The following is a 369,620-nucleotide window of genomic DNA, read 5'->3' as shown; positions in this document are numbered from 1 at the left end:
CGTGAACACAGACCCGTCCGTGCAGGCTGTGAATAACAACAAACCGCACGGACTTATTCTGTCCCGAGAACATATACCAAGATCCTGTTTCAGGAAAGATTTACGACTTGATGACTTTTTGAGCGTTCTTTGCTGATGAACACGCCTCCTCCCGCGTCCAGTCCGGGCGGTCAGTCCAGCGAACTTGCCGCCGCGACGGCGATCACCGACGCCAACTCGGCCAAAGCGGCCGTTTTCAACGTCCACTGCTGCCAGTAGAGCGTGACGTCGACGCCGGTGCCCGGCGCGAGGTCGACGACGTCCACTCCTGTGCGCATTCTGTCGATCTGCTGTCGGGGCAGGACGGCCCAGCCCATTCCGAGCCTCACCGCTTCGGCGAAGTCGGCCGACGACGGCACGAAGTGCGTGGGACCTGCACGCCTCGTCACACCCCACTGTTCGAGATATCGGTGTTGTAGATCATCGGAGCGGTCGAACACGATCATCGGAGCACGGGACAATGCGTCGCCCGACGGTCCGTCGCGAAACCATGTGTCCCGGAACTCCGGCGAGCACATCGGCCGATACTTCATCACCCCGAGTCGGGTCACGGAGCACCCCTGGACGGCATCCGCCGACGTGGTGACCGCCGCCACGACAACTCCCTGACGTAGCAATTCCGCGGAGTGATCCTGGTCTTCTCTCTTGATGTCGAACTCCATGCGGTGCGACAGCTGTGCCACTGCAGGAAGAACCCAAGTGTTGAGCGAGTCACCGTTCACGGCAATCGGTACCGACGCGGGCGCGCCTGGAGTCAGCTCTGCGACGAGCGTTCCTATTTGCTGCGCCAGCCGCAGGTAGGGCATCCCCGCCTCGGTGATCCGGGCCGGCTTGGAGCGGTGAACCAGCACCGTCCCCACCGATGTCTCCAACGCTTTGATCCGTTGACTGACCGCCGAAGGAGTGATGTGCAATTGCGTGGCTGCGGAATCGAACGAGCCCTCGGAGACGACGGAGGCGAGAGCGTGAAGCTGCGACAGGTCGGGTTCGCGCATAAGTAATACTAATCATGGTGAAGATATATTCGCTGTACTTCAGATCTGACCGTTCTTAATCTTTCCTTCATGACGTGCGCACTCGGTCCTACCCTCGCGGGCCTGGCTTTCGGCCTGTCGCTCATCGTGGCCATCGGAGCTCAGAACGCGTTCGTTCTGAGGCAGGGGATCGCGCGGACGCACGTGCTTCCCGTCGTCGCGGTCTGCGCGGCGTCGGACATCGTCCTCATCGCGGCCGGCGTGGCCGGGGCAGGTTTCCTCGTCGACAACTCCCCCTCCTTGATGACGATCGCCTATTGGGGCGGCGCTGCGTTCCTTCTCGGATACGGCGCATTGTCGATGCGTCGCGCTCTGCGCCCGTCCGCCATGTCCGCGGATCGTGCGTCGCAACCGGCCAGGATCGGCACCGTCCTCGCTACAGCGGTGGCGCTGACCTGGCTGAATCCGCACGTGTACCTGGATACGGTGGTCCTCCTCGGATCAGTGGCGGCAACGTACGACACCGCGCGAATCTGGTTCGGAATCGGTGCGTGTACCGCCAGCGTCCTGTGGTTCACCGCGCTCGGATACGGTGCCCGCCTTCTGCAACCGGCATTTGCGAAACCGATGGCCTGGCGGGTCCTCGACGGCGCGATCGCAGCGTTCATGGTCGCTCTGGGCTCGACGTTGGCAGTACAAGCAGTAAATAGTTAGTGCACTAACCATTCGTGTACTATCAAAAGCGTGTCCGACGACGATCCACTCGCTCTCGACAGGCAGGTCTGTTTCGCACTGGCGGTTGCCAACCGAGCCGTTCTCGCCGTCTACCGGCCCCTCCTGGAGCCGATGGGGCTCACTCATCCTCAGTACTTGGTCATGCTGGCGCTCTGGGAGTCCTCGCCGCGGTCGGTGAAAGAAATCGCAGCGGCATTGCAACTGGACTCCCCCACCCTGTCCCCGTTGCTCAAACGGCTGGAGGCAGCCGGTCTCCTCGTTCGAACCCGCAGCCGTAGCGACGAGCGTCAGCTCGCCGTCGAGTTGACCGCAGACGGTGCCGAACTGAGGACGCAGGCGGAGAACATTCCCCCTGCCGTCGTCGAACGACTCGGAGTGGAGATCACCGAACTCGAAGAACTTCGCACGGTGCTCGGGCGCATCAACCGAGCCGCTATCGATGCAGGGGCGCTGCAATGAGCACGACACCACGAACACGACCGAACTTTCTGCAGTGGCTCGGCTACGTGGCCGGGCGCAGGCTTCCGATGTCCATGCAGGATTGGGTCCGCAACGACCTGATCGGGCGAGGGGCCGTTCCGAGACACCTTCTCCGATCCATGATTCCGTTCCTCCCGATCTTCATCGGGTTCTTCGTGCTGTTTCCCGGCGCACTGTGGTTGCGCGGAGCGATGGTGTTGCTGAGCGTGCTGCTCGCACTCTTCTACACCGTGGCGTTCATGGAGCTCAACCGCGCCCGCCGGCTCGAATTACACGGTCTCCCATCGAATCTCCAGAGCGATCGCAAGACGGCGGCACTCGAGGACGAGCGCGTTCGATACGAGCGCCTGCACCTCAGGAATCGTCAGCCGCCCCCGCGCCGACGATGATGCGTTGGCCGACCGTCACCACGGCACGGCTCAAACTCTTGGATGCGTGCTTGCTCAACGGACCTTCGTCCATGCGGAGGGCGTGCACGATCATCAGCAGTTCGATGAGCGTGCGAGTGGACAGGGTATGCGTGGCATGCTGACTCGCGGCAGCGCGCCGGCTCAGTGGTGTGGGGCTGGGCGGCAGGTACTCGAACGCGCGTTGCACGTGAGCTTCCTCGAACTCACGTCGTAGCACCGACGCCTCAGCCGTGGCACCGGGCAGATGGTAGTGCAGCAGGCGTGACTCGTCGGGATGCGACTCGACCCATTTCCACACGGCGAGGATCACGGCCTCGAGCGACGGATCGTCGTCGCCTTCCTGGGCACGAACCTGGGCTACGACAGCGTCGACCATGTCGAGCACCTGCCGCATGGCCAGCTCGAACAGCTCGTCCTTACCCGCGAAGTGGTAGTAGACGGCCGATGGAACGACGTCTGCTTCGAGCGCGACGTCCTGAATACTCGCGTCCGAGAAGCTCTTTGCTGCGAAGACTTTGATTGCCGCCGACACGATCTCGTGCCGCCTCGATGGTCTGTGCGGTGATTTCTTGCCCATGCCGACGCCCGCCCCCTTCTCGCTCACCTGGAAGTCTCACCTCTCGTTCGCCGAAGCACTAGTGTTGCATGACCCCGTTACAGAGGAGATCGAATGTCGGCAACAGTCAAGCGGCCCGCTCACCGTCCGTCGCGGCGGGGCGTCATAGTCTCCACCGCTTTCGAACTGTTCGCCGCTCGACCCGCTGATTCGATCACTGTCGCCGACATCGCGGCCGCCGCCGACATGACATCTGCGGCCATCTACTACCACTACCCCTCCCGTGAGGAGATTCTTCTCGAGGGTCTGCGGGAGTTCGCCGCCGACTACGTGAACGAAGTGGAACGCATTGCAACGGAGGTCGTTGTTCCCGAGCGGCAAATGGGAGCACTCGTCGCGCCGTTCGTGAAGTGGCTCGGCGACAACCGAACAGCCGCAACGGTGTATTTCGTCGCCTCCCGCGGCGCGAGCCAGCAAGTGGAGGCGATTCGGCGCGAGAACGCGCTCGTTCTGATTCCCGTCCTGGCGGCAGCCGCGAAGAAGGTCAGAGGGAAGGTGCCGGCTGCGGAAGCCGGAGTCATCGCGGTGGCGACGATCTCCGAGATCGAGATTTTCGCGTCGGCGTTCCTGTCCGACGACCGATCCTTCACGACCCTGGGGCGCCGCCGTTTCATCGAAGAGGGTGCGCGTCTGGCGGACCGCATTGCCGGAACAACGAAGCCGACGGACTGAGGTTCTGCACACAGCACTACTCAGGGCGGTAGGCCTGTAAAGCATTCTGCGGCAGCTCGATTGCCTGCCGACTTGCGCGAGACCGGTCGTCGAACCCAGACGATCGACGAAATGTGGTGGGCGCAGAGGGGTTCGAACCCCCGACCGCTGGTGTGTAAAACCAGAGCTCTACCGCTGAGCTATACGCCCGGATCCCGATGACCGAGGCCACCGGAACACGGAGAAAAACTTATCCTGTCCGCCGGGAATCTACAATTCCGCAGGTCAGCCCACGTGAGTGGAAATGTAGGCCATCGCCTAGTTTCCACTCACGTACGGACTGTGCTGAGAGCTGTTTCCCAAGCGGTCTGGTCACGCGCTTCGCCGGGCTCTTTCATCTCGGCGAAACGAATGATGCCGTCGGTGTCGATGACGAAGGTTCCGCGGTTGGCGAAGCCTGCTTTGTCGTTGAACACCCCGTAGGCCTGTGCGACCGAACCGTGTGGCCAGAAGTCGGACAGCAGGGGAAATGTGTACCCCTGTTCTGCTGCCCAGATCTTGTGCGTCGGCGGTGGACCGACCGAGATGGCAAGGATCGCGGTGTCGTCGTTCTCGAACTTGGGTAGTTCGTCGCGAACCTTGCACAGCTCGCCCTGGCACGTGCCGGTGAAGGCGAGTGGATAGAACACGAGCAGTACGTTCTTGTCGCCTCGGTACGAGGACAACGTCACGTCCTGATTGTTCTGATCCTTGAGGGTGAAGTCCGGCGCCTCCGCGCCCACCTCGAGTGGCATGGAATCAAACTTCCTTGTCGACGGATCGTTAGCGCTTGACCGCGCGAGTCTTCGGCTGCACCAACCTGCTGCCGATCCAGTCACCGAGGTTGGCGGCCGACGTCTGAGTCAGTCCCGCCGTGGGGGCGGACTCGGCGATCTCGCTGGGCTCGACGTGGCCGGGAAGGCCGGTCTTGGGGCTGAGGACCCAGACGAATCCGTCGTCCGACAACGGACCGATGGCGTCCATCAGTGCATCGACCAGATCACCGTCGCCGTCGCGCCACCACAGCAGCACCACGTCGATGACTTCGTCGGAGTCCTCGTCGAGGGTTTCACCGCCGATGGTGTCCTCTACGTCGGCCCGCAGATCGTCGTCTGTGTCCTCGTCCCAGCCCAGCTCCTGAACGACCAAGTCGCGGGTGATTCCAAGTTTCTGAGCGTAGTTCTGAGCGTCCGCCGCGGCGACCACGGTGGTGACCTCCTTGCATAGTGGGTGAAGTAGTGCAAGCGAACAGTGTTTCTCCCGTTCGCGCAAGCTGACCGCGCCGAAATTGCGTACATAAATTTCTACTGGTGGGTATTGGGACTCCGTACTACGTCGGTGAAACATATGTAGGAGGATTGAGCGGAGTCACCGAGAAACCGAGAAGTAGCTCGCCGTCACAGAGCGCGAGTTGCATGGACCGGCCGCCGCACCGAGCGACCGCCACATGGAGGAGTACACACGTTGTCCGAGTTGAACCAGGACGATCGGCAGAGCACACAATCTGCAGGCAAGACGAACGGGCCCATCGGCTCGGAGGGTCGGGTACGCGTCATCCGTGAGGGTGTCGCCTCGTATCTGCCCGACATCGACAACGACGAGACCAACGAATGGATCGAATCGTTCGACGGCCTCCTCGAGCGGTCGGGTCCGAACCGCGCGCGCTACCTGATGCTGCGTCTGCTCGAGCGCGCAGGAGAACGACGTGTTGCGCTGCCGTCCCTGACTTCGACCGATTACGTCAACACCATCCCGACCGAGAACGAGCCGTGGTTCCCCGGTGACGAAGAAGTCGAGCGCCGCTATCGCGCGTGGATCCGCTGGAACGCCGCGATCATGGTGCACCGCGCTCAGCGGCCAGGAGTCGGCGTCGGCGGACACATCTCGACCTACGCGTCCTCGGCCGCTCTGTACGAGGTCGGCTTCAACCACTTCTTCCGCGGCAAGGACCACCCGGGCGGCGGCGACCACATCTTCATCCAGGGCCACGCCTCCCCCGGCATCTACGCCCGCGCGTTCCTCGAGGGTCGTATCCCGGCCGAGCGGATGGACGGATTCCGTCAGGAAGCCAGCCACGAGACGCAGGGTGGCGGACTGCCGTCCTACCCGCATCCGCGTTTGATGCAGGATTTCTGGGAATTCCCGACGGTGTCGATGGGCCTCGGTCCGATGAACGCCATCTACCAGGCGCGTTTCAATCACTACCTGAACGACCGCGGCATCAAGGACACCTCGGACCAGCACGTCTGGGCGTTCCTGGGCGACGGCGAGATGGACGAGCCGGAATCGCGCGGCCTCGCACACGTCGCCGCGACCGAGGGCTTGGACAACCTCACGTTCGTGGTCAACTGCAACCTGCAGCGCCTCGACGGCCCGGTCCGCGGTAACGGCAAGATCATCCAGGAACTGGAGTCGTTCTTCCGCGGCGCAGGCTGGAACGTCATCAAGGTCGTCTGGGGCCGCGAGTGGGATGCGCTGTTGCACGCCGATCGCGACGGCGCCCTGGTCAACCTGATGAACACGACGCCGGACGGCGACTTCCAGACGTACAAGGCCAACGACGGCGGCTACGTGCGCGACCACTTCTTCGGCCGCGACCCGCGGACCAAGGAGCTCGTCAAGGATCTCTCCGACGGCGACATCTGGAACCTCAAGCGCGGCGGTCACGACTACCGCAAGGTCCACGCTGCGTACGCCGCTGCGATGGCACACAAGGGCCAGCCGACGGTCATCCTGGCGCACACCATCAAGGGCTACACGCTCGGCAAGCACTTCGAGGGTCGTAACGCCACGCACCAGATGAAGAAGCTGACGCTCGACGACCTCAAGACCTTCCGCGATCTGCAGCACATCCCGATCTCCGACGAGGAGCTCGAGAAGGATCCGTACATGCCGCCGTACTACCACCCCGGTGCGGATGCTCCCGAGATCCAGTACATGCTCGATCGTCGCAACAAGCTCGGCGGGTTCGTCCCGGAGCGTCGGGTCAGCCCCAAGCCGCTTCCGCAGCCGGGCGATGCCACCTACAAGACGCTGCTCAAGGGCTCCGGCAAGCAGGAAGTCGCCACCACGATGGCGCTCGTGCGCGTCATGAAGGAGCTGCTGCGCGACAAGGAGATCGGCCACCGGATCGTGCCGATCATCCCGGACGAGGCGCGCACGTTCGGTATGGACTCCTGGTTCCCGTCGCTGAAGATCTACAACCGCAACGGCCAGCTGTACACGTCGGTCGACTCGGAACTGATGCTCGCCTACAAGGAGAGCTCGGTCGGTCAGATCCTGCACGAGGGCATCAACGAGGCCGGCTCGACGTCGTCGTTCACGGCGGTCGGAACGTCCTACGCGACGCACGGCGAGGTCATGATCCCGCTGTACATCTTCTACTCGATGTTCGGCTTCCAGCGGACCGGTGACGGCCTGTGGGCAGCGGCGGACCAGATGGCCCGCGGCTTCGTCCTCGGCGCCACTGCGGGACGTACGACGCTCACCGGTGAGGGTCTGCAGCACGCGGACGGTCACTCGCTGCTGTTGGCGTCGACCAACCCGGCCGCGGTCGCCTACGATCCGGCGTTCTCCTTCGAGATCGCGCACATCGTCAAGGACGGTCTGCGACGGATGTACGGCGGCACCGAAGGTGTGGACGGCTTCGGCGGCGAGAACATCTTCTACTACATCACCCTGTACAACGAGCCGTACGTGCAGCCGGCCGAGCCGGAGAACCTCGACGTCGAGGGCCTCCTCAAGGGCATCTACCGGTTCGAGGCTCCGCAGGACGGCGACGGACCCGAGGCACAGCTCCTCGCGTCGGGCGTCGGTCTCGTGTCGGCCCGCAAGGCTCGTGAGCTTCTGCTCGACGAGTGGGGCGTCCGGTCGGCGGTCTGGTCGGTGACGTCGTGGGGCGAGCTCCGCCGCGACGGTGTCGAAGCCGAGCAGGAAGCACTTCGCAATCCCGGTGCGGACAAGCGCGTCCCGTTCGTGACGACGGCTCTGCAGAACGCTGCCGGACCGGTCGTCGCGGCGTCGGATTGGATGCGGGCCGTTCCGGATCAGATCCGCCAGTGGGTTCCGGGCGACTACGTCACCCTCGGAACCGACGGATTCGGATTCTCGGACACGCGTCCCGCGGCTCGACGGGTGTTCAACGTCGACGCCGAGTCGATCGTCGTCGCGACGTTGTCCGCTCTCGCGGCCTCGGGTGAGATCGACAAGTCCAAGGCTGTCGAGGCCGCGGAGAAGTACAAGATCGACGACGTGACGGCGGCTCCCACGTCGTTCGCGGACACCGGCTCGGCGTAACGACCGACCGGAGACCACCAGTGCGCCCGTCCATTCGTACCGCTTCCCCGCGGACGAGTGGACGGGCGTAGGTTTTTCCTGTGGTCGCAGACAGAACGCCGACCGGCGCCGGTGACACACCGCCCGGAGTCGGCGACAGAACGGCATCCGCCGCCGGGGAGGAATACATCACCGACAACGAGGTGCATCTGCCGGTGACGGCGTTGACGTCGGCCCGCCAGAAGCGCGACCCCCTTCCCGACGCATTGCTGCGGCGCGTCAAGCAGTTCTCGGGGCGGCTCTCCACCGAGGCCGTGACCGCGATGCAGGATCAGCTGCCGTTCTTCGGTGGTCTCGATGCCGCGCAGCGTGCGAGTGTGCAGTTGCTGATCCAGACGGCGGTGGACAACTTCCTGGAGTGGTTGAAGAACCCGCAGAGTGATATCCGCTTCAGCCTGGACGCGTTTCAGGTGATCCCGCAGGATCTGGCCCGACGGTTGACGCTTCGCCAGACGGTGGACATGGTGCGGGTCGCGATGGAGTTCTTCGAGCAGTGGCTTCCTGCGTTGGCTCGAAACGATCAGCAGCTCGTTGCACTGACCGAGGCTGTCCTGCGGTACGGACGCGAGCTCGGTTTCGCTGCGGCGTCGGTGTATGCGAGTGCCGCCGAGTCCCGAGGCGCATGGGACACCCGCCTGGAAGCTCTCGTCGTCGACGCTGTGGTGCGAGGTGACACGGGTTCGGACATGCTCTCGCGTGCCGCAACGCTCAACTGGGACGCGACAGCGCCGGCGACGGTTCTCGTCGGTACACCGCCGGACGATCAGGGGGTGTCGGTCGTCGGCACCGTTCACGCCGTCGCACAGAAGCACGGTCGAGCGGCGCTCGCGGTGGTTCAGGGCACTCGGTTGGTGATGGTGGTCAGTGGGCAGCTCGTGGACGATTCTGCGAGCGCGGCGTTTCTGGCGGACATGTTGGAGAATTTCTCCGACGGCCCGGTCGTCATCGGGCCCACGACGAGGACTCTGGGCGCCGCGCATTCCAGCGCGGTGGAGGCGTTCGCGGGTATGCAGGCCGTTGCGGGGTGGCGCGGTGCGCCCCGTCCGGTGCACGCGGGCGAGCTTCTGCCGGAGCGCGCACTGTTGGGTGACTCGGCTGCGATCAGCGCTCTGAACGACCTGATCGTGCACCCGCTGTCGAGCGCGGGCCCCGGCCTTGCCGACACGTTGGACGCATACCTCGACAGCGGGGGCGCTGTCGAGACTTGTGCACGTTTGCTGTTTGTTCATCCAAATACGGTGCGGTATCGCTTGAAGAAAATCACAGAGGTCACGGGCCGCGACCCCACGACTCCGAGGGATGCGTACGTGCTTCGAGTTGCGGCAACGGTGGGCAGACTGACTCAAACGCATCACGAACCGCACTATCCAGCCCCACAAATCCCACACGTCACATTCGGGGAAATCGTCACGTAACGCGAATGCGGACCGTGGCGATGTCGCGACTCCGGCCGAGCATTTGTTGGGACCCTACAAATTGGGCGGTAAGAGTTCATCGAGAGCGACATCTCCCAAACGGGTAGTCACGGTGTTCTCTTAACGATGTGATTGCGTTGCTTGCGCCCGGCCAGGGCTCCCAGACACCCGGCATGCTTCTGCCATGGCTCGAACTACCCGGAGCCGCCGACCGCGTGGCCCTGTGGTCCAAGGCGTCCGGACTCGACCTGGCACGGCTCGGTACCACCGCGACGGCCGAGGAAATCACCGACACGTCGGTGACCCAGCCCCTCGTCGTCGCGGCGGCTCTCCTCGCGTTCGAGGAGATCGCCGGCCAGGACCTGCTGCCGCAGGACGCGCTCATCGCCGGACACTCCGTGGGTGAGCTTGCCGCTGCCGCCGTCGCCGGCGTCATCTCCGCCGACGAAGCCGTCACCCTCGCTGCCGTGCGCGGGTCCGAGATGGCCAAGGCGTGCGCTCTGGAGCCGACGGGCATGTCCGCTGTGCTCGGCGGAGACGAGGCCGCTGTGCTCGCTCGGCTGGAGGAGCTGGGACTCGAACCCGCCAACATCAATGCTGCCGGGCAGATCGTTGCAGCCGGGTTGCACAGCGCGCTCGAGGAACTGGCCGCCAACCCGCCGGAGAAGGCACGGGTCCGCTCGCTCCCCGTGGCCGGTGCTTTCCACACTCGCTTCATGGCGCCCGCGCAGGAAGCAGTCGCCGCTGCTGCCGCCGCGATCACCCCGTCCGACCCTGTCCGCACCCTGCTGTCGAATTCCGACGGCAAGGCGGTCACCAACGGTGCGGACGCACTCACCAAACTCGCAGCACAGGTCACCAAGCCTGTGCGGTGGGACCTCTGCACCGCGACGATGCGTGACGCCGCCGTCACGGCTGTGGCAGAGTTGCCGCCGGCCGGAACGCTCGTCGGTATCGCCAAGCGCGAACTGAAGGGCACACCGAACCTGGGCCTCAAGACACCCGAGGACATCGCCAAGCTGGCGGACCTGATCTGACCGCACCCGCGGCCGCCGATGACAGGCAGCCTCGCCGCGCACTCGCTCGATGAACGTACGAGTGCGCACCCATGACTTCGGTATGCCGATTCACGGCGTGCCGACCCGAAAAAGATAGACACCAACAAGAAGGGAGCCACTCAAGTGGCCAGCCAGGAAGACCTCATCGCCGGACTTGCAGAGATCATCGAGGAGGTCACGGGTATCGAGCCGTCCGAGGTGACCATCGACAAGTCCTTCGTGGACGACCTCGACATCGACTCCCTGTCCATGGTCGAGATCGCAGTGCAGACCGAGGACAAGTACGGCGTGAAGATCCCCGACGAGGACCTCGCCGGTCTTCGCACCGTCGGTGACGCAGTGTCGTACATCCAGAAGCTCGAAGCGGAGAACCCGGAAGCCGCAGAGGCAATCAAGGCCAAGCTCGACGACTCCGCGAGCGAGTGAGTCGGACCGTGACCAACCCATCCACCAACAACGGACGCTTCCCGAGTGTCGTCGTCACCAGCCTCGCTGCGACCACGTCCATCGCCGGTGATGTGGACGCAACGTGGAAGGGTCTACTGAACGGCGAGAGCGGAATCGGAGTGCTCGAAGACGATTTCGTCGCCGAGTACGACCTTCCCGTTCGAATCGGCGGACACCTCGCGGTGAACCCGGCGACGCTTCTGAGCCGAGTCGAGTGCCGCAGGCTGAGCTACGTGGAGCAGTTGTCCACGGTTCTCGGTCGCGAGGTGTGGAAGAACGCCGGCAGCCCCGAGGTCGATCCGCTCCGTCTCGGAGTGTCGATCGGCACCGGTCTGGGCGGCGGTGACTCCCTCATCGACGCGAACGACAAGATGAAGTCGGGCGGCTACCGCAAGGTGTCTCCTCTCGCGGTTCAGATGGTCATGCCGAACGGACCCGCAGCGGTCGTCGGCCTGGAGCTGAAGGCACAGGCAGGCGTCATCACGCCTGTGTCGGCATGCTCCTCCGGATCGGAAGCCATCGCGCATGCGTGGCGGATGATCGTCATGGGTGACGCCGACATGGTGGTCACCGGTGGCGTCGAGGGATACATCGACGCGGTGCCGATCGCGAGTTTCTCCATGATGCGAGCGATGAGCACCAACAACGACAACCCCAAGGGCGCGTCGCGACCGTTCGACAAGGATCGCGACGGATTCGTCTTCGGCGAGGCAGGCGCACTCATGGTCATCGAGACCGAGGAGCACGCCAAGGCTCGTGGAGCGACGATTCACGCCCGGCTGCTCGGCGCAGGCATCACTTCGGACGGTTTCCACCTCGTGGCACCCGACCCGGAGGGCAAGGGTGCTGCTCGTGCCATGCAGCGGGCAATCGAGAACGCTGGTCTGCAGAAGTCCGACATCAAGCATGTGAACGCGCACGCAACGGCAACACCTATCGGTGACACCGCCGAAGCGCTCGCGATCAACAAGGCAGTCGGTACCCATGCAGCGGTGTACGCGCCGAAGTCCGCTCTCGGACACTCGATCGGCGCTGTCGGCGCCCTCGAATCGGTGCTGACCGTTCTCTCGGTCCGCGAGGGAATCATTCCTCCCACGCTGAACCTGGATAACCAGGATCCGGAAATCGATCTCGACGTGGTCAAGGGCGAAGCCCGCAGCCTCGAAATCGATTACGCGATCAACAACTCGTTCGGATTCGGTGGGCACAACGTCGCGCTCGCCTTCGGTCGGGCCTGAACCGGCTCGACACCGTCGTAGCACCCGGGCGGGAGCGCACTCTCGCTCCCGTCCGGGGATCGCCCCTTCGATCGTGCGAGGGGCATGTAGAAGGAGAACGCGATGACCATCCTGTCCCCCGCCACTCGCTCAGGTCAGTCCACCGACCCCCGCGATCCCGTTACCCGCCTCGAGAAGCTGTTCGACGCCGGGACGATGACTCCTCTGCACGATCGTGACAAGTCCGGCCTTCTCGCCGCTGCAGGCGACATCGACGGCGTCCACACGATCGCCTACTGCTCCGACGCCACGGTCATGGGTGGCGCCATGGGTGTCGACGGTTGCGCACACATCGTCGACGCCATCGACGTCGCCATCGAACGCCGCGCACCGATCGTCGGAATCTGGCATTCCGGCGGTGCCCGCCTTGCCGAGGGCGTCGAAGCGCTGCACGCCGTCGGCCTCGTATTCGAGGCCATGGTCCGCGCTTCCGGCCTCGTCCCACAGATTTCCGTCGTTCTCGGTTTCGCAGCCGGTGGCGCCGCGTACGGTCCAGCGTTGACCGACGTCGTCATCATGGCTCCCGAGGGACGCGTGTTCGTCACCGGTCCCGACGTGGTTCGCAGCGTCACCGGCGAGCAGGTCGACATGGCGTCGCTCGGCGGCCCGGACACCCACTTCAAGAAGTCGGGCGTGTGCCATATCGTCGCCGACGACGAACTGGATGCGCTGACCCGCGCACGCCGGCTGGTATCGATGTTCAGCGAGCAGGGCACCTTCGACATCGCGGCAGCCGAGCACGGTGACACCGATCTTCGCGCACTGCTGCCCGAGTCGAATCGTCGTGCCTACGACGTGCATCCGATCATCGACGAACTTCTGGACAACGTCGAGGGTGAGTCGACCTTTGAAGAATTTCAGGGCGGTTGGGCTCGCAGTATCGTCGTCGGTCTCGGTCGTCTCAGTGGACGTACCGTCGGCGTCATCGCCAACAACCCGATCCGGCTGGGTGGGTGCCTCAACTCCGAGAGCGCCGAGAAGGCAGCGCGTTTCGTTCGCCTGTGCGACGCCTTCGGCATCCCGCTCGTCGTCATCGTCGACGTTCCCGGCTATCTGCCGGGTGTGAGCATGGAATGGGAAGGCGTCGTACGCCGGGGAGCGAAGCTTCTCCACGCCTTCGCCGAAGCGAAGGTCGCTCGGGTGACGCTGGTGACCCGCAAGATCTACGGCGGGGCCTACATCGCCATGAACGCCCGAGCATTGGGTGCGACGGCGGTCTACGCGTGGCCCGGATCTGAGGTCGCGGTCATGGGCGCCAAGGCGGCCGTGGGCATTCTGCACAAGAAGGCGCTGGCCGCTGCACCCGACACCGAGCGTGATGCGCTGCACGACCGTTTGACGGTAGAACACGAGGCGATTGCCGGCGGTGTCGATCGAGCGGTGGCCATCGGTGTCGTGGACGAGGTCATCGATCCGGCGAAGACGCGCTCCATCGTCGCGAAGGCGTTGTCCTCGGCACCGGCACTTCGCGGAAATCACAAGAACATTCCGCTCTGATCAGGGGCGAACAGCACTGTGCCCCGGCGACTTCGGTCGCCGGGGCACAGACGTTCGTTCCACCGACTCGTTCAGCCCTCGAGCCACTTGTGCGACTGCGCGATTCGCATGACGACCTGCCGGACGTCGAGGATCTGTTCGGCAGTCAGTCCGCGGTTCGCACGCAACAGACCTTCGGTCAGTTCGGCCGAGAACTCCTGCAGCGACAGAACGTCGCACACGACGTCGTCGTACTCCGTCGTTTCCGCATTGGGGACGACCGCAGGAACCGCTGCACGAGTTACCGGCTTCGGCGAATCGATGATCTGAACCTGGGCGGCCTTGAGACCGCGGTCGCCTTCCTCGACGACGTACTCGACGCGCACGCCGGGCGCCAGCAGCCGCTTGTCGAAATCCAGATCGTTGACGTGGATGAACACATCCTCGCCGCCCTCGTCCGGAGCAACGAATCCGTAACCCTTGAATTCGTCGAATCGGATGACCTTACCGGTCGACAACATCCCAACCACCCTGTCTCACTACTCAGCCACACATACCAACCCACATGCCCACCTCGGACACGGTCGTCACGTTACCGGACGTGCGACGGCCGGTGCGGTGAGTCGGTCAGCCGGCGTTACGGCTCAGCCAGGTCACTTCGGCGCCTGCGCCGCCCGTTCGATAGGGCTCGAGGGCCTCGTCCCAGCTGCTGCCGAGGGCGTGTTCGATTTCGGCAGCGAGGTTGCCGGAATTGCCGTCGATCATCGACTTGAGCCTCATCTCGCCGAGGATGACGTCGCCGTTGGCGCTCGTCGTCCCACGCCACAGACCCAGGCCGGGAACGTGGGCGAATCGCTCACCGTCGACGCCGTCGCTCGGGTCCTCGGTCACCTCGAAGCGCAGCATCTGCCACGCACGGAGAATCCCTGCGAGTGAGGCGGCGGTACCGACCGGGCCGACCCAGTTGCTCGTCGCGCGCAGTTGTCCGTCCGAGGACGGCTGCGCGGACCACTTCAGGTTGGCCCTGCAGTTCAGGGCGTCGGACAGTGCCCATTCCACGTGCGGGCACAACGCGGCAGGCGACGAGTGGATGTACACAACACCCGACGTCGCATCCGCGAATTGGTTGGACTCGCGCATTAGAAACACCTCCAGCTTCGACGAGGGACGTCTTCCCCAACGACCTCGATCTGCTGCGATGTGTCTCGTACACGCGTGTGCATGTACCAGTGTGCCCCGAGTTACCCCTGTTGCGCCAGTGCACCGGCGTGTCGCGATGGACTAGCGGGGGTTGTTGTGCAGAATCTCGTCGGACAACTCCGGCCAGAGCGGCTTGGCCCACTCCCCGAACGCAAGGTCGGTGAGTACCACCGTTGCCAGACCTGCATCCGGGTCCACCCACAGGAACGTTCCGGACTGACCGAAGTGTCCGAACGTTCGCGGCGAGTTCGCAGCCCCGGTCCAGTGTGGAGTTTTGCCGCCCCGAAGCTCGAATCCGAGCCCCCAGTCGTTGGGCTTCTGGTTGCCGTATCCGGGCAGGATTCCCGGCAGCCCGTCGAACTGGATGGACGTTGCAGCCTGGAGAGTCTCCGCGGACACCAGCGTCGGCGTGAGGAGTTCGGAGGCGAAGACCTCCAGGTCCTGCACCGTTGACCGTGCGCCGTGTCCGGCCGATCCCGGGAGCGTCGAGTCGGTCATCCCGAGCGGTTGAAAGACGGCCTCGTCGAGGTAGTCCGTGAACGCGATCGACGTTTCAGCAGCAATGGTGTCCGCGAGGACCTCGAATCCCGCGCTGGAGTAGATCCGCTTCGTCCCCGGATCTGCCTGCACCTTCTGCTCGGCGAACGCCAGACCCGAGGTGTGCGCGAGCAGATGGCGAACCGTCGAGCCAGTGGGCCCGGCGGGCAGGTCGAGCGAAATGGCTTCTTCTTCGAGGGCGACCAACGCCGCGTACGCCACCAGGAGTTTCGTCACCGACGCCAACTCGTAGATCCGGTTCTGGTCGCCGTAGTGTTCTCGCGTCCCGGCCGTCGACACCACCGTCGCCGACGCATTGTCCACGGGCCATCCTGCGATCAAATCCAGACTGTGCACGTGGGCAACTCTAGTGTGCCCCCGGCTGGTCCCGAATTCGCTGTCAGTACTGCGTGCAGGTGTCGAACACAGTACGAACGAATCCGGAGCCCGGCCCGCCGAAGAAGGCGTTGACGCGATCGACCACGGCCGGCTGCGACGACAGGAAGATCTGACGCTGCCACGGCGGCGCGGCAAGGAACGCGGCGAAGGACGACGAGAGGGGCGACGATGCGAGGGCCGCGCCTTCCTCCGGGCTCACGGCGTACGTCGCGGCGACGATCTGCGAGAACGAGCACGGCGAGTTGACGATGGTGTCGGAGGGGGCAGCACTGGCCACCGAACCGAACACCAGCGATCCTGCGGCGACGGCGCCCAGGACTGCTGTACCTCTGATCGTTGCTGTGCGAAAGTCCATGAGGATCCCCAGACGTGTAGTGCATGTGGTGGTCGACAGATCCGCCGACAGGGCAAACGATACCGCCCGGCCGGGTATCGCGTTCGGGTTAAGCTCGGCCGGGCGAGAGTGGAGCCAGCAGAAACGACCCAAAAGGCGAGAGTGGAGCCTGCAGAAACGACCTGACAGAGGCGAGAGTGGAGCCTGCAGGCTGAGTGTTCTGGGCGTGACCGGGACGATGGGAGAACGAGATGACGGTCGAGTTCGGGACGTGCAATCTGTGCGAGGCGATGTGCGGTCTCGAGTTCACGGTCGAGGACAACGCCGTCACCTCGATTCGCGGTGACAAGAAGGACCCGTTGTCTCGGGGTCATATCTGCCCGAAGGCATTGTCGCTGATCGACCTGCATGCCGATCCCGACCGGTTGATCAAGCCGGTACGCCGCACCGATTCGGGGTGGCAGGAAATCGAATGGGACGAGGCCTACCGCATCGTCGTCGACGGTCTGGTGTCCACGCGCCGTGATCACGGCGCCAACGCGGTCGGGATCTACCAGGGCAATCCGAACGTGCACAGTCTCGGCGCGATGACCCACGGTATTCCGTTCACGTCGATGCTGCGGACCCGAAACAGGTACTCGGCGACGTCGCTGGATCAGCTCCCCCACCAGTTGGTCAATCACCTCATGTACGGGCATCAACTCGTACTCCCCATCCCGGACATCGACCGGACGGATTTCTTTCTGGTTCTCGGGGGCAATCCGATGGCGTCGAACGGTTCGATGATGACCGTTCCGGATTTTGCGCAGCGTGTTCGAGATCTGAAAGCCCGCGGGGGGACACTCGTCGTGGTCGATCCGCGTCGAACCGAAACTGCTGACGTCGCCGACGAGCATCATTTCGTACGTCCCGGCACCGACGCGTTGTTGCTGCTCGCACTTGTCAACGTCGTTCTCGAGACAGGCGCGACCCGCGTTGCCGACTATGTCGACGGGGTGTCCGAAATCGCTTCTCTCGTACGAGATTTCACACCGGAAGCCGTCGCTCCCGTCGTCGGCATGGCGGCCGAGGCCATCACCGATCTGGCAACCCGGTTCGCCGGCGCCGAGTCTGCCGTCGCATACGGGCGGATGGGCGTGTCCACGCAGAAGTTCGGGACCGTGTGTCAGTGGGCAATTCAGGTCCTCAACATTCTCACCGGCAATCTGGACCGCGTGGGCGGGGCGCTTCTGACGGACCCCGCGATCGATCTGGTGGAGCGAAAGATCGTGGGCCGCGGCCACTTCGACAAGTGGCGCTCACGGGTGCGTGACCTGCCCGAGTTCGCCGGTGAGTTCCCCAGTTCCACACTTGTCGACGAGATGACGACTCCCGGAGACGGCCGCATCCGTGCGATGGCGGTGTTCTCCGGCAACCCGGTGCTGTCGATGCCCGGTGGCGACACACTCGACCAGGCCTTCGCCGATTTGGACTTCATGGTGTCGTTCGATTTCTACATCAACGAGACCTCGCGTCACGCCGACGTGATCCTTCCTCCGACGATGTCGTTGGAACGCGATCACTACGATCTGATCTTCTCCACCTTCGCGGTACGCAATACCGCCAAGTTCATGCCCGCGGTGTTGCCGAAGAAACCGGGTGCGAAGGCGGACTGGGAAATCTTCCGCGACCTGGGCATCCGCTATCAAGCGGCGCTGGCACAGTCTCCGGTGGACCGCGTTCGACGACGCCTGTCACCGAAATCGGTTGTGGCCGAGGCACGTCTACGCCTCTCGCCGCGTCGAACGGTGGATGCACTGCTACGCAGCGGAAGGAAGGGACTGTCGGTCCGGGCTCTGTCCAAGTCCCCTCACGGCACCGATCTCGGCCCGTTGAGGCCCGGGCTTCCGGCCAAACTGCGTACCCGCGACAAGCGCATTCAGCTGGTTCAGGATGTCGTAGTGGGCGATCTGCCTGCCGTGCACGACATGCTGACGACGGCGTCCGTGCCCGCGGACGGTCAGTTGCTCATGATCGGGCGACGACACCTGCGCAGCAACAATTCCTGGATGCACAACACCGCTCGACTGACGAAGGGCAAGCCACGGCACCAGCTGCTCGCCCATCCCGACGACCTGCGCGCACGCGGGATCGGCGACGGGGCGCTGGTGACGGTCACGTCCGCAGCAGGCTCGGTCAGCATCGAAGTGCTCGCATCGGATCGTATGATGCCCGGAGTGGTCAGCATGCCCCACGGCTTCGGCCACCAACGCACAGGCGTCGAACTGTCCGTCGCATCGACCGTGAAGGGTCCGAGTGTCAACGACATCACCGACCCTCAACAGGTCGACGCGGTCTCGGCCAACGCAGTTCTGAACGGTATCCCGGTCACCATCGCAGCTGTGTGATTGTTGTAGCATTCGTAACCGCTCGCCTCGCGCGAGATGGGGCGGTAGCTCAGTCGGTTAGAGCCGTGGACTCATAATCCATTGGTCGCGGGTTCGAGCCCCGCCCGCCCCACGTCTGGTCCACCGCGCACCGACACGCCTCGGTAAACCATATGGTTTCGTGTCAAAATTCGCCGGTGAACTCAATACGCGTCCGAGTCCAGTCGGCGTCGGCGAAGCAGATATCCGCGGTCATCGATGTTCCCGGTGGCGGCAGTTTCGACGTCTCCACGCGGTCGAACTACACGTTGGATCACTCTGCGACACCGTGGCTTGCGCCGGCGCTGGCAGCGGGTATGCGTCGGCACCGAGATCTCGTCATCGCCGGGACGGTAGACCCGACGGCTCTCGATGGTGCGACGAAGGCCCAGAAAGTGTTGGCCGACTGGTACAGGACCTATCGTCGGATCGAAGTTTCTGCAGCGCAATCACCGCCCACCAGGACGCTTCCTGAGCGGGCGACCGGCGTCGGCTGTTTCTTCAGTGGTGGCGTCGACAGTTTCTATTCGGCGATCACGCAAGCGGATCGCATTACTCACCTGATTTTCGTTCACGGTTTCGATATCGCTGTCGGCGATTCCGAACTGGCCCGGAAAGCGTTGACCGGCGCCCGCGCTTCTGCTGCAGAATTCGGTAAGCCCCTCATCGAGGTCCAGACCACGGTCCGGTCGGCACTCGGGGACCCTTTGGCTCTCGATTGGGGGCACGTCTTTCACGGGCCGTCGCTCGCCCACGTCGGACTTGCACTGTCGAAACACTTGGGGACGGTTGTAATTCCCTCGTCCTACAGTCGCGATCAGTTGCACCCGTGGGGCTCGCACCCGTCCCTCGACCCGTTGTGGTCCAGCGACTCGGTGTCGTTCGAGCACCACGAACTCGACGTCGGCCGGTTCGGGAAGATCAGGAGAATCAGCAGTTCGGACACTGCGATGAACAACTTGCGTGTGTGCTGGCTCAACACCGACGGGGCTTTCAATTGCGGAGAATGCGGCAAGTGCGTTCGAACGAAGCTCGGTCTCAGGACAGCGGGAGTGGAGAGCCCCACGCTCCCCGGATCCATAAGTCCTGAAGCTGTCCGGACCATGTATGTCAGCGATGGTGAGCGCACGTTCTTGCGGGAAGGTCTCGCCGCAATGCAAGACGCTGGAATTCGAGACGAAGCGCTGACCAGAGCACTCCGGTATGCCATTCGCCGCAGCTACGTTCGACGCTTCATTCCGTTCTCTCGCTGATCGAGCTCGATATGTCCACCGTTGCCTGGATCAGCGGCAAGCTTCACGGCACCACGGTCACCGGCCATCGCCCGGCTTTGACCAATCGCACGGCGACAGATCCGAACATTCGATGGCCTGCGTGCTCGGAGGCGCCGACGACGATGGCGTCGGCGCGTAGTTCGTCGGCGACGGCGACGAGGCCGTTGAAGGGGTCACCGGTCGCGGTGCGGAATTCCCACCGGATCGCGTCGGTGTCGTGGGTCGACTTCTGAATGTAGGCGAGGAGTTCGTCGGCGATTTCCTTGCCGGTTTCGACGAGAGAGATTCCGGCTTGGCCCCAGGCGGCGGTTGCGATGGGTTGGACGTAGACCAGGACGAGCAGCGAGCCTTGCCGGCGAGACAGTCCGGCGGCATAGGCTGCGGCACGCCAGGCCGAATCGGAGCCGTCGATCCCGGCGAGGATGACCTTGGGCCCGTCCACTCCGTACTCGAAGACGGAGGAATCGGGGGCATGCGCTGGCTCGTCCACCCTTGCAGGTTACCCAGCCTCACGATCGCGTCGGTCACTCCTCCCGACTCCGCTCTCGGCCGCGGAAATTTCGATACCGACTCCGCGATTGACCTGCGTATCTACGCTGGGTGCGGGTCGGCCCTTCCACGAGAGGTGAACCACATGTCCGTGCTTTCTCGCTGTGCCGCGGTAGGCGTGTCCTGTGTCGCGTTGGCCGGCCTCTCCCCTGCTCTTGCCGGTGCGACGCCTCCGGACGGAGTGACAGCGGAAACTCTGGCTCATGTTTCGTTTCCGCTGATCGCCGGCAGCGCAGAGTTCGCCGGCACCGATTTCACTGCGCGCCGGATCACCATTGCACCCGGCGGAACCACGGGATGGCACTATCACGACGGTCCGGTGTACGCGTACGTCGAATCCGGTGTTCTGACAAGGACTTTGCACGACTGCACCAGGGTGTCGACGCCTGCGGGTCAGGTTGTTGCCGAGGAGGTCGACGCCAGCCACGTCCATCAGGGCGCCAACCTCGGCGACGTCCCCGTGGTTCTGTACGCTGCCTACATCGAGCCTCCGGGCAAACCGTTTGCCGAGGATGCGCCGGCGCCCCTGTGCGCCGGGTGATCGATCCACTGTGACCACTCGGTATCCTTGACGGTCGAATGCAGCTTCTCGAGTCCAGGGCAGCGACACCAGACCCTGTGCGATATCCGCACACCCCGATCGGAGTGTTCATGACCGGTGATTTACACGCCAACGGAATCGCGTCGACCGATCCGGCGACGGTGTTCGCGGCTCTTGCGGACATCGTGTATCGCGGTACCAGCGCCGACGAGGTGTACTCAGCCATCTGTGTTGCTGCGACGCTGCTGGTCGACGGGTGTGACCATGCGAGTTTGATGGTCGTTCAGCGGGGTCAGCCGGTCACTGTGGGTGCGTCCGATCAGGTGGCGCGGACGGTGGACGACATCGAGCGCGCCACCGGCGAGGGCCCGTGTCTGGACGCGATCGAGCAGGAATCTGCTCAGATCGAACCCGATTTCCTGTCGCCGACGCAGTGGCCGGCGCTTGCGCGAGGCGTGGTGACGCGGACTCCGGTCCGCGGAGCGATGGGTTTTCGGTTGTTGCTGGGCACCAAGAAGGTGGGCGCGCTCAACCTGTTCAGTGACACCCCTGGGGCGTTCGACGGTGCCGTCGCGGATCGCGCCATCGTGATCTCGGCGTTCGCCGCGGTGACGGTGTCGGCGATCGCGAGCGGCGAGGAAGCCAGCACCCTGCGTGCCGGGTTGGAGAGCAACCGTGAGATCGGCAAGGCGATCGGCCTTCTGATGGCGACGCACGACGTCGGCGACGATCAGGCATTCGAGATGCTGCGCAAGACGTCGCAGGACATGAACGTGAAGATCGCTGCGCTTGCGCGATCGGTGATCGAAGCGCACAAGCGCAGCCTCCCCTAGTAGGGGTCACTCACTCCGGACAGGTGGCCCTGGTGCGTCGACTCGCTTGGGCAGAGCGAAGACGAGCAGCAGTGCCGCGACACCGAATGCCGCACTGACGGCCATTGCGACGGACGCGGCGTGCATGAATCCGCTGGCCACGGTGTCGGGGCCGGTGATCGTCAGCGATCCGAAAAGGACACTGCCGATCACCGCGATGCCGACGGCGCTGCCGATGCGCTGCATCGTCGAGATCACGCCGCTGGCCGCTCCCGCATCCTGACGGTCGACCGTCGCGACGATGAACTGCGCGTTCGGTGCGATGAAGGCGCCGTTGCCGAGTCCGCCGATGAACAAGGGCAGCAGCAGTTTCCAGTTGGTGAGGTCTGCGGCCTCGGTGGTCGCGAGAACGATCCAGATCCAGATCAGACCGATGGCGACGAACGACGTCCCGAGCAGCAATACTGTGCGCCCGAGGCGTTGGGTGAGCTTGTTGCTCTGCGACGACGCGATGATGCTTCCGATTGCGAACGGCAGCATCACTGCTCCCGACGACAGCGCGGAGTTGCCCAGACCTGATTGCCACAGCAGCGACAGCGTGAAGAAGATACTGGTGAACGACGCGAAGTACACGAGCGCCAGGATGGTGCCACCGGTGAAGGCCGGGTGGGTGAAAAGCTTCGGCGGCACCAGCGGGTTGCGTCCGCGTCGTGTGTATCGGACTTCCCATACGGCGAACGCAGCGATCAACAGCACACCTGCGACGAGCGTCAGATACGTCCACAGTGGCCAGCCCTGGTCCTGGCCTTCGATCAGCGGTACGAGCAGCGCGACGAGACCTGCGGTGACGAGAACGAGGCCCACCCAGTCGATTCCGGATTGCGGCGTGGTCTCCGTCTCGGATCGCTTCGGCAGCAGAACCGCGGCGGCGATCAGTCCGACGATGCCGATGGGCAGGTTGACCCAGAACACTCCGCGCCAACCGTTCTCGTTTCCGAACGCCTCGATGATGAGACCGCCTGCTATGGGACCGAGCGCGGTGGAGACGCCGATGACTGCGCCCATGATCGCAAAGGCCTTGCCCCGCACCTGCCCTGGGAACAGCAGCTGGATGAACGCGGTCACGGCGGGGACGAAGATGCCACCGGCCAGTCCCTGGACGATACGGGCGACGACGAGTTGAATGTCGTTCTGAGCCAACCCACATGCGAAGCTGGCCACGGTGAACAGTGCCAATCCGGCGAAGAACACCCATTTGTGACCGATTCGGTCACCTACTTTTCCAGCTGGAATGAGCGCAAGCCCGAACGCGAGGGCGTACCCGGAGATGATCCAGGACAGCGTGGCCTCGGACGCGTCGAGACTGGTTTCGATGGTCGGGAGTGCGACGTTGACGATGGTGGTGTCGAGCAGCGCCATGAACATTCCGAGCAGCAGCACCACCAGCGCCTGCCATGAGCGGCGCGGCACCACCGCGGCCGGTGCCGAGGCTCGTGAGTTGATTTCGGTCATGGTGTGGAAGAGCCCTTCGATCGGTGTGATGGCGGTGAGTGACGTGGTGGCGGAAAGTGTGTGCGTGCACGTTCCTCGGCGACGAGGTCGGGTAAGGCGTCGACGAGGCTTTCGTGCCAGTCGATTTCTGCGTGCAGGCGTTTCTCGCGATGTTCCAGAGCGAACGTCTCGGCCCTCGACAAGTACGGCCGCGCCCGTGCATTTGCTTCTCGGGCGGTGTGCAGTAGTTCTTTCAGCATCGCGATGCGCCCGGTGACGATGCCGGGAAGCTCGTCGAGACGGTCGGGGTCGAGCCTGCTCAGGGCCAGGTCGAACGGATCGGGTCGTAGCACGTAGTCGGTCAGTCCGTCACGTCTGAGTTCGCTCAGCGCGACGCGACCGGCCTCGGTGATGCCGTACACCTGGCGAGCCGGGAAGTTGCCTTCCTGCTCGGTGCGTACATCGGAAATCAGACCTTCGGCATGCAACCGCTTCAGCGCGCCGTACAGCCCGCCGACGGAGATGTCGGTCCACATGTGGACGTGCTCTTCCTCGGCCAGCAATTTGAGGTGATGGCCGTGCATCTCACCACGCTGGGCAAGAGACCCCAGGATGAACAGGCGGATGGACGACATGGAACTACTCTCGCAGGAGTACTCGCGCAAGTCAACGCGCCTACCAGCGGAAATGTCCCATTCATCGGATTCGTCCGGATCCGATCCGGTCGACTTCACGTCGTGCACCGGGCAGCCGTGAGGACAACGTCACATCGGCCTAACCGACAGGTCATCGATGGGAATCCTCGGACGATGATCGTGGGTTCGTGGCAACAGAAACAGTCGACGTCAGTGTGGACACCGTCAAGACGGTGTGCGCGTACTGCGGCGTCGGATGCGGAATGACGTTGCAGATCACCCGGGGACCCGACGGCCCGGCGACGGTCGAGAAGTCCGTCGGAGACAAGTCTCATCCGTCGAACTTCGGCCGACTCTGCACGAAGGGTTCGACGACGTCGGACATGCTGCTGGCTCCCGGGCGCCTCACCACTGCGCTGACCAGAGCCAGGCGTGGGGACGACCCGATGCCTTCGGACACACGTCGGACGATCGAGGAGACGGCGCGGAGGCTGCGGGCGATCCTCGACGAACACGGACCCGACTCCGTTGCGATCTACGTGTCCGGGCAGATGTCCTTCGAGGCGCAGTATCTGTCGAACAAATTGGCCAAGGGTTTCATCGGCACCAACCAGATCGAATCCAACTCGCGACTCTGCATGGCCAGCGCAGGTACCGGCTACAAGCAATCGTTGGGAGCGGACGGCCCTCCCGGCTCGTACGAGGATTTCGATCACGCGGACGTGTTCTTCGTCACCGGGGCGAACATGGCCGACTGTCACCCCATCTTGTTCCTACGCATGATGGATCGGGTCAAGCAGGGCGCCAAGCTGATCGTGGTCGATCCTCGGCGCAACGCAACAGCGGACAAAGCTCACCTGCATCTGCAGATCACCCCCGGAACCGACCTGGACCTGTTGAACGGTCTCCTGCACCTTCTGGTCGCCGACGGTCACGTGGATCGCGAGTTCGTCGACGAGTTCACCGACGGCTGGGACGCCATGGAGAGCTTCCTCGCCGAGTACACGCCGGCCGAAGTGAGCAGGAGAACCGGCATCGACGAGCAGGCACTACGGACGGCCGCGACGTGGATCGGCGAGGCCGGCAACTGGATGAGCTGCTGGACAATGGGTTTGAACCAGTCGACGCACGGAACCTGGAACACGAACGCCGTGATCAATCTACATCTGGCGACCGGGGCGATCTGCCGTACCGGCAGTGGTCCGTTCTCTCTGACCGGTCAGCCGAACGCCATGGGCGGCCGCGAGATGGGGTACATGGGCCCCGGTCTACCGGGTCAGCGGTCCGTGCTGTCGGAGGAGGATCGGACGTTCGTGGAGAACCGGTGGGATCTTCCTCCGGGAACACTCCGCACCGAGGTCGGCGGCGGCACCATCGACATGTTCTCACGCATGGCCGACGGCGACATCAAGGCATGCTGGATCATCTGCACCAATCCTGTTGCCTCGGTGGCAAACAGGAAGACAGTCATTGCCGGACTCGAACGTGCCGAGTTGGTGATCACTCAGGATGTGTTCGTGGACAACGAGACCAACGGATACGCCGACGTCGTCCTTCCCGCCGCACTGTGGACGGAATCGGAGGGTGTCATGATCAACTCCGAACGCAACCTCACACTGTTCCAGAAGGCCGTCGACGCTCCGGGGCAGGCGTTGCCGGATTGGCAGATCATCGCAGCGATGGCGTGCGAGCTCGGATTCGCCGACGCTTTCACCTATTCGAGCGCCGAGGAGATCTTCGAGGAGATCAAACAGTTCTCCAATCCGCGAACCGGGTACGACCTGCGCGGAGCGACGTACGACCGTCTGCGCGCCACCTCGTTGCAGTGGCCGTGCCCGCCGCACGACGACGCCGACCGGCATCCCATTCGCTACGTCAACGACGGGATCAGCCAGACTCAGCGCGTGCTGAGCGACGGATCGGTTCCGCGCCTGTCATTTCCTACGCCGACCGGCCGAGCGCAATTCTTCGCTCGACCGTCCATGGCACCGGCGGAGATGCCCGACGACGACTACCCGTTCCTGCTCAACACCGGCCGACTTCAGCACCAGTGGCACACCATGACGAAAACCGGAAAGGTGGCCAAACTGAACAAGCTGAACCCTGGTCCCTTCGTCGAACTGCATCCCCTCGATGCCGAACGGCTCGGCGCTGCGAACGGCGACCGGATCGAAGTAGCATCCCGGCGTGGCCGAGCAGTGCTGCCTGCCGTGATCAGCGATCGCGTCCGACCGGGAGACTGCTTCGCGCCGTTCCACTGGAACGACTCCTTCGGTGAATACCTGTCCATCAACGCCGTGACCAACGACGCGATCGATCCGTTGTCCCAACAGCCCGAGTTCAAGGTGTGCGCCGTGACGTTGACCAAGGTTGCCGGGGCCGTCGAGAAAAGCGACTCCGTGCCCGCTTCGGCTTCGCCTTCGGCAATCGACGCGTTGGCCGGCCTGGTCGGCGATCACGCCGGACCGGCGCTACCACTTCCGGTGCACGAACAGCGTTACATCGCAGGCCTTCTCGCCGGTCTCCGCGCGGACGGTTCGTTGGCCGGCACTCCCATGTTGCCCGCCACTACTCCCCTCTCCCCCGAGACCCGAGCGTGGGTGGAAGGACTGCTCGCAGGCCTGTTCTCGCGCCAGGACGTAGCCGCACTGGACGCACGGGCGGGGAGCGACGCGCTCGGGCGGGATGCATCGGGCAAGGCAGCGGTGCTCGTCCTGTGGGCGTCGCAGACCGGCACGGCCGAGGAGTTCGCCTACTCCAGCGTGGATGCGTTGAGGAACGCCGGCATCGCGGTGACGGAGCACGTCATGGACGATTTTCCGGCCGCTCGTCTGTCGCAGTACACAGACGTGCTGCTGATCAGCAGCACGACCGGTGACGGTGACGCACCCGACAACGGCGCGACGTTCCTCGACGGACTCAGCGGGGACGACGCCCCGGATCTGACCGGACACCGCTTTTCGGTGCTCGCATTCGGAGACTCAAACTACGACGACTTCTGCGGCAACGGGCGTCGACTCGACAGCAGATTGGCCGATCTCGGCGGCGAACGCCTCGTGGGCCGAGTCGACTGCGAACCCGACCACGAGGAAGCGTCGGCGATGTGGCTCGAACGGGTGCTGGCCAAGCTGAACACGGCATCGCAGCCCGTCCCGCCGGCAGTGATCGCTCCGACGTCAGCATCGGCCGCCGGAGCGCCGTCGTACGGCAAGAAGGCGCCGCTGCCCACTGCACTGGTACGAAACACCCCACTGAGCGCGGCCGGCTCGAGCAAGGACGTCAGGCAGTTCGGATTCCACTTGCCGGAAGGCACGCTCACCTACTCGGCGGGTGACGCGCTCGGCGTCTGGCCGCGCAACAGTGACGTGTTGGTCGAGGAATGGCTGGGCGCAACGGGTCTGGACGGAGACACCGTCGTCGACCTTGCCGGGCACGAGTCGATGCCGCTTCGCATCGCTCTCCGCGACCGGCTCGAGATCGCGAAGGCCACACCGGACCTGCTGAAGTTCGTGCACTCCCGCACCAACGACGCCGACCTCGAACGAATGCTGATGCCGGAGAACAAGAGTGCGCTCGCGGACTGGATGTGGGGTCGGCAGTCCATCGACGTACTGGCTCACGCTCCGGTGACAGCGGACGTGGACCAGTGGCTGACGGTACTAAAGCCGCTGCAGCCGCGGCTGTACTCCATTTCGTCGAGCCCGAAGGAAAGCCCGAGCGAAGTGCAACTGACCGTGTCCACGGTGCGGTTCAACGTGCACGGCATACCGCGTCGCGGTGTGTGTTCGACGTATCTCGCCGACCACGCCGAGGGTGAGGAAGTGGGAATCTTCGTTCAGAAGTCGGCGCATTTCAAACCCCCGGAGGACCCGACAGTACCGATGATCATGGTCGGACCAGGGACGGGAATCGCCCCTTTCCGCGCCTTCCTGCACGAGAGGCGCGCTCTCGGCCACACCGGCCCGAACTGGCTGTTCTTCGGTGAGCAACATGCCGCAACGGACTTCTACTACCGCGACGAGCTGACGACGATGCTCGACGACGGTTCCCTCACGCGCCTCGACGTCGCGTTCTCTCGGGATCAGGCATCCAAGGTGTACGTGCAGGATCGGATGGTCGAGCACGGTCCTACGCTGTGGAAGTGGCTCCAGGAGGGCGCACACTTCTACGTCTGCGGCGACGCGTCACGCATGGCGAAGGACGTCGACAACGCACTCAAAGGAATTGTCGCTCAGCATGGTCGGCTCGCTCCAGCCAGCGCCGACGCCTACGTCAAGTCGTTGTCGGCCGAGAAGAGGTACGTCCGCGACGTGTACTGAGTATCGTCGTCGCATGACGATGTGGAAGGACCGCCCGCGTACCGCGCTGCTCGTCGTCGACGTTCAGGTCGACGTAATGGCGGCGTCGATCGATTCCGACACCGTGGTGGGTCGCATCGTCGACTTGGTGGAGAAGGCACGCTTCGCTGGTGCGCCGGTGGTGTGGGTTCAGCACTCGGCCGACGACCTCGTCGTGGGATCTCCGGGCTGGGAGTACGTGCCACAGTTGAGACGGGACGCGTCCGAACCCGTGATTCACAAAACGTACGGCGACTCGTTCGAGGACACCGATCTCGACGCCGTCCTCGCGACGTCGGCCGTCGGCAGGATCGTCGTCGCGGGCGCCCAGACGGACTTCTGCATCAGAAGCACACTGCACGGCGCGCTCACCCGCGGTTACGACACCGTTCTGGTCGGTGACGCGCACACCACGGAGGATTTGACCGAGTGGGGTGCGCCGAGCCCGGAACAGGTGATCGCACACACCAATCTGTACTGGGACAACCAGCGCGCCCCGGGAAGGAAAGCCGGAACGGTTTCGACCGACGAGATCGACTTCGGCCGGTAGAGCAGCGCTAGGCTCTGCCGAGGTGCCGGGCTCGAGGAGGACACATGGACATGAAGTTGGAACTGATCCCTATCGCGGTGAGCGACGTCGATCGAGCCAAAGCGTTCTACGTGGACAAGCTCGGGTTCGTCGCCGACGTGGATGTCACTCCCGCGGAGGGTGTTCGCGTGGTTCAGCTGACCCCTCCCGGGTCGGCATGTTCGATCAGCATGGGAACCGGGCTCGGTGCGTACTCGATGCCTCCCGGTTCGACCAAAGGGCTGCATCTGGTCGTCGCGGACATCGAGGCATCGCGGGCCGAGTTGGAACACCGCGGCGTTCGGGTCGACGACGTCCAGGATGCGGGGGGCGGGGTGAAGTACGCAGCATTCGCCGATCCCGACGACAACACGTGGACACTGCAGGAGATGGCGTGGCGCACCGGGGACGCGTTCTAGACGCCCGAGCCACGCCTGCGCTCCATCTCAGCCTGCGTAGTTGGAGATCTGAATCAGGTTGCCGCAGGTGTCGTCGAACGTCGCGACGGTGACCGGGCCCATGTCGGTGGGCTTCTGCGTGAACACGACGCCGAGGCCGACAAGACGCTCGTATTCGGCGCGGACGTCGTCGACGGCGAAAGACGTGGCAGGAATGCCGTCGGCCATCAGGGCGTCGCGGAATGGCTTCACCGCGGGGTGTTCCGCAGGTTCGAGGCCGAGTTCGGGGCCGTCTTCGTTGCCTGGACCGACCAACGTCAGCCACTTGTGTTCGCCCAGCGGAATGGCGTGCTTGACGACGAATCCCAATATGTCGGTGTAGAACGCAAGCGCTTTGTCCTGGTCGGACACCATGAGGCTGGTGATGTAGATCTTCATGATTTCTCCTGTTCTCCGGCGACCGGCCATCGGTCGCCTATCGAGCGAAGCGGTGACGTGTCGAGATAGTGAAACTTATAGCGGCCCTTGCGTTCCGAGCGAATCAATCCGGCGGCCTCCAACACGTCCAGATGCTGGGACACCGCCTGCCTGGACAACGAAAACCCGTGGATCGAGATGAGTCGGGTGCACAACTCGAACAGCGTCTGCTCGTCGCGGAGCACCAATTCGTCCAGAATCACTCGACGGGTGGCATCAGACAACGCCTTGAACAGTTCGGGAGTCCCCGAGTCCTCGGGCATGGGAAAACAATAGGCAAGTACGCGCTTGCATGTCAATGCGTACCGTCGACTTCATGCCCGATGGCCCCGAGCGCACCGAAGACGGTCGATACGTCGTGATCAACGGTCGCCGATGGAGGGCGACCGACCCGGCAATTCCGGAGGACCGAGCCGCGGAGCTACGGTCGATACTCATGGCGTGGCGTCGAGACGTGAAGGCAACGGGCGGCGCCCCGGAGTCACGGGCAGGAGTTCAGGCCTCCAAGGTTGCGCTCGGCGAACGCGGCACACCCTGGTGGGACCAAACCGACGACGAGCGTCGCCGACGCTGGGAGACCCCGGTCCCCCGCCCCGGCGACGACACCTGACCGCCGACTCCGCGGAGCCGATCACCACGATCGAGGAATGACTGCACGCGGTGCGGGGTATGCGGCCGGGCATGTCGAGAACCGAACTTCCCGAAACCACCCCCGCTCGCACGGTTGCCCGCTACTCGCTGGCGGGCATCCTCGTCTTCGCCGGCGTCAGCCACCTGTTCTGGGCCCGCGACACCTTCCGCGCGCAGGTGCCCAAATCGATCCCCCTCGACGAGGACGGCGTCGTGATGGCGTCGGGGGGTGTCGAGATCATGCTCGGCGCCGGTCTTGCCGTCGTGCAGAAGGATCGAGTCCTGCTGGGTCGCCTCGTCGCAGCGTTCTTCGTCGCGATCTTTCCCGGCAACATCGCCCAGTTCGTCAACAAGCGTGATGGTTTCGGCCTGGACTCGGACGGAAAGCGTTTCGTCCGGTTGCTGTTCCAACCGCTGCTCGTCCTGTGGGTGCTGTGGTCGACAGGCAAGCCGCGCTCGTGATCGAACCTGTCAACCGGTGATGTGTGACCTCATGCGATCGAATGCCTGTCCCAGTGACGCGACGTCTTCGGTTGTCAGGCGATCGAACATCAACTCCCGCACGGCAGCGACGTGTCCCGGGCTGGCGTCGGCGAGCTTTGCCATCCCCGCGTCGGTGAGTTCGGCCGACATCCCACGCTTGTCGTCGTCGCATTTGACTCGGTGCACCCAACCGGCGTCCACGAGCCTGGTGGTTGCGCGCGTGACGCCGCTGCGGGTGGTGGTCACGGCGTCGGCGAGTTCGCTCATGCGCAGCCTGCCACCGGGCGCCTCGGACAGCACGACCAGTAGTTCGTAGTCGGCGAACGAGATGCCCGAGTCACGAGTCAATTGCCCGTCGAGCGCGCGCACCAGCAGGCGGGTCGCGTCGAGATAGGCACGCCATGTGTGCTGCTCGGAGTTATCGAGCCACCGTGTGGACGTCATGCGGTGAGCTTACCTATTTGATTGATTCGGAAACTACTTACCGGCCCGTCGCAGCACTTCCCAGAAGTAGGACACATGCTGCGCCATGTCGAGCTCCGGGTCGAACATCCAGTGCGTCTGCAGTCCGTCGATCATGGCGAACATCATGATCGCGATGCGCTCGGCGTCGAGATCCGACGGTAGTTCACCGGACGCTTGCATGCGCTCGACCTCGGCAGCAAGCCCGGCGCGAGACAACCGGTAGCGCTCACGGAAGAACTCGTGGGACGGGTGATCCTTCTCGGCCGCCTCGGAGGCGAATCGCGAGTACAGCTGCACCAGGCCCGGCACCTCCGCATTGTGCTCGACCAATTCGACCAAGGAATCCTCGCCGGGGTCACCGAGCGCGCGGTCGACGTCCACCTCGTCGCGTCGCTGCAGAATCGCGGTGAACAGCACTTCCTTGGTACCGAAATAGTGGAGCAGACCGGCCTGACTCAGTCCGACGGCGTCCGCCAGTTCTCGCACGGTGGCCTTGCTGTAGCCATCGCGCGCGACGATCTCGAGGGCCGTCGTCAGGATTTCCTCCCGCTTGGCCACCCCTTTCGAGTACGCACCTCGTCGAGCCACGAGGAGAACTGTACGGCGGGTCCGTTGCAGACCAAAACCGAGCGACGTACTGTTTTGGTATCACTTCCTTTCGACGACGAGGCGAGCCATGGACCAGAACACCGAGATCACCGACATGTCGCTTGCCGACAAGATTGCGCTGGGAAGCGGAGCGGACTTCTGGACCACCCGCGCTGCCGGATCCGTGCCGTCGCTGATGCTGACCGACGGCCCACACGGCGTCCGAAAGCAGACCGGGGCGACGGATCACCTCGGACTTGCCGGCAGCGCCCCTGCAACATGTTTTCCGCCCGCTGTGGGACTGGGCCAGTCCTGGGACCCCGAACTGGTCGGTCGCGTCGGCGAGGCCCTCGGCGTCGAAGCCCGCGCCCTCGATGTCGACGTGCTTCTCGGCCCCGGCGTGAACATCAAGCGAGACCCCCGCTGCGGCAGGAACTTCGAGTACCTCTCCGAGGACCCTGTCGTGGCAGGTATCCTGGGTGCGGCGTGGGTGAGCGGTCTGCAGAGAACCGGCGTAGGGGCGTCGCTGAAGCACTTCGCGCTGAACAACACCGAGCACGATCGAATGCGGTCGAGCTCGGACGTCGATGCGCGGCCGCTCCGCGAGATCTACCTGAACGCTTTCTCCCACATCGTGCGCACCGCGAACCCGTGGACGGTGATGTGCTCGTACAACAAGATCAACGGCGTCTACGCCTCCGAGAACACGTGGCTGCTGACGGACGTGTTGCGCGGTGAGTGGGGTTTCGACGGCGTCGTCGTCAGCGACTGGGGTGCCGTCGCCGACCGTCCGACGTCGGTTGCGGCCGGTCTGGACCTCGAAATGCCCGGCCGCGGCGGCGCAACCGATGCACAGGTCGAGTCGGCCGTGAAGTCCGGCGCAGTTCCGATGGCTGCAGTCGACCGCGCAGCCGAGGCCGTCGCCCGACTCGCAGGACGCGTGCGCCGCAATGACGGAGCCACCGCGCCCGACCTCGATGCTCATCATGCCCTGGCACGCGAAGTAGCTGCTCGGAGCGTCGTTCTGCTGAAGAACGACCGCGACGTTCTCCCTCTGCGAACCGATCACCGGATAGCCGTGATCGGCGAGTTCGCACAGGAGCCGCGTTATCAAGGCGGTGGCAGCTCGCACGTCAATCCCACCCACCTCGACGTGCCAGTCGACGAAATCCGGCGGCACGCATCGTCCGTCACATACCACCAAGGCTTCACGACGACCGACAACCCACCGCATGCCGACGCTTCACTGCATGCCGACGCGGTCGCTGCTGCCGCCGACGCGGACGTGGCCGTGGTGTTCGTCGGACTCGGCGCACGTCAGGAGTCCGAGGGATTCGACCGCGAAGACATCGACATCCCCGACGATCAGCTGGACCTGATCACAGCCATCGCGCGGACGCAGCCGAGAACCGTCGTCGTACTGTCCCACGGCGGTGTTCTTCGCCTGCAGCCGATTTCGACGATCGTCCCTGCGATCCTCGACGGCGCCCTACTCGGCCAGGCAGCAGGCGGCGCTCTCGCGGATGTACTGTTCGGCGTCGTCAATCCGTCGGGCCGATTGACCGAGACGGTCCCGGAGAGAATCCAGGACGTGCCGGCCTATCTGAACTTCCCGGGCGAGAATTCACACGTCCGCTACGGGGAAGGCATCTTCGTCGGGTATCGCTGGTACGACGCCCGCGAGATCGAGGTGACTTATCCGTTCGGACACGGATTGTCCTACACCGAGTTTCGATACTCCGATCTCGACGTGTCCGTGACGGACTCCGGCGTTACCGTGTCGGTCACCGTCACGAACTCCGGTTCCCGGTCCGGCCGCGACGTCGTTCAGGTCTACGTGGGCAAGCCCGATTCGGTGCTCGTTCGAGCGCCCCGCGAGCTGAAAGGGTTCGCCGTCACCTCCGAGCTGGATGCAGGTGCCGACGAGCGCGTCGAGATTCACCTCGACAGATCCGCGCTCGCCTACTGGGAAACTCGAACGGACCGATGGGCCGTCGAGGACGGTGACTACACCGTCGACGTCGGCGCGTCGAGTCGCGATATCCGCGCGTCGGCAACGGTGGCAATTTCCGGCGATTCCGTCGAGATCCCGCTGACCATGAACTCGACTCTCGGCGAAGCACTCGCCGACCCGCGGACCGCTCCCGCCCTGGCCGACATGTTCCCGTCCGCACCATCGGGTTCCGACGACGCACTGGGCGTCGACATGGTGCGCATGATGGCGTCGATCCCATTGAACCGACTCGTCGGATTCGGAATGGCACCGGAGGTGTTGAACGGAATCGTCGAATCGGACCGATGAGACGGATGCCACCCCTGCTGGCAGGTAGGGCGAACCCCCACCAGCGCGCAGCGTATCTGGCGGCCAGCCGCGACGACATCGTCGGCCCGGGAGACGAGAGTTTCGTTAAGAACACACCGTTCTCTCGTCTTCCGGAAGGCACCATCATGGCCAGCACTCCCACGGTTGTACTGATTCACGGCGCTTTTGCAGATGCGTCAAGCTGGACACCGGTCACACGACGGTTGATCGACAAGGGCTACCGCGTTCTCGTGCCCGCGGTGCCGAACCGCAGCCTCCTCGGAGACTCCGCGTACATCCGATCCATCGTCGAGTCGATCGAGGGACCCGTCCTCCTGGCCGGGCACTCGTACGGCGGCGCTGTCATCACGGTGGCGGGCGCCGCAGACAACGTCGTCGGCCTGGTCTACGTGTCGGGTTACGCCCTCGAGGAGGGTGAATCTCTCGGTGAGCTGCAGGGGAGGTTCCCCGACTCCGACCTCGCTGCCAATCTCGTCTACACACCCTTCCCCGTCGCGGGCTCCGAGGACGGTACCGACGTCTCGGTGAAGATCGACTCGTTTCACGAGGTCTTCGCCGCCGGCATTCCGCCGGAGACTGCCGAAGTACTCGCAGTGTCTCAACGACCTTTGGCAGCAGCGGCATTCGGTGAAGCGGCGCCCGTCGCAGCGTGGAAGACCAAGCCGGGCTGGGGAATCGTGAGCAGCAACGACCGCACCATCAACCCCGATGTGGAGCGTTTCGGTTACGAACGTGCGGGGCTGCGCTCCGTCGTCGAGATCGGTGCACCTCACCTGGTCATGATTGCCGAGCCGGCCGCGGTCGTGTCCGTCATCGAGGAGGCACTGGCCGCCGTCACCGCGCCTGTGGTCTGACCCCGGCTCGGTCACGACTCGTCGAGGCGCCCCAGCAGGTCGACGGCGGCGCGGGTGTACTCCCCTATCCACCGGTCCGAGATTCGCTTGATCGGCAGCGGCGCCAAGGCGAGGTGGCGCTCGCGGCCGATCTTGCGACCGGTCACGAGTTCGGCGGATTCGAGGACTCGCAGGTGCTGCAGCGCTGTCGTCCGGTCGATGTCGGGAAACAGCGCACACAGTTCGCCCGTGCTGCGGGGAGCTTCTTTCAGGGCGTCCAGCATGCGTCGACGTAGCGGCGATGCAAGCGCTTTGAACACGCGGTCGTCGTCGTCACCCTTGTGCCCGGAAGCCATCATGTTGTAAAAATACAACATGTCTGAGAATCTGACCGAACTGTCCTTCACCGTGTCGGGACGAATTTCCCGACCCGTCGCCGATGTCTACGAGGCCGTCGCCGACCCCGAGCAGCTGTCGAGGTACTTCACCACCGGAGGTGCACGCGGGCGGCTCGACGCGGGCACCGAGGTGACCTGGGATTTCCACGACTTTCCCGGCGCGTTCCCCGTTCAGGTGATCGACGCCGATCCACCCAACCGGATCGTGATCAGGTGGGACGGCGAAGGTACGTCCTCCGACGACGGGAGCACCACGACGACCTTCGAGTTCGAGCCACTCGATGACGACACCAGGACACTCGTGACGATCACGGAGTCCTCGTGGAGGCCGACGCCTGCCGGTGCAAAGAGCGCGTTCGGCAACTGCCAGGGCTGGACGGGAATGCTCGCTGCCCTCAAGGTGTGGGTGGAGCACGGAATCAACCTGCGCGAGGGGTTCTACAAGTAGAGCAGCATAATTGGGCCCCATGAGCCAAAGACAGAACATCTCGTCCGGGTCCGAGTGGGAACCCAAGATCGGGTACAGCCGCGCAGTCCGGATCGGCAACCACATTGCGGTGTCCGGCACCACCGGTCAGGGAGCAACCGCGGCCGAGCAGGCCCGAGCCGCACTCGAAACCATCGAACGCGCGCTCGTGGAGGCGGGTGGTTCGCTGCAGGACGTCATCCGCACCCGCATCTACCTGACCGATGTGTCGCTGTGGCAGGAGGTCGCCGCAGTCCACGGCGAGATCTTCGCCTCGATTCGTCCGGCGTCGACGCTTCTCGGAGTCGGCGCACTCATCGACGAAGCACTGTTCGTGGAGATCGAAGCCGACGCGATCGTGTCCTGACACCACCCCGACTCCGAGCCCGCGCAAGGTGCCCCGGTAGAAGTCCGGGGCACCCTGACGTGCATCCAGGCCTTCCGAATCACTGCCGCTCGGCGGACATGTCGCCTGTCTGCGGCGTGCCGTCGAGTCGCCCGTACTGGAGGTAGGTGACGCCGTTGTCCGTGGCCTCCGGCGGAGCCAGCAACTCGAGGTTGGTGGGGACCGCACCACCGTCGAACACCTTCTTGCCCACTCCGAGAACTATGGGATACAGCCACAGATCGATGCGGTCGAAGAGCTTCTCGCGCACCAGCGTCTGCACGAAGTTCAGGCTCCCGACGACCTTGATGTCCTGGTGCCGATTCTTGATCTCCCCTATCGCCGACGCCAGGTCGGAGCCCAGGTGCGTGGCACCGTTCCACGACAGATCGGGCGTGCCGCGCGACGCCACGTACTTGGGGACGCGGTTGAACAATGTCGCGATCGAATCGTCCTGACCACCTTCCTGGTGCGGCCAGTACGCGGCGAAGATGTCGTACGTTCGACGCCCGAGCAGTAACGCTTCGGTTCCCTCGTACGCAGCCTGCACCTGAGCTCCGGTGAGTTCGTGCATGAGAGGCGCTTGCCATCCTCCGAAGGGAAACCCGGTGGGATCCTCTTCGGGGCCTCCCGGCGCTTGAGCCACGAGGTCGAGCGTTGCGAACAGTTCCAGCCGTATCGTGCCCATGTTCTTTCTCCTTCGAGGTCGTCTGCAGTACCGACCGTCGTGTCGCTCGAAATTCATCGCTGCCGTCTTGTTCGCGTCAGAACTCGGTTCGGTCCCGTAAAGGATCCGTAAGGATCCGTTCCGCGGCGCACACACGGCAGTAGACATGCAGTCGACCGGCAGGCACTGGGCCGCCGGAACGCTACGAAAAAGAGGGCGAAGAAATTCATGGCTGATCTCGGCTACCTCGTGGTCATGGCCGGCGGATTCGGTGTGTGCGCACTGATCCTGAAGGCCATCGCCTCGAACGGGGTGTCCAAATGACACTCGACGGCGCAATCAGCGTGATCCTGCTGGTGATCGCGGCCGCAACGATCGTGTACCTGTTCGTTGCACTCGTCGATCCCGAAAGGTTCTGACGGCGATGAACTCTGCTCTGGCTTCTGCCCTTCAGATCGGCGTCGTGGCAGTCGTACTCGCGGCCGCCTACGTCCCGCTGGGCGACTACATGGCGAAAGTGTTCGCGCACGACAGCGACCGAGCACCGGACGTCGCCTCCGCCTCGGGTGGGGCGGCGACCGTGGTGCGGTCACCGGCGATGGCGGACCTCCGCGTCGAGACCTGGATCTACCGGTTGTGTCGGATCGATTCACGGTCGCAGCAGACCTGGATCGGGTACTCGTTGTCCGTTCTGGGATTCTCGATTGCGAGTGCGTTCTTTCTTTATGTGCTGCAACGAGTTCAGGGCGTGCTCCCGCTGAACGGTGGCCTACCCGGCGTCAGTCCCTCGGTTGCGTTCAACACGGCGATATCGTTCGTGGCCAACACGAACTGGCAGTCCTACGTGCCGGAGACGACGATGTCGAACTTCACTCAGCCCGTAGGACTTGCCGTGCAGAACTTCGTGTCGGCGGCCGTCGGGCTTTCGGTGGCCATCGCAGTTGTCCGTGGATTCGTCCGCGTACGGACGGGCGGTGAACTCGGCAACTTCTGGGTCGACCTCGTACGCGGTTCACTTCGCATCCTGCTCCCTTTGTCCTTCGTAGTCGCCCTGATCCTGTTGACCCAGGGCGTTGTGCAGTCCTTCGCCAGCAGTTTCGCGTCCACCGGACTCGACGGGTCGACGGCCGGTAATGCGCTGGCTCCTGCCGCATCGCAGGAAGCCATCAAGGAGCTCGGTACCAACGGTGGCGGCATCTTCGCCGCCAACTCGGCGCATCCGTTCGAGAATCCGACGCCGTTGTCCAACGTCGTACAGATCATCTCCATCTTGCTCGTCCCGGTGGCATTGACCCGGACGTTCGGAACCATGGTCGGCGATCGAAAGCAAGGCCTGACACTGCTCGCCGTGGTGACAGTTCTCTTCGGCGCCCTGCTCGCGGTGACCGCTGCTGCAGAATCGGGCGCACGCGGTGTGGCTGCCCAAGCCGCCGGAGTGATGCTCGAAGGCAAGGAAGTTCGTTTCGGCATCCCTGGATCCACGTTGTTCGCCGTGGCGACCACCGGTACGTCCACCGGCGCGGTCAATTCCGCACACGACAGCATGTCCCCACTGGGCGGCGGTGCGGTGCTACTGAACATGCTGCTGGGTGAAATCGCCCCGGGCGGTGTGGGAACCGGCTTGTACGGCCTACTCGTCCTCGCCGTCATCGCAGTCTTCGTCGGCGGTCTGCTCGTCGGCCGAACACCCGAGTATCTCGGTAAGAAGATCGGCCAACGCCAGATAACCCTCGCCGCACTGTCGGTGCTCGTCATGCCCGCGTTGGTTCTCACCGGTACGGCGATCACCGTGATCCTGTCGTCCACCACCGGTTTTCAGGGCAACGCCGGTGAACCGGGCACTCCCGGTTCCATCCACGGTTTCACGGAGGTGCTCTACGCGTTCGCCTCCGCTGCCAACAACAACGGCAGCGCTTTCGGTGGGCTCACCGTCACGAGCGACTGGTTCCAGACATCGCTCGGCGTCGCGATGCTGCTCGGTCGCTTCCTCCCGATCATTTTCGTCCTGGCACTCGCCGGATCACTCGTCACCCAGCGGCGCAGCGCACCGAATCCTGGAACCCTGCCCACCACCGGTCCGTTGTTCTCGGTCCTGGTACTGGGAACCGTGGTTCTCGTTGCGGCACTGACATTCTTCCCGGCCCTCGCTCTGGGCCCGATAGCAGAGGCATTGCAATGACCATCACCACCTCCCCGCTCCTCGCAGACGAATCCGACGTCGACGAGTCACCGTCACCGGTCAGGTCGGGATATTTCAGTCCACGTCAGTTGTGGACTTCGCTGCCGAACGCCGCGGCCAAACTCGATCCCCGGCATCTCGCACGCAACCCCGTGATGTTCGTCGTCTTCGTCGGATCGGTGGTCTGCACGGTCCTCGCCGTGCTGTCCCCGTCGGTGTTCGCGTGGCTCGTCGCGGCATGGTTGTGGTTCACCCTCCTGTTCGCGAACCTCGCCGAGTCCGTCGCCGAGGGGCGCGGAAAAGCACAGGCCGCCAGCCTGAGAGCCGTCAAACGCGACACCGTCGCCAAGCGTCGGGCAACCGACGGAAGCATCGAGGAAGTTCCGGGTACGGACCTGCGCGTCGGGGATCACGTGGTCGTCTCCGCAGGAGAGGTCATCCCAGGCGACGGCGACGTCATCGAGGGAATCGCGACGGTCGACGAGTCCGCCATCACCGGCGAATCCGCACCCGTAGTACGTGAATCGGGCGGCGACCGGTCCGCGGTCACCGGTGGCACCACAGTTCTCTCGGATCGTATCGTCGTCGAGATCACGTCCGCGCAGGGCGAGACGTTCGTGGATCGGATGATCGCTCTCGTCGAGGGCGCCTCGAGGCAGAAGACCCCGAACGAGATCGCGCTCGACATCCTGCTGGCGTCCCTGACGATCATCTTCCTTCTCGCCGTCGTCGCGATCGGTCCCATGGGCGCGTACGCGGGTGAGGCGCAGGATCCCGTCAAACTGATCGCGCTGCTCGTCTGCCTGATCCCGACGACCATCGGCGCCCTGCTGTCGGCAATCGGGATTGCCGGGATGGACCGGTTGGTCCAGCGCAACGTGCTGGCCATGTCCGGGCGCGCCGTCGAGGCAGCAGGCGACATAGACACTCTGTTGATGGACAAGACCGGCACGATCACCTACGGAAACCGCCGCGCCACCGGGCTCCATCCGATTCCAGGCGTCACGGCCGACGAATTGGCTGCGGCCGCCCGGTTGTCCTCCCTCGCGGACGGAACGCCGGAGGGGCGCAGCATCGTGGATCTGTGCGCGCTCGATTTCGGATTGCCCCTGCACCCGACCGAATCGGAGAAGTCAGCGGAGTTCGTCCCGTTCACCGCACAGACGCGAATGAGCGGAATCGACCTGGACGGCACTCGAATCCGCAAGGGGGCAGCGGATTCCGTCCTCGCGTGGGTCGACTCCCACGTGCGTGGAAATGTAGGCCCTGGCCTACATTTCCACGCACAGGAGACCGTCACCTCGATCGCGGAGATGGGCGGCACTCCCCTGGTCGTCGCCTCCGCCGGACAGGACGACTCGGCGCGTGTCCTCGGCGTGATCGAGTTGTCGGATGTGGTCAAGCCTCGAATCGCGGAACGTTTCGCGCAACTACGCGCAATGGGAATCCGCACGGTCATGGTCACCGGCGACAATCCGAAGACCGCCAAAGCAATTGCCGCACAGGCCGGGGTGGACGACTTCCTGGCCGAGGCCACCCCCGAGGACAAGCTGGAACTGATTCGCCGAGAACAGCAGGGTGGTCGTCTCGTGGCCATGACGGGTGACGGGACCAACGACGCTCCTGCCTTGGCGCAGGCGGACGTCGGCGTCGCCATGAACACCGGCACATCGGCCGCGAAAGAAGCCGGCAACATGGTCGATCTCGACTCCGATCCCACGAAACTCATCGAGGTCGTCGAGATCGGAAAACAGCTGCTGATCACGCGGGGAGCGCTGACGACCTTCTCGCTCGCCAACGATCTCGCGAAGTACTTCGCCATCCTGCCGGCACTGTTCAGCGTGGTGTATCCGCAACTCGGCACGTTGAACATCATGGGGCTGGCAACGCCGGAATCGGCCATTCTGTCGGCGGTGATCTTCAATGCACTGGTCATCATCGGGTTGATCCCCCTGTCGCTGAAAGGCGTTCGTTACGTGCCGTCCAACGCGGGGACGTTGCTTCGGCGGAACCTTCTCGTCTACGGAGTCGGTGGTGTGATCACCCCGTTCATCGGTATCTGGCTCATCGATCTCGTTGTTCGTTTCATCCCAGGGATAGGCTGACATGCGCTTCGTTCAAAGGTTCTTCGGTCAGATCGTCGCCGGACTCGCCGTCCTGTTGACACTCACGGTGATTCTGGGCGTCGGGTACCCGGCCGCAGTGTGGGCGGTGAGCAGGCTCGGATCGGACTCCGCGGAAGGGTCGCCGTTGACCGACAGCGCCGGCTGCGTGGTCGGCAGCAGCTTGATCGGCGTGGACCCTCAGGTCGAGGACGGCATGCCGGATCCGTTCTTCCACACCCGGGTCACCGGATCGGTGGCCGACGAGGACGCGTTCGCACCGGGTGATCCTGCCGCCGCACTTCCCTCGAACCAGGGACCGAGCAGCGAGACGCTTGCCGATTTCGTCGAGCAGCGACGCGTGCAGGTCGCCGAACGTGAGAACGTCGACCCGGATCAGGTTCCGGCCGACGCAGTGACCGGATCCGGATCCGGCATCGATCCACACATCAGCCCCGCCTACGCGGCAATCCAGATCGCCCGAGTCGCGGAGGTGAACGGGCTGAGTCAGGACACGGTGAGGTCCCTCGTCGACGAGTACACCTCGGGACGCCAACTCGGTTTCCTCGGCAACGAGCGAGTCGACGTGCCGGAGCTCAACGTCGCGCTGGGTCTGACCGCCCCTGGCTGCAGCTGATGTCCCCCGACGCCCGCGGTGAACTGCGCATCTATCTGGGCGCCGCTCCTGGCGTCGGGAAGACCTTCGCGATGCTCGGCGAAGCGCATCGCAGGAAGGAACGCGGATGCGATGTCGTTGCGGCCGTGGTGGAAACCCACGGCCGCGCGCGCACCGCAGCCCTGCTCGAGGGAATCGAGAACCTCCCGATGCGCACCGTGGACTATCGCGGTAGCAAAGCGCTGGACATCGACGTCGACGCCGTCATCGCGCGTGGACCTGGTCTGGTCCTCGTCGACGAGCTCGCGCACACCAACACCCCCGGCAGCCGAAACGGCAAACGCTGGATGGATGTCGAGGACTTGCTTGCCGCCGGGATCGATGTGGTGTCGACTCTCAACGTCCAACATCTCGAGAGTCTCAACGACGTCGTCGAACACATCACCGGCGTCCCGCAGCGCGAGACCGTCCCTGATTCGGTGGTCCGAGCCGCGGATCAGATCGAACTGGTGGACGTCACTCCCGAAGCACTGCGACGTCGCCTGTCGCACGGGAACATCTACGCCGCCGACAAGATCGACGCAGCACTGAGCAACTACTTTCGGCAGGGCAACCTCACTGCGCTGCGGGAACTCGCCCTTCTGTGGATCGCCGATCAGGTCGATGCGGCCCTGGCCAAATACCGAACGGCACACCGGATAACCGAGACGTGGGAGGCGCGCGAGCGGGTCGTCGTGTCGGTCACCGGTGGACCCGAATCGGAGACGCTGGTGCGTCGGGCGCGGCGTATCGCATCGAAGTCGTCCGCGGATCTGATGGTGCTGCACGTCATTCGAGGAGATGGGCTCAGCGGAGTGTCGGCGCCGCAGATGGGTAAGGTCCGCGCATTGGCCGAGCGTCTCGGCGCCAGCATGCACAGTGTCGTCGGCGACGATGTTCCTGTCACCCTGCTGGAGTTCGCCCGCGGCGTGAACGCAACCCAGTTGGTGATCGGAACGTCGAGACGCTCTCGGTGGGCCCGCATTCTCGACGAGGGTATCGGTGCTGCCGTGATCCAGAAGTCGGGGAAGATCGACGTCCACATGGTCACGCACGACGAGGTCAGCCGCGGGTGGCGTCTGTCCCGACTGATCAGACCCGATCCGACGCACCGGCGGATTATCTCCTGGGCGGCAGCCGTCGTCGTCCCGTTCCTGTCGGCGCTGGCGATGCTGCTCGTGGACCCCTATCTCGACCTCGGCGGCGAGAGTGCCTTGTTCTTCATGGTGGTTCTTGCAGTCGCATTGCTCGGTGGAGTTGCCGCAGCGGCGCTGTCGGCACTGATAGCCGGGTTGCTTCTCAATTTTTTCTTCGCCGACCCCCGCTACAGTTTCACCATCGCCGAACCGGACAATTTCGTCACGACGGTGGTGCTGCTGATCATGGCCGTCGCCGTCGCCTTCCTTGTCGATGTCGCCGCTCGCCGTGCCGCGCGGGCGAAACGTGCATCTCAGGAGGCCGAGCTGTTGACACTGTTCGCAGGCACGGTTCTGCGCGGCGGTGACCTGCACGCCTTGCTGGAGCGAGTCCGTGAAACCTATTCGCAGCGTGCAGTATCGATCATTCGACGGTCGGGCGACGTCGTCGAATCCGTCGGTAGCGACGCGCCCACCGACGCCCCCTCGGCCGACACCGCGATCGAGACGCCGGACGCCGATTTCGCGTTGCTGTTGGCCGGATCGAAAACCGGTGCACACGATCGACGAGTACTCGCAGCGGTCGCGAACCAGGCGGCGGGACTCATCCGTCAAGCCGAACTGGCCGAGGAAGCGAGCACAGCATCGGTTGTGGCGGAGGGTGACCGCTTGCGACGGGCCCTCCTGTCGTCCGTCAGCCACGACCTCCGAACTCCCCTCGCCGCTGTCAAGGCGTCGGTCTCCAGCCTGCGCAGCACCGACGTCGAATTCTCCGCCGACGACACCGCTGAGTTGCTCGCGACGATCGACGAGTCCACCGACACGTTGACCGCTCTCGTCGGGAACCTGCTCGATTCGTCTCGCCTCGCCGCCGGTGTCGTTCGGCCCACGCTGTCGACCGTTCGGGTCGAGGACGCGGTGCGAGCAGCGTGCGACTCCACTACGCGAGGCACACCCGACCTCGTCGTCGACGTCGGTGACACCACCGTCGCGGCCGACCCGATTCTGCTCGAACGGGTACTGGCCAATCTCGTCGACAACGCAGCCAGGCACGCCGCCGACACCACGATCCGGATCGGCGCCGCTACCGTCGGCGACCGCACGATCATCACTGTCGCCGACTGTGGCCCGGGGATCACGCTCGGCTCGAAAGACGCTGTCTTCGAGCCATTTCAGCGCCTCGGCGACACCGACAACACCACCGGCGTCGGCCTCGGACTGTCCGTGGTCCGCGGTTTCGTCGACGCGATGGGCGGGTCGGTCTCTGTGTCGGACACCCCCGGCGGCGGTGTCACGATGACGGTGGAGCTGGCGTCGTCCATCTCACCGACATCCGACACCTGATCAGCCCGAGTTGGCGGTGCGGCTCAGTCGCTCAACGGCCGGAGCCATTCGGCCTCGAGGTCGCCCTCGACGAGTTCGGGGAGCGCACCGAAATAGGCTTGCATGAACGGTTGCTGGAGGTGGCGGGCGATATCTGCCCCGGTCGACCATCGCTCGTAGAACGCGAACGCACCCGGCTGCGCCGGCGTGGTGTGCACCGAGTACTGCTCGTATCCTTGTTCGGCGCGTACGGCGGGAACGATCGAACGGATGAGGCGTGCGAGTGCCTCTTCTTTTCCTGCCTTGGCGCGAGCGAAACCGTACACCGCGACAGGCGTGGTCGAATTCAGTACGTCGTTGGGAACGAGGCCATCGGGAACCGTGTTGTCGTGTGTGCTCATCAGACTTCTCTCATCCAGGTCGCGGGCTGTGTGCTCGCGGCTGTGATCCACGCTAGAACCGCAACGACGACGCATCCATGGCTGAAACTCCCCGAAAAATACCCGAATGAACCATTCGAACAATCGTTATGAGCATTTCGGTGGACCGTTGCTAGTCTCGACAGGTGGATGTTCTCTCCGAGATGTTGTCGGTCTCGTCGGTACGGGGCAGTGCAGGCGCTCGGATCACCGCCGCAGGCGAATGGGGTGTGGAGTGGGCGGGAGACCGTGATGCCGTCGTGTATGCAGTCACCGCCGGGATCGCTTACCTGATCGTCGACGGTGACACACCCCGCATGTTGATGCCTGGCGACGTCGTAGTGCTCGCCCAGGGCTCGGGTCACACGCTCGCCAGTGCACCGTCGGCTCCGGTGCACTCCTGCGACAATGCGGCCGCGGTCGATGCCAGGCTCCGCGGCGCGGCCCTCGCGCTCGGGGACGGCGGCGCTCGGACCCACATCCTCGGAGCCTCGTACAGTTACGATTTCGCGGCTCCCGTTCCCGTTTTCGCGGTTCTACCTCCCGTACTTCATCTCTCTGCGCCGCAACTCGACGCGAGTGCGTCCGATATCGTCACCATCCTCGGCAGGGAGCTTGCCGCACCTGGACCCGCCACGGATCTGTTGCTGGACCGTCTGGTCGACGTCCTCCTGGTGGAAGTCATGCGAGCCTGGCTCTCGACCGACACGGAACTGTCGGCGTCCTGGTGGGGCGTTCTTCGTGACCCGTTGCTCTACTCGGCAGTCAGCAAGATCCACGAGGAGCCCGGCCGTCCGTGGACCACGGAGTCGCTGGCGCGCGAAGTGTCGACGTCGAAACAGACTTTGATGCGGCGATTCGCCGTCTTCGCCGGAACCACTCCCGGCAAGTACATGACCGACTGGCGCATGAATCTTGCAGCCCGACGGCTACGCGATACCGACGACTCCCTCGACACGATCGCAACCGATCTCGGGTACGCCAGCGAATTCGCTTTCAGTCGTGCCTTTCGCCGCGAACGACAGATCCCGCCCGGACGATACCGCTCACGATCGCGGGACGTCGGGAGCCGTTCTCGGACGCGACCGTCGTCGACAGCGGAACCGGCGCCGTCCATTGCGCCGACATCCGACACCTGATCAATCCAGGACGGAACGCAGCGCTGCCGCGAATTCGACGGGCCTGCCGGTCTGGCCGAACTCGCCGCCACAGAACCCCTGGTGTCCGCCGGGGAACACGACGGCGTCGCGGCCCAGCAGCGCAGCAACGGCATATCCAGCGCGACCGGCTAATTCACCGTCGACCGGACCGCCGGATTCCTCACCGACGGCGACGACGATGCGGGTACCGGACGCCTTCAATGCGTCTACGTCGGGCGCGAAATCCACAACGCCACCGCGCATGTTGGACATCAACGGGTCGTTGCGCGATCCATCGTCGTCCGTCGGCAGGCCGAACTGCGATGGATCCGGCGCCGGTCGATCGAGGTAGTCATGGTCGACCTCACCGCGGTGCATCACCAGCATGATGAATGCAGCCATCGCGGGGCCGGAGCCCTGCGCGTCGTAGATGGAGACCATGTCCTCGCAGACGGCGCGGATGTGGTCGCGGTCCGGCAGCGTCGCACCGGCCGGTGGTTCGTGTGCGACGAGCGTTCGAACGAGTCCGGGGTGGGCAGCCACGAATGCCAGCGCATTCACTGCTCCCCCACTGGTCGCGAAGACATCGACCGTGTCCGAGCCCAGTTCGAACAGGAGCGCGCGGAGATCGTCCGCGTGCTGAGCGGCTGTCACTGCGGCGGTGTCGTCCTCGCATGTACTGCGACCGGTGTTGCGGGGATCGTAGGTGACCACCACCCTGTCGGTGAAGTGCGACGCCAGGGTTCCGAATCCGCTTGCGTCCATAGGTGAACCGATCAACAGAAGCGGTACCGCGTCTTCGCTCGACGGACCGACGACGTCGTACGTCAGAGTTGCACCGGGCACGGTGAAAGTGTGAGTTGTCATGCTCGTGTCGACCGCGCTGGGCATGAAAACTCATCGCGGCGCCTCACGAGTCGGCTCCGAGCCTGCTGCCGACCATCTCGACGATCTCCGACGCCGCCGACCCCGTGTCGAAGGTGGGGTCCTCCAGGAATTCGTCGACGACCGCGTCGATCATCCCTCCCGCGAGGATCGCCAGTGTGCGCTCGTCCCGTCCCGGTCCCCGGTCGTCACCCCTGGCCTCGGACAACAGTCCCGCAAGGGGACGCCAGCGCTCATGCCTCTCGTGTCGGGACGCGCCGTTGTTCGCAGCTGCCAGTCCGGCCTGCACCATGGTTCGTGCGTGATCCGGATGATCCGCCAGGTATCCGATCATCGCGCGCACGTATGCCTCGGGGCGTTCCGGTGGCGGCGACGCGTCGACGTGCTCGCCGACGTGTGTGACCAGCGCGGTCAGAACATGCTGATATGCGGCCGTGAGCACCGCATCCTTGGTGTTGAAGTGGTACACCACCGTGCCCTTGACGACCCCCGCGGCATCGGCGATCCGTGCCAACGACGCGGCGGCATATCCGTGTTCGGCGACCAGTGAGACAGCTGCGGCGATGATCTGCGCACGCCGTTCGCGCTCGATTCTGGTCGGTCCATCGGCCCCTGACATACGCGCAGACATGACGTAAGGTTACCGACATCGACCAATTTTTGACCATAAGGTCAGAGGTAGTCATGGACGATCCATCGCCAACCCGCCCCAGGAGAAGGCGTCGAGCATGGGTGATTGCGGCACTCGTCGTGGCGGTAACGGTGACCGCGGGCGCATTCGCCCTCCGCACCCCCAGCCCCGTCGGTCATTGGAACTCCAAGGACAAGCACGAGAAGTTCGTGGCCGATTACCAACGCGCCTGGGAGGACATGCCGACGCCTGACCGAACCCTGGACGTACGAACGGAATTCGGATTCGTTCGTGTCTACCGCTTCGACGGCACCGGACCGACCAGGACGGAGCACCCGTTCGTGCTGCTTCCCGGTAGATCGTCACCCAGCCCTATCTGGGCCACGAACATGCCCTCGCTGCTCGCACTCGGTGACGTGTACGCACTGGACCTGCTGGGCGAACCGGGAATGAGTGTGCAAGAGGTCCCGATCGAGAACGACGACGACAACGCGGCCTGGCTCGACCAGACTCTCGAACAACTCCCCGAGGACGAATTCAACCTACTGGGCCTGTCCATCGGCGGATGGGCCGCGACCAACCTGGCAACCCATTACCCCGACCGTGTTGCCTCCCTGATGCTGATCGACCCGGCGTACACGTTCGCCACCATCCCGCTCGGGACGGCGGTTCGAGCCATCCCGGCATCTGTCTCGTGGCTACCCAAGTCCTGGCGGGATTCGTTCGCCTCGTACACAGCCGGCGGCGCACCTGTCGAGGACAACGCCGTGGCTCGGATGATCGAAACCGCCATGAGCGCCTACTCGATCAAGCTGCCGCAACCGTCGCTGATCCCCGAGAGCGACCTGGAAGGCCTCCGAATGCCTGTCCTCGCGATACTCGCCGGACGATCGGTCATGCACGACGCCTCCGACGCCGAGGAGGTCGCGCGACGTGCACTCGGCAACGGCACCGTCGTCGTCTACCCGGAGGCGTCGCACGCCGTCGGCTCCGAGGAGGCCGACCGGATCGCCGACGAGATCAGCCGATTCCTCTCGTCCTGAACCTGTATCCGGCAGTGCCTCAACAGGAGTCGACGTGCAGCCGGTGTGCACCGCAGGTCAAGCACTGGAACAGGTAGCCCGACAGATCACCTTCGACTTCCAGATACTTCCTCACGACGACGGGCTCGAAACCGGTTCCACCGTCGACATCGGCGGCGAAGTCCTTCTCGTGCAGATACACGACGAGTTCGTCCGCGCCTACGTATCCGACGAATGCGCAGGGCCTGCCACAGTGGGACCGCCATTGCTCCTGCTGCCACGAGGGGTACGACGGCGTTCGGTCGGACACCTCACGGGCCTCGTCGACATCGACGCTGATCACACCATCCGGCGACGGCGGCACGCCGTCGATACCGATCCAGTCGTTGAACTCACCGTCGAACTTTCGGGCCGCCGTACCGTCGGCGATACACCATGGACAGAGAAACTCGACCTTCGCAACGGAGTAGAACGAACCCTGGTACTTCAGGTCACTCGGTCGACCGCACGCATCGCACTCCCCCTGCGTCTCCTCGAAGAACCCGAGTTCGTACGCGCGCGGATTGAACCGAAAGACGGGCGGGCGGTCGCGGTTCACGTCCTCGATGATGACATCCACAACCCGCGACGAAATTCACCCACCTGTTGTGCGTTGCGCAGGTCTGCGTACGCACAACAGGTGGGTGAATGTGCGCCCTCGACAGCAGAAAACCCCCACCCAGGAACTGGATGGGGGTCTCGAGCTCCCCCGGCTGGACTCGAACCAGCAACCGTCCGATTAACAGTCGGAAGCTCTGCCAATTGAGCTACAGGGGATTACTCAGTGGCTTCGCACTCTCGTGCGGGCCGAGAGAAACAATAGCGCACACCCCCATGGGAGTACCAAATCGCCCTGCTCGGGCCCCGTCAGGCAGGATGGTGGGACGCGTGCACAACACTGATCTAAGGACTTGTGATGATTCGTTTGGTTCTGGCTGCTGGGGCGGCGTACGTGCTCGGAGCCAAGGCTGGTCGTGGTCGCTACGAGCAGATTCGTAAGACGGCTTCCGCCGTGGCGGGTAGCCCGGCGACCAAGAAGGTCATCGAGGTCAGCAGGCAGAAGCTGTCGGATTCGCTGAACACGCAGCCGAAGCTCGAGCCGATGAAGCCCATCGACGACGAGACGCAGCTCTACATCCCCCAGGATCAGCTGCGTAAGCGTTAGCCGGCTGCGGAGTCGTCCTCGACGTTGCCGATGGCCTGTTCGAGCAGGCTTCGTCGGTACTGTTCGAGGGCAATGACGTCGCCGAGGAGCGCGTAGTACTCGTCCTGGTTGTCCTGCGGTGACATGCGCTGCATCTTGGATTTGAGCTCGGCGACCTGCTCCCCCACCCAGACTTCCTGTAGACGAGCCAGTACCCCGCCGATGTATCGCGTGAGCGCGATGTCCGCCACCGGGATGTGCTCGACCGCGAGCTCCATCACGAGCGATTTCACGACCGCAGTTTCGGTCCGCTTGGCGACGGCGTCGACCCATTCCCCTCCGCCGAGGCCTGCGGCGGTCCCCCCTGCGGCGGTCACCGCTGCGCTGACGGCGGCGTAGGCGGGGTGAGTGAAGGTCTCGGGAGGCAGTGAGTCGAAGACCGACCCGGCGATCGCCGGGTTCTGCAGCGCGGACTTCAACGCCTCACGCTGAGGCCACAGGGACGGATCCTTGGGGTGTGGACGCGTCGGGCCTGCCGGCACCTCCGCCGGGGGCGCCTGGCGCTTGTCGAACGGTGTGCGTTTCTTCGTGTCTCCGCGTGCGCCCTTCTTGGCTTCGTCTCGAACCCGTGCGAGAACCATCGCGGTGTCGTCCCAACCGGTCCAGCCGGCGAGTTGGCGCGCGTATTCGTCGCGCAGCGATGCGTCCTTGATCCGCGCCACGACGGGGACGGTTCTGCGCAGCGCTTCGACCCGACCTTCGGGCGTGTCCAGATCATGTTCACGCAGAAGCGATTTCACGACGAAGGCGAACATCGGGGTGCGGCGTGCAACGAGGTCACGTACGGCGGGGTCGCCGGATTTCTGCCTCAGCTCGCAGGGATCCATGCCCTCGGGCGCGATGGCGACGAAGGTCTGTCCGGCAATTTTCTGATCACCCTCGAAAGCCTTCATCGCGGCCGCCTGGCCTGCGTCGTCGCCGTCGAAGGTGTAGATGACCTCGCCGCGGAAGTAGCTGTCGTCCATCATGAGTCGACGCAGCATCGCCAGGTGGTCCTCACCGAAGGCGGTGCCGCACGAGGCGACGGCGGTCTTGACGCCTGCCAGGTGCATGGCCATGACGTCGGTGTATCCCTCGACGATGACGGCCTGATGCGATTTGGCGATGTCCTTGCGTGCCATGTCGAGCCCGAACAGCACCTGAGACTTCTTGTACAGCATGGTTTCCGGCGTGTTGATGTACTTGCCGGGCATGGTGTCGTCGTCGAACAGTTTCCTGGCGCCGAAGCCGATGGTGTCGCCGCTCTGACTGCGAATCGGCCACACCAACCGTCGCCGAAACCTGTCGATGGGTGTTCCGCGCTTACCGGGTGTCGCCAAGCCCGCGTCGATGATCTCCTTGGCTTCGAAGCCGCTGGACAGCAGGTGCTTGGTCAGGGTGTCCCAGCCGTCGGGCGCGTATCCGCAGCCGTACGCCAGCGCGGCTTGGCCGTCGAAGTTGCGCTCGGTCAGGTAGTCCCGAGCGGCCTGGGCGTCGGGTTCACGCAGACGCGCGGCGTAGAACTCCTGGGCCGCAGAGTTGGCTGCGATCAACCGCGCTCGGGTGCCCCGGTCACGTTGAACCGATGGCCCTCCGCCCTCGTAGGTGATCGAGTAGTTCAGCCGGTCGGCGAGTTGCTCGACGGCTTCGACGAAGGAGATGTGCTCGATCTTCTGGAGGAAGGAGTAGGCGTCACCTCCCTCACCGCAGCCGAAGCAGTGGAAATGCCCATGGTTGGGTCGGACGTGGAACGACGGAGATTTCTCGTCGTGGAAGGGGCACAGGCCCTTCATCGAGTCGCCGCCCGCGCGCTTGAGAGAGACGTAGTCACCGACGACGTCTTCGATCCGTGTGCGTTCGCGAATGGCGGCGATGTCACGTTCAGGAATTCGGCCGGCCACGAAGGGCAGTCTAGTCCTGTCCCACGACTCCGACGAAGCGGATCAGCCCCAGCTGGCCTGAGCTCCGAGACTGCGCTTGTCGATCAGTTCGAGGCGGCTTTCGGTGTACGACGCGATCTGGTCCACCACGACTCGGGTGCGCTCGGCATCGGACTGCGCGCCGTTCCAGGCGGGGACGAAAATAGGGTCCAGCTCACCCGGCCCGGATCGTTCGACCCATTCGGCGACGCGGTGAATGCGGTCGCGTTGGCGTGCCTGCCGCACTTTGTGGCTCGCGTCGGACATCACGTAGCGCAAGGCCATCGTCTTCAGCAGAGCGACCTCGGACGCAACGATCGGCGGGATGACCAAGTCCGCGTCGTACCGGGACAAGGGTTCGGTTCCCCATTTCTGACGGGTGGCGTCGATGGCTGCGGTGGCGAATCGCCCGACCAGCTCGCTGGTCAGATGCTTCAACGCGACCGACGCGGCGAGGGTGCCGTCGAATTCACCGACAGCGAGGACCACCGGCATGCGGGACAGGCGTTCGGCGGCTTCGACGAGCTCGTTCTGGTCGAGGCCGCGAAACTCGCGAACACCGAGTTCGGCGAGCTCTCGTTGCTCGGACCGGTCGCCGAGTGACCGGAGTGCGATGCGGCCGTCGATGACGCCGTCTTCGACGTCGTGAACCGAGTAGGCGACGTCGTCGGCCCAGTCCATGGATTGGGCTTCGAGGCATTTGCGACGGTCGGGTGCGCCGTCGCGTACCCAGTCCAAGATGGCGGAATCGTCATCGTAGGCACCGAATTTCGCGCCGGGCGACGGGCGCAACCAGGGATACTTGATGGCGGCGTCGAGCGATGCGCGGGTGAGATTGAGCCCGACGCTGGTGCCGTCGGAATCGAGGATCTTGGGCTCGATTCCGGTGAGGATGCGCAGGTTCTGCGCGTTGCCCTCGAACCCGCCGCAGTTCGCGGCGACCTCGTCGAGCGCTTTCTCGCCGTTGTGCCCGTAGGGCGGGTGCCCGATGTCGTGGGCGAGACCGGCGAGGTCGACGAGGTCGGGGTCTGCGCCGAGTCCTTCCCCGATGCTGCGACCGATCTGTGCGACCTCGAGTGAATGTGTGAGCCTGGTGCGCGGAGTGTCGCCGTCGCGCGGCCCGGTCACCTGTGTCTTGTCGGCGAGCCTGCGCAATGCCGCGCAGTGCAGCACACGTGCTCGGTCGCGCGCGAACTGACTGCGATGCGACGCGTTTTCCTGCCCGCTGTCCAGCCCGGCGGTCTTGGGTGCTTCGGTGACGAATCGTTCGATGTCGTGGTCGGTGTAGTCGCTCACTGTCATTGCCCTGCCGTGTAGGAGAAGTCCGCGGTGAAGTGCGTCAGCTGATACCACAGCAACGCACCGGTCTCACGCGCGATTCCGTGGGCCTGGGACTCGCGGGTGTACACGGCCGGGCCGGTGCGGGTGGGCGATGTCCACGCTTCGAGTCCAGCGTCGCGGGCCATGGTGCGCGTGCGCAACGAATGCCACGGATCGCTCACCAGCACGACGGACGACTTACCCTGTGCGCGAAGCGTTTCGCTGACCGCCTCGATGCTTTCCAGCGTGTCCGAGCCCTGTTCGACGGCAATGATCTTGTCCGCCGGCACTCCCTGATCGATGAGGTAGTTACGGCCGGACGCAGCCTCCGTGTAGAGGTCGCCTTCCTGCTTCCCGCCGACGGTCACTATTTCCGGTGCGACCCCTTCTTCGTACAACGCGGCTGCCTGTGACAATCGAGCCTCGAACACGCTCGACGGAGTGCCCGAGTACTGCGCTGCGCCGAGCACCACGATCGCCTGTGCAGGCGTGTGGTCGTCGATCCGGGCCACCTGCCAGACCCGCACCGCGGTGCCGCCGACGACGACGAGTCCCATCAGAACTACGCCGACGACGAGCCTCGTCGTCCAGCGACCGAGCGTGCCGAAGAACCCGAGCCGCGCGGGTTCGGGCTCGGTGTATTCGTACGTCTCCCCGTAGGGATCGCCGTACGGATCGCGGTCGACAGTCGAGTTCACTCCTCGAGTTTGCCAGCCCGACCCGCGAGAAGGCGCCTGGGCACGCGGGGCGGCCTACAACCATCCCCGTTCCCGCGCGACTCGGATTGCCTCGGCTCGCGTCGTCGTACCCGTTTTTCCGATTGCCGCGGACAGGTGATTCCGTACCGTCCCTTCCGACAGATGGAGCGCAGCGGCGACTCGACCTGCGGTTCCTCCCTCGGCAGCAGCACGGAGAACTTCCTGCTCACGTGCCGTCAGCGGGGACACTCCGTCGGTCAACGTCTCGGTTGCGAGAGTGGGATCGACCACCCGCAGGCCCATGTGAACGCGCCGGACGGCGTCGGCGAGTTGGCGCGCCGGGGTGTCCTTGACGACGAAGCCATCGGCACCCGCGTCGATGGCGCGTCGCAGATATCCGGGCCGGCCGAAAGTGGTGACGATCATCACTCGGCAACCGGGGTAGTGCTTTCTCAGTTCTGCAGTCGCTGCGATGCCGTCGAGGCCAGGCATCTCTACGTCCAGCAGTGCGACGTCCGGGCGATGCTCCACGGCCGCCGCAACCACCTCGTCGCCGCGCCCGACTTCCGCGACGACCTCCAGATCGGATTCCAAGTCCAGCAGCGCCGCCAAGGCGCCTCGGACGAGAGCCTGATCGTCTGCCAACAGCAACCGGATACTCATGCCGCCACCACTTCCACCCGGAATCCACCCGCAGCTGACTTCCCCACGCTCAACGAGCCGTTCGACGCCTTCACGCGCTCGGCGAGCCCTCGCAGGCCGTGTCCGTCGTCCGAGATCCTTCCGGACGTGCCGACGCCGTCGTCGGAGATCTCGATGCGACCGGGTTCGACGACCACCGTGCACTGCCGGGCCCCACTGTGCCGGATCACGTTGGTGACCGCTTCGCGCACAGTCCACCCGAACAGTTCACGGTTGCGGAGAGGGACCACGTCGGCATCGGTGGGAAACACGGCGTCGATCCCCGCCGCGTCGAGAGCCGACCGCGCCGACGCGAGTTCCGTTGCGACGTCGACCGTGCGCATGGCCCCGACGGTGGAACGGACATCGCCGAGTGCTTCCCGAGCGAGAGCTTCCACCTCGGCGATCTCGACGGCCGCCCGGGCAGGATCGATCTCGACGAGCCGCCCGGCGAGTTCTGCTTTCACCGTGATGACGGTCAGCGAGTGCCCGAGAATGTCGTGGACATCGCGGCTCACTCGTTCACGCTCGGCGACGACGGCGAGGTCGGCGAGCTGTTGCCGTGCCTCGGCGAGTTCATGGTTGCGCTTGAAGACCTGAGTGATTCCCCAGGCCGCAACTGCGCTGATCACGAGCTGAAATGCGAAGAAGGAACCGGGATCCCAGGACGAAACGATGCGGGGCAGAAGTTCGACGACGGCGACCAGTGCGATGACAACCGCCCACGCCTGACGGGTGGACAACGTCATCATGGCGAGAACCGCCATGTAGATGGTCGCGCCGAACGCCTGACTTCCGATGAGTACCGCGAGGAACAGCGTCAGTGCCGCCATGCCGGCCAGGCTCGCCCAAGCCCATCCACGGGCGAGCGCAGGTCCTTCCCGTCGCGCAGTGCGAAATGCCCAGAACGTGACGACGAACAGGGCACCGAACGCGACGACGGCGGTCACGCCCGCCACTTTCCCGGCCAGACTGGGCAGCGCCAGGGACTCCCCCAGCGGGTACGCGAGATAGAACAGCCAGATCATGCCGAAGACCCAGCCGAAACGGAACGTCCGTCCAAGTCCCTCGGAGTCGTCCGTGTCTGACCGGGTCATGGCGAACACGCTAGTACGTGCGTGGAAATGTGTCCCAGGGGACACATTTCCACGCACAGCGGATCGGTCAGACACGCTTGGTGTCTCGGCGGAACAACACGGCGGCACCGAGTACGAACAGACCGGCCCAGACGGCCAGGTTGGCCAGAGCGACCACGAGCGTCCCCGTCGTCGGATCGGTGAACGGCGCACGGGCAACCGTCGCGAGCCCGTAGAGCGGAGTGAACTTGGCAACGAAGGGGAACCATCCGCTGTCTGCCAGCGGTACGAACAGTCCGCCGGCGAACGCGAGGACGGCGAGGAGCGGACCGAGGACCTGCATCACGTTCTCGGACGGCAGCAGGTATCCCATGAACAGTCCGAAGGCTGCGAACACGCCGCTTCCGAGCCACGCGATGAGGCCGCTGGTGATCCAGATCCAGATCGGCATGTCCGCCCCGACGAACGCGGCGACCACGAAGACCGCCACCACCGACGCGAGGCCCATCGTCATCGCGACCAGGATCTTGGTGACGATGTACGCGACCGGACGCAGCGGTGTCAGCCGGAGCTGTCTGCTCCAGCCCTGCGCCCGCTCGACGGACACCATCGCTCCACCGCTGGTTGCGCCCAGCATCGCACCGTAGACCGCCATGCTGATGGCGATGTACGCGGTGACGTTGCCGTGCGCGAAGGAATAGTCGGACTTGAAATCCGACTGCGAACCGAAGATCACGAAGAACACCGGTGGCATGACGAGAGTGAAGGCAATGGTCCGCCGATTGCGGAACAACCTCTTGATCTCCAGTCCGAGAAACGTGGGGCTGAACCCTCCGAGAGCCAGGGTCGGGCGAGGAGCGGTTGCTGTGGTCATGTCGCACTTCCTACGAGATCGGTTGTCAGAGCGAGGAATGCATCCTCGAGGTTCTTGGAGACGATTTCTACGTCGACGGCGTCGGTGCACGTCAACAGATACCGCGCGACGGCATCGGAATCCTTGCCGTGGACTATCACTCGCTCGCCGCGCATCTCGACGTGGTCCACACCTGGAATACGCAGCAGCGCAGTCTGATCCACACCGCGGGCCGTTGCCGTGACAGTTCGACCGGAGGCGAGGTTCTTGACTTCCGCAGCGCTGCCGTCGGCGACGATCCTGCCGTGGCGCAGGAGCACGATTCGATCCGCGTACGCGTCGGCCTCGTCGAGATAGTGCGTCGCGAACATGACCGTGCGGCCGTCGCGAGCATCGTGACGAATCGCATTCCAGAAGTCGCGCCGCCCTTCGACATCCATTCCGGTCGTGGGCTCGTCGAGAAGAATCAGATCGGGTTCCGGCAGCAACGCGAGGGCGAAGCGAAGCCGCTGCTGCTCACCCCCGGAGCATTTCGCCACGCGCCGATCAGCGATCCCAGTGATCCCGGCACGCTCGAGAACGCTGTCGACCGGACTCGTGCGCGGAAACAGTGACGCGGTCAGCTGAATCGTCTCGCGGACCGACAGATCCCGGATGAGCCCTCCGCTCTGCATCACCGCCGATACCCTCCCGTCGGCGATCGCCTCGGCGGGTGAGCGGCCGAACACCCGCGCAGTACCCGTATCGGGCTTGGCCAGCCCGAGCATCATGTCGATCGTCGTCGTCTTGCCCGCTCCGTTCGGACCGAGAAACGCCACCACTTCACCGGGCTCCACGCGCAAACCCACATCCGCGACGGCCTGGACTTTCCCGAAAGCTTTGCTCAGGTGCTCGAGATGCACCGCAGGTGTTGTTGTCATGAGAACTACCCTGCTCGCGTTCGGCCTTTCATCCCTCGTCCGAGCGTCACGTTGTTGCCGTGACACCTGTCATGGGTGGTGCCGCGGTGTTACCACCGGACGGTAGATTCTCATCTCATGACGCAGTTCACGGTCCGACGCTTTTTCGCAGTCACTGTTCTCATGTCGATGCTCGGGTTGGCCACCCTGATCGGAGTGACGGCCCCGGCCTCTGCGGAAGCGCCGTCGAGGCTCGCCGGCCAGATATCGGATTCGGTCGGTGCACTCGACGAATCGGAACTCGTCGACGTTCAGGCCGCGATCGACGATCTGTACAACTCGGCACAACTGCGACTGTGGGTCACGTACGTCGCCGACTTCGACAACCTGTCGGCCGAGCAATGGGCCCAGCAGACCTATCAGGCGAGCGACTTCGGGCAGCGCGACGTGCTGTTGGCGGTCGCCACCGTCGACCGGTCGTACTACCTCGCCGTCGACACGTCGTTGGACCGAATCACCGCGAGCGAGCAGACGGACATTCGGACCGACGACGTCGAGCCCGCTCTGCGAGAACAGGATTGGTCCGGCGCAGCCATCGTTGCCGCTGGATCGCTCGGCGAAGCGTATGCGAGTTCCGGCAGCGGCGGCTCCAGTACACCGTGGCTGATCGGCGCAGGCGTCGTGGTCGTTGCCGGAGGCGGCGCCGTCGTCTACTCCTCGCGGCGCAACAAAGCACGCAGGCAAGCGGGAATCGACGCTGCACACAACATCGACCCCACCGACACCGCAGCACTGTCCGCTCTACCCCTGGAAATTCTCGACGCGAGAGCGCACACGATGCTCGTCGAAACCGACAACGCCGTCCGGTCGAGCGAGGAAGAACTGTCGATCGCGCGCTCGGAATTCGGCGACACCACCTCCGCCCCGTTCATCACCGCGTTCGAAGAGGCGAAGAAGGCGCTCGGAACCGCGTTCGAGATCCGTCAACGCCTCGACGACGCCATCCCGGAAACTCCGGAACAGCGACGCTCGATGCTCATCCAGATCATCTCCTCGTGTGGCCGCGCCGATCACGAACTGAATTCGCGGGTCGCCGAGTTCGAGTCGATGCGAGACCTGCTGATCAACGCAGATTCCAAGCTCGACTCGCTGACGCAGGCCGTCGTCGAACTCACCGTGCGCGTACCCGAGTCGGATGCCGTTCTGAAGGCACTGCACACCGAGTTCGCGGAGCCGGCGCTCGCCTCGATCTCGTCGAACATCACCATGGCCCAGGAGGACATCGAACTGGCCGAGCGCAACATCGAGGTCGGCCGCGAGGCTGCGACGAAACCCGCAGGCCAACAGGGCGAGCTCGTGTCCGCGATCCGGACCGCGGAAAAAGCCGTCGACCAGGCTCGGGCACTGCTCGACGGAGTAGACCACGCGCAGAACGACATTCGCAATGCAATTGCCACACTGCCCGCAGCGATCGACGACGTTCGTCGCGACATCCAGAATGCCGCCACGCTCGCCGAGCACGGCGGACAGGAGCTTCAGAACGCACGCGCCGCGGCCGAGCAGGCACTCCGCATCGCCGAAGAATCCAAAGCGACCGATCCGCTCGGCAGCTTCACGCAACTCGTCGCTGCCGATCAACACCTCGATGCCGTCATCGCCGACGCCACCGAGGCGAAGACCCAGGACGATCTGCTCCGTTCACGACTGGCCCGCGACCTCGGCGGCGCACAATCCCAGATCACCGCAGCGAATGACTACATCTCCACCCGACGCGGCGGCGTCGGCGCGGAAGCTCGTACGAGGCTCGCCGAAGCTGAACGGCACTTCGCTGCGGCTCGACAACTCGAATCCTCGGACCCGGCCAAGGCAATCCAGCACGCACAGGCAGCAGCCCAGCTGGCATCGAGGGCATCTCAGTCCGCGCAGGCCGACGTACGGGACTGGGAGAATCACAACCGCCCACGAGGCGGTAGCAGCGGGGGCAACGTCGCCGGCGCAGTCCTCGGCGGCATCCTCATCAACAGCGTCCTCCGCGGCGGCGGAGGCGGTGGCTTCGGCGGTGGTGGTTTCGGAGGCGGAGGCTTCGGCGGGGGCGGTGGTGGCGGCGGCTTCGGTGGCGGCGGCGGTCGGTTCTAGCTCCTCTCCGGTGGCCGAACCAGCGCCCCGTCCGGTGAGCGAACAGCGCCCCGTCCGGTGAGCGAATGAACCGTTCGGTCACTTGGAGTGACCGAACGGCTCATTCGGTGCTACGTGCGGGTCTCGACCGAGCCGAAGCTGCGGCGAGGGGTGGACTAGGCGCCCAGTAGCCGGGCCGCGAGGTAGGCCTCGACTTGATCGAGGGCGACGCGTTCCTGTGCCATGGTGTCGCGCTCGCGGATGGTGACCGCCTGGTCGTCGAGGGTGTCGAAGTCGACGGTGATGCAGAACGGCGTACCGATTTCGTCCTGACGACGGTAGCGGCGGCCGATGGCGCCGGCGTCGTCGAATTCGACGTTCCAGTAGGCGCGCAGCTGCTGTGCGAGGTCCTTGGCCTTCGGAGTCAGGTCGGCGTTGCGCGAGAGCGGCAGTACGGCGACCTTGACCGGTGCGAGGCGACGGTCGAGCTTGAGTACGACGCGCTTGTCGACGCCACCCTTGGCGTTGGGGGCTTCGTCCTCGGTGTAGGCGTCGACGAGGAATGCCATGAGTGAACGCGTCAGGCCGGCTGCGGGCTCGATGACGTACGGCGTGTAGCGGGTGTCCGTCGCCTGCTCGTAGTAGCTGAGGTCCTGACCGGACGCTTTGGAGTGGACCGACAGGTCGTAGTCGGTGCGGTTGGCGATGCCTTCGAGCTCGCCCCATTCGCTGCCCTGGAACTTGAAGCGGTATTCGATGTCGACGGTTCGCTTGGAGTAGTGCGAGAGCTTCTCCTGCGCGTGCTCGTAGAGGCGCAGGTTCTCGGGGTCGATACCCAGGTCGGTGTACCACTTCATGCGGTAGTCGATCCAGTACTGGTGCCACTCGTCGTCCTCGCCCGGCTTGACGAAGAACTCCATCTCCATCTGCTCGAACTCACGGGTGCGGAAGATGAAGTTGCCGGGGGTGATCTCGTTGCGGAAGCTCTTGCCGATCTGGCCGATGCCGAAGGGCGGCTTCTTGCGCGAGGTGGTGAGGACGTTGGCGAAGTTGACGAAGATTCCCTGCGCCGTCTCGGGACGCAGGTAGTGCAGGCCTTCTTCGTTGTCGACCGGTCCGAGGTAGGTCTTGAGCAGACCCGAGAACGCGCGGGGCTCGGTCCACTGGCCGGGGTCGCCGGTTTCGGGGTCACGGATGTCGGCGAGACCGTTCTCCGGCGGTCGTCCGTGCTTCTCTTCGTACGCTTCGAGGAGGTGGTCTGCGCGATAGCGCTTGTGCGTGATGAGCGACTCGACCAGCGGATCGGAGAACGTCTCGACGTGTCCCGACGCTTCCCACACCTCGCGCGGAAGGATCACCGAGGAATCGAGGCCGACCGTGTCTTCGCGGCTGGTGACCATGTTGCGCCACCACTGCTTCTTGATGTTGTCCTTGAGCTCGACGCCGAGCGGACCGTAGTCCCACGCCGACTTGGTACCGCCGTAGATCTCACCGCACTGGTAGACGAGTCCTCGACGCTTGGCGAGGTTGGCGACGGTTTCGACTTTGGACTTGGGTGCCACTGGCGGAGCTCTCCATCTTGTGTCTTGCGAGAGGGACTTGTACAGGCGTCAAGACTATCGGTCGAGGGCCGCTTTCTCCGAACGCTCCCGTTCGCGTTTGACATGCGCACTCGTGCATATCAAAATGGAAGTGATTTGCATTAACGATCGCTGGACTACTGTGAAGCAGGTACGCGAGCCCTGAACATGAAGGAGAATCTGTTGGCAATCCTGGAGACGGACCCTTCGCACCTCGGCAACGAACAGCCTGCACACAGCCCCTCCACCGAAGCCCACGTGCACGATCCGTTCGTGTCTGCGCCGCCCGCGCCGGTCCCGGCCAAGGAGACACTGACGGCCGCAGGCGACATCCTGCGCGCGCTGGCAGCGCCTGTTCGAATCGCGATCGTGCTGCAACTTCGTGAATCCGAGAGGTGCGTCCACGAACTGGTGGGCGCCCTCGGAGTGACCCAACCGTTGATCAGTCAGCACCTGCGCGTGCTCAAGGCCGCCGGTGTCGTACAGGGTGAACGCAATGGACGCGAAGTGCTGTACCGACTGGTCGACGATCACCTGGCTCACATCGTCGTCGACGCTGTCGCCCACGCAGAGGAAGGCTGATAGATGCCGGAGAGCACGAGAACCCGCAAGCCCGTCGCAGTCGGGATCCGAGCAACGAAGCAGCGCAGTGCCATCTCGGATCTGTTGGACAACATCGACGAGTTCCGGTCGGCGCAGGATCTGCACGACGAGCTGCGCAAGCGCGGTGAAGGCATCGGGCTGACGACGGTGTATCGCACTCTCCAGGCTCTGGCCGATGCCGGCACCGTCGACGTCCTCAGAATCGACACCGGGGAATCGGTCTACCGGCGGTGCTCGTCCGGCCACCACCACCATCTGGTCTGTCGTGATTGCGGCTACACGGTCGAGGTCGAGGGCCCCACAGTCGAGAAGTGGTCGCAGGGCGTCGCGGAGGACAACGGATTCTCCGACGTCAGCCACACCATCGAGATCTTCGGCACCTGCAACGAGTGCAGGGCCAAGTAGGTCACGGAAGCAGGCCCTCGCGCGCTTTCTCCACTCCCCCGAGGACCAGCACCAGCATGGTCATCAGGGCTTCGTCGTCGAGGCCACTCGCCGGAAACGTGTAGCGCAGCAGCACATCCGCCGATTTCTCGTGGACGTTCACCGAGATGGACCCGAACTGCGAGTCCGCATTACGGTCCGCCACCTTCTTGTGCAGAGCGGCCTTGAGGGGCCGGTCCCACGCCAGCACCGCCGTCAGCGACAGCACCTCGAGCCCTGGCGACAGTGCCACCGAGCGGAGGGAACACAGGGCCCCGGCATAGTCGAAGCCGAGCGAGCCTTCCTCTCCGACGACGACCGTCGCGTACTGCGACAGCGCCAGTTCGGCACGCGACTGCAGGGTCGTGGGCTCACTCATACTTCACTCCTCCGAATCGACGGTCCCTGGACGCGTACTCGATGCACGCTTCCCAGAGGTCCCGGCGATCGAAATCCGGAAACAGTTTCTTCTGAAAGACGAACTCCGCGTATGCGGACTGCCAGATGAGGAAGTTGGATGTGCGCTGCTCCCCCGACGGACGCAGGAACAGATCGACGTCCGGCATGTCTGCTTCGTCGAGGTACTTGGCGACGGTGGCTTCGGTGATCTTCTCGGGATCGAGTTTTCCCGCCGCCACCTGACGTGCGATTTCTCGTGTTGCGTCGGCGATCTCGGCACGCCCACCATAATTGACGCACATCGTCAGCGTCATGACGGTGTTCTTCTTCGTCAGTTCCTCGGCGACTTCCAGTTCCTTGATGACGCTGCGCCACAAGCGAGGCCGTCGTCCGGCCCACCGAACTCGGACACCCATCTCGTTCATCTCGTCACGGCGACGCCGGATCACGTCGCGGTTGAAGCCCATCAGGAACTTCACCTCGTCCGGGCTGCGCTTCCAGTTCTCGGTCGAGAACGCGTAGGCCGACAGCCACTTGACTCCGATGTCGATGCATCCGCAAACGGTGTCCATGAGCACAGCCTCGCCGCGCTCGTGACCTGCGGTTCGTGGCATTCCTCGGTCCTGTGCCCACCGGCCGTTGCCGTCCATGACGAGGGCGACGTGACGCGGAATCAGTTCGGGCTGAATGATCGGAGGCGTGGCTCCCGACGGGTGTGGATCAGGGGGCCGAATCGCCCTGTCACCGTCAGACTGACTGCGCGGTTCGCGTCGGAGAATCACGGTCTTCATCCTGCCCGACGCCGGTTGCTCGAACCGCACCAGGCCCGACCTGATGCGGCGCTGTGCGTTCGACGAGCGGCAACGTCCGGAGTTGACGTTCCAGGTGCCACTGAAGATGAGCGGCGACCAGTCCACTGGCTTGGGACCGAACGGCCGTCGACGTCGTTTCCGTGTAGTCCCATTCACCGCGTTCGAGGGCGACCATCAGGTCTACGACGCCGGTCATGGGCGTCGCCGAACCCGGAGGCCGGCAGTGCACGCACACGGACCCACCTGCCGCGACATGAAATGCTCGGTGCGGCCCCGGAGCTGCACACCGCGCGCATTCGGTCAACGACGGCGCCCAGCCGGAGAAGCCCATGGCTCGGAGCAGGAACGCGTCGAGAATCAATTCAGGAGGGTGAGATCGGTCGGCGAGCGCACGCAGCGCGCCCACGGTCAGCTGGTGCAGACGTTTCGCCGGTGCATGTTCTTCACCGGCCAGCCGCTCCGCGGTCTCGAGGATCGCGCAGCCGGTGGTGTAGCAGCCGTAGTCGCTGACGATGTCGCCGCCGAACGCGTTGACGGTGTGCACCTGGGTGACGATGTCCAGATTTCGACCCGGATGAAGAAGCAAGTCGACGTGGGCAAAGGGCTCGAGCCGAGCGCCGAACTTCGATTTCGTGCGGCGCACCCCCTTCGCGACGGCCCGAACGATGCCGTTGTCACGAGTCAGGAGCGTGACAATACGGTCGGCCTCGCCCAGCTTGTGCTGGCGCAGCACGACTGCGTTGTCCCGGTATAGCCTCACGTACTCCAGTGTCCCACGGAGCGGGGGTAGCGCATCTTCGCCACTCGGGCTTCTAGAAGCCCAGTTTGCCCATCTGCTTCGGGTTGGTCTGCCAGTCCTTGGCAATTTTGACGTGCAGGTCGAGGTAGATCCTCGTGCCGAGGAGTTTTTCGATCTGCAGCCTCGACGCGGTGCCGACCTCTTTCAGTCTCGATCCGCCTTTGCCGATGATGATGGCTTTCTGGCTCGGGCGTTCGACGTAGAGGATCGCGTGGACGTCGAGCATGTTGTCGTGGCCCTCGCGAGGGGTGACCTCGTCGATCACCACGGCGAGCGAGTGCGGGAGTTCGTCGCGCACGCCTTCCAGCGCTGCTTCGCGGATGAGCTCGGCCATCAGGACGTCTTCGGGCTCGTCGGTCAATTCGCCGTCCGGGTAGAAGGCAGGGCCCTCCGGGAGCTCCGACGCGAACAGGTCGACGAGCTTTTCCACCTGCTCACCCGACGCGGCGGAGACCGGAATGACGTGACTGTCCTCGCCGAGGAGCTTCGAGAGCGCCATCAACTGCTGTACGACGCGTTCCTTCTTGACTTTGTCGATCTTGGTGACGATGCCGATCAACGTGGTCCTGGGCGCGATGTGACGCACCTGTTCGAGGATCCACCGATCGCCGGGGCCGATCTTCTCGTCGGCCGGGATGCAGAGCCCGATGATGTCGACCTCGGAGTACGTTTCCTGAACCAGGTCGTTCAGGCGCTGCCCCAGAAGCGTTCTGGGCCGGTGGAGTCCGGGCGTGTCGACGAGGATCAGCTGCGCGTGCTCGCGGTGAACGATTCCGCGGATGGTGTGCCGCGTCGTCTGCGGCCGGGACGAGGTGATCGCGATCTTGGAGCCGACGAGCGCGTTGGTGAGCGTCGACTTGCCGGTGTTCGGCCGTCCGACGAAACAGATGAATCCTGATCGAAATTCGGTGCCTGCGTCGGTCATTCTTCGTCTCCCAGCTCTTCCCGCCGTGTGTGGCTGGGATCGTCGTCGTCTGCCGTGTCGTGCTCGTCGTCCTCTTCGGGAGCTGGCACTCGTTCCACCAGAACGGTCGTGATGCGTACTCGCCCACGTGGGTCCGCCCCACCTTCGCCGATCAGGATCAGGCCGTGTGTCTCGACGCGCGAACCGGGTAGCGGCACGCGGCCGAGCTCGTAGCCGAGCAGGCCACCGATGGTGTCCACGTCCTCGGACTCGATCTCGATGTCGAACAGTTCACCGACGTCCTCCAGTGTGACGCGGGCGGATACACGATAGGTGCCGTCCCCCAGGTCCTCGATGGGCGCCACCTCGGCGGAATCGTATTCGTCGGCGATCTCGCCGACGATCTCCTCCAGCACGTCCTCGATGGTCACCAGCCCTGCGATGCCACCGTATTCGTCGACCAGCAGGGCCATGTGGTTTCGATCGCGCTGCATCTCGGCCAGCAGGCTGTCCAGTGCCTTCGAATCCGGCACGAACACCGCAGGCCGCATCAGTTCGTCGACCTTGACGCCGCGGCCACCGTCGGTGGAGTAGTACGTCCGCTGGACGAGGTCCTTGAGATACACCACGCCCACGACGTCGTCGACGTTCTCGCCGATGACCGGGATACGGGAGTGTCCGCTGCGGACTGCAAGGGATGTGGCTTGGCCTGCCGACTTGTCGGATTCGATCCACACCATCTCCGGGCGGGGCACCATGATCTCGCGCGCGGAGGTGTCCCCGAGTTCGAACACCGACTGGATCATCCGACGCTCGTCGTCGGCGACGACGCCGCGTTCGCGGGCCATGTCCACCAGCTCGCGAAGCTCGATCTCCGACGCGAACGGACCGTTGCGAAAACCCCGACCGGGTGTGATGGCATTTCCGATGAGGATGAGAAGCCGGCTGATCGGGCCGAGTATCCAGCCGAGAGCTCGAAGCGGAAACGCGGCGGACAATGCAATCGAGTACGCGTGCTGCCTACCGAGCGTTCGCGGGCCGACACCTACCGCCACATAGCTGACCAGCACCATGACGACGGCGGTGACCGTCAGAGCGAGTGTTTCCGACAGCAGGTCCATCATGCCGCCGACGAGAAGTACGGTTGCCGCGATCTCGCACAGAATGCGCAGCAGAACCGTCAGGTTGACGTAGCGTGGCCGGTCCGCGACCACCTCGAGCAATCCGATTGCACCGGGCCGCTCGTCCTTGGCCATGTCCTCGATCCGTGCCCGCGACACGGTGTTGAGGGCCGAGTCGACGGCAGCGAAGACACCTGCGACGGGCACCAGCACCACTGCGGAAACGATGAGTGCGGGTGCACTGCTCACAGGTTCTCGTCCCTGGAGAACCCGGTTTTGCCCAGTAGCCGTGCGTCGCGAGCCGCTTGGATCTCGGCTTCCTCGGTCCGCCGGAGATCCTCGTACCATTCTTCGAGGATGCGATTCTGGAGACCGAACATCTCCTTCTCCTCGTCGGGCTCGGCGTGGTCGTAGCCGAGCAGATGCAGCACACCGTGCACCGTGAGAAGAGCGAGTTCGTGTTCCAGCGGGTGCCCGGCTGCGGCTGCCTGATCGGCAGCGAACGACGGACACAACACGATGTCGCCGAGCATCGACGGCCCCGGCTCGGGGGCGTCGGGACGGCCTCCGGGCTCCAGTTCGTCCATGGGAAACGACATCACGTCCGTCGGACCCGGGAGATCCATCCACCGCATGTGCAGGTCGGCCATGGTCGCCGAGTCCACCAGCACCATCGACAGTTCGGCGGCAGGGTGCACGTCCATACTCGCGATCGCGAACCTCGCCACGCTCACCAGTTCCGGCTCGGAGACATCCATCCCCGATTCGTTGGACACCTCGATACTCATCTACCGCTCATTCTCTGTCGATTCTCCGCTCGGGCAGCCATGAGTCTAACGGCGTGCGGCACGTGCCCCACCCGAGCGTCGCTGCGCACGGTTGCCGATCGAGTCGTTGCTCTCGCGCGAGGACTCGAAGCGCTCGTACGCGTCGACGATGTCGGACACCAGCCGATGCCGAACCACGTCACTGCTGGTCAGCTGCGCGAAGTGGATGTCGTCGACCTCGGTCAGGATTTCGCTCGCGGCGCGCAGACCCGATCGAGCTCCACCCGGCAGGTCGACCTGGGTGACGTCTCCGGTGACGACGATCTTGGATCCGAACCCCAACCGCGTCAGGAACATCTTCATCTGCTCGGCAGTGGTGTTCTGAGCCTCGTCGAGAATGATGAAGGCATCGTTGAGGGTTCGGCCACGCATGTACGCGAGTGGCGCCACCTCGATGACGCCCGCCTGCATCAGCTTCGGGATGGCTTCGACGTCCATCATGTCGTGCAACGCGTCGTGCAGCGGACGCAGATACGGATCGATCTTCTCGTGCAACGTGCCGGGCAGGAATCCGAGACGCTCGCCGGCCTCCACTGCCGGCCTGGTCAGGATGATTCGACTGACCTGCTTGGCCTGCAGAGCCTGCACGGCCTTCGCCATGGCGAGGTAGGTCTTGCCGGTTCCCGCAGGCCCGATGCCGAACACGATGGTGTTCGCGTCGATGGCGTCGACGTACCGCTTCTGGTTGAGGGTCTTCGGCCGAATGGTCTTGCCTCGGCGCGAGAGGATGTCCAAGCTGAGGACCTCGGCCGGCGACTCGGAGACGCCCTCGGTGAGCATCGCCACCGTGCGCCGGACGGCGTCGGGAGTCAGAGGTTGGGCACGCTTGACGACGGCCGCCAGCTCGGAGATCACGCGTTCCGCCAGCGCGACGTCCGCGACCTTGCCGCTGAGCGTCACCGCGTTACCGCGCACATGGATATCCGCGCTCAGCATCTGCTCGAGTGTGCGTAGGTTCTCGTCCGACGGTCCCAGCAGCGGCGGAACCGCTTCTGGTGCCAATTCCATACTCGACCGAACCTGGCGTTCGGCAGGAAGATCGCTGTGTTCACTCACGTGGTGGCTATGGCCTGCTTTCGGTTGTCTGGTCTCGAACTCGGCTGTTGGAAGTTTAACGCTCCTGGATGTGAGCGCATTCCAATTACTCCGCCCGCAGCGTCACTCCACCACCGCGGCGAGAGAGTGCTTCCAGCATCGGCTACCGGGCTGGAGAAATGCGAAATGATCCTCGCCGTCGACGACGACCGAGGTCACGTGGTCTCCCGCCGCACGTGCCGCCTTTGCGTACTCTTCGCTCTGCGACACCGAGACCTGCACGTCCTCGGCCCCGTGGATGCAGTGCACGGGAATACCGGTCGGCACGCGATGGAGCGGCGATGCCGCACGGTAGGTCTGCGGCGCGTCGTCGTAGTCGACGTCGAAGAGTGCCCGAATCGGCTCGTAGGAGGCGCGGGACACCAGATCGAGTACACCCGCCTGCGACACCACCCGCGACGGCCGAATTGCGACGTCCCGCTCCCCGGCAAGCCAGACCGCGAGGTGGCCACCGGCCGAATGACCCAGCAGACGCACGTCGGCGAGATTCAGCGTGCGCGGTGAATTGTCCTGCACCACAGTGGCGACCGCGGCGACGGCCGACGCCACGTCGCTGCTGATCTCGGGCCAGAGCCCTCCGGCACCCACACGTCGGTACTCGATGTTCCAGGCGGCGTACCCGGCCCGCGCGCATTCGACGGCGTACTGCGTTCCCAGGTTGAGCGCGTACTGCCCACTCCAGAAGCCGCCGTGGATGACCACGACGACCGAAAGTGGTTCCGTCGAATCACCTTCGGGCAGATACAGATGCCCGAACTGCTGCGGGTGGTCACCGTAGGCGATGGTGGTTCGCTTCATTCCGGCGATCCGAAGTCGAGGGGCGCGTGCCTCCATCTGTCGGTGAGTGCCCCGATCGCACCCAGCGCAACCGCTGCCGCCGTCGACGTCCGTAACACCGTGGGCCCCAGCATGACCGGGGTCGCCCCGGCATCCGTCAGCCGAGCGATCTCCTTGTCGTCGATGCCGCCCTCCGGCCCGACGATCAACAGGACCTCCGGGACGGTTCGGAACGGGAGCGAAGAGAACTCGGCGGTTGCCGCCTCGTGCAGCACCGCGACCACCCCGCCTCGTCCGACCACGTCGCGCACCAGGGAGACCACGCCTGCGGTGTCCTGCACGTCGCTCACCGACGGCACGAACGGTCGCCTGGACTGCTTCGACGCCGCGGCTGCGACTCCTTGCCATCGCGCGACGCCCTTGGCTGCCTTCGGTCCGTCCCAGCGCGCAACGCAGCGCGCGGACTGCCACGGGTGAATCGAATCGATACCCGCTTCGGTGGCCAGTTCGACGGCCAACTCCGAGCGCTCTGCTTTGGGTAGCGCCTGGACCAGGCCGACGGTCGGAGTCGGCGGCGTCGCTGCGGATCGAGCGTTCACCGACAGCTCGAGACGGTTTTTCTCCGCAGCCGTCACGACGGTGTCGGCGAGGCCGCCTCTACCGTCGGACAGCAGTATCCGTTCGCCGACGCGGATGCGCCGGACCGTGGCGGCGTGGTGACCTTCCTTGCCGTCCAGCACGGCGACGCCACCGACCGCGGGCAGCGGATCGAGATAGAAGACGGTAGCCGCCATCGTCAGCGACCGCTGAACGCTTCCCGCAACCGGGAGAACAACCCGCCGCTGTGCTGAGATCCGGTGGTGACGACCTCGGCGGCGTCGCGGTCACGCAACCGCTTCAGGTCCTCGAGCACCTGAGTCTGCTTGCTGTCCAGGCGAGAGGGCACGACGACTTCCAAGTGCGCGTGGAGGTCGCCGCGGACGCCCGAGCGGAGCTTCGGCATTCCGTGTCCGCGCAGCACCGCGACCGACCCCGGCTGGGTGCCCTGGTCGACCGTGATCTCGGTCGGTCCGTCGATGATGGCGTCCACGGACACCGATGTTCCGAGTGCTGCGTCCACCATGGGGACGCGGATGGTGCAGTGCAGGTCGTCGCCGTCGCGAACGAACACCTCGTGCGGCTGCTCGACGATCTCGACGTACAGGTCACCGGCAGGGCCACCACCCGGTCCGACCTCGCCCTGTGACGCGAGGCGGATACGCATTCCGTTGCTGACGCCGACGGGCACCTTCACCGAGATCTCACGACGCGACCGCACCCTGCCGTCACCCGCGCACTTACGGCACGGGTCGGGAATGGTCTCGCCGGCTCCGCGGCACGTGGGGCACGGGCGCGACGTCATGACCTGGCCGAGGAACGAGCGCTGCACCGACTGGACCTCACCGGCACCGCCACACGTCTCGCAGCGCACCGGCTTGGAGTCCCCGTTGGTGCCGGAACCGGTACACACGTCGCAGAGAATCGCCGTGTCGACGGTGATGTGCTTGGTGACACCGGTGGCGCATTCGTCGAGCGTCAGCTTGGTGCGCAGCAAGGAGTCGGCACCGGGCTGAACACGGCCACGGGGACCACGCCCGCCGCCTTGGCCTCCACCGCCGAAGAACGCTTCGAAGACGTCGCCGAGACCTCCGCCGAAGCCCGCGCCGCCGAAGCCACCGCCTCCGCCGCCGCCCTGCTGCAACGGATCGCCGCCGAGATCGACGATGCGGCGCTTCTCCGGGTCGGACAGCACCTCGTACGCCGTCGAGATGTCCTTGAACCGAGCCTGGGCAGCCTCGTCCGGGTTCACGTCGGGGTGGAGCTCACGCGCCAACTTGCGGTAGGCGCGCTTGATCTCCTGGTCGGTGGCCTTCTGACCGACCCCGAGTGTTCCGTAATAGTCCCGTGCCACGTGAGTCTCTTTCTTCGAATCTGTTCTTGGTTGATCGAGCCGATGCAGTCGAGCTGGAGGTGCTCAGCGTTCTGCGAGCACTTCTCCGATGTATCTCGCAACGGCCGCAACCGATGCGATTGTTCCTGGATAGTCCATCCGCGTGGGCCCCAGCACACCCATGCCACCGAGCACCATGCCAGCCGAACCGTATCCAGTGGAAATCACCGAGGTGCCGCGCATCTCCTCGACCTGCGTTTCCTCGCCGATCCGGACGGTGACCGTGCGCGTGTCCTGCGTCACGGCTAAAAGCTTGAGCACGACGACCTGTTCCTCGAGCGCTTCGAGGACACCGCGCAAGGACCCGGGGAAGCCCGCGTCGCCCGCGAAGTCCGCCGCGTTGCGCGTCAGATTCGCGGTTCCCCCGAGAACCAACCGTTCCTCGGGATGTTCGACGAGCGATTCGATCAGAACAGTTGCCGACCTGATGATGGCGTCACGCAGGGATGCGGGCGAGTTCTCCGCGAGCTCGGCGACGGCAGCCGACGCCGCAGCCAGTCGCTTGCCTTCCATCGCGCCACCGAGCAGTCGCCGCAGTTGCGCCAGCTCGTCGTCGTCGATGACGTCGCCGAGTTCCACGATCCGCTGATCGACGCGGCCCGAGTCCGTGATGAGCACCATCAGCAACCGTGCCGGGGTCAGCGCGACGATCTCGAGATGACGAACCGAGGACACCGACAGGGTCGGGTACTGCACGACCGCCACCTGACGAGTCAGCTGGGCCAGCAGCCGCACACCGCGTCGCAACACGTCGTCGAGATCGACGCCGTTCTCGAGAAACTCCAGAATTGCCCGGCGCTCGGCGGACGAGAGCGGTTTGACGTCCGCGATGCGGTCCACGAACTGCCGATACCCCTTGTCGGTGGGTACACGACCGGAACTGGTGTGCGGCTGCGCGATGTACCCCTCGGCCTCGAGCACCGCCATGTCGTTGCGGACGGTCGCGCTCGACACGCCCAGGTTGTGACGCTCCACCAACGCCCGGGAGCCGACCGGTTCCTGAGTGGAGACGTAATCCGCGACGATTGCACGCAGAACTTCGAATCGCCTGTCCTCGGTGCTCGACACGTTCCCCCCTTCGGTTCGTTCGGTCACGCGGTTGTCAACAGTCTGAGTCTAGTAGCCGCGACGAACACGAGCCGTCCAAGGCCTTACTGTGGTGCGGTGACCTACTCGACTTCGACGACGTTCACCGCATGATCTTCAAGGGCGTACGCGACGGGAAGCCGTATCCGGAGCACGGTCTCTCTCTGCGGGACTGGTCCAAGATCCCGCCGAGGCAGCTGCGACTCGACGAGATCGTCACCACGACGAAGGTGCTCGAACTCGACAGACTCCTGTCCGAGGACTCCACGTTCTACGGCGACCTGTTCCCCCACGCCGTTCACTACCGGGGCGTGATCTACCTCGAGGACGGACTGCATCGTGCAGTGCGCGCTGCGCTCCGGAACCGGACCGTGTTGCACGCCCGCGTGTTCGACTACGACGTCCTCGGCGCCTGACGGTCCACACCCGACCGGTCAGGCCGCAATCGCCCTGACGACGGCGTCGGCGAGCAGGCGCCCACGGTCGGTCAGCACATAGCGTCCGTCCCCGAACGTCATGAGGCCGTCGGCAACCACCTGCGCTGCTGCACTGCGTTCCGTCTCGCTCAGCACATCGGCGGGAAGGCCGGTTCTCAACCGGATCTTCAACATCAGCTCTTCGAGGTGGCGATCGTCCACCGTCAACCGTTCGCTGCCCGCGATCGGCAGAGCACCGGACGCCAGATCGTCCGCGTAGCGGGCCGGGTGCTTGACGTTCCAGAAGCGCGTGCCGCCGATGTGACTGTGTGCGCCTGGTCCGGCGCCCCACCAATCGCCGCCGTCCCAGTACCCGATGTTGTGCTTGCACTCCGCATCGGCGCCGGTCGCCCAGTTGGACACCTCGTACCAGTGCAGGCCGGCAGCGTCCAGCACCGCATCGATCCGCTCGTACCGGCCCGCGAGAACGTCGTCGTCGGGCATCGGGAGTTCTCCGCGCCGGACCTTGCGAGCCATCGCGGTTCCGTCCTCGACGATCAGCGCGTAGGCGGACACATGGTCGACGCCTGCGTCGAGCACCGCGGCCAACGACGCGTCGAGGTCCTCGTCCCTCTCCCCCGGCGTTCCGTAGATGAGGTCCAGATTCACATGCTCGAAGCCTGCCTCGCGCGCCTCCTTCGCAGCCGCCACCGCCCGGCCGGGCGTGTGCGTGCGATCGAGAACGGCCAGTACGTGCTGGGCGGCGGACTGCATGCCGAGCGAGACCCGGGTGAACCCAGCGGCACGAAGATGCTCGAAGAACTGCGGCGACGTCGATTCCGGATTCGATTCCGTGGTGACCTCGCCTCCCTCGGTCAGGCCGAAGCTCGAGCGAACGGCGGCAAGCACGTCGGAAAGACCGGCTCCCCCGAGAAGAGAAGGCGTGCCGCCACCGACGAACACGGTGTCGGCCGTCGGAACGTGCCCGGAACGCGCGTCCATCACGGCGGCCGCAGCGTCGAGCTCGCGCCGCAGGCCGTCCATCCAGGACTCCGGCGATGCGGAGGTCCCCAGCTCACCGGCGGTGTACGTGTTGAAATCGCAGTACCCGCAGCGCGTCGCACAGAACGGGACGTGGACGTAGATTCCGAACGTCCGCTGTCCGATTCCGTCGAACGCCTCGTCGGGCAGGTCGAGTGGGACGGGCGGGGCAGCGAGCAGGTTCACCGCTCCAGTGTCCCAGAAGTCGAGCGCACCGAATCACCTCGCGGGCTCGCAGCCTCGTGTCGGGAGCGCGCCGCGAGTTTCCGGCCCTCTGCCTGCCTATTTACCGAAAATCGTGGGTAAATAGCCCTGCTGCGGTCGGACCAGCAGGAATGACGTGGCACAATGGTCGGCGTGACTGACTCCGGGATCCCGCTCGTGGCGCGTCGCCACGTCGATCTCAAGCGTGTGTGCAGTTCCTCGTGTCCTTGTTGTCGAGTCTGCAGCTGAGCTCTGCGCCGGCCTGCTCGACCGAACACCCACACTCGAAGTCAGAACGATCCGTCCGGATGCGCGTGCACGCGGCGAGAACCAGCCCTCTCCCCGCGGCGGCCCGGAAGCCGATAGATCCAGGAGCACACCGATGTCGTCGACAACCGACGCGGCCACGTCCGCCGCTTCGTCCACGCCTGCGCGCGTCGCCCCCAGGGAGCGCACCGCCAGGCCGACCAAGCGCCGAGCCGAGGGCCAGTGGGCGCTCGGCTACCGCGAACCGCTCAACGCCAACGAGCAGTCCAAGAAGGACGACAACCCGCTGAACGTCCGCGCCCGCATCGAGAACATCTACTCGAAGCAGGGTTTCGACAGCATCGACAAGGGCGACCTGCGCGGTCGGTTCCGCTGGTGGGGTCTCTACACCCAGCGCGAGCAAGGCTACGACGGCACGTTCACCGGTGACGAGAACATCGACCTGCTCGAAGCCAAGTACTTCATGATGCGCATCCGCTGCGACGCGGGCGCACTGAACCTCGAACAGTTCCGCACCCTCGCCGGGATCTCCCAGGAATTCGCTCGCGACACCGCCGACCTGTCGGACCGCGAGAACGTCCAGTACCACTGGATCGAGGTCGAGAACGTCCCCGAGATCTGGCGTCGCATCGAGGCAGTCGGCCTGAAGACCACCGAGGCGTGCGGCGACTGCCCGCGTGTCGTCCTCGGATCCCCTCTCGCCGGCGAAGCCGTGGACGAGGTACTGGACCCGACGTCTGCCATCGACGAGATCGTCGAGCGCTACATCGGCAAGCCCGAGTACTCCAACCTCCCGCGCAAGTTCAAGACGGCCATCTCCGGCCTGCAGGACGTGGTGCACGAGATCAACGACTGCGCCTTCATCGGAGTCAACCACCCCGAGCACGGACCGGGACTGGACCTCTGGGTCGGCGGCGGACTGTCGACCAACCCCATGCTCGCCCAGCGCGTCGGCGTGTGGGTGCCGCTCGAGGACGTGCCGGACGTCTGGGAAGGCGTCGTCTCCATCTTCCGCGACTACGGATACCGCCGCCTGCGCACCAAAGCTCGCCTGAAGTTCCTGATCAAGGACTGGGGAATCGAGAAGTTCCGTCAGGTGCTCGAGGACGAATACCTGCACCGCAAGCTGATCGACGGCCCGGCGCCGGAAAAGCCTGCCCGCCCCCGCGACCACGTCGGCGTCCAGAAACTCAAGAACGGGCTCAACGCAGTCGGCGTCGCGCCGATCGCCGGCCGCATCTCCGGAACGATCATGGCCAAGGTCGCCGACGCAGCCGAGAAGGCCGGATCGGATCGTCTGCGGTTCACTCCCTACCAGAAGCTGATCGTCCTCGACGTCCCCGACGACAAGCTCGAGCAGCTCATCTCGGACCTCGACGCACTCGGACTGCCTGCCCGGCCGTCGCACTGGCGCAAGAACCTGATGGCCTGCAGTGGAATCGAGTTCTGCAAGCTGTCCTTCGCTGAAACTCGTAAGCGCTCACAGGTTCTCGTTCCGGACCTCGAGGCTCGCCTCGAGGACATCAATGCCCAGCTCGACGTACCGGTCACGATCAACATCAACGGCTGCCCCAACTCGTGCGCGCGCTCCCAGATCGCCGACATCGGATTCAAGGGAATGCTCGTCGACGACGGTGCCGGGAATCAGGTCGAGGGATTCCAGGTTCACCTAGGAGGCAGTCTCGGTCTGGACAGTGCGTTCGGCCGGAAGCTGCGCCAGCACAAGGTGAACAGCACCGAACTCGGTGACTACATCGAGCGAGTGGTGCGGAATTTCGTGAAGCACAGAGGCGAAGGCGAGCGGTTCGCTCAGTGGGCCGTGCGAGCAGACGAGGCGGATTTGCGATGACTACCAGACTGGACCTGTCGGTCGATCAGCTGAAATCGATCGCCGAGCGCGGCGCGAGGGAGTTGGACGGCGCCAATGCCGTCGAGCTGCTCGAGTGGACCGAACGAGAGTTCGGCAACGACTACATCGTGGCGTCCAACATGCAGGACGCCGTTCTCGTTCACCTCGCCGCGCAGATACACCCGAACGTCGACGTCTTGTTCCTCGACACCGGCTACCACTTCGCGGAAACCATCGGCACTCGTGACGCCGTCGAGGCCGTGTACGGCGTCAACGTCATCAATGCGCGTGCCGAACAGACCGTGGCGCAGCAGGATTCGACAGAAGGCAAAGACCTGTTCGCACGCGAACCCAACCGATGCTGCGCACTGCGCAAGGTGGCTCCGCTACGCAAGGAACTCGCCAACTACAGCGCCTGGGTCACCGGTATCCGACGCGTGGAGGCACCTACCCGCGCCAACGCGCCCCTCGTCTCGTTCGACGATGCATTCGGCCTGGTGAAGATCAATCCGATCGCCGCGTGGTCCGATGACGACATGCAGCGCTACATCGACGAACACTCCATCCTCGTCAATCCACTCGTCGACGAGGGATATCCATCGATCGGGTGCGCGCCGTGCACCGTCAAACCTGCCCCCGGCGCCGATCCGCGTAGCGGTCGGTGGGCCGGCAAGGCCAAGACCGAATGTGGGTTGCACGCCTCATGACCGTGAACACAGCAACGGATCGCCCCCGTGTCGACAGCGCGCGCTTCGACACTCTCGACGCACTCGAGTCCGAGGCAATCCACATCTTCCGCGAGGTCGCAGGGGAATTCGAACGCCCGGTGATTCTGTTCTCCGGCGGTAAGGACTCCACGGTCCTGCTGCACCTGGCGATCAAGGCCTTCTGGCCGGCGCCGCTGCCGTTCGCGCTTCTCCACGTGGACACCGGGCACAATCTGCAGGAGGTGCTGGACTTCCGCGACTACGTCGTCGCGAAGTACAACCTGCGCCTGCACGTCGCGAAGGTCGAGGACTACCTCGCCGACGGCCGCCTCACCGAGCGTCCCGACGGCATTCGCAACCCCTTGCAGACCGTTCCCCTGCTCGACGCCATCTCCGAGAACCGCTTCGACGCGGTCTTCGGCGGCGCACGTCGCGACGAAGAGCGCGCTCGCGCGAAGGAACGGATCTTCTCGCTGCGCAACGCATTCGGCCAGTGGGACCCGAAGAAGCAGCGCCCCGAGTTGTGGAACCTCTACAACGGCAAACACTCCCCCGGTGAGCAAGTGCGCGTCTTCCCCCTCAGCAACTTCACCGAACTCGACATCTGGCGCTACATAGCGCGGGACAACGTCGAACTGGCGAGCATCTACTACGCCCATCAGCGCCCGGTCTACCAGCGCGACGGCATGTGGATGACCCCGGGCGTGTGGGGCGGTCCGACGGAAGCCGAAGAGCTGCAGACACTGTCGGTGCGCTACCGCACCGTGGGCGACGGATCCACCACGGGCGCCGTCCTGTCCGACGCCGCGGACAACGAGGCCATCCTCGCGGAGGTGGCCGCATCCCGCCTCACCGAACGTGGCGCCACCCGAGGCGACGACCGCGTCTCCGAGGCAGCCATGGAAGACCGCAAGCGCGAAGGATACTTCTGAGCATGTCCACATCTGGTTCGCAGCTTCTTCGCCTCGCCACCGCCGGTAGCGTCGACGACGGTAAATCGACACTCGTCGGACGGTTGCTGTACGACACGAAATCGGTGCTGGCAGACCAGATCGACGCCGTCACTCGGGCGTCGGTCGACCGTGGCCTGAGCACACCCGACCTGTCGCTACTGGTGGACGGCCTCCGAGCCGAACGCGAGCAGGGCATCACGATCGACGTCGCGTACCGCTACTTCGCCACGCCTGCACGGTCTTTCGTGCTCGCCGACACTCCCGGCCATGTTCAGTACACGCGCAACACGGTGTCCGGTGCGTCGACGGCGCAGTTGGTGATTCTGCTGGTCGACGCCCGCAAAGGTGTCATCACACAAACTCGTCGTCACGCTGCTGTTCTGGCGCTCCTCGGTGTGCCGAAGCTGGTTCTCGCGGTCAACAAGATCGACCTCGTCGAGGATCCGGCTCAGGTGTTCGCGGACATCTCGGCCGAGTTCAACTCGCTCACATCGTCACTCGGATGGGCGTCGGAGGACGTCGTCGAGATTCCGGTGTCCGCGCTGCACGGTGACAACGTCGCGGTCCGGTCGACCAACACTCCGTACTACGACGGCCCCACGCTCATCGAGCACCTCGAATCCGTTCCCGTCGACGCTGAGCCCCATCGCGTCGGCCTGCGGTTCCCGGTGCAGTACGTCATCCGTCCACGGACGGCCGACTTCCCCGATTACCGCGGTTACGCGGGCCAGGTCGCGGCAGGAGCCGTCACCCCCGGGGACGAGGTGGTCGTGTTGCCCTCCGGAACCCGTACCACCGTCGAGCGAATCGACACGGCCGACGGAGAACTCGATTCCGCACACGCAGGGCGCAGCGTCACGCTGATCCTCGCCGACGACGTCGACGTCTCCCGAGGCGACACCATCGTCTCGCCGCAGGACGCTCCCGAGCCGATCGGCGACTTCGACGCCACCGTCTGCTGGCTCGCCGAGAAGCCCCTGCGTCCCGGTGCCCGCCTGCTGCTCAAGCACGGCACACGCACCACCCAGGCCATCGTCGGCACACTCGTCGAGAAGTTCGACGAGCAGAACCTCACGGCCGATCCTTCACCGGAATCGTTGGAGCTGAACGACATCGGACGCATCTCGGTGCGTGTCGCCGAGCCGATCGTCGCCGACGACTATGCTGTCAACCGGCACACGGGAAGCTTCCTGCTCATCGATCCCTCCGGCGGCAACACTCTTGCTGCCGGCCTCGTCGGCGACGCCCTGTCCGCGGTCGAGCTGGGGGAATCGGTACCGGCCTGACATGAGCGTCCTGATCGCCGTCGCCCACGGCAGTCGCGATCCGCGTTCGGCGGAAACCGTTGCTGCTGTGGTCGACGGCGTTCGACTTCGCCGTCCGGATCTGGACGTGCGGGTGGCGTATCTCGATCTGACCGAGCCTGCTGTCGGCACCGTCATCGGTGAGGTTGCGGCCGAGGGACATTCGTCCGCGGTCGTGGTTCCGCTCCTCCTCGGCAGCGCGTTCCATGCGCGCGTCGACCTTCCGGGCATACTCGACGCGGCGCGCGTCCGATACCCGTGGGTGACGTTCACTCAGGCCGATGTACTCGGTGACGATTCGCGGCTGGTCGACGTGCTCCGCGCACGCGTACTGGGCACCGGCGTCGACCGTGACGACCCCGACGTCGCCGTTGCCGTCGCTGCCGTCGGATCCTCGGATTCGCTTGCGAATCGTCGCACTCGCGCGTTGGCGTCACGTCTTCTGGTCGGAACCGAATGGTCGGGTGCGCAGGTGTGCTTCGCGACCGGGGTCGAATCTTCGCCTGCCGACGCCGTCGCGCGGCTGACAGCGGCGGGGCCCCGCCGAGTCGTCGTAGCCCCGTGGTTTCTCGCGCCGGGCTTGCTCATCGACAGAGTGCTCGGTGCGTTCGACAACTCGGCCCTACGTGCCGATGTGCTCGGCGACCACCCGCTCGTCGCGGACGTGGTGTCGTCCAGGTTCGACGAGGCACCGCGATATCAACCTAGAATCGACGAGTCCTCCACCGTCCGCCGGTAGGTGTAGAGCGTGGTGACCGCGCAGACGACGGTGGCGGCGATCAGCACCTGAGGGCCGGTGATGGCCAGGCTCATGATTCCGCCGACGAGAGCGCCGAGACTGAACGCTGCGTAGAGCAGGAAGTATTCGAGCCAGTCCTTGGCCGATCCGCCGCTGATGTGACGCTCGATCCCCTGCCCCATCTTCACCAACGTTCCTGTGACGTAACTCAGCGGGATCGACACTTCACCATTCTTCACGAACGACGTGTTGAGCGCGCCCATTGCGAAGGAGATGAACAGGATCGGCACGAACTGCACCTGCGGAGCGCTCCATCCGCTCATCACGACGTCGACCACGGATGCGATCGCCAACGCGATGGTGGTGAGTACGGTTGCGCCGTGTGGATGATCGCGCCAGACGTGGCGCCGACACAGCGACGCGATGACGACGCCTGCGACGAACGTCAGGATCAGCAGAATCGCTGCAGCGGCCATGGCGTTCTCACCTCGGAAGAATCCGACCGCGCCGCGCTCGGTGTTTCCCGTCATGAACGTCACGAAGTATCCACCGGTGTTGGTGAACGCTGCGGCACCGACCAACCCGGCGAGGCCGGCGAGCACCCAGGACAGTCGGGCGTGAGAGCTGAACATTTCTCGCATGTACCCCGACGGTAGCGGGGCCTATCCCGAGGTTCCCGGTGGAATTCGTCACGGTGGGCGTAGCGGTGCGACCACGTCACGTGGAGATGCGATTATCACGGACTGCCGTTACAGTCCCGGCGCGCGTGCGCCGGGACCGTGACGCCATGGAGCCGAAATCCGTTGCTGCTAGCTGGAAGTGGCACTCTCCAGCGGATCCGTCTGCACGGCATCACCCGTCGGCGCGATCTCCGGGATCCTCGTCGCTCTGGCGTACACGGTTTCGCCGGGGTTCAGCTGCAGCGCTTCACTGTCGCCGCGGGTGATCTGCGCCGCGAACAATTCTCCGGTGGCCGCGTTCTGGAGTTCGACCTTCACCTCGAACCCGAGATGCACGACACGCTGGACGACGGCGCGCGTGACGCCTGCGGATTCGGCGGTCCCGTTCTCCTGAGCGAGAGCCAGCGACGGGTCTCGGCCGACCCGGATGTCGTGCGGGCGAACCAATTGACCGTTGAGCTTGGCAACCTGCCCGAGGAACGACATGACGAAATCGTTGCCCGGACGGTCGTAGAGATCCTCGGGCGAACCGACCTGTTCTATGCGCCCCTTGTTGAGAACGGCGATCCGGTCGGCGACGTCGAGCGCCTCTTCCTGATCGTGCGTCACCAAAACGGTGGTGACGTGCACTTCGTCGTGCAGCCGCCGCAGCCACGTGCGCAGGTCCTCACGGACCTTCGCGTCGAGTGCACCGAAGGGCTCGTCGAGAAGCAGGACCTGAGGGTCGACGGCAAGGGCCCGTGCCAATGCCATGCGCTGGCGTTGACCACCGGACAGCTGTGCAGGGAACCGAGTCTGGAAACCCGCCAGTCCGACGATCTCGAGCAGGTCGTCGACCTTGCGTTTGATCTCGTCCTTGGGACGCTTCCTGATCTTCAGACCGAACGCGACGTTGTCCCGGACGCTGAGGTGCTTGAACGCGGCGTAGTGCTGGAAGACGAACCCGATCTCGCGCTTCTGGGGGCTGATCCACGTCACGTCCTGCCCACCGAGGATTACCTGGCCGGAGTCCAACTGTTCCAGACCGGCAATCGATCTCAGGAGCGTCGACTTGCCGGAACCGCTCGGCCCGAGCAGCGCGGTCAACGAACCCTTGGGGATGTCGATGCTGACGTTGTCGAGGGCCGCGAAGTCGCCGTAGTGCTTGTTGGCACCGATGACGGAGATCTCGATGTCGTCCGATTTCTGTACGGTCATTACTTCGTCCTCTTCTTGTCGAGGGTCGTCATCAGCAACAGCACGATGACGGCGATTGCCATGAGGAGAGTCGATGCCGCATAGGCGCCCTGCTGGTTGAAGTCCTCGTACCTCGAATGAACCAACAGCGTCAGGGTCTGAGAGATGCCGGGAAGGTTGGTGGACACCATGATCACAGCACCGAACTCACCGAGCGAACGTGCGACGGTCAACACGATCCCGTAGGTAAGACCCCAACGAATGGCGGGCAGGGTGATGCGCCAGAACGTCTGCAACGACGACGCACCCAACGTCGACGCGGCTTCTTCCTGCTCCTCGCCGATCTCGTACAGAACCGGCTCCACCTCGCGAACCACGAACGGCAGCGTCACGAAGATGGTCGCGATGACCATGCCTGGAAGCGCGAAGATGACCGTGAAACCCAGGGTTTCGAGTCCACCGAACCATCCGTTCGCACCCCACAACAGGATCAGTGCCACACCGATGACGACGGGTGACACCGCGAACGGAAGGTCGACTATCGCTTCGAGCACGCCTTTGCCGCGGAACCGACCGCGAACCAGAGCGAGCGCGGTGATGACACCGAAGACCACGTTCACCGGCACGACGATCGCCACGATCAGCAGCGACAGCTGCAAGGCGGATTGCGCTGCCGGAGTGGTGATCAACCCCCAGAACTCGAGGAAGCCGTTCTCGAACGTGCGGTACAGAATGGCACCGAGCGGGAATAGCACGAGGGCAGCGAGATACAGCAACGCAATCGACCGGAGCGACAGCTTGACCGGTAATCCGATCCTCATCGAATCTGCTCCTCACGACGTGCCAGGCGATTGCCGACGATGCGCAGGACGAACAGAACCACGAACGCGAAAGCAAGCAACACGACCGAGATCGCGGCGGCGTCGACGGTCTGGTCGTACTCGATCAACTCGCGAATGTACTGCGAGGCGATCTGCGTGTCGCCCGGAATGTTGCCACCGATCAGCACGACCGAGCCGAATTCACCGATGGCCCTAGCGAAGGCGAGTCCGGTTCCGGTCAGCACGGACGGGAGCAGAACCGGCAGAATGATCGACCTGAAGATCGTCCAGTTGTTCGCGCCCAACGACGCCGCAGCTTCCTCGACCTCTTGATCCAACTCGATCAACACGGGCTGCACGGCACGAACCACGAACGGCAGGGTGACGAACAGCAGTGCGACGACCACTGCGGGCTTGGTCGCGTTGAACACCAGGCCGATCGGGCTCGCCGGCCCGTACAGCGACAGCAGAACGAGACTCGCCACGATTGTCGGCAGCGCGAACGGGAGATCGATCAACGCGTTCACGAACCGCTTGCCGGGGAACTCGTCACGAACGAGGACCCACGCGATGAGAGTCCCGAGCACCATGTTCACCACCGCCGCAGCGACCGAGACGATCAGGGTCACCTCGAACGTCGCAATCGCGCGAGGTGCCGTGACCGCATCCCAGAAGCCGACGATGCCGTCGTCGAACGATTTCACGGTGAGCGCGGCGAGCGGCAGCAGCACGATGATGCTGAGCCACAACACCGCGACCCCGAGGCCGAGGGGTCCGACGGACCCCGGGCCACGAAATTTTCTGCCCCTACGTGGCGCGGGGTCGGTACGCGTCGTCGACATGGTGGTTATTTGGTGTTCTCTTTGTAGATCGTCGTGATTGCGCCGGTGTCACCGAAGAGTTCGGCGTCCACGACGTCCCAGCCACCGAGATCGTCGATGGTGCGCAGGTTCTGCGGGGTGAAGAACTTGTCCGAGAACTCGGCGGCGATCTCCGGGTTGGTCGGGCGGAAGCCGGACTCGGCCCAGATGCGCTGGCCCTCGTCGGTGTAGATGAAGTCGTTGAGGGCGTTGGCCTTCTCCAGCTGTGAGCTCGAGTTCACGACGGCGACCGGGTTGTCGATTCGGAAGGTGTCGGCCACATCGACGTGCTCGACGGGCTGGCCCTGCTCCTCGATCAGCAGCGCTTCGTTCTCGTAGCTCAGCAACACGTCACCCTGTCCCTGCAGGAACGCCTCCGTGGCGGCGCGGCCCGATTCCGGCTGCACCGGGAAGTGTCCGGACACGAGCTGCTGGACGTAGTCGAGACCTGCCTGCTTGTTCTGACCGCCGTTGCTCTTGGCTGCGTACGGCGCCAGAAGGTTCCACTTGGCCGAACCGGAGCTGAGCGGGCTCGGGCTGATCACCTGAACGTCCGGCTTCAGCAGATCGTCCCAGGTCTGAATGTTCTTGGGGTTGCCCTCGCGCACCACCAGGGTCACGACCGAGCCGAAAGGCACACCGCCGTAAGCGTTCTCGCTCCAGTTCTCGTCGACCTTGCCGGCCTTCACGAGGCGCGTGACATCCGGCTCGACGGAGAAGTTCACGATGTCCGCCGGAGCACCGTCGGCAACCTTGCGAGACTGGTTGCCCGACGCACCGTAATCGGCGTTGATGGCGGTGTCCGTGCCGCCCTCGGTGGCCTCGAACGCAGGCCCGATGGCGTCCCACCCGTTCTTCGGCACCGCGTATCCGACGAGCGTCAGTGTCGAACTGCTGCTCGACCCGCCTTCGGCTCCGACGGTATCGCTCGATCCTCCGCCGCATGCGGCGAGAACAAGCGTTCCCACGGCAGCGAAAGTGGTGAGCAGGTATCGAGAGTTGAGCCTCATCGAGAAGTGCCTTTCATCGAATGTGAATCTGATTGGTCGTTGACGAGATCCGTAGAACAATCGAAGACCGCGCCCACCTGCGTCGCTCTTACCCAGCCGATGGCACGGTGAAGCGTCCGGGGCGCACGCACAAGGAATCCGAGACCTCGTAGCGCACATTTGTCAGGCGCAGGAAGGTAAGGTCCGGTCAGGCGGGCGAATCAGGACGCGGATCGACAACAGTCGATATCCGCGACTGCAAGCATGCCGACCGCGATCAACGCCAGTTCATGGCGGACCCGGTACTCGGCAGCGGCAGACACGGACAGAAATCTAGCAGAGGAACCCGGCGGACTCTAATTGCGCGGGCACGCGTGCGATCACCTGGTCAGAAACCATGCCAGAACGACGAGTACGAGCAGTGCGATCAGGGCCAGCGTGACCCTCGACTTCGGCATCAATGACCTTCCGCAACGGGCGACTCGGACGCATCCTTCTCGGCACGCGCGTCACGTCCGAGGGCATGGAGCACAGCAGCCAGAACTCGATCGAACACCCGAGCCGATCCCAGCGCAGCCGGGACCAGAACGAGCAGGATGACGAGCGACTGCGGCACGAACGGCAGCCCGGTGATCCACAGCTCGATCCCGTCCCACCACGTTGCCACTGCATGCACGAACCTCAGCCTAGAGGGCACGTGCGCCACGCCGAAAATCGCCACCGGTGGACGCCGGGCACCGGTGGCGTCGATGATTGAGCGATGACGGCCTTCGACGAACGTTCCACCGTGGTGCCCGTGCCCGACGATTCGATTCCCCGACCAGGCTCTCCCGACGGCGACGGCCTTGACCCGCAGGGAGTGTTGTCGAGTACCGAAGCGCCGGTGTCGACCATCACCACCGGCCGAAGCGCATTTCCTCCGATCGACGATTACGCGTTTCTCTCCGACTGCGAGACAACGTGCCTGATCGCTCGCAACGGCTCCGTCGAGTGGATGTGCGTTCCTCGTCCCGACTCCCCCAGCATTTTCGGTGCCGTTCTCGATCGGAGCGCCGGACACTTCCGCGTCGGCCCCTACGGCCAATCGGTTCCCGCCGCGCGCCGCTACCTGCCCGGTGGACTGATCGTCGAGACCACGTGGCAGACCGAGACGGGCTGGCTCGTCGTCCGTGATGCATTGGTGATGGGGCCCTGGCACAACACCGATCAACGCTCACGAACACACAAGCGGGCCCCGTCGGACTGGGATGCGGAACACATTCTGCTGCGCACCGTCAAGTGTGTCAGCGGCACCGTCGAACTCGAGATGAGTTGCGAGCCGGCGTTCGACTACCACCGCGCGCCCGCCCGCTGGGAGTACACGGGAAAGGTGTACGAGGAGGCGACGGCGACGTGCGAGGCCAGCTCGGTCGGTGACCAACCGACGTTGAAGCTCACCACCAACCTCCGCATCGGCATCGAGGGTCGCGAGGCGCGCGCACGCACCCGAATGACCGAAGGCGACAACATTTTCGTAGCACTGTCCTGGTCGGATCTGCCCGCACCGCAGACGTTCGAGGAAGCGGCGGACAAGATGTGGCGCACGTCCGAGTGCTGGCGCCAGTGGATCACCATCGGCCGCTTCCCCGATCACCCGTGGCGCGGCTACCTGCAGCGCAGCGCGCTCGCCCTGAAGGGGTTGACGTACGCACCCACCGGCGCCCTGCTGGCGGCGTCGACGACGTCATTGCCGGAAACTCCTGGAGGAGAACGCAACTGGGACTATCGCTATGCGTGGGTACGCGATTCGACGTTCGCCCTGTGGGGGCTCTACACCCTCGGACTCGACCGTGAGGCGAACGACTTCTTCTCGTTCATGTCCGACGTGTCGATGACCGAGGACGGCAAAGCCAATCCGCTGCAGGTGATGTACGGCATCGGCGGCGAGAAGACGCTGGAGGAAAGCGAGCTGTCCCACCTGTCCGGGTACGACGGCGCGAAGCCGGTCCGAATCGGCAACGGTGCCTACAACCAGGAGCAGCACGACATCTGGGGCACCATGCTGGATTCGGTGTACCTGCACGTCAAGTCACGCGAGCACGTTCCGGAGTCCCTGTGGCCGCTGCTCAAGCGTCAGGTCGAGGAGGCCATCGCCAACTGGCGGAAACCGGACCGCGGCATCTGGGAGGTGCGCGGCGAGCCGCAGCACTTCACCTCGTCGAAGGTGATGTGTTGGGTGGCGCTCGATCGGGGCGCGAAGCTCGCGTCCATTCACGGCGAGACCGACTACGCGGACCAGTGGAACGAGATCGCCGACGAGATCAAGGCCGACATTCTCGAACACGGCGTCGACGACCGCGGTGTGCTGACGCAGCGGTACGGACACGAGTCGCTCGATGCCTCCCTGCTGCTGGTGCCGCTGCTTCGCTTCCTCCCCGCGGACGATCATCGCGTGCGGGCAACGGTCCTGGCGATCGCCGACGAACTGACCGTCGACGGCTTGGTCCTGCGGTACATGGTGGACACCACCGACGACGGTCTGGAGGGCGAGGAGGGAACGTTCACCATCTGCTCGTTCTGGCTCGTATCCGCGCTCGTCGAGATCGGTGAGCTCGCCCGCGCGAAGCACCTGTGCGAACGGTTGTTGGGGTACGCCAGCCCGCTCAAGCTCTACGCGGAGGAAATCGACGCGAGGTCGGGACGGCACCTGGGCAACTTCCCGCAGGCTTTCACTCACCTGGCGCTGATCAACGCGGTCGTCCACGTGATCCGCGCGGAGGAAGCCCAGGCCGCCGGCCACTTCCAGCCGGCACACACCAACTGACGTGGGTGGAAATGTAGGCCCTGGCCTACATTTCCACGCACAACGACAGTGGTCGACTCACTGCAACTGGGTCGCCCATTCCGCCATCAGGTCCGTCGCCGACGCCGCGCGTGCGCGTCGGTGACCGGTTCCGGCCCACATCGACAGCGCCGACGGGTCCCCGGCTGCACCGGACTTCGCGCGCATCGGAGCGGTCAGGTAGTGCAGGTCCGGGTACGCGAGCGGGGCGTCACCGGAGTGATCTCGCATGAACTCGTTGACGATTCCGCGGGCGGGTCGTCCCGAGAATGCGCGGGTCACCGCGGTCTCTTCGGTGGCGGTCAGCTGCTCGCGGTGGACCGGTCGCGTTCCCGCCTCGGCCGTGTTCAGAAACGCCGTGCCCAGCTGAGCAGCGTGCGCCGCTCCGGATTTCAACAGCGGTGCAACGTCGTTGCCGTCCATCAGGCCGCCCGCAGCGATACGAGGCAGAGCGGACGCCCGCCGCACCACCTCGAGCAGCTCCGCCAACGGTTCCTCCGGAGCCGAGCCGTCGAAGCTTCCGCGGTGTCCACCGGCCTCGGGACCTTGGACGATCAGCGCGTCGACGCCGTTGGCCTCGGCTTCCTCGGCTTCGCGTGCGGAGGTCACCGTGCACCACACTTCGGTGCCGACCTCGTGGAGAGCGGCAACTTCCGCCGCGCCGAACGTCCCGAACGTACTCGACACGAGTGGAACCGGATTCTGCACCAGCCAGCGGAACTTCTCCGGGTAGAAATCGTCACGCCTGGTCAGTTCACCGCGTGGAGCGTCGTACTTCTCCAGCCACGGTGCGATTCGATCGGCGTACGCGTCGACATCAGCACCGGAGGGGTCGTCGGGAAGGAACAGGTTGACGCCGAACAGGACCTCTCGCAGCGAATCCACCTTCGCCGCGAAAGCGTCCAGGTCGAGCAGTGCGCCGGCCAGCATGCCGAGGCCTCCGGCCCGCGAGACCGCGGCAGCCAGCTCAGGAGTGGACGGTCCGCCTGCCATCGGCGCACTGATGATCGGAATGGTCAGTTCGTTCAGGAGTCTCGTCGTCACACTCCGTAAAACTACTCCGTGACTATTTCTTGGGCTTGTCCGCCGACGACTCCGAGGACAGTGCAGCGACGAATGCTTCCTGCGGCACGTCCACGCGACCGATCGTCTTCATGCGCTTCTTGCCTTCCTTCTGCTTCTCGAGCAGTTTGCGCTTACGGCTGATGTCACCGCCGTAGCACTTGGCGAGAACGTCCTTACGGATCGCTCGAATGTTCTCGCGGGCAATGATTCTGGATCCGATCGCAGCCTGGATGGGCACCTCGAACTGCTGACGAGGAATCAGTTCCTTGAGTTTGGTCGTCATCTTGTTGCCGTACGCGGCTGCGGCGTCCTTGTGCACGATCGCCGAGAACGCGTCGACGGCCTCGCCCTGCAGCAGGATGTCGACCTTGACGAGCGCCGCACTCTGCTCGCCGACCTCCTCGTAGTCGAGGCTGGCGTAGCCGCGGGTGCGCGACTTCAGGATGTCGAAGAAGTCGAAGATGATCTCGGCCATGGGGATGGTGTAGCGGAGCTCGACACGCGTTTCGGACAGGTAGTCCATGCCGCCGAGCTCGCCACGCCTCCCCTGGCACAGTTCCATGATGGATCCGATGAACTCGCTCGGGGAGATGATGGTGCACTTGACCATCGGCTCGAACACGTCGCGTGTCTTGCCTTCCGGCCAGTACGACGGGTTGGTCACGATGTGCTCGGCGCCGTCCTCCATCTCCACTCGGTACACCACGTTGGGTGAGGTGGAGATCAGGTCCAGGTTGAACTCCCGCTCGAGACGCTCGCGGGTGATCTCCATGTGCAGCAGACCTAGGAAGCCGCAACGGAAACCGAAGCCGAGCGCCACGGACGTCTCGGGCTCGTAGGTCAGTGCTGCGTCGTTGAGCTGCAGCTTTTCGAGTGCATCGCGCAGGTCCGGATAGTCGGACCCGTCGAGGGGATAGAGCCCGGAGTACACCATCGGCCGCGGCTCGCGGTATCCGGTCAGAGGTTCCGTCGCGCCCTTGCGTGCCGTGGTGACGGTGTCACCGACCTTCGACTGACGCACATCCTTGACGCCCGTGATGAGGTACCCCACCTCGCCGACGCCCAGGCCCTTGGTCGCCTTCGGATCCGGCGACACGATGCCGACCTCGAGAAGCTCGTGTGTCGACCCCGTCGACATCATCGTGACCTTCTCACGAGGATTCAACGCACCATCGACGACACGAACATAGGTCACGACGCCGCGGTACGTGTCGTAGACGGAGTCGAAGATCATCGCGCGGGCCGGGCCGTCGGCGTCACCGACGGGAGCAGGCACCTGCTTGACGACCTCGTTCAGCAACTCCTCGACACCGACACCCGTTTTGCCCGACACGCGCAGGACGTCGTCCGGCTCGCATCCGATGATGTGAGCGATCTCCGCGGCATAGCGATCCGGATCGGCAGCAGGCAGGTCGATCTTGTTGAGCACAGGAATGATCGTCAGCTCTTTGTCGAGCGCCAGGTACAGGTTCGCGAGCGTCTGAGCCTCGATACCCTGCGCTGCGTCGACGAGCAGAACAGCACCCTCACACGCCTCGAGAGCACGAGAAACCTCGTACGTGAAGTCGACGTGACCAGGTGTGTCGATCAGGTGGAGAACGAACTCTTCACCATCGACGACCCACGGCAGGCGCACGTTCTGCGCCTTGATCGTGATGCCACGTTCACGCTCGATGTCCATGCGGTCGAGGTACTGAGCACGCATCGACCGATCGTCGACGACGCCCGTGAGCTGCAGCATCCGGTCAGCCAGCGTCGACTTGCCGTGGTCGATGTGGGCAATGATGCAGAAGTTCCTGATCCGTGCGGGGTCAGTGAACGTCGTGTCGGCGAAGCTGGGCACTCGTATCCTTTGCTGGCGCTTGCAAGAGAGAACCCGACTATCGTCCCACAGGCCCATTCCACAGGCTCCACTCCCGCCCGCCCATGTCCTGGCTCGACGGGTTCCGCGGGCCGGGTCGCTAAACTCGACGCTCATGGCGGGCAACTGGAGCAAATTGGGCAAGCAACTCGGGAAAATTGCGCTACGGGAGGGCCCGAGACTGTTTCGCCAATTGCAGAATTCCGGCGCCCTCCAGAAGGGCAAGGACGCGATTGCCGGGAACTCGTCGCCGGCACCCGGCCCCACGCCGGGTCGCCCGGTGGCGTCGAAGACCGTTCCGACGGCCCATCGAGCGCGTCGGGTCGAGTACTCCCCCGATCTCGACGGCAAGGCCGATCCCGGTGAGATCGTGTGGACGTGGGTCACGTACGAGGAGGATGCGAGTCAGGGCAAGGACCGCCCGGTGCTCGTCGTCGGCCGTGACGGACAGACCCTTCTCGGGTTGATGCTGTCCAGCCAGGACAAGCGCGACGGTGACCCGGATTGGGTGTCGATCGGGTCGGGGTCGTGGGATGCGGAAGGTCGGCCGAGTTGGATCAGGCTCGACCGTGTTCTCGACGTGCCGGAGAGCGGCATCCGGCGTGAGGGCGCCATCCTGGCCAAGGGAAAGTTCGACGCCGTCGCCGCCCGTCTGCGTAAGGATTACAGCTGGTCCTGACCGGCACGGTCAGGAGTCGAGCCTGTCGTACCGTCCGAACACTCCGCGGTACATCAGCGCGCCGAGCGCGCCGCCGATCAGAGGGAACACGATGAACACCCAGAGCTGACCGAGTGCGCCCGGTTGCCAGGGTGCGACGGCCAGGCTGCGAGCCGGGTTCACCGATGTGTTGTCGATCGGGATCGACACGAGGTGGATCACGACGAGAGTGAACCCGATCGACACTCCGGCGAGCGGGACATCGGAGATCTGATCGGTCGACGCGAGAACGACGAACACCAGCAGCGCCGTCAGAAGCACTTCGACGAGGATGGCCGCGCCGATGCCGTATCCGTTCTCGAGGATGCCTCCGAGGGGTCCCTCGATCGCCGACGGGCTGTGCGGGCCCCACCCGTTGGCGCCGAGACCGTTCACCGCACGGTCGTAGGAGGGCAGGCTGTTCGCGACAGCGAACAGCACGGCACCCGCGATCAGGGCGCCCACGATCTGCGCGACGATGTAGAGCGCCGCGGCCTTCGCAGTCAGCTTGCCCAGCAACGCCTGTCCGACGGTGACCGCCGGGTTGACGTGGCATCCCGATATCGGCCCGATCGCGTAGACCAGGAAGAGCAGCGTCAGGCCGAAGGCCAACGCCACACCGAGGTTGCCGACCTTGTCGCCGGCGAACACCGCCGTCCCGACGGCGGTGAACACGAGGACGAACGTGCCTATCGCTTCGGCCACGCATTTCTTCGTGTCCGAGATGACTTCCGGTTCGACGTACTCCTGTGCGGTCGACATTGCCCACCCCTGCTCGATAGGACTTCCCACCCTGCCGAGCAGTACGTTACGCCAGCCTTGTGATCTCCACCACAACATCAAGGGCAGTGGATCCGCCGCCCGAGAAGATGCCCTTCAGTGGTGGCACGTCGGCGTAGTCACGACCGAGACCGACCGAGACGTGTTGCTCGTTGACGGCGATGGCATTGGTGGGGTCGTATCCCCACCAGGCACCGGTCCACGCTTCGATCCAGGCGTGAGACTGCCCTTCCACCGACGCACCGATGACGGCGTCCTTCTTGGGGTGCAGGTAGCCGGAGACGTAGCGGCTGGGAATCCCGAGGCTACGCAACAGGAGCAGCGTCAGGTGCGCGTAATCCTGGCAGACGCCTTTCTTCTCCGACCAGGCCTCGACCGCCGAGGTGTGTACGCCCGTGGTTCCCGGAACGTAGGACATCTCCTGGTTCACCCAGTTCGCGATCTCCACGACCGACTCCTGAGGCGGCAGCCCCTTGGAGAGCTTTTTCGCGATCGCCGCGAGCTGCCGATTCTTGGGAACGTAGACGGTGTTGTCGAGCACTTCGTTGAAGCGGTCGATCACGGGCTCGCTCGCGAGTTCCTCCCACGACGCGTTCTCCTCCGGCGCCAGGAACGGATCGGTTTCGACGACGGACGACCCCGTCACTTCCAGTTCCGTGTGCGGTGCGTGCAGATCGAAGGCGGTCACCGCCGTACCCCAGTAGTCGGTGTACCGGTAACTTCTGGTCACCGGATTGGTCTCGACCCGATTCAGAATGACGTTCTGGCGGTTGTCACTTCGCGGTGTCAGGCGCGCCTCGTTGTAGGACGACGTCACCGGAGCGTCGTATTGATAGCCCGTGGTGTGGACAACGCGCATACGCCAGCTCACAGTTCACCTTCCAATTGATCCTCGTACGTTCCCGACCCCGCATCCGTCCACGCGACCCAGGGCGCCGCGTGGAAGTACTGCTTCGAAATGGCCTCGCCCAACTCTCGGCACGTCTCCTGCAACGCCAGCAACCTGTCCTGCAGATCGTCCAACAGCGCTCCGGGACGGAGGAATTCGAGCTCACTACGCGCGCGGCCCAGTAGACGCTGCGCTTCGGCGCGCGCACCGACGCGGCTGTTCGGCTGATGGTCGAGCTGATCCAACGAGCGTTCCGCTTCGCTCAGCGCATAGAACACCGAACGCGGGAAAAGCCGGTCCAACAACATGAATTCGAGGACTCGCTGCGCGTCGAGCGCGCCGCGGTACGTGCGGAGGTACGTGTCGTGCGCGCCGGCCGCACGGAGCACGGTCACCCACGCCGGCGACGACGGCCGATCACCGGCACGCGAGAGCAGCAGACGCACCACCATGTCGACGCGCTCCACCGACCGACCGAGGATGAGGAAGCGATATCCGTCGTCGTGGCTCAGCGTGGAATCGGCGAGCCCGGCGAACATCGCCGCTCGCTCCTCGATGTAACTGAAGAACTCGTGTGGTCCGGTGCGCTTCGACGCCCGGATGCGATCACCCAGTCCGTTGTAGGTGGTGTTGAGGCACTCCCACATCTCGGTGGACGTCACTTCCCGTGCGCCGCGGGCGTTTTCGCGAGCACCCGACAGGGAGTCGACGATCGAGCCGCGCCCTTCGCGGCTGAACGCGACCACCTCGGTCAACGACCATACGTCGAGCGACACGTCGGGTTCGTGCTGAAATCCTAGGACGCGCAGTAGAACACGCGAGATGTGATCGGGGTCGACCGTCGCGTCCTCGAGAAGCTGATGGACCGTGACGTCCAGGATTCGGGCCGTGTCGTCCGCCCGCTCGACGTACCGCCCGATCCAGTAGAGCGACTCTGCGTTACGCGCGAGCATCTAGCGTCCACCACCGTTCGAAAGCTGTTGTTGTTGCTGCTGTTGCTGTTGCTGGTCCATCGTCAACTCCGGGCCCTGTTCGGCCCGAGGAGCCTCGGGCGGTTCGCTGACGATCTCCTCGCCGGCGAGTTCCTGCTCTTCCTGCGATGTTCGAGTTGCCAGAACCCAGGTGTCCTTGCTGCCGCCGCCCTGGCTGGAGTTGACCACGAGCGAGCCTTCGGGGAGAGCGACCCGCGTGAGTCCTCCCGGCAGCACCCAGACGTCGTCTCCGTCGTTGACCGCGAACGGCCGCAGATCGACGTGGCGGGGAACCAACCTTCCGCCGATCTTCGTCGGGACCGTGGACAACTGGACGACGGGTTGCGCGATCCAGCCGCGAGGATCCGCTCGGATCTTCTTGCTGATGGTCGACAGTTCCTTGGGCGACGCGTCGGGACCGAAGACGATTCCGTACCCGCCTGATCCTTCGACTGGTTTGATGACCAGTTCGTCCACCCGGTCCAGCACTTCCTCGCACTCGTCGTCGAGCCAGCACCGGAACGTGTCGACGTTCGCGAGAAGCGGCTTCTCGCCCAGGTAGTAGTCGATGATGGTCGGGACGTACGTGTACACCAGCTTGTCGTCGCCGACGCCGTTGCCGACGGCACTCGAGATGACGACGTTGCCTGCGCGGGCGGCGTTGACCAGTCCGGCGACGCCCAGGACCGAGTCCGGACGGAACTGCATCGGATCCAGGTAGTCGTCGTCGATGCGGCGGTAGATGACGTCGACCTGGCGCTCACCCTCCGTCGTACGCATGTAGACGACGTTGTCGCGGCAGAACAAGTCGCGGCCCTCGACCAGTTCGACACCCATGAGACGGGCGAGCAGCGAGTGCTCGAAGTACGCGGAATTCGCGACACCCGGCGTGAGGACGACCACTGTCGGGTCGGCTTCGTTGAGCGCTGCGGAGGCGCGTAGCGCTCGGAGCAGATGCGAGGCGTAGTCACCGACGGCGCGCACGCGGTGCGTGGCGAAGAGATCGGGGAACACCCGCGCCATGGTGCGGCGATTCTCCATGACGTAGGACACACCGGAGGGCGACCTCAGGTTGTCCTCCAGTACGCGGAAGGTGCCCTGGGCGTCGCGAATCAAGTCGATACCGGCCACGTGAATGCGTACGCCGTTGGGCGGGACGATGCCCACTGCCTCACGGTGGAAGTGCTCACACGAGGTGACCAGACGCTTCGGTACGACGCCGTCGCGCAGGATCTCCTGGTCTCCGTAGATGTCGGCCAGGAACATCTCCAGCGCCCGGACGCGCTGCTTGATGCCACGTTCGAGGCGCGACCACTCGCCTGCGGCGATGACGCGCGGAACCTGGTCGAGGGGGAAGGGGCGTTCTTGTCCCGAGAGGGAGAACGTGATGCCCTGGTCGACGAACGCGCGACCGAGTGCATCGGAGCGCGCGTCGAGGTCCGCTGAGCTCGACGGTTCGAGTGCGGTGTGAATGCCCTTGTAGGGAGTTCGGGTCTTGCCGTCCGGGTCGAACATCTCGTCGAAGGCCAAACCGTATTTTCCTACGTCGGAGTAGCCACCGAAGACGCCGTCCACTTCCGGTTTCTCGCGAGCTGCCGACTTGGATTTGCTTGGCTTGGCCTTGTCTTGGGCAGTGGCTGCAGATCGCGGGCTCATCTCGGCAATGTTGCTACAGAGGCAGGAGATAAGCGCGCCGGACGCGTTAATTTCTGGAAACGCACAACACTTAGGCTGTCAACACGGAGGCCGAATTGGGTTCTGCCGTCGGTGCTGGTATTCTCGATCTTCGGCGCTGGGCTTCACAGCTCGGCAGCAGACTTCGGGCATTCCAGCATGGACCGCCCTGACCGGAATACCGACGAAGACAGAAGGATTTTACGCGTGGCCAACATCAAGTCCCAGAAGAAGCGGATTCTCACCAACGAGCGCAACCGTCTGCGCAACCAGTCGGTGAAGTCCTCGCTGCGGACGATCATTCGCTCCTTCCGCGCCGCTGAGGCCGAGGGCGACAAGGACAAGGCTTCCGCCATCCTCGTCAGCGCAGGTCGCCAGCTGGACAAGGCAGCCAGCAAGGGTGTCATCCACAAGAACCAGGCAGCCAACAAGAAGTCGGCTCTGGCTCTGGCAGTCAACAAGCTCTGATTCTCTCGTCGAAAGAACCCGCTCGGTCTTCACCGAGCGGGTTTTTCGCGTTCGCGTGACTCTTACCGCGCACTGAGTGTGGCTACCTCCGACACTGCGCTCTCCACTGCGTAATCCGCGTCGGCGGCCTGGCCTTTCACGTCGGCGTTGAGCTTCGACACCACCTGGAGTGCATGCCCGATGGACGCACCGGTCCAGCCGCGTGCTTGTGCTTGCGCCTTCTTGATCTTCCACGGCGGCATCCCCAGTTCCCCTGCCATCTTGAACGGGTCACCTCGACCTGCCGACCCGACGAGTGCAATGGTTCGAACGGCATCGGCCAGCGCGTCGGCCAACAGAACATGGGGCACGCCGCGATGCATGGCCCACCTCAACGCCTCGAGGGCGCCGGGAACGTCTCCGCCGACGGCTTTCTCTGCGACGTCGAACCCGGATACCTCGGCCTTGCCCGAGTAGTAGCGGCGGACCGCGTCGACGTCGACCTTGCCCGCGGTGTCCGCGATGAGCTGCGAGCACGCGGCCGCGAGTTCACGAAGGTCGGAACCGACGGCCTCCACGACCGCGTCCACGACATCCTGGTTCACCCGTACCTGGGCCGTGCCGAACTCGCGCTTCACGAAATCCGACCTCTCCGAGGCCTTGGTCAGCTTTGCGCATTCGTGGACGACGGCACCGGACTTCTGCAGCGACCCGACCATCGCCTTGGCCCTGCCGCCGCCGGAGTGCATGATCACCAGGACGGCGCCTTCGGGCGGATCGGCCGCCGCATCCAGGACCAGCGCCACGGCATCCTTGCCTGCCTCGGCGGCTGCTTCGAGCACGACCACGCGGTCCTCGGCGAACAGCGACGGGCTGAGAAGTTCGGCAAGTTCCGGTCCACTTGCGTCACCTGCCCGCAGCTTGGTGACGGGAACATCGTCCCCCTCGGGGGCGGACTTCTTGACCGACGAGACGATCGACGCCACTGCCCGGTCCATGAGCAGTTCCTCGTCACCGAGAACGAGATGCAGAGGTTCCACCGGGCTGTTCGCATTCACACCGACGATCGTGCCATGTGGGTCCGACGCAGTTCACCTCCACCTGCCGCGACGGGGGTTCCGTCTTCACACCGACCAGACGATCCACAGGATCGACGCCGCGGCCCCCACTCCCCCGATCACCCACCGCACGAATCGAATCCTCAGAGAGCAGACGATTGCGGCCGTCGCGGCCACGACGATCGCCACACCCCCTGCGCCGCTGGAAGTTCCGATGCTCGCGCCAGGGACGGATCCCGCGCGTTCGGCAACCACGACCAACCACGCCAGCGGCGCGTCGGTGAGTCTCAACACCAGGGACGCCGGTCCCGAGGCCCACGGCGCCAATGCGGCAGCGACGACGCCGACGACGGTGATCGGCGCCACGACGGGTGCGACGGCCATGTTCGCGGCGATTCCGACGACCGACAGGGTTCCGGACATGCCCGCGACGATCGGTGCGGTCACCGCATGTGCCGCCGACGCGACCGCGACGATCTCCGCGGCGCCGCGTCCCCAACCGTGGCGGCGCAGCCAATCCACCCACACCGGCGCCACCACGACCAGTCCTGCGGTTGCGGCCACCGACAGCGCGAATCCGACGTCGACCGCGAGTTGAGGGAGCCACACCAGCAATCCGAGGACGGCCGTACACAACGCGGGGACCGCTTGCCTACGTCGGCCGGTCACGAGGGCGAGCAAACCCACAGCGCCCATGACGGCTGCACGCAGCACGCTCGGCGACGGTCTCGCGACGACGACGAACGCGACGAGAACCACCGCGCAGATCAGCACCGTGGTCCTGGGACCGAGCGCCGCCGCACGGGTGAGCAACAGAACCGCACCGAGAAGAATCGCGAAGTTCGCACCCGACACCGCAGTCAGATGAGTCAGTCCGGCTGCGCGAAAGTCGGTTTCGACGTCCTCGGGCAGCGTGGAGACATCACCGACCACCAGCCCGGGAAGCACACCTGCGCGATCGGCAGGGAGAGCGTCCGCGGCGGCGGACGACAGCGAGGTCCGGACGGACGACGCCGCGCGGGCGACGGTTCCCGGCGGCTGGACGTGCAGGGGTGGTCCGTTCACACGGACGACCGCGAGTGTCAGGTTGCGCCTGGTCGGTTCCGCCAATCGACCTCTCACCAGCACCTGTTGGCCGGGCACCAGATGGGCCCATCCGTCCGAGGGCGCGAGCACCGTCAGCCGGCCACCCAATTCGATCGCTGTGCCCGCGAGGTCGATCCGTCGGAGCTCCACGGCGATCGTCACCATCGGCGGTCCGGGCGAACGTGACCGTCGGGGATCCTCCACGACGGACACTGCGGCGCTGATCCAGGCGCGGTCCTGTACCGCCGCGGTTACCGGACTGGACTCGAACACCGCGGCGTGTACGGCCGCTGCGCCTGCGTAGCAGCACGAGACGACGGACATCGCGATCAACCCGGACGCTGCCGCGCCGAGCCGCGCCCGGCAGCACAGCACAACGGCCACCACGACACCCGAGATCACCGCCATCACGGCGGCGAGAACCGACCCACCGAGAACGCCGACGAGGGTTGCACCCCATCCCGCTACTGCCGCAGGCACCAGTCGCACGTCGTGTGCTCGGATCTGCGGTTCGGTCATACCGTCACCTGGGTTCGGAGCTTCTCGAGTCGCACCGGGCCGATACCGTCGACCTCCGCCAATTGCCCGACGTCGCCGAATTTTCCATTGACCTCCCGCCACGCGACGATGTTGGCCGCAGTGACCGGGCCCACGCCGTCGAGGGCGTCGAGCTCGGCAAGGGTCGCGGTGTTGAGGTTCACCAGTGCCGTGGAACCGGCAGCTGGATTCTCCGCAGAACCCGGCTGGGCGGCGGTGTCTGGGTCGTTCGAGGAACCGGGTCCGGGCGGCGCAGCCGAATCTCGTACGGTGCCACTGACTACCGGTCTACCTTCCGGAGGAAGAACGCCGACGACGATCTGGTCACCGTCGGCCACCTTGGCGGCGAGGTTGAGCGCCAACATGTCCGCACCGTCCAGGACTCCACCGGCCGCAGCGATCGCGTCCGCCACACGGGCACCGGGCGGCAAGTCGACCAACCCGGACGACACGACGAGCCCGACGACGCTGACCACGATGCGCGTCGGGGGCTCGGGCACCGATGGCTCCGTCGCACTCGGTGGTGTGACGGACGATTCCGTCACCGACTGCACGACGGGAAGGGCCGGTACCGGTGCGACTGCCGGCGAGTCCCGCAGCATCGCGTATCCGGCGACGAGCAGCACGATGAAACCGACACCGCACAGTCCGAGGAGACCGGCGCGCCCGGGATCCACGCGAGCTCCACGCCACCGCTCCGGAAGATACGCGGACAGAGCGGAGTCGCGACCGTCGTCGACACCGAACCCGTCCGGTCCCTCCCGTACCGCGATGTCGGAGTCGTCGGTGTGCTCGGGGTCGCCGGCGTTGCGATCGGCTCGAACGGCCTCCCGAGAGATGGGCCGTGCCCGCGGCGATGACATGGGAGGTGACGGTAGCGAGGCCGGCGACCCCATCGAGCCGCGAAACCCAGGTCGTGAATTGCCCTGTGGACAACCCAGCGCCTGTGGACAGGCCCACACCCCGAGGCGGTCCGACGACGGCTACTGCGCGACGACTACCCCGACCGCGCCGGGCCCGACGTGCGCTCCGAGAACAGCACCGAAGGGCACCACATCGATGTCGATCGGGTGCGCGATGCGCTCGCGCAGCATGGACACCACCGTGTCGGCACGGTCCGGGCAGAGCATGTGGTGCACCGTCATGGCGAGGTCGTCGTCCCCCGAGCCGGCGGCGCCCTCTGCCACCCTCGAGGCAGCGTCGACGAGCTTGCCCAGCGCTTTCGTCGAGGTGCGTGCCTTCTCGCCTAATACCAGTTTTCCGTCGGTGAGGTGCAGCACCGGTTTCATCGCGAGTGCGGTACCGAGCAGTGCTGCGGCAGCACCGATTCTGCCGCCGCGACGAAGGTGGTCGAGACGATCGACGACGATGAAGCTGCTCGTTCTCGCCGACATCGACGCCGCGGTGTCGTACACATCGTCGAGACCGTCACCGTTCGCGGCCGAGCGCGCTGCGGCGAGCACCGCATAGCCGAGCCCCATGCCTGCGGAGGCCGAATCGACCACGCGAACTCGATCGCCGACGGCCGCTGCAGCCTGACGCGCAGCCTCCCACGTGCTCGACAGTCCGCGCGAGATGTGCACGGCCACAACCCCGTCACCGCCACTGCGATCGAGGGCGTCCGCGTAGAGGTCGGTCAGCTCGGACGGCGACGCTCCGGCTGTCGTCACCGGGCCCTGCGCGGCGAAGTCCTCGGGGATTGTGTCGACGCCCTCCCGCAGGTCGACGCCGTCGACGAACACATGAAGCGGTGCCACCGCGATTGCCGAACCACCGCGTTCGGGGCCGATGCAGGCCGACGAGTCGGTCACCACGACGACCGTCACGCCGGTGCGCTCCGATCGGGTGTGACCGTTCTCAGCACCGAAAGCATGGCGGCGGCGACCTGTACGTGGGCGTCCCAGCCCCAGTGAATTCCGTCCGGGTTCGCCTGTCCGGAGTCGATGTTCGCTCGTACGGCGGCGGCAAGATCCACGAGCGGGACACCGGTGCTCGAACTCCACTGCCGCAGAGCCTTTTCCGCCGCCGGACGCCCGGAGTGGACCCGGCCGTAGGCCTCGGAGCGGTGCACGGAAGGAAGCGTCCCGACAACCGGTAGATCCGGGCGGACGTAGGCCAGCGCGGCACGCGACTGTTCCAGATAGTCGACGCTGAGTTTGGGCGGCAGAGCGACCGGCCACCCGAGGTGCGCGAGTCGCGGCTGCGCCCACTGGTATCCGGTTCGAACGATCCTGCGAAGCGCGGGCGGGCGAATGTATCGAATCTGCTCACGGAACGCCGTCGGCATGGGCGACGGCAGCGAGTCCATTCCACCGACACCGAACACGACGGCGCCGGCCTTGGGGATCGCGGCCCACACCCGTGGATCCTGGGTCAGCGCCCACCACGCGTCCCGGCTCGTCCAGCCGATCCGAGCGACCAGCTCTACCGTCCAACCCAGCTCGGCGGCAACGATATTCGGCCAGATTCGAGGATCGTCGACGGGCAGTCCGCCTTCGGGCCCGTAGTAACTCAGCGAGTCCGCCAGCACCAACAGAACGGGGGCGGGAGCATCAGAGGACGTCACTGGCCACCCGTGCCGACGCATTCCACACGTCGAGGCGCCAGCCGAGATTCTCGCCCTCTCCGTGGCTGCTCAACTGCACCCAACTCGTGTTGGACAGTCCGCCGAGGACCGGCCACCGGTCCACCGGCAGGTCCAGCAACGCCGCGGTCAGGGCGGCGATCTGACCGCCGTGAGCGACGAGGACGACGGGTGCGTTCGCCCCGTCGGCTCCCCACACCGGTAGATCTGCGACGAGTTCCTGCACGACGGGCAAGCTGCGGCGCGCGACGTCGATGCGGCTTTCGCCTCCTGGAGGTGACATCGTCGCGTCGGCGCGCCATGCGGCCCGTGCCCCGGGCGCGACGGCGTCGACATCGAGGTGGGTCAGACCCTGCCATTCGCCGAGGTGCGTCTCCCGGAGTCGCTGATCGGTGTCGACGACTACGTCCGACGCGTCACCGAGCGCAACCGCGGTGTCGTAGGCGCGTCGCAGGTCGGAGGACACGATGCGGAGCGGTGAACGGGTCGCGAGTTCTGCGGCCGCGGTCTTGGCCTGGGATCGTCCGAGTTCGGTGAGGTCGGTGTCCAGCTGTCCCTGCATCCGGTCGCCTGCGTTGTACTCGGTCTGACCGTGGCGCAGCAGGATCAGCTGCCGTTTCGTCGGTTCGGTCACTGCTCAGGAATCCGAACCGTCGTCGCCTGCTGTCTCGGACGTCTCGGGACGCTCGCCGAGCCCGGGGACCTCGATGCTGGGGCAGTCCTTCCACAGTCGCTCGAGGGCGTAGAAGTTCCGCTCGTCGTTGTGCTGCACGTGCACGACGACGTCGACGTAGTCCAGCAGGGCCCAACGGCCTTCCCTGGTTCCTTCTTTGCGGACGGGCTTGAAGCCTTCTTCGCGGAGCTTGTCCTCGATGTTCTCGACGATCGCGTTGACCTGGCGCTCGTTGGGCGCCGAGGCGATGACGAAGCAGTCGGTGATGACCAACTGCTCCGAGACGTCGAGAACCACGACGTCGCTCGCCAGCTTGTCGTCGGCCGCGAGTGCCGCGATACGTGCGATCGAGGTGGCCTGGTCTGTAGCAGTCACTTAACTTGTCTCCCGTTGTGTGGAACTCGAGTGTGTCGAACCGGCTTGTGTCTTCTGGGGGGCAGGCTCCGACATGGTGACGGAGCCGTCGAGGCGCTGTTCGCCTCGTGGTCGGTAGAGGTTGCGCTTGGAGATGTACTGGACCACGCCGTCCGGAACCAGGTACCAGACCGGGCGATTCTCGCTGGCGCGTAGTCGGCATTCGGTGGAGCTGATCGCGAGGGCCGGGATCTCGATCAGCGTCAGGGCGTCCTTCGGCAGGTCTTGGAGATGATCCGCCAGGTGCTCGACACCCAGTTCGAAGCCCGGCCTCGATACTCCGACGAATTTGGCGAGCTCGAACAGTTCCTCCCAGTTCTGCCAGGTGAGGATGCTTTCCAGGGCGTCGGCGCCGGTGATGAAGTACAACTCGGCGCTGGGATGCTGCTCGCGCAGGTCACGAAGTGTGTCCACCGTGTAGGTGAGTTTCTCGCGGTCCACGTCGACGCGACTGACCGAGAACCGTGGATTCGACGCCGTCGCGATGACCGTCATGAGATAGCGATCCTCGGCCGGGCTGACGGCTTTGCCTTCCTTCTGCCACGGTGTACCCGTCGGGACGAAGATGACCTCGTCGAGGCCGAAGCTGTTGGCGACCTCGCTCGCTGCCACGAGGTGGCCGTGGTGGATGGGATCGAACGTTCCGCCCATCACTCCCAGCCTGCGAACTACGTCGGGTTGTCGGTGCACGATTGACGAGCTTACTTGCCGTGCTCAGACGGGAAGGAGTCGCGAGACGATGTCGCTCAGCTGCTGTGCCGATCGGCACTCGTACATTCCGATCACGTCGCTGTACACCTTCGCCGCGGAGTCGCCGGTCCCCCACTGACCCTTCGGTTCCGGATTGAGCCAGTACGCGTGTTTGGCCACCGCAACCGTTCGTGCCAGTGCGTCGAGCTTCGGATCCCGATAGTTCGTGCGGCCGTCGCCCAGGACGAGCACCGAGGTTCGAGAGGTGACGGTGTGCGCGTACTTGTCGTCGAACGTCTCGAACGCGTTGCCGTAGTCGGAGTGGCCGTCGTAGGTGATCAGCTCGGATTCCCGCATGATCCGGGACATGGCAGCTCCCAGGTCGCTTCCGGTGTCGAAGAATCGAGTCACCTCGTCCGTCGAGTCGATGAACGCGAACACGCGTACCCGCGAGAACTGCTCCCGCAGCGCGTGGACGAGCAACAACGTGAAGTGGCTGAAGCCTGCAACGGAACCGGAGACGTCGCACAGCACCACGAGCTCGGGACGCGCTCGCCTGGGCTTGCGCTGCACGAGATCGATGGGTACGCCTCCGGTGGACATCGATTTTCTGAGCGTCCGACGGAGATCGATCGAGCCGCGCGTGCTGCGCTGCCGTCTCGCGGCGAGGCGGCTCGCCAGCAGCCGCGCAAGTGGCGCGACGCTCCGCTTCAGGGCGACCATCTCGGTGTCCGACGCTCGGAGGAAGTCGACTTCCTCGGCGAGCTTGGGAACGCCGTAGCTCGCGACGCGTTCCTTGCCGAGGCGCTCGGCGGCGCGGCGGCGAGTCTCCTTGTCCACCATCTTCTTCAGGTCGGCGATGCGCTGAGCGGCCGTCCGCTTCGCGACCTCGTCCTCGTACGATCCCGCGGACCGGTTCGACCCTGTCTCGGCGTTGCCGAGCAATCCTTCGAGTATCCGGCTGAGCAATGTGTCCGGAGCGACGTCCCGGAGAGCCTGGTACGCCGAGAACGACGGTCCGTTCGCCGATTTGTACTGGCCGAGCTCCTCGACCATCTGCGCAGCGAGCATCTCGGTCAGGCCGATCGCCTCCTCGCTGCCGTCGACGAGCAGGTCGGTGATGAGTTCGCGAAGTGCGATGAAATCGACGTCTCCGTCGGGTGTGCGCGGAAGGGCGGTGTCTATCCGGCCGGAGTCGCGTTGCCCGGTAGCAGCAGGGAACCACAGGTCGAACAACGCGTCGTAGGTGTCGCGGTGCGTGGGCCGCCGCAACAGCGCGCAGGCCAGCCCTTCACGGAGCGCTTCGCGATCGAGCAGATCCAGAACCGCGAGCACGTGCCCCGCGTCCACGGTCTCCGACGGTCCGACGGATATGCCGCGCTTCCGCAGCGCCTCGACGAAGTCGACGAGGTGGCCGGGAAGCCCGTGCGGTGCAAGCATGTCAGTTCAACCGGAGCTCGGCCGCGGCCTTGTCCTGATCGGACCGGTGCTTGAGCACGACCCCGAGCGTGGCACGGACCGCGTCGTCGTCGAGTGTGTCCATGCCGAGCGCGAGCAGGGTACGTCCCCAGTCGATCGTCTCCGCTACCGACGGCAACTTCTTGAGTTGCATCGCCCGCATGACGCGCACGACGCGCACCAGCTGCTCGGCGATGGCCTCGGGGAGCTCGGGTACACGGCTCGCGAGGATCTTGCGTTCGAGGTCGGCATCCGGAAAATCGAGATGCAGGAACAGGCAGCGCCGCTTCAGGGCCTCGGACAGCTCACGGGTGGCGTTGGAGGTGAGGACCGTGAACGGTCGCCGCACCGCCGTGATGGTGCCGAGTTCGGGGATGGTGACGGCGAAGTCACTGAGCACCTCGAGAAGCAGGCCCTCGATCTCGACGTCGGCCTTGTCCGTCTCGTCGATCAACAGCACCGTCGGATCCTCGCGGCGGATGGCCTGGAGAAGTGGGCGGGCCAGCAGGAATTCCTCGGAGAACACATCCAGCTTGGTCTCGTCCCAGCCGGCGGACCCGGTGGTGCTGGATTGGATGCGGAGGATCTGCTTGGCGTGGTTCCACTCGTACAGCGCACGGGCCTCGTCGACGCCTTCGTAGCACTGCAGACGCACCAGTTCTGCGCCCGCTGTCTGCGCGACGGCCCGCGCGAGCTCTGTCTTGCCCACGCCCGCCGGTCCCTCGATGAGAAGCGGCTTACCGAGCCGGTCCGCGAGAAACACCGACGTCGCCGTCGCCTTGTTCGCGAGGTATCCCGTCTCGGCGAGCTTGGTCACGACGTCGTCGACGCTCGCGAACAAAGGTGGTGTCGTCGGTAATGCTCGATCCACGGTCAATCCTCTCGGGTTCTGCTTCGGGACCTCGGTCACTCCGGGCACGATCAGACCGGTCGGGTGTGCCCCTCGCCCCAGACGATCCACTTGGTCGACGTGAGCTCCGGAAGACCCATCGGGCCTCGGGCGTGCAACTTCTGGGTGGAGATGCCGATTTCGGCGCCGAAGCCGAACTGCTCTCCATCGGTGAAGGCAGTCGACGCATTCACCATGACGGCAGCGGCGTCGACTCGCGTCGTGAACTCGCGTGCGGCACCGAGGTCTGCGGTGACGATGGCCTCCGTGTGTCCGGTGCCGTAGGTGTCGATGTGCGAGATCGCGGCGTCGATTCCGTCGACGACCTTCAACGCGACGTCGAGAGACAGGTACTCCTCGGACCAGTCCTTCTCCGTCGCGGGCACCAATCCGGGCAGGTCACCGTGCACGACGACACTGTGCGCCTGGAATGCCTGCAGCAGACGCGGAACCGCGACGTCCGCAATCGATTGGTCGACCAGAATGGTTTCCGCCGCATTGCACACGCTGACGCGTCGAGTCTTGGAGTTCAGGGCGATCTTCTCCGCGGTATCGAGGTCCGCGGCCGAGTGCACGTAGATGTGGCAGTTGCCGACACCGGTCTCGATCGTCGGCACCGTCGCATCACGAACGACTGCCGAGATCAGTCCGGCTCCGCCGCGCGGAATGACGACGTCGACGAGGCCGCGGGCCTGGATCAGGTGGGTGACCGTGGAGCGATCGGAGCTACGCAGAAGCTGCACGGCGTCGACGGGTAGTCCGCCGGCTGCGAGCGAGCCCCCGATAGCGTCGACGAGAGCGGCGTTGGATCGTGCCGCGGAGGAGGATCCCCGCAGCAGCGCGGCGTTACCGGACTTGAAGGCAAGACCGAAGGCGTCGACCGTCACGTTCGGCCGCGCTTCGTAGACCATTCCGACGACGCCCAGCGGAACGCGCTGTTGACGAATCTCCAGACCGTTCGGCAGCGTCGAGCCCCGAACGACCTCCCCGACCGGGTCCGGTAGGCCGGCGACCTGGCGCAGACCGGCGGCGATTCCGTCGATGCGAGCGTCGGTCAACCTCAGGCGATCGAGCAGACCCTCGTCGGTGCCGGCGGCACGTGCGGCCTCGACGTCCGCAGTGTTGGCTTCGATGACCTGTGGAGCTGCGGCGAGCACTGCGTCCGCCGCTGCATGGAGCGCAGCATCCTTCTCGGCGGTGGTGAGGAGGGCCAGGGTGCGGGAGGCGATCCTCGCTCGCTTGGCCGCGGCATGAACGAGTTCACGCTCGTCCACCTGTTCGTGGGTGGGTGCTGCAGTCATGCACTACACACTAACCGTCCTGCACGGACGTTCCTGCAGTCGGTGAGTCGGCGCAACGGAGTCGGGAATGACGACGCCGTCGCGTCGGTTGCCACGCTTCGAGGGTCTGCACTTCGACCGGCAGCCCGTCTCGTGAACGACGAAGGAGAAACCTTTGAGCGCCTTGTTCGAGCCCCTGACCCTGCGGGGCGTCACGTTCCCGAACCGTGTGTGGATGGCGCCGATGTGTCAGTACTCCGCGGCAAAGGAGGGTGGCGACGTCGGAGTCCCTCACGATTGGCACCGCACGCACCTGGTCAGTCGTGCCATCGGCGGCGTCGGGCTCGTCCTCACCGAAGCCTCCGCCGTGAGCCCGGAAGGCCGTATCAGCCCGGCCGACCTCGGGATCTGGAACGACCGCCAGGCCGACGCATTCGCGGACATCGTGTCGCAGATCCACTCCTTCGGATCGGTAGCCGGCATCCAGCTCGCGCACGCCGGGCGCAAGGCGTCGACGACCGAGCCGTGGGCCGGTGGCGAGTCGATCCCAGCCGACGAACCGCTCGGCTGGACGACAGTCGGGCCGAGTGCACTCGCCTTCGGCGACTACTCGACGCCGGTGGAAGCAACCACCGAGGACATCGCCGGCATCGTCGCGGACTTCGCCGCCGCTGCCGGGCGGAGCCTTCGCGCCGGATTCGAGGTCGTCGAAATCCACGCAGCGCACGGATACCTCATCCACCAATTCCTGTCTGCCGCCAGCAACAAGCGCACCGACGAGTACGGCGGCGACTTCGCCGGACGTACGCGCCTGCTCCTCGAGGTCGTCGACGCGGTACGCGCGGTGTGGCCGGCGGATCTGCCCGTGTTCGTTCGTGTGTCCGCTACCGACTGGTTCGGCGACGACGAAGGGCTGGAGGCTCCGAGCTGGACTGCGGATCAGACCGTCGCGCTCGTTCAGCTGCTGCAGGATCACGGCGTCGATTTGATCGACGTATCGAGCGGCGGAAACGTACGCGCTCACATTCCCGTCGGTCCGGGGTATCAGGTGCCTTTCGCGAAGCGGGTCCAGAACGAGACGACCATCCCGGCTGCTGCGGTGGGGCTCATCACCGAGCCGAAGCAGGCCGAGGACATCGTGTCCACCGGTGAAGCAACAGCGGTTCTGTTGGGCCGTGAGCTTCTGCGTGATCCGTACTGGCCTCGCCGTGCCGCCCGCGAGTTGGGTGCGGAGATGAGCCCACCGGTCCCGAATCAGTACGCGCGAAGCTGACCGGCACCGCACAACTTCCAACAGTGACGGGTAGAGAAGACGAGAAGTGGTGATTCAGCCTACGAAGCCCAATTTCTTGTCGACCACGTTGACGAGGTCCGCGGACCGGGAGTAGTTGTCGAAGTTGGCGACGAACAACTCGGACAGTCTTTCTCGCCACCCGCGCGCGTCACCGCTCATGTGCGGTGTGACCACGAGGTTCTCGGTGGTCCAGATCGGGCTGTCGGCCGGCAGCGGTTCGATCTCGAACACGTCCAACGCGGCCCCTGCTATGTGCCCTGCCCGGAGTTGCACCAGCAGCGCTTCGGTGTCGAGCAGTTCTCCCCTACCTACGTTGATCACTCGCACACCGGGTTTCGTTGCAGCCAACACGTCGGCGCTGACCAGACCTCGCGTCGAGTCGGTCAGCGGAGCAACGAGCACGAGGTAGTCCACGTCGGACACGACCTGGCCCAGGTCCGAACTGGCGTGCACCACACCGAAGTCCGCGTCGCTCGATCTGGCCGTACGACCCACACCGGACACCTTCATTCCGACGGCTCTCAGCACACGGCCGATCTCGCGACCGATGGCACCGGTGCCGACGACCATGGCATGAGCGTCGTCGATGCGTTCGGTTTCCCTGTGCCTCCACTCCTTTCGCTGCTGGAGCGCAGCGGAACCAGCTGCATCCTTCGCGAAGGCGAGCACCTGCCCGAGAACGTACTCGGCGATCGGTCGGTCGAAGATTCCGCGTGAGTTCGTCACCACGACGTCGGAATCGGCCAGATCGTCGAACATGAGCGAGTCGACTCCGGCGGCTGCGATGTGAATCCATTTCAGCGAGTCGCACCTGCTCCACACCTGCTCGACCGCGGACGAGAAGAAGTCCCACAGCAGCAGCACGTCCGCCCCGGGGACGGCATCCGCGAGAGTGTCGGCGGTGGCGTATCGGACTTCCGCCGCCGCGGACACCGTCTCCATGCCGACAGGCAGATCGTCGGCATGGAGAACGACGACAACAGGGCTGTCCACCACTACTTCTTATACCCCACGAGTTCCACACCGGACGCCGCGACCTCGTCGTCGTTGTCACCCGGGCACTGACTGCCCCGCAGCGAACGTCCTGCTGTTTCCGGCATCAGCATGATCGGCACGAACGCAATGGCCGCGGCGAGCATCATGTACCAGCCGGGGATCAAGTTCGATCCGGTCCTGTCGATCAGGAACGTCAGGATCAGGGGTGCAGTACCACCGAACAGCGACGTCGAGACGTTGTAGCCGATGGCGAACGCGCCGTAACGCACCTGCGTCGGGAACAGTGCCGGCAGGGTCGAGGAGACGCACGAGCACATGATCACCAGCAGGATGCCGAGTCCGAGCAGTCCGATGGACTGACCGACGAGGCCGGTGTTGATGATGAGCAGGAACAGCGGAACGCTGAACACGAAATACCCGACGCATGCGGCCAGCAACAGCGGTTTCCGGCCGATTCGATCGGACAGAGATCCGATCGGGTTGATGATGGCCATCATGATCAACATGATGATCACGAGAGTGAAGTTGGACTGAGTTGTGCTGTGGCCCAGAGTGTCGCTGAGATAGGACGGCAGGAACGTCAGCACCGTGTAGTACGCGATGTTGAGCAGCAGCACGAATCCCATCAGGATGAGAATGCGCTGCCAGTACGTCATCGTCGTCTTCAGCGACGCGATGGCACCGCCGCCCGATGCACCCTCGGAGACCGTTTCGCCGTCTGCCTTCGCTTCGGAGAACACCGGAGAGTCCTCGAGCCGCGTCCGCAGCCACAGCGCGACGATGCCGAGCGGCAAGGTCAGAAGGAACGGAATGCGCCAGCCCCATGCCTCCATGGTGTCGTCGCCGAGACCGAGGTTGAGCAGGGTGCAGAGAGTAGCACCGGCGACAGTGCCTGCCAGAGTGCCGAATTCGAGGAACGAACCGAAGAATCCTCGGCGACGGTCCGGTGCGTACTCGGCCATGAACACGGCCGCGCCGCCGTACTCGCCACCGGTGGAGAAGCCCTGGACCAGTCGGCAGACGAGCAGCAGGATCGGGGCGAGGATTCCGATCGTGTCGAATGTGGGGAGAATGCCGATGGCCGCTGTGGCGATCGACATCATCGTCACCGTCAGGACCAGGACCTTCTGCCTGCCGATGCGGTCTCCCAGTGGGCCGAGCACGATGCCACCGATAGGCCGGATGATGAACGATGCCGCGAGCACTGCGAAAGTGGACAGCAGGCTCGCTCCCCCGTCCTCCGACGGGAAGAAGTTTGCCGCGATGTACACCGCGAGGTAGCCGTACACTGCGTAGTCGAACCATTCGACTGCGTTACCGAGTGCCGAACCGCCGATGGCACGGTGCAGGATTTTGGTCTCCTCCGGATTCAATTCGGAGGTGTCGGGCGGATAACCGGTAGGACTTCCGTGTCCCCCTGTTCTGGCTTTACTACTGTCGGACCCACTGCTGTCGGACCCACTGCTGGACGACTGTGTCACGGCCGGAATACCTCTCGCTTTGTGTACAAACGTGGAGCGTCGGGTTGGTACTTCGCAGCGTTTCACACTACGGAAGCTGATGTTCGCGTTTTCGCACTACCCCTTGGACCTGGACAAAACTGCAGGTAGCGCAACGATTCTGGACGCCATCAATGCGTACGCCCTTGCGCTGTCGCACAATTGCTGGACCGACACCGATTCGTCGGGTTGATGAGCCTGCGTTTCGATCTCACCCGGTCCCAACACGACGACCGGCGTACCCAGATCTCGGGCGACGAAACCTCCGTCGCACGATGCGGTCCACACGTCGGTCCCGCGAGAGCCGACGGCGTCGGTCACCGCAGCGACCGCCGCGACTGCTGTGTCACTGTTCTCGCTGGTCAGAAAGCCAGGCATCTCCATCGAAACGCCAACGGAGACTTCGATGCCGTCACCGGTGATACCGGCGTCGTCGATCGAGAGGCGCAGCTCGCGGGCGATCTCGTGTGCGTCTTCGCCGGGCAGAAGCCGCCGATCGACGGTGAGGACGCACCGATCGGCGACCATCGAGGTTCCGGTACCACCGTCGATCGTGCCGACGTTCCAGGTCGCGGGACCGAGGACAGGGTGCGGGTTCTGCCGCATCCGAACTGCGGACCTCTCGACGAGTCCGACGATCTTCGCCGCGGCCGCGATCGCGTTGCGACCGTTGCTCGGCCTCCCGGCGTGCGCGGATCTGCCCGTCACCACGATCTCCAGGTTCGCCGCACCCCGGCACCCGGTGATCGTCACGAGGTCTGTCGGCTCCGCGACAATGCAGTGCGAGTACCTCGGCGACGGTCGACTCGGTGCGTTGCCCCTCTGCACGAACGCTCTGATCCCGAGACCGGTGTCCTCCTCGTCGACGAGGCAAGCGAGCGAGATCGGTGCAGTGAGTTCGCTTGCACTGCGCTCGATCGCGGCCATCGCCACGACCACGGCGGCCAGACCACCCTTCATGTCGCACGCGCCGCGGCCGTACAGTCGACCGTCCCGTGTCGTTGCACGAAACGGGTCCGTCGACCAACCACCCCCGGCGGGAACGACGTCGGAGTGGCCGACGAACAGAACACCCGAATCCCCTGATTTCCCTGATTCTCCTGATTCCCCTATCGAGACAATCACATTCGGGCGACCTGGCGCTACCTCCACCATTTCCACTCGAAATCCCAGATCGCGGCACCGTGAGGCAAGAACATGCGCGACGCCGCCCTCGGTACCACCTGGGTTCTCACCACCGGCATCGATCAACGCCGAAGCCAGAGAGACGATCTCGTCGGTGTCGATGGATCGGAGCAGAGAGTTCTCGAAGTCGGTGACTTCCTTCGTGGTCATCGAGTGGGATCGCTGGACATGGTGTCCACCGCCCGGTCCACTGCTGCGGCCAGTCTTTTCACACCTTCGTCGATCCGCTCGGGAGTCGAGGACGCGAAACACAACCTCAGCGAGTCGTGAAACTTGCCGCCGACGGACAACGCGGGACCGGGAATGTAGGCGACACCTTCAGCCAGAGCTACCTCGAACAGGTCCTGCGTGGACACGGCGGAGGCTGTGCCGCGCAACGTGGCCCAGAGGAAGAAACCACCCTCGGGATCCGTCGTCTCGATCCTGTCGCCGAAGTACTTCTCCAGGCTTCGCTGCATCGCGATCTTCCGCGGCCGATAGACCGCGGCGAGCGATCGTAGGTGTTCGGTCAACTGTCCCCTGCGGATGAACTCGGCGATCATTCGTTGGTTGGGCAGATTGGTGCACGTGTCCATTGCCTGCTTCGCATTGATGAGCAACTGCCTGGCCTGCGGTGCGGCGTCGACCCATCCGACCCGCAGACCGGGTGCGATCATCTTGGAGAACGTACGTACCGAGAAAACCAGCGGGTCCCCGGGACTCAGCGCGGCGAAACTCGGGATGTTCTCGCCCTCGAACCGAAGCAGCCCGTACGGATCGTCGTCGAGAATCACCGATCCCCACTTGTGCGCGAGCTCGAGCAGCAGAGTGCGTCGTGCCAGCGACATGGTGGTGCCGGACGGGTTCTGGAAGTTCGGAATGACGTAGATCATCTTCGGCGGGCGTCCCGCTCGGGCCACGAGTTCGGGCAACGCTTCGACTATCAACCCGTCGGAATCCATCGGCGCTTCGAGCACTTCGCCGCCGTAGCTCAGTACCGTCGCGATTCCGTTCGTGTACGTCGGACTCTCGACGATGACGAGGTCACCGGGATCCACGAACAGCTTGCAGGCAAGATCGAGCCCCTGCATCCCGCCCGAGGTGATCACGATTCGGTCGGCCGACGTCGGCTCCCCTACCGAGTCGAGGTACTCCAGCAGGGCGTCGATCAGCCCGGGATCGCCTTCGGTGGCGGCGTAATCCATGGCGTCCGTCGTCATCACCTGCGCCGCGATCTCGGAGAACGCCGCCGCTGGAACCGTCTCTGCAGCAGGCGAACCCATCGCGAATCGAACGATGTCGTGCTTCTGCGCAGCGAGGAGGGAGGTGGACGAGTCGATGACCGATCCGACGAGTTTGTCGGTCCGCAGTGCCCACGGGATGGCAGGAGCGGAGCCTGGGGATTCAGGAGTGGAGCCTGCGGAATGACCCGGAGTAACAGGAGTGGAGCCTGCGGAATGGTTGAGCGAGGTGGCGTGCATGTTCACTCCTTCGTCAGTAGACGGCGGGGGTACGAGGTGAAGGTTTCCACTCCGCGGTCGGTGACTCTGACGGCTTCGGAGACTTCGTATCCGTAGTCGTCCATCCACATTCCGCCGATGATGTGGAAGGTCATGTTCTCGGCGAGGACGGTGTCGTCGTCGGTTCGGATGCTGACGGTGCGTTCGCCCCAGTCCGGTGCGTAGGCGATGCCGATGGAGTATCCGATGCGGGACGGTTTGTGCAGGCCGTGTTTCGCGAGGCCGACGTTCCAGATCTGCGCGAGTTCGGTTGTCGTCGTTCCCGGTCGAACTTCGGCGAGGACTCCGTCGAGCGCTTCTCCGGTGGATCGCGCGAGGTAGTCGAGTCGCTTGCTGGGCTTTCCGAGCACGATGGTGCGTGCCATGGGTACGTGGTATCGACGGAAGACGCCTGCGAGTTCGACGACCGTGGTCTCCCCTGCGATGAACCTCTGGTCGGACCACGTGAGGTGCGGTGTGTCCGCGCCGGCGCCGGTGGGAAGCATCGGGACGATCGCGGGGTGGTCGCCGCCGAAGTCGTCCGTTCCGCGTATTTGTGCGTTCATGATGGCCGCGGCTGCGTCGCACTGTCGTCCTCCGACGACCACTGCGTCGTAGGCTGCCGCCATCGCGGACTCGCAGACCTTGGCGGCACCGCGCATCAGGTCGATCTCGGCGGGTGACTTGATCACGCGCACCCAGTTGATCAATTCGTAGGAGTCGGTGAATCGGTACTCGGGAAGGGATTTGACCAACGCTTCGAACGCTTTGGGGCTGAAGTAGTACGAGTCCATCTCCAGACCGACTTGGCCGTGCGAGAAGTTGTTCACCACACCGAGTTCCCGGAGGCGCTGCGCGACCCACACGAACGGGTGGGTGTCCTTGCGCTGCACGAAGGTCTCGGGATAGCCGAACGTCTGCTCCTGTGGAAGCCACGACGTCCGGAACGCTCCGTTCGCGTCCATTTCTCGGGCGAAGAAGTACAGTTCGCCTTCCAGCGGCACGTAGAGCATCTGTGGGGTGTAGAACGACAGGGCGTTGTAGCCGAGCAGGTAGTACAGATTGGACGGATCGGTGACGATGAGCGCCGTGAGGTTCTGTGACGCCATCGATGCCCGTACCGCGGCGAGGCGGGCGGAGTACTCGTCGTCGGTGAACGTGATGGGCGTGCTGTTGGGCAGGTCCGCGTATTCGGCGAGGCCCTCGGAGTGGTTCGGTCCGACCGCACTGGTGAGTTCGGCTGCGAAGTAGTCGTTCACTGGTACCCCCTTTCGAGGCATTGTCAGGTGTGTCCGTTCAACCGATCTGCCGTTTGCAGATTGTTGACAATCAGGCTAAATGCCAGGTCCACTCCGCCGCAAGGAAATCCGTGTTACTTCTTCGTTTCGGCTCGTGCACGCGGGCGATTCATCACCGATTCACCCGCGCGCACGTGCCTCGACCAGCTATTGAGCGATACCAGTTGCCTCGTCGGCCATCGCACGCGTCAGATCGTGGATTGCGGTGTCCATGTGCTCGTGCACGCCGGCCTCCAACGCAGACCAGTCCCCGCCGACCAGCAGGTTCACCAGCAACTGGTGCTCCTCGACCAATGCCTCCGGCCGGTAGTACGCGGTTTCGAGGTTGGCCATGCAGATGCGCGCCTCCGCCGCCAGCGTCGCGTACATCCGCGACATGCGACTGTTCGACGTCGCGGACACGAGGGCGGTGTGGAACGCGAGGTCACGCTCGGCCAGTCCGAACCAGTCCGCGCGATCGATGTAGGGCTGCATCTGGTCCACGATCGCCGACAACCGAGCAGCAGTTGTCGTCAATGTCGATTCGTCGCCGTGCACGAGAGTCCACGCGGCGCCCACCTCGATCGCCGCGCGAGCCTCGTAGATCTCCGCGACGTCGTCGCTGCTGAGTTCGACGACGAACACTCCACGGTTGCGGTAGCTGACCAACAGCCCTTCCTGGTTGAGCCGTTGCAGCGCTTCTCGCACCGGTCCGCGGGAGATCTCCAACTCGGCAGCAACATTCGCCTCGTTGATCTGCTCACCGGGCGCGTAGGAGCCGTCGATGATGCGGTCGCGGATCTGATCGGCGATCACCATCGACGTGTTGCGCGCGTTGATCGGCGTCAGTCTTCTTGATCCTGGCACTGGTCTCTCCTCCGCTAGGACCTCGGGATAGCAAAATACTTGTACTCGAGGAACTCGTCGATACCGACCCTGCCGCCCTCGCGGCCCAACCCCGATTGCTTGACCCCGCCGAACGGCGCCGCCGGGTTGGACACGAGCCCCGTGTTCAACCCGACCATCCCTACTTCCAGCCGCTCCCCCATCCGGAGCGCTCGATCGATGTCCTGGGTGAACACGTATCCGACGAGTCCCCATTCGGTGTCGTTGGCCAACGCGATCACCTCGTCCTCGGTGTCGTACGGAACCACAGCGGCCACCGGCCCGAAGATCTCGGTCGACATCAGATCCGATGCGGGATCCACCGAATCGAGCACCGTCGGCGGGTAGAAGTACCCCGGGCCGTCGTCCGGCGCACCTCCGACGACTGCGCGGGCGCCTCGCTCCAGAGCGTCGTCGACGAGGCGCTGCACCTTGGCCCGGCCGTCCTCGTCGATGAGCGGCCCGACCTCCACTCCGTCACCGTCGCCGGGGCCGACGTTCAGTGCGTCCATTCGCGCGCCCAGCTTCTCGGCGAACTCGATTGCCACGGAACGATGTACGAAGAACCGGTTGGCCGCGGTGCATGCCTCGCCCATGTTGCGCATCTTCGCTACCATCGCGCCGTCCACGGCCCGATCGACGTCGGCTCCCTCGGCGACGACGAAGGGTGCATTGCCACCGAGTTCCATCGACGTACGCATCACCGTCGGTGCAGCCTGCGCCAGAAGAATCTTCCCTACTTCGGTCGAACCGGTGAAGCTGATCTTGCGCGCGTCTCCGCTCGCCATCCACGAACCGACGACGCTCGCAGCGTCGGTCGTCGGTACGACGTTGACGACTCCGTCCGGCACTCCCGCCTCGACCAGAATTGCGGCCAGGGCCAGAGCGGTCAGAGGTGTCTGTTCGGCCGGTTTGAACACCACGGTGCACCCGGCGGCCAATGCTGGGCCGATCTTTCGCGTACCCATGGCGAGCGGAAAGTTCCACGGGGTGACCAGGATGCACGGGCCGACGGGTTCGCGGGTGACGATGATGCGGTTCTTCCCGTCGCCGGTCAGGGTGTGATCACCTGAAATCCGCACCGCTTCTTCCGAGAACCAGCGAAAGAACTCGGCGCCGTAGGCGACCTCACCGCGCGCATCCGCCAGCGGCTTTCCCATCTCGGCGGTGATGATCGCGGCGAGTTCCTCGGTGCGCTCGACGATCAACTCGAAAGCCCGACGGAGGATGATGCTGCGTTCACGAGGAGCCGTCTGCGCCCACAACTTCTGGGCTTCCGATGCGGCTGCCATGGCCGCCTCCGCATCGGTGACGCCGCCGTCGGCGACGGTGGCGATGGTCTCACCTGTCGCAGGATCGACGACGTCGAACGTCTTTCCGCCGTGTGCGTCGCGCCAGTGGCCGCCGATGAACACCTGGGTCGGTGAATCGATCTCGGGTCGGGTCAGTGATGTGGTCATACGTCCCTCCTGGTGGTGCCTGGATCGAGAATGTGCGCGAGGTGCGTCGAGGCCCCGGCGCTGTGGTTGTCGGTGAGCTGGCGGACCTGCATGTGGCAGCTGAAACCGTCGGTGAGGATCGGTCGATCCCCCGCCCGACGCACGGCCGGAGCGAGGGCTTGTTCGGACACCTTCATGCTCATCTCGTAGTGATCGGGTTCGAAGCCGAAGTTTCCTGCCACGCCGCAGCATCCGGTTGCTTCGTCGATCGACTCGATTCCTGCAGCGGCCAACGCCTTCCGTTGGGTCGCTTCACCGAAGACGGCGTATTCGTGGCAGTGCGTCTGGACGGTCACGGCGTCCGGAACCGTCGCCGTCGGCGTCCACCCGCCTGCCGCCTGGTCGATCACTGCGCCCGCGAAGCTCTGCACGCGCGCTGCGACGCGTCGTGCGGCGTCGGTGTTCACCAGTTCCGGTAGGTCCTTCTTCAGTGCCGCCGCGCAACTCGGTTCGGTGACGACGATGGGACGGTCGGTGCCGTCGTCGAGCGCGTCCGCCGTCCGAGCAAGGTGCTTCCTGGCCGTCGCAAGCTGCCCGGTGGAGATCCAGGTGAGCCCGCAGCAGACGTCGCTGCGGCACTCGGCTGTTCGGCCGGCGTCGGCGAGGACTCGAACAGCAGCGCCGACGATCTCCGGCCGAAATCCCTTCGTGAACGAGTCGACGAACAGCACGACGTGACCGCCCTGGACCGAGTCGGTCGTCTGCGCCTTCAGTTCTGCACGTGATGCGAATCGCGGAAGCGCGCGCTCGGTCGTCAGTCCTCCGAGTTTCGCTGCCAGCACACCGATTCTGGGCGTCAGAACGGCATTGAGTGCCGGAGCGATCCGCGCGGTCACCTTCAGCCATCGCGGAAGCCATCCCAGCGAATAGTGCGCCATCGGACGCACCCGGCCAGCGTAGTGATGGTCGAGGAATTCCGCCTTGTAGGTCGCCATGTCCACGCCGACCGGACAGTCGGACGAGCACGCCTTGCAGGAGAGGCACAGATCGAGGGACTCCTTGACATCGGTGGATGCCCATCCCTCGGCGACGGTTCTCGAGCTGCGTACCATCTCCTGCAGCACTCGTGCCCGCCCGCGGGTGGAATCCTTCTCGTCACCGGTCGCCCGGAAACTGGGGCACATCACTCCGCCACTGCTCGATCGACAGCGGCCGACTCCGACACAGGACTGTGTGGCGTGGACGAACGGGTCGAGGTGCGGGACCGGTCGAGGATCCGGGCCCGATCCGATCTGGTGCAGATCGAAGGTCGTCTTCCACTCCCGCTTCGGGATGTTCGTCAGCGCAAGGTCGTTCATCATCGGCGCCGGGTCGGTGATACTGCCCGGGTTGAGCAGTCCGGCAGGGTCCCAGATGCCTTTGAAGCGCTCGAACGCCCTCACCATCGTGGTCGAGTACATCACCGGCAGCAGCTCCGAACGAGCGCGCCCGTCACCGTGTTCGCCGGACAGCGACCCGCCGTGACGGACCACGAGGGCTGCCGCATCCCGCAGGAACGCGTTCATGATCGCGCGGCCTTCGTCCGTCCGCTGGTCGAACGTTATGCGCACGTGCATGCATCCGGCACCGAAATGCCCGTACATCACTCCGGTCAAGCCGTGGTGTGCCAGCAGGTCGCGAAAGTCGGCCAGATACGCCGCGAGTTTCTCCGGGGCCACCGCCGAATCCTCCCAGCCGGGCCAGGATTCGGTGATCCCGCTCGCGCCGTCCGACAGTCGCGCCGACAGTCCAGCGCCGTCCTCACGCACTCGCCACAACGACTTCCGCTCGGACGGGTCGGCGACGACGCGACCGTCCTTCAACCGTCCCAGTTCTCGGAGTCGCTCGAGCAGACGCTCGGCCTTGTCCTCCACCTCGGTGGGGTCATCGCCGTCGAGGTCGACGTACAGCCAGGCGTTGCCGGACGGGAGGCCGCGCACCGAGTCCGCGCCGCGACGCATCCGCATGGTGTCGACGATCTTCTCGTCGATGCCTTCGATCGCGGCGGGAGAGAATTCGAGAATCGTCATGACGTCCTCGGCTGCTTCGACGACGTCCTCGTATCCCAGACTGAGCAACAGGGCAGCCGGAGGTACCTCCACGAGAGACACCGTCACGGCGACGACGATCGCGCAGGTGCCCTCGCTACCCACGAGCGCACGCGCCACGTCGAATCCGTTCTCGGGCAACAGGGTCGACAGGTGAAATCCCGACACCTGACGCGGAATGAGACCGAGCTCGAGACGGAGATCCGCCATGTGGTCCGAGACGAGCGACCGCAGGTCCGCAGTGATCCGAGTGGCGGCCTCGACCGACCGGGAATCGGAAGGATCCACGGCGGCGAGTCCGTCCCGTGTGGCCCGTAGAAGATGACCGTCCGAAGTGACGACATCGAGGGCGATCGTGTGATCGGCCGTCCGTCCGTAGCGCACCGAGTGGTTGCCGCAGGCATCGTTGCCCACCGCGCCGCCGACGGTGGCACGAGACTTGCTCGACGGATCGGGTGCGTACGTCAGCGCCCCTGCCGTCTCCGCCGACACGGCGGCGGCGAGTTCGGAGATGACGATTCCCGGCTCGACGACAGCGGATTTCCCCTGCTGATCGATCGACACGACCCGGTTCATGTGACGGGAGAAATCCAGAACGATCCCAGCGCCGATCGCGTTGCCCGCCATGGAGGTGCCGCCTCCCCGGCTGACTATGGGTACGCAGGCATTCGTGCACGCTCGGACCACCGTCCGGACCTCGTCCGCGGTTGCCGGAAACACGACAGCGAGAGGTGGCACGCGGTAGTTCGAGGCGTCGTAGGAGTACTCGGCACGCCGTCGAGGTGAGTCGTCCACCTCGATGTCCGTCCTCCGCAGAACATCGAGCACGCGCGCGGCGGCTTCGGGTTCGGGATCGAGAACGGTCACAATGCTCGCTTCAGGGTCCGGGCGATCGCGTCGAGTCCTTCGGCGACTTCGTCGTCGGTGACCACGAGCGCGGGAATGATGCGGACGACGTTTCCGAATCCCCCGCAGGTGAGGAGCAGCAGACCTTCGGAAATTGCGGTCTGCTGCACACGGGTTGCCGCCGCGGCGTCGGGAGCTCCGTTGTCGTCGACGAATTCGAGTGCTTGCATCAGACCGAGGCCGCGAGCATCGCCGATGGCCGAGTACTGCCCCTTCAGCTCGTTCAGTCCATCGAGAAGAACAGCGCCCTGCTCGGCTGCGTTGTCGACGAGGCCCTCGTCCCGCACCACGTCGAGTGTGGCCACTGCGGCGGCTGCGGCAACGGCGTTGCCGCCGTATGTCCCTCCCTGCGAACCCGGCCACGCCTTGGACATGAGTTCCTCGGACGCAGCGATTGCCGAGATCGGGAAGCCCGAGGCGAGTCCCTTCGCGGTGACGACGATGTCGGGGCGCGCAGCCGAGTGCTCGTGCCCCCAGAACTTGCCGGTGCGTCCGACACCTGCCTGAACTTCGTCGAAGACCAGGACGATGTCGTGTCGATCCGCGCGCTCGCGCAGTCCTTCGAGGAAGGCGGGCGGGGTCGGCAGGTAGCCACCGTCGCCGAGCACAGGTTCGATGATGAACGCGGCAGTGTCGGCGGGGCTGGACACCGTCGCCAGAAGGTAGTCGAGCTCCTTCAGAGCGAACGCGACGGCCGTCTCGGTGTCCCAGCCGTAGCGGAATGCGTACGGGAACGGCGCGATGTGCACGCCTCCCATGATGGGCGAGAAACCGGAACGGAACTTGGTGCCCGCCGTCGTCAGCGACGCCGCCGCGACCGTTCGGCCGTGGAACCCTCCGTGGAACGCGATGATGTTGGGACGCCCGGTGGCCATTCGTGCGAGGCGGATCGACGCCTCGACGGCTTCGGAGCCGGAGTTGGCGTAGAAGACGCTGTTCAGTCCGGCGGGCAGCACGTCACCCAGTTTCTCGGTCAATTCCAGGAGCGGCTTGTGCATCACGGTCGTGTACTGCGCGTGAATGATCTTGCCGACCTGTTCCCGCGCCGCCTCGACGACCTTCGGATGGCAGTGCCCGGTACTGGTGACGCCGATTCCGGTGGTGAAGTCCAGGTACTTGTTTCCGTCGGTTCCGTAGATCCAGCTGCCCGACGCGTAGTCGACGACAACCGGTGTGGCCTGCTTGAGTGCGGGGCTGAGGTGTGTGCGAGCTGGAGCTGTCATGCGAGCTATCGTGGTTCAGGATTTGCAGATTGTCAACAATCTGCAACCAATCGCCTCGTCGGGCTTCGGACGTCGCGGATATCGTCGGCTCATGCCAACGACCCGTGTTGCCGTCCTCGGCAGCATCAACATGGACCTCACGACGTTCACGCCGCGGCTGCCTCAGCCGGGTGAGACCCTGCTCGGCACCACCTTCGCAGCCTCGCAAGGAGGCAAGGGCGCAAACCAGGCGTTGGCGGCCGCACGCTCGGGTGCCGACACGACCTTCCTCGGGGCCGTCGGCTCCGACGCGTTCGGCCAGGATCTGATCGACACTCTGACCGAGGCCGGCATCGACATATCCCTGGTCCGCCACGTCGACGGACCGAGCGGCGTCGCCTCGATATCCGTGGACGGTGACGGCGAGAACACGATCGTCGTCGTCGCGGGCGCCAACTCGTCACTGCTCACCCTGTCCGACGCCGAGCGTGACGCCATCGCGGGGGCCGACATCCTCATGTGTCAACTCGAGATCCCGCTGGAGACCGTCGTCGAGGGTGCTACACACGCGCGCGACCACGGCACTCTCGTTCTACTCAATCCCTCCCCTGCGCAGGACCTGCCGGACGAGCTCGTCGAGGCCGTCGACGTTCTCGTCGTCAACGAAGCCGAGGCACGGGAGTTGGCCCACGTCGTCTCCCGAGTGCCGCACGTCGTCACCACGCTCGGCGCGCGAGGCGCCCACTACCGCGGCCCCGAGTCGGCATCGGACTTCCGCTCGCCCACGGTCGACGCGATCGACACCACGGGAGCAGGCGACGCGTTCACCGGGGCGCTCGCCGCCGAGTGGTCCGCAGGCCCCGACGACGCAATCCGGTGGGCCTGTGCGGCAGGCGCTTTCGCAGCCACGCGACGGGGCGCCGGTTCCTCGTCGGGAACACGCACGGACATTCGAGGCGTCGGACAGGAATGAGCCTGGCTACGGGCCGTCAGGCAAGCCCGGCGAGCCCGAATCCCGCGGCACACGCCGCAACCGACAGCACGAGCGTGCCGACGGCGTAGCCGATGGCCTTCGCGCGCTTCCCGGACCGGACGAGCCGGACGGTATCGACACTCGCGGTGCTGAACGTGGTGTATCCGCCGCAGAACCCGGTTCCGATCACAGCTTGAAGATCCGTCGAACCATTCTGCAACACAACGAGTCCCGCGAGAAGGCCGAGCACGAGAGAACCCGAGACGTTGATGGCCGCAATCGCCCACGGAATCCCCGATCGCGGAAATCGACTCCTGAACCACGAATCGACGGCGAACCGCGTCACCGCACCGAGTGCGCCCGCAAGAGCGACGAGGACGACGATCACCGAGCGCTCCTTCGGCGGTGACCGGCTGCTCCGACGACGATGCCCGCCCAGGCAGCGACGCCGCCGAGGACCACGGTCCCGGCCCCGTAAGCCGATGCGGTGGACCAGTGTCCGTCACGAGTCAGCAGCACCGCTTCCAGCGCGAACGTGCTGTAGGTGGTGAACGCCCCGCAGAACCCCGTCCCCGCGAGCAGACGTACTCGTTGCCGCACACCGATATCCGGTCCACGCCTCGCCAAGTTCTCCAGCACGAGGCCGAGGACGAACGCTCCGACGATGTTGATCACGAAGGTTGCCACCGGCCACCCGGAAGGCCGGTGCGGCAGCGCCTCCTCCACACCGACACGGGCGAGTGTTCCCACGACGCCGCCGACGAAGACCGACGCCAGCGCCGACATGCTCGAATGCAACGGACGCGTCGACGTCGTTTCGCGCTCTCCAGGATCCCCGCCGGAATCGCGGCCTCCGCCGTCGCCCATGTCGCCTCCTCGTACCACCTTCTGCAGAAGAGTATCGACCCTCGTCCGGTCGTTCCTTGTCACACCGGTGCGGCACGATGGTGCCATGACAACCGCATCGCACACGCCGACAGACCTGCGCGCCGACGCCGAGCGCCTGCTCCGCGAGCTCGCGGGGGACGGTGCGAGCCTGCGCGAGGATCAGTGGGTCGCCATCGAGGCACTCGTGGTCGGTCGACGCCGCGCACTGGTCGTCCAGCGAACCGGGTGGGGAAAGTCGGCGGTGTACTTCATCGCAGCGAAGTTGCTTCGGGAACAAGGCCTCGGCCCGACGGTCATCGTCTCGCCGTTGCTGGCACTGATGCGCAACCAGGTCGCCTCGGCGGAGCGTGCGGGAGTGAAGGCCGCGACCATCAACTCCGGAAACATGACCGAGTGGGAAGACATCCACGCCGACGTCGCAGCGGGCAGACTGGACGTTCTGCTGGTCAGCCCGGAGCGCCTGAACAACCCGGACTTCCGCGATCAGGTTCTACCGTCGCTGGCCGGCGACGCGGGCCTGGTCGTCGTCGACGAGGCCCACTGCGTGTCGGACTGGGGTCATGATTTCCGGCCGGACTACCGTCGCATCAGGACCTTGATCTCCGAACTGAGAGAAGGAATTCCGGTTCTGGCCACCACCGCGACCGCCAACGACAGAGTGGTGTCGGACGTCGCCGCACAGTTGGGAGTCGGCGGCGGTGACACCCTCGTGCTGCGCGGAGGCCTCGAACGGGAATCACTGCATCTGTCGGTCGTGCAGATCGAGAACTCGACCGAGCGAGCGGCGTGGCTCGCGTCGCATCTCGCGCAACTGCCCGGTTCCGGGATCATCTACACCCTGACGGTCTCCGCAGCCAAGGACCTCGCCGCGTTGCTGTCCGATCAGGGCCTCGCCGTTGCCGCGTACACCGGCCAGACCGACACGACGGAACGCGAGTCGCTCGAGACCGACCTGCTGAACAACGACGTCAAAGCTCTGATCGCGACCTCGGCCCTCGGGATGGGATTCGACAAACCGGACCTCGGTTTCGTCGTGCACATGGGCGCCCCTTCATCTCCTATCTCGTACTACCAGCAGGTCGGGCGTGCAGGCCGCGGCACCGATCGCGCCGAGGTGATCCTGCTTCCCGGTCACGAGGACAAGCAGATCTGGAGTTACTTCGCGTCGGTTGCGTTTCCGCGGGAACACGTCGTCAGGCAGGTGATCGAGACTCTCGATCCGGTGAAGCCTCAATCGACACCGGCCCTCGAACCGTTGGTCGACTTGAATCGCAGTCGATTGGAGATGGTCCTCAAGGTCCTCGACGTCGACGGCGCGGTGCAGCGTGTTCGTGGTGGATGGATCGCGACCGGCGAGCCGTGGACGTACGACGCCGAGCGCTACGAGCGGCTCGAACAGGCTCGCGACTCCGAACAGCAGGCCATGGTCGACTACCAACGCACCGACGGCTGTCGCATGGATTTCCTCCGGCGCCAACTCGACGACCCGGACCTGACGGACACTCCGTCCCGATGTGGCCGATGCGACAATTGCACAGGCCAGTCTTACTCTGCACAGGTCGAACAGGCTGCTGTCGATCAGGCTCGCAGCAGGTTGGACCGCCCGGGACTCGACCTTCCCCCGCGCAAGCAGTGGCCGAGCGGAATGAAGAAGCTCGGCGTCTCACTGTCGGGAAAGATCACCGACGGGCACGAACCCGGTCGCGTCCTGGGAAGGTTGACCGACCTCGTCTGGGGAAACCGCCTGCGTTCCGTCCTCGACGGTCCGGACGAGGCAGCGCCGTCGTCGTTGGTCGATGGATGCATCAAGGTCCTCGCATCGTGGGATTGGAAGGTCCGCCCGACGGCTGTCCTGGCCCTCGAATCCGCGTCGCACCCGGTACTCGTCAGGTCCGTGGCGAGCGAGCTCGCACGGATCGGCCGGCTCACCGACCTGGGAGTTCTCGGTCAACGGCCAGATCATCCGGTGGTGACGGCCTCCAACTCGGCCTTTCGGGTCGCGGGGCTCGTGGACTCCTGGGACATCCCGGACCTCGACAGCGTCGACGGGCCGATACTGCTGGTCGACCTCGTGACCGACACCGGATGGACGTTCACCTGCGCCGCCGACGCCCTGCGTAGGGCCGGAGCGGACGCCGTGCTCCCGTTCGCTCTTGCCACCCCCAAGTAGACGCCCCGAGGACATTAAGTCCAGACTGTGGATCGGCGGCAGGTTATCGGAGTCGAAACTGCTCGCCGTTACCCTGAATCACACATTTGTGACCAGCGTCACAATAACCCTCTAACCTGGGGAAGCAAGGTGGTTTAGAGGGTCAATTTCCCGGGGTACATGAAATGCCATGGCCACCTTGTTACGTTTGTATTTCCTATGAAGCCCGCACAGCTGAGAGCGACCTCAATCACTGCGCCGGACGCAGTGAAGTTTCGTAGTCCAAAGATTTCCGACGGAGTCCGGCTCTGGGAGATCGCAAGAGATTCGAGAGTGCTCGATCTCAACTCGAGCTACTCGTACATCCTGTGGTGCAGGGACTTTGCTGCAACATCCGTCGTGTCGGATGTCGGCGGCAGAGCAGTTGGTTTCGTCACCGGCTACATCCGGCAAGACTCCCCCACAACGTTTTTCGTGTGGCAGGTTGCGGTCGATGCCGATCAACGAGGCAAAGGTCTCGCCGGTCGTATGTTGAACGAACTGCTCGATCGCCTCACCCCCCAGGGCATCACACACCTGGAAACCACGATCAGCCCCGACAACGAGGCCTCGATCGCACTGTTCACGGCCCTCGCTCGAACACGAGGGACCGACATTGGAAAATCAGATCTGTTCGCGCCCAATGATTTCCCTGATAGCCACGAGGCCGAGGAGCTCTACACCGTAGGCCCCGCCGCCGTGCGCACAAACGAAAGGAACAAGCAGAACATGACCGAAAAGATTGTTACCACAGAGAAGCCCGACGTCTTCGAGACAGTCGAGTCCGCCGTCCGCAGCTACAGCCGTCAGTGGCCCGCTGTGTTCAAGACCGCGAAGAACTCGACCCTCGTGGACGAGAACGGCCGCGAGTACCTCGACTTCTTCGGTGGCGCAGGCGCACTGAACTACGGCCACAACAATCAGATCCTCAAGGACGCTCTGGTGGATTACATCCAGAGTGACGGCATCACGCACGGGCTGGACATGTCCACCGTCGCCAAGCGCGAGTTCCTCGAGTCGTTCAAGAAGAACATCCTTGACCCGCGCGGACTCGACTACAAGGTTCAGTTCCCCGGCCCAACAGGCGCCAACACCGTCGAGGCAGCTCTGAAGCTCGCCCGCAAGGTGACCGGACGTGAGTCGATCATCAACTTCACCAACGCTTTCCACGGCATGACACTCGGCGCGTTGTCGGTCACCGGCAACTCGATGAAGCGAGCCGGCGCCGGAATTCCGCTGGTGCACACCACCCCGATGCCGTACGACAACTACTTCGGCGGTGTCACCGAGGACTTCCAGTGGTTCGAGCGTGTCCTCGACGACTCCGGCAGCGGATTCAACCGTCCGGCAGCAGTCATCGTCGAAACCATCCAGGGTGAAGGCGGCATCAACGTCGCTCGTCCGGAATGGCTTCGTGCACTGGCCGAGCTGTGCTCGCGCCGCGAGATCCTGCTGATCGTCGACGACGTCCAGATGGGGTGCGGCCGCACCGGCCAGTTCTTCTCCTTCGAAGAGGCGGGCATCGTCCCGGACATCGTCACGCTGTCGAAGTCCATCGGCGGCTACGGAATGCCCATGGCACTCACCCTCTTCAAGCCTGAGCTCGACGTGTGGGCGCCGGGTGAGCACAACGGCACCTTCCGTGGTTTCAACCCGTCGTTCGTCACCTCGAAGACGGCCATCGACACCTACTGGTCCGACGACAAGTTCGAGAAGGAAGTTCTCGCCAAGGGCGAGCACATCCAGGACAACTTCATCAAGCTGTGCGCCAAGTACGACGGGGTGTCCACCCGCGGTCGCGGCATGGTCCAAGCGCTCGTGTTCGACGAGCCGGAGAAGGCAGGCAAGGTCGCTGCACTCTGCTACGACGAAGGACTGCTCGTCGAGACCGCAGGTCCGTCCGACGAGGTCGTCAAGCTGCTTCCGCCGCTGACCACGACCGTCGAAGAACTCGATCGCGGACTGGACATCATCGCAGGTGCTACTGCCAAGGTGTGCTCCTGATCCAGCAGGATCCGATCCTGCTGCACACCATCGAGCTGCACATTCGTCGAAGGGAGACAACACATGATCGTGCGTACCACCGAGGAAATCACCGGGACCGATCGCGACATCTCGAGCGAGGACGGCAACTGGCGCAGCAAGCGCATCGTCCTGGGCGGCGACAAGGTCGGTTTCTCTTTCCACGAGACCACCATTCAGGCCGGCACGGTGAACAACTTCCACTACGCCAACCACATCGAGGCCGTCTGGCTCATCGAGGGTGAAGGCACGTTGACCGATCGCGAGACCGGCGAGACGTACGAACTCGGTCCGGGATCGATGTACCTGCTGAACGGCAACGAGCGCCACACCGTCGAGCCGCGCACCCAGATGCGCATGTTGTGTGTGTTCAACCCGCCGGTGGTCGGCAACGAGACCCACGACGAGAACGGTGTCTACCCGCTCGTGGAAGTTCCCGCATAAAGTTTGTTCTCATGACTCCACCCCGCTCGAATGCTGTTGCCGTCGGACCTGAAGAGGACCGCATCACGGTTTCTGCGATCGAGCGGGGTGGAGCCGTTGTTGCGCCTCTGGCCGACGCGTCGGGCCTAGTCTGGACCGAGGGGCCGTCGAGGTTTCCGACCGCTCTGCCGTCGACCGTCGAGTGGGTGCAGCTGCCGTCCGCGGGTGTCGAAACGTGGTTCGAGGCTGGAGTGTTCGACGCCCATTCTTCGGTTCTGTTCACCTCCGCTGCGGGCGCCTACGCTGCCACCGTCGCCGAACACGCTCTTGCACTACTGCTCGCGGGCGTGCGTGCTCTGCCCGAGCACCTCGAAGCCCGCTCCTGGCAGCAGGAGCGATTTCTGAGCAAGGTCGGCACGCTGCGCGGGTCGACGGTCACGATCCTCGGAGCAGGCGGAATCGGCCGGGCGTTGATCCCGCCGCTCACCGCGCTCGGGGCGGAGGTCGTCGCGGTGAACCGCTCGGGCCGACCCGTGCCGGGTGCAGTGCGCACGTTGCCCGTCACCGCTCTGGCCGATGTGTGGCCCGGCACCGACCACGTCGTGATCGCTGCACCGGCGACACCGGCCACCCGCCACCTCGTCGGCGCGCAGGAACTGGCTCGGCTGCAGAAGCATTCCTGGCTGATCAACGTGGCACGTGGGTCACTCGTGGACACCGATGCTCTGGTCGACGCCCTCACTGCCCGGACCATCGGTGGCGCAGGCCTCGATGTCACCGACCCCGAGCCGCTGCCCGACGGCCATCCTCTGTGGACGTTGCCGAACGCGATCGTCACTCCGCACGACTCGAACCCGACCGCGCTACGTCACGCTGCCTACGCCGACCACGTCGCATCCAACGTCGCGCGCTTCGTCGCAGGTGAGACGCTTGCCGCGCGCATCGACTCGACGCAGGGATACTGAGCGCTAACCTGGAGAACGTGGCAACGACAGTCCGCGCAGCCCCCTCTGCCAGCCGGCTCGACGACATCGTCGAGCTGCTGACCGGCAAGCGGGTCGCCGTCGTGTCGGGCGCAGGTATGTCCACCGATTCCGGGATTCCCGATTACCGGGGCCCGGACTCTCCGCCGCGCAACCCGATGACCTTCCAGCAGTTCGTCGGCGACGACGAGTTTCGCCGTCACTACTGGGCACGCAACCACGTCGGCTGGCGACACATGGACGCTGCGCAACCCAACCGCGGCCACCGAGCTCTCGCGGCCCTGGAGCGTCGCGGAAACGTTTCCGGCGTCATCACCCAGAACGTGGACATGCTGCACACCAAGGCAGGCAGCCGACGGGTCATCGACCTACATGGTGTCTACGCCCGCGTGACGTGCCTCGACTGCGGACGGCTCGTGTCCAGGTACACACTGGCCCGTCGCCTCGAAACGCGAAACCCCGGCTTTCTCGCCAGCGTCGCGCCGGCCGACGGCGTGGAAATCGCCCCCGACGCCGATGCTGTCATCTCCAGCACCGCCCACTTCCGCATGGTGGACTGCGAGGCGTGCGGTGGTGTGCTGAAACCGGACATCGTGTACTTCGGGGAGAGTGTCCCCAAGCCTCGAGTCGCGGAAGCGTTCGACCTCGTCGACTCGGCGGACGCACTTCTCGTACTCGGGTCGTCTCTCACGGTGATGTCGGGCCTGCGGTTCGTCCGCCGCGCCGCGAAAGCAGGCATCCCCATCGTCGTGGTCAACCGTGGATCCACCCGCGGCGACGAATTCGCATCGATCGTCAGCGCTGCCGGGTGCTCGGAAACTCTCACCGGACTGCTCGACGCGCTGCCGCCAGTGCACTGACCACAACCGCAACCGGCCCCTGGCGCTCCTCACCGCTCGAATGAATCCCCGAGTCCGCTACAGCTCCACGGACACCAGGTCGTCGGCGTGAACCACTGGCCGCTGGAGTTCGGGAGCCAGGTCGGAGCTCGACTTTCCGAGCATGCCGGACAACTCGGACGCGTCGTACGCCACTACTCCCCTGGCGACGACGGCTCCAGCGGGATTGCGCAGTGCAACGACGTCGCCTCCGTGGAAGTTGCCGGTGATACCGACGATGCCGGCGGACAGCAGCGAGCGCCTGAGTTCGACGACGGCACGCACGGCGCCCGCGTCGAGGTGCAGGTCGCCGTCGACATCCGCGGCGTGCCGGACCCAGAACTTCCGTGACGACAGTCGGATCGGCCGGGCAGCGAAGGCCGTTCCGACTCCCGCATTGGTGAGTGCGTCGTTCGCGTCGGACGCAGCGGCAAGCAGGACCGGCACACCAGCATCGGCTGCGAGTCGCGCAGCGGACAATTTGGAGGCCATTCCGCCCGTGCCGAGTGCTCCTCCGGATCCTGCGACCACTCCGTCCAGGTCTTCCGGGCTGTCGACCTCGGGGATGAGCGTCGCGTCGCCCTTGCGCGGGTCGCCGTCGTACAGGCCGTCGACGTCGGACAGCAGAACCAGTGCGTCTGCTCCCGACAGGTGCGCGACGAGGGCTGCCAGCCGATCGTTGTCACCGAATCGGATCTCGGCGGTGGCGACCGTGTCGTTCTCGTTCACCACGGCGACCGCTCCGAGCGAGCGCAACCGGTCCAACGTACGTTGAGCGTTTCGGTGATTGGTGCGTCTGGCGATGTCCTCGGCCGTCAGCAGTACCTGCCCGACGGTACGACCGAAACGTCCGAACGACGTGCCCCACGCATGCGCCAGCGCGAGCTGGCCGACACTGGCCGCAGCCTGTTTGGTCGCGAGGTCTCGTGGCCGCTTGGTCAATCCGAGCGGCGCAATTCCGGCGCCGATGGCACCGGACGACACGACGATCACGTCGGTCCCGGCACGCATGCGAGTCTCGACGGCTTCCGCCAACGCATCGAGACGCGTGACGTCGAGGCCGCCGACCAGAGATGTCAGCGCCGAGGATCCGATCTTGACGACGATGCGCTTGGCGCCCGCGATGGTGCTTCTCGTCGCCGATACCCTTGACGCAGAATCGGATTCAGCGCTCACGTTCCCTCACTCTTCGGGGTCGAGCCCACGCCGGACTCGACGAGCGTGCTTACGTTCGTCCGCGCTGATGCGCTCGACCTGATCGAGCCGTGCGTCGGTGCCACGTCCGGTGCGGACGATGTCGACGCCGGCGGAAGTCTGCGGTTCCCAGTCGAACGTGACGTCACCGATGGTGACCGATGCGCCCGGCTCCGCTCCGAGTTTGATCAACGCGTCCTCGACGCCGAGACGTGCCAACCTGTCGGCGAGGTAGCCCACGGCCTCGTCGTTGCTGAACTGTGTCTGCGCGACCCACCGTTCGGGTCGTGTACCGAGCACCAGGAAACCGCCGGGCACGTCGGGATCCTTGACGACCTCGAAGCCGTCCTCGTTGCGTGCCACTGGACGGATTACTGCACGACGAGGCTCTGCAGGCGGGTGCGCCACCCGGTACTCCTCGACCATCTTCGCCAGAGCGAAGATCAAGGGCTTCAATCCTTCTCGGCTCACAGCCGAGATCGTGAACACCGGCCAACCGCGCGCCTCGAACTCGGGGGTCACCATCTCGGCGAGCTCGGCAGCCTCCGGGATGTCGGCCTTGTTGAGCACGACGATGCGGGGACGGTCGGCCAGGTCACCCAGGCTCGCGTCACCGAGCAGCGCAGGCTTGTAGGCAGCGAGTTCGGCTTCCAGCGCGTCGACGTCCGAGACCGGATCGCGACCGGGATCCAGTGTTGCGCAGTCGACCACGTGAGCGAGCACCGCTGTCCGCTCCAGGTGCCGGAGGAAGTCGAGACCGAGCCCCTTGCCCTGGCTGGCTCCGGGAATCAGGCCAGGAACGTCGGCGACGGTGTAGGTCGTGTCACCGCTGGACACGACACCCAGGTTCGGCACGAGTGTCGTGAACGGGTAGTCCGCGATCTTCGGCTTGGCGGCCGACAGCACCGACACGAGAGATGATTTACCGGCGGACGGAAAGCCGACGAGTCCGATGTCCGCGACGGATTTGAGCTCGAGCACCAGGTCGCGCTCGACGCCTTCCTCACCGAGGAGGGCGAAGCCGGGAGCCTTACGGGCTTTGGACGACAGCGCTGCGTTGCCGAGTCCGCCCCGGCCGCCGGGCGCAGCGTCGAATCGAGTGCCCTCACCGATCATGTCCGCGAGAATGCGGCCGTCCTTGTCGAGGACGACGGTGCCGTCGGGCACCTTCAGGATCAGATCCTCGCCGTTGGCGCCCTCTCGGTTGCCACCCATGCCCTGGGTTCCGTTGCTGGCCTTGGCGTGCGAGTGGAAGTGGAAGTCGAGCAGAGTGTGCACACTGCTGTCCACGACGAAGACGACTCCGCCGCCGCGTCCACCGTTGCCGCCGTCGGGTCCGCCGAGCGGTTTGAACTTCTCGCGATGAACCGAAGCGCAGCCGTTGCCGCCTTTACCGGCGCTGACGTGCAGCACCACGCGGTCTATGAATCGTGACATGGCTGCCTTCGATCCTTCCTCGGCCAGGTGACCGAATGTCTGTGCCCCACGAACGCGATAAGGGCGGACCGGGTGTCTTAGACCCTGGTCCGCCCTCGTCGTAGATCGTGGGGTGCGCCGTGCGGATCGCGTGCGATCCCCGGGCGCGGATGGTGCAGCGGAGACTAGGCCTCAACTGCGACCGGAACGATGTTCACGGTCTTGCGTCCACGCTTGGCGCCGAACTCGACGGCACCTGCGGACAGTGCGAACAGTGTGTCGTCGCCACCACGGCCGACTCCGACACCGGGGTGGAAGTGCGTGCCGCGCTGACGAACCAGGATCTCGCCTGCGCTGACCGTCTGGCCACCGAAACGCTTGACGCCGAGGCGCTGTGCATTCGAGTCGCGACCGTTACGGGAGCTGGATGCACCCTTCTTATGTGCCATGTTGCGTACCCTCCTCGGGTAAGAAGATCGCCGGTGCCCTGTGAGAAACCGGCTGAGAAGAACTGGTTACTTGATACCGGTGACCTTGAGGACGGTCAGCTTCTGCCTGTGTCCCTGACGCTTGTGGTATCCGGTCTTGTTCTTGAACTTGTGGATGCGGATCTTCGGGCCCTTGGTGTGCTCGACGATCTCGCCGGCGACGGAGATCTTCGCCAGCTTCTCTGCATCTGTGGTCAGGTCGGAACCGTCAACGACGAGGACCGGAGCAAGCGAGACAGCAGTGCCGGGCGCTCCCTCGATCTTCTCGACCTTGACGAGGTCACCAACAGCGACCTTGTACTGCTTTCCGCCGGTCTTGACGATCGCGTACGTTGCCATCGGAGGGCTACCCCTTGCTTCTTCGAACTTGCTCGCGCTGCCCACGGCAACACGACTGGTCTGATCTTGCTTTGTTCTTGCTTTCAAACATCCCAGCATCTATCCCGATCAACGCTCCTGCCTTCCGCGAACGGAGCCAGGGCACAGCAGAACGGTGTCGCCGGGAGCGACTTATCAAGGTTACGGCAGACGGGCGGCCATGGTCAAACCGCCCGTCCCCTGTTCCCTATGCGTCTACGGGAGGACCCGCCGGTCGTGCTGCACTGCGGCGGCGCCGCGGCCGAGCCACCGGCAGTTCTTCCGGCACGTCCCCTGCATCCACCTGGGCGAATGCAGGCGTCGTCACCGGTTCCGGCGCAGGCTCGTCCGCAGCGTCCGTGCCGTCCGACGTTGCCGAGATCACGAAGACTGCTCCCGCGTCCGGTCCGGTCTCGGTCGGTGCTGCAGCCTTGCGAGCCACTCGCCGTCCGCGCTTGGCCTTGACCGGAGCCTCGGACGCTGCGGGTTCGTCCGCTGCAACCGACTCGGCGACAGCAGGTTCGGGCGCAGCCTCTTCGGCAGCGGGACGATCCGTTGCCGCTTCCGATGACGGAGTCTCGGCATCCACGTGCGTGGTCGACTCTGCTGCTTCGGCTGCGCCTGTGTCTTCGACTACTGCCGATGCAGTGGGACGCGACGCCTTTCGGCGTGCACCGCGTCCACCTCGACGGGACGAGCCGGTGGGTGCCGCTTCCGTGCCGTTCGACTGGGACTCCTGCAGAGCCCCTGCGTCCGACACCGATGCGTCCGACACCGCCACGTCCGACACCGCTACGTCCGACACCGCTACGTCCGACACCGATGCGTCGTCGTTGCCCTGTACGGCGGCGACGTCCGAGGCGTCGATGACCTTGTTCTCCGTCGACGCCGATGCGTCGTGTTCCACCACGTCGGCGGGTGTGACGTCGGCGACGACTTCGTCGTGGTGCGCTGCCATTGCCAGGGCGACCGGATGGGCTCGCTTGACGGCAGGCTCAGCCGTGGGTTCGGAGTGATCGGAGCCGTGGGAGTGGCCATTCCCCGTGCCGTTGCCGGTGGAACCGGCGTTGCCGTTGGAACCGGCGTTGTCGGACTTGTCGCGTCCACGACGCTTGCGCTGCGAACCGGAGTCCCCTCGTGAGGAGCCCGAGCGTGCACCGTCGTCGGGCTTGGCCTCCACCGGGAACGGATGCACGATGATTCCGCGGCCCTGGCAGTGCTCACAGGTCGTCGAGAAAGCCTCGACCAGACCGGTTCCGAGCTTCTTGCGTGTCATCTGGACGAGACCCAGCGACGTCACCTCGGACACCTGATGGCGTGTTCGGTCGCGACCGAGAGCTTCGGTCAGTCGACGCAGAACGAGGTCACGGTTCTGTTCGAGCACCATGTCGATGAAGTCGACGACGATCATGCCGCCGATGTCACGGAGGCGCATCTGCCGGACGACTTCCTCGGCTGCTTCGAGGTTGTTGCGGGTGACCGTCTCTTCGAGGTTTCCGCCCGCGCCGGTGAACTTGCCGGTGTTGACGTCCACCACGGTCATCGCTTCGGTGCGGTCGATCACCAGGGTGCCGCCGGACGGGAGCCACACCTTGCGATCGAGTGCTTTCGCGAGCTGCTCGTCGATTCGGTGGGCCTCGAACACGTCGGGCTGACCTGGTTCGGCGACGTGGCGCTCGAGCTTGGGTAGCATGTCGGCGGCGACGGTTTCGATGTAGGTCGACGTTGTCGACCATGCCTTGTCACCTTCGATGACGAGCTTGACGAAGTCCTCGTTGAACAGGTCGCGGATGACCTTCACCAGCAGATCGGGCTCTTCGTAGAGCGTCTGCGGCTGGCTGCCCTTGCCGGACTCGGCCTTCGCCGATGCTTCCTCGATGGATGCCCACTGCGCCTGCAGCCGCGACACGTCGCGGGCCAACTCTTCCTCGCTGACACCCTCCGCAGCCGTGCGGATGATGACGCCTGCCTCGGACGGGACGATGTCGCGGAGAATTTCCTTCAGACGCTTGCGTTCGGTGTCCGGAAGCTTGCGGCTGATGCCGGTCGAGCTGCCGCCGGGCACGTACACGAGGTAGCGACCGGCCAGCGACAGCTGCGTCGTGAGCCGGGCACCCTTGTGCCCCACCGGGTCCTTGCTGACCTGCACCAGGACTTGATCTCCCGGCTTGAGTGCCTGCTCGATCTTGCGGGAGTTGCCTCCCAGACCGGCGGCGTCCCAGTTGACCTCGCCTGCGTAGAGCACACCGTTGCGGCCACGGCCGATGTCGATGAACGCGGCTTCCATGCTCGGCAGCACGTTCTGGACGCGTCCGAGGTACACGTTGCCGACCATCGACGCCGACGCACTGCTGGTGACGAAGTGCTCCACGAGCACGCCGTCCTCGAGAACGGCCACCTGGGTGGTGTCGCCGTGATCCGGGAAGGACTTCTCGCGAACCACCATCACGCGGTCCACGGATTCGCGACGAGCCAGGAATTCGGATTCGGTCAGGATCGGCGGACGGCGACGGCCGGCGTCGCGTCCGTCGCGTCGACGCTGGCGCTTCGCTTCGAGCCGCGTCGATCCGGTGATGCCCTGAACTTCGTCCTTGTTGCGGGACTTGGTGCGCGGCTCACGCTCGTGAACCACGGTGTTGGGCGGGTCGTCCTCGGACGATGCCGTGTCCGACGACGCGTCACCGGAACTGCGGCGACGACGGCGACGACGCCTGCGGCGGCTCGAACCGTCGGCTGCATCCTGCTCGTCGTCCGAATCGTCGGAGTCGGACTCGGCCGACGCGTCGCCGTTGTCCTGCACATCGTCGTCACCCGACTCGGCCGATGCGTCGTCGGCGGACTTGGCGCCGCCACGTGACCTGCTACGCCGACGCGAGCGCCGTTCACCGGTCGGCTTCGAGTCCTCGGCGGTGTCATCCTCGGTGGATTCGTCCTCCGAGTCACTGCTGTCGGTGTCACTGTCCGACCCCGAGGGCTCGGACGGAGCCGCGACGTCATCGGCATCCGAGTCGGCGCCCTGATCGCCGGCACCCTGGTCATCGGCGTCGTTCGAGCTGGAGTCGTCCGGGCTGCTGTCGCCGGCCTGGTCACCACGTCCACGGCCGCGACCTCGGCGTCCACGACGGCGGCGACGCGGCTGAGAGTTGTCGTCGTCGGCATCCCCGTCGTCGGAACCGTCCTCCGACGAGGTGTCCACGGAGGAGGTCGCGTCGGACGGCGTTTCGTCGATGCCTGCGTCTGCGGAAGCGGGCTTGCTGTCCGGCGAGTCGGTTGCCTGGGGGCGGGTGCCCTCGGACTCCTCGGTCGAGGCGTCTGCAGTCGCGGTCACTGCCTGCGTGTCCGCTGCGTTCGGGTTCGCGTCTGCTGCCGACGAGTCCGACGCGGGGCCAGCTGCCTTCTTGCTCCGACGCCGCGCACGAGGAGGTTCGGCTACGGCCTCGGGCTGGAGGAAGAGAGGTCCGGAGAAAGTCGGACGTGCCACCGGAGCCGCAGTGTCAGTTGCAGCAGTGTCGGTTGCAGCAGCGTCGGCCGCAGCGCTCTCGGCGGGCACGTCGGTCGTGAACAAGGTCTGCGCGGGCTGAGGCTCAGCGACGTCCGGCTCTGCGACGTCCGGCTCTGCGACGTCCGGCTCGGCGACCTGCGCCTCTACCGCCTCGGGTGCTACAGCAGCCGGTTCCACAGCAGCGGGTTCCACAGCAGCGGGTTCCACAGCAGCGGGCGTCACCGCTTCCGGCTCTGCGAACGAGGCGTGGACCGTCTGGGCGACGTCGCGGCCGAGGCTGGACTGGGCGCTGCGGGCCTCGATACCGAGTTCGCCGAGCTTGGCCAGCACTTGCTTGCTGGTCACCCCGATGATCTTCGCCAGCGCGTGCACGCGCAGGCGGTCCGGGAACGTCGGGGCTACCTCGGCGCCACCTTCTGCACTTCCCGTGTTCGAATTCTGTACATCTTCCGGCGGGGCTTGATCGGCCACGTATGTCTCCTCGGGCCCCCGGGCGCGTCCACCTTCGACTGCTGGGTGTGACGCGGCCACGCGAGGGCAATCCTTGTGTCCTGACGAAAGGTTTGACGTCAGTGTTGTCTTGTCACGCTCTTGGTCTCGCTCCGTGTCCGAGGCACCGCCACGGTCTGTGGTCGGTGCACCGAGCACGGTGCCTGGCTGGATGGCTGTGGTGTCCTCCGGTACGAGCGCCTGATCATCAAGCTTGCCTGTGACGGCGGAGGCTTCCGCTCGCCGTCGGCAGCGATGACGGGCATCGCACGCGAAGGTGTCATCCGGTTGCTGACACGAGAACACCGATGTGTCGGCGTTCGATCGTCCTGCTGGTACTGAAAATTTCTCGAATGCTGGTGGTCGGTGAAACTGAAACTGTGTAAGCAACCTTCGCCAGTATCCCACACCGAGGGTCGCCTGCCCGCCACACCGCCGAGAATGCGTCCTCAGCGGCGTGGCGAAGGGCCGGTTCGTGCTGCGGTATCGAGCGGGTCAGGACAGTCCGGGGAACCACAGTGCGATCTCGCGCTCGGCGGATTCCACCGAGTCGGAGCCGTGCACGAGGTTCTGCTGCCCGTCGAGGGCGAGGTCCGCGCGGATGGTACCGGGGACGGCCTTGGCGACCGGGTCGGTTCCTCCGGCGATCTGACGGAACGCCGCGATCGCGCGTGGCCCTTCGAGGACAGCGGCGACGACGGGTCCCGAGGTGATGAACTCGAGCAGGTCGGGGAAGAACGGCTTGCCTTCGTGCTCGGCATAGTGGGCACTGGCCAGCGCGGTCGGAACGGTCTTGAGCTCGAGGGCTGCGATGCTCAATCCCTTCTTCTCGATGCGGCCGAGTATCTCTCCCACGTATCGGCGGGCTACTCCGTCGGGCTTGATCAGTACAAGGGTGCGCTCAGTCACGATCACAGACAGTAGTGGACAGTGCTCGCGCACTCATCCCTGGCGTCGACCTTCGGCGTCGACTTCCCCCGCGTGAGACGTCAGTCCCGCTGGCCGTACAGCATTCCGCGTTCGATTCGGCGCGTGATGTCTCGGCGGAGATACAGCAGGTAGGCCCACACTGCCGCGAAGATCAGCCCGACGATTCCGATCGACAGGTGGATGAACACTCCGAGGATCACGAGAACCTGGAGAACGAGGTTGATCTGCATCCCCTGCGGGCGGCGCTGCATTCCGCTCGCGAGGATCATCAGGACGGCGAGTCCGACGATGTAGAGCGTCGAGAACCACGTGAGCCCGCCTCCGACCGTCGCGACCACCGGCAGTGCCAGCAGGATCACGATCATTTCGAGGATCAGGGTTCCCGCGCAGACTCCCCGGAAGCCCTTCCACGGATCGTTGGTGGGCGGTTTGAACCCACCGGTCGCCTCGGTCATACCGGTTCCTTTCCGAACAGGGTTCTGGCGGCACCTGCGGTCACGACCGAACCGGTGACGACGACGCCCGCTCCGGACACTGCTTCACCAGGGTCGGCGACCTCTTCGGCCAGGCCGATGGCGGTTTCCAACGCGTCGGCCAGGGTCGGCGACACCACCACACGTTCGTCACCGAATTTGGCGACGGCGATGTTGGCGAGTTCTTCCACGTCCATTGCGCGCGGAGAACCGTTGTGGGTGACGACGATCTCGTCGAACACGGGCTCGAGCGCGGTCAACATCGCGTCGACATCCTTGTCGCCCATGACGCTGACGACACCCACCAATTTGCGGAAGTCGAACTCGTCGGCCAGCGTGGCCGCGAGTGCGCGCACACCGTGCGGATTGTGCGCGGCGTCGAGGAAGACCGTCGGTGCATTGCGCACCCGCTCGAGTCGTCCTGGGTTCACGATGGAGCCGAAGGCCGCGCGGACGATCTCGACGTCGAGTTGCCTGTCCGCTCCCGCACCGAAGAAGGCTTCCACCGCGGCCAGGGCGAGAGATGCGTTGTGCGCTTGATGTTCGCCGTGCAGGGGAAGAAAGATGTCGGTGTAGACGCCGCCGAGGCCTTGCAGTTCGAGTTGCTGACCGCCGACGGCGATCCGGCGGGCAAGTACACGGAACTCAGACCCTTGACGGGCGACGGCTGCGTCCGCCTCGACCGCGGCGCGGAGGACGACGTCGAGAGCCTCCGGCTTCTGCTCCGCGATGACGGCGACCGTGTCTCTCGGCACGAGCCGTTCCGGCGCCTTCTTGATGATGCCCGCCTTCTCCCCCGCAATTCCTGCGAGGTCGGAGCCGAGAAACTCCGTGTGGTCGAGGTCGATCGGCGTGATGACCGCGACTTCACCGTCGACGACGTTGGTCGCATCCCACCGGCCGCCCAATCCGACTTCCACGACGGCGACTTCGACGGGTGCCTCCGCGAACGCGGCGAATGCCATCGCGGTGGTCACCTCGAACTTGCTCATTCTCGGACCACCGGCAGCCTGCGACTGCGCGTCGATCATCTCCACGAAAGGTGCGATCTCGTTGTAGGTGTCGACGTAGAGTCGCGGCGAGATCGGTGCGCCGTCGATACTGATACGTTCCGTGGCCACCTGTAGGTGAGGGCTCGTCGTCCGACCGGTGCGCCGATGGAAATGCGTCAGCAACGCGTCGATCATCCGGGTGACCGATGTCTTCCCGTTCGTCCCCGCGACGTGGATGGACGGATACGCCTTCTGCGGCGAGCCCAGAAGGTCCATCAGCGCCGCGATCCTTGCGGTGCTCGGCTCGATCTTCGTCTCGGGCCAGCGCTTGTCGAGCTCGGCCTCGACGAGAGCCAACTCGGCGAGATCGACTGGCCCTGGGTCGCCCTGGCTCGCGGGCTGATCGAATTCGGTCACTACTCACCCGTCGTTTCGAGTCGCGCCGAGATGCGCGCGATCTCCTCGGTGGCGATCTGCTGTCGGGTGCGGATCTTGTCGACGACGGCATCCGGCGCCTTGGCGAGGAACGCCTCGTTGCCGAGTTTCGCGGTGGTCTGGGCGAGTTCCTTCTCCGCGGCCGCGAGATCCTTGACCAATCGCGCTCGTTCGGCGACCAGATCGACCGTTCCCGACGTGTCGAGCTCCACGGTGACCGTCGCCTGCGACAGCCGGACCTCGACGGAGGCGGTGGCGCTGAAGCTCTCGTCCGGTTCGGTCAGTTTGGCCAACGAACGGGTCGCGGCCACTTGGTCGGTGATGTCGGCGTCCTCGACGCCGACAATCCTCGCCGCGACCTTCTGCGACGGCTTCAGTCCCTGATCGCTCCGGAACCGGCGAACCTCGGTGATCAGCTTCTGCATGTCCGAGACACGCCGTGCGGCAACCGGATCGGCGTCCACTCCGCTGTCGGTCGGCCAGGACGCGATCACGACGGACTCGCCGCCGGTGAGCACCTTCCACAGCGTCTCCGTCACGAAGGGCACGACCGGATGGAGCAGGCGAAGAACGGCGTCGAGCACGTTGCCGAGCACGCCTCGCGTCGACTCCGCATGCGCGGTGTCCGCGAACTGAACCTTCGCGATCTCGAGGTACCAGTCGCAGACCTCGTCCCACGCGAAGTGGTACAGCGCCTCACATGCCTTGCTGAACTCGTACCGCTCGAACGCGGCGTCGACCTCGCCGCGGACCTGCTCGAGCCGATCGAGAATCCACCGGTCGGCGTCGGTGAGGTCGGTGCGAGCCGGCAGCTCGTCGGGCGCAGCGCCGTTCATCAGTGCGAATTTCGTCGCGTTGAAGAGCTTGTTGGCGAAGTTGCGCGAGGACTGCGCGTGGTCCTCGCCCACCGACAGGTCGGCCCCGGGATTGGCGCCTCGTGCAAGCGTGAAGCGCAGTGCATCCGCACCGAAGCGGTCGACCCAGTCCAGCGGGTCGATTCCGTTGCCGCGGGATTTGGACATCTTCTTGCCGAACTGGTCCCGGACGAGACCGTGCAGGAAGACGTCCTTGAACGGAACGTTGCCCGGCTCTGCGCCTGCATTCACCGACGCATCGCCGGAGACGTAGGTGCCGAACATCATCATGCGAGCGACCCAGAAGAACAGAATGTCGTAGCCGGTGACCAGCACGCTCGTCGGATAGAACTTGGCCAGGTCGGCGGTCTCGTCCGGCCATCCCATCGTCGAGAACGGCCAGAGGCCGGACGAGAACCAGGTGTCGAGAACATCCGGGTCCTGCACCCAGCCTTCGGGGGCGGTCTCGCCCGGGCCCAGGCACACGGTCTCGCCGTCGGGGCCGTACCAGATCGGGATGCGATGACCCCACCAGAGCTGACGGGAGATGCACCAGTCGTGCATGTTGTCGACCCAGGCGAACCAACGCGGTTCCTGGCTTGCGGGGTGAATGACGGTGTCGCCGTTGCGGACTGCGTCGCCTGCCGCTTTCGCCAGGCCGTCGACCTTGACCCACCACTGCAGGGAGAGGCGTGGTTCGATGGATTCACCACTGCGCTCGGAGTGTCCGACGCTGTGGAGGTAGGGCCGCTTCTCGGCGACGACACGTCCCTGCTCGGCCAATGCCTCGCGCACCTTCACCCGGGCTTCGAACCGGTCGAGACCGTCGAATTGCGTACCGGTGTCGGCGATTCGGCCGGTCTTGTCCATGATGGTCGGCATCGGCAGGTTGTGCCTCAGCCCCATCTCGAAGTCGTTGGGATCGTGCGCGGGCGTGATCTTGACCGCGCCGGTACCGAATTCGGGATCGACGTAGTCGTCGGCGATGATCGGGATGTCGCGGCCGCTGAACGGGTGCGGCAGCGTCGTGCCGACGAGGTGCTTGTACCGCTCGTCCTCGGGGTGGACGGCCACCGCGGTGTCACCGAGCATCGTTTCGACACGCGTGGTCGCGACGATCACGTGTGGTTCGTCGTCGTTCAGCGACCCGTATCGCAGCGACACGAGTTCGCCCTCGACGTCCTCGAACTTGACCTCGATGTCGGAGATCGCCGTCTGCAGCACCGGTGACCAGTTGACGAGACGTTCGGCGCGGTAGATCAGACCGTCGTCGTACATGCGCTTGAAGATGGTCTGCACGGCCTCGGACAGGCCGTCGTCCATCGTGAATCGTTCGCGGTTCCAGTCGACACCGTCGCCGATGCGCCGCATCTGGCCGAGGATGGTGCCGCCCGATTCGCGCTTCCAGTCCCAGACCTTGTCGACGAACAGTTCGCGACCGAACTCTTCCTTGGTCTTGCCGTCGGCCGCAAGTTGCTTCTCGACGATGGTCTGCGTGGCGATACCGGCGTGGTCCATGCCCGGCAGCCACAGCACCTCGTAGCCGAGCATCCGCTTGCGACGACTGAGTGCGTCCATCAACGTGTGATCGAGCGCGTGGCCCATGTGCAGGCTGCCCGTCACGTTCGGTGGCGGCAGAACGATCGAGTAGGCAGGCTTGTCGGTGCTCGGGTCGGCCTCGAAGTATCCGGCGTCGACCCACCCCTGATACAGCTCGGCCTCGACCTCACCCGGGTTCCAACTCTTGGGCAACGCCTCGCTCGGGTTGCTCCGCGGGCTGTCGTCTTGCCCCGCTGCGTTGTCCGGGGTCTCAGGCACTGAACTGGTCACCCGACGATTCTAGTGGTCGCGCCGGGGCGCTCCCACGCGCCCTTTCACCCCAACGTCTCGGGAAGCTCGATTCGCTCACCCAGCACGTGGTCCGCCAGGAACGCCGTGACCACCTCGTACCAGATCTTGGCGTGCTGGGGCGTGAGAACCCAGTGGTTCTCGGACGGGAAATACAGCAGACGGTGATCGGTCCTGCCTTCGTCGTCGGCGGGCAGTCCCGACTCACTGAGCAGTTCGTACCACAGGCGTAGCCCTTCACCGACCGGCACTCGATAGTCCTTGTCCCCGTGGATCACGAGCATCGGTGTGGAGATGTCCGCGACGAACAGGTGCGGCGAGTTCTCGACGGCCATCTCCGGGGACATCTCGCGCTGCCAGTAGTACGCGACGTCGGTGGTGGGACCGAACTGGTCGAGCGCCCACAGACTCGCGTGGGTGACGATGGCGTCGAACCTGTCGGTGTGGCCGGCGATCCAGTTGGCCATGTATCCGCCGAAGGAACCTCCCATCGCCGCGGTTCTGGACTCGTCGATGTCGGGGCGCGAGGTGGCCGCGTCCGTGATGGCCATGAGGTCCGTGAACGGCTCCTTGCCCCATCGTCCCCAGCCTCGTTGCACGAACTCCTGCCCGTAGCCCGTCGACAGAGCCGGATCCGGAAGCAGTACCGCGTATCCCCGAGCGACGAGGAGCCACGGATTCCACCGCCACGACCATGTGTTCCACGATCCGAGGGGCCCGCCGTGCACCCAGAGCAGGAGTGGGGCTTTCTCGGCGTCGGACGCGCCGTGCGGCAGAGCCACGTAGCCACGGAGCCGGTGGCCGTCGTCCGCGGTGGTCTCGATCTCGGCCAGAGTTCCGGGCGGGTCCGGAGCGTCCAGTCCCGAGCGCAGCCGGGTGATCTCGCCCGTCGCGACGTCGACGCGCACGGGATGCGCTGGTTCGAGATACGACGCCTCCAACGCGAACACGACACCGTCCGCGGCGGCATGGACATGCGTGTAGGCGGAATCGGTGTCGGTCACCCGGCGCGCCGCGCCACCCGACACCAGGAAGATCGGCGCTCGTCCGTTCTCGTCGGCGACCACGAGAACACCGCTACCGTCGGCGAGCCACACCGGTTCGGACGGCCACAGATCCCATCCAGGTGCGGATTCGGTCACGGTTCCGTCGACGAAGGCATACTCGTGCAACGACACTCGCGGTGCTTCCTCGGGGGTCGACAGAGATTCGCGCACGAACGCGACCCTCGTACCGTCCGGGGAGATCGCAGGCGACGAGAGGTCGGCATCGCTGTCGTCGACGATGATTCGCTGCTCCCCCGTGTCGAGGTCGATGCGAATCAGGACGGTGCGCGACGTCGCGAGGGCGCCGGCGATCGTCCACGTCGACACCAGAAACCTTCCGTCGTCACTGATGTCGTACGACGCTTCCTGCAACGCGCCGGCCGCCGCGTCGGTGAGTCGACGCACGGGCGAGCCGTCCTCGGAGGCGAACAGGTGCGGCGTTGCCGGGCCGAGGTCGTGGTCCCAGTACCGCACCGGATAACCGGTGTGCAGGACAGCGTCGATCTTGCCGTCCTTGCGCAACAACCGGATTCGATCGTCGTCCGCGTCGGTTCGAGCCGACGGGTGCACGGCGGAGACCGCCACGAACGTCGGTGCGGCCGTTGCCGTGACGACGCCGGAGAAGCCGGCGCCGCGTGAGGCGACGACGTACGCTTCACCTCCGCCGGAAGGCAGCGACCATATCGCCGACGATTCGTCGTCCTTCGACGCCCGACGAGTGAACAGGAGATCACCCGAGGCGGTGAATGTCGGGCCGCTCGAGCCGTCGTCGTTCCAGGTGAGGCGCCGCGCGTCGGACTCACCGGTCGCGTCGACCTCCCAGAGGGCACCGACGTACTTCGACCCGGCGGAATCGGGCCGCGAGATCGTGACCACGACGCGACGACCGTCGCGTGCGACGGCGAGATCGGTGACCCGCGGTTCGGCGACGTACCGATCCAGGTCGTCGAAAATTCCGGTCGGTCGCTGTGGCACGGGCGCGCTCCTCGGTGATCGAAGTCCAGGCATGCCCGGCCGATGTTACGGACCGGACACGCGTGGGATCACCTCGGTCCGAGCTCTTCCCTCAACTGCGTGAGAGTCCGGGCCAGGATACGAGAGACGTGCATTTGCGAGATGCCCATCCGCTCGGCGATCTGTGTCTGCGTCATGGACCCGAAGAACCGGAGGATCACGATCTGCCGCTCACGCTCCGGCAGTTTCTCGAGCGCGGGCCGGACGGTCAGGTAACTTTCCATCTTCTCGAGCTCGGGATCGTTGGAGCCCAACGTGTCCATCAGCGGCAGGCGGTCGTCGCTGACGACGGAGTCGACGGAGACGGTCTGGTAGGCACTGCGCGCAAGCAGGGCCTGCGTTGCTTCCTTGACGTCGATGTCCAGTTCCGCGGCGATTTCACTCGCGGTCGGGGCTCGTCCCAACTTCTGCGACAGCGTGCCGACAGCGCCGGAGATCATCGAGTTGAGTTCTTTCATGCGCCGTGGCACACGAACCGACCATCCCGCGTCGCGGAAATAGCGTCGAGCCTCACCCATGATCGTGGGGACGGCGAAGGAGACGAAGTCGGATCCGCGCTCGATGTCGAATCTGTCGACGGCGTTGACCAGACCCAGCCGGGCGACCTGGAGCAGATCCTCGTGCGCTTCGCCTCGACCACCGAAGCGCCTCGCAATGTGCTCGGCGAGCGGTAGGCAGCGAGTGATGATGCGGTCGCGGAGCACTTGCTTCTGAGGAGAATCCTCCATCGCCTGCATCTGCTGGATGAGAGGAACGACTTCGCTGTAGTCGTCCGACTGACGCCGCGTAGATTTTTCGTACGGCACGGGCACTAGGAGCTGCTCCTCCGCTTGACCACGTCGACTACCACCGACGAGCCGCCCTCGACCGAGGACGCGGCAAGCGAGATCGAGTCGGTGAGGGTCTGAAGCACGTGCCAGCCGAAGCTGTCTCCTCGCGGAATGCGGTCGGAGTCCACCACCGACGTCGTGGAGATTCGAATGCCACCGTCGCTGACGAGAAACGAACACGACAATTCCGCACCCGGCAGCGCGCCGGAGATCAACTCCGAACACACCTCGTCGACGACGAGCTTGATGTCGGCGATGTCGTCGAGGGTGAAGTCCCCCAGTACCGCAAGTGTTTCGGCCACCGCGCGCACCACCGGAAGCTGATCGGCGTCCGCGACCACCCTCAGCTCGACCGGTGCGCCGGAATTTCGTTCCAGCTCTTCGATCTTGCCGACGCCAGTCATTCGCGCTCCCTATCCATCGTTTCGCAACAATCGCTGTCGTTTCCCTCGGGCTGAACATAGAGGCCACACAGCTCGAGTGCGCGCCGCGATCAGAGTACCCGGGGCCGTCACGTTCAATCCTGCGAGATCCTCCCCGCGAATGTGCGCCGTCCGTTCGGACATGACGACGGCGGTGGATGCTGGCACGATCGGGAGCGTGACCTACACAGCGCTGCTGCGCGATCTTGCCCGTGAGTGTGGAGTGTCGACGGCCTACCGAGGCTGGGATCGCCGAGAGCACGAGGTATCCGAGGACACACTGCGCAGAATTCTCGCTGCGCGCGGAATCTCGGCGTCCGACGAGGCGGAGGTTCGGCAGGCGATGGCCGACCTCGAGCAGTTGCCGTGGCGTCGCATGCTTCCTCCGGTCGTCGTCACCGTGGAGGGTGACGGTGACGCGACGATCGCCGTACACGTTCCACACGGTGATCCGGTGGACGTACACCTCGAGACGGAGTTCGGGGAGCGCAGATCGCTCGTCCAGCGCCAGGTCTGGGTGGAGCCTCGCGAGATCGACGGATCACTCGTCGGGCGAGCGACCTTCGAGATTCCCGCCGACCTCCCACTCGGCTGGCACACCGTGGTGGCGGTCAGCTCGCCGGACGGCCGAGAACAGCGGACCGCGAGCGGCGTGGTCGTGACGACGCCGCAGCGGCTGTCGCCCAACGACGCCCTTCTGGGCCGAGGCGAGAGTGGAGCCGGCAGGAACGACCCAGAAGGCGGGAGTGGAGCCGGCAGGAACGACCCAGAAGGCGGGAGTGGAGCCGGCAGGAACGACCCAGAAGGCGGGAGTGGAGCCGGCAGGAACGATGCTGGGTTCAGGCAGCGGCTCGGATCGATGACGCAGTTGTACTCGCTCCGATCCGATCGATCCTGGGGTGTCGGGGACTACGGCGATCTCGCCGACCTCGCGTCCATCACCGGCCGTCACCATGATTTCGATTACGTCCTGGTCAATCCGCTGCACGCGCAGAGGCCGGTTCCGCCTGTCGAGGCGTCGCCGTACCTCCCCACTACTCGACGCTTCTTCGATCCGATGTACATCCGAATCGAGGACATTCCGGAAACTGCGTACCTCCCTCGGGATCAGTACGCGAAGGTCAGGGAAGCCGCTCGGTCGTTCGCGCGGGCCAACAAGCGGACCGGCCGCATCGATCGTGACCCGTCGTTCCGGGCGAAACTGAAATCGACCAAAAGAATCTTCGCGGTTCCGCGATCCGCGGCCCGGCAGGCGGAGTTCGACGCGTTCTGCGAACGTGAGGGAGGCGGCCTCGACGACTTCGCCCTGTGGTGCGCGCTCGCGGAGAAGTACGGACCCGAGCACGCTGTGTGGGCGGACAAGGCGTCGCACCCGGGGACCTCGTTCTCGTCGGAGTTCCGCACGACTGCCGCCGAGAAGATCCTGTTCCACAAGTGGCTTCAGTGGATCTGCGACGAGCAACTGGCACGCGCGCAGCGCACCGCGACGGCCGCGGGGATGGACATCGGGATCATGCACGATCTGGCCGTCGGTGTGCACCGTCAGGGGGCGGACGCCTGGACCTTGGGGGCGGCCTTGACCACGGGAGTGACCGTCGGCGCACCGCCGGACAATTTCAATCAGCAGGGACAGAACTGGAATCAACCGCCGTGGAATCCGGACGAGCTCGAAGAGCGGGCGTACGGGCCGTATCGGGACATGTTGCGGACGGTGCTTCGGCATGCGGGCGGTATTCGAGTGGACCACATCCTCGGTCTGTTTCGACTGTGGTGGATCCCGGAGGAGTCGTCGAGCGCTGCGGACGGGGCGTACGTCGAGTACGACCACGAAGCGTTGATCGGAATCCTCGTGCTCGAAGCGGAGCGGGCCGGGGCGGTCGTCGTCGGGGAGGACCTCGGGGTGTTCGAGCCGCGGGTGCAGGAGTATCTGGGCAGGCGTGGACTGTTCGGCACCTCGATCCTGTGGTTCGAGAACGACGGCGAAGCCCCCATTCCGCCCGAGGACTACCGGGAACTCTGCCTGACGACGGTGACCACACACGACCTGCCGCCGACGGTGGGATACCTACGCGGGGAACATATTGCGCTCCGCTCGCGTCTCGGGTTGCTCGAGCGCGATCTGGAGGCCGAGATCGAGCAGGATGCCGCCGGGCGAGAGGCGGTGCTCGACCTTGCTCGGACCCGAGGACTTCTCGCCGCGGACGCGTCGGAGAAGGAGACGGTGGAGGCGCTGTACCGGCTGCTTCAGCGCAGTCCATCGACCCTGCTCGGGATAGCGCTCGTGGATCTCGTGGGCGAGAACCGGATTCAGAACCAACCCGGCACCGACGAGACGCAGTACAAGAATTGGCGGATTCCACTCGCCGATCACAAGGGCAAGGCGGTATGGGTGGACGATCTGGTCGACCACCCCAGGCTGGTGTCACTGGTTCGGGCGCTTCGCGAGTGAGGCGCATAATCGACTCATGGGACGTATAACCGCTCGCCGTCCGGTCGTCCGGATTCGCGGCTCTCACGAGTCATCCCGTCCCGACACCCTCGTCGTGGAGGAACCGCTGGAGATCAGGGTGAACGGGTCCGCGCTCGCGGTCACGATGCGCACCCCCGGCCACGACGTGGAACTCGCGCACGGGTTCCTGTTGACCGAAGGCGTGATCTCGGGCCGAGACGACATCGCTGTCGCGCGGTACTGCGACGGTGTCGACGACGAGGGGCAGAACACCTACAACGTCCTCGACGTCACACTGGCCGAGGGCGTCGCACCGCCCGAACCCGGTGTGGAACGCAACTTCTACACCACGTCGTCGTGCGGGGTGTGCGGCAAGGGGTCGCTCGACGCGGTCCGACTGAAGAGCCGTTTCTCCCCCGCCGGCGACGACGTCCGCGTGAAGGCGTCCGTCCTGGCCACGATGCCGGGGACCCTGCGTGAATCTCAGAAGGTGTTCGACTCCACCGGCGGACTGCACGCGGCCGGTCTCTTCGACGCGGACGGCACCATGCTCGCGCTGCGCGAGGACGTCGGCCGTCACAACGCGGTCGACAAGGTCGTCGGTTGGGCTGCGTCGCAGGATCGGATCCCGGCCGCAGGCACGGTGTTGATGGTGAGTGGCCGCGCATCGTTCGAACTCGCCCAGAAGGCAGTGATGGCGGGCATACCCGTCCTGGCCGCGGTGTCGGCGCCGTCGTCGCTGGCGGTGGATCTCGCCGACGAGTCGGGCCTGACGGTGGTCGGGTTCCTACGTGGCGAGAACATGAACCTGTACTCGCACACGCACCGCATCACACGCTGAGTGTTGCTCCCGTCGCCGCGCGCACCTCGTCCTCGGTGATCCCGGGGGCCGTCTCGACGAGCCTCAAGCCGTCGGCCGTCACGTCGAGCACGGCCATGTCGGTGATGATTCGCTGAACGCACCCGACGCCGGTGAGCGGAAGAGTGCAGGAGTCGAGGATCTTGGGCTCGCCCTTCTTCGACACGTGCTCCATCATGACGATGACTCGACGAGCTCCGTGCACCAGATCCATCGCCCCGCCCATGCCTTTGACCATGTGGCCGGGGATCATCCAGTTCGCGAGGTCTCCCGTGGCGCTGACCTGCATCGCGCCCAGTACGGCGACGTCTACCTGACCGCCGCGGATCATCCCGAACGATTGCGAGGAATCGAAGTACGACGCACCGGGGAGAACGGTGATGGTCTCCTTGCCCGCATTGATGATCTCGGGGTCGAGTTCGTCCTCGGTCGGGTACGGCCCGACTCCGAGAACCCCGTTCTCGGAGTGCAGGATCACGGTGATGTCGGTCGGTAGGTAGTTCGGCACGAGGGTGGGCATACCGATGCCGAGGTTGACGTATTCACCGTCGTTCAGTTCCTGGGCCACACGAGCAGCCATCTGCTCACGCGTCAGTTTCGGGGAAGTCATGATCGCACCGTCCGCTGCTCGATTCCTACGTGTACCGGCCCGACGTGCACCACTCGTTGGACGTGGATCCCGGGCGTGTGGACGTCGTCGGGGGCGATCTCGCCCGGCTCGACGAGGTGCTCGACCTGCGCGATGGTGACGCGACCCGAGGCCGCGGCCGGAGGATTGAAGTTTCTGGCGCTGGCGTGGAAGACCAGGTTGCCGTGCCGGTCGCCCTTCCACGCGTGGACCAGCGCGTAGTCGGCGACGATGCCGCGTTCCATGACGTAGGTGACCCCGTCGAACTCGCGCGTCTCCTTGGGCGGACTCGCCACCGCGATTCCGCCGCTGCCGTCGTACCGGAGTGGCAGACCACCGTCGGCGACCTGCGTTCCGACGCCGGCGGGCGTGAAAAACGCCGGGATGCCCGCTCCCCCGGCCCGCAACCTTTCCGCGAGCGTTCCCTGCGGCGTCAGTTCGACCTCGAGTTCACCGGCCAGATACTGGCGGGCGAACTCCTTGTTGGAGCCGACGTAGGAGCTGATCGTTCGACGGATGCGTCGTTTCTCCAGCAGGATTCCCAGACCGAATCCGTCTGTGCCGCAGTTGTTGCTGACGACCTCGAGGTCGGTTGCTCCCTGCTGCAGCACCGCGTCGATCAAAATCTCCGGGACCCCGACCAGTCCGAATCCTCCGACGGCGACGGACGCCCCGTCGGGCATGTCGGCAACGGCTTCGGAGGCACTCGCCACCACTTTGTCCATCATGCCGCCGACCATACCCAAAAATGTGCGCTGTGTGAACACCTCGCCACCATGCGAACATTTGTGGCTGTTTTTGTTGCCTGGCCCACTACCGGCGGTCTACGATCGTTCGCATAGCGGCGAGAAGTCCACATCACGAACATGCGGTCGCCGCGCACCGTCACGTAACTTTCCCGTGAGGAACCACCGATGCTCCCTCTACCGCCGAACCACTCGATCACCGTCGACCCGGCCGGCCCGTACCGCGACCAGACCGGCGTCAACGCGCCGCGTGATTTCGCCGAGTACCGCACCACCGCACTGCGTCACCCCAAGCAACCATTGATCCTTCTGCCCCAACGCCTCACCGAGATCACCGGACCGGTGCTCGGCGGGGGACGGGTCACGGCCGCGGACGCCGACCTGACCCTCGTGAACGGCGGTGAGGCGCAAGGACAACGCATCATCGTGCACGGCAGAGTGCTCGACAGTGACGGGAAAGCCGTGCCTGACACACTCGTCGAGGTATGGCAGGCCAACGCAGGCGGACGATATCGTCACGCCGGTGACACCTGGCCCGCTCCACTCGACCCCCATTTCGACGGCGTCGGCCGAGTGCTGACCGACTCGGCAGGCAACTACCGCTTCACGACGATCAAGCCGGGCGCCTACCCGTGGGGCAACCACCACAACGCGTGGCGACCGGCGCACATTCACTTCTCGCTGTTCGGCCAGGCGTTCACGCAGCGCCTCGTCACGCAGATGTACTTCCCGGACGATCCGATGTTCTTCCAGGACCCGATCTTCAACTCGGCGCCCGAGGATGCCAGGGCCCGCATGATCAGCGCGTTCGATTACGAAGCGACGCAGGACAACTGGGCATTGGGTTTCCGATTCGACATCGTTCTTCGCGGACGCAATGCCACTCCGTTCGAAGGGGACGACCACGATGACTGAGCCTGTGTCCGACAGCGGCGCCCTTGCCCCTCGATACCCGGTTGCGCCGGGAAGCAACTTCACGACGGTCCCGTTCGGCCAGACACCCTCGCAGACCGTCGGACCCTACCTGCACATCGGGTTGCCGTGGCCGGACGGGCCAGACGTGGTTCCGGCGGGCACCGCAGGCTCCGTGGACATCTCGGTGACCGTCCTCGACGGCAATCGCACGCCGCTGGCCGACGCGATGATCGAGACGTGGCAGGCGGATGCGTCGGGCCGGTTCGATCACGCCGACGACCCACGTGGCCGCCGGACACCGACTCCGGCGGGTTTCCGCGGGTTCGGCCGAGCTGTCGCGGACGCGACCGGCACCGCAACTGTCCACACCGTCAAACCTGGCGCCCTCCCCGCCGAGAACGACATGATCGAGGCCCCGCACATCGACGTCGGCATCTTTGCTCGCGGCGTGCTCGAGCGACTCGTCACCCGCCTCTACTTCCCCGACGAGACCGAGGCCAACGCGTCGGATCCGGTGTTGTCGGGGTTGGACGCGCGCCAGGCCGCGAAGCTCGTCGCGACGGCGACTCCCACCGGATATCACCTGAATGTGGTACTTCAGGACAAGAACCCGAACGGCGACGAAACTCCGTTCTTCGAGCTGTGACGAACGAAAGCGAGTCATGACCACCACGCGAGGACCGTTGTTCGATCCCACGTTCGGTGCTGCCGCCGCTGCTGCGTTGGTATCGGACCAGGCCTGGGTGACGGCGATGCTGGACACCGAGGCGGCGCTGTCACGTGCGGCCGCCGAGCACGGCGTCGTCGAGTCGGCGCATGCCGCACAGGTGACCGAGGTCGCGTCCGAGCTTAGGCGACCAGGAGCAGTAAACATCGTGCACCTCGGTGCGCTGTCCGCCGCCGGGGGCAATCCGGTCATCCCGCTGGTGAAACTGCTGCGCGCGGCGGCGGCCGAGCACGGCGTCCCCGGCAGCGCGGTTCATCCCGGAGCAACCAGCCAGGACATCGTCGACACCGCTCTCATGCTTCTCACCTCACGCGTTCTCGCTGCAGTGCGTGAATCCCTCGCCGACGCCGTCGCCGCGGGGGCCGCTCTCGCGCGTCGACATCGCGACACGCCGGTTGTAGCGAGAACTCTCGGCCAACAGGCACTTCCGACGACGTTCGGTGCCGTTGCCGCGAGTTGGACGGCAGGCCTCCTGCGAGCCGACGACGATCTGGCCCGGGTCGAGGCGTCCGCGTCGGTCCAGTTCGGCGGTGCTGCAGGCACGTCGGCGGCCGTGTTCCCTCACGGCTTCGAGGTGGCCGACTCTCTCGCCGACCAGTTGGGCCTCGCTCGGCAGACCATTCCCTGGCACACCGACCGGACCCGGATCGGCGAGATCGCGTCCGCCCTCGGGATCGCGGCGGGGGCCATCGGCAAGCCTGCTCTCGACATCACGCTCCTCGCGTCCACCGAGGTCGCCGAGGTCTCCGAAGCCGCCCCTGGCGCCTCTTCGGCCATGCCGCACAAGCAGAACCCCGTCGCCGCCGTCGCCGCACGGGCAGCATCCGTTCGGGTGCCGGGCCTCGTGTCGACGATTCTGTCCGCGATGGCGCACGATCACCAACGTGCATCGGGGGCGTGGCATGCGGAATGGGAGACACTGACGGACTTGCTTCGACTGACTGCGGGTGCCGCCGACCGATTGGCGGTGAGCATGTCCGGTCTACGCGCGAATCCCGACGCGATGGCCCGTAACCTCGCCGCCACGCACGGACTTCTGCTCGCCGAACGAGTCACCACGGCACTCGCGGCCCACACCGACGACGCACGATCCATCGTCACCGCCGCATGCGCGTCCGGCCTTCCCCTCGAATCCGATTCCTCCATCACCGCATTCCTCGAACCCGCCGAAGTACGTGAACTGCTGGACCCGGCAGGCTATCTCGGCCATGCCGGCGACATCGTCGATCGTGTACTCGACCTGGTCCGAGCTCGACACGAAGGAACAGCATGACCGTCGACCTGTCCTACGACCTCGTACCCGGAACCGAGAACCGCGGCACCACAGTGGTGCTCGTCGGATCGCTCGGGTCGGACCGCTCGATGTGGGACCCGCAGGTGGCGGGTCTGGTCGAGTTCGCCGACGTCATCGCCGTCGACCTTCGCGGTCACGGTTCGTCACCTGTGCCCGACGGCCCCTACTCGGTCGGCGACATGGCAGAGGACGTTCTGGCCGTGATGGATTCGCTCGGGCGGGACCGAGTGCATCTGGTCGGCCTCTCGCTCGGCGGCGCGATCGCACAGTGGATCGCCGTGCACCGCCCGGCGCGGGTCCTCGGCCTCACCCTGCTGTGCACGTCTGCTCGCTTCGGAGACCCGCAGTCCTGGATCGACCGCGCGGCAACTGCGCGCGCGACGGGGACCGATTCGCTGGCGGACACCGTACTGGCCCGGTGGTTCACCGCTGAACTGATCGCTCGCGACGGTGAACTCGCCGCGCGTCACCGATCGATGATCTCGTCCACGTCCGACGAAGGCTATGCCGCAGCGTGTGAAGCGTTGTCGCAGTGGGACAACCGCGCAGACCTCGGCCGAATCAGTGCGCCCACCCTGGTGGTGGCAGGTGAGCAGGACCCGGCAACGACGCCGCCGGACATGCAGGTGCTCGCCGACGGTATCGCCCGCTCGGACTTTCATGTCCTCCCCGGCGCCGCGCATCTGGCGAACGTCGAACAAGCGGGACACATCACGCGATTGATCGTGCGACACATCGTCGGCGACACGTACGACGCAGGCCGTGCAGCGGCGTATCGAGCGGGAATGCACGTGCGGCGAGCGGTACTCGGCGACGCACACGTGGATGCCAGCATCGAGCGCACCACGGCGTTCACTGCGCCGTTCCAGGATTTCATCACCCGCACCGCGTGGGGCGACGTCTGGACCCGCGACGGTCTCGACCACCGCACCCGACGTCTGCTGACACTCGCCATTCTGACCGCCGTGGGCAATCAGCACGAGTTGGACATGCACATCAAGGCGGCCCTGCGGGCAGGATTGGATCCCGACGAGATGGCCGAGGTCTTCCTCCACACTGCGGTGTACGCGGGCGTGCCGAACAGCAATGCGGCGTTCGCGCTGGCCAACACGGCACTGGCCGAACACACGGGATCGGAGACGACATGACCCAACCCGGTTCGGGCGAGCAGCAGGGTCCGTCGCCGGACTACGTGCAATCTCTCGCCCGTGGACTCGCCGTGATCCGTGCCTTCGATGCCGAGCATCCGCGCCGTACGTTGTCGGACGTCGCGAAGACGACCGATCTGACCAGGGCGACGGCGCGAAGGTTTCTGCTCACGCTCGTGGAACTGGGGTACGTGCGCAGCGACGGCTCGATGTTCTGGCTCACTCCTCGCGTCCTCGAGTTGGGGTACAGCTACCTGTCCTCGCTGTCGTTACCGGACGTCGCGGGCCCACACCTCGAAGCTCTCGCCGAGCAGGTCCGCGAGTCGTCGTCGGTGTCGATCCTCGACGGTGACGACGTCGTGTACGTCGCCCGTGTTCCGGTCAGCCGAATCATGACCGTTGCCATCACCATCGGCACTCGCTTCCCGGCGTTCGCGACGTCGATGGGGCGCGTCCTGCTCGCCGGGCTGCCCGAGGACAAACTCGACGCCTACTTGCGCCGGGTGGAGCTGAGCCCTCTCACCGGCCGCACCATCACCGATGTCCCGTCGTTGCGCACAGAGCTCGATTCCGTACGCGCGCAGGGGTACTGCCTCGTCGACCAGGAACTGGAGGAAGGTCTGCGGTCGATCGCGGCCCCGGTACGGGATCACGCCGGCAACGTCGTCGCGGCTGCGAATGTCTCCACTCAAGCTGCCCGCCACAGCGCGGACGCCGTACGCGAACATCTGTTGCCCGCTCTGCTGCGCGCGACGGCGGCGATCGAAACCGATCTCTACCGCGTGCAATCACAGTCCACCGATCACAAAGGAAGTCGTCATGCCTGACGCCGTCGTCTGCGAACCTCTCCGCACCCCCATCGGCCGATTCGGCGGTGTCTTTCGCGATGTCACGCCCGAATCGCTGGCGGCAACGGTGATCACCGAACTCGTCACGCGCACCGGCATATCGGGATCGGACGTCGACGACGTCATCCTCGGCCAGGCATCGCCCAACGGTGACGCCCCCGCAATCGGACGGGTTGCCGCGCTGGACGCCGGACTGGGAATCGAGGTCCCCGGTCAGCAGATCGACCGTCGATGCGGGTCCGGGTTGCAGGCCGTTCTCCAGGCGTGCATGCAGGTACAGTCCGGCGGCAGTGACCTCGTCCTCGCGGGCGGGGTGGAAAGCATGAGCCAAGCGGAGTTCTACGCAACGGGGATGCGGTGGGGCGTCAAGGCAGAAGCCGTGGCCCTGTCCGATCGACTCGCCCGCGCACGTGTCACCGCAGGCGGAAAGAACTTTCCGGTTCCGGGCGGCATGATCGAAACGGCCGAGAATCTTCGTGCCGAGTTCTCGATCAGTCGACGCGACCAGGACGAACTGGCCGTGCTGTCGCATCACAAGGCCGTCGCCGCGCAGAAGAACGGCGTCTTCGCCGAGGAGATCGTCGGGGTCTCGGTACCGAAGCGCACAGGTGACGCGCTGGTCGTCGACACCGACGAACACCCCCGCGCGGACACCAGCGTCGAGACGCTGTCCACACTGCGCCCCATCCGAGGAAAGATCGACCCGGACTCGACGGTGACCGCGGGCAACGCCAGCGGGCAGAACGACGGGGCAGCGCTCGCCATCGTCACGACACCGGAGAAGGCCGCGGCACTGGGTCTGCGGCCCATGGCCAAGCTCGTCAGCTGGGCCGTGGCCGGCGTGCCACCGCGCACCATGGGCATCGGGCCGGTGCCCGCCGCCGAGAAGGCACTCGGCCGTGTCGGACTCACCCTCGCCGACATGGACGTCGTCGAACTCAACGAAGCGTTCGCCGCACAAACCCTCGCAGTACTGCGCACGTGGGGAATCGAGCCCGACGACCCCCGGCTCAACCCCAACGGTTCGGGGATCTCGCTGGGCCACCCCGTCGGCGCTACCGGCGGACGGATCCTCGCCACCCTGCTGCGCGAGATGAACCGTCGACAAGCGCGGTACGGTCTCGAAACAATGTGCATCGGTGGCGGTCAAGGCCTCGCCGCAGTATTCGAACGCATCGGTTGACCGACCTCGGACGTGGGATGGGAGCGTCCATCCCACGTCCGTCACCTCACCTCTGCAGCTGGGCCGCGAGCCGCACTGCCGAGTTGACCTCGCCGTAACCGTCGTACCCACCTCGGCGTTCGCACACCTCGAAGAAGAGATCCTCCCCCACCACGGGGGTGAAGAAGTGGAAGAACTCGCCGCCCGAACCGTCTGCGTCGTAGAGGATTCCGTGCTTCTCGAGCTGCGCCAGCAGTTCGTGATCCAGATCGAACCGTGCAGCGAGGTCGAGGTAGTAGTTCGGCGATATTCGCAGCGATCCGAACCCGCGCGCCGTCATCTGCTCGGCGGCGCTCAGCACATCGGCACACGCGAATCCAACGTGGCTCACTCCGCCTCGCCGTGCCGCCGGGAGCGTGTCCGTCGACGACGACCGACCGGGAACCATGTTCAGCGAGAGCCGAACGACACCGTTCTGCGTCGGCAGCGTCAGAGCTTGGCTACGGACGGTGCCGACGGCGTCGACCACATCCTGGCCCTCGTGCGGGGTCATGCCGAACACCGACCTCAGCAACAGCATGATGCCGTCCCAACTGTCTGCCGGTACGGCAAGGGCGATGTGGTCGACCGACTCGACGATAGGAGCGGCGGGGGAATCCGGCTGTCGTGGAACGAGATCGAATGCGGACTGCCACGCCCCCGCGCTCGCGCGACTGCGAAGATCGAGTGATGTCGCGTCGGTGACGCTCATTCTGACAACATCGTGATCGGTTCCGGCGACGCCGGGCATCGAGACCGAGTCGGCGGAGACACCGAATGCTCGGGCCCGGGTCTGCCACTGAGCCGGGTCGTCGCTGCGCACCCCGATCTGGGCCACGGCGGGCAGATGCGCGGGCACCCCGGGCGACGTCCAGAGACTGTCGACGGTGGTGTCCACGGCGACGGCGAGCGGACCCTGCGTGAACAACTGCAGGCCGTGACGACTGTGCGCGGCGGTCATGTCGAACCCGAGATGACGCAGGGTCCGGCCGAGTCCACCCGCCTCGACGGGACCTGCGGCAACGCGCAAGGACACGATGTTCTCGATCGGTCCCGCTGCCGGCGCCTCGAACAGCGCCGACGAGGTCGGCGATCGGCGCTCGGCCACTTTCTCCTGCAGATACAACAGCGATCGGTGAGCGTCGGCGGCAGTGCGGCCGGTGGCGGATTCCCGGAACACGTCGTTGAAGATCTCCAGGGACCACGGGCCGGCATACCCGGAATCGACCACCCGGGAGCCGAATTCGGGGAGGTCGAAGTTGCCCTGCCCCGGGAAGCACCGGTGATGCCTCGACCACTGCAGCACGTCCATCTTCAACCGCGGCGCGTCGGCCAGCTGCAGGAAGAAGATCTTCTCCCCCGGAATGTCGGAGATGCCGGCCGGGTCGTCACCGCGGGACAGGACGTGGAAGCTGTCCAGGCACGTGCCGAGCGCGTCGTGATCGGCGCGCCGCACGACGTCCCAGGCATGGCGGTAGGTGTTGACGTGGGTTCCCCACGCCAATGCCTCGTACGCCAGCCGCATTCCGCGTTCCTGCGCGATGTCCGCGGCCCCCAGCAGTTGTTCGACGAGGCGCTCGTCCTCGGTCACCGCGCCGGGCAGCGGCGACGAGCAGACCAGAAGCAGATTGCACCCGAGTTGCTCCATCACGTCGAACTTGCGCTGCAGCCGACCGAGATTGCGCTGATATCGACGGTCGTCGGCGCTGTCCAAGTCGCGGAACGGTTGGTACAGATCGACGCTCAACCCGAGATCTGCTGCCTGCTTCGCAATGTCGGACGGTGAGAACGGCGACGCGATCAAGTCGGCCTCGAAGACCTCGAATCCGTCGAATCCCGCGTCGGCGATGGCCGTCATCTTCTCTCGCAACGACCCGCTGAGCGACACCGTGGCCACGGACGTGCGCGGGGCGGTCACGACGACACTCCGGTCAGTGCCGACTCTTCCTCCAGCAAGATCAGCTCACGCATGTGCGCGGACATGCGGTCGGCGTCGGCCGCTCTGCCGGTGAAGATCTCGAACGCGTCGGCTGCCTGGTGCACTGCCATACCCGTCCCCGCCAGCGTCCGGCATCCACGTGCCGCGGCGGCGGCCAACAGTTCGGTCTCCGCGGGGCGGTAGACGACCTCGGCCACCCAGTGGTCCGGTCGCAACAGCGTCGGATCGAACGCGATACCGGGATGTGCGGCCATCCCGACCGGTGTCGCGTGCACGATTCCGTCGGCAGCGGACAGCAGTCGCGAAAGGTCGGCCGGCGCAGCCGCGGCGAACGTTGTTCCGGGGAACACTGCCTGCATCGACGACAACAGGGCGCGCGCCCTCTCTCCGTCGGCGTCGACCACGGTGACCTGCCCAGCGCCTGCTTCGGCCATCGCGTACGCCACCGCCGCTCCCGCACCGCCTGCTCCGAGCAGGACCACGTCCCGGGTCGACGCCCCGGCCAGACCGAGTTCGAAGCTTCGACCGAACCCCGACCAGTCGGTGTTGTGACCGATCTTCTTGCCACCGTCGAACAGAACCGTGTTCACTGCCCCGAGCCTGGCCGCATCGTCGGACAGTTCGTCGAGGTGATCGATGACGATCTGCTTGCACGGATGGGTGATGTTGAGGCCACGGAAACCGAGGTCGGCAGCTGTGTCGACCAGACGTGCCAGGTCGTCGGGGGTCGCACCGACGGCGTCGAGGTCGACGATGCGGTAGACGTAGCGCAGGCCGTGCGCGGCACCCTCTCGTTCGTGCATCGCCGGGGTCAGCGACCTGCCGATGCCCGTGCCGATCAGACCGCAGACCAGTGAATCGTCCACTTCCGGACTCCCTCGATTGTGCGTGTGTTCGTAATGTACGAACTAGTGAGTTATTCGAGCGTACTACGAGAATGTCCGCTACCCCACACTTCCTGAACGATTTTTTGCAGGGATAGAGTTTCGGATCATGACGTCCACGCGCCCGGGAAGCGACTCCGCTCCAGCAAGAACGAGCGCGGAGGGCCCCAAACGCAGGCGAAACAGCGATCTGACGCGCAGCAACATCCTCGACGTCGCCACCAGCGAATTCGCGGACAAGGGATACGCGGGAGCACGTGTCGACGAGATCGCCGAGCGGACGCACACGACGAAGCGGATGATCTACTACTACTTCACCGACAAAGAGCGCCTCTACCAGGCGGTACTCGAACGTTCCTACAGCGCGATCCGCGCCCGCGAACGTGAGCTCGACACCGAGGGACTCTCCCCCACCGACGCGATTCGGGCGATCGCGTCGCTCACGTTCGATCACCACGAACACAATCCGGATTTCATCCGATTGGTGTCCACCGAGAACATTCTTCGCGGTGAGCACATCAGCAAATCCGAGGCACTGAGCAACCTGGGCAACCCTGCGGCCGAGCTGCTCGAGAGCATCCTGACGCGAGGCCAGGCCGATGGATTGTTCCGAACCGACGTCGATGCTCTCGACGTGCACATGGCCATCAGCAGCTTCTGCGTGTTCAGACTCTCCAACCGGTACACCTTCGAAGCACTGTTCGGGCGCGACCTCACCGCCCCCGCGCACCGTGAGCATCTGCGGAGAATGTTGGGCGACATGATCATTGCTTTTCTGACCTCGACCGAGGTCTAGTTTCGACCTCTCTGCCGGTGTTCGTATCACGAACATGTAGGCCATACCGCATCAGGGCTTGACACGTGGCCCGGGTCACGTTCAGTATCTAGTGACGCCCAGTTTTAACCGTTTAGTACATTACGGTCCGATCGGGATGAACCCGGCTCCGTCGACCTTGTGTACTCCCCCTTCACGCGAAGAGAGACCGAAGATGAGCGATCCCGTGACGCAGCATCCCGACCCCGCCGGTGGGCGGGCCACGGCCAACCCGAAGCGCGCGGCCACCGCAGCCTGGGTGGGCAGCGCACTCGAGTACTACGACTTCTTCATCTACGGCACCGCCGCCGCATTGGTGTTCGGTCGAGTGTTCTTCCCCAGCTCGAGCGCTGCCACCGGTACGCTGCTCGCCCTGGCGACGTTCGGCGTCGGCTACCTCGCCCGCCCACTCGGCGCACTCGTCCTCGGGCACATCGGAGATCAGTACGGCCGAAAACGAGTGCTCGTTGCCACCGTCCTGCTGATGGGCGTCGCTACCCTCGGCGTCGGCCTGCTCCCCTCCTACGAGACCATCGGCATCGCGGCCCCGATCATCCTCGTCGTTCTCCGTCTGTGCCAGGGCTTCTCGGCCGGCGGTGAGCAAGCAGGCGCGAACTCCATGACTCTCGAGCACAGCCCGGACAACCGCCGCGCGTTCTTCACCAGCTTCACCCTGAGCGGCACCCAGGGTGGACAGATCCTCGCAACGGCCGTCTTCCTCCCCGTCGCCATGCTTCCCGAGGACCAGCTCCTGTCCTGGGGTTGGCGAATCCCGTTCTTCCTCAGCGCATTCGTTGTTCTCGCCGCATTCCTCATCCGCCGCTCGCTCGACGAGACCCCGGTGTTCGAAGAGGAGGTCGCCACCGGCGAACAGCCGAAGATGCCGCTCTCGGTTCTGCTCACCGATCACTGGCGTGCAGTGCTGCGCGTCGTGTTCGCTGCCGTGATCGCCTCTGTCAGTACCATTTTCAGCGTCTACGCGCTGTCCTACGCGGTGAACACGGTAGGGCTGGAACGCACGCCGATGCTCTGGGTCGGAGTGCTCGCCAATGTTGCTGCGCTGTTCGCCCTTCCGTTCTTCGGTGCCTTTTCCGACCGTATCGGACGCAAGCCCGTCTTCATCTTCGGTTCCACCGGCTGCGCGGTTCTGATGTTCGGGTACCTCTGGTCCATCTCGACCGGAAACTACCTCCTGATCTTCGCATTCGGCATCGTGATGTTCGGCATCGTCCACAGTGCCACCGGCGGCGTCTGGCCCGCGTTCTACGGCGAGATGTTCCCCGCCAAGGTCCGACTGTCCGGAACGGCGATCGGCACCCAGATCGGCTTCGCCATTGCAGGTTTCGCACCCACCATCGCCAGCGCGATCGCCGGCGACGGAATCGGAGCGTGGTTCCCGGTGGCTGTGGTGACGGCGGTCTTCTGTGCCATCAACATCACCATCGTCGCAACCTCGCGCGAAACGTTCCGAGTCCCCACCGAAAAGCTCGGACTCACCAAGAGAGAGGCAGCGGCCGTCCCGACGACGGTGTGACCTCTCATGACGAGCTTCCACCACACCTCCCCGACGGCGGCCGCGATCCGGCCGTCGTCGGACGAGCACTTCCGTCTCTACGCGGTGCAGTACGCATCGCGAACCGGTACACGCGAGCAACATTTCCACTACTGCGACGGGCGAGGGCAGGAACCACACCCGACGGCGTACTACGTGTGGCTGGCCGTCTCCGCATCGCACACGATCCTCATCGATGCCGGAATCTCGCCCGAGACCGCCGCAGGGATGGACGGCCTGAACTACCACGGTTCGCCGCTGGAACTCGTTGCAGCACTGGGCAATTCCGCCGATCGGATCGACCTGTCGATCCTCACGCACCTGCACTACGACCACACCGGAGTCGTCGCGGACCTCCCCGAGGCACGATACGTCCTTCAAGCCGACGAGCTCGAGTACTGGACCGGCCCATGGGCACGTCGGATCGTTCGCGAACAGTGGCTGAACTCGGAAAAGGATGTTGCACACCTGCGTTCGGTCGGCGACCGGCTGCAACTCGTCGACGGTGACGCGGAGCTCCTACCGGGCATATCCGTACACCGCGTCGGTGGTCACACGGCCGGAATGCAGGTGGTGCGCGTCAAGACAGCCGACGGATACGCTGTCGTCGCCTCGGACGCGAGCCACTTCTACGAGAACATCGAGAACGACTCACCGTTCGCGATCCTTCACGACATTCCAGGCATGTACTACGCGTTCGACCGAATCAACGAACTCGCGGATTCTCCGAGCCTGGTGGTTCCAGGACACGATCCCGAGGTGGCCGAGCGCCACGCCCTGCTCGACGCATATCCCGACGCGCACGCGTTCATGATCGGCTGAGCGACAGAATCCACGAAGAAGGCCCGGTCGGATTCGACCGGGCCTTTCTCGTCTGTCGCTTGTTCCGCGCTACGCGGACTTGTCGCGGCGCTCGGGACGTTCCGGCTTGCGCGGAACGATAGTCGGGAGCACGTTGTCGTTCACTGTCTCGGACGTGACGACGACCTTCGCCACGTCGTCACGGCTCGGGATGTCGAACATCACGGGGTTGAGCACCTCTTCGAGGATGGCGCGCAGGCCACGAGCACCGGTGCCGCGCAGGATCGCCTGGTCCGCTATGGCTTCGAGTGCGTCCTTCGTGAACTCCAACTCCACGTTGTCCATGTCGAACAAGCGGCTGTACTGCTTGACCAGAGCGTTCTTCGGCTCGGACAGGATGGTGACGAGCGAGTCCTTGTCCAGGTTGGTCACCGACGCCACGACGGGGAGGCGTCCGATGAACTCCGGGATCAACCCGAACTTGATCAGATCCTCCGGCATCACCTCGGCGAAGTGATCCTGCGTGTCGATCTCTGCCTTCGAGCGGACCTCGGCGCCGAAGCCGAGTCCACGCTTGCCGACACGATCCGACACGATCTTCTCCAACCCAGCGAAAGCGCCGGCCACGATGAAGAGCACATTGGTGGTGTCGATCTGAATGAATTCCTGATGGGGGTGCTTGCGGCCACCCTGGGGCGGGACGCTTGCCTGCGTACCCTCGAGAATCTTCAGCAGCGCCTGCTGAACACCCTCGCCGGACACGTCGCGGGTGATGGACGGGTTCTCGCTCTTGCGGGCGATCTTGTCGACCTCGTCGATGTAGATGATGCCCGTCTCGGCGCGCTTGACGTCGTAGTCGGCGGCCTGGATGAGCTTCAGCAGGATGTTCTCGACGTCTTCACCGACGTACCCTGCCTCCGTCAACGCGGTGGCGTCGGCGATCGCGAACGGGACGTTGAGCATCTTCGCCAGCGTCTGGGCGAGATAGGTCTTGCCGCACCCGGTGGGGCCGAGCATCAGAATGTTCGACTTCGCCAGTTCGACGCTCTCGCCGCGGCCGTCGCGCGCTTTGTCTCCGGCCTGGATGCGCTTGTAGTGGTTGTAGACGGCCACAGCAAGCGTGCGCTTGGCCGTGTCCTGTCCGATCACGTAGTTCTCGAGGAAGTCACGGATCTCGGAGGGCTTGGGCAGGTCGTCGAGCTTGACCTCGCTCGACTCCGCGAGCTCCTCCTCGATGATCTCGTTGCACAGGTCGATGCACTCGTCGCAGATGTACACCCCAGGACCTGCGATGAGCTTCTTGACCTGCTTTTGGCTCTTTCCGCAGAACGAGCATTTCAGCAGATCGCCACCGTCACCGATGCGTGCCATGTTCGAGGTTCCTACTTCCTTGTCCGCGTCTGGCCGTGCGACACCCAACGGATGCCGACCCGACCGTGAGCAACTTCTCGATCGACAGCGCCTGAGCCCTGATGCGACCGTACCCGTGATCCGGAGATCAGGGCGAGTTGTTTCCGGTGATTCGTCGTCCGAATTCTCGCGGAACTCGGGAACCGACTCTCACCACAGCGCTACCGACCCACCGCAGCACTGTCCATTTGTCGCCTCGATGGCCTCGAAGCGTTACCTCGGCCCCCGCTCGACGAGTACCGGAGGCCGAGATCGACTCGACCCCCGGCCTCCGTGCCGCGTCCTGCGAAGATACCCGCTGCCGCTACTTCTGTGCGGACAACTTGCGGTACTCGAACACCGTGTCGATGATTCCGTATTCCTTCGCCTGCTCGGCGGTCAGAATCTTGTCGCGGTCGGTGTCCTTGCGAATGACATCGGGGTCCTTGCCGGTGTGGCGTCCGAGCGTGGTCTCCATCAAGCGACGCATGCGCTCGATCTCGGCCGCCTGGATCTCGAGGTCGGACACCTGGCCCTGAATTCCACCGCTGGCCGGCTGGTGGATCAGAACGCGAGCGTTCGGGAGAGCTGCGCGCTTGCCCGGCGTTCCCGCTGCGAGCAGCACTGCTGCCGCGGAGGCGGCCTGACCGAGGCACACCGTCGCGACGTCGGCACGCACGTACTGCATCGTGTCGTAGATCGCCATCAGCGAGGTGAACGATCCACCGGGCGAGTTGATGTACATCGTGATGTCGCGGTCGGGGTCGAGGCCCTCGAGCACGAGCAGCTGAGCCATGATGTCGTTCGCGGACGCGTCGTCGACCTGAACGCCGAGGAAGATGATGCGTTCCTCGAACAGCTTGTTGTACGGGTTGGACTCCTTGACGCCGTAGCTGGAGTGCTCGACGAAGGACGGCAGGATGTACCGCGAGGACGGCATCTGAGTGGGATCGAACAAGTTGGTCATCGTTTCTCCAAGAAGTGAGGTTTCAAGGGACGGAGTTCGAAGGGCGATCTACTCGCCGACTCCGCCTGCCTGCCGTGCGCGCGAGACGACGTGGTCCACGAAGCCGTATTCCTTCGCTGCTGCGGCCGTGAACCAGCGGTCACGATCGGAGTCCTCGGTGATCTGCTCGACGGTCTGTCCGGTGTGCAGCGCGATCAGCTCCGCCATTTCGCGCTTGGTGTGAGCGAACTGCTCGGCCATGATCGCGATGTCGCTGGCACTACCACCGATACCGGCGGACGGCTGGTGCATCATGATCCGCGCGTGCGGGAGTGCGTAGCGCTTGCCCTTGGCGCCTGCCGACAACAGGAACTGACCCATCGACGCGGCGAGACCCATTCCGTAGGTGGCCACGTCGCACTCGGCGAATTCCATCGTGTCGAAGATCGCCATACCTGCGGTCACCGAACCACCGGGCGAGTTGATGTAGAGCGAGATGTCGCGTGTGGGGTCCTCCGCCGACAGCAGGAGGATCTGTGCGCAAAGCTTGTTCGCAATGTCATCGTCGACCTGAGTACCGAGGAAGATGATGCGATTCTGAAGCAGACGCTCGTACACCGAGTCGCTGAGATTCAGGCCGGAAGCGGCCGAAGTCATGACGGGACTCTGCTGGTGCGAAGCCGCCGGATTCTGAACAGTCACGGTACCTGCCTTTTCCATACTGATCGTTGGTTCCTGATACAGACACTAACGAAAGACGGCGGCCCCGGAGTCCCGGAACCGCCGTCGTTCGCTGTCAGCGTTACTTCTCTTGTTCACCCTCGGCAGAATCGCCTGCTGCAGGCTCTTCTGCGTCTGCGGGGCTACCGAAAAGCTCGGAGGTGTCGACCGAAGCACCGGTGGTGTCGGTGACGTTCACGCGGTCGACGACGGATGCGAGCGCCTTGCCGCGACGCACGTCGGCGAAGACTGCACCGAGCTGGTTGGCCTGCTGGACTTGCTGGATGAACTCTTCCGGCGAGATGCCGTAGCGCTGCGCCTGGAAGATGATCCGCTCGGTGAGCTCGTCCTGGCCGACCTGCGTGCCTTCCGCTTCGGCGATGGCATCGAGCAGCAGCTGGGTGCGAACCGACTTCTCGGCCGCTTCCTTGACGTCCTTGTCGAACTCCTCGCGACTCGAACCCTGCGACTCGAGCAGCTCGGCAAGCTTGGCCTCGTCGTGGTCGAGACCGTGAATGGCCTCGTGCACCTGGTTGTCGACCTCGGCCTTGACGACGGCCTCGGGAGCCGGGACCTCGACGGTCTCGAGAAGCGTCTCGAGAACCTTGTCGCGGATCTGACCGGCCTGCTCGACCTTCTTGACCCGCTCGACGCGCGTCTTCAGGTCGGCGAGGAGCTCGTCGAGAGTGTCGAATTCGCTGGCAAGCTGCGCGAACTCGTCGTCGGCCTCGGGAAGCTCGCGCTCCTTGACCGAGACCACCTTGACGGTGACGACTGCTTCCTTGCCCGCGTAGTCGCCCGCGACCAGCGTGGAGGTGAAGTCCTTGGACTCGTCGACCGACACACCGACGATGGCGTCGTCGAGGCCTTCGATGAGCTGACCCGAACCGACCTCGTGCGACAGGCCGTTGGCCGACGCCTCCTCCACGGTCTCGCCGTCGACGGTCGCGGAAAGATCGATGGACACGAAGTCACCGGACTGGACCGGGCGATCGACACCGGTGAGGGTGCCGAAGCGCTGACGCAGGGACTGGAGCTGCTCGTCGACTGCCTCGTCGGTGATCTCGAGCGGATCGACCTCGACCGAGATGGTCGAGTAGTCGGGCAGCGCAATCTCCGGACGAATGTCGACCTCGGCGGTGAACGTCAGCTCGTCGCCGTCCTCGATCTTGGTGATCTCGATGTCCGGCTGGCCGATGACCTTGATCTGCTCGGCGCTGACGGCCTCGGAGTACCGGGCGGGGAGAGCGTCGTTGACGACCTGCTCGAGCACTGCGCCACGACCGACCCGTGCTTCGAGAAGCTTGGCCGGAGCCTTGCCCGGACGGAATCCGGGGAGGCGGATCTGCTGGGCAAGTGCCTTGTAGGCGCGGTCGAAATCAGGCTTGAGCTCCTCGAAGGGCACCTCAACGTTGATACGGACTCGCGTCGGGCTGAGCTGCTCGACGGTGCTCTTCACGGGACATGCTCCTTCTGGTGGTCGTGCTGTGCTGTCGGTCCGATTCACCGTCACTCGCTGACATACCGCGACCAAGTGCGACGGCGAACCAGCGGCGAAGTGAACCACTCGGCGAAACCGGGCCCCTTCGAGGACCCGGTCTCATCTTTGTCGGGGTGACAGGAATTGAACCTGCGACCCTCCGCTCCCAAAGCGGATGCGCTACCAAGCTGCGCCACACCCCGTCTTACCGACGCTGTTCAAGCCGCCCGCCGATCAACTTACAGGCTCCATTGAACAGCAGACACCAGCGGTACCCGTGGGCGGGCCACCGCATCCGTCTCGACAGACTCTACATGCAGGCAATTTGTATTCTCGATCCGAGGTTATGTAGAGTTTCGAATCGCAAGCGGCGCCGATGGCGATCCCATCAACGTCGCATGCACGCCGATGTAGCTCAATGGTAGAGCCCCTGTCTTCCAAACAGGCTACGCGAGTTCGATTCTCGTCATCGGCTCCAGAAATAGCCCGCCGATCGCACTGCGATCGGCGGGCTTTTTCGTGTTCGCTCCCCTTCGCTGGAATGTCACCGACGGGCGCGCCGGCACCGAAATCTCTACAGCCGAACACCGTCGTACAGCGCCTCTGCCACCGACCGGTCGCCGACGACGTCGAGCACATTCAGCGGGCGCCTGCGCCACACTGCGAGCATCAGATTCTCTGCCGAACCGCGCAGGGCGACGTCGCCTTTGCGGTGCTCGTGCGTGACCGTCACCCGGTCACCGCCGAAGTCGAGGAACAGTTCCATGGCAGTGTCGTCGACGGTATGCAGATGGACGGTGCGGCCCGCGAGTTGTGGAAGTTGTTCCAGCGGAACCCTTGTCAGGAAGTCCTCGGCCCATTCGACTACTCCGTCGGCCGCGCTCTCGGGATCGAGTGGATCGGGCTCTGCTCCCCCACGGATGTGAATTCCGCTCTGCGCATCGAATCGATGCACGACGATTTCGTGCAACTGGCGCCGAATCCAGTAGTCGGCGGTGCCCGGGCCCGCCCACGTCGGGACGGCGCGATCGAGCGGCGCGTCGCGGTAGGCGTCGAGCGCGAGGGAGGCGGACTCGCGGTACTCGTCCACTACCCGAGGTCCGCGTTCGGGCTTCTCCACCGCAGCAAGCACATTCGCCATTCCGCCGTCGGCAGGCGCATCCAACGCGGACCTCGCCATTCGATGGACGAACGTGACGTGTCGAATCAACTTCTCGACGGTCCAGTCCGGCATGGTCGGGACGTCGGCGCAGACGTCGTCCAGCGACACCGCCCCCATCCTCGAGCATTCGAGTTCCAGCACTTCCAACTGACGTTCGGGGGTCATATTCTCGATCGAAGCACGTCGGACGGTACGCCCGCGCATCGATCGGCACGCGTATCGTGAAAAGTGTCCGATTTGTCCTGAGGCGGTCGGGCACGTGCCTGAAAGATTCCCACAAGGAAGCGGTAACAGTGGAAGCTCTCTTACTCGTCGTCGTCATCGTCGCAGCAGTCGTGTTCCTGGTCGTCCGCAGTCAGAAGAACGCGGCGGCGAAGTCGGCCAGCACACTGGAGGACGCCAAGGCAGATGCTCGCCAGTCCATCGAGCGGCTCGGCGGGCAGGTCTACAACCTGATCGGCAGCGACACCGCGTCCAAGCAGGCACTCGCCGACGCGTCGGAGCGCAACATCGCGGCCGGATCGCAGATCGACCAGGCCAAGACGGTCGAGCAGGCACGGCTGGCCAAGCAGACTGCGCTGGAAGGTCTGTACTACATCCGCGCGGCGCGGATCGCGATGGGCATGGACCCCGGTCCGGAAATTCAGGGCATCGACGGCCAGAAGTCCGCGGGGCAGGTCACCGAGGACCGCAAGGTCGAGTTCGAGGGCCGCAACGTCGAGGCCTCGCCCAATCCGTCGGACCGCACGCCCAACTACTACCCCGGCGGCAAGGTCGCCGGCCGTCCTGTGCCGGCCGGCTGGTACTCCGAGCCGTGGTGGCGCCCCGCCCTCGTCGCGGGCGCCTGGGGCGTCGGATCGATGTTCCTGTTCTCGGCGATGTTCTCGGGAATGGCAGGAGTCGGCTACGGCGAACAGGAGTTCGCGAGCGGAGCCGGTGACGGTTCGGAAGGCGGCGGCGCCGACAACGGCGAGTTCGGCGACTCGGGTGACGCCGGTGGCGAGGAGTACGGCGCCATGGACGGCGGCGGCGACTCGTTCGGTGGAGATTCGTTCGGCGGGGACGGCGGCGGAATGTTCGACGGCGGGTTCGACTTCTGACGTCCCGGCTCGCTCGCCCTACCGTCTAGCTCGCCTGACCGTCTAGCTCGCCTGACAGACAGGGCACCAGAACAGATTTCGCGCCTGCATCACCGAATGCAGAATCTCGGCTCCACAGATTCGACACGGACGCCCCGCCCTGCGATACACGTAGGTGCGGGGTCGTTTCGGAGCGTAACCGGAATCTCCGTGGTCGTCCTCTGGTCGGATCGTGATGATCCTGCCGCGTCGTACACCGATCTTCATCAGGTCGACCAGGTCCAACCAGATCGCGTCCCATTCACTTCGATCCACGTCCTTACCCGGACGCATCGGGTTGATCTCGTGCCGGTACAGGATCTCCGCTCGGTACACGTTGCCGACTCCGGCGAGGACCTTCTGATCCATCAGAAGTGTGCCGATCGGCGTCCTCGATCTGGAGATGCGATCCCACGCTCGATCGGGATCGGCGTCCTTCCGGATCGGATCCGGACCGAGTCGACTCAGCAGAGCGTCGACCTGCTGCTCCGTATAGATTTCACAGGCTGTCGGCCCGCGCAGATCGGTACCGAAAGCCTCGCCCACCATCCTCAATCGAACGGCACCGACCGGTTCCTTCATCGGCAGCGTCTGATCGGTGAACTTTCCGTACAGACCGAGGTGGATGTGCACGATCAGGTCCGACTCGTAGCGATGCAGCAAGTGCTTGCCCCAGGCCTCGGCCCTCACGAGCACCAGGCCGTCGACCAACGCGGCCCCCGAGGTGAACCGCCCTTGCGGGCTGCTCACCTCGACGGGCGCGCCGGCGAATTTACGCTGATGCAGCCGCGCGAGGCGGTGCAGCGTATGCCCTTCGGGCATCGATCAGGAGCCGTCGAACTTCTGTCCGCCCGGGACGTCGGGTGCGTCGCCGCTCCGCTCGTACTCCGACAGAATGTCGATACGACGCTGGTGCCGCTCCTCGCCGGAGAACGGGGTTCCGAGGAAGGCATCGACTATCGCGAGAGCCTCCGGAAGGGTGTGCATGCGTCCGCCTATACCGATCAGCTGAGCATCGTTGTGCTCGCGCGCGAGCTGCGCGGTCTCGACGCTCCACGCGAGTGCGCACCGGGCACCGGGGACCTTGTTGGCCGCGATCTGCTCGCCGTTGCCGGAGCCTCCGAGGACGAGGCCGCGGCTACCTGGATCGGCGACGACCCGTCGTGCCGCGTCGATGCAGAAGGCCGGGTAGTCGTCGACGGCGTCGTATTCGAAAGCGCCGCAGTCGACGGGCTCGTGCCCGGTCGCGGTGAGGTGTTCGATGATCTGGTTCTTGAATTCGAGGCCGGCATGGTCCGCACCCAGGTATACGCGCATGCATAGAGTCTGACAGGTGGGATTTCAGGGACGAAAAACGGTCGCCGGAGTCGACGGCGCCAAAGGCAAGTGGGTTGTGGCACTGTTCGACGGCCAGGATCTGCAGATGTCCGTCGAGCCCGACGTGCAGGCGGTGCTGGTCGCCACACGTCGGTGCGACGTCGTCGGGGTCGACATGCCGTTGTCGTTGCCCGAGAGCGGGTACCGGGCCAGTGAGCTGGAAGCGAAGAGTTTTCTCGGGCGGGCGCGATCGTCGATCTTCCACACACCGGTACGCGCTGTTCTCGACACGACGACCTACGAGGATGCGTGCGCAGTGTCCAGACGAATCACCGGAAAGGCGATCAGCAAACAGACCTGGTATCTGATGTCCTCGGTCCGGCAGTGGCAGGACGTGTCCTTCGACCCCGAACGGGTGGTGGAAGTGCACCCGGAATGCTCGTTTCGGCACATGGCACCGGATACGTCGTTCATGTCGAAGAAGTCCGCGCGTGGCGTCGGCCAGCGTCTGAGCGCACTGTCCACGTGGCTGGATCCGGTGTCCGTACACGACGCCATGGCATCACTGCCGGTCGAGCCCGCAGCCGACGACGCGCTCGACGCCGCCGCGGCTGCCTGGTCCGCGTGGCGTTTCAGCCGTGGGAAGCACCGATACTTCGGCACGTCCGACGGCGTCGATCGCATCGTCGCCTGACCCGCTGTGAGCGAAAATGCATGTCCTGAACTCGAGCAGTAAGTCCTGACCTACATTTCCGCTCACCTGGGGTCAGTCGAACTCGGGGTCTTCGTGACGGGTGCGCTTGAGCTCGAAGAAGTGCGGATACGACGCGAAGATGACCGAGGCATCCCACAACTTTCCGGCTTCCTCGCCGCGCGGGATGCGGGAGAGGACGGGCCCGAAGAACGCGACACCGTTGACGTGAATCGTGGGCGTTCCGACGTCGGGACCGACCTTGTCCATGCCCGCGTGGTGGCTGGTGCGCAGCGCTTCGTCGTACTCGGTGCTGTCGGCTGCCTTCGCCAACTCAGCAGGCAGACCCAGTTCCGCGAGGGACTGCTCGATCACCTCGGGGAAATTCTTGTTGCCTCCGTTGTGGATACGGGTACCGAGTGCCGTGTAGAGCGGCGACAGGATTTCGTCGCCCTTCTCCTGGGCCGCGGCGATGGCGACTCGCACGGGTCCCCATGCCGTCTTCATCATCTCGGCGTACTGCTCGGGGAGGTCGCGGCCCTCGTTGAGGACTGCGAGCGACATGACGTGGAAGTTGACGTCGATGTCGCGGACCTTCTCGACCTCCAGAATCCACCGCGACGTGATCCAACACCATGGGCACAGGGGGTCGAACCAGAAATCGGCGGTGTCCTTCTGTCCGCTGCCGCTCACGTGAAGCTCCTTCGTGTCGAGATACGAGTGGGTGTCGACCGAGAACAACCCAGGATGCGGCAGAACAATTCCGCGCCGCGTCCCTACGCAAGCATGCCCGACCCGCGCCGTGATGGGATGGTGTCATCACACGATCCCTACTCGAGAAGGTGCATGACTGACGTGGTTGCTCCCAACCTGACACGCGATCAAGCTGCCGCACGGTCGACCGTGCTCGGCAATTCCACCTATTCGATCGTCCTGGACCTCACCGACGGGTCCGGCAATCCCAGCGAGAAGACGTTCCTGTCGACGACGACCATTGCGTTCGCGGCACAGGCGGGCGCATCGACGTTCGTCGACATCGTCGCCGACGGCATCAGATCCGCCACTCTGAACGGGGTGGACCTCGACGTTTCGGGCTACGACGAGGAGACGGGGATAGCGCTCGACGACCTCGCCGAGGACAACGAACTCGTCGTCGTCGCAGACTGTGTCTATTCCCACACCGGTGAGGGTCTGCACCGGTTCGTCGACCCGTCCGACGGCTCGGTGTATCTCTACTCTCAGTTCGAGACGGCGGATGCCAAGCGGATGTTCGCCTGCTTCGACCAGCCGGATCTGAAGGCGACATTCGATCTGAAGGTCACCGCTCCGGACAGCTGGAAGGTCATCTCCAACGCTGCGCATGCCGCGGAACCCGCTGCGGGAGAACACGTTTTCGACACCACCCCACTGATGAGCACGTATCTGGTGGCGCTGATCGCCGGCCCGTACGCGGAGTGGACGGATTCCTACACCGACGAGCACGGCACCATCCCGCTCGGAATCTACTGCCGCGCATCGCTTGCCGAGCACATGGATCACGAGAGGTTGTTCACCGAGACCAAGCAGGGATTCGGTTTCTACCACGCCAACTTCGGCACCCCCTACGCGTTCGGCAAGTACGATCAGTTGTTCGTGCCCGAGTTCAACGCGGGCGCAATGGAGAACGCGGGCGCCGTCACCTTCCTGGAGGACTACGTCTTCCGCTCCAAGGTCACCCGGTACTCCTACGAACGCCGCGCCGAAACGGTTCTGCACGAGATGGCGCACATGTGGTTCGGCGACCTCGTGACGATGACGTGGTGGGACGACCTGTGGCTCAACGAGTCGTTCGCGACGTTCGCATCGGTCCTGTGCCAGTCCGAGGCCACCGAGTACACCAACGCATGGACCACGTTCGCCAACGTCGAGAAGTCGTGGGCCTACCGGCAGGATCAGCTGCCGTCGACACACCCCATCGCAGCCGACATTCCCGATCTGGCCGCGGTCGAGGTCAACTTCGACGGCATCACGTACGCCAAGGGTGCGAGCGTTCTGAAGCAACTCGTCGCCTATGTCGGCAAGGAGGATTTCCTCGCCGGCCTGCGTGCGTACTTCGTCGACCACGCCTTCGGCAACGCCACGTTCTCCGACCTCCTCACCGCACTGGAGCGGTCGTCCGGTCGGGACCTGTCGGATTGGGGCAGCCAATGGCTCCGCACGACCGGACTCAACACCCTGAGCCCTGACTTCGACGTCGACGCAGACGGCAAGTTCACCCGCTTCGCGGTGAAGCAGAGCGGCGCAGCACCCGGCGCAGGCGAGCATCGAGTGCACCGGATCGCAATCGGCATCTACGACGACGGAGACGACGGCAAGCTGGTGCGTACCGAGCGTGTCGAGATCGACCTGGAGGCGTCGGACAGCACCGACGTTCCGTCACTGGTGGGTGTGTCGCGGGGCAAGCTGGTTCTCGTCAACGACGACGACCTCACCTACTGCGCCGTGCGTCTCGATCCGGAGTCTCTCGACGTTCTGCTCGCCCGTATCGGCGACATCGCGGAATCACTCCCCCGCACCCTTGCGTGGTCGGCCGCGTGGGAGATGACTCGCCAGGCCGAGATGCGTGCACGCGATTTCGTCGCGCTCGTTCAGCGCGGTATCGGTGCGGAGACGGAGGTCGGCGTCGTGCAGCGTCTGCTCCTCCAGGCGCAGACGGCCATCACGAGCTACGCCGAGCCGCAGTGGGCGCAGGAGCACGGTCAGCCCGAGTTCGCGGACACGCTCCTCGAGCTCGCGCGCGCCGCCGACGCAGGCTCGGACCACCAGCTGGCGTTCGTCAACTCGCTGACCGGTTCGGCCTTGTCCGACAGGCATGTCGCGGTGTTGCGCGGCCTCCTGGACGGCGACGTCGACGGCCAGGAGCTCGGCGGTCTCGAGGTGGATACCGACCTGCGTTGGCGTCTGGTGTCGGCGCTCGCTGCAGCAGGTGCGATCGACAGCCACGGCATCGAGTCGCCCGAGATCGACGCCGAGGCCGCCCGCGACAACACTGCGGCCGGAGCTCGTTCGGCAGCCGCTGCGCGTGCCGTTCGGCCGAGCAGCGAGGTCAAGGAACATGCATGGACGACGGTCGTCGACGACGATTCCGTCCCCAACATCACCGCGCGATCGATCATCGGTGGGTTCGCCGGACCGGGACAGGGCGAGCTCCTCGAGCCGTACGTGTCGCGGTACTTCGACTCGATCGAGGGCGTGTGGTCGAGGCGGTCCAGCGAGGTCGCGCAGACCGTGGTGGTCGGGCTGTACCCCTCCTGGTCGATCAGTGCGGACTCGGTCGCGGCTGCGGATGCGTTCCTGGAGAAGGATCTGCCTCCCGCGCTGCGGCGTCTGGTGATCGAGGGACGCGCGGGCATCGTGCGCTCGCTCGCGGCCCGCGAGTTCGACGTGACGTAAGCACCGCGCTGGAAACAGGAAGAAGGCGCCGCCCGCGGTTTCGGGCGGCGCCTTCTTCGTGTCGATTCGATACGGCTACGGGCTCACGATGGCGGCGGCCATGACACGAACCGCGCTGACCAGTCCGTCGATGAGGTTGCCGTCACGGAACGGCCCCGTTGCGGCAGTGATGCCGAGCTGCGCCACCCGGTCGGTCGCGCGATCCGAGACACGGCGTCCGGTGCGGATCTCGATGCCCTTGTGGTTCGGGTCCACGGCGATCAGCACGGAACGAATTGCGTCCGGTGTTCCGGGGAAGACCGCGTCTGCACCTGCGGCGACGTCCTCACCCAGGTCTCCGAGGTAGACGTTGAAGCGAATCTGCGTCGCCCGGGTCGCCTCGGTCAGTGCGACGTCGAGGGACACGAGGTCCTGCGTGGCGAACGGAAGGTGCGCCGGGCTGGCCGTTCCGAACTCGTGAGCACCCGACACGCGTCCGCTGGACGTCAGAGCCGAGCCGTAGGGCAGGTCCTCCGCGTCGATGTCACTCTTGACCAGTTCACCACTTGCCACTTGCCGACCCTCCGATCGAATCTGCAGCGGATGCATGCGAATCGCCGTGGCCGCCACCGTGCGGTGTCACCTCGTCGGTCGCGCTCCACAGAATTGGTTCACGTGTCCATTCGTCGGTCAACCGGTACGGGGTGATGTCCAGACCCGGCTGCCTTTCCCCCACGTAGGACAACGCTCCGATGATTCCGATGATCGCAGCCGGAATCACCCCGAAGATCAGGATCGTCTCGAGAATGCTCACAGGGTGTGAGATTAGTCGACTTTTCACCCCGAAGCGACAGCGGGGCCGGTCGGATCGATTCGAGACCGGCCGCTACGCCGCGCCCTCACCCAGGTACGCCAACCAGGACGGATCGAGTTCCTTGTTGCTGGCGAGCAAACGCCAGTGCGGCCCCTTCGGTGGAACGAGTTGCGCGCGCAGAGTCCATCCCAGCTCACTGAGCATTTTGTCTGCTTTGCGATGGTTGCACGAGGCGCAGCACGCAACGCAGTTCTCCCACGAGTGCTCGCCCCCACGACTCCGCGGGATGACGTGGTCCACGGTTTCCGCTTTGGCGCCGCAGTACGCGCACCGGAAACGATCTCTGTGCATCAGCGCAGCCCTCGTCATCGGCACGCGAGCCCGGTACGGCACTCGAACGAACGTCCTCAGACGAATAACCGAGGGCACTTGAACGGAGAAGTCGGCGGATCGAATGTATGGACCGGAGGGGTCGTCGTGGACGACGTCGGCCTTGTTGCACACAAGCAGTACCACTGCGCGACGCATCGGCAGCGCAGTCAAGGGCTCGAAAGTGGCGTTCAGAAGCAGCACTCGGCGCTTGACCCAGGCAGGAACCATGTTGTCGCTGGGAGACACCGTCTCGCCAGGAGAAACGACATGTAGTGGAGACGCCCCCGATATCCGTTCCCGCTGGTCTGCGGTGTCATGGACATCGATGGGCGGGAGTTGTCGGTGTCGGTGTTGCTTGTTCTTCACTTCGGTTCTCCCAAAAGCGTCGGCGTCCGCGCATGGCTTGCGCGGAACACGTGTCACAGTGGAACACGAAAACGCCGGGTCTGCACACCCCTTTTCCGGATCGCGGTGATGACCGATCGGTGAACTCACAGCCAACGAGCAGGTCCGCTACCAGCACGGTGGCGAGAATCCGCGCCTTCCGTAGACTCTGCAAGTGTCTGTATTCGAATCGAACTCATCGACCTACCTGACGGGCTCGTCTCTCGACACACGTGCCTTCGAACTGACCGAAACCGGTCGAGACTGGCTGGTGGACAGACCTTTACAGGTTCTCGGCTACCTTGCGCTCGCGGTGGTCCTCCGACTCGTACTGCACAAACTGATCGACCGTTTCACCAGTCGCAGCGGATCGGCGTCGGACAAGGCGCCTGCGCTTCTTCGACCACTGCGCGAGCGTGCACCGTCGACGCTGCAGAGCTCGATCCTCTCCGAACGCCGTCGCCAACGCGCCAAGACCATCGGCTCGGTCCTCAAGTCCGGCGTGTCCGTCGTCATTCTGACGTGGTTCGTACTGTCTGTGCTCGACGTGGTCGGAGTGAACGTCACCCCGTTCATCGCCTCCGCGGGCATCGTCGGAGTGGCGCTCGGCTTCGGTGCGCAGAATCTCGTCCGCGACTTCCTCTCCGGAATCTTCATGCTGCTCGAAGACCAGTACGGCGTCGGTGATGTCGTCGATCTCGGCGAAGCAGTGGGCACGGTCGAAAGCGTCGGACTGCGCGTGACGACGATCCGCGACGTCAACGGCACCGTCTGGTACTGCCGCAACGGCGAGGTCCTTCGCGTGGGCAACATGAGTCAAGGTTTCGCGGTGGCGGTTCTCGACCTGCCCGTCGCGCACACTGCCAATCTCGACGAGGCCTGCGAGGTGGCCGAGAAGGCGACGCTCGACGTCGTCGAATCGGGAGCGTTCGCGGAGGATTTGCTCGGGGATCCCGAGATGCTCGGCGTCAACGCCGTAAGCGCCGACACGGTCACCATCCGCATCACCGTCAAGACCAGGCCCGGGATGCAGTGGGCGGTGCAGCGACGGCTCCACCGCGAGATTCTCCAGGCCTTCGACGACGCCGGAATTCAGGCCCCGTACCCGCAAGGCCGACCGGCCGGCGCGATCGTCGACCTGGCAAAGTAGGCACCACCCGGCCGCACCCCGCCCGACCTCGAACGACTGGAGAGAAGCACCGATGACCGAACCGCAACAGACCTTCTACGACGCGGTCGGTGGTGCGGACACGTTCTACAAGCTGACGGCCAAGTTCTACGAGGAAGTGGCGAAGGACGACGTCGTGCGACCGCTCTACCCCGAGGAAGACCTGGGGCCTGCGGAGCGACGCATGCGAATGTTTCTCGAACAGTACTGGGGAGGACCGCGCACCTACTCGGACGAACGCGGGCACCCTCGCCTCCGCATGCGGCACTCGCCGTTCCACATCGGCCCGATCGAACGGGACGCATGGCTGCGGTGCATGCACAGTGCCATCGCGTCGATAGACGATTCCGTCCTCGACGCCACGCACCGGGCACAGTTGGTCGACTACATGGAGATGGCAGCCAACTCCATGGTCAACTCGTCGTTCTAGGAACCGGTCCTCACAGACGAGGCGCAGATCCCTCGCGCTGCGCGGTCGTCGGCTGGGCGGCGCTGCGCCCGAGTCCCTTCGCCCGTCGGAGTGCGCCACGCACGTTGCCGGCGAACTTCAGGGCGAGCAGGAGCGAGCCGGGAAGATGCTGGCGAAGAATTGCGTGCTTGCGGACGTAGTCCTGGACGTGCCACTCGGACCAGGTGCCGGCGCGGAACAGCGCCGCATCGCCGGCCACCAGCGTGCGTTCAGGATGGTCGTCGGACGAGACCGTCACCGAGCCGTCCATGATGTGCACGATCTCGTCGACCGAGAAGTACCAGCGGAAGCGACCGGCCGTGCAGTCCCACACGTTGGTGGTGGTCGTCCCGTCGATGCTGCGTGACCACTCGGCCACGCGGGCGCGGGGTTCGCCCTCGAGGATCCAGTCCGGATCGATGGGACTGTCCTGCAGAAGCACTTCACTCAAACGGACTGCTTCGATCGACTGCTCGGCCATGTGATTCCTCGTGCTCCTCGTTCCGGTTCGACGGGTACGGTACCTCATCAATCGGACAAAGCGGCTGTTTTCGGGAGAGAAACCGGGGAAACGGTATGCCTTCCTGAGCGTCGCTCGCACGTCCGCCCGGGCGTGAGCCCGCATCTTGGCCGGGCGTGAGCCCGCATCTTGGCCGGTCGTGAGCCCCCAGCCTTACGAGGTGACGAAGATCAACCCGGTCCCTGATCGAGGTCGAGCGTCCGCGTTTGGCAGACTTGACCGTTGTGACCGATCGACTCGAACCTCAGCCCGAACCGTGGTGGAAGGACGCGATCTTCTATCAGATCTACCCGCGTTCGTTCGCCGATTCCAACGGCGACGGCGTCGGTGATCTCGGCGGCGTTCGGGACAAGCTCGGCTACCTCGAACTACTCGGAATCGACGCGATCTGGCTGAGCCCGATCATGAAGTCACCGATGGCGGACCACGGGTACGACGTGTCCGACCCGAGAGTGATCGACCCCCTGTTCGGTGACCTCGCGGTGATGGATTCGCTGATCGAAGAGGCACACGCGCGCGACATCAAGGTCACCATGGACCTGGTGCCCAACCACACGAGCGACCGACATCCGTGGTTCGTCGCAGCGCTCGACTCGGCTCCCGGAAGTCCGGAACGAGCCCGCTACATCTTCCGCGACGGCAAGGGACCCGACGGCTCCGAGCCGCCGAACAACTGGCCGAGTATCTTCGGCGGCCCCGCATGGACCCGCATTCGCGAAGCCGACGGAACGCCGGGACAGTGGTATCTGCACATCTTCGCGGCCGAACAACCCGATCTCGACTGGACCAACCCCGAGGTTTTCGAGGACTTGGCCACGACGCTGCGCTTCTGGTTGGACCGGGGAGTCGACGGCTTCCGGATCGACGTCGCACACGGAATGGCCAAGCCCGAAGGCCTTCCGAACATGAGCCTGGAAACGAACGAGCTCATGAAGAACGACGACACCGATCCACGGTTCAACAATCCGGCCGTGCACGAGATACACCGTGGTATCCGAAAGATCATGGACGAATACCCGGGCTCGACGACGGTCGGTGAAATCTGGGTGCAGGACAACGTCAGGTTCAGTGAGTACATTCGCCCCGACGAGCTGCACCTCGGCTTCAACTTCCGCCTGGCCGAAGCCGAGTTCGACGCAGCAGCCATTCGAAACGCAGTGTCCAACTCGTTGGACGCGGTGGCCCTCGTCGACGGCACCCCGACGTGGACGCTGTCCAACCACGACGTCGTCCGCGAAGTCACTCGCTACGGCGGAGGCGCCCGCGGCACAGCCCGCGCCAGGGCGATGATTCTGCTCGAATTGGCGCTGCCAGGAACGGTGTTCGTCTACAACGGCGCCGAACTGGGCCTTCCCAACGTCGACCTGCCCGACGAATCCTTGCAGGACCCGGTGTGGGAGCGCTCCGGCCACACCGAGCGTGGCCGAGACGGATGCCGTGTTCCCCTCCCGTGGGAAGGAACCGAGCCGCCGTTCGCGTTCAGTTCGTCCCCGGCGACCTGGCTGCCGATGCCCACGGAATGGTCGTCGCTCACGGTGGAAGAACAGCTCGAAGACGTCGACTCCATGCTGAGCCTGTACCGGTCGGCCTTCGAACTCCGCGCACTGCGGCCGGAATTCGCCGGAACCGGAGTGGATTGGTACGGCAGCCCACCCGGATGCCTTGCGTTCCGACGACCGGGCGGGCTGATCTGCGCCCTCAACGCGACCGACGTTCCGATCCCCCTCCCGCCGGGCGAGGTCCTGATGTCCAGCGCGCCTCTCGTCGACGGGCAACTTCCCGCCGACGCCGCAGCGTGGTTGGTCTAGAGCCGTTTCAGCGCTCCACCGTGAGGGAGAGCGCGTTCTCTCGGCGGCAGAAGACCGAGCCGTAGCGCGCGTCGAGGCGTAGCCACACCTTGGTGGCGCGCACGCGCACGATCTCGTTCGAGTCGATGCGCGCGAGGTCGACGTCGGCCTTGAGCGGGTCCTCCCCCGTGTGCGGCACGAAACCCATTGCCGTGAGGGCGAATACCGTTCTCATCGTGACCGACACTCCGCCCGCGGCACCGTCGACGTGCAGGACCTGCTGATCGAGCAGCGACACCGGCGGACCGTGGCTGCTCCCGTGCTCCTTCGCCAGCGCAGCACCGCGCTGAGCGAGGTCGATCAAGACCCGAGCAGGTACGTCGTCGACATGCTCGAATCCCTGGTCGGGAGGCAACGCGCCCTTCCATGCCGAATCCATCGAGAAGCCCGGGTCGACTCTGCCGTCGACGGCCGACCCGAGAGCCGCGATCAGCTGATCGGCTGCCGCCGAGGTGTCGTCCGGAACGATCGATCCGGCGACGACCCGCACGGCGAGCGCGTCGAAACCCGTCGATGCCCAGGCCGACAGCCGCCCGTCGGTACGCGTCCTCAAGCGCACCACCGCAGCTTCGTCGAGGCGCAGCGCCTTGCCGAGGAACGCAGTCAGATTCTCCCGTTCGACCGGGTCCGGAATGGTGAGTACACGCTCAAACACGCTGCCAGCCCTCGAGATACTCGCGCTCTTCAGCGGTGAGGCGTCGCAGCTTCTGAGTGTCGATGTCGAATGCTGCAATCTGAGTCGACGCGATGATGGCCGCCGGAGTGTCCAGCGACGCACCGTTGGCGCGCACCTCGTAACCGGCCACGAAATCCACGGCCCGCACCTTGTCGATCCACATGAAGACGTCCAGGGGGCCGTCCTCGTGTCGAAGCTGACCGCGGTACTTCACGTGCAGATCCGCGATGACCGCGCCGTGCCGCAGGTTCGCCGTCGGTCGTCCGTCGACGAGAAGCCACGGTATCCGCGCCTCCTCCAGCAACGTCACCATGCGGGCATGGTTGATGTGCTGGTACACGTCCATGTCCGACCAGCGAACATCCACGCTGGTATGAAAACCGATGCGTTCCTCCGGCTCTCGATGGTCGGACAGATGGTCGGCGGGCACACTCACAGCAGTCGTCCTTCTTTCGTCGATGGCACGCTACGGGCAGAAAATGCTACGGAACCATACTGCGCACCTGCCGCGCAGCGACGGACAGTGTAGCGAGGTCGAGGGTTCCCGAGTCCGAGATCTCGCGGAGCGCAGCGCGAGCACGTGCGAGGCGGGACGAGTTGGTCGATTCCCACTCCGCGATTTTCTCCGAGGCACTTTCGTGCGGTTCGCCGCCCAGGAGAACTTCTTTGGTGATCGCCCGTAGGGAGGAGTACAGGTCGTCGCGAAGCGCCAACCGCGCCAACGAATGCCAGCGATCCCCTCGGGCAAGTCCGGACACCGATGTCAGCAACCAGTCGATGCCGATGTGCGCGTCCAGTGCGAAGTACAGCTCGGCGACTTCGGCGGGGTCGTGTTCGGTGATGTCCGCGACGTCGATGATGTCGAGCAGACTGTAGTTGTCCAGCAGTCGATACACCGCGGACGCGAGCTCCCTCGGAGCACCACGTTCGACGGCTGCCTGCACGCGGGCCTCGACGTCGCGTGCCTGATAGGTGTCGATGTACTCGCCGACGACGGCACTCAGGGATGCGACTTTGCCTGCGTACCGGCTGATCTCGGCGCCGACGGCAAGGGGTTGCGGTCGATTGGTCAACAACCACCGGGCGACGCGGTCGAGTACCCGTCGGGATTCGAGCAACAACTCGTCGGACGACGCCGTCGGCATACCCGCCGTCCGGATGTCGTTCCACAGCTCGTCCAAACCGAAGATCGCCGTCGCAGCCGCGAACGCACGCACGGCGTCGGTGCCCGTTGCGCCTGCGTCCTCGGCGAGTCGGTAGACGAAGGTGATGCCGCCCCGATCGACGGTCTCGTTGGTCAGCGTGGTCGCCACCAACTGCCTACGCAGTGGGTGCGAGGTGATCTCGTTCGCGTAGGGCTCGCGAAGAACGTCCGGGAAGTACTTCGGCAGCCGCGAGGCGAACACGTCGCTGTCCGGCAGTTCGCTGGCCAACAGATCACTTTCCAGGCTCAGCTTCACGTGAGCCATCAACGTCGCGAGCTCAGGGGAGGTAAGTCCGCGGCCCTCCGACTTCCGCGTGCGGATCTCCTGTTCGCTGGGCAACGCTTCGAGTTCGCGGTCGAGCCCTCGTCGTTCCTCCAGGTCCTCGATCACCCGTCGGTGCACGGTGAGCAACGACGGCGCGTCGAACCGAGAGGTCCCCAGCAGTTCGTTCTGCATGAAGTTGTCCCACAGCACCAGTCGGCCGACCTCGTCCGTCATCGACGCGAGGAGTTCGTCGCGATCGTCTCGGTCCAGCACACCGTCGGAGATAGCCGACTCGAGGAGGATCTTGATGTTGACCTCGTGATCGGAGCAGTCGACGCCCGCCGAGTTGTCCACGGCGTCGGTGTTGATCCGTCCGCCTGCGAGGTCGTACTCGATGCGTCCGAGCGCCGTCGCACCGAGGTTTCCGCCCTCGCCGACGACCGTGGCCCGAACCTCGTTGCCGTTCACCCTGACAGCGTCGTTCGATTTGTCGCCGACGTCGGAGTTCGATTCGGTGGACGCCTTGATGTAGGTACCGATTCCGCCGTTCCACAGCAGGTCGGCTGGAGCAGTGAGGATGGCACGAACCAGCTCCGGGGGCGACAACGACGTCACGGTGTCCCCCAGCCCCAACGCCGCGCGCGCCTCGGGGCTGATCGGAACGGATTTCACGGTCTTGTCCCACACTCCGCCGCCCCGCGAGATCAATGCCGAATCGTAGTCCGCCCAGGAGGAACGAGGGAGTCCGAACAGACGCTCACGTTCGGCGAACGACGCCGCCCTGTCCGGGTTCGGATCGAGGAAGATGTGCCGGTGGTCGAACGCCGCCAACAGCCCGATGTGGCGGCTGAGCAGCATTCCGTTTCCGAACACGTCGCCGCTCATGTCGCCGACGCCGACGACGGTGAAGTCCTCGGTTTGAGTGTCGACGCCGATTTCACGGAAGTGCCGCTTGACGCTCTCCCACGCACCCTTCGCCGTGATTCCCATCGCCTTGTGGTCGTACCCTGCCGAGCCGCCGGACGCGAAAGCGTCGCCGAGCCAGAAGTCGTACTCGGCGGCAACGGAATTGGCGAGGTCGGAGAACGTCGCAGTTCCCTTGTCCGCGGCGACGACGAGGTAGGTGTCGTCGCGGTCTCGGCGTACGACGCGGTCGGGTGGGATCACCGATCCGCTTGCACGGTCGAGGTTGTCGGTGACGTCCAGTAGCCCGGCGATGAACAACCGGTAGCAGGATTTGCCTTCGTCCAGCGCCGCAGTCCGATCAGCGGCAGCATCCCCGGTGGTCGCGGGCGGACGCTTGACGACGAATCCGCCCTTCGCGCCCACCGGAACGATGACCGCATTCTTGACCATCTGAGCTTTGGCGAGTCCAAGGATTTCGGTGCGGAAATCCTCGCGACGGTCCGACCAGCGCAACCCGCCTCGGGCGACGGCTCCGAACCGAAGGTGAACACCTTCGACGCGAGGGGAATAGACGAAGATCTCGAATGTGGGCTTGGGCTTGGGCAGTTCCGCGATCTTCTGCGGATCGAACTTGATCGAGAGGAACTCGCGCCGAGTGCCGTGCGCATCCACCACGTAGAAGTTGGTGCGCAACGTCGCGCGGACCAGCTCGAAGATCGATCGCAGAATCCGGTCCGCGTCGAGGCTGATGACCTCGTCGATCAAGGACTGGAGCTCGTCGCTCAGTTCCTCGGAACGGGATTCCGACGCCCGCTCGGGGTCGAACTGCGCCTCGAAGAGCCCGACCAGGAGTCGTGCGGTCCGCGGGTGCGACAGCAGGACACCCTCGATGTTGAACTGACTGTACGGAAAATTGGCCTGGCGCAGATATTTCGCGTACGCCCGAAGGATCATCGCTTGACGCCAGTCGAGGGCCGCCCGCATGACCAGTTCGTTGAACCTGTCGGCCTCCGCCCGACCCTCCCACACGGCCGTGAAGGCATCGGTGAAGCGCAGCTGGACCCTCGATTCGCGATCGGTCGCACCGGCACCCTGCAACTCCGAATCGAGATCGCCGTCGATCGCCGCGTTCAACATCTCGCGCGATGCGGACACCCCGAAATCGTATATCCAACACTGCAATCCGTCGGGACGGACCACCGGATAAGGACGCTCGTCGTCGACCTCGACACCGAGGCTCTGCAGCACGGGCAGCACCTGGCTGAGCGATACTCCCCTGCCTCCGATGTAGAGACTGAACCGCCAGCTACCGACCTCGGAGTCGGCGTTTCGGTAGAGCTGCATGTCGATGGCGCCGTCGGACAGGGCTTCGAAACGAACGATGTCGAAGACTGCACGCTCGGGCCGGAAGTCCTGCTTGTAGGCCTCGGGCAACGCGTCCGCGTAGCGCGAGGCAACGACGGTATCCGCCGAGTCGATACGCGAGACCGCCTCCGACAGCGCGTCTTCCCAGGTTCGGATGGTCTCGGTGAGCAGAGCTTCGATCCGGTCGACGTTGTCCCGCGAGAGATCGAGCGCGGACGCCTGCTCGTCGTCCCGGCGGACCGTGACGTGCAGCAGTGCCAGGTCGGATTCCGTGACGCGGGCGGTGTAGTCGATACCGGACCCGGCCAACTCGTCGAGCAGGCACTTCTGCACCGCCAGTCGCACCCGTGTGGTGTAGCGATCACGCGGCAGGTACACCAGCGCGGACACGAACGATCCGCCCGCGTCTTCGCGCAGGAACACCTTCACCTTGCGCCGACGTCCCAGGGCAAGTACGGCCGTCGCCGTTTCGTACAGGGAATGCGCATCGGTGGCGAACAGCTCCGACCGCGGCATGGACTGGAGAACTTCCAGCATCGCCTGGCCCGAGAACGATTGCAGGTCGTACCCGGCGCGATCGACAGCGGAACGGACGCGCCGCTCGATCACCGGGATGTCGAGAACGTTCTCGTGCAACGCGGTCACGGTGAACACACCGACGAAGCGATGTTCCCCCAGCTCCGGATTCGACGGGTCGAACAGCGTCACGAAGTAGGGATAGACGGCACGGTGCACCGTCGCTGGGCTGGAACCCTGAACGAGGGTGACGATGTCGCTACGATCATCCAAAGAGCTTGTATCGGAAGCGATTCGGTGATCGTCCCGCAACACACCCAAACCACTGTCCGCGACCGGTACCGCGGTCAGGGATCCGTCGGAGGATTTCTCGGCCGAGTAGCGACGGTAACCGAGCAACGTGTAGTGACCGTCGGCGAGCCAACGCAGCAGGCCGGCGGCATCTCGCTGCTGAACAGCGGAAGAGTCCGTGGAATCGGCGGCGGCGGCCTCGAATGCGTCCGCGATCTCGCTCTGCACGCGGCGCATCCCGTCGGTGTCCGCGATGACCTCGCGGACATCGGTCAAGACCGCGGCCACAGCGCCTTCCACCGTGTCCGCGACGTCGTCGGGCACCGCGGGATTGAGTTGCAGATGCATCCAGGATTCGCGGATCGTCCCGTCCGAACCGGGCCCGTTGCTCGATCCGGCGGACAGCAACCTGTCGTCGCCGTCGCGTGTGACGTCGAGGATGGGATGGACGACGTCGCTGACCTCGACTCCGATCCGAGACAGCTGCGACACCACGGACTCGACGAGCAGCGGCATGTCGTCGGTGACGATCTGCAGTGCGAGCCCTACCGCACCCGACGTCCCGTCGGAGTTGTCGGCACCGGGGCGATACAGGCGGATGTTCGCGGTCCCCGCGGTACGCCGCGCAGCGAGTAGCACGTGACGCCGGAACATCGTTCGTTCGGCCTGCTCGATCGATCCGTCCTGATCGGCCGAGTCGACGTGCGCGAAGTACGCCGCCTTCACCTGCGACAGGGATGTGACCAACTCCCCCGGCAGTTCGCTCGTCCAGTCGATGTCCGTCGTACCCGCCGAGTTCGGCATGTGTTGAACCACTCCCTTGTGAGGACCTTCTTCGTCGTAACGACGAGCCTATAGGGGAAGGCGTCACTCGATGGGCGTGTGGTCCGGCCTGTTTCGCGTACTCGTCGGTAGGCGAAACAGGCCGGACAGCTCGCGGCTAGTCGCGGGTCAGCTTGCGGTGCGTCACCCGGTGCGGGCGAGCGGCATCGGGTCCGAGGCGCTCGACCTTGTTGGCCTCGTATCCCTCGAAGTTGCCCTCGTACCAGTACCACGCGGCTTCGTTGTCACCGAACCCGCCTTCCCACGCGAGGATGTGGGTACACGTCCGGTCGAGGAACCACCGGTCGTGCGAGATGACCACCGCGCAGCCCGGGAACTCTTCGAGCGCGTTCTCGAGCGAACCGAGAGTCTCGACGTCCAGGTCGTTGGTCGGCTCGTCGAGCAGAATCAGGTTTCCGCCCTGCTTGAGCGTCATCGCCAAGTTGAGACGGTTGCGCTCACCACCGGACAGCACGCCCGACGGCTTCTGCTGATCGTGGCCCTTGAACCCGAACGAGCTGATGTAGGCGCGCGACGGAAACTCGGAGTTGCCGACGGTGATGAAGTCGAGGCCGTCGGAGACCGTCTCCCAGACCGTCTTCTTGGGGTCGATACCGGATCGGTTCTGGTCGACGTAGCTGAGCTTGACCGTCTGCCCGATCTTGACCTCGCCGCCGTCCGGCTCCTCGAGTCCGACGATCGTCTTGAACAGCGTCGTCTTACCGACACCGTTGGGGCCGATGACGCCGACGATGCCGTTACGCGGGAGCGTGAAGGACAGGTCCTTGATCAGCACGCGACCGTCGAAGCCCTTGTCGAGATTCTTGACCTCGACGACGACGTCGCCCAGACGCGGCGGGTTGGGGATCTGAATTTCGTCGAAGTCGAGCTTGCGAGTCTTCTCGGCCTCCGCGACCATCTCGTCGTAGCGCGCGAGACGCGACTTGCTCTTGGCCTGACGCGCCTTGGCGCCGGAGCGCACCCAGGCGAGCTCGTCCTTGAGTCGCTTCTGGAGCTTCTGGTCCTTCTTGCCCGCGACTTCGAGGCGCTCTGCCTTCTTCTCCAGGTACGTCGAGTAGTTGCCCTCGTACGGGTAGAGGTGGCCGCGGTCGACCTCGGCAATCCACTGGGCGACGTGGTCGAGGAAGTACCGGTCGTGAGTGACGGCGAGGATGGCGCCGGCGTAGGCAGCGAGATGCTGCTCGAGCCACAGCACCGATTCTGCGTCGAGGTGGTTGGTCGGCTCGTCGAGGAGCAGCAGGTCCGGCTTGCTCAGGAGCAGACGGCACAGAGCGACACGACGCTTCTCACCTCCGGAGAGGTTGGTGACGGGCGATTCCGGCGGCGGGCAACGCAGTGCGTCCATCGCCTGCTCGAGCTGCGAGTCGATCTCCCATGCGTCCGCGTGGTCGAGCTTCTCCTGGAGCTCACCCATCTCCTCCATGAGCTCGTCGGAGTAGTCGGTTGCCATGAGCTCGGCGATCTCGTTGTACCGCTTGAGCTGGACCATCACGTCGCCGAGTCCGTCTTCGACGTTCTCTCGAACGGTCTTGGCGTCGTCGAGCTCCGGCTCCTGCATGAGGATGCCGACCGACGCGCCTGGCGCGAGGAATGCCTCACCGTTTCCTGGCTGGTCGATCCCGGCCATGATCTTCAGGATGCTGGACTTGCCGGCGCCGTTGGGGCCGACGACGCCGATCTTCGCTCCCGGATAGAAGCTCATCGTGACGTCATCGAGGATGACCTTGTCGCCGTGCGCCTTGCGCACCTTCTTCATGGTGTAGATGAATTCCGCCATGTGGGCCAGCTTATCGGTCCGAGGGCTCACCGACACCATCGCCGTCGCGGACCGACTCGCGCGACCGACGACGGCCGTATCCAGCCGCGATGCAGGTCCGGACCCGATCGACCCTCGAATCGAGTCCGGACACGCGCATCGCAGGAAGGCCCCTACGAGACAGCGGCGGCGGTCCGCTCGCCTCCGGATGCGTCCGACGAGTCGAAGTCGGGCTCGTCGTCCATCTCAACTCCGTCCGCTTCCTCGGTGTCGCTGCTGTCTCGGAGGTCGCCGGGATCTCCCGATTCCGTGGCCCCGCTCTGTTCGTCCGACTCGCCACCGATCACGGTCCTGGCTCGTTCGACCTTGACGATGCACCGGGCGAGGTCGGGTCCGATTGCGCTCGCCGTCATTTCGACCGCGGACCGTTCGATTCCTTCCCTCGTCGTGTATTCGTTCGTTCTGAGTTGGCCGTACGCGATGACCGGATCGCCCTTCATGAGCGATCCTCCGACGCCTTTGACCAGCCTGCGCCAGCAGGTCACCGTCAGGAACAGCGTCCCGCCGTCGGTCCATTCGCCCGTCGCGCGATCCTGACGGCGCGCGTTGCTCGCCATCCGGAAGCTCAGTACTTCGTCGCCGGATGCGGTCGATCGTTTGACCGGGTTGGTGATCACGGTCCCCACCACCGCACATTGTGCCTCGTACATGTTCGTCCCCCTTGCTTCGGTGTTCGGCCGAGCACCACTCGACCCACGTCGAACTGTGCCGCGAAAATCGACCCTGCGGTGCCCCGAAACGAAATCTGTGGATGGAGCCTGTACCTGTGGACAACCGACTCTCGAACGCCGGTTCGCGGTGAGGGGTGTCGGGTTGCCGTGCTATACGGCTGCGTCGACGTAGTCGGTGCCGAGTCGTACCGGTTCGGCACTGCCCGCGGTGGAACCCGCGAGGGCACTTTCGATCATGCCGTACTCCGCTGCCGCGAGCGTCAACACCGCCGTGGAGAGATAGTCGACGGACACGATGTCGATCCCTCGCGCACGCAGGTCGGCTTCGATCCTGCCGACGTCGGCGTGATCGAGTTCCACTCTCACACGGCGTCTTTGGACCCTGCGACGCACCGTGGCCGTCGCCAGAGCTTCGACGACCGCCCCGGCGTACGCGCGCGCCAGCCCTCCGGTGCCCAGTTTCGTTCCGCCGTAGATTCTGCTGACGACGGCGACCACATTGGTGAGTTCGCGCCCGGTCAACACCTCGAGGATCGGTGTTCCGGCGGTACCACTGGGCTCACCGTCGTCGCTGGCCCGCGCGATTCGGCTACCGGGGAGGTCGCCGACGACGAATGCCGAACAGTGATGCCGCGCAGCGCTGTTCGATTGTCGAGCGGCCGCGATCACGGCTCGTGCGCGGTCCTCCGTGTCCGCCCGCGCCACGACTGCGAGAAATCGCGACTTCTTCACCTCGATCTCGGCGGTAGTTCGATCGACGACGGTCAAGAACATCGTCGGTCTTCTCTCGCCGGTGTCGCGAGGGTAGCTCCTCGGCACGAGAAGTTCACGCCGCGACCGATTCCGAGACGGTGTTGTGCGCGGAATCGCCGGATGCGTGTACCAGGTCGGCGTATCGACCACCCTTGTCGACGAGCTCGGTGTGGTTACCGATCTCGACGACGCGTCCGCCGTCGAGGACGGCAATGCGGTCGGCGGCCCGGACCGTCGAGAGCCGGTGGGCGACGATGATGGTCGTGCGCCCCACCATCAGCTCGTCGAGGGCGGTTTGCACGGCGCGTTCGGTCGAGTTGTCCAGCGCACTGGTCGCCTCGTCGAGTACCAGGATCGGCGGGTTCCGCAGTACCGTGCGCGCGATCGCGAGACGCTGCTTCTCGCCGCCTGAGAATCGGTAGCCGCGTTCCCCGACTACGGTGTCGTATCCGTCGTCGAGGCCCACGACGAAATCGTGAATCTGCGCGATACGTGCGGCGCGCTCGATCTCGGCGTCGGTTGCGTCGGGTTTCGCGAACCGCAGGTTGTCTCGAATGCTGGCGTGGAACAGGTACGTCTCCTGCGACACGACGCCGACCAGGTCTGCGACGACAGCTGTCGGCAGGTCTCGGATGTCGATGCCGTCGATGGTGATTCGGCCGTGGGTGGGGTCGTGCAGCCGCGCGGCGAGATATCCGAGCGTGGTCTTGCCGGACCCCGTCGATCCGACGAGCGCCAGGGTGCTGCCCGCGGGGACGTCGATGTCGATGTCGGACAACGCGGGCCGCGAGGCGTCGGCGTAGGAGAACTCGACGTGTTCGAACCGTACGTGCCCCGACACGTCCTCTCGGGCGAGCAGGGTCGGAGCGATCGGTTCGTCTATGTCGACCGGCAGGTCCAGGTACTCGAAGACGCGCCCGAACAGTGCCAGGGAACTCTGTACTTCCACGCCGGTGCTCAGCAGCTGCATCGTCGGCCTGAACAGCTGAGTTTGCAGGGTCGTGAAGGCGACGAGTGTGCCGACGGTGAGCGCACTGCCGTTCCCGATGGTGATTCCAGCGAACCAGTAGACGAGCGCGGGCATGATGGCGAAGCTGATCTGCATGCTTGCCATGCGCCACTTACCGGCCATCATGGCTTTGAGTTCGACGTCGGCGACTTCGTCGGAGCGCGCTGCGAATTGCTGCGTGAGAACGCCCGACGACCCCGTCGTCTTGCCGAGCAGGATGCCGCTGACGGACAGCGATTCCTCGATCTGAACCGACAGCTCGCTCAGCAGCTTCTGCCGAGTCGTCGAGATCTTTCGTCTCTCGTTGCCGATCTTTCGAGCGATGCGGACGAACACCGGCAGGATGATCAGCGAGAACAGCGCCAGCCGCCAGTCGAGCAGGAACAGCGCCACGACGGTCGCTGCAACCGTCGTGGCGTTCTGGGCGATCGACGTGGCGGTATTGGTGACCACGGATTGCATTCCGCCGATGTCGTTGGCGATTCTGGACTGCACCTCGCCGGTGCGGGTGCGCGCGAAGAAGCCGAGAGATTGACGTTGCAGGTGACCGTAGACGGCGACACGAAGGTCGTGCATCAGCGTCTGACCGACGCTGTTGGACATCCAGGTCTGGAGTACGCCGAGGGTGTTGGTGACGACGGCGACTGCGATCATGCCCAGCGCGATCAGCGTCACGAGCGTGACGTCGCGATCAGGGATGGCGTGGTCGAGCAGTTCACGAAGGAGCAGTGGTGAAGCGAGCGCGACGACGGCACTGACGACGATGATCGAGGTGACGAGTGCGATGCGTGCGCGGTAGGGACGGAACAGCGCCAGAACCCTACCCACGGGGGCCGGGTCGGCGACTTTCGATTGATTGCGTACCAAGAAGACCTCCTGGGTCGACGAACATAAACGAGAGGTTACCTCACTATGAGGTTGCGATCAAGCGGCTATGCTGTCGACATGCACACGGGAGACACCCCGAACCTGGCCGATTCCTTCATGGCCGTCGCGCGGCGGATCCGCCATACCCACATGAGCGCGCTCGAACCGTTCGGACTCAATCCGTCACAGAGCCGTGCGCTGCACGTGCTGGCTCGAGAAGGGCGCCCGATGCGACTGCGCGCCTTGGCGGATCACCTGCGCATCGTGGCCCGGTCAGCCACCGACATCGTCGACTCACTCGAAACCGCCGAGCTGGTGGCGAGGGAGAACGACCCGGCCGACCGACGGGCTGTCCTCGTCTCGCTCACCGACACCGGCCGGGTCCGACTACGTGACATCGACGCGGCCCGCGCGAAGGTGGCCGTCGAGTTGTTCGACACCCTCGACCCGTCGGAGCGCCACGATCTTCAGCGCATTCTCGCCAAGATCACGGCCGATCCGCTCTGACCTGTCGGAGAAATGCAGTTACCGCCCGTTGTCCCGATCGCGTCGTGCCAGCTCGGCGAACATTGCGTTGTGTGCAGCCAGGTCTGCGTCGTGGTCGCGGTCCGCGGCGCGGTCCGAGCGCTTGGCGTTGCGATCGTCACTGCGCGACCACTGAATGAGCAGGGCCAACATCACCAGGACGAGTGGAATCTCGCCCGTGGCCCAGGCGATACCACCGCCCAACTTCTGGTCGCCCATGAGATCGCCGTTCCAGTCCAAGCCGAGCGTGCGGTAGTACCAGCCACCCATGACGGTGTTCATGCTCATCAACGCGACGCCGAAGAAGGCGTGGAAGGGAAGCGACCCGAAGACCATGGCCAGTTTGGTGATGGGTTCGATGTGCCGCGGCGACGGGTCGACACCGATCACGACCCAGTAGAAGAGGTAACCGCTGAGAATGAAGTGCGCGTTCATCAGCAGGTGCGCCGAATGGTTGTCCAGCACAGCACCGAAGATGCCACCGAGATACAGCACGTAGAAGCCGCCGACGAACAGGACCGCCGCGACGACGGGGTGCGTCAGGAATCGCGAGACCGGGCTGTGCAGCGCCTGCAGAAGCCACTCACGCGGACCGGGAATACCGTCCTTGCCCGCTACCGGCAATGCACGCAGGGCGAGCGTGAGGGCGCCGCCGAGTGCGAGCAGAACGGGCACCAGCATCGACAACGCCATGTGTGCGCCCATGTGCACGCTGAAGGTCGCCGGCGAGTACTTGCCGACACCGGAGGACGTGGCCACGAGCATCGTCGCGCACCCGAGGAGGAACGCGATCGTCCGCCCGACAGGCCATGCGTCGCCTCGTCGACGGAGACGCCGAACACCGAGCAGGTACACGACGGCCAGCACGATCGAGGCCGTTCCGAAGATGAGGTCGAACCGCCAATCGAACATCAGCCGGGCGAAGGTGGGCGGATCCGGGAGGTCGTACCCGAGGGCTGCTTCGGACAGCGAGAGATCGGGGTCGACGTCCGACGGCGGCGGAGTCCGACCCAGACCGACCGCGAGGCCGATCGTGGCCGCGAGAACGAGAACTTCTCCCCCGGCGAACCTGATCAGCGCACTTCGGGACGACGGGTCGGATGCGAGAGCAGGTAGTGACCTGCGCCGCTGGATCCACCCGAAGAATCCCAGCGCGACCAGGGCGAGAACCTTGGCCAGAATCAACCGACCGTAGAGCGTCGTGAACAGGTCCCCGACGGACACACGAACCAGAGCGTTGATCACACCGGAGGCTGCCATCACGACGAAGCAGACGGTTGCCACGGCCGAGAATCGCCTGGCCGCGACGTCGGTGTGTGCGCCCCGGCGTCGGGCGTGAGCAAGAACGGCGAAGAGGCCGCCGGCCCACAGCGTCGCACCGACGAGATGCAGGATCAGACTGTTGGTGGCGACGTCGTGCGAACCTCCCGACGAGGAGTGTCCGGTCAGCGCGATGGGCATCAACGTACCGAGCGCGAAGAGCAGAAGCAGCGGCGTCCACGACCACCGCAGTACCGCCCGCGAGACGATCGCGAGCACCACGGCCAGAATCGCCGTCCAACGCCAGGCTCCGGCGATTTCCACCTGATCGAGGGCAACCCACAGGTTGCTGGGTTGGATTGCGACGGTGAACGGCTGACCCGACGTGTCCGACAAGGTCAGCGGGACGAGTACCAGTGCGCACGCAGCCCACACGATCGCCGCAGCCGATCCGGTGCGCACGGCGCGGTATCCGCCGACATCGAGCACTCCGGACTTCTGCGGAGGCACCAGGAATGCTGCGAGCAGGAAGGAACCGATGGCGATGGACGCCGCTATCTCGCCGATGGCACGGATGGCGGGAAGCCCGTACGTGGTGGCCGGACCGGGGTCGGGAATACCGAGGAGAACGAGCGCGTCCGACGCGGACAGACTGATGACGAGCGCTGCAACGACAGCACCGATCAATCCCGCCGTCACGAACACGGAGGTCGATGCGGTCCCCGGAGACTCGGCCGGTGGTGTCTCGACGGTCTCGACGTCTGGTGCTGCCATGACAACCAGAGTAAGAGGTGTCGAGTGCTCCCGTAGCCGGCGCCCTGCCGGATTCGAGCCTGGTGAAGGCGCGAGCGCCGGAAAGTCCTACGCTACGTCGTAGATCGTGTGACCTCGCCCACCGGAAGATCGTGATGAATCCGTCCGCTTCCACCGGCGAGAGGGGCGCCACTGCCGCCCCACCGCTTGGCAACGATTTCGGCCGCGATGGAGACCGCCGTCTCCTGGGGAGTACGCGCCCCCAGGTCGAGCCCGATCGGACTGGACAACCGGGCCAGTTCGGCCTCGGTCAGCCCCGCGTCACGCAACCTGGCGACGCGATCGTCGTGGGTACGACGGGACCCCATCGCTCCGACGAACGCGAACTGTGGCCGACGTAACGCGACCTCGAGCAACGGCACGTCGAATTTGGCATCGTGGGTCAACACACACACGATGGTGCGTTCGTCGACTCTTCCAGCGGCAATCTGGTCGGCGAGATACCGATGCGGCCACTCGACGACGACCTCAGCCGCCGCCGGAAATCGCTGGGCCGTGGCGAACCGTGCCCGTGCGTCGCACACCGTCACTCGATATCCCAGAAACGCGCCCTGCTGGGCGACGGCAGCCGCGAAGTCGATGGCACCGAACACGAGCATTCTCGGCCGGGGGGCGTAGCTCGACACGAAGACCTCCATACCGACGCCGAGACGTTCCCCCTCCGGTCCGTACGTCAGCGTCTCCGTGCGCCCGGACGCCAGAAGTCCACGCACGTCGTCGATCACGGCTGCGTCGAGTCGGTCGGTTCCGAACGTGCCCGACGATGCGTTCTCCTCGATCACCAGGTGCCGTCCGAGGCGAGCCGGATCCGGATGACCGACAATGGTTGCGACTGCGATCGGCCGCTCGGCAGCGATCGCGTCGGCGACGGCTCCCAGTTCGGGGAACGTCGTCCGCGAGATGGGCTCGATGAACACATCCAGGGTGCCGCCACAGGTCAACCCCACCGCGAACGCGTCGTCGTCGCTGACACCGTATCGCTCGAGGACCGGTGCGTCCGATGCGATCACAGCCGTCGCGGCCTCGTACACCGCGCCCTCGACGCATCCACCCGACACCGAGCCGCTGACTGTTCCGTCCGGTCCGACGACCATCGACGCCCCCGCTGGTCGCGGAGCGGAATCGAACGTGCGAACCACGGTCCCGACGCCTGCGGTGACCCCGGCACGCCAGAGCGCGATCACCTCGTCGAGGACATCTCTCATCGACAGAATCCTCTCGTCCGAGCACGGACCCGGGCGCTCGCGATGTAGAAGCGCCACGGTGTTCGTGTTCCACCGACTATGCCCGTTGCAGCGGGCGACGAATCGTCGATCGTGTTCTCGGTGCCCCCGGCAGGATTCGAACCTGCGACCAAGGGATTAGAAGGCCCTTGCTCTATCCCCTGAGCTACGGAGGCGTGGCCCGGACGGGTCCGAGCACGGTGGATCAGTCTACCTGCTCGGTCGGCGGGTCGACGAAGGGCAACGGGTACGACCGGAAATTCGGTCCGAAATCCGATGCGAGCCCGGTCGATCCTGTGCCTACGGGCAGCATCACGTGCGAATGCGCACTGCCGAACGTGTGGTTGACTGAGCACAACCGAAGGGGCCACCGTGCACCAGCTCACCCTCGGCGTCATGTCTCGGTCGTCGAAGCCGAACGAACGTCGCCTCCCGATTCATCCGCATCATCTCGAACGCATTCCCGACGAGCTACGACGCCGCATGTTCTTCGAGGCGGGGTATGGACTTCCGTTCGGGATCTCCGACGACCACATCGCCGCGTCGACCGGAGGCATCCGTTCGCGCACGGAGCTGATCGCCGAGTGCGATGTCGTTCTGTTGCCGAAACCGCAAGCGTCGGACCTGGAGTCGCTTCGCCCAGGTCAGATCCTGTGGGGTTGGCCGCATTGCGTCCAGGATGTCGAGCTCACTCAGGTGGCCATCGACCGCAAGCTGACGCTCGTGGCCTTCGAAGCGATGAATCATTGGTCCGCGGAGGGCTCGTTCAATCTCCACGTGTTCCACAAGAACAACGAGTTGGCCGGTTACTGTTCGGTGCTGCACGCGTTGCAGTTGATCGGGTCGACCGGAGACTACGGGCGCCGGTTACGCGCGGCGGTGATCGGCTTCGGTGCGACGGCGCGGGGTGCGGTGACGGCTCTGAACGCCCATGGCGTGCACGAGGTCGACGTACTCACTCAGCGCGGTGTCACTGCTGTCGGTTCGCCCATTCACTCGGCACGCATCGTCAATTTCGATCTCGACGGCGAACACCCACGGCGCAGCCGTGCATTGACCGACGAAGGCCGAATTCCGTTGTCGCAGTTCCTCGGCGACCACGACATCATCGTCAACTGCGTACTGCAGAACACGAATGCCCCGCTGACGTTCCTGCGCACGGAGGATCTCGACTCGATCGATCCGGGCACGTTGATAGTCGATGTCTCGTGCGACCAAGGAATGGGGTTCGAGTGGGCCCGCCCCACGTCCTTCGACGCTCCCATGTTCACTGTCGGCGACAACGTTCGGTACTACGCGGTCGACCACAGCCCGTCTTACCTGTGGGACTCGGCGACCTGGGAGATCAGTGAGTCGCTGCTGCCGTACATCGGCACCGTCCTGGGCGGACCGACCAGCTGGGACGCCGACGCGACCATTCGTCGATCCATCGAGATCCGCGACGGCGCGCTGGTCAACCCGGACATTCTCGCCTTCCAACACCGAAGCGCCGAGTACCCCTACCTGGTGGCCTGAGCCAGGCGCACGTTGGCGGTGCCGGACCGAGAAATCGGCACCGCCCTGGCGATCGACCCCGCGCACGACGCTCGTCGGTGCGGGTGCGGATCAGGATGCCTCGGCAACCATGTCCGACATGGCCCCGCCCGGTTCGTTTGCCCGCGACAGACAATCGACGACGAGTGCAGCATGCAACGACATGAGGCCCGCGGAACTGAGCGGGTCCACGCCGGTCAGCTGCTCGATCCGCTTGAGGCGGTAGTCGACCGTATTGGGGTGTACGTACAGCAGTTTCGCACTTGCGCGCCTGTTGGCCTCGCTGCCGACGAAGGTCTTCAGGGTATGCATCAACTCCGGAAAGCCGTCGAGAGGCGCGATCACCGAACGCAACCGCGAACGGCCGGGGCCCGGCCGCGAGAGCTGGTACTCCAGAGCAAGATCGCTCGTCCGGTACAGACGGGGTTCCATGCGCAGCGACCTGGCCAGATCCACCAACTCGCGGCAATGTCCGAGTACGCCGTTCAACGAACCGAGAGTGCCCCGTGCCGTGGCCGCGACGGTATCGACGTGCAGAGTCGCGGCGAGCCTGGTCAGGCAATCCTCGACGACGCTTGCGGGCGACGACGGAACGAGGACGACTCCCCCGCCCGTGGTCAGCGACAGCAGTGGTCCGCGAACGCCCGAGGCCGCAGCCATCGTGCTTTCCGCCGCCGCCAAGGCCGCGTTGTCGACGGAGCGTACGTCGGTCCTGGCGGCGCCCGGCCTATCGGCGTCCGACGCCGCGGTGACGAACCGTACGAATATCACGTCGTATTCCGTGGCCACCTCGATTCCGTTACGTTCCGCAATCCCACGGGCTTCGGGGTCGTCCGCGACGAGCAGGTCGACCAATTGGGCAACGCGCTCGCCGTTGGACCCTGGGTCCTGACGGCAGAACTCCATGTACGCGGCCGAGACTGCGTTGCCGAGAGATTCGAGGACTCGCATCATGAACACTGCGTTGTCGACCACGCCGGATCGATCGACCTCGGCGACACTGCCTTTGAGTCCAGCGGTGGCCGCGGCGTGGACGAATCGCTGCGCGTCCCGTAGCGGCACCCCCTCGCGCGCAAGGTCTTCCGCGGCGCGACGGACAGGTTCGAGCTCGGCAGGGGCCGGGAGCCGGCCGGCGCGAAGGCAACGGTCGACGACAGCACCGCTGCGCCCTTCCAACGCGGATGACCGTCCGCGAGGGACCTCGGTGACAACAGTGCCGGGGGAATGCGTGAACGAAGTGTCCAACCGCATGTCGAGCCGCCTTTCCTACCGCTTGTGTGGTTCGTGAAGTAACGGTAACTCATCGAGCGGTCCGAAGGTATGAAAATGGAGGTGCAAACATTCTTGAAGTTTGTTTTTTCCGAAACGTTCTACCCGAGACAGCGAACAGCCGGGCCGCTCGCCCCGGTGAAGGGCGAACGACCCGGCGTCCGAGACTCGGTCGATTGTGCCGCCGCGGCCGAGTTGCTACCTGTTCTCGAACTCGCCGTTGATGACCTTGCCTGCAGGAGTGTCCTCGCGGGCCTTCTTCGCAGCCTCCCGCATCTCGATGCCGTCCGAGATGAGATCCCCGATCTCCCGGGTCACGTCCCGCACCGCCCCGGCGATGATGACGGCGATCCGGCCGACGTGCGTAGCCGCGGACTCCGTCAGTTCCTGCACGGTGTCCTTGTTGCGTTCGAACTTGCCGACCACGACGTTCACCCCTGATTCGGTATTCGGTCCGCTGGCGCCGGCCACGTCAGGCCGCGACCTTCTTGCGCTCGACGATAACACCGACCGTCGGCTTCGATCCGGTCAGAGAATCCGGCAATGCGAGCTTGAAGATCTTGCCCCACACGGTACCGATCTGCTTGAAGAAACCGCCGGTGTTGTACGGAAGGCCGTATTTGCCGCACAGTGCCTTCACCTCAGGGGCGAGCTCCGGGTAGCGGTGCGCAGGCAGATCCGGGAACAGGTGATGCTCGATCTGGTGCGACAGGTTGCCGGACATGATGTGGAACAGCGGCGATCCCTCGATGTTCGCCGATCCGAGCATCTGACGGACGTACCACTCGCCACGCGACTCGTCTGCGGTCTCGTCCTCGGTGAAGGTCTGCACCCCCGTCGGGAAGTGTCCGCAGAAGATGATCGAGTAGGTCCACAGGTTGCGGATCAGGTTGGCGCCGACGTTCCCCACCAGTGTGGTGACGAAGAAGGGGCCGGACAGCGCCGGAAAGATCACGTAGTCCTTGAGTACCTGACGACCGGCCTTGCGCCACATTCCCTGCAGCAAAGGCTTGACGTCGTGCCACTTGCGCTTGCCCTGGACGATGTTCTCCGCTTCGAGGTCGTGCAGCATGACGCCCCACTCGAAGAACGTCATCAGCAGGAACGCATAGACGGGGTTGCCCAGGTAGTACGGATTCCACTTCTGGCCCTCGTCCATCCGCAGGATTCCGTAACCGATGTCGCGGTCCTTGCCGACGATGTTGGTGAACGTGTGGTGCATGTAGTTGTGCGAATGCTTCCACTGGTCGGCCGGGCAGACGGTATCCCATTCGAACACTTCGGAGTTGAAGCCGGGCTCACGCATCCAGTCGTACTGGCCGTGCATGACGTTGTGGCCGATCTCCATGTTGTCGAGGATCTTGGAGACGCCGAGGGCGCCGACTCCGGCGAGCCACACCGGAGGCAAGAACGGCAGGTACATCATGGCCCGACCGGCGATTTCGAGGCCGCGTTGAGTCTTGACGATGTTGTAGATGTATTCGCGATCCTCCTCGCCCAGCTTGGCGACGGTGCGAGCACGGAGCTCGTCGAGCTCGCGGCCGAGGTCTTGGACCTGCTCGTAGGACAGGACCGTCGGTGGCAGCGCCTCGGGCTTCTCCGCGGATCCGAAGAAGGGCAAAGACAGTGAGGGCAGTGGGATTCCGAACATTTGAAACACTCTCCGTTTCGGTTGTCGAAGATTGTCGGTCGGGTCGGTCAGATTTCGATTTCCACGTCACCGACAGGTACCGACACACAAATCTGGATCTTCTTGTGCGGTTCGGTGTCGGTCTCCCCGGTCTTGACGTTCCGGGTGCATCCCGAGGTCTTCACCGACGTGCAGGTGAAGCAGACGCCCATCCGGCAGCCGTAGGACGGCGTCAGGCCCGCGTCCTCCGCCTGTTCGAGGAGGGTCTTTCCCGAGTTGGTTGCGACGACGTCACTGCCGGAGAAGTTGACGTCTCCGTCTGCATCGGCGTCGGCGGTCGGTGCCGGCGCGGCGAACTCCTCGAAATGGAGTCGGTCGGCAAGTCCGAGATCGTCGTAGACGCCCCGGACCGACCGCATCAGTCCCGGCGGACCGCACAGGAACGTCCGAGCCTCCGCGAACCACGGTGCCACGGCGTTCAAGTGCTCGGTTCCGAAGAACCCGTGAAGGTCTCCCCCACTCGTCTGGTCCGTGTACGCCAGGACGATTCGGACTCGATCGTGCTCGGCTGCGATCTGCTCCAACTCGGCGCGGTACGAGACGTCCTTTTCCGAGTAGGCGTAGTGCAGGAAGGTGAGGTCGCCGCTGTACCCCTCGTCCAGCAGCGACCTCAACATGGACAACACGGGCGTGATCCCGCTTCCGCCACTGATCAGCAGAACCGATTCCGGACGAGGCGTCGGCAGGTGAAACACGCCGTCGGCCTGCGACAGGCTGACGACGAGGCCAACCTGCGCGTTCGCGTGAAGATACTGCGAGACAAGGCCTTCCGGATGCGCCTTGACGGTCAGTTCGATGAGACCGTCGGCGCGGTACTGCGAACATGCAGGCGAGTAGCACCGTGTGTGGCGCACCCCGTCGATGACGACGCCGACCTGCACGAACTGGCCGGCCTCGAAGCCCCTCCACTGGTGCGTCGGGCGCAACGTGAGGGTGACCGTGTCGGCAGTGGACCGGTGTACATCCGTCACTTCTGCCCGAAGATCCCTTACCGTGGTCATCGGGTCGACGAGCTCGAGGTAACGGTCGAGCGCGTGAGGCGTTGCCATGGCCTCGAACAGGGAAAGCAGCGAAAACTTGCGGCGAATGCCTGACTGTCGAGACTTCTGCTGAATTGCCATCTCGCCTCCCGGTTCGAGGAACTTCTTCAGTGTACGTCTGTGCACTAGAATCCCAGTGTGGCAGATCCGTACCGGAATCTGTCAACGTGAAAGTGATGGCACCGACATAGCACGGCGCACGTGTCCTGGATCACACTCACCCTGAGACGACGTCGAGACCGGAGGAGGTCACAGAGTGGACAGCAATAAACTCGAACATGTGACAGAACCGGGTACGCGTGCGGAACGCAAGGAACGCACACGACAAGCGCTCATCGACGGCACCCTGGATCTGTTGCGCGACCGGTCGTTCGCGAGCGTCAGTCTGCGCGAGGTCTCACGATCGGCCGGCATAGTGCCGACTGCGTTCTATCGACACTTCGCGTCCATGGAAGATCTCGGCGTAGCTCTGGTCGAGGACTCGATGCGGACGCTTCGTCAGATGCTGAGGGACGCGCGCAAGGATCCCACGGTCAAGAACGCAACCGAATCACTCCGGATCCTCGTGCGCGCCGTTCGCTCACACGAGGATCAGTTCCGATTCATCGCCCGCGAACGCTACGGCGGAGTCACCGAGGTACGACGCGCATTCGCGACCGAGCTCCGCATGTTCGTCAGCGAACTGACCATCGACCTCGCCCGCATGCCAGGGCTCGAATCCTGGGACATCAGCGATCTGGAGATGGCCGCGGATCTGATCGTCTCGACCATGCTCACCGCCACCGTCGGCCTGTTGGAGATCGACCGCCCCGGCAGCTCGAGCGAACGCGAACTCCTGGCACGCACCGAGCAGCAGGTCCGCCTCGTGGTGTTGGGCATGGGAGCCTGGAGATCGAACCACGGTTGATTCGACCCGAGGTGCACTCGACCTCAGCTGAGAGGACCGAACATGACGATGACCGAAGTAACCGTCGACGATCTGGTGTTCGACGTGTCGATCGCCGGCGAGGCGAACGCGGAACCGGTGGTGCTGCTGCACGGGTTCCCTCAGACTCACGCGTGCTGGGATCGGGTCGCGCCGACGCTCGTGGAACACGGCTTGTTCACCATCGCACCCGACCAGCGCGGATACTCACCGGGCGCACGTCCGCTCGGCACCGATGCCTACCGCGTGGAGAATCTCGTCGGCGACATCGTCGGGATACTGGACGCACTCGGCCTGGAGTCGGCGCACGTCGTCGGACACGACTGGGGTGCCGCGGTGGCGTGGCAACTCGCAGCGCGGCACCCGGAACGCGTTCGTTCGCTCGTCGCGGTGTCCGTGCCGCACACGGCTGCGTTCAATCAGGCTCTCCGCGAGGACGCGGACCAGCGTGAGCGCTCGACCTACATGGGGCTGTTGCGACAGGCAGGCAAAGCCGAGGAGGTGCTGCTCGAAGACGATGCACGTCGGCTGAGGGCCATGTTCTCCGAACGCAGCCCGGACGACCGTTACGTCCGGCACCTGCAGGAGCCGGGGGCGCTGACCGCGGCGTTGGAGTGGTATCGGGCGATGACGAACGAGTTCGGACGCCTCGCACCGGTGACCGTTCCCACGACCTACGTGTGGAGCAATCAGGACTCGGCCATCGGCCGTGCGGGCGCCGAACGGTGCGGCGAACACGTGGACGCCGACTACACATTCGTCGAACTCGACGGAATCTCGCATTGGATTCCGGAGGAGGCCCCGGACCGACTGGCCGACGAGATCCTGCGGCGGGTCGCCCAGTCGAGGGTGTCGTGAGATCAGACCTTGTCGGGCGCTTTCACTGCGAGCAACGCGAGTAACCCGACGAACAACACGACGAGCAGACCACCGATGCCCGCACGGTCCGCGTCGAACAGCCACACGAACAGCCCGAACAATGTGGGTGCGAGGAACGAGACTGCACGGCCGGTCGTGGCGTACAGACCGAAGAACTGACCCTCGCGCCCCGGTGGTGCCAGACGCGCCAGGTAGGTCCGCGACGACGACTGCGCCGGCCCGACGAACAGACACAGCACCAGGCCGAACACCCAGAACAGCACCGGGCCGGACACGAACAGCAGCACGATTCCCGCGACGATCATCGACACGAGTGAGAACACGATGACGGATTTGGGTCCGGATCGATCGTCGAATCGGCCGGCGGTCACCGCGCCCAGACCGGCGACGACGTTGGCGGCGACGCCGAAGAGCAGCACGTCTGCCGAGCTGATGCCGTAGACACTCACCGCAAGAACAGCACCGAACGTGAACACCCCGGCCAGACCGTCGCGGAACAGCGCGCTCGCGATCAGGAAGTAGACGCTGCGCCTGTCGGCAGTCCACAGCTCACGCAGGTCGCGGAACAGCACCTTGTAGGATTCCAGCATTCCGGCCTTGGCGGCGCCTGGATCCTGGTCGGTGGACGGCAGTTCGGGAACGGTGAGCAGGACGGGAATCGCGGAGACTGCGAACCACACCGCGGCCAGCAGGGCGACGAGCCGGATGTTCATGCCGCCGTCGGTGGTGATGCCGAACAGTCCTCTGGTGTCACCGTCACCGGTGATGAAACCGAAGTAGCAGATCAACAGCAGAACGATGCCGCCGAAATACCCCATCGACCAACCGAATCCGGACACGCGGCCGATGTTGGCCGGCGTGGAGACCTGACGAAGCATGGCGTTGTACGGAACACTGGCCAGTTCGAACAGGATCGAGCCTGCGGCGAGCAGCACCAGGCCCAGCCACAGGTAGTGATAGTCGTCGGCGACGAAGTACAAGCCGGCCATCGACGCGACAGTGAGTCCGGTCAACAACGCCAACGAGCGCTTTCGGCGGCCACGGGCGTCGAAGCGTTGGCCGGAGACAGGCGCAAGTATCGCGATGACGACGCCTGCTGCTCCGATCGCCCAACTGAACCACGACGTCGCCGAGATCGACCCGGGCAGATCGTCGCCCACCGCATCGGTGAGGTACACCGAGAACACGAACGTCAGAATCACCGCGTTGAACGCGGCCGATCCCCAATCCCAGATACCCCAGGCGAATACCTGCTTTCGGGTCGTTGCGACGCCTACGACGGCAGTGTCGGCCGGAGTGTTCATGGGCAAAGCCTAAGCCAGCACGTGCAGCACAGCATTGTACTGCGGTATATGCACCTGGTTGCATAGTCACCCTGTTGCATACATACTGGCTGTCGTGGCACTCGAGCACGCGATACTCGTTTCCCTGACCGAATCGAACGGCTCCGGGTACGAACTGGCGCGCCGATTCGACAAGTCGATCGGCTTCTTCTGGAGTGCAAGCCATCAGCAGATCTACCGGGTGCTGACGCGTATGGACGCGGCCGGATGGATCGTGGGCAACTCCGTCGTGCAGGACGGCAGGCCGGACAAGAAGGTCTATTCGGTCAGCCGGAGCGGGCTCGACGAGCTGGATCGCTGGATCGCCCGACCCACCGATCCGAGTGCGCTCCGGGAGGAACTGGCCGTCAAGATCCGGGGCGCAGCACACGGTGACGTCGAGGCATTACGCACCGAGGTCCGCCGACACCGGGATGTCCATGCGGACAGGCTCGAGCTCTTTCGACTCATCGAGAAACGCGATTTCCCATCACCGTCCTCCCTCTCGGGTACCGCACTGCATCAGTACTTGGTGCTGCGCGGCGGAATCCGTGTCGAGGAGGGCTTCGCCGAATGGTGCGACGAGATATTGGAGCGATTGTGACCGGTACCGAGAACTACCCGATTCTCCTGTCGCCGTTGAAGGTCGGCAACACGACGTTGAAGAATCGCGTCATCATGGGATCCATTCACACCGGTTTGGAGGACCGAGCGCGTGACACCACTCGACTGGCGGCCTATTTCGCCGAACGCGCGCGCGGTGGCGTCGCGCTGATCGTCACCGGTGGCTATGCACCCAACCGCACCGGATGGCTCCTCCCGTTCGGCGCCAAGCTCACCAACCGAGTCGAGGCGCGGCGGCATCGCACGATGACGGACGCGGTGCATGCGGAAGGCGGCAAGATCGCTCTGCAGATCCTGCACGCAGGTCGGTACTCGTATCAGCCGTTCAGCGTGTCGGCGTCGTCGATCAAGGCCCCCATCAATCCATTTCGCCCGCGGCGCCTCACTGCACGAGGTGTCCGGTGGCAGATCCGCAATTTCGTGAGGTGTGCGCGGCTGGCTCGGTCCGCCGGGTACGACGGCGTCGAGATCATGGGCGGCGAGGGATACTTCATCAACCAGTTCCTCTCCGAGCGCACCAACAAGCGGCGCGACGAGTGGGGCGGTAGCGCAGAGAACAGGCGTCGTATCGCGGTCGAGATCGCCCGTCGTATCCGTGCGGAGGTCGGCACCGACTTCCTGGTGATGTTCCGATTGTCCATGGCCGATCTCGTCGAAGGCGGACAGAGCTGGGACGACATCGTCGCCCTGGCACAGGATTTGGAGAGCGTCGGTGTCGACGTCATCAACACCGACATCGGCTGGCACGAATCCCGCGTGCCCACCATCGTCACGTCGGTTCCGCGCGCAGCATTCGCCGACATCACCGGAAAGCTCGACAAGCATGTCGACATCCCGGTGGCGGCGTCGAATCGAATCAACATGCCCGACATCGCGGAAGGGATTCTCGCACGCGGGGACGCGCAGCTGATCTCGATGGCGCGGCCGATGCTCGCCGACCCGTTCTGGGTGCGCAAGGCCGAAGCGAACGCAGCGGACTCCATCAACACGTGCATCGCGTGCAACCAGGCGTGTCTGGACCACGCGTTCGTCCACAAAACAGTCTCCTGCCTGGTCAACCCCCGCGCGGGACGTGAAGTCGAACTGCAGTTGCTGCCTGCCCGCAGAACCAAGAAGGTCGCGGTCGTGGGCGGCGGTCCGGCAGGGCTGTCCGCCGCGCTCGAAGCTGCCCGACGCGGCCACGCCGTCAGCCTGTTCGAGTCCAGGCCGGCATTGGGTGGCCAATTCGGTATCGCACAACGCATTCCGGGCAAGGAGGAGTTCTCCGAGACCATCCGATACTTCACGACAGCGCTGCGCGACGCCGACGTGGCCGTCCACCTCGGCTGGCGCGTCACCGCCGCCGAGCTCGTCGCAGGCGACTTCGACGAGGTGATCGTCGCGACCGGCGTGATACCGAGAATCCCGTCGATACCCGGAATCGATCATCCGTCGGTGCTGTCCTACGCCGACGTCGTCGAACACGGAAGACCGGTGGGTGACCGCGTGGCCGTCATCGGTGCGGGCGGCATCGGCATCGACATCTCGGAATTTCTGACGACCGACGCCTCCCCCACGCTGGACCTGAAGGAATGGAAGCAGGAGTGGGGTGTCACCGAACCGGAAGCGGCGCCGGGAGCGCTCACCACACCCGTCCCCGCGCCGTCGCCGCGTGAGGTCTACCTGTTGCAGCGCAAGAAGGGACGAATCGGCGCGGGGCTGGCGAAGACGACGGGATGGGTGCACCGCGCAGCGCTGAAAGCCAAAGGCGTGCAAGAGCTCTCCGGTGTGAACTACGAACGCATAGACGACGAGGGTCTGCACATCACCTTCGGCGAGCGCCACGAGCGTCCACGCACACTTGCCGTCGACACCGTCGTCGTGTGCGCGGGCCAGGAACCCGTCCGCGATCTCGTCGACGACCTACGAGCCGCGGGAACGACGGCCCACGTCATCGGGGGCGCGGATGTCGCTGCCGAACTCGACGCCAAGCGCGCCATCGAGCAAGGAACACGCCTCGCCGCGTCCATCTGATTCCCACCGGGTGATTCCAGCCGGGTCGATCCATCCACTACCCTGTCTCAGCGTGAGCCTGCCCAGTCCTGCGCCCGAAGCCCGTGCTGTCGTCACCGGAGCGTCCTCCGGAATCGGCGAGGCACTGGCCACAGAACTCGCCGCCCGCGGTCATTCGCTGATCGTCGTGGCGCGGCGCGGTGAGTTGCTCGAGGCACTTGCCACCGAGCTCCGCGCCGCGCACGGGGTGACCGTCGAGGTCCGAGTTCTCGATCTCTCCGACCGGGATGCCCGCGTGTCGTTCGCCGACGAGTTGGCGCAGCGGGAGATCAGCATTCTGTGCAACAACGCGGGTATCGCCACGTTCGGGCCGGTCGCGAACCTCGACCCCGCGTACGAACGGGACCAGGTGGAATTGAATGCAGTCGCCGTGCACGACCTCACGCTCGCAGTCATTCCAGGGATGGTGGCGCGCGGCAGCGGCGGAATTCTGATCACGGGTTCGGCGGCCGGGAACATGGCCATCCCGAACAATGCGACCTACGCGGCGACGAAGGCGTTCGTCAACACGTTCTCCGAGTCGCTGCGGCTCGAACTCAAGGACAGCGGAGTGAACGTCACCCTGCTGGCCCCCGGCCCCGTTCGCACCGAGACTCCCGATCCCGCCGACGCGTCCATAGTGGACAAGCTGGTCCCGGATTTCCTGTGGATCGACAGCGCCTACACGGCCAGGCTGTCACTGGATTCGTTGGCGAAGAACAAGATGCGGGTGGTGCCGGGTCTGTTGTCCAAGGGCATGTCGATCGCGGGCCAGTACAGTCCGCGGGCCATCTCGGCCCCCATTGTCGGAAGCTTCTACAAGAAGCTCGGCGGCTGAACACTCACCGCGGGCGGAAGTGATCCAGCGAATCGGACACGATCGACAACGCGGTGTCGGTATCCACCGACGGGGCCAGTTCCGGGATCAGCACCGTCACCCCGTCGCGGACGCCTTGGCACCGCAGCACCGTGGAGTCCGGTCGCGTCGGGCCTGTACTCCTGCCTGATTCGGTCGATTCCCCAGGCTCCACTCCGGCCGACACGGGCGAGTTCACCGTCACCAGGCACTCGGCGTCACCCGAGGTCTCGATACGTTCTGGCGGCGACGGCAACCGAAGCCGTTCGGCACTGGCATCGCCCGCCCGTGTGCTCCACAAGCGAGGACTCGGCGCCTCGACGGCATAGACCGTCACCAGAACCCGGAGCGACTCGTCCGCGTAGCCCTGCGCGGCGGCGTCGGCCCCGTCGTACGCGGCGCTGAGCCCCGCGACGGCATCCTCGCGCTGCGGGCCGGAGTCGTCGTCTCGTTCGAATCGCTCCATCTGCTGCTGCATCGTCCGGAGCCCGGCGACGGAATCCGGGAACTCCAGAGCCTGCTGCGCATTCGCCGAACCCGAACTGCAGCCGACGACGGCCGCGATCGCAACGGGTGGTACCAACCAGGATTTCTTCATGCAGTCGATCCTCTCGCTGACGCGGGGCGGCCGATATGAGTAGTTCTACCGGTTTCGCGGGGTGAAACCACCTCCTAGGCTAAACGGACAAACCGCCCGGGAGGACTTGTTCGATGATCGACCGCACACCCATCGTGTCCATCGCTGTCGTGGCCGCCGCCGTGCTGATCGGAGGATGCAGTCGGTCCGAGGTCACCCACACGGTGAACGGCGAGACGGTGCAACCCGATCCACCGGCCGGCGCAGCCGCCGAGGTGGACCCCTGCTCGGTCCTGTCCGAGAACACGCGCATCCGTCTCGGATTGGCGGACATCGAGCCGGTCGAACTGCCGAAGACACCGGACGGGGGCTGCACCTGGGACGGCAACAGCCGCTACCTCCTGCCGAATCTGACGCTGTGGGTGAGCGGGCAGACCGACGCCGATCCGAACGACGACGTCGTCGACATCGCGGGCGTTCCGGTCAACGTGTACAACATCGCGGGCACGTCGGGGCGACTCATCGCGTACTTCGACGACCTGACGCTCAGCCTGAACTACATCAAGGCAAAGGTGGAGATCGACACCTTCGATGCACTGGAGGCCGCGATGACCGACGTGTTGGACGGGTACTCCCGCACCGCGTGAACCAATCGCTCACGCGGCTGCGGCCGTACCCTCACCGTCGACGCCGACGACCTGTGCCGAAAATGCTTCGTGAAATCTCCCGTCCGGCAGCCGAAGCCGCAGAGCGGAGGAAACTCTTGACTGCGGGGTTGCCCATGATTCGTTCCGCCGCTGAGGGCCCTTCGGGTTCCGATGGCGGTAGATCGGGCAGGTCCGCAGGCAACGGCGGCAGATCGAACGTTTCGGTCGGCGCGGGTACGTCGGTGACACGGGCCTCCAATTTCTCGTAGGCCGACTCACGATCGATGGTCTCGCGATACTTGGGTCCGAGAGTGCTCGCCGAGGCCGCAGCACCGATGGCGTCGTTGCCTATGGTGTCCATCAGCGAGCGCGGCGGGCGGATCTTGGTCCATGCCACCGGCGTCGGCGCGCCCTTCTCCGACAGTACGGTGACGATGGCCTCGCCGGTGCCGAGCGAGGTGAGCGCCTTCTCGAGGTCGTACGCTTCGGTTTTCGGATAGGTGCGGACGGTCTTGTTCAGCGCCTTCTGGTCGTCGGGCGTGAATGCCCTCAGCGCGTGCTGAATTCGCGCGCCCAGCTGTGACAGCACTTCGTTCGGCACGTCCGTCGGGAGCTGTGTACAGAAGAACACACCGACGCCCTTCGAACGAATGAGCTTGACGGTCTGTTCGACCTGCTGCAGAAAGGCTTTGGAGGCGTCGGCGAACAACAGGTGAGCTTCGTCGAAGATGAACACCAGCTTGGGTTTGTCGATGTCACCGACCTCGGGCAGGGTCTGGAACATGTCGGCCAGGACCCACATCAGGAACGTCGAGAACATCACCGGCCGGGCGGCGTGTGCCCCCAGCTCGAACAGCGTGATGATGCCCTTGCCGTCGGCGCCGACCCGGAGCAGATCCTCGGTGTCGAGCTCGGGTTCGCCGAAGAAAGTGTCCCCTCCGTCGGCTTCCAGGTTGACCAGGGAACGCAGGATGACGCCCGCGGTCGCAGCCGATACTCCTCCGATGCCCTTCAGATCCGCCTTGCCCTCGTCACTGGTGAGATGGGTGATGACGGCACGCAGATCCTTGAGGTCCAGCAACGCCAAGCCTTGCTTGTCCGCCCAATGGAAGATCAAGCCGAGTGTCGATTCCTGAGTGTTGTTGAGACCCAGCACTTTGCTCAGAAGTATCGGACCGAACGCGGTGATGGTCGCGCGCACGGGGATACCGATGCCGTCGGTGCCGAGCGAGAGGAATTCGACGGGGTGACCGGTCGGACTCCACTCGGAATCTCCGGTCTCCACTGCACGCGCCCTGATCTTCTCGTTGTCCGCCCCTGCTGCCGACAACCCGGACAGGTCGCCCTTGATGTCGGCCATGACCACGGGAACGCCTGCACTCGACAACTGTTCGGCGATCCCCTGCAGTGTCTTCGTCTTTCCGGTACCGGTCGCTCCCGCGACCAATCCGTGCCTGTTCAGCGTCGCGAGGGGAATACGAATCCCCGCGGCTGGATCCGTCACGCCGTCCAGGACGACGGTCCCGAGCTCCAAGGCGGCTCCCGACGACTGATAACCCGCCGCTATCTCGGCTGCGACACCAGCCGGTACCTCAGCGCCCTGGGTTTCGGCGCCGTCGGCTTCGATGACCTTGGTTTCGGCGGCTTCGGCGTCCAGCGCTTCCTTCTCGGCCGCCTCTGCTGCAGCCAGGGCCTCGGCGGCAACTCGGGCCGCTTCGACGGCAGCGGCCTTGGCAGCCTTCGCCTTCTCCGCGGGGGTGAGAGTGGTGGAACCTTCCGACGCCGGATCGACCGTCATGTCTATCGATGCTCCTTGGTTCTCTTGCTTGCTGTCGTTCGGCTCGCACTGCGATCGCCACCGCAAACCTTAGCGGTGAGCATGGTCGCACTAGTCTGTGTCGTGTGCAGGACAAACTTGTGTGGATCGATTGTGAAATGACCGGCCTGGATTTGTCGAAGGACAAACTCATCGAGATCGCGGCGCTCGTCACCGACAGCGAACTGGAGATTCTCGGCGAGGGCGTCGACATCGTGATCCACGCCGACGACGACGCGTTGGCGTCGATGCCGGACGTGGTGAAGAAGATGCATGCCAAGTCCGGGCTGACCGACGAGGTGCGTGCGTCGACGGTGACGCTCGAGGAGGCGCAGCAGCAGGTGCTGGCGTACATCCGCGAGCATGTCCCGGTGGCCGGCACCGTGCCTCTGGCAGGAAACTCCATTGCGACCGACCGCGGTTTCATCTCGCGTGACATGGTCGAGCTGGACACCTACCTGCACTACCGCATGATCGACGTCAGTTCCATCAAGGAGCTGTCGCGTCGGTGGTACCCGCGGATTTACTTCGGGCAGCCACAGAAGGGGCTCGCGCACCGCGCCTTGGCCGACATCAAGGAGTCGATCAAGGAGTTGAAGTACTACCGCCGGACGGTGTTCGTACCCGAGCCCGGCCCGTCGACCAGCGAAATTGCCGCGGTCGTCGAGGGGCTCGACACACCGTCGTAGGGGCGATTCGCAACTGACGAATCGAACCGCTAGTATTGTCGTCGCTGCTGAAACAGAGCCTGAACGGGCGAAGAAGATGTGGCTATGGTGGGTGTAGTTCAGCTGGTAGAGCACCAGGTTGTGATCCTGGGTGTCGCGGGTTCGAGTCCCGTCACTCACCCCATAGAAGCAAGAGAGCCGGTCTCCGCACGGAGGCCGGCTTTCTTGTCGTTCGAGGCGTCCTCCTCCTCCACGTCGACCGGCAGTCCGTAGTCCTGGCCGCCGAATTACGTTGTTGTAATTCAACTTTCGAGTTTCCTATGAGGTTCATGTGACGTACGGTTACAAATGGCACTTTTGGGGAAGAAAAGTACCAACGTGATAGCTGTGAACACGCAGCGTTGATTCAACGCGCCCCGAAACGCGCCACCAGCAGTTCTGAGCCCAGTTTTCGTTCGAGTCGGGCACTAGATCAGGAGGCAGTTCACGTGGGTCGAAGAGTTCACAAGGCGATTGCGGGTTCGATGTTGTCGGCGGCGCTGTGCCTCGGTACCACGGGTCTGATCAACCCGGCCGTAGCCACGGCGCAGCCGACCATCGAGCTGCCCGTCATCCCGATTCCACAGCCCGACGCGCAGCAGAGAGCGGCCATTCTCGCCGCGGTGCTGGACGCTACCGGGGTGCTGATCAACGAGGTCGCCTCCGTCATTCTCGACTCGGACTTCGGGCCGGCACCGGACACGGCTCCCGACGAGCCGGAGACTGCGGCCGCTCCCCCGTCGGTGGGTCTGGGTGGCTCGATCCTCCCGCTCCCCGCCAGAAGCTACGAAATCTCGTCCGGCTACGGCAGTCGCAACAATCCCACCGGAAACGGCGGCCAGTTCCATCAGGGCGTCGATTTCGCTGCGCCGTCGGGAACGCCGATCTACGCGGTGACAGGGGGAACCGTCGAACAAGCCGGAGATGCGGGTGACGGATACGGCACTCTCGTGCGCATCAAGAGTGGCAACACCGTCACGTACTACGGGCACCAATCGAGCGTGGACGTAGAGGTCGGCGACACCGTCGAAGCAGGCGACCGGATCGGGTCCGTCGGCAGTACCGGCAACTCGACAGGGCCGCACCTGCACTTCGAGGTCAGGAACAACGGATCGAGCATCGAGCCGGTGGCCTACCTGAAGACACTGGGCATCGATCCCGCTCGGTACGAGAAGCAGGGCTCCGACTAGACGCTCGACGCGTTGCCGGCTTTCCATTCCTCCCACGGAATGTTCCAGTCGCCGAGCCCGTCGACGCCGGACAGCGTGCCGCCCACGGTGTTCTTGACGACGACGATGTCGCCGCGCTTGGTGTTGTCGAAGACCCACTTGGCGTTGGACGGGCTCAGGTTGAGGCATCCGTGGCTGGCGTTGGAGTAGCCCTGCTGTCCCACGGACCACGGGGCGGAGTGGAAGAAGATGCCGCTGTAGGACATTCGGACGGCCCAGTCGACGGGGGTGCGGTAGCCGGCCGAGGAGTTGACAGGCACTCCGTAGGTGGACGAGTCCATGACCAGGTGATCGAAGCGGTCGCCGATGATGTAGACGCCGTTGTCGGTCGGTGTGCTGTCCTTGCCCATCGAGGTGGGCATGGTGATGACGTCCTGGCCGTTGACGTTGAAGGTCACCTGCTTGGTGTTGTCGTCGGCCGTCGCGACGACGGCGTCGCCGATGGTGAAGGACGTCGACGCGTTCTCCTGGCCGTAGATACCGTCGCCGAGGTCACGGCCGTACACGTTGACCGCAACGTCGACGCGGGTTCCCGACGCCCAGTAGTTCTGCGGCCTCCAGCGGACCTCGCGGTCGTTGACCCAGTAGAACGCGCCCTCGACGGCGGGCGTCGTGGTCACCTGGATGGCGTTCTGAGCGGCGATCTTGTCGGTGATCGTTTCGTCGAACTGGACAGCGACCGGCTGACCGATGCCGACGACGGCGCCTTCGCTCGGCAGAACGTACGGCTTGGTGAAGTTACCGGGCTGACTGGTGGTGAACGAGCTGACGGTCGTGCTCGATCCGCCGAGCCCGTACGCGTCGGCCTGCACGCGGTACTTTCGGTTGTATCCGAGCGGCTCGGTGTTGGTCCAGCTCAGACCGTCCGGGGAGATGGCACCCGATACGGGCACGCCCTCCGGGTTGAGCATCGTGACGCCTGCGAGCTTGCCGTCGACGACGCTCACGGTGACCGGATCCGCCGGGGAGAATCCGACCGCTCCGTCGTCGACGGTGGAGGTCAGCTTGGGCTTGAGGAGTTCGGCGATCGGGTTGGAGTCGATCGGGGCAGCGTCGATCTTGCTGTCGTTCGTCGGTGCACATCCGGACAGAACGACGGTTGCCGCCACCGATGCGACAGCCGCCAACACGACTCCGCGCGAGATCCTCATGCGCCACTCCACTTCACGACCGACCGATTGACGAGCACCCATCGAAAACGGACACTTCGACCACATAATGCCAGGCCATCACCTGCGCATCCAATTGAAATGCCGCTCCGAGAGTAACGTTCGAATACCAATCGGCCCGTTACCGACCTGTGTTACCTCACAGGCCGTGTCGGTGTCGCCGGTGACGCATCACCGGAAGCTCATGTTGTCGTCGACCAGCTTGCCGTACCGCAGAGCAGGCAGGTCGCGGAAGTAGTTCATGCGCAGTTTCCACGGAGCGGACGATCCCTGCTTGGGGAACGAATCGACCGAGCGGAGAACGTAACCGGCCGCAAAGTCGAGGAACGGTTCCTCCCCTATCGAGGCGTCCCGCTTCAGCCGCACTTCCCGCGCGCCGTTCCTGTCCATGTGTGCGAGCAGCCTGGCGACGTAGTCGGACACCAGGTCGGCTTTGAGGGTCCACGATGCGTTGGTGTAGCCGACGACGAACGCGAAATTCGGCACGTCGGTCAGCATCATGCCCTTGTACGCCATCGTGTCCGTGAGGTCGACGACGCGGCCGTCGACAGAGAGCGTCACGTTGCCGAACGCCACGAGGTTCAGTCCTGTCGCGGTGACGACGATGTCCGCGTCCAGATGTTCGCCGGACTTCAGATCGATGCCGGTGTCGGTGAACTTGTCGATGTGATCGGTGACGATGTCCACTTCGTTCTTGCGGATCGATCGGAACAGATCGTTGTCGGGAACCAGGCAGAGCCGTTGATCCCACGGGTTGTACCGGGGGGTGAAATGGGTGTCCAGGTCGTACCCCTTCGGGAGCCACCCTTCCTGGAGCTTCCTGATCTGCTTCTTCATGAACTTCGGGTAACGCTGGCACAGAACGTACAGTCCTATCGCGGTCACAGCGTTCTTCGTCCTGGTGATTCCGTACGCGGCACGCGCAGGTAGGTACTTGCGCAGACCGAGCGCAACCGGGTCCTCGGACGGCAAGGACATGATGTAGCTGGGTGAACGCTGCAGCAGCGTGACGTGCGATGCTTCACGAGCCAGGTTGGGCGCCAACGTGATCGCTGTCGCGCCACTGCCGATGACGACGACCTTCTTGCCGGAGTAGTCGAGATCCTCCGGCCATTTCTGCGGGTGGATCACGGTCCCACCGAAATTCTCGATGCCCTCGAACTCCGGAGTGAATCCCTTGTCGTAGTCGTAGTACCCACTGCAGCACATCAGGAACGACGCCTCGAAGGTCACGATCTCTCCGCCGGAACGCTGAGCAGTCACCGTCCACTTGGACGTCGCGGAGGACCATTCGGCGGACACGACCTTGTGGTGGAACCGAATGTGACGGTCGATCCCCTCGTCCTTCGCGGTGTCCTCGATGTACTCACGGATGTCCTTGCCGTCGGCGATCGACTTGTCGCCCGTCCACGGTCGGAAGTTGTACCCGAGGGTGTACATGTCGGAGTCGGACCGAATTCCTGGATATCGGAACAGGTCCCACGTACCGCCGATCGCGCCGCGGCTCTCGAGAATCGCGTACGTCTTGCCCGGCAGTTTCGCCTGGAGATGATGCGCCGCACCGATGCCGGACAGGCCTGCGCCGACGATGAGGAAGTCGACCGATTCCGTTTCGGTTCGCGATGAAGTGTCCGAGGGGGATGTCGTTGTCATCGGGTCTCTTTCGTCCGTGCCGTCTGGTCTACTTGTTGCGTGCGCTGGTCGAGCGCCCGAGAGCGGCGACTTCGGCGTCCATCTTGGGCAGCAATCTCGGTACGTGCTTCAACAGCGCCCTGTCCCCCACTGCCGAGTTCAGGACGGCACGGAACTTGCCCGCCACTCCGACCCAGCCGGGCACGTACACCTTCCGCTTGCGACCTTCGAGCCCCGCGACGAAGGCGTCGACGCATGTGTCGACGGTCATCGTTCGCCCGAACGGCCCCGGCATGACTTCGAGCATTTCACGGAACGCACCGAGATCGGATTTGGCGTCCTGAACGAGTGGAGTGTCGATCCAGGCCATGTGCGCAGATCCGACGCCAACGCCCTGGTGTGCGACCTCGAGCCGCAGCGCGTTCGCGAACTGCTCGACTCCGGCTTTGCTCGCGTTGTACGCCGCCAGGCCGGGGCACGCAGCGAATGCGGCGAGCGACGACACGACGAGGACATAGCCGTTGCGCTCGATCAACGACGGCAGCGCCGCCCGAACGGTGTGGAACACCCCGAGGACGTTGATGTCGATCACTCGCGCGAACGTGGCGGGGTCGACCTGGAGTACCGAGCCGTAGCTGGAGATGCCGGCGTTGGCCAGCACGAGGTCGATGCCGCCGAAGCGCGCAATGCCTGCGTCGACCGCGGCCTGCGTCGCGTCGAGGTCGCGGACGTCGGCCACGACGGTGACCGCGGCGTCGCCCAGCTCGACGCCCAGCGCGAGCAGTGGCTCCTCGTCGACGTCGGTCAACACCAGCTTGCTCCCCCGGGCCGCCAGTGCACGGGCTGTTTCCGCACCGATACCGCGTGCCGCGCCCGTGATGAAGACAACCTTGTTCGAGAGTGTGGGCATCGCCCGTCACCTCCAGTCTCCGTTCCCCCCGTATTGGGAACTGCTAGGTGTCACTTTCCATCTGATACGGACGGGTGTCAAGATTGGAACGAGCACACGGCGCCGTCAGCGAGGCTGGAGGTCCTTCGACAACCGTTCGGCTGCGGACACCAGAAGTGGAACGAACTGCTCAGCGGACTCCAGGGTCACCCGCGCGGTCGGCCCGGCGATGGACATGGCGGTGAGCGTCGGCGCTCCGATCACGGGAACTGCGAAACACCGAACACCCACCTCCTGCTCACCGTCGTCGATCGCATACCCGCGCGATCGGACGACGGCGAGATCCGCGAGCAGTGCGTCGAGGGAGTTCAGCGTGTTGACCGTCCGCGGGGCCATGCCGGTCCGCGAGACGAGGGCACGGACCTCGTCGTCGGGCAGCTGAGACAAGAGGGCCTTGCCCACCCCGGTGGAATGCGGAAGCACACGCTGACCCACTTCGTTGAACATCCGCATGGCGTGCTCCGACGGCACCTGAGCGACGTAGACGGCCATGTCGTCTTCCAGAAACGCCATGTTCGACGTCTCGTGCGTCTGCCGAACGAGCTCGGACAGATACGGTTTCGCCCATCCCCCGATCAATTTGGTTGCGCTGTCGCCCAACCCGATCAACTTGGTGCCCAACGCGTACCGGCGGGTGGCGAGCCGGCGAACGTAACCGAGCGTCACCAGGGTTCCGATCAGTCGGTGCACCGTGGGCATCGGAAGATCTGCGGCCTCGGCGAGTTCACTGATACCGATCGATCCTCCCGAGGCCGCCATGATGTCGAGAAGCTCGAATGCCCGCTCGACCGACTGCACTCCGCCACCCACCGCCATGGATCACCTCTCGACTCGTTCGGTTACCGCTACCCTATTTCACCTGCCGACCTCCACCGCTCGACTCAGGTGGAATGGTGTCGCGTGGCCACGGGCGGTGCCGCGGTGACCACGGACGGTGATGCCTTGTTTCCCTTGGTCAACACGTTGAAGGCGATGTTCAGAACCACGGCCACGATGCTGGCAGCGCTGATTCCCGAATCGAAGACCACGTGTACCCACTCGGGGAAGGCCGAGTAGAAGCCCGGCACCGCGATCGGAATGACGCCGAATCCCAGGGCGACCGCGACGATGACGAGATTCAGGTTGCCGTCGAAGTTCACTTTGGACAGTGTTCTGATTCCGCTGGCGGCGACCGAGCCGAACAACACGATCCCCGCGCCACCGAGCACGGGCAGTGGCACCGACGCCACCACCCGGCCCAACACCGGAAAGAGACCGAGGAACAGCAACACCGAACCGCCGGCAGCCACCACGTAGCGACTCTTGATCCCGGTGACGGCCACGAGTCCGACGTTCTGCGCGAAGGCACTCGCCGGGAAAGTCCCGAACACCGGTGCAACCGTCGTCGCGATCATGTCCGCCCGGAGCCCGTCCCCGACCCGCCGAGCATCGACGTCCGTGCCGACGATCTCGCCGACGGCAAGGATGTCCGCCGTCGTCTCGGTCATGATGACCAGAATGACGACGACCATCGAGATGATCGCGCCGATCTGGAAGACGGGCGCCCCGAATGCGAACGGCTCCGGCAACGCGAAGAAGCTGCCGGTCCCCACATCGGAGAAGTCGGCCTTGCCGACGGCGAACGCGAACCCGGTGCCGACGACGATTCCAATGAGTATCGACAGGCGAGAGAGCGTTCCCTGCACGAACCGGCTGACCAGGAGCACCACGGCGAGGCTGAAGCCCGCGAGACCGATGTTGGACATCGACCCCCAATCGGCAGCGCCCTGATCGCCACCCATCGCCCACCGCACCGTCACCGGAAGAAGCGAAATCCCGATCACCGTGATGATCGTGCCCGTCACGACCGGAGGGAAGAACCGGACGATCTTGCTGAAGAACGGCGTGATCAGAATTCCGATCGCACCGGCCGCGATGATGGCACCGAACACCGAGTTCAAACCGTCGGGACCACTGGCGATCGCAACCATCGTCGACACGGAAGCGAAGGAAATACCCTGGACCAACGGCAGTTTCGCGCCGACGTACGGAAGCCCGAGGGTCTGGAGCATCGTCGCAGCACCACTGACGAACAGTGCAGCCGACACCAGAACCGCAATCTGGGTGCCGTTCAACCCGGCCGCACCACCGACGATCAAAGGCGGCGCGATCACCCCGCCGTACATCGTCAGGATATGTTGCAATCCATAGAGATACGACCTACCGATCGACAGGCGCTCGTCCTCCGGACGCCCCTGATCACCCTTGTCATCTCCACTACCGGCCTTACCCTGGTCACTCCCGCGGGCTCCGCTCCCGGCCTTCCTCAGCTTCATGGCCTTCGCTCCTAACAGAATCCGGGTACGGTGGCCCACACGTGCCCGGCGTCGGGAACGTCGTCGCGTTTCACCGTCGCCTCGATCAGTCCGTACGGCCGGTCGGCGACGTAGAACACTTCACCTGGGTTGTCGAGTCCGAACGGCTCGAGATCGACGAGGAAGTGGTGGATGTTGGGCATGGAGAACTTGATCTCGCCGATCTCCGGGTGCGCTTCGAGGACTTGGGTTCCCATCTGGAACAGACTCTGCTGCAACGCCAACGAGTGGGTGGATGCGAAGGCGTCGAGCATGATCGACCGGACGTCGTCGAAGACCTTGTCGAAATCGAGGTCGGTGGACAGGTACCGCCACCGCGCGCTGACCGATGTCGCGAGAATGCGGTCGGTCGTCTCCTTCAGCGTCGTGTACCGATCCTTGGGGTATCCCCAGAACTCCGATGCCGTGGAGTTCAGGACGACGAGATCGCTGACGCCGGAGATCACCGTCGGGCCGGTTTCGTCGATGGTCACGACGGTGTTGCGCTTCTCGTCACTGCTCTTGACGAACGAGTGGTCGTAACCGTCGGTGCCCGACGGTATTCGCGCCCAGCTGTACTGCTCGATCTCCCACCTCCCGCCGTCGATCCAGTCGAAACTGTCGGTGAAGTGCCGGCCGAGACGCAGAGCGAAGTCCTCGATTGCGCCGAGTCCCTCTCGGGCGAAGGCGTACACGGTGTTCTTCTGGGTGTCCGTCGCGACGACGTGACTGTTGTCGCCGACGGTGTGGGCGGCTTCCAGATCACCCCGCAGCTGGGAGGTGACGCTGACGTCGGTGATGCGGTGACGCGGAGTGTCCCGATCGATTCTGACCAGGCGGCATTCGGCCTTTCCGTACTGATTTGCTCCGAGAACGATGCTCATGTCTAGCTCCCTCGATAGGTCGTGAATGCGAACGGGCTGAGAAGAAGTGGTACGTGGTAGTGCGAGGCGTCCGGGGCTGTCTCGAAGACGATCTCGACTGCGGGGTAGAAGGTGTGGACATCACGGTCGGCGTAATAGCGGCCGGTGTCGAAGGTGAGGCGGTATCGGCCTGGGTCGAGAGCGTCGGGGCCCAGGCTTTCGATGCGCCCTTCGGAATCGGTGACGCCCTGGGCGATCTCCTGCCGAGCATTCGAGAGTACGACCGAAACGCCCTGTGCAGGAGCGCCGCTGGACGAGTCGAGCACGTGGGTGGTGACGAAGCTACGTCCGGGCATCTACGACTCCCTCGCCAATCGCACGGCGGCGATCTCACGGAGTTCACGCTCGACGACGCGCTCCTCGACATCCGGTTCGTTGCCGAGGCGATGCTCCAGCATGTCGACGATGTCGTCGATGCTCCGGCCGGCAGCGCGAACGAGAAACACCCGGCCGAAGCGCCTCTCGTAGGCGATGTTTCCGTCGCGCAGCCGTCGCCGGACGTCGGTGGCCGACATGTCGAGGCCCGCCTGCTCCGCCCGGGCACTGCGTGCGTGGTCGTCGTCGCCCTCCGGGCGTTCCCCGATGCGAGGGTGCACGTCGAGCGCTCGGTCGATCTCGTCGGTGGTCAGTGGGGCTGCCGCAGCGAACACGGCCCGGCGTAACTCGTCGTCGTCCTCGTACGGCAGGTGCCCGACCATGTGCTCGATCCAACGAGGAACGTCGAGTGCCGCTGCAAGCATCCTCCGCACGTCGGGTTCGGCGGCTGCGTTCAGACGCTGTGCCGCGCCTACCTCTCCCAATTCCGTAATGCGAAATGTCGATTCCATATATTGAGCGTGACAGCCATCACATATTGCTGTCAAGAGTTTGTGCCGACGAGTTTGCCGAGAAGTCATGCCCATTGGAACGCAACGGATTTCGCATCATGGAATTGCCATCGGCAGGGGTCCGCACGGTTGACAGATCGCCGTGCGGTGGATCACACTTTCCTTATCGCTGGAATTTATATTCCACAATGCGAAATTCAATCGATCCGAGGAGGCATAGATGACCGAGCTGTTCTGCAACGGCGGAGCCATGCGCGGCGGCAACCTTCACCACAACGTCGCCGGCCACCCATTCGTCGGAACCGCCAGAACGACCGCCAAGTACCGCTTCTACTCGGTTCGCGACGAGTTCCCGGCACTACTGCTGGACGACGATTCAGGAGCGGCGATCGACGGCGAGCTCTACGACATCCCACTGGACGACATCCGGACTGCGTTTCTGCCCGACGAGCCACCGGAGCTCGAGCTGACAGTCGTCGAACTCGAGGACGGGCGTTCCGTGCTGGGCGTGGGACTGCGCCCCTGGGTTCTCGAGGAGCATCCGGACGATCTGACCGACATCACTCACACTGGAGGTTGGCGACAATATCGCGGGCTCTCGGTCCCGAGATGACGAAAGGTACAGCAATGCAGAACAACTCGTACACGGTCAACTGCTCCATCCTGTTCACCGACATTCCGCTGCTGGAGCGACCGGCTGCCGCGAAAGCGGCGGGGTTCGACGCCGTGGAATTCTGGTGGCCGTTTCCGACTCCGGTTCCCGGCGACAGCGACGTGGACGCGTTCGTCTCCGCCGTCCGGGATGCAGGCGTTCAGCTGACCGGACTCAACTTCGCCGCGGGCGACATGCCTGCGGGCGACCGCGGAATTCTGAGCGACCCCTCGCAGGTTCGTGCCTTCCGTGACAACATCGACGTCACTGTCGGCATCGGGAAGACGCTCGGCACCGGCGCGTTCAACGCGTTGTACGGAAACCGAATCGAGGGCAGCGACCCCGCCGAGCAGGATCGTGTCGCGGCCGAGAACCTGGCTGCCGCCGGAGCCGCTGCAGCCGACATCGGCGCCGTCGTGCTGATCGAGCCGGTCAGCGGTGCACCGGCATACCCGCTCCTGACCGCCGACGACGCCGTGGCCGTCATTCGACGCGTCGAGCGCGACCACGACGTACACAGCCTTCGTCTGTTGGCCGATCTGTATCACCTCGACGTCAACGGGGACGACGTCGCCGCCGCACTCGACTCCTACTCCGACCTCATCGGTCACGTTCAGATCGCCGACTCCCCCGGCCGCGGCGAGCCCGGAACCGGAACGCTCGACCTGCCCACCTACCTGTCGCAATTGAGCGGCAACGGCTACGACGGTTACATCGGCGTCGAGTACAAGGCCACTCGCCCCGACACCTTCTCCTGGCTGCGCGATACCTCGTCCTGGGTCGCCGCCCCCACCTCCACGTAAGGAATCTCCATGAGCACAATCGCTTTCATCGGTCTCGGAATCATGGGAAGCCCCATGTCCGTTCATCTCGCCGAGGCCGGACACCATGTCGTCGGCTACAACCTGACGCCCGACCGCACCGGCCCACTCGTCGCCGCCGGTGGCACCGCCGCGGACTCCATCGCGAAGGCCGTCGCCGACGCCGACATCGTGGCGGTCATGGTCCCCGATTCCCCCGACGTGCAGGAGGTGCTGCTCGGTAAGGACGGCGTGTTCGACCATGCCCGCCGCGGCACCCTCGTCATCGACTTCTCGAGCATCCGCCCGGACGTGACCGCCTCGCTTGCCGAGGAGGCCGCGACCCGCGGGTTCCGTTTGATCGACGCGCCCGTCTCGGGAGGCCAGGCAGGCGCCGAGAACGCCACGCTGTCGATCATGGTCGGTGGAAGCGCGGAGGACTTCGCCTCCGCCAAGCCGGTTCTGGACGTGGTCGGAAAGACGGTGGTACACGTCGGTCCCAGCGGGTCGGGGCAGACCGTCAAGGCCGCCAATCAGTTGATCGTCGCCGGCAACATTCAGGTTCTCGCCGAGGCCATCGCATTCCTCGAGGCGTACGGAGTGGACCTCGCGGCGTCGGTCGAGGTGCTCGGCGGAGGCCTCGCCGGGTCAGCAGTGCTGAACCAGAAGGCACAGAAGATGCTGGACAGATCTTTCGAACCGGGGTTCCGAATCGACCTGCACCACAAGGACCTCGGCATCGTCACCTCCGCTGCCCGAGAGGCAGGCGTCGTCGTGCCGATGGGTGCTGTCCTGGCCCAGCTGATGGCGTCGGCCCGGGCCAACGGCGACGGCGGGCTGGATCATTCGGCTCTCTACCGCGGGGTCGCTCGCCTGTCCGGAACCCTCGACACAGAAGCCACGGTGAACTGACATGCCCAAGATGCGCGCGGCCGATGCGGCCGTCAAGATTCTCGAACTCGAAGGCGCAACGACCGCGTTCGGTCTGCCCGGCGCGGCGATCAATCCCTTCTACGCCGCGATGCGTGACCACGGCGGCATTCGCCACGTCCTCGCGCGCCACGTCGAGGGTGCCTCGCACATGGCCGAGGGGTTCACCCGCGCCGCCGCAGGCAACATCGGAATCTGTATCGGAACGTCCGGCCCGGCCGGCACCGACATGATCACCGGCCTGTACTCCGCGATGGCCGATTCCATCCCGATCCTGGCCATCACCGGCCAGGCTCCCGTTGCACGGCTGCACAAGGAGGACTTCCAAGCCGTCGACATCGCCACGATCGCCGGGCCCGTCACCAAGATGGCGATGACCGTTCTCGAACCGGCGCAGGTACCGGGCGCGTTCGCTCAGGCATTCCACTTGATGCGGTCCGGCCGACCTGGGCCGGTCCTGATCGATCTGCCCATCGACGTACAGCTCGCCGAAATCGACTTCGATCCCGATACCTACCAGTCTCTACCGGTGCACAAGCCGCTGTGCTCTCGGGCGCAGGCCGAGAAGGCGATCGACATGCTCCTCGCCGCCGATCGCCCGTTGATCGTCGCCGGCGGCGGCATCATCAACGCCGACGCATCCGACCTCCTCGTCGAACTGGCGGAAATCCTCGACGTCCCCATCGTTCCGACCCTGATGGGATGGGGCACCATTCCCGACGACCACCGCCTCGCCGCGGGCATGGTGGGACTGCAGACCGCACACCGGTACGGAAACGCCACGTTGCTGGCGTCGGACTTCGTGTTGGGCATCGGCAATCGTTGGGCCAACCGGCACACCGGGGGCCTCGACACCTACCGCAAGGGGCGGAAGTTCATCCACGTCGACATCGAACCCACCCAGATCGGACGCGTCTTCGCGCCCGACTACGGAATCATCTCCGACGCCAAGGCTGCCCTCGAGCAGTTCATCGCGGTCGCCCGGGAACGCAAGGCAGCGGGAACACTGCGCGATCTCGGTGACTGGGTCGCGGCGTGTGCCCACCGCAAATCCACCATGCACCGACGCACCCATTTCGACAACGTGCCGATCAAGCCACAACGCGTGTACGAGGAGATGAACAAGGTCTTCGGCCGGGACACCCGATACATCAGCACCATCGGTCTGTCGCAGATCGCGGGCGGACAGTTTCTGCACGTGTTCTCCCCGCGCAACTGGATCAACTGCGGGCAAGCCGGCCCGTTGGGTTGGACCATTCCGGCCGCCCTCGGTGCCGTCGCCGCCGATTCGTCGGCGAACGTCGTTGCCCTCTCCGGTGATTACGACTTCCAGTTCATGATCGAGGAACTGGCCGTCGGAGCGCAGTTCAACCTGCCGTACGTGCACGTCGTCGTCAACAACTCCTATCTCGGTCTGATCCGTCAGGCGCAGCGCGCCTTCGACATGGACTTCTGCGTCCAACTCGGATTCGACAACATCAACACCCAGGAAGCAGAGGAGACCCTGCCCAAGGGATACGGTGTCGACCATGTCCGTGTCGCAGAAGGATTGGGATGCAAAGCACTTCGCGTGACCGAGCCGGAGCTGATCGGTGAAGCACTCGTCCGTGCCCGGACCCTGGCGTCGGAACACAAGGTCCCGGTCGTCGTGGAGATCGTGCTCGAGCGAGTCACCAACATCGCTATGGGCACCGAGATCGACAACGTCGGTGAGTTCGAGGAACTGGCCGTCACGTCGGCCGACGCACCCACTGCCCTGCTGATGATGGACTAGGAAAGGCACAGATGACCATCAAGGATTTCACTCACCTCACCGATCTCGCCTCACGCGCCCTGGGCGGAAGCGTCTCGGCCGCCAACGACGAACTGTTCGCCCAGCGGGAGAACCTGATTCGTCCTGAAGCACCGTTTTTCGATCCCCACGATTTCGGACACAAGGGCAAGGTGTACGACGGCTGGGAGACGCGGCGGCGACGCGACGACGGTGGCCACGACTGGGCAATCGTTCGTCTCGCGGCGCCGGGCATCGTCCACGGCGTGGTGGTCGACACCGCGTACTTCAAGGGCAACTATCCGCCTTTCGTGTCGGTCGAGGCCGCATTCGTCGACGGCTACCCGTCGATCGACGAGGTGATGAAGGCCGACTGGCAGACCATCGTCGCCAAGTCCCCGGCGGACGGCGACACTGCGAATCTCTACGAGGTCGCCGATCGACACCGCTGGACGCATGTCCGGTTGTCGATCTACCCGGACGGAGGTGTCGCTCGATTCCGTGTACACGGCAAGGTCGTCCAGGACCCTCGATTCCTCGGCGGCACGGTGGACTTGCTCGCCGCCGAGAACGGGGCCTCCCTGACCGAATGCTCCGACGCTTTCTACTCCTCCCCCGCCAACATCATCCTTCCGGGGCGCGCACGCAACATGGGCGAGGGCTGGGAGAACTCTCGTCGGCGCGGCGGCGGAAACGACTTCGCGATCTTCGAGCTGGCAGCGCCCGGCGTTCCCCGTCACGTGGAGGTCGACACCAGCTACTACGTCGGCAACGCGCCGGGATGGATCCGGCTCAGCGCGGTCGATTCTCGTCGGCGACACAAAGCGGACCACACCGCGTGGACCGAGATCCTCCCGCGCACAGCCGTACAACCGGATACCCGCCATCGTTTCCTGATCGATCGAGCCGAGTCGTACACGCACCTGCGCCTCGACGTCTATCCCGACGGCGGGCTGTCCAGGCTCAGACTCTTCGGCGAACTGGACGCCGAAGCGTTGGACAGCGTCGATCAGGCCTGGCAGGCGGCGTCCCCCTTCGAACTGGTCGGAGCCGACGGTGGCCGATAGGTTCGACCTGCTGATCAGGGCACCGCGCGCGATCGTCGACGGATGGGAGTGCGCGGTGTCGGTGGGAATTCGAGACGGGCGCATCGCTTCCCTCGATGCTCGGCACGCCGACGACGTCGTCGAACTCTCCGACGACGAAGTGCTGCTCCCTGGTCTCGTCGACACTCATGTGCACGTCAACGAGCCCGGACGCACCGAGTGGGAAGGCTTCGCCAGCGCCACCCGTGCCGCGCGGGCCGGCGGCATCACGACGATCGTCGACATGCCACTCAACAGCATTCCGCCGACCGTGGACGTGGACGCTCTCGAGATCAAGCGACGGGTGGCGGCCGATCGATCGGTGGTGAACGTCGGCTTCTGGGGTGGCGCAGTGCCGGGCAACGTCGACCAACTCCGTCCGCTGCACGACGCCGGTGCCTTCGGGTTCAAATGTTTCCTGCTGCACTCCGGCGTCGACGAGTTTCCACCGCTCTCGGCACCGGAACTCGAGAAGGCACTCATCGAAATCGCGTCGTTCGACGGGTTGATGATCGTCCACGCCGAGGACGCGGGCGTGATCTCGTCCGCGCCCCCGCCGTCGGGCACCGCGTATTCGGGTTTCCTCGATTCGCGACCCCGCGCAGCCGAGAACCTCGCCATCGCACAGGTCGTCGAGTTGTCCCGGCGCACAGGATGTCGCGTGCACATTCTGCACCTGTCGAGCTCGGACGCGCTGCCGCTGATCGCTGCGGCCAAGCAGGACGGAGTGCGCGTCACCGCCGAAACATGCCCGCACTACCTGTGTTTCGACGCCGAGGACATCCCGCCCGGTGCAACACAGTTCAAATGTTGTCCCCCGATCCGTGAGGCAGGCAACCGAGAACTGCTGTGGCAGGGCCTTGCCGACGGCATCATCGACACCGTGGTGACCGACCACTCCCCCTCGACCGTCGACCTCAAACGACTCGACACCGGCAATTTCGCCGACGCCTGGGGCGGGATCGCGTCGCTCCAGGTCTCACTGCCCGCAGTGTGGACCGAGGCGTCGCGTCGCGGACACTCGTTGGCCGACGTGGTGCGCTGGATGGCGGTGAACACCGCAGACCAGGTCGGTCTGCCCGACCGGGGGCGCATAGCCGTCGGCGCCGTGGCCGACCTCGTCGTCTTCGCCCCGGACCAGGAGTTCACCGTGGACGTCGCCTCCCTGCACCACAAGAACCCCGTCACCGCGTACGACAAGCTCGGCCTTCGCGGTGTGGTGCGTCGTACCTTCCTCGCCGCTCCGCAGCTCCTCTCCCGCAGGACCTGACCCGTCAGTGCACACGAGTCCGCCCCGGAAGCCACATTCGGCCCCGGGGCGTCGACTTGTGTGCAGTCAGGACACGCGTGCGTTCTCGATGTCGCGGTGAATCGGACCTGTGGACTGCACGAGGGGCAGGCAACTGCCGTCCCGTCGCAGTGCGGTGAATTCCGCGGCGATGGACAGGGCTGTTTCCTCCGGAGTGCGGGCGCCGAGGTCGAGGCCGATGGGCGATCGCAGCCGCGACAGCTCGCGGTCGGTGAGCCCGACGTCCCTGAGACGGCTCAGCCGGTCGAGGTGCGTTCGCCGCGAACCCATGGCTCCGACGAACGCGACGGGTAACCGTAGCGCCACATCCAGCAGCGGAACGTCGAACTTCGCGTCGTGCGTCAGGACGCAGACGACGGTGCGCGAATCCACCGGCGTGCGTGCGAGGTAGCTGTGTGGCCACTCCACCACCACCTCGTCGGCGTCGGGAAAGCGGGCCTCGGTCGCGAAGACCGGACGAGCGTCGCACACGGTCACTCGGTAACCCAGGAACTTCCCCAGCCTGGCCAGTGCACCCGCGTAGTCGATGGCACCGAAGATCAGCAATCGCGGCGGCGCGGCGTGAGACTGGACGAACACCTCGGCGTCGGGGCGGCATCGTACCGAACGGATGCCGGACGACCCACTGTCCAGCATGGCGAGCGCTTCGCTGGAGACCACGGCGTCGACGTCCGCGAAACCCGTGGTTCCCGTTGTCCCGTGCGCGCCGACCATCAGCACCGCACCGGTGGCGTCCAGCAGCTGGGCCACCGCCACGTCGGCACCGGTGGCCACCGCGTCGACGACGGACGCCGGCGGCGCGGTGGAGACGAACACCTCGATGACGCCGCCGCAGGTCAGTCCGACCGCGAAGGCGTCGTCGTCGCTGTATCCGAAGCTCTCCCTGACGGGCACACCCGTTGCGAGAACGTCGCGGCACAGCTCGTAGACAGCACCTTCGACGCATCCGCCGGACACACTTCCCACTGCTTCGCCGTCGGCTGCGACGGCCATCGCCGCCCCCGGCAGGCGAGGTGCGCTGCCGGAGACGGAGACGACGGTGGCGATGGCGTACGGCATTCCGACGGAATTCCAGGTCGCCAGTGACGATGCGATGTCGCGCATCAGGAGATCCCGAGCGCTTCCTCGATGGGATGCAGTGCGAAGTAGACCAGGAAGACAGCGGACATCACGTACAGCAGCCAATGTGTCTGTCGCACTTTGCCCTTGGCCACGCGAACCAGGGTGTAGGCGATGACACCGGCTGCGACGCCGACGGTGATGGAGTAGGTGAACGGCATGAGCACGATCGTCAGGAACGCGGGGATCGCGATGTCGGTGTCCGCCCAGTCGATCTTGCGTACGTGGGTCATCATCAGCGCACCGACCAGCACCAGTGCGGGTGCTGCCGCTCCGACCGGCACCACTCCGGCCAACGGGGTGAAGAAGATCAGGCTGGTGAGCAGTCCTCCGGTGACGACGCTTGCCAGTCCGGTCCTCGCTCCTTCGGTGACACCGGCCGCGGATTCCACCACGGCGGTGTTCGCGGATCCGTTGAATGCGCCGCCGACGATGGCACCGATGCCGTCGACGGTGAGGATGCGGCTCAGTCCTGGCATCTTGCCTTTCTTGTCGACCAGGCCTGCTTCCTCGCCGACACCGAGGATGGTGCCCATGGCGTCGAAGAATCCGGACAGTACGAGGGTGAACAGGACCACCGAGGCGGTGACGACTCCGGCTCGGGCGAACCCGCCGAAGATGTCCACGTCGAACAATAGGCCGAATTGCGGTGTGGCGACGATGGAGTCCGGCACCTTGGGCACGACGGGCCCCCACGCCTTCGGGTCGATGTCGATCACCGCGTTCAGAACGATCGCCAGATTGGTGGCGACGAAGATCCCGATGAGCATGGCGCCGGGCACGCGTCGGACGAACAGCATGAGCATCACGACGAGACCGACGCAGAACACGAAGACCGGCCAGCCGGCGAGTTTGCCGAACGTCCCGAGAGTCACGGCGGTGGCGGCAGATTCGTGGTGTCCGACGAAGCCGGCGTCGACCAGTCCGATCAAGGCGATGAACGCGCCGATACCCACTCCGATGGCCTGCTTGAGCACCAACGGTATGGCGTCCATGATGAGCTGTCGAACTCCGGTGAGCGCGAAGATCACAATGACGACGCCTTCGAGTACGACGAGTCCCATTGCCTGCGGCCACGTCATGTAGGGCGCGGCCTGGAACACCACGATGGGGGTCACACCGAGGCCGGCGGCCATGGCCAGCGGTGCGTTGCCGACGACGCCCATCAGTATGGTCGTGAGCCCAGCGGACAGCGCCACCATTGTGGACAGCTGTGCCGGATCGAGGGTGGCACCGGTGACGTCCTTGGCGTCACCGATGATGAGCGGAATCAGGACGATCAAGTACGCCATGGCGACGAATGTGGTGATGCCGCCACGGATTTCTCGGGACACGGTGGATCCGCGCAGTGAGATCGAGAAGAACTTGTCCAGCGGCGAGGTACTGCGTTCACGCGTGCCGGACGAATCGAGCTGAGTCATGTGCCCTCCTAGGGCGCGACGATGTGTTCGGGGCGGATGGGGACACGGGTCAGGGCAAGCCCGGTCGCGTCGCGGATGGCAGCGACGACGGCCGGCGTCGAGGACAGGGTGGGCGGCTCGCCCGCACCACGAAGGCCGTACGGCGCCAATGGGTCTGCATTCTCCAGGATGTCGAGTTTCATGGGCGGCATGTCGAGGATCGTCGGGATGAGGTAGTCGGTGAAGGACGGGTTCTTCACGAGTCCGTCCTTCACGACGATCTCCTCCATGACGGCCAGACCCAGGCCCTGCGCCGATCCGCCGTGGATCTGTCCTTCGAGCGAGAGCCGGTTGAGGATCTTGCCGACGTCCTGCACGGCGGCCATTTCGATGACCTTCACCAGACCCAGCTCCACGTCGACGTCGACGACCGCTCGGTGCACGCACAGTGCAAGCTGCGTGTGGCTCGCACCCTGACCGGTGACGGGGTCCATCCCGCTGGTCGGTCGGTGGTGAAATTCGCGTGTCTGCTCGATCACGCGGTCGCCCAACACATCCTCGATCGTCGCGAGTACTTCACCCGACGACACGATCTTTCCGCCGTCGAGGGTCAGTCCGCTGACGGCTCGTCCGAGGTGCAGGCTCGCAAGTACGAACACGGCGTCACGGACGGCCTCGCACGCGGCCTTGACGGCTCCGCCGGTCATGTAGGACTGACGCGACGCCGACGACGAACCTGCGTTCCCGACTGCAGTGTCGGCCGGATGAATGACCACCTTGGTCACGCCGAGCTCGGTGCGCGCGATCTGCGCCTCCAACGTGACCAACCCTTGACCGACCTCGGCCGCCGCGGTGTGCACCAGGGCGGTTGCCTCCCCGCCGATGACTTCGAGACGTACTCGGGCGGTGGAATAGTCGTCGTAGTTCTCGGAGAAGCAGATGTTCTTGATTCCGACGCCGTAGCCGATGCCGCGTACGACGCCTTCGCCGTGCGTGGTCTGGGAGGCACCGCCCGGCAGGTTACGGATGTCCGACGCGTCGAGCGGGGCCGGCAGTGCCATTGCCTCGGCGCGGGCGAGCATGTCCGCCAGTGGAGCGGGTGCTTCGATGACCTGTCCGGTCGCGAGAACGGATCCTTGGCTGACGGCGTTGATCTGCCGGACTTCGACGGGGCTGATTCCGCAGGCCTCGGCGAGTTTGTCCATCATCGACTCGTATGCGAAACATGCTTGTACTGCGCCGAATCCACGCATCGCCCCGCACGGTGGGTTGTTGGTGTACACGCCGTACGCGTCGATCTCGATGTTCGGGATCACGTACGGCCCGACGCCGAGGGACGCCGCATTGCCTACGACGTTGAGCGTTGCCGACGTGTACGCACCTCCGTCGAGGATGATCTCGACGTCGGCGTACAGCAGCTTGCCGTCGCGGCTGGCGCCGTATTCGTAGTGCATCTGCGCGGGGTGGCGGTGGACGTGGCCGAAGAAGGATTCGTAGCGGTTGTAGACGATCTTCACGGGCTTGCCGGTGTACATCGCGAGCATGGCGGCGTGGATCTGCATGGACAGGTCTTCGCGTCCGCCGAATGCGCCGCCCACGCCGGCCAGGGTCATGCGGATCTTCTCGTCGGGCAGGCCGAGGCACGGTCCGATCTGGGCCAGGTCGTTGTGCATCCATTGAGTGGCGACGTAGAGGTCGACACCGCCGTCCTCGCCTGGAATCGCGAGGCCGGATTCAGGTCCGAGAAACGCCTGGTCCTGGATGCCGACGGAGAAATCGCTGGAGACGACGATCTCCGCGCGCTCTTTCGCCGAGGCGACGTCGCCCACGCGTACGGGCTGATGCCTGGCTACTCCCCCACGCTCCTGCACCTTCGGGTACGTCGGGTCGAGCGCCGCGCGCCGTGCATCCGTCAAGGGCTCGAGTATCTCGTACTCGACGGCGATCTTCTCCATTGCGCGGCGAGCGGTCTCGGGGTGGTCGGCGGCGATCAAGGCGATCGGCTCGCCTTCGTGGCGGACCTCGTCGAATGCGAGGACGGGCTGGTCCCACGTGTGATCGAGGCCGAAGCACTTGCGGCCCGGCACGTCCTCGTGCGTCAGTACGGCTTCGACGCCCGGGGTGGCCAGCGCCTTCGAGATGTCGATCGACAGTATTCGCGCACGTGGATGCGGACTCCGAAGCGTTGCGCCCCACAGCATCCCGTCGATGAACAGGTCCGACGAATACGCGAACTCTCCCTTGACCTTCAACGTCCCGTCGGGACGCAACGGGCTGTCACCGACGCGTCCTTGTCCCGGGGCTGCGATGTCGTGGGGAGCCCTGGTAGGAGCAGACCTGGCAGGAGCTGTCTTGGCAGGAGCAGTGTCGGTCGGGGAGCTCACAGTACATCCTTCGCAAGTGTCATGAGCCGACGGTGCGCGTCGGCGCCTTCTCGGGCTACCGCGTCCTGCGGTGCGCTGACCAGAACGTCGTCCTCGACGATCGTGCGGCCCCCGACCAGCAGCCGGGCCAACGGTGGGGTCTGTCCGTAGGCGAATGCGACGATCGGATCGTCGACCGCGGCGTAGAAGCCGTCGGTGCGCCACAGCGCCAGATCGGCCACCTTGCCGACCTCGATGGACCCGATCTCGTCCTGACGACCGAGTACTGTTGCGCCGCCGAGCGTCCCGATCTCCAATGCCTGGCGTGCGGTGAGCGCGGTCGGACCGTACTTGGCGCGCTGCATGTACATCGCCTGACGGATCTCTCCGGCCAGCGGCACCATCTCCGCGGACGCGCTTCCGTCGACTCCGAGGCCCACCGGAGCGCCTGCGGCGAGCAGATCCGAGATCCGCGCGATGCCTGCTCCGAGGCGTGCGTTGGAGCTCGGGCAGTGGGCGGCTCCGGTGCCGGTGGCCGCCATCTTCGCGATGTCGGAGTCGTGCAGGTGCACCGCGTGTGCGAACCACACGTCGTCCCCGAGCCAGCCGACCTGCTCCATGTACTCGACGGGGGTGCAGCCCATCTGAGCGACACAGTGCTCTTCCTCGTCCAGCGTTTCGGCCAGATGCGTGTGCAGCCGAACGTTCTTGCTTCTCGCCAGAGATGCGGACTCGACGAGCAAGTCCTTGCTGATGGAGAACGGCGAACACGGAGCGACGGCGATCCGCAGCATCGAGCCGAACGAGCTGTCGTGGTAGGTGTCGATCGCGTCCGACGTCGCGGTCAGGATGTCGTCGAGGCTCTCGACCACCTCGTCCGGTGGCAGACCACCGTCGGACACCCCTCGGTCCATCGAACCGCGACACGGCTGGAATCGCACTCCGATTCGGCTCGCGGCGTCGATCTCGGCGGCGAACAGGTCACCCCGCCCCTTCGGGAAGATGTAGTGGTGGTCGGTGGTGGTCGTGCATCCTGATTTGGCGAGCCAGGCGAGGCCGGCCGCAGCGGCTCCGCCGACCACCTCCGCGTCCATCTTCGACCAGGGCTTGTACAGCGCGACGAGCCACTCGAACAGGGTGTTGTCCTTGGCCAGCCCTTGTGACGCCCACTGGTAGAGGTGGTGGTGGGTGTTCACCAGCCCTGGCGTCAGAAGAGCTCCGCCCGCGTCGATGATCTCGGCTCCGTCGGACGCAGGTGCGTCTCCCGATCCGATCGCGGCGATGACGCCGTTCTCGATCACGACGTATCCCCGCGGGATCTCGTGCCCGACGATGGGTGCGATGTATGCGTTCCGAATCACTGTGCGTGTCACTGGGCTTCGGCCTTCCTGGTTGCGGCGAGACGCACTGCGTCGAGGATCTTCTCGTATCCTGTGCAGCGGCAGAGGTTTCCGGCGAGTGACTCGCGAATCTCCGCGTCGGAAGGATTCGGTACCCGCTCGATCAGATCGTGAGCTTGCACGACGAGACCCGGAGTGCAGAATCCGCACTGCACCGCTCCGCATTCGACGAAGGCCTCCTGCATCGGGTCCAGCTTCTCTCCCTCCGCCAGTCCTTCGACGGTCCTGACCTCGCGCCCTTCGACCTGACCCGCCGCCACCAGGCAGGCGCAGGCGGGTACTCCATCGAGATACACCGTGCACGAACCACATTCACCCTGTTCGCATGCATTCTTCGATCCGGGCAAGCCCATACGTTCGCGGAGCAGGTACAGCAGGCTCTCTCCTTCCCACACGTCGTCCGCTTCGAGTTCCTTGCCGTTCACAGTGCAGTTGACTCGCATGAGATCACGCTGCCTTTCCGTTGTCGCCGAGCTCTTTCCAGGACCAGCCCAGAGTTCTCTTGGCCATGACTGCCAGTGCGTGCTTGCGGTACTGCGCTGTGCCGCGCACATCGTCGATGGGGCTTGCTGCTTCCGAGACCAACTCGCCGAAGCGGGCAGCGATCCGGTCGTCGAGCGGACCGGACCAGTCGAGCTCGCCCGCCAGAAATTCCTCGGCAGCATAAGCCCGCCGGGGCGTGGGCGCAGCGGAGCCGAGCCCGGTTCCCACGCGCTGTTGCTCGGGGAACAGTGCGATGGAGAACGAGCACACGGCGATCACCATGGCGTTGCGAGTACCGATCTTGGAGAAGTACTGCGGGCCCGCCGCAGGCCGTACGTGAAACGCGCGGATCAGTTCGTCCGGTGCGCACGAGTTCCGTTTGACTCCGACGTAGAACTCGGTCGCAGGAATCATCCGAGTTCCGCGGGCAGCCGATTCGACCTCGACGACGGCACCGGCGGCCAACAGGGGTGCGTGAAGGTCTCCCGCGGGTGATGCGCCACCCAGATTGCCGCCGACGGTGCCGCGGTTACGGATCTGCGGGGAGCCCACTGTCCGCGACGCCTGCGCGATACCCGGAAGCCGGTCGCCGAGTTCGGCGATGATGCGCACGTACGGGACACCCGCCCCGACGCGCAGCGTCCCGTCGGGCAGCTGCTCCCAGTCGGCGAGTTCGGTCACCGGGTTCAGGTCCAACAATGCGCCCGGGCGATGCACGTCGAAGTTCATCTCGACCATGACGTCGGTTCCGCCTTGAATCGGCACCGCGTCGACGTCGTCCGCCTTGGCGGACAGCGCCTCGGTCCAGGTCTGAGGCCGTAAGAATTCCATGCACCAAGTACAGCCGCGGGCGTCCGAAGGATCGAGAGACAAGAACGACGAACTATGACGCCGATCACAGTGTAGGTTCTGGAGGTTCCTACAAGAGCAAGGAAGACACGCGGTGAGGCTGCATGATTTGATGGGTTTGTCGGACCTGAACCTGCAGCAGGTGGTTGCTCCCGAACATTTCGACCCCGTCATCAGATGGGTCGTCACGACGGACATGCTGGATCCGAGTCGCTACCTCAGCGGCGGTGAACTGGTGCTCACCGGACTCATGTGGCGTACGGGCCCGGGCGATTCGCACGAGTTCGTGAAGGCCGTCGCCAAGGCAGGCGTCGCCGCGCTGGCGGCGTCGGAAGGTGGATCCGTCCCGGACGACCTCGTCGACGCGTGTCGCGCCCACGGACTTCCACTGTTCCGTGTCCCCGCGGACGTTGCGTTCGCAACGGTCACCGAGCGGGTGGTCCGGCAGTTGTCGGCGGCACGGGCGTCCGACGTGAAGGCGGTGTTGGAGCGGCACCGGAGATTGGTGGAGGGTACGGGAACAGGTGGGATCGGTGCGCTGCTCGATCTGGTCGCAGCCGAACTGGGCATCGAATGCTGGATCCTCGCAGCGACGGGTCGCGTGGTTGCCGGCTCCGAATCCGTGCCCGACGCGGCACTGCTCGCACACGAGTTCCTGACCGCGCGTCGGCTTCCGCATTATTCGCCCGCGCTCGACATGTCGATGCTTCCCGTCGACAGGAATTCCACAGCCCGCGTCGTCGATTGGTTCGTGGCGGTCGGAAGCGATTGGCAGACGTGGCACCCCGAGCGCCGCGCACTGGCCGAGCAGGTCTGCTCGATCGTTGCCCTCGAACGAAACAGGTTCGACGACAGGCTGACCGGGGCCGGAATCCTCGCCCAGGAATTCATCCGTGCCCTCGGCGAGGGTGTCGATGCTTCGTTCGTGACGCAGCAGATGGGGCTTCTCGGCCTGCCCGTCGACTCGCACTGTCAGGTGATCGCCGCCTCGGTGTCACCGTCTGCACACTCGAAGCAGGACGTGCTGCGCCCGAGCGAGGTTCGTCGTCTGGTACAGGAATTGTCGGTGCCCCACATGTCGGCGGTCGGCATCGTCGGTGGTGAGGTGCTGGCCGTAGTGGCAACCGACGTCGATGCGACCGCGTCGATCTGTAGAGGGGTGGGCATTCTGTCGCCGGGGCTTGCCGGTACCGGGCTGGCCGTCGGAGTGAGCGCCCTGGTCGGTGCGCGGGACCTTCGCAGCGCCGTGGAGGAAGCGCGCCATGCGCGCAGGTTGGCCGCCGGGCGAACCGACGGTCGGTACGTCGTCGGGCACTCCGAGCTCGCGACTCTGGTGTTGCTGCTGGCAGGTGTTCCCGACGACGTTCGGCTCATGTTCAGGTCGAGGCTGCTGGCGCCGCTGACCGAGTACGACGAGGTCCACGGCAGTGACCTCGTCAGGACGCTGGCCGCATTTCTCGACACCAACGGTTCGTGGACGAAGTGCGCCGAGCAGATGCACCTGCACGTGAATTCCGTGCGCTACCGAGTCCAGCGAATCGAGGAGTTGACCGGCAGGGATCTGTCGCTGCTCGAACATCGTGTCGAGTTCTATCTAGCCCTGCGCTTGAGGTGACCGAAGTGTCTGTCACTTCCCATCTGATACCGATCGGTGTCAGTATCTTTCCGTGAGCTCTTCCGAAACCGAGATCGCTCCCGGCAGGCCCTACCGCGGGTCGAGCGCGGAGGCGCGACGTGATGCCCGCCGAGAGAGGCTGCTGGACGCAGCCGTGGACATCTTCGGCACGAGCGGCTACCGGTCCGCGTCGATCGATCGGATATGCAGCGCCGCCGGACTGACCAAACGCTACTTCTACGAGTCCTTCGACAGCAGCGAGGCACTTCTGGAGGCCGTGTACCGGCGAGCAACCACGACGATGCTGACCAGCATCCACGTCAGCAGCGACGCGCACACCACCGGCGCCGAGCACGTTCTGCAATCGGCGTTGTCGAACTTCTTCCGCACCATCGCCGACGACCCTCGATCCGCGCGCATCGTGCTGCTCGAGGTTCTCGGCGTCTCCGCCGAAGTGGACGCGCTGTACCGGCAGACCACAGGACTGTTCGTCGACGCCGTCCTCGCCGTCGCGGATTCGGTCGGAACCGCTCGCGGCCTGGCCGGGCCCAACCGTCGAACACTCGCGGTCGGTCTCGTCGGTGCCGTGCTCATGATGACCCAGCAGTGGTTGCTCGCACCCGACTCCGAGCCGTTGGACGGGGTCATCGCGAGCGCCCACACCATCCTCGGCGCCGTCGCATTCGGTCGGCTCGACTGACGCATCTATCCCGCTACTGGGGCTGTTGGCGCTGGTACAGCTGCTTCTCGTAGGACGGGCCGTAGTACTGCTCCAGCTCGGCGAGAGTTTCGGGCGAATCCGGCATGACCGCTTCGGTGATCCGAGCGACCGTCGGGAGTGCCGACGGATTCCAGGTGTCCGGCTCCCAGAGCCGTGACCGCATGAACGCCTTGGCGCAGTGAAAGAACACCTGCTCGATGTCGACGAGCAGACACAGGATCGGACGATGCCCCTTGACCTTCATGTCGTCGAAGAACGGCGCATCCTTGAGCAACCGCGCTCCGCCGTTGACACGCAGAGTGTCTCCGCGGCCGGGGACGAAGAAGTTGATTCCCACGTGCGGGTTCAGCAGGACGTTGCGGTAGCCGTCCATCCGCTTGTTTCCCGGCCGTTCGGCTATGGCGAGTGTGGTCTCGTCGAGCACGTGAACCAGCGCCCCCGCCGGGTCCCCCTTCGGCGACACGTCGCATCTTCCGGTGTCGTCGGCCGTTCCGATGAGGCAGAACGGAGACATGGACAGCCACTCCCGGTGGATCGGCAACAGTGCATCGCGGTCCTTGTTGGCCGCCCGGTAACTCGGCGTGCCGAACAGTGCGGTCAACTCGTCGGTGTCGGTGATCTCGTCCCATGCCACGCGAGGAAGCCTAACAACGCCGGGGCACCGAGTCATCGGACTTTCGGGCGCATCTGGCACAGTGACGTGCATGACCGTTCGCACCACCGTCGTCACCGGAGGAAGCCGTGGCATCGGGGCCGCGGTGTGCAGACGGTTGGCCGCCGACGGCCACGACGTCGTCGTCACGTACGTGCGTGACCGCGCAGCCGCCGAGTCCGTTGCCGCAGACGTCGAAGCTGCGGGACGTCGTGCGTTGGTGTGCCGCGTGGACACGACCGACGAGGAATCCGTTATCGCGATGTACGGAGAGGTCGCGGATTTCGGGACGCTCACCGGGCTGGTCACCAATGCCGGGGCCGCCTCTGCCGTGGGCGATCTCGTGGACAACGATCTCTCCGACATCAGGGCCGACATCGACCTCAACCTTGTCGGTGTTCTCGCCTGCATCAAGTACGCCATCGCGCCGATGACGCACTCGGGTGGCTCGATCGTCAACATCTCCTCTGCCGCAGCCACTCTCGGAAGCCCCGGGATGTACGTTCATTACGCGGCGTCGAAGGCGGGAGTCGACGCACTCACCGTGGGGTTGGCCAAAGAGCTGGCGGACAGAAACATTCGCGTCAATGCCGTTGCACCCGGGACCATCTGGACCGATTTTCATCGAGATCCGAACAGACCGGCAAAGGTCGCTCGGTCGGTGCCCATGAAGCGTGCGGGCACTCCGGACGAGATCGCGGGCGCCGTGTCCTGGTTGCTGTCGGACGACGCGTCCTACGCGACGGGTACGACCATCCGCATCGCGGGCGGTCAGTAGCCTCGAATCACGACCGCGACACCGGCGCCCGCCAGATCCCTACCGTCGCGTCGATGAGATCGGTGCCGCAGTCGGTCCAGTTGGGCGGGACGTCCGGATTCTCCGCGAACTCCATTTCATTGTCGGCGCAGGTGTGCATCATCAGGTTGCGGGCCATGTCTCCGCGAATCTTTCGGACACTCACCGGTAACTCGGGCAGACAGCGCTCCAGTCCCGCGAGGGTGGGTTTCAGCGCCGTCAACTCGCCGGCACGGGCGTAGGCGACGGACCGCAGCACCGGGTCGGATATCAGTTGGACGCTGAATCTCCCGTACCAACTGGGCGATCCGAGAGAGTCGAGATGCGAGACGTAGGGCCTGATGAGGCACGCAACCCAATCCTGCAGATCATCCGAACCCTCCACCCGCGCGACCATCTGCGATCGAATCTCTTCGATCGATCGCGAATGTTTCTCCAGAATTGCTCGCACCAGATCCGTCTTCGTCCCGAAGTGGTACGCGACAGCGGCGTTGTTGCCCTGGCCTGCCGCCTCGCTCACGTGCCGGTTCGAAACCGGATGGATACCTTCCTCCGCATACAACCTCTCGGCCGTGGCCAACAGCGCCTCACGCGTATCGAGGTTGCGGTCTGCACGCGTCATGTGGACCAGCCTTCCACAGTCATCACCGTCTGATTCGTCATCAATCGGACATACCGACCACAGTGAACAACGCCACTTTGACCTGCGTCAAGCAGTTGCTTTAATTTGATTCAGTCAATTGCTTTAAAACTAACGCCGGGAGGCTCGAACCCATGTCGACCACTGCCCCACCACCCGACAACGCCGCGGTGGCACCAGCAGGCGTCGTCGTTGCCGTGCTTGCGTTCACCGGAATCGTCGTCTCACTGATGCAGACGCTCATCATTCCGTTGATTCCCCAACTTCCGACCCTGCTCGACGCATCGGCATCGAACACCGCCTGGGCCATCACCGCCACTCTTCTCGCAGGCGCCGTCGCTGTTCCGGTGATGGGTCGTCTCGGCGACATGTTCGGCAAGCGATTGCTGTTGATGGTCAGCCTCGTCCTGATGATCTCGGGCTCGATCGTCGGCGCGCTCAGCGAATCACTGGTTCCGCTCGTCGTCGGCCGTGCGCTGCAAGGGCTGGCGGCCGGTGTCATTCCCCTCGGCATCAGCATCATGCGCGACGTTCTTCCACGAGAGAAGCTTGCCGGCGCGACAGCCACGATGGGCGCTTCCCTCGGTGTCGGCGGTGCGCTGGGGCTTCCCGCGGCGGCGCTCATCGCGGAGTACGCCGATTGGCATTTCCTGTTCTGGGTGTCCGCCGCACTCGGCGTGATCGTCGCGATCCTGGTGCTGACGCTCGTGCCCGAGTCCGAGGTGCGGACCGGCGGAACGTTCGACGCGGTCGGAGCGGCCACTTTGTCCGTCGCTCTCGTGACTCTGCTGCTGGCGATCTCCAAGGGCGCGACATGGGGGTGGAGCAGTTCCACCACGCTGGGTCTGCTGGCCGTCGCCGTCGTCTCCCTCGGTTTCTGGGGATGGTGGGAACTGCGCACGAAGCAGCCACTGGTGGACCTCCGCGTGTCGGCTCGCAGGCAGGTGCTGTTGACCAACCTCGCATCCGTCGTGTTCGGCTTCGCGATGTTCGCCATGACGCTGGTCTTCCCGCAGGTTCTTCAGTTGCCCGTCGAAACCGGCTTCGGACTGGGCCGCTCGATGCTGGTGACCGGTCTCGTCATGGCCCCCTCCGGCATCGTCATGATGCTGGTCGCGCCGATCTCGTCCAAGATCACCACGACGAGGGGCCCGAAGACGACGCTGATGCTCGGCGCGATCGTCGTGGCCGTCGGCTATCTGTTCGGTGTCGTCACGATGAGCGCTGTGTGGCAGCTCGTTGCCATCTCCTGCATCATCGGCGCAGGCATCGGTCTGTCGTACGGCGCGATGCCCGCCCTCATCATGGGCGCGGTCCCGCCCTCGGAGACCGCCGCGGCCAACAGCCTGAACACGCTGATGCGTTCGCTCGGGACATCGACCGCGAGCGCCGTGGCAGGCGTCATCCTGGCACAGATGACGATCACGCTCGGATCGGCGGAACTGCCGTCGCAGCAAGGGTTCCGGGTGACGATGGCCGTCGCCGCAGGCGCTTCGCTGATCGCACTCGCGCTCGCCGCGTTCCTACCGAGATTCGCCCCGGCAGCCCCCAGCCGTCAGGAGTACGCCCCTGTGAAGGCCGCGACGCGCCCGTAGGCGGACTTCGGCGTGAAATCGCGCCGAAGCAGCCCGAAGTTCTGTTCCGGATCGGCCAGGTTCGTGCCTGCATCTCGCAGGCTGTACACGTAGGACGGCCCGATCCACGCATTACCGAGGACCGCATCCATCACGATGACGATCGAGTCCGCTTGGACCTGTTCGCTCACCGCGTTGGATGCGGTTCCCGTCGGCGCACCGAACTCCGTCAACCAGATCTGCTTGCCCGCATCGCCTCCGGCAACCATGGTGTCGCGCATCGGCCACAGCGCGAACGCTGTACTCCATTCCTGGGTACTCGGGTCGTTCGGCAGCCACGGGTAGGTGTACGGGTGAACGTTGAACGCGTCGAAGTACTTGTTCGCGCCGAGCTGGTACATGGCGGAGAGAAACGACTTGGGGTTCATGTTCGTGCCGTTGTCCGTTGCGGGAGCCAGCCCACCGCTGAGGACCGTCGACGCCGGCTGCACCTGCTTGATCGCCTGATAGGCCGCGCGCAGCATTATCGAGTACGCAGCCACGTCGGGCTTCGGTTTCCAGAATCCGACGATGTTCGGCTCGTTCCAGATCTCCCACAGATTCATGTGGTCGCGGTACCGGGTGACGACGGTACGCGCGAATGCGGCGTAGACGTCGGGGTCCGCGGGCCGTGAATGCGAGTCACCCATCGCCTCGGGTACGCGCGCCCACTGCGGTGTGTAGGCGATGACACCGAGCGGACACATACCGTGCGCCACCACAGCGGCCAGCACACGGTCGGTGTTCGTCCAATCGAACTGCCCGCGATTGCGTTCGATGGTCGACCAATCGATGTCCACCCGAACCGAGAACAACCCGGCGTCGCGCGCCAGATCCAACTCCGCGTTCAGATCCGCGTTCGACGCCGCAGCCAGTGTGGCACCGGGCGAGGCACCGATGCGAGGGGAGCTGGTCATTCCGGAACACCGTCCGTCCGGTGACGAGGGCGCTGTGCGCCCGGGCGTCGTAGGTGACGCGTGCGCGGGTGTGATCACCGCAGCGATGGAGACAAGCAGAAGTGCAAGCGTGACCACGCTCCTCGGCACGCTCAGCGTTACGCGCCGAAACATCGGCAGAATATAACAGCAGTTCTGCCGAATACCATCATCTGTTCGAATTACTGCCACCGACACGACCTCGAGTGAATGAATACGCCGACTTCGTTCGACTGCATTACCATCGGGAAAATGACAGACGTTGTTTCCGGGTTCGACGACCGCTTACACGAAATTCTCGCGCAACAGGCGGAAAAAGCCGGGGAATCGGTCGAAGCGTATGTGCGCCGCGCGGTTGTCACGCGGCTGGTTCAGGAACTCACCGCCGACGACGATTCCGAACTCGGCCAACTGCTGCGCCATCTGCAGGCCGCACGGATCGAGGTACCGACCTCGGACGAGGAGCAGCCCGAGTCCGATCGCCCGTTGCACAACCGCGACCGCGTCAAGGCCGTCGAGAAGACGGGCCTGATGGACACACCGAAGGAAGACAGTTACGACCGGCTGGTATCCATGGTCGCCGACGCCTTGATGGTCCCGTCCGCGGCCATTTCCCTGATCGACGACAAGCGCCAGTTCTACAAGAGCGCAGTCGGTTTGCCGGCCGAGCTCGCGGAAGCGCGCCAGCTGCCGATCGACCAGAGCATCTGCCAGTACACCGTCGACGGCGGTGAACCACTCGTCGTCGAGGACGCCCGTCTGCACGAACTACTGAAGAATCACCCGGCAGTCCTCGGCAATCTCGCGGTGTCCTACATGGGCATCCCTCTCGACGACGGCCAGGGCCACACGGTGGGGACTCTGTGCGTCTGGGACGAACAGCCCAGGCAATGGACTATCGGCCATCAACAAACCCTTCAGGATCTCGCGTGGATTGTTCGCGAGCGAATATTCGGATGAGAACGCCTACCAGAACTTTCACCCCGGTATTTCGATCGATAACGGGAAATCGGTCGCTTTTCCGTAACACGATCGATAAAGCAAAAGGGGGTTCGGGCCAAATGTCTGAGATAGCCTTTGACGGTGCTTGGAACACGAACTGGGTCCCGTACGGAGTAATGGCCCGTGTCTAAAACTCTCGAATCACCCTTGGCGACTGCCGACGCACTGCGCGAGGTCCAGTCACGTCCGCGAAGCCTGACGGACCGACTGCGCGTCGATCCACTGCACACGGTGGTGACGATCTCGGTCGACGTGATCGCCGCAACCATCGCCGTGATCGAGGGGGTGCTCTGGCGAACCGGAAGCCTCACCGAGTTGGGATGGCTGCCCTGGCTGTTCATCCCTCTGGTGATTGCTTTCCTCGGCGCCGGAGGAATGTACCGACGGAGCCTCCGGAAGAACTTCCTCGACGAGATCGGCCCGGTCGAGACAGCCATCGCGTTCGCGACTCTTGCACTGCTGTCGACCATGATCGTCGTCGACACCGAGTACCGCCCCGGCGCACTGATGGTCCGCATCTGGATCTGTGCAGCGGTGTCCATCGCAATAGGACGCTTGATCCGCGTGATCATCCAACGTCGCATCAGGGCGAAGTACAACTCGGCGGCACCGACGCTCGTCGTCGGCGGTGGACCGATCGGTCATCAGCTCGTCGCGCGGATGCGTCAGTTCCCCGAGTACGGGCTGAACCCCATCGGTCTCGTGGACGTGACACCGGTGGCACCGGTGGACCCCACCGCGCCGGACTTCATCGACGTTCCCTACCTCGGCACACCGAGCCAGTTCGAGATGATCGCCAAGACGACCGGCGCCGAGGAAGTCATCGTGGCGTTCTCCTCCGTTCAACACGAGGAGCTCGTGGCTGCCGTCAGGTCCGCCCACAAGTTGGGTATCCGAGTCTGGGTGGTGCCGCGTCTGTTCGACACCGTCGGACTCAAGACGCGTGTCGAGCACATCGGCGGACTCCCCCTCATGGTTCTTCCTCACGTAGATCCCAAGGGATGGCAGTTCCTCCTCAAGGGACTCACCGACCGGGTGCTGACCAGCATCGGCCTGCTACTGATCTCACCGATCTTCCTGCTGCTCATGCTGCTGGTGAGGTTGAGTTCGCCCGGCCCCATCTTCTTCGCTCAGGAACGCATCGGACGTGACGGAATTCCGTTCGACTGCCTGAAGTTTCGGTCCATGCGTCCGCCACGGGCGTCCGATGCAGAGTTCGTGCGAGTCGAGGGCGCTGCGCCGGGCGGCGTGGAAGGCGTGGATCGCCGTACCAAGATCGGCAAGATCATGCGGCAGACCTCGCTCGACGAACTGCCACAGCTGCTCAATGTGATCCGCGGCGACATGAGCCTCGTCGGCCCGCGACCCGAGCGGCCCGAGTACGTGGACCTGTTCGCCATGCAGATCCGTCGCTACGGAGAGCGCCATCGAGTGAAGGCCGGTGTCACGGGCTGGGCACAGGTACACGGCCTCCGGGGACAGACGTCCATCGCGGACCGTGCGGAGTGGGACAACTACTACATCGAGAACTGGTCCATCTGGCTCGACATCAAAATCCTGTTCCTGACCGTTCTGGCCGTGCTGAAGCGGGCCGAGGACTGAGTGTGAACATCGCTCCAGGCCAACCACACTCACGAGCCCCGGGTCGTCCGTGATCGCGTACGTCGCGATCGCCTTCGCCGCCGTTGCGGTGGTGGGGGTGGGTCTGTTCGTTGCCCGGGCGATCCTGCACCGCCCCCAGCGAGGCCTGCTGCTTCTCGCGGCATTCGTGCCGCTCAACGGCCTGCTGGCCATCCTTCCCCTCCCCGGCGTCGTGTCCGGATGGAAGGAAGGCCTTGTGCTGTTCACCCTCGGCTGTGCGTGGTTGCGGCGGGTCAGGCCGCGACCACGGACACCGACACCACGCCCACATCCGCCACTGACCATGCCCTGGTGGCCCGCGGCCGCCTTGTTCGTCGTCTTCGGAGTCGTCTCGGCGCTCGTGTCGTTCGGGCTCATCGGATTCGTGGCCATCAAGGTGACGTTCTTCTACATGCTGCTCGTGGGGATCCTCTGGCTTTCCCCGTTCGACGCCCGTGACCGCGACAATCTGGTCAGCGTGCTCATGGGGATGGGCGTGTTCACCTCGTTGGTCGGCATCGCACAACTGGTGCTCGGCCCGGCTTTTCTGGTGTCGCTCGGATACGAGTACGGCACACAGGTCAGAACCTCCGGCGGTCTGCTTCGAACGTTCAGCACGTTCAACCTCCCGTTCCCGTTCGGCCTGTACGTGATGCTGGCGCTGCTCGTCGGCGGCGCCGTCGCCCTGGCCGATCCGGCCCGCCGTCGCAACGCCGCGTTCCTGTGGATGACACCGATCATGGTCGTCGCTATGGCAAGTTCGATCGTCCGAGGCGCAATCCTCGGCTTGCTGGTCGGTTTGATCTACCTCATTGCCATTCGTTTTCGCTTCCTGGCCGTGCCGCTGGTCGTATCCGGTGTAGCTGTCGCAGTGATCGTTCCGTTCGTGCCCAAGATCTCGTCCGTCTTCTTCTCGTCGAGCAGTCTGAACGAACGCGGTGACGGATGGAACGACATCATCGCGAGCATCCTGATCCACCCGTTCGGTCAAGGTCTCGGTGCGAGCGGTGCAGCAGCCGACCGTATTTCGACCGCCTCGGGCGTGACGTTCAGCGGCCTGTCCACCAACTACCAGCCGGACAACTACTACGTGAAATCTGCGCTCGAACTCGGCCCTGTCGGATTGTGGGCGGTCGTTGCGCTTCTCGTCACGGCTCTGCTGTGGTGCACACGCCTGTCCAGATCTCTGCCCGAGGGCGACGACGCCCTTGCACTCGGTGTCGGTTCGTCGATCGTCGCGGCGATGTTCGCGAGCCTCGTCTCGACCTATTTCGAAATTTTTCCGATCGACGTTTATTTCTGGCTTCTGTTAGGAGTGGTGGGATGCGCAGCAGCGCAACACGAATCAGCAGCAACCCCCGGATCGTCTACGGGGCGCTCGCCCTTCGGCCGGGCGGCAGCGGGGTCCAGACCTACATCCGCGAGCTACTGAACGAGATTCCGGCGCTGCTCCCCACAGCAGATCTCGCGGCAGTCGTCCAACGCGATGCCGTGGCCGAACTCCCGGGTGACGTGCACCCACTCCCCCGCCGTGTGGCCGACGGCGCGGTGCGTGCCGTTCTGGGGGCACTGCCCGTCGGTGACTGCGATATCGTCCACGGCCTCGATGTCGACCTTCCTCTCGTGACCAAGGCAGCCACCGTGGCGACCGTCCACGACCTGTCCGTGATCGACATGCCGTCGGCGTCCAGCAAGTTCCGGGCGTTCGGTGAACAGAAACTCGTCCGGCGTGCGCTGCGGAAAGCCGATCTGTTGATCGCGGTGTCGCAGTTCACCGCAGATCGCATCAAGGCGGTCAGCGGCCGAGAAGCCGCCGTCGCGGAACTGGCGCCCGCAGCATGGGCGACGCCGCCGGCGGAATCCGCCCTCGACGCCGTCCGCGAGAAGTACTCCCTTCCCGAGAGATTCGTTCTCCAGGTCGGCACCGTCGAACCGCGCAAGAACGTGCAGCTCGTCGCCGACGCGGCCGAACGACTCGGCATCCCGTCGGTGCTGGCAGGCGCTGGATCGAAGGGGCCGAATGCTCCGACGTCGTCGATCGGTCTCGGATACATCGACGTCGAGGACCTGCCCGCTCTGTACGCCACCGCCACGGTCACCGCCTACGCCTCACGCTACGAGGGGTACGGACTTCCACCCGTCGAGGCGATGGCCTGCGGCGGGGCGGTCGTCGCCAGTGCCGTCGGCGCCCTGCCCGACGTCGTCGGCGACGGTGCTGTGCTTCTCGGCTCGGAGCGGGTGGACAACTGGGCGGACGCCATGCGTCCCATCGTGTTCGACGCCGATGCTCGCGCCGCCCTCGTGTCGAACGCCGCGGCAGTCTCCGCGGGCCTGACCTGGCGGCGCACGGCCCAGCGCACGGTCGAGGCCTACCGAAAAGCGGGGATCGTCTCGTGACCGAGGACCCCTCGCTGGAGGGTACCGAACAACCGCCCGATTACCGTGCGATAGCTGCGGACCCTAAAGCGGCTGCCCGAGCCACCGCTGCGGTCCTGATGAGCCGCGTCGTCATTGCGGGACTGGGCTGGGTCGGCAGTGTGATCGTGGCCCGTTCGCTCAGCCCCGAGGGTTGGGGCCAGTTCAGTTTCGTGTTCGCCCTGCTGGGGCTGATGTCCGTCGTCACCGATCTCGGGGTCGGCCGAGTGGTATTGGCACGCTTGATGGACGGCAGCCCGGAAGAGATTTCGAGGACCGCGTCGTCGTTCCTGGCCTTGCGCACTGTTCTCGGCCTGGTCGGGTACGTGCTCGCAGTGGGGTACGTACTCGTGCTCCGGTACCCCACCGAGGTCGTTCTGGCGACAGCGGTGGGCGGTCTGGTCGTCGTCTTCGCCACGCCGAGTCATGCACTGTCGGTTCTGTTCCAGAGTCGCCACCGACTGCTGATGGTCGCCATCGCCGAGAGTCTGGGCCAAGCTCTTCAGCTGGCATTGACCATCCTCGCCGCGGTCTTCGCGCCGACGCTGCTCGTGTTCGTGCTGCCTGCCGTGATCAACGAGATCTTCAAACTGGTGTCGAAGTCGATCGGTATCAGGCGACGATCGCTCGGGCTGAGGCCGTCCCGGCACATCGATGTGCACCGGTGGGGCCCGTACCTGCGCGAAGCGATACCGCTGGCAATCGGTTTCGCACTGACCATCGCGATGCTGAAGATCGACGTTCTGATGCTCAGCCTGCTCGATACGTTCGACGCGGTCGGACTGTATTCGATCGGCTACAAGTTCTCGGACATGATGGACACCATCATTCTGGCCGCGGTCGCCCCCATCAGCACCCTTCTCATCGCCGCGTGGCCCGACGACCTCGCGACGTTCCGCAAGCGAACACGTTCGGCAGCAACTCTGTTCGCGCTGTTCGGAGCTGCGGCGGTTGTCGCGTTCTGGCCGTCGGCCGACCACCTGATCGAGCTTCTCTACGGCGAGCGCTTCGTGGCGGGCGCGGACGCTGCTCGACTTCTCGTCCTCGGCGCTGCCCTGATGTCACTGATCCTCCTCGGAATCTTCCTCCTCGCGTCGGCAGGCATGCAGCGCCACTACCCGGTCGTGGCGCTGTTCGGTCTCGCACTCAACGTGGGGCTCAATCTCGTTCTCATACCGCGCATGTCCTACGACGGAGCCGCCATCTCCACCGTCGCGACGCTGGGAACGACCGTCGTGCTGCTGTGGATCGTCATTGCCCGAACGGTTCCGGTGTCGACGTTGCTCCCGCTGGGGCCCATCGCACTGATCGTGGTCCTTGCGGCTGCGTTGTCCTTCGCCGGTTCGCTTGCCGTCTCGGCATTTCCATCCCTGTGGCTCGTGGTGTCCATCGCGTTCGCGCTCCTGCTGGTCGTCATCGTGTTCGGTGCCGCGAAACTCGGACTCGTCGAATCACCCTTGGGCAAGGACACTCCCCCCGGCGCGGCCACACCGCGGGCCGGCGGCCGACACCGAGCGGAGAAACGATGACCGACACGTCCACCGTTGTGTTCGTCGCCCACACCGGACAGGTGTCCGGAGCGGAGAAGATGCTGCTCGCGCTCGTCGATCGCGCGTCGGAAACGGGACACACCGTCGTGGTGGCCAGTCCCGGAGGCGCGCTGGCGACAGCACTTCCCGACGGCGTTCGGCACGTGACCATCCCGGAACTGGGGCTCGGTGGGCAGCGGGGCGTCGCACGGGTGATGGCGGCCGGCCAGATGCTGGCCCGCTGGTGGTCGGCGGGACGAACCCTGCGCCCCCTGGTGCGAGGAGCGGGGACGGCGACCGTCGTGAATTCCCTTTTCGCACTGCCGGCTACCCGCATCGCACGGCCACCTCGCGGTGCGTCGTGGCTTGTCCACGACGTGATGGCGAGCGGGCGGCAACGCGCGGTGACGAGGCTCGGGCGCGGTGTCGTACGCAGAGCAGTGGCGTGCACCGAGGCGGCCGCCGCTCCCGTCCGCGCTGCCGGTCTCGACGTCGAACTCGTGCCGTACGGCGTGCCCTGGCCCGTCGAGGATTTCGGCCGCGAGAGTGTCGGCACACCTCCTGTCGTCGGCATGCTTGCGCTGCTGACTCCGTGGAAGGGACACCGGGTACTCCTCGACGCGCTGGCGCTGACCCCTGGGGTGGAGGTCGAACTCGCCGGAGGCAGTTTTCCCAGCGACGAGACCTACGTCGCCGAACTGCGCGAGCGCGCAAGCGAACCGGATCTGTCCGGCCGGGTCAGGTTTCTCGGCCATGTGAAGCTCGACGATGCGCTTCGGCGATGGGATGTGGTGGTGTCGACGAGCGTTCTCCCCGAGGCCGGTCCGCTGGCCGTGCTGGAAGCGATGTCGCATGGACTGCCCGTGATCGCAACCGATCACGGTGGGCCGACCGAGTTCCTGCGCGACGGTGCAGGTGTTCTGGTCCCCCCCGGTGACCCGACGGCGTTGTCGCGGGCGGTTCAGGACGTGTTGTCGGACGGGACGCGCCGGGCCACGCTCGGGGCTCGCGCCCGCGCGAAAGTCGGCGCCGAACACAACATCTCCATCACGATGCCCGCGTTGCTCGAGGCTCTGATCGCATGACGCCGGTCTCGGGCTTCGTTCCGCCACGGACTCTCGAACCAGAATCCGTCCGGTTCTCGCCGGTCGAAACCGCGCCTCCGACTGCTTCCGGCCGCCCGAAAGAACTGCAATCCCGTTTCACAGCAGTGATTTTCGAAAAGCTTCCGTTCACGCGCCACTTCGGGCGTACCGAAGCACCGAGAGGCGGTTTGGGTATCATCGCACCTGTCCGGTCTTCACATTCGAGTGAAGGAATCTCTGCCCATGTAGGCGATCAAAGGAGCTTCGGTTGGCATCCGTGAACGATCCAGTGCACCGTAGCGACGTGCCGCCGCCGATCGACCTCGCCGGGCACATGAGAGAACTCGGTCGTGCTTTCCTTCCCGCGCTCGTCATCGGCTTGCTGGTGGGCGCTGCGGTGTTCTTCGCCCGAACCGAGTTGAGCGAGAAGCATTACTCGGCATCGATCGTCACCGAAATCAAACCTGCGCAAGCTCTGGTGCCCGGTGATGCGTTCATCGAGCAGATGCGAGCACCCTTCATCGGTCTCGCGTCGGACAACGACGTGCTCGAACAAGTGGTTTCGGAGGTGGACACGGACTGGACCGCGGGCACGCTCGCGTCCAACCTGGCACTCGAGCCCGGCACCTCGCCTGCTCTGCTGGTCTTCACCGTCACGGCGCCGTCACCGGAACTTGCCCTCCAGTTGACCCAGTCGACGGTCTCGACGGTTGCGCAGGCCGCCAACGCGAACAGTGCACGCGACACCCAGAGCCAGCTCGAACAGCTCCAAGCAGCGGTGGCTGCGGAAGAAGCGCGGAACAACGCGCTTCCGGACGGGGACGCCAAGACTGCATCGAACGCCACTCTGAGTGATCTTCGAGGCCAGCTGGCACAGGTACAGAGCGGCGGTGGTGATCAGCTCGTCGTTCTGTCGACTCCCGAACAAAGCGATACCCCGGTCTCCCCCAAGCCGTTCTCGGAGGCGTCGGTTGCCGCGCTCGCGGCATTGGTCATCGCTGCAGAGCTGATCGTGCTGCTGCGCAGCAGAATCGGATCGCGGCCGACGCGGGCGTGGGCAAGCCGGGTCGCCAAGAAGTACCGTGCCAGTTTCGATCCTCAGGGCGGAGATGCGCTACCTCCGTCGGTGGTCGGCAGAATTGCAGCACGCGAGCGCGGGGGGCCCCGCACGTCGGGTTCGGCGCGGCATTCCGCTCCCGGACGCGACGGCTACGAGGCCGTCATCCTCATCGGCCAGGACGCCGAGTCCAACGCAGGCAGCACCACCCCGATCGCCGGATACGCGGTCGCCGAGGCGGTACCGCCCCAGGACGGGCGTGCGTTCATCGAGGGAGGTCTGGCGAGCGAGTGGTGGACGGTCGTCGATGTCGCGGACGTCGAGAGTGCCGTGGTGATTCTCTCGAAGGGCGGCAAGGACAGGAAGGCCGCCGAGCACGCACTTCGCCGCCTGCACGAGTTCGCCGTACCCACGTATCTCGTGCTGCAACAAGCCAGTAGCAAACGACGCAAGAAGTCTGCCGAGCCACAGAATGCGGAGGCCCCGAGCAATGACAACTGACCGGGTTGCAATCGTCCACGAGCGACTGACCGAGATCGCAGGTTCGGAACACGTCATCGAACAGCTCGCGCTGCAGTGGCCCGAGTCCCAGGTGTATGCCGCGGTCGCACGGGCACAGGGCATTCCGAAGGACCTGCCTCGCCCACCGAAGACGACGTTCCTCGACAGGGGATACAAGGCACTCGGCGAGCGCTCCTACGCCCCGCTGCTCCCGCTGATGCCCACGGCGTTTCGGCACTTGGAACTCGGCGACATCGACGCCGCCATCGTCAGCCACCACGCGTTCGCGACGCAGGCTGTGTTCGCCACCGACGCACCCGTCGTTGCGTACGTGCACAGTCCGGCGCGATGGGCGTGGGATCCAGCGCTGCGCGCGGGCGAGGGCGGCGGCAAGGCAGGTGCCGCGATTCTCACCGCGTTGTCCGCTGTCGCGCGCAAGTGCGAGATCGCTGCCGCCCCGAAGCTCCGCACCGTGGTGGCCAACTCGTCCGCGGTCGCCGATCGGATCTCCAACTGGTGGGGACGCGACGACGCCGTGGTCGTTCATCCCCCCGTCGACACCGAGGGATTCACACCCGACGCGTCGGTCGAGCGCGAGGATTTCTTTCTGCTGGCGGGCCGTCTCGTGCCCTACAAACGGCCGGACATCGCGGTGAAGGCCGCCGCGGCGGCCAACATCAAACTCGTGGTTGCGGGCGACGGTCGCGCGATGAACGCATGCCGAGAGCTCGCCGGGCCCAACACCACGTTCCTCGGTCGTGTGTCGCACGAAGACCTGCTCGGGCTTCATCGCCGCGCTCGCGGCCTGCTGATGCCCGGTGTGGAAGATTTCGGGATCGTGCCGGTGGAGACGATGGCGACGGGCACTCCGGTGATCGCTCTCGGTGAGGGCGGAGCGCTCGACACGGTCGTCCCCGGAGTGTCCGGTCGACTCGTCGCATCCGGTTCCGACGAGGAGGTGGTCGACGGGTTCGCCGCGGCGATGTCGTCGTTCGATCCGTCGGCGTTCGACCGGCACGAGATCCGCGCCTGGGCGGAAGGGTTCTCCCGGGCCAACTTCCGAGCCAAGATGCAGGAGGTTCTCGATGACATCGTCTGACCGCACGACAACGTATCGATCCACCGCGATGGATCGAGTGTTCGCCGAAGCCCGCACCATTGCCGTCATCGGCCCGTGCGTGACGTTGGACGAGGACGCCATCCGCAAGGCCCTGACCGTGGCAGAGCAGAGCACGGCGACTCCTCGGCTCGCAGTGGAACCGGACACTCACACCGTCCAGTGGCGCTACCGTCGAAACCTGGGCGAGCGGACCCCGATCGCGCACCTACCCGCCGAGGACAGTCACGACCTGGGCCACCTAATGGGCGTGATCCGGCGTCGCCCGGGCGTTCGGGAGCCACTGGAGGTGGTCATCGCAGGCGACTACATCGCGGTGGACTACTCGCACGGCGTCGGTGACGGTCAGATGGGTGTGCTGTTGCTCGCCACTCTGGGCGGAAACATCGATTTCGGCCGCGCCCCGGCTCTCGCCAAAGGCTTGCCGAGCAACACCACGTGGACGGCGATTCGCCACCATTACTTGTCACGTCCTGCAGCACTCCGAGATTTCTGGCGCCTGCGCAAACAGAACAAGAAGCCGCCTCGCCTGGTAGCGGGTGCCACCAAGCGCATCGAGGACTGGGAGTCCGGCAAGACGTCGCGAGCGGACTTCATGGCCCCGGATCGTGTTGCCCAACTGAAGAAGTGGGCGTCCACCCAACCGGGCAAGGCGACGACCGCGTCGGTCACCATCGCGTTGTGGATTGCCGCACTGGAGGCAGAAGGCGTGACCGTCGACGAGTCGGTGATGATCCTCTTCAACAGCCGTCGCTACCTGCCGCCGAAACTTCAGGACGGCCACGGCAACTTCGCCGTCGGTATTCCCGTTCGGATTCCTCCGTCGCCGAGCGCCACGGACATCGCGGCCCTGATGCGGCAAGTGATCGATTCAGGTTGGCCCATAGCGATTCTGGGGATGTCTCAGATCAAAGCCGCTCTGAAGCGCTCGGCTCCGGCCGCGCACGCGTCGACCGAACCCTCGATCGAGGTCAACGACCGCATCCGCCTCGCAGTCAGCGATCTCGGCAAACTGACCATGTTCGACGACGGACTGTGGATTCGCGACGAGCGGCCGCCGCGCCTGGCCGCGTTCCTCGAACCGGACGGGCCCGACGGTGCCACTCTGCTGGTGTCGGAGATCGACAACGGGCGTACGTTCACTGCGTCGTTCTGCGACAAGATGATCGACCCCGCGGTGATCGAATCCGCTCTGCGTCGGATGTGCGACGACCCCGTCGGGACCCTGCAGGCCGAACCGAAGTGATGACCGATGATCCGTGGAGCGCTCCGTGCACGAGCAATCGCCGCTGCACTCGTCGGCGTCCTTGCACTGGCGGGGTGTTCGAGCTCGTCCGGTGACGGACCGAACGACGACGCCACGGCGACGGACGGGTCACCGGGTCGGTTGTTGGCCGAGCCGGTCGAGTTCCTGGGGTATCCCGCGCTGGCGGACCTGACCGGCACGTCGGTATCGGTGCGTTATGCCTCGACGTCCGGTATAGACGGCTCCCCCACCGAGGTCACGGGAGTAGTGTTCGCGCCCAAAGGAACTCCGCCCGAGGGCGGGTGGCCGATAGCATCCATCGGACATGCAACGACCGGGGTGAACAGTCGATGCGCCCCGTCGACCCGTATCGGCCTGCTGGGCAGCCTCACGACGATCATTCCGTTCCTGTCCAACGGGTATGCCGTCACGATGACCGACTACCAAGGCCTCGGCACCTCGGAAGTGCACCCGTACCTGGAGCCGACGACGGCCGGTTACAACATCATCGACGCGGTGCGCGCGGCGCGGGAGGTGCTGCCGGAGAGTTCCACAGACTGGGTGGGGTACGGGGTGTCCCAGGGAGGGCAGGCCGTGTGGTCGGCCAACGAACTGTCCGACGACTACGGCCAGGGCCTCCAACTGCTCGGCACGGTGAGCATGTCCCCCGCCACCGACCTGACCGGGTTGGTGGACGAGATGCAGAACGGCACCTTGACCACCGCCCAGATCGCGGCTCTGCCGTCCATCCTGAGCGGTATCGCAGCCAAACATCCCGAACTCGAAACGAGCGACTACCTGCACGGAGTGCTCGAACGCAGAAGCGACGCGTTTCTCACCTGCCTCGGCGAGAACTCCGCACTGCAGTCCACTCTGGCCGACTCCGTTGTTCCCGCCGACTACGCTCCGGTGTCCCCGCAGGCAGCGGACCGGTTACGGACGTGGCTCGCCGAGTACAGCATTCCGAAAGGGCCCGCGCCCCAGCCGATGTTCGTCGGTTACGGTGACCAGGATCAGCTCGTGGCACCGCAGTGGACGATCGATGCCGTCCGCCGGGGATGCGCCATGGGCGATGTCATCGAAGTGCAGGTTGCAGCCAACCAGGGCCACGGCATCCTGAATCTCGGTGCACTACCGGCACAATGGCTCGACGGACGTGCGGCAGGCACTCCGCCGCCGAACAACTGCGGCGGTTGATGGCCGCTACGCCAGGGGCTTCGGCGGCAACCCGAAGGACAGTATCGCGGTGTCGTCGGACAGCCCTTCGCCGAAGCCCGTCAACAGTTCTCGGAGATCGTCGACGAAGTCGAGGGGTGATGCGGGCGATCGGGCGGTGGCGAACTCCAGCAGTGCGCCCTCGTCGTCGTAGCGTTTCCGTCCCACTCCGGTCCGAGCCTCGGTCAGGCCGTCCGTGTACAGCACGAGTGTGTCCCCCGGCAGTAACTGCACGCGCAGCGACACGAACCGCGGCGCGGGGAGGATGCCGACCAGCTGGCCGCCGGTGGTGTCGAGATAGCTCGCGGTGCCGTCCGCTCGCATCAGCAGCGCAGGTGGGTGCCCGCCGCTGGCGAGTTCGACGTCGAGCCGGCCTTCGCGCACGGTCATGACGCCGAAGATCACGGTGCAGAATCGCGAGTCCTCGTGGCCGAATTCGTGGAGCAGAAGCGAATTGAGGTTGTGCAACACCTCGACCGGGTCCTGGGCGTACACCGCCGCCGTGCGCAGCGAGTATCGCGTCGCCGACGTGACGACGGCGGCGTCCGACCCCTTCCCACACACGTCTCCGAGGAAGAACCCCCATCGATCGTCGGACAGCGGGAACAGATCGTAGAAATCGCCTCCGACGTCGTCCTGCGACGCGAAGTGGTAGTACGCGGCGGAGTCGACGCCTGCGGGTGGTGACAGCGCAGGCGGCAGCAGCGAGCGTTGCAGTGTGCGTGCGAGCACCTCGACGCGCTCGCGCTCGAGCTCGGCACGCCGTCGTTCGGCGATCAGCTCCCGCTCGTACGCCCGCCGCTCGCCGGCATCGAGAGCGGTGATACGGACCAGAGCAGGAAGCCCGTCGGGTCCGCGACCGATGTTCGCCGTCACGAACATCGGGTGGCGCTCGCCGTCACGGGCTACGAGGTCGAGCGCGACGCTGTCCACCGTTCCGCGGGTGAACAGCAGGGGCACGAAGTGCGTTTCGTAATGGATCCGACCTCCCGCCGTCAACAACTCGGTGAAGCGCAGACCGAGCAGTTCCTCGCGCTCGAATCCGAGCCACCTGGTCAGCGTGGAGTTGACCTTGGCGATACGGCCGTCCGGCCACGTCGAGAGGTAACCGCACGGTGCGTTCTCGTACAGATCCTCCGCGGATTCGACGAGGAGCGGATCGACGTCGCTCACGTGCGGCCGACGAAGGACAGTATCGCGGCCGCCGTCAGGTCGGGATGGCTCACGTGCGGACAGTGTCCACTGGCGTTCAACGTGATCAGCTCACTGCCGACGATGTTGTCGTGGACGAAGCGGCCGACCTCTCGCGGCGCCAACGCGTCGTGCTCGCACTCGATGACGAGCGTGGGGGTCACGACGCGCCCGAGGTCGGTGCGGTTGTCGGAGAGGAACGTCGCGCGGGCGAACGACCGGGCACAGGATGGATCCGTCCGACAGAACGTGTCGGTGAGTTCGGCCGCCAGTTCGGGACGATCGGGGTTGTCCATGATCATCGGTGCGATCGCTGCGGACCAACCGAGGTAGTTCGCATCGAGCGATTCGAGTAGTTCGTCGATGTCGCCTCGGGTGAAGCCGCCCTGGTAGTCATCGTCGTCGATGTAGCGCGGTGACGGCGTGACCAAGACCAGCTTGTCGAAGAGTTCCGGGCGCTCGGATGCGGCGAGCACCCCGATCATCGACGCGACGGAATGGCCGACGTACACGACGGGACCGAAATCCAGATCGACGAGAAGATCGACGACGTCCGCTGCGTACGCGTCGAGTCCGGAGTAGTCCTCCTCGTTCCATGCGGCCAGGTCCGATCCGCCCGCCCCGACGTGGTCGAACAACACGACGCGGCAGGTGGAGGCCAACAGCGCGGTCACGCCGCGCCACAGATGCTGGTCGCATCCGAATCCGTGCGCGAGCACGACGGTCGGGCCGTCGGGAACCCCGGTGACCCTCACGTTGTTCTTCACACGCACATCCATCGGCACAGTCTCTCACCTGCTGCTACGTTCGGACGATGGTACCCACGACACCGGAGTCGCAGCCGCCGTCTTCCTCGGGTCCGCGCGGCGCGACATTGACCGGAGACGGCTGGACCGTGACCGTCGCGTCGGTGGGCGCGGAGTTGGTGTCCGTACGAACACCGTCCGGGCGAGAATTGTTGTGGGACGCGGGTCCGCAGTGGCGTCGGCACGCCCCGATCCTGTTCCCGTGCATCGGCCGATCGCCCGGTGATTCGGTCACCGTCGACGGGGTGGCGTATCCGATGCCGCAGCACGGGTTCGCCCGAGACATGGCATTCACACTCACCGCGTCGTCCGACGACACGTGCGAATTCGAGCTCGCCTCCGACGATCGCACTCGCCGTCATTACCCGTTCGATTTCGCGCTGCGGGTCCGTCACCGTGTGCGCGGCAGCGAACTGAGGTCCGACTACAGCATCGTCAACACCGGTTCGCGGATCATGCCCGCGTCCTTCGGGCTGCACACGGCGTTTCTGTGGCCCACCGAACCGGCTGCACGTGAAGCCAGCTCCGTCGTGTTCGCGGAGGCTCAGTCGGACCGTGTCCACCGCGTCGTCGACGGTGTCCCGCTGCCCGAGCCACAGCCGTCTCCGCTGTCGGGGCGAACCTTGGCCCTCTCCGACACACTGTTCGACGCAGGTGCCGTGGTGTTCGAGCGCGTCGCGGGGACCGAGGCCACATACAAGTCCGAAGCGACGGGAACGTTGACGCTGACGTGGGCCGGTTTCGAGCAATTCGCGGTGTGGTCTCCGCCGTCGCGTGCGGGTTTCGTGTGTCTGGAACCGTGGGCGGGGCTGCCCGCTCCGGAGACGTCGAACGGAGAGCTGGGCGCCGGACCGGCGACTCTGGTGATACCCCCGGGGCAGGAACGCGTGTTCTCCTGCACCGTCGACCTGGACGCGGAATAGTCGCGACAGACGAACAGTTGAAGCGACAATGAAGAAGATCGGGTTCCTTTCCTTCGGCCATTGGACGCCGTCGCCCCAGTCGCAGACACGCTCGGCCTCCGACGTTCTGCTGCAATCGATCGATTTGGCGGTCGCCGCCGAGGAGTTGGGTGCCGACGGGGCGTACTACCGCGTCCATCACTTCGCCAACCAGCTTTCGTCGCCGTTTCCGCTGCTCGCAGCCATCGGAGCGAAGACGAGCACCATCGAGATCGGCACCGGCGTCATCGACATGCGGTACGAGAACCCCTTCTACATGACCGAGGACGCAGGGTCTGCGGACCTGATCTCCGGAGGAAGACTGCAGCTCGGCATCAGCCGTGGATCGCCCGAGCAGGTCATCGAGGGGTACAAGTACTTCGGGTATTCCCCGAAGGAAGGATCCGATCATGCCGAGATGGCGCGCGAACACACCCGCGTCTTCCTCGACTTGCTGGAAGGTAAAGGGTTCGCGCAGCCGAATCCGCGGCCGATGTTCCCGAACCCCCCGGGGCTGCTGCGCCTCGAGCCGCATTCCGCGGGACTACGCGAGCGCATCTGGTGGGGTGCGGGCAATCGCGAGACTGCCGAGTGGACCGCACGGCAGGGTATGAACCTGATGAGCTCGACGCTACTCACCGAGGACACGGGCATTCCGTTCCATCGGTTGCAGGCCGAGCAGATCGAGCGGTTCCGCAAGACCTGGGCCGACGCCGGCCACTCGCATCAACCACGAGTTTCCGTCAGCCGCAGCATCTTTCCCATCGTCAGCGATCTCGACCGGGCTTACTTCGGACGTCAGGCCGACGGCCAGGATCAGGTCGGATACATCGACGGCGGCATCGCACGTTTCGGCAAGTCGTACGCAGGCGAGCCCGAGCAGCTGATCGAGGAGCTGGCGGGCGACGAGGCCATTGCGGCCGCCGACACCGTGTTGATCACCGTCCCCAACCAGCTGGGCGTGGACTACTGCGCACATGTCATGGAGGCTCTGCTCCGCGACGTCGCTCCCGCTCTGGGCTGGCGCTGACCGACGATGTTTGGGCCCCGGCCGGACCGGTTACTCGCGTAATCGGCTGCGGGGGCCCGGGCATTCGTATGCCCCCGAAATGAGCCAAACAATTTGAAATACAATTGATTTCGGCTCATTTTGCGGTTTCACGACACAGACGCGGTGTTGGCGTTACGTTTCAGGTGTGGCAGAGCGGGGGGCCAAGCCCCAGGTATCTTTTGTGCGAAGAACAGCGCTTCGCGCGGTTCGAATGCTGTTCAACCCGTTGAGACCGGACGACTATCTTGCGTTGATCAACCCGTTGTGGACGACGCGGGAACTGCGTGGGCAGGTAGTTCGCGTCGCGCCGGAGGGCTCGGAGGCGGTGTCCGTCTTCATTCGTCCCGGCTTCGAATGGGCTGGTCACGTGCCAGGACAGTACGTCCGGCTCGGTGTTCTCATCGACGGTCGTTACCACTGGCGGGCCTATTCCTTGACGTCCGACCCGGACCCTGTCGACGGCCTGGTCAGCGTAAGTCCCAAACTCGTGCCCGAGGGGACTGTGTCGCCGTACCTTGTCGGCACCATCCGCACAGGCGACATCGTTCGTCTCAGTGAGGTCGAAGGCGAGTTCACCCTCCCCGACCCGCTGCCGGAGAAGATGGTCTTCATCAGCGCGGGCAGCGGCATCACGCCGATCATCAGTATGCTGCGCAGCCTCGACCATCACGACCAGGTTCGAGACATCGTGGTGGTTCACTCGGTTCACACCCGCGAGCAGCTCATGTTCGCGGACACCCTCGACGAGCTGGAGGCCAAGCACAACGGCCTCGCCGTGAAGCTGCGCATCACCAGCGACGAAGGCCGCATGAAGGCGACCGAATTGGACGAACTCGTGCCCGACTGGCGAGAACGTGACGCATTCTGCTCCGGCCCGGGTGAGCATCTGGACGATCTGAAGTCCTACTGGAAAGACCAGGGCGATTACGACAGATTCCACCACGAGAGTTTCCAACCGGTCATCGGGGGGAACGCGGAGGAAGGTGAAGGCGGCGTGGTCGCGTTCACCAACAGCCAGAAGAAGGTCGAATGCGACGGTGGAACGACCATTCTCGCGGCCGGTGAGGACGCCGGTCTCGACCTCACCTTCGGGTGCAGGATCGGCATCTGCCACACCTGCGTGGGAACTCTGAAATCCGGACGGATACGGGACCTTCGAAACGGGGACGTCTCAGAACCGACCGGCCAAGCGGTACGCATCTGCGTGAACACAGCGGAAGGCGACATCGAAATCGAGCTTTGACATCTTCTGGGAGGACATAGATGACGATCGACGACGCAACCAGGACCGACCCGAGCAGGACCGAACCGGTCAATCCTCTGGCGCATCTGAGCGACGAGACCATAGCCGAGCTCGCCAAGGAGTTCGACGCCATTCACGACGAGGTGTACGCGAGCCTCGGCGCCAAGGACCGCAAATACATCACGTCCGTCATCGCAGCTCAACGGCAGTTGTTGGTTGCCGGCAGAGTTCTGCTTCTGGGCTCGACGAGCAAGCCCGCCTGGGTTGCAGGTACCGCGTGCCTCGGGATCGCGAAGATTCTCGAGAACATGGAGATCGGCCACAACGTCATGCACGGTCAGTGGGACTGGATGAACGATCCGGAGATCCATTCGTCCGTGTGGGACTGGGACACCGCGTCGACGGCCCAGTCGTGGAAGCACTCGCACAACTACGTCCATCACACGTACACGAACATCCGTGGCAAGGACAAGGATCTCGGTTACGAGATCATGCGCATCGACCCCAACCAGAAATGGCACCCCGTCTATCTCGCGCAGCCGTTCTACAACGTTCTGCTGATGGCGTTCTTCGAATGGGGAGTCGCGCTGCACGATCTGGACATCGAGGCGATCCGCCGGGGCGAGAAGCCCGTGAAGGAACTGGTCCGCGATCTCAAAGGAATTGCAGGAAAGGCACGCCGGCAGTTCGTCAAGGACTACGTGGGTTGGCCGACCATCAGTGCGGGCGCGTTCGCTCTGGCGCAGCTGGCGAGCGGCGGCCGCCTGCGTGAGAGCAAGAAGTCGAGGCTAGCAGCGAAACTGCGTGGCTCCAGCCGCTTCGGAAAGTCGAAGAGGACGACCGGTTTCCTCGACTCCCGGTTCAGCGGCGTCGAGAGCACGTTCCTGGCGACCCTGGCCGCGAACTTCACCGCCAACATCATCAGGAACGTGTGGTCGCACGGCATCATCTTCTGCGGTCACTTTCCGGATCAGGCCTACACCTTCAGCCAGGAGGAAGTAGAGAACGAGACACGGGGCGGGTGGTACGTCCGTCAGTTGGTCGGCGCCGCGAACATCGACGGCGGGCCGCTGTTCCACCTGATGAGTGGCAACCTGAGTTACCAGGTCGAGCACCATCTGTACCCGGACATGCCGAGCACCAGGTACTCCGAGGTGTCGCCCAAGATCAAGGACATCTGCGAGCGGTACCAGCTCCCGTACAACACCGGACCGCTCATCCAGCAGTGGACCATGGTGCATCGCACGATCGCGCGTCTCGCCTTACCGGGTGGCAAGGCTCGGCCGAAGCCCGGACCGTACCGACCGGAGGAAGCATGGCGCCGCAAGTTCGACGATGCTCCCTCCGAGAGCGAGGCCGCGCGGTCGCGTAGCCGCGTTCCCGCAGGCCATCCGGACGCAGGTCCGGAGCACTCGTCCGGTGGCGTCGACGTCGAGCCGCCGCCCCGCGGCGACGACTGACGGTCTCGGTTCACAGCACACCATGTCGGGCGTCCTCGGTTCATGGAACCGAGGACGCCCGACGTGTGTTCCGGCTGGGTGTGCTCAGGCCTCGTGGCGTGCGTACAGGGCCCGGGCGGCGGCGTCGAACTCGGCGGCACTCATCCGGCTGTCGACGGCTCGCTTGACCAGTTCGGCATGAGTCTCGCCCGCCAACCCCGTCAACGGCTGGTCCAGATCGAGGTTCGACGGGAACGCGTACCCCTCGGCCGACGCAGCGATGACGTTCTCCACGTCACGGGTGCGGCCGCTCTCGGTCCACTCGAGCAACGTCGGGTACAGAGCCGATCCGATGGCTTCACGGTCGACGCTGTCCAGTGCGCGGCCGAACGCCGAGGAGACCTGCAGCAGATTCGCCATGCGGTAGATGTCCGTCGACGTGTTGTGACCTGCCGCATGGAAGAGCGCCGGGTTGAAGAAGACGGCGTCGCCCTCCTCCAACGGAAGCTGAATGTAGTTCTCCGCGAAGTACTCCCGGAACTCGGGCAGGTTGAACGCGATGTACCCGGCCTCGAACTTCTGGGAGTAGGGAAGGTACATCGTCGGGCCGCTCTCGATCGGCATGTCGCAGTGAGCAACTGCACCTTGAAGGGTGAGGGCGGGCGACAGACGATGGACGTGCGCACGGAATTTCGCGGCGGTGTCCGTCGACATGAAGCCGAGGTGGTAGTCGCGATGCGGGTTCTGAGCCGCACCACCGGGATTGACAACGTTGATCGCCGAGGTGACCTGATACATCGGGCCGAGCCATGCCTCGGAGACGAGAGCGAGAATGTCGTTGGAGTAGTAGCGGGCGTAGAGCTCCGGCTGGACCAAGGCCAGCTTCTGCAGCGCAGACCAGATCCTGTCGTTGGCGCCCGGCTTGGCGAAGTGATCGCCACCGACGACGCCGGTTGCGTGCTGCTGCTCGATGATTCGCCGGTACTCCGCCGTCGTCTCCGCAAGCGCGTTCTCCGACGTGAACGCCTTCTTGAACACCACGATGCCCGGACCGTTCAGCAAAGCGTCGGCGAGCTCGTCCTGGATGTCCGAGCGGGCGTCCGCATCTGCGGCCTGCGCCGTCAGTGCGGCGGCGTCGTAGATCAGGACGTTCGACGCGACGTCGGCCGCATGGGGGTAGTCCGCCAGTTCGGTGGTCTGCGCGACGAGTTCACGAAATTGGTCGATGTTGCAGTCCGATTCGCTGAGCCTGTCGGTCCGCGGGGTCTGCCGGATGTCATTGGTCATGATGAGGTTCCTCGAAGTTCGGAGGGATCGTTCCTGGATGCAAGCTTGCCAAGACAGATGTGGCCGATCAACGAAAAAAACCATCAAGATCCCCTCGAGCAACGGACGCGTTTCTCGAGGGGAATTTGATGGATCGGCCCGTTGATCGAGACCTGCGTTCCCGGGGACGATGAGCAGATGATCTCCGATGAGCCGGTGAAGTCCACGGACAATGCGCCCCGAGTCCCCGCCGACATGATCGCCGCGTGCTGGACGTCCGCAGGCAACGTGCGTCCCGACGCCTCCCCCGCGGTGAGCCCGATTCCCATCTCCGAACGGATCGCCGCCGTCGCGTCCGCGGGTTTCGCCGGGATGGGCATCGTGGCGGCGGATCTGGCCGCGATCGAGTCCGGCGTCGGATTGCACACTCTCCGAGCGATGTTGGACGATTCGCCGCTGAAGTTCGTCGAGATCGAGTTGCTGGAGAAATGGTGGATTCCGCGAGGCGAGGACGGCAACACCTTCGCCGTCCGTGACTTGCTGTTCCGCGCATCCGACGTGCTCGGTCCGACTCACATCAAGATCGGATCGGAGAACGCAGAACCTCGCGACCTCGCTCCGTACACCGAACCACTGCTGGAACTCACTCGCCAGGCCGCAGAACACGGAACGCGGATCGCGATCGAACCGATGCCGTTCTCGATCGTCTCGACCATCCCTGCCGGGGCCGATCTCGCCCGATCCACCGGTCACCCCGATTGCGGGATCATCGTCGACGCGTGGCACGTGTTTCGGGCGGGCACGACGTTGGACGAGCTGCGCGACTCGCTGACGTCGGATGTCGTGTTCGGGATCGAACTGGACGACGCCGATGCAGAGGTGGTGGGTACGTTGCTGTCCGACACGATGGACAATCGTCGGCTCTGCGGCGACGGCACGTTCGATCTCACCGGACTGGTCGGGGTCCTGCGCGACATCGGCTACACCGGTACGTGGGGTACGGAGATCCTCTCGACCGAATTCCGTTCCACTCCCCTCGATCTCGCTCTGAAACGAGCGATCGACACCGCACGCGCCTTCGTCGAGTAGTCAGAACATGTTGAACGGGGTGAGCACGCGAATCGCCGACGACTTGGCGGACACCGGCGCCAGCGCGCCTTGCGCGTGCATCAGCATTCGGCATGCTCGATTCGCGTCCGCGCGCAGGTCGTGATCGAGCACGACGGTGATCCGATGCCGGTACAGCAATTCACGGTTGTCGGCGTCCAGGTCGTGGGCCACGAACACCGAACAGTCGCGGCCGAGCTTGTCGAACGCACGCACTATCGCGGAGTTCCCCCCGCCGCACGAGTAGACGGCGACGATGTTCGGGTTACGTTCCAGCGCATCGAGAACCAAAGTCTCGACGCGCGAATCGAGCCCGTCGTTCTCCGCGATCTCCACCACCGACCGCGGACGGTTGTCGCCGGTTCCGGAGATCCGGCGCATGGCGCTTCTGAATCCGATCTCTCGTTCTTCCTCACCGCGGTAGGAGTTGCTGCTCAGGGTGATCAGCACGTCGCCGGGGGTCTCGCCCAGCATTTTGGTGACCAAGTACGCGGCCGTCTCCCCCGCTGCACGATTGTCGATCCCGACGTAGCCGACCCGTCGGCTCCCCGGCACGTCGGTGACGTGGGTGACGACAGGTATTCCGGCTGCCACGACACGGTCGATCGCGTCGACGATCTCCGGAACGGCGGGAGCCTTCACGATGACTCCGTGGGACGACCCGGCAGCGATCCGGTCCAACCGCTCGACGAGCGAGCCGACGGATCCGTGCTCCTGCAAGTGGAATCGAGCTCGGACCAACGCAGGTTCGAGAGCCGGTAGTTCGGCCTCGATCGCGCGTTTGACGGCACCCGAGAATCGATTGGGAGCGGACATGACCACGTCGAACATGAACTTGCGTCCGGCGACTCGCAGCTGAGCTCGTTGATTGTCGAGGTCTGCGATGGCCTTCTCGACCGCGTCCTTGGTCGATTCACGAACGCCTGGACGCTTGTTCAACACTCGATCGACGGTGGCTTCGCTGAGTTCGGCCTGCTGGGCTATCTCGCGCACCCGGTATCGGTGGGGCATGGGTGCTCCTGATGGGATTTCGGCATCCGTACGGCGCGAAGGTCCATCACCGTACCCGCAGAGAATATCAGCGGCCGTGAACCGTTTTTCCTGAATCCAGCATCTCGAATGCGTCGAGGATCATGCGTCGGGCCACGTCGATCCTCCGCTCGTTACCGGCGAACCGATCGAGCAGTGCCCGCTGGAAGATTCCGTCGAGCAGGATGTACGCAGCCCCGCTGTCCAGCGCCGGCTCCGTTCCTCTGAGCGCGCAGAACCTGCTCACGACGCGCCAGATCATCTCCTCGCGTCGGCCCTCGATCTCGAGTACGTCGTCCCGGAACGAACTGTCGAACAGACTCTGATTGCGCAGGTCGTACCACAGTCGATGCACCAATGCGTCCGACTCCAGTGTGTCGAAATACATGGTGCGGAATCCGGTGAGCAGCTGTTCGTCGCTCTCGGCGGCCTCGACCACTTCGTCGTACCGGGTGACGCAGATGGCTTCGTACTGGCGCACGGCGTGCGTGATCAGGTCGAGTTTGTCCGAGAAGTAGTAGTGCAGCACGCCGTGCGAGTACTCGGAGTTGAGGGCGATCTCTCGCAGTGAGGTGCGCGCATATCCCAACTCGGCGAGGGTGTGCAACGTTGCTTGCGCCAGCTCGGTCCGCTTGGCCTCGAACTTGTTCTTGGCGCGCTCCTCGATGCGGCCACGTGCGTCGGCGGCCTCGTTCATCACCCAGCCCTCCCTTCGCGACGAACACCAGCAGGTTCCAACCCTGCGGCGTCATCGCAGTGTATTCCCGACGGCGTTCGAGTTTTCTGGGCACTTGTCCAAATTTTTCTTGACGTTCGTCCAAATATTGCCATAGTGTGACTCGTGACACACAACGGGCCCGGAGTTCTTCTTCCCGAACGCCCCGATCTCGATCCCACCGTGGCCGACTCCTGTGCGCTCGGCCGATGACGAGAGGACCTACTGCCATGCCAACCGACAAGCGTGTAGTCGTGTACGGAGCGTCCGGGTACACCGGCCGCCTGATCTGTGAGTATCTGCGCGAGTACAACATTCCGTTTCTCGCGGCAGGACGCGATCACGCGCGGGTCGAGGCCATCGTGGATGCCGTCCCCGGAATCGATACCGTCGAGCACGACATCGCGGAGGTCGAACATTCCAAAGATGCACTGGTGGAGGCTTTTCGCGGAGCCGAGGTAGTACTGAACACCGTAGGCCCGTTCTCCAGATGGGGTCACGCAGTGGTCGAGGCAAGCCTGGAGATCGGGGCTCATTACACAGACACCAACGGCGAACAGGACTGGATGATCGACGTCGAGAAAAAATACGGCGCGGCGTTCGCCGAACGAAACCTCGTTCTCACACCAGGATTGGCGCAGATGTACAGCATCGGCGAGATCGCGGCGAACATCTGCCTCGAGACACCGGGGCTGGACACGCTCGACATCCAGGTGTTCTGGAAGGGGCATCCCACCGTCGCATCGACCAACACGATCCTCACCAACGCCGCATTCTCCAAGGCGTACTTCCTCGAGCAGAACGAATACGTGGAATGGCCCGCCGAGGACGGTATCTACCAGGTGGTGGTCCCCGGGCAGCACGATCTCGGCCTTGCCTTGCCGTGGGGCGGAACGTCACATCCGGTGTGGTTCAAGAACGATCCCCGCGTAGCCAATGCACGCGCACTCGGCGGCGTCATCAATCGACCGCTCATGCTCGGGGTCCCCCAGATCATCGCTGCGGCGCTCGAGCAGATGGAAGGAAAGTCCGACGCCGAAAAGTACCAGATCATCGACACCATATCGGCGTCCGTACGTAGCGAGACTCCGCCGCGAGAGAATCCACGGATCAACACCTCGTTGGATTCGGTCTACGCATCCGGACCCCTCGGACGGGTGCACACCGTCATCCACGGCAACTGCAACTACAAGCAGACGGCGTTGCTCAACGCGTACGCAGCGTCGCATCTACTTCAGGCACCGCCCCGAGCAACGGGCTTCGCGTCGAGCTGCCAAGCGTTCGGCCACCGTGAACTCCTCGGCGTACTGCGCGCGTTCGGTCTGGTTCTCGATCCCATCGTCACCGCGCACAGCTAGGCCGGGACGATGCGATTGTCCGACTATCTCGACAAAGGGATGTCCCTCGGCCGTGATGCACCGTGTATGACGATGGGTGAGTACACGCGAAGCTACGGCGACGTCCACGACGACACCGTGGCCATCGCGGGGGCGCTTCAGCGTGCAGGTATCGAGACCGGCGACCGCGTTGCCGTGCTGTCGGCCAACGATCCGCGCGCGTTGACGTGCGTGTTCGGTATCTCCCGTGCTGGGGCGGTGTGGTGCCCGGTGAACCCGCGGAACGAGGCCGACGAGAACCGCCAACTCTTCGATCTGTTCGGGTGCAGGTTTCTCTTTTTTCAGAAGGCGTTCGCGGAACTGGTGACCGAGATCCGTGACCGGCTCCCCCTGCTCGAGTGGCTGGTGTGCCTCGACGGCGATGTTCCGGGTGCACTTGCGTACGACCGATGGCTCGCCGATCACGTGGCCGAACCCGACACCAGCCGTCGCCCCGCCGACGGTCTGTGCATGATCGCCGGTACGGGCGGAACTACCGGCAGGCCGAAGGGCGTTCGCCTCACCGAGGAGAACATGATGGTCTCCACGGCCACGGCTCTGATGAGTTACCCGTTCGGCGAGCGGCCGCAGTACCTCGCGCTGGCGCCGCTGACACACTCTGCCGGGGTACTGACTTTTCCCATCCTGAGCCTGGGCGGACACGTGGTGATCATGCCCGCGCCCGACGTCGGCCGGTTCCTGGAGCTTGTCGACGAGCATGGCATCACGCACGCCTTCCTACCTCCCACCGTCGTGTACGGATTGCTCGACCACCCAGCACTGGATTCGACGGACCTGTCGTCGTTGCGGTGCCTCTGGTACGGCGCCGCACCGATGTCGCCGACCCGGCTCGAGGAAGCACTGCGACGCATCGGCCCCGTCCTCGGGCAGTTGTTCGGGCAGACGGAGGCACCCAACATGATTGCCACGCTCGCGCCGGCCGACCATTTCCGAGACGACGGTTCGATCGCCACCGAGCGGCTCGCATCGGCCGGCCGGCCGACGCCGCTCACCACGGTCGCGATCATGAGCGAAGCCGGGCTCCTGCTCGGGCCGGGCGAGCGAGGTGAAATCGTCGTCCGGGGTCCACTGGTGATGGCGGGCTATCACGAGAATCCCGACGCGACAGCAGAAGTCGGTGCGTTCGGCTGGCACCACACGGGCGATATCGGGTACCTCGACGACGACAACTTTCTGTACATCGTCGATCGAGCGAAGGACATGATCATCTCCGGCGGTTTCAACGTGTACTCCGCCGAGGTCGAGCAGGCACTTCTCGCACATCCAGCGGTGAAGGAAAGCGCCGTTGTGGGGTTGCCCGACGACAAGTGGGGAGAACGTGTCTCGGCCGCTGTGCAGCTGAGACCGGATCGACAGGCATCCGAGACCGAACTGATCGCTTTCGTGAAGAAGCGCATCGGAAGCATGAAAGCCCCCAAACAGATAGAGATCTGGGACGACCTCCCCCGCTCCAAGGTGGGGAAGATCCTCAAGACCGAAGTACGCACCACGATGCAACTCCACTCGAACACGAAAGGAAACACACCATGACCGAACTCGAGGGCAAGCGCGTGTTCGTCACCGGATCCGGCGCCGGAATCGGAAAGGCCATCTCGGCACTGTTCGTGCGACGCGGAGCCCGAGTCGTGGTCAGCGACATCGACGAGGCGGCCGCCGCCCGAGCGGCCGAGGAGATCGGCGCGGCCGGGATCGCCAACTGCGACGTCACCGACGAGGAACAAGTGCAGGCAGCCGTCGGGCAGGCCGTGGAAATCCTCGGAGGTCTCGACGTTCTGGTCAACAACGCCGGTATCGAGATCTCGTCACCGCTTCTTCAGCAGTCGACCGAGAGCTTCGACAAGATCTACGCCGTCAACGTGCGCGGGCCGTTTCTGGCCATGAAAGCCGCAATCGGGCCGCTCGTGGAGTCTCGAGGGAACATCGTCAACATAAGCTCGGTCGCCGGCATCGGCGGAAGCCCGCTGCTCGGATCCTACTGCGCCACGAAAGCTGCACTGATCCAGTTGACGCGCGTCGCGGCTGTCGAGATGCGGCCGTCCGGCGTTCGAGTCAACGCGGTGTGCCCCGGGTTCGCGGACACTGCGATGGTGGACCGACTCGTTCCGGATTTCGAGGCGGCAACACAGGTTCCGTTCGGAGACCTGGTTGCCGCCAAGCAGGGCCGACTCGGCACTCCGGAAGACATCGCCGAAGTGGCCGCGTTCCTGGCGTCGGACCGCGCATCATGGGTCACCGGTAGCCACTACGTTCTCGACGGTGGTCTCACGGCATCCCTCGTGTAGCGCGCCGCTACCGGGTGCCGGCGGCAGCGAGGTCCGCGATGGCGTCGATGTTGGTGTTGTCGATGAACGACGGACCGGTCAGCACCGCCTGGCCTCCGCCGATCGTGTTCTTGTTGTTCAGGTACAGCCACAGCGAATCGATCGCGAGGTAACCCTGTAGGTACGGCTGCTGGTCGATGGCCCATTGGACGTCGCCGGACTTGATGGCATCGACCAACGCTGCATTGGTGTCGAAGGTGGAGACAGTCGCGCCGGACCCCGCCGCGGACACCGAATCCACTGCGGTCAGTGCGATCGGCGCTCCCAGCGTGACGATCGAATCGATGCTCGGATCCTGTTGCAGTTTCGCTTGGATCGTCGATTGCACGGACGGCAGGTCCTGTCCGTTGACGTTGAGGTTCTCGATCGTCCCACCGAATCCTTCGGCGATGCCTGCGCATCGCGCTTCGAGCTGAACGGCGCCTTGTTCCTGAATCACGCAGATGGCGTTGGTCGCGCCGTCCGCCTTCAATCGTTCGCCCGCGGCGATGCCCGCGATCCGCTCGTCCTGCCCGAAGTATCCCTGCAGTCCCATGTCTTTCCAGTTGTCGTAACCGGAATTGAAGGCAACCACGGGTAGCCCCTGGTCGATTGCGGACTCGACGTTGGTCTTCATCGCGTCCGGCTTGGCCAGTGTCACGGCGATCGCGTCCACGCCCGAATCGACCGCATTCTGAACGAGATTCGCTTGGCCCGGGGCGTCGACTTCGCCGTTGTAGCGCAGTTCGATGTTGTCCTTGGCGGCCGCGGCCTCGGCGCCCTTGCGGATCAGATCCCAGAAGGTGTCGCCCGGAGGCGCGTGGGTGATCATCGCAATCGTGGCCCTGGGCGTGTCCGCAGTCCCGCCCTCTGCAGACGGGCCGGTCGATTCCGGGGCTCCCCCGGTGCTGCTGCACGCAGTGAGCACCACGGCAAGAGCTATCGATGCGGCAAGTGCGGTCGGTGCGGTGCGCGCGGTGGACGCGGCCCTGCTGCGACGATTCGTGATCACGTGTTGTCTTCCTTCTTCGATTCGAGATGCGCCGGGTACGCGCGTTGAGATGCCAGCTAGACCGAACTATTTGACCGGTCTAAACAACGAGAACGCCACCACTATGAAGCAGGTCAGATCCCTCTGTCAACACCCCGCAGGCGCCTCTTCCAGCGGTTCGTCGCGCCCGAATTGGTAAATGTGATTCAGATCACAACGACGTTTGCTTTTCCCATTAGAAACCGACTGAGTATCTGCAATTTTCAATCACACACAGAAGAGGTGCTCCGATGAGCTTCATCGACAAGGCCAAGAACGCAGCAGAAGACGCATTGGGCAAGGCCAAGGAGGTCGTGGGTGACGCGACCAACAACAAGGACCTCGAGGCCGAGGGCAAGAAGGACCAGGGATCGGCGGGCGTGAAGAAGGTCGGCGAGAACATCAAGGACACGTTCAAGTAACCACCGTTCAGGCCCGCCAGGGTCCCCGCACACGCCGGGACCCTGCGGGCCGAACCCTTCGACACGACAACCGCGCCACCGCCAAGTTTCACACTCCGAGTTCCAATTCAGCCCCGAGGAAGCATCATGACCACCACCGACTCCACCTCCGTACGCCCCGCACCACGCCGCCGCGGAGGAATCACCTCCAAGCTCGCGCTGATCGTCGCCCTGATTCTGGCCATCGCGCTCGTCGTGTTCGTGCTCCAGAACACGGTGCACACCCGGATCAACTTCATCGGTTGGAACTTCGACCTCGCGCAAGGTGTGTCCCTACTGGGCGCTGCGGCAGTCGGCGCGGTCATCGCCCTCGCGGTGGTTGCGGCTCTGCGGCTTCGACGCGCGGTGCGTTGACCGATGCTTCCACTTCTGGCTCGAAAGTACTTGTACCGGTACCTGTTCGTCGCGATCGCGCTGCCGATTCTCGCGCGAATTCTGGTGCTCGGGGGTCTGGCAATCGAGAGGCGATCCGGCAAGCCGAACTTGATCTCCAAGGTGTTGACGAAAAGCGGGAGGTTCGCCGAGCGCCGAGCGGAAAAGGCCTCCGGTAAGCACGCCGCATGATGACGTAGGCGGTTACTCGTGTCGACGGCGATCGGAGTCGACACTCGGGAACAATCGGTAACAGTCGATGGTTCTCTTCCTCATGGCTCCGATCACCGTCGACATCTGGTCCGATATCGCCTGCCCGTGGTGCTTCATTGGCAAGCGCCGCTTCGAGGAAGGCCTCGCGGCATCCGGCCAGGACGGAAACGTCCACGTCGTGTACCACAGCTTCGAGCTTGCGCCCGACACCCCAGTGGACTTCGACGGTTCCGAGGTCGACTTTCTGTCGGGGCACAAGGGCATCCCCGCCGATCAGGTCCAGCAGATGCTCGCGCACGTCGAAAATATCGCCGCGTCCGTCGGGCTGAACTACGACTTCGACGCGCTGCAACACACCAAGACGCTCAAGGCGCATGAACTTCTGCATTACGCCAAAGCGCACAACAGGCAGCTCGAGCTTGCCGAGCGCCTGTTCCTGGCCTACTTCACCGAGGGCAGGCACGTCGGACGGATATCCGATTTGGCCGACCTCGCCGCCGATGTCGGACTCGACCGGGCGGACGCCGAAGCCGCTCTGACGGCGGGCAGGTATTCGGATGCCGTCGCTTCCGACATCGACCAAGCCCGCACCTTCGGCATCAACGGTGTCCCCTTCTTCGTGATCAACGGCAAGTACGGGGTGTCGGGTGCACAGGAGCCCAGCGCGTTCGCTGATGTCCTACGCACCGTAGCCGCAGAAACCACAGCCGACACCGCCGCGGCCGATGTCTGACCCGGCATCAGGGGCCGCTTCGGGCACGTCGTTCCGCATGCTCGGTGAACCCGCCGAGGCATGCGCGGGCGGCGTGTGCGCATGGCCCCCGGCGGGTGAAGAAGAGCTCTCCGACGCCCCGGCCGACCCGACGTAGCGAACCAGCGCTGCATCGCGTGGTGACTTCAGCGAGATGCCGTGGTCACTAGACTGGCGGCCGTGTCCAGTATCGATCAGCCTCACTCGGATCGACCGCCGGCCGAGCCGTCCGGAACCGGCCGCCGCCAACAGGACCGGAGCCGGGAGACCCAGGGCAAGATCCTGAGTGCGGCAGTCACGGTGCTGATCGAGCACGGGTACTCGGGAGCGTCGACCCTGCGGATCCAGCAGCAGGCCGGGGTGTCTCGCGGCCGATTGTTGCATCACTTTCCCTCGCGCGAGAAGTTGCTCAGTGCGGCAGTCCACCACTTGGCGCTCGAGCGCATCCGTGGTCTGCACATCAGCTCGGACATTCCCCAGGAACTCAAGGCGCGGATTCGGGCAGCTATCGACGCGATGTGGTCGAACTACAGCCAGCCCTACTTCTGGGCATCGAACGAGCTGTGGAATGCTGCGCGCACCAACGACGAGCTGCGAGCCGAGCTCCGGCCCGTGGAACAGCGAATGGGTCAGGTCATCCGTGATCGGACCGACGCACTGTTCGGTCCGGAGTGCACGACCCGACCCGGCTACAAGCAGATGAGGGAACTCCTCCTGACAAGCATGCGCGGAACCGCCATGACCTACACGTTCGATCCACACGATCCGACGACCGATCGCCATCTCAGCCAGTGGTACTCACACGCGGAAAGCGTTCTACTGCACTAGAAATGCACGTAATCGACGGGCCCGGATCACCGGCCGACCATCGAAATCTCTTGTTTGCAGGCTCACCGGCGAGAGCGTCTGTGCGGCTCGCTCGGACCGTGGTCCACCGGACATCCCGTGGGAAACGTCCCGAGTTCCGAGATCCGATACCCAGCGGGATAGGAACGGACCGCCTTCTGATCGCGGGCGCGGTATGCCGTCGTACGCGGAGGGAGGAGCCGGACCACACGTGCGCGCGCCTTCACCATGGCTTCGGCAACCGACCGTTCGAGCTTCGTCGGCCCCGGGTAATGGAAGGCGTCGAGCAGAGGCTTGTCCATCAGCGCGTATGCCATTCGCCGAAAGACCTTCTTCGGCAGGAACTTGTACGGCGCGAACGTGGACATGAGGTCGAGGGTGGCGTCGGCGACGGCGGTGCTGCCCACGTCGTAGGCGAAGTGCTGCTGCTCGTACTCGTCCATGTAACTGGCGAACTGGTCGTAGGTCTCGGGGATCTCTTTGATTCCCATGTGCCGCCCCAGAGTGCGGTAGTACATGACCATCGCGTCGCGCTCACCCACTCCGACCGGACGCCATCCGAACCTCTCGAGCCAGCGGACCGGCACGACCACGAACGTCGCGAGAACATACAGAAAATCTTCGTTGGAGATGTCGTACGCACCGTGCATTCGATTCATCCGACGGATCGCCGTGCGGCCGTCGACGCTCGCGAACCCCGACTCGACGACCTGGTCGAGGATCAGATTGGTGTCGTCGTAGCGCTGCTGTACACGTTCGGTGAACTCGCCCGTCGCGGCCAGCAGGCTTCCGACGGTCGGGACTGCGTAGGTGCGGAACAATGCAAAGCTGAGGGCCTGAACCGTGTCCCACGGGAACGCGTAGGAGTAGTGCAGGCGGTATATCTCTTCGTAATCGGTGGTCGGGTCCAGAGACTCGATTCTCGTGGTCCACGGATCGTGAAACATGCGCACTCCGATGCAGTCACAGTGACCTCACTCGCTCACTGGTGAATGTAAGGGTTGACGCTTAATCAGTCAACAGTGACCGTTTACGAGTCCGGCGACGCACGACGAAGCCGAGAACCAGGACATCCCCGACCCGGTTCTCGGCACAGAAGTCGGCTAGCGCCCGATGCAGCCTTGAAGAGTGGTGAAGCTACCCGCGAGACTGAGACCGGTGCAGACTGCACCAGTCGGCGTCAGCGTGACGGTTCCGCCAGGACCTGCCACCGCAATCGACAACCCCGGCCCCACCCCTTCGTTCACGGCCGAACTGCCCGGCCCGAACGAGATCGCTGCCGGGCCCGCACCGGCGGTGGCGTCGGACACCGCGGTGCCGCCGTTCAGACCGAGTGCGAGTGCCGCTGCCTGTTCGAGCGCCGCCGCAGAGCCCCAGCCCTCGAATCCGTAACCTGCGGCCGCACTCGTTCCGTCGGCGACGCTGTCGCACTGCGACTGGCCTTCCACCGCGGCTTCCGATGCTCCGCCGGGGGCCGTGGTACACCCGACGGGCGCGGCCGAAGCGGCGGCGGGAGCGAGAAATGACATGCCTGCGGCCAGACCCAGAGTTGCTGCACCACCGAAGAGCTTCGTGAGCGTTCTCATCTTGACGCCTTCCTTCGAACGACTTGGAGATCGAGTACCTGCCTCACGCTGCTCCGCCGACAGCACGACCGTCGATCGCGAATATCTCGAATCAGCATCGACCTGGTCACGTCAAGGTAACACCGCTCCCTGTCGATGAACCGGGAACTCCAGAACCCGCGTCGGGTAGGCCGCGATTGATCGGCCGCCGCCCGGGTACACGAACCTCATGAGCGCACCAGCGCACGCCGCTGTATCCCCGACCTTGCCCACACCGGACGGCGAAGTGTCCGCGTCCGTTGTCGATTACCTGTCCGGCACGACCACGTCGGTGGCCACCACTTTCGACGTCGATCCCGTCGGCCGGGACGCGCAACTGGCGCTGACCATCTGCTACGAACTCCACTATCGCGGATTCCACGGCATCGACGACGACTTCGAGTGGGACCCTGCAATTCTGGCGTTCCGGCGATCGATCGAAGAGCCGTTCCTGGCGCACGTCCGCGAGTCCGTCGAGGACGGCGTCGACGCGGTTGCCGAGATGGACGCTCTGTCCATCGAACCGAGGAGCGGCAGCGGTCCGTCCTGGTTTCTCAGAGACGAGGGAACGTGGGACCACATGCGCGAATACTTCGCCCATCGGTCGCTCTACCACCTCAAGGAAGCCGATCCGCACGCCTGGGCCATACCTCGGCTGATCGGTCAGGCGAAGGCGTCGTACGTCGCCGTCGAGTTCGACGAATACGGCGGTGGCCGCGGCGATCACGTCCACCAGCAGTTGTGGAGCGCACTGATGGACGCGGCCGATCTCGACTCGTCGTATCTGGGTTATCTCGACCGTGTACCAGCGCAGACCCTGGTCTGGGTGAACTTGATGTCGTTGTTCGGCCTGCATCGGAGCTTGCGCGGAGCGACGGTGGGCCACTTGGCCGCAACGGAGATCACGTCCTCGCCGGGTTCCCGACGGTTCGTCGACGGTCTGCGCAGGCTCGGGGCTCCCGAAGCGTGCGTGGCCTTCTACGCCGAACACGTCGAAGCCGACGCGGTTCACGAGCAGGTCTTGCGTCATGATGTCGTCGGGGATCTTCTGCGCCGGGAGCCCGAACTGGAACGTGACGTGGTGTTCGGGATGCGCGCTCTGTCCTACGTCGAGGATGCCCTCGCCGACCACATCATGGGTGCGTGGCAGAAGGGCAAGTCGTCATTGATGCACCAGTGACGCGATGCAACGGTGACGCCTCGAGTCATGCGGGCCGTTGCTTGCGTCGGTGGCTCGTGTCGCACAGCGGGTAGGTCTTGCTGCGCTTGCACGTACAGATCGCGACCGCGAACCGGTCGGACGTCGTGTGGGTTCCGTCATCTGTTTCGATCTCCACGGGACCCGACACGATGATCGGTCCGTTGGCCACGACCCGGATCGATGTTCGCGCGCGGTCACCGCTTGTCGGCACGGATGACCACCAATCGTTCCGTCCGTTGACCGGTGCGCGCGATACCCACGTTCTCGAGCCACTCGGCGCGCGACGACATGACCGGACCGTAGCCGATCGTGCGCGAATCGACGATCGCCGCGGACATACCTCGCGCCGCCAGCATCGATACCGTGAGCTGCGGATCCGCGAACTCGGACTGGACCGCCAGCAGCGTGCCACCCGTAGACAACATGTCGAATACGTTGTTGCACAAGGTATCGAGCACGAGACGGCCGGTAGGGCCCGCGTCCCAGGCCCGGGCCGGGCCGAGCTCGACGGGCACGTTGTCCGACGGTACGTACGGCGGATTGCACACCACCACGTCGAACGGCCCTGTTCGTCGAGCATCGTCGAACGACCCCAGCCGCACGTCCACGTTCAACCCGGCATTGCGGGCGTTCTTCTGGGCACACGTCGCTGCGACGGGATCGATGTCGAACGCGTGCACGCCTCGAGCCCCCGACCGTGCGGCATGAACCGCGAGCACCCCCGAGCCGGTACACATGTCCACGACCCGAGCACCCACGGCAATTCCCGACGCAGTGAGGGCCTCGGCCAGCAGCCACGAATCCTCTTGCGGTCGATACACACCCGGATCGACCGCCACGTCGAAGAACTTCTGCATCTCGTGACCGGCACGGACTGCCGTCGTGTTCGCCATAGGGTAGGTATGCCGCCTGGCGAAAGACCCAAACCTCGAGGATCCGCGCCACCCGAACCATGGGTCGTTCTCGCTCTCGGCTGACGTTTGAGTTGTCCGGTTCGGGGAATCCGTCCCGAAGCAGCGAGGGTCTTCGGTTGAGCGTGCAGCCGACAACTCTTCATTTTCCAGTCGAAATTTTCGTCCTGCCGACGCCGGTCGCGCCCGGAGCACATCTCTCCTGCCGTGATTCGCCTCCGTCGCGGCTTGCGCAGGCGTCGGGACGCGAGAACAGGTGATTGCCGTGATGGATCGTGACCGATACCGAGCGGAGTGGTCGACGCTGCACGGGGGTCTCGACGCGTCGTCTTCGCGTTTGATCGACGGCTGGCTCGGGATCATGTACCTCTGCGCTGCCCCCTTCGTTCGACGGCGTGTCTCCCCGACGACCGTGACGGTCTTGGCGCTGGTGTGTGCGGCGATCGCGGTGGCGGCGAGTGCATTCGGTCGCTGGGGCGTACTGGCGGCAATGGTGCTGATTCTGGCGTCGACCCTGCTGGACGGCGTGGACGGTGCGGTGGCCGTCATGTCCGACCGCGCATCCGCGTGGGGGTCGGTCCTCGATTCCACCGCTGATCGCGTCAGCGATCTGTGTTTCTATGCGTGCGCCGCCGTAGTGGGTGTGCCGCTGCCGCTGATCGCGACGATGGCAGCCTCCACGCTCGTCCACGAATCCGTTCGCGCCCGAGCGGCCGCAGTCGGCATGCCGGAGGCGGGCGTGCTCACCGTGTGGGAACGACCGTCTCGCGCTGTCACCGTGTTGCTGATACTCGGCGCGAACATGATCTTCCCGGAGCAGACCTGGACTTCCGCGGCAGGTGGAGCCGTCGGAGCCGGATTGGCGCTCATCGGGTTGTTTCAACTCCTGGTGGTGGTGCATCGTCGGCTCGCGGCCCCTGCGCAACAACCTGCGCGGTCGCCTGGGTGAACGTCCAGCCCGTGATGAGCAGGACATGGAGCACCCACATCCACAGACCGATCGCGATCGCGGCTCCCACAGTGGTCAGGCCTCCGAACGGGGCGCCGAGCGACACCGGAATCGCCAGAAACAGAACGAAGCCCTGAACGAAGCCTGCGATGAACGACGCTGTGACCGCGGCACACCACCAGACGACGGTAAACGGAATGTCCTCTGCCGCAACTATCGAATACGCACCCGCGACCAGGACACCGAGCACGAGCCACACGACGACGAAGCCCAACCACACGCGCAGCAACAAGGCCGCTACTCCCCCGCCCGTCGTCGCATCGGCGAGCCATTCTGCCGACGCCAGCACTCCCAGGAGCAGAAGCGGCGCGACCACTGCCACCGGCACCAGGGCAAGCCGGCCTCGCCAACCGTCGAAGGATGTGGGGCGAGGTCGCCTCCGCGAGGTCAGCGCTCGGCGCAGGCCCTCGCCGTAGAACGTGGCAGGGAAGATCGCCAGTACACAGTGCAGCAGACTCAACTCGGCTCCCGCCGAAACCAGCTGCAGCACAACGCTCCGCGCCCCGAGCGCGTCGGGTAGCAACGATGCGACGTCGTCGCCTCTCGCTTCGACCCACGACGCCGACGTGACCAGAGCACAAGCTCGCAAGGACAACAGCAGCAAGGGCACCACCGCGATGGCACCGTAGAACGTCAGTGTGGCGGCCAGAGCGCTCGAGTCTCGTGTAGCCGAAATTTCCTTGTATCGCGCGACCGTCGCCGACGCTCGTCGCCTGACGGATCCGAGGTTCCGAGTGCTGGGCAGTATGTTCATGATCTGTTGCCAATTCCCCGCGAGCCCGGTGATCAACCCCAGCGCTGGTTTTCGCGCGACCTACCTGGGTATGCCTCGCACAATGACATTCGACGGTACTCCCGCACCCACTGCCTTTTCTGCGCCTCGACATGGGCCGGAGGTGACCGACACCGTCGATGTTCTGATCATCGGAGGCGGCAATGCCGGCGTCAGCACCGCCGCTCGTCTGCTGCGAGAACACGTGACCGACAGCGTTGCCATCATCGAGCCACAACAAGTGCACACGTACCGGCCGATGCTGTCCTACGTCGGATCAGGCCAGGCTCGCCTGGCCGATGCGCAGAAGACGCAGCGGTCGGTAACTCCCGACGGGTGCAGGTGGATCGAGGACTCGGTGGTCTCGATCGATGCGGAGTCCAGAACGGTGCGCGCCGGTTCGGGCCGCGAGTACAAGTACACCGACCTGATCATCGCGGCTGGTCTCGTGCCGGATCTGGATGAGCTTCCCAACGTGTTCGATGCCCTCGAGACTCCCGCTGTCGCCAGCAACTATCTCGACCGCGCGGAGAAGACCGCGGCGCTCGTCGACTCGATTGCTCTGCCCGGGCACGCTGTGTTCACGCTGCCACGACCACCGGTCAGTTGCAGCGGCACCACACTGAAGCCGCTGTTTCTTGCCGCGTCGCAGTGGCAACGAGACGGCCGCCTGCCGAGGATCGACATCACACTCGTCGTCGACCGCTCGTATCTGGTCGGTGTTCCTGCCTTGGACGACATCCTGCGCCGCAGGCTCGACGAACTGGGTGTGCGAGTTCTGTTCGACACCAGCATTTCCGGAATCGAGGCGGACCACCAGCGCCTGCACGTTCACGGCGGCGGTAGCCAGAACCGCATCGACTACGACTTCCTTCACCTCGTCCCGCGGTTTCGTGGGCCGAGCTGGCTGGCGGACCTCGCCGACGACACACCTGCCCACCTCGTCGACATCGACCCGATGACCTTCAGGCACGTTCGCCACGACTCCGTGTGGTCACTAGGTGACATCGCCGCAACCGGCACCGACCCGTCGGGAGGCGCCCTCCGCAAGCAAGCTGCGACTCTCGTCGACAACATCGCGGCTGCCCGGCGGTCGCAGCCGTTGGCCTCGTACGACGGTTACACCGTTGCACCTGTGGCGGTCGATTCGCATACCCTGATCGCGGGGGAATTCGACCGAGATTTCGTGGTCTCGTCCTCACTTCCGAGTTTCCTCGATCCGCTCAAACCGCGTAGGTCGGCATTTCTTTTCGACCGCTACGCCTTGCCGCAGGCCTACTGGCGCAGGATTCTCCGCGGACGTCTGTGACGCCGGTGCTGAACAGTCGTACGAGCCGCACGGTTTGGACGACCATGTTTGTGGACACCCACACCACATGACCGCTGAGCTCTACACCGCCCTGGTAACCGCGACGGAAGCAGGAGTGACGTCCGACGACGGATTCCTGTCACTCGACGTCCACGAGCCCGAAAAGCTCGGCGGGCCAGGAGAAACCACCAATCCCGAACAGTTGATGGCCGCAGCCTTGGCCAGCTGCCTCGTCCAATCGCTGCGCATCGCCGTCGGTACGGTCGAAGGAAGCATGGACTCCGTCGCCGTCGAAGGCAAAGTTGTTCTCACCGACTCCGACGGTTCCGGCTACGACGCCAGATTCTCACTGAAGGTCCAGCTACCCGACGTCGAGGATCCCGATGCCGTACTTGCACAAGCTGTCTCGATCTGTCCGTTCTTGAAGGTCATCGAGTCCGTCGATGTGAGTCTGGGCTGATTCTCGCTCGACCATCCCGACACGTCGTCGGGTAGCCCCCTGCCTCTGCGGACTTTGTGGGAAAGTATTCCCACCGACGACCGCGAGGGGAACCCGTGACACAGACTCATCCCGGACTGCACCGTCAACGGGTGCCAGCCGAGCACCGTGTGCTCGGTCTCGACCGAAGAACGCTCGCGCCAGCGCTTTTGGTCATCGCGGTCTTTCTCGTTCTTACCGTCGCTGTACCGCGCGTCGATGCGGCCATCGGCTGGAACGATCCCGTGCGCGCCGGTCAACAACTAGCGCTCACGGACACGATTGCCTTCACGCCGAGGACAGGCTGGGAGGTCGAGACCGGGTTTCGTGTGGGCGAAAAAGACCGGAGATCCGGCGACGCCACCGTATCAGGGGACGGCGTCACGTTTCAGGTGACGGCGGACTCCTTCGACGGGACACCGGACGATTTGGTGGACCAGGTGGAAAAGGTCACCTCGCGCACCACCGACCCGTCGTTCCGCGTCGACGGAGACCGGGCCACTCTGACCACAGCAGCCGGGCAGACCGGTGTCGTGCAGGCCTACAGCAGCGTCCGCGGAGACGGACTGGTCGCGGCGTTCGTTGTCGACGGCACCGGCCTGAAGATCACGACGTACGGTCCGCCCACTCAGATGACCGCGGCGGCAACCGATATCAAGGACATGATCTCCAGCATCCAGACCGTCGACGGGAGCAACCGATGAGTGACGCCGTGACAGACACCGCGTCGTCCGAGGCCGAGCACCGTCGGCAGGAGGCGCTCGAGGTCTCCGGGTGGGGTGAACGATTCGAATTCGTACAACCCCACAACCTGTCGTTCTGGGTGTACATCGCGCTCACTGCAGTCGGAGCGTTTCAGGCTTGGGCGTTCTTCGCACCGGGAGCCGGGTTCTACGCCGAGGGATTCGCCGTGTCCGCGGTGCTGTGCACTCTGTGCGGACTCGCGTGGTTCGCGTGGTTCCGTCACATCGACCGGTGGGAACGGCAGCCAGGCCGACTGGTCGCGGCAGCACTGCTGTGGGGCGCAATCCCCGCCACCTTCGCGTTCGCGATGACGGTCAACACTGCGATGCTCAGCATCTACCCGAAGCTGTTCGGCCAAGCATGGAGCGCGAATTGGGCTGCAGGCGCGACTGCACCGATCACCGAGGAAGCGGCCAAGCTCTGCGGATTCATCCTGCTGATGAGCCTTGCCCCGCGGCTGATCCGAACGGCCAACGACGGTCTCATTCTGGGCGCCTTCATCGGACTCGGATTCGCAATGTTCGAGGACTTCCTCTACGCAGCCAACGCCACTGCCCGGACGTTCGGAACCGACCCGGTCGGAAATGCCGTCCACATGTCGCTCACGCGGATTGCCGTCAGTTTCGTCTCGCACCCTCTCTTCAGTGCGCTGGTGTGCGCAGGCGCGGTGTACCTCATCGGGACGAAAGCACAACCACGCAAGATCGGGCGTGGTCTCGCCTTCGTTGCGGCGGGGGTGTTCCTGCACTTCACCTGGGACGACGCCACCGGGCTCGGCGGAGGTAATCCGCTTCTGTTGTTCGGCGTCATGTTCGCGTCCGTCGTCATCGCATTCACGGTGCTGACGATCGCGTTCCGCCGAGCAGCACCACGCGAGTACCAATTCGTCCGCGACATTCTGGCTCCCGAGGTCGATGCAGGATTCCTCACCGACGCCGAGGTGGACGGCGTTCTGGACAGAAAGGCCAGAAAGGCATTCCGCGCGTCGTCGCCCGATCGACGGGCCCGGAAAGCGCGTAAGCATCTTCGACGCGCAATCCTGGACCTCGCACACGACATCGCGAGCGCCAAGGGCGCGGACACCGAAGCGGTGCGGCACTCGCGTGCCGAGGTCGAACGTCTTCGCGCCGAGGACGGCATCGGGCAGCCACTCGGCAGTTAGGTGATCGGCGGCGGATTACGCCTTCGCCACGAGCGGTGCGACCTCGGTCCCCAGTAGTTCGATTCCTCGGAGCAGATCTCCGTGCGCGAGGCGAGGATTCGTCATCTGCAACGACAACCGATCGACACCGCCCAGCTGCTCACCCACGCGCAGGATCTTGTCTGCGACGGTCTTCGGGTCTCCCATGAAGAAGGCTCCGTTGGGGCCAGACGTCGCGTCGAACTGTTCCCGAGTGGGGCGTGCGAAGCCGCGCTCGCGTGAGACCTTGGTGAACATCTCGTGCCAGCCGGGGTAGATGGTGTCCGCTGCCGCTTGCGTCGACTCGGCCACGAAACCGAACACATGTAGTCCGACCTGCAGCTTTTCGGGTGCGTGCCCGGCCTCCGCGCCTGCACGTCGATAGAGATCGACGAGCGGCGCGAACTGTCGGGGTTCGCCGCCGATGATCGCGATCATCAGGGGAAGACCCAACAACCCGGCTCGAACGAAGGACTCGGGAGTTCCTCCGACGCCGACCCAGATCGGCAGCGGATCCTGTACCGGCCGGGGGAAGATGCTCTGCCTGTTCAGAGCCGGTCGGTGACGCCCGGACCACGTGACTTCCACGTTCTCGCGGATCTCGAGCAGCAGTTCGAGCTTCTCGGCGAAGAGCGAGTCGTAGTCGCGTAGATCCAGGCCGAACAGCGGGAAGGATTCGGTGAACGATCCGCGGCCGACGACCAGGTCGATCCGCCCCTTCGAAATGAGGTCGAGAGTGGCGAATTCCTGGAACACGCGTACTGGATCGTCCGCGCTGAGCACTTTCACTGCACTGCCGAGCCGGATGCGTTCCGTGCGAGCAGCCGCGGCCGCCAGGATGATCGACGGCGCCGAATCGTAGTACTCGCTCCGATGGTGCTCGCCGATGCCGAACGAATACAACCCGACCCGGTCCGCGAGGGCGATCTCCTCCAGCAGATGGCCCATTCGCTCGGACGGGCCGATCACGCGTTCATCGGTCGGGTCCGTCACGGAGGAGACGAAGCTGTCTACGCCCAGGTGCATTGTTCGACCTCTCGATTCGGGGCGGACAGGCCCACCCGTGTCGATTGTAGATTCAACCATCATCGCCGACGGTCCCTGTCGGCCCCTCACCGGTTGCCCTAGCCTTGACGTGATCGTCTCACTGTCCGCACACCCACACCTTCAAGCCGACAAGGGAGCACCCATGACAACGTGGCTCATCACCGGATGCTCGACGGGCCTCGGAAGGCATCTGGCCGAGACAGCATTGGCACGTGGTCATCAGGTGGTGGTGACCGCGCGCGACGTATCGAAGGTCGCCGACATCGCTGCCCGCTACCCCGACACCTCACTCGCGATCGCTCTGGACGTCACCGACGACACTCAGGTCTCTGCTGCCGTCGACGCCGCTACCGAGAGGTTCGGTGCAGTCGACGTACTCGTCAACAATGCGGGCTACGGATATCGCTCCGCGGTCGAAGAGGGCGAGGACGGTCCGGTCCGCCGGTTGTTCGACACCCATGTCTTCGGTACCGTGCGCACGATCAAGGCCGTTCTGCCGGGAATGCGCGCCCGTCGCTCCGGAACGATCGTCAACATCTCGTCGATCGGAGCGCGCCTTTCACCCGCCGGGTCCGGGTATTACGCCGCGGTCAAAGCCGCCATCGAGGCGCTCACACTGTCGCTTCGTCGAGAGGTCGCCCCCCTGGGCATCCGCGCCCTCACGGTCGAACCCGGCGCGTTTCGCACGGACTTCGCGGGCAGATCCCTGACCCAGTCCGCCTCCCCCATCGCCGAGTACGCAGCCACGGCCGGTGCGCGCCGGATCGAGAACGACACAGCGCACGGCAACCAGCCAGGTGACCCGGTCAAGGCAGCACAAGCTGTCGTCGACGCAGTCGAATCCGAAGATCCCCCGTTCCTGCTGCTCCTCGGCAACGACGCGGTCGACGGATTCACCGGTGCGCTCGACGCCCTGCGCGCCGACGCCGAGTCGTGGGAATCCGTTTCACGAAGCACAGATTTCGACTTCTGAACTGCACGCGATTCAGTCGTTCTGCGGGTTGTCTTCGTAGGTGACGGTGATTTCCTGGAACCCTTTGTTGCGTTGAGCTTCCGCTTGCCCGGTGTACGAGTTCTTGTCGCCCTCGGTGAGTTCGACATTGTCGGTGAACGGTGTCAGCAGCGCGCGCGGATGAAGGTGGTCTACTCGAACTGCGTTGATCTCGATACAGATCACGATCAGAACCGACGCCACGTACAGAAAACCCAACAGCCCCAGCACGATTGCGAACACACCGTTGCTTGTGCTGACGTTGCCGACGACGTAGCGGATGTAGATACCGCCGAAGGATTGCAGAGCCTGCCAGATCACCGCGGCTGCAACGGCTCCGGGCAGCACGTCGCGGACACTCAATGGCCGCGCGGTTCCGATACGGAACGCGGCAGCGAACACCGCACTGTTGAGCGCGATCGCGCCCAGGATCGCCGACACACCACCGGCGAAGCCGAACAGGCCGGACGACGCGACGACGTTCAGCACGGTCAAACCGATGATCGCGCTGCCGACGGTGCTGAGCAGCAGCAGCCCGCGCACTCGGGCGCGAATCGGGTCCGGCTGGTTGTTGCGCGGGACGGACCACGCAGTGTTCAACGCGTGTTGCACCGCCAGTGACACCCCGAGACCGCCGTACAACGAGCCGGCCACACCGATCACGATTGCCGTGACGCCGCCACTGAGCCGGTCGGGCTCGCCGAGCTGGTCTCCGATGACCGGGATCTGACTCATCGCCGAGTCGAGGATGCGTTCCTGCAGATCGGGATTGCCCGCCAGCACGATGCCGAGCAGGGTGGTGAACAGCAGCAGCAGCGGGAACAGCGACAGAAACGCGTAGTAGGCGATCAATGCCGCCAGGTATCCGCCGCGGTCGTCGAGGAATTTGTAGACGACCGCGAGCGGGAACCCTGCTGCCGGGTGCTTGCGCTGGAACCCGTCGATGCGAGAGACCATCAGCGGTCGAAGAGGGACTTCGATTCGATGCTCCGCGCCAGTGCCCGCACTGCGCGAGTCGGCGCGGCCTTCAGCTGACGCTGACGACGGTTTCTCCTGGCAATGACGAACGCGATCGTCCCGGCGCCGATCACAGCGGCGACGACGGCCACGGTTCGAGGAGATGTCGCCGTGTCCACGACGCTGTCGACGTCGACCTCGCGGACCTTGGATGCTGCATTGTCGGCCAAGTCCGTGACCGACGCCTTGGCGTCGGCTGCGGTCGATGCCGCGGTGTCGGCGAGCGAGGAGGCTGCTTTGGTTGCCGAATCGGCCGCGTCGGATACGACGTCTGCTGCCTTGTCAGCGACCTCCGACGCCTTGTCGCCCAGTTCCTCGGCGCCGTCGGACACGGTGTCGGCGAGTTGATGGGCATTGCCCTTGGCCTTCTGCGCCGCCCCGCTACCGCGGAGTTCGTCGTCGCCGGTGGCGTTGCCGATGCGCTCCTTCGCATCACCGGCGAGTTCGTCGGCCTTGTGTTGCGCTTTGTCGATGAAGTCGGACATCAGGTTCCTCCATGTCGTTCGCGACGTCGCACAGCGTGTACGGCGTTCGAGGGTCGATCGGCCGGTGGGAACCGGCAGCTTTAAGTCGGTTCGAACGAAGAAAAACAAACGCGAAGAAGTAAGTGATCTGCGCCACACTACCTGCGAGCGATCCATGAAGCTCTCGGCCGCGAATTGATTGAAGAAAAAAGGTCCGACCAGTGTGTTTTGTACGCGACGCCACACGTTTGCCTCGGCACGACCCGTGCCAGAATCAGCTCCTCGATTCGACCTCCGATGTCGAATCCGAACAAGTACGGAAGTAGGTCGTCTGTGGGCGCGAAGTCGATAGTCGAAAGCTGGTCCGACATCAGACGGCCGAACAGCGGGTCCGACACCGATCGGACCTGCCAGAACATCGTCGACCTGGCCGTGGCGACCGTGGGATGCACGGGTGCGTCGATCACTGCGATGACCGACCGTGCCCGACCCATCATCGTCGCCGCGACCGATCCAGCGGTGATGCGCACAGCTCTGGAGGTCGCGTCGATCACCGGGTACTCGGCGACCGAGGCGGTCATCGACGGCCGAAGAGCCGTCGTGGTCGACGACATGGCCACCGAATTAGACCGTCCGGAGTATTCCCAGGAGATCTTGGCTCGTACCGGGGTGCGCTCGACAGCGAGCTTCCTACTGCTTCTCGACGACGTCGAGCTGGGGGTGATGACGTTCTACTCGACGGAACCACGCACGTTCACACACGACGTCCTGGATCGGTGTGCACGTTTCGCTGACCAGTCGGCCCTTCGGTTGGCATACGCCGGTGCACGGGAGCGGGCAGACCACCTGGCCTCCGCGCTTGTTCGTAGCCGTGAGATCGGCATCGCGATCGGAGTCGTCATGGCCACGGCCAAGGTGGATCGCGACGCTGCTTTCGACATGCTTCGTCGGGAGTCGTCGCTCACCAATCGCAAGCTGCACGAGATCGCGTCCGAGACCGCAAGAACAGGAGAAGTGCCGGGACTCCGCGTGCCGTGAACCGGTCGTACACTTCGGCCATGGACTGGGTCTTCGACGCCGAGGTGTTCCAGTGGCGCGGTCCCGCGCCGTTCTACTTCGCGGCCACTCCCGCGCACGTCGACGACTTTCTGCACGCTCACCTCGGTGAGCTGACCTACGGATGGGGCGTCATCCCCGCTCGGGTGAAGATCGGTGACACCGAAATCGAGACTTCTCTGATCCCGAAGGACGGTGCATACCTGGTGCCGTTGAAGGTCGCGCTACGCCGCCCCGAGGACATCGACGACGGTGACCACGTGGAAATTCACCTGTCCGTGGGGCGCTGTGAGCAACAGATCCCGGTGCTCAGTCGGCCTGATCCGCTCGTGCCATGACGCCCTGGTAGTCGTCCAGATCTATTTCCTCCGCGATCACGGTCTTGGTCCCGTTGTAGACGTCGCGGTCGATCTCGTCGTCGGCGTTGGCAACGAGCATCGCCACGAACGTGTCACCGTTGACATTGAGGAAGGTACGGAAGATTCCGGCGAACCAATCGACTGCGATCAGCAGCCCGACGGCTTCGAACGGCAGGCCGAGCGAGGTGGCCAGGAACATCGCGACGACGGGAAATCCGCCCGGAACGGTGATGGTGCCCATGTTGAGGAGGATCGCCAATCCCATACCGAGGGCGATCTGTCCGATGCTCAGGTCGATGTTTCCGGCTTGCGCGAGGAACATCACCACGATCATGTAGTTCAGGACCGCGCCGTAGGAACCCATCGTCAGGCCGATGGACAGCGTGAAGTTGGCGACCTTCTGACTTACTCCCACCTTTTCGACAGTGTTCTTGAGCACCGTCGGGAAGGTGACGGCCGAACTCGTCGTCGTCACTGCGACGATGGTCTGCTCGGTGAGCTTGTTCGGCAGCTTCCATGGGCTGAGACGAGTTCGTGCTGCCACGACAGCGACGAACAGCGCGAACAGGACGATGACGCCGATGAGTGTCGTGCCCAGATACTTCAGCGCCGTCGAGACCACCGAGAAGCCGACGTCTCCTGCGAGAGCTGCCAGTAGACAGAACACGCCGATGGGGGCGATCACCATGACGAGACGGATCATCGTGAGGACGATCTGTTGAATCTGATCGAACAGCCTCAGGACGCCGGTGTCGCCGGTCTTGTTCACGTGGATGCGCAGTGCGATTCCGAACAGCAGCGAGAAGACGATGATCGGCACCATCGTCGCGGTGGACATCGCGTCGAACACGTTGGTGGACACGAAGTTCAGCAGCGTGTCCTGCCATCCGAGTGCTTCCCCCGCCGATTCCTCCAGGCTCGGGTCCAACTCTTGCGTGAACACCATTCCCGACCCCGGCCGCACGAGACTGCTGAGCACCCAAGCCAAGACAGCCGCAACGAACGAGAACCCGATCATCCACTTGAACGTTCGGAACGCGATCTTTCCGGTACCGGTGCCCGACATGGATCCGGTGGCGACGATGACCGATGCCATCACCAACGGAACGATGGACATCTGGATCAGACGGATGAACAGGTCTCCGATGAACTTCAGGTTCGCTGCCCACTCACCGACGAGCAGACCGAAGACAATGCCGCCGATCGCAGCGAGACCGATCTGTGCAGCGGGATGCCTCAAAGACTTCATGCCTCAAACTAAGACGAGCCCGCTACCGGGCCGTGACCGTCGTATTGCACTCGCATTACGGCCTCGAAGCGCGGCCGATTCCCGACGATGCGCCGGTCACGATTGCTGTCTTCATCCTTGCCCCTGTTCCGCCCGCGCGAGTGCGCGGAGCTTTCCCACTGACATGCGAAGCCCGTACGCCACCAGAGTCTTTCGACCGTCCGGGTGCGTCCAGCGCAGCAGGGCCGACCCGTCGTCCACCGAACCGGTGACAATTTCCGGTTCACCGACGAGTGGCAGCGGACCTACCGCCTTGATGGACAACCCGAGCACCTCGGTCCAGAAGTAGTCGTCGACCGGAGCGCACCGAGCGGCTGCTCCGAGCGCGGATGCTGCAGCAACCCTGCCCTGAGCCACAGCGTTGGACCAGAACGGTCCGCGTCGGGGATATCTCGACGGCTCCCGGAAGTACGTGACGTCGCCGGCAGCGAACACGTCGGGTACCGACGTCGAGCAGTCCTCTCCTATCCCCACACCGTCTCGATCCGCAACGCCGGTACCGTCGAGCCAGTCGGAGGCCGGCACCTCCCCCACACAACTGACAACGACATCGGCATGCAGCGCAGTGCGATCCGGCAGGACGATCCCGTCCACGGGACTGCCGGACAGCGTTACCGGCCCCGCAGGGCGCAGCATACTTCCGCTGTTCTCCGCCAGGCGCTCTTCGATGGCCGCAGCAAGGAAGCTTCCGAGAACTCGCTCCAGAGGAGGATCCACGTCGACGACCGTTGTCTCGATAGTGCGTCGGACGCACGCCGAGGCGATTTCCATTCCGAGGAAGCCTGCGCCGACGATGATCGCCGACGATGCCGCGTCCAGCCGGGAACGCAGGACCCGTGCGTCGTCATGGGTTCTGACGACCAGTTCCCCCGCTTGGCCGACCCGAGCCAGGCGTCGAGCATCGGCGCCTGTCGCGACGACGAGTGTGCCGTACTCGACGTCGGTTCCGTCCGAGAGAGCAACGGTCTTTCGGTCTGGGTTCAACCGTGTTGCAGCAGAGTTCAGTTCGGTGATGTCCAAGTCGGACAGATCCCACCGGGCCGACGTGCCGCTGCCGTAGTTCAGGACGTGCTTGGAGAGCGGCGGCCGTGAGTACGACCCGTCCGGATCCCCACCGATCATGACGATGTCCCCGTCGTGACCGAGGGCTCGGAGCTCACGGGCGGCCGCGCAACCGGCTGTCGACCGACCGACGACGACGATCGGAGCTGCGTTCATTTCTGTTCGCGCAGCGCGGCCACCGGGCAGGCGCCGATCGCGGACCGCACCGCAGCGACCTGCTCCTCGGGCACGTCCTGGTGGTCGTACGCGTAGTGCAGTTCGCCGTCGTCGTCGAGGCTGAACACCTCGTGTGCGGCCTCTTCACACAGTCCGTGGCCTTCACAGCGATCCCAGTCGACGTCGATCCTCATGCTTGCTCTCCCCTGCTCGGTACCAGCTCGAGCGGTAGCCGTTCGAGCCGGTGAATGATGTTGTTGACGGCCCACTTCGGCTCTCCGGTCAGTTCGATTCGTTCGACCCGACGCGCCAGCGCCTGCAGCATCGATCGTGCTTCCAACCGTGCCAAACCCTGGCCGGCGCAACCGTGCACGCCGGACCCGAAGCCGAGCTGCCGAGCAGCATCGCGGGTGATGTCGAACGAGTCGGGTCGATCCCATTCGGCAGCATCACGGTTGGCCGAGGCGTAAATCACCAACAGGCGGCTCCCACGCGGAATCGGAACTCCACCGATGTCGACGTCGCGCGCTGCTTTGCGCGAGAACGCGCGTAGCGGCGACTCGAACCGGACCACCTCGTTGACGGCGCCTGGGATGAGCGTGGGGTCGGCCCGCACCGCCTGCCACTGCTCCGGGTGCTGCGAGAACAGGTACAGCGCACTCGAGATGGCTCCGATGGTGGTGTCCAGAGATGGCGCCATGTAATCCACCATCAACGCAGGGCACGCCTTCGGGTCGATCGTGCCCTCGTCGGCGGCAGTGAGCACATCGCCGCCCATGCTTCCTTCCAGCACCGATCTGTTCTTCACGACGCGACGTGCGAACGCCATCATTTCCGCCACGGCCTTCGCAGCACCGACCGACCGGCAATTCACCGGTCCCATTGCGTCGAATGTCGCTCCGGCCCAGCGCAACAGCTCCTCGCGGCCGTCCTCCGGCCATCCGACCAGATCGGGAACGACCGACAGCGGAAGGATCATCGCCAAGTCCTCGACCCCATCGACGTCCAGCATCGACATCGCTCGATCGACCACTCCGTCGGCGGCCTCCTCCACTGTCGTGGTCATCTTTCTCAGGGCTTTGGGGGTCATGCGGTGCGCCAGAACGGATCTCTTGGTCGCATGGTCGTCCGCGTCGCTGTTAAGCGTCGTGCCGCGCCCCAGGCGATTCGCGACGGCGTTGAGCGACACTCCGTCGCCGGAGATGAACGACTCGTCGTCCAGCAGCACCGCCTTGCAGTCCGCGTAACGCGATACGGCATAGACGCGTTGGTGCGGCAACCACACCGCAGGACCCAAGGCGCGCAGCCGCTGGTAGTGGGGATACGGGTCGACGATCGCGTCGACGTCGTAGATGTTCTGTCGGTATCGGGGGACCGACGAGTCAACGGTCACCGGAGCTCCTGACAATTCGATAGGCGCAACTCGGCAACCGAGTGTGCAGTGACGGCACCGACCGGCCTGCGGCCATCACGGTTCTGTCCGGCCGCACGATGGCAGCGTTGGCGCGGCGTCGATGCAGCCACATCCCGAGTTCCGAGGATTGCGGGACCTCCAGTGCGGTTGCGCCTCGGCGGACAACTTCCGTGTTCTGCTCGCGGGTGAGCGGTGTGGTGGAGACGAACAGGAAGCACCCTGGGGCAACGTCGTCGACCCTCCTCCCGCGATCGACGACGGCGTTGGGACACAGCGATCCGGCGAGCCCACGCGACAATACTTTTCGCGTAACGAAATTGGAGGGCGACAGGCGCGGCGAGGTACTGTCGGTCACCTGTGCTCCGATCATGGGTAGGTGTCCGAGGACGGGCGCGACGGACTTGCGCACGGCGTCGGTGATCGCTCCCCCACCGGTCATTGCCCTCCCGATTGCCACGGCCAATCGAATCGACGACGTCACGTGAGGTTTGCGCTCCGCTTCGTAGGAGTCGAGAGTGTCGTCGGCGAAGGATCCGTTCATGACGCCTACCAGTTTCCAGACCAGGTTCATCGCGTCGCGCACACCCGCGCCCATGCCCTGCCCGATGAACGGCGGCGTCAGGTGCGCTGCGTCGCCGAGCACGAAGATGCGACGATCGCGCCACCGGTCGACCACTCGGGCACGGAAGGTGTACTCGGTGGATCTGATCAGGTGCAGTGCGTCCCGATCCGCAGTACCTAGCCATGGCGTCAGCAGAGGGCGGACACTGTCGAGATCATCGAAATCGTCGGCAGTTTCGGTGTCGCGGAGCCGGAATTCCCACCGATGACGGGTGTGGCCGATACGCATGTAGGTTGCGGCGCGTTCGGTGTCGCACACCTGGTGCACACCCTCCCACAAATCGAGCTCGGCCTCGGTGGCGATGTCGATCACCAGCCATCGTTGCTCGAAGCCGAGGTCGAGCATTCTCGATCCGATCGATGACCGCACGGTGCTGTTCGCTCCGTCGCATCCGAGTACATAGTCCGCGGTGACGGCACAGCGTTCTCCAGTGCGTGTATCGAGGTATGTCACGACGCAGTGGTCCCGCCTGTTCGCGACGTCGACGACGGTGCAGCCGCCTGCCATGTGGACGCCGGCGAGCGAGGACAGCCGCGACCGCATGAGATGCTCGAGGTCGGGTTGATCGAACATGTTGGCCTGCGGAAAGCCGTGCGGCCTGAGGTCGGGGTCTCGATCGAACACTGCGAGCGTCGTGAGGCGTCGGTCGACCAACTGCAACCCGCGGGCCGGTCTGGAGATCGCCGCGAACTCTTCGGCCAACCCGAGGCCACCGAGTATTCGGTAGACCTCGTCGTCCATGTGCACCGCCCGAGGCTGCGGGTACACACCCTCCCAGCGGTCCATGATGGAACAGCTGATTCCGTACTGCGCCAACAACAGTGCGGCCGTCATCCCGGTGGGCCCCGAGCCGATGATCACGACCGGGTGGTGATCGACGGACTCAGGCATACCGAACCCTGGTCCGTTGAATGCCGAGATCGAGTGCCCCATCGGGTGTCGACACGGCCAGTTCCAGCACATCGCCGTCCTGCAGATACGACGGGTTGGACGACTGTTTCTTGAAGAAGATCTTCCATTTGAGTGCGGGAGGGAGGAGCGAGCCGATGATCTCGATCGGTTTGGCGGGCGCCGTCAGCGCTGTCCCGCCTGGAGTGCCCGTCAGCAAGAGATCACCCGGGTCCATACGCTGAAATCGTGTCAACGTTCGCAACGTGTCCAACGGGTGGTAGATCATGTCCGCGACCGTGCTGTTCTGCCGTACTTCACCGTTCACGCGCAGGGTGAGGCAGAGATCGGTGAAGCGGCTGAAGTCGCCCGCCTCGAGGAGCAGCAACACCGGTCCGGCGGGCGTGAACGTGGGGTACGACTTTCCCTCGTAGAACTGAGTTTTTGGCAGTTGTACGTCCCGGGCGGACACATCGTTGGTGATGACGAGAGCTGCAATGTAGTCGGCCATGTTGTTCTCGTCGAGTGCCGTGCCCACGGTCATCGATGCGCCGAAGACGAGCCCGATCTCGATCTCGTAATCGAGCAGTTGCACATGCGCGGGCTTGACGATGTCGTCTGCCGGACCACTGATGGACCCCGATGCCTTGCGGAAGAACGTCAGCGGCACCGTCTCCGGGTTCATCCCCGAATCCCTCACGTGTGTCACGTAATTGGTCATCTGCGCGACGACCCTGCACGGCGCGGTCACCGGTGAGACCAGCGCCAGACCCTCCACCGACGCGGTCGCCGAACCGCGGCGTGCGGCGTCGATCGCGGCCCGGTCGGCAAGGAGCTCGGCTGTCGTCACCGCGTCGGTGCCGACTCGGACGGCGCCGCCTGGCGTGTGCACCCACCAGGCGTCGACGGTACGGAGAATCGAAACAGTCATGAGTTGGCTACTTTCAGCAGGCCCCGCAAGCGCTGGGCGTCGAATTCGTTGTCGTGTCGTAGCGACGAGATGATCGACCGCAGTTCCCCCAACGATTGCCGTCCGGGCGCGATGCCGAGGAAATCTCGTGTTGCCGGCGGTCCCCATTGGGCGAGGCCCGACGCAGTCATCGGGGCCCAACCGGGTTCGAGCGAGCTGTCGAACAGGTCGCCGTCGCTGAAGTGCTCGACCAGGAAACCGTCGGGATCGCGCCAATAATCGAAGATCTGGCTTCCCTGGATGTGTCGGCCGATCCCCCACGAGTGGCGGTAGCCGCGTTCGGTCAGGAACTCGCTTCCCGCGGCGATAGCGTCGAGATCACACACCTGGTAGGCCGAGTGCACGTATCGATCCGAGGGTCCCAGTGTCATCGCCACGGTGTGGTGGTCGGTCGGGGTGTCGCCGCGGTCGCAGCGGATGAAGCTCATCACCGGTCCACGTTCGCGCTGATTCTCGTAGAAGAGAAAGTCACTCACGATGAGCCCGAGGTGTTCCAGGTACCAGTTCAGGTTTTCGAGATATCGAGTGCGCGAGAGGACGACGTGACCGATGCGCTCGACGAGCGCTGGTTCATGGGGAGTTCGGCACGTCGCGTTGACGCGAGTACGACTCCCGCCGTCGTTGTGGGGGTGGATGCGCTGGCCGGTCAGCGCGGGAAGAGCCCGGGTGCCGGCGACCACGCGTACCGGTTGTCCGCTCGGATCGTGGAGAGTGACCCCGATACCGCCGATGCTCTCGTGCAGTCGATCGACTCGCCGTCCGGTTGCCTTGCCCAGCCGAAGTACGTCGGACTCGTCGACGGCCTGGAACGCCGCGCCGACGAAGCGGGTTCGCGTGCCTCTGCGGATGACGACGCACGGCGAACCGCCTTGCGTGCCCCGGAGGTCAAGCTCCTGGGACGAACGATGGGTCACGGTGAACCCGAATGCCGACGCGAATGCCTCGGCACGGAGAAGGTCCGGTTTGCAGAATTCCAGCCAGGCGATGTCGTGAACTTTGACGATCGGATTCTTTGCCCGCCCTGGGTGCTCCCCTGGCAGCGCGCCCTGGTCGACGTGCATGTCCTTGTGCGCGTCCGCCATCGTTGTTCCCTCCCTCGTCCACTTTCTGACGATATCGTCACCTATGAGCGAGCCGTCAGTCAAGGGTTCTGACTAAATCGTCAGCTATGAGGGTGGTCTAATGTGGCGACGGACATTCACGCGAAGAGGGGTGCGACCAGCAGAATGACCACTGCAGGAAACCGGCTCGAACGCCGCAAGGCTCGTACCCGCTCCGCGCTGATCACAGCTGCGCAGCGGTTCATCGCCGACGGTAAACCCAACGCGCCGATCCTGGAGATAACGCAAGCCGCCGACGTGGGAATGGGCTCGTTCTACAACCACTTCGACAGCAGAGACGAATTGTTCGCTGCCGCAGTCGAGAGCGCACTGGAGTCCCTCGGGGACTACCTGGATTCACTCACCGTCGAACTCAGCGACCCAGCGGAGATATTTGCACAGTCCTTCCGCATCACAGGACGGCTCTTCCGCCTGCAACCCGAGCTGAGCCGGGTTCTGGTCAACTCTGGACCATCCCTCATCACCTCGACGAAGGGCCTGGCTCCGCGGGCTGCACGCGACATAGCCGCAGCTACCGATGCCGGCAGATTCGTCGCCCCTGATACGGACCTCGCCATGGCGTTGGTCGCCGGATCTCTCCTCGGCCTCGGGCAACTACTCCTGCAGCAACCCGACCGCGACGACGCAGCCGCCGCCGACGCCATGACGGCTGGAATCCTTGTCTCACTCGGACTTTCACGCGCCGAGGCCGAAGAACTGTGCAGCCGGCCCATACCGTTGGGCGCTGCCGATCTCGACCAGCCCTGACCGTCGCGGTCTCGGGGGTGCGGAAACGCGACTCAGCCTCCCTGAACGTACGTCTCCACGTGAGCGCCGGTGACCACTCCGACATTCGGCACAAGCGCACCCCACCCCGAGCTGCATGTACCCGATGCCTGACCTGTCGGCCCGAACGAGCTGGTCGACGCGGTGTACGGCCCGACCGCGTAGAACGGGAAGGCATTGGGGATGCCATGAAGACCCCAGCATTCGATGCTGAGGAAATACTCTCTCCGGGGCGGAGCTCCGGTGTCGTGACAGGTTACCGATGCGCTGAAAGAGTCGTGCACGACGGCACAGTCCTGCGGGCCGGCAGACGCCACCCCGGAAGTCGAGATCGAAGCGGTGGCCAGACCGCACATGACGACGCTAACTCGTGCGGCTGCAATAAGCTTGCTTCTCATAGGTAGTAATTCGCCGGCGCGTGACACGCCGTTACGTCCGGAAGCAAGTAGTCAGCCCGCTGCACTTCTCGTCGCTCTCGACAAATGCAGGCAGTTCTCGCCCACATTGTGAACATATGGCAGTGATGCAGCCTACATCGCCGGCCATAGGCTTTCGTCACGCCGAAAAGCGGGGACGAGTGTTCGGACCCCGACGTTCTCTGATCGGCGTTCTCGAAAGAATTCGGCGTCCACGCCGCCGTCGATGAAACGTCTACAGTCCCGCTTCGAGAGGAACCCCATGACCGGTGCAGCCGACGCTCGTATCGAGAGCCTGGAAAGAACTTCACCCGAGCGGGCGCGCACACGTCGAAAGGCGCTGATCGCCGGCGCAACGGGGAACATCGTCGAGTGGTTCGATTTCACAATTTACGGCTTCAGCGCCGCAGTTCTCGCCACAGTTTTCTTCCCTGCCGAGTTCGGCAGCGGCGCTCTGCTCGCCACCTTTGCACTCTACGGTGTCGCGTTCCTCGCCAGGCCCGCAGGCGGCGTGGTTTTCGGCAGGCTGGGCGACCGGTTCGGCCGCCGAGGATCCCTGTCCTTGGCAATTACGCTCATGGGTTGCTCGACAGCGGCTATCGGGCTTCTGCCGACCTACGCCTCCATCGGCGCTGCTGCCCCACTACTCCTGCTGGTCTGCAGATTGGTTCAGGGTTTCTCGGCCGGCGGCGAATACACCGGAGCAGCCACCTTCGTCGTCGAACACGCGCCATACCACCGTCGGGGACTTTACGCCGGAATCATTGCCGGTTCGTCCTTCGTCGGCAGCATTCTCGCGACAATCACGGTACTGACGTTCAATTCGGTTGGCACAGAGTACTTCCTGGACGGTGGGTGGCGTTGGCCGTTCATCATCGGAGGGGTTGTCGCAATTGCCGGCCTGTTCATGAGGCTTGCGGTCGACGAAACACCGGCTTTCACCGAGATGAAAGAAAAAGAAGCTCTTCTCACTCGCCCCCTGGCCGATCTGTTACGCAATCACTGGCGGTCTCTGGTCACTGCGTTCGTCTACTTCGCGTCGCTCGGTGTCGCTACTCATATGCTCATCGGTTACATGCCGACATTCCTGACACACGCTGCAGGAGTGTCGAGCACAGCTGCATTGATGCTGACGTCCGGTGCCCTGGTGCTCGCGGTTCCTCTGTACATCGCCTTCGGCGCAACTGTCGACCGGATAGGCAGGCGTCCCCTGGTCAGAATCGGAATGGTTGCATCGGTTCTTGTCGCGGTTCCCAGCTATGTTCTGATCGGCACGGGAAACATCGTCGCAATCGCAGGTGCGTTGATCGTCTTGGTTATCGTGCAATCCTTGCTTGCCTCAGCTCTTCTCGCGGTCCTCGAGATGATGCCGACGAATGCTCGATTCACGGGTACCGCACTGCCGTACAACTTTGCGTACGCGCTCTTTGCCGGTACCGCGCCTTTGGTATGCGAGACGCTGGTCAACACCACGGGCAGCAACCTGTCGCCGGCGTTCTATGCAACCGCGGTCGCTTCGATTGCGCTTCCGGTCCTCTGGCGCGGCATACCGGAATCGAGAATCGCAGGGACGGACCGCCCTTTGCACAGCTGAGAAACCCAACGATGCAGTGGCACCTCCCGAAGCAATCGATCGAACCGGGACTCGACATATGTCGATGGTCCCGTGCCCAAGTCGCAACGCGCGGCCACTGTCCGTTCCGGTGGTCACGCACCATGATGGGACCTGGGCGAAAGCACATGAAAGACATGCGTCATCGTTGCCATTACGGAGGAGACATCCGAAGAGGCGAAGACCGGGAGGTTGTGTGACGGAAACGTGGTACGCAGGAGGAAGAGTCGCAGACGGATCCGGTGTCGAACCATCCGCGGTGGATGTCTGCGTGAGTAACGGGATCATCACCGCCCTCGGCGATGCACCAGCAGGCGCGACAACGGTGGATCTGGATGGCAGGTTGGTCACCCCCGGACTGATCGACGCGCACGTTCACCTCGGTCTGTCCAGTCCCATCAGAGCACAGTTCGGATTCGAACTGTCTGCCGCCGAGATCGCGGCCGACATATTCGCCTCGGCTGGCTTCGCCCTCGATGCCGGCTTCACGACCGTTCGCGACACCGGTGGCATAGACCGCGGTGTCGTCGACGTCATCGCCAAGGGCAAGGTGCGGGGTCCGCACGTCGTGTCCTGTGGCCCTGTCCAATGCCAGGTCGGCGGGCACGGATACTACGGCGCCGATTGGGAACCCACAGAATTGTGGACACAGCATCACATTCCCGGGCTGTGTGCGCTGTCGCTGATGTCCGGCAACGCCGACGAACTCAGGAAGAACGTGCGTGAGACGTTTCGCCGGGGTGCCACGTTTCTGAAGTTGTGCGTTACCGGTGGAGTCGTGGGCGGGCACGACCGGCTCGCGGACACCCAGTTCACCGTCGAGGAAATCGCGGTCGCCGTGCAGGAAGCCGCAGCACGAGGCACGTACGTCACAGTGCATGCGCACGGTAAGGAAGGGATTCGCAACGCAGTACAGGCGGGGGTGCGCTGCGTAGAACACGGCACCGATATCGACGAGCAGACAGCGGCTCTGATGCTCGAGCACGACGTCGCTATGGTGCCCACCTTCTCCGTGATCGACCAACTGTTGAACGACGGGGTGGCGGATGTCGATCCCGCGACTGTCGAACGAGTAGCAGGAGTTCGAGAGCGGATGGCGGCCGCTCTCGAGGTTGCCCGCGCGTCCGGCCTACGCATCGGCCTCGGTTCCGACCTCATCGGTCCGAATCAGCAACGGCGCGGCGACGAGTTGCGCGTGCGTTCGGAGTTGGAATCGCCGATGCAGGCCTTGGTGTCCGCAACGAGCGTCAATGCAAACATCCTCGGCGTGGGCGACACCGTGGGCATGGTGCGGGTTGGAATGCGAGCAGACCTGACCGTCTGGCAGGAAGACCCTCTCGAAGACCCCGATGTCTTCGCCGATCCCGAGATGGCCGTCCTCGTAGTCAAGAGCGGCACGACAGCAAAGGACATTCGTTGAGCGCGATATTGCATGGTTGCCTTCCGGACACCGAATACCTCGAAGTGGAGTCACGCTCAGGCAACCGGTACGGAATCTGGATCACCACACCTCCCGGATACGAAGAATCCAGCGAATCAGTGCCACTGGTCTACGTGTTGGACGGCAACTGGACCGTGGGTTTCACCGCTCCGCTCATCGTCACGCAACGCGATCCGTATCTGAGCATTGCGCCCTACATTCAAGTCACCGTCGGCTACGCCGGTGACGAGGCATCGGACTGGGCGCGGCTTCGCAACCGCGACCTCGTGCCGCCCGGGGAACCTATCGGCGATGACGTAGTGGCTGCATTGGAGTCTGCACGCGAAACCGGGGCGATGAGTCAACGGGACATCGACGCCTACATCGAGCAACACTCGGACTGCAATGCGGATACGTTTCTGGACTTTCTGACCGACGAACTGCACCCTCGTCTGCACTCTCACCTTCGCGTCAGCGACACCGGTCACGGGCTGTTCGGGTTCTCGTACGGTGGGCTCTTCGCGTTGTACGCGTGGCTTCGCGGCGGAACTCCCTTCTCGACGGTCGGCGCGGGAACACCGGGGATCAGCAGCGCAGACAGCCAACTGTTCGACATGATCGGAAACCTTCCGGAAGCGAGCGACGGCGGCCCAGGCGCCGGACGTCTCCACGTCACTCTGAACAAGGTAGAACTCTGGGGCGATGTCCCCGTGTATCGCGGCTTGGCCCGAAATGTCCTCAGAGCGCTCGAGGGACTGCGCGCACAAGGTCGTTCGGAGCTCCTGTCGACTTCGATGCTCGACGAGACGCACGTCACCGGAGTACAGGCATCCTTCTTGAGCTATCTGAAGGAATGTCATGTCCGGTGATCGAGCGAGGTGGTCTCGGACCGCGCTGCACTAGCATCAAGGTGCCTGTCGAGAGTTGCGAGGAGAGTCCACATGTCCATCGACGAACTGCAGCTCCTCGTCGACGACCTGGCCGGGCGACTCCGCCGTTCTGTGGCCATCGACGACCCGTCCATCCGACTCCTTGCGTCCAGTCGACACTTCGGCGACGAAGACTCCCTGCGCGTCGCATCGATTCTGAATCGAGCGGTACCCGAAGAGGTTTCGCGGCCACTTCTCGCTCTCGGCATCGGCACCTGGATCAAACCGGGTAGCGCGCGGCCCGATGTGCCGGGGAGCGAGAAGCGACTCTGTGTACCTGTGCGGTGCAAGAGTCTGCTTCTCGGTTTCCTCTGGCTGATCGACAGTGAAGAGAACCCTCTGACCGAGTCCGACGTCGAAATGGCTGAGGACACTGCCTCGCGCGCGGGCATTGTGCTGTACGAACGACTTCTGCGTCATGAGCGGTCGAATGCTCGTCGCGAATCGATTCTCCGCAACCTCGTCAGCTCAACTCCAGAGGTCAGGACGCAGGCCGTCGAGGATGTAGTCACCGACCAGCTGTTCGCCCCGCGACCGATGCTTTATCAGGTCATCGCAGCGCAACGCGACACTGCACACTCGGTGGAAGCATCGGACGACATAGCGGTACAGGTCGCGATGCAGGAAGCGCTGGACACTCTTCCGACCGGCGCCGGTCTGATGGTGGCAGACAAGTCCCGCGCGTGGATCCTTCTTGCATTCGAGAATATTCCGACGCCACAACAATTGAAGCGCGTCACCGAACGCGCGGATTATCGCTTTCGCCAACTGAGTGGTCGGGACAGTCGATTCGTCCTCGGCGTCGGCGACACCGTGAACGAGCTCAGCGCGGTATACCGCGCCTATCGCAGCGCGACGGCCGCAGCTCGCGCTGCACTGCTCGTCCCCTCGCTCGGCGACGTGGCGAGATGGGGCCACCTGGGTCCCTACGACGTCCTACTGCGACTGTCCCGTGACGAAATCATCGGAGCTACACAGGTTTCACCTGTGAAGGCACTCGAAGCCGCGGACAAGCAACAGGTACTGACGACTACCCTCGGCGCATTCTTCGACAATGCGTGCGATATTCGACGCACCGCGGAACTGCTGCGAATTCACCGTGCGACGCTCTACCAGCGACTCAAACGCATCGAGCAGATCACCGGTTGCAGTTTCGACAACGGCGACGACCGACTCTCTCTGCACCTCGGCTTGAAGATGAAGTCCATAGCCGAAGCACACGACTCGTCGATCGGCTGACTGTTCCGTACGGGCGCCGTACGCGACAAATTCTGTTCGTAGTCAACCGAAGTATCCACAAATGGAGATAGCGTCGCCCTCCGGTCTAGGCAAAACTTGTGGTTGTAGCGGTTCGCTTCGTGTACACCGTCGCAACAACAAATCTGGAGGAACGATGCCCCGATCGACCGATGCGATAGTTGTGGGAGCCGGGGTGATCGGCAACTCCATCGCTTACGAACTTGCTGCTCGTGGTTACGAAGTCCTGGTCCTCGACAAGGAGGGAGGTTCCGGGTTCGGTTCCACCAGCGCCTCCAGCGCGGTCATACGCTACAACTATTCGACGTACGACGGGATGGCTGCAGCATGGGAGGCCGCGCACTGTTGGAAGAGCTGGCGCGAACATCTGGACGACTCCGCCCGCGGACCAATTGCCCAGTTCCACGAATGTGGAATGGTATTCCTCGATGTGGACCTCGCCCCACGTGAACGTACGGTTCGACTCTTCGACAAGATCGGGGTGAGGTACGAGCTGTGGGACTCGAAAACGTTGGGCGATCGGATCCCAGGAATCGATGTCGGGTCTTACTACCCTCCCAAACCTGTTGACAGCGAGGAATTCTATGCCGACACCCACACCTCGCTCGGAGCGGTGTTCACACCTGAAGCCGGCTTCGTCGACGACCCCCAGCTTGCGGCGGCCAACTTGGGCGCTGCCGCGGCAGCGAAAGGCGCGATCCATTCGTTCCGCACCACAGTGATCGGCATCGAACAACATGCCTCGCGGCAGTGGGCCCTTCGACTGGACAACGGCGACACCGTCGAAACCTCGGTCGTGGTCAACGCTGCTGGGCCGTGGTCGAATGCGCTGAACGCAATGGCAGGAGTGGGATCGGATTTCACCGTCACCGTTCGCCCCCTCAGGCAGGAGGTTCATCATGTCTCGGCGCCGACAGGCTACAACCACCATGCGCGACTCGGGCCGATGATCGCCGATCTCGATCTGGGAACCTATATGCGACCAGAACACGGCGGTGGCTTTCTGATAGGTGGTACCGAGCCCGAGTGCGATCCATTGGAATGGATCGACGACCCCGACACCGCAAACCCGAACCGCACTGCCGCTCGTTTTCAGGCGCAGGTCCTCAGAGCAGCTCGGCGTCTTCCACATTTGCCGGTACCGTCCCAGCCCAAAGGAATTGCCGGCGTGTACGACGCTGCCTCGGACTGGACGCCGATCTATGACAAGACCGATCGACCGGGCTTCTACGTAGCGATGGGCACCAGCGGTAATCAATTCAAGAACGCACCTGTCGTCGGCCGAATGCTGGCTACTCTGATCGAGAAAGTCGAGGCGGGGCACGACCACGATCTCGATCCAGTTGTCTACACGGGTCCGCACACCGGTGTGCAGATACATCTCGGATCCTTCTCCAGGCGCAGGGAATTCAATACCGAGTCCACCGGAACTGTCCTGGGTTAGGCAATGCATCTGGACCACATCGGTCGACCACCGCACCAACACCTGAACTCATGCACGATGATTCTTCGGAAGGGCTTTCGAACATGACACTCAGCACGCAATCCGTCGCGGGCGTCGCAGACACAACAGTCTTCGACCGGACCGATGCACTCGAGGGATTGCCACACGAGCAGGTCGTCTTCTGCGAGGATCACGCCACGGGCCTGCAGTCGATTATCGCGATCCATTCGACCACCCTGGGTCCCGCCCTGGGTGGCACCCGGTTCTACCCCTACTCGGACCAGGGGGCCGCTTTGACGGACGTACTCCGCTTGTCACGTGGGATGACCTACAAAGCGGCAATCGCAGGCGTTCCACTCGGTGGCGGCAAAGCCGTGATCATCGGCGATCCGCGGGACATCAAGACCCGGGCTTTGCTCCGGTCGTACGGACGCTTCATCGACACTCTCGGCGGCCGATACATCTCGGCGGGCGACGTCGGCACCGGCGCAGACGACCTCGACGTCATCGGAGAACGGACTGCCCACGTGGTCGGACGGTCGGCGGCCGCGGGCGGTTCCGGCAACAGTGGTCCGATGACTGCTCTCGGCGTCTACCAATCCTTGCGTGCCGCGGCCACCTCGACCTGGGGCACGCCCGATCTCACGAATCGTGTGATCGGGGTCGAAGGCGTGGGAAAGGTCGGCTCCGAGCTGATCGCCTTGCTGGTGCGAGCAGGGGCGAACGTCATCGCGACGGACGTCGACGTCGAGGCAGTGCGCGCTGTTGCAGCCCGCTTCCCTTCGATCGTCGTCTGCGACGATGTTCTCGACGCCGAGTTGGACGTGTATGCCCCCTGCGCGCTGGGTGCGACCGTCACCGTCGCTTCCACCGACAGGATGACCGCATCTATCGTGTGCGGCGCAGCAAACAACCAACTCCGGACTGCGGACGTCGGCCAGTATCTGCACAGCAAGGGTGTGCTGTGGGTGCCCGACTACGTTGCCAACGCCGGCGGACTCATCCAGGTTGCGGGGGAAAAGGACGGTGTCGACGCGCAGTGGGTCCGCCACCGCGTAGAGAGGATCTACGACACGGTGTTGTCGATTCTCGACCGCTCCCGCTCCGACAGTGTTCCCCCAGGCGAGGCTGCCGACCGAATCGCTGGCGCACGCCTCCGGCTCGAACGGAACGGGGTGTGACCGGTCTCCGCGCAAACAGCACGCCAGTCGAGACCCGGATTGTCTCAGGTTGCTACAGACCGGTGGGCCGCTTCGATCCAGTTGCTGAATTCGCAGGCGAGATGCCGCTGATGTTCTGCGATCAGTCTTGCCGGTGTCGTGCCGGGAAACTGCACCGTCAGCACAGCGTCGAGGTTTCCGTTGACATTGCGAAATTGATGTCGCACACCGCCGATGACCAGACCGTCATCGAGAACAGCTGATCCCGCGACCTGGATGGGATAGTCGTGATCGATCTCGATCGTCAACGACGCCGTTCGGGTGTAGTCGACCAAGAAGCGGCTTGCCGCAGGCGATCCGCCCGTCGTCTCGATGACCTCCTGACGCCCGTCGGGTAGCCCCCGCAGAAGGTAGTGATCGGGACACGCGTCGAGCATGTCGGTTTCTGCATTCGTGACGGTCAAGTTGTCGAACCACTCCACGGAGCGTTCAGCGTCCACACCTGGGACCTGCAGCCGTGTCACGGCATGTCGGGTGCGGCCGCGACTGGCGGCAACACCGATACGCGTGAGACGCTCCGATACTGCCATCTGGCGTCGGAGCGCAGCGTAGATCCCGGCATGTCCGAGTTCGTATTTCAATCGCGTCAATGCAGACCGTTGCTCGGCGAGGTTGGTCGACAGGAGCTGTTGGACCGACTGATTCGGCGACAGCTCGCGCATCGCCCGCTCCCCCAGCTTGGCCGCGAATGTGGTGAGCACTTTCGTTGCGCGGGCGGACTCCCACTCGAGCACACGCTGTCGAGACACCGTTCTCGCCCCGATGGTGGCCCGAATGTCCAGCGACTCTTTCATCTTCATTCCCCATCTCAGACGCGTGATCGAGCTACTCCGGTGGTAGGCGACCGAAGATGAGCGACTTAACGCCAGCAATTATTGCGTTAAGGATCCTTTACCGCAAGAGGGCAGGTGCTCGGGTTCGTCGAACGGTTCCCCTCAACCGCCCCGAACAGGGTGTAAGTGGATCCTGGCAGGCATCTAGCGTAGAAACAGAGCCCATGGACCGGGCCACACACGACATCCCTGAATCCGCGGCGGGTGACGGCGAGGTGCGTAGGAGAACCGGCGGCAGATCGGCACGTGTGCGGGAGGCGGTGCTCACCGCAACTCTGGACCAAGCCCGCGAACACGGTATCGAAGGATTGACCATCGGCGACATCGCCGCACGCGCCGGCGTCGCCGAGACGACCGTCTATCGCCGGTGGGGTACTCGAACCGCGTTGATCGCCGACGCTGTCACGGATCTCGCAGCTACCCATAATCCTGTCCCGGACACGGGAACCCTGCGCGAAGACCTGATGGTGGTCGCCGACCAGATAGCGCAGCTGATCTCACGACCGGGCATCACGCGTTTGATCGGAACGACCATCGCCCTGTCCGCCGATCCGGACGTCAGCGCCGCACGAAACCGGTTCTGGACCGAGAGATTCGAACAGAGTTCCCACGTGATCATCAGAGCCGTCGAACGGGGAGAGTTGCCCGCGAACACCGATCCCCGTTCGGTACTCGAAACACTCTGCGCACCGATGTATTTCAGACTGCTCGTAATCGACCAGACTCTGGACCGCGCTTTCATCGAGCAGTGCATCGACCACACCTTGGTTTTGTACGGCGCAACTTCCTGAGCGGTGCCCCCGCTGCGACAACGACAGTCACCGCACCGTCGAGTGGTGTCGACGATGTGAGGGGACGTCGTGATGAGCCGGTAGCCGCACGTCTTTTTCGCCGTCATCAGTCGAGGTGCTGAGCCCACGTTGTGTCGACGTGACGGTGCCCTGTCTGTGTGCTCGATCGGGGTGTGCAGCGCTGGGGGTCTGCCGGCCGGGCCCCATAGGCGGGCGCCGATCAGCTGCGCCGCGCTCCCATTCCCCGCGCCAGCAGGTCGTCGACGAATCGGCGGGTCAGTGCGTCCGTGCGCGTTCCGACCATCGCGACGACCGCGCGTTGCAGCGGTGGCCGCATCGGGGTGACGATGCCGGCGAACCGCGCGGGGAGTGCGGTGGTCGGAACGAGCGCGATTCCGAGCCCCGCGTGGGCGAGTTGTGCTGCTGTAGTGGCGTTCCGGGAATGGGTGACAGCATCGAGCTCGACGCCGTGGGTTGTCGCGACGGAGTCGAACCACCCGCGTAGACCGTTCGACGGGTGGTAGTGCACGATCGGTCTTCCGGCGAGATCGGTCCACGAGATGGCAGGCTCGTCGGCGAGATCGAGCCCCTCCGGAATCACCGCGACGATGTCTTCCGTCCCGATCACGTGGGTGACGCCGGTGAACTGCGTCGAAGCCGGACCGACTGCGAGGTCGATGTCGCCGTACGAGAGTGCGTCCGCCATCGCATCCGCGCTGGCGAACTCGGTCAGGTCCAGGCCGATGTGCGGATACTTTCTCGTCCATTTTCGTAGCGTGGGCGCGAGGACTGGGACAGTCATGCTTTCGGCGCACCCTAGCCGTAACCGGCCTTCGCGTCCCTCCGCCGACGCTCGTCCGATCCGGACGATTCGGTCGGCAGCTGAGAGTGCGGCCCGCGCATCGTCGAGCAATGCGCGGCCGGTCGGGGTCGTCCGAACCCCGCGCGGGAGACGCTCCAGCAGCGGGGTGCCGATTTCTGTTTCCAACGACGCCAACTGATGAGACAGCGCAGGCTGTGAGAGATTCAACTTCACTGCCCCGGCGGTCACAGAACCGGCGTCCACCACGGCGACAAAGCATTCGAGGGCTCGCAGAGTCGGCATCGGTCGAGCGTATTCTACGGCGACAGTCCGACGGCTCTAGCTTGAATCCCTCTTCAGGTAGCGGCTTGTCGTCTGAACGAGCATCGTGCTGAAGAAGATGCCGATCAGCGTGAGGATTACGCCGGACCGAATGTCTCCGTCGATGAAGTTCGTGACGGCGACGACGTAGGAGATCACGACCATGACGATGCCTGCGGCCATTCTGATCCTCGGGTCGACGTTCATGTGTGTCAGCTCCTGTCGTAAGTAATGGTGTGCGATGGTGGCGGCTCGGTTCGGTCAGCCGACCGCGACGAGTCCGGCTTGTCGGAGGAAGGTGAGGTTGTCTTCGAGGTGCCAGTCCGAGTCGATGCGAGCATCACCGACGTGCTGGATGTCGATCGCACCGAATTCGATCGGTTGTCCGGTGCCGGTGCGACCGTCGTACGTGCCGGTGAAATGACCCCGGAAGATCAACCGTGCGGTGAAGGTGTCACCAGTGACGTACAGATCGACGAGCTCGCACGTCAAGTCGGGCACCGCAGCGCGGAACGTGTCCGACGCCGCGACGGGTCCCGCTGGGCCTTGCGGGCGTCCTGGCGGCAGTGTGTTGTCGACGAAGCCGGGGTCCACCGCTCGGTCGAGATATCCCGTATCACCGGTATTCCAGAACGTGTACAGCGTCTGCGCGATACGGACGACCTCACGGGTTCGGTCCGTAACCGGTGCATCGCCGACGTTCACCGTCCCCGGCGCGACCAGGTCGACCGCAGAATCCACCAGAGGCCGGTCGGTGGTCGTCGCGCGGGCGGAACACGCCACCAGTGGCAGCGTCACGGCCACTAGGGCAGCCATTGCCGTGAGGAGTTTCATGCCAACCGCCCTCCCCCGTCGACGTGCAGGGTGACGCCGGTGACGAAGGCGTTCGTCAGCAACGACAGTGCAGCGGCCGCGATGTCGGACGGTCGACCGACTCTGCGTACGGGGTTGGTGCGCGCCGTGTCCGCGAACAGTTTGTCCTTCCCCGGTCCTATAAAGTCCCAGGCCCCCGAATTCACGATCCCAGGTGACAGGGCATTGACGCGGACGGGTGCAAGTTCGACTGCGAGCGCCTCGGTCAGGAACGCCACCGCCCCGTTCGTCGTCGCCATTACCGACTGGCCGGGCGCAGGTCTCCACGCAGCGACACCGGAGAAGAACAGGAACGAACCCCCCTCTCGCACCTGCGGCGAAAAGTGCTTCGCCAGCAGAATCGGTCCGATCACTTTGGCGTCGAATGCGTTTCGGACTGCGGTGCCGTCAAGATCGGCGATGGGTCCGTTCGCATGATCGGCAGCGAGGTTGATGACGTGGTCGACCGAGCCCACGGACGAGACTGCCTGCGCGATGGAGGACTCGTCCGCGAGATCCATCACCACCGCACTCGCTCCCGGACCCAACAGAGCGACTGCTGCGTGGAGAGACTCACGGCGTCGGCCGGCGACGACCACCTCACCGCCGCCGTCGAGAACAGACGACGCAATGGACCGGGTGATCCCCGACGCTCCGCCGATCAGAAGTACTCGCATTCGAATGACCCTTTCGTTGTGTATGTGTGCCATTCGAGTGAAGCAAGAGAGCGACCGTCGAACAATCGATACTTTCTCTCATTGCCATCGATACCTTCGATACCGGCCATCCTCGCCTGATCTACGAATTGATCGAACTCATCCCCGTCGAGTGAAGCGGTAGCCGAAGCAGCGTCGCTCAGTGGTCTGCCGCCGGCCTGAGCTCGGGTGCGCGGTAGCCGCGGCCTCCTCGTACCCGATCACGGGGAACAGTGCGGTGGTGTCGCAGTTCAAATCGTCTCCGTTGAAACAGGATTCGATGAAGTTGGTGTACATGTCGCCGAGAATTGTTGCCGAGCAACACTGTCCATCGAATCGCTCTCACCCGACACCGTGGGAACCAAATGTCGACCGTAGTCGCTCACCGGCCGGAATCCCGGACGCCACCAGCGCGGCACCGTCGGACCGCATGATGGCATCACGCGGTGCGAACTCGATGCGACTCGTCGGGTTCGTGGTAGGTCATGCACAAGCACGCGCGGAAACGCTTCGAGAAACTGTTGAGAGAGATGAAGGAGCCCGACATGAGGCTGGGCGACGGAGGTCCCAATGGGGTACGGACCTGTTCGAACTTGGGCGCGTGGGTACGAATCTGGACGACAACATCCGCCGGTGTAAGCGTCGTCAGATTTCGACGACGACGGGGTCGGTGGCACGTATAGCGGCGCGCATGCGGAATCCCGCCCCGCAGCCCACTCTCGTGGCGGTCCGGAGGTCGACTTCCGACTGCTTCCCATCTTGCGCAAAATTCCGCCCAGAGCGCTCCCTGACCTCCTGGCCCTTACCAACTGGGCGTGAAGCTAAACGAACTGAGACCGGTTCTCACCGTCGACACGGCTAAAACCAGGTGTGACCAGCAGCTGCTGCTGTTGCTACTCATCACTTCGAGCTCAAAGTGATGAGTAGGGCTGAAGTCTGCAGAATCCAAAACACCCCGCCTCCAGCTTTGCGCTGGTGACGGGGTGTTTCTGGGTGCGCCATCAGGGACTCGAACCCCGGACCCGCTGTAAAAGAGATAACAATTCAGATGTATCCACCGAGGTTCATCACAGTGTGGCTCAGCAGGGAGTCTGGCGATTCGAGTGACCACCGGCGTACGGGTGAATCCACTCGCATCCGGCCCAAAGTGATGAGTAAAAGATGACCTCCGTCGACCTGCTCCCGGTCCACCGGCGTCCCCTACGGTTCCCCATCGTCTAAACGGACCGCCGTGGCCATTCGACTCCACCTCGTTTCAAAGTGATGAGTTCGAACCCGTTCTGAAACAGCGGCCGTCAGACCTGCCAGGCCGATCCGCTTCAATTAACAACGCGCACTCTGCGATGAGACAGACTACCGAAAGCAAAGAGCCCGGGTCAGCTGCATGAGCTGAATACCGGGTTCTTCGAGCTTCTTCAACCGGGTCACGTCCAACGACGTAGCACCGGCCTGTGCACGACGATCGTAGCTCTGCCCGACAGGACGGCTTCTACGTCCGTCGCCTGGGTCAGTCTGACCGGCGACTGACCCAGGCGCGGCATCCGAGGATCCCCACAGACCGAACGTTCTCGTTTGGGTGTAACGCGACGGACCCGCCAAGCGGTACAGCATCCGCGAAGCCGGAGCGCGGCCTCGAACGAGTCCAGGCAAACCGTCCACTAGCGTCGGACCAATGCCCGGATATCGACCACTCGCCGGTGTCGAACCGAACCGGCCGCACTAGCGATCGGAGATCGGGACCATGGGCCTGCGACTGGGCGGAAGTATCGGACCATTGTTCGGGTCGGTACGGCTGGGCGTGCCGCGTGAGGCAAAGTCGCTCGGCCGAGGGATTCTTGGTCTGATGGGCACGGCAGGCTTCGCCGTGCTGATCGTGTTCGTGCTGTTCTCGTCCTTGATCAGCTGGGTTACGGGCATCCCAGTTGAGCTCGTAATGAGCATCCTGGCGTGGATCATCGGTATTGCAGTAGCGGCAGCGCTGATCACCGGAGCAGTAATGCTCGCCTCGCACCTTCGGCGACAGATTCGTACTCTGCCACGCGGGCGTGCCCGCAGAGAAGTACAAACACAGGCGTGGTTCGCGGCGACGTTCGTCTACGGCTTCGCGGTTTGGGGCGTATCCGTCGTCATCGCCGGATTGTTCAGCATCGACGCATCGACCGTCGCACTCATGGTCGTTCGCATGACGTTGATCGGACTGACCGGATACTGGGTGGGTCTGATTGTGCGGTGGGTCAAGCGACGGAACAACCACCCCGCGTCCACGTCATGGAATGCAGGCCATTCACACGAACCCCTTCCCGCCGCGGACGAAACGCCGTCGTTGGGATCGCGCTTGTCCGCCATCAACGAGGCAGCTCGGGAGGAACGGGACTTCATGCGCCATCAGCGCCGATCACGGAAAGCGCTGCAGCAAAGAGTTCGTGAAGACCGCAAGGCGGGCCGATTCGTTCCCGCCTTCGCGGCCGAGGCGACAGCATTGCCCCTCACTTCTCTGCGGAACTATCGGCGAATGAGCGACCAAGAACGGCAGGCAGTTCGGCTGCAGTACGAAATTCGCTAGGTTGTCCGCACGATTGGGCCCATCCGCCCTGTCGAGCGTTGAATGCTATCGCATCGCGCGTGTTGTGAGCCGCCGAGGGCGTGGTTCGACCTCAGTGAGGCAAATTCTCGGAATGTTTCGTTTGATTGCGGGCCTAACGCAGAAGAGGGCTCGGGCGCGTCGGTTTCATTCTCTGGACATAGGACTATCTGCAGTCGTTCGACTCGGCCATCGGCGACTACACGACCGTGATCACAGTTCCGATCCAGGTCAGACCGTCGCCGGTAGCGACCTGTAGCGGGCCGATCGCACGCGATAGATTTACTCCGAAGCTGGTCGAAGATATTCAGGAAGGCAACTGGTGGGAAAGTCCGCTGAAGTCGAATTTCGCTCACTCGGTCAGGCCGAATTCGAATGTGAGGTTCGCAGCCCGGAAGGGTTGACGATGCGCTGCAACGGTGCGCTCGGCGACCTCGAGCCTCGTGTTCTCGGTGACGACGCGTTGGGCACCAATATTGCCTTAGTTCACAACGCATGGGCGTTCGCCAAGCACGATCATCTAGACCGCACGCTAACAGACGGCGCCGAGCGGACCAGTCATCGCGAGCAGGCGAGGGCACACCGTAAAACTGCAGCTGGCATCGCAGAACTGATCGACAAACTGGGTTCCACGTCGAAAACATCATGGTGTTCAGCATGCTTCACCCGAAGCGACCATCGACGGCTGACGCAAGCATTCGGCACGATCCCGGCATATCTCTGCGAATCGTGCGGATCGCCGACACTGGGATGCGCAGGTCCAGGGTGCGCGAACATGGCCACGCGAGGTTTCGCAGCCGTGCTCGTGCCCCGGTACTGCGCTGAGCACAAGCACGATATCCCCGGGTTCGAAAAAGCGTCGACGAGCTTTGGGGTGCTTGAGGACTATCACGAATTTCTCAAGTTCGAGCGACGCAACCTCGCACTAGGGTCACGAGTAGCAGCGATCTCCGTTCTTTCCGCGGGCGCCCTCGCGACCGGCGCTTTTCTTGCGGCCCCCGCGATCGGCGGGGCAATCGGTAGCCTGAGCATCGCAGGGGGTGGCTACACGGGCGCAGCCGCGACCAGTTACGGGTTGGCTCTGCTCGGCGGCGGCTCGATCGCTGCGGGTGGACTAGGGATGGCCGGCGGCACTGCAGTCGTCGCAGCCGTCGGTGGAGCCCTTGGCGGTGCGCTGGGCAGTTCCGTGACAACTGCATACATAGGTGCAGACAAGTCGTTTAACATCGAACTGATCAAGCCGGGGTCCGGCATACCCGTGATCGTCGCGAACGGATTGTTCAGCGAGGGGTCGGACACACGCGCGGACTGGAAGAAGCTGATCACGCGACGCTACCCGGATTCACCGATCTATCGAGTTCATTGGGGGAGCAACGATCTTGGAGACTTAGCTGCAATGGTCAAGGCGCTGGGTGGACAGCCGGCAGCGGTACTCGGAGTCAAGGGGCTGGCGGCGAAGGCGGGAAAGGCGGGCGCGAAGAAGCTCGGACCGTTGGCACCTGCGCTAGTGGCAGCGGCCCTTGCCAAGAACCCCTGGCACACTGCACGAGTCAAGGCCGACCGGACGGGTGTGGCGCTAGCAGGACTGTTGGCGAGAACCGACGCGAAAAGCTATGTGCTTATTGGTCACAGCCTGGGTGCGCGCGTTGCAGCCACAGCGGCCGAAACCCTTGCGACGTCAAAGAACAAGCCGAGAATCGACACTGTCCACCTGCTAGGCGCCGCCATTGGGGCGAAGGGTGACTGGCGACTGCTCAGCAAAGCAGTCACCGGCGCCGTGCACAACTACCACTCATCGAACGACGCTGTCCTCAAATGGGCCTACAAGACCGCCCAAGCTGGACAATCGGCCGTTGGATTCGTCGGCTTCCGTACCGAATTCGCTCGGATTCACGACCACAATGTCTCCGCTATCGTCGCTGGCCATTCGAAGTATCTTCAAAACGTGCAGCTCTGCTGATCAGACCGTGAAGCCGACGATTGCTTTCTCATTGGAGTTCGGTCCGATTCGGGCGGTCGGCGCAGACGTGCATGGTCGCGGGAAACGCAGTTACCGCACCGTCAGAATAGCTAAACAGAACCGCCGGTCGTAATCCCCCAGCAGAATCGGCGGGTGGGTGCCAATTCGAGTCGGATGCACCGACGCCATTTCGATCGACATGATGGGGCTGTCGAGCGTCTGGGCACGGCCATTCCGGCTCCTGATTTTCGTTGCCACCGTTGCTAAGGGAGATAATAATTAGTACCACTCCCGCAAAAATGAGGGGACCGTAAAAACCGCATACAGACCAGGATAGATACGACTTGTTCTTAGGCCGTGACGTCAAGTTGCTCGTGTCCATCGACAACGGGGTGATCGAGTTGTCCTCGACGATGGCATCGTATAAGTCGCGAAACCGTTTCTCGTTGTGCAGGTATAAGCCGTCGATAATGCAGAAGACGATCAGGCCGACAATGCCTAAGAGGAAGAGGTACCAACTGTCACGCACGACTGCCACCCCAAAAGCAGCGCCAGCGATTGTGATCGACCAGCCTTTTGCGGTTGAGGAGGCGCTGGCCATACGCCCGATGACGGCTGACACCAACTCAAGATGTTTGCGTCGATCCTCACGGTCTTGCTCGTTCTGGATATCGTAGCTACTCACGAGAGATTGGTCAGGCTAGTGCGAACCACAGTAAGGCAGGCGTTTTTCGCATCTTCGGACCAGTGCGTCTCGGTCGGCCAGATTCGACCCATCGCGTCGTCTGCCCAGCGTGGCACGATATGCACATGAAGATGGAACACGGATTGCGTCGCGGCGCTGCCATTGGACTGGATAATATTTAGCCCGTCAGGGCTGAGACCGGATCGTATTGCGCGTGCCACTTTGAGCGTTGCGGAAGTCAACCGCGTCGCGTTCGACTCGTCAAGTTCCCAAATATCTGCGAAATGGCTGGTTGGAATCACTAGCGTATGCCCCAGAGTGGCTGGATTGGTTGGGAAAAAGGCGACAACGTCGTTCGTTCGGAAGACCACACGAGCGGGCTCGTCCTTAACGACTATTTCGCAGAAGTCGCAACCCGGCTTGAGAATCACGTCAGCTTCGCTTCTTCGCGCCAGCGACCCATGTTTCAATGTTGTCAGCGATCGTTTTGTAGACGGCCTTACTGTCGGACCCCGCCGGATCGTGCAGGATGATGTGTCGGTCGAGGGTGCCGCCGTTGTTAGCCAACTTGACATTAGCGAAAGGGTTTGACCCACGCGTCGAAGTCTCACCCTCGAGGTTCTTCAGCCCGTGAATACGTATACCGACCAGAGGTCGGCGGTCGTCCCATGCTTTCCGTATTTCATAGTCGACCCACCGGCTAGACGCCGTTTCTCGTCCCACCAATACTACAACGGCACTCTTACGAAGCATCTGTTCGTGGATCCACTTCTCAATCGCCGCATCTGTTTGGCGTTGCACGGACTCCCATTCCTGTGCCGTGACCAGCGAGTCGTTGGTGATTGCTCCGATCTTCAACACCTGCTGAACGCGCGCAGCGTCGCTGTCGTAGTGAAAACTGGTGAATATTGAACGTGCCATGATCACTCTGCTTTCCGTGTGTCGAAGTGCACAAGCCAGATTAGATGACATCACCGACAACTTGCCGCACGTGAGGCTCAGTCCAACCCTGGTGACGCTAGTCTTGGCTTCATGAGTAATCCTTGCTCGCCCGGCACCCACCCATGTAAGCCCCTCCGGAATTACGCAGCGGCGATCGTCAACATCGGTACCCCCAGCGACATCGCGGACAGCATCGACGACGCCGCGTCCGACACAATGCGCGCAGCGAGCCCACAGGAGCGCCACGCACAGCAGGTTCTAGCGGCGAAATTTCAACCCTGATCACACAGCGTCCTACAGACCGACCCATGCCGCGAAACGGTTTGGATCGTCGTGCGTTCCTCCAAGGCCGTTCTACAGTCAAGGAACGCTGTCGCAAATTCTGGGCGCTTTGGCAGTCAGGTGCCCGCAACCGCCCGCCCCTTCTGAGCACTACCACCGGACGCAGATGTCCGACGGTCTGCACTTCCTGGGAACCAATAGATTCCGTTTGCCACTGACTTCAGATAGTACAACCGCCCCTCATCTTGCAACTTGGCCATAGCTTTCTTCTCGATCTGGCGGATCCTTTCCCGCGTCACGCCATACACCTTTCCAATTTCTTCGAGTGTCATCTCGTCTTCGCCGTTGAAGCCGAAACGCTTGGAGATGACGCCGGCCTCACGCTCGCTCAGCGTCTCAAGAACAACTTGAACAGAATCTTCTAGCAGTGCTCGCTCGACATGGCTGTACGGACTCATCTCTGAATCTTCGAGATCGAGAATGTCGGCCAGGGTTGCCTCACTGTCGCCAATCTTCATATCAAGGGATGGCAAATCGGGCGGTCCGAGTTTCAAGCACTCCATGACCTCTTTCTCCGAGAATTCACACTCCCGAGCCAGTTCGTAGACGGACGGTGGGTGGCCGTCGACTGTAAGCAGCTCCCGTTTGAGCCACACCTTTCTGAGTTTCTCGACCATGTGTACTGGCAGCCGAATCAGGCGCGCGTCGTTGGCGACACCGCGTGTAATGCTCTGGCGGATCCACCAAGTCGCATACGTCGAAAATTTGTTCCCTTGCGCCGGGTCGAACATCTCGACTGCCCGGATGAGGCCAACGCATCCATACTGAAACAGATCGTCGTACGTCATCCCGTTTTGTGGGAACTTCCTTGCGATCGAATGGATCAGCCCTTGGTTGTGAAGGAAGAGGCACTCGGCCGCTTCCCTTGCAGTCCCGGATAGTCGGCCGAACTCGCCTTGCTCGAGAGGCCGCTGTTTCCGTTCCCGGATCAGCAGCGACAGCCCAACCTCCTGTTGTGCCGTCAGTAGCACCTTGGCCTGATTTGCATGCTTTCCATCTTCGGCAATCTGCCGCTCGGCAGCAGCGATGGCGGTCTCAGCCTCTAGCGTGGCGATCACTCGGCGCTCACCTTGCGGCGCTTCCTCGAACGGTGAGTTGGACCCGCCGACGGCGCCTGCAGCGTCCGCGGCACCGATAAAGGTGCCTGCGGCATCAGGAGATTTCGAATCGGTTGGCTCGGGGGCGTCCTCAACGACGCGGAAGCCAGCCTTGGCTAAGAGTCGTTCGATCTCCGGCCGAACTACGTCAGTCGACACCTGTAAAGTCCCGAGGACTCGCTCGAGCCGGGTACGCCGGATCGCGCCATCACGAATGAAGGGCTTGAGTTGCATCAGGACACGTGACAGGTATTGCAAATCCACGCCTCCTCCTTTCCAATACGAGCGGCATGCCAGCGCATCCGGCAGGATTGCGTTGACAACGAGAATACGGAGTAGATAATTGCGGATGGTGCCGACAGAACTCGGAAACGACGAGGTCACCTCCTCCGAGCGGCGTGTCTTCGATTCCCTGGCGTCAGGCGGGCTTCGCGGCACGGCGCTCCACTCACTCAACCTTCCTGAGCATGCCTACAAGCGAACAGGTGAGCTCGACTTCGTGCTGGTTCTCGAAGATCTAATACTCGTCATCGAAGTCAAGGGCGGCCAGGTCTCGTGCCACGACCGCGTGTGGACCTACCGAGACAGGGCGGGTCACCACCGAACGTCACGCGAAGGTCCGTTCAATCAAGCACAAAGCGGGATGTACGCACTGCGAGATCGCCTGCGCACGCGAGTCGGGCACGCAGTCGATGACATTGCATTCGGCTACCTCGTTGTGACTCCTGACGTCGACATACCCAGTGGCTTCGAGTGGGCTGACGAGACCTACTGCGGAAGAGGCCCTTACAACCGTGGGCTTGACAGGGCGATCGAACGCGCACAAGCATACTGGCTTGCCAAAGAACCGCGCCGATTCGTCATCGACTCCAACCTCCATTCCCGTCTGATGCACGACCTACGCCCATCCTTTGATCAGTCGCCGCTACTCGACGCGCGCGCAAGCGCACTCGAGGCGTCGATGGTTCGTCTCACCGATGAGCAATACTCGAGACTCGATCTCATCAGCGAGGAACCCCGTGTGATCTGCAGCGGCGGAGCGGGCACGGGAAAGACCTTCCTCGCAACCGAGGTCGCACGGCGCCAGTCTCTCGTCGGCCGCCGCGTACTCTTTACCTGTCGAAGCACAGTTTTGGCGGCCTTTGTAAAGGAACTACTGGCAGGGACCAGCGTCGATGTGATGGCAATTGATGAAATACCGGTATCCGGCTCCTACGACGTGCTGGTGGTCGACGAGGCTCAAGACCTCATGACGTTCGACATCCTCAACGATCTCGAAAGTGTCATCGCGGGCGGGTGGGCAGACGGCCGCTGGGTGATGTTTCTCGACCAAAACGCGCAGGCACACTTCTACGGCGACTTCGATACCGACGCCCTGCAGTATGTCGAGTCCTTCCACCCCGTCCGGCCCACGTTGAAATTCAATTGTCGCAACACCCGTGAGATTGCATTTCAGACCCGCGCCTACACCGGAGCCGACACCGGCGTAGCTACTGCAGGTGCCGGTCCCGAAGTAATCTACGCGAACATCTCGAATCGACAATCCGAGACAGCCGCCCTGGAAGCACATTTGCGCACCCTCCGAGAGAACGAAGTACGCCCTGGGAACATCACGATCGTCTCCGTACGGGGCGACTGGGAATCATCCGCCGCGAAAGGCCTCCGAGACTTTCGCAAAGGGCGACTAGAACGAGTGACGCCTGAGCGCGCCGCTAACTGGCCCGGGACAAGCATGTCCTGGGCATCAGCGATAGATGTCAAAGGCATGGAAAATCGATTTGTCTGTGTAATCGACATCGATTCGGTGACGTCCGAGAAGGAGGCAAATTTGCTGTACGTCGCGCTGAGTAGGCCGCGGGCCGGTCTTTGGGTAGCCGTAACTTCGGAGGTAGGCGACCAGCTCAAAGGACTCTTCAAACTACACAGCGCAAGCGCGCTGGAGGCGTACAAGAAGGCGAAAGTATGACATCACTGGCAGACACACGAGACGACGTCGTTGCCTACGTCAGGCGACAACTGGTTGGTCCCTTCGACGGTCCCGATGAGGTCATTTTCGATCCGCCGAATCGCCGCTATCTCATGGGCATCCTCTTCCCCCGGCAAGGATCGTTTGCTGACTATGCCGAGCACGAGGGCGAGGAGACCGACGACGCGGGAACAGACGCCGGCGAAGAGAACCGGTACAGCGACGACCCTGTGTCCGCGGCGAACGACTTCCTCCCTGCCTCCCAGGGTATGTCGTTCTTCACGACCGCCTCCCAGGTGACCGTTCACACCCGCGCCGCATACTACGAGACACTTAGTGGTTCTCTTGCGGAAGCAGCTATTGCAGAGAATGAAGGCAAGGCTGGTCCAACGGGCACACCGGAAGTGAGCCAACCGAAGAGCCATTCGAAGAGCACTGCCAAAGTTTGGCGGCGACATCAACTCGACGAGGCTGACGCCACTATCACCGCGGGCACCGGAAGCAAACTCGTCTTGCAAGATCGTGCGGAGTTGCACGTCCGTTGGCGTACTTTCCCTCATGGGTCGTTGGTCACCGTGACGCTCGTCAACGCCAGGGAGGCAAGCAGCGACCACCCTGAACGTGACTGGGACGACATGCTGCTCCAGACAGAGTTCGACGTAGAAGTTCCTGCAGGGACGCGGGTCATGGAATATCCGAATGTCGCCTTGACCTCACACGACCCCGAAGAGGAAGAGCTCCGTCTTATCCATCGTGAGTCTCGAGTCTTCGCGATCGGCCACGGTTGCTCGCCCCAGTGGACGGAGGAGGACGGGCTCGTGACAAAATTGAAGACGGAAGTGATGCCCGCGCACATCGTTCCCCGGGTAAGCGCGGAAGGTAACCCTTCCCCGGCTCTCGACGTCGCGTGGTTAGCGGACCCGACAGTACCCGTCGAAACACTCGTGAATGAGTTGAACGTTTTCATCGATCAGTATGAAGAATGGATCGACGGCGTTGAGGAGAAGTCCGTCGGGTTACCTGAACGTCATAAGAAAGCGTCGAGATCGGTGATCGATCGCCTTAAGCGCGCCAAGAGTCGAATGCGTTCCGGAGCAATGGTGTTCGCCGACCACAGCGACCGGGAGAAAATCGTCCAGGCTTTCCGTCTCGCTAACGAGGCGATGCTGATGCAGATGCGCCACAGTAGCAGGGACCTGGCAGGTAACCGACACGCCCGCGAGGAGGCACCGGAGATGCCTGGAGAGTACGAACCCGGTGCGAAATGGCGCCCGTTTCAGCTCGGATTCTTCCTCACCACACTACGCGGCCTCGTCGAGGAACAGCACGAGGATCGCGATGTCGTGGACCTTATTTGGTTTCCCACGGGCGGAGGAAAAACCGAGGCTTATCTTCTGGTCGCCGCCTTCGAAATCTTCCGCCGACGTCTTGTCCTCGGTGCGACAGGGCTCGGCACTGCCGTGGTCAGCCGGTACACCCTCTCACTCCTGACGGCCGACCAATTCAAGCGGACCGCATCCACTACGGCGGCCTGCGAAAAGTTGCGTCGCCGGAACGCCGGCAAGCTCGGAGACGAACCCATTTCGGTCGGGCTGTGGGTAGGTGAGTCAACATCGCCGAACGACTTTGGCAAAGCAAAAGAACGCTACGACGAGCTGCGCGATGCGGGCGAGACCGACGAACGCTTCCTCTTGGATCGGTGCCCGTGGTGCGGAACTGAAATTGTGCCCAGAAAACACCACGAAGACGATGAAAAGTACGGCATAGCCGCGACTGACCACTCGTTTCAGTTCAACTGCCCTTCGACAAAATGCGAGTTTCACGACAGCATTCCTGTACACGTAATCGATCAGGCTCTGTATCAGAAACCTCCGACATTTTTGTTGGGTACCGTTGACAAGTTCGCCCAGCTCGCATGGCACCCAGACTCAGGAGCCTTGTTCGGGCATGCGATCGACCGCAGGCCCCCTTCCTTGATCATCCAAGACGAGTTACATCTCCTCACTGGCCCACTCGGAACCACCGTCGGGTTGTACGAGTCCGCGATCAATTTGCTATGCGAGTTCAATGGCCGACCGCCGAAAGTGGTTTCGAGCACCGCGACTATCCGCCGGGCCTCTGCGCAGATCAAGGGCCTGTTCGGCCGAGATGTCGACTTGTTCCCCCCGACTGGGATCGACGCTGATGACTCTTACTTCGCTCGGGTAGACAGAACATCGCCGGGGCGTCTGTACGTAGGCTTGATGGCGCAGGGCCACACCTCCGACACCGCGGTCGTGCATACAGGCGCGGCGCTCTTGCAGGCGCCGGTGGATCTGATTCTCAAGGGTGAAGCGCAGGATGCATATTGGACGGTGGTCGCCTATCACAGTTCACTGAGGGAGCTTGGTCGTACGGTTACGATCGCACGCGACGATATCAACTCTCGCCTCGGCAGCCTCATTGTCGACAGGCCCCGCCGAGAGTACGAGGTCGAGGAACTATCCGCCCACGTCCCGCGCGCCCTGCAGCCTCGGCTACTCGAGCGGCTTAATCTACCCGTGTCAAGCGGCTCGGTCATCGACTTCATCGCGACAACGAACATGTTGTCCGTGGGAGTTGACGTGCCCCGTCTGGGCTTGATGCTGGTCAATGGCCAACCGAAGTCGACTGCGGAATACATTCAGGCCACGAGCCGCGTAGGTCGAAAAGCAGCCCCGGGGTTGATTTTTGGACTGTTTCGATCCACAAAGCCTCGTGACCGGTCACACTACGAGAACTTTCGGGCCTACCACTCGTCGCTTTACCGTCACGTCGAACCGACGAGCGTGACACCGTTCTCGCCTCCGTCCCGTGACCGCGCACTGCATGCCGCCCTGGTGATCCTAGCTCGACACCGGGTCGGCATGCGGAGCGACGGCAGCGCAGGGCAGATCCTTCAGCGACGAGCCGACGTCGAGGCAATGGCTGACCGGCTCGTCGAAGTCGTGGGTCGGGTGGAGCCGCGCGAGAAGACCGGCGCACGCACGTACCTCGACAGGTTCGTCGAAGATTGGGTCGAGAGAGCCCAGCGGGCAGACGAGCAAAACAAGCTCCTGTACTACCGCCCCAATGGGAAGGGTCAACTAAATCTCATCAGACAATTCCATACCAAGTCTCAGGGCTGGCAGACCCTCGGCTCCATGCGCAACGTCGATGTCGAGTCGCTAGTCGAGGTTGCAAAGAGCAGCGGAACCACGGGGAGTGGTATCTAGTGCAAAGAAAAATCAGGCAGTCACAGACGATCGTCCCGTTCGGGGTCGGTGCCATATTCGACATACAAGGCGAGTCGTTGGTCGCCTGTGACACGTTCCGTTGGGGACCCCGCGGCGAGCGGATTCAAAGCGAACGGCTTGCCGCTGTACTTGGCGTCGCGGAGTTTCGTGCCGCTCCGGCGGTGGCGAGTAACGCCTGGGCGGCATCATCGGCGGGCATCCCGTACTCCCGCTTCCCCAGCTGGTTGTTCTGTCAGCATTGCCGACGCATGACGCGGTGGACCCGTGCCCTGGAGCAGGCTGACAAAGCACCCACCTGCGGGTCTTGTCCGGGACGAAAGCAACTCGTCCCAATGCGCTGGGTGCAGATCTGTCCTTCCGGCCACATGGACGACATCGACTGGAAGCGTTGGGCGCATTCGCGGAATAACAACCCCGAAGCTCGCCAGTGTCAGAAGGAGAATCTTTTTTTCGAGACAGTTCCGGCCAAAGGCGCAGGCGGTCTCGACACCCTACAAGTGCATTGCCATAGCTGCCACAGCCGGCGGAACCTCATGGGAGTCACGTCCCAAGGATCCTTAAAATCGATTGGGATCAAATGCACGGGGCGTCAACCCTGGCAGCGCCGGGATGAACGAGTTGACTGCGACGAAATACCGCTCGCGGTCCAGCGAGGCGCGAGCAACGTCTACTTTCCCTCTGTTAGTTCTTCGATCGAAATTCCGAATCCTTCTCGAGCGGACAGTCAAAGCGAGATGGCGCTTGCGATCAAGGCGGACAATCTGTTCCTCGCCCTCATGGGCATGAACGAGGACGCCCCGATCTACGACCAAATGGTTCAAATGCTTGCCGAACAGCACAACGCCAGCTCAGATTACGTAGCCGCCCTGGTCCGAGACGAGAAGAAGCGGGAGGCGGGTAGAGGGACCGCTGTCGAAGCGACGCCCGGGGATCTACTGGGAGAAGAGTGGGCGGCCTTCCTTACCGAGATGGACAACAACGAGGACCCCGACTTTCAAACCCGGCATTTGGAACTGGTCGTCGGAACTCCCACTGAGGTGACATCGACCCTAGCCGACAAATTCCACAAAGTGGTTGTCGCTGACCGCCTTCGCGAGGTGCGGGCGCTCGAGGGCTTCCACCGCGTCACGCCGGGCGGAAGGGACAAGCTCGTCCCGGTCGCACTCAATCACAAATCCAGCGTTAATTGGCTGCCAGCAATTGACGTTCGTGGTGAGGGGATCTTCCTATCACTCGACGAAGGCCGTCTCTCAGTGTGGGAGGAAGAAGACTCAGTTCGCAACAGGGTAGCTGCACTGGAGGGCCGACTCGATCGCTCATTCATGGCACCTCGACTGAGAGAGCGTACTGGTCCGTTGTTGTCCCCCCGATATGTCCTCCTACACACCTTCGCGCACCTCCTCGTAAGGCGCTTAGCATTCGAATCCGGTTACGCTGCAACTAGTTTGCGCGAACGCATCTATGCACGCAGCGCACCCGGCGCGCCAGGGGCATCCAAGCAGGCTGGAGTATTGATTTACACGGCAGCTGGGGACTCGGAGGGAACATTGGGCGGACTAGTTCGTCAGGGAGAGTCGCCTCAGCTCCAAGGCAGCATCATCGAGGCGTTGCAGGACGCAATGTGGTGCTCGTCGGACCCACTCTGCAGCGAGAACCTGGCTTCTACTTTCAACAGTCTGAATCTTGCCGCCTGCCATGCCTGCACGCTGCTCGCAGAAACGAGCTGTGAAAGCGGCAACTATCTGCTCGACCGGGTGCTCGTCGTCGGCAACGGCGAAGTCCGTGGCTACTTCCAGGACGTACTGGATGCCGCTGTGCTGTCCGCAGGTGAGGGAGCGAGGGGCCTACAGTGAGACTCCCTTCGTTCGAAGACCTGTCGAAGGAACAGGATCTCGTGTATAATCTCGACTTCGACGGCAATTTTCTTGTGACTGGGCCTCCTGGAACCGGCAAGTCGGTAATGGCGCTTTACCGCGCGCAGATCCTATCGTTCGACGAACGTGGACCTTCGGTATTGATGTACAACAACATGCTGCAGCAGTACACCGAGCAGGCTGCTACTGAGATGGGCATCGCCAGCTACGTAACGACGTTTCACGCCTGGCTTGGAAAATTCTGGTGGTCTACGTACAAAGAGACAGTGCCCAGTCTGCAACCGTACGTCCCAGACTGGCCGGCCATCTGGCAACGATTCGCGGCGGAACCGGTCGATGAGACGGTTCTGCAGGACGTCCTGGTGGATGAAGGACAAGATCTATCCCTCGACTTCTTTCGACTGTCACATTTCCTTGCGAAGAACGTCACCGTATTCGCCGACGAGAACCAACAACTATCAGATCAGAACACGACCATCGACGAGATCGCGAGGGCGATCAAGCCGAAAGAGCGGCTGGAGTTGAGGCGGAACTATCGGAACACTGTCGAGATCGCAAAAGTCGCTGCGGCTTACTACGCTGGTTCGCCGACCGGCATCCCAGACTTGCCGACCCGGCATGGCGAACGGCCGACCTTGAGGCAGCATGAGAACCATGAGGCTCTCGCGGACTTCATCACTCGATACGCCAAAGCCCGCAGCAACCTCACAATTGGAATTGCTTGCTTTACAAGGCGATTCCAACTTTTTCTTCTTCGAATACTAGAAACGAGGAAGCTACCTGTCCAGGTGCAGACGTACATTGCCGGTGACAATCGATACAATAGCGTTGGGTTCGACACCCCCGGAATTACGCTCTTGAACATGCAGTCCTTGAAGGGGCTCGAGTTCGACACGCTGTTCGTTCCGGAGCTGCAGCAAGTCACTCGTGATCCGTCGTCCGCTGCTACAAGAATGCTATTTTACGTGGTGATGTCGCGCGCTCGAGACGAACTTCACTTGTCCTACAGCGGGGGTGGCGAGATCCCCGCGATCCTCGATTGCGTCAAAGGATTGGTTCGGGAGCTGTGAAACAGGAAGACAGTTCGCCCTCCGAGTCCCCCCTACCGAGGAACCCCTTTGGGGGCCCCGAAGAGACTGTTGCCACGCGCAGCAATATCGAGTCGGATGAACATGTGCTCGAATCGGTTACGCCTACAACCGGTTCGGCGGTCTATTTTCTAACTAACCGTATGAACCTGAACGGGGCGCTCAGTTCTCGTATCGTCGCACCACGGGAGTCGCACGCGAAGTACTACTCTGATCTCCTCGAACGAACCCCAAGCTGGGTTCCCCTACTGACACGTCCACCATCGGCTGCGCTCATCGAAGCAGTCACAGCCGAGAGGGGCGCTGGAGGGGCCGTACTGGTCGAATTTGCTCCCGGCGCTATCGACCATGCGAACGGCGACGCCCCGGTGGTTTACGTCCCCGCCCTCCCGCTTTCATGGGCAGTCGCGATCCACTTCCGCGATGAGCGCGACCTGCGCGAGCATCGAGCACGGACATACGCGAACGTGCATCTGCACGATGCGCTCCTGCGAGTCTCCCCCGCTCTATTTACTGGCGAATCATCGCAAGAGGCTCCGTTCACGCCGCCGCCTCAAGCCCACGCGATTGACTGGGGTCATATAGACCGTATTCGAGGGGCCATGAGCGCAGCCGTGGCGTCGGTCGAGAACGGCAAGCAACTGGAGATCGCGGGGCGTTTCTTGGGCCTGGCGGATATGCCAGCTGGGGTAACGCTGCCACAGTGGATGAACCCGCGTGAGATCGACGACCTCCCCGGTACGAACCGTCCTCCAGCCCCGCAATCTGGAGACTCGGACATCGAGGTCTCCGACCAAGTAGGGTTCCGCGCCGCGTACAGCGTCTTGGGCGACGAGGATGCGACTAAAGCGTGGAGCCCGAACGGAATACTGGACGCAGTGACGGCCAGCGTAGGAACGTTCGATCTGCCCAGGAATGCTTCGCACACAATTGCTCGGAACCTCCAGCGGGTCCGAGCTATCGTCAACGTCGAAACTGACTTCGAACCATTCCGACCCACCGGCCAGGCCCTGGTCAGCATCAAAGCTCTGCTGCTGGTCCTCCTGCGACCCGATTTGAAGCAGCTTCTCGAGTGGCCTGCGACAGAGACGGGAGCGGACGACCTAACAAGAGTTACCGCCGCTGTGTTGGCTGGCAGACTCCGCGGCCTCGCACGCGAGGCGACCGATGTACGGTCAGTTGCATTCGATGACATGACCGCCAGGTGGGCAGCGCGCGCGGCATGTGGGCGAACAGAGCCAATCGGGAATGTGCAGATCACCCGCGACGGCGAATGGACGAGTTTGTCGCTGGACCGGACTGTGATCGCAGCCTCAGCTGCCTTATGACCGTGCGAACGGCACCTACTGGATTTCGCGATGCGCCTGAAACCGACCGGCGACGCACGCCCTCGCTCGGATCCGCGATCTCCCCACTTGACGCCGCCCAGACAGCGACTCGATGGAACTACGTCGCCTTCCGCCGCGAAGCTGGAGCACGCTTATTCAACAGGCGCGCGAGGTGCCGAGCGATTGCCGTAGCAAGCTCCGGCGGAACAGCGTTCCCGATCTGGCGAGCGACCTGGATCTTGGTGCCTTCGAATTCGAAGGAGTCCGGGAAGGACTGCAGCCTGGCCGCTTCGCGGTGCGTGATCGGCCGGTCGGCGACCGGGTGGAGGTACCGTCCCTTCTCTGGCTTGTAGAACTCCGTCCGCACCGTTACGGACGGCCGGTCCCACCACAGCCTGCCCATCACATCGGTCGTTCCGGTGGGCTTGTTTGCCCAGCACGCCGGAAGCAGGTCCGGTCTGTTCGCCGCGAGATCGAACCGGTTGCCACCCTCTGGGATCGCTCGGTACCGATCCAAGCTCATGGGCCGCGCGTTCCGACCGAGGTGCAGGTCGAGGTGCGAGCCCGAAGTCCCAATCTCGGTTGACGCCGGAATCGCGGGCAGGTCACCAATCGCGTCTCTAACGGTGTTGTACGGGACCGCTCCAGGCGATTCCGGCCCGTGGGTCGGAGGAGGAGGCCAGGGCACGGTCTTCAGGTTTCGGACAGCGAGGAGGATGCCGCGCCGTCGACGTTGCGGGACGCCGTAGTCCGCCGCGTTGAGCACACCGTAAGAGAATCCGTACTTCTTCAACTCTGGATCGGTGTCCAGTAGCTCAAGGAGCTTCGCGAACTGCGCGCTCTTCTGGAACTCAGGTACGTTTTCGATCACGAATGCCTTGGGCTTGACTTGCTTCACAGCACGAAGGAAGTGCTGCCAGAGCTCGTTGAGCTGCGCCCTAGATACATCGTCACGGTTCCGGCCGAGCGGTGAGAATCCCTGGCAGGGCGGGCCGCCGAGGATGACATCGGCCTTCTCGAAGTGTTCGAGGTCTTCAATCGGTCCGTCGTAGACGGGGCAGCCGAAGTGACGTTTGAACGTACGCGCCGCAGCAGACTCGATCTCGACGGCATGAACTGGCCTGTAACCGAGGTCCGCGAGCTCGAAGCCCAGAGACAGACCGCCAGCACCCGCGAACAGGTCAAGTGTACGAATATCAGCCATTGCCACCCTCCGAAGATCCGTTCGATCCTACTCGGCCATCATTGCCGGAAGGTCCGACAGATAAGCGTGTCGGTGCAAAGTCTTCGAGTTCATGCCGGCATGGTCTGTTCTGTGACTGCCCCCTTCGCTGCTGAGCTGTGCGGCTACCGACCGAATGGAAACCCGTCCACATCGGACAACAACGACTCGGGATCCGTCGAGTGGGGGCATGCCCTGTTTCGCGCTCTGGGGGTCGCACCTGAACAGCCGGAGATTCCGAGAGTAGGCAGCGTGATGGAGACCCGCGCCGCGGAGCATCTTCAGTCATTGCGACCCGATCTCCGTATCGCGAACTCCAGGCCGGCGTCGGAATTCGAGCAGTATAAGCATCTGAGCGTGTTCAGAACTTTCACAAGGAACTACAAGGGGCCGTCAGCACTGCTTTCAGCCGTCGAGCTAGAGCTAGAGAAGGCCTTACAGGCCGACACAACTGGCGTTCGGTCTCGTATTCGCGCTGCAGCCGCGGAAGCCGCAGCCGACCACGAGCTCGTGATGCAGCTCAGTGACACCATGCCGGAGGAGTCGATGTTGAAACTGGACATCACCGCCTCGGCACCAACAGATACGGCCCGCCTCCTGGTCGGCTTGTCCTCGAAGTGGTCACTCCGTACTGACCGCGCTCAGGATTGCGTGTCGCAAGGCGCGAAGCTCGTCAGTCTCCGACGTGGACATATGCCCCATTACGCGGTGTTGACGATGGAGCCGAGGCCCTCGATGCTGAAACTGATTGCTTACGGATCCGGTTCGGTGGACTGCGTCTACCACGTAGCGCTACCTGAGCTCCGCGTCGCAGCAGCCGAGATCGCAGCTACGAAGCGGGAAGGTGTGGACGGATGGCCTCCCCGCCTGATGCTGGAACGGATGGTGTCGCAGGGCCGCGTCCGCTCCTACGGACAACTCGTCGACGAGATCCGCCGGGTCGCCTGAGAATTCGCTACTGCAAAGACGGGCCATGGACCATTTTTGCGCACCTCCAGTGGACGGGCACCCGACGACATGGCGTCGAGGCACGTTCAGCACCATCAAAGGTTTGATCCGGCTCGATCAAACACCGAGAACTGCGGGCGCCACAGTCTCAGCAGCCGAATCTTCAAACGCATTGCCGAAGTTTCAGAATGAGACTCCTGGTCCAGTCAATTCGTAATCGCCGGAATCCCTCGGGACTGCATCGTCCACCGAGCGTGCATCGGGTCAGGCGTGGTTGTATCGGCTGCGCACGCGATGCCCAAACTCAGCGATATCCTATGTCGCCGTGGACATACGCGTCCTGGTCCGCACGGGTCGCGTCGGTATTGCGCCCACCCTCAAGGGCACTACTGGTGCGAGCAGCATCAACAGCTCGCGCCCGCTCAGATGCTGCTGTTCGTACCAACGGCACTCGCCACCTTCACATCCGCCGTTCCATCGAAGCGCCTGTCGCCCCAAAGTTTCGGGCGTGCGAACCCTCGGACAGCACTTCACAGCGCTTGACCACCGACAAAGTGCTTCACCCCCGTCAACACCGGGCCCGTGCCTCAGCCGAAAGTTTGCGTTCGCTAGACGCCTTAAAGTCTTCAGCGCGCACCGCTGGGAGGCTTGCGATCGCCTCCCAGCCAACATTCCAGGTCCCTCGATCACAACGGCAGCCGGCGCATCGAGATCTTCCGAATGCTGCGAAGCTCGGATGGCGCAATATAGAGTCTAGCGATAAACACCGACGGCCAGCTTGTCCGGCAGATCCGTGATGAACCATCAGCGTTCAGGTGAGGCCGCGTTTTCAAAAAGATGAGTAAGTGATGAGTTGAGCGTCCACAGGCGTCTTTCGGGTGACCGATCAGGGATTCGATCGCGCGATTACCCAGGTCAGCAGCAGGCTGCTCGAACTTGAATCCCCGAATAATGCGATTGGGAGTCAAGTCTCCGAAACGCCCTACGCGGCTTGAAGACCCGCAGGTCAGAGCGCTGACTAATTTCGAAAGATCCGCGGCCACCGAGGCAACCTCGGACAACAAAAAGTGCCTCTGAACAGCGTAAACGCTGTTCAGAGGCACTTGGTGTGCGCCATCAGGGACTCGAACCCCGGACCCGCTGATTAAGAGTCAGCTGCTCTAACCAACTGAGCTAATGGCGCCGATCCGCACCGCGTGTTCTCTGCGGTGCGGGAGAAACATTAACAGGAGAAACTGCCAGTTGTGAAATCGCCTGGTCAGAGGGCCTGTGTCAGCTGAAGATCTTGCGCACGACGAGTACGGCGACTACTGCGCCGACACCGATGAGCGTGAACTTCACCGGCGGCTCGTTCAGCTTGGCAACGATGCTCTGCTTGGTGTTCTCTGCGATTCGCTTGGGACTGGCCCGCACGCTGAGCTCGTCCAGGGTGCTGGCGAGCTGGTTCCGAGCTGCCTCGATCTCGCGCTCGATTCTGTCGGTGTCCCTGGCCACGTGTCCTCCAACTTGTTGCAAATCCTGGCTGTCACTGTCGAGCCTAAAGCACTGCGTGTCTCGGACCGGCTCGGTGGTTAGTCTCGTCTGGTGACCGACACCAAGAAGCTCGAGGCCGGCGACCCGGCGCCCGCGTTCACTCTGCCCGATGCAGACGGTAACGACGTCTCCCTCGCGGACTACGCGGGCAAGAAAGTCATCGTCTACTTCTACCCCGCTGCCAGTACGCCGGGCTGCACCAAGCAGGCCTGCGACTTTCGTGACAGCCTCACCGAACTCAACGGCGAAGGCCTCGAAGTCATCGGCATCTCCCCGGACAAGCCCGCGAAGCTCGCCAAGTTCCGCGACAAGGAAGGCCTGAACTTCCCGCTGCTGTCCGACGAGGAGAAGACGACGCTGAAGGCGTGGGGCGCCTTCGGTGAGAAGAAGAACTACGGCAAGGTCTACGAGGGCGTCATCCGCTCGACGTTCCTGGTCGACGAGGACGGCAAGATCGAAGTTGCTCAGTACAACGTTCGAGCCACCGGCCACGTCGCCAAGCTCCGCCGCGACCTATCGGTCTGACGCACCCAACTTCTGCAGGAACAGAGCCTCGGCCCCCGCGAGATTTTCGATCTCCCGGGGGTCGACGCTTTCGTTCGGCGCGTGGATTCTCGCCAGCGGCTCCTCCACTCCCATCAGAATGATCTCGGCCTTCGGGAACGTTTCTGCGAGAACGTTGCACAGCGGAATGGATCCGCCCTGGCCCGCTGCCGCCACCGGCTTACCGAACGCCTCCGCCAATGCATCGCTCAGCGCTGCATATCCCGGACCGTCGGTCCTCGCCTCGAACGGCGATCCCACTGCCTCGGGTTCGACGGTGATCCGCGCGTTCCAGGGCACGTGAGCCTTCAGATGAGCGGTCAGTGCATCCTGCGCCTGCTGCGCATCGATTCCGGGCGGCACACGCAGATTCAGGCGCGCAGACGCCGTCGGCGAAATTGCTGCTGCCGACCCGACAACCGGCGGGCAATCGATTCCCAACACCGTGAGCGCCGGCCGAGCCCACACCGCGTCGGCGACCGACGACGAACCGGCCAGCTCGACACCGTCGAGCACCCCGGCGTCAGCGCGGAACCGATCTGCTTCGTAGGCGATGCCGTCCCACGTCTGGTCCGTCGTCAACCCGTCGACCACGGTGTTGCCGTGCGCGTCACGCAACGTGGACAGCAGTTGAACGAGGGCGGCCAAGGCGTCGGGCGCCGGTCCCCCGTACATCCCGGAATGTACTTCGCCCTCGAGCGTGTCGATACGCACGACGACGTTCGCGATCCCGCGGAGTGTCGTCGTCACCGTCGGTTGTCCGACGGCGGCGTTGCCGGTGTCCGCCACGACGATGATGTCCGACGCGAACAGCTCGGGCCGTTCGAGGACCAGATGCTCCAATCCCCCGGTCCCCATCTCCTCGGAACCCTCGGAGACGACGGTGATCCCGACGCCCAGTTCGTCGCCCAACGCCCGTAGCGCAAGCAGATGCATCACGACGTTGCCCTTGCAGTCCGCCGCACCGCGGCCGTACCAGCGGCCGTCACGCTCGGTCAGCTCGAAAGGCGCACTGGACCAGAGCTTGTCGTCACCGGGAGGCTGAACGTCGTAGTGCGAGTACAGCAGAACGGTCGGCGCACCTTCGGGAGCAGCGCGGTGCCCGACGACCGCCAGCGAGCCGTCGACGGTCTCGATCAGCTCCGCGGTCTCGAGCCCGGCGTCGACGAACGCGTCGCGCACCCACTCCGCCGCTCCGACGCATTCTTCGCGAGGAAACTGGCGCTCGTCGGCGACCGACCGAAACTTGACCAGCTCCGCGAGTTCGCGCCACGCGCGCGGCATGTCCGCAGCGATCCGTGCTCGTACATCCGACATCAGGACTCCTGACAGCTCGACCGATTCTCTCCGGTCATTCTGTCACCGCGGCCCGACACGTCAGTTGCCGGTGATCTCCTGCTGCAGCCACTCTGCGGTGTGCGCCCAGTGGCGATCCCATGCTTCCTGCTCGAGCTGCTCCTGAGACTTGCCGGGCTCGGGAACGATCGTCGGAACAGCGAACTCCGGCGGCGCGACCGTCGTCTTCGGCACCACGGCCGCTGCGGGCGGAATCGCCGCTGCGGGAATCGGAGTGAGCGCCTCGGCGGGCACGGCTGCGCCCGTCGTCGGATCGATCGTCCACTGCTGAGTCGTCAGATCCACCACGATCGGTTGTTGCGTAACCGGATCGATGACAACCGGGGCCGGAGCCGGCACCGCAGGCGGCGCAGGCGGCGTCACCTCGACGGACTGCGTTGCGCCGACCAAGCTGGTGTCGAGACCGTCGACCTCGGGAACCGTCGCAGGACTCGCCTCATTGGCGACAGGCGCGTTCGCGGGCAGCGTCGACGCCAGCGCGACCCCACCGGACAGCACTCCGGCCAGAAGAGCGGCCGTCAGCACGAACTTCTTTCGCGGAATGGACCCCGTCGACGAGGACGCGGGTTCGATCCGCCGCACCGCGACGTTCGGAGCAACAGCCGACAGCAGCGGAGCCGGGGCAACGGTGGATCGAACGGCGACGCGCTCGGCCTGAACGGCGATATCGGCGGGTGCCTCAGCGACGTGCTCAGGCGTCTCCGACGCCTCGGAGTCGAGTGCGAGCGAGGCTTCGGGCTCCACGAGCACCGGGAGCACCTCGTCGGCGTCCCCCGCGACAGCGAGGCTCGCGCCACACGCGGCGATCTGATCCGAGTCGCCGACGTGCACCACCGGGACTCCGAGGCCCAGACTCAGGATGTCGACGAGATCCTTGTTCTCGGACCGATCACCGAACAGTGCGACGGCGTCGGGCTTGCGGCCCGCCTCGTCGAGCACCTCCCATGCCAGCGGGACAGTGCTGCCGATGCGCTCGGGCGTCAGAGAATCGAGGGTTGCAGTCTTCGGCGTGGACAGGCTGGCATCGGCGGCATCGGCCAGCGAGATCGACACACCCTTCGCACCGAGGTAGTAGAGGAGCACGCACTGGGCGGCGTCGAACTCCGAGGACCGTGCAAGCCAGCCGAGAAGTGCGGTCGACGCCGACACGAGCTGGATTCCGTCGAGGTCGTTCTCATCGATCGCACGGCGGAACCCGTCACGTTCGTCGGCGGATCCGTAGACCAACCCCACGGCATCGACGTCGATCTGCCGTCGTGCGGCGACAGCCTTCATCGCCTCCACTGCGGTGGGCAGCGAGGTCGATGCACCGCCCTTCAGCGAGGTCACCTGGCTCGCCACTACCGCGTCCGCTTCGATATCGAAGAGGACAGCATTCATCGCACCTGACTCGACTGAAAGACCAATGGTCGCCACGTATGTTCTCCTGTGCCTTTGGGTGAGGCTCCCGACATGAGCGCCCCGATACGCGATCGGCGACGCACACCCTGCACGAAAACGTAACTACTGGTGTGAACCATACCCAACGATTGTTTTCTTGACCAGAAAACAACCTATTACCTGTCACAAGCCGATTACAAGGGGGAATGTTGCGATTGACAACCAGATCGCCGTCCAACGGTGTCCTTCGATACCTGTTACCGCGCGTTGTGGAGTTCAGGCACGTCAGGCCGCTAGCCTGGGTGGGTGGAGTCCTCTGCTAGCGCCCAAACCGCGAGACGTCTCGACGCTGCGCTCGAATCGAACGCACAGACGCAGGAGCTGATGCCACGTCGTCGCCCCACGCAGGAACGCAGTCAACGCAAGTTCGACGCCCTGCTGGCCGCATCAAGGGATCTCCTCAGCGACGTCGGATTCGAGTCCTTCACCTGCGAGGAAGTAGCGGCCCGGGCCGAACTGCCCATCGGCACGCTCTACCAGTTCTTCGCCAACAAGTACGTCATCGTCTGCGAGCTGAACCGGCAGGACCTCGTCGGAGTACAGCAGGAGCTCGCAGAGTTCAACGGCGAAGTTCCCTCCCTCGACTGGCTCCGATTCCTCAACAAATTCGTCGACCACATGGCAGGCATGTGGATGTCGGACCCGTCGCGCCGTGAAGTCTGGCTGGCCATGCAGTCGACACCGTCGACCCGCGCCACCGGCGTCATCCACGAACGCGAATTCGCCGACCAGGTCGCCAAGATGCTCGGACCACTGACCCCGCGCACTCCCCGAGCCAAACGCAACCTCATGGCCCAGGTTCTGGTGCACGTCGTCTATTCGATGCTCAACTTCTCCGTCCAGGACGGCCAGAGCCACGAGGACGCCGTCGCCGAACTCAAACAAATCATGACGGCCTACCTCCTCGTCGCCGAGAAACAATCCCGTCGCTCCGGCGCAGCCGCCGTCGACTGACCCCCTGTTTTCGGGACCGAACGTGACGTTCGGTCACTTGGAGTGACCGAACGGTTCATTCGGTCACCATGAAGGGGGCCCAGACGCCGAAACGCCGGCCCATCGGAGATGGACCGGCGTCGGGCTGAACTACTGACTCATTCCTCCAGAATTGCCACGGCGGCGGCGATGTCGCCGTCGTGGGTCAGGGAGAGGTGGATCTTCACCGTCGGCAGGAATTCGAGAGCCATGCCGTGCAGTTTGATCGAAGGTCGACCCCAGGCGTCGTTGACGACCTCGATCAAGGGGTACGGGTTGTCTCCGATCTGCGGAGGCCGAGCGAAGCGCGAGGTTGCCCAGGCCTTCAGCACGGCTTCCTTGGCGGCCCACCGTGCTGCGTAGTGGCGGGCCGGGTCGGAACTCTTCGTCGCCGCGTGCCGACGCTCACCCGCGGTGAAGCTGTCGCGGATCATCGTCGTGCCTGCCTTCTCCATCTGCTCGGCGAAGTCGGACACGGTCACCAGGTCGAAACCTACTCCCAGGATTGCCATGTCTACTTGCACCCCGGCAGACCCGAGCGGTAGACGTCGTCGTCGCCGAGACGTGCGTCGTCGGTGAGCAGGACGTCGGCTTCGAGCTCGCGGGACTGGGCCGACGGTGTTCCGTCGTGCCCGAGCCTGCGGTCGTCGGGACGCTCGTACAGTGCGTCGCCTCCGACCATCGCGGAGATGAGCCTGCGCTGACCGGCGATACGACGCTCGTTGGATCGAGCGACGTACTCGTCGCGGCGCTCGGCCGGAACGGCCTCGATGAACGCCTGCGGGTGAACCACTGCGATCAGCCCGGACACGTGTCCGAAGCCGAGCGAGGTCAGCAGTCCGGCCTTCAGCGGCACCGAGTCACCGAAGCGAAGCGGTTCACGTGCCCAGACGAGGTGTTCGAACTTCGTCATCTTGTCGTCGACGCAGTCGAGGCTGCGGTTCGGCGGGATGACACCGTTCGCCAGGACCTGGCACAGACCGATCAGCTGGAACGCTGCGGCTCCACCCTTCGAGTGTCCGGTGAGGCTCTTCTGCGACACGACGAACAGCGGCGCTCCGTCGCTGCGGCCGATGGCCTTGGCGAGGCGGGTGTGCAGCTCCGCCTCGTTCGGGTCGTTGGCCGCCGTCGAGGTGTCGTGCTTGGAGATCACGGCGACCTCGTCGGCAGTGACGCCGAGTGCGTTCAGAGACAACGCGAACGTCGAATCCTTGCCGCCGCGACCGGCACTGAGCGCACCGAGTCCCGGAGCCGGGATGGAGGTGTGCACACCGTCGCCGAACGACTGTGCGTACGCGACCACACCGAGGACAGGCAAGCCCATCTCGAGCGCCAGGTCACCGCGGGCCAGCAGGATGGTTCCGCCGCCCTGCGACTCGACGAATCCGCCGCGCCTGCGGTCGTTGGCCCGCGAGAACCGTCGATCGCTGATTCCCTTGGCCGACATCGCTGCCGAGTCCGCGGTGGCCGACATGTCGCCGAAGCCGATGATGCCTTCGGTGCTCAGGTCGTCGAAGCCGCCGGCCACGACGAGCTGCGCCTTGCCCAGCTTGATCTTGTCGACGCCTTCCTCGACGGAGACCGCCGCGGTGGCGCAGGCTGCGACGGGGTGAACCATCGCACCGTAGCTACCGACGTACGACTGAACCACGTGCGCCGCAACGACGTTCGGCAGTGCTTCCTGCAGGATGTCGTTCGCACGAGCGTCGCCGAGCAGCGTGTCGATGTACAGCGAGCGCATCGACTCCATGCCGCCCATACCGGTGCCCTGGGTGTTGGCGACCAGCGTCGGGTGGGTCCACCGCATCAGTTCCGACGGGTTGAAGCCCGAGGAGATGAACGCGTCGACCGTGCAGACGATGTTCCACAGGGCGACTCGATCGATCGAGCTGGCCATGTCGGCGGAGATTCCCCACTTGGTGGGATCGAATCCGGTCGGAATCTGTCCACCCACGGTGCGGGTGAGCTTCATCTTCCGCGGTACGCGAATCTCGGTGCCGGCCTTGCGCGTCACCTGCCAGTCGCTCGAGTCGGCGACGGGCGTGATCAGCGTGTGCTCCGGATCGGCAGCGGCGAACGACCGTGCGTCGAGCTCGGTTCCGACGACGAACGTGAGGTCGTTGTCGAGGAAGATCGACGTCATCAGCGGTGCGGTGTTACCGACCATCGCGCCGTCGTCACCGTAGGTACGGATACCGCACTTCTCGACGACGGTGTCGTGGTACTTGTCGGCGATGTCCTCCTCGGGGACGAAATCTCCGGACTCGATGTCGTACCAGCCGGGCTTGGGGTCGTTCTCCCAGGCGATGAGGCCGGTGTTCCACGCGAGTTCGAGAACTCCTGCCGCGGACAGCTGCTCGTCGACCTCCATCTCGAAGCGGGTGCGGGCCGAGCCGTACGGTCCGAGCTCGCCTGCACCGACGATGACGACCAGGTCCTTCGGGTCGACGTCGAGCGCGGGCCATGCCGGAGCAGTCGTCGCGGCGAGACGCGGCGGTGCGGGCAGTGCGGCGATGACCGAACTGTCGGCGTCCTCCGTGACCTTGTCCGACGCAGCGGCTGCCGCCTCACGAGCGAGCTCGACGAGGTTGAGCTTGGTGTTGGCCAACCCACCGGTGAGGTCCGCGAGCAGCGGAGCCTCCGCGGCCCGACGACGTGCCGACGGCTCGCTGAGCTTCAGCAGCTCGGTGGCCATCTCGTCGGTCGACCAGGTACGGACGCCTTCGGCCTCGACGGCTTCGACGATCGGGTCGTTTCCGCCCATGAGGCCGGTTCCACGAACCCACCCGATATGAGCGTGGGCGATGGACACGCGCTCGGCCCAGTTCTTCTCCGAACCCCACTTCGCCGCGATGGCGTCGAGTGCGGCCTTCGACTCGCCGTACGCGCCGTCGCCACCGAACATTCCGCGGTTCGGGGAACCGGGCAGCACGACGTGCAGGTGAGTGTCGATGTCGCTGTCGTAGCCGATCTTCGACAGTCCACCGATGAGACGTTCGACCGACCACAGGAGCACACGCATCTCCATCTCGGCGCGGCCACCGGCGTCGGTGAGTTCCCCGACGACGCGTGGTGCGGCGAACGGGAACAGCAGCGTCGGCGTGATGCCTGCCTTGACCAGTGTCTTCGCTCCACCGGCGTTGTCGACCTGATCGCTGCCGATCCACTCGATGAGCGCGTCGACGTCGGTGTACGACGCGATGTTCGCGGGCACGACCCACAGCGTCGCTCCGGCGCGAGCATTGTCGCGGTAGAGGGCGCGGTAGAAGCCGAGGCGCTCGTCGTCCAGACGTGAGGTGGTGACGAAGACCGTCGCTCCCCCGCCGAGCAGCTTGGCTGCAACGGACGCCGCGATAGATCCCTTGCTGCCTCCGGTGATCACGGCGACCTCGTCGGACCAGACGCCCTTCTCCTCGGAGTCGAGCGCGATCGTCGCGATGCGGCCGTAGGTCTCGGCGAGAACAGCCTTCGCTTCGTTCTCCGCCTTGGCCTTCCACCACTGTGCCTGTGCAGCAACGGCTTTTCCTGCGCCGGCGAAGGACTCCACGGCAAGCTCGCCTGCAGTACCGAGCCACAGACGGGCCAAGTCCTCACGGGCGGTTGCCCAACGGTCGTCGATCAGCACCGCTCGGCGAGCGTCGAATGCCGGGGCGACGAGTCGCGGCCAGTCCGAACCGAGCTCTGCGGCAACCAGATCCACCAGAGCGGCGTCCGGGTTCTCCTCCGCGAGCGCGTTCGGTGCATCGGCGAGACCGAGCTGTTCGAGTACGAGGCGGGCTGCCGAGGCAAGCACACCGCCGCGTCCGGTGATGTGCTCGGTGAACTCGCCCAGTGCTGCTGCGTCGACGGTTCCGCCGCCTCCGCCGCCTGCGGCAGGCAGTGACACCGCGACACCGCGACGTGCCGCCACCGAAGCGACTGCGGCGTCGATGACCGCGTCGACGGCACCGCCGTCGGCGAGAGGTCCGTCGGCGAGTCCGCCCAGCGCACCGCCGCGAACCGAAGCGCCGTCACGGGTGCCGAGGGCGACCTCGGCGGTGACGTGGTTGGCCCAACCGTCGCCCAGTTCCCAGGTCTTCTTGACGCGGTCCGCGATGGACGCAGGGCGTCGTCCCGAGGGACCGAAGACCTTGCGCAGGTGGTCGTTGATCGAGTCGCTCAGCACGGGGCCGAACGGCTTGTAGGTTCGGGCCAGCTTGTTGACGGTGCCGGAGAGCGCACCCATGTCGGCATCGGCGGCACCGTCGATGGCACCGAGCGACAGCTCCGAACCGAGGTCGACCAGCAGCTGGTTACGACGCGAGGAGACGCCGTCGCACAGTGCCTCGATGGTGTCGGCGGGGCCGATCTGATCGAGCTGCAGCTTGGTCCACAGACCGATGAGGATCTTGGTGGCATCCGCTGCACTGAACCCGATGTCGTCGGGACGCGGGCCACCGGACGGCGCCGCAGCGGGTGCGGCGGCAGGAGCTGCGGCTGCCGCAGTCGGAGCAGCAGGCGCAGCCGTCTCGGCAGGTGCCTCCTCTTCCTCCACCGGAGCGGGGTCGGTGTCCGTGCCGTAGACGATTGCAGCTTCGCGCTCGACATTGAGGACCTCGACGGGGAATCCGAAGCGGCCCGGCAACTTCAGCGTCTGCGACGCGAGGTTGGCGACGGTCGGTGTTGCGCTGAGCCCGATCTCGACGAAACGCTCGACGCCCAGTCCGCCGTCGGCCTCGTCGGCGAACAGCAGATCCTGCGTCTCGATCCAGCGAACGGGGCTGGCGAACTGCCACGCGAGCAGCTCGGTCAGCACGACGCGGCACAGATCGTGCGAACGCTCGGCCCAGGAATCGAAGTCCGCGAGGACGTCGTTCAACGGCTCGGACGGTACGAGGTCCGCGATCTCCTGGATGAACGAGCGTTCGAGGCTGAACGGCCTCGGCACCAGGTTCGGCACGTAGCGGCCGATCAGGATCTCCGGGTCGAGATCCTCGGGCAGCAACGCCTGCAGGCGGTTACGGAAGTCGTCGACTCCCCCGCGCAGAACCGTCGAGTGGAACGGCACGTCGATGCCGGGAACCATGATGTAGGCGGCCTTGCCACCGAATTCCTCACGGCGCACGGCGATCTTCTTCTCCAGCGCGTTCAATCCGTCGACCGTGCCGGCGATCGCGTACTGCGAGCCGCGCAGGTTGAGGTTGACGATCTGGAGGAATTCGCCTGTCTCCTCGGCCACACCGGCCACGAACGCCTGAACGTCGTCGTCGGCCAGACCGATCTGCGACGGACGGATGGCGGCCATGCGGTAGTTGCTTCGTCCCGCCGCATCGCGGGGAACGAGTGCATGCATGGCGGAGCCGCGCTGGAAGACGACCTCGAGGACGGCTTCGAGCGGGAGAACGCCGGCGACGGCGGCGAGTGCGTTGTACTCACCGACCGAGTGCCCGGCGAGGATCGAGTTCTCCACGAACACACCGGCTTCACGAAGTTCGGCAACCTGTGCGACACCGAGGACCGCCATGGCGACCTGGGTGAACTGCGTCAGGTGCAGGACACCGTCGGGGTGCTTGTGCGTGACGCCGCGGGCCTTGAGAGACGTCGGGTTGTCCCGCACCACAGCGAGAATCGAGAATCCGAGTGCCTGACGGGTGTGCTTGTCGGCACGCTCCCAGACCTCACGTGCGGCCTTGGACCGAGCGCGAGCGTCGAGACCCATGCCCTGACGCTGGATGCCCTGGCCGGGGAACGCGTAGACCGTCTTCGGTGCTGCCGTACGAGCGGTCGCGACCATGACGAGTTCACCGTCGACGCGGCAACCCACCTCGATGAGCTCGGCGCCCTGGTCGAATCCGGTGCGGTCGACGCGCACGTCGATCTCGGCGCCGGGGCGCACCATTCCGAGGAACCGTGCAGTCCATGCAGTCAAGCGACGCGGCGGGGTCTTGGTGTCCGCGTAGTCGATCGCGGTGACAGCTTGCTGGGCGGCAGCGGAGAGCCACATGCCGTGCACGATCGGGCTGCCGAGGCCGGCGAGAAGTGCCGCCGGGTCGGAGGTGTGAATCGGATTGTGATCGCCCGAAACCTGAGCGAACGCAGCCATGTTGCGCGGTGCGACGATAGTGGCCTGACGACGACGGCGACGCGGAGTGTCCTTGGCGTCGGCCGAGACCGAACCGCCGGCACGGGCCGGGTCGGACAGCTCGCCCTTGCCGGTGCGCCCGCGAATCGCGAAGCGCTCCACCAGAGTCGCGACGGCCGGTGCTTCGGTGCCTTCACCGAGTGCAGCGCCGATCTCGACGGTGACCTCGACGACGCGGCCGAGGTCGGTGTCGAGCACCTCTCCGGCTTCGGCCTTGACGACGAGGATCGACGGGTCGGTGGGGAGCGTTCCGACGAGATCGACCGAGTGGTCGAGGTGGACCAGGTCGAGCATTCCCTCGATCACGTCTATTCCAGACGCGGTGCGCGTGGCACCGAGAACGGCGAAGACAGCAGGCCAGCATGCGCCGACGAGCACGTCGGGAACAGCCTTGCCGCTGACGGTCAGCGACTCGGGCAGGCCCGAACCGGTGACGCCTGCGTGGTCGGCGACCATGTCGGGGATCCAGGCGAGGCTGATACGCGCGGCACCGCCCTTGACCTTCGGGAGTTCCTGTCCTGCTGCAACTCCGAGAAGCGCGGACATCGCCTTCTGTGCATCCTCGGCGGTGACGACGGGTGCGCCTCCGTCGATGGTCGATGCGGGAACCGTCAGGCGGATCCGAACCTCTTTGCCGGGAGCGAGCGGAACCGTCAGCTCGACGTGCTCCGAATCCACGACGGTGAGGCTCGCGCCGGTCTGAGGATGCGTGGCGACGGACTCGGAATCGACGACCCACTCGGCGACGTCACCGAGACGTGCGACGGGGTTCTGCGTGGTCCGCGACGCCCAGTTGACGTCCGGTGCTGCGAGAACGATGCCGAGAAGGCCGGGGGCGACGTCGGAGTTGCGACGGCTCGACACGGACTCGGCCTCGACACCGTCGGCGAGGAGTTCGTCGGCGGTCGCCTTCTCGAAGCGATCGAGCAGTTCTCCGACGGGCTCGTCGACGCGAGTGATGCCTGCGACGGCGACCGTGCCGGGAATGATGCAGACCTGGTCGGCGGAGTAGCGAGCATCGTGTGCCTGCCACAGCGAGTCACTGCGCCACCAGCGTCGAACGTCACCGTCGACGACGGGAACGAAGTTGACCGGCTTGCCGGGCATCCGGCACAGCGCGGTGAAGAACGTGATGTCGGCGGGGTGCAGTACCACCTCGGACGCGTCCGGGAACTGCGCGACGAGCGAGCGAATCGCGGCTCGCGGGCGTTCGAGGGTGTCGACGTCGGCGAACAGCGTCGGGATGGGGCCGCGATCGACCGGGTGCAGACGAGCTTCGGCGCGCTGCAACATCTCGAGGAAGCGAGTACGCCAGGTGACGTCGAGCCACACCGATTCGCGTGCCTCGGAGACTGCGTCGGTGAACTCACCGCCGCAGTCGAACTCCTTGTGGACGTCCGCACCGACAGCCAAGTCCAGGTAACGGGTCAGCCACTGCAGGTACGTCATGTCCTCGACGTCACCGAAGTACGGCTTCGCGGTGCCGTCGAGTGCGGCGATGATCTCGTCGCGACGCTTCGCAACGGCGTCGGCGTCTCCGGCGACGTCGTCGAGCAGACGGCCGCAGCGCGAGGCCGCGTTGTCGATCTCGTGGATGTCCGCACCGAGCTGGCTTCGGCCCGAGGCCATTCCGCCGCCGGCGGTACCTGCACCGACCCAGTCGGGAGTGCCGGGGGTGTCGGCGAGAAGCTGCTTGACGTCGGCCGACGTCGTGGCTTCGAGTGTTGCCATCGCGGCGGTTCCGACGAGGATGCCGTCGAGCGGCATCTTGGGGTATCCAGCTGCGAGCGACCAACGGCCGGTGAGGTATTCGGCTGCCTTCTCGGGGGTGCCGATGCCGCCGCCGACGCAGATGACGAGGTTCGGCCGTGCGCGGAGCTCGGCGTAGGTGGAGAGGAGAAGATCGTCGAGGTCTTCCCACGAGTGGTGGCCACCTGCGCGGCCGCCCTCGATGTGGGCGATGACCGGGAACGTCGGAACTTCACTGGCGATGCGGATGACCGCGCGGATCTGCGCGACGGTTCCCGGCTTGAACGCAACGTAACTGAAGCCGGCCTCGACCAGATCCTCGATGATCGTGACGGCTTCGTCGAGCTCCGGAATACCTGCGGTGACGACGACACCGTCGAACGCGGCGCCTGCTGCACGTGCACGCGGGACGAGACGCTTGCCGCCCACGTGGAGCTTCCACAGGTACGGATCGAGGAACATCGAGTTGAACTGCACGGCGCGGCCCGGTTCGAGCAGCCCACCGAGCCTGTCGACGTGATCGGCGAAGATCTGTTCGGTGACCTGACCGCCGCCGGCGAGCTCGGCCCAGTGACCTGCGTTGGCGGCAGCGGCGACGATCGCGGGATCCACCGTCGTCGGCGTCATGCCGGCGAGCAGCATCGGCGAGCGACCGGTGAGCTTGGTGAACGAGGTCTCGACGACGACGCGACCGTTCGGCAGCGTGATCGGCTTCGGCGCGAACTCGGACCAGGACGGCTGCACCTCGGGTGCTGCGCCCGGAGTCAACAGGTTGCGATGCCCACCGCGAGTGGAGGCGGCGATGATCCCGACGCCCTGGCCGCGCAGAGCGGGCACGGTCATACGGGTGAGGATGTCGCTCGGTCCGAGGTCCAGGATCCAGTCGGCACCGGCGGCGATGACGCTGTCGATTTCCGCGACCCAGTCGACGGGATCGACGAGGATCCGCTGGGCCAGGCTGCGTGCCACGTCGACGTCCAGGCCGGCGCGAGCCGCCCACGACGCGACGAGATCGACTGCATCGGCCAGTGCGGGGTGATGGAACCCGACCTCGACCGACAGGAGTTCGAAGACCGGCGAGAACACAGCGCCGCCGCGCTTCTTCGCGTCGCGCTCACGCTCTTCCTGCGCGCCGATCTGCTCGGCGCGTTCCTGAACGCGCGCGAGCTGCGCGGGAGGACCTGCCAGCACGACGCGTCGGCGGCCGTTGCGGATGGCCAGCACTGCCGAACGCTCGGGTGCACCGTCGACGGCGAGTTCGTCGACGATCGCCTGAAGACGCTCGGGTTCGACATTGGACACGGACACCATCGGTGCACGGTCGGCAGCGCCGAGGATGCCGCGACGACGTCCGACGAGGCCTGCTGCGGCGCCGATGAGCTGCGCGACGGCCAGAAGCCGTGCATCCTCGCGGCCGGCGGACTTGACCGACTCCGCGGCGATGAGGCCCTGCGAGTGACCGACGACGGCCACCGGTGCAGCGTCCTCCGGGTCCAGTCCCTGCAGCTTCAGTGCACGGAGCGCAGCGACCTGCGTGAGAAAGACACCGGGCAGGGACACCGCGGCGGACGTGAGCGCGGCCTCGGACGGACCGAAGGAGCCTGCGCTCGAGGGGTCGTCGGCGAGGTCCTGCTCCAACATCCAGCCGATCGGGTCGAAACCGACCGAACGCACGACGAGGAGGTCGTCGGCGACCGGCGCCAGGATGGCCGCTGCTTCGTTGACCAGATCGGTCAGCTCGGGCTCGAGCGCCGAGTCACGAGCGAGTTCCTCGAGGGAACTGAGCCACGGCGATCCCTGACCGCCGAACGCGAGAGCGTAAGGCTCACCGGCCGCAAAACGGTCTGCGAGGGTACGAGAACCGCCACCGCTCTGGGGAGATCTGCCCTTGCCCTGTCCGTGTGATGGTGTGCTCTCGTTGATCGTCAAGTGCTCTGATTCCTCTCGTGAGCAACTCCGGGGGGGGCCAGGGCTGCTTCGTCGTTGGCATTCGTCGTCGGTGCCGTAGAAGCGGAATCGAGGAGCGCATCCGTCGTTGGCTTTCGACGTGGCTCTATCCGCGTGAGAACAAGGTTGACACAAAATCATGAGGAAATCCTCACGTTTCGTATGACGTCCTACTGCTACCCGCCAGTAAGCAGCTGAACTGCAGTTTTCGTACCGATCGTCCAACTCGCCAGTAACAAACATCGGTGCAGGCAGCGCGCCGATGCACACCGAGAAAACATGAGGAAATCCTCATGTCAATCGTTATCATTCCGTTATGTGAGCCTGACCACACCACGCGCTGCACCCGAAACTGTCGGAGCAGCCCTGTACCTTCCCCGCCACGCAACCAACAGGGGGGTTCATGTATTCACCAGTTACACATATCCATTCACACGGCACCGACGACGACCGTGTCGCGCGGGAAGCACTCGGCGAACAGCAGGACGAGGTCGCTGCCCTCGTCGCCGCCATCGACACGACGTTGTCTCGGGACGCGTCGCCCTATTGGTTCCCGGGCTGGGAGGGTGAAATCGAGGCCGCCTTGCTCGACGCCGTGTTCGCAGCCCGGGCGAGCTACGGCGGACAGACCAGCGGCGTACGTCGCGTCATCGCTCGGTGGCGTGCGCACCGAGGCGACGGCCCGCTCGACGATCTCTCTTTCCTTGCATCGTTCGTCGACGACACCGGCGATCTTGACGACGTGCTGGGCAACCGCCAGCGTGTTGCCGGAAACTCCACCACCAAAGCGGAGGCAGCCGCGAAGGCCGCCGCAACTCTGATCGGGATCGGTGTCACCGGTTCGAAGGACCTCGCCAATGCGGACGCCGACCGCCACCGATATTCGGCCCAGGCCGAGGCGTTCACGTCGGTCACCGGCATCGGTTTCAAGACCTGGCGGAGCCTGGTGTACCTCGTCGGCATTCGAGACTCCGAGGACTCGCTGCTCGTGCAGTTCGTGTCGAATGCCATCGGCGAACAGGTCGACGAATGCGGAATGCTCGAGTTGACGAGGCACGCCGCCGAGGAACTCGGCACGGATTCACAGACACTCCGTCACGCCCTGTGGCGTGAGCTCCGCCGCGCTTCGTCGACGAAAAAGGCTGCCGTCTAACCCTTTTCGATCAACACGGCCACACCGTCGAGAATTCGCTCGACACCGAACCGGTACTCGTGGACGGGATCGCTCGCAGCCTCGTGATGCATCGCTGCGGCGGTCCCGACCCGCGACGACACCGTGTACCGGGACGGATCCATCACCGATTCCAGAACCGGAGCAGTCGCAGACCACCACTGCTCGTCCGTCATGCCGGAGTCCTCGCGCACTCGATCGACCTGAGCGAGCGCCCGTGCGCTACCCGCAACATGATTGAGCACCAACGTCAGCACCGAGTCCATCTGTACGTCCGTGAGACCGATCCCATCGAGGACCCGAAGTTCGGCCTCGTACTTGTCACTGACGTTGGGACCCAACACAGCCCGGCCACCCTGAGCATCGAGAACCCACCGATGCCGGCGGATCAGGTGCCAGTTCTGCTCGGCGACGAACCGCAACCCGGCGCGCCAGTCACCCGACGACGCCGGCTCGTCGAGAGCCGAGTACAGGCCCTTCTGCACGTGGTCGATCATCAAGTCCACCAGATCTTCTCGACCGGGAACATGGGTGTACAGCGACATCGTCCCGACACCGAGCCGATCCGCGATCCGCCGCATCGACACCGCGTCGAGGCTCTCGGAATCGGCAATCGAGACCGCTGCGTCGACGATCGAGTCGATCGTCAGACCTGTCCTGCTCTTCTTCGCGCCCACTCGCCACAACAATCCGAGCGTGCGCGCAGGATCGAAACCCGTCTCGTTCTTTCCGGCCACCCGTCGAACAGTACGCTGTACGCTCTGGTTTCCCGGACCTCGATCGCATGAGTGCGCCATCGGAGCGCCCAGACGGCATGAATGGAGCTTTCATGCGCTTGCGGATACTCCAACCACCGCGTTGTAGACTTGCCGAGCACTCGCGCGAGTGGCGGAATTGGCAGACGCGCTGGATTTAGGTTCCAGTGTCTCAGGACGTGGGGGTTCAAGTCCCCCCTCGCGCACCACCATCTCCCGTCGATCGGCAGATCCCTAACTACCTCGAGTAGTAGAGCCTCGGGTAACGTCGTGGTGTGGCAAAATCTCGCTCTCACCATCGACCGGCGCTCATTGCGCTGGTTCTCGTGTCAGCGGTCGCATGCCTGGCCCTCGGATGGTGGCAGTGGGAACGGTTCGAATCCGTCGGTGGCGACGGCCAGAATCTCGGCTACGCGTTCCAATGGCCCCTGTTCGCAGCGTTCGTGATCTACGCCTATCGCAGGTTCGTCCAGCTCGAAGGCGATGCCGAGGCCGCGGAGGACGAAGACCAGGTAGCTCCCACCGAGGACGTCGTTCGCGAGATACCCGCGGACCTGCTCCCTCAACGCCCCACCTACACCGAGGACGACATCGACGACGTCGAGGCTCGGCAACTTCTCGAATACAACACCTATCTCGCCGAGCTCGACCGCTCCCGCGAGTGAAGACAGGAGCACGACGACCGTGAGCCAAGCAGCACCGAAGCCCGTTACCGCCGACAAGAAGAAGATCGCGTCGGCTCTGCTGCGCTACCGCGTCCTGGCGTACATCACCGGTATCTGGCTGCTCGTGCTCACCGGCGAGATGGTCGCCAAGTACATCTTCAAGGTCGAGAACGTTCCCAGTTGGATTGCCGTGGTGCACGGCTGGGTGTACCTGATCTACCTGATCCTCACGGTCGACCTGGCCATCAGGGTCCGCTGGCCTGCCGGCCGTACCATCGGCACCCTGCTTGCCGGCACCATTCCGTTCCTGTCGTTCTACGTCGAGCACATCAGGACAAAGCAGGTCAAGACCGATTTCGCCCTCTGACGTTCAACACGTCACGCTCTGCGGATCGACGCCGGCAAGCGCATCGAGCACCACCTGCTGCGCCACCGGATCGTAGGAAATCCCTGTGTGGTCGACCGTGTCGGCTGGGCACAGATCCTGCAGAATCACGTTGCGAGCGCCTTCGCCCTGCAGCAACGACGCCGTATAGGGAACAACCTGGTCGTACCGAGTGACGACAACGGTGTACTCCACCCCGGGCACGGTGTCGCTGGGAACGTTGATCCGCGCGAGGGCGTCGTCGACCGGTGGGCCGAACGCCGGAATTCCCACCTGCCCCGAACCACCCGAGATGTCGTCGTTCCGCGGAGTCGACTCCCGATTCGGCGGGGACAGCGCGACAATCTTCGACGTGCGATCAGCCCCACCGAGGAAACGCACGTAATACCGCGGGACCGTTCCGCCTTTGGAGTGTCCGACGATCGCGACTTTCTGCGCACCGGTGGCGGCCAGGACCTCGTCCACGAACGCGGAGAGCTCCACGGCACTGTGCTCGATCGAGTCGAACCCGCCGACGGGAATGCCCTCTGGCGCACCGTAATTCAGCGCAAACACGCAGTATCCGTCTGCCACGAGGCGCGGAGCGAGCGACGCCCAGTTCGCGAACGAGTTCTCGAGAAAACCGTGCACCAGAACCACCGGTTCCGGATGCGACGACGACGGGACGCACGAGAAGTCGTTGACCTCGGGCAGCGACGCCTCCGGATGAATCGCCGAGAACAGCAACGCCTCGGAGAACGAGTCGGACGGCGCCGCGGATGCAGCGCCACCCGACGAGGCCGCCCATAGCGCAGCAACCGACGTCAGGACAGTCACGACCGTGCGCTTCACGGCCATCAGTGTCCTACGAGCCGAGCTGCTGCAGTGCCGGAATCAACAAAGCCAGAGCCCGCCCGCGATGCGATGCCGCATCCTTCTCCTCCGGACTCAGTTCGGCTGCCGAGCGGCCGTCGCCCTCCGGCACGAACACGGGATCGTAACCGAAACCGTTCTCACCCAGCGGACTTCGTGCGATCACACCACGCCACTCACCCCGGACGACGGACTCGGAACCGCCAGGAACGACGAGAGCGCACGCCGACACGAAGCCCGCTCCCCTGCGTTCGTCGGGAACGTCGGCAAGCTGCGCGAGCAACAACTCGGTGTTGGCGTCGTCCTGACCGTGCACACCCGACCATCGCGCCGACAGAACACCCGGCATCCCGTTCAACGCATCGACTTCGATACCCGAATCGTCCGCGACACAAGGCAATCCCGTTGCCGCAGCACCGTCACGCGCTTTGGCGAGCGCATTCTCCTCGAAGGTTGCGCCCGTCTCGGGTGCCTCCGGAAACTCCGGTACCTCGTCCAGACCGACCAACTCGACTCCCGAGACGCCTGCCGCATCGAGTACCCGACGCAGCTCGCGCAGCTTCTTCGCGTTGCGGCTGGCGACCAGCAGTGTCGACTCAGCCACCGAACTTCTTCTTCGGCGCGTCGGTGGCGGCGGGCTCCGGCAGCTCACCCGGGTACGGTTCGGCGAGCGCAGCCTTCTGTACCTCGAACAACTTCTCGATGCCGTCCAACGCCGAATCCAGCAGCTTGTCCAGCGTCGAACGAGGGAACGTTGCACCCTCGCCCGTCCCCTGAATCTCCACCAACGTGCCCGTATCGGTGGCGACGACGTTCATGTCGACCTCGGCGCGCGAATCCTCCTCGTACGGCAGATCGAGCCGAACCCGGCCGTCGACTACGCCGACGCTGACCGCTGCGATCGCACACGAAATGGGCTGCGGATCAGCCAGACGCCCCGCAGCACGCAAGTACGTGACCGCATCCGACAACGCGACGAACGCGCCCGTGATCGCCGCGGTTCTCGTGCCACCGTCCGCCTGAAGCACATCGCAATCCAGAGCGATGGTGTTCTCGCCGATCGCGGCAAGATCGATGCACGCGCGCAACGACCGACCGACCAGCCGAGAAATTTCCTGGGTCCGACCGCCGACCTTGCCCTTCACGGACTCACGGCCACTGCGAGTGTGCGTCGCAGCCGGAAGCATCGCGTACTCCGCCGTCAACCACCCGAGCCCGGAGCCCTTGCGCCAGCGCGGAACACCTTCCTCGACACTGGCCGTGCACATCACCCGCGTGTTACCGAACTCCACCAGCACCGAACCCGCGGGATTGCTCGTGAACCCCCGCGTGATCTTGATGGTCCGAAGCTCGTCGTCAGCTCTTCCGTCTTCTCGTCTCGACACACAGCCAGACTAGTTGGGTCATTCCGCAGGCTCCACTCCCGGCTCAGCTGGGTCATTCCGCAGGCTCCACTCCCGGCTCAGCTGGGTCATTCCGCAGGCTCCACTCCCGGCTTGGCTGATCAGCCTGAAAAGCGCGTCAGACGGTGAACACATCTCCCGGTGAGACGGCATGCACGGGCCCACTGAATTCGGCTTTCGCCTCGGCGATCACGTCTTCGCGGGATGTCCAAGGTGGGATGTGGGTCAACAGCAGTTCGCCGACGCCTGCGTCGCGGGCGAGTTGACCTGCCTCGGTTCCCGAAAGGTGAACTCCGACCGGGCGGTCCGGGCTGTGCGTCCACGACGCTTCCGACAGCAGCACATCCGCGCCCTGAGCGATGTCGCGCACTGCCTGACACATTCCGGTGTCTCCGGTGTAGGCGAAGATCTTGCCCGCGCCGGTGGTGATGCGCATTCCGTAGGACTCCGGCGGGTGGTAGACCAGCCGGGTCGTCACCGACAGTTGTCCGTGACGAATGGTGCGCCCGTCGGCCCAGCGGCGGAGGTCGAGAGTGTCGGACATGTCGTCGATCTGTCCCCCACATTCGGCGGAGGCGACACCCAGGCGGAACGCTGTGTCCTTGGGCCCGTAGACGACGGCGCGCCCCTCGGGCGGGTTGGGGTGGTAGCGCCTCCACACCAACAAGCCAGGTACGTCGAGGCAATGGTCCGCGTGCAGGTGGGACAGAAACACGCTGACGTCGCCCGGGTCTGCGTACCGCTGCAGTGCGCCGAGTACGCCGGGGCCGAAGTCCAGGACGACGGGCGACGTGTCCGGTTCATCGAGGAGGTAACCCGACGCGGGGGAATCGGGTCCGGACACACTGCCCGAACATCCCAGCACGGTAATACGCATGATTGTCATGCTGCCACGTCGGCGCCCGTGGCAGAAACGCATCGGCGGTTTTCACTGACGAGACCGGAAAGGTCGTCGGTCACAGTTACCGAGCTTCACTGTCGGGAAGAGCCGACCGACCTCTGCTTGCGGGCGTTGCGGGCGTCCGCGGACAGAAGCCACGCAGCGACGACTCCGCCGACGGCCCCGAACAGATGACCCTGCCAGGACACACCGGGAGTGCTGGGCAGAACGCCCCACAGAGCGCTGCCGTACAGGACGAACACGACGACGCCGATGGCGAGCTGACCCAGGTTCCGGGTGAAGAACCCACGAACGAGCAGGTAGGCCAAGAAGCCGAAGACCAGGCTGGATGCACCGATGTGATTGGAGTTGCTGCCCCCGATCAACCATGTCCCGACGCCGGCGATCACCCAGATCACGCCTGTCGCCGCCAGTCCCCTGCCGATTCCGGACAGCAGGACGAGGAAGCCGAGCACCGCGATCGGAACCGTGTTGGCGATCAGATGCGCCCAGTCGTCGTGCAGCACAGGCGCGAACAGAATCCCCCACAGACCGTCGCCGGTGCGCGGGTTGATCCCGGCGGTCTCCACACGACTGCCCGACAGAACGTCGACTACTTCCACCACCCACAGCAACAGTACGAATCCACCGGTGTACATGGCCGCCGACTGCCACAACGGGCGCTTCGGGGCCGGAGCCGGCAGGTACGGGTTCGTGCTCATCGCTGGCGCCTTTCGCGGGAGGTATGTCGCTTTTTCGAGCGTACCGCCGGTCAGGACTCGAATGCCGACGGAAAGATCTGACGGTAGGTCGGAATGCCCGCCACCGACGTGGCGTCGAGCAGCGCACGCACGATCGCCCGCTCGACGACCTCGGCCGCCACCGAGGACACCGCGTCGAGCACCGGCAGATCCCGGTTGAACGCCGTGGGCAGCGACGATTCGGTGACGACGGATCGTGTGCCCGTGGACAGCGCGAAGATCGTGTCGCCGTCGAGAGGCGAGTGGGCAGGGCGAATCGCCCTCGCCAAACCGTCGTGACCTGCGACAGCAATTCGCTTGCACGAGCCGGCGGACAGTTCGACGTCGGTCGCTACGACACCGATGGTGGTGTTCAACGCCGTCCCCTTCGGCGCAAGCGCATTCGCGTTCCACAGCTCGTGCACGTCGGGTTTGCGCATACGGAAGGCCTGCGGCCCCAGCGAGCCGACGCCCCACGGCAGACCGGTGCGCGGGTCGAACACGGATCCGACCGGGTTGGTGACGATCAACGCGGCGACCGTGACTCCGTCGGCAGGCCCTCCTTCGATGACGGTGCTGGCCGTCCCGACGCCGCCCTTGAGCACTCCGGCCCGCGCTCCGACGCCTGCGCCGACAGACCCCGTCTCGAAGTCGGTCGCCGCTGCTGCGGCCGCTCGGTACCCGAAATCGGCGGTGGGCCTGGTCGACCACTCACCGACGGGCAGATCGAAGATGACGGCGGCAGGAACGATGGGCACCACCTGATCGGGGGTGCCCATCGAGATACCGTGGCCGTGTTCTTCCAGCCATCGCATGACTCCGTCCGCTGCGGCGAGGCCGTAGGCACTGCCACCGGTCAGGAGCACCGAATTGACTTGTTGGACGGAGTGACTCGGGTCCAGGAGGTCCGTCTCCCTGGTCCCTGGCCCGCCGCCGCGGACGTCGACCGCTGCGACGGCACCACCGAGGGTTCGGACGACGGTGCAGCCGGTGGCCGCGCCCGTTCCGAGGGTGGCGTCGGGATCGAGTTCGTGATGATGACCGACGAGCAGTCCCGAAACATCGGTCAGAGAGTCACGAGGACCGGGGGAACCAGGCACGCCGAGCGCTCCTACGGGGTGAGGACCTGCACCAGGGAATCCTGCATCCAGGTCAACCAGTGGTAGACGTCGAGGTGTGGAGCTCGTGGATCGCCCTCGTCGAGAACCTCCGGGGTGTCCGCGTCGATACCCAGTGTGGTTCCGAGCGCCAACCTTACGTCGTTGAGGCCCATCAACCACGCATCCGCTTGCTCCGGCGTCAGAAGGATCTTTCCGCCCGACGCGGGGAGAGTGTCGAGAATGACGGTGCTCGAGCGCAGTTTCTCGTCGATGATCTCCGGCTCGTGCAGTCCACGCAGAGCACTGTTGAGATTGGTCGAACCGGACGGGTCGGTGTCGTCCCGATGGAAGTCCGGGAGCAGCCGAGCCAGCGCCGCATCCTCCGGCGGGGTGCTGTGTCCGGTCCGCAACCCGGTCAGGGCAGCAAGTTCGTCGGTCGGCGCAGCGGCCGCACGATCACCCAGCAGCCCGACGACCGATCCCACGAGCGACCGCAGAACCGTCGCCTCCCGCGGGTCCATCTCGGAGCGAATCTTGACACCGGAGAGTGTGTTCTTCCTGCTCCACGTACGCACTTGGTCAGAGGTCCTTGTCGTAGAAGCCGGTCACTTGTCCTGTTGCATGGTGGCCCACAGCCCGGCTGCGTGCAGCCTGCGGACGTCGGCCTCCATCTTGTCGCGCTCGCCGCTGGACACCACTGCCTTGCCCTCGGAGTGCACCTGCATCATCAGCTCGGTTGCCTTGGCTTTGCTGTAACCGAAGAGCTTCTGGAAGATGAACGTCACGTAGTGCATCAGGTTCACCGGGTCGTCCCACACGATGGTCACCCACGGAACGTCCTGAGCCTCGTCCGTCGACCGGGCTTCGGTTTCGGCGGGCACGGCCTGAGGTGAGGCTGCCAGCGTCGGCGCCTCGTCGACAATGCCCACGAATTCTTCAGCCGTCGATGAAGCCATGCCAACAGACTACGACGACGGGGGCAACCTGCACACCGTCGCCCCCGCGCCTCGTAATGTTGAGCAGGTGCCTACCGCATCGAATCACGGCCCGGACATAACGGACAGCATCCGCAGTGCCGCACTCTTCACCGACCAGTACGAGTTCACCATGCTGTCGGCTGCGCTGGCCGACGGCACCGCCGACATCCCGTGCAGCTTCGAGGTGTTCGCCCGGCGCCTTCCAGGCGGAAGGCGTTACGGCGTCGTCGCTGGTACGGCGCGTTTCCTCGGTGCACTCACCCGGTTCCAGTTCGGCGAGGAGGAGCTGGAGGTGCTCGGCACGTTCCTCGACGCTTCCACGCTGGAATGGTTGCGCAACTACCGATTCACCGGCGACGTCGACGGCTACCGCGAAGGCGACCTCTACTTTCCAGGTTCACCGATCCTGTCGGTCCGCGGCACCTTCGCCGAATGCGTGATCCTGGAAACCCTCGCACTGTCGATCCTGAACCACGACAGTGCCATCGCCTCCGCCGCCGCGCGCATGGTCGGTTCCGCGGGATCGCGACACATGATCGAAATGGGATCACGGCGCACCCACGAGGAAGCAGCGGTGGCGTCGTCGCGCGCCGCGTACATCGCAGGTTTCGCAGCGACGTCCAATCTCGAAGCGGTCCGACGTCACGGGATTCCCGGAGCGGGCACGTCTGCGCACGCGTTCACGTTGCTCTACAACAACGAGAACGGACCGGACGAGAAAGCAGCGTTCGCCGCACAGGTGCGGGCGCTGGGAGTCTCCACCACCCTGCTCGTCGACACCTACGACATCACCCAGGGCGTAGCCAACGCCATCGAGGTGGCCGGACCCGAGCTGGGCGGAGTGCGCATCGACTCCGGTGACCTCGGCGTGCTCGCCAGGCAGGTGCGCCAGCAACTCGACGACCTGGGCGCGAAGAACACCAAGATCGTCGTCTCCGGCGACCTCGACGAATACGCCATCGCCGCCCTGCGTGCGGAACCGGTGGACTCCTACGGCGTCGGCACCTCGCTTGTCACCGGATCCGGCGCGCCGACGGCAGGCATGGTCTACAAACTCGTGACCGTCGACGGACGGCCGGTCGCGAAACGCAGCAGCCACAAGGAGTCGCGTGGCGGCGCCAAGTCCGCTGTCCGGACCTCGCGAACCACGGGCACGGCCGTCGAGGAGATCGTGTTCCTGCAGGGCACCACCCCACCGATCGAGGACGGGCTGGTCGCGACCGAGCTCAGCATTCCGCTGGTGCGCGCCGGCGAGCAGGTGGACGGGTTGGGCAGCCTGCACGACGCTCGGGCACTGCTCGCGCAACGACTCGTCAGCCTTCCGTGGGAAGGACTCAAGCTGTCGCAGGGCGAGCCCGCGCTGCCGACGCGTTTCCTCTGACTCGGATGGGCGCGGCACGCGGGGGCCGTCGGAGGCAGGCAGTAGTCTTCTTCGGTGCCGAAGACCGAACTCCCCACCGTGCCCGCCCTGCTGAAGGTCGCGGTACACGCTCTCGGGGGCAAGGAAAGAAGCAACCAGCTCACCATGGCGTCGGCTGTCGCGCATTCCATCGACACCGGTCAGCACCTTGCTGTTCAGGCCGGTACCGGCACCGGTAAGTCGCTCGCGTACCTGGTTCCGAGCATCAGGCACGCCGTCGAGTCGGGCCGCACGGTCGTGGTGTCCACCGCAACGATCGCGCTGCAACGTCAGCTCGTGGATCGCGACCTACCGCGCCTCGCCGATGCACTGACCGGCGCTATCGGCCGGCGGCCGAAGTTCGCGATCCTCAAGGGCCGCAACAACTACCTGTGCATGAACAAGATCCACTCCGGTGCGTCCGAGGAGGCACCGGAAGCCGAACTGTTCGACGCTTTCGCCGTGTCCCGGCTCGGCCGCGAGGTCGTGCGTCTGACCAAGTGGTCGTCGGACACCGAGACCGGTGACCGCGACGACGTCGTGCCCGGAGTCAGCGATCAGGCGTGGCGGCAGGTCAGCGTCACCGCCCGCGAATGCCTCGGCAAGTCGCGCTGTCCCGTCGGTGAGGACTGCTTTGCCGAGCGGGCTCGCGCCGAGGCCGCACAGGTGGACGTCGTGGTCACCAATCACGCACTCCTCGCAATCGACGCCATCACCGGTATTCAGATCCTCCCCGAGCACGATGTGGTGGTCATCGACGAGGCGCACGAGCTCGTGGACCGCGTCACCGGCGTTGCCACGTCGGAGTTGTCGGCGGCGACCGTCACCGCAGCTGCCCGGCGCTGCAGCAAGTTGATCGAAGAGGAGATCGTCGACGCACTCGACGGCGCGGCCGAGAACTGGGGTGCGGTCCTGGACGATCTACCTCCCGGCCGGTGGGCAGCGCTTCCCGACGACGTGGCCCCGGCGCTGGCGTCGATCAGGGATTCCGCGTGGGCGGTGCGCACGGCGATCGGTCCGCAGAAGCCCGGGATGGCGGCAACGGACCCGGAGGCCGCTGCCGCACGCAATGCGGCGCTCGTCGCGGTCGACGAGGTTCACGATAGTGCCGTGCGGGTTCTCGAGGCATTCGACGAGCCCGACCCCGCCAAGCGTAAGGATGTCGTCTGGCACGCCGTCGACGACTTCCGGGGGAGCGTCAAACGCACGGTCCGGATGGCTCCGCTGTCGGTCGGCGGCCTGTTGCGTTCACGGTTGTTCGCTGAGTCGACGGTCGTCCTCACCTCGGCGACTCTGACGGTCGGCGGATCGTTCGACGGCCTGGCCGTGAACTGGGGTCTGCCTGCGGAGAACACGGGTCGAAGCGACACCGCCACCGCGTCCGGCATCGAGCCGCCGTCGGACACCGCGTCGTTCCACTGGAATTCGCTCGATGTCGGATCACCGTTCGACCACGCCAAATCAGGCATTCTCTACGTGGCCGAGCATCTTCCGGCGCCCGGCCGCGACGGACTGTCTCCGCTGTACCTCGACGAGATCGAGAAGTTGGTCAGTGCGGCGGGAGGCCGGACGCTCGGCCTGTTCTCCTCGATGCGTGCGGCGAAAGCCGCAGCCGAGGCGATGCGTGAACGGCTGGACACTCCGATTTTGTGTCAGGGCGACGACGCGACCGGAGCTCTGGTGGACAAGTTCGCGGCCGACGAGGCCACGTCACTGTTCGGCACTCTGTCTCTGTGGCAGGGCGTCGACGTGCCGGGCCCGTCGCTGAGCTTGGTGATTCTGGATCGCATCCCGTTTCCGCGGCCCGACGACCCACTTCTCGTCGCGAGGCAACAGGCCGTCCAATCGCGTGGGGGAAACGGATTCCTCGCGGTTGCGGCAAATCATGCGGCCCTTCTCCTGGCGCAGGGCGTCGGCCGATTGCTCCGCAGCGTCGACGACCGCGGGGTCGTCGCCATGCTCGATTCGCGGCTGGCGACGGCCCGCTACGGCGGCTACCTGCGTGCCTCACTGCCTCCGTTCTGGGAGACGTCGGACCCGGAGGTCGTACGCAAAGCTCTCACCCGTCTCGCAGGGAAGAGCTAGGACACCGGCATCTTGACCAGGCCGAGCTCGGCGTCACCCGCGAACAGATCGTGGTGCGGTAGCACTCGTACCGTGTAGCCGACGGCCCCGCTGACCGGTAGCGCGGTGTCGGTCACGAAAACCTCACCGAGCGAGTCGGTTCCGGCATGACTCATCGCGACGGTCCGGGTGTCGGTCAGGTTCTCGTTCTCGTCGACCCGACCGAGCACCGCCTGAACCGACACGTCACCGGCGGACAGGCCACCCAGCCGAACGTAGGCGCGCAACGTGAGCTTGGCGCCGATCACGGGGGTATCCGGCAAGCCTTCGCTGTCGACCTGCACGACTTCCACCGACTGCCACGACGATTCGACGCGGTTCCGGTAGGCCGCGACATCTTTCGCTCCGGCGTACTCCTCGGCATCGACTGCACGCGCCGCCTCGGCCGCGGGTGCGTACAGACCGAGGGTGTAATCGCGGACCATGCGCGATGCCAGCACCTTCGGACCCAGATGTTCGAGCGTGTGCCGGACCATTTCGATCCACCGCGTCGGGACCCCGTCGGTGCGATCGTAGAACTTCGGCAGCACAGCTTGTTCCAGCAGTTCGTAGAGTGCAGCAGCTTCCAGGTCGTCACGACGGCTCTCGTCGGCCATCCCGTCCGCCGTCGGGATCGCCCACCCGTTCTCGCCGTCGTACATCTCGTCCCACCATCCGTCTCGGATGGACAGATTCAGTCCACCGTTGAGAGCGGACTTCATGCCGGACGTCCCGCATGCTTCGAGGGGACGCAGTGGATTGTTCAGCCACACATCGCATCCCCAGTACAGATAGCGTGCCATCGACATGTCGTAATCGGGCAGGAACACGATGCGATGCCGCACGTCGGCTTCGTCGGCGAACCGGACGATCTGCTGAATCAACGCCTTGCCACCGTCGTCGGCGGGATGGGACTTGCCGGCTACCACCAACTGAACGGGACGCTCGGGATCGAGAAGCAGACGCTTCAGACGCTCCGGTTCCCGAAGCATCAACGTCAAACGCTTGTAGGTCGGTACCCGTCGCGCGAAGCCGACAGTGAGCACGTCGGGATCGAACACCGTTGCAGTCCAACCCAGTTCGGCCTCCGTCGATCCACGCTCGAGAGCCGAGCGGCGCACCCGCCGTCGGACCTCGTCGACCAACCTGCCGCGCAGTTCGTTTCTCGTCGACCACAGCCTCGCCGACGGGACCGTGGGCAGTTGTTCCCAGCCGCGCGCCTCCTCCAACGCCTCTGCTCCGACGACCTCGTGTGCCAGATCGAGCCACTCGCGCGCCGCCCAGGTCGGGGCGTGCACACCGTTGGTGACCGAACCGATCGGCACTTCGGCGCTGTCGAATCCGCGCCACAGGTCGCTGAACATCTCGCGGCTGACGATGCCGTGCAGTTTCGAGACGCCGTTGGCGCGTTGCCCGAGACGCAGCCCCATGTGGGCCATGTTGAACACGGACCTGTCGTTCTCCGCGCCCAACGCCAGAATGCGCTCCAGCGGAAGACCAGGGAGCAGCGAGGAGTCGGACGAGCCGTCCTGGGCACCGAAGTAGTGGCGGACCAGGTCGGCTGGAAAACGGTCGATGCCTGCAGGGACCGGGGTGTGGGTGGTGAACACCGTTCCCGAACGCACCGATGCCAACGCGGAATCGAAGTCCAGTCCCTTCGAGGTGACGAGTTCTCGAATGCGCTCGGCGCCGAGGAAGCCGGCGTGCCCCTCGTTCATGTGGAACACTTCCGGGTCCGGCAGGCCGTATTCGTGCGTGTACGCGCGGACGGCTCGAACCCCGCCGATTCCAGCAAGGATCTCCTGTTTGATGCGGTGGTCCTGGTCGCCGCCGTAGAGCCTGTCGGTCACGCCGCGAAGCTCAGGATCGTTGTCCGGGATGTCGGAGTCGAGCAGCAACAGCGGCACCCGTCCGACCTGCGCGATCCACACCCGTGCCCGCAACACCCGCGATCCGGGCATCGCGACGTGGATGAGGACGGGAACGCCCGACGCGTCGGCGAGAATGCGAAGCGGAAGCCCCTGCGGATCGAGCGAGGGATACCTCTCTGCCTGCCAACCGTCTGCGGTCAGAGACTGACGAAAGTAGCCGGAGCGGTAGAGCAGACCGACGCCGATCAACGGCAGACCCAGATCCGACGCCGCCTTGAGGTGGTCGCCGGCGAGGATGCCGAGACCGCCGGAGTAGTTGGGAAGGACCTCGCTGACGCCGAACTCCATCGAGAAATACGCAATTCCCGACGGCAGTGACCGTCCAGCCTCCGCGTTCTTCTGATACCAGAGCGGGCGGGCCAGGTATCCGCGAAGATCGGCTGCCAGGTTGTCCAGCTTTCGAGTGAACTCGTCGCTCCCGGCCAGTTCCTCCAGCCGCGACGGCGCGACGGCACCGAGCAACGCGATCGGGTCTCGCTCCGTGCTCGCCCACAGTTGCGGATCGATTTCCTCGAACAGCTCCTGGGTGGGCGCGTGCCACGACCAGCGGAGGTTTGTCGAGAGTTCCTCGAGGGCATGCAAGCGCTCGGGCAGGTGGGCTCGGACAGTGAACCGACGCAAAGCTTTCACGAGCGAAACCCTACCCACCGTCGACCGCGTGGTGCACCGACTTGCCGATCTGTCTCCGACACCGGCGCAGCCAGCGCGACTGCACTACGGTTGACACCGAGCACGCCGACAGCGAACTGACCCGGGCTCTCGCCTCACCGCGAGGAGTCCTCGAAGCGAAGAACGGAGCGTGAAGTGACAGGTCGACTCGGTATCGACAATGTCCTTCCAGACACATCTACCGGGAAGTATCCCGCGAAAGCGGTGGTGGGCGAGGCTTTTCCGGTGTCGGCCGACGTGTGGCGCGAAGGCCATGACGCCGTTGCCGCGACGCTGGCCGTCCGTGGCCCTGGGCTGCGTACGCCGCTGCGGATCACCATGACGCCCGGGCGTGAACCCGATACGTTCGACGCGATCTTCACTCCTACTGCTCCCGGGTACTGGATCTGCAGGATCGAGGCGTGGAGCGACCCGGTCGCAACCTGGCGCCACGCGGTCGAGGCCAAACTCGGGGTCGGGCAGAGCGCCGCGGAACTCGCGAACGATCTCGAGATCGGCGCCCGGCTGTTCGAAAGCGCTGCCGACGGTGTCCCCGCCGAGGATCGCGCTCTGTTGAAGGACGTCGTCGTCGCCCTGCGGGACACCGATCGCCAGTTGCCTGCTCGCGTGTCCCCGGCGTTCGCGTCCGCTGTCTCGGCGTTGCTGCACGAACATCCGCTGCGTGAACTGGTGACTCGGTCCAACGGCATCAACATCTGGGTCGATCGAGCGCGCGCGCTGAACGGCGCCTGGTACGAGTTCTTCCCGCGCTCGACGGGTGGATGGAACGACGACGGCAGCCCGCGTCACGGCACGTTCGCTACATCGACCGAGCAGCTCCCCCGCGTCGCCCGGATGGGCTTCGACGTGGTGTACCTGCCCCCGATCCATCCGATCGGAACGATCAACCGCAAGGGCCCGAACAACACTCTGACCCCGGGGCCGGACGACGTGGGCTCGCCGTGGGCGATCGGCTCGAAGGACGGCGGACACGACGCCATCCACCCGGAGCTGGGCACGGAAGCCGATTTTCGAGCCTTCGTCGACGCCGCCCATGCGCTCGATCTGGAGGTCGCGCTGGATCTGGCTCTCCAGGCCGCTCCCGATCATCCGTGGGCGCAGAACCACCCGGAGTGGTTCACCGTTCTTCCCGACGGCACCATTGCGTACGCGGAGAATCCCCCGAAGAAGTACCAGGACATCTATCCGGTCAACTTCGACAACGACCGACGAGGAATCTACGACGAGGTCCTTCGGGTCGTTCGATACTGGGTGTCGTTGGGCGTCAAGATCTTCCGGGTCGACAACCCGCACACCAAGCCACCGGACTTCTGGGAATGGCTGATCGCGGAGGTCAAGAAGACGCATCCCGAGGTCCTCTTTCTGGCCGAGGCCTTCACCCGTCCCGCACGTATGTACGGGTTGGCGATGCGCGGGTTCACGCAGTCCTACACGTATTTCACGTGGCGAACAGCCAAGTGGGAGCTCACCGAATTCGCCGAGGAGCATGCTCGTCGAGCCGACGATGCGCGTCCCAACCTGTTCGTCAACACCCCGGACATCCTGCACGAGAGTCTGCAGCACGGCGGTCCCGGAGTGTTCGCGCTGCGCGCTGCTCTGGCCGCGACGATGTCTCCGACGTGGGGCGTGTACTCGGGATACGAACTGTACGAGCATCAGGCGGTACGGCCGGGAAGCGAGGAATACCTCGACTCCGAGAAGTATCAGCTTCGTCCACGCGACTTCGAGGGCGCGTTGGCGCGCGGCGAGTCCCTGGAACCGTGGCTCGCCACGCTCAACTCCATCCGACGCGCACATCCCGCTCTACAGCAACTGCGCAACATCCACTTCCACAATGTGGACAACGACGCACTCATCGCGTACTCGAAATTCGATCCGGGCACCGGGGATTCGGTGCTCGTGGTGATCAATCTCGACCCGTTCGGATCGGAGGAGGGCACGATCTGGCTGGACATGCCGCAGATCGGGCTCGACTGGCACGACACGCTGACGGTCACCGACGAGGTGACCGGTCAGCAGTTCCATTGGGGTCAGGCCAATTTCGTGAAGTTGGAGCCGTGGAAGGCAGTCGCGCACATCCTTGCGCTTCCGCCCATTCCGTATCCGGCGCGTCTCGACTTGGCCTACCGCGGCAACCGGAAGTGAGTCGAACACCTTGAGCGAGAACCAGAGCACCACCGACACGGCAGCACCCAGCGCCAACGACCTGGAGTTGTTGGCGCAGGGCACGCACTACAACCCACACTCGGTGCTCGGAGCGCACCCCGCACCGGGCGGGACCGCGATCCGCGCTCTGAAGCCGAACGCGGATTCCGTCGTCGCGCGAATCGGTGGTACCGACTACCCGCTGACACACGTCGCGCACGGCGTGTTCTCGGGCCTGGTCCCGTTCGAGGATCTGATGGACTATCGGCTGGTCACGACGTGGCCGGGTGGGCATGTCTCGGTGGCCGCCGACGGCTATCGGTTCCTGCCGACCCTGGGCGAACTGGATCTGCATCTGTTCGGCGAGGGACGGCACGAAAGGCTCTGGGACATCCTGGGAGCCCATCGACAGAACTACACCACCCCCGACGGCGACGTCAGTGGTGTGTCGTTCGCGGTCTGGGCGCCTGCTGCGTCCGGGGTCACCGTCATCGGTGACTTCGACGGCTGGAGCGGTCGCAGCTTCCCGATGCGCGCTCTGGGGTCCACCGGCGTCTGGGAACTGTTCGTCCCGGACCTGCAGCCGGGTGCGATCTACAAGTACCGCATCCACGGCTCGGACGGAGTCACCCGGGACAAGGCCGACCCGATGGCGTTCGCCACCGAGATTCCGCCTGCCACCGCGTCGGTCGTCTCCAGTTCCGAGTTCGAGTGGACGGACGACGCCTGGCTCGACACCCGTGCAGGCATCGAGCCCACCGCGGCACCGATGAGTGTCTACGAAGTGCACCTGGCGTCGTGGCGTCAGGGCCTCGGTTATCGCGAAGTCGCGCATCAGCTCGCGGACTACGTCATCGAGACCGGCTTCACGCACGTCGAACTGCTTCCCGTGGCGGAACATCCGTTCGGTGGGTCGTGGGGTTACCAGGTCACGTCCTACTACGCTCCGACATCTCGTTTCGGCAGCCCCGACGATTTTCGCTACTTCGTCGATCACCTGCACGAGCGAGGCATCGGCGTCATCGTCGACTGGGTCCCCGCGCATTTCCCCAAGGACGAATGGGCGCTGGCCCGGTTCGACGGTGGCCCGTTGTACGAGCACGGCGATCCCAAGCGCGGCGAGCAGCTCGACTGGGGCACATTGGTTTTCGATTTCGGCCGACGCGAGGTCCGCAACTTCCTCGTCGCGAACGCCTTGTTCTGGCTCGACGAGTTCCACATCGACGGACTCCGCGTCGACGCCGTCGCGTCGATGCTCTACCTGGACTACTCGCGCCCCGAGGGCGGGTGGACCCCCAACATTCACGGTGGCCGCGAGAACCTCGAAGCGGTCTCGTTCCTGCAGGAGATGAACGCGACCGTACACAAGAAGTTCCAGGGAGTCGTGACCGTCGCCGAGGAGTCGACGGCCTGGCCGGGCGTCACTCGTCCGACGAATGTCGGCGGCTTGGGCTTCAACATGAAGTGGAACATGGGGTGGATGCACGACACGCTCGGTTTCCTGGGGCGTGATCCGATCCACCGGACGTACCACCACCACGAGATCACGTTCTCGCTCGTGTATGCGTGGAGCGAGAACTACCTGCTGCCGATCAGTCACGACGAAGTGGTGCACGGCAAGGGAACGTTGTGGACGCGTATGCCCGGCGACGATCACGCGAAGGCGGCCGGTCTGCGCGGAATGCTGGCCTACATGTGGGCGCACCCGGGCAAGCAACTGCTGTTCATGGGTCAGGAATTCGGCCAGATTCGCGAATGGTCGGAAGAACGTGGACTCGACTGGTTCCACCTCGACGACGACGGTCTCCACCGCGGAGTCCTCAACCTGGTCACCGACCTGAACGCGACGTATCGGCAGCACTCGGCGCTGTGGACCTTGGACACCTCCCCCAGCGGCTACTCCTGGATCGACGCCAACGACACCGAGAACAATGTCCTGAGTTTTCTGCGTTACGGATCCGACGGGTCTGTGGTGGCGTGCATCTTCAACTTCTCAGGAGTCGTACGCGGCGACTATCGTGTCGGACTACCGGAACTGGGACGTTGGAGCGAGATCCTCAACACGGATGCCACCTCGTACGGCGGAAGCGGTGTCGGCAATCTCGGAGAAGTGACGGCAACTTCGCACTCATGGCATGGCCGACCCGCGTCCGCGCAGGTCGCGCTCCCCGCCAACGGAGCGATCTGGATCAAACTGGAGCGATAGATGAGTCGCGGTCGTACCCGACGCACACTGTGGATGACCGCACTGATCGCAGCGTCGGCTCTGCTCGCGTCGTGCGCGCAGAGCGTCGACGGCCGCGCCGTGTCGATCTACGACAACCCGTTCACCGTGGCGGGTCTGCCTGTCACCGACGGTCCCAGTGGTCCGCGCCCCGGCATGACTAACTCCACTCTGCAGGTGACGGGCTCGGAGGGTACCGACTCGGATGTCATCGCGACCAACGCGATCGAGGACATCCAGCGGTACTGGACGCAGACGTATCCCGACTTGTTCAAGACGCAGTTCACTCCGGTGTCGGAGCTGATCTCGTGGGATGCGAGCGAGGAGGAAGGTCAGGGAGCACGTTTCTGTGGTTTCCGGACCGGCGGTATCCCCAACGCTGCGTATTGCATGAAGGACGACACGATCGGCTGGGACCGAACAATTCTGTTGCCTGCACTGATCGACGCCTTCGGCCCCATGGCAGTGGTCATGGTCATCGCTCACGAGTACGGCCATTCGATTCAGCATCAGTCCGGTCTGGTCGGAGAGGACACTCCGACCATCGTGGCCGAGCAGCAGGCCGACTGTTTCGCAGGAGCATTCATCCGGCATGTCGCCGAGGACGAGTCACCGCACTTCACCATCAACACGTCCGACGGGCTGAACGGCGTGCTCGCCGCGACGGTCGCGGTGCGTGACGTCGACCCCAACGACCCGGATTCGGTGCACGGTTCGGCGTTCGAGCGAGTCACCGCTGTACAGCTCGGTTTCACCGATGGCGCGTCTGCATGCGTAGCCATCGACGAGGCGGAGATCGATTCGCGCCGAGCGGATCTCCCACAGAAATTCTCCGACGCCGACGACGACGGTGAACTGCCGGTGACCGAGGAAACGCTGCAAGCCTTCGTGCGGTCCTTCGAAAGCCTTCTTGCACTTCCGAATCCCCCGACGGTGTCCTACGACGGCACCGACACCGGCTGCCCGGAAGGAACGTCGACCGAGCCGGTGTCGTACTGCGCATCGAGCAACACCATCGGTGTGGACGTTCCAGCGCTCGCCGAGCTCGGAACCGCCGAGCGGCCACGGCGCGGTGACGTCATCCCTCTGAACGTCTCCGGCGATTACAGCGCCTATGTGCTGTTCGCATCCCGCTACACGCTCGCGGTCCAGAACGCGGCAGGACAGCCGCTCGACAACCCCCAGACCGCGCTGCGCTCGGCATGCCTGTCCGGAGTGATCACCGCCGGGTTGAGTTCGGAGAACCCGGAGGCCACCGACCTCGAAGTGTGGCTGTCCCCCGGCGACCTCGACGAGGCCGTGTCCGGTCTCCTCAGTGACGGATTGACGGCAAGCGACATCAACGGCGTCACCCTCCCGAGCGGCTTCTCGCGTGTCGACGCGTTCCGCTCGGGAGTTCTGGGCGGCCAGGACACCTGCAACGCCCGCTACCGCTGAGGCCGAACAACCCGGTCAGTACAGCCCGGTCAGTACAGCGCGGACGCGAGCTTCCTGCGCGCCGCGACAACAACAGGGTCGGCGGCGTCGAACAGTTCGAACAGCTCGAGCAACCGGGTCCGCAACTGCGTTCTCTCGTCACCCGCAGTGCGCTTGACGCCGTCGATGAGACGGCCGAACGCTGCCTCTGGATTCTGCTGCGACAGTTCGACGTCGGCAGCTTCGATCCGTGCCGCGACATCGGCAGGGTCGGCGTCGGCCTTCGCCACAGCATCGGCGTCGACGTTCTGCACCCGCGCCAGGAACTTGACCTGCCGCAGCGCAGCTTTGGCGTCGGCGTTCGCAGGCTCGGCAGCGATGATGTCCTCGTACGCCGCGATGGCCTTGTCGAAGTCGCCCTCGTCGAGGGCCTCTTCGGCCGCCACGAGCCTCGGGTCTTCCGGCTCCGGCTCGTCTTCGATCGGCTCTGCTCCAGGAGGCCCCGTGAGCTTTCCGGCCGTGGCCTGTTCGATCGCCTCGATCCACTTCCGAAGCTGATCCTCCGGCTGCGATCCCTGGAAGTCAGCGAGGGGCTGTCCACTCGCGACAGCAACGACGGTGGGGATCGCCTGCACACCGAACGCCTGCGCGATCTGCGGGTTGGTATCCACGTCGACGCGTGCATGGATCCACCGGCCGCCGGCCTCCAGAGCCAGCTGTCCGAGCAGACGAGTGAGCGAAACAGACTGCGGCGACCGGGCAGAACCCAGATCGACGACGACCGGCACCTGAGACGATCGGCGTAGAACCTCGTCTTCGAAAGTGGCGGTCGTCACGTCGACGATCGGAGGCAAACCGCCTTCGGCGACCTCACCAGCCGCCGCAGGTGGCGGCGCCGGACGGTCTTTCAGGGCGGACAGATCCACTGCACCGGCGATGGATGCCGGAACAGCTGCTGGCGGACGGGCTGACGAGCGAGAACCGGGACGAGTCACGCTCTACAGTTTGTCATCTCATCCGCCCGCCCACTACCGGGAAGGTCGTCGCTCCCGCCCGGGTCATTCCGCAGGCTCCACTCCACTCCTGCCCAATCCGGGTCATTCCGCAGGCTCCACTCCACTCCTGCCCAATCCGGGTCATTCCGCAGGCTCCACTCCCGCCCAACCCGGGTCATTCCGCAGGCTCCACTCCCGCCCAACCCGGGTCATTCCGCAGGCTCCACTCCTACGCGACGGTCGAGCCCTTACCGAGACCGACGCCCGGTCCACTGAGCTCAGCGAGCTTTCCTGTCCGCGCTGCCCAGATTTCGAAGACGACCGTGCCGAACGGCGGCACGCTGGCGACTGCGGCGAGAAGTGTCGTGACGACGTTCCAGCGCAGCTTCACCGCCGTGACGACCGTGACGACCAGGTAGAGGACGAAAACAGCGCCATGAATCGGTCCGAAGATCTTGACGCCGATCTCGTTGCCGTCGGCCGGGATGTACTTGAACGCCATTCCGATGAGCAGACCGAGCCACGTGAGGGCCTCCAGGACTGCGACGAAACGGAAGCGCTTGGCGGTCGTGCTCAGGTCGAAGAAGTTCACCATGGAAGACCATTGTGCCCGAACTACTACGACACAGCGTAGTGGCTCTGATCTCACCCGTAGGTCTTGACCAGAGCCACCATGCTGTGGGCTTACTTTCTCTTTACTTCTTCGGCACCCGAATGATCAGCGCGTCGCCTTGTCCGCCTCCGCCGCACAGTGCAGCTGCGCCGACACCACCGCCGCGACGCTGCAGTTCCAGCGCGAGGTGCAGAGCGATACGCGCACCGGACATCCCAAGAGGATGCCCGATGGAGATAGCACCACCGTTGACGTTGACCTTGCTCTCGTCCACACCCAGTTCACGCGTCGAGGCGATACCGACCGCAGCGAACGCCTCGTTGATCTCGATCAGATCCAAAGCCTTCGGATCGATCCCTTCCTTCGCGCACGCTTTCACGATCGCCCGCGCCGGCTGCGACTGCAACGACGAATCCGGCCCGGCAACGACACCGTGTGCACCGATCTCCGCGATCCACTCCAGCCCCAAGCTTTCGGCCTTGGCCTTGCTCATCACGATCACCGCGGCGGCACCGTCGTTGATCGTCGAGGCATTACCCGCGGTGATGGTGCCGCTCTTGGAGAACGCCGGCCGCAGCTTGGCCAGGGTGTCGGTGGTGGTGTCGGCACGGATGCCCTCGTCCTGGGAGAACACGATCGGATCGCCCTTGCGCTGCGGGATCTGCACCGGCACGACCTCGTCGTCGAACACACCGTTCTTCCACGCCGTCGCCGCACGCTGATGCGACGCCGCCGCGAACGCGTCCTGCTCCTCACGGGTGGACGCGACTGCACCCTCGTTACGCGATTCGGTGAGCCCGCCCATGGCCTGGTCGGTGAAGATGTCGTACAAGCCGTCGTAGGCGAGGTGATCCTTCATCGTCACATCGCCGTACTTGAACCCCGCACGCGACTTCTCGAGCATGTGCGGTGCTTGGGTCATCGATTCCTGACCACCGGCGACGACGACCTCGAATTCCCCCGCCCGGATCAGCTGATCGGCCAACGCGATCGCATCGACACCCGACAGACACACCTTGTTGATCGTCAACGCCGGAACATCCATCGGAATCCCCGCCGCGACCGCAGCCTGCCGTGCCGGGATCTGACCCGCACCCGCGGTGAGGACCTGCCCCATGATGACGTACTCGACAAGCTCGGGAGCGACTCCCGACTTGTCCAACGCGCCCTTGATCGCGATCCCGCCGAGATCCGAACCCGAGAAATCCTTCAGTGCTCCGGACAACCGACCAACCGGGGTCCTGGCCCCGGCGACGATGACGGACGTGGTCACGATGTTCCTCCAACCGTATGCGACGAAGTTAGTCGCCATTTACTTTGACAGCCCCGGTGAGCGTTGCCAAGCAACCACCGCTAACGTCGACTCTATGACTACCGACACTCGACCGTCCAAGGGACTCCCTCTTCCATCAGACCTCGTCACGGCGATCGACCACGTCGGTATTGCCGTCCCCGATCTCGATGTAGCCATCGCCTGGTACGCCGAGCATCTCGGCATGGTCTCGACCCACGAAGAGGTCAACGAAAGCCAGGGAGTTCGCGAGGCGATGTTGTCCTTCCCCGGCGCCTCGGACGGGTCGACGGCGTTGCAGCTCCTCGCGCCGCTCGACGAGAACTCGACGATCGCCAAGTTCATCGATCGCAACGGGCCGGGCTTGCAGCAGCTCGCATATCGCGTCACGGACATCGGCCGGATCTCGACGGAGTTGCGGGCGCGCGGCGTTCGACTGCTCTACGACGAGCCCCGCCGAGGCACTGCGGACTCGAAAATCAACTTCGTTCATCCCAAAGATGCGGGCGGAGTCCTCATCGAACTCGTAGAACCGACCAAAAGTCCGATCCATTGACCCATCGTCTGGCTCTCTACCCTACGCACCGGTAAATTGACCGCCATGGCCACAGAGCAAGAGCGCACCGGTGTGCAACTTCCCTTCTCCCTCGTCCGAAAGGGATTCGACCGCGACGAAGTCACGAACTATTTCGAAAGGTTCGACGCCGAACTGCGGCTGACGACCGCTGATCGTGATGCCGCGGCTGCACAGGCCCGCGACCTGGCCAAGCAACTCGACGACGCCCGAGACGAGATCGACGAACTCCGCAAGGACATCGATCGCCTGTCGGTACCGCCGACCACCGCAGAAGGCATGAGCGACCGTATCTCTCGCATGCTCCGCCTCGCTTCGGACGAGGCATCGGAGGTCAGGGCAAAGGCACACGCCGAGGCCGAGGAAATGGTCTCGGTCGCCGAGCAGGAGAGCGCTCGTCTCCGCGGCCGTCACGAGTCGCTCGTAGCCGAGCTGGAAGAACGTCGGTCCGCGCTCGAGACCGAGCACGAGCAGACGATGGCTCAGGCCCGGACGGAGGCGGCGCGAGTCGTCGAAGCCGCACAGGCCGAGCGTGACCAGCTCGCTGCGGAGTCCGAGGCCAAGCGCGCCAAGGTGCAGGAGGACTTCGAGATCACGATGGCGGACCGCCGCACGAAGATCCTCGCTGCACTGGAGGATCTCGAAAGCTCGAGCAAGGCCGATGCGGCGCACCGCATCGAGGAGGCAACGACGGAAGCCACCCGTCGACTCCAGGCCGCTACCGAGCAGAGCGAACGTCGCATTGCACATTCGAAGGAACTCGCCGAGGAACTTCGGGTCCTCCGAAGCCGAGTTCTGGCTCAGCTCTTGGGCATTCGCGGACAACTCGATTCGGTTCCCGCGATGCTGGCGTCCGTCAACCGCGAGAGCGAACTACTGGACTCCCCCGAGGCGATCGCACTCGGCAAGGACGACGAGTCGTCCGACAAGGCCGACGACAAGGACAAGGCCGAAGCGTCTTCCTGACGGATGAATGCGGCGCTGGTTACGACCAGCGCCGCGTCAGGCCGCGGGTCGCCCTCCCCGACCAGCAGCCGGAATGCCAGTGCCGACGATTGTCCGGGCCCCCGAGCTCGGCCGCCGGCCACGCCACGATATGCGACACCCCAGGTCTGATCTCGTGATCGCAGCCCGGGCATCGGTAGGTCTTCGTCGCCCGGTTTCCGGGGACGGTGCGAGTCGTGAACTCCTCGTCGGACCACCCCGACGGACCACTCTCGATCCGGGCGCCACCCATCAGCGAATCGGGACGCGAATCACGCGAACCGTTGGTTCTACGGCTCGCTTTCCTGTCGTGATTACGCCGAGGCACGGTCTCGATTGTAGAAGAAGCCGTCAGAACAGCCGAAACTCCGTGCTCTCGGTTCCACGAAGAACGTCGTAGTCGAGGGTCAGGCAACGGATTCCGCGGTCCGTCGCCAACGTCCGTGCCTGCGGTTTGATGACTTGAGCGGCGAAAACTCCACTGACCGGCGCCAGCACCGGATCCCGGTTCAACAGCTCGAGATAGCGGGTGAGCTGTTCGACGCCGTCGATCTCACCCCGGCGCTTGATCTCCACCGCGACCGTCCCGCCGTCGGCGTTGCGGCACAGCAGATCCACTGGCCCGATGGCCGTCATGTACTCGCGGCGAACCAACGTGTAACCCTCACCGAGAGTCTCCACGTGTTCCGCCAACAGCTCCTGCAGATGCGACTCGACGCCATCCTTGACGAGACCGGGGTCCACGCCGAGCTCATGGCTCGAATCGAGTTCGACGTCCTCGATCGTGATGCGCAGTTCCTCGCCGGCCTTGTTGGTCACGACCCATTTGATGGTGTCGTCCTCGGTGGATTCGACAGTCCAGCACGGTGGACTCATCCAGTTCAACGGCTTGTACGCTCGATCGTCGGCGTGAATACTGACCGACCCGTCGGACTTGACGAGAAGTAGCCTCCTAGCAGGAGGAAGATGAGCGGTAAGACGGCCGACGTAGTCCACTTGGCACCGAGCAATTACGAGACGCACTTGCCCACCCTAAGCCAAACCGACCGCTAGTCTGTGACCACCATGCCGCAATTCAGACGATCCGCCGCACCGCTCGGATCACGCCTACTCGGCGACACGTCCGAGTCCCCCAGACGTCGACGTGTCCGCGTCCAGATACTGCTCACGATCTTCCTGCTGGGGTCCAATCTCATCGGTGCCGTCATCGTGGGTGCACTGGTGAGTGTTGTGGTGCCGGGGCCCGATGTGCTGGTTCCCAAGTACTGGTGGGTCAATTACATCGTCATTCCGGTCTACGTCGGCTTGGCGTTCATCGTCGGTGTTCTCTGGGGTACTACACGTGCCGTCCGGGCGTTGAGGTGGGCGATCGAGGACCGTAAGCCGACGCGCAAGGAGCAGGTCAACACGCTGTCCATGCCGTGGCAGCTCACCCGCGTTCAGATCCTGTTGTGGACAGTTGGGCTCGTCCTGATCACGACGATCGACGGCATCATCGATCCCCAGTCGATCCCCAAGGTGGCGTTCACGATCGGTGCCGGTGGAACCGTCGTCTGCGCGTTCAGCTATCTGCTGAGCGAGTTCGCGCTGCGCCCGGCAGCAGCACGCGCGCTCGAGGCCGGCGATCCACGACGCATTCGAATCGCGGGTGTGATGGGGCGGTCGATTCTGTCCTGGATCCTCGGGACCGGAGTACCCGTCGCCGGGCTCATGATCATTGCAATCTTCAGCTTCATCAGGCCGTACCAGACGAACGCGGACAAGATGGCCGTCGCGATTCTGGCGCTCGGAGGTATCACACTCGTCTTCGGTTTCTTCCTGACTCTCCTGGGTGGTTTCGCCACTACCGCACCCATCAGCAATGTGAGATCGGGAATGGCGGAGCTCGAGCGAGGCAACTCGGACGTGCACCTTGCCGTGTACGACGGCACCGAGCTCGGCGAACTCCAGAGCGGCTTCAATCGCATGGCCGACGGCATCCGCGAACGAGAGAAGATCCGTGATCTCTTCGGTCGCCACGTCGGACACGAGGTGGCCGAAGCGGCACTGAGCAAGAACCCCGAACTCGGTGGCGAAGAACGAGACATTGCGGTCTTCTTCATCGACCTGGTCGGTTCGACGGAAATCGCATCGACGCGTCCGCCCGCCGAAGTCGTCGCACTTCTCAACCGATTCTTCGCCGTGGTGGTCGACGAGGTCGACGAGCACGGCGGCTTCATCAACAAATTCGAAGGTGACGCCGCCCTCGCCATCTTCGGAGCTCCGGGCGATATGGAAGACCACTGCGGCGCTGCCCTTGCGGCCGCACGGAAGATCAGTACACGGCTTCGCGACGAGGTACCCGAGTGCAGTGCAGCCGTCGGCGTCGCCTCCGGACGCGCAGTCGCCGGCAACGTCGGTGCGAAGTCACGCTTCGAATACACCGTCATCGGCGATCCGGTCAACGAAGCCGCCCGCCTGTCGGACCTGGCCAAGAACGCCCCCGGCGCCATCCTTGCCTCGAAGATCACGGTGGAGGGCGCATCCAATCCCGAAAGCTCATGCTGGGAATTCGGAGACAGCGTCACCCTCCGCGGCCGATCCGCAGAAACCGTCCTCGCCTCCCCCACCGCCTGACGTCCCGCCCCGGGTACATGGGGCAGGGGCAAACCCATGCCAATCAACGGGTGCGCGGGTCAGTCCTCGCGCAAACGCTCGCCGTTGTGTCAGGTGCACGCCGTAGTGCTGGCACCTGGCCGTGCGTCTGTGTTTCTGGCCTGGCGGACGGGGTGGTGGATTCACCCTCGTGTTGTGCGTGTGGGGGTGGTGTCAGCGCACATTCGGGGGGTGTTTTCGTGGGTGTGCTCGACCGGTTATCGGTGCGGATGCTCGCCGTTGTGTCAGGTGCACGGCGTAGTGCCAGCACGGGGGTGAGCGTCCGGCACGTGGGCGACCGGTGTCTGAGGGGGTGTGCGGTGGGGTGTGTTTTTGGTTCGGGTATGCAGAACACCCCCGGGGACCGTGTGGTTCCCGGGGGTGTGCTGTGAAAGTGTGTTCGGCGGTGTCCTACTCTCCCACACCCTGTCGGGTGCAGTACCATCGGCGCTGGAGGGCTTAGCTTCCGGGTTCGGAATGGGACC

339 protein-coding genes, 9 tRNA genes, 1 rRNA gene and 1 pseudogene are annotated in these 369,620 nt (G+C 64.5%); 155 read left to right on the top strand and 195 right to left on the bottom strand.

Features of this window, described 5'->3' with window-relative positions; genetic code table 11:
• Window positions 1-170: 170 nt before the first annotated feature.
• Window positions 171-1,034, bottom strand: a complete 864-nt coding sequence (locus tag CH289_RS20475; protein WP_019667416.1) for a LysR family transcriptional regulator ArgP — start codon at window positions 1,032-1,034, stop codon at window positions 171-173.
• Window positions 1,035-1,103: 69 nt separating this feature from the next.
• Between CH289_RS20475 and CH289_RS20470 the strand changes: the two genes are divergently transcribed.
• Genes CH289_RS20470 through CH289_RS20460 form a run of 3 tightly spaced genes read left to right on the top strand, consistent with a single transcriptional unit; the run spans window position 1,104 to window position 2,617 of the window.
• Window positions 1,104-1,727, top strand: coding sequence for a LysE/ArgO family amino acid transporter (locus CH289_RS20470; RefSeq protein WP_020111578.1), 624 nt, complete (start codon window positions 1,104-1,106; stop codon window positions 1,725-1,727).
• 30 nt (window positions 1,728-1,757) lie between these two features.
• The gene (locus CH289_RS20465; RefSeq protein WP_020111579.1) at window positions 1,758-2,207 is read left to right on the top strand and encodes a MarR family winged helix-turn-helix transcriptional regulator; all 450 of its coding nucleotides are present in this window, start codon (window positions 1,758-1,760) and stop codon (window positions 2,205-2,207) included.
• Entirely contained in the window at window positions 2,204-2,617 is a 414-nt protein-coding gene (locus CH289_RS20460) for a DUF5313 family protein (RefSeq protein ID WP_019667419.1), read from the top strand. The genes CH289_RS20465 and CH289_RS20460 overlap by 4 nt, the downstream gene beginning before the upstream one ends.
• Here the strand turns inward: CH289_RS20460 and CH289_RS20455 are convergent.
• Window positions 2,583-3,242, bottom strand: a complete 660-nt coding sequence (locus CH289_RS20455) for a TetR/AcrR family transcriptional regulator (RefSeq protein WP_019667420.1) — start codon at window positions 3,240-3,242, stop codon at window positions 2,583-2,585. The two genes, CH289_RS20460 and CH289_RS20455, sit on opposite strands and share 35 nt — an antisense overlap.
• Before the next feature lie 66 nt (window positions 3,243-3,308).
• Between CH289_RS20455 and CH289_RS20450 the strand changes: the two genes are divergently transcribed.
• Window positions 3,309-3,926, top strand: a complete 618-nt coding sequence (locus CH289_RS20450; RefSeq protein ID WP_020111580.1) for a TetR/AcrR family transcriptional regulator — start codon at window positions 3,309-3,311, stop codon at window positions 3,924-3,926.
• A gap of 114 nt (window positions 3,927-4,040) precedes the next feature.
• Here the strand turns inward: CH289_RS20450 and CH289_RS20445 are convergent.
• The 3 genes from CH289_RS20445 to CH289_RS20435 form a co-directional block, all read right to left on the bottom strand.
• A tRNA-Val gene (locus CH289_RS20445) sits at window positions 4,041-4,115 on the bottom strand.
• Window positions 4,116-4,234: 119 nt separating this feature from the next.
• Window positions 4,235-4,699, bottom strand: a complete 465-nt coding sequence (locus CH289_RS20440; protein WP_019667426.1) for a peroxiredoxin — start codon at window positions 4,697-4,699, stop codon at window positions 4,235-4,237.
• Window positions 4,700-4,727: 28 nt separating this feature from the next.
• Window positions 4,728-5,150, bottom strand: a complete 423-nt coding sequence (locus CH289_RS20435) for a DUF3052 domain-containing protein (RefSeq protein WP_026348189.1) — start codon at window positions 5,148-5,150, stop codon at window positions 4,728-4,730.
• A gap of 321 nt (window positions 5,151-5,471) precedes the next feature.
• Here CH289_RS20435 and aceE point away from each other — a divergent pair, with 321 nt between their 5' ends.
• From aceE to CH289_RS20405, 6 genes are all read left to right on the top strand, one after another.
• The gene (gene aceE / locus CH289_RS20430; protein WP_230594158.1) at window positions 5,472-8,240 is read left to right on the top strand and encodes a pyruvate dehydrogenase (acetyl-transferring), homodimeric type; all 2,769 of its coding nucleotides are present in this window, start codon (window positions 5,472-5,474) and stop codon (window positions 8,238-8,240) included.
• A 167-nt stretch (window positions 8,241-8,407) separates the two neighbouring features.
• Window positions 8,408-9,694, top strand: a complete 1,287-nt coding sequence (locus CH289_RS20425; protein ID WP_371828068.1) for a PucR family transcriptional regulator — start codon at window positions 8,408-8,410, stop codon at window positions 9,692-9,694.
• A 128-nt stretch (window positions 9,695-9,822) separates the two neighbouring features.
• Window positions 9,823-10,731, top strand: coding sequence for an ACP S-malonyltransferase (locus CH289_RS20420; RefSeq protein ID WP_020111582.1), 909 nt, complete (start codon window positions 9,823-9,825; stop codon window positions 10,729-10,731).
• Window positions 10,732-10,875: 144 nt separating this feature from the next.
• Window positions 10,876-11,178, top strand: coding sequence for a meromycolate extension acyl carrier protein AcpM (gene acpM, locus CH289_RS20415; protein ID WP_019667431.1), 303 nt, complete (start codon window positions 10,876-10,878; stop codon window positions 11,176-11,178).
• An 8-nt stretch (window positions 11,179-11,186) separates the two neighbouring features.
• Complete coding sequence (locus tag CH289_RS20410; protein ID WP_026348190.1) at window positions 11,187-12,437, top strand: KasA/KasB family beta-ketoacyl-ACP synthase; 1,251 nt, start codon at window positions 11,187-11,189, stop codon at window positions 12,435-12,437.
• Window positions 12,438-12,539: 102 nt separating this feature from the next.
• The gene (locus CH289_RS20405) at window positions 12,540-13,973 is read left to right on the top strand and encodes an acyl-CoA carboxylase subunit beta (protein ID WP_020111583.1); all 1,434 of its coding nucleotides are present in this window, start codon (window positions 12,540-12,542) and stop codon (window positions 13,971-13,973) included.
• Window positions 13,974-14,044: 71 nt separating this feature from the next.
• Here the strand turns inward: CH289_RS20405 and CH289_RS20400 are convergent, their stop codons facing one another.
• The 4 genes from CH289_RS20400 to CH289_RS20385 form a co-directional block, all read right to left on the bottom strand.
• The gene (locus CH289_RS20400; protein WP_019667434.1) at window positions 14,045-14,473 is read right to left on the bottom strand and encodes a cold-shock protein; all 429 of its coding nucleotides are present in this window, start codon (window positions 14,471-14,473) and stop codon (window positions 14,045-14,047) included.
• A gap of 106 nt (window positions 14,474-14,579) precedes the next feature.
• Window positions 14,580-15,092 carry a DUF3145 domain-containing protein gene (locus CH289_RS20395; RefSeq protein WP_019667435.1) on the bottom strand — a complete coding sequence of 171 codons (513 nt, stop codon included), beginning with the start codon at window positions 15,090-15,092 and terminating at the stop codon, window positions 14,580-14,582.
• Between the two features lie 141 nt (window positions 15,093-15,233).
• A complete protein-coding gene (locus CH289_RS20390) occupies window positions 15,234-16,046 on the bottom strand; it encodes a serine hydrolase domain-containing protein (RefSeq protein ID WP_094724333.1) in 813 nt (270 codons plus the stop codon).
• A 43-nt stretch (window positions 16,047-16,089) separates the two neighbouring features.
• Window positions 16,090-16,443, bottom strand: a complete 354-nt coding sequence (locus tag CH289_RS20385; protein ID WP_019667437.1) for a hemophore-related protein — start codon at window positions 16,441-16,443, stop codon at window positions 16,090-16,092.
• A gap of 230 nt (window positions 16,444-16,673) precedes the next feature.
• Here CH289_RS20385 and CH289_RS20380 point away from each other — a divergent pair, with 230 nt between their 5' ends.
• From CH289_RS20380 to CH289_RS20370, 3 genes are all read left to right on the top strand, one after another.
• Window positions 16,674-18,809 (top strand): molybdopterin-dependent oxidoreductase, encoded by a 2,136-nt coding sequence (locus CH289_RS20380; protein ID WP_094724332.1) that lies wholly within the window; start codon window positions 16,674-16,676, stop codon window positions 18,807-18,809.
• Between the two features lie 38 nt (window positions 18,810-18,847).
• Window positions 18,848-18,921: transfer RNA gene (locus CH289_RS20375), tRNA-Ile, on the top strand.
• A 64-nt stretch (window positions 18,922-18,985) separates the two neighbouring features.
• Window positions 18,986-20,080, top strand: a complete 1,095-nt coding sequence (locus tag CH289_RS20370) for an adenine nucleotide alpha hydrolase family protein (RefSeq protein WP_094724331.1) — start codon at window positions 18,986-18,988, stop codon at window positions 20,078-20,080.
• 43 nt (window positions 20,081-20,123) lie between these two features.
• On the opposite strand, the gene CH289_RS20365 is transcribed toward CH289_RS20370, so the two are convergent.
• Entirely contained in the window at window positions 20,124-20,591 is a 468-nt protein-coding gene (locus tag CH289_RS20365; protein ID WP_019667440.1) for a universal stress protein, read from the bottom strand.
• Between the two features lie 144 nt (window positions 20,592-20,735).
• Between CH289_RS20365 and CH289_RS20360 the strand changes: the two genes are divergently transcribed.
• A complete protein-coding gene (locus tag CH289_RS20360; protein WP_094724342.1) occupies window positions 20,736-21,191 on the top strand; it encodes a cupin domain-containing protein in 456 nt (151 codons plus the stop codon).
• A 110-nt stretch (window positions 21,192-21,301) separates the two neighbouring features.
• Complete coding sequence (locus tag CH289_RS20355) at window positions 21,302-22,024, top strand: GAF and ANTAR domain-containing protein (protein ID WP_170947465.1); 723 nt, start codon at window positions 21,302-21,304, stop codon at window positions 22,022-22,024.
• A 6-nt stretch (window positions 22,025-22,030) separates the two neighbouring features.
• Here CH289_RS20355 and CH289_RS20350 read toward each other — a convergent pair whose 3' ends face one another.
• Both CH289_RS20350 and CH289_RS20345 read right to left on the bottom strand, forming a co-directional pair.
• On the bottom strand, window positions 22,031-23,515 hold the full coding sequence (locus CH289_RS20350; RefSeq protein ID WP_020111608.1) for a DHA2 family efflux MFS transporter permease subunit: 1,485 nt from the start codon (window positions 23,513-23,515) through the stop codon (window positions 22,031-22,033).
• Window positions 23,512-24,129 carry a PadR family transcriptional regulator gene (locus CH289_RS20345; RefSeq protein WP_230594142.1) on the bottom strand — a complete coding sequence of 206 codons (618 nt, stop codon included), beginning with the start codon at window positions 24,127-24,129 and terminating at the stop codon, window positions 23,512-23,514. The genes CH289_RS20350 and CH289_RS20345 overlap by 4 nt, the downstream gene beginning before the upstream one ends.
• 188 nt (window positions 24,130-24,317) lie before the next feature.
• On the opposite strand from CH289_RS20345, the gene CH289_RS20340 reads away from it, so the two are divergent.
• Genes CH289_RS20340 through CH289_RS20330 form a run of 3 tightly spaced genes read left to right on the top strand, consistent with a single transcriptional unit; the run spans window position 24,318 to window position 29,453 of the window.
• The gene (locus CH289_RS20340) at window positions 24,318-28,448 is read left to right on the top strand and encodes a bifunctional nitrate reductase/sulfite reductase flavoprotein subunit alpha (protein ID WP_094728426.1); all 4,131 of its coding nucleotides are present in this window, start codon (window positions 24,318-24,320) and stop codon (window positions 28,446-28,448) included.
• A 13-nt stretch (window positions 28,449-28,461) separates the two neighbouring features.
• The gene (locus tag CH289_RS20335) at window positions 28,462-29,016 is read left to right on the top strand and encodes an isochorismatase family protein (RefSeq protein WP_019667446.1); all 555 of its coding nucleotides are present in this window, start codon (window positions 28,462-28,464) and stop codon (window positions 29,014-29,016) included.
• Window positions 29,017-29,060: 44 nt separating this feature from the next.
• Window positions 29,061-29,453 (top strand): VOC family protein, encoded by a 393-nt coding sequence (locus CH289_RS20330; protein ID WP_094728425.1) that lies wholly within the window; start codon window positions 29,061-29,063, stop codon window positions 29,451-29,453.
• A gap of 27 nt (window positions 29,454-29,480) precedes the next feature.
• Here the strand turns inward: CH289_RS20330 and CH289_RS20325 are convergent, their stop codons facing one another.
• A complete protein-coding gene (locus CH289_RS20325; protein WP_094728424.1) occupies window positions 29,481-29,870 on the bottom strand; it encodes a VOC family protein in 390 nt (129 codons plus the stop codon).
• Complete coding sequence (locus tag CH289_RS20320) at window positions 29,867-30,172, bottom strand: ArsR/SmtB family transcription factor (RefSeq protein WP_019667449.1); 306 nt, start codon at window positions 30,170-30,172, stop codon at window positions 29,867-29,869. Before CH289_RS20320 ends, CH289_RS20325 begins: the two co-directional genes overlap by 4 nt.
• A 53-nt stretch (window positions 30,173-30,225) precedes the next feature.
• Here CH289_RS20320 and CH289_RS20315 point away from each other — a divergent pair, with 53 nt between their 5' ends.
• Both CH289_RS20315 and CH289_RS20310 read left to right on the top strand, forming a co-directional pair.
• The gene (locus CH289_RS20315; protein WP_026348192.1) at window positions 30,226-30,519 is read left to right on the top strand and encodes a hypothetical protein; all 294 of its coding nucleotides are present in this window, start codon (window positions 30,226-30,228) and stop codon (window positions 30,517-30,519) included.
• Window positions 30,520-30,578: 59 nt separating this feature from the next.
• A complete protein-coding gene (locus tag CH289_RS20310; RefSeq protein ID WP_037141849.1) occupies window positions 30,579-31,001 on the top strand; it encodes a DoxX family protein in 423 nt (140 codons plus the stop codon).
• 9 nt (window positions 31,002-31,010) lie between these two features.
• On the opposite strand, the gene CH289_RS20305 is transcribed toward CH289_RS20310, so the two are convergent.
• Both CH289_RS20305 and CH289_RS20300 read right to left on the bottom strand, forming a co-directional pair.
• On the bottom strand, window positions 31,011-31,466 hold the full coding sequence (locus tag CH289_RS20305; RefSeq protein WP_019667452.1) for a MarR family winged helix-turn-helix transcriptional regulator: 456 nt from the start codon (window positions 31,464-31,466) through the stop codon (window positions 31,011-31,013).
• Between the two features lie 33 nt (window positions 31,467-31,499).
• Entirely contained in the window at window positions 31,500-32,075 is a 576-nt protein-coding gene (locus tag CH289_RS20300) for a TetR/AcrR family transcriptional regulator (RefSeq protein ID WP_230594140.1), read from the bottom strand.
• A gap of 88 nt (window positions 32,076-32,163) precedes the next feature.
• Between CH289_RS20300 and CH289_RS20295 the strand changes: the two genes are divergently transcribed.
• A complete protein-coding gene (locus CH289_RS20295) occupies window positions 32,164-34,377 on the top strand; it encodes a glycoside hydrolase family 3 C-terminal domain-containing protein (RefSeq protein WP_094728423.1) in 2,214 nt (737 codons plus the stop codon).
• A gap of 5 nt (window positions 34,378-34,382) precedes the next feature.
• Complete coding sequence (locus CH289_RS20290) at window positions 34,383-35,252, top strand: alpha/beta fold hydrolase (protein WP_094728422.1); 870 nt, start codon at window positions 34,383-34,385, stop codon at window positions 35,250-35,252.
• Between the two features lie 11 nt (window positions 35,253-35,263).
• Here CH289_RS20290 and CH289_RS20285 read toward each other — a convergent pair whose 3' ends face one another.
• A complete protein-coding gene (locus CH289_RS20285; RefSeq protein ID WP_231383829.1) occupies window positions 35,264-35,590 on the bottom strand; it encodes an ArsR/SmtB family transcription factor in 327 nt (108 codons plus the stop codon).
• A 16-nt stretch (window positions 35,591-35,606) separates the two neighbouring features.
• Here CH289_RS20285 and CH289_RS20280 point away from each other — a divergent pair, with 16 nt between their 5' ends.
• On the top strand, window positions 35,607-36,077 hold the full coding sequence (locus CH289_RS20280; protein WP_094728421.1) for an SRPBCC family protein: 471 nt from the start codon (window positions 35,607-35,609) through the stop codon (window positions 36,075-36,077).
• Window positions 36,078-36,096: 19 nt separating this feature from the next.
• Window positions 36,097-36,462: a RidA family protein gene (locus CH289_RS20275; protein WP_019667458.1), complete on the top strand. Its 366-nt coding sequence runs from the start codon at window positions 36,097-36,099 to the stop codon at window positions 36,460-36,462.
• Between the two features lie 79 nt (window positions 36,463-36,541).
• Here the strand turns inward: CH289_RS20275 and CH289_RS20270 are convergent, their stop codons facing one another.
• Window positions 36,542-37,168 (bottom strand): dihydrofolate reductase family protein, encoded by a 627-nt coding sequence (locus CH289_RS20270; RefSeq protein ID WP_094728420.1) that lies wholly within the window; start codon window positions 37,166-37,168, stop codon window positions 36,542-36,544.
• Between the two features lie 299 nt (window positions 37,169-37,467).
• Here CH289_RS20270 and CH289_RS20265 point away from each other — a divergent pair, with 299 nt between their 5' ends.
• From CH289_RS20265 to CH289_RS20245, 5 genes are read left to right on the top strand one after another with little or no spacing between them, the layout of a single operon-like run.
• Window positions 37,468-37,566, top strand: coding sequence for a potassium-transporting ATPase subunit F (locus CH289_RS20265; protein ID WP_019667462.1), 99 nt, complete (start codon window positions 37,468-37,470; stop codon window positions 37,564-37,566).
• Between the two features lie 5 nt (window positions 37,567-37,571).
• Window positions 37,572-39,326: a potassium-transporting ATPase subunit KdpA gene (gene kdpA, locus CH289_RS20260; protein ID WP_094728419.1), complete on the top strand. Its 1,755-nt coding sequence runs from the start codon at window positions 37,572-37,574 to the stop codon at window positions 39,324-39,326.
• Window positions 39,323-41,431: a potassium-transporting ATPase subunit KdpB gene (gene kdpB, locus CH289_RS20255; protein ID WP_094728418.1), complete on the top strand. Its 2,109-nt coding sequence runs from the start codon at window positions 39,323-39,325 to the stop codon at window positions 41,429-41,431. Before kdpA ends, kdpB begins: the two co-directional genes overlap by 4 nt.
• A gap of 1 nt (window position 41,432) precedes the next feature.
• Window positions 41,433-42,065 (top strand): potassium-transporting ATPase subunit C, encoded by a 633-nt coding sequence (locus CH289_RS20250; RefSeq protein WP_037180861.1) that lies wholly within the window; start codon window positions 41,433-41,435, stop codon window positions 42,063-42,065.
• The gene (locus CH289_RS20245; RefSeq protein ID WP_094728417.1) at window positions 42,065-44,563 is read left to right on the top strand and encodes a sensor histidine kinase; all 2,499 of its coding nucleotides are present in this window, start codon (window positions 42,065-42,067) and stop codon (window positions 44,561-44,563) included. The genes CH289_RS20250 and CH289_RS20245 overlap by 1 nt, the downstream gene beginning before the upstream one ends.
• A 23-nt stretch (window positions 44,564-44,586) precedes the next feature.
• Here CH289_RS20245 and CH289_RS20240 read toward each other — a convergent pair whose 3' ends face one another.
• A complete protein-coding gene (locus tag CH289_RS20240) occupies window positions 44,587-44,943 on the bottom strand; it encodes a putative quinol monooxygenase (protein WP_230594138.1) in 357 nt (118 codons plus the stop codon).
• A 164-nt stretch (window positions 44,944-45,107) separates the two neighbouring features.
• Here CH289_RS20240 and CH289_RS20235 point away from each other — a divergent pair, with 164 nt between their 5' ends.
• Window positions 45,108-46,100: an AraC family transcriptional regulator gene (locus CH289_RS20235; RefSeq protein WP_094626448.1), complete on the top strand. Its 993-nt coding sequence runs from the start codon at window positions 45,108-45,110 to the stop codon at window positions 46,098-46,100.
• Here CH289_RS20235 and CH289_RS20230 read toward each other — a convergent pair whose 3' ends face one another.
• Together CH289_RS20230 and CH289_RS20225 are read right to left on the bottom strand one after the other, a co-directional pair.
• A complete protein-coding gene (locus tag CH289_RS20230; protein ID WP_019667469.1) occupies window positions 46,101-46,991 on the bottom strand; it encodes an alpha/beta fold hydrolase in 891 nt (296 codons plus the stop codon).
• 19 nt (window positions 46,992-47,010) lie between these two features.
• On the bottom strand, window positions 47,011-47,616 hold the full coding sequence (locus tag CH289_RS20225; protein WP_256977378.1) for a TetR/AcrR family transcriptional regulator: 606 nt from the start codon (window positions 47,614-47,616) through the stop codon (window positions 47,011-47,013).
• 101 nt (window positions 47,617-47,717) lie between these two features.
• Here CH289_RS20225 and CH289_RS20220 point away from each other — a divergent pair, with 101 nt between their 5' ends.
• Window positions 47,718-48,659, top strand: coding sequence for an alpha/beta fold hydrolase (locus CH289_RS20220; RefSeq protein WP_037180872.1), 942 nt, complete (start codon window positions 47,718-47,720; stop codon window positions 48,657-48,659).
• Between the two features lie 19 nt (window positions 48,660-48,678).
• Here CH289_RS20220 and CH289_RS20215 read toward each other — a convergent pair whose 3' ends face one another.
• Both CH289_RS20215 and CH289_RS20210 read right to left on the bottom strand, forming a co-directional pair.
• Window positions 48,679-49,236, bottom strand: coding sequence for a CbrC family protein (locus CH289_RS20215; RefSeq protein ID WP_179276839.1), 558 nt, complete (start codon window positions 49,234-49,236; stop codon window positions 48,679-48,681).
• A gap of 145 nt (window positions 49,237-49,381) precedes the next feature.
• A tRNA-Asn gene (locus CH289_RS20210) sits at window positions 49,382-49,454 on the bottom strand.
• A 139-nt stretch (window positions 49,455-49,593) separates the two neighbouring features.
• On the opposite strand from CH289_RS20210, the gene CH289_RS20205 reads away from it, so the two are divergent.
• Window positions 49,594-49,842 carry a hypothetical protein gene (locus CH289_RS20205; RefSeq protein ID WP_020111626.1) on the top strand — a complete coding sequence of 83 codons (249 nt, stop codon included), beginning with the start codon at window positions 49,594-49,596 and terminating at the stop codon, window positions 49,840-49,842.
• On the opposite strand, the gene dnaG is transcribed toward CH289_RS20205, so the two are convergent.
• The 7 genes from dnaG to CH289_RS20170 form a co-directional block, all read right to left on the bottom strand.
• The gene (gene dnaG / locus CH289_RS20200) at window positions 49,839-51,761 is read right to left on the bottom strand and encodes a DNA primase (RefSeq protein ID WP_019667474.1); all 1,923 of its coding nucleotides are present in this window, start codon (window positions 51,759-51,761) and stop codon (window positions 49,839-49,841) included. The two genes, CH289_RS20205 and dnaG, sit on opposite strands and share 4 nt — an antisense overlap.
• Window positions 51,762-51,803: 42 nt before the next feature.
• On the bottom strand, window positions 51,804-53,081 hold the full coding sequence (locus CH289_RS20195; RefSeq protein WP_094724322.1) for a deoxyguanosinetriphosphate triphosphohydrolase: 1,278 nt from the start codon (window positions 53,079-53,081) through the stop codon (window positions 51,804-51,806).
• Complete coding sequence (locus CH289_RS20190) at window positions 53,078-53,797, bottom strand: YdcF family protein (protein ID WP_019667476.1); 720 nt, start codon at window positions 53,795-53,797, stop codon at window positions 53,078-53,080. The genes CH289_RS20195 and CH289_RS20190 overlap by 4 nt, the downstream gene beginning before the upstream one ends.
• A 54-nt stretch (window positions 53,798-53,851) precedes the next feature.
• Window positions 53,852-54,460: a response regulator transcription factor gene (locus tag CH289_RS20185; RefSeq protein ID WP_019667477.1), complete on the bottom strand. Its 609-nt coding sequence runs from the start codon at window positions 54,458-54,460 to the stop codon at window positions 53,852-53,854.
• On the bottom strand, window positions 54,457-55,575 hold the full coding sequence (locus CH289_RS20180) for a sensor histidine kinase (RefSeq protein WP_230594135.1): 1,119 nt from the start codon (window positions 55,573-55,575) through the stop codon (window positions 54,457-54,459). Before CH289_RS20180 ends, CH289_RS20185 begins: the two co-directional genes overlap by 4 nt.
• A gap of 67 nt (window positions 55,576-55,642) precedes the next feature.
• Complete coding sequence (locus CH289_RS20175) at window positions 55,643-56,428, bottom strand: ABC transporter permease (RefSeq protein WP_094626442.1); 786 nt, start codon at window positions 56,426-56,428, stop codon at window positions 55,643-55,645.
• A complete protein-coding gene (locus CH289_RS20170; RefSeq protein WP_094728414.1) occupies window positions 56,425-57,327 on the bottom strand; it encodes an ABC transporter ATP-binding protein in 903 nt (300 codons plus the stop codon). The genes CH289_RS20175 and CH289_RS20170 overlap by 4 nt, the downstream gene beginning before the upstream one ends.
• Window positions 57,328-57,444: 117 nt before the next feature.
• On the opposite strand from CH289_RS20170, the gene CH289_RS20165 reads away from it, so the two are divergent.
• Window positions 57,445-59,442, top strand: a complete 1,998-nt coding sequence (locus tag CH289_RS20165; protein ID WP_094728413.1) for a TPM domain-containing protein — start codon at window positions 57,445-57,447, stop codon at window positions 59,440-59,442.
• Window positions 59,443-59,597: 155 nt separating this feature from the next.
• Here CH289_RS20165 and CH289_RS20160 read toward each other — a convergent pair whose 3' ends face one another.
• Window positions 59,598-60,983: a glycine--tRNA ligase gene (locus tag CH289_RS20160; protein ID WP_019667482.1), complete on the bottom strand. Its 1,386-nt coding sequence runs from the start codon at window positions 60,981-60,983 to the stop codon at window positions 59,598-59,600.
• A gap of 186 nt (window positions 60,984-61,169) precedes the next feature.
• Between CH289_RS20160 and CH289_RS20155 the strand changes: the two genes are divergently transcribed.
• Window positions 61,170-61,583: an ArsR/SmtB family transcription factor gene (locus CH289_RS20155; protein ID WP_019667483.1), complete on the top strand. Its 414-nt coding sequence runs from the start codon at window positions 61,170-61,172 to the stop codon at window positions 61,581-61,583.
• 3 nt (window positions 61,584-61,586) lie between these two features.
• Complete coding sequence (locus CH289_RS20150; RefSeq protein ID WP_020111630.1) at window positions 61,587-62,009, top strand: Fur family transcriptional regulator; 423 nt, start codon at window positions 61,587-61,589, stop codon at window positions 62,007-62,009.
• A 1-nt stretch (window position 62,010) separates the two neighbouring features.
• Here the strand turns inward: CH289_RS20150 and CH289_RS20145 are convergent, their stop codons facing one another.
• The 11 genes from CH289_RS20145 to hrcA form a co-directional block, all read right to left on the bottom strand.
• Window positions 62,011-62,406 (bottom strand): hypothetical protein, encoded by a 396-nt coding sequence (locus CH289_RS20145; protein ID WP_094728412.1) that lies wholly within the window; start codon window positions 62,404-62,406, stop codon window positions 62,011-62,013.
• Window positions 62,399-63,217, bottom strand: a complete 819-nt coding sequence (locus tag CH289_RS20140; protein ID WP_019667486.1) for an isoprenyl transferase — start codon at window positions 63,215-63,217, stop codon at window positions 62,399-62,401. The genes CH289_RS20145 and CH289_RS20140 overlap by 8 nt, the downstream gene beginning before the upstream one ends.
• Window positions 63,174-63,998 (bottom strand): DNA repair protein RecO, encoded by an 825-nt coding sequence (gene recO / locus CH289_RS20135; protein WP_026348198.1) that lies wholly within the window; start codon window positions 63,996-63,998, stop codon window positions 63,174-63,176. Before recO ends, CH289_RS20140 begins: the two co-directional genes overlap by 44 nt.
• 52 nt (window positions 63,999-64,050) lie before the next feature.
• The gene (era, locus tag CH289_RS20130) at window positions 64,051-64,962 is read right to left on the bottom strand and encodes a GTPase Era (protein ID WP_094728411.1); all 912 of its coding nucleotides are present in this window, start codon (window positions 64,960-64,962) and stop codon (window positions 64,051-64,053) included.
• Window positions 64,959-66,311 (bottom strand): hemolysin family protein, encoded by a 1,353-nt coding sequence (locus CH289_RS20125; RefSeq protein ID WP_019667489.1) that lies wholly within the window; start codon window positions 66,309-66,311, stop codon window positions 64,959-64,961. Before CH289_RS20125 ends, era begins: the two co-directional genes overlap by 4 nt.
• A complete protein-coding gene (ybeY, locus tag CH289_RS20120) occupies window positions 66,308-66,850 on the bottom strand; it encodes an rRNA maturation RNase YbeY (protein WP_019667490.1) in 543 nt (180 codons plus the stop codon). The genes CH289_RS20125 and ybeY overlap by 4 nt, the downstream gene beginning before the upstream one ends.
• A 45-nt stretch (window positions 66,851-66,895) precedes the next feature.
• Window positions 66,896-67,897 (bottom strand): PhoH family protein, encoded by a 1,002-nt coding sequence (locus tag CH289_RS20115; protein ID WP_230594157.1) that lies wholly within the window; start codon window positions 67,895-67,897, stop codon window positions 66,896-66,898.
• A 150-nt stretch (window positions 67,898-68,047) separates the two neighbouring features.
• Window positions 68,048-68,782, bottom strand: a complete 735-nt coding sequence (locus tag CH289_RS20110) for an alpha/beta hydrolase family protein (RefSeq protein WP_094728433.1) — start codon at window positions 68,780-68,782, stop codon at window positions 68,048-68,050.
• The gene (locus CH289_RS20105; RefSeq protein ID WP_094728410.1) at window positions 68,779-69,555 is read right to left on the bottom strand and encodes a 16S rRNA (uracil(1498)-N(3))-methyltransferase; all 777 of its coding nucleotides are present in this window, start codon (window positions 69,553-69,555) and stop codon (window positions 68,779-68,781) included. Before CH289_RS20105 ends, CH289_RS20110 begins: the two co-directional genes overlap by 4 nt.
• A gap of 2 nt (window positions 69,556-69,557) precedes the next feature.
• Entirely contained in the window at window positions 69,558-70,712 is a 1,155-nt protein-coding gene (gene dnaJ, locus CH289_RS20100) for a molecular chaperone DnaJ (RefSeq protein WP_019667494.1), read from the bottom strand.
• Window positions 70,713-70,775: 63 nt separating this feature from the next.
• Window positions 70,776-71,819, bottom strand: coding sequence for a heat-inducible transcriptional repressor HrcA (gene hrcA, locus CH289_RS20095; protein ID WP_026348199.1), 1,044 nt, complete (start codon window positions 71,817-71,819; stop codon window positions 70,776-70,778).
• A gap of 128 nt (window positions 71,820-71,947) precedes the next feature.
• Between hrcA and CH289_RS20090 the strand changes: the two genes are divergently transcribed.
• Window positions 71,948-72,253: a type II toxin-antitoxin system VapB family antitoxin gene (locus CH289_RS20090; RefSeq protein ID WP_019667496.1), complete on the top strand. Its 306-nt coding sequence runs from the start codon at window positions 71,948-71,950 to the stop codon at window positions 72,251-72,253.
• Between the two features lie 18 nt (window positions 72,254-72,271).
• Here the strand turns inward: CH289_RS20090 and hemW are convergent, their stop codons facing one another.
• Entirely contained in the window at window positions 72,272-73,480 is a 1,209-nt protein-coding gene (gene hemW, locus CH289_RS20085; RefSeq protein WP_094728409.1) for a radical SAM family heme chaperone HemW, read from the bottom strand.
• A 400-nt stretch (window positions 73,481-73,880) separates the two neighbouring features.
• On the opposite strand from hemW, the gene CH289_RS20080 reads away from it, so the two are divergent.
• The 5 genes from CH289_RS20080 to CH289_RS20060 are packed head-to-tail and all read left to right on the top strand — an operon-like array spanning window position 73,881 to window position 79,317.
• Window positions 73,881-75,614 carry a nitrite/sulfite reductase gene (locus CH289_RS20080; RefSeq protein ID WP_020111635.1) on the top strand — a complete coding sequence of 578 codons (1,734 nt, stop codon included), beginning with the start codon at window positions 73,881-73,883 and terminating at the stop codon, window positions 75,612-75,614.
• The gene (locus CH289_RS20075; RefSeq protein WP_037141682.1) at window positions 75,611-76,321 is read left to right on the top strand and encodes a phosphoadenylyl-sulfate reductase; all 711 of its coding nucleotides are present in this window, start codon (window positions 75,611-75,613) and stop codon (window positions 76,319-76,321) included. Before CH289_RS20080 ends, CH289_RS20075 begins: the two co-directional genes overlap by 4 nt.
• Window positions 76,318-77,253, top strand: a complete 936-nt coding sequence (gene cysD / locus CH289_RS20070; RefSeq protein ID WP_019667500.1) for a sulfate adenylyltransferase subunit CysD — start codon at window positions 76,318-76,320, stop codon at window positions 77,251-77,253. The genes CH289_RS20075 and cysD overlap by 4 nt, the downstream gene beginning before the upstream one ends.
• 2 nt (window positions 77,254-77,255) lie before the next feature.
• Window positions 77,256-78,560, top strand: coding sequence for a sulfate adenylyltransferase subunit 1 (locus CH289_RS20065; protein WP_094728408.1), 1,305 nt, complete (start codon window positions 77,256-77,258; stop codon window positions 78,558-78,560).
• A gap of 1 nt (window position 78,561) precedes the next feature.
• Window positions 78,562-79,317, top strand: a complete 756-nt coding sequence (locus tag CH289_RS20060; protein ID WP_094728407.1) for a sirohydrochlorin chelatase — start codon at window positions 78,562-78,564, stop codon at window positions 79,315-79,317.
• On the opposite strand, the gene CH289_RS20055 is transcribed toward CH289_RS20060, so the two are convergent.
• The 7 genes from CH289_RS20055 to CH289_RS20030 all read right to left on the bottom strand — a co-directional run bounded on the left by CH289_RS20055 (window position 79,278) and on the right by CH289_RS20030 (window position 84,519).
• Window positions 79,278-79,949 (bottom strand): YoaK family protein, encoded by a 672-nt coding sequence (locus CH289_RS20055; protein ID WP_019667503.1) that lies wholly within the window; start codon window positions 79,947-79,949, stop codon window positions 79,278-79,280. The genes CH289_RS20060 and CH289_RS20055 overlap by 40 nt on opposite strands.
• A 177-nt stretch (window positions 79,950-80,126) precedes the next feature.
• The gene (locus CH289_RS20050; RefSeq protein WP_019667504.1) at window positions 80,127-81,194 is read right to left on the bottom strand and encodes a sulfate/molybdate ABC transporter ATP-binding protein; all 1,068 of its coding nucleotides are present in this window, start codon (window positions 81,192-81,194) and stop codon (window positions 80,127-80,129) included.
• Window positions 81,194-81,994, bottom strand: coding sequence for a sulfate ABC transporter permease subunit CysW (gene cysW, locus CH289_RS20045; RefSeq protein ID WP_019667505.1), 801 nt, complete (start codon window positions 81,992-81,994; stop codon window positions 81,194-81,196). The genes CH289_RS20050 and cysW overlap by 1 nt, the downstream gene beginning before the upstream one ends.
• Entirely contained in the window at window positions 81,991-82,836 is an 846-nt protein-coding gene (gene cysT, locus CH289_RS20040) for a sulfate ABC transporter permease subunit CysT (protein WP_080733908.1), read from the bottom strand. The genes cysW and cysT overlap by 4 nt, the downstream gene beginning before the upstream one ends.
• Before the next feature lie 5 nt (window positions 82,837-82,841).
• Window positions 82,842-83,864, bottom strand: a complete 1,023-nt coding sequence (locus CH289_RS20035) for a sulfate ABC transporter substrate-binding protein (RefSeq protein WP_094728406.1) — start codon at window positions 83,862-83,864, stop codon at window positions 82,842-82,844.
• Window positions 83,865-84,064: 200 nt separating this feature from the next.
• Window positions 84,065-84,166 carry an Ms4533A family Cys-rich leader peptide gene (locus CH289_RS29055; RefSeq protein WP_329955138.1) on the bottom strand — a complete coding sequence of 34 codons (102 nt, stop codon included), beginning with the start codon at window positions 84,164-84,166 and terminating at the stop codon, window positions 84,065-84,067.
• A 134-nt stretch (window positions 84,167-84,300) separates the two neighbouring features.
• Entirely contained in the window at window positions 84,301-84,519 is a 219-nt protein-coding gene (locus CH289_RS20030) for a hypothetical protein (RefSeq protein ID WP_170947464.1), read from the bottom strand.
• An 84-nt stretch (window positions 84,520-84,603) separates the two neighbouring features.
• Between CH289_RS20030 and CH289_RS20025 the strand changes: the two genes are divergently transcribed.
• Complete coding sequence (locus CH289_RS20025; RefSeq protein WP_019667509.1) at window positions 84,604-86,646, top strand: glycoside hydrolase family 15 protein; 2,043 nt, start codon at window positions 84,604-84,606, stop codon at window positions 86,644-86,646.
• 57 nt (window positions 86,647-86,703) lie between these two features.
• On the opposite strand, the gene CH289_RS20020 is transcribed toward CH289_RS20025, so the two are convergent.
• Both CH289_RS20020 and lepA read right to left on the bottom strand, forming a co-directional pair.
• Complete coding sequence (locus CH289_RS20020) at window positions 86,704-87,708, bottom strand: nitronate monooxygenase (RefSeq protein WP_020111641.1); 1,005 nt, start codon at window positions 87,706-87,708, stop codon at window positions 86,704-86,706.
• Between the two features lie 22 nt (window positions 87,709-87,730).
• A complete protein-coding gene (gene lepA, locus CH289_RS20015; RefSeq protein ID WP_051127752.1) occupies window positions 87,731-89,629 on the bottom strand; it encodes a translation elongation factor 4 in 1,899 nt (632 codons plus the stop codon).
• Window positions 89,630-89,705: 76 nt separating this feature from the next.
• Here lepA and CH289_RS20010 point away from each other — a divergent pair, with 76 nt between their 5' ends.
• Complete coding sequence (locus CH289_RS20010) at window positions 89,706-90,269, top strand: type II toxin-antitoxin system PemK/MazF family toxin (protein WP_019664685.1); 564 nt, start codon at window positions 89,706-89,708, stop codon at window positions 90,267-90,269.
• A 9-nt stretch (window positions 90,270-90,278) separates the two neighbouring features.
• Here CH289_RS20010 and CH289_RS20005 read toward each other — a convergent pair whose 3' ends face one another.
• The 4 genes from CH289_RS20005 to CH289_RS19990 are packed head-to-tail and all read right to left on the bottom strand — an operon-like array spanning window position 90,279 to window position 94,442.
• Window positions 90,279-91,049 carry an aquaporin gene (locus tag CH289_RS20005; protein WP_019664686.1) on the bottom strand — a complete coding sequence of 257 codons (771 nt, stop codon included), beginning with the start codon at window positions 91,047-91,049 and terminating at the stop codon, window positions 90,279-90,281.
• Window positions 91,050-91,095: 46 nt separating this feature from the next.
• Complete coding sequence (locus CH289_RS20000; RefSeq protein ID WP_019664687.1) at window positions 91,096-91,926, bottom strand: transglutaminase family protein; 831 nt, start codon at window positions 91,924-91,926, stop codon at window positions 91,096-91,098.
• Window positions 91,927-91,934: 8 nt separating this feature from the next.
• Window positions 91,935-92,909 carry an alpha-E domain-containing protein gene (locus CH289_RS19995; protein ID WP_019664688.1) on the bottom strand — a complete coding sequence of 325 codons (975 nt, stop codon included), beginning with the start codon at window positions 92,907-92,909 and terminating at the stop codon, window positions 91,935-91,937.
• Window positions 92,910-94,442, bottom strand: coding sequence for a circularly permuted type 2 ATP-grasp protein (locus tag CH289_RS19990; RefSeq protein WP_244164810.1), 1,533 nt, complete (start codon window positions 94,440-94,442; stop codon window positions 92,910-92,912).
• Between the two features lie 366 nt (window positions 94,443-94,808).
• Here CH289_RS19990 and rpsT point away from each other — a divergent pair, with 366 nt between their 5' ends.
• A complete protein-coding gene (rpsT, locus tag CH289_RS19985) occupies window positions 94,809-95,069 on the top strand; it encodes a 30S ribosomal protein S20 (protein WP_019664690.1) in 261 nt (86 codons plus the stop codon).
• 62 nt (window positions 95,070-95,131) lie between these two features.
• Here rpsT and holA read toward each other — a convergent pair whose 3' ends face one another.
• From holA to CH289_RS19930, 11 genes are all read right to left on the bottom strand, one after another.
• Window positions 95,132-96,106, bottom strand: a complete 975-nt coding sequence (holA, locus tag CH289_RS19980; RefSeq protein WP_026347724.1) for a DNA polymerase III subunit delta — start codon at window positions 96,104-96,106, stop codon at window positions 95,132-95,134.
• A gap of 66 nt (window positions 96,107-96,172) precedes the next feature.
• On the bottom strand, window positions 96,173-97,711 hold the full coding sequence (locus tag CH289_RS19975; RefSeq protein ID WP_094728405.1) for a ComEC/Rec2 family competence protein: 1,539 nt from the start codon (window positions 97,709-97,711) through the stop codon (window positions 96,173-96,175).
• Window positions 97,708-98,592, bottom strand: a complete 885-nt coding sequence (locus tag CH289_RS19970) for a ComEA family DNA-binding protein (RefSeq protein WP_019664693.1) — start codon at window positions 98,590-98,592, stop codon at window positions 97,708-97,710. Before CH289_RS19970 ends, CH289_RS19975 begins: the two co-directional genes overlap by 4 nt.
• A 120-nt stretch (window positions 98,593-98,712) precedes the next feature.
• Window positions 98,713-99,555 carry a DegV family protein gene (locus CH289_RS19965; RefSeq protein WP_094725832.1) on the bottom strand — a complete coding sequence of 281 codons (843 nt, stop codon included), beginning with the start codon at window positions 99,553-99,555 and terminating at the stop codon, window positions 98,713-98,715.
• A complete protein-coding gene (octT, locus tag CH289_RS19960) occupies window positions 99,552-100,295 on the bottom strand; it encodes a diglucosylglycerate octanoyltransferase (protein WP_019664695.1) in 744 nt (247 codons plus the stop codon). Before octT ends, CH289_RS19965 begins: the two co-directional genes overlap by 4 nt.
• Window positions 100,282-100,947, bottom strand: a complete 666-nt coding sequence (locus CH289_RS19955) for a histidine phosphatase family protein (protein WP_094728404.1) — start codon at window positions 100,945-100,947, stop codon at window positions 100,282-100,284. Before CH289_RS19955 ends, octT begins: the two co-directional genes overlap by 14 nt.
• A 3-nt stretch (window positions 100,948-100,950) precedes the next feature.
• Entirely contained in the window at window positions 100,951-101,361 is a 411-nt protein-coding gene (rsfS, locus tag CH289_RS19950) for a ribosome silencing factor (protein ID WP_019664697.1), read from the bottom strand.
• Window positions 101,362-102,090, bottom strand: a complete 729-nt coding sequence (gene nadD, locus CH289_RS19945; RefSeq protein ID WP_254924953.1) for a nicotinate-nucleotide adenylyltransferase — start codon at window positions 102,088-102,090, stop codon at window positions 101,362-101,364.
• A 24-nt stretch (window positions 102,091-102,114) separates the two neighbouring features.
• A complete protein-coding gene (locus CH289_RS19940) occupies window positions 102,115-103,530 on the bottom strand; it encodes a vWA domain-containing protein (protein ID WP_019664699.1) in 1,416 nt (471 codons plus the stop codon).
• Window position 103,531: 1 nt separating this feature from the next.
• On the bottom strand, window positions 103,532-104,419 hold the full coding sequence (locus tag CH289_RS19935; protein ID WP_026347725.1) for an AAA family ATPase: 888 nt from the start codon (window positions 104,417-104,419) through the stop codon (window positions 103,532-103,534).
• Between the two features lie 50 nt (window positions 104,420-104,469).
• On the bottom strand, window positions 104,470-105,738 hold the full coding sequence (locus tag CH289_RS19930) for a glutamate-5-semialdehyde dehydrogenase (protein WP_019664701.1): 1,269 nt from the start codon (window positions 105,736-105,738) through the stop codon (window positions 104,470-104,472).
• A gap of 154 nt (window positions 105,739-105,892) precedes the next feature.
• Between CH289_RS19930 and CH289_RS19925 the strand changes: the two genes are divergently transcribed.
• Window positions 105,893-106,990 (top strand): NADH:flavin oxidoreductase/NADH oxidase, encoded by a 1,098-nt coding sequence (locus tag CH289_RS19925; RefSeq protein WP_179276838.1) that lies wholly within the window; start codon window positions 105,893-105,895, stop codon window positions 106,988-106,990.
• A 54-nt stretch (window positions 106,991-107,044) separates the two neighbouring features.
• On the opposite strand, the gene CH289_RS19920 is transcribed toward CH289_RS19925, so the two are convergent.
• The 9 genes from CH289_RS19920 to CH289_RS19880 form a co-directional block, all read right to left on the bottom strand.
• Window positions 107,045-108,007, bottom strand: coding sequence for a D-2-hydroxyacid dehydrogenase (locus CH289_RS19920; protein ID WP_094728402.1), 963 nt, complete (start codon window positions 108,005-108,007; stop codon window positions 107,045-107,047).
• Window positions 108,007-109,380 carry an MFS transporter gene (locus tag CH289_RS19915; RefSeq protein ID WP_019664704.1) on the bottom strand — a complete coding sequence of 458 codons (1,374 nt, stop codon included), beginning with the start codon at window positions 109,378-109,380 and terminating at the stop codon, window positions 108,007-108,009. The genes CH289_RS19920 and CH289_RS19915 overlap by 1 nt, the downstream gene beginning before the upstream one ends.
• Window positions 109,381-109,584: 204 nt before the next feature.
• Window positions 109,585-110,841, bottom strand: coding sequence for a M20 family metallopeptidase (locus CH289_RS19910; RefSeq protein WP_037158268.1), 1,257 nt, complete (start codon window positions 110,839-110,841; stop codon window positions 109,585-109,587).
• Window positions 110,838-112,151 carry an aminotransferase-like domain-containing protein gene (locus CH289_RS19905; protein WP_462052408.1) on the bottom strand — a complete coding sequence of 438 codons (1,314 nt, stop codon included), beginning with the start codon at window positions 112,149-112,151 and terminating at the stop codon, window positions 110,838-110,840. Before CH289_RS19905 ends, CH289_RS19910 begins: the two co-directional genes overlap by 4 nt.
• 2 nt (window positions 112,152-112,153) lie before the next feature.
• Window positions 112,154-113,428: a M24 family metallopeptidase gene (locus CH289_RS19900; RefSeq protein WP_094710748.1), complete on the bottom strand. Its 1,275-nt coding sequence runs from the start codon at window positions 113,426-113,428 to the stop codon at window positions 112,154-112,156.
• 186 nt (window positions 113,429-113,614) lie between these two features.
• Window positions 113,615-114,313 carry a GntR family transcriptional regulator gene (locus tag CH289_RS19895; protein ID WP_230593910.1) on the bottom strand — a complete coding sequence of 233 codons (699 nt, stop codon included), beginning with the start codon at window positions 114,311-114,313 and terminating at the stop codon, window positions 113,615-113,617.
• A gap of 14 nt (window positions 114,314-114,327) precedes the next feature.
• The gene (locus CH289_RS19890; RefSeq protein ID WP_094710746.1) at window positions 114,328-115,791 is read right to left on the bottom strand and encodes an NAD-dependent succinate-semialdehyde dehydrogenase; all 1,464 of its coding nucleotides are present in this window, start codon (window positions 115,789-115,791) and stop codon (window positions 114,328-114,330) included.
• Window positions 115,788-118,724 (bottom strand): FAD-binding and (Fe-S)-binding domain-containing protein, encoded by a 2,937-nt coding sequence (locus CH289_RS19885; RefSeq protein ID WP_094710744.1) that lies wholly within the window; start codon window positions 118,722-118,724, stop codon window positions 115,788-115,790. The genes CH289_RS19890 and CH289_RS19885 overlap by 4 nt, the downstream gene beginning before the upstream one ends.
• Window positions 118,721-119,986, bottom strand: a complete 1,266-nt coding sequence (locus tag CH289_RS19880) for an aspartate aminotransferase family protein (protein WP_019664711.1) — start codon at window positions 119,984-119,986, stop codon at window positions 118,721-118,723. The genes CH289_RS19885 and CH289_RS19880 overlap by 4 nt, the downstream gene beginning before the upstream one ends.
• Before the next feature lie 91 nt (window positions 119,987-120,077).
• Between CH289_RS19880 and CH289_RS19875 the strand changes: the two genes are divergently transcribed.
• Window positions 120,078-120,938 (top strand): ribokinase, encoded by an 861-nt coding sequence (locus CH289_RS19875; RefSeq protein ID WP_026347729.1) that lies wholly within the window; start codon window positions 120,078-120,080, stop codon window positions 120,936-120,938.
• A gap of 16 nt (window positions 120,939-120,954) precedes the next feature.
• Here the strand turns inward: CH289_RS19875 and crcB are convergent, their stop codons facing one another.
• Together crcB and CH289_RS19865 are read right to left on the bottom strand one after the other, a co-directional pair.
• Window positions 120,955-121,326, bottom strand: coding sequence for a fluoride efflux transporter CrcB (gene crcB, locus CH289_RS19870; RefSeq protein ID WP_019664713.1), 372 nt, complete (start codon window positions 121,324-121,326; stop codon window positions 120,955-120,957).
• Window positions 121,323-121,805, bottom strand: a complete 483-nt coding sequence (locus tag CH289_RS19865; protein WP_019664714.1) for a fluoride efflux transporter FluC — start codon at window positions 121,803-121,805, stop codon at window positions 121,323-121,325. The genes crcB and CH289_RS19865 overlap by 4 nt, the downstream gene beginning before the upstream one ends.
• Before the next feature lie 85 nt (window positions 121,806-121,890).
• On the opposite strand from CH289_RS19865, the gene CH289_RS19860 reads away from it, so the two are divergent.
• From CH289_RS19860 to CH289_RS19840, 6 genes and pseudogenes are all read left to right on the top strand, one after another.
• On the top strand, window positions 121,891-123,996 hold the full coding sequence (locus tag CH289_RS19860) for a RecQ family ATP-dependent DNA helicase (RefSeq protein ID WP_026347730.1): 2,106 nt from the start codon (window positions 121,891-121,893) through the stop codon (window positions 123,994-123,996).
• Window positions 123,997-124,155: 159 nt separating this feature from the next.
• Window positions 124,156-124,695 (top strand): annotated as a pseudogene (gene ectA / locus CH289_RS28805) (diaminobutyrate acetyltransferase); the annotation flags it as partial.
• Window positions 124,696-124,743: 48 nt separating this feature from the next.
• Window positions 124,744-126,018, top strand: coding sequence for a diaminobutyrate--2-oxoglutarate transaminase (ectB, locus tag CH289_RS19855; protein ID WP_230593924.1), 1,275 nt, complete (start codon window positions 124,744-124,746; stop codon window positions 126,016-126,018).
• A gap of 63 nt (window positions 126,019-126,081) precedes the next feature.
• Complete coding sequence (locus CH289_RS19850) at window positions 126,082-126,480, top strand: ectoine synthase (RefSeq protein ID WP_019664717.1); 399 nt, start codon at window positions 126,082-126,084, stop codon at window positions 126,478-126,480.
• A gap of 11 nt (window positions 126,481-126,491) precedes the next feature.
• Entirely contained in the window at window positions 126,492-127,424 is a 933-nt protein-coding gene (locus CH289_RS19845) for a D-isomer specific 2-hydroxyacid dehydrogenase family protein (RefSeq protein WP_094710742.1), read from the top strand.
• A gap of 17 nt (window positions 127,425-127,441) precedes the next feature.
• Window positions 127,442-128,302: an NAD-dependent protein deacetylase gene (locus CH289_RS19840; RefSeq protein WP_019664719.1), complete on the top strand. Its 861-nt coding sequence runs from the start codon at window positions 127,442-127,444 to the stop codon at window positions 128,300-128,302.
• Window positions 128,303-128,359: 57 nt separating this feature from the next.
• Here CH289_RS19840 and proB read toward each other — a convergent pair whose 3' ends face one another.
• The 12 genes from proB to CH289_RS19775 form a co-directional block, all read right to left on the bottom strand.
• Window positions 128,360-129,496, bottom strand: a complete 1,137-nt coding sequence (gene proB / locus CH289_RS19835; RefSeq protein WP_094728401.1) for a glutamate 5-kinase — start codon at window positions 129,494-129,496, stop codon at window positions 128,360-128,362.
• 6 nt (window positions 129,497-129,502) lie between these two features.
• Entirely contained in the window at window positions 129,503-130,951 is a 1,449-nt protein-coding gene (obgE, locus tag CH289_RS19830) for a GTPase ObgE (RefSeq protein ID WP_037110291.1), read from the bottom strand.
• Between the two features lie 164 nt (window positions 130,952-131,115).
• Window positions 131,116-131,379, bottom strand: coding sequence for a 50S ribosomal protein L27 (gene rpmA / locus CH289_RS19825; RefSeq protein ID WP_019664722.1), 264 nt, complete (start codon window positions 131,377-131,379; stop codon window positions 131,116-131,118).
• Window positions 131,380-131,445: 66 nt separating this feature from the next.
• Window positions 131,446-131,757 carry a 50S ribosomal protein L21 gene (gene rplU, locus CH289_RS19820; protein ID WP_019664723.1) on the bottom strand — a complete coding sequence of 104 codons (312 nt, stop codon included), beginning with the start codon at window positions 131,755-131,757 and terminating at the stop codon, window positions 131,446-131,448.
• 226 nt (window positions 131,758-131,983) lie between these two features.
• Window positions 131,984-135,748 (bottom strand): translation initiation factor IF-2 N-terminal domain-containing protein, encoded by a 3,765-nt coding sequence (locus tag CH289_RS19815; protein ID WP_094728400.1) that lies wholly within the window; start codon window positions 135,746-135,748, stop codon window positions 131,984-131,986.
• 513 nt (window positions 135,749-136,261) lie between these two features.
• Window positions 136,262-136,675, bottom strand: a complete 414-nt coding sequence (ndk, locus tag CH289_RS19805) for a nucleoside-diphosphate kinase (RefSeq protein WP_026347734.1) — start codon at window positions 136,673-136,675, stop codon at window positions 136,262-136,264.
• Between the two features lie 80 nt (window positions 136,676-136,755).
• Window positions 136,756-137,151: a DUF4233 domain-containing protein gene (locus tag CH289_RS19800; RefSeq protein ID WP_020111666.1), complete on the bottom strand. Its 396-nt coding sequence runs from the start codon at window positions 137,149-137,151 to the stop codon at window positions 136,756-136,758.
• Window positions 137,148-138,578: a bifunctional tetrahydrofolate synthase/dihydrofolate synthase gene (gene folC / locus CH289_RS19795; protein WP_019664728.1), complete on the bottom strand. Its 1,431-nt coding sequence runs from the start codon at window positions 138,576-138,578 to the stop codon at window positions 137,148-137,150. Before folC ends, CH289_RS19800 begins: the two co-directional genes overlap by 4 nt.
• A complete protein-coding gene (locus CH289_RS19790) occupies window positions 138,578-141,280 on the bottom strand; it encodes a valine--tRNA ligase (protein WP_462052407.1) in 2,703 nt (900 codons plus the stop codon). The genes folC and CH289_RS19790 overlap by 1 nt, the downstream gene beginning before the upstream one ends.
• Window positions 141,281-141,324: 44 nt before the next feature.
• Entirely contained in the window at window positions 141,325-143,352 is a 2,028-nt protein-coding gene (locus CH289_RS19785; RefSeq protein WP_179276837.1) for a prolyl oligopeptidase family serine peptidase, read from the bottom strand.
• A 35-nt stretch (window positions 143,353-143,387) separates the two neighbouring features.
• Entirely contained in the window at window positions 143,388-144,095 is a 708-nt protein-coding gene (locus CH289_RS19780; protein WP_230593920.1) for a SigB/SigF/SigG family RNA polymerase sigma factor, read from the bottom strand.
• A 74-nt stretch (window positions 144,096-144,169) separates the two neighbouring features.
• Window positions 144,170-144,592: an ATP-binding protein gene (locus tag CH289_RS19775; protein WP_019664732.1), complete on the bottom strand. Its 423-nt coding sequence runs from the start codon at window positions 144,590-144,592 to the stop codon at window positions 144,170-144,172.
• A 160-nt stretch (window positions 144,593-144,752) separates the two neighbouring features.
• On the opposite strand from CH289_RS19775, the gene malQ reads away from it, so the two are divergent.
• Together malQ and fdhD are read left to right on the top strand one after the other, a co-directional pair.
• Complete coding sequence (malQ, locus tag CH289_RS19770; RefSeq protein ID WP_094728397.1) at window positions 144,753-147,059, top strand: 4-alpha-glucanotransferase; 2,307 nt, start codon at window positions 144,753-144,755, stop codon at window positions 147,057-147,059.
• Between the two features lie 16 nt (window positions 147,060-147,075).
• Complete coding sequence (fdhD, locus tag CH289_RS19765; RefSeq protein ID WP_033190434.1) at window positions 147,076-147,900, top strand: formate dehydrogenase accessory sulfurtransferase FdhD; 825 nt, start codon at window positions 147,076-147,078, stop codon at window positions 147,898-147,900.
• Here the strand turns inward: fdhD and CH289_RS19760 are convergent.
• Both CH289_RS19760 and CH289_RS19755 read right to left on the bottom strand, forming a co-directional pair.
• Window positions 147,890-148,528 (bottom strand): CoA transferase subunit B, encoded by a 639-nt coding sequence (locus CH289_RS19760; RefSeq protein WP_019664735.1) that lies wholly within the window; start codon window positions 148,526-148,528, stop codon window positions 147,890-147,892. The two genes, fdhD and CH289_RS19760, sit on opposite strands and share 11 nt — an antisense overlap.
• On the bottom strand, window positions 148,525-149,271 hold the full coding sequence (locus tag CH289_RS19755; RefSeq protein WP_026347735.1) for a CoA transferase subunit A: 747 nt from the start codon (window positions 149,269-149,271) through the stop codon (window positions 148,525-148,527). Before CH289_RS19755 ends, CH289_RS19760 begins: the two co-directional genes overlap by 4 nt.
• A 189-nt stretch (window positions 149,272-149,460) precedes the next feature.
• Here CH289_RS19755 and pcaH point away from each other — a divergent pair, with 189 nt between their 5' ends.
• Genes pcaH through CH289_RS19725 form a run of 6 tightly spaced genes read left to right on the top strand, consistent with a single transcriptional unit; the run spans window position 149,461 to window position 155,407 of the window.
• Window positions 149,461-150,207, top strand: a complete 747-nt coding sequence (pcaH, locus tag CH289_RS19750) for a protocatechuate 3,4-dioxygenase subunit beta (RefSeq protein ID WP_094728396.1) — start codon at window positions 149,461-149,463, stop codon at window positions 150,205-150,207.
• A complete protein-coding gene (gene pcaG / locus CH289_RS19745; RefSeq protein ID WP_179276836.1) occupies window positions 150,200-150,853 on the top strand; it encodes a protocatechuate 3,4-dioxygenase subunit alpha in 654 nt (217 codons plus the stop codon). The genes pcaH and pcaG overlap by 8 nt, the downstream gene beginning before the upstream one ends.
• Window positions 150,854-150,869: 16 nt before the next feature.
• Entirely contained in the window at window positions 150,870-152,207 is a 1,338-nt protein-coding gene (locus CH289_RS19740) for a lyase family protein (RefSeq protein ID WP_094728394.1), read from the top strand.
• The gene (gene pcaDC / locus CH289_RS19735; protein ID WP_094728393.1) at window positions 152,204-153,376 is read left to right on the top strand and encodes a bifunctional 3-oxoadipate enol-lactonase/4-carboxymuconolactone decarboxylase PcaDC; all 1,173 of its coding nucleotides are present in this window, start codon (window positions 152,204-152,206) and stop codon (window positions 153,374-153,376) included. The genes CH289_RS19740 and pcaDC overlap by 4 nt, the downstream gene beginning before the upstream one ends.
• Entirely contained in the window at window positions 153,373-154,203 is an 831-nt protein-coding gene (locus tag CH289_RS19730) for an IclR family transcriptional regulator (protein WP_094728392.1), read from the top strand. Before pcaDC ends, CH289_RS19730 begins: the two co-directional genes overlap by 4 nt.
• Complete coding sequence (locus CH289_RS19725; RefSeq protein ID WP_037158239.1) at window positions 154,196-155,407, top strand: acetyl-CoA C-acetyltransferase; 1,212 nt, start codon at window positions 154,196-154,198, stop codon at window positions 155,405-155,407. The genes CH289_RS19730 and CH289_RS19725 overlap by 8 nt, the downstream gene beginning before the upstream one ends.
• A gap of 46 nt (window positions 155,408-155,453) precedes the next feature.
• Here the strand turns inward: CH289_RS19725 and CH289_RS19720 are convergent, their stop codons facing one another.
• Together CH289_RS19720 and CH289_RS19715 are read right to left on the bottom strand one after the other, a co-directional pair.
• Entirely contained in the window at window positions 155,454-157,343 is a 1,890-nt protein-coding gene (locus CH289_RS19720) for a sugar phosphate isomerase/epimerase and 4-hydroxyphenylpyruvate domain-containing protein (protein WP_033190427.1), read from the bottom strand.
• Window positions 157,340-158,230, bottom strand: coding sequence for a shikimate dehydrogenase (locus CH289_RS19715; protein WP_020111677.1), 891 nt, complete (start codon window positions 158,228-158,230; stop codon window positions 157,340-157,342). The genes CH289_RS19720 and CH289_RS19715 overlap by 4 nt, the downstream gene beginning before the upstream one ends.
• 127 nt (window positions 158,231-158,357) lie before the next feature.
• Here CH289_RS19715 and CH289_RS19710 point away from each other — a divergent pair, with 127 nt between their 5' ends.
• The 3 genes from CH289_RS19710 to CH289_RS19700 all read left to right on the top strand — a co-directional run bounded on the left by CH289_RS19710 (window position 158,358) and on the right by CH289_RS19700 (window position 161,436).
• On the top strand, window positions 158,358-159,044 hold the full coding sequence (locus CH289_RS19710) for a TetR/AcrR family transcriptional regulator (protein WP_019664745.1): 687 nt from the start codon (window positions 158,358-158,360) through the stop codon (window positions 159,042-159,044).
• 193 nt (window positions 159,045-159,237) lie between these two features.
• Complete coding sequence (locus CH289_RS19705) at window positions 159,238-160,596, top strand: MFS transporter (protein ID WP_094728391.1); 1,359 nt, start codon at window positions 159,238-159,240, stop codon at window positions 160,594-160,596.
• Window positions 160,597-160,602: 6 nt separating this feature from the next.
• A complete protein-coding gene (locus CH289_RS19700) occupies window positions 160,603-161,436 on the top strand; it encodes an N-acyl homoserine lactonase family protein (RefSeq protein WP_094728390.1) in 834 nt (277 codons plus the stop codon).
• Between the two features lie 69 nt (window positions 161,437-161,505).
• Here the strand turns inward: CH289_RS19700 and clpX are convergent, their stop codons facing one another.
• The 5 genes from clpX to CH289_RS19675 all read right to left on the bottom strand — a co-directional run bounded on the left by clpX (window position 161,506) and on the right by CH289_RS19675 (window position 166,153).
• Window positions 161,506-162,786: an ATP-dependent Clp protease ATP-binding subunit ClpX gene (gene clpX, locus CH289_RS19695; RefSeq protein WP_026347736.1), complete on the bottom strand. Its 1,281-nt coding sequence runs from the start codon at window positions 162,784-162,786 to the stop codon at window positions 161,506-161,508.
• A gap of 343 nt (window positions 162,787-163,129) precedes the next feature.
• Window positions 163,130-163,771, bottom strand: a complete 642-nt coding sequence (locus CH289_RS19690; RefSeq protein ID WP_019664749.1) for an ATP-dependent Clp protease proteolytic subunit — start codon at window positions 163,769-163,771, stop codon at window positions 163,130-163,132.
• A 48-nt stretch (window positions 163,772-163,819) separates the two neighbouring features.
• Window positions 163,820-164,470, bottom strand: coding sequence for an ATP-dependent Clp protease proteolytic subunit (locus tag CH289_RS19685; RefSeq protein ID WP_019664750.1), 651 nt, complete (start codon window positions 164,468-164,470; stop codon window positions 163,820-163,822).
• 82 nt (window positions 164,471-164,552) lie between these two features.
• Window positions 164,553-165,929 (bottom strand): trigger factor, encoded by a 1,377-nt coding sequence (gene tig, locus CH289_RS19680; RefSeq protein ID WP_019664751.1) that lies wholly within the window; start codon window positions 165,927-165,929, stop codon window positions 164,553-164,555.
• Between the two features lie 150 nt (window positions 165,930-166,079).
• Window positions 166,080-166,153, bottom strand: a tRNA-Pro gene (locus CH289_RS19675).
• A gap of 201 nt (window positions 166,154-166,354) precedes the next feature.
• Between CH289_RS19675 and CH289_RS19670 the strand changes: the two genes are divergently transcribed.
• Window positions 166,355-166,428, top strand: a tRNA-Gly gene (locus tag CH289_RS19670).
• A gap of 96 nt (window positions 166,429-166,524) precedes the next feature.
• Here the strand turns inward: CH289_RS19670 and CH289_RS19665 are convergent.
• The gene (locus CH289_RS19665) at window positions 166,525-167,277 is read right to left on the bottom strand and encodes a maleylpyruvate isomerase family mycothiol-dependent enzyme (protein WP_094728389.1); all 753 of its coding nucleotides are present in this window, start codon (window positions 167,275-167,277) and stop codon (window positions 166,525-166,527) included.
• A gap of 128 nt (window positions 167,278-167,405) precedes the next feature.
• Here CH289_RS19665 and CH289_RS19660 point away from each other — a divergent pair, with 128 nt between their 5' ends.
• A complete protein-coding gene (locus tag CH289_RS19660) occupies window positions 167,406-168,212 on the top strand; it encodes a hypothetical protein (protein ID WP_020111680.1) in 807 nt (268 codons plus the stop codon).
• A gap of 42 nt (window positions 168,213-168,254) precedes the next feature.
• On the opposite strand, the gene CH289_RS19655 is transcribed toward CH289_RS19660, so the two are convergent.
• Entirely contained in the window at window positions 168,255-169,052 is a 798-nt protein-coding gene (locus tag CH289_RS19655; RefSeq protein WP_020111681.1) for an Fpg/Nei family DNA glycosylase, read from the bottom strand.
• Between the two features lie 3 nt (window positions 169,053-169,055).
• Window positions 169,056-169,547: a ribose-5-phosphate isomerase gene (locus tag CH289_RS19650; RefSeq protein ID WP_019664755.1), complete on the bottom strand. Its 492-nt coding sequence runs from the start codon at window positions 169,545-169,547 to the stop codon at window positions 169,056-169,058.
• A gap of 16 nt (window positions 169,548-169,563) precedes the next feature.
• Here CH289_RS19650 and CH289_RS19645 point away from each other — a divergent pair, with 16 nt between their 5' ends.
• On the top strand, window positions 169,564-170,241 hold the full coding sequence (locus tag CH289_RS19645; RefSeq protein ID WP_080733905.1) for a DUF429 domain-containing protein: 678 nt from the start codon (window positions 169,564-169,566) through the stop codon (window positions 170,239-170,241).
• A 72-nt stretch (window positions 170,242-170,313) separates the two neighbouring features.
• Here CH289_RS19645 and CH289_RS19640 read toward each other — a convergent pair whose 3' ends face one another.
• Window positions 170,314-170,931, bottom strand: a complete 618-nt coding sequence (locus CH289_RS19640; RefSeq protein WP_026347738.1) for a mycothiol-dependent nitroreductase Rv2466c family protein — start codon at window positions 170,929-170,931, stop codon at window positions 170,314-170,316.
• 162 nt (window positions 170,932-171,093) lie between these two features.
• Between CH289_RS19640 and pepN the strand changes: the two genes are divergently transcribed.
• Window positions 171,094-173,670: an aminopeptidase N gene (gene pepN, locus CH289_RS19635; protein ID WP_094728431.1), complete on the top strand. Its 2,577-nt coding sequence runs from the start codon at window positions 171,094-171,096 to the stop codon at window positions 173,668-173,670.
• A gap of 75 nt (window positions 173,671-173,745) precedes the next feature.
• Here the strand turns inward: pepN and CH289_RS19630 are convergent, their stop codons facing one another.
• From CH289_RS19630 to CH289_RS19620, 3 genes are all read right to left on the bottom strand, one after another.
• On the bottom strand, window positions 173,746-174,222 hold the full coding sequence (locus CH289_RS19630; RefSeq protein WP_019664759.1) for a DUF5130 family protein: 477 nt from the start codon (window positions 174,220-174,222) through the stop codon (window positions 173,746-173,748).
• Window positions 174,209-174,463: an aa3-type cytochrome oxidase subunit CtaJ gene (gene ctaJ, locus CH289_RS19625; protein WP_019664760.1), complete on the bottom strand. Its 255-nt coding sequence runs from the start codon at window positions 174,461-174,463 to the stop codon at window positions 174,209-174,211. The genes CH289_RS19630 and ctaJ overlap by 14 nt, the downstream gene beginning before the upstream one ends.
• A 72-nt stretch (window positions 174,464-174,535) precedes the next feature.
• Window positions 174,536-175,063, bottom strand: coding sequence for an HNH endonuclease (locus tag CH289_RS19620; RefSeq protein WP_020111685.1), 528 nt, complete (start codon window positions 175,061-175,063; stop codon window positions 174,536-174,538).
• Between the two features lie 331 nt (window positions 175,064-175,394).
• On the opposite strand from CH289_RS19620, the gene CH289_RS19615 reads away from it, so the two are divergent.
• Both CH289_RS19615 and CH289_RS19610 read left to right on the top strand, forming a co-directional pair.
• The gene (locus CH289_RS19615) at window positions 175,395-176,369 is read left to right on the top strand and encodes a mechanosensitive ion channel family protein (protein WP_020111686.1); all 975 of its coding nucleotides are present in this window, start codon (window positions 175,395-175,397) and stop codon (window positions 176,367-176,369) included.
• A gap of 52 nt (window positions 176,370-176,421) precedes the next feature.
• Complete coding sequence (locus CH289_RS19610) at window positions 176,422-176,817, top strand: globin (RefSeq protein ID WP_019664763.1); 396 nt, start codon at window positions 176,422-176,424, stop codon at window positions 176,815-176,817.
• 10 nt (window positions 176,818-176,827) lie between these two features.
• Here CH289_RS19610 and CH289_RS19605 read toward each other — a convergent pair whose 3' ends face one another.
• The gene (locus tag CH289_RS19605; protein WP_019664764.1) at window positions 176,828-177,316 is read right to left on the bottom strand and encodes a cupin domain-containing protein; all 489 of its coding nucleotides are present in this window, start codon (window positions 177,314-177,316) and stop codon (window positions 176,828-176,830) included.
• Between the two features lie 263 nt (window positions 177,317-177,579).
• Here CH289_RS19605 and CH289_RS19600 point away from each other — a divergent pair, with 263 nt between their 5' ends.
• Complete coding sequence (locus tag CH289_RS19600) at window positions 177,580-179,163, top strand: glycoside hydrolase family 13 protein (RefSeq protein WP_020111687.1); 1,584 nt, start codon at window positions 177,580-177,582, stop codon at window positions 179,161-179,163.
• 7 nt (window positions 179,164-179,170) lie between these two features.
• On the opposite strand, the gene CH289_RS19595 is transcribed toward CH289_RS19600, so the two are convergent.
• The 7 genes from CH289_RS19595 to CH289_RS19565 all read right to left on the bottom strand — a co-directional run bounded on the left by CH289_RS19595 (window position 179,171) and on the right by CH289_RS19565 (window position 190,345).
• A complete protein-coding gene (locus CH289_RS19595; RefSeq protein ID WP_020111688.1) occupies window positions 179,171-179,857 on the bottom strand; it encodes a hypothetical protein in 687 nt (228 codons plus the stop codon).
• Window positions 179,850-180,314 (bottom strand): acyl-CoA thioesterase, encoded by a 465-nt coding sequence (locus CH289_RS19590; RefSeq protein WP_020111689.1) that lies wholly within the window; start codon window positions 180,312-180,314, stop codon window positions 179,850-179,852. Before CH289_RS19590 ends, CH289_RS19595 begins: the two co-directional genes overlap by 8 nt.
• A gap of 46 nt (window positions 180,315-180,360) precedes the next feature.
• Entirely contained in the window at window positions 180,361-185,229 is a 4,869-nt protein-coding gene (locus CH289_RS19585) for an NAD-glutamate dehydrogenase (protein WP_020111690.1), read from the bottom strand.
• Between the two features lie 136 nt (window positions 185,230-185,365).
• Entirely contained in the window at window positions 185,366-187,045 is a 1,680-nt protein-coding gene (gene ettA, locus CH289_RS19580) for an energy-dependent translational throttle protein EttA (protein ID WP_019664769.1), read from the bottom strand.
• A 152-nt stretch (window positions 187,046-187,197) separates the two neighbouring features.
• A complete protein-coding gene (gene ssb, locus CH289_RS19575) occupies window positions 187,198-187,734 on the bottom strand; it encodes a single-stranded DNA-binding protein (RefSeq protein WP_020111692.1) in 537 nt (178 codons plus the stop codon).
• Window positions 187,735-187,905: 171 nt separating this feature from the next.
• On the bottom strand, window positions 187,906-188,529 hold the full coding sequence (locus CH289_RS19570) for an IMPACT family protein (protein ID WP_020111693.1): 624 nt from the start codon (window positions 188,527-188,529) through the stop codon (window positions 187,906-187,908).
• Window positions 188,530-188,581: 52 nt separating this feature from the next.
• Window positions 188,582-190,345: an ABC transporter ATP-binding protein gene (locus CH289_RS19565; RefSeq protein WP_020111694.1), complete on the bottom strand. Its 1,764-nt coding sequence runs from the start codon at window positions 190,343-190,345 to the stop codon at window positions 188,582-188,584.
• Between the two features lie 117 nt (window positions 190,346-190,462).
• On the opposite strand from CH289_RS19565, the gene CH289_RS19560 reads away from it, so the two are divergent.
• Window positions 190,463-190,891: a MarR family winged helix-turn-helix transcriptional regulator gene (locus CH289_RS19560; protein WP_020111695.1), complete on the top strand. Its 429-nt coding sequence runs from the start codon at window positions 190,463-190,465 to the stop codon at window positions 190,889-190,891.
• A gap of 18 nt (window positions 190,892-190,909) precedes the next feature.
• Here the strand turns inward: CH289_RS19560 and CH289_RS19555 are convergent, their stop codons facing one another.
• The 3 genes from CH289_RS19555 to CH289_RS19545 all read right to left on the bottom strand — a co-directional run bounded on the left by CH289_RS19555 (window position 190,910) and on the right by CH289_RS19545 (window position 194,381).
• Window positions 190,910-192,943, bottom strand: coding sequence for a cytochrome c oxidase assembly protein (locus tag CH289_RS19555; RefSeq protein ID WP_020111696.1), 2,034 nt, complete (start codon window positions 192,941-192,943; stop codon window positions 190,910-190,912).
• Window positions 192,944-193,035: 92 nt separating this feature from the next.
• Complete coding sequence (locus tag CH289_RS19550; RefSeq protein ID WP_037142065.1) at window positions 193,036-194,187, bottom strand: XdhC family protein; 1,152 nt, start codon at window positions 194,185-194,187, stop codon at window positions 193,036-193,038.
• A 121-nt stretch (window positions 194,188-194,308) separates the two neighbouring features.
• Window positions 194,309-194,381: transfer RNA gene (locus CH289_RS19545), tRNA-Arg, on the bottom strand.
• Between the two features lie 220 nt (window positions 194,382-194,601).
• On the opposite strand from CH289_RS19545, the gene CH289_RS19540 reads away from it, so the two are divergent.
• Window positions 194,602-195,720, top strand: a complete 1,119-nt coding sequence (locus CH289_RS19540) for a N(5)-(carboxyethyl)ornithine synthase (RefSeq protein WP_051127759.1) — start codon at window positions 194,602-194,604, stop codon at window positions 195,718-195,720.
• Window positions 195,721-195,810: 90 nt separating this feature from the next.
• Here CH289_RS19540 and CH289_RS19535 read toward each other — a convergent pair whose 3' ends face one another.
• The 4 genes from CH289_RS19535 to CH289_RS19520 form a co-directional block, all read right to left on the bottom strand.
• Window positions 195,811-196,989 (bottom strand): PucR family transcriptional regulator, encoded by a 1,179-nt coding sequence (locus CH289_RS19535; RefSeq protein WP_020111699.1) that lies wholly within the window; start codon window positions 196,987-196,989, stop codon window positions 195,811-195,813.
• A 216-nt stretch (window positions 196,990-197,205) separates the two neighbouring features.
• Entirely contained in the window at window positions 197,206-197,433 is a 228-nt protein-coding gene (locus tag CH289_RS19530; protein ID WP_033190614.1) for a hypothetical protein, read from the bottom strand.
• A gap of 46 nt (window positions 197,434-197,479) precedes the next feature.
• A complete protein-coding gene (locus CH289_RS19525; protein ID WP_019664781.1) occupies window positions 197,480-198,658 on the bottom strand; it encodes a fatty acid desaturase family protein in 1,179 nt (392 codons plus the stop codon).
• A 47-nt stretch (window positions 198,659-198,705) separates the two neighbouring features.
• Window positions 198,706-199,818: a ferredoxin reductase gene (locus tag CH289_RS19520; RefSeq protein WP_179276841.1), complete on the bottom strand. Its 1,113-nt coding sequence runs from the start codon at window positions 199,816-199,818 to the stop codon at window positions 198,706-198,708.
• Between the two features lie 199 nt (window positions 199,819-200,017).
• Here CH289_RS19520 and CH289_RS19515 point away from each other — a divergent pair, with 199 nt between their 5' ends.
• Both CH289_RS19515 and CH289_RS19510 read left to right on the top strand, forming a co-directional pair.
• Window positions 200,018-200,644 (top strand): TetR family transcriptional regulator, encoded by a 627-nt coding sequence (locus CH289_RS19515; protein ID WP_019664783.1) that lies wholly within the window; start codon window positions 200,018-200,020, stop codon window positions 200,642-200,644.
• A 42-nt stretch (window positions 200,645-200,686) separates the two neighbouring features.
• Window positions 200,687-201,520 (top strand): alpha/beta hydrolase, encoded by an 834-nt coding sequence (locus tag CH289_RS19510; RefSeq protein WP_019664784.1) that lies wholly within the window; start codon window positions 200,687-200,689, stop codon window positions 201,518-201,520.
• A 2-nt stretch (window positions 201,521-201,522) separates the two neighbouring features.
• Here the strand turns inward: CH289_RS19510 and CH289_RS19505 are convergent, their stop codons facing one another.
• Window positions 201,523-202,845 (bottom strand): MFS transporter, encoded by a 1,323-nt coding sequence (locus CH289_RS19505; protein ID WP_033190415.1) that lies wholly within the window; start codon window positions 202,843-202,845, stop codon window positions 201,523-201,525.
• Window positions 202,846-202,939: 94 nt separating this feature from the next.
• Between CH289_RS19505 and CH289_RS19500 the strand changes: the two genes are divergently transcribed.
• The 3 genes from CH289_RS19500 to cmrA are packed head-to-tail and all read left to right on the top strand — an operon-like array spanning window position 202,940 to window position 206,356.
• Complete coding sequence (locus tag CH289_RS19500; RefSeq protein WP_019664786.1) at window positions 202,940-203,467, top strand: PadR family transcriptional regulator; 528 nt, start codon at window positions 202,940-202,942, stop codon at window positions 203,465-203,467.
• Window positions 203,464-205,500: an NADPH-dependent 2,4-dienoyl-CoA reductase gene (locus CH289_RS19495; RefSeq protein WP_094728387.1), complete on the top strand. Its 2,037-nt coding sequence runs from the start codon at window positions 203,464-203,466 to the stop codon at window positions 205,498-205,500. The genes CH289_RS19500 and CH289_RS19495 overlap by 4 nt, the downstream gene beginning before the upstream one ends.
• A gap of 52 nt (window positions 205,501-205,552) precedes the next feature.
• Window positions 205,553-206,356: a mycolate reductase gene (gene cmrA / locus CH289_RS19490; protein WP_019664788.1), complete on the top strand. Its 804-nt coding sequence runs from the start codon at window positions 205,553-205,555 to the stop codon at window positions 206,354-206,356.
• Window positions 206,357-206,360: 4 nt separating this feature from the next.
• On the opposite strand, the gene CH289_RS19485 is transcribed toward cmrA, so the two are convergent.
• Window positions 206,361-206,972 (bottom strand): hypothetical protein, encoded by a 612-nt coding sequence (locus tag CH289_RS19485; RefSeq protein ID WP_019664789.1) that lies wholly within the window; start codon window positions 206,970-206,972, stop codon window positions 206,361-206,363.
• Window positions 206,973-207,085: 113 nt separating this feature from the next.
• Between CH289_RS19485 and CH289_RS19480 the strand changes: the two genes are divergently transcribed.
• The gene (locus CH289_RS19480) at window positions 207,086-207,598 is read left to right on the top strand and encodes a hypothetical protein (protein ID WP_020111704.1); all 513 of its coding nucleotides are present in this window, start codon (window positions 207,086-207,088) and stop codon (window positions 207,596-207,598) included.
• A 31-nt stretch (window positions 207,599-207,629) separates the two neighbouring features.
• On the opposite strand, the gene CH289_RS19475 is transcribed toward CH289_RS19480, so the two are convergent.
• Complete coding sequence (locus CH289_RS19475) at window positions 207,630-209,396, bottom strand: helicase HerA-like domain-containing protein (protein WP_033190413.1); 1,767 nt, start codon at window positions 209,394-209,396, stop codon at window positions 207,630-207,632.
• 104 nt (window positions 209,397-209,500) lie between these two features.
• Here CH289_RS19475 and orn point away from each other — a divergent pair, with 104 nt between their 5' ends.
• The 3 genes from orn (at window position 209,501) to CH289_RS19460 (ending at window position 211,311) form a co-directional block, all read left to right on the top strand.
• A complete protein-coding gene (gene orn, locus CH289_RS19470; RefSeq protein ID WP_026347744.1) occupies window positions 209,501-210,103 on the top strand; it encodes an oligoribonuclease in 603 nt (200 codons plus the stop codon).
• Between the two features lie 87 nt (window positions 210,104-210,190).
• A tRNA-His gene (locus CH289_RS19465) sits at window positions 210,191-210,266 on the top strand.
• A 304-nt stretch (window positions 210,267-210,570) separates the two neighbouring features.
• Window positions 210,571-211,311 carry a M23 family metallopeptidase gene (locus CH289_RS19460; RefSeq protein WP_019664793.1) on the top strand — a complete coding sequence of 247 codons (741 nt, stop codon included), beginning with the start codon at window positions 210,571-210,573 and terminating at the stop codon, window positions 211,309-211,311.
• Here the strand turns inward: CH289_RS19460 and CH289_RS19455 are convergent.
• From CH289_RS19455 to uraD, 8 genes are all read right to left on the bottom strand, one after another.
• Window positions 211,308-212,501, bottom strand: a complete 1,194-nt coding sequence (locus tag CH289_RS19455) for a L,D-transpeptidase (protein WP_371828027.1) — start codon at window positions 212,499-212,501, stop codon at window positions 211,308-211,310. The two genes, CH289_RS19460 and CH289_RS19455, sit on opposite strands and share 4 nt — an antisense overlap.
• A gap of 189 nt (window positions 212,502-212,690) precedes the next feature.
• A complete protein-coding gene (locus CH289_RS19450) occupies window positions 212,691-214,172 on the bottom strand; it encodes a flavin-containing monooxygenase (RefSeq protein ID WP_020111708.1) in 1,482 nt (493 codons plus the stop codon).
• A 28-nt stretch (window positions 214,173-214,200) separates the two neighbouring features.
• Entirely contained in the window at window positions 214,201-215,061 is an 861-nt protein-coding gene (locus tag CH289_RS19445) for an SDR family oxidoreductase (protein ID WP_019664796.1), read from the bottom strand.
• A 105-nt stretch (window positions 215,062-215,166) separates the two neighbouring features.
• The gene (locus CH289_RS19440; RefSeq protein WP_019664797.1) at window positions 215,167-215,916 is read right to left on the bottom strand and encodes an IclR family transcriptional regulator; all 750 of its coding nucleotides are present in this window, start codon (window positions 215,914-215,916) and stop codon (window positions 215,167-215,169) included.
• A 65-nt stretch (window positions 215,917-215,981) separates the two neighbouring features.
• Entirely contained in the window at window positions 215,982-217,415 is a 1,434-nt protein-coding gene (locus CH289_RS19435; RefSeq protein ID WP_157773031.1) for a nucleobase:cation symporter-2 family protein, read from the bottom strand.
• Window positions 217,416-217,426: 11 nt separating this feature from the next.
• Window positions 217,427-218,317, bottom strand: a complete 891-nt coding sequence (gene pucL, locus CH289_RS19430) for a factor-independent urate hydroxylase (RefSeq protein WP_020111709.1) — start codon at window positions 218,315-218,317, stop codon at window positions 217,427-217,429.
• Between the two features lie 2 nt (window positions 218,318-218,319).
• A complete protein-coding gene (gene uraH, locus CH289_RS19425; RefSeq protein WP_019664801.1) occupies window positions 218,320-218,652 on the bottom strand; it encodes a hydroxyisourate hydrolase in 333 nt (110 codons plus the stop codon).
• Complete coding sequence (uraD, locus tag CH289_RS19420; protein ID WP_094655404.1) at window positions 218,653-219,183, bottom strand: 2-oxo-4-hydroxy-4-carboxy-5-ureidoimidazoline decarboxylase; 531 nt, start codon at window positions 219,181-219,183, stop codon at window positions 218,653-218,655. It abuts the gene before it with no gap.
• 220 nt (window positions 219,184-219,403) lie between these two features.
• Here uraD and CH289_RS19415 point away from each other — a divergent pair, with 220 nt between their 5' ends.
• The 6 genes from CH289_RS19415 to allB are packed head-to-tail and all read left to right on the top strand — an operon-like array spanning window position 219,404 to window position 225,691.
• A complete protein-coding gene (locus tag CH289_RS19415) occupies window positions 219,404-219,796 on the top strand; it encodes an allophanate hydrolase-related protein (RefSeq protein ID WP_094626393.1) in 393 nt (130 codons plus the stop codon).
• A 14-nt stretch (window positions 219,797-219,810) separates the two neighbouring features.
• On the top strand, window positions 219,811-220,638 hold the full coding sequence (locus tag CH289_RS19410; protein WP_094626392.1) for a hydroxypyruvate isomerase family protein: 828 nt from the start codon (window positions 219,811-219,813) through the stop codon (window positions 220,636-220,638).
• 9 nt (window positions 220,639-220,647) lie between these two features.
• The gene (locus CH289_RS19405) at window positions 220,648-221,547 is read left to right on the top strand and encodes a 2-hydroxy-3-oxopropionate reductase (RefSeq protein WP_094710690.1); all 900 of its coding nucleotides are present in this window, start codon (window positions 220,648-220,650) and stop codon (window positions 221,545-221,547) included.
• A 1-nt stretch (window position 221,548) separates the two neighbouring features.
• Window positions 221,549-223,339 carry a glyoxylate carboligase gene (gene gcl, locus CH289_RS19400; protein WP_094728386.1) on the top strand — a complete coding sequence of 597 codons (1,791 nt, stop codon included), beginning with the start codon at window positions 221,549-221,551 and terminating at the stop codon, window positions 223,337-223,339.
• A gap of 11 nt (window positions 223,340-223,350) precedes the next feature.
• Complete coding sequence (alc, locus tag CH289_RS19395) at window positions 223,351-224,403, top strand: allantoicase (RefSeq protein WP_019664807.1); 1,053 nt, start codon at window positions 223,351-223,353, stop codon at window positions 224,401-224,403.
• On the top strand, window positions 224,393-225,691 hold the full coding sequence (gene allB, locus CH289_RS19390) for an allantoinase AllB (RefSeq protein WP_020111716.1): 1,299 nt from the start codon (window positions 224,393-224,395) through the stop codon (window positions 225,689-225,691). The genes alc and allB overlap by 11 nt, the downstream gene beginning before the upstream one ends.
• 66 nt (window positions 225,692-225,757) lie before the next feature.
• On the opposite strand, the gene CH289_RS19385 is transcribed toward allB, so the two are convergent.
• Genes CH289_RS19385 through CH289_RS19360 form a run of 6 tightly spaced genes read right to left on the bottom strand, consistent with a single transcriptional unit; the run spans window position 225,758 to window position 233,326 of the window.
• Window positions 225,758-226,834 carry an XdhC family protein gene (locus tag CH289_RS19385; RefSeq protein ID WP_094655402.1) on the bottom strand — a complete coding sequence of 359 codons (1,077 nt, stop codon included), beginning with the start codon at window positions 226,832-226,834 and terminating at the stop codon, window positions 225,758-225,760.
• Window positions 226,834-228,270: an NCS2 family permease gene (locus CH289_RS19380; RefSeq protein ID WP_019664810.1), complete on the bottom strand. Its 1,437-nt coding sequence runs from the start codon at window positions 228,268-228,270 to the stop codon at window positions 226,834-226,836. The genes CH289_RS19385 and CH289_RS19380 overlap by 1 nt, the downstream gene beginning before the upstream one ends.
• Before the next feature lie 8 nt (window positions 228,271-228,278).
• The gene (locus tag CH289_RS19375; protein WP_256977363.1) at window positions 228,279-230,633 is read right to left on the bottom strand and encodes a xanthine dehydrogenase family protein molybdopterin-binding subunit; all 2,355 of its coding nucleotides are present in this window, start codon (window positions 230,631-230,633) and stop codon (window positions 228,279-228,281) included.
• Complete coding sequence (locus tag CH289_RS19370) at window positions 230,630-231,973, bottom strand: 8-oxoguanine deaminase (RefSeq protein WP_037142056.1); 1,344 nt, start codon at window positions 231,971-231,973, stop codon at window positions 230,630-230,632. The genes CH289_RS19375 and CH289_RS19370 overlap by 4 nt, the downstream gene beginning before the upstream one ends.
• Before the next feature lie 8 nt (window positions 231,974-231,981).
• Window positions 231,982-232,455 carry a (2Fe-2S)-binding protein gene (locus tag CH289_RS19365; RefSeq protein WP_019664813.1) on the bottom strand — a complete coding sequence of 158 codons (474 nt, stop codon included), beginning with the start codon at window positions 232,453-232,455 and terminating at the stop codon, window positions 231,982-231,984.
• A gap of 4 nt (window positions 232,456-232,459) precedes the next feature.
• Complete coding sequence (locus CH289_RS19360; RefSeq protein WP_037141548.1) at window positions 232,460-233,326, bottom strand: FAD binding domain-containing protein; 867 nt, start codon at window positions 233,324-233,326, stop codon at window positions 232,460-232,462.
• A gap of 112 nt (window positions 233,327-233,438) precedes the next feature.
• On the opposite strand from CH289_RS19360, the gene CH289_RS19355 reads away from it, so the two are divergent.
• A complete protein-coding gene (locus CH289_RS19355; protein ID WP_256977362.1) occupies window positions 233,439-234,959 on the top strand; it encodes a PucR family transcriptional regulator in 1,521 nt (506 codons plus the stop codon).
• 52 nt (window positions 234,960-235,011) lie between these two features.
• Window positions 235,012-235,659: a TetR/AcrR family transcriptional regulator gene (locus CH289_RS19350; RefSeq protein ID WP_037180947.1), complete on the top strand. Its 648-nt coding sequence runs from the start codon at window positions 235,012-235,014 to the stop codon at window positions 235,657-235,659.
• 13 nt (window positions 235,660-235,672) lie between these two features.
• On the opposite strand, the gene CH289_RS19345 is transcribed toward CH289_RS19350, so the two are convergent.
• Window positions 235,673-236,314, bottom strand: coding sequence for a pyridoxamine 5'-phosphate oxidase family protein (locus tag CH289_RS19345; RefSeq protein ID WP_094655398.1), 642 nt, complete (start codon window positions 236,312-236,314; stop codon window positions 235,673-235,675).
• 70 nt (window positions 236,315-236,384) lie between these two features.
• On the opposite strand from CH289_RS19345, the gene CH289_RS19340 reads away from it, so the two are divergent.
• Complete coding sequence (locus CH289_RS19340) at window positions 236,385-237,110, top strand: SDR family NAD(P)-dependent oxidoreductase (RefSeq protein ID WP_094725798.1); 726 nt, start codon at window positions 236,385-236,387, stop codon at window positions 237,108-237,110.
• A 7-nt stretch (window positions 237,111-237,117) separates the two neighbouring features.
• On the opposite strand, the gene CH289_RS19335 is transcribed toward CH289_RS19340, so the two are convergent.
• A complete protein-coding gene (locus CH289_RS19335) occupies window positions 237,118-237,750 on the bottom strand; it encodes a TetR/AcrR family transcriptional regulator (protein WP_094728384.1) in 633 nt (210 codons plus the stop codon).
• 152 nt (window positions 237,751-237,902) lie between these two features.
• Between CH289_RS19335 and CH289_RS19330 the strand changes: the two genes are divergently transcribed.
• Window positions 237,903-239,363, top strand: coding sequence for an MFS transporter (locus CH289_RS19330; RefSeq protein ID WP_094728383.1), 1,461 nt, complete (start codon window positions 237,903-237,905; stop codon window positions 239,361-239,363).
• Here CH289_RS19330 and CH289_RS19325 read toward each other — a convergent pair.
• Window positions 239,324-240,298, bottom strand: coding sequence for a glycoside hydrolase family protein (locus tag CH289_RS19325; protein WP_256977361.1), 975 nt, complete (start codon window positions 240,296-240,298; stop codon window positions 239,324-239,326). The two genes, CH289_RS19330 and CH289_RS19325, sit on opposite strands and share 40 nt — an antisense overlap.
• Window positions 240,299-240,568: 270 nt before the next feature.
• On the opposite strand from CH289_RS19325, the gene CH289_RS19320 reads away from it, so the two are divergent.
• The 10 genes from CH289_RS19320 (at window position 240,569) to CH289_RS19275 (ending at window position 253,085) form a co-directional block, all read left to right on the top strand.
• Window positions 240,569-241,276, top strand: coding sequence for a GAF domain-containing protein (locus tag CH289_RS19320; RefSeq protein ID WP_094655394.1), 708 nt, complete (start codon window positions 240,569-240,571; stop codon window positions 241,274-241,276).
• Between the two features lie 189 nt (window positions 241,277-241,465).
• On the top strand, window positions 241,466-242,920 hold the full coding sequence (locus CH289_RS19315; RefSeq protein WP_094728381.1) for a sugar transferase: 1,455 nt from the start codon (window positions 241,466-241,468) through the stop codon (window positions 242,918-242,920).
• Between the two features lie 49 nt (window positions 242,921-242,969).
• Window positions 242,970-244,370 (top strand): O-antigen ligase family protein, encoded by a 1,401-nt coding sequence (locus CH289_RS19310; RefSeq protein WP_094655392.1) that lies wholly within the window; start codon window positions 242,970-242,972, stop codon window positions 244,368-244,370.
• Window positions 244,262-245,335 carry a glycosyltransferase family 4 protein gene (locus tag CH289_RS19305; RefSeq protein ID WP_019664825.1) on the top strand — a complete coding sequence of 358 codons (1,074 nt, stop codon included), beginning with the start codon at window positions 244,262-244,264 and terminating at the stop codon, window positions 245,333-245,335. Before CH289_RS19310 ends, CH289_RS19305 begins: the two co-directional genes overlap by 109 nt.
• A complete protein-coding gene (locus CH289_RS19300) occupies window positions 245,332-246,882 on the top strand; it encodes a flippase (protein ID WP_033190401.1) in 1,551 nt (516 codons plus the stop codon). Before CH289_RS19305 ends, CH289_RS19300 begins: the two co-directional genes overlap by 4 nt.
• Window positions 246,879-247,967: a glycosyltransferase family 4 protein gene (locus CH289_RS19295; protein ID WP_020111729.1), complete on the top strand. Its 1,089-nt coding sequence runs from the start codon at window positions 246,879-246,881 to the stop codon at window positions 247,965-247,967. The genes CH289_RS19300 and CH289_RS19295 overlap by 4 nt, the downstream gene beginning before the upstream one ends.
• 277 nt (window positions 247,968-248,244) lie before the next feature.
• Window positions 248,245-249,525, top strand: a complete 1,281-nt coding sequence (locus CH289_RS19290; protein WP_256977384.1) for a hypothetical protein — start codon at window positions 248,245-248,247, stop codon at window positions 249,523-249,525.
• The gene (locus CH289_RS19285; RefSeq protein WP_020111731.1) at window positions 249,515-250,624 is read left to right on the top strand and encodes a glycosyltransferase; all 1,110 of its coding nucleotides are present in this window, start codon (window positions 249,515-249,517) and stop codon (window positions 250,622-250,624) included. The genes CH289_RS19290 and CH289_RS19285 overlap by 11 nt, the downstream gene beginning before the upstream one ends.
• On the top strand, window positions 250,611-251,888 hold the full coding sequence (locus tag CH289_RS19280) for a hypothetical protein (RefSeq protein WP_231383833.1): 1,278 nt from the start codon (window positions 250,611-250,613) through the stop codon (window positions 251,886-251,888). Before CH289_RS19285 ends, CH289_RS19280 begins: the two co-directional genes overlap by 14 nt.
• A gap of 6 nt (window positions 251,889-251,894) precedes the next feature.
• Window positions 251,895-253,085, top strand: coding sequence for a lipase family protein (locus CH289_RS19275; RefSeq protein ID WP_020111733.1), 1,191 nt, complete (start codon window positions 251,895-251,897; stop codon window positions 253,083-253,085).
• 6 nt (window positions 253,086-253,091) lie between these two features.
• Here CH289_RS19275 and CH289_RS19270 read toward each other — a convergent pair whose 3' ends face one another.
• Both CH289_RS19270 and CH289_RS19265 read right to left on the bottom strand, forming a co-directional pair.
• Entirely contained in the window at window positions 253,092-254,276 is a 1,185-nt protein-coding gene (locus CH289_RS19270) for a PP2C family protein-serine/threonine phosphatase (RefSeq protein WP_020111734.1), read from the bottom strand.
• Window positions 254,273-255,073, bottom strand: coding sequence for an alpha/beta fold hydrolase (locus CH289_RS19265; protein ID WP_019664833.1), 801 nt, complete (start codon window positions 255,071-255,073; stop codon window positions 254,273-254,275). Before CH289_RS19265 ends, CH289_RS19270 begins: the two co-directional genes overlap by 4 nt.
• Before the next feature lie 35 nt (window positions 255,074-255,108).
• Here CH289_RS19265 and CH289_RS19260 point away from each other — a divergent pair, with 35 nt between their 5' ends.
• The 4 genes from CH289_RS19260 to CH289_RS19245 all read left to right on the top strand — a co-directional run bounded on the left by CH289_RS19260 (window position 255,109) and on the right by CH289_RS19245 (window position 259,795).
• Window positions 255,109-256,023 (top strand): aldose 1-epimerase family protein, encoded by a 915-nt coding sequence (locus CH289_RS19260; protein WP_020111735.1) that lies wholly within the window; start codon window positions 255,109-255,111, stop codon window positions 256,021-256,023.
• Window positions 256,024-256,051: 28 nt separating this feature from the next.
• The gene (locus CH289_RS19255; RefSeq protein WP_019664835.1) at window positions 256,052-257,071 is read left to right on the top strand and encodes an LLM class flavin-dependent oxidoreductase; all 1,020 of its coding nucleotides are present in this window, start codon (window positions 256,052-256,054) and stop codon (window positions 257,069-257,071) included.
• A 166-nt stretch (window positions 257,072-257,237) separates the two neighbouring features.
• On the top strand, window positions 257,238-258,335 hold the full coding sequence (locus tag CH289_RS19250) for a ferredoxin reductase (protein ID WP_170947461.1): 1,098 nt from the start codon (window positions 257,238-257,240) through the stop codon (window positions 258,333-258,335).
• 20 nt (window positions 258,336-258,355) lie between these two features.
• Window positions 258,356-259,795 (top strand): fatty acid desaturase family protein, encoded by a 1,440-nt coding sequence (locus tag CH289_RS19245; RefSeq protein WP_019664837.1) that lies wholly within the window; start codon window positions 258,356-258,358, stop codon window positions 259,793-259,795.
• Between the two features lie 84 nt (window positions 259,796-259,879).
• Here CH289_RS19245 and CH289_RS19240 read toward each other — a convergent pair whose 3' ends face one another.
• Window positions 259,880-261,061 carry a phytanoyl-CoA dioxygenase family protein gene (locus CH289_RS19240; protein WP_020111737.1) on the bottom strand — a complete coding sequence of 394 codons (1,182 nt, stop codon included), beginning with the start codon at window positions 261,059-261,061 and terminating at the stop codon, window positions 259,880-259,882.
• Window positions 261,062-261,238: 177 nt separating this feature from the next.
• Here CH289_RS19240 and CH289_RS19235 point away from each other — a divergent pair, with 177 nt between their 5' ends.
• Window positions 261,239-262,129, top strand: coding sequence for a sugar phosphate isomerase/epimerase family protein (locus CH289_RS19235; RefSeq protein WP_020111738.1), 891 nt, complete (start codon window positions 261,239-261,241; stop codon window positions 262,127-262,129).
• Here the strand turns inward: CH289_RS19235 and CH289_RS19230 are convergent, their stop codons facing one another.
• Together CH289_RS19230 and CH289_RS19225 are read right to left on the bottom strand one after the other, a co-directional pair.
• On the bottom strand, window positions 262,130-263,158 hold the full coding sequence (locus CH289_RS19230; protein WP_026347749.1) for a LacI family DNA-binding transcriptional regulator: 1,029 nt from the start codon (window positions 263,156-263,158) through the stop codon (window positions 262,130-262,132).
• Between the two features lie 67 nt (window positions 263,159-263,225).
• Window positions 263,226-263,873, bottom strand: coding sequence for a TetR/AcrR family transcriptional regulator (locus CH289_RS19225; RefSeq protein WP_020111739.1), 648 nt, complete (start codon window positions 263,871-263,873; stop codon window positions 263,226-263,228).
• Window positions 263,874-264,121: 248 nt separating this feature from the next.
• On the opposite strand from CH289_RS19225, the gene CH289_RS19220 reads away from it, so the two are divergent.
• Genes CH289_RS19220 through CH289_RS19210 form a run of 3 tightly spaced genes read left to right on the top strand, consistent with a single transcriptional unit; the run spans window position 264,122 to window position 267,570 of the window.
• On the top strand, window positions 264,122-265,249 hold the full coding sequence (locus CH289_RS19220) for a DUF5938 domain-containing protein (RefSeq protein WP_020111740.1): 1,128 nt from the start codon (window positions 264,122-264,124) through the stop codon (window positions 265,247-265,249).
• 9 nt (window positions 265,250-265,258) lie between these two features.
• Window positions 265,259-266,818: an AMP-binding protein gene (locus tag CH289_RS19215; RefSeq protein WP_020111741.1), complete on the top strand. Its 1,560-nt coding sequence runs from the start codon at window positions 265,259-265,261 to the stop codon at window positions 266,816-266,818.
• Complete coding sequence (locus CH289_RS19210) at window positions 266,815-267,570, top strand: SDR family NAD(P)-dependent oxidoreductase (RefSeq protein ID WP_020111742.1); 756 nt, start codon at window positions 266,815-266,817, stop codon at window positions 267,568-267,570. The genes CH289_RS19215 and CH289_RS19210 overlap by 4 nt, the downstream gene beginning before the upstream one ends.
• 7 nt (window positions 267,571-267,577) lie before the next feature.
• Here CH289_RS19210 and CH289_RS19205 read toward each other — a convergent pair whose 3' ends face one another.
• Window positions 267,578-268,600 carry a substrate-binding domain-containing protein gene (locus tag CH289_RS19205; RefSeq protein WP_020111743.1) on the bottom strand — a complete coding sequence of 341 codons (1,023 nt, stop codon included), beginning with the start codon at window positions 268,598-268,600 and terminating at the stop codon, window positions 267,578-267,580.
• A 269-nt stretch (window positions 268,601-268,869) separates the two neighbouring features.
• On the opposite strand from CH289_RS19205, the gene CH289_RS19200 reads away from it, so the two are divergent.
• The 6 genes from CH289_RS19200 (at window position 268,870) to CH289_RS19180 (ending at window position 271,243) form a co-directional block, all read left to right on the top strand.
• Window positions 268,870-269,040: a CsbD family protein gene (locus CH289_RS19200; RefSeq protein WP_019664848.1), complete on the top strand. Its 171-nt coding sequence runs from the start codon at window positions 268,870-268,872 to the stop codon at window positions 269,038-269,040.
• A gap of 126 nt (window positions 269,041-269,166) precedes the next feature.
• Window positions 269,167-269,433, top strand: a complete 267-nt coding sequence (locus tag CH289_RS19195) for a lipopolysaccharide assembly protein LapA domain-containing protein (protein ID WP_019664849.1) — start codon at window positions 269,167-269,169, stop codon at window positions 269,431-269,433.
• A 3-nt stretch (window positions 269,434-269,436) separates the two neighbouring features.
• Complete coding sequence (locus tag CH289_RS19190; RefSeq protein ID WP_020111744.1) at window positions 269,437-269,643, top strand: hypothetical protein; 207 nt, start codon at window positions 269,437-269,439, stop codon at window positions 269,641-269,643.
• 67 nt (window positions 269,644-269,710) lie between these two features.
• A complete protein-coding gene (locus tag CH289_RS19185; RefSeq protein ID WP_019664851.1) occupies window positions 269,711-270,397 on the top strand; it encodes a DsbA family oxidoreductase in 687 nt (228 codons plus the stop codon).
• Window positions 270,390-270,533 carry a hypothetical protein gene (locus CH289_RS28365; protein WP_155290387.1) on the top strand — a complete coding sequence of 48 codons (144 nt, stop codon included), beginning with the start codon at window positions 270,390-270,392 and terminating at the stop codon, window positions 270,531-270,533. The genes CH289_RS19185 and CH289_RS28365 overlap by 8 nt, the downstream gene beginning before the upstream one ends.
• Window positions 270,534-270,595: 62 nt before the next feature.
• Complete coding sequence (locus tag CH289_RS19180; protein WP_019664852.1) at window positions 270,596-271,243, top strand: TetR/AcrR family transcriptional regulator; 648 nt, start codon at window positions 270,596-270,598, stop codon at window positions 271,241-271,243.
• Window positions 271,244-271,305: 62 nt separating this feature from the next.
• On the opposite strand, the gene CH289_RS19175 is transcribed toward CH289_RS19180, so the two are convergent.
• Both CH289_RS19175 and CH289_RS19170 read right to left on the bottom strand, forming a co-directional pair.
• Window positions 271,306-272,208, bottom strand: a complete 903-nt coding sequence (locus tag CH289_RS19175; protein ID WP_020111745.1) for an oxygenase MpaB family protein — start codon at window positions 272,206-272,208, stop codon at window positions 271,306-271,308.
• Between the two features lie 156 nt (window positions 272,209-272,364).
• Window positions 272,365-272,847, bottom strand: a complete 483-nt coding sequence (locus CH289_RS19170; RefSeq protein WP_020111746.1) for a DUF6764 family protein — start codon at window positions 272,845-272,847, stop codon at window positions 272,365-272,367.
• A 208-nt stretch (window positions 272,848-273,055) separates the two neighbouring features.
• Between CH289_RS19170 and CH289_RS19165 the strand changes: the two genes are divergently transcribed.
• The gene (locus CH289_RS19165) at window positions 273,056-274,045 is read left to right on the top strand and encodes an iron-containing redox enzyme family protein (protein ID WP_019664854.1); all 990 of its coding nucleotides are present in this window, start codon (window positions 273,056-273,058) and stop codon (window positions 274,043-274,045) included.
• Between the two features lie 25 nt (window positions 274,046-274,070).
• Here the strand turns inward: CH289_RS19165 and CH289_RS19160 are convergent, their stop codons facing one another.
• Both CH289_RS19160 and CH289_RS19155 read right to left on the bottom strand, forming a co-directional pair.
• Window positions 274,071-274,235: a CDGSH iron-sulfur domain-containing protein gene (locus CH289_RS19160; protein ID WP_094728380.1), complete on the bottom strand. Its 165-nt coding sequence runs from the start codon at window positions 274,233-274,235 to the stop codon at window positions 274,071-274,073.
• 25 nt (window positions 274,236-274,260) lie between these two features.
• Entirely contained in the window at window positions 274,261-274,959 is a 699-nt protein-coding gene (locus tag CH289_RS19155; protein WP_020111747.1) for a HemK2/MTQ2 family protein methyltransferase, read from the bottom strand.
• A 286-nt stretch (window positions 274,960-275,245) separates the two neighbouring features.
• On the opposite strand from CH289_RS19155, the gene CH289_RS19150 reads away from it, so the two are divergent.
• Window positions 275,246-275,926, top strand: coding sequence for a CDP-alcohol phosphatidyltransferase family protein (locus CH289_RS19150; RefSeq protein WP_230621120.1), 681 nt, complete (start codon window positions 275,246-275,248; stop codon window positions 275,924-275,926).
• On the opposite strand, the gene CH289_RS19145 is transcribed toward CH289_RS19150, so the two are convergent.
• A complete protein-coding gene (locus CH289_RS19145) occupies window positions 275,844-276,740 on the bottom strand; it encodes a YhjD/YihY/BrkB family envelope integrity protein (protein ID WP_020111749.1) in 897 nt (298 codons plus the stop codon). The two genes, CH289_RS19150 and CH289_RS19145, sit on opposite strands and share 83 nt — an antisense overlap.
• 142 nt (window positions 276,741-276,882) lie before the next feature.
• Between CH289_RS19145 and CH289_RS19140 the strand changes: the two genes are divergently transcribed.
• From CH289_RS19140 to CH289_RS19125, 4 genes are all read left to right on the top strand, one after another.
• Window positions 276,883-278,067: an NAD(P)/FAD-dependent oxidoreductase gene (locus tag CH289_RS19140; protein WP_019664859.1), complete on the top strand. Its 1,185-nt coding sequence runs from the start codon at window positions 276,883-276,885 to the stop codon at window positions 278,065-278,067.
• Window positions 278,068-278,134: 67 nt separating this feature from the next.
• Window positions 278,135-278,527: an OsmC family protein gene (locus CH289_RS19135; RefSeq protein ID WP_020111750.1), complete on the top strand. Its 393-nt coding sequence runs from the start codon at window positions 278,135-278,137 to the stop codon at window positions 278,525-278,527.
• 131 nt (window positions 278,528-278,658) lie between these two features.
• Complete coding sequence (locus tag CH289_RS19130; RefSeq protein WP_143545119.1) at window positions 278,659-279,249, top strand: hypothetical protein; 591 nt, start codon at window positions 278,659-278,661, stop codon at window positions 279,247-279,249.
• Window positions 279,246-280,451, top strand: a complete 1,206-nt coding sequence (locus CH289_RS19125) for a PrsW family intramembrane metalloprotease (protein ID WP_020111752.1) — start codon at window positions 279,246-279,248, stop codon at window positions 280,449-280,451. Before CH289_RS19130 ends, CH289_RS19125 begins: the two co-directional genes overlap by 4 nt.
• A 15-nt stretch (window positions 280,452-280,466) precedes the next feature.
• Here CH289_RS19125 and CH289_RS19120 read toward each other — a convergent pair whose 3' ends face one another.
• Window positions 280,467-281,495, bottom strand: coding sequence for an LLM class flavin-dependent oxidoreductase (locus CH289_RS19120; protein ID WP_019664862.1), 1,029 nt, complete (start codon window positions 281,493-281,495; stop codon window positions 280,467-280,469).
• A gap of 163 nt (window positions 281,496-281,658) precedes the next feature.
• On the opposite strand from CH289_RS19120, the gene CH289_RS19115 reads away from it, so the two are divergent.
• Complete coding sequence (locus tag CH289_RS19115) at window positions 281,659-282,489, top strand: oxidoreductase (RefSeq protein ID WP_027498807.1); 831 nt, start codon at window positions 281,659-281,661, stop codon at window positions 282,487-282,489.
• A 12-nt stretch (window positions 282,490-282,501) separates the two neighbouring features.
• Here CH289_RS19115 and CH289_RS19110 read toward each other — a convergent pair whose 3' ends face one another.
• Together CH289_RS19110 and CH289_RS19105 are read right to left on the bottom strand one after the other, a co-directional pair.
• Window positions 282,502-283,464 (bottom strand): YihY/virulence factor BrkB family protein, encoded by a 963-nt coding sequence (locus CH289_RS19110; RefSeq protein ID WP_019664864.1) that lies wholly within the window; start codon window positions 283,462-283,464, stop codon window positions 282,502-282,504.
• The gene (locus CH289_RS19105; RefSeq protein WP_019664865.1) at window positions 283,464-284,009 is read right to left on the bottom strand and encodes a CsbD family protein; all 546 of its coding nucleotides are present in this window, start codon (window positions 284,007-284,009) and stop codon (window positions 283,464-283,466) included. Before CH289_RS19105 ends, CH289_RS19110 begins: the two co-directional genes overlap by 1 nt.
• 276 nt (window positions 284,010-284,285) lie before the next feature.
• Between CH289_RS19105 and CH289_RS19100 the strand changes: the two genes are divergently transcribed.
• On the top strand, window positions 284,286-285,026 hold the full coding sequence (locus tag CH289_RS19100) for a GAF and ANTAR domain-containing protein (RefSeq protein WP_020111754.1): 741 nt from the start codon (window positions 284,286-284,288) through the stop codon (window positions 285,024-285,026).
• 20 nt (window positions 285,027-285,046) lie between these two features.
• Window positions 285,047-285,382 carry a DUF1905 domain-containing protein gene (locus CH289_RS19095; protein WP_020111755.1) on the top strand — a complete coding sequence of 112 codons (336 nt, stop codon included), beginning with the start codon at window positions 285,047-285,049 and terminating at the stop codon, window positions 285,380-285,382.
• Here CH289_RS19095 and CH289_RS19090 read toward each other — a convergent pair.
• From CH289_RS19090 to CH289_RS19060, 7 genes are all read right to left on the bottom strand, one after another.
• A complete protein-coding gene (locus tag CH289_RS19090; RefSeq protein ID WP_020111756.1) occupies window positions 285,354-286,652 on the bottom strand; it encodes a dicarboxylate/amino acid:cation symporter in 1,299 nt (432 codons plus the stop codon). The two genes, CH289_RS19095 and CH289_RS19090, sit on opposite strands and share 29 nt — an antisense overlap.
• 111 nt (window positions 286,653-286,763) lie before the next feature.
• Window positions 286,764-287,909 (bottom strand): NAD(P)/FAD-dependent oxidoreductase, encoded by a 1,146-nt coding sequence (locus CH289_RS19085; protein ID WP_037141492.1) that lies wholly within the window; start codon window positions 287,907-287,909, stop codon window positions 286,764-286,766.
• Window positions 287,906-288,103: a ferredoxin gene (locus tag CH289_RS19080; protein WP_019664872.1), complete on the bottom strand. Its 198-nt coding sequence runs from the start codon at window positions 288,101-288,103 to the stop codon at window positions 287,906-287,908. The genes CH289_RS19085 and CH289_RS19080 overlap by 4 nt, the downstream gene beginning before the upstream one ends.
• Entirely contained in the window at window positions 288,100-289,302 is a 1,203-nt protein-coding gene (locus CH289_RS19075) for a cytochrome P450 (RefSeq protein ID WP_020111758.1), read from the bottom strand. Before CH289_RS19075 ends, CH289_RS19080 begins: the two co-directional genes overlap by 4 nt.
• The gene (gene mhpA / locus CH289_RS19070; RefSeq protein ID WP_020111759.1) at window positions 289,292-290,836 is read right to left on the bottom strand and encodes a bifunctional 3-(3-hydroxy-phenyl)propionate/3-hydroxycinnamic acid hydroxylase MhpA; all 1,545 of its coding nucleotides are present in this window, start codon (window positions 290,834-290,836) and stop codon (window positions 289,292-289,294) included. Before mhpA ends, CH289_RS19075 begins: the two co-directional genes overlap by 11 nt.
• Window positions 290,829-291,764 (bottom strand): fumarylacetoacetate hydrolase family protein, encoded by a 936-nt coding sequence (locus CH289_RS19065; RefSeq protein WP_027498808.1) that lies wholly within the window; start codon window positions 291,762-291,764, stop codon window positions 290,829-290,831. The genes mhpA and CH289_RS19065 overlap by 8 nt, the downstream gene beginning before the upstream one ends.
• Window positions 291,761-292,885 (bottom strand): VOC family protein, encoded by a 1,125-nt coding sequence (locus tag CH289_RS19060; protein ID WP_020111761.1) that lies wholly within the window; start codon window positions 292,883-292,885, stop codon window positions 291,761-291,763. Before CH289_RS19060 ends, CH289_RS19065 begins: the two co-directional genes overlap by 4 nt.
• A 144-nt stretch (window positions 292,886-293,029) precedes the next feature.
• On the opposite strand from CH289_RS19060, the gene CH289_RS19055 reads away from it, so the two are divergent.
• The 7 genes from CH289_RS19055 (at window position 293,030) to CH289_RS19020 (ending at window position 301,948) form a co-directional block, all read left to right on the top strand.
• Window positions 293,030-293,671 carry a TetR/AcrR family transcriptional regulator gene (locus tag CH289_RS19055; protein ID WP_037188415.1) on the top strand — a complete coding sequence of 214 codons (642 nt, stop codon included), beginning with the start codon at window positions 293,030-293,032 and terminating at the stop codon, window positions 293,669-293,671.
• Between the two features lie 696 nt (window positions 293,672-294,367).
• Window positions 294,368-295,699 carry an MFS transporter gene (locus CH289_RS19045; RefSeq protein WP_020111763.1) on the top strand — a complete coding sequence of 444 codons (1,332 nt, stop codon included), beginning with the start codon at window positions 294,368-294,370 and terminating at the stop codon, window positions 295,697-295,699.
• A 289-nt stretch (window positions 295,700-295,988) separates the two neighbouring features.
• Window positions 295,989-297,137: a metal-dependent hydrolase family protein gene (locus CH289_RS19040; protein WP_231383835.1), complete on the top strand. Its 1,149-nt coding sequence runs from the start codon at window positions 295,989-295,991 to the stop codon at window positions 297,135-297,137.
• Window positions 297,134-298,006, top strand: a complete 873-nt coding sequence (locus tag CH289_RS19035) for an alpha/beta hydrolase (RefSeq protein ID WP_027498809.1) — start codon at window positions 297,134-297,136, stop codon at window positions 298,004-298,006. The genes CH289_RS19040 and CH289_RS19035 overlap by 4 nt, the downstream gene beginning before the upstream one ends.
• Before the next feature lie 72 nt (window positions 298,007-298,078).
• Window positions 298,079-299,305, top strand: coding sequence for a PucR family transcriptional regulator (locus tag CH289_RS19030; protein WP_094728379.1), 1,227 nt, complete (start codon window positions 298,079-298,081; stop codon window positions 299,303-299,305).
• A gap of 154 nt (window positions 299,306-299,459) precedes the next feature.
• The gene (locus tag CH289_RS19025; protein ID WP_027498810.1) at window positions 299,460-300,767 is read left to right on the top strand and encodes an NAD(P)/FAD-dependent oxidoreductase; all 1,308 of its coding nucleotides are present in this window, start codon (window positions 299,460-299,462) and stop codon (window positions 300,765-300,767) included.
• An 83-nt stretch (window positions 300,768-300,850) separates the two neighbouring features.
• On the top strand, window positions 300,851-301,948 hold the full coding sequence (locus CH289_RS19020) for a Glu/Leu/Phe/Val family dehydrogenase (protein WP_094728378.1): 1,098 nt from the start codon (window positions 300,851-300,853) through the stop codon (window positions 301,946-301,948).
• A gap of 44 nt (window positions 301,949-301,992) precedes the next feature.
• Here the strand turns inward: CH289_RS19020 and CH289_RS19015 are convergent, their stop codons facing one another.
• The gene (locus CH289_RS19015; protein ID WP_143545118.1) at window positions 301,993-302,781 is read right to left on the bottom strand and encodes a hypothetical protein; all 789 of its coding nucleotides are present in this window, start codon (window positions 302,779-302,781) and stop codon (window positions 301,993-301,995) included.
• Window positions 302,782-302,984: 203 nt separating this feature from the next.
• On the opposite strand from CH289_RS19015, the gene CH289_RS19010 reads away from it, so the two are divergent.
• Window positions 302,985-303,611 (top strand): TetR/AcrR family transcriptional regulator, encoded by a 627-nt coding sequence (locus CH289_RS19010; RefSeq protein ID WP_037189082.1) that lies wholly within the window; start codon window positions 302,985-302,987, stop codon window positions 303,609-303,611.
• Window positions 303,612-303,831: 220 nt separating this feature from the next.
• Here the strand turns inward: CH289_RS19010 and CH289_RS19005 are convergent, their stop codons facing one another.
• From CH289_RS19005 to CH289_RS18990, 4 genes are read right to left on the bottom strand one after another with little or no spacing between them, the layout of a single operon-like run.
• Window positions 303,832-304,716 (bottom strand): LysR family transcriptional regulator, encoded by an 885-nt coding sequence (locus CH289_RS19005; RefSeq protein ID WP_020113301.1) that lies wholly within the window; start codon window positions 304,714-304,716, stop codon window positions 303,832-303,834.
• Window positions 304,717-304,752: 36 nt separating this feature from the next.
• Window positions 304,753-304,941, bottom strand: a complete 189-nt coding sequence (locus CH289_RS19000) for a hypothetical protein (protein ID WP_020113302.1) — start codon at window positions 304,939-304,941, stop codon at window positions 304,753-304,755.
• A gap of 54 nt (window positions 304,942-304,995) precedes the next feature.
• Complete coding sequence (locus tag CH289_RS18995; protein ID WP_020113303.1) at window positions 304,996-305,568, bottom strand: ester cyclase; 573 nt, start codon at window positions 305,566-305,568, stop codon at window positions 304,996-304,998.
• A complete protein-coding gene (locus CH289_RS18990) occupies window positions 305,565-306,263 on the bottom strand; it encodes an SDR family oxidoreductase (protein WP_256977358.1) in 699 nt (232 codons plus the stop codon). The genes CH289_RS18995 and CH289_RS18990 overlap by 4 nt, the downstream gene beginning before the upstream one ends.
• Window positions 306,264-308,022: 1,759 nt before the next feature.
• On the opposite strand from CH289_RS18990, the gene CH289_RS18980 reads away from it, so the two are divergent.
• Window positions 308,023-308,844: a hypothetical protein gene (locus tag CH289_RS18980; protein ID WP_020113307.1), complete on the top strand. Its 822-nt coding sequence runs from the start codon at window positions 308,023-308,025 to the stop codon at window positions 308,842-308,844.
• A 481-nt stretch (window positions 308,845-309,325) separates the two neighbouring features.
• Complete coding sequence (locus CH289_RS18975; RefSeq protein ID WP_256977357.1) at window positions 309,326-310,822, top strand: TMCO4 family protein; 1,497 nt, start codon at window positions 309,326-309,328, stop codon at window positions 310,820-310,822.
• A 28-nt stretch (window positions 310,823-310,850) separates the two neighbouring features.
• Here the strand turns inward: CH289_RS18975 and CH289_RS18970 are convergent, their stop codons facing one another.
• Genes CH289_RS18970 through CH289_RS18960 form a run of 3 tightly spaced genes read right to left on the bottom strand, consistent with a single transcriptional unit; the run spans window position 310,851 to window position 312,428 of the window.
• Window positions 310,851-311,507: a hypothetical protein gene (locus tag CH289_RS18970; RefSeq protein ID WP_020113309.1), complete on the bottom strand. Its 657-nt coding sequence runs from the start codon at window positions 311,505-311,507 to the stop codon at window positions 310,851-310,853.
• A complete protein-coding gene (locus CH289_RS18965) occupies window positions 311,504-311,938 on the bottom strand; it encodes an HIT family protein (protein WP_081631908.1) in 435 nt (144 codons plus the stop codon). Before CH289_RS18965 ends, CH289_RS18970 begins: the two co-directional genes overlap by 4 nt.
• 1 nt (window position 311,939) lies before the next feature.
• Entirely contained in the window at window positions 311,940-312,428 is a 489-nt protein-coding gene (locus CH289_RS18960) for a TIR domain-containing protein (RefSeq protein ID WP_027499093.1), read from the bottom strand.
• A gap of 111 nt (window positions 312,429-312,539) precedes the next feature.
• Here CH289_RS18960 and CH289_RS28055 point away from each other — a divergent pair, with 111 nt between their 5' ends.
• Window positions 312,540-312,731 carry a hypothetical protein gene (locus CH289_RS28055; protein ID WP_143545117.1) on the top strand — a complete coding sequence of 64 codons (192 nt, stop codon included), beginning with the start codon at window positions 312,540-312,542 and terminating at the stop codon, window positions 312,729-312,731.
• 116 nt (window positions 312,732-312,847) lie between these two features.
• Here the strand turns inward: CH289_RS28055 and CH289_RS18955 are convergent, their stop codons facing one another.
• Complete coding sequence (locus tag CH289_RS18955) at window positions 312,848-314,152, bottom strand: sigma-70 family RNA polymerase sigma factor (RefSeq protein WP_020113311.1); 1,305 nt, start codon at window positions 314,150-314,152, stop codon at window positions 312,848-312,850.
• An 85-nt stretch (window positions 314,153-314,237) separates the two neighbouring features.
• Between CH289_RS18955 and CH289_RS18950 the strand changes: the two genes are divergently transcribed.
• The 5 genes from CH289_RS18950 to CH289_RS18930 are packed head-to-tail and all read left to right on the top strand — an operon-like array spanning window position 314,238 to window position 323,398.
• Window positions 314,238-315,854, top strand: coding sequence for a nuclease-related domain-containing DEAD/DEAH box helicase (locus CH289_RS18950; RefSeq protein WP_020113312.1), 1,617 nt, complete (start codon window positions 314,238-314,240; stop codon window positions 315,852-315,854).
• Complete coding sequence (locus tag CH289_RS18945) at window positions 315,851-319,087, top strand: helicase-related protein (RefSeq protein ID WP_037189085.1); 3,237 nt, start codon at window positions 315,851-315,853, stop codon at window positions 319,085-319,087. Before CH289_RS18950 ends, CH289_RS18945 begins: the two co-directional genes overlap by 4 nt.
• A complete protein-coding gene (gene drmB / locus CH289_RS18940; protein WP_027499094.1) occupies window positions 319,087-320,961 on the top strand; it encodes a DUF1998 domain-containing protein in 1,875 nt (624 codons plus the stop codon). Before CH289_RS18945 ends, drmB begins: the two co-directional genes overlap by 1 nt.
• A 41-nt stretch (window positions 320,962-321,002) precedes the next feature.
• Entirely contained in the window at window positions 321,003-322,052 is a 1,050-nt protein-coding gene (locus CH289_RS18935) for an AAA family ATPase (protein ID WP_020113315.1), read from the top strand.
• Window positions 322,049-323,398, top strand: a complete 1,350-nt coding sequence (locus tag CH289_RS18930; RefSeq protein WP_143545116.1) for a hypothetical protein — start codon at window positions 322,049-322,051, stop codon at window positions 323,396-323,398. The genes CH289_RS18935 and CH289_RS18930 overlap by 4 nt, the downstream gene beginning before the upstream one ends.
• 118 nt (window positions 323,399-323,516) lie before the next feature.
• Here the strand turns inward: CH289_RS18930 and CH289_RS18925 are convergent, their stop codons facing one another.
• Window positions 323,517-324,602, bottom strand: coding sequence for a DNA cytosine methyltransferase (locus CH289_RS18925; RefSeq protein WP_020113317.1), 1,086 nt, complete (start codon window positions 324,600-324,602; stop codon window positions 323,517-323,519).
• Between the two features lie 273 nt (window positions 324,603-324,875).
• On the opposite strand from CH289_RS18925, the gene CH289_RS18920 reads away from it, so the two are divergent.
• Entirely contained in the window at window positions 324,876-325,568 is a 693-nt protein-coding gene (locus tag CH289_RS18920; protein ID WP_020113318.1) for an NgoMIV family type II restriction endonuclease, read from the top strand.
• 304 nt (window positions 325,569-325,872) lie between these two features.
• On the opposite strand, the gene CH289_RS28050 is transcribed toward CH289_RS18920, so the two are convergent.
• The 3 genes from CH289_RS28050 to CH289_RS18910 all read right to left on the bottom strand — a co-directional run bounded on the left by CH289_RS28050 (window position 325,873) and on the right by CH289_RS18910 (window position 327,062).
• Window positions 325,873-326,019, bottom strand: a complete 147-nt coding sequence (locus CH289_RS28050; RefSeq protein WP_256977352.1) for an antitoxin VbhA family protein — start codon at window positions 326,017-326,019, stop codon at window positions 325,873-325,875.
• A gap of 658 nt (window positions 326,020-326,677) precedes the next feature.
• A tRNA-Lys gene (locus CH289_RS18915) sits at window positions 326,678-326,751 on the bottom strand.
• An 89-nt stretch (window positions 326,752-326,840) separates the two neighbouring features.
• Window positions 326,841-327,062, bottom strand: coding sequence for a DUF3618 domain-containing protein (locus tag CH289_RS18910; RefSeq protein ID WP_020113319.1), 222 nt, complete (start codon window positions 327,060-327,062; stop codon window positions 326,841-326,843).
• 90 nt (window positions 327,063-327,152) lie between these two features.
• Between CH289_RS18910 and bcp the strand changes: the two genes are divergently transcribed.
• Window positions 327,153-327,626, top strand: coding sequence for a thioredoxin-dependent thiol peroxidase (bcp, locus tag CH289_RS18905; RefSeq protein WP_020113320.1), 474 nt, complete (start codon window positions 327,153-327,155; stop codon window positions 327,624-327,626).
• On the opposite strand, the gene CH289_RS18900 is transcribed toward bcp, so the two are convergent.
• Window positions 327,615-328,961 carry a dipeptidase gene (locus tag CH289_RS18900; RefSeq protein WP_020113321.1) on the bottom strand — a complete coding sequence of 449 codons (1,347 nt, stop codon included), beginning with the start codon at window positions 328,959-328,961 and terminating at the stop codon, window positions 327,615-327,617. The two genes, bcp and CH289_RS18900, sit on opposite strands and share 12 nt — an antisense overlap.
• A gap of 60 nt (window positions 328,962-329,021) precedes the next feature.
• Complete coding sequence (locus CH289_RS18895; protein ID WP_020113322.1) at window positions 329,022-330,380, bottom strand: hypothetical protein; 1,359 nt, start codon at window positions 330,378-330,380, stop codon at window positions 329,022-329,024.
• Between the two features lie 384 nt (window positions 330,381-330,764).
• Between CH289_RS18895 and CH289_RS18890 the strand changes: the two genes are divergently transcribed.
• A complete protein-coding gene (locus tag CH289_RS18890; protein WP_019664956.1) occupies window positions 330,765-331,394 on the top strand; it encodes a TetR/AcrR family transcriptional regulator in 630 nt (209 codons plus the stop codon).
• A gap of 137 nt (window positions 331,395-331,531) precedes the next feature.
• On the opposite strand, the gene acpS is transcribed toward CH289_RS18890, so the two are convergent.
• Both acpS and CH289_RS18880 read right to left on the bottom strand, forming a co-directional pair.
• Window positions 331,532-331,924, bottom strand: coding sequence for a holo-ACP synthase AcpS (gene acpS / locus CH289_RS18885; protein ID WP_019664957.1), 393 nt, complete (start codon window positions 331,922-331,924; stop codon window positions 331,532-331,534).
• A gap of 2 nt (window positions 331,925-331,926) precedes the next feature.
• A complete protein-coding gene (locus tag CH289_RS18880; protein WP_020113323.1) occupies window positions 331,927-341,211 on the bottom strand; it encodes a type I polyketide synthase in 9,285 nt (3,094 codons plus the stop codon).
• Window positions 341,212-341,632: 421 nt separating this feature from the next.
• Here CH289_RS18880 and CH289_RS18875 point away from each other — a divergent pair, with 421 nt between their 5' ends.
• Window positions 341,633-342,382 (top strand): hypothetical protein, encoded by a 750-nt coding sequence (locus tag CH289_RS18875; protein WP_020113324.1) that lies wholly within the window; start codon window positions 341,633-341,635, stop codon window positions 342,380-342,382.
• Here CH289_RS18875 and CH289_RS18870 read toward each other — a convergent pair.
• On the bottom strand, window positions 342,379-343,137 hold the full coding sequence (locus CH289_RS18870) for a TetR/AcrR family transcriptional regulator (RefSeq protein WP_020113325.1): 759 nt from the start codon (window positions 343,135-343,137) through the stop codon (window positions 342,379-342,381). The genes CH289_RS18875 and CH289_RS18870 overlap by 4 nt on opposite strands.
• Before the next feature lie 142 nt (window positions 343,138-343,279).
• Between CH289_RS18870 and CH289_RS18865 the strand changes: the two genes are divergently transcribed.
• From CH289_RS18865 to CH289_RS18855, 3 genes are all read left to right on the top strand, one after another.
• Window positions 343,280-343,364, top strand: a tRNA-Leu gene (locus tag CH289_RS18865).
• A 66-nt stretch (window positions 343,365-343,430) separates the two neighbouring features.
• Window positions 343,431-343,820 (top strand): hypothetical protein, encoded by a 390-nt coding sequence (locus tag CH289_RS18860; RefSeq protein WP_026347763.1) that lies wholly within the window; start codon window positions 343,431-343,433, stop codon window positions 343,818-343,820.
• 19 nt (window positions 343,821-343,839) lie between these two features.
• Entirely contained in the window at window positions 343,840-344,187 is a 348-nt protein-coding gene (locus CH289_RS18855) for a DUF3817 domain-containing protein (protein WP_019664962.1), read from the top strand.
• Window positions 344,188-344,190: 3 nt separating this feature from the next.
• On the opposite strand, the gene CH289_RS18850 is transcribed toward CH289_RS18855, so the two are convergent.
• The 8 genes from CH289_RS18850 to clpS all read right to left on the bottom strand — a co-directional run bounded on the left by CH289_RS18850 (window position 344,191) and on the right by clpS (window position 350,136).
• Window positions 344,191-345,042 carry an esterase/lipase family protein gene (locus tag CH289_RS18850; protein ID WP_094728375.1) on the bottom strand — a complete coding sequence of 284 codons (852 nt, stop codon included), beginning with the start codon at window positions 345,040-345,042 and terminating at the stop codon, window positions 344,191-344,193.
• A 7-nt stretch (window positions 345,043-345,049) separates the two neighbouring features.
• Complete coding sequence (gene rdgB, locus CH289_RS18845) at window positions 345,050-345,661, bottom strand: RdgB/HAM1 family non-canonical purine NTP pyrophosphatase (protein WP_019664964.1); 612 nt, start codon at window positions 345,659-345,661, stop codon at window positions 345,050-345,052.
• A complete protein-coding gene (gene rph, locus CH289_RS18840) occupies window positions 345,654-346,442 on the bottom strand; it encodes a ribonuclease PH (RefSeq protein WP_020113327.1) in 789 nt (262 codons plus the stop codon). Before rph ends, rdgB begins: the two co-directional genes overlap by 8 nt.
• Before the next feature lie 136 nt (window positions 346,443-346,578).
• Window positions 346,579-347,337, bottom strand: a complete 759-nt coding sequence (locus tag CH289_RS18835) for a cyclic nucleotide-degrading phosphodiesterase (protein ID WP_027499095.1) — start codon at window positions 347,335-347,337, stop codon at window positions 346,579-346,581.
• Window positions 347,338-347,432: 95 nt separating this feature from the next.
• The gene (locus CH289_RS18830; RefSeq protein WP_020113329.1) at window positions 347,433-348,062 is read right to left on the bottom strand and encodes a rhomboid family intramembrane serine protease; all 630 of its coding nucleotides are present in this window, start codon (window positions 348,060-348,062) and stop codon (window positions 347,433-347,435) included.
• A gap of 50 nt (window positions 348,063-348,112) precedes the next feature.
• Window positions 348,113-349,180 (bottom strand): P1 family peptidase, encoded by a 1,068-nt coding sequence (locus tag CH289_RS18825; protein WP_019664968.1) that lies wholly within the window; start codon window positions 349,178-349,180, stop codon window positions 348,113-348,115.
• 11 nt (window positions 349,181-349,191) lie between these two features.
• Window positions 349,192-349,755 carry an oxidative stress transcriptional regulator AosR gene (gene aosR / locus CH289_RS18820; RefSeq protein ID WP_020113330.1) on the bottom strand — a complete coding sequence of 188 codons (564 nt, stop codon included), beginning with the start codon at window positions 349,753-349,755 and terminating at the stop codon, window positions 349,192-349,194.
• 30 nt (window positions 349,756-349,785) lie between these two features.
• Window positions 349,786-350,136 (bottom strand): ATP-dependent Clp protease adapter ClpS, encoded by a 351-nt coding sequence (gene clpS / locus CH289_RS18815; RefSeq protein WP_170947459.1) that lies wholly within the window; start codon window positions 350,134-350,136, stop codon window positions 349,786-349,788.
• Here clpS and CH289_RS18810 point away from each other — a divergent pair.
• Together CH289_RS18810 and CH289_RS18805 are read left to right on the top strand one after the other, a co-directional pair.
• Window positions 350,102-351,538 (top strand): nicotinate phosphoribosyltransferase, encoded by a 1,437-nt coding sequence (locus CH289_RS18810; protein WP_020113331.1) that lies wholly within the window; start codon window positions 350,102-350,104, stop codon window positions 351,536-351,538. The genes clpS and CH289_RS18810 overlap by 35 nt on opposite strands.
• Window positions 351,539-351,592: 54 nt before the next feature.
• Entirely contained in the window at window positions 351,593-353,641 is a 2,049-nt protein-coding gene (locus CH289_RS18805; protein ID WP_020113332.1) for an ATP-dependent DNA helicase, read from the top strand.
• Here CH289_RS18805 and glgP read toward each other — a convergent pair.
• The gene (glgP, locus tag CH289_RS18800) at window positions 353,638-356,220 is read right to left on the bottom strand and encodes an alpha-glucan family phosphorylase (protein ID WP_020113333.1); all 2,583 of its coding nucleotides are present in this window, start codon (window positions 356,218-356,220) and stop codon (window positions 353,638-353,640) included. The genes CH289_RS18805 and glgP overlap by 4 nt on opposite strands.
• A 174-nt stretch (window positions 356,221-356,394) precedes the next feature.
• On the opposite strand from glgP, the gene CH289_RS18795 reads away from it, so the two are divergent.
• From CH289_RS18795 to CH289_RS18785, 3 genes are read left to right on the top strand one after another with little or no spacing between them, the layout of a single operon-like run.
• On the top strand, window positions 356,395-358,404 hold the full coding sequence (locus tag CH289_RS18795) for an alpha-1,4-glucan--maltose-1-phosphate maltosyltransferase (RefSeq protein ID WP_020113334.1): 2,010 nt from the start codon (window positions 356,395-356,397) through the stop codon (window positions 358,402-358,404).
• Window positions 358,405-358,414: 10 nt separating this feature from the next.
• A complete protein-coding gene (glgB, locus tag CH289_RS18790; protein ID WP_019664975.1) occupies window positions 358,415-360,610 on the top strand; it encodes a 1,4-alpha-glucan branching protein GlgB in 2,196 nt (731 codons plus the stop codon).
• Complete coding sequence (locus tag CH289_RS18785; protein WP_020113335.1) at window positions 360,611-362,065, top strand: neutral zinc metallopeptidase; 1,455 nt, start codon at window positions 360,611-360,613, stop codon at window positions 362,063-362,065.
• Between the two features lie 29 nt (window positions 362,066-362,094).
• Here CH289_RS18785 and CH289_RS18780 read toward each other — a convergent pair whose 3' ends face one another.
• The 3 genes from CH289_RS18780 to CH289_RS18765 all read right to left on the bottom strand — a co-directional run bounded on the left by CH289_RS18780 (window position 362,095) and on the right by CH289_RS18765 (window position 364,925).
• Window positions 362,095-363,039 carry a tetratricopeptide repeat protein gene (locus CH289_RS18780; protein ID WP_231383929.1) on the bottom strand — a complete coding sequence of 315 codons (945 nt, stop codon included), beginning with the start codon at window positions 363,037-363,039 and terminating at the stop codon, window positions 362,095-362,097.
• Between the two features lie 229 nt (window positions 363,040-363,268).
• Complete coding sequence (locus tag CH289_RS18770) at window positions 363,269-363,634, bottom strand: DUF3817 domain-containing protein (RefSeq protein WP_019664978.1); 366 nt, start codon at window positions 363,632-363,634, stop codon at window positions 363,269-363,271.
• 100 nt (window positions 363,635-363,734) lie between these two features.
• Window positions 363,735-364,925 (bottom strand): acetyl-CoA C-acetyltransferase, encoded by a 1,191-nt coding sequence (locus tag CH289_RS18765; RefSeq protein ID WP_027499098.1) that lies wholly within the window; start codon window positions 364,923-364,925, stop codon window positions 363,735-363,737.
• Between the two features lie 94 nt (window positions 364,926-365,019).
• Here CH289_RS18765 and mce point away from each other — a divergent pair, with 94 nt between their 5' ends.
• The gene (mce, locus tag CH289_RS18760; RefSeq protein WP_019664980.1) at window positions 365,020-365,499 is read left to right on the top strand and encodes a methylmalonyl-CoA epimerase; all 480 of its coding nucleotides are present in this window, start codon (window positions 365,020-365,022) and stop codon (window positions 365,497-365,499) included.
• A 45-nt stretch (window positions 365,500-365,544) separates the two neighbouring features.
• Window positions 365,545-366,483, top strand: coding sequence for a coiled-coil domain-containing protein (locus CH289_RS18755; RefSeq protein ID WP_019664981.1), 939 nt, complete (start codon window positions 365,545-365,547; stop codon window positions 366,481-366,483).
• A 19-nt stretch (window positions 366,484-366,502) separates the two neighbouring features.
• Here the strand turns inward: CH289_RS18755 and CH289_RS28800 are convergent, their stop codons facing one another.
• Entirely contained in the window at window positions 366,503-366,829 is a 327-nt protein-coding gene (locus tag CH289_RS28800; RefSeq protein WP_080733893.1) for an ATP/GTP-binding protein, read from the bottom strand.
• Window positions 366,830-366,852: 23 nt separating this feature from the next.
• Window positions 366,853-367,524 (bottom strand): endonuclease NucS, encoded by a 672-nt coding sequence (gene nucS, locus CH289_RS18745; protein ID WP_027499099.1) that lies wholly within the window; start codon window positions 367,522-367,524, stop codon window positions 366,853-366,855.
• A 42-nt stretch (window positions 367,525-367,566) separates the two neighbouring features.
• On the opposite strand from nucS, the gene CH289_RS18740 reads away from it, so the two are divergent.
• The gene (locus tag CH289_RS18740; protein ID WP_027499100.1) at window positions 367,567-369,117 is read left to right on the top strand and encodes an adenylate/guanylate cyclase domain-containing protein; all 1,551 of its coding nucleotides are present in this window, start codon (window positions 367,567-367,569) and stop codon (window positions 369,115-369,117) included.
• A gap of 416 nt (window positions 369,118-369,533) precedes the next feature.
• Here the strand turns inward: CH289_RS18740 and rrf are convergent.
• Window positions 369,534-369,620, bottom strand: a 5S ribosomal RNA gene (rrf, locus tag CH289_RS18735); the annotation flags it as partial.

The sequence above is a fragment of the Rhodococcus sp. RS1C4 genome (assembly GCF_002258225.1).
Classification (GTDB): Bacteria; Actinomycetota; Actinomycetes; order Mycobacteriales; family Mycobacteriaceae; genus Rhodococcoides; species Rhodococcoides fascians_E.
Note: the sequence above shows the minus strand (reverse complement) of the source record. Positions and strands in the feature narration are given on the sequence as shown.

Coding starts and splice junctions, on each gene's coding strand:
- CH289_RS20475 (WP_019667416.1), bottom strand. CDS start 1,034: ATGCGCGAACCCGACCTGTCGCAGCTTCACGCTCTCGCCTCCGTCGTC.
- CH289_RS20470 (WP_020111578.1), top strand. CDS start 1,104: ATGACGTGCGCACTCGGTCCTACCCTCGCGGGCCTGGCTTTCGGCCTG.
- CH289_RS20460 (WP_019667419.1), top strand. CDS start 2,204: ATGAGCACGACACCACGAACACGACCGAACTTTCTGCAGTGGCTCGGC.
- CH289_RS20450 (WP_020111580.1), top strand. CDS start 3,309: ATGTCGGCAACAGTCAAGCGGCCCGCTCACCGTCCGTCGCGGCGGGGC.
- CH289_RS20440 (WP_019667426.1), bottom strand. CDS start 4,699: ATGCCACTCGAGGTGGGCGCGGAGGCGCCGGACTTCACCCTCAAGGAT.
- CH289_RS20405 (WP_020111583.1), top strand. CDS start 12,540: ATGACCATCCTGTCCCCCGCCACTCGCTCAGGTCAGTCCACCGACCCC.
- CH289_RS20400 (WP_019667434.1), bottom strand. CDS start 14,473: ATGTTGTCGACCGGTAAGGTCATCCGATTCGACGAATTCAAGGGTTAC.
- CH289_RS20395 (WP_019667435.1), bottom strand. CDS start 15,092: ATGCGCGAGTCCAACCAATTCGCGGATGCGACGTCGGGTGTTGTGTAC.
- CH289_RS20385 (WP_019667437.1), bottom strand. CDS start 16,443: ATGGACTTTCGCACAGCAACGATCAGAGGTACAGCAGTCCTGGGCGCC.
- CH289_RS20380 (WP_094724332.1), top strand. CDS start 16,674: ATGACGGTCGAGTTCGGGACGTGCAATCTGTGCGAGGCGATGTGCGGT.
- CH289_RS20360 (WP_094724342.1), top strand. CDS start 20,736: ATGTCCGTGCTTTCTCGCTGTGCCGCGGTAGGCGTGTCCTGTGTCGCG.
- CH289_RS20355 (WP_170947465.1), top strand. CDS start 21,302: ATGACCGGTGATTTACACGCCAACGGAATCGCGTCGACCGATCCGGCG.
- CH289_RS20350 (WP_020111608.1), bottom strand. CDS start 23,515: ATGACCGAAATCAACTCACGAGCCTCGGCACCGGCCGCGGTGGTGCCG.
- CH289_RS20345 (WP_230594142.1), bottom strand. CDS start 24,129: ATGTCGTCCATCCGCCTGTTCATCCTGGGGTCTCTTGCCCAGCGTGGT.
- CH289_RS20335 (WP_019667446.1), top strand. CDS start 28,462: ATGACGATGTGGAAGGACCGCCCGCGTACCGCGCTGCTCGTCGTCGAC.
- CH289_RS20330 (WP_094728425.1), top strand. CDS start 29,061: ATGGACATGAAGTTGGAACTGATCCCTATCGCGGTGAGCGACGTCGAT.
- CH289_RS20325 (WP_094728424.1), bottom strand. CDS start 29,870: ATGAAGATCTACATCACCAGCCTCATGGTGTCCGACCAGGACAAAGCG.
- CH289_RS20320 (WP_019667449.1), bottom strand. CDS start 30,172: ATGCCCGAGGACTCGGGGACTCCCGAACTGTTCAAGGCGTTGTCTGAT.
- CH289_RS20315 (WP_026348192.1), top strand. CDS start 30,226: ATGCCCGATGGCCCCGAGCGCACCGAAGACGGTCGATACGTCGTGATC.
- CH289_RS20310 (WP_037141849.1), top strand. CDS start 30,579: ATGCGGCCGGGCATGTCGAGAACCGAACTTCCCGAAACCACCCCCGCT.
- CH289_RS20305 (WP_019667452.1), bottom strand. CDS start 31,466: ATGACGTCCACACGGTGGCTCGATAACTCCGAGCAGCACACATGGCGT.
- CH289_RS20295 (WP_094728423.1), top strand. CDS start 32,164: ATGGACCAGAACACCGAGATCACCGACATGTCGCTTGCCGACAAGATT.
- CH289_RS20290 (WP_094728422.1), top strand. CDS start 34,383: ATGCCACCCCTGCTGGCAGGTAGGGCGAACCCCCACCAGCGCGCAGCG.
- CH289_RS20285 (WP_231383829.1), bottom strand. CDS start 35,590: ATGATGGCTTCCGGGCACAAGGGTGACGACGACGACCGCGTGTTCAAA.
- CH289_RS20280 (WP_094728421.1), top strand. CDS start 35,607: ATGTCTGAGAATCTGACCGAACTGTCCTTCACCGTGTCGGGACGAATT.
- CH289_RS20275 (WP_019667458.1), top strand. CDS start 36,097: ATGAGCCAAAGACAGAACATCTCGTCCGGGTCCGAGTGGGAACCCAAG.
- CH289_RS20270 (WP_094728420.1), bottom strand. CDS start 37,168: ATGGGCACGATACGGCTGGAACTGTTCGCAACGCTCGACCTCGTGGCT.
- CH289_RS20265 (WP_019667462.1), top strand. CDS start 37,468: ATGACACTCGACGGCGCAATCAGCGTGATCCTGCTGGTGATCGCGGCC.
- kdpA (WP_094728419.1), top strand. CDS start 37,572: ATGAACTCTGCTCTGGCTTCTGCCCTTCAGATCGGCGTCGTGGCAGTC.
- kdpB (WP_094728418.1), top strand. CDS start 39,323: ATGACCATCACCACCTCCCCGCTCCTCGCAGACGAATCCGACGTCGAC.
- CH289_RS20250 (WP_037180861.1), top strand. CDS start 41,433: ATGCGCTTCGTTCAAAGGTTCTTCGGTCAGATCGTCGCCGGACTCGCC.
- CH289_RS20245 (WP_094728417.1), top strand. CDS start 42,065: ATGTCCCCCGACGCCCGCGGTGAACTGCGCATCTATCTGGGCGCCGCT.
- CH289_RS20240 (WP_230594138.1), bottom strand. CDS start 44,943: ATGAGCACACACGACAACACGGTTCCCGATGGCCTCGTTCCCAACGAC.
- CH289_RS20230 (WP_019667469.1), bottom strand. CDS start 46,991: ATGCCCAGCGCGGTCGACACGAGCATGACAACTCACACTTTCACCGTG.
- CH289_RS20225 (WP_256977378.1), bottom strand. CDS start 47,616: ATGTCTGCGCGTATGTCAGGGGCCGATGGACCGACCAGAATCGAGCGC.
- CH289_RS20205 (WP_020111626.1), top strand. CDS start 49,594: ATGATTCGTTTGGTTCTGGCTGCTGGGGCGGCGTACGTGCTCGGAGCC.
- CH289_RS20195 (WP_094724322.1), bottom strand. CDS start 53,081: ATGACAGTGAGCGACTACACCGACCACGACATCGAACGATTCGTCACC.
- CH289_RS20185 (WP_019667477.1), bottom strand. CDS start 54,460: ATGAGTATCCGGTTGCTGTTGGCAGACGATCAGGCTCTCGTCCGAGGC.
- CH289_RS20180 (WP_230594135.1), bottom strand. CDS start 55,575: ATGACCCGGTCAGACACGGACGACTCCGAGGGACTTGGACGGACGTTC.
- CH289_RS20175 (WP_094626442.1), bottom strand. CDS start 56,428: ATGACCACAGCAACCGCTCCTCGCCCGACCCTGGCTCTCGGAGGGTTC.
- CH289_RS20170 (WP_094728414.1), bottom strand. CDS start 57,327: ATGACAACAACACCTGCGGTGCATCTCGAGCACCTGAGCAAAGCTTTC.
- CH289_RS20165 (WP_094728413.1), top strand. CDS start 57,445: ATGACGCAGTTCACGGTCCGACGCTTTTTCGCAGTCACTGTTCTCATG.
- CH289_RS20155 (WP_019667483.1), top strand. CDS start 61,170: ATGAAGGAGAATCTGTTGGCAATCCTGGAGACGGACCCTTCGCACCTC.
- CH289_RS20150 (WP_020111630.1), top strand. CDS start 61,587: ATGCCGGAGAGCACGAGAACCCGCAAGCCCGTCGCAGTCGGGATCCGA.
- CH289_RS20145 (WP_094728412.1), bottom strand. CDS start 62,406: ATGAGTGAGCCCACGACCCTGCAGTCGCGTGCCGAACTGGCGCTGTCG.
- CH289_RS20140 (WP_019667486.1), bottom strand. CDS start 63,217: ATGAAGACCGTGATTCTCCGACGCGAACCGCGCAGTCAGTCTGACGGT.
- era (WP_094728411.1), bottom strand. CDS start 64,962: ATGACCGACGCAGGCACCGAATTTCGATCAGGATTCATCTGTTTCGTC.
- ybeY (WP_019667490.1), bottom strand. CDS start 66,850: ATGAGTATCGAGGTGTCCAACGAATCGGGGATGGATGTCTCCGAGCCG.
- CH289_RS20115 (WP_230594157.1), bottom strand. CDS start 67,897: ATGGAATTGGCACCAGAAGCGGTTCCGCCGCTGCTGGGACCGTCGGAC.
- CH289_RS20110 (WP_094728433.1), bottom strand. CDS start 68,782: ATGAAGCGAACCACCATCGCCTACGGTGACCACCCGCAGCAGTTCGGG.
- CH289_RS20105 (WP_094728410.1), bottom strand. CDS start 69,555: ATGGCGGCTACCGTCTTCTATCTCGATCCGCTGCCCGCGGTCGGTGGC.
- CH289_RS20090 (WP_019667496.1), top strand. CDS start 71,948: ATGATCTTCAAGGGCGTACGCGACGGGAAGCCGTATCCGGAGCACGGT.
- CH289_RS20080 (WP_020111635.1), top strand. CDS start 73,881: ATGTCGTCGACAACCGACGCGGCCACGTCCGCCGCTTCGTCCACGCCT.
- CH289_RS20075 (WP_037141682.1), top strand. CDS start 75,611: ATGACTACCAGACTGGACCTGTCGGTCGATCAGCTGAAATCGATCGCC.
- cysD (WP_019667500.1), top strand. CDS start 76,318: ATGACCGTGAACACAGCAACGGATCGCCCCCGTGTCGACAGCGCGCGC.
- CH289_RS20065 (WP_094728408.1), top strand. CDS start 77,256: ATGTCCACATCTGGTTCGCAGCTTCTTCGCCTCGCCACCGCCGGTAGC.
- CH289_RS20060 (WP_094728407.1), top strand. CDS start 78,562: ATGAGCGTCCTGATCGCCGTCGCCCACGGCAGTCGCGATCCGCGTTCG.
- CH289_RS20055 (WP_019667503.1), bottom strand. CDS start 79,949: ATGTTCAGCTCTCACGCCCGACTGTCCTGGGTGCTCGCCGGCCTCGCC.
- CH289_RS20050 (WP_019667504.1), bottom strand. CDS start 81,194: ATGACCGTACAGAAATCGGACGACATCGAGATCTCCGTCATCGGTGCC.
- cysW (WP_019667505.1), bottom strand. CDS start 81,994: ATGAGGATCGGATTACCGGTCAAGCTGTCGCTCCGGTCGATTGCGTTG.
- cysT (WP_080733908.1), bottom strand. CDS start 82,836: ATGTCGACGACGCGTACCGACCCCGCGCCACGTAGGGGCAGAAAATTT.
- CH289_RS20035 (WP_094728406.1), bottom strand. CDS start 83,864: ATGAGGCTCAACTCTCGATACCTGCTCACCACTTTCGCTGCCGTGGGA.
- CH289_RS20025 (WP_019667509.1), top strand. CDS start 84,604: ATGACGGCCTTCGACGAACGTTCCACCGTGGTGCCCGTGCCCGACGAT.
- lepA (WP_051127752.1), bottom strand. CDS start 89,629: ATGGGCCTGTGGGACGATAGTCGGGTTCTCTCTTGCAAGCGCCAGCAA.
- CH289_RS20010 (WP_019664685.1), top strand. CDS start 89,706: ATGGCGGGCAACTGGAGCAAATTGGGCAAGCAACTCGGGAAAATTGCG.
- CH289_RS20005 (WP_019664686.1), bottom strand. CDS start 91,049: ATGTCGACCGCACAGGAGTACGTCGAACCGGAAGTCATCTCGGACACG.
- CH289_RS20000 (WP_019664687.1), bottom strand. CDS start 91,926: ATGCGCGTTGTCCACACCACGGGCTATCAATACGACGCTCCGGTGACG.
- CH289_RS19995 (WP_019664688.1), bottom strand. CDS start 92,909: ATGCTCGCGCGTAACGCAGAGTCGCTCTACTGGATCGGGCGGTACGTC.
- CH289_RS19990 (WP_244164810.1), bottom strand. CDS start 94,442: ATGTTCGACCCGGACGGCAAGACCCGAACTCCCTACAAGGGCATTCAC.
- CH289_RS19975 (WP_094728405.1), bottom strand. CDS start 97,711: ATGACCGAACCGCAGATCCGAGCACACGACGTGCGACTGGTGCCTGCG.
- CH289_RS19970 (WP_019664693.1), bottom strand. CDS start 98,592: ATGTCATCGCCGCGGGCACGGCCCATCTCTCGGGAGGCCGTTCGAGCC.
- CH289_RS19940 (WP_019664699.1), bottom strand. CDS start 103,530: ATGCTTGCACCGCACGGGCTTCCCGGCCACCTCGTCGACTTCGTCGAG.
- CH289_RS19930 (WP_019664701.1), bottom strand. CDS start 105,738: ATGACTGCAGCACCCACCCACGAACAGGTGGACGAGCGTGAACTCGTT.
- CH289_RS19910 (WP_037158268.1), bottom strand. CDS start 110,841: ATGACCACGAAGGAAGTCACCGACTTCGAGAACTCTCTGCTCCGATCC.
- CH289_RS19905 (WP_462052408.1), bottom strand. CDS start 112,151: ATGCACGCCACCTCGCTCAACCATTCCGCAGGCTCCACTCCTGTTACT.
- CH289_RS19890 (WP_094710746.1), bottom strand. CDS start 115,791: ATGACCACATCACTGACCCGACCCGAGATCGATTCACCGACCCAGGTG.
- CH289_RS19880 (WP_019664711.1), bottom strand. CDS start 119,986: ATGACAGCTCCAGCTCGCACACACCTCAGCCCCGCACTCAAGCAGGCC.
- CH289_RS19875 (WP_026347729.1), top strand. CDS start 120,078: ATGCCAACGACCCGTGTTGCCGTCCTCGGCAGCATCAACATGGACCTC.
- CH289_RS19865 (WP_019664714.1), bottom strand. CDS start 121,805: ATGGGCGACGGCGGAGGCCGCGATTCCGGCGGGGATCCTGGAGAGCGC.
- CH289_RS19860 (WP_026347730.1), top strand. CDS start 121,891: ATGACAACCGCATCGCACACGCCGACAGACCTGCGCGCCGACGCCGAG.
- ectB (WP_230593924.1), top strand. CDS start 124,744: ATGACCGAAAAGATTGTTACCACAGAGAAGCCCGACGTCTTCGAGACA.
- CH289_RS19850 (WP_019664717.1), top strand. CDS start 126,082: ATGATCGTGCGTACCACCGAGGAAATCACCGGGACCGATCGCGACATC.
- CH289_RS19845 (WP_094710742.1), top strand. CDS start 126,492: ATGACTCCACCCCGCTCGAATGCTGTTGCCGTCGGACCTGAAGAGGAC.
- obgE (WP_037110291.1), bottom strand. CDS start 130,951: ATGTCACGATTCATAGACCGCGTGGTGCTGCACGTCAGCGCCGGTAAA.
- rpmA (WP_019664722.1), bottom strand. CDS start 131,379: ATGGCACATAAGAAGGGTGCATCCAGCTCCCGTAACGGTCGCGACTCG.
- rplU (WP_019664723.1), bottom strand. CDS start 131,757: ATGGCAACGTACGCGATCGTCAAGACCGGCGGAAAGCAGTACAAGGTC.
- CH289_RS19800 (WP_020111666.1), bottom strand. CDS start 137,151: ATGACCGAGGCGACCGGTGGGTTCAAACCGCCCACCAACGATCCGTGG.
- CH289_RS19785 (WP_179276837.1), bottom strand. CDS start 143,352: ATGCCTGGACTTCGATCACCGAGGAGCGCGCCCGTGCCACAGCGACCG.
- CH289_RS19780 (WP_230593920.1), bottom strand. CDS start 144,095: ATGCAGGCGATGGAGGATTCTCCTCAGAAGCAAGTGCTCCGCGACCGC.
- CH289_RS19775 (WP_019664732.1), bottom strand. CDS start 144,592: ATGACTGGCGTCGGCAAGATCGAAGAGCTGGAACGAAATTCCGGCGCA.
- malQ (WP_094728397.1), top strand. CDS start 144,753: ATGACGACGGCGGTGGATGCTGGCACGATCGGGAGCGTGACCTACACA.
- fdhD (WP_033190434.1), top strand. CDS start 147,076: ATGGGACGTATAACCGCTCGCCGTCCGGTCGTCCGGATTCGCGGCTCT.
- CH289_RS19760 (WP_019664735.1), bottom strand. CDS start 148,528: ATGACTTCCCCGAAACTGACGCGTGAGCAGATGGCTGCTCGTGTGGCC.
- CH289_RS19755 (WP_026347735.1), bottom strand. CDS start 149,271: ATGGACAAAGTGGTGGCGAGTGCCTCCGAAGCCGTTGCCGACATGCCC.
- pcaH (WP_094728396.1), top strand. CDS start 149,461: ATGCTCCCTCTACCGCCGAACCACTCGATCACCGTCGACCCGGCCGGC.
- pcaG (WP_179276836.1), top strand. CDS start 150,200: ATGACTGAGCCTGTGTCCGACAGCGGCGCCCTTGCCCCTCGATACCCG.
- CH289_RS19740 (WP_094728394.1), top strand. CDS start 150,870: ATGACCACCACGCGAGGACCGTTGTTCGATCCCACGTTCGGTGCTGCC.
- pcaDC (WP_094728393.1), top strand. CDS start 152,204: ATGACCGTCGACCTGTCCTACGACCTCGTACCCGGAACCGAGAACCGC.
- CH289_RS19730 (WP_094728392.1), top strand. CDS start 153,373: ATGACCCAACCCGGTTCGGGCGAGCAGCAGGGTCCGTCGCCGGACTAC.
- CH289_RS19725 (WP_037158239.1), top strand. CDS start 154,196: ATGCCTGACGCCGTCGTCTGCGAACCTCTCCGCACCCCCATCGGCCGA.
- CH289_RS19710 (WP_019664745.1), top strand. CDS start 158,358: ATGACGTCCACGCGCCCGGGAAGCGACTCCGCTCCAGCAAGAACGAGC.
- CH289_RS19705 (WP_094728391.1), top strand. CDS start 159,238: ATGAGCGATCCCGTGACGCAGCATCCCGACCCCGCCGGTGGGCGGGCC.
- CH289_RS19700 (WP_094728390.1), top strand. CDS start 160,603: ATGACGAGCTTCCACCACACCTCCCCGACGGCGGCCGCGATCCGGCCG.
- clpX (WP_026347736.1), bottom strand. CDS start 162,786: ATGGCACGCATCGGTGACGGTGGCGATCTGCTGAAATGCTCGTTCTGC.
- CH289_RS19690 (WP_019664749.1), bottom strand. CDS start 163,771: ATGACCAACTTGTTCGATCCCACTCAGATGCCGTCCTCGCGGTACATC.
- CH289_RS19685 (WP_019664750.1), bottom strand. CDS start 164,470: ATGGAAAAGGCAGGTACCGTGACTGTTCAGAATCCGGCGGCTTCGCAC.
- CH289_RS19665 (WP_094728389.1), bottom strand. CDS start 167,277: ATGACCCCCGAACGTCAGTTGGAAGTGCTGGAACTCGAATGCTCGAGG.
- CH289_RS19655 (WP_020111681.1), bottom strand. CDS start 169,052: ATGCCCGAAGGGCATACGCTGCACCGCCTCGCGCGGCTGCATCAGCGT.
- CH289_RS19650 (WP_019664755.1), bottom strand. CDS start 169,547: ATGCGCGTATACCTGGGTGCGGACCATGCCGGCCTCGAATTCAAGAAC.
- CH289_RS19620 (WP_020111685.1), bottom strand. CDS start 175,063: ATGGTTCCTGCCTGGGTCAAGCGCCGAGTGCTGCTTCTGAACGCCACT.
- CH289_RS19610 (WP_019664763.1), top strand. CDS start 176,422: ATGACCGAACCGCAACAGACCTTCTACGACGCGGTCGGTGGTGCGGAC.
- CH289_RS19605 (WP_019664764.1), bottom strand. CDS start 177,316: ATGGCCGAGCAGTCGATCGAAGCAGTCCGTTTGAGTGAAGTGCTTCTG.
- CH289_RS19585 (WP_020111690.1), bottom strand. CDS start 185,229: ATGCCGAACTCGGCGGGTACGACGGACATCGACTGGACGAGCGAACTG.
- ettA (WP_019664769.1), bottom strand. CDS start 187,045: ATGGCGGAATTCATCTACACCATGAAGAAGGTGCGCAAGGCGCACGGC.
- ssb (WP_020111692.1), bottom strand. CDS start 187,734: ATGTACGAGGCACAATGTGCGGTGGTGGGGACCGTGATCACCAACCCG.
- CH289_RS19570 (WP_020111693.1), bottom strand. CDS start 188,529: ATGTTCTTGACCGTCGTCGATCGAACTACCGCCGAGATCGAGGTGAAG.
- CH289_RS19560 (WP_020111695.1), top strand. CDS start 190,463: ATGCACACGGGAGACACCCCGAACCTGGCCGATTCCTTCATGGCCGTC.
- CH289_RS19555 (WP_020111696.1), bottom strand. CDS start 192,943: ATGGCAGCACCAGACGTCGAGACCGTCGAGACACCACCGGCCGAGTCT.
- CH289_RS19550 (WP_037142065.1), bottom strand. CDS start 194,187: ATGAGAGATGTCCTCGACGAGGTGATCGCGCTCTGGCGTGCCGGGGTC.
- CH289_RS19540 (WP_051127759.1), top strand. CDS start 194,602: ATGTCTCGGTCGTCGAAGCCGAACGAACGTCGCCTCCCGATTCATCCG.
- CH289_RS19535 (WP_020111699.1), bottom strand. CDS start 196,989: ATGCGGTTGGACACTTCGTTCACGCATTCCCCCGGCACTGTTGTCACC.
- CH289_RS19525 (WP_019664781.1), bottom strand. CDS start 198,658: ATGTTCGGAATCCCACTGCCCTCACTGTCTTTGCCCTTCTTCGGATCC.
- CH289_RS19520 (WP_179276841.1), bottom strand. CDS start 199,818: ATGGCAATTCAGCAGAAGTCTCGACAGTCAGGCATTCGCCGCAAGTTT.
- CH289_RS19510 (WP_019664784.1), top strand. CDS start 200,687: ATGACGATGACCGAAGTAACCGTCGACGATCTGGTGTTCGACGTGTCG.
- CH289_RS19505 (WP_033190415.1), bottom strand. CDS start 202,845: ATGAACACTCCGGCCGACACTGCCGTCGTAGGCGTCGCAACGACCCGA.
- CH289_RS19485 (WP_019664789.1), bottom strand. CDS start 206,972: ATGAAGAAATCCTGGTTGGTACCACCCGTTGCGATCGCGGCCGTCGTC.
- CH289_RS19480 (WP_020111704.1), top strand. CDS start 207,086: ATGATCGACCGCACACCCATCGTGTCCATCGCTGTCGTGGCCGCCGCC.
- CH289_RS19475 (WP_033190413.1), bottom strand. CDS start 209,396: ATGACGGTCGATCCGGCGTCGGAAGGTTCCACCACTCTCACCCCCGCG.
- CH289_RS19455 (WP_371828027.1), bottom strand. CDS start 212,501: ATGAGGATCTCGCGCGGAGTCGTGTTGGCGGCTGTCGCATCGGTGGCG.
- CH289_RS19450 (WP_020111708.1), bottom strand. CDS start 214,172: ATGACAACGACATCCCCCTCGGACACTTCATCGCGAACCGAAACGGAA.
- CH289_RS19445 (WP_019664796.1), bottom strand. CDS start 215,061: ATGCCCACACTCTCGAACAAGGTTGTCTTCATCACGGGCGCGGCACGC.
- CH289_RS19440 (WP_019664797.1), bottom strand. CDS start 215,916: ATGGCGGTGGGTGGCGGAGTGCAGTCGGTCGAGCGGGCATTCGAGCTT.
- CH289_RS19435 (WP_157773031.1), bottom strand. CDS start 217,415: ATGAAGCTGAGGAAGGCCGGGAGCGGAGCCCGCGGGAGTGACCAGGGT.
- pucL (WP_020111709.1), bottom strand. CDS start 218,317: ATGAGCATCGTTCTCGGAGCAAATCAGTACGGAAAGGCCGAATGCCGC.
- uraH (WP_019664801.1), bottom strand. CDS start 218,652: ATGCCCGGACGTAGCTTCGTCACCACCCACGTGCTCGACTCGTCCAGC.
- uraD (WP_094655404.1), bottom strand. CDS start 219,183: ATGGAATCGACATTTCGCATTACGGAATTGGGAGAGGTAGGCGCGGCA.
- CH289_RS19415 (WP_094626393.1), top strand. CDS start 219,404: ATGACCGAGCTGTTCTGCAACGGCGGAGCCATGCGCGGCGGCAACCTT.
- CH289_RS19410 (WP_094626392.1), top strand. CDS start 219,811: ATGCAGAACAACTCGTACACGGTCAACTGCTCCATCCTGTTCACCGAC.
- CH289_RS19405 (WP_094710690.1), top strand. CDS start 220,648: ATGAGCACAATCGCTTTCATCGGTCTCGGAATCATGGGAAGCCCCATG.
- gcl (WP_094728386.1), top strand. CDS start 221,549: ATGCCCAAGATGCGCGCGGCCGATGCGGCCGTCAAGATTCTCGAACTC.
- alc (WP_019664807.1), top strand. CDS start 223,351: ATGACCATCAAGGATTTCACTCACCTCACCGATCTCGCCTCACGCGCC.
- CH289_RS19385 (WP_094655402.1), bottom strand. CDS start 226,834: ATGCGCGACATCGCATCGTCACTGGCGACCTGGAATTCCGTCGGAATG.
- CH289_RS19380 (WP_019664810.1), bottom strand. CDS start 228,270: ATGACTCAGCTCGATTCGTCCGGCACGCGTGAACGCAGTACCTCGCCG.
- CH289_RS19365 (WP_019664813.1), bottom strand. CDS start 232,455: ATGCGAGTCAACTGCACTGTGAACGGCAAGGAACTCGAAGCGGACGAC.
- CH289_RS19360 (WP_037141548.1), bottom strand. CDS start 233,326: ATGGAATTCTTACGGCCTCAGACCTGGACCGAGGCGCTGTCCGCCAAG.
- CH289_RS19340 (WP_094725798.1), top strand. CDS start 236,385: ATGACCGTTCGCACCACCGTCGTCACCGGAGGAAGCCGTGGCATCGGG.
- CH289_RS19335 (WP_094728384.1), bottom strand. CDS start 237,750: ATGACGCGTGCAGACCGCAACCTCGATACGCGTGAGGCGCTGTTGGCC.
- CH289_RS19330 (WP_094728383.1), top strand. CDS start 237,903: ATGTCGACCACTGCCCCACCACCCGACAACGCCGCGGTGGCACCAGCA.
- CH289_RS19325 (WP_256977361.1), bottom strand. CDS start 240,298: ATGACCAGCTCCCCTCGCATCGGTGCCTCGCCCGGTGCCACACTGGCT.
- CH289_RS19320 (WP_094655394.1), top strand. CDS start 240,569: ATGACAGACGTTGTTTCCGGGTTCGACGACCGCTTACACGAAATTCTC.
- CH289_RS19305 (WP_019664825.1), top strand. CDS start 244,262: ATGCGCAGCAGCGCAACACGAATCAGCAGCAACCCCCGGATCGTCTAC.
- CH289_RS19295 (WP_020111729.1), top strand. CDS start 246,879: ATGACCGACACGTCCACCGTTGTGTTCGTCGCCCACACCGGACAGGTG.
- CH289_RS19285 (WP_020111731.1), top strand. CDS start 249,515: ATGACAACTGACCGGGTTGCAATCGTCCACGAGCGACTGACCGAGATC.
- CH289_RS19280 (WP_231383833.1), top strand. CDS start 250,611: ATGACATCGTCTGACCGCACGACAACGTATCGATCCACCGCGATGGAT.
- CH289_RS19275 (WP_020111733.1), top strand. CDS start 251,895: ATGATCCGTGGAGCGCTCCGTGCACGAGCAATCGCCGCTGCACTCGTC.
- CH289_RS19265 (WP_019664833.1), bottom strand. CDS start 255,073: ATGGATGTGCGTGTGAAGAACAACGTGAGGGTCACCGGGGTTCCCGAC.
- CH289_RS19260 (WP_020111735.1), top strand. CDS start 255,109: ATGGTACCCACGACACCGGAGTCGCAGCCGCCGTCTTCCTCGGGTCCG.
- CH289_RS19255 (WP_019664835.1), top strand. CDS start 256,052: ATGAAGAAGATCGGGTTCCTTTCCTTCGGCCATTGGACGCCGTCGCCC.
- CH289_RS19245 (WP_019664837.1), top strand. CDS start 258,356: ATGACGATCGACGACGCAACCAGGACCGACCCGAGCAGGACCGAACCG.
- CH289_RS19240 (WP_020111737.1), bottom strand. CDS start 261,061: ATGACCAATGACATCCGGCAGACCCCGCGGACCGACAGGCTCAGCGAA.
- CH289_RS19235 (WP_020111738.1), top strand. CDS start 261,239: ATGATCTCCGATGAGCCGGTGAAGTCCACGGACAATGCGCCCCGAGTC.
- CH289_RS19230 (WP_026347749.1), bottom strand. CDS start 263,158: ATGCCCCACCGATACCGGGTGCGCGAGATAGCCCAGCAGGCCGAACTC.
- CH289_RS19225 (WP_020111739.1), bottom strand. CDS start 263,873: ATGAACGAGGCCGCCGACGCACGTGGCCGCATCGAGGAGCGCGCCAAG.
- CH289_RS19220 (WP_020111740.1), top strand. CDS start 264,122: ATGCCAACCGACAAGCGTGTAGTCGTGTACGGAGCGTCCGGGTACACC.
- CH289_RS19215 (WP_020111741.1), top strand. CDS start 265,259: ATGCGATTGTCCGACTATCTCGACAAAGGGATGTCCCTCGGCCGTGAT.
- CH289_RS19210 (WP_020111742.1), top strand. CDS start 266,815: ATGACCGAACTCGAGGGCAAGCGCGTGTTCGTCACCGGATCCGGCGCC.
- CH289_RS19200 (WP_019664848.1), top strand. CDS start 268,870: ATGAGCTTCATCGACAAGGCCAAGAACGCAGCAGAAGACGCATTGGGC.
- CH289_RS19195 (WP_019664849.1), top strand. CDS start 269,167: ATGACCACCACCGACTCCACCTCCGTACGCCCCGCACCACGCCGCCGC.
- CH289_RS19190 (WP_020111744.1), top strand. CDS start 269,437: ATGCTTCCACTTCTGGCTCGAAAGTACTTGTACCGGTACCTGTTCGTC.
- CH289_RS19185 (WP_019664851.1), top strand. CDS start 269,711: ATGGTTCTCTTCCTCATGGCTCCGATCACCGTCGACATCTGGTCCGAT.
- CH289_RS28365 (WP_155290387.1), top strand. CDS start 270,390: ATGTCTGACCCGGCATCAGGGGCCGCTTCGGGCACGTCGTTCCGCATG.
- CH289_RS19175 (WP_020111745.1), bottom strand. CDS start 272,208: ATGTTTCACGATCCGTGGACCACGAGAATCGAGTCTCTGGACCCGACC.
- CH289_RS19170 (WP_020111746.1), bottom strand. CDS start 272,847: ATGAGAACGCTCACGAAGCTCTTCGGTGGTGCAGCAACTCTGGGTCTG.
- CH289_RS19165 (WP_019664854.1), top strand. CDS start 273,056: ATGAGCGCACCAGCGCACGCCGCTGTATCCCCGACCTTGCCCACACCG.
- CH289_RS19155 (WP_020111747.1), bottom strand. CDS start 274,959: ATGGCGAACACGACGGCAGTCCGTGCCGGTCACGAGATGCAGAAGTTC.
- CH289_RS19150 (WP_230621120.1), top strand. CDS start 275,246: ATGGATCGTGACCGATACCGAGCGGAGTGGTCGACGCTGCACGGGGGT.
- CH289_RS19145 (WP_020111749.1), bottom strand. CDS start 276,740: ATGAACATACTGCCCAGCACTCGGAACCTCGGATCCGTCAGGCGACGA.
- CH289_RS19135 (WP_020111750.1), top strand. CDS start 278,135: ATGACCGCTGAGCTCTACACCGCCCTGGTAACCGCGACGGAAGCAGGA.
- CH289_RS19125 (WP_020111752.1), top strand. CDS start 279,246: ATGAGTGACGCCGTGACAGACACCGCGTCGTCCGAGGCCGAGCACCGT.
- CH289_RS19120 (WP_019664862.1), bottom strand. CDS start 281,495: ATGCACCTGGGCGTAGACAGCTTCGTCTCCTCCGTGACGGACCCGACC.
- CH289_RS19115 (WP_027498807.1), top strand. CDS start 281,659: ATGACAACGTGGCTCATCACCGGATGCTCGACGGGCCTCGGAAGGCAT.
- CH289_RS19110 (WP_019664864.1), bottom strand. CDS start 283,464: ATGGTCTCTCGCATCGACGGGTTCCAGCGCAAGCACCCGGCAGCAGGG.
- CH289_RS19105 (WP_019664865.1), bottom strand. CDS start 284,009: ATGTCCGACTTCATCGACAAAGCGCAACACAAGGCCGACGAACTCGCC.
- CH289_RS19100 (WP_020111754.1), top strand. CDS start 284,286: ATGTCGAATCCGAACAAGTACGGAAGTAGGTCGTCTGTGGGCGCGAAG.
- CH289_RS19095 (WP_020111755.1), top strand. CDS start 285,047: ATGGACTGGGTCTTCGACGCCGAGGTGTTCCAGTGGCGCGGTCCCGCG.
- CH289_RS19090 (WP_020111756.1), bottom strand. CDS start 286,652: ATGAAGTCTTTGAGGCATCCCGCTGCACAGATCGGTCTCGCTGCGATC.
- CH289_RS19085 (WP_037141492.1), bottom strand. CDS start 287,909: ATGAACGCAGCTCCGATCGTCGTCGTCGGTCGGTCGACAGCCGGTTGC.
- CH289_RS19080 (WP_019664872.1), bottom strand. CDS start 288,103: ATGAGGATCGACGTCGACTGGGATCGCTGTGAAGGCCACGGACTGTGT.
- mhpA (WP_020111759.1), bottom strand. CDS start 290,836: ATGCCTGAGTCCGTCGATCACCACCCGGTCGTGATCATCGGCTCGGGG.
- CH289_RS19065 (WP_027498808.1), bottom strand. CDS start 291,764: ATGACTGTTTCGATTCTCCGTACCGTCGACGCCTGGTGGGTGCACACG.
- CH289_RS19060 (WP_020111761.1), bottom strand. CDS start 292,885: ATGGCGGACGCGCACAAGGACATGCACGTCGACCAGGGCGCGCTGCCA.
- CH289_RS19055 (WP_037188415.1), top strand. CDS start 293,030: ATGACCACTGCAGGAAACCGGCTCGAACGCCGCAAGGCTCGTACCCGC.
- CH289_RS19045 (WP_020111763.1), top strand. CDS start 294,368: ATGACCGGTGCAGCCGACGCTCGTATCGAGAGCCTGGAAAGAACTTCA.
- CH289_RS19030 (WP_094728379.1), top strand. CDS start 298,079: ATGTCCATCGACGAACTGCAGCTCCTCGTCGACGACCTGGCCGGGCGA.
- CH289_RS19025 (WP_027498810.1), top strand. CDS start 299,460: ATGCCCCGATCGACCGATGCGATAGTTGTGGGAGCCGGGGTGATCGGC.
- CH289_RS19020 (WP_094728378.1), top strand. CDS start 300,851: ATGACACTCAGCACGCAATCCGTCGCGGGCGTCGCAGACACAACAGTC.
- CH289_RS19015 (WP_143545118.1), bottom strand. CDS start 302,781: ATGAAAGAGTCGCTGGACATTCGGGCCACCATCGGGGCGAGAACGGTG.
- CH289_RS19010 (WP_037189082.1), top strand. CDS start 302,985: ATGGACCGGGCCACACACGACATCCCTGAATCCGCGGCGGGTGACGGC.
- CH289_RS19005 (WP_020113301.1), bottom strand. CDS start 304,716: ATGCCGACTCTGCGAGCCCTCGAATGCTTTGTCGCCGTGGTGGACGCC.
- CH289_RS19000 (WP_020113302.1), bottom strand. CDS start 304,941: ATGAACGTCGACCCGAGGATCAGAATGGCCGCAGGCATCGTCATGGTC.
- CH289_RS18995 (WP_020113303.1), bottom strand. CDS start 305,568: ATGAAACTCCTCACGGCAATGGCTGCCCTAGTGGCCGTGACGCTGCCA.
- CH289_RS18990 (WP_256977358.1), bottom strand. CDS start 306,263: ATGCGAGTACTTCTGATCGGCGGAGCGTCGGGGATCACCCGGTCCATT.
- CH289_RS18980 (WP_020113307.1), top strand. CDS start 308,023: ATGGGCCTGCGACTGGGCGGAAGTATCGGACCATTGTTCGGGTCGGTA.
- CH289_RS18960 (WP_027499093.1), bottom strand. CDS start 312,428: ATGGCACGTTCAATATTCACCAGTTTTCACTACGACAGCGACGCTGCG.
- CH289_RS28055 (WP_143545117.1), top strand. CDS start 312,540: ATGAGTAATCCTTGCTCGCCCGGCACCCACCCATGTAAGCCCCTCCGG.
- CH289_RS18950 (WP_020113312.1), top strand. CDS start 314,238: ATGGTGCCGACAGAACTCGGAAACGACGAGGTCACCTCCTCCGAGCGG.
- CH289_RS18945 (WP_037189085.1), top strand. CDS start 315,851: ATGACATCACTGGCAGACACACGAGACGACGTCGTTGCCTACGTCAGG.
- CH289_RS18925 (WP_020113317.1), bottom strand. CDS start 324,602: ATGGCTGATATTCGTACACTTGACCTGTTCGCGGGTGCTGGCGGTCTG.
- CH289_RS18920 (WP_020113318.1), top strand. CDS start 324,876: ATGGAGACCCGCGCCGCGGAGCATCTTCAGTCATTGCGACCCGATCTC.
- CH289_RS18900 (WP_020113321.1), bottom strand. CDS start 328,961: ATGTCGGATGTACGAGCACGGATCGCTGCGGACATGCCGCGCGCGTGG.
- CH289_RS18895 (WP_020113322.1), bottom strand. CDS start 330,380: ATGAATGCTGTCCTCTTCGATATCGAAGCGGACGCGGTAGTGGCGAGC.
- CH289_RS18890 (WP_019664956.1), top strand. CDS start 330,765: ATGCCACGTCGTCGCCCCACGCAGGAACGCAGTCAACGCAAGTTCGAC.
- acpS (WP_019664957.1), bottom strand. CDS start 331,924: ATGGCAATCCTGGGAGTAGGTTTCGACCTGGTGACCGTGTCCGACTTC.
- CH289_RS18875 (WP_020113324.1), top strand. CDS start 341,633: ATGTATTCACCAGTTACACATATCCATTCACACGGCACCGACGACGAC.
- CH289_RS18850 (WP_094728375.1), bottom strand. CDS start 345,042: ATGGCCGTGAAGCGCACGGTCGTGACTGTCCTGACGTCGGTTGCTGCG.
- CH289_RS18835 (WP_027499095.1), bottom strand. CDS start 347,337: ATGCGTATTACCGTGCTGGGATGTTCGGGCAGTGTGTCCGGACCCGAT.
- CH289_RS18830 (WP_020113329.1), bottom strand. CDS start 348,062: ATGAGCACGAACCCGTACCTGCCGGCTCCGGCCCCGAAGCGCCCGTTG.
- CH289_RS18810 (WP_020113331.1), top strand. CDS start 350,102: ATGCCCACGAATTCTTCAGCCGTCGATGAAGCCATGCCAACAGACTAC.
- clpS (WP_170947459.1), bottom strand. CDS start 350,136: ATGGCTTCATCGACGGCTGAAGAATTCGTGGGCATTGTCGACGAGGCG.
- CH289_RS18785 (WP_020113335.1), top strand. CDS start 360,611: ATGAGTCGCGGTCGTACCCGACGCACACTGTGGATGACCGCACTGATC.
- CH289_RS18770 (WP_019664978.1), bottom strand. CDS start 363,634: ATGGTGAACTTCTTCGACCTGAGCACGACCGCCAAGCGCTTCCGTTTC.
- mce (WP_019664980.1), top strand. CDS start 365,020: ATGACTACCGACACTCGACCGTCCAAGGGACTCCCTCTTCCATCAGAC.
- CH289_RS18755 (WP_019664981.1), top strand. CDS start 365,545: ATGGCCACAGAGCAAGAGCGCACCGGTGTGCAACTTCCCTTCTCCCTC.
- CH289_RS18740 (WP_027499100.1), top strand. CDS start 367,567: ATGCCGCAATTCAGACGATCCGCCGCACCGCTCGGATCACGCCTACTC.